Annotated in this window: 423 protein-coding genes, 7 tRNA genes, 1 other RNA gene, 4 pseudogenes and 2 riboswitches (2 of these 437 cut by a window edge); of the genes and pseudogenes, 250 read left to right on the forward strand and 185 right to left on the reverse strand. The window is 62.7% G+C overall.

What is annotated here, in order from left to right:
• The 7 genes from ABD884_RS03705 to ABD884_RS26150 all read left to right on the forward strand — a co-directional run.
• Positions 1 to 808 carry the 3' end of a glycerol-3-phosphate dehydrogenase/oxidase gene (locus ABD884_RS03705; protein WP_345036751.1) on the forward strand. The gene continues 947 nt to the left of window position 1, outside the view, so the window shows 808 of its 1,755 coding nt (coding positions 948-1,755); its start codon lies beyond the left edge, outside the window; it ends in the stop codon at positions 806 to 808.
• Positions 809 to 847: 39 nt separating this feature from the next.
• Positions 848 to 1,336, forward strand: a complete 489-nt coding sequence (locus tag ABD884_RS03710; protein ID WP_345036761.1) for a PTS sugar transporter subunit IIA — start codon at positions 848 to 850, stop codon at positions 1,334 to 1,336.
• 84 nt (positions 1,337 to 1,420) lie between these two features.
• Positions 1,421 to 2,257 (forward strand): SURF1 family protein, encoded by an 837-nt coding sequence (locus ABD884_RS03715; protein ID WP_345036766.1) that lies wholly within the window; start codon positions 1,421 to 1,423, stop codon positions 2,255 to 2,257.
• Entirely contained in the window at positions 2,254 to 2,775 is a 522-nt protein-coding gene (locus tag ABD884_RS03720; RefSeq protein WP_345036771.1) for a DUF3817 domain-containing protein, read from the forward strand. Before ABD884_RS03715 ends, ABD884_RS03720 begins: the two co-directional genes overlap by 4 nt.
• A 139-nt stretch (positions 2,776 to 2,914) precedes the next feature.
• A complete protein-coding gene (gene guaA, locus ABD884_RS03725; RefSeq protein ID WP_345036782.1) occupies positions 2,915 to 4,519 on the forward strand; it encodes a glutamine-hydrolyzing GMP synthase in 1,605 nt (534 codons plus the stop codon).
• Positions 4,520 to 4,647: 128 nt separating this feature from the next.
• Positions 4,648 to 8,544 (forward strand): AAA family ATPase, encoded by a 3,897-nt coding sequence (locus ABD884_RS03730; protein WP_376954809.1) that lies wholly within the window; start codon positions 4,648 to 4,650, stop codon positions 8,542 to 8,544.
• Between the two features lie 9 nt (positions 8,545 to 8,553).
• On the forward strand, positions 8,554 to 8,799 hold the full coding sequence (locus tag ABD884_RS26150; RefSeq protein WP_376954816.1) for a hypothetical protein: 246 nt from the start codon (positions 8,554 to 8,556) through the stop codon (positions 8,797 to 8,799).
• 39 nt (positions 8,800 to 8,838) lie between these two features.
• Here ABD884_RS26150 and cpaB read toward each other — a convergent pair whose 3' ends face one another.
• The 3 genes from cpaB to ABD884_RS03745 all read right to left on the reverse strand — a co-directional run bounded on the left by cpaB (position 8,839) and on the right by ABD884_RS03745 (position 10,763).
• Entirely contained in the window at positions 8,839 to 9,657 is an 819-nt protein-coding gene (gene cpaB / locus ABD884_RS03735) for a Flp pilus assembly protein CpaB (RefSeq protein WP_345036790.1), read from the reverse strand.
• Between the two features lie 74 nt (positions 9,658 to 9,731).
• On the reverse strand, positions 9,732 to 9,995 hold the full coding sequence (locus ABD884_RS03740) for an FmdB family zinc ribbon protein (RefSeq protein ID WP_345036794.1): 264 nt from the start codon (positions 9,993 to 9,995) through the stop codon (positions 9,732 to 9,734).
• A gap of 162 nt (positions 9,996 to 10,157) precedes the next feature.
• Positions 10,158 to 10,763 carry a 5-formyltetrahydrofolate cyclo-ligase gene (locus ABD884_RS03745; RefSeq protein WP_345036803.1) on the reverse strand — a complete coding sequence of 202 codons (606 nt, stop codon included), beginning with the start codon at positions 10,761 to 10,763 and terminating at the stop codon, positions 10,158 to 10,160.
• A gap of 121 nt (positions 10,764 to 10,884) precedes the next feature.
• Here ABD884_RS03745 and galU point away from each other — a divergent pair, with 121 nt between their 5' ends.
• From galU to ABD884_RS03770, 5 genes are all read left to right on the forward strand, one after another.
• The gene (gene galU, locus ABD884_RS03750) at positions 10,885 to 11,790 is read left to right on the forward strand and encodes a UTP--glucose-1-phosphate uridylyltransferase GalU (protein ID WP_345036811.1); all 906 of its coding nucleotides are present in this window, start codon (positions 10,885 to 10,887) and stop codon (positions 11,788 to 11,790) included.
• A gap of 6 nt (positions 11,791 to 11,796) precedes the next feature.
• Positions 11,797 to 12,417 carry a GNAT family N-acetyltransferase gene (locus ABD884_RS03755; protein ID WP_345036819.1) on the forward strand — a complete coding sequence of 207 codons (621 nt, stop codon included), beginning with the start codon at positions 11,797 to 11,799 and terminating at the stop codon, positions 12,415 to 12,417.
• Positions 12,418 to 12,524: 107 nt separating this feature from the next.
• Entirely contained in the window at positions 12,525 to 13,463 is a 939-nt protein-coding gene (locus ABD884_RS03760) for a hypothetical protein (protein WP_345036823.1), read from the forward strand.
• Between the two features lie 6 nt (positions 13,464 to 13,469).
• Positions 13,470 to 14,264, forward strand: coding sequence for an SDR family oxidoreductase (locus ABD884_RS03765; RefSeq protein WP_345036831.1), 795 nt, complete (start codon positions 13,470 to 13,472; stop codon positions 14,262 to 14,264).
• Positions 14,265 to 14,302: 38 nt separating this feature from the next.
• A tRNA-Ala gene (locus tag ABD884_RS03770) sits at positions 14,303 to 14,375 on the forward strand.
• Positions 14,376 to 14,432: 57 nt separating this feature from the next.
• On the opposite strand, the gene ABD884_RS03775 is transcribed toward ABD884_RS03770, so the two are convergent.
• The 12 genes from ABD884_RS03775 to ABD884_RS03830 all read right to left on the reverse strand — a co-directional run bounded on the left by ABD884_RS03775 (position 14,433) and on the right by ABD884_RS03830 (position 26,231).
• Positions 14,433 to 15,512 (reverse strand): IS110 family RNA-guided transposase, encoded by a 1,080-nt coding sequence (locus tag ABD884_RS03775; RefSeq protein ID WP_345036717.1) that lies wholly within the window; start codon positions 15,510 to 15,512, stop codon positions 14,433 to 14,435.
• Between the two features lie 308 nt (positions 15,513 to 15,820).
• Positions 15,821 to 17,023: an IS30 family transposase gene (locus tag ABD884_RS03780; protein ID WP_345054506.1), complete on the reverse strand. Its 1,203-nt coding sequence runs from the start codon at positions 17,021 to 17,023 to the stop codon at positions 15,821 to 15,823.
• 634 nt (positions 17,024 to 17,657) lie between these two features.
• Complete coding sequence (locus ABD884_RS03785; RefSeq protein WP_345036844.1) at positions 17,658 to 17,831, reverse strand: hypothetical protein; 174 nt, start codon at positions 17,829 to 17,831, stop codon at positions 17,658 to 17,660.
• Positions 17,832 to 17,845: 14 nt separating this feature from the next.
• Positions 17,846 to 18,418: a hypothetical protein gene (locus tag ABD884_RS03790; RefSeq protein ID WP_345036847.1), complete on the reverse strand. Its 573-nt coding sequence runs from the start codon at positions 18,416 to 18,418 to the stop codon at positions 17,846 to 17,848.
• 39 nt (positions 18,419 to 18,457) lie between these two features.
• Entirely contained in the window at positions 18,458 to 18,766 is a 309-nt protein-coding gene (locus tag ABD884_RS03795) for a hypothetical protein (protein WP_345036855.1), read from the reverse strand.
• A 104-nt stretch (positions 18,767 to 18,870) separates the two neighbouring features.
• Positions 18,871 to 19,104 (reverse strand): hypothetical protein, encoded by a 234-nt coding sequence (locus ABD884_RS03800; RefSeq protein WP_345036860.1) that lies wholly within the window; start codon positions 19,102 to 19,104, stop codon positions 18,871 to 18,873.
• Between the two features lie 570 nt (positions 19,105 to 19,674).
• Entirely contained in the window at positions 19,675 to 20,211 is a 537-nt protein-coding gene (locus ABD884_RS03805; protein ID WP_345036868.1) for a flavin reductase family protein, read from the reverse strand.
• A 352-nt stretch (positions 20,212 to 20,563) separates the two neighbouring features.
• Positions 20,564 to 21,202: a response regulator gene (locus ABD884_RS03810; RefSeq protein WP_345036875.1), complete on the reverse strand. Its 639-nt coding sequence runs from the start codon at positions 21,200 to 21,202 to the stop codon at positions 20,564 to 20,566.
• Positions 21,199 to 23,112 carry a hybrid sensor histidine kinase/response regulator gene (locus tag ABD884_RS03815; RefSeq protein ID WP_345036883.1) on the reverse strand — a complete coding sequence of 638 codons (1,914 nt, stop codon included), beginning with the start codon at positions 23,110 to 23,112 and terminating at the stop codon, positions 21,199 to 21,201. Before ABD884_RS03815 ends, ABD884_RS03810 begins: the two co-directional genes overlap by 4 nt.
• Before the next feature lie 526 nt (positions 23,113 to 23,638).
• Entirely contained in the window at positions 23,639 to 24,502 is an 864-nt protein-coding gene (locus ABD884_RS03820) for a LysR family transcriptional regulator (RefSeq protein WP_345036891.1), read from the reverse strand.
• Between the two features lie 342 nt (positions 24,503 to 24,844).
• Positions 24,845 to 25,387: an NADPH-dependent FMN reductase gene (locus ABD884_RS03825; RefSeq protein WP_345036898.1), complete on the reverse strand. Its 543-nt coding sequence runs from the start codon at positions 25,385 to 25,387 to the stop codon at positions 24,845 to 24,847.
• A 10-nt stretch (positions 25,388 to 25,397) separates the two neighbouring features.
• The gene (locus tag ABD884_RS03830; RefSeq protein ID WP_345036907.1) at positions 25,398 to 26,231 is read right to left on the reverse strand and encodes a carbon-nitrogen hydrolase family protein; all 834 of its coding nucleotides are present in this window, start codon (positions 26,229 to 26,231) and stop codon (positions 25,398 to 25,400) included.
• A 41-nt stretch (positions 26,232 to 26,272) separates the two neighbouring features.
• Here ABD884_RS03830 and ABD884_RS03835 point away from each other — a divergent pair, with 41 nt between their 5' ends.
• Positions 26,273 to 26,422, forward strand: a complete 150-nt coding sequence (locus ABD884_RS03835; protein ID WP_345036914.1) for a hypothetical protein — start codon at positions 26,273 to 26,275, stop codon at positions 26,420 to 26,422.
• Between the two features lie 140 nt (positions 26,423 to 26,562).
• Here ABD884_RS03835 and ABD884_RS03840 read toward each other — a convergent pair whose 3' ends face one another.
• The 4 genes from ABD884_RS03840 to ABD884_RS03855 form a co-directional block, all read right to left on the reverse strand.
• The gene (locus ABD884_RS03840) at positions 26,563 to 27,645 is read right to left on the reverse strand and encodes an LLM class flavin-dependent oxidoreductase (protein WP_028265022.1); all 1,083 of its coding nucleotides are present in this window, start codon (positions 27,643 to 27,645) and stop codon (positions 26,563 to 26,565) included.
• A 158-nt stretch (positions 27,646 to 27,803) separates the two neighbouring features.
• Entirely contained in the window at positions 27,804 to 29,183 is a 1,380-nt protein-coding gene (locus ABD884_RS03845) for a purine-cytosine permease family protein (RefSeq protein ID WP_345036933.1), read from the reverse strand.
• Between the two features lie 128 nt (positions 29,184 to 29,311).
• Positions 29,312 to 30,250 (reverse strand): cyclase family protein, encoded by a 939-nt coding sequence (locus ABD884_RS03850; RefSeq protein ID WP_345036944.1) that lies wholly within the window; start codon positions 30,248 to 30,250, stop codon positions 29,312 to 29,314.
• Positions 30,251 to 30,252: 2 nt separating this feature from the next.
• A complete protein-coding gene (locus ABD884_RS03855; protein ID WP_345036949.1) occupies positions 30,253 to 30,552 on the reverse strand; it encodes a Dabb family protein in 300 nt (99 codons plus the stop codon).
• Positions 30,553 to 30,709: 157 nt separating this feature from the next.
• On the opposite strand from ABD884_RS03855, the gene ABD884_RS03860 reads away from it, so the two are divergent.
• Together ABD884_RS03860 and ABD884_RS03865 are read left to right on the forward strand one after the other, a co-directional pair.
• On the forward strand, positions 30,710 to 30,907 hold the full coding sequence (locus tag ABD884_RS03860; protein ID WP_345036954.1) for a hypothetical protein: 198 nt from the start codon (positions 30,710 to 30,712) through the stop codon (positions 30,905 to 30,907).
• Between the two features lie 44 nt (positions 30,908 to 30,951).
• On the forward strand, positions 30,952 to 31,140 hold the full coding sequence (locus tag ABD884_RS03865; RefSeq protein WP_028265019.1) for a hypothetical protein: 189 nt from the start codon (positions 30,952 to 30,954) through the stop codon (positions 31,138 to 31,140).
• A gap of 144 nt (positions 31,141 to 31,284) precedes the next feature.
• Here the strand turns inward: ABD884_RS03865 and ABD884_RS03870 are convergent, their stop codons facing one another.
• The 9 genes from ABD884_RS03870 to ABD884_RS03910 form a co-directional block, all read right to left on the reverse strand.
• Entirely contained in the window at positions 31,285 to 31,863 is a 579-nt protein-coding gene (locus tag ABD884_RS03870) for an aldo/keto reductase (protein WP_345036966.1), read from the reverse strand.
• Between the two features lie 271 nt (positions 31,864 to 32,134).
• Positions 32,135 to 33,151, reverse strand: coding sequence for a Gfo/Idh/MocA family protein (locus ABD884_RS03875; protein ID WP_345036975.1), 1,017 nt, complete (start codon positions 33,149 to 33,151; stop codon positions 32,135 to 32,137).
• A gap of 78 nt (positions 33,152 to 33,229) precedes the next feature.
• The gene (locus tag ABD884_RS03880; RefSeq protein ID WP_345036980.1) at positions 33,230 to 34,225 is read right to left on the reverse strand and encodes a sugar phosphate isomerase/epimerase family protein; all 996 of its coding nucleotides are present in this window, start codon (positions 34,223 to 34,225) and stop codon (positions 33,230 to 33,232) included.
• 200 nt (positions 34,226 to 34,425) lie between these two features.
• Positions 34,426 to 35,286, reverse strand: coding sequence for a sugar phosphate isomerase/epimerase family protein (locus ABD884_RS03885; protein WP_028265016.1), 861 nt, complete (start codon positions 35,284 to 35,286; stop codon positions 34,426 to 34,428).
• Positions 35,287 to 35,319: 33 nt separating this feature from the next.
• Complete coding sequence (locus tag ABD884_RS03890; protein WP_345036989.1) at positions 35,320 to 36,348, reverse strand: zinc-binding dehydrogenase; 1,029 nt, start codon at positions 36,346 to 36,348, stop codon at positions 35,320 to 35,322.
• 21 nt (positions 36,349 to 36,369) lie between these two features.
• On the reverse strand, positions 36,370 to 37,230 hold the full coding sequence (locus ABD884_RS03895; protein WP_345036996.1) for a carbohydrate ABC transporter permease: 861 nt from the start codon (positions 37,228 to 37,230) through the stop codon (positions 36,370 to 36,372).
• Positions 37,230 to 38,210, reverse strand: a complete 981-nt coding sequence (locus tag ABD884_RS03900; RefSeq protein ID WP_345037004.1) for a carbohydrate ABC transporter permease — start codon at positions 38,208 to 38,210, stop codon at positions 37,230 to 37,232. The genes ABD884_RS03895 and ABD884_RS03900 overlap by 1 nt, the downstream gene beginning before the upstream one ends.
• Before the next feature lie 39 nt (positions 38,211 to 38,249).
• On the reverse strand, positions 38,250 to 39,740 hold the full coding sequence (locus ABD884_RS03905; RefSeq protein WP_345037018.1) for an ABC transporter substrate-binding protein: 1,491 nt from the start codon (positions 39,738 to 39,740) through the stop codon (positions 38,250 to 38,252).
• Positions 39,737 to 40,873: a Gfo/Idh/MocA family protein gene (locus tag ABD884_RS03910; RefSeq protein WP_345037032.1), complete on the reverse strand. Its 1,137-nt coding sequence runs from the start codon at positions 40,871 to 40,873 to the stop codon at positions 39,737 to 39,739. The genes ABD884_RS03905 and ABD884_RS03910 overlap by 4 nt, the downstream gene beginning before the upstream one ends.
• Before the next feature lie 253 nt (positions 40,874 to 41,126).
• Here ABD884_RS03910 and ABD884_RS03915 point away from each other — a divergent pair, with 253 nt between their 5' ends.
• The 3 genes from ABD884_RS03915 to ABD884_RS03925 all read left to right on the forward strand — a co-directional run bounded on the left by ABD884_RS03915 (position 41,127) and on the right by ABD884_RS03925 (position 45,368).
• On the forward strand, positions 41,127 to 42,380 hold the full coding sequence (locus ABD884_RS03915; protein WP_345037037.1) for an ROK family transcriptional regulator: 1,254 nt from the start codon (positions 41,127 to 41,129) through the stop codon (positions 42,378 to 42,380).
• A 232-nt stretch (positions 42,381 to 42,612) separates the two neighbouring features.
• On the forward strand, positions 42,613 to 43,641 hold the full coding sequence (locus ABD884_RS03920; RefSeq protein ID WP_345037045.1) for a helix-turn-helix domain-containing protein: 1,029 nt from the start codon (positions 42,613 to 42,615) through the stop codon (positions 43,639 to 43,641).
• A 227-nt stretch (positions 43,642 to 43,868) separates the two neighbouring features.
• On the forward strand, positions 43,869 to 45,368 hold the full coding sequence (locus tag ABD884_RS03925; protein ID WP_345037055.1) for a SulP family inorganic anion transporter: 1,500 nt from the start codon (positions 43,869 to 43,871) through the stop codon (positions 45,366 to 45,368).
• A 161-nt stretch (positions 45,369 to 45,529) separates the two neighbouring features.
• Here ABD884_RS03925 and ABD884_RS03930 read toward each other — a convergent pair whose 3' ends face one another.
• Genes ABD884_RS03930 through ABD884_RS03940 form a run of 3 tightly spaced genes read right to left on the reverse strand, consistent with a single transcriptional unit; the run spans position 45,530 to position 49,138 of the window.
• On the reverse strand, positions 45,530 to 47,095 hold the full coding sequence (locus tag ABD884_RS03930; RefSeq protein ID WP_345037070.1) for an amino acid ABC transporter permease/ATP-binding protein: 1,566 nt from the start codon (positions 47,093 to 47,095) through the stop codon (positions 45,530 to 45,532).
• 2 nt (positions 47,096 to 47,097) lie between these two features.
• Complete coding sequence (locus ABD884_RS03935) at positions 47,098 to 47,961, reverse strand: ABC transporter substrate-binding protein (RefSeq protein WP_345037077.1); 864 nt, start codon at positions 47,959 to 47,961, stop codon at positions 47,098 to 47,100.
• Positions 47,962 to 47,992: 31 nt separating this feature from the next.
• Positions 47,993 to 49,138 (reverse strand): M20 family metallopeptidase, encoded by a 1,146-nt coding sequence (locus tag ABD884_RS03940; RefSeq protein ID WP_345037085.1) that lies wholly within the window; start codon positions 49,136 to 49,138, stop codon positions 47,993 to 47,995.
• 107 nt (positions 49,139 to 49,245) lie between these two features.
• Here ABD884_RS03940 and ABD884_RS03945 point away from each other — a divergent pair, with 107 nt between their 5' ends.
• From ABD884_RS03945 to ABD884_RS03970, 6 genes are all read left to right on the forward strand, one after another.
• Positions 49,246 to 50,163 (forward strand): LysR family transcriptional regulator, encoded by a 918-nt coding sequence (locus ABD884_RS03945; protein WP_345037093.1) that lies wholly within the window; start codon positions 49,246 to 49,248, stop codon positions 50,161 to 50,163.
• A 162-nt stretch (positions 50,164 to 50,325) separates the two neighbouring features.
• Positions 50,326 to 50,931, forward strand: a complete 606-nt coding sequence (locus ABD884_RS03950) for a flavin reductase family protein (RefSeq protein WP_345037099.1) — start codon at positions 50,326 to 50,328, stop codon at positions 50,929 to 50,931.
• Complete coding sequence (locus tag ABD884_RS03955) at positions 50,928 to 52,388, forward strand: 4-hydroxyphenylacetate 3-hydroxylase family protein (protein WP_345037103.1); 1,461 nt, start codon at positions 50,928 to 50,930, stop codon at positions 52,386 to 52,388. The genes ABD884_RS03950 and ABD884_RS03955 overlap by 4 nt, the downstream gene beginning before the upstream one ends.
• Positions 52,389 to 52,446: 58 nt before the next feature.
• Positions 52,447 to 53,121 carry a DUF1028 domain-containing protein gene (locus tag ABD884_RS03960; protein ID WP_345037108.1) on the forward strand — a complete coding sequence of 225 codons (675 nt, stop codon included), beginning with the start codon at positions 52,447 to 52,449 and terminating at the stop codon, positions 53,119 to 53,121.
• On the forward strand, positions 53,118 to 54,341 hold the full coding sequence (locus tag ABD884_RS03965; protein ID WP_345037115.1) for an amidohydrolase: 1,224 nt from the start codon (positions 53,118 to 53,120) through the stop codon (positions 54,339 to 54,341). Before ABD884_RS03960 ends, ABD884_RS03965 begins: the two co-directional genes overlap by 4 nt.
• The gene (locus ABD884_RS03970; protein ID WP_345037121.1) at positions 54,331 to 55,749 is read left to right on the forward strand and encodes an aspartate ammonia-lyase; all 1,419 of its coding nucleotides are present in this window, start codon (positions 54,331 to 54,333) and stop codon (positions 55,747 to 55,749) included. Before ABD884_RS03965 ends, ABD884_RS03970 begins: the two co-directional genes overlap by 11 nt.
• Positions 55,750 to 55,952: 203 nt before the next feature.
• Here ABD884_RS03970 and ABD884_RS03975 read toward each other — a convergent pair whose 3' ends face one another.
• Together ABD884_RS03975 and ABD884_RS03980 are read right to left on the reverse strand one after the other, a co-directional pair.
• Entirely contained in the window at positions 55,953 to 57,464 is a 1,512-nt protein-coding gene (locus tag ABD884_RS03975; protein WP_376955352.1) for a GntT/GntP/DsdX family permease, read from the reverse strand.
• On the reverse strand, positions 57,461 to 58,033 hold the full coding sequence (locus ABD884_RS03980; protein ID WP_345037128.1) for a gluconokinase: 573 nt from the start codon (positions 58,031 to 58,033) through the stop codon (positions 57,461 to 57,463). Before ABD884_RS03980 ends, ABD884_RS03975 begins: the two co-directional genes overlap by 4 nt.
• A 106-nt stretch (positions 58,034 to 58,139) precedes the next feature.
• On the opposite strand from ABD884_RS03980, the gene ABD884_RS03985 reads away from it, so the two are divergent.
• Positions 58,140 to 59,603 (forward strand): MFS transporter, encoded by a 1,464-nt coding sequence (locus ABD884_RS03985; RefSeq protein WP_345037138.1) that lies wholly within the window; start codon positions 58,140 to 58,142, stop codon positions 59,601 to 59,603.
• 7 nt (positions 59,604 to 59,610) lie between these two features.
• Here the strand turns inward: ABD884_RS03985 and ABD884_RS03990 are convergent, their stop codons facing one another.
• Positions 59,611 to 60,885, reverse strand: a complete 1,275-nt coding sequence (locus tag ABD884_RS03990; protein ID WP_345037150.1) for an MFS transporter — start codon at positions 60,883 to 60,885, stop codon at positions 59,611 to 59,613.
• Positions 60,886 to 61,103: 218 nt separating this feature from the next.
• Here ABD884_RS03990 and ABD884_RS03995 point away from each other — a divergent pair, with 218 nt between their 5' ends.
• The 10 genes from ABD884_RS03995 (at position 61,104) to ABD884_RS04040 (ending at position 74,836) form a co-directional block, all read left to right on the forward strand.
• Complete coding sequence (locus ABD884_RS03995) at positions 61,104 to 61,949, forward strand: sugar phosphate isomerase/epimerase family protein (RefSeq protein ID WP_345037161.1); 846 nt, start codon at positions 61,104 to 61,106, stop codon at positions 61,947 to 61,949.
• Between the two features lie 44 nt (positions 61,950 to 61,993).
• Positions 61,994 to 63,001, forward strand: coding sequence for a Gfo/Idh/MocA family protein (locus ABD884_RS04000; RefSeq protein WP_345037175.1), 1,008 nt, complete (start codon positions 61,994 to 61,996; stop codon positions 62,999 to 63,001).
• A gap of 124 nt (positions 63,002 to 63,125) precedes the next feature.
• Entirely contained in the window at positions 63,126 to 63,986 is an 861-nt protein-coding gene (locus ABD884_RS04005; RefSeq protein WP_345037180.1) for a sugar phosphate isomerase/epimerase family protein, read from the forward strand.
• A gap of 31 nt (positions 63,987 to 64,017) precedes the next feature.
• Complete coding sequence (locus ABD884_RS04010) at positions 64,018 to 65,184, forward strand: Gfo/Idh/MocA family protein (protein WP_345037188.1); 1,167 nt, start codon at positions 64,018 to 64,020, stop codon at positions 65,182 to 65,184.
• A gap of 87 nt (positions 65,185 to 65,271) precedes the next feature.
• Positions 65,272 to 66,318 (forward strand): LacI family DNA-binding transcriptional regulator, encoded by a 1,047-nt coding sequence (locus tag ABD884_RS04015; RefSeq protein WP_345037201.1) that lies wholly within the window; start codon positions 65,272 to 65,274, stop codon positions 66,316 to 66,318.
• 89 nt (positions 66,319 to 66,407) lie between these two features.
• Positions 66,408 to 67,808, forward strand: a complete 1,401-nt coding sequence (gene uxaC / locus ABD884_RS04020) for a glucuronate isomerase (protein WP_345037210.1) — start codon at positions 66,408 to 66,410, stop codon at positions 67,806 to 67,808.
• Between the two features lie 86 nt (positions 67,809 to 67,894).
• On the forward strand, positions 67,895 to 69,223 hold the full coding sequence (locus ABD884_RS04025) for a mannitol dehydrogenase family protein (RefSeq protein ID WP_345054517.1): 1,329 nt from the start codon (positions 67,895 to 67,897) through the stop codon (positions 69,221 to 69,223).
• Between the two features lie 476 nt (positions 69,224 to 69,699).
• The gene (uidB, locus tag ABD884_RS04030) at positions 69,700 to 71,133 is read left to right on the forward strand and encodes a glucuronide transporter (protein ID WP_345037216.1); all 1,434 of its coding nucleotides are present in this window, start codon (positions 69,700 to 69,702) and stop codon (positions 71,131 to 71,133) included.
• A gap of 138 nt (positions 71,134 to 71,271) precedes the next feature.
• Positions 71,272 to 72,501, forward strand: coding sequence for a D-mannonate dehydratase ManD (gene manD, locus ABD884_RS04035; RefSeq protein ID WP_345037229.1), 1,230 nt, complete (start codon positions 71,272 to 71,274; stop codon positions 72,499 to 72,501).
• On the forward strand, positions 72,491 to 74,836 hold the full coding sequence (locus ABD884_RS04040) for a gluconokinase, GntK/IdnK-type (RefSeq protein WP_345037237.1): 2,346 nt from the start codon (positions 72,491 to 72,493) through the stop codon (positions 74,834 to 74,836). Before manD ends, ABD884_RS04040 begins: the two co-directional genes overlap by 11 nt.
• 27 nt (positions 74,837 to 74,863) lie before the next feature.
• Here the strand turns inward: ABD884_RS04040 and ABD884_RS04045 are convergent, their stop codons facing one another.
• The gene (locus ABD884_RS04045) at positions 74,864 to 75,322 is read right to left on the reverse strand and encodes a tyrosine-type recombinase/integrase (protein ID WP_345037248.1); all 459 of its coding nucleotides are present in this window, start codon (positions 75,320 to 75,322) and stop codon (positions 74,864 to 74,866) included.
• A gap of 11 nt (positions 75,323 to 75,333) precedes the next feature.
• Between ABD884_RS04045 and ABD884_RS04050 the strand changes: the two genes are divergently transcribed.
• Positions 75,334 to 75,612 carry a hypothetical protein gene (locus ABD884_RS04050; protein WP_345037253.1) on the forward strand — a complete coding sequence of 93 codons (279 nt, stop codon included), beginning with the start codon at positions 75,334 to 75,336 and terminating at the stop codon, positions 75,610 to 75,612.
• On the opposite strand, the gene ABD884_RS04055 is transcribed toward ABD884_RS04050, so the two are convergent.
• Positions 75,603 to 75,884 carry an SGNH/GDSL hydrolase family protein gene (locus ABD884_RS04055; protein ID WP_345037258.1) on the reverse strand — a complete coding sequence of 94 codons (282 nt, stop codon included), beginning with the start codon at positions 75,882 to 75,884 and terminating at the stop codon, positions 75,603 to 75,605. The two genes, ABD884_RS04050 and ABD884_RS04055, sit on opposite strands and share 10 nt — an antisense overlap.
• Before the next feature lies 1 nt (position 75,885).
• On the opposite strand from ABD884_RS04055, the gene ABD884_RS04060 reads away from it, so the two are divergent.
• Positions 75,886 to 76,242, forward strand: coding sequence for a hypothetical protein (locus tag ABD884_RS04060; protein WP_345037264.1), 357 nt, complete (start codon positions 75,886 to 75,888; stop codon positions 76,240 to 76,242).
• Positions 76,243 to 76,427: 185 nt separating this feature from the next.
• Here the strand turns inward: ABD884_RS04060 and ABD884_RS04065 are convergent, their stop codons facing one another.
• Positions 76,428 to 76,724 (reverse strand): hypothetical protein, encoded by a 297-nt coding sequence (locus ABD884_RS04065; protein WP_345037267.1) that lies wholly within the window; start codon positions 76,722 to 76,724, stop codon positions 76,428 to 76,430.
• Positions 76,725 to 76,802: 78 nt separating this feature from the next.
• On the opposite strand from ABD884_RS04065, the gene ABD884_RS04070 reads away from it, so the two are divergent.
• The gene (locus ABD884_RS04070) at positions 76,803 to 76,979 is read left to right on the forward strand and encodes a hypothetical protein (protein ID WP_345037273.1); all 177 of its coding nucleotides are present in this window, start codon (positions 76,803 to 76,805) and stop codon (positions 76,977 to 76,979) included.
• Between the two features lie 15 nt (positions 76,980 to 76,994).
• Here the strand turns inward: ABD884_RS04070 and ABD884_RS04075 are convergent, their stop codons facing one another.
• The 4 genes from ABD884_RS04075 to ABD884_RS04090 form a co-directional block, all read right to left on the reverse strand.
• Positions 76,995 to 77,249 (reverse strand): hypothetical protein, encoded by a 255-nt coding sequence (locus ABD884_RS04075; protein ID WP_345037277.1) that lies wholly within the window; start codon positions 77,247 to 77,249, stop codon positions 76,995 to 76,997.
• A 494-nt stretch (positions 77,250 to 77,743) separates the two neighbouring features.
• The gene (locus tag ABD884_RS04080) at positions 77,744 to 78,640 is read right to left on the reverse strand and encodes an NINE protein (protein ID WP_345037288.1); all 897 of its coding nucleotides are present in this window, start codon (positions 78,638 to 78,640) and stop codon (positions 77,744 to 77,746) included.
• A gap of 146 nt (positions 78,641 to 78,786) precedes the next feature.
• Positions 78,787 to 79,224 (reverse strand): DUF2510 domain-containing protein, encoded by a 438-nt coding sequence (locus tag ABD884_RS04085; RefSeq protein ID WP_345037294.1) that lies wholly within the window; start codon positions 79,222 to 79,224, stop codon positions 78,787 to 78,789.
• Positions 79,225 to 79,238: 14 nt separating this feature from the next.
• Positions 79,239 to 79,484, reverse strand: coding sequence for a hypothetical protein (locus tag ABD884_RS04090; RefSeq protein WP_345037298.1), 246 nt, complete (start codon positions 79,482 to 79,484; stop codon positions 79,239 to 79,241).
• A gap of 337 nt (positions 79,485 to 79,821) precedes the next feature.
• Between ABD884_RS04090 and ABD884_RS04095 the strand changes: the two genes are divergently transcribed.
• A complete protein-coding gene (locus ABD884_RS04095; protein WP_345037301.1) occupies positions 79,822 to 80,100 on the forward strand; it encodes a hypothetical protein in 279 nt (92 codons plus the stop codon).
• Positions 80,101 to 80,421: 321 nt separating this feature from the next.
• On the forward strand, positions 80,422 to 80,691 hold the full coding sequence (locus ABD884_RS04100) for a hypothetical protein (RefSeq protein WP_155854261.1): 270 nt from the start codon (positions 80,422 to 80,424) through the stop codon (positions 80,689 to 80,691).
• Between the two features lie 17 nt (positions 80,692 to 80,708).
• On the opposite strand, the gene ABD884_RS04105 is transcribed toward ABD884_RS04100, so the two are convergent.
• A complete protein-coding gene (locus ABD884_RS04105; RefSeq protein ID WP_345037322.1) occupies positions 80,709 to 81,443 on the reverse strand; it encodes an SOS response-associated peptidase in 735 nt (244 codons plus the stop codon).
• A 119-nt stretch (positions 81,444 to 81,562) separates the two neighbouring features.
• On the opposite strand from ABD884_RS04105, the gene ABD884_RS04110 reads away from it, so the two are divergent.
• The 3 genes from ABD884_RS04110 to crcB are packed head-to-tail and all read left to right on the forward strand — an operon-like array spanning position 81,563 to position 82,964.
• On the forward strand, positions 81,563 to 82,099 hold the full coding sequence (locus ABD884_RS04110; RefSeq protein ID WP_345037341.1) for a universal stress protein: 537 nt from the start codon (positions 81,563 to 81,565) through the stop codon (positions 82,097 to 82,099).
• Positions 82,096 to 82,599 (forward strand): fluoride efflux transporter FluC, encoded by a 504-nt coding sequence (locus tag ABD884_RS04115; RefSeq protein ID WP_345037344.1) that lies wholly within the window; start codon positions 82,096 to 82,098, stop codon positions 82,597 to 82,599. The genes ABD884_RS04110 and ABD884_RS04115 overlap by 4 nt, the downstream gene beginning before the upstream one ends.
• Positions 82,596 to 82,964 carry a fluoride efflux transporter CrcB gene (crcB, locus tag ABD884_RS04120; protein ID WP_028264984.1) on the forward strand — a complete coding sequence of 123 codons (369 nt, stop codon included), beginning with the start codon at positions 82,596 to 82,598 and terminating at the stop codon, positions 82,962 to 82,964. The genes ABD884_RS04115 and crcB overlap by 4 nt, the downstream gene beginning before the upstream one ends.
• A gap of 27 nt (positions 82,965 to 82,991) precedes the next feature.
• Here crcB and zapE read toward each other — a convergent pair whose 3' ends face one another.
• From zapE to ABD884_RS04140, 4 genes are read right to left on the reverse strand one after another with little or no spacing between them, the layout of a single operon-like run.
• Positions 82,992 to 83,510, reverse strand: a complete 519-nt coding sequence (zapE, locus tag ABD884_RS04125) for an AFG1/ZapE family ATPase (protein WP_345037365.1) — start codon at positions 83,508 to 83,510, stop codon at positions 82,992 to 82,994.
• Entirely contained in the window at positions 83,510 to 84,505 is a 996-nt protein-coding gene (gene corA / locus ABD884_RS04130; RefSeq protein ID WP_345037371.1) for a magnesium/cobalt transporter CorA, read from the reverse strand. Before corA ends, zapE begins: the two co-directional genes overlap by 1 nt.
• A gap of 18 nt (positions 84,506 to 84,523) precedes the next feature.
• On the reverse strand, positions 84,524 to 84,784 hold the full coding sequence (locus ABD884_RS04135; protein ID WP_345037379.1) for a DUF1761 domain-containing protein: 261 nt from the start codon (positions 84,782 to 84,784) through the stop codon (positions 84,524 to 84,526).
• Positions 84,785 to 84,798: 14 nt separating this feature from the next.
• Positions 84,799 to 85,356 (reverse strand): Lrp/AsnC family transcriptional regulator, encoded by a 558-nt coding sequence (locus tag ABD884_RS04140; protein ID WP_376955334.1) that lies wholly within the window; start codon positions 85,354 to 85,356, stop codon positions 84,799 to 84,801.
• A gap of 167 nt (positions 85,357 to 85,523) precedes the next feature.
• Between ABD884_RS04140 and ABD884_RS04145 the strand changes: the two genes are divergently transcribed.
• The 3 genes from ABD884_RS04145 (at position 85,524) to ABD884_RS04155 (ending at position 87,768) form a co-directional block, all read left to right on the forward strand.
• Positions 85,524 to 86,762, forward strand: coding sequence for an MFS transporter (locus tag ABD884_RS04145; protein WP_345037398.1), 1,239 nt, complete (start codon positions 85,524 to 85,526; stop codon positions 86,760 to 86,762).
• A gap of 92 nt (positions 86,763 to 86,854) precedes the next feature.
• Entirely contained in the window at positions 86,855 to 87,544 is a 690-nt protein-coding gene (locus ABD884_RS04150; RefSeq protein WP_345037405.1) for an ArsR family transcriptional regulator, read from the forward strand.
• Positions 87,541 to 87,768, forward strand: coding sequence for a 2-nitropropane dioxygenase (locus ABD884_RS04155; protein WP_345037410.1), 228 nt, complete (start codon positions 87,541 to 87,543; stop codon positions 87,766 to 87,768). Before ABD884_RS04150 ends, ABD884_RS04155 begins: the two co-directional genes overlap by 4 nt.
• Positions 87,769 to 87,778: 10 nt before the next feature.
• On the opposite strand, the gene ABD884_RS04160 is transcribed toward ABD884_RS04155, so the two are convergent.
• Positions 87,779 to 88,282, reverse strand: coding sequence for an Lrp/AsnC family transcriptional regulator (locus ABD884_RS04160; protein ID WP_345037418.1), 504 nt, complete (start codon positions 88,280 to 88,282; stop codon positions 87,779 to 87,781).
• A 574-nt stretch (positions 88,283 to 88,856) separates the two neighbouring features.
• Between ABD884_RS04160 and ABD884_RS04165 the strand changes: the two genes are divergently transcribed.
• A complete protein-coding gene (locus ABD884_RS04165; RefSeq protein WP_345037427.1) occupies positions 88,857 to 89,816 on the forward strand; it encodes an MIP/aquaporin family protein in 960 nt (319 codons plus the stop codon).
• Positions 89,817 to 89,819: 3 nt separating this feature from the next.
• Here ABD884_RS04165 and ABD884_RS04170 read toward each other — a convergent pair whose 3' ends face one another.
• Entirely contained in the window at positions 89,820 to 91,082 is a 1,263-nt protein-coding gene (locus ABD884_RS04170) for an MFS transporter (protein WP_345037438.1), read from the reverse strand.
• Between the two features lie 93 nt (positions 91,083 to 91,175).
• Here ABD884_RS04170 and ABD884_RS04175 point away from each other — a divergent pair, with 93 nt between their 5' ends.
• Entirely contained in the window at positions 91,176 to 92,150 is a 975-nt protein-coding gene (locus tag ABD884_RS04175) for a LysR family transcriptional regulator (protein WP_345037445.1), read from the forward strand.
• 50 nt (positions 92,151 to 92,200) lie between these two features.
• Complete coding sequence (locus tag ABD884_RS04180; RefSeq protein WP_345037456.1) at positions 92,201 to 93,127, forward strand: N-acetylglucosamine kinase; 927 nt, start codon at positions 92,201 to 92,203, stop codon at positions 93,125 to 93,127.
• A 132-nt stretch (positions 93,128 to 93,259) separates the two neighbouring features.
• On the opposite strand, the gene ABD884_RS04185 is transcribed toward ABD884_RS04180, so the two are convergent.
• Complete coding sequence (locus tag ABD884_RS04185; protein WP_345037469.1) at positions 93,260 to 94,303, reverse strand: pirin family protein; 1,044 nt, start codon at positions 94,301 to 94,303, stop codon at positions 93,260 to 93,262.
• A 101-nt stretch (positions 94,304 to 94,404) separates the two neighbouring features.
• Between ABD884_RS04185 and ABD884_RS04190 the strand changes: the two are divergent.
• The 7 genes and pseudogenes from ABD884_RS04190 (at position 94,405) to ABD884_RS04220 (ending at position 100,862) form a co-directional block, all read left to right on the forward strand.
• Positions 94,405 to 94,863, forward strand: a pseudogene (locus ABD884_RS04190) (NUDIX hydrolase).
• Positions 94,864 to 95,022: 159 nt separating this feature from the next.
• The gene (locus ABD884_RS04195; protein ID WP_345037486.1) at positions 95,023 to 96,105 is read left to right on the forward strand and encodes an ABC transporter ATP-binding protein; all 1,083 of its coding nucleotides are present in this window, start codon (positions 95,023 to 95,025) and stop codon (positions 96,103 to 96,105) included.
• Entirely contained in the window at positions 96,105 to 96,815 is a 711-nt protein-coding gene (locus ABD884_RS04200) for an ABC transporter permease (protein WP_345037501.1), read from the forward strand. Before ABD884_RS04195 ends, ABD884_RS04200 begins: the two co-directional genes overlap by 1 nt.
• The gene (locus ABD884_RS04205; RefSeq protein WP_345037512.1) at positions 96,812 to 97,558 is read left to right on the forward strand and encodes an ABC transporter permease; all 747 of its coding nucleotides are present in this window, start codon (positions 96,812 to 96,814) and stop codon (positions 97,556 to 97,558) included. Before ABD884_RS04200 ends, ABD884_RS04205 begins: the two co-directional genes overlap by 4 nt.
• The gene (locus ABD884_RS04210) at positions 97,555 to 98,499 is read left to right on the forward strand and encodes an ABC transporter substrate-binding protein (protein WP_345037517.1); all 945 of its coding nucleotides are present in this window, start codon (positions 97,555 to 97,557) and stop codon (positions 98,497 to 98,499) included. The genes ABD884_RS04205 and ABD884_RS04210 overlap by 4 nt, the downstream gene beginning before the upstream one ends.
• A 237-nt stretch (positions 98,500 to 98,736) precedes the next feature.
• A complete protein-coding gene (locus ABD884_RS04215; protein WP_028264965.1) occupies positions 98,737 to 99,957 on the forward strand; it encodes a pyridoxal phosphate-dependent aminotransferase in 1,221 nt (406 codons plus the stop codon).
• Between the two features lie 50 nt (positions 99,958 to 100,007).
• Complete coding sequence (locus ABD884_RS04220) at positions 100,008 to 100,862, forward strand: polyphosphate kinase 2 family protein (protein ID WP_028264964.1); 855 nt, start codon at positions 100,008 to 100,010, stop codon at positions 100,860 to 100,862.
• Positions 100,863 to 100,895: 33 nt separating this feature from the next.
• On the opposite strand, the gene ABD884_RS04225 is transcribed toward ABD884_RS04220, so the two are convergent.
• Together ABD884_RS04225 and xseA are read right to left on the reverse strand one after the other, a co-directional pair.
• The gene (locus tag ABD884_RS04225) at positions 100,896 to 101,153 is read right to left on the reverse strand and encodes an exodeoxyribonuclease VII small subunit (RefSeq protein ID WP_345037536.1); all 258 of its coding nucleotides are present in this window, start codon (positions 101,151 to 101,153) and stop codon (positions 100,896 to 100,898) included.
• Positions 101,154 to 101,156: 3 nt separating this feature from the next.
• Positions 101,157 to 102,458 carry an exodeoxyribonuclease VII large subunit gene (gene xseA, locus ABD884_RS04230; RefSeq protein ID WP_345054522.1) on the reverse strand — a complete coding sequence of 434 codons (1,302 nt, stop codon included), beginning with the start codon at positions 102,456 to 102,458 and terminating at the stop codon, positions 101,157 to 101,159.
• 271 nt (positions 102,459 to 102,729) lie between these two features.
• Between xseA and ABD884_RS04235 the strand changes: the two genes are divergently transcribed.
• Both ABD884_RS04235 and ABD884_RS04240 read left to right on the forward strand, forming a co-directional pair.
• Entirely contained in the window at positions 102,730 to 103,620 is an 891-nt protein-coding gene (locus tag ABD884_RS04235) for a hypothetical protein (RefSeq protein ID WP_345037541.1), read from the forward strand.
• The gene (locus ABD884_RS04240) at positions 103,617 to 104,702 is read left to right on the forward strand and encodes a 4-hydroxy-3-methylbut-2-enyl diphosphate reductase (protein ID WP_345037547.1); all 1,086 of its coding nucleotides are present in this window, start codon (positions 103,617 to 103,619) and stop codon (positions 104,700 to 104,702) included. Before ABD884_RS04235 ends, ABD884_RS04240 begins: the two co-directional genes overlap by 4 nt.
• Before the next feature lie 36 nt (positions 104,703 to 104,738).
• Here the strand turns inward: ABD884_RS04240 and ABD884_RS04245 are convergent, their stop codons facing one another.
• On the reverse strand, positions 104,739 to 105,950 hold the full coding sequence (locus ABD884_RS04245) for a DNA recombination protein RmuC (protein WP_345037553.1): 1,212 nt from the start codon (positions 105,948 to 105,950) through the stop codon (positions 104,739 to 104,741).
• A 115-nt stretch (positions 105,951 to 106,065) separates the two neighbouring features.
• On the opposite strand from ABD884_RS04245, the gene ychF reads away from it, so the two are divergent.
• From ychF to ABD884_RS04265, 4 genes are all read left to right on the forward strand, one after another.
• Complete coding sequence (ychF, locus tag ABD884_RS04250; protein ID WP_028264958.1) at positions 106,066 to 107,151, forward strand: redox-regulated ATPase YchF; 1,086 nt, start codon at positions 106,066 to 106,068, stop codon at positions 107,149 to 107,151.
• 283 nt (positions 107,152 to 107,434) lie between these two features.
• Entirely contained in the window at positions 107,435 to 109,210 is a 1,776-nt protein-coding gene (locus ABD884_RS04255; protein ID WP_345037558.1) for an ABC transporter family substrate-binding protein, read from the forward strand.
• 176 nt (positions 109,211 to 109,386) lie between these two features.
• Entirely contained in the window at positions 109,387 to 110,928 is a 1,542-nt protein-coding gene (locus ABD884_RS04260) for an ABC transporter permease (RefSeq protein WP_345037564.1), read from the forward strand.
• Positions 110,925 to 112,019, forward strand: a complete 1,095-nt coding sequence (locus ABD884_RS04265; protein WP_345037572.1) for an ABC transporter permease — start codon at positions 110,925 to 110,927, stop codon at positions 112,017 to 112,019. The genes ABD884_RS04260 and ABD884_RS04265 overlap by 4 nt, the downstream gene beginning before the upstream one ends.
• Positions 112,020 to 112,040: 21 nt before the next feature.
• Here the strand turns inward: ABD884_RS04265 and ABD884_RS04270 are convergent, their stop codons facing one another.
• Positions 112,041 to 112,670 (reverse strand): PH domain-containing protein, encoded by a 630-nt coding sequence (locus tag ABD884_RS04270; protein WP_345037577.1) that lies wholly within the window; start codon positions 112,668 to 112,670, stop codon positions 112,041 to 112,043.
• A gap of 79 nt (positions 112,671 to 112,749) precedes the next feature.
• Here ABD884_RS04270 and ABD884_RS04275 point away from each other — a divergent pair, with 79 nt between their 5' ends.
• From ABD884_RS04275 to ABD884_RS04305, 7 genes are all read left to right on the forward strand, one after another.
• Positions 112,750 to 114,597 (forward strand): ABC transporter ATP-binding protein, encoded by a 1,848-nt coding sequence (locus tag ABD884_RS04275; protein WP_345037588.1) that lies wholly within the window; start codon positions 112,750 to 112,752, stop codon positions 114,595 to 114,597.
• A gap of 422 nt (positions 114,598 to 115,019) precedes the next feature.
• Positions 115,020 to 116,702, forward strand: a complete 1,683-nt coding sequence (locus tag ABD884_RS04280) for a peptide ABC transporter substrate-binding protein (RefSeq protein ID WP_345037604.1) — start codon at positions 115,020 to 115,022, stop codon at positions 116,700 to 116,702.
• Positions 116,703 to 116,835: 133 nt separating this feature from the next.
• A complete protein-coding gene (locus ABD884_RS04285; RefSeq protein WP_345037612.1) occupies positions 116,836 to 117,765 on the forward strand; it encodes an ABC transporter permease in 930 nt (309 codons plus the stop codon).
• Positions 117,755 to 118,705, forward strand: coding sequence for an ABC transporter permease (locus ABD884_RS04290; protein WP_345037622.1), 951 nt, complete (start codon positions 117,755 to 117,757; stop codon positions 118,703 to 118,705). The genes ABD884_RS04285 and ABD884_RS04290 overlap by 11 nt, the downstream gene beginning before the upstream one ends.
• An 11-nt stretch (positions 118,706 to 118,716) precedes the next feature.
• Positions 118,717 to 120,429: a dipeptide ABC transporter ATP-binding protein gene (locus tag ABD884_RS04295; RefSeq protein WP_345037631.1), complete on the forward strand. Its 1,713-nt coding sequence runs from the start codon at positions 118,717 to 118,719 to the stop codon at positions 120,427 to 120,429.
• 284 nt (positions 120,430 to 120,713) lie between these two features.
• Positions 120,714 to 122,642, forward strand: coding sequence for a translational GTPase TypA (gene typA, locus ABD884_RS04300; protein WP_345037644.1), 1,929 nt, complete (start codon positions 120,714 to 120,716; stop codon positions 122,640 to 122,642).
• Positions 122,643 to 122,684: 42 nt separating this feature from the next.
• Positions 122,685 to 123,062, forward strand: coding sequence for a hypothetical protein (locus tag ABD884_RS04305; RefSeq protein ID WP_035741237.1), 378 nt, complete (start codon positions 122,685 to 122,687; stop codon positions 123,060 to 123,062).
• A 3-nt stretch (positions 123,063 to 123,065) separates the two neighbouring features.
• Here the strand turns inward: ABD884_RS04305 and ABD884_RS04310 are convergent, their stop codons facing one another.
• Positions 123,066 to 123,572, reverse strand: coding sequence for an ArsR family transcriptional regulator (locus ABD884_RS04310; protein ID WP_345037659.1), 507 nt, complete (start codon positions 123,570 to 123,572; stop codon positions 123,066 to 123,068).
• A gap of 63 nt (positions 123,573 to 123,635) precedes the next feature.
• On the opposite strand from ABD884_RS04310, the gene ABD884_RS04315 reads away from it, so the two are divergent.
• Positions 123,636 to 124,970: an MFS transporter gene (locus ABD884_RS04315; RefSeq protein WP_345037667.1), complete on the forward strand. Its 1,335-nt coding sequence runs from the start codon at positions 123,636 to 123,638 to the stop codon at positions 124,968 to 124,970.
• 201 nt (positions 124,971 to 125,171) lie between these two features.
• Positions 125,172 to 125,981, forward strand: coding sequence for a type IV toxin-antitoxin system AbiEi family antitoxin domain-containing protein (locus ABD884_RS04320; protein WP_345037674.1), 810 nt, complete (start codon positions 125,172 to 125,174; stop codon positions 125,979 to 125,981).
• A 231-nt stretch (positions 125,982 to 126,212) separates the two neighbouring features.
• On the opposite strand, the gene ABD884_RS04325 is transcribed toward ABD884_RS04320, so the two are convergent.
• Positions 126,213 to 126,455 carry a putative acetyltransferase gene (locus tag ABD884_RS04325; protein WP_345037680.1) on the reverse strand — a complete coding sequence of 81 codons (243 nt, stop codon included), beginning with the start codon at positions 126,453 to 126,455 and terminating at the stop codon, positions 126,213 to 126,215.
• 137 nt (positions 126,456 to 126,592) lie between these two features.
• Here ABD884_RS04325 and fdxA point away from each other — a divergent pair, with 137 nt between their 5' ends.
• The 3 genes from fdxA to ABD884_RS04340 all read left to right on the forward strand — a co-directional run bounded on the left by fdxA (position 126,593) and on the right by ABD884_RS04340 (position 129,597).
• Positions 126,593 to 126,919, forward strand: a complete 327-nt coding sequence (gene fdxA, locus ABD884_RS04330) for a ferredoxin (RefSeq protein ID WP_018776555.1) — start codon at positions 126,593 to 126,595, stop codon at positions 126,917 to 126,919.
• Between the two features lie 15 nt (positions 126,920 to 126,934).
• A complete protein-coding gene (dapC, locus tag ABD884_RS04335) occupies positions 126,935 to 128,083 on the forward strand; it encodes a succinyldiaminopimelate transaminase (RefSeq protein WP_345054531.1) in 1,149 nt (382 codons plus the stop codon).
• Between the two features lie 230 nt (positions 128,084 to 128,313).
• Complete coding sequence (locus tag ABD884_RS04340; protein ID WP_028264945.1) at positions 128,314 to 129,597, forward strand: citrate synthase; 1,284 nt, start codon at positions 128,314 to 128,316, stop codon at positions 129,595 to 129,597.
• Between the two features lie 69 nt (positions 129,598 to 129,666).
• Here ABD884_RS04340 and galE read toward each other — a convergent pair whose 3' ends face one another.
• Positions 129,667 to 130,680: a UDP-glucose 4-epimerase GalE gene (gene galE, locus ABD884_RS04345; protein WP_345037713.1), complete on the reverse strand. Its 1,014-nt coding sequence runs from the start codon at positions 130,678 to 130,680 to the stop codon at positions 129,667 to 129,669.
• A gap of 114 nt (positions 130,681 to 130,794) precedes the next feature.
• Between galE and ABD884_RS04350 the strand changes: the two genes are divergently transcribed.
• Together ABD884_RS04350 and ABD884_RS04355 are read left to right on the forward strand one after the other, a co-directional pair.
• Positions 130,795 to 131,421: a TetR/AcrR family transcriptional regulator gene (locus ABD884_RS04350; RefSeq protein WP_345037721.1), complete on the forward strand. Its 627-nt coding sequence runs from the start codon at positions 130,795 to 130,797 to the stop codon at positions 131,419 to 131,421.
• A gap of 64 nt (positions 131,422 to 131,485) precedes the next feature.
• Positions 131,486 to 132,097 carry a hypothetical protein gene (locus ABD884_RS04355; RefSeq protein WP_345037725.1) on the forward strand — a complete coding sequence of 204 codons (612 nt, stop codon included), beginning with the start codon at positions 131,486 to 131,488 and terminating at the stop codon, positions 132,095 to 132,097.
• A 34-nt stretch (positions 132,098 to 132,131) separates the two neighbouring features.
• Here the strand turns inward: ABD884_RS04355 and ABD884_RS04360 are convergent, their stop codons facing one another.
• Complete coding sequence (locus ABD884_RS04360; RefSeq protein ID WP_345037731.1) at positions 132,132 to 132,974, reverse strand: transglycosylase SLT domain-containing protein; 843 nt, start codon at positions 132,972 to 132,974, stop codon at positions 132,132 to 132,134.
• Positions 132,975 to 132,985: 11 nt separating this feature from the next.
• Positions 132,986 to 134,011 (reverse strand): 2,3,4,5-tetrahydropyridine-2,6-dicarboxylate N-succinyltransferase, encoded by a 1,026-nt coding sequence (gene dapD / locus ABD884_RS04365; RefSeq protein WP_345037736.1) that lies wholly within the window; start codon positions 134,009 to 134,011, stop codon positions 132,986 to 132,988.
• An 85-nt stretch (positions 134,012 to 134,096) separates the two neighbouring features.
• Between dapD and dapE the strand changes: the two genes are divergently transcribed.
• Entirely contained in the window at positions 134,097 to 135,221 is a 1,125-nt protein-coding gene (gene dapE, locus ABD884_RS04370) for a succinyl-diaminopimelate desuccinylase (protein ID WP_345037744.1), read from the forward strand.
• 51 nt (positions 135,222 to 135,272) lie between these two features.
• Here the strand turns inward: dapE and ABD884_RS04375 are convergent, their stop codons facing one another.
• The 4 genes from ABD884_RS04375 to ABD884_RS04390 form a co-directional block, all read right to left on the reverse strand.
• Positions 135,273 to 136,127, reverse strand: coding sequence for an amino acid ABC transporter permease (locus ABD884_RS04375; RefSeq protein ID WP_345037755.1), 855 nt, complete (start codon positions 136,125 to 136,127; stop codon positions 135,273 to 135,275).
• Entirely contained in the window at positions 136,124 to 136,771 is a 648-nt protein-coding gene (locus ABD884_RS04380; RefSeq protein WP_345037766.1) for an amino acid ABC transporter permease, read from the reverse strand. The genes ABD884_RS04375 and ABD884_RS04380 overlap by 4 nt, the downstream gene beginning before the upstream one ends.
• A gap of 74 nt (positions 136,772 to 136,845) precedes the next feature.
• Entirely contained in the window at positions 136,846 to 137,745 is a 900-nt protein-coding gene (locus ABD884_RS04385) for a glutamate ABC transporter substrate-binding protein (protein ID WP_345037770.1), read from the reverse strand.
• 49 nt (positions 137,746 to 137,794) lie between these two features.
• Positions 137,795 to 138,550, reverse strand: coding sequence for an amino acid ABC transporter ATP-binding protein (locus ABD884_RS04390; protein ID WP_345037781.1), 756 nt, complete (start codon positions 138,548 to 138,550; stop codon positions 137,795 to 137,797).
• A gap of 183 nt (positions 138,551 to 138,733) precedes the next feature.
• Between ABD884_RS04390 and ABD884_RS04395 the strand changes: the two genes are divergently transcribed.
• From ABD884_RS04395 to ABD884_RS04410, 4 genes are all read left to right on the forward strand, one after another.
• On the forward strand, positions 138,734 to 139,585 hold the full coding sequence (locus tag ABD884_RS04395) for an LOG family protein (protein ID WP_345037787.1): 852 nt from the start codon (positions 138,734 to 138,736) through the stop codon (positions 139,583 to 139,585).
• A 40-nt stretch (positions 139,586 to 139,625) separates the two neighbouring features.
• On the forward strand, positions 139,626 to 139,952 hold the full coding sequence (locus ABD884_RS04400) for a DivIVA domain-containing protein (RefSeq protein WP_345037792.1): 327 nt from the start codon (positions 139,626 to 139,628) through the stop codon (positions 139,950 to 139,952).
• Positions 139,949 to 141,205 (forward strand): hypothetical protein, encoded by a 1,257-nt coding sequence (locus tag ABD884_RS04405; RefSeq protein WP_345037797.1) that lies wholly within the window; start codon positions 139,949 to 139,951, stop codon positions 141,203 to 141,205. The genes ABD884_RS04400 and ABD884_RS04405 overlap by 4 nt, the downstream gene beginning before the upstream one ends.
• 231 nt (positions 141,206 to 141,436) lie before the next feature.
• Positions 141,437 to 141,604 carry a DUF3117 domain-containing protein gene (locus tag ABD884_RS04410; protein ID WP_009357720.1) on the forward strand — a complete coding sequence of 56 codons (168 nt, stop codon included), beginning with the start codon at positions 141,437 to 141,439 and terminating at the stop codon, positions 141,602 to 141,604.
• A gap of 75 nt (positions 141,605 to 141,679) precedes the next feature.
• On the opposite strand, the gene ABD884_RS04415 is transcribed toward ABD884_RS04410, so the two are convergent.
• Positions 141,680 to 142,312: an O-methyltransferase gene (locus tag ABD884_RS04415; protein WP_028264931.1), complete on the reverse strand. Its 633-nt coding sequence runs from the start codon at positions 142,310 to 142,312 to the stop codon at positions 141,680 to 141,682.
• A 269-nt stretch (positions 142,313 to 142,581) separates the two neighbouring features.
• Between ABD884_RS04415 and sigE the strand changes: the two genes are divergently transcribed.
• From sigE to ABD884_RS04430, 3 genes are read left to right on the forward strand one after another with little or no spacing between them, the layout of a single operon-like run.
• Positions 142,582 to 143,226 (forward strand): RNA polymerase sigma factor SigE, encoded by a 645-nt coding sequence (gene sigE, locus ABD884_RS04420; protein ID WP_345037818.1) that lies wholly within the window; start codon positions 142,582 to 142,584, stop codon positions 143,224 to 143,226.
• Positions 143,227 to 143,262: 36 nt separating this feature from the next.
• Positions 143,263 to 144,141, forward strand: coding sequence for a hypothetical protein (locus tag ABD884_RS04425; RefSeq protein WP_345037824.1), 879 nt, complete (start codon positions 143,263 to 143,265; stop codon positions 144,139 to 144,141).
• A gap of 31 nt (positions 144,142 to 144,172) precedes the next feature.
• On the forward strand, positions 144,173 to 144,556 hold the full coding sequence (locus tag ABD884_RS04430; RefSeq protein WP_028264928.1) for a twin-arginine translocase TatA/TatE family subunit: 384 nt from the start codon (positions 144,173 to 144,175) through the stop codon (positions 144,554 to 144,556).
• Between the two features lie 3 nt (positions 144,557 to 144,559).
• Here ABD884_RS04430 and ABD884_RS04435 read toward each other — a convergent pair whose 3' ends face one another.
• From ABD884_RS04435 to ABD884_RS04445, 3 genes are read right to left on the reverse strand one after another with little or no spacing between them, the layout of a single operon-like run.
• Positions 144,560 to 145,687, reverse strand: coding sequence for an Mrp/NBP35 family ATP-binding protein (locus tag ABD884_RS04435; RefSeq protein WP_345037863.1), 1,128 nt, complete (start codon positions 145,685 to 145,687; stop codon positions 144,560 to 144,562).
• Positions 145,688 to 145,698: 11 nt separating this feature from the next.
• Complete coding sequence (locus ABD884_RS04440) at positions 145,699 to 146,400, reverse strand: DUF1003 domain-containing protein (protein WP_376955309.1); 702 nt, start codon at positions 146,398 to 146,400, stop codon at positions 145,699 to 145,701.
• Positions 146,393 to 147,676, reverse strand: coding sequence for a magnesium transporter MgtE N-terminal domain-containing protein (locus tag ABD884_RS04445; RefSeq protein WP_028264926.1), 1,284 nt, complete (start codon positions 147,674 to 147,676; stop codon positions 146,393 to 146,395). The genes ABD884_RS04440 and ABD884_RS04445 overlap by 8 nt, the downstream gene beginning before the upstream one ends.
• A 77-nt stretch (positions 147,677 to 147,753) precedes the next feature.
• On the opposite strand from ABD884_RS04445, the gene ABD884_RS04450 reads away from it, so the two are divergent.
• A complete protein-coding gene (locus tag ABD884_RS04450; RefSeq protein ID WP_345037889.1) occupies positions 147,754 to 148,575 on the forward strand; it encodes a YflT domain-containing protein in 822 nt (273 codons plus the stop codon).
• A gap of 142 nt (positions 148,576 to 148,717) precedes the next feature.
• Here ABD884_RS04450 and ABD884_RS04455 read toward each other — a convergent pair whose 3' ends face one another.
• The gene (locus tag ABD884_RS04455) at positions 148,718 to 150,301 is read right to left on the reverse strand and encodes an aminopeptidase P family protein (RefSeq protein ID WP_345037897.1); all 1,584 of its coding nucleotides are present in this window, start codon (positions 150,299 to 150,301) and stop codon (positions 148,718 to 148,720) included.
• An 80-nt stretch (positions 150,302 to 150,381) separates the two neighbouring features.
• Between ABD884_RS04455 and ABD884_RS04460 the strand changes: the two genes are divergently transcribed.
• Entirely contained in the window at positions 150,382 to 151,227 is an 846-nt protein-coding gene (locus ABD884_RS04460) for a PHP domain-containing protein (RefSeq protein ID WP_028264924.1), read from the forward strand.
• Between the two features lie 140 nt (positions 151,228 to 151,367).
• Here ABD884_RS04460 and ABD884_RS04465 read toward each other — a convergent pair whose 3' ends face one another.
• From ABD884_RS04465 to thiE, 4 genes are all read right to left on the reverse strand, one after another.
• Positions 151,368 to 152,231, reverse strand: coding sequence for a DNA-methyltransferase (locus tag ABD884_RS04465; protein ID WP_345037906.1), 864 nt, complete (start codon positions 152,229 to 152,231; stop codon positions 151,368 to 151,370).
• An 8-nt stretch (positions 152,232 to 152,239) separates the two neighbouring features.
• The gene (locus ABD884_RS04470; protein WP_345037912.1) at positions 152,240 to 153,934 is read right to left on the reverse strand and encodes a DEAD/DEAH box helicase; all 1,695 of its coding nucleotides are present in this window, start codon (positions 153,932 to 153,934) and stop codon (positions 152,240 to 152,242) included.
• Between the two features lie 286 nt (positions 153,935 to 154,220).
• Positions 154,221 to 155,705 carry an RNB domain-containing ribonuclease gene (locus ABD884_RS04475; protein ID WP_345037919.1) on the reverse strand — a complete coding sequence of 495 codons (1,485 nt, stop codon included), beginning with the start codon at positions 155,703 to 155,705 and terminating at the stop codon, positions 154,221 to 154,223.
• Between the two features lie 37 nt (positions 155,706 to 155,742).
• Positions 155,743 to 156,432: a thiamine phosphate synthase gene (gene thiE / locus ABD884_RS04480; protein ID WP_345037928.1), complete on the reverse strand. Its 690-nt coding sequence runs from the start codon at positions 156,430 to 156,432 to the stop codon at positions 155,743 to 155,745.
• A 26-nt stretch (positions 156,433 to 156,458) separates the two neighbouring features.
• Positions 156,459 to 156,578: riboswitch (TPP riboswitch) on the forward strand.
• Between thiE and thiO the strand changes: the two genes are divergently transcribed.
• From thiO to ABD884_RS04500, 4 genes are all read left to right on the forward strand, one after another.
• Entirely contained in the window at positions 156,570 to 157,901 is a 1,332-nt protein-coding gene (gene thiO / locus ABD884_RS04485) for a glycine oxidase ThiO (protein ID WP_345037934.1), read from the forward strand. (Overlaps the previous riboswitch by 9 nt.)
• Entirely contained in the window at positions 157,898 to 158,134 is a 237-nt protein-coding gene (gene thiS, locus ABD884_RS04490) for a sulfur carrier protein ThiS (RefSeq protein WP_028264918.1), read from the forward strand. The genes thiO and thiS overlap by 4 nt, the downstream gene beginning before the upstream one ends.
• Before the next feature lie 3 nt (positions 158,135 to 158,137).
• On the forward strand, positions 158,138 to 158,944 hold the full coding sequence (locus ABD884_RS04495; protein WP_028264917.1) for a thiazole synthase: 807 nt from the start codon (positions 158,138 to 158,140) through the stop codon (positions 158,942 to 158,944).
• Between the two features lie 59 nt (positions 158,945 to 159,003).
• Positions 159,004 to 159,669 carry a 4a-hydroxytetrahydrobiopterin dehydratase gene (locus ABD884_RS04500; RefSeq protein WP_345037948.1) on the forward strand — a complete coding sequence of 222 codons (666 nt, stop codon included), beginning with the start codon at positions 159,004 to 159,006 and terminating at the stop codon, positions 159,667 to 159,669.
• Positions 159,670 to 159,821: 152 nt separating this feature from the next.
• Here ABD884_RS04500 and ABD884_RS04505 read toward each other — a convergent pair whose 3' ends face one another.
• The 7 genes from ABD884_RS04505 to ABD884_RS04535 all read right to left on the reverse strand — a co-directional run bounded on the left by ABD884_RS04505 (position 159,822) and on the right by ABD884_RS04535 (position 165,643).
• Positions 159,822 to 160,598, reverse strand: a complete 777-nt coding sequence (locus ABD884_RS04505; protein ID WP_345035613.1) for an amino acid ABC transporter ATP-binding protein — start codon at positions 160,596 to 160,598, stop codon at positions 159,822 to 159,824.
• A complete protein-coding gene (locus ABD884_RS04510; protein WP_425548254.1) occupies positions 160,595 to 161,584 on the reverse strand; it encodes an amino acid ABC transporter permease in 990 nt (329 codons plus the stop codon). Before ABD884_RS04510 ends, ABD884_RS04505 begins: the two co-directional genes overlap by 4 nt.
• A 17-nt stretch (positions 161,585 to 161,601) precedes the next feature.
• Positions 161,602 to 162,492: an ABC transporter substrate-binding protein gene (locus tag ABD884_RS04515; protein ID WP_345037963.1), complete on the reverse strand. Its 891-nt coding sequence runs from the start codon at positions 162,490 to 162,492 to the stop codon at positions 161,602 to 161,604.
• 159 nt (positions 162,493 to 162,651) lie between these two features.
• On the reverse strand, positions 162,652 to 164,235 hold the full coding sequence (locus tag ABD884_RS04520; RefSeq protein WP_345037977.1) for a phytoene desaturase family protein: 1,584 nt from the start codon (positions 164,233 to 164,235) through the stop codon (positions 162,652 to 162,654).
• A 136-nt stretch (positions 164,236 to 164,371) separates the two neighbouring features.
• Positions 164,372 to 164,674, reverse strand: coding sequence for a hypothetical protein (locus tag ABD884_RS04525; protein WP_028264915.1), 303 nt, complete (start codon positions 164,672 to 164,674; stop codon positions 164,372 to 164,374).
• A gap of 37 nt (positions 164,675 to 164,711) precedes the next feature.
• Entirely contained in the window at positions 164,712 to 164,936 is a 225-nt protein-coding gene (locus ABD884_RS04530) for a DUF3107 domain-containing protein (RefSeq protein ID WP_028264914.1), read from the reverse strand.
• 50 nt (positions 164,937 to 164,986) lie between these two features.
• Positions 164,987 to 165,643: a TetR/AcrR family transcriptional regulator gene (locus tag ABD884_RS04535; protein WP_051422883.1), complete on the reverse strand. Its 657-nt coding sequence runs from the start codon at positions 165,641 to 165,643 to the stop codon at positions 164,987 to 164,989.
• An 86-nt stretch (positions 165,644 to 165,729) separates the two neighbouring features.
• Here ABD884_RS04535 and moeB point away from each other — a divergent pair, with 86 nt between their 5' ends.
• Both moeB and ABD884_RS04545 read left to right on the forward strand, forming a co-directional pair.
• On the forward strand, positions 165,730 to 166,941 hold the full coding sequence (gene moeB, locus ABD884_RS04540; RefSeq protein WP_345037994.1) for a molybdopterin-synthase adenylyltransferase MoeB: 1,212 nt from the start codon (positions 165,730 to 165,732) through the stop codon (positions 166,939 to 166,941).
• Between the two features lie 63 nt (positions 166,942 to 167,004).
• A complete protein-coding gene (locus ABD884_RS04545; RefSeq protein ID WP_345038001.1) occupies positions 167,005 to 167,997 on the forward strand; it encodes an SDR family NAD(P)-dependent oxidoreductase in 993 nt (330 codons plus the stop codon).
• Positions 167,998 to 168,202: 205 nt separating this feature from the next.
• Here the strand turns inward: ABD884_RS04545 and ABD884_RS04550 are convergent, their stop codons facing one another.
• Positions 168,203 to 169,528 (reverse strand): glutamyl-tRNA reductase, encoded by a 1,326-nt coding sequence (locus ABD884_RS04550; protein ID WP_345038012.1) that lies wholly within the window; start codon positions 169,526 to 169,528, stop codon positions 168,203 to 168,205.
• 148 nt (positions 169,529 to 169,676) lie between these two features.
• Between ABD884_RS04550 and hemE the strand changes: the two genes are divergently transcribed.
• From hemE to ABD884_RS04600, 10 genes are all read left to right on the forward strand, one after another.
• Complete coding sequence (hemE, locus tag ABD884_RS04555; protein WP_345038023.1) at positions 169,677 to 170,819, forward strand: uroporphyrinogen decarboxylase; 1,143 nt, start codon at positions 169,677 to 169,679, stop codon at positions 170,817 to 170,819.
• Positions 170,820 to 170,824: 5 nt separating this feature from the next.
• Positions 170,825 to 172,312 (forward strand): protoporphyrinogen oxidase, encoded by a 1,488-nt coding sequence (gene hemG / locus ABD884_RS04560; protein ID WP_345038042.1) that lies wholly within the window; start codon positions 170,825 to 170,827, stop codon positions 172,310 to 172,312.
• A gap of 72 nt (positions 172,313 to 172,384) precedes the next feature.
• Entirely contained in the window at positions 172,385 to 173,086 is a 702-nt protein-coding gene (gene hemQ, locus ABD884_RS04565; RefSeq protein ID WP_028264907.1) for a hydrogen peroxide-dependent heme synthase, read from the forward strand.
• Positions 173,083 to 174,327, forward strand: coding sequence for a ferrochelatase (locus ABD884_RS04570; protein WP_345038058.1), 1,245 nt, complete (start codon positions 173,083 to 173,085; stop codon positions 174,325 to 174,327). Before hemQ ends, ABD884_RS04570 begins: the two co-directional genes overlap by 4 nt.
• Complete coding sequence (gene hemC, locus ABD884_RS04575; protein WP_345038072.1) at positions 174,324 to 175,325, forward strand: hydroxymethylbilane synthase; 1,002 nt, start codon at positions 174,324 to 174,326, stop codon at positions 175,323 to 175,325. Before ABD884_RS04570 ends, hemC begins: the two co-directional genes overlap by 4 nt.
• A 19-nt stretch (positions 175,326 to 175,344) precedes the next feature.
• Positions 175,345 to 176,238, forward strand: a complete 894-nt coding sequence (locus ABD884_RS04580) for a uroporphyrinogen-III synthase (RefSeq protein ID WP_345038084.1) — start codon at positions 175,345 to 175,347, stop codon at positions 176,236 to 176,238.
• Positions 176,235 to 177,215 carry a porphobilinogen synthase gene (hemB, locus tag ABD884_RS04585; RefSeq protein ID WP_345038094.1) on the forward strand — a complete coding sequence of 327 codons (981 nt, stop codon included), beginning with the start codon at positions 176,235 to 176,237 and terminating at the stop codon, positions 177,213 to 177,215. The genes ABD884_RS04580 and hemB overlap by 4 nt, the downstream gene beginning before the upstream one ends.
• A complete protein-coding gene (locus ABD884_RS04590) occupies positions 177,215 to 178,291 on the forward strand; it encodes an LLM class flavin-dependent oxidoreductase (RefSeq protein WP_345038105.1) in 1,077 nt (358 codons plus the stop codon). The genes hemB and ABD884_RS04590 overlap by 1 nt, the downstream gene beginning before the upstream one ends.
• Before the next feature lie 40 nt (positions 178,292 to 178,331).
• Entirely contained in the window at positions 178,332 to 179,654 is a 1,323-nt protein-coding gene (gene hemL, locus ABD884_RS04595) for a glutamate-1-semialdehyde 2,1-aminomutase (RefSeq protein ID WP_345038112.1), read from the forward strand.
• Positions 179,655 to 179,716: 62 nt separating this feature from the next.
• Complete coding sequence (locus ABD884_RS04600; RefSeq protein ID WP_345038121.1) at positions 179,717 to 181,021, forward strand: glycoside hydrolase family 3 N-terminal domain-containing protein; 1,305 nt, start codon at positions 179,717 to 179,719, stop codon at positions 181,019 to 181,021.
• A gap of 33 nt (positions 181,022 to 181,054) precedes the next feature.
• Here ABD884_RS04600 and ABD884_RS04605 read toward each other — a convergent pair whose 3' ends face one another.
• The 4 genes from ABD884_RS04605 to ABD884_RS04620 form a co-directional block, all read right to left on the reverse strand.
• Positions 181,055 to 181,792: an amino acid ABC transporter ATP-binding protein gene (locus ABD884_RS04605; RefSeq protein ID WP_345038134.1), complete on the reverse strand. Its 738-nt coding sequence runs from the start codon at positions 181,790 to 181,792 to the stop codon at positions 181,055 to 181,057.
• Positions 181,789 to 182,553, reverse strand: a complete 765-nt coding sequence (locus ABD884_RS04610) for an amino acid ABC transporter permease (RefSeq protein ID WP_028264898.1) — start codon at positions 182,551 to 182,553, stop codon at positions 181,789 to 181,791. The genes ABD884_RS04605 and ABD884_RS04610 overlap by 4 nt, the downstream gene beginning before the upstream one ends.
• Positions 182,554 to 182,565: 12 nt before the next feature.
• The gene (locus ABD884_RS04615; RefSeq protein WP_028264897.1) at positions 182,566 to 183,519 is read right to left on the reverse strand and encodes an ABC transporter substrate-binding protein; all 954 of its coding nucleotides are present in this window, start codon (positions 183,517 to 183,519) and stop codon (positions 182,566 to 182,568) included.
• Positions 183,520 to 183,873: 354 nt separating this feature from the next.
• A complete protein-coding gene (locus ABD884_RS04620) occupies positions 183,874 to 184,584 on the reverse strand; it encodes a 3'-5' exonuclease (RefSeq protein ID WP_345038158.1) in 711 nt (236 codons plus the stop codon).
• Between the two features lie 88 nt (positions 184,585 to 184,672).
• Between ABD884_RS04620 and ABD884_RS04625 the strand changes: the two genes are divergently transcribed.
• From ABD884_RS04625 to ABD884_RS04635, 3 genes are all read left to right on the forward strand, one after another.
• Positions 184,673 to 185,089, forward strand: coding sequence for an MGMT family protein (locus tag ABD884_RS04625; RefSeq protein WP_345038165.1), 417 nt, complete (start codon positions 184,673 to 184,675; stop codon positions 185,087 to 185,089).
• A gap of 122 nt (positions 185,090 to 185,211) precedes the next feature.
• Positions 185,212 to 188,463, forward strand: coding sequence for an ATP-dependent helicase (locus ABD884_RS04630; RefSeq protein WP_345038181.1), 3,252 nt, complete (start codon positions 185,212 to 185,214; stop codon positions 188,461 to 188,463).
• The gene (locus ABD884_RS04635; RefSeq protein WP_345038199.1) at positions 188,460 to 191,996 is read left to right on the forward strand and encodes an ATP-dependent helicase; all 3,537 of its coding nucleotides are present in this window, start codon (positions 188,460 to 188,462) and stop codon (positions 191,994 to 191,996) included. Before ABD884_RS04630 ends, ABD884_RS04635 begins: the two co-directional genes overlap by 4 nt.
• 47 nt (positions 191,997 to 192,043) lie before the next feature.
• On the opposite strand, the gene ABD884_RS04640 is transcribed toward ABD884_RS04635, so the two are convergent.
• Positions 192,044 to 193,282 carry a macrolide 2'-phosphotransferase gene (locus ABD884_RS04640; protein WP_345038209.1) on the reverse strand — a complete coding sequence of 413 codons (1,239 nt, stop codon included), beginning with the start codon at positions 193,280 to 193,282 and terminating at the stop codon, positions 192,044 to 192,046.
• 144 nt (positions 193,283 to 193,426) lie between these two features.
• Between ABD884_RS04640 and nudC the strand changes: the two genes are divergently transcribed.
• The 3 genes from nudC to ABD884_RS04655 are packed head-to-tail and all read left to right on the forward strand — an operon-like array spanning position 193,427 to position 197,144.
• The gene (gene nudC, locus ABD884_RS04645; protein ID WP_345038224.1) at positions 193,427 to 194,413 is read left to right on the forward strand and encodes an NAD(+) diphosphatase; all 987 of its coding nucleotides are present in this window, start codon (positions 193,427 to 193,429) and stop codon (positions 194,411 to 194,413) included.
• A complete protein-coding gene (locus ABD884_RS04650) occupies positions 194,410 to 196,542 on the forward strand; it encodes an ATP-dependent DNA helicase UvrD2 (RefSeq protein WP_345038231.1) in 2,133 nt (710 codons plus the stop codon). The genes nudC and ABD884_RS04650 overlap by 4 nt, the downstream gene beginning before the upstream one ends.
• Positions 196,542 to 197,144, forward strand: coding sequence for a M48 metallopeptidase family protein (locus tag ABD884_RS04655; protein WP_345038238.1), 603 nt, complete (start codon positions 196,542 to 196,544; stop codon positions 197,142 to 197,144). Before ABD884_RS04650 ends, ABD884_RS04655 begins: the two co-directional genes overlap by 1 nt.
• A 41-nt stretch (positions 197,145 to 197,185) precedes the next feature.
• On the opposite strand, the gene ABD884_RS04660 is transcribed toward ABD884_RS04655, so the two are convergent.
• Complete coding sequence (locus ABD884_RS04660) at positions 197,186 to 198,631, reverse strand: zinc-dependent metalloprotease (protein WP_345038248.1); 1,446 nt, start codon at positions 198,629 to 198,631, stop codon at positions 197,186 to 197,188.
• Positions 198,632 to 199,004: 373 nt separating this feature from the next.
• On the opposite strand from ABD884_RS04660, the gene ABD884_RS04665 reads away from it, so the two are divergent.
• The 3 genes from ABD884_RS04665 to ABD884_RS04675 all read left to right on the forward strand — a co-directional run bounded on the left by ABD884_RS04665 (position 199,005) and on the right by ABD884_RS04675 (position 203,439).
• On the forward strand, positions 199,005 to 200,033 hold the full coding sequence (locus ABD884_RS04665; RefSeq protein ID WP_345054544.1) for a YlbL family protein: 1,029 nt from the start codon (positions 199,005 to 199,007) through the stop codon (positions 200,031 to 200,033).
• Positions 200,034 to 200,165: 132 nt separating this feature from the next.
• Complete coding sequence (locus ABD884_RS04670) at positions 200,166 to 203,162, forward strand: UPF0182 family membrane protein (RefSeq protein WP_345038254.1); 2,997 nt, start codon at positions 200,166 to 200,168, stop codon at positions 203,160 to 203,162.
• Between the two features lie 203 nt (positions 203,163 to 203,365).
• Positions 203,366 to 203,439, forward strand: a tRNA-Met gene (locus tag ABD884_RS04675).
• Between the two features lie 134 nt (positions 203,440 to 203,573).
• Here ABD884_RS04675 and ABD884_RS04680 read toward each other — a convergent pair.
• On the reverse strand, positions 203,574 to 203,780 hold the full coding sequence (locus ABD884_RS04680; protein ID WP_345038262.1) for a hypothetical protein: 207 nt from the start codon (positions 203,778 to 203,780) through the stop codon (positions 203,574 to 203,576).
• A gap of 210 nt (positions 203,781 to 203,990) precedes the next feature.
• Here ABD884_RS04680 and ABD884_RS04685 point away from each other — a divergent pair.
• From ABD884_RS04685 to ABD884_RS04705, 5 genes are all read left to right on the forward strand, one after another.
• Positions 203,991 to 204,064: transfer RNA gene (locus ABD884_RS04685), tRNA-Met, on the forward strand.
• Positions 204,065 to 204,230: 166 nt separating this feature from the next.
• Entirely contained in the window at positions 204,231 to 204,998 is a 768-nt protein-coding gene (locus ABD884_RS04690; RefSeq protein ID WP_345038270.1) for an electron transfer flavoprotein subunit beta/FixA family protein, read from the forward strand.
• A gap of 12 nt (positions 204,999 to 205,010) precedes the next feature.
• Positions 205,011 to 205,982, forward strand: coding sequence for an electron transfer flavoprotein subunit alpha/FixB family protein (locus tag ABD884_RS04695; protein ID WP_345038279.1), 972 nt, complete (start codon positions 205,011 to 205,013; stop codon positions 205,980 to 205,982).
• Positions 205,983 to 206,072: 90 nt separating this feature from the next.
• Entirely contained in the window at positions 206,073 to 207,005 is a 933-nt protein-coding gene (locus ABD884_RS04700; RefSeq protein ID WP_345054547.1) for a cytochrome b/b6 domain-containing protein, read from the forward strand.
• Between the two features lie 47 nt (positions 207,006 to 207,052).
• Entirely contained in the window at positions 207,053 to 208,189 is a 1,137-nt protein-coding gene (locus ABD884_RS04705) for an acyl-CoA dehydrogenase family protein (RefSeq protein WP_345038289.1), read from the forward strand.
• A gap of 113 nt (positions 208,190 to 208,302) precedes the next feature.
• On the opposite strand, the gene ABD884_RS04710 is transcribed toward ABD884_RS04705, so the two are convergent.
• From ABD884_RS04710 to ABD884_RS04720, 3 genes are all read right to left on the reverse strand, one after another.
• On the reverse strand, positions 208,303 to 209,091 hold the full coding sequence (locus ABD884_RS04710; RefSeq protein ID WP_345038293.1) for a PspA/IM30 family protein: 789 nt from the start codon (positions 209,089 to 209,091) through the stop codon (positions 208,303 to 208,305).
• 100 nt (positions 209,092 to 209,191) lie between these two features.
• Positions 209,192 to 211,234: a TPM domain-containing protein gene (locus ABD884_RS04715; RefSeq protein ID WP_345038303.1), complete on the reverse strand. Its 2,043-nt coding sequence runs from the start codon at positions 211,232 to 211,234 to the stop codon at positions 209,192 to 209,194.
• 59 nt (positions 211,235 to 211,293) lie between these two features.
• A complete protein-coding gene (locus tag ABD884_RS04720) occupies positions 211,294 to 211,566 on the reverse strand; it encodes a hypothetical protein (RefSeq protein WP_345038308.1) in 273 nt (90 codons plus the stop codon).
• Between ABD884_RS04720 and ABD884_RS04725 the strand changes: the two genes are divergently transcribed.
• From ABD884_RS04725 to ABD884_RS04755, 7 genes are all read left to right on the forward strand, one after another.
• Entirely contained in the window at positions 211,565 to 213,232 is a 1,668-nt protein-coding gene (locus tag ABD884_RS04725; protein WP_345038315.1) for a trypsin-like peptidase domain-containing protein, read from the forward strand. The genes ABD884_RS04720 and ABD884_RS04725 overlap by 2 nt on opposite strands.
• Before the next feature lie 33 nt (positions 213,233 to 213,265).
• Positions 213,266 to 213,412, forward strand: coding sequence for a hypothetical protein (locus tag ABD884_RS04730; protein ID WP_345038320.1), 147 nt, complete (start codon positions 213,266 to 213,268; stop codon positions 213,410 to 213,412).
• A gap of 97 nt (positions 213,413 to 213,509) precedes the next feature.
• Complete coding sequence (locus tag ABD884_RS04735; protein ID WP_345038326.1) at positions 213,510 to 214,310, forward strand: electron transfer flavoprotein subunit beta/FixA family protein; 801 nt, start codon at positions 213,510 to 213,512, stop codon at positions 214,308 to 214,310.
• Positions 214,311 to 214,324: 14 nt separating this feature from the next.
• Positions 214,325 to 215,278, forward strand: coding sequence for an electron transfer flavoprotein subunit alpha/FixB family protein (locus ABD884_RS04740; protein WP_345038338.1), 954 nt, complete (start codon positions 214,325 to 214,327; stop codon positions 215,276 to 215,278).
• Positions 215,279 to 215,283: 5 nt separating this feature from the next.
• The gene (locus ABD884_RS04745) at positions 215,284 to 216,063 is read left to right on the forward strand and encodes a PIG-L deacetylase family protein (protein WP_345038344.1); all 780 of its coding nucleotides are present in this window, start codon (positions 215,284 to 215,286) and stop codon (positions 216,061 to 216,063) included.
• A gap of 74 nt (positions 216,064 to 216,137) precedes the next feature.
• Complete coding sequence (locus ABD884_RS04750) at positions 216,138 to 216,692, forward strand: gluconokinase (protein ID WP_345038350.1); 555 nt, start codon at positions 216,138 to 216,140, stop codon at positions 216,690 to 216,692.
• Complete coding sequence (locus ABD884_RS04755; protein ID WP_345038357.1) at positions 216,689 to 218,062, forward strand: GntT/GntP/DsdX family permease; 1,374 nt, start codon at positions 216,689 to 216,691, stop codon at positions 218,060 to 218,062. The genes ABD884_RS04750 and ABD884_RS04755 overlap by 4 nt, the downstream gene beginning before the upstream one ends.
• Positions 218,063 to 218,167: 105 nt before the next feature.
• Here ABD884_RS04755 and ABD884_RS04760 read toward each other — a convergent pair whose 3' ends face one another.
• The 6 genes from ABD884_RS04760 to ABD884_RS04785 all read right to left on the reverse strand — a co-directional run bounded on the left by ABD884_RS04760 (position 218,168) and on the right by ABD884_RS04785 (position 222,695).
• Positions 218,168 to 218,929, reverse strand: a complete 762-nt coding sequence (locus ABD884_RS04760) for a MerR family transcriptional regulator (protein WP_345038364.1) — start codon at positions 218,927 to 218,929, stop codon at positions 218,168 to 218,170.
• Positions 218,930 to 218,984: 55 nt separating this feature from the next.
• Positions 218,985 to 219,860, reverse strand: coding sequence for an anti-sigma factor (locus tag ABD884_RS04765; protein ID WP_345038371.1), 876 nt, complete (start codon positions 219,858 to 219,860; stop codon positions 218,985 to 218,987).
• 1 nt (position 219,861) lies between these two features.
• Positions 219,862 to 220,476, reverse strand: a complete 615-nt coding sequence (gene sigK, locus ABD884_RS04770; RefSeq protein ID WP_345038379.1) for an ECF RNA polymerase sigma factor SigK — start codon at positions 220,474 to 220,476, stop codon at positions 219,862 to 219,864.
• A gap of 238 nt (positions 220,477 to 220,714) precedes the next feature.
• A complete protein-coding gene (locus ABD884_RS04775; RefSeq protein WP_345038386.1) occupies positions 220,715 to 221,182 on the reverse strand; it encodes a tRNA (cytidine(34)-2'-O)-methyltransferase in 468 nt (155 codons plus the stop codon).
• Positions 221,183 to 221,202: 20 nt separating this feature from the next.
• On the reverse strand, positions 221,203 to 222,156 hold the full coding sequence (locus ABD884_RS04780) for a J domain-containing protein (protein ID WP_345038402.1): 954 nt from the start codon (positions 222,154 to 222,156) through the stop codon (positions 221,203 to 221,205).
• A 107-nt stretch (positions 222,157 to 222,263) separates the two neighbouring features.
• The gene (locus ABD884_RS04785; RefSeq protein WP_345038410.1) at positions 222,264 to 222,695 is read right to left on the reverse strand and encodes a hypothetical protein; all 432 of its coding nucleotides are present in this window, start codon (positions 222,693 to 222,695) and stop codon (positions 222,264 to 222,266) included.
• 90 nt (positions 222,696 to 222,785) lie between these two features.
• Here ABD884_RS04785 and ABD884_RS04790 point away from each other — a divergent pair, with 90 nt between their 5' ends.
• Together ABD884_RS04790 and ABD884_RS04795 are read left to right on the forward strand one after the other, a co-directional pair.
• On the forward strand, positions 222,786 to 223,451 hold the full coding sequence (locus tag ABD884_RS04790; RefSeq protein ID WP_345038418.1) for a helix-turn-helix transcriptional regulator: 666 nt from the start codon (positions 222,786 to 222,788) through the stop codon (positions 223,449 to 223,451).
• A gap of 25 nt (positions 223,452 to 223,476) precedes the next feature.
• Positions 223,477 to 224,745, forward strand: coding sequence for a cysteine desulfurase family protein (locus ABD884_RS04795; protein ID WP_345038425.1), 1,269 nt, complete (start codon positions 223,477 to 223,479; stop codon positions 224,743 to 224,745).
• Here the strand turns inward: ABD884_RS04795 and ABD884_RS04800 are convergent.
• Positions 224,724 to 225,962: an NAD(P)/FAD-dependent oxidoreductase gene (locus tag ABD884_RS04800; RefSeq protein WP_345038436.1), complete on the reverse strand. Its 1,239-nt coding sequence runs from the start codon at positions 225,960 to 225,962 to the stop codon at positions 224,724 to 224,726. The two genes, ABD884_RS04795 and ABD884_RS04800, sit on opposite strands and share 22 nt — an antisense overlap.
• A 220-nt stretch (positions 225,963 to 226,182) precedes the next feature.
• On the opposite strand from ABD884_RS04800, the gene mnmA reads away from it, so the two are divergent.
• The 5 genes from mnmA (at position 226,183) to ABD884_RS04825 (ending at position 233,181) form a co-directional block, all read left to right on the forward strand.
• Positions 226,183 to 227,304, forward strand: coding sequence for a tRNA 2-thiouridine(34) synthase MnmA (gene mnmA, locus ABD884_RS04805; RefSeq protein WP_345054551.1), 1,122 nt, complete (start codon positions 226,183 to 226,185; stop codon positions 227,302 to 227,304).
• 302 nt (positions 227,305 to 227,606) lie between these two features.
• Positions 227,607 to 229,235, forward strand: coding sequence for an ABC transporter substrate-binding protein (locus ABD884_RS04810; RefSeq protein WP_345038447.1), 1,629 nt, complete (start codon positions 227,607 to 227,609; stop codon positions 229,233 to 229,235).
• 115 nt (positions 229,236 to 229,350) lie between these two features.
• Positions 229,351 to 230,439, forward strand: a complete 1,089-nt coding sequence (locus ABD884_RS04815; RefSeq protein ID WP_345038458.1) for an ABC transporter permease — start codon at positions 229,351 to 229,353, stop codon at positions 230,437 to 230,439.
• Position 230,440: 1 nt separating this feature from the next.
• Entirely contained in the window at positions 230,441 to 231,475 is a 1,035-nt protein-coding gene (locus tag ABD884_RS04820) for an ABC transporter permease (protein WP_345038470.1), read from the forward strand.
• Positions 231,472 to 233,181 carry a dipeptide ABC transporter ATP-binding protein gene (locus ABD884_RS04825; RefSeq protein WP_345038478.1) on the forward strand — a complete coding sequence of 570 codons (1,710 nt, stop codon included), beginning with the start codon at positions 231,472 to 231,474 and terminating at the stop codon, positions 233,179 to 233,181. The genes ABD884_RS04820 and ABD884_RS04825 overlap by 4 nt, the downstream gene beginning before the upstream one ends.
• A gap of 74 nt (positions 233,182 to 233,255) precedes the next feature.
• On the opposite strand, the gene ABD884_RS04830 is transcribed toward ABD884_RS04825, so the two are convergent.
• Positions 233,256 to 233,915, reverse strand: a complete 660-nt coding sequence (locus ABD884_RS04830; protein ID WP_345038484.1) for an NADPH-dependent F420 reductase — start codon at positions 233,913 to 233,915, stop codon at positions 233,256 to 233,258.
• A gap of 78 nt (positions 233,916 to 233,993) precedes the next feature.
• On the opposite strand from ABD884_RS04830, the gene ABD884_RS04835 reads away from it, so the two are divergent.
• Positions 233,994 to 234,380: a chorismate mutase gene (locus ABD884_RS04835; protein WP_028264858.1), complete on the forward strand. Its 387-nt coding sequence runs from the start codon at positions 233,994 to 233,996 to the stop codon at positions 234,378 to 234,380.
• A 4-nt stretch (positions 234,381 to 234,384) separates the two neighbouring features.
• Positions 234,385 to 235,422: a uroporphyrinogen decarboxylase/cobalamine-independent methonine synthase family protein gene (locus ABD884_RS04840; protein WP_345038496.1), complete on the forward strand. Its 1,038-nt coding sequence runs from the start codon at positions 234,385 to 234,387 to the stop codon at positions 235,420 to 235,422.
• Positions 235,423 to 235,426: 4 nt separating this feature from the next.
• Here the strand turns inward: ABD884_RS04840 and ABD884_RS04845 are convergent, their stop codons facing one another.
• The 6 genes from ABD884_RS04845 to ABD884_RS04870 all read right to left on the reverse strand — a co-directional run bounded on the left by ABD884_RS04845 (position 235,427) and on the right by ABD884_RS04870 (position 241,495).
• Positions 235,427 to 236,158, reverse strand: coding sequence for a DUF4166 domain-containing protein (locus ABD884_RS04845; protein WP_345038502.1), 732 nt, complete (start codon positions 236,156 to 236,158; stop codon positions 235,427 to 235,429).
• Positions 236,159 to 236,210: 52 nt separating this feature from the next.
• On the reverse strand, positions 236,211 to 237,503 hold the full coding sequence (locus tag ABD884_RS04850; protein ID WP_345038511.1) for a DUF58 domain-containing protein: 1,293 nt from the start codon (positions 237,501 to 237,503) through the stop codon (positions 236,211 to 236,213).
• Between the two features lie 65 nt (positions 237,504 to 237,568).
• On the reverse strand, positions 237,569 to 238,621 hold the full coding sequence (locus ABD884_RS04855; protein ID WP_345054554.1) for an AAA family ATPase: 1,053 nt from the start codon (positions 238,619 to 238,621) through the stop codon (positions 237,569 to 237,571).
• A gap of 11 nt (positions 238,622 to 238,632) precedes the next feature.
• Complete coding sequence (locus ABD884_RS04860) at positions 238,633 to 239,823, reverse strand: DUF4350 domain-containing protein (protein WP_345038521.1); 1,191 nt, start codon at positions 239,821 to 239,823, stop codon at positions 238,633 to 238,635.
• The gene (locus tag ABD884_RS04865; protein WP_345038531.1) at positions 239,820 to 240,542 is read right to left on the reverse strand and encodes a DUF4129 domain-containing protein; all 723 of its coding nucleotides are present in this window, start codon (positions 240,540 to 240,542) and stop codon (positions 239,820 to 239,822) included. The genes ABD884_RS04860 and ABD884_RS04865 overlap by 4 nt, the downstream gene beginning before the upstream one ends.
• Positions 240,503 to 241,495, reverse strand: coding sequence for a DUF7847 domain-containing protein (locus tag ABD884_RS04870; protein ID WP_345038537.1), 993 nt, complete (start codon positions 241,493 to 241,495; stop codon positions 240,503 to 240,505). Before ABD884_RS04870 ends, ABD884_RS04865 begins: the two co-directional genes overlap by 40 nt.
• Before the next feature lie 399 nt (positions 241,496 to 241,894).
• Between ABD884_RS04870 and mtrA the strand changes: the two genes are divergently transcribed.
• From mtrA to secA, 7 genes are all read left to right on the forward strand, one after another.
• On the forward strand, positions 241,895 to 242,569 hold the full coding sequence (gene mtrA, locus ABD884_RS04875; RefSeq protein ID WP_028264852.1) for an MtrAB system response regulator MtrA: 675 nt from the start codon (positions 241,895 to 241,897) through the stop codon (positions 242,567 to 242,569).
• The gene (mtrB, locus tag ABD884_RS04880; protein WP_345038584.1) at positions 242,541 to 244,526 is read left to right on the forward strand and encodes an MtrAB system histidine kinase MtrB; all 1,986 of its coding nucleotides are present in this window, start codon (positions 242,541 to 242,543) and stop codon (positions 244,524 to 244,526) included. The genes mtrA and mtrB overlap by 29 nt, the downstream gene beginning before the upstream one ends.
• Positions 244,523 to 246,271, forward strand: a complete 1,749-nt coding sequence (locus tag ABD884_RS04885) for an LpqB family beta-propeller domain-containing protein (protein ID WP_345038592.1) — start codon at positions 244,523 to 244,525, stop codon at positions 246,269 to 246,271. The genes mtrB and ABD884_RS04885 overlap by 4 nt, the downstream gene beginning before the upstream one ends.
• Before the next feature lie 107 nt (positions 246,272 to 246,378).
• Positions 246,379 to 247,410: a ComF family protein gene (locus ABD884_RS04890; RefSeq protein WP_345038601.1), complete on the forward strand. Its 1,032-nt coding sequence runs from the start codon at positions 246,379 to 246,381 to the stop codon at positions 247,408 to 247,410.
• 158 nt (positions 247,411 to 247,568) lie between these two features.
• A complete protein-coding gene (hpf, locus tag ABD884_RS04895; RefSeq protein ID WP_345038612.1) occupies positions 247,569 to 248,294 on the forward strand; it encodes a ribosome hibernation-promoting factor, HPF/YfiA family in 726 nt (241 codons plus the stop codon).
• A gap of 32 nt (positions 248,295 to 248,326) precedes the next feature.
• Positions 248,327 to 249,568: a winged helix-turn-helix domain-containing protein gene (locus ABD884_RS04900; RefSeq protein WP_345038624.1), complete on the forward strand. Its 1,242-nt coding sequence runs from the start codon at positions 248,327 to 248,329 to the stop codon at positions 249,566 to 249,568.
• Positions 249,569 to 249,700: 132 nt separating this feature from the next.
• Positions 249,701 to 252,445: a preprotein translocase subunit SecA gene (gene secA, locus ABD884_RS04905; RefSeq protein WP_345038637.1), complete on the forward strand. Its 2,745-nt coding sequence runs from the start codon at positions 249,701 to 249,703 to the stop codon at positions 252,443 to 252,445.
• Between the two features lie 133 nt (positions 252,446 to 252,578).
• On the opposite strand, the gene ABD884_RS04910 is transcribed toward secA, so the two are convergent.
• Entirely contained in the window at positions 252,579 to 252,998 is a 420-nt protein-coding gene (locus ABD884_RS04910; RefSeq protein WP_345038643.1) for an Rv3235 family protein, read from the reverse strand.
• Positions 252,999 to 253,063: 65 nt separating this feature from the next.
• Positions 253,064 to 253,852 (reverse strand): LysM peptidoglycan-binding domain-containing protein, encoded by a 789-nt coding sequence (locus ABD884_RS04915; RefSeq protein ID WP_345038649.1) that lies wholly within the window; start codon positions 253,850 to 253,852, stop codon positions 253,064 to 253,066.
• Between the two features lie 123 nt (positions 253,853 to 253,975).
• On the opposite strand from ABD884_RS04915, the gene ABD884_RS04920 reads away from it, so the two are divergent.
• Positions 253,976 to 254,557 carry a hypothetical protein gene (locus tag ABD884_RS04920; protein ID WP_345038654.1) on the forward strand — a complete coding sequence of 194 codons (582 nt, stop codon included), beginning with the start codon at positions 253,976 to 253,978 and terminating at the stop codon, positions 254,555 to 254,557.
• 32 nt (positions 254,558 to 254,589) lie between these two features.
• On the opposite strand, the gene ABD884_RS04925 is transcribed toward ABD884_RS04920, so the two are convergent.
• Positions 254,590 to 254,805, reverse strand: a complete 216-nt coding sequence (locus tag ABD884_RS04925; protein WP_345038663.1) for a helix-turn-helix domain-containing protein — start codon at positions 254,803 to 254,805, stop codon at positions 254,590 to 254,592.
• Positions 254,806 to 254,953: 148 nt separating this feature from the next.
• Here ABD884_RS04925 and ABD884_RS04930 point away from each other — a divergent pair, with 148 nt between their 5' ends.
• Genes ABD884_RS04930 through ABD884_RS04945 form a run of 4 tightly spaced genes read left to right on the forward strand, consistent with a single transcriptional unit; the run spans position 254,954 to position 263,318 of the window.
• On the forward strand, positions 254,954 to 255,598 hold the full coding sequence (locus ABD884_RS04930; protein WP_345038676.1) for an SAF domain-containing protein: 645 nt from the start codon (positions 254,954 to 254,956) through the stop codon (positions 255,596 to 255,598).
• Complete coding sequence (locus ABD884_RS04935) at positions 255,595 to 256,908, forward strand: CpaE/TadZ family protein (RefSeq protein ID WP_345038683.1); 1,314 nt, start codon at positions 255,595 to 255,597, stop codon at positions 256,906 to 256,908. The genes ABD884_RS04930 and ABD884_RS04935 overlap by 4 nt, the downstream gene beginning before the upstream one ends.
• Positions 256,909 to 256,965: 57 nt before the next feature.
• Positions 256,966 to 261,819, forward strand: coding sequence for an NAD-glutamate dehydrogenase (locus ABD884_RS04940; RefSeq protein ID WP_345038692.1), 4,854 nt, complete (start codon positions 256,966 to 256,968; stop codon positions 261,817 to 261,819).
• A 29-nt stretch (positions 261,820 to 261,848) separates the two neighbouring features.
• Positions 261,849 to 263,318 (forward strand): sensor histidine kinase, encoded by a 1,470-nt coding sequence (locus tag ABD884_RS04945; RefSeq protein WP_028264840.1) that lies wholly within the window; start codon positions 261,849 to 261,851, stop codon positions 263,316 to 263,318.
• A 160-nt stretch (positions 263,319 to 263,478) separates the two neighbouring features.
• Here the strand turns inward: ABD884_RS04945 and ABD884_RS04950 are convergent, their stop codons facing one another.
• Complete coding sequence (locus tag ABD884_RS04950; RefSeq protein ID WP_003804966.1) at positions 263,479 to 263,727, reverse strand: WhiB family transcriptional regulator; 249 nt, start codon at positions 263,725 to 263,727, stop codon at positions 263,479 to 263,481.
• A gap of 228 nt (positions 263,728 to 263,955) precedes the next feature.
• Between ABD884_RS04950 and ABD884_RS04955 the strand changes: the two genes are divergently transcribed.
• Positions 263,956 to 264,453, forward strand: a complete 498-nt coding sequence (locus tag ABD884_RS04955) for a hypothetical protein (protein WP_345038712.1) — start codon at positions 263,956 to 263,958, stop codon at positions 264,451 to 264,453.
• Between the two features lie 5 nt (positions 264,454 to 264,458).
• Here the strand turns inward: ABD884_RS04955 and ABD884_RS04960 are convergent, their stop codons facing one another.
• The gene (locus ABD884_RS04960) at positions 264,459 to 268,505 is read right to left on the reverse strand and encodes a type VII secretion EssC family protein (protein WP_345038721.1); all 4,047 of its coding nucleotides are present in this window, start codon (positions 268,503 to 268,505) and stop codon (positions 264,459 to 264,461) included.
• 211 nt (positions 268,506 to 268,716) lie between these two features.
• Here ABD884_RS04960 and glf point away from each other — a divergent pair, with 211 nt between their 5' ends.
• The 4 genes from glf to ABD884_RS04980 are packed head-to-tail and all read left to right on the forward strand — an operon-like array spanning position 268,717 to position 273,522.
• The gene (gene glf, locus ABD884_RS04965) at positions 268,717 to 269,904 is read left to right on the forward strand and encodes a UDP-galactopyranose mutase (RefSeq protein ID WP_345038730.1); all 1,188 of its coding nucleotides are present in this window, start codon (positions 268,717 to 268,719) and stop codon (positions 269,902 to 269,904) included.
• A gap of 14 nt (positions 269,905 to 269,918) precedes the next feature.
• Positions 269,919 to 271,883, forward strand: coding sequence for a glycosyltransferase (locus ABD884_RS04970; RefSeq protein ID WP_345054559.1), 1,965 nt, complete (start codon positions 269,919 to 269,921; stop codon positions 271,881 to 271,883).
• Positions 271,884 to 272,753, forward strand: a complete 870-nt coding sequence (locus ABD884_RS04975) for an ABC transporter permease (protein WP_028264835.1) — start codon at positions 271,884 to 271,886, stop codon at positions 272,751 to 272,753.
• A gap of 1 nt (position 272,754) precedes the next feature.
• Positions 272,755 to 273,522: an ABC transporter ATP-binding protein gene (locus ABD884_RS04980; RefSeq protein ID WP_345038753.1), complete on the forward strand. Its 768-nt coding sequence runs from the start codon at positions 272,755 to 272,757 to the stop codon at positions 273,520 to 273,522.
• A 38-nt stretch (positions 273,523 to 273,560) separates the two neighbouring features.
• Here the strand turns inward: ABD884_RS04980 and ABD884_RS04985 are convergent, their stop codons facing one another.
• The 8 genes from ABD884_RS04985 to ABD884_RS05020 form a co-directional block, all read right to left on the reverse strand.
• Positions 273,561 to 275,525 carry a DUF6541 family protein gene (locus ABD884_RS04985; protein WP_345038759.1) on the reverse strand — a complete coding sequence of 655 codons (1,965 nt, stop codon included), beginning with the start codon at positions 275,523 to 275,525 and terminating at the stop codon, positions 273,561 to 273,563.
• Positions 275,526 to 275,534: 9 nt separating this feature from the next.
• Positions 275,535 to 276,398 (reverse strand): glucose-1-phosphate thymidylyltransferase RfbA, encoded by an 864-nt coding sequence (gene rfbA, locus ABD884_RS04990; RefSeq protein WP_345038765.1) that lies wholly within the window; start codon positions 276,396 to 276,398, stop codon positions 275,535 to 275,537.
• A gap of 65 nt (positions 276,399 to 276,463) precedes the next feature.
• Positions 276,464 to 277,378: a glycosyltransferase gene (locus ABD884_RS04995; RefSeq protein ID WP_345038771.1), complete on the reverse strand. Its 915-nt coding sequence runs from the start codon at positions 277,376 to 277,378 to the stop codon at positions 276,464 to 276,466.
• Between the two features lie 10 nt (positions 277,379 to 277,388).
• On the reverse strand, positions 277,389 to 278,276 hold the full coding sequence (locus ABD884_RS05000) for a glycosyltransferase family 2 protein (protein ID WP_345038779.1): 888 nt from the start codon (positions 278,274 to 278,276) through the stop codon (positions 277,389 to 277,391).
• An 8-nt stretch (positions 278,277 to 278,284) separates the two neighbouring features.
• The gene (locus tag ABD884_RS05005) at positions 278,285 to 278,668 is read right to left on the reverse strand and encodes a DUF2304 domain-containing protein (protein WP_028264829.1); all 384 of its coding nucleotides are present in this window, start codon (positions 278,666 to 278,668) and stop codon (positions 278,285 to 278,287) included.
• Positions 278,668 to 279,420 carry a glycosyltransferase family 2 protein gene (locus ABD884_RS05010; RefSeq protein ID WP_345038789.1) on the reverse strand — a complete coding sequence of 251 codons (753 nt, stop codon included), beginning with the start codon at positions 279,418 to 279,420 and terminating at the stop codon, positions 278,668 to 278,670. Before ABD884_RS05010 ends, ABD884_RS05005 begins: the two co-directional genes overlap by 1 nt.
• Positions 279,421 to 279,434: 14 nt before the next feature.
• The gene (locus tag ABD884_RS05015; protein WP_028264827.1) at positions 279,435 to 280,367 is read right to left on the reverse strand and encodes a glycosyltransferase; all 933 of its coding nucleotides are present in this window, start codon (positions 280,365 to 280,367) and stop codon (positions 279,435 to 279,437) included.
• Positions 280,368 to 280,377: 10 nt separating this feature from the next.
• Positions 280,378 to 281,616 (reverse strand): polysaccharide biosynthesis protein, encoded by a 1,239-nt coding sequence (locus ABD884_RS05020; protein ID WP_345038802.1) that lies wholly within the window; start codon positions 281,614 to 281,616, stop codon positions 280,378 to 280,380.
• Positions 281,617 to 281,733: 117 nt separating this feature from the next.
• Here ABD884_RS05020 and ABD884_RS05025 point away from each other — a divergent pair, with 117 nt between their 5' ends.
• The 3 genes from ABD884_RS05025 to ABD884_RS05035 are packed head-to-tail and all read left to right on the forward strand — an operon-like array spanning position 281,734 to position 284,950.
• Entirely contained in the window at positions 281,734 to 282,504 is a 771-nt protein-coding gene (locus tag ABD884_RS05025) for a glycosyltransferase (protein WP_345038811.1), read from the forward strand.
• 34 nt (positions 282,505 to 282,538) lie between these two features.
• Positions 282,539 to 283,537 (forward strand): dTDP-glucose 4,6-dehydratase, encoded by a 999-nt coding sequence (gene rfbB, locus ABD884_RS05030; RefSeq protein WP_345038815.1) that lies wholly within the window; start codon positions 282,539 to 282,541, stop codon positions 283,535 to 283,537.
• A 3-nt stretch (positions 283,538 to 283,540) separates the two neighbouring features.
• Entirely contained in the window at positions 283,541 to 284,950 is a 1,410-nt protein-coding gene (locus ABD884_RS05035) for a sugar nucleotide-binding protein (RefSeq protein ID WP_345038820.1), read from the forward strand.
• A gap of 98 nt (positions 284,951 to 285,048) precedes the next feature.
• Here the strand turns inward: ABD884_RS05035 and ABD884_RS05040 are convergent, their stop codons facing one another.
• The 5 genes from ABD884_RS05040 to ABD884_RS05060 all read right to left on the reverse strand — a co-directional run bounded on the left by ABD884_RS05040 (position 285,049) and on the right by ABD884_RS05060 (position 292,978).
• Positions 285,049 to 286,725 (reverse strand): DUF2142 domain-containing protein, encoded by a 1,677-nt coding sequence (locus ABD884_RS05040; RefSeq protein WP_345038826.1) that lies wholly within the window; start codon positions 286,723 to 286,725, stop codon positions 285,049 to 285,051.
• Positions 286,722 to 287,786: a substrate-binding domain-containing protein gene (locus ABD884_RS05045; RefSeq protein ID WP_345038836.1), complete on the reverse strand. Its 1,065-nt coding sequence runs from the start codon at positions 287,784 to 287,786 to the stop codon at positions 286,722 to 286,724. The genes ABD884_RS05040 and ABD884_RS05045 overlap by 4 nt, the downstream gene beginning before the upstream one ends.
• A gap of 88 nt (positions 287,787 to 287,874) precedes the next feature.
• On the reverse strand, positions 287,875 to 289,941 hold the full coding sequence (locus tag ABD884_RS05050) for a lysozyme (RefSeq protein ID WP_345038842.1): 2,067 nt from the start codon (positions 289,939 to 289,941) through the stop codon (positions 287,875 to 287,877).
• 52 nt (positions 289,942 to 289,993) lie between these two features.
• Positions 289,994 to 290,317 carry a hypothetical protein gene (locus ABD884_RS05055; protein WP_345038846.1) on the reverse strand — a complete coding sequence of 108 codons (324 nt, stop codon included), beginning with the start codon at positions 290,315 to 290,317 and terminating at the stop codon, positions 289,994 to 289,996.
• 249 nt (positions 290,318 to 290,566) lie between these two features.
• Positions 290,567 to 292,978, reverse strand: a complete 2,412-nt coding sequence (locus ABD884_RS05060; RefSeq protein WP_345038853.1) for a polysaccharide deacetylase family protein — start codon at positions 292,976 to 292,978, stop codon at positions 290,567 to 290,569.
• A gap of 489 nt (positions 292,979 to 293,467) precedes the next feature.
• Here ABD884_RS05060 and ABD884_RS05065 point away from each other — a divergent pair, with 489 nt between their 5' ends.
• The 15 genes from ABD884_RS05065 to ssrA all read left to right on the forward strand — a co-directional run bounded on the left by ABD884_RS05065 (position 293,468) and on the right by ssrA (position 305,945).
• Positions 293,468 to 293,977: a GtrA family protein gene (locus ABD884_RS05065; protein WP_345038862.1), complete on the forward strand. Its 510-nt coding sequence runs from the start codon at positions 293,468 to 293,470 to the stop codon at positions 293,975 to 293,977.
• The gene (locus ABD884_RS05070) at positions 293,970 to 295,529 is read left to right on the forward strand and encodes a DUF2142 domain-containing protein (protein ID WP_345038865.1); all 1,560 of its coding nucleotides are present in this window, start codon (positions 293,970 to 293,972) and stop codon (positions 295,527 to 295,529) included. The genes ABD884_RS05065 and ABD884_RS05070 overlap by 8 nt, the downstream gene beginning before the upstream one ends.
• Positions 295,530 to 295,658: 129 nt before the next feature.
• Positions 295,659 to 296,882 (forward strand): TadA family conjugal transfer-associated ATPase, encoded by a 1,224-nt coding sequence (locus ABD884_RS05075; protein ID WP_345038873.1) that lies wholly within the window; start codon positions 295,659 to 295,661, stop codon positions 296,880 to 296,882.
• The gene (locus ABD884_RS05080; RefSeq protein ID WP_345038887.1) at positions 296,882 to 297,736 is read left to right on the forward strand and encodes a type II secretion system F family protein; all 855 of its coding nucleotides are present in this window, start codon (positions 296,882 to 296,884) and stop codon (positions 297,734 to 297,736) included. The genes ABD884_RS05075 and ABD884_RS05080 overlap by 1 nt, the downstream gene beginning before the upstream one ends.
• A complete protein-coding gene (locus ABD884_RS05085; RefSeq protein WP_345038897.1) occupies positions 297,733 to 298,671 on the forward strand; it encodes a type II secretion system F family protein in 939 nt (312 codons plus the stop codon). The genes ABD884_RS05080 and ABD884_RS05085 overlap by 4 nt, the downstream gene beginning before the upstream one ends.
• 116 nt (positions 298,672 to 298,787) lie before the next feature.
• The gene (locus ABD884_RS05090; RefSeq protein WP_345038904.1) at positions 298,788 to 299,051 is read left to right on the forward strand and encodes a hypothetical protein; all 264 of its coding nucleotides are present in this window, start codon (positions 298,788 to 298,790) and stop codon (positions 299,049 to 299,051) included.
• Between the two features lie 3 nt (positions 299,052 to 299,054).
• The gene (locus ABD884_RS05095; protein WP_345038910.1) at positions 299,055 to 299,477 is read left to right on the forward strand and encodes a TadE family protein; all 423 of its coding nucleotides are present in this window, start codon (positions 299,055 to 299,057) and stop codon (positions 299,475 to 299,477) included.
• Positions 299,458 to 299,976, forward strand: coding sequence for a hypothetical protein (locus ABD884_RS05100; RefSeq protein WP_345038917.1), 519 nt, complete (start codon positions 299,458 to 299,460; stop codon positions 299,974 to 299,976). Before ABD884_RS05095 ends, ABD884_RS05100 begins: the two co-directional genes overlap by 20 nt.
• Before the next feature lie 65 nt (positions 299,977 to 300,041).
• Entirely contained in the window at positions 300,042 to 300,452 is a 411-nt protein-coding gene (locus tag ABD884_RS05105) for a hypothetical protein (protein ID WP_345038921.1), read from the forward strand.
• A 63-nt stretch (positions 300,453 to 300,515) separates the two neighbouring features.
• Positions 300,516 to 301,631, forward strand: a complete 1,116-nt coding sequence (prfB, locus tag ABD884_RS05110; RefSeq protein WP_345038927.1) for a peptide chain release factor 2 — start codon at positions 300,516 to 300,518, stop codon at positions 301,629 to 301,631.
• 163 nt (positions 301,632 to 301,794) lie between these two features.
• Positions 301,795 to 302,559: a cell division ATP-binding protein FtsE gene (ftsE, locus tag ABD884_RS05115; protein ID WP_345038944.1), complete on the forward strand. Its 765-nt coding sequence runs from the start codon at positions 301,795 to 301,797 to the stop codon at positions 302,557 to 302,559.
• Positions 302,556 to 303,470, forward strand: a complete 915-nt coding sequence (ftsX, locus tag ABD884_RS05120; protein ID WP_345038953.1) for a permease-like cell division protein FtsX — start codon at positions 302,556 to 302,558, stop codon at positions 303,468 to 303,470. Before ftsE ends, ftsX begins: the two co-directional genes overlap by 4 nt.
• A 2-nt stretch (positions 303,471 to 303,472) precedes the next feature.
• Positions 303,473 to 304,897, forward strand: coding sequence for a peptidoglycan DD-metalloendopeptidase family protein (locus ABD884_RS05125; RefSeq protein WP_376954470.1), 1,425 nt, complete (start codon positions 303,473 to 303,475; stop codon positions 304,895 to 304,897).
• Between the two features lie 64 nt (positions 304,898 to 304,961).
• Entirely contained in the window at positions 304,962 to 305,432 is a 471-nt protein-coding gene (gene smpB, locus ABD884_RS05130) for an SsrA-binding protein SmpB (protein ID WP_028264808.1), read from the forward strand.
• A gap of 144 nt (positions 305,433 to 305,576) precedes the next feature.
• Positions 305,577 to 305,945, forward strand: a transfer-messenger RNA (tmRNA) gene (gene ssrA / locus ABD884_RS05135).
• 136 nt (positions 305,946 to 306,081) lie between these two features.
• On the opposite strand, the gene ABD884_RS05140 is transcribed toward ssrA, so the two are convergent.
• The 8 genes from ABD884_RS05140 to ABD884_RS05175 all read right to left on the reverse strand — a co-directional run bounded on the left by ABD884_RS05140 (position 306,082) and on the right by ABD884_RS05175 (position 313,616).
• The gene (locus ABD884_RS05140; RefSeq protein WP_345038970.1) at positions 306,082 to 306,285 is read right to left on the reverse strand and encodes a hypothetical protein; all 204 of its coding nucleotides are present in this window, start codon (positions 306,283 to 306,285) and stop codon (positions 306,082 to 306,084) included.
• A 343-nt stretch (positions 306,286 to 306,628) separates the two neighbouring features.
• The gene (locus ABD884_RS05145; RefSeq protein WP_345038973.1) at positions 306,629 to 306,994 is read right to left on the reverse strand and encodes a hypothetical protein; all 366 of its coding nucleotides are present in this window, start codon (positions 306,992 to 306,994) and stop codon (positions 306,629 to 306,631) included.
• Positions 306,995 to 307,033: 39 nt separating this feature from the next.
• Positions 307,034 to 308,602, reverse strand: coding sequence for an o-succinylbenzoate--CoA ligase (menE, locus tag ABD884_RS05150; protein WP_345038980.1), 1,569 nt, complete (start codon positions 308,600 to 308,602; stop codon positions 307,034 to 307,036).
• A gap of 40 nt (positions 308,603 to 308,642) precedes the next feature.
• A complete protein-coding gene (locus ABD884_RS05155; RefSeq protein WP_345038987.1) occupies positions 308,643 to 309,992 on the reverse strand; it encodes an MFS transporter in 1,350 nt (449 codons plus the stop codon).
• Between the two features lie 43 nt (positions 309,993 to 310,035).
• The gene (locus ABD884_RS05160) at positions 310,036 to 310,491 is read right to left on the reverse strand and encodes a MaoC family dehydratase (protein WP_345038992.1); all 456 of its coding nucleotides are present in this window, start codon (positions 310,489 to 310,491) and stop codon (positions 310,036 to 310,038) included.
• Positions 310,492 to 310,532: 41 nt separating this feature from the next.
• Positions 310,533 to 311,771: an acyl-CoA dehydrogenase family protein gene (locus ABD884_RS05165; RefSeq protein ID WP_345039000.1), complete on the reverse strand. Its 1,239-nt coding sequence runs from the start codon at positions 311,769 to 311,771 to the stop codon at positions 310,533 to 310,535.
• Between the two features lies 1 nt (position 311,772).
• Positions 311,773 to 312,663 (reverse strand): amidohydrolase family protein, encoded by an 891-nt coding sequence (locus tag ABD884_RS05170; protein ID WP_345054567.1) that lies wholly within the window; start codon positions 312,661 to 312,663, stop codon positions 311,773 to 311,775.
• Entirely contained in the window at positions 312,663 to 313,616 is a 954-nt protein-coding gene (locus tag ABD884_RS05175; RefSeq protein WP_345054570.1) for an SDR family NAD(P)-dependent oxidoreductase, read from the reverse strand. Before ABD884_RS05175 ends, ABD884_RS05170 begins: the two co-directional genes overlap by 1 nt.
• A 124-nt stretch (positions 313,617 to 313,740) precedes the next feature.
• Here ABD884_RS05175 and ABD884_RS05180 point away from each other — a divergent pair, with 124 nt between their 5' ends.
• Together ABD884_RS05180 and ABD884_RS05185 are read left to right on the forward strand one after the other, a co-directional pair.
• A complete protein-coding gene (locus ABD884_RS05180) occupies positions 313,741 to 314,211 on the forward strand; it encodes a MarR family winged helix-turn-helix transcriptional regulator (protein WP_345039009.1) in 471 nt (156 codons plus the stop codon).
• 98 nt (positions 314,212 to 314,309) lie between these two features.
• Complete coding sequence (locus ABD884_RS05185) at positions 314,310 to 315,308, forward strand: S1C family serine protease (RefSeq protein WP_376954465.1); 999 nt, start codon at positions 314,310 to 314,312, stop codon at positions 315,306 to 315,308.
• A 31-nt stretch (positions 315,309 to 315,339) separates the two neighbouring features.
• On the opposite strand, the gene ABD884_RS05190 is transcribed toward ABD884_RS05185, so the two are convergent.
• A complete protein-coding gene (locus ABD884_RS05190) occupies positions 315,340 to 315,474 on the reverse strand; it encodes a hypothetical protein (protein WP_269317238.1) in 135 nt (44 codons plus the stop codon).
• Between the two features lie 135 nt (positions 315,475 to 315,609).
• A complete protein-coding gene (locus ABD884_RS05195; protein ID WP_345039025.1) occupies positions 315,610 to 315,984 on the reverse strand; it encodes a hypothetical protein in 375 nt (124 codons plus the stop codon).
• An 81-nt stretch (positions 315,985 to 316,065) separates the two neighbouring features.
• Here ABD884_RS05195 and ABD884_RS05200 point away from each other — a divergent pair, with 81 nt between their 5' ends.
• A complete protein-coding gene (locus tag ABD884_RS05200) occupies positions 316,066 to 317,511 on the forward strand; it encodes an MFS transporter (protein WP_345039031.1) in 1,446 nt (481 codons plus the stop codon).
• Between the two features lie 27 nt (positions 317,512 to 317,538).
• On the opposite strand, the gene ABD884_RS05205 is transcribed toward ABD884_RS05200, so the two are convergent.
• The 7 genes from ABD884_RS05205 to ABD884_RS05235 form a co-directional block, all read right to left on the reverse strand.
• Entirely contained in the window at positions 317,539 to 318,252 is a 714-nt protein-coding gene (locus ABD884_RS05205; protein WP_345039037.1) for a metal-dependent transcriptional regulator, read from the reverse strand.
• Between the two features lie 29 nt (positions 318,253 to 318,281).
• Positions 318,282 to 319,037, reverse strand: coding sequence for a class I SAM-dependent methyltransferase (locus ABD884_RS05210; protein WP_345054576.1), 756 nt, complete (start codon positions 319,035 to 319,037; stop codon positions 318,282 to 318,284).
• 71 nt (positions 319,038 to 319,108) lie between these two features.
• Positions 319,109 to 320,515 carry an aminotransferase class V-fold PLP-dependent enzyme gene (locus ABD884_RS05215; protein ID WP_345039043.1) on the reverse strand — a complete coding sequence of 469 codons (1,407 nt, stop codon included), beginning with the start codon at positions 320,513 to 320,515 and terminating at the stop codon, positions 319,109 to 319,111.
• 35 nt (positions 320,516 to 320,550) lie between these two features.
• Positions 320,551 to 320,663, reverse strand: a riboswitch (SAM riboswitch).
• A gap of 160 nt (positions 320,664 to 320,823) precedes the next feature.
• Positions 320,824 to 321,636 (reverse strand): histidinol-phosphatase, encoded by an 813-nt coding sequence (gene hisN / locus ABD884_RS05220; RefSeq protein WP_345039060.1) that lies wholly within the window; start codon positions 321,634 to 321,636, stop codon positions 320,824 to 320,826.
• Between the two features lie 110 nt (positions 321,637 to 321,746).
• Entirely contained in the window at positions 321,747 to 322,862 is a 1,116-nt protein-coding gene (rsgA, locus tag ABD884_RS05225) for a ribosome small subunit-dependent GTPase A (protein ID WP_345039066.1), read from the reverse strand.
• Between the two features lie 2 nt (positions 322,863 to 322,864).
• Complete coding sequence (gene aroA, locus ABD884_RS05230; RefSeq protein ID WP_345039077.1) at positions 322,865 to 324,259, reverse strand: 3-phosphoshikimate 1-carboxyvinyltransferase; 1,395 nt, start codon at positions 324,257 to 324,259, stop codon at positions 322,865 to 322,867.
• 6 nt (positions 324,260 to 324,265) lie between these two features.
• Positions 324,266 to 324,781 carry a DoxX family protein gene (locus ABD884_RS05235; RefSeq protein ID WP_345039082.1) on the reverse strand — a complete coding sequence of 172 codons (516 nt, stop codon included), beginning with the start codon at positions 324,779 to 324,781 and terminating at the stop codon, positions 324,266 to 324,268.
• Between the two features lie 212 nt (positions 324,782 to 324,993).
• Here ABD884_RS05235 and ABD884_RS05240 point away from each other — a divergent pair, with 212 nt between their 5' ends.
• Entirely contained in the window at positions 324,994 to 325,833 is an 840-nt protein-coding gene (locus ABD884_RS05240) for a sigma-70 family RNA polymerase sigma factor (protein WP_376954459.1), read from the forward strand.
• Positions 325,830 to 326,087, forward strand: coding sequence for a mycothiol system anti-sigma-R factor (rsrA, locus tag ABD884_RS05245; RefSeq protein ID WP_028264789.1), 258 nt, complete (start codon positions 325,830 to 325,832; stop codon positions 326,085 to 326,087). The genes ABD884_RS05240 and rsrA overlap by 4 nt, the downstream gene beginning before the upstream one ends.
• Before the next feature lie 80 nt (positions 326,088 to 326,167).
• On the opposite strand, the gene ABD884_RS26155 is transcribed toward rsrA, so the two are convergent.
• The 5 genes from ABD884_RS26155 to ABD884_RS05265 form a co-directional block, all read right to left on the reverse strand.
• Positions 326,168 to 326,242 (reverse strand): 50S ribosomal protein bL37, encoded by a 75-nt coding sequence (locus ABD884_RS26155; protein WP_369299106.1) that lies wholly within the window; start codon positions 326,240 to 326,242, stop codon positions 326,168 to 326,170.
• Between the two features lie 109 nt (positions 326,243 to 326,351).
• Positions 326,352 to 326,966, reverse strand: a complete 615-nt coding sequence (locus tag ABD884_RS05250) for a PadR family transcriptional regulator (RefSeq protein WP_345039091.1) — start codon at positions 326,964 to 326,966, stop codon at positions 326,352 to 326,354.
• A complete protein-coding gene (locus ABD884_RS05255) occupies positions 326,966 to 327,814 on the reverse strand; it encodes a DUF4097 family beta strand repeat-containing protein (RefSeq protein WP_345039095.1) in 849 nt (282 codons plus the stop codon). The genes ABD884_RS05250 and ABD884_RS05255 overlap by 1 nt, the downstream gene beginning before the upstream one ends.
• A 113-nt stretch (positions 327,815 to 327,927) precedes the next feature.
• Complete coding sequence (locus ABD884_RS05260; RefSeq protein WP_345039100.1) at positions 327,928 to 328,527, reverse strand: GDSL-type esterase/lipase family protein; 600 nt, start codon at positions 328,525 to 328,527, stop codon at positions 327,928 to 327,930.
• 143 nt (positions 328,528 to 328,670) lie between these two features.
• Entirely contained in the window at positions 328,671 to 332,483 is a 3,813-nt protein-coding gene (locus tag ABD884_RS05265; protein WP_345039108.1) for a multifunctional oxoglutarate decarboxylase/oxoglutarate dehydrogenase thiamine pyrophosphate-binding subunit/dihydrolipoyllysine-residue succinyltransferase subunit, read from the reverse strand.
• 532 nt (positions 332,484 to 333,015) lie between these two features.
• On the opposite strand from ABD884_RS05265, the gene ABD884_RS05270 reads away from it, so the two are divergent.
• The 5 genes from ABD884_RS05270 (at position 333,016) to ABD884_RS05290 (ending at position 338,478) form a co-directional block, all read left to right on the forward strand.
• Complete coding sequence (locus ABD884_RS05270) at positions 333,016 to 334,494, forward strand: hemolysin family protein (protein WP_345039115.1); 1,479 nt, start codon at positions 333,016 to 333,018, stop codon at positions 334,492 to 334,494.
• On the forward strand, positions 334,491 to 335,558 hold the full coding sequence (locus ABD884_RS05275; RefSeq protein WP_345039120.1) for a hemolysin family protein: 1,068 nt from the start codon (positions 334,491 to 334,493) through the stop codon (positions 335,556 to 335,558). The genes ABD884_RS05270 and ABD884_RS05275 overlap by 4 nt, the downstream gene beginning before the upstream one ends.
• Before the next feature lie 112 nt (positions 335,559 to 335,670).
• Positions 335,671 to 336,588: a metal ABC transporter solute-binding protein, Zn/Mn family gene (locus ABD884_RS05280; protein ID WP_345039130.1), complete on the forward strand. Its 918-nt coding sequence runs from the start codon at positions 335,671 to 335,673 to the stop codon at positions 336,586 to 336,588.
• Between the two features lie 156 nt (positions 336,589 to 336,744).
• Complete coding sequence (locus tag ABD884_RS05285) at positions 336,745 to 337,560, forward strand: metal ABC transporter ATP-binding protein (RefSeq protein WP_345039135.1); 816 nt, start codon at positions 336,745 to 336,747, stop codon at positions 337,558 to 337,560.
• Positions 337,561 to 338,478, forward strand: coding sequence for a metal ABC transporter permease (locus ABD884_RS05290; RefSeq protein WP_051422871.1), 918 nt, complete (start codon positions 337,561 to 337,563; stop codon positions 338,476 to 338,478).
• Here ABD884_RS05290 and ABD884_RS05295 read toward each other — a convergent pair.
• Positions 338,475 to 338,972 (reverse strand): Fur family transcriptional regulator, encoded by a 498-nt coding sequence (locus ABD884_RS05295; RefSeq protein WP_345039151.1) that lies wholly within the window; start codon positions 338,970 to 338,972, stop codon positions 338,475 to 338,477. The genes ABD884_RS05290 and ABD884_RS05295 overlap by 4 nt on opposite strands.
• Positions 338,973 to 339,080: 108 nt before the next feature.
• Here ABD884_RS05295 and ABD884_RS05300 point away from each other — a divergent pair, with 108 nt between their 5' ends.
• Positions 339,081 to 339,737: an MBL fold metallo-hydrolase gene (locus ABD884_RS05300; protein WP_345039154.1), complete on the forward strand. Its 657-nt coding sequence runs from the start codon at positions 339,081 to 339,083 to the stop codon at positions 339,735 to 339,737.
• 18 nt (positions 339,738 to 339,755) lie between these two features.
• On the opposite strand, the gene cds1 is transcribed toward ABD884_RS05300, so the two are convergent.
• Positions 339,756 to 340,844, reverse strand: coding sequence for an L-cysteine desulfhydrase Cds1 (cds1, locus tag ABD884_RS05305; protein WP_345039158.1), 1,089 nt, complete (start codon positions 340,842 to 340,844; stop codon positions 339,756 to 339,758).
• Positions 340,845 to 340,959: 115 nt separating this feature from the next.
• On the opposite strand from cds1, the gene ABD884_RS05310 reads away from it, so the two are divergent.
• From ABD884_RS05310 to ABD884_RS05320, 3 genes are all read left to right on the forward strand, one after another.
• Complete coding sequence (locus tag ABD884_RS05310) at positions 340,960 to 341,814, forward strand: sulfurtransferase (protein ID WP_345039163.1); 855 nt, start codon at positions 340,960 to 340,962, stop codon at positions 341,812 to 341,814.
• 91 nt (positions 341,815 to 341,905) lie between these two features.
• A complete protein-coding gene (locus tag ABD884_RS05315) occupies positions 341,906 to 343,084 on the forward strand; it encodes an NAD(P)-dependent alcohol dehydrogenase (protein WP_345039168.1) in 1,179 nt (392 codons plus the stop codon).
• Positions 343,081 to 343,509, forward strand: coding sequence for an HIT family protein (locus ABD884_RS05320; protein ID WP_345039173.1), 429 nt, complete (start codon positions 343,081 to 343,083; stop codon positions 343,507 to 343,509). Before ABD884_RS05315 ends, ABD884_RS05320 begins: the two co-directional genes overlap by 4 nt.
• Before the next feature lie 355 nt (positions 343,510 to 343,864).
• On the opposite strand, the gene hrpA is transcribed toward ABD884_RS05320, so the two are convergent.
• The 3 genes and pseudogenes from hrpA to ABD884_RS05330 all read right to left on the reverse strand — a co-directional run bounded on the left by hrpA (position 343,865) and on the right by ABD884_RS05330 (position 348,571).
• Positions 343,865 to 347,851, reverse strand: a complete 3,987-nt coding sequence (gene hrpA, locus ABD884_RS05325; RefSeq protein ID WP_376954529.1) for an ATP-dependent RNA helicase HrpA — start codon at positions 347,849 to 347,851, stop codon at positions 343,865 to 343,867.
• A 60-nt stretch (positions 347,852 to 347,911) separates the two neighbouring features.
• A pseudogene (locus ABD884_RS26160) lies at positions 347,912 to 348,335 on the reverse strand (hypothetical protein); the annotation flags it as partial.
• A 68-nt stretch (positions 348,336 to 348,403) separates the two neighbouring features.
• Positions 348,404 to 348,571: a hypothetical protein gene (locus ABD884_RS05330; protein ID WP_345039186.1), complete on the reverse strand. Its 168-nt coding sequence runs from the start codon at positions 348,569 to 348,571 to the stop codon at positions 348,404 to 348,406.
• A gap of 81 nt (positions 348,572 to 348,652) precedes the next feature.
• Here ABD884_RS05330 and ABD884_RS05335 point away from each other — a divergent pair, with 81 nt between their 5' ends.
• Positions 348,653 to 349,621 carry a GlxA family transcriptional regulator gene (locus ABD884_RS05335; RefSeq protein ID WP_345039191.1) on the forward strand — a complete coding sequence of 323 codons (969 nt, stop codon included), beginning with the start codon at positions 348,653 to 348,655 and terminating at the stop codon, positions 349,619 to 349,621.
• Between the two features lie 28 nt (positions 349,622 to 349,649).
• On the opposite strand, the gene ABD884_RS05340 is transcribed toward ABD884_RS05335, so the two are convergent.
• From ABD884_RS05340 to ABD884_RS05365, 6 genes are all read right to left on the reverse strand, one after another.
• On the reverse strand, positions 349,650 to 349,961 hold the full coding sequence (locus ABD884_RS05340) for a protealysin inhibitor emfourin (protein WP_345054584.1): 312 nt from the start codon (positions 349,959 to 349,961) through the stop codon (positions 349,650 to 349,652).
• 32 nt (positions 349,962 to 349,993) lie between these two features.
• The gene (locus ABD884_RS05345) at positions 349,994 to 351,037 is read right to left on the reverse strand and encodes a M4 family metallopeptidase (protein ID WP_345039199.1); all 1,044 of its coding nucleotides are present in this window, start codon (positions 351,035 to 351,037) and stop codon (positions 349,994 to 349,996) included.
• 397 nt (positions 351,038 to 351,434) lie between these two features.
• Positions 351,435 to 351,507: transfer RNA gene (locus tag ABD884_RS05350), tRNA-Arg, on the reverse strand.
• 86 nt (positions 351,508 to 351,593) lie between these two features.
• The gene (locus tag ABD884_RS05355) at positions 351,594 to 353,114 is read right to left on the reverse strand and encodes an FAD-dependent oxidoreductase (RefSeq protein WP_345039204.1); all 1,521 of its coding nucleotides are present in this window, start codon (positions 353,112 to 353,114) and stop codon (positions 351,594 to 351,596) included.
• The gene (locus ABD884_RS05360) at positions 353,111 to 353,983 is read right to left on the reverse strand and encodes an FAD:protein FMN transferase (RefSeq protein ID WP_345039209.1); all 873 of its coding nucleotides are present in this window, start codon (positions 353,981 to 353,983) and stop codon (positions 353,111 to 353,113) included. Before ABD884_RS05360 ends, ABD884_RS05355 begins: the two co-directional genes overlap by 4 nt.
• Before the next feature lie 5 nt (positions 353,984 to 353,988).
• The gene (locus tag ABD884_RS05365; RefSeq protein ID WP_028264766.1) at positions 353,989 to 354,408 is read right to left on the reverse strand and encodes an FMN-binding protein; all 420 of its coding nucleotides are present in this window, start codon (positions 354,406 to 354,408) and stop codon (positions 353,989 to 353,991) included.
• Positions 354,409 to 354,644: 236 nt separating this feature from the next.
• Here ABD884_RS05365 and argS point away from each other — a divergent pair, with 236 nt between their 5' ends.
• From argS to ABD884_RS05415, 10 genes are all read left to right on the forward strand, one after another.
• On the forward strand, positions 354,645 to 356,294 hold the full coding sequence (argS, locus tag ABD884_RS05370; protein WP_345039219.1) for an arginine--tRNA ligase: 1,650 nt from the start codon (positions 354,645 to 354,647) through the stop codon (positions 356,292 to 356,294).
• A gap of 6 nt (positions 356,295 to 356,300) precedes the next feature.
• On the forward strand, positions 356,301 to 357,794 hold the full coding sequence (gene lysA / locus ABD884_RS05375) for a diaminopimelate decarboxylase (RefSeq protein WP_345039228.1): 1,494 nt from the start codon (positions 356,301 to 356,303) through the stop codon (positions 357,792 to 357,794).
• Positions 357,787 to 359,109 carry a homoserine dehydrogenase gene (locus ABD884_RS05380; protein WP_345039240.1) on the forward strand — a complete coding sequence of 441 codons (1,323 nt, stop codon included), beginning with the start codon at positions 357,787 to 357,789 and terminating at the stop codon, positions 359,107 to 359,109. The genes lysA and ABD884_RS05380 overlap by 8 nt, the downstream gene beginning before the upstream one ends.
• On the forward strand, positions 359,110 to 360,216 hold the full coding sequence (gene thrC, locus ABD884_RS05385) for a threonine synthase (RefSeq protein WP_345039248.1): 1,107 nt from the start codon (positions 359,110 to 359,112) through the stop codon (positions 360,214 to 360,216).
• A gap of 2 nt (positions 360,217 to 360,218) precedes the next feature.
• On the forward strand, positions 360,219 to 361,193 hold the full coding sequence (gene thrB / locus ABD884_RS05390; protein WP_345039253.1) for a homoserine kinase: 975 nt from the start codon (positions 360,219 to 360,221) through the stop codon (positions 361,191 to 361,193).
• Positions 361,194 to 361,494: 301 nt separating this feature from the next.
• A complete protein-coding gene (gene rho / locus ABD884_RS05395; RefSeq protein WP_345039259.1) occupies positions 361,495 to 363,621 on the forward strand; it encodes a transcription termination factor Rho in 2,127 nt (708 codons plus the stop codon).
• A 179-nt stretch (positions 363,622 to 363,800) separates the two neighbouring features.
• Positions 363,801 to 364,874 carry a peptide chain release factor 1 gene (gene prfA, locus ABD884_RS05400; protein WP_028264759.1) on the forward strand — a complete coding sequence of 358 codons (1,074 nt, stop codon included), beginning with the start codon at positions 363,801 to 363,803 and terminating at the stop codon, positions 364,872 to 364,874.
• Between the two features lie 18 nt (positions 364,875 to 364,892).
• Entirely contained in the window at positions 364,893 to 365,765 is an 873-nt protein-coding gene (gene prmC / locus ABD884_RS05405) for a peptide chain release factor N(5)-glutamine methyltransferase (protein ID WP_345039274.1), read from the forward strand.
• A gap of 12 nt (positions 365,766 to 365,777) precedes the next feature.
• Positions 365,778 to 366,578: an L-threonylcarbamoyladenylate synthase gene (locus tag ABD884_RS05410; RefSeq protein WP_345039283.1), complete on the forward strand. Its 801-nt coding sequence runs from the start codon at positions 365,778 to 365,780 to the stop codon at positions 366,576 to 366,578.
• Positions 366,575 to 367,384, forward strand: a complete 810-nt coding sequence (locus tag ABD884_RS05415) for a WecB/TagA/CpsF family glycosyltransferase (protein WP_345039290.1) — start codon at positions 366,575 to 366,577, stop codon at positions 367,382 to 367,384. Before ABD884_RS05410 ends, ABD884_RS05415 begins: the two co-directional genes overlap by 4 nt.
• Here ABD884_RS05415 and ABD884_RS05420 read toward each other — a convergent pair.
• A complete protein-coding gene (locus tag ABD884_RS05420; RefSeq protein ID WP_345039295.1) occupies positions 367,381 to 368,277 on the reverse strand; it encodes a glycosyltransferase in 897 nt (298 codons plus the stop codon). The two genes, ABD884_RS05415 and ABD884_RS05420, sit on opposite strands and share 4 nt — an antisense overlap.
• 213 nt (positions 368,278 to 368,490) lie before the next feature.
• Here ABD884_RS05420 and ABD884_RS05425 point away from each other — a divergent pair, with 213 nt between their 5' ends.
• The 14 genes from ABD884_RS05425 (at position 368,491) to ABD884_RS05490 (ending at position 381,975) form a co-directional block, all read left to right on the forward strand.
• Complete coding sequence (locus ABD884_RS05425; RefSeq protein ID WP_345039309.1) at positions 368,491 to 369,600, forward strand: MraY family glycosyltransferase; 1,110 nt, start codon at positions 368,491 to 368,493, stop codon at positions 369,598 to 369,600.
• A gap of 128 nt (positions 369,601 to 369,728) precedes the next feature.
• Entirely contained in the window at positions 369,729 to 370,217 is a 489-nt protein-coding gene (locus ABD884_RS05430) for a Cg1360 family ATP-synthase-associated protein (protein WP_345039313.1), read from the forward strand.
• Positions 370,204 to 370,542: a hypothetical protein gene (locus ABD884_RS05435; RefSeq protein WP_345039318.1), complete on the forward strand. Its 339-nt coding sequence runs from the start codon at positions 370,204 to 370,206 to the stop codon at positions 370,540 to 370,542. The genes ABD884_RS05430 and ABD884_RS05435 overlap by 14 nt, the downstream gene beginning before the upstream one ends.
• An 81-nt stretch (positions 370,543 to 370,623) precedes the next feature.
• Positions 370,624 to 371,424 (forward strand): F0F1 ATP synthase subunit A, encoded by an 801-nt coding sequence (atpB, locus tag ABD884_RS05440; RefSeq protein WP_028264752.1) that lies wholly within the window; start codon positions 370,624 to 370,626, stop codon positions 371,422 to 371,424.
• Between the two features lie 82 nt (positions 371,425 to 371,506).
• Positions 371,507 to 371,725: an ATP synthase F0 subunit C gene (gene atpE, locus ABD884_RS05445; protein ID WP_028264751.1), complete on the forward strand. Its 219-nt coding sequence runs from the start codon at positions 371,507 to 371,509 to the stop codon at positions 371,723 to 371,725.
• Between the two features lie 54 nt (positions 371,726 to 371,779).
• Positions 371,780 to 372,340, forward strand: coding sequence for a F0F1 ATP synthase subunit B (locus ABD884_RS05450; RefSeq protein ID WP_028264750.1), 561 nt, complete (start codon positions 371,780 to 371,782; stop codon positions 372,338 to 372,340).
• Positions 372,340 to 373,167 (forward strand): F0F1 ATP synthase subunit delta, encoded by an 828-nt coding sequence (locus ABD884_RS05455; protein WP_345039334.1) that lies wholly within the window; start codon positions 372,340 to 372,342, stop codon positions 373,165 to 373,167. The genes ABD884_RS05450 and ABD884_RS05455 overlap by 1 nt, the downstream gene beginning before the upstream one ends.
• 82 nt (positions 373,168 to 373,249) lie before the next feature.
• On the forward strand, positions 373,250 to 374,887 hold the full coding sequence (atpA, locus tag ABD884_RS05460; protein WP_028264748.1) for a F0F1 ATP synthase subunit alpha: 1,638 nt from the start codon (positions 373,250 to 373,252) through the stop codon (positions 374,885 to 374,887).
• Positions 374,888 to 374,980: 93 nt separating this feature from the next.
• Entirely contained in the window at positions 374,981 to 375,868 is an 888-nt protein-coding gene (locus tag ABD884_RS05465; protein ID WP_345039342.1) for a F0F1 ATP synthase subunit gamma, read from the forward strand.
• Positions 375,869 to 375,954: 86 nt separating this feature from the next.
• On the forward strand, positions 375,955 to 377,409 hold the full coding sequence (gene atpD / locus ABD884_RS05470) for a F0F1 ATP synthase subunit beta (RefSeq protein WP_028264746.1): 1,455 nt from the start codon (positions 375,955 to 375,957) through the stop codon (positions 377,407 to 377,409).
• Position 377,410: 1 nt separating this feature from the next.
• The gene (locus tag ABD884_RS05475; protein WP_028264745.1) at positions 377,411 to 377,695 is read left to right on the forward strand and encodes a F0F1 ATP synthase subunit epsilon; all 285 of its coding nucleotides are present in this window, start codon (positions 377,411 to 377,413) and stop codon (positions 377,693 to 377,695) included.
• Between the two features lie 10 nt (positions 377,696 to 377,705).
• A complete protein-coding gene (locus ABD884_RS05480; RefSeq protein ID WP_028264744.1) occupies positions 377,706 to 378,137 on the forward strand; it encodes a DUF2550 domain-containing protein in 432 nt (143 codons plus the stop codon).
• A 5-nt stretch (positions 378,138 to 378,142) separates the two neighbouring features.
• A complete protein-coding gene (locus ABD884_RS05485) occupies positions 378,143 to 379,414 on the forward strand; it encodes an alpha/beta hydrolase-fold protein (protein ID WP_345039370.1) in 1,272 nt (423 codons plus the stop codon).
• Positions 379,415 to 379,482: 68 nt separating this feature from the next.
• The gene (locus ABD884_RS05490; protein WP_376954527.1) at positions 379,483 to 381,975 is read left to right on the forward strand and encodes a bifunctional lysylphosphatidylglycerol flippase/synthetase MprF; all 2,493 of its coding nucleotides are present in this window, start codon (positions 379,483 to 379,485) and stop codon (positions 381,973 to 381,975) included.
• Between the two features lie 143 nt (positions 381,976 to 382,118).
• Here the strand turns inward: ABD884_RS05490 and ABD884_RS05495 are convergent, their stop codons facing one another.
• The 3 genes from ABD884_RS05495 to nucS form a co-directional block, all read right to left on the reverse strand.
• Positions 382,119 to 382,322, reverse strand: a complete 204-nt coding sequence (locus ABD884_RS05495; protein WP_028264741.1) for a cold-shock protein — start codon at positions 382,320 to 382,322, stop codon at positions 382,119 to 382,121.
• Positions 382,323 to 382,612: 290 nt separating this feature from the next.
• Positions 382,613 to 383,860, reverse strand: a complete 1,248-nt coding sequence (gene nagA, locus ABD884_RS05500) for an N-acetylglucosamine-6-phosphate deacetylase (protein ID WP_345039390.1) — start codon at positions 383,858 to 383,860, stop codon at positions 382,613 to 382,615.
• Positions 383,861 to 383,933: 73 nt separating this feature from the next.
• The gene (gene nucS / locus ABD884_RS05505) at positions 383,934 to 384,629 is read right to left on the reverse strand and encodes an endonuclease NucS (RefSeq protein ID WP_345039396.1); all 696 of its coding nucleotides are present in this window, start codon (positions 384,627 to 384,629) and stop codon (positions 383,934 to 383,936) included.
• 57 nt (positions 384,630 to 384,686) lie between these two features.
• On the opposite strand from nucS, the gene ABD884_RS05510 reads away from it, so the two are divergent.
• Together ABD884_RS05510 and ABD884_RS05515 are read left to right on the forward strand one after the other, a co-directional pair.
• Complete coding sequence (locus ABD884_RS05510) at positions 384,687 to 385,019, forward strand: hypothetical protein (protein WP_028264738.1); 333 nt, start codon at positions 384,687 to 384,689, stop codon at positions 385,017 to 385,019.
• Between the two features lie 150 nt (positions 385,020 to 385,169).
• Complete coding sequence (locus tag ABD884_RS05515) at positions 385,170 to 385,964, forward strand: alpha/beta hydrolase (RefSeq protein WP_345039404.1); 795 nt, start codon at positions 385,170 to 385,172, stop codon at positions 385,962 to 385,964.
• A gap of 10 nt (positions 385,965 to 385,974) precedes the next feature.
• On the opposite strand, the gene ABD884_RS05520 is transcribed toward ABD884_RS05515, so the two are convergent.
• Positions 385,975 to 387,162, reverse strand: coding sequence for an AI-2E family transporter (locus ABD884_RS05520; protein ID WP_376954525.1), 1,188 nt, complete (start codon positions 387,160 to 387,162; stop codon positions 385,975 to 385,977).
• Between the two features lie 299 nt (positions 387,163 to 387,461).
• Between ABD884_RS05520 and ABD884_RS05525 the strand changes: the two genes are divergently transcribed.
• The 9 genes from ABD884_RS05525 (at position 387,462) to ABD884_RS05565 (ending at position 397,133) form a co-directional block, all read left to right on the forward strand.
• Positions 387,462 to 389,255 (forward strand): DUF8094 domain-containing protein, encoded by a 1,794-nt coding sequence (locus tag ABD884_RS05525; protein WP_345039415.1) that lies wholly within the window; start codon positions 387,462 to 387,464, stop codon positions 389,253 to 389,255.
• A gap of 36 nt (positions 389,256 to 389,291) precedes the next feature.
• Complete coding sequence (locus ABD884_RS05530) at positions 389,292 to 390,257, forward strand: tetratricopeptide repeat protein (protein WP_345039421.1); 966 nt, start codon at positions 389,292 to 389,294, stop codon at positions 390,255 to 390,257.
• Positions 390,257 to 391,360 carry an NADH:flavin oxidoreductase/NADH oxidase gene (locus ABD884_RS05535; protein WP_345039425.1) on the forward strand — a complete coding sequence of 368 codons (1,104 nt, stop codon included), beginning with the start codon at positions 390,257 to 390,259 and terminating at the stop codon, positions 391,358 to 391,360. Before ABD884_RS05530 ends, ABD884_RS05535 begins: the two co-directional genes overlap by 1 nt.
• Before the next feature lie 113 nt (positions 391,361 to 391,473).
• The gene (locus tag ABD884_RS05540) at positions 391,474 to 392,265 is read left to right on the forward strand and encodes an ABC transporter ATP-binding protein (protein ID WP_345039429.1); all 792 of its coding nucleotides are present in this window, start codon (positions 391,474 to 391,476) and stop codon (positions 392,263 to 392,265) included.
• Entirely contained in the window at positions 392,247 to 393,818 is a 1,572-nt protein-coding gene (locus ABD884_RS05545; protein WP_345039433.1) for a transporter, read from the forward strand. Before ABD884_RS05540 ends, ABD884_RS05545 begins: the two co-directional genes overlap by 19 nt.
• Positions 393,819 to 393,909: 91 nt before the next feature.
• Positions 393,910 to 394,692 carry a glucosamine-6-phosphate deaminase gene (gene nagB, locus ABD884_RS05550; RefSeq protein ID WP_345039440.1) on the forward strand — a complete coding sequence of 261 codons (783 nt, stop codon included), beginning with the start codon at positions 393,910 to 393,912 and terminating at the stop codon, positions 394,690 to 394,692.
• 64 nt (positions 394,693 to 394,756) lie between these two features.
• A complete protein-coding gene (locus ABD884_RS05555; RefSeq protein ID WP_345039444.1) occupies positions 394,757 to 395,098 on the forward strand; it encodes a DUF3039 domain-containing protein in 342 nt (113 codons plus the stop codon).
• A gap of 110 nt (positions 395,099 to 395,208) precedes the next feature.
• Entirely contained in the window at positions 395,209 to 395,358 is a 150-nt protein-coding gene (locus tag ABD884_RS05560; RefSeq protein ID WP_345039448.1) for a hypothetical protein, read from the forward strand.
• Entirely contained in the window at positions 395,355 to 397,133 is a 1,779-nt protein-coding gene (locus tag ABD884_RS05565; RefSeq protein WP_345039455.1) for a DEAD/DEAH box helicase, read from the forward strand. Before ABD884_RS05560 ends, ABD884_RS05565 begins: the two co-directional genes overlap by 4 nt.
• A gap of 42 nt (positions 397,134 to 397,175) precedes the next feature.
• Here the strand turns inward: ABD884_RS05565 and ABD884_RS05570 are convergent, their stop codons facing one another.
• Together ABD884_RS05570 and ABD884_RS05575 are read right to left on the reverse strand one after the other, a co-directional pair.
• Positions 397,176 to 397,802, reverse strand: a complete 627-nt coding sequence (locus tag ABD884_RS05570) for an isochorismatase family protein (RefSeq protein WP_345039462.1) — start codon at positions 397,800 to 397,802, stop codon at positions 397,176 to 397,178.
• Positions 397,803 to 399,131: a nicotinate phosphoribosyltransferase gene (locus tag ABD884_RS05575; protein WP_345039468.1), complete on the reverse strand. Its 1,329-nt coding sequence runs from the start codon at positions 399,129 to 399,131 to the stop codon at positions 397,803 to 397,805.
• A gap of 61 nt (positions 399,132 to 399,192) precedes the next feature.
• On the opposite strand from ABD884_RS05575, the gene clpS reads away from it, so the two are divergent.
• The 6 genes from clpS (at position 399,193) to rdgB (ending at position 403,584) form a co-directional block, all read left to right on the forward strand.
• Complete coding sequence (gene clpS / locus ABD884_RS05580) at positions 399,193 to 399,579, forward strand: ATP-dependent Clp protease adapter ClpS (RefSeq protein WP_345039474.1); 387 nt, start codon at positions 399,193 to 399,195, stop codon at positions 399,577 to 399,579.
• Positions 399,572 to 400,138, forward strand: a complete 567-nt coding sequence (locus ABD884_RS05585; RefSeq protein ID WP_345039480.1) for a DUF2017 domain-containing protein — start codon at positions 399,572 to 399,574, stop codon at positions 400,136 to 400,138. The genes clpS and ABD884_RS05585 overlap by 8 nt, the downstream gene beginning before the upstream one ends.
• 103 nt (positions 400,139 to 400,241) lie before the next feature.
• A complete protein-coding gene (gene murI, locus ABD884_RS05590; protein ID WP_345039485.1) occupies positions 400,242 to 401,315 on the forward strand; it encodes a glutamate racemase in 1,074 nt (357 codons plus the stop codon).
• Positions 401,312 to 402,109 carry an MBL fold metallo-hydrolase gene (locus ABD884_RS05595; RefSeq protein WP_345039494.1) on the forward strand — a complete coding sequence of 266 codons (798 nt, stop codon included), beginning with the start codon at positions 401,312 to 401,314 and terminating at the stop codon, positions 402,107 to 402,109. Before murI ends, ABD884_RS05595 begins: the two co-directional genes overlap by 4 nt.
• 69 nt (positions 402,110 to 402,178) lie before the next feature.
• Positions 402,179 to 402,937 (forward strand): ribonuclease PH, encoded by a 759-nt coding sequence (gene rph, locus ABD884_RS05600; protein WP_028264720.1) that lies wholly within the window; start codon positions 402,179 to 402,181, stop codon positions 402,935 to 402,937.
• The gene (gene rdgB, locus ABD884_RS05605; protein ID WP_345039507.1) at positions 402,934 to 403,584 is read left to right on the forward strand and encodes an RdgB/HAM1 family non-canonical purine NTP pyrophosphatase; all 651 of its coding nucleotides are present in this window, start codon (positions 402,934 to 402,936) and stop codon (positions 403,582 to 403,584) included. The genes rph and rdgB overlap by 4 nt, the downstream gene beginning before the upstream one ends.
• A gap of 96 nt (positions 403,585 to 403,680) precedes the next feature.
• Here the strand turns inward: rdgB and ABD884_RS05610 are convergent, their stop codons facing one another.
• Complete coding sequence (locus ABD884_RS05610; RefSeq protein WP_345054590.1) at positions 403,681 to 404,445, reverse strand: DedA family protein; 765 nt, start codon at positions 404,443 to 404,445, stop codon at positions 403,681 to 403,683.
• A 75-nt stretch (positions 404,446 to 404,520) separates the two neighbouring features.
• Here ABD884_RS05610 and ABD884_RS05615 point away from each other — a divergent pair, with 75 nt between their 5' ends.
• From ABD884_RS05615 to ABD884_RS05625, 3 genes are all read left to right on the forward strand, one after another.
• Complete coding sequence (locus ABD884_RS05615; RefSeq protein WP_345039513.1) at positions 404,521 to 404,649, forward strand: hypothetical protein; 129 nt, start codon at positions 404,521 to 404,523, stop codon at positions 404,647 to 404,649.
• Between the two features lie 9 nt (positions 404,650 to 404,658).
• Positions 404,659 to 405,684 carry a 3'-5' exonuclease gene (locus ABD884_RS05620; RefSeq protein ID WP_345039521.1) on the forward strand — a complete coding sequence of 342 codons (1,026 nt, stop codon included), beginning with the start codon at positions 404,659 to 404,661 and terminating at the stop codon, positions 405,682 to 405,684.
• 66 nt (positions 405,685 to 405,750) lie between these two features.
• Complete coding sequence (locus ABD884_RS05625) at positions 405,751 to 406,299, forward strand: DUF4395 domain-containing protein (protein WP_345039526.1); 549 nt, start codon at positions 405,751 to 405,753, stop codon at positions 406,297 to 406,299.
• A gap of 12 nt (positions 406,300 to 406,311) precedes the next feature.
• Here ABD884_RS05625 and ABD884_RS05630 read toward each other — a convergent pair whose 3' ends face one another.
• Positions 406,312 to 407,394, reverse strand: a complete 1,083-nt coding sequence (locus ABD884_RS05630; protein WP_345039532.1) for an ADP-ribosylglycohydrolase family protein — start codon at positions 407,392 to 407,394, stop codon at positions 406,312 to 406,314.
• 168 nt (positions 407,395 to 407,562) lie between these two features.
• On the opposite strand from ABD884_RS05630, the gene ABD884_RS05635 reads away from it, so the two are divergent.
• The 4 genes and pseudogenes from ABD884_RS05635 to ABD884_RS05650 all read left to right on the forward strand — a co-directional run bounded on the left by ABD884_RS05635 (position 407,563) and on the right by ABD884_RS05650 (position 414,317).
• On the forward strand, positions 407,563 to 408,510 hold the full coding sequence (locus ABD884_RS05635; protein WP_345039539.1) for an MIP/aquaporin family protein: 948 nt from the start codon (positions 407,563 to 407,565) through the stop codon (positions 408,508 to 408,510).
• A gap of 90 nt (positions 408,511 to 408,600) precedes the next feature.
• A complete protein-coding gene (locus tag ABD884_RS05640) occupies positions 408,601 to 409,791 on the forward strand; it encodes an exonuclease SbcCD subunit D (protein ID WP_345039546.1) in 1,191 nt (396 codons plus the stop codon).
• Positions 409,788 to 412,805, forward strand: a complete 3,018-nt coding sequence (locus ABD884_RS05645) for an AAA family ATPase (RefSeq protein ID WP_345039550.1) — start codon at positions 409,788 to 409,790, stop codon at positions 412,803 to 412,805. Before ABD884_RS05640 ends, ABD884_RS05645 begins: the two co-directional genes overlap by 4 nt.
• Positions 412,806 to 412,923: 118 nt before the next feature.
• Positions 412,924 to 414,317 (forward strand): annotated as a pseudogene (locus ABD884_RS05650) (MFS transporter).
• Between the two features lie 158 nt (positions 414,318 to 414,475).
• Here ABD884_RS05650 and ABD884_RS05655 read toward each other — a convergent pair.
• Positions 414,476 to 415,213 carry an IclR family transcriptional regulator gene (locus ABD884_RS05655; protein ID WP_345039560.1) on the reverse strand — a complete coding sequence of 246 codons (738 nt, stop codon included), beginning with the start codon at positions 415,211 to 415,213 and terminating at the stop codon, positions 414,476 to 414,478.
• Positions 415,214 to 415,358: 145 nt separating this feature from the next.
• Here ABD884_RS05655 and ABD884_RS05660 point away from each other — a divergent pair, with 145 nt between their 5' ends.
• Positions 415,359 to 415,895: a flavin reductase family protein gene (locus ABD884_RS05660; protein WP_345039566.1), complete on the forward strand. Its 537-nt coding sequence runs from the start codon at positions 415,359 to 415,361 to the stop codon at positions 415,893 to 415,895.
• Positions 415,896 to 415,965: 70 nt separating this feature from the next.
• A complete protein-coding gene (gene hpaB, locus ABD884_RS05665; protein WP_345039571.1) occupies positions 415,966 to 417,420 on the forward strand; it encodes a 4-hydroxyphenylacetate 3-monooxygenase, oxygenase component in 1,455 nt (484 codons plus the stop codon).
• Positions 417,421 to 417,620: 200 nt separating this feature from the next.
• On the opposite strand, the gene ABD884_RS05670 is transcribed toward hpaB, so the two are convergent.
• Positions 417,621 to 418,274, reverse strand: coding sequence for a phosphoribosyltransferase (locus ABD884_RS05670; protein ID WP_345054593.1), 654 nt, complete (start codon positions 418,272 to 418,274; stop codon positions 417,621 to 417,623).
• An 82-nt stretch (positions 418,275 to 418,356) separates the two neighbouring features.
• Here ABD884_RS05670 and ABD884_RS05675 point away from each other — a divergent pair, with 82 nt between their 5' ends.
• Positions 418,357 to 418,740: a MarR family transcriptional regulator gene (locus tag ABD884_RS05675; RefSeq protein WP_345039575.1), complete on the forward strand. Its 384-nt coding sequence runs from the start codon at positions 418,357 to 418,359 to the stop codon at positions 418,738 to 418,740.
• Between the two features lie 42 nt (positions 418,741 to 418,782).
• On the opposite strand, the gene ABD884_RS05680 is transcribed toward ABD884_RS05675, so the two are convergent.
• The 5 genes from ABD884_RS05680 to ABD884_RS05700 all read right to left on the reverse strand — a co-directional run bounded on the left by ABD884_RS05680 (position 418,783) and on the right by ABD884_RS05700 (position 423,591).
• Complete coding sequence (locus ABD884_RS05680) at positions 418,783 to 419,613, reverse strand: alpha/beta fold hydrolase (RefSeq protein ID WP_345039583.1); 831 nt, start codon at positions 419,611 to 419,613, stop codon at positions 418,783 to 418,785.
• A 4-nt stretch (positions 419,614 to 419,617) separates the two neighbouring features.
• Positions 419,618 to 419,947, reverse strand: coding sequence for a biotin/lipoyl-containing protein (locus ABD884_RS05685; RefSeq protein ID WP_028264704.1), 330 nt, complete (start codon positions 419,945 to 419,947; stop codon positions 419,618 to 419,620).
• Entirely contained in the window at positions 419,940 to 420,971 is a 1,032-nt protein-coding gene (locus ABD884_RS05690; RefSeq protein ID WP_345039593.1) for an alpha-ketoacid dehydrogenase subunit beta, read from the reverse strand. The genes ABD884_RS05685 and ABD884_RS05690 overlap by 8 nt, the downstream gene beginning before the upstream one ends.
• Positions 420,964 to 422,001, reverse strand: a complete 1,038-nt coding sequence (locus tag ABD884_RS05695; RefSeq protein WP_345039599.1) for a thiamine pyrophosphate-dependent enzyme — start codon at positions 421,999 to 422,001, stop codon at positions 420,964 to 420,966. Before ABD884_RS05695 ends, ABD884_RS05690 begins: the two co-directional genes overlap by 8 nt.
• Positions 422,002 to 422,208: 207 nt before the next feature.
• A complete protein-coding gene (locus ABD884_RS05700) occupies positions 422,209 to 423,591 on the reverse strand; it encodes an amino acid permease (protein WP_345039604.1) in 1,383 nt (460 codons plus the stop codon).
• A 176-nt stretch (positions 423,592 to 423,767) separates the two neighbouring features.
• Here ABD884_RS05700 and ABD884_RS05705 point away from each other — a divergent pair, with 176 nt between their 5' ends.
• The 6 genes from ABD884_RS05705 (at position 423,768) to ABD884_RS05730 (ending at position 430,149) form a co-directional block, all read left to right on the forward strand.
• Positions 423,768 to 424,247: an Lrp/AsnC family transcriptional regulator gene (locus ABD884_RS05705; protein WP_345039611.1), complete on the forward strand. Its 480-nt coding sequence runs from the start codon at positions 423,768 to 423,770 to the stop codon at positions 424,245 to 424,247.
• A 111-nt stretch (positions 424,248 to 424,358) separates the two neighbouring features.
• Positions 424,359 to 425,078: an NUDIX hydrolase gene (locus ABD884_RS05710; RefSeq protein ID WP_028264699.1), complete on the forward strand. Its 720-nt coding sequence runs from the start codon at positions 424,359 to 424,361 to the stop codon at positions 425,076 to 425,078.
• Entirely contained in the window at positions 425,075 to 426,382 is a 1,308-nt protein-coding gene (gene nadA / locus ABD884_RS05715) for a quinolinate synthase NadA (protein ID WP_345039620.1), read from the forward strand. Before ABD884_RS05710 ends, nadA begins: the two co-directional genes overlap by 4 nt.
• A gap of 36 nt (positions 426,383 to 426,418) precedes the next feature.
• The gene (nadB, locus tag ABD884_RS05720; protein WP_345039626.1) at positions 426,419 to 428,104 is read left to right on the forward strand and encodes an L-aspartate oxidase; all 1,686 of its coding nucleotides are present in this window, start codon (positions 426,419 to 426,421) and stop codon (positions 428,102 to 428,104) included.
• Complete coding sequence (gene nadC / locus ABD884_RS05725; RefSeq protein WP_345039633.1) at positions 428,097 to 428,987, forward strand: carboxylating nicotinate-nucleotide diphosphorylase; 891 nt, start codon at positions 428,097 to 428,099, stop codon at positions 428,985 to 428,987. The genes nadB and nadC overlap by 8 nt, the downstream gene beginning before the upstream one ends.
• Positions 428,988 to 428,991: 4 nt before the next feature.
• Positions 428,992 to 430,149, forward strand: coding sequence for a cysteine desulfurase family protein (locus ABD884_RS05730; RefSeq protein WP_345039644.1), 1,158 nt, complete (start codon positions 428,992 to 428,994; stop codon positions 430,147 to 430,149).
• Positions 430,150 to 430,245: 96 nt separating this feature from the next.
• On the opposite strand, the gene ABD884_RS05735 is transcribed toward ABD884_RS05730, so the two are convergent.
• The 3 genes from ABD884_RS05735 to ABD884_RS05745 are packed head-to-tail and all read right to left on the reverse strand — an operon-like array spanning position 430,246 to position 432,294.
• Positions 430,246 to 430,737 (reverse strand): GtrA family protein, encoded by a 492-nt coding sequence (locus tag ABD884_RS05735; protein ID WP_345039651.1) that lies wholly within the window; start codon positions 430,735 to 430,737, stop codon positions 430,246 to 430,248.
• Positions 430,738 to 430,767: 30 nt separating this feature from the next.
• The gene (locus tag ABD884_RS05740; protein WP_345039659.1) at positions 430,768 to 431,604 is read right to left on the reverse strand and encodes a fumarylacetoacetate hydrolase family protein; all 837 of its coding nucleotides are present in this window, start codon (positions 431,602 to 431,604) and stop codon (positions 430,768 to 430,770) included.
• Positions 431,605 to 431,625: 21 nt separating this feature from the next.
• Positions 431,626 to 432,294, reverse strand: coding sequence for a DUF1684 domain-containing protein (locus ABD884_RS05745; RefSeq protein WP_345039667.1), 669 nt, complete (start codon positions 432,292 to 432,294; stop codon positions 431,626 to 431,628).
• A gap of 133 nt (positions 432,295 to 432,427) precedes the next feature.
• Here ABD884_RS05745 and ABD884_RS05750 point away from each other — a divergent pair, with 133 nt between their 5' ends.
• Positions 432,428 to 433,237: a hypothetical protein gene (locus ABD884_RS05750; RefSeq protein WP_345039671.1), complete on the forward strand. Its 810-nt coding sequence runs from the start codon at positions 432,428 to 432,430 to the stop codon at positions 433,235 to 433,237.
• Between the two features lie 80 nt (positions 433,238 to 433,317).
• A complete protein-coding gene (locus tag ABD884_RS05755; protein WP_345039674.1) occupies positions 433,318 to 434,124 on the forward strand; it encodes a transglutaminase-like domain-containing protein in 807 nt (268 codons plus the stop codon).
• Between the two features lie 47 nt (positions 434,125 to 434,171).
• On the opposite strand, the gene ABD884_RS05760 is transcribed toward ABD884_RS05755, so the two are convergent.
• The 7 genes from ABD884_RS05760 to bcp form a co-directional block, all read right to left on the reverse strand.
• Positions 434,172 to 434,636: a MarR family winged helix-turn-helix transcriptional regulator gene (locus ABD884_RS05760; RefSeq protein WP_345039680.1), complete on the reverse strand. Its 465-nt coding sequence runs from the start codon at positions 434,634 to 434,636 to the stop codon at positions 434,172 to 434,174.
• Complete coding sequence (locus tag ABD884_RS05765) at positions 434,633 to 435,766, reverse strand: LLM class flavin-dependent oxidoreductase (RefSeq protein WP_345039690.1); 1,134 nt, start codon at positions 435,764 to 435,766, stop codon at positions 434,633 to 434,635. Before ABD884_RS05765 ends, ABD884_RS05760 begins: the two co-directional genes overlap by 4 nt.
• Before the next feature lie 126 nt (positions 435,767 to 435,892).
• On the reverse strand, positions 435,893 to 439,132 hold the full coding sequence (locus ABD884_RS05770) for an efflux RND transporter permease subunit (protein ID WP_345039697.1): 3,240 nt from the start codon (positions 439,130 to 439,132) through the stop codon (positions 435,893 to 435,895).
• A 64-nt stretch (positions 439,133 to 439,196) separates the two neighbouring features.
• The gene (locus tag ABD884_RS05775) at positions 439,197 to 440,702 is read right to left on the reverse strand and encodes a malate:quinone oxidoreductase (protein WP_345039703.1); all 1,506 of its coding nucleotides are present in this window, start codon (positions 440,700 to 440,702) and stop codon (positions 439,197 to 439,199) included.
• Positions 440,703 to 440,781: 79 nt separating this feature from the next.
• Positions 440,782 to 442,449 (reverse strand): ABC transporter substrate-binding protein, encoded by a 1,668-nt coding sequence (locus ABD884_RS05780; protein ID WP_345039712.1) that lies wholly within the window; start codon positions 442,447 to 442,449, stop codon positions 440,782 to 440,784.
• Positions 442,450 to 442,581: 132 nt separating this feature from the next.
• Positions 442,582 to 442,663: transfer RNA gene (locus ABD884_RS05785), tRNA-Leu, on the reverse strand.
• 118 nt (positions 442,664 to 442,781) lie between these two features.
• Positions 442,782 to 443,258, reverse strand: a complete 477-nt coding sequence (gene bcp / locus ABD884_RS05790; RefSeq protein WP_345039717.1) for a thioredoxin-dependent thiol peroxidase — start codon at positions 443,256 to 443,258, stop codon at positions 442,782 to 442,784.
• Positions 443,259 to 443,372: 114 nt separating this feature from the next.
• Here bcp and ABD884_RS05795 point away from each other — a divergent pair, with 114 nt between their 5' ends.
• Entirely contained in the window at positions 443,373 to 443,849 is a 477-nt protein-coding gene (locus ABD884_RS05795) for a MarR family winged helix-turn-helix transcriptional regulator (protein WP_345039724.1), read from the forward strand.
• A gap of 87 nt (positions 443,850 to 443,936) precedes the next feature.
• On the opposite strand, the gene ABD884_RS05800 is transcribed toward ABD884_RS05795, so the two are convergent.
• From ABD884_RS05800 to ABD884_RS05815, 4 genes and pseudogenes are all read right to left on the reverse strand, one after another.
• A tRNA-Lys gene (locus ABD884_RS05800) sits at positions 443,937 to 444,012 on the reverse strand.
• 70 nt (positions 444,013 to 444,082) lie between these two features.
• Positions 444,083 to 444,158 (reverse strand) — tRNA-Lys (locus ABD884_RS05805).
• 236 nt (positions 444,159 to 444,394) lie between these two features.
• Positions 444,395 to 444,679: pseudogene (locus ABD884_RS05810) on the reverse strand (PQQ-dependent sugar dehydrogenase); the annotation flags it as partial.
• A 5-nt stretch (positions 444,680 to 444,684) separates the two neighbouring features.
• Positions 444,685 to 445,647 (reverse strand): sunset domain-containing protein, encoded by a 963-nt coding sequence (locus ABD884_RS05815; RefSeq protein ID WP_345039732.1) that lies wholly within the window; start codon positions 445,645 to 445,647, stop codon positions 444,685 to 444,687.
• 226 nt (positions 445,648 to 445,873) lie between these two features.
• Here ABD884_RS05815 and ilvD point away from each other — a divergent pair, with 226 nt between their 5' ends.
• The 8 genes from ilvD (at position 445,874) to metG (ending at position 458,702) form a co-directional block, all read left to right on the forward strand.
• On the forward strand, positions 445,874 to 447,595 hold the full coding sequence (ilvD, locus tag ABD884_RS05820; RefSeq protein WP_345039737.1) for a dihydroxy-acid dehydratase: 1,722 nt from the start codon (positions 445,874 to 445,876) through the stop codon (positions 447,593 to 447,595).
• A gap of 398 nt (positions 447,596 to 447,993) precedes the next feature.
• On the forward strand, positions 447,994 to 449,895 hold the full coding sequence (locus ABD884_RS05825; protein ID WP_345039745.1) for an acetolactate synthase large subunit: 1,902 nt from the start codon (positions 447,994 to 447,996) through the stop codon (positions 449,893 to 449,895).
• Between the two features lie 2 nt (positions 449,896 to 449,897).
• The gene (ilvN, locus tag ABD884_RS05830) at positions 449,898 to 450,410 is read left to right on the forward strand and encodes an acetolactate synthase small subunit (RefSeq protein WP_028264679.1); all 513 of its coding nucleotides are present in this window, start codon (positions 449,898 to 449,900) and stop codon (positions 450,408 to 450,410) included.
• Positions 450,411 to 450,459: 49 nt separating this feature from the next.
• Positions 450,460 to 451,518 carry a ketol-acid reductoisomerase gene (gene ilvC, locus ABD884_RS05835; RefSeq protein WP_345054596.1) on the forward strand — a complete coding sequence of 353 codons (1,059 nt, stop codon included), beginning with the start codon at positions 450,460 to 450,462 and terminating at the stop codon, positions 451,516 to 451,518.
• Between the two features lie 184 nt (positions 451,519 to 451,702).
• On the forward strand, positions 451,703 to 453,298 hold the full coding sequence (gene serA / locus ABD884_RS05840; protein WP_028264677.1) for a phosphoglycerate dehydrogenase: 1,596 nt from the start codon (positions 451,703 to 451,705) through the stop codon (positions 453,296 to 453,298).
• A 210-nt stretch (positions 453,299 to 453,508) separates the two neighbouring features.
• A complete protein-coding gene (locus ABD884_RS05845; RefSeq protein ID WP_345039784.1) occupies positions 453,509 to 456,313 on the forward strand; it encodes an ABC transporter permease in 2,805 nt (934 codons plus the stop codon).
• The gene (locus ABD884_RS05850; protein WP_345039789.1) at positions 456,310 to 457,065 is read left to right on the forward strand and encodes an ABC transporter ATP-binding protein; all 756 of its coding nucleotides are present in this window, start codon (positions 456,310 to 456,312) and stop codon (positions 457,063 to 457,065) included. The genes ABD884_RS05845 and ABD884_RS05850 overlap by 4 nt, the downstream gene beginning before the upstream one ends.
• Before the next feature lie 77 nt (positions 457,066 to 457,142).
• A complete protein-coding gene (gene metG / locus ABD884_RS05855) occupies positions 457,143 to 458,702 on the forward strand; it encodes a methionine--tRNA ligase (protein WP_345039796.1) in 1,560 nt (519 codons plus the stop codon).
• Between the two features lie 194 nt (positions 458,703 to 458,896).
• On the opposite strand, the gene ABD884_RS05860 is transcribed toward metG, so the two are convergent.
• Positions 458,897 to 461,373, reverse strand: the 3' portion of a protein-coding gene (locus tag ABD884_RS05860; protein WP_345039803.1) for an ABC transporter permease. Its footprint extends 82 nt past the window's final position; only the last 2,477 of its 2,559 coding nucleotides appear in the window; its start codon lies beyond the right edge, outside the window; the stop codon is at positions 458,897 to 458,899.

Consider the following 461,373-nt stretch of genomic DNA (forward strand, 5'->3'; position numbering starts at 1 on the left):
CGACTGGAAGCTCGACAAGGCCCACCCCGCAGCATCCACCAAGGACATCGACTATGTTCTCGAACACGTCAACCGTGTCCTGAAACGGCCTTTGACCCGTGAGGATGTTGAAGGTGTGTATGCAGGCCTCCGGCCGCTGCTGGCAGGGGAGAGCGACTCCACTGCCAAGCTTTCGCGCGAACATGTTGTGGCGCACCCCGTTCCAGGGTTGGTGGTGGTTGCCGGGGGCAAGTTCACTACGTACCGGGTCATGGCGAAGGACGCCGTTGACGAAGCGACCCGCGCCATGGATGAGCGCGTTCCCGCGAGTTGCACTGAAACCATCCCGCTTTTGGGTGCTGAAGGATTCAAAGCTGCATGGAATCGCCGCGGAAGGACCGCAGACGAGGCCGGGGTCCACGTGGCCAGGGTGGAGCATTTGCTCAACCGATACGGCTCCATGACGCCGGAAGTCCTGGCGATCATCAAAGACAATCCGGCGATGGCCGAGCCACTGCCGGGCGCCGACGACTATCTTTCGGCCGAGGTTGTTTATGCCGCAACCCATGAGGGTGCCCGCCACGTCCACGATGTCCTGACCCGCCGCACCCGGATATCGATCGAGTCGTGGGACAGAGGTGTTTCCGCTGTCCCTGTTGTCGCTAAGCTGATGGGAGAAATTCTTGGCTGGAGCGACGCCCAGCGGGAAAGCGAAATCAAGCACTACCTGGCCCGGGTGGAAGCTGAACGGCTCAGCCAACAGCAGCCCGACGACGAATCGGCCGATGCCGCGCGCATGGGAGTCGATGACATCGTTCCCTTGCGCTGAGCGGCCTGGGCTGGCTGGGCACACTGGAGGCAAAACGACGTGGCGGAACCGCTGGACCCGTATGATGCCGAACTGACGACGCCGGAGACCGTCATCTTGGAGATGGAAGCGACGGACAAGATCGATGCCGCGGGCCAGCTCGCGGAACGGCTCTACGCCGCCGGACGCATTACGGACCTGGGGGGTTTCCTCGAAGTCGTCAATTCCCGCGAGCACCAGCTGGCGACCGGACTGCCGGGCGGCATTGGATTGCCCCACGCCCGCAGCGAGTTTGTCTCGCGTGTCTCCATCGCTGTTGGCATCACGAAATTCGGGCACTCCCTGGACTTCGGCGCGAGCGACGGACCGGCCACGGTGGTACTGCTCATCGCGACACCGGCCAGTTCCTTCTCGGACCACCTCGAAGTGCTTGCCACCTTGGCGCGGTCGCTCTCCAAGGAGTCATTCCGGGAATCCCTCCGGCGGGCCCATGATCCGGAAGTCATTGCCGAACTGATCAACTCCAGCCTGGTGTTCTTCGACCACTGAGACTCGGACCTCCGGGGCTGCCCACGCTAGGGCAGCCCCACTCTCGTTTAGCTGTTCTACAGCTTGACGAAGTACGGTTAAGGGGTGTTGAAAACTGCTCTGAAGCCTCGCTGGATCGCAGGACTTGTCTTTGCTCTCCTGCTCTCCGGGGTGTTTGTGCTGCTCAGCCAGTGGCAGTTCGGCAGATCCACGCAAAGCGACGTCCCTGCTGACGACCCCGCGGTGGAGCAAGTCAAGCCGCTCACCGGAACTCTGCAGCCGGGAACGTTCTTCCCGAGTACCGCATCGGATCAAATGGTCAGCGCCAAAGGCAGTTACGATCCCGCCAAGCAGGTCCTTGTGGAGGGCAGGCTGCTCGCCGGACAAAAAGGGTACTGGGTGGTCAACGCGTTTGCCGTCGACGGCGCCCCCGTCCTCCAAGGCGCAGGCGCCTCCCCGAAGACCTGGATCCCCGTGGCACGCGGCTGGGTCGCCGATCCCGCCCAAGCCGGACCGCCGCCGTCGGGCAGCATTGAATTGACCGGACGGCTCCTGCCGTCCGAAGCGCCAGTGCCAAACGTCGACGCCGGAGCGGGCCGCGCCTCCGCGGTTTCGGTCGCCGAACTCATCAACACCTGGGATGTCTCAAGCTATCCCGGCTTCGTCGCCGCGACTTCGGAAACGTCGGCGGGCAAGGTGCTTGCACTTCCGGCGCAACTGAAGCCCCTGAATATCCCCGCCCAGCCGCCCAACCAACAGATCAACTGGCTCAACCTTTTCTACTCGGTGGAATGGGTGGTCTTTGCAGGATTTGCCCTGTACATCTGGTGGCGCATGGTGGCCGACGACTACCGGCGTACTCTCGAAGAGGACGAGCCGGACGACGAATTCCCATCCGACGATTTGCCAGAAATGACCAAGCCAGAACAGGTACAGCCATGATTGAGCCCAAGCCGGCCATCCAACCCGAACAGTCCGGAGAATCTGCCTCGAAGCCAGCCCTGGCCAAGAAGAAGCGCCGCTTCGGCGGAACCACGGCCCAGATCCGATCTGCCTTGAAGTTCTACAAAGTCATGGCATACCTCACCGGCACCATGCTGCTTCTCCTGTGCGCTGAGCTTGTGGCACGCTACGTGTTCGGTGTGTATCTCTTTGCCGGTGGCACGAACGCAATCACAGGCCAGCCGTTCGGCTTTGGATTTACCGACGCCGAGTCCAAGTCGGTCCTCGGGGGCGTGAACGTCTCGATCGCGGTGCTGATCGTCCACGGCTGGATGTACGTGATCTACCTCATCTCGAACTTCCGTTTGTGGTCGCTCATGCGCTGGCCGTTCCTGAAGCTCGTCCTGCTTGCCCTGGGTGGCGTTGTCCCGCTGATGTCGTTCATTGTGGAGAAGAAGTTCCACTCGGAAGTCGAGATGGAACTCGCCGCTCATCCCCAGGCGTCCAAGCGCTACTAGTTCCTGAGTGGCCGGTTGACGGTCCGGTCCCGGCGGGTATTGTGAGATCGCTAACGTCGGGTTGTCTTCCGGGTGTTTCCGGGGCTTCACGAGCAGCTCCAAGGTGCACCGGGGCATCCCGGCAAAGTAGGCTGTTACGGTGACTACTCCCACCGCACCCTTCAGTTCTGAAGCTCAGACTTCCCAGAGGCCGGTGCTGGTTGTTGACTACGGTGCCCAGTACGCGCAGCTGATTGCCCGCCGCGTCCGTGAAGCGAATGTGTACTCGGAGATTGTTCCGCACACTTTCACCACCGAGCAGCTTCTGGCCAAGAATCCGGCAGCGATCATCCTTTCGGGCGGACCTTCCAGCGTTTACGCCGAGGGTGCGCCGAGCGTTGGTCCGGACCTTTTCGAGGCGGGCGTGCCTGTCTTCGGTATTTGCTACGGCTTCCAGGCCATGGCCAACGCGCTCGGCGGCAAGGTCGCTCAGACCGGTTTGCGGGAGTACGGCGCTACCGAGGCCACCACTGTTGGTGCGGCCCGATCGATCCTTGCGGGTATCCCGGACTCCCAGAACACCTGGATGAGTCACGGAGACTCCGTTCATGAGGCCCCGGCAGGCTTTGAAGTCCTGGCGACTACGGCGGGTGCACCCGTCGCGGCTTTCGCGAACGAAGAGAAGCACCTTTATGGCGTCCAGTGGCACCCGGAGGTTAAACACTCGGCTCACGGACAGCAGGTCCTGGAGAACTTCCTGTTCAACGGAGCGGGCCTGAAGCCGAATTGGACCACGGGCAACATCCTCGAAGAACAGGTGGACCGGATTCGCCAGCAGATCGGCGATGCCAAGGTCATCTGCGGACTCTCCGGCGGCGTCGACTCGGCTGTGGCCGCAGCCCTCGTGCAGCGCGCCGTAGGCGATCAGCTCACCTGCGTATTCGTGGACCATGGCTTGCTGCGCGAAGGTGAAGCCGAACAGGTCGAGCGCGACTTCGTAGCCGCAACCGGTGTGAACCTCTACGTGGCAAACGAGCAGGAGCGCTTCTTGTCCGCTCTCGCCGGGGTCAGTGATCCCGAGACCAAACGCAAGATCATCGGCCGCGAGTTCATTCGTGCGTTCGAGCAGGCAGAGAGGGCAATTATTGCCCAGGCTGCGTCCGAAGGCGAGAGCATCAAGTTCCTCGTCCAGGGCACCCTGTACCCGGACGTCGTCGAATCCGGCGGCGGCGAAGGTGCTGCTAACATCAAGAGCCACCACAACGTGGGCGGGCTGCCCGAGGACCTGCAGTTCGAACTTGTTGAACCCCTGCGTGCGCTGTTCAAGGACGAAGTTCGTGCCGTGGGCGCACAGCTCGGCTTGCCGCAGGAAATCGTTGGACGCCAGCCGTTCCCTGGTCCCGGACTGGGTATCCGCATTGTTGGCGAGGTGAACAAGGAAAGACTCGATCTGCTGCGTAAGGCAGACGCCATCGCGCGTGCCGAACTCACTGCGGCCGGGCTCGACAATGACGTCTGGCAGATGCCGGTAGTGCTGTTGGCTGATGTCCGGAGCGTTGGCGTACAGGGCGACGGGCGTACCTACGGACACCCGATCGTGCTGCGTCCCGTTTCTTCAGAGGATGCCATGACTGCCGACTGGTCCAGGCTCCCTTATGATCTCCTCGCCAGGATCTCCAACAGGATCACCAACGAGGTGGACGGGGTCAACCGCGTGGTACTGGATGTCACCAGTAAGCCGCCGGGAACCATCGAGTGGGAATAGCTTTCTGAGTGACCGGCCTCTGTTTCAGAGGCCGGTCACTCTGCATTTCCCCTGAAGTCAGGGGTAATTTGCCTTTCCACCAGTGTTGCGGTGCGGACTGCAGGTCTCTTCCCGCTACCCTCGAAAGTATGCCGATTTGGTCCAAGTCGTCTCGAGCCAGAACAGAAAAGAAGGCAGCAGTGTCAGTAAGTCAAAGCCACGAAGAGAGCTCCGCGGAGCTTCGGAAATGGCTGTCCGGGCTCAAGCCCGTGACTGGCGCGGACACGATGCTTCGCTTCGTCAAGACGCCGGAAGGATCGATTGACCTTAGTAACGGCCATCCGTCAGGCCTCGCACAGCTCCTCGTCGGCCGTCGAACCCGTCTTTCCACTCTGATCCGGGATCGCCAGCAGTACCTTGTTGCCGCGCGTGCCGCAAGGAACCTTCGCTCGAAGATCTTCGAACTGGGCAATGACCGGGGGATCGACGCAGGTTACCTGTCGTGTGGCACGGTCGTGTGGACGTCGGCGGTCGGAGGAAAGCCCCAGCGTGTTTCTGCTCCCGTCATGTTGGCGGCCATTTCGCTCACGGCACGGCCGGGCGAAGATGACTACGAGCTGCAGCTTACCGAGCAAGCCAGCATCAACCCCGCGTTGGTCCGGCACTTGAAGACCGTCCACGGAATTGTGTTCGACGTCAACGCAGTGGGCCGCATGGCGTACAACACCGCTCGCCTTGACCCCCTGCCAGTCCTTGACCGCCTGGCCACGCTGGTGCAGCCGATCCCCGGTGCGGAGGTAACTCCCAATCTCCTCGTAACGACGTTGGCGGATCTGTCCGGTAACTTGGATGACCCCTGGATCAACGAGAACAACAGCATCGTTTCCTCCCTGTTTGAAGCCGCCAACGGCGGGGAGGTCGAACCCGAACCCATCCAGTCCGGGCGGTTCCCAAGCCTTGACGAGCGCGATCCCGTCGAGGAGTCGCTGCTCCTGGACGCGGACACGGACCAGCAATTCGTCGTGGATGCCGTCCGGGCAGGCGATTCGCTGGTGGTCAGCACGCCGCCAGGCAGCGGCCAGACCCAAACCGCCATCAATGCCATCGGTGCGCTCGTCAACGAGGGCAAATCGGTGCTTGTCGTTGGCGACCGGCGAGCGAGCCTCAATGGCCTCGCCGCGCATTTCGAATCCCTTGGGCTCGAATCGATATTGTTCAGGCCAGGGAACGGCGCTAAGGCACAGCAGCTCAAGGGACAGTTGGTCAGTGCGATCATCCGCAACGAGAAATCGTTGGAGCCGCAGCTTGCGAATCTCCACAAGACCCTGACCGAGCACCGCCATGCGCTGATGGACCATGTCGCGTCTTTGCACAACGTGCGCGAGCGTTGGGGGTGCTCGCCCTATCAGGCCATGCAGTCGCTCGCGGAACTAACCTCCATCCACCCTGCCCCCGCCACGACGGTGCGCTTGAAGCGAAGTGTGCTGGACAATATCAAAGACCGCGCTGAGTTGGCCGAGAGGCTTCGACGCGCTGCCGAGCTTGGCAGCTTCAGCCGCGCTTCGACGTCGAGCCCCTGGTACGGGGCGCGTTTGGTCACGCGCAAGGAGACCGAGGAAGCCCAGCAACTGGCCCGTGCGGCCGCGGAACACCTTCCCCGGATGCGGGAACGGATGAACCAGGTTGCGGAGCACTCCGAAATCCGGCTCGGGGCCAACTTCGCCGAATGGGGCTCGCAACTAGGGCTGTTGATGGCGGTGCGGGAAAGTCTGGACAAATTTACTCCCGATATTTTTGACCGGCCAGTCCACGATCTGATCTCGGCTACGGCGACCTCCGCCTGGCGTCGTGAGCAGGGCCTCGAGATGCCTTCGATGCAGCGCTCTCGTCTGCGTCGCGTGGCCAAGGAATACGTCCGCCCTGGTGTCCACATTGCCGATCTTCACAGTTCCTTGGTCCTCGTCCAGTCACAGCGGGCACTCTGGGCGGAATACGCGACCACTCAGCGCCATCCGGCAGTCCCCTCCGGACTCGCGGACTTGGGTGCGAGCTACCGCGAACTGGACCGGGATCTCCGCCGTCTGGGCGACTGCCTCAAACATACGGCGGGCGGCGGCGACCTCCACGCGACCCGTTACGAAGACCTCATGGAGCGGCTTGAACGCCTGGTCGCGGATACGGGAACCTTGGAGACCCTCCCGGAACGCACGCTTTTGGTCGAGAACATGCGCGAGCATGGACTCGGCGAGCTTCTTGCGGATTTGGCGGAGCGCGAAGTGCCTGCCGAATCCGTTGCTGCCGAACTGGATCTCGCTTGGTGGCAATCCGCCCTCGAAGCGATGATCAGCGGCGATGACTACCTTGCCATGTCCGACGGCGATTCCCTCCGCCGCCTCGAAGCCGAGTACCGTCTCGCGGACCATGCGCACATCGCCAGCGGTGCCGCCCGTTTGCGGTGGAAGCTCTCCGAAATGTGGAGGGCTGGAATCGCGGAACATCCCCGGCAGGCAGAATTGTTGCGGAACCTGATCAAGGATGGTCGCGTTACCCTGTCGGCGCTCAGCGCCCAAGCGCCAGACCTTGTCACGCGGCTGGTTCCCGTGTGGTCAATCAGCCCGTACCTGCTGACGAGCCTTTTGCCGGCCGAGCAGAAATTCGACGCGGTGGTGATTCTTGATGCCGAGGGCACGTCCCTGCACGCTGTGCTGCCTGCCATAGCCCGAGCCCAGCAAGTGGTTGCCTTCGGCGACGCGAACGTCGCCAATGCCCGGACGTTCAGTGTGGCGGTGGAGCCTCCCACGGCGGGTGGCATGAGCCAGGACATAGTCGACAGCGCTTTCAGTGCCCTGGCCCGGGTCCTGCCCACGCGGCAGTTGAACTGGGTGTATCGCGCAGTGGATGAAGATCTCGTGCTGCAACTGAGCAAGAACTACTACGATGGTGGCTTGCGTCGGCTTCCGGATGGCCAATCGGTCACAGGGCTGGACCGCTCGGTGGTAGTTGAGTACATTCCGGACGGCACCGGCTTGCCAGGTTCGGACCACGAAGGCGTTGAATCCGTTGCTGCCGAGGTGAACCGCGTGGTTGATCTGGTTTTTGAACACGCCAGGCTCCGGCCCCGGACCTCGCTGGCAGTGGTCACGGCGAGCCTGAGGCATGCCGCAAGGATCGGCGAGGCCATTAGGCTGCAGTTGCCCAACTATCCGCTGTTGTCGGGTTTCTTCAACGCCGGTTCGGAATCCTTCCGGGTGGTTGATTTGGAGCGTGCCCAAGGGCTGGTCCGCGACCACGTCATCTTCTCCCTGGGCTTTGGCCGGACTCCGCATGGCCGGGCGCTGCACAGTTTCGGCCCCCTGTCCGTTGAAGGCGGCCGCAACAAGTTTGCCTTGGCAATGACCCGCTCGCGGAGATCGCTGCACGTTCTGAGCTGCTTCCGTCCGGAGGATCTGGACCTGGACAGATTGGCTCATGGAGCCGTCGAATTCCATGAACTCCTTGACCGTGAATTGTCGGGGAACTCGGATCTGGGGACACCTGCCACCAGGGCTGCTGCCAGCGAGCAAGCCCTCGGTGAGGATCCGTTGGTGGCAGATCTGGGCGAGCGGCTCCGTGCCCGTGGGGCTCGTGTGTGGCACCACTATGACGGGGTCCTGGACATCGCTGCCGCGGCCGATCCCGTGCACGCTATTGGGCGTGACGACAGCGAAATGCCCACCCCGGTGGCCATCGAATCGGACGGCACGGAGCGATACCGCCGCATGAGTGTCAGGGAACGCAGCAGGCTCCGGCCCCAGCTCCTGGAACGCCTCGGTTGGCGGTATATGTCTCTGTGGACCATCGAGGTCTTCACGGACCCCTCGTCCTGCGCGGACCGCATCGGGGCATACCTTGGGCTGGAGAAGCCGGTGGCGCCCCCGTACCCTGATGTCCAGGATGGCTTCCTGGACATGGATGTTGAACAATTGGAACTGGATCATCAGGCGGAGCCGGCCCGGGCCAGGCTTGGCGAAACGCACGGCCCCGATTCGGGACTGGCTGCCCCTTAGGAAATCGCAATGCCGGAAAGCAAAGACACTCCAGCTAGGCAAACGCCGGAGACCGGTGCGGATGTGGCGGAATCCGACACGGAGTTGGACAAGCGGGAGAAAACAGAATTGGAAGCCACAACGGAGCGGAAACCGGCGGCAGAAGGCATTTTGCCGAAGAAGGCCGCCGAGGATGATCCACGCCGCTGGGGTGATGATCCTGGATATGATCATGACGCCTGGCTGAAGGAGCAAAGGCCTCCACACTGGGGCTGACGGTCCCGCGATGATCTTGGCAATCCTACGGTGGTCGCCCTAGTGGTGGCCATCACGATTGACCAACACGAAGAAGAGTTTCCCGCGGGTGGAGGCTCCGGCGAGGATTTCCGCCTGCTGCGGGTTCGCTGCGACAACCACGAGGCCGTCCGACTCCTTGGTGCCTAGCCACTGACTGGCCTTGCCTCCCTGTGCGGAGGTCCACAAGACCGGGACTGCCGCGGCCAGGAGTTCGGATTTCTTGCCGGGGCCTCCGAGTCCGTCCGCGGCGGTGAGTACAACGTTGACCAATTGTCCGGGCGAGACCAGCTGAATTGAAGCGGGATCGGCCATGCGCAGTGGAACGGCCGCGGCCGCCGGATCGGTGCCGGTCAGCAGGCCCGGACCTAGGATTTGGGCGTCAGTGGGGATCTGCCCTTTCTGGAGGGGTGAGGCCAGCTGTTTTCCCGTATATCCAGTACTGGAAGTGAGCGCACCGGACGGAGCTCCACCGGGAAGAACTTCGAGGGGGACGAGGTCGGAATCGACCAAACCGGATCCGGCCGGAAGATCCCGGGCGGCGGCTAGGACCGTGACCCGCTCTTCCGTGGCAGGAGTGAGTTGATGGACTGCCATTCCGGCGGCGATGCACAGCAGGAGGGCCACCATGAGACGTCGGTTGCGGTTCAGCCAGCTGCCAAGCCGGCGGGAGATGGAATATCCCGGGGGAGCGCCGCGATGCCAGACCGGCCCGAAGGGAACAGCCGGAACACCACGACGAGGGCGGCGTTTCGCAGTGCGGGCGAAAGGTCTATTGCTTGGAACCGAAGTAGATCCCGTAGAACGGGGGTCTTGGGTGACGAACGGCTTTGCTGGCATGCCGCCACGCTAACCGCAGCCATGCTCCCGTGGCAGAGCCTAGTTGAGCTATGTGGAAAACCGGCGGCCCGGGGTCAGCTCGCGGCGGCAGCAGAAGCCGATGCCGGAGCCGGGGATGCCGCGGGTGCGGCCGGCGCAGCAGAAACGGTGCTTCCCTTGGAGTCCCGGGAGTCCGTGCGGTAGAAGCCCGATCCCTTGAAGACGACGCCCACGCTGTTGAATTTCTTGCGCAGCGGTCCTTGGCATTCGGGGCAGTCAGACAGGGAACTGTCCGTGAAAGCCTGAACGATGTCAAAGGCATGGCCGCAGTCTTTGCAGGCATAAGCATATGTGGGCACTGGTGATCCTCCTCCGGGACGAACTACAGGTCCTGCGCCGCCAAGGTGGATTGCTCCGTCCATTAGCAGTCCCAGGGCCTGAGTGCTAATTCTATCATCCGTCGGAGGGGTCTCTACCAGAACCAGAGACTGTGGGGGAGCAGCCAAATCGCCGAAGCACGGTCAGCCGGCTGGAGATAGCTGGACGATTCCCCGGGGGGTGAGCGCCGCTGTCACGGGCTTATCGAACGGTTCTGCCGGGATGGCGCCCGCGGGTAGGACTTCGTGGTCATAGACGACGGCGACAGCCGGCGGACGCTGCCTGTCGGCGTCGAGCTTGTCCAGGAGCCGGTCGTAGTATCCGCCGCCTTGGCCGATGCGGTTGCCACCCTCGTCAATCGCAGTAGCCGGGAGGAAGATTCCTTTCACATCCTTGACGACGTCACTATCGAACCGTTCGCCCACCGGCTCATCAATGGGGGCATACCTTGAACGAACAAAAACCGTCTCCGGTGTCCAATACACCCAGCTCAGGCGCCGTTCCGGTTCACAGACAGGAAGAAGGACCCGGTGGCCAGCGGCATGGAGTGCCGCAAGCAAAGGCATTGTCGGGGGTTCTGCGGCGACCCCGACATAGGCCGCAAAAGTCGCGCGTTCGCCTTGGGCGACGGCATCCGCCCAAGAGAGGCCATAGCGGGCGATCCCGGCTCCTGCGTCAGCTCGTTGTTGGCCCGTCAGGGTTAGCCGCCGGTTGCGGTTTTCCCGGCGGATGTCGTCTTTCAAAGTCACCTTTTTGCTCCAGTTCTTCCTGCTGTCCGGCTCCTAGGATGCTGAAGGTACGTCCGGTGCTCTTTCGTCCAACAGTGCATCCTTCTGCCCAATGTCCAGTTCCTTCCGTTAGATTAGTCCGGTGACTTCCAAAAACTGCGCCGTCCGCAAGGCTGTTATTCCCGTTGCCGGGCTCGGCACCAGGTTTCTGCCTGCCACAAAAGCCATGCCCAAGGAGATGCTCCCGGTAGTCGACAAGCCGGCCATCCAATATGTTGTCGAAGAAGCCGTGAGCGTAGGCCTCAATGACATCCTCATGATCACGGGCCGCAACAAGCGTGCGTTGGAGGATCACTTCGACCGTGTGCCGGCGTTGGAGGCGACCTTGGAGGCCAAGGGCGACACCACCAAGCTGGACTCGGTGCAGGCTACCAGCAACCTCGGGGACATTCACTATCTCCGCCAGGGCGATCCCAAGGGGCTGGGGCACGCGGTGTTGCGTGCAAAGCAGCACGTTGGATACGAACCATTTGCGGTTCTTCTCGGTGACGACCTCATCGACGCCCGGGACACGCTCCTCAGCGACATGATCGAAGTCCAGCACAAGACCGGGGGATCAGTCGTCGCCCTCATTGAAGTCGAGCCCTCCCAGATCAGCGCCTATGGCTGCGCGGACGTCGAGGATATCGGCGAGGATGGCTACGTCCGCATCAAGCAACTTGTCGAAAAGCCGGCCGCAGATGAAGCTCCGTCGAACCTGGCCGTGATTGGTCGCTACGTGCTCCATCCCTCGGTATTCGACGTTCTCGAGAAGACCGAGCCGGGCCGTGGGGGAGAGATTCAACTGACCGATGCCCTCCAGGTCCTGGCCGCCGGAGACGGCGAAGGTAGCGGCGTCTATGGAGTCGTCTTCCGTGGCCGCCGGTACGATACCGGAGACAAACTCAGCTACCTCAAAGCCTGCGTCCAGCTTGCGTGCGACAGCGAAGACCTCGGACCCGGCCTGCGTGAGTGGCTGCCGGGCTTTGCCGCCGGCCTCAGCAAGTAGCTCACTGTGTGGGGGGCGGCCATCTGGCCGGTGACGCTTGAATGTGGCGACCTCATCCTGCGTCCCATTCATTACCGGGACAAGAAGGAATGGACCGAGGTCCGCTCGCGCAACAGTGACTGGCTTGCCCCTTGGGAAGCGTCAAACCCGGCCCCCGGCGGCAATCTGCCGAATTATCGGCAGATGGTGGCGTCCCTTAACGCCCAAGCGCGGCAGGCGAGTGCCCTTCCGTTCGTGATCGCGGAGCGTACCCCAGGATTCCGTGAGCCCAGGATCGTAGGGCAGTTGACGGTCTCCTCGATCATGTGGGGATCGGCCATGACGGCCACCCTTGGGTATTGGGTAGACCAAGCCCGCGCCGGCCATGGGATCGCTCCCACCGCAGTTGCCATGGCGACTGACCATTGCTTCGAAGCTCTTGGCTTGCATCGGATGGAGATCAACATCAGGCCGGAAAACGGGCCGAGCCTCCGCGTTGTCGAAAAGCTTGGATTCCGTGACGAGGGCCGTCGTGAGCGTTTCCTCCACATCAATGGGGCATGGGCGGACCATCGAAGTTTTGCGCTGACCTCCGAGGAAATCCCCGGTGGCTTGCTCGCTGTGTGGCTTGGACGAGCAAGCAACTAGTCCATCTGACTGAATGGGGGTCATAAGTCTATTGATTTGCCGACTCTCCGACGACACACCGCGCGCAATGCGGTGGCGCCCGCGTATTTGCTTCTACGGTTTTGAATGTGGACTTCCCTCTCAGCAGCTCGGTGATACTGGTGGTTGCTGTTGCGCTGTGGATCGTTTGGGTTGCGCCATACATACTGCGAAATCGCCGCCAGCACATCCAACTAGCGGCCGACGTTCCAGTAGATGACAGTGAAAAAGTCGCTCACGAACCGCAAGCCGGGGTGGTTCTGTCAATCGCCCCTCGGCAGGAGAAAGCAATGGAAACCATGCAGAGCACCGCAACCGCATTGCCCAGGAAGTCGGCCGGCTCCGGTGAACGGCGTGATGCTGCAACGGACGCCGTGGTTTTCAAAATAAGATACGGGCGCTGCGCCCTTGCCCTCGCAGGTCTTCTCTTGCTGCTCACGGCGGCCGTTTCGGGCGTCCTGCGCCTTCTGGGCCTGGTTTCGGGTTGGCTGCCGTTGGTCTCCCTCGTCGGCACCGTTGGCGCCGTCTTCCTGCTTCGCCGTCTGGCCATCAGGGACCGCAGGGCGAAGATGAACACAGCCTTCCGCAACGCAATGGGTCCAGTGGTTGAGGCTCCCCGCGTCAGCACAAAGGCGGCGGACCTCCCGCAGACCAAGATTTTCGACGCGGAAGCCGAAGCGCGCGACGCGAAGCGATTGACCGCCGTCGAGCTTCGTCAGGCAGCGCTCAACGTTGCTGTTGCCGCTGGCGACCATACGGTCCGGTTTACCGAAGAGTCCAAGGAATCCGAATGGCAGCCGGTCGATGTTCCCAAGCCAACTTACGTTGACGCCGCTAAGGCGACGCGGCCAGCACCGGAACCGCTCGATTTGCCTGAGGCTCCCAAGCCGTTGGGCAAGCCGACGTTGAAGCAGTCCGGCGCGCCGTCCGCGAACCCCTCGATCCAGGGGCCGGTCCAGGCGCAGCACAGCAAGCCCCAGAGCGCCCTCAGCAATCTTGACGACGTCCTGCAACGCCGCCGGGCATAGCTTCCTGTGACCACCGTCTGCGTAGCCGGTGGCACGGGACAAGTGGGCCGTGAAGTCGTCCGGTTGGCGCTCGACGCCGGACTTGACGTGACGGTGCTGAGTCGCCGCCCGCCGTCGGGCACGTCGCCAGCCCATCACGACGGCGCCCGCTACTTTCAGGCGGACGTCACCACAAGCACCGGGTTGGCGGAAGCTCTCCAGGGGGCCGACGTCGTGATTGATTGCCTCGAGGGGCAGACCGGCAAGGCGCGCAAGAATTTCGCCGACGGCGGCGCGCAGCTGCTCGCCGCGGCCACGCGCGCCGGGGTCCGCAAGGCGGTCCTCCTCTCGATCATCAACTGCGACAAGAGCAACGCAGCCTTCTATGTCTCCAAAGCCGACAAGGAGCGGGTATACGAACGGTCGGCGCTCGAGACCGTGGTTGTGCGGGCCACCCAGTTCCACAGCCTCGTGACGGCCGTCTTCCAGGCGGGAGCGAAAATTCGCCTGATTCCTGTCTTCAGGGGCGCGCGCTTCCAAACAATTTCGCCGAGTGATGTGGCCGCCGAGTTGCTGGCGGAGGCACTGGGGGAGACCTCCGCAGAGCGGCACCGGACGCGAACCATCGGCGGACCGGACATCCGGAGCATGCGCGAACTCGCCGAAACCTGGCGGAAGCTGACGGGGCATCCCGGATGGATCGTGGAGCTTCCGTTGCCCGGGTCAATGGGCAAATATCTTCGGAACGGGCTCAATTTGGCCTCGAGCCAACGGACAGGGACCGACACGTTCGAGTCTTGGTTTGGCAAAGCACGAAGATAGTTTGTAGCCTAGGGGCACTGGTAACAAACGATTGACCAGGGGCTATAGCTCAGTTGGTAGAGCGCTTCGTTCGCATCGAAGAGGTCAGGAGTTCGAATCTCCTTAGCTCCACCGTGAAGGCCCTCCCACCTGCGGCTTGGATTCTAGGGGTCGACTCTTCTATGTCTGTCAAGCCGCGTTCATCGCTATTGCCGCGGCGCTGAGCGCGCGGTAGATGCGGCGCGCCAGGTAGCGTTTGATGCAACGACGAATTTCCTTGTCCGTACGACCCTCGGCGCGTCGCTTCTCCACGTACTCGCGGGTTTCGCCGTCATGGGTCATCCTGACGATCGCGACCATGTGCAAGGCACTGTTCAGGGACCGGTCACCGCCCCGGTTCAACCTGTGCCGGACAGTGTTCCCGGAGGACGCGGGGATCGGGTTTACCCCGGCCAAGGAGGCAAATGCTGCCTCGTTGCGGACCCGGCCCTTGTGTGACCACGCGGCGAGGCACTTCGCGGCGCTGATCGCCCTGAACCCCGTCTCTTCCAGCAACGGTGCGGCCTCGCTGACCTTCACGAGGTCGTCCAGCTGGTTCTCGTTGGCCGTGAGTTGCTCATCCAGCGCCAGGACATGTCTGGCCAACCGCACGGCCTCGGCACGGGCGATGGACAGGGAGAGCTCTTCCTCGCGGGAACGCCACTTTGAGACCTCCGTGATCTGGGCGCCTGTGAGCTTTTGGCGGGCATCGATGCCCAGGTCGTTGCCGCGCATCAGGGCGTTGAGGGCGTTGACCGACCGGGTCCGGTCCTTGCTCATGGATCCCCTGGCCGTGACCAGGATCCGCACGCCCTGGCGGACCCCGTCGTGAAGGCGTGGTCGGCGCAGCTTGTCCGCCGGCAGAGGCAGAACGGCCATGGCCATCTGGTGGGCGTCCAGAGCATCGGACTTGCCCACACCACGGCGCTTCTTGGCATCCATGCGCGGCGCCTCGGCGACTGGGAATCCATGGGTTGCCACGGTGCCCGCGAGGATCGCCCCGTAGGACGCAGCGCCTTCGATCACCCACAGGGTATCGGCGTCGGCGTTGGTGCGGCGTGCCACCCATTTGATAGCCCGGTTGATGCCAGCTGCGGTAGTCGGGAATGACTGCGTATCCAGCAGCGCGCCGTTGGTGGCGTCGAGGATGGCGTAGACGTGGTTGCGGGCGTGAGTGTCGACACCCACGACAAATGGGTGAGAATGCGCGACGATAGACAAGGCGGTCACCGTACTTTTCCTTTGTGATGGACTCGGGTGGTGGCCGTTATAGGCCGGCACCAGTCCGGGTAGGAATCACGTCGGAACAGCACTGTGATGGGTCACGCCCCGAGGGGTGGACAATCTTCTGATTAAGCTACCGAGGTGGGCCGGACGGGTACCGGCCACCCACCTGTGGACGGACAAGTCGACCCAATGACACCCTGAGGGTCAGTCGCAACATGAGTCACCTCCACGGGGCGGAACGGCCGGTACCTATCCTGCCAGCCAGTCCCAGACCAGCTACAAACAACTCTCACAGTTGCAACACCTGTTGGTTAGGTGGTTAGTAGTAAATCACGCAAACGCTCGGCTGGAGTATTCCAGCCGAGCGTTTTGCGTGGGCGTCCGTTGAGTTCCTGCGCGACGTGTTCGAGGTCTTCGGGGCCGTAGACGGACAGGTCGGTGCCTTTGGGGAAGTATTGGCGCAGCAGACCGTTGGTGTTTTCGTTCGTGCCCCGTTGCCAGGGGCTGGCGGGGTCGCAGAAGTAGACATTCATGTCCGTGGCGAGGCTGAAGGATTTGTGTCCGGCCATTTCGGCGCCTTGGTCCCAGGTCAGGGAGCCCCGCAGGTGCGCCGGCAGGGTGTTCATGGTGGCGATGAGGCCGTCGCGGACGGTTTCGGCGGTGTGGTCGCCCGGGAGGTGGACGAGCATGACGTAGCGGGTGGTGCGTTCGACCAGGGTCGCGATCGCTGACTGGTTGTAGGCGCCGGTGATGAGGTCCCCTTCCCAGTGGCCTGGCACGGCGCGGTCCTCGATCTCGGGCGGGCGCTCGGAGATCATGATCATCGGGTCCACGAACCGGGGGGTGCGCTGCTCGCCGGTGCGGTGCGGCTTGCGGCGGGTCCGGCCGGTGCGCAGCGCTACCTGTATCTCGCGTTTGAGTCCGCCTCTGGCCTGGACATAGAGGGCTTGGTAGATCGTCTCTGGGCTCACGCGCATCTCCGGGTTGTCGGGGAACTCTTCGACCAGCGTGTGGCTGATCTGCTCCGGAGACCAGCGTAGGAGCAGTTTGTCCTTCACATAGCGCCGCAGCGGACCCTCTACAGCGAGCTTGGCCGTCTTGGGCCGCGCCCGCCGGGCAGCGGCCTTCCGGTGCGCCCCGTGGGGCAGGTATCCCAGCCGGGGATCGGTATTTCGGCCCAGCTCGCGGCTGATCGTTGAAGGCGAGCGGCCAAGCGCATGGGCGATGGCCCTGATCGAAGTGCCCGCGGCGTGCAGGTCCCGGATCATCTCCCGCTCCTGCACGGTCAGGTATCGCGGATCGATGGCCTTCTCCAGTGCCGATACCGGTAGGAGGACCTGGGTCGTTCCGGTCGTGCCGGCGGGAGGGGTCAGGGTGGTCACACCACGTTTGTAGTCGACGATTCGGCCATCCGGGTAAATGCGTCGGCCGCCGGACTTGCGGATTCCGTGGTCCCACTCTTGGGCGGTCCGGAGATGGATCCCGACTGCTGCGGCAGCTTTCCGCCGGCTCATGCCGGTCTTGCGCAGCCGGAAGTACTCATCCCGGCCCGGGTGAGGACCCGTCCCCGTTTTGCCGTGGCTTTTCAGCCCGGCGTTGCGCACCCAGCCGGCGCACGTGTCGGGGCTCAGTCCGAGTTCCCGTGCTGCCTGCGTCGTGCTCTTGAGGCGGTCGAACACAAGGAAGAACTCTTCCTTCTGCGCGGGCGTGTATTTCCTCTGCCCGGGCACCCGATTCCGGGGGACCTGCCCAGGGAGCCGGGATTTGTGGACCCACTGGTAGCACGTCATCAGGTTGAATCCGAGCTCCTTGGCGGTCGCGCTCACACTCCCAAGGCGGTCCAGCACCGAAAAGAACTGATCCTTCTGCCCCGGCGTGTACTTCCTGCGCCCGCCTGTTTTCTCCGTTAAAGACGACACGGTCGTTGCAACTCCCAAAAATTCTGGGTGTTGCAACGACCGCTAGAACCCGCCCGGAAACGCTGGGGCGGAGGGCTTTTCTTGTGGCCAGTTCCGAACCCACCCCACGTTTTGGGATGGAAATGCATTCCAGATCAAGGCCATCGTCTATTTGTTGTCCGGGCCGTTGCGGGTCCAGCGCATCATGTCCATCGCCGCCGCGGGGCAGCCGCGCGGGCGACGGCCGTCGTCAGCCGCTCTTGAGCCGGTTCCGCAGCGGGAGACTATGGTTGATGGCCAGGATCCGCAGCGGATCCATCGCGGTGGTCCGGTCCGCCGGGTCTAGCATTTGCCAGGACCGGTGGCCCGGGTCGGCGAGTTTCTTATGCAGGCTCAGGATGCGGGACTTGTCGCTGCCATTCATGTGGCCTGCTGTGATCAGGGGATTCCTGATGGTTGCACACAAGACGACGGCGTCGTCCAGATGCCGCTCCTTGTCTCGGGAATCTTCCCGGTAGGCGGCCCCTTGAGCACGAGCGCGCCTAGGGTGTTGGGGATGCTGATGAACACCGGCCCGGCGTCGTCGACGATCATGCGGCAATTGACTGTCCGCTGCAGGGCCTGGGTGCCGCCGGTGACCTGGAAGGGTTGACGTCCCCCGAGTCTGGGGATCTGTTTCGGTGCAAGGTGGTCTGCCACCATTACGTCGATCTGCTGCTTCCCGTGAACGAAACGGTGCGCCGGGGCATCATCGTCAATGGACTTGTGGACGGTGTAGCCAAGCCGGTCAAGGACGGCACTGACTGACGACGTCGTCGCACCTGTTTCGATGTGGAGAACAATGTCGACGTCCGCCGTCGGGCGCGTGACGGCGAGCACCGCGGCGGCGCGTGCAGCTGCACCATCAACCCGCAGACGAGCATCCACTGGGTGGACGGCAATAACCTTGCGAGCTCGACGCACTGCGGCCAGGGAGTACCCCATCCACCCGGCGGGACGGGGACATCCCATACTTCGCGATGGTCGGTGGGGCAGGCCGTCTCTGCGGACTCAGGCATGGAGAAGTCCATCGATGATGCGCCGGCCGGCGCTGCGTTCGCGGGTGGTGAGGGAGTCCATGAGGTCCACGGCGATCGCGGCGACTGGTGCCTTTACTTCTTCGAAGGGCTCGCTGAAATCCACCTCGTGGATAATGGCGCTGCCGTCAGGGTCCTCTACCATGCCGAGTGCGTCCGCGAGCTGGCGCGTTTGTCCTCCACCGGTTTCGTGATCCAGGATAACGACTCGGTGCCCCGACGCAAGCAACAGGAAGGCATCGACTTCATATCGTGTCAGGGAGTCCTCCGCCCTTTTCGGCACGCAGCGAGGTTCTCAGCCGCGTTCCGCAACGAGCAGGGAGTTTGGCCGGCTGTGGGGCATGTGGCGGCATCAAGTTGTCCGTCATCTCGCCGGAGGTACCGCAGTTACCTTGGTTCATCGGAGGACGTGCCCCAGCTTTCCCTCGTCATGCCCGGCGGCAGCTCAGCGTTGAGCCGGGCCTCGTAGCGGCCCGGGGAGAGCCGTGTGACCAGGATGCCGACTCCTTCGAGCACGGCCACGGGCTTCAAAATTTCCAGCGCCCTGTCCAAGGCACCGTCCAGTTCCGTTCGCGTTTGAACAGCTATGGCGAGGTGATCAGATGCTGTCTGGATAGTCATAAGTCCTTACTCTTGGCGGACTTCTCCGCCATTGTTGACGACCGCTTCGCGGATGAATATTTAGCGGAGTAACAGCGATTCCGTCAGGCTGTACTCCGAAGCCACCGCGGTTCCGCCGTCTCCTAATAGAGCTACGATCCGAAGCGCAGCGGGGCGGGTTGCGTCTCCCCGTCAGCGCAATTGGCGGCCCGCAAGGAATGGAATGCACTTGACATGACAGCTTCCTCTCTCACGCGATCAACTAATAGATGGCGTATGGAGACATGCTCACGAAGCGGTCGACGATAATTTCAGTGATTCCTTCGTGGGGAAGGCCCATCTCAGGTACCCCACGGGCAGGCCGGTGGTTTCCTCAATTGCCTCGTAGGTCAGTTCTGCGCTCTTACGGGTAATCTCTGCCGCAGCGCGGGCGACTGCGACCCTGTCGGACCCTCCAGCGTTCAGCCGGATCCTTCTGTAGGGAGGAGCGGTCGGGTAACTTCCGCATTGTGGGGCCCCACCGTCCTCGGCGTGGCGCTGCCTTCGCTCGGGGAGAATCTGCCGCAGATACAGGACTCTTAGTGTTCTTTTTCACTCGGATGGTTCGTCGAGTTCACGCAGGTGGCGGTACTCGCCCTTGAAGTAGAGGAGGGGCGCTGCCGTGTGCCAGGAGGCGGGACTCATTTCGTTGACACGCCCGATGACGATGTAGTGGTCGCCTGCCCCGTGCTCAGCCCAAATATCGCAATCAAGCCACATCAGGGTGTCGGCGATGACGGGGTTGCCCGCGACAGTCTGCGACCATTCGATGCCGGCCCATTTGTCGGTCCCTTTGCGGGCGAACTGGTTCGATATTGTGTGCTGGTCCTGGGCGAGCACGTTCACCACGAACTTTCCAGTCTCACGCAGCCGCGGGTAGGTGGTCGAGTTCGTCATCACGCTGAACGAGACCAGCGGCGGCTCGGTAGAGACCGAATAGAAAGACTGGCAGGTGAACCCGATCGGGCCCTCCTCATCGATCCCACTGATGATGGTGATACCCGAGGCATAGTGCCCCAGAGTGTCACGAAAAACCCGGGGATCGAACACCCGCTCATGGACGAGCGGCTTGTGAAGTGCAATGGTCATGGTCTTCAGCTCCTACTAAGGTGTGGCTACCGGTGGAGAGAGAAGCACGATCGTCGCCATCGGCATCGCTTGCTTCTCACCTCGTTTCGGTGACATTCCTATTCTTGGTCGAAGCGAAGTGGCACACATCACCCGGTCGGTGTGCCAAAGGAATGTACTTTTCTTAGCCAAAAGAATGATGTCTGCCCAGCGTCATGCATACTAAAATCCCATCTCTTCACGCGGGATAACGAGCCTCCTGCCCGCATTCACGGTTGCAATAGGCCGAAGCACGGTGTTCTAGGGGCGGTAGCTTCGGCACCAGGCGTTGACGCTGGTCTTGAGAAACGGAGGACTTGTTCGTGCTGGTATCTCAACGAAGGAAGCCACGGCGAATCGCCTGAGCTACCGCGGAAGCGCGGTCGGAGACATCTAATTTGTCGTAGATGTGCTGTAGATGCGTTTTGACGGTCGCGAGGGAGACATGGAGTTCGCTTGCGATCTTTTGGCCGGAGTACCCATCGGCTGCCAATCGAAGAATTTCGAGTTCACGGGGGGTCAGGGTTGGTTTTTCCGTTGTCTCCCGGCGAGTACGGAGTTCCCGGGCAAGAACGTCCTGGGCAAAGGGGGCGATGATGGTGGCACCGGCGCCAATCTGAAGGACGGCGTCCGTAATTTCACTAAACGATGCTGCCTTCTCAAGAAATCCCCTGGCGCCGTGAGCGAAGGCCCGGTAGACGCTTGTGCTGTCCATGTAGGCAGTGAGTACGAGAACGCGGGTGGGGGATTCCTCCGCGAAAAGCGATTCCAAGACCTGCATTCCATCGAGCTCGGGCAGGTTTATGTCCATCACGGCCACGTCCGGTTTCAGCTGCCTAATAGCCGCGAGTGCATTCTTGCCGTCCCCTGCTGATCCTATGACGTTGATCTGCGGCACACCCTCCCAATTTCTGGCGAGGCCTTCCCTGTAGACGGGATGGTCGTCGGCGATGAATACGGTGATGGTCTTCACGGCTGCGCCAAAGCACGGCGGATCGTGCGCGTGAATTGGTCGATTTCGAAAGGCTTGGTGACGTAATCCAGAATCCCGGTCTCGCGCAGCTCTGCGATGCGGGTAGGAGTGGCATCTGCGGAGAGAATAATGACCGGAACGTGTATTGTGCGCTCATCTTGCTGCAACTGTTTTATTACCTCGGCCCCCGACATGTCGGAGAGGTTCAAGTCAAGCAGGATGAGTCGGGGTGGCGTCGTTTTTGCCAGCGCGATTCCTGATTTACCAGTGGTTGCGGAGATCAGATTCAGCCTGTCCATCCCGGCGATGATGTTCTCTACCAAGCGGATATTTGCGTGCGTGTCTTCAATATAGAGTATTGTCGCGTCGGCTTCATCTGGAGTTGTTAGCGCTTCCTGGTCTGGAACGGTTGCTTTGGCATCTTCGTCTGGCGTCGCCGCGAGCGGCATGTCGACAAAGAACGTTGAGCCCTCGCCTGGGGCGGTGTGTTCTATGCCCAGAACACCGCCCATCTCTTGGACAAGCTTCCTGGATAGGGCCAGCCCCAGGCCAGACCCTTCGACGTCAGCAGCGTGGGATAGCCGCACGAAAGGCGTAAACAATCGTTGGATGTCGGCTTCAGCCATTCCGGGGCCCGTGTCCATGATGAGGAAACGCAGGGAACCATCTCCGGGTTCGCACCAAACGCGTATCGCGCCCTGTGGGGTGTTGAACTTAACGGCGTTTCCGAGCAGGTTAAGGAAGACCTGTCGAAGGCGTTGCGTGTCGGCCAGGATGTGGCGGTGGAGGGCGCCATGGAGGTCACTGGCGATCTCGATGTCACTCGCAGCCGCGAGCGGGCGAATGAGCTGGAGAGCCTGGTGTAAAGGTTCGATAGCTGGGACAGGTACGGTGGCGATGCCAGGAGCTCCAGCTTCTATCCAGGTGATGTCAAGGACATCGTTTACGAGAGATAACAGATGCTTGCCGGCGTCAAGAATATGACCGACACTTTCTGCGCCCCCAGGATTGAGCGGAAGGTCTCGAAGCAGCTGCGCGAAGCCAAGAATGGCGTTCAGTGGCGTCCGCAGCTCATGGCTCATCCTGGACAGAAATTCGTCCTTTGACCGGTTGGCACGTTCTGCCTCATGCATCGCGTCGCGGGCTGCTCTCTCAGCGCGCTTGCGGTCGGTGATGTCGGTGGAGATCGCGCCAAGAGCGTAAGGATTGCCAGTATCGTCCTTGAGTGGGAATTTGATGGAGAGCCAGCGACTGTCCTCGTCCGGGTCAGCCTTGTCACCGATGGCTAGGGGTTCTTCTACCTCGATGGACTGGGCAGTCCTGATTACCATGTCGTCGTTCTTGGTGTAGGCATCAGCAATCGGTTTCGCGAACAGGTCGTAGTCGGTGTGACCGATGATTGATTCCGCGCTGAGCCCGAGGAGGCTGGCGTAGTAGCTATTGGCGATGAGGTAGCGCCCTTCAAGGTCCTTGACGTACATCAGCGCCGTTGAGTTATCCAAGAGGTCCTTGAGATGCCGGATGGTGGAGTACAGGTCGTGTTCCGCAGAATCCTGCTCGGTGAGCGCGGTCAGTTGGACCAGCAAGTAATCATTCGGGTCCTCAGGCACGTTGAACGGCTTGATTCGCGGACGGAAAGCTTCCAGACGTTCGCCAAGGTGGACTGCTACGGTGGGGGCGTCGGACGTAGCGGAAAGGGATGCGGTCACAAGCCGGGTCAGGGCCGCGGGGAGATCGTTTTCAGTGCCTCGCCCCGGAACAGCGTTGCCATTGACGAGCGCAACAAATTCGCTGTTTCCGGCAAGGAACACCAGACGTTCGGGGGTCTCCCTGCGAAAGATGGCCGTTGCCAGCGGCGCCGCGTCGAAAGCGCCTTGTTTCAGTCGCATGACGGCTTCTGCCCAACTCACGGCAACAGTCTTCCACAACGGCACCGCAGATCTACAGGCGCAGCCAACTCATACCGTTCGCAAAGAATCCCGGATCCCTTCCAATTTATACCCGACAAAGTGGCACCTGTGCTTTCTGTTATACGGGACTCACCGACGCGCGTAGTCCGGATGTTTAGTGACATCAACCTCCGGCTTATGATCCCCTAGCCGGTCGACGGGGCCGTGCTGGCCGATCGAATCACGAGCAGCAGGGACAATCGAGGAAATCGGGAGCGGAACGGCAGACCGGGCAGCCCTCGTGAATCACGTCCCTTTCCTTTCGAACTGCCCGCGGACTCTCGGTGGGCGGCTGACGGTTCCACCTGCTGTTTTCTAAAGCTATCCGCTTCATGACAAGCCTCCGAGGGCTTTGAAACCTGGTGACCCGCCAGTCGCGTCCTCCTATTCCCGATCTTCCGGCTAGCCCAATCGCCGACAAGTGCAATTTGGAGTTCAACAGCCTGATCTTCCTGAAGAACCGGCGCTCCGAAGGCGCCGGCTCTGCTTACTCGACGATGTCGAGGAAAGCGCGGATGGCCGGGCTGGGGTTGAAATCATCCCAAGCGAGGTATTCAATTCGGGAGGGCCCGTCAGTGATCGGAAGGCTGACCAGATCGGGGTAGCGGAGCGCGTACCGAGACGGCAGGAGCGTAACGGCGAGGTTCTGTCGAATCAGGTTGATCGTGAAGTCGGTGGCCATCGTCTCGCATATCACCTCTCGGTGGATTCCCGCAGCGGCGAAGGCGAGGTCGCTTTCGGCACGCGCCTGTGTCCCGGTGGGGAAGTCGGCGAAGGTCTCCTGGGCCAGGTCGCTTAGCTGTATCTCATGTTGACCGGCAAGCGAATGTTCGTAGCTGACGACGGCGACCAGTCGATCAGTGCTCAAGTGCCGCCAGGCTACGCCCTGCGGTGCCCGGTTCCGGGGAAGTCCGAGCAGGCCGACGTCGATGTCGCCTCGGGTGATCGCTGATTCCAGCTCATCGCTGCCTGCGACCTGGAGGGTGATATGAACCTTTGGGTGCTTGTGGAGAAAGACCTTCAATGCTGCCGCCACATCGATGGCGGTCACAGTGGGAATGAGTCCTATTCTTAGACGTCCCCGGATCTGGCCTGTTACCGCTGCGGCATCGACGGCGGCTTGTTCGGCAGATTTCAGGCTGGCACGTGCTGCCTTCAGGAACGCCTCGCCTGCAGCGGTGATCTCGACGCGTCTGCTGGTGCGGCGAAAAAGCTCCACTTCCAGTTCGTTCTCCAGGTTCTTAATCTGGTGGCTCAGGGCCGACTGCACCACGAAACACTTGGCTGCGGCACGGGTAAAAGTCCCCTCCTCCGCCAAGGCGACCACATAGCGAAATTGTTGGAGCTCCATTCATCTATGATGCTTGTTGATAGGTGCAATAACAAGTATGTGTTGGACAGATGGCTCGCTCGCTCACATCATGTATATGGAAGCGCAAAACGATGACAAGCGCATCTCGCTTAATGCCGGTTTCCAACCGACGCCGTGTTGGTCTGACGGACAGGAGCCCAGTTTTGATCAGGCACGAATTCATTGGGCAGGCAGCAGAAACGGCTGGCAAGTCGGCGTTCCTCGACTTTCTAACCCAGCCTTGCCCCAGAGTGTCACGGAAAAACCTGGGGATCTAATGCGGGCCCATGAAGAATTTTGTGGGCAACAATTGCCATTTCCCTGGCTCCTCTGATGGTGCCGTTACGCAACCGGTTCGGGAAAATGGACCGTTGTTGACGCGACTTTAGCGAGGCAGGCGAGGTTGGCTGCATACTCCGCGGCAGCTTGTCCGGCGATTTCTTCCAGACGGTCCATTTGCTTGGACACGAAGTAGAAGCCCCGGCCCGGAACGACCGCCCCCAATTCGACCAAAAGAGGTGCGAGGTTGACCGTAGGACTCATGGCGTGGGTGAGATCCCCTCCCATATGAACCGGAATTGCTGTTACCCCAGAAAGACCATTTGTCGGATACCTGTCAAGGAAGGCCTTGAGAAGTCCTGTGTAACTGGCCTTATATGTGGGGGAAGCAAACACCACTAGGTCACTCTCTGCGACCCGGGCATTCAGCGCCGCCATTTCGTCAGAGGGCCATGCGAAAATCTCATCTGTGTGGTCGGCCAAATCAATGATCTCCAGCACGTAATGACCGGGATCGAGGAGCTTCTCAACCAAGGTCTTCGCGACCGTAAGCGTGCGTGACATCGGTTTGGGATTTCCCACAACGATCGTTGCTTTCAGTCTCATCGTTCGTTTCTCACTTCGTATCAGTTGATAGGGAAGGCTCGGCGGACACCTGGAACTGGCGGGCGTTGGCCAGCACCGGAATTTTGGTGCGCACATCGTTCACCAGCGAAGGATCGATATCTACTACGACCAGCTCAGGTTCTCCCTCAAGCTTCGCCAAAGTGGAGCCCAGTGGAGAGATCACTGCGCTGCGGCCGATCCCGGTCGGAGCAGCGCCCGCGGGTTCCGCCCCCATGGTTTCGGGATCCCCTTGACCGCAGGCCACCACAAAGGTGGTGCTGTCTAGGGCCCGGGCACGGACTAGCAGGTCCCACTGCTCTGCCTTTCCCTCGCCGGCACCCCAAGATGCGCAAACAATGTTGACTTGGGCGCCCGCTCTGGCGTTGGCCGAGAAGAGGGCGGGGAAACGGACGTCGTAGCAGGTTGCTAATCCGAAGACGGTGCCATGGAGCTCAAAAGTTACGGGTCTTTCGCCCGCGTCAACGGTTTCCGATTCGGTGAAGCCGAAGGCGTCGAAGAGGTGGACCTTGTCATAGGAGGCGTCAATGCCCGGTCCTGTGACCAGCAGAGTGTTCCGTACCCGGCTGCCCTGTCCGGGAGTGAACATTCCTAAGACGATCGCAATGTTTAGTTCCTTGGCTATGCGGCGTACTTCCTCAGCCCACGGGCCATCGAGGGGCTCGGCGACGTCGGCAAGCGAGTGCCCGAAGGCGCGCATAACTGCCTCAGGGAAGACGACAAGTGCGGCGCCCGCCGTTTTGGCCTGAGCGGCGTATTCCCTCACCAAGTCGAGGTTGGCCGTTGGGTCAGCACCGCTGATGATTTGAGCGACTGCAAGACGCATGGAAGAACTCCCATTTGTTGTGTATGTTCGGGGGGCTTTTCGTGGACAGAAGTTCCGACAGTCAGGTCCGGAGCGGGAGTCACAGCAAGGTGTTCATCAATAGCCTTCTGCGTCTGAATAGCATCGCCTGCAACCAAAGCATCCATGATTTCCTGGTGTTCGGCCCACGCGCAGCGTGGCGGCGTCGATGAGCTGCTGGTGGAAAAGAAATGCCCATCCTGATGAAGATGCGGGCGGAGGTCTGTCTCATTGAGGAACTGGCGGCCGGTTCGACCCTTTCCAGGCGGCTGGAGCATGAGCTCCAGACCGCCTGGCGGGGAATGCGACCGACTTATGCCAGCTGGAGAGCGGCGTACTTCTCGCGAACGAGGGGCAGGACCTTTTCTCCGAAGATCTTGAGGTCGGGGACGTAGTCGACGAACGTCATGAGCAGACCGCTGACGTTGGTGTCACGCTCCAGTGTGGCAATCTGCTCGGCCACGCTTTCGTACGATCCGTGCAGCACGGGGAAGCTCATGAAAGTGAGGTTGCCTTCTTCGATGGGGGCGGTGAGGCCGTTAACGAAGTGCTCGCTCGTGCCGCCCTTTTGCGGGTCCTTAGACGCGCTGCCGACGACGTTTGCAAGCGCTTCCTTGTCCTGGCCATCGACGATGGCCTGGGCCTTGGCTCGTGCCTTTTCGTCTGTCTCGTCAGCGATGATCGTAAAGAGAGCCAGCGTGCCCACATCGCGTCCGACCTTGGCCGCCTCGTCGAGAACGGGCTGTGCAATCTTGGGCAGTAGTTCGCGGTCGCCGAACACAAAGTTGTAGTCGGAATGATGCGCGGTGTACATCTGACCACGCGGCGACTGTCCCGCGGTGACGATCGGAAGCTCACGCTCTGGAGCGGGATAGCATGTCGCGTCGTCGAGCTTGAAGAATTCGCCGTCGAATGTAGCCCGCCCATCACGCCACAGCGTCCTCATGATCTCGACGTATTCAGCGGCGTAATCATAGCGGCGGTCGTAGTAGTCATCGCCGGGCCACAACCCCATGGGCTCGTACTCCGGCCGGTTCCAGCCGGTGACGAGGTTCACGCCCGCCCGGCCCTTGGCGATGTCATTGAAAGTTGCCAGCTGACGAGCCGCGATAGCAGGGTGAATTCCCAAAATCGGGACGGTGGCATAAACGTCGATCTTGCTCGTCTGTGCCGCCAACCCGCACGCCAAGGCGATGGAGTCGAGGCAGCTATCCCAATAGCCGGTCGTACCCCCGAATCCGCGGTACTTGATCATCGAAAGAATGAAGTCGAGCCCGATACGTTCTGCCTCCTGGGTGATCTCCAGGCAGTGGTCGTAGCTGGGGATGTACTGGGGACTCGAGTCCGAGATGATATATCCGTTTTGACCGTTCGGAAGGAACACTCCAAGTTTCATTGCTACTTCTCCAATTTCTTTCTTTATGGATTGCATGTGCGTGTTTGGTTTTCATTTGACGAACCGACATGGGTTTGGTCTTGCATGGGGGTCGCACGGGGCGGGCCGGGACTAGCAATCGTTTGTCTTTGATCAGTTATCACCGCTTGCGTCTGTGGCTAGGCCGGCTTGGGTCCGGTTTCGGTGGGGGCATGCAACGCGCTGTGCTGCCTGAATGCACCCCGAAGCCCGGCGTACAAGCCGCTGGCGACAATCACTGTTGCGATCGGGCCCCAAGTCGCGCCCCAAGGGAAGGCGCTGGTGAGGAAAATACCCACGACGGTAGCCACCGTCCATGCGATCAGACCCGGGTAGTGGACCTGCCGGTAGTGCTCGTCCCCGAGCAGACCGTGTTCATCTTTCCGTGTCCGGTTGAGAAGAATGTGCGTGAGAGCGATTGCGACCCATCCGCTGACCAGGACTCCCTGCCATGCCAAGGCGAGGAGCAGGTACTGGATGATCGGCAGCAGCATCAGCAGGTAGATGATCGCCGAGGAGACAATCACCCAGAATGCTGCTGGAAGCTTTACTCGGAACAGCCGTTCCCCGAATTCCTGCAGGTTGGCTGCGCCGATGAAATAGTTGGCGGTATTGATTCGGGTTTGGAAGACGAGGACGAGGACAAGGCCGATCGGTCCCATCAAAGCCACCAGCCCGCCGGAGAGGCCTGATTCCGAAACTTGCAGGCCGGGAATCGTGAACGTCAGGAAGATGCCCACCAAGGCGTTCACGCCGTAGGTGAGTGTCCAGAACGGCCAAGTGAAGGTGTATTTGGTGTGGAACCCCGTGTCCTGGCGCTTGCCCAGCGCCGCGTAATCCATGGTGTACATCATCAGCACCCAAACGCCCAGGTAGGCTGCGAAGGTGGCAAGCCATCCAGGGCCTCCGGCCGCGAGGGGAAGCTCAGCTCCCGGAGTGTGGGTCAGCCAGGCATCGGTGAACCCGAACCTCACCCCGGCCCATACCACCATTACGACCAACCCCAGCAGGTACAGCGGCAGCAGCCAGCCGTTGAGCTTGTCCAGGAAACGTCGGACTCCGCCGAGAATGAGGGGGGTGGAGTAGACTACGACCACGAGGCTCCAGATCCAATGTTCGCCACCGAAGGCCGCTTGGAAGGCATACACCACGATTGAGCCCTCGAACACGGCGTAGTAGATGGCCGTCAACGCCAGGATCACACTGGCGATAATCGTGCCGGCCTTCCCCAAGATGGTCCGGGAGAACCGCGCGACAGTGGTGCGGTTGTTGATCGAATGCTTCGCCAACACACGATTGATCAGGCTGTAAGTGATAATGGTTAGCACGAGTCCGATGATCGCGTTCACCGTCCCGTACGCGACCGCCATCGCCGCACCGATATAGAGCATGAACATGGCACTGGCGATGCCGTAGAACGCCATGAACAGCGACCATTTGCCCATCTGGTCCCCGTCGGAACCAGCCCGGTACAAAGCGTCAGTGACCTCGACCGTGTTGTTTGTGCCCTTGAGATCCATCAGTTCCTCCTTTGAAACTTGGAACAATAGCCCGTGGCTCTCGCCCGTGGACTCTCCCGTGGTTATTTGGATTGTCGTTCAGGTCATCAGGGACCCGGACGAGTGAACTTCTTCCAGCTTGGACAGAATCAGTTGAGTTTCAGAGCCACCGGGCGAATGGGGGCGCCCGTCGCGCCTTTGAGTCGAATCGGTGCTGCGATCACGCAGAACTCGTTGACGTCGTCAGCTGAAAGCTCTTCAAGGTTCAAGAGCTCGATCATGGGTACACCCGCCTCTGCGAGGAAGTGGCAATGCCCTGGAAGCCAGTTGTCAATGTGCTGGCTGGGGCCAACTTCCACGCACTCCTGATCGGCGCCAATAACACTGATTCCTTGAGCGGTCAGCCAGCGAGCAGCATCCAAGCTGAGGCCGGGAGGGTTCCCGAGGGCCTTGCTACCGTCGGGCCAGTAGGCCATCCGCCCCGTTCGGACGAAGACAACGTCGCCCTCTCCAATGGTGAGGCCCGTTCGCTCAAGCTCCTCTTCAACATCCGCGACCGTGATGGCGTAGGAGTCGTCGAGGCATTGCACGCCCTTTAACTTGGCGATGTCCAGCAGCACTGTTCGGGCAATGATCGGAGGGATGGTGTCCACGCCACCCTTGGTCCAGTTGCGACTTCCCAAGTGTTCCTTCGCGGTGAAGCCGTTGTAGATGGCGCCGTCGACACCGAAATGGTTCAGAGCATCGATATGCGTGCCCGTGTGGGTGTAGAGGAAAACCACGTCACCCGAGTAACATACGTGGCGGTTAATCTGGTCGCCGGCGCCGTTCAGATTGTCCACAATAGTGCCTTCAGGCGTGTGGCTCATGAAAATCTGATATGAGGGGTCTCCGGCCGCCTGGAAGCTGGGCATACCGACGAAGTAGTCAACGCTGAGGTCATAGACCTTCGACGTATCCACTCGGCCGAGGGCCTTTGCCTGTGCAGTGAGCGCAAGAGCGTTCAGGGCTCCAAGCTCGTCGTCCGCACCGTAAGGGCTCGTCGCGACCTTGATGGCGGACTTCACGTCTGCGATGTTGGTCGTCACAGTTACTCAGCCTCTCGAACGAAGTCGACAACCGCGCGACTGCGGACCATGGGAAGCAATTGCTGCACGATCTCTTCGTGGAACGGGTCCGACGAATATGCTTCAAGGTCGGCCCAGGAGTCGAAGTCCGTGATGAGGACGCCATCCCACGGGTCGCCGTTCTCGTTGGGCTCTCCCACGTGGCTTCCCAATTCCCAGCTGCGGATCATCGTCAACTTGTCCGAAAGCTGGGTTAGAAGGTCGAGGATGGTCGACTTGTCAGTCGTTTCTGCTGCCTGCCAAATGAATACATGCCTGATCAAAACTGGGCTCCTGTCGATACGTCAAGACCGCCGCACCGTAGTTTTCAGATTGCTGAACGCTCCTGTACTTGCGGTCTTTTTGGTGTACTGCCATACTCCGCTCTCACTCACCTATGAGTCCAACACATGCTTGTCATTGCACCTATCTATATAGATCATGAATCGAGTCGAGATCACCGCTGCAGATGCTGGCCGGAGTTACCAGATACGGCACGAAAGAGTCAGTGACTGCGAGTTTGTCGCGGTAGAAGAATGCGAGTTGATCGGATGGATTTCCGGAAACCATAAGGCCAGCGCATGGGCATGCCTTGCCGAGCACGAATGGATGGGAACCGGAGGGAGCGGCCGCCGGTGATGGTTTCCAGAAAGGCGATGTTGTCGCATAGGTCACCCCCTAATGTGCCGCACCCGACTGCCGACAAGTCCTTTGACTTACGCCATGCATGGACTTTGGGCGGCGTCGAAACCGACCATGCATTCACCGACCTCGTCCGGGACCGCAAGGGAACAGTTCGGATCACAGTGGATCCGGTGTCGGAATCGGCTGGGATGGGTCTCGTGACCGGGCCCGGGTTCAGACGCCGATAACGCCGTCGCTGAACGCCACCCGCCCGGATTCGCCGTCGCTGAACGCCACCCGCCCGGATTCGCCGTCGAATCCGATGAGCTGCACCAGACGTATTCAAGGCCGGGCACGACGTTGTCCTCCTCGCACCCGACACTGCCCACATCTCAAAGGTCCGTGACAAAATCGGCTTTCGACGAGGTGCTGGCGCCAACGATCGTTGAGGCAACTCGTGGATCAAGCTTCGAGAACTGCAGGGCAGCTGCCGCTAGGGGGACACAGATCAACCGCATCTTATCGCTGCGTTCCAGACGTGCCGGACCCCTCTCCCAGTTCATGCCCTGGGTAGACCTTCCCTCCCCATCCAAAAGTAATCTGCCGGTGAATGGCGCGCCATTGACGAATGCCACCTCCCGGGAGACGGCATTCTCGATCAGCGGCTCGGCCGCCCGATCCAGCAGGTTAGACGGAACGTGGCTAATCAGGGCGTCGAACGCATCAGTTTGCAGGCACTTCAGTTGGAGATCTATCGGACCGCTTGCAATGCCGAGATGATTGATCATGCCGTGATCCCGCAACCCAACGAGCGTTGCAAGAGGACCGCTATGCGCCGTTGCTGGTTCAAAGCTGAACTCTTCGGGTTTACGCAGCAAGACGAGCGGGAGAAGGTCGAGGCCAAGGCGCTGAAGGCTCCCTTCCACGGCGCGCACAATGCCGTCCCCCGAGCAGCTGGCTAGTGCACACATCCATCGTGCTAATGTCGATGCCCACTGATGACGCCGACAGGCCCGCACGGCCAAGCATTCGTCTTCTCATCTTTACCCTCGTGCAACCCTTCATACGTTTTTGTGACCTTCTTTAGCCCGGCTGGGCGGTCGCGGTCGATTCCCCGACGCAGGGCAAGGCAAACCGTCAGTTGTTGCAGCGGGATGAGGATCTTGCGTCCGGATGCTCGGCCTGGCCGTCAGTTGTTTTCACCTCGACGAGGACGCTAGTCTCGGTCATTCCGAGACAGTCTCAGTCGAAGTGAGACATTCCGCGGGGTTCCAGTCCGATGGTTTTGTAGCATTGGTCGATTAGTTCCGCGGTTTGGACGGCGTCGTCGCTGTCTGTGGGCATGGGGATTCCGTGCCGGATCAGGGCGGTGAAAGCGTCCAGCTGGTAGGTGTAGGAGGATCTGGTGTCCGTGCGCTCGATCCGTCGGCCGTCATTCGTTTTCACCTCGAGGCTGTCATCGGTATGAGGGAGGATGAAATTTGCCACGGTGGCTTCTCCTTTACTTCCGATGGCGCGGTAGGTCATTTCAGCTTTGGTCCCGTTCATGTTGCATCGGGCCGTTGCGGTAACGCCGGAGGGATAGACCAAGTCCGCGTCAACCCATTCGTCCACCCCAGGCAATCCGTGCCGTTCGGCGCCCCGGGCATCGATGAGGGTGGGATTCCCTCCTGCCAGATGGGCCATGGCCCGGATGGCATGGAGGCTGTAGCAGCCAAGGTCCATGAGGGCTCCGCCCGCCAGAGGCAGCGACCACCGGGGGTCTTCGGGTGGTGGGGGCGGAATCATCACCATGGTTTCCACGCGCTGGAGCTCGCCGAGTTCCCCGGAGGCGACCAGTTCGTGGAGTCTCTTCGTGACGGGGTGGTAGAGATAGTGGAAGCCGTCGACGACCTTGACGCCCGCGCGTTTGCCTGCGTCGCGCACATCCCTGGCTTCTGCCGCGTTTGCGGCGAACGGTTTCTCTGACAGGACGTGTTTTCCCGCGGCGATGGCCTCCAGGTTCCATCGTGCGTGCAGCGAGTTGGCGAGCGGGTTATAGACCGCTTCGACCTCTGGATCATTGACTAGCTCTTCGTAGGAACCGAGTGCCCGTTCCACGCCGTACCGGTCGGCAAAGTCCTTTGCACGGTCCCGGTCGCGGGCTGCGACGGCCACGAGCCGAGCACCTGTCAGCCCGGCAGGTTCAACGATGGATGTCGGGCTGACGCGGGACGCTCCCAGGATGCCGATGCGCCGCGGTGCTTCTTCTGGATCCATTTGTGGAGTCCTTTCTGGTTTCTGATGTCGCCTTCGCCCCCGCCGAATTGGTCACAGCGCGTCATGCCCCGCGGCTGGCTACTGGCTGAAGGCGGCGTCGAAGGAGGTGTTCGAGGCGGGGAAGTCGTATTTTTTGAGGGCGGCGAGGGCTTCGGGGGCGCCGTGGAGGCGGTCCATGCCGGCGTCTTCCCATTCCACGGAGATCGGCCCGGTGTAGCCGATCGCGGTGAGGGCCCGGAAGGAGGATTCCCAGGGCACGTCGCCGCGTCCGGCGGAGACGAAGTCCCAGCCGCGGCGCGGGTCGCCCCATGGCAGGTGGGAGCCGAGGACCGTGTTGCGGCCGGTGGGGCGGAGCTTGGTGTCTTTGCAGTCCACGTGGTAGATCCGGTCCTTGAAGTCCCAGATGAAGGAGACGGGGTCGATGCCTTGCCACATGAAGTGCGAGGGGTCCCAGTTCAGCCCGAACGCTTCCCGGTGCCCGATCGCTTCCAGGGTCCGGACGGTGGTCCAGTAGTCGTAGGCGATCTCGGAGGGGTGGACTTCGTGGGCGAAACGGACGCCGCATTCGTCGAAGACGTCAAGGATGGGGTTCCAGCGGTCCGCGAAGTCCTGGTAGCCGGCGTCGATGACTTTCTCGGGGACGGGCGGGAACATGGCGAGGTATTGCCAGATGGAGGACCCGGTGAACCCGACGACGGTACCCACACCTAAAGCGCGGGCGAGGCGGGCGGTGTGTTTCATTTCCTCGGCGGCGCGCTGCCGCACGCCTTCGGGTTCGCCATCACCCCAGACCTTGGAACCGACGATGGCCTCGTGCCGGAAGTCGATGGGGTCATCGCACACGGCCTGGCCCTTGAGGTGGTTGGAGATGGCCCAGACCTTGAGGTTGTACTTCTCCAACACCGCGAGTTTGGACTCGACGTAGCCGGGTTCGTCCCAGCGCCAGGCGTCCAGGTGGTCTCCGGAGACGGCGATTTCCAGGCCGTCGTAGCCCCATCCGGAGGCGAGGCGGGCGACTTCCTCGAAGGGCAGATCGGCCCACTGGCCGGTGAACAGGGTGTAGGGGCGGGACATTGGTTCTCCTTGGCTCTACTGGATTGTCCGGCTTGCGGAGGGTCGGCGCGTCGGGATCAAAAGGTTGTCTCGTCGGCTGTGGCAGCGTTTGCTGCCATGTCGGATTCCGTTCTTGATGTCCGGGGACTGCAGATCGGGTACGGCCAGGAAAATACCGGCGCCGCTGCAGACCCCGGACCGTGGGCTGGGTCCGGGGGTGCTCAGAGGGCTTGGGATTTTTTCATGCAGTCCCTGACATAGGCGTCGGACGCGCGAAGGTGTTCACCGATTTTTTCGAAGCTCCATCCCTGCGTTCCGTGGCATTTGAGGCTGGCCACGCCTTCGTACCCGACGCGGCGCAGTGTTCCCAGCATCACGGAGTGGTCAAGTGTCCCGTCGGGGCGGGGAAGTTGCTGGTCGGCGTGACCGAAGTTCAGCCCGTCGGTGCCGTGGCGGTAGGCGCGGTCGATGTCCCAGATGTAGTAGTAGAAGAGCCTCTTGCGCTCGGCGAGGAACGTGATCGCTTCGCTGATGGTGTCCTGCATCACCCACAGGTGCGGGGGAGCGATGCAGACGCCGAGGTAGGGGTCGTCAATGTCGCGGATGAGCCGTTTCATCTGCGCGAGCGTGTCAACGCCTTCGTCCCATCGCTGGTCTTCGTTGGCGCCGGATTCGAAGTCGGCGGCGAAAGGGACGGTGAGATGGTTTTCGACCGCGATCCGGACTCCGCGGCGCGCTCCTGCTTCGACGATGGGTGGCAGGAAGGTGGAGACGAAGTCGGGGTAGTTGGCTTCGCAGTCGAAGACGAGGGTGTCGATTCCGAGGTCCGCGGCGAAATCGACCCGTTCAAGGATCTCGTCCTGGGTCTTTCCATACACGGTGAGGCCGCAGGGTTTGACCCCGTATTTGTCCAGCACCCCGAGGATTTTTCCGGGGTCATCTCCCGGATTGACGTGGTGTGCCAGCGGAGCGGCGGAGGACCAGAGGTTGACTTCCTTGAAGCCAATGTCGGCAAGGTCGCGGATCGAGTCTTCGAATCCGTGGTCGTGGTAGGGGACGAGCTCGGCGGCATATCTGAACATGGGTTCTCTCCTTGGGGGGGGTCTGACCGGGGGTTACCAGACGAAGACGGCTTTTTCGGTTTCGCGTTGATCGAAGGCGCGGAAGGCTTCCTCGGCCTGGTCGATGGAAAAGTCGTGGCTGATGAGTTTTTCGACCGGGATTTTCTGGTCGATGACCAGGCGGACGATTTCTTCCCATTCGCTGATGGGGAAGTACCAGCCACCGACGACGGTGAGCAGCTTTCTGAGCATCTGGTCGCTGGGGTTGATCTGCGTGGCCCGCGACTCACCGACGAAAGCGACGGCGCCGAGCTTGGCGGCGGCGTCAAGGGCCGAGTTCTGCCCGGCGGGGTTGCCGGAACAATCGATGCAGACGTCGGCTCCGCGGCTCTGGGTTAGGGCCCGGATCTGCCGGACGGCGTCGGCTGTCGTGCTGTTGATGACGGCGTCCGCGCCAAGGGAGCTGGCCTGTTCGAGACGGTGGTCGATGACGTCGACGGCGATGACACGGGCGCCAAAGGCCTTGCCGATGAGTACCGCGGCGGATCCCATCGGTCCCATGCCGAAGACAGCTACGGTTTTGCCGCCGGCCACGCCGAGCTGCTTCTGCACGTGGTACTGGCTGCCGACCATGTCGGTCATCACCGCCCCGGCGCGGAAGCTGAGTTCGTCGGGGAGCTGGAGACAGTTGCGTTCGGGAAGGACGAAGTAGTCGGCGTCACCGCCGTGGACGTCGAAACCAAAGCATTTCCACTGGTTGCACAGCATCATGTAACCGCTGAGGCAGTACTCGCAGAATCCGCAACCCAGAGCGAGGTAGCCGGCAACGCGGTCGCCTTCCTTGACATGGGTCACGGCGTTTCCGACCTTGACGACTTCGCCTGCTGCCTCGTGCCCGGGGATCACCGAACCCTGGCCTGCGCCTTCTCCGCCGACAATCGGGGTGCCGTAGTAGATGCTCATGTCGCTGCGGCAGATCGCGGAGGCACGGGTCCGCACCAGCACCTCATGCGGTCCCGGCTTCGGGAGCTCGCGTTCCACGACTGTGACTCTTTTGTCACCGGGGAGAATGACTGCTTTCATTTTTTCTTCTCCAATACTCATTTACTTGACCGCACCGAAGGTCAGGCCTGCGACCATCTGGCGGCGCAACACGACCATGAGCACCAGGATGGGCGCGACGATCAGGGTCGCGGCGGCGGTGATGTTACCCCAGTCCGTGCCGTACATGCCGGTGAACTGCTGCAGACCCACTGGAGCAGTCTTGGCTCCGCTGCGGGTCAGAGACAGCGCGAACAGGAATTCGTTCCAGGACAGGACGATGGTCAGTACGGCGGCCGTGGCGACGGAGGGCACGAGCAGGGGCCAGATGATCCGGCGGAGGACCTCCCAGGTCGAGGCCCCGTCAACCATGGCTGCTTCCTGGATCTCGTAGGGCAACTGCAGGATCGAGCTGCGCAGGATCCAGACCACGATGGGCAGGTTGAAGGCAGCGTACGGGATTATCAGGGCCGGGTAGGTGTCCATGAGCCCGAGCTTGCCGGCGAAGACAAAGATAGGGATGACGGCGACGATGGGAGGGAACATGTAGGTCGACAGGATCCAGGATGAGAGTCCCTTGCGGGCCCGGAAATCCCTCATGGTCAGGGCGTAGGCGGCAGGCACCCCCACGAGAATGGCCAGGGCGGTGGCGCCGAGACTGACGATCGCACTGTTGGTGAGCAGCTGACCGAAGCTTTCGGATTTCCCGCCGCCGGCTGACAGCACGGAGGCGTAGTTGTCCAGAGTGGGCTGGAAGATCCAGGCCGGGGGGATTTGGTTGGCGATCCCGGCCGGCTTGATGGAGGTGATGAGCATGAACAGCAGCGGCACGAGGCCGATCAGGAGCCATGCCCATAGGAAGGTACGTCCGATGATGACGCGTGCCATGGCACCGCCGCGGCTGGTTGATGATGTCGTTGTCATTACATTTCCTCAGGGTCTGCTCGGCGGCCGATGATGCGCAGCATGAAGGGGATAAGGAGCGAGAGGATGATCAGGAAGACCACGCCCAGGGCGCAGGCGAGACCGACGTTGAAGCTTTGAAGGCCGACGCGGAATATGCCGAGGTTGATGATCTCGGTGGACTCACCGGGACCGCCGCCGGTAAGGATCTTGAACGAATCGAAGGTTTTGAAGGCCTGGATGGTCCGCAGTACGGCTGCGATCGCGATGAACGGCACCATGGCCGGAAAGGTGATGTGCCGGAACATCTGCCATGGGGTCGCTCCGTCTACCATGGCTGCTTCCCGGGGCTCGCCCGGCAGGGACTGAAGGCCGGCCATCAGGATCAGGGCGATGAACGGGGTCCATTGCCACATGTCGAGAATGACCAGGACGATCCATGCTGATGTCGGATCACCGAGCAGGTCGATGCCTTTGGGGAATCCGAAGACGCCGAGGTAGTAGCCTACCCAACCGTAGTTGGGGTTCAGCAGCTGCTTGAAGACCATTGCCGCGACCGCCGGGGTGACGGCGAACGGAAGCAGCATGAGGGCGGCCCCGACTTTATTGGCGCGGGTCTGGGCGGCCAGCGGGAGTGCCAGGGCGAAGCCCAGGATCATCTCCAGGATCACCGCGACCGCGACGAAGCCGAACGTGATCAGGAATGCGTGCTGGACCGAGGCATTGGTGACCGCCTCGATGAAGTTATCCAGTCCAACGAATTTGCCCACACCCCCGAGGATCTTGTCGTTGCGGAAGGCTGAGTAGAAGATAAAAATAGTGGGTGCCACCGTCATCAGCAGCAGGACAACCATGGCCGGGGCCATGTACACCCACGGGGTCGAACGCTTTTTCCAGGTCAGCGGCTTCCTGCCGCGCGCACCGACCGTGGTACGGCCGGCCGCGCGGCGGGAAGCGTCAACCGTCAAGGTCGCATCCAATGGTGCGGCGGTTGCTTTCATAATCGATACTCCTTGGGCGACCTTGAACGGTCTGATGGGTTAGTAGCCGGCCGATTTAAGGAGGGCCGAAACCTTGTCTGACGCGGACTTGAGGGCGTCCGATGGCGAGGAAGCGCCGGTTGCTGCGTTGTTCACTGCGACGGCCACCTCGTGGCTGACTTCGGTGTAGTTGGTCAACCGTGCGCGGCCGACGCCTTCTGCGAGGGATTTTCCGAGGGTGTCGTAGAAGGGTGCTAGGGGGTTATCGCTCTTGATACCGGCAAAGACGGAGGCCCGGCTGGGGTGCAGGGACTTGGCGGTCATCGTCGTTTGCTGCTCGGCGGCAGTTAGCCAGCTGATCGCCTGGTAGGCCCATTCCTTGTTCTTGGAATTCTTGTTCAAGCTCAGCATCCAGGTACCGAAGTGGGGGCCGGCAGCCTTGCCGGTGGGGACGGGGGCGTAGCCGATGGTGCCGCCCTTGACGTTGTCAGCGAGCTTAAGGTCGTGGTAGTTGATCGTCATGGCGGTCAGCCCGCTGCCGAATGATTCGGCTGTCGTGCCCCAATCCGCTGACGTGCTGCCCGGGGGGACATGTCCGCTTTGCGCCAGCTTGGCGTAGTAATCCAGCGCCTCGACTCCTTCGGGGGTGTTGAACGCAGGCTTGCCGCTCTCGTCCGCGAGTGTTCCGTCTCCGCCGTATGATGCCAGCAGGGTCTTGAAGTCGTCCGTGGCCCAGTCGCCGACGCCGGCCATGACCGTCGTGCCGTAAAGCTTCTTGTCCGGCTGGGTAAAGAACCCTGCCACCTGGGCATAGTCATCCCAGGTCTTCGGGACCGTGAGGTCCTTACCGTACTTGGCTTTGAAGTTCGCCTTTTGGGTCGGGTCGTTGAACAGGTCGCTCCGGTAGGCCATGACGGCCACGTTCGACTGGATCGGCATCCCGTAGACGTCGAATCCTGCGTTCTTTATCGCGGACACGTCCGGCTTCGCAGTGGGATCCGGGTAGCGTTTGATCGGTGAATCAGCGTTGTAGACGGCTGTGTCGTAGAACACCTTGGGGATGAAATCGCCCACGTTGGATTGGAGGGTGCCAGGGTTCAGGGCGTCGTTCTGGATGTACTGGCTCAGGGGTTCGAGGTTCTGCACCAGGGCCGGCGCCCACGGAGTGTCGACGACGACAATGTCGTAGTAGCTGCTGCTGGAAGCGAACTCCGAGAAGACCTTCTGCTGCAACGCGTCGTACGGCTGGTTGTCGATCTTCAGATCGATGCCGAACTTTTCCTTGAACTGCGGCACCAGCGACGCGACGGCGGCGCTGTTGGCTTCATCAGTGGTGTAGAGCATCCGCAGCTCTGTCGGTTTGGCCGCTGCGGTGTTAGGTGCTGATGACCCGCCCGTGCATGCGGTCGCCAACAGGGTCACGGTGAGCGCGGCCCCCAGGCCTGCTACGACGCGGGACCGCTTGATGCGTTCGAGAGATCGAATCATCTCACTGCCTTTCCTTATGCCTCGGGCACCCCATGCGCCGAGGCCTACCTGGATGATTTTCATTGATGGACTCCTTGCAGTTGTTTCACGGCTGGGACGTCGACCCACTGGCCGCTGTTGCTGGATTCGATGATGCTTTCGGTAAGGACGGCTGCCCTGAGTCCGTCGCGGAATGTGGGCAGGCCCTCAGGGGCTTGCCCACCGATGGCGGTGTAGGTGTCGGCCACGAAGGCGTTGAATGCGTCCTGATAGCCCTGCGGGTGCCCCGCGGGGAGAACTGATAGCCTCGCCGCGTCAGCCGACAGCGCGTCGCGGTCGCGGACAAGCAGCTCGGAACCGGCCCGTTTGCCCAGCCACAGAGTCTCCGGTGCTTCCTGGTCGAACTGGACCGTGTTTTCAGAGCCGGAGATTTCGATCATCAGCCGGTTCTTGCGACCGGGCGCGACTTGGCTCACCAGGAGGTTTCCGACGGCGCCGGTATCAGTTGCGAATACAGCGGCAACGAGGTCCTCGGTCTGGACGTCGCTATGGTTTGCCCGGCCGGAAAACAGCGTGCGGCTCACTGCGCCGACCCTGGTGATCCGGTCATTGGTCACGAATTCGATCAGGTCGCACAGATGGGACCCGATGTCGGCAAAAGCACGCGACGGACCCCCCAACCCGGCATCCACCCGCCAGTTGTCGTCATCCCGGGACAGCAGCCAGTCCTGAAGATAGGAGCCCTGGATCGTCGAGATCCGTCCCGTCTGGCCGGACGCAATACGGTCCCGGGCTTCCCGGACCATTGGGTGGAACCGGTAGACGAACGGAACGGTCGCGACCGTCCCGGCCGCAGCGGCCAGCTCCACAAGATGGGTGGCATCCTGTGCGGTGGTCGCTAGAGGCTTCTCGCAGACAACGTGCTTGCCTGCTTTCAGCGCTGCCTCGGCCAGTGCGACGTGGGTGGCGTTCGGGGTGCAGACGTGGACGACGTCGATCCTGTCGTCCTGGACGAGGTCCTGGACGGAGGCGTAAGCCTGCTCGACGCCCAGGCGGTCTTTGGCGCGGGCAGCGCTGGCACGGTTCGAGGACGCGATGCCTGCGATTTCCGCCCCTGCGGCACGGGCGGCTCTGCTATGCACCTCAGCCATGAACCCGGCGCCGACGAACCCGGCCCGTAACCGGGAGGGGGCTGTCGTGGTTCTGTCGTTTTCCATGCCGAAACAGTGACACGCACCAAGCGGCTTTGGTCGTTAGTCAGCAAAAGTCTGCACCTTTTGACGCTGTTGGCGGTGGAATGCGCACAGAAGTTGCACTCTTTGATGTTCTTGGCGTTGACGAGTGGACGGGAAGGTACAGGCACCCGACACTGGGTGGAGCTGAGGACCCCGCTCAGGGGAAATGTCACACGATGTGTCCAGACGTCAGCTCACCCCTCACCTCTTGTGTGAGCCCACGAAACGGAGAGAGATGGATAACGGCGGTGCCGGCGAACTTTTGCGTATCCTGCGGGACGGACGCCCGCGAACCAGGGCTGACCTGGCTGGGATAACGGGCTTGGGGCGAGCTGCCATCAGCTCTCGCCTTGAGTCGCTCTTGGAACTCGGGCTGGTTGTACCGGTGTCGGATGCGGCCTCCACGGGGGGCCGGCCTTCGGCCCGACTGGCCTTCAACCCCGGTGCAAGGCTGGTCGCTGCCGCCGACGTCGGCGCCACACACGCGACCGTGGCGCTCACGGACCTGTCGGGAAGGATTCTCCTGGAAACCACTGAACGACTTGAGATTTCCTGCGGACCTGAGGCTGTTCTGGATTGGCTCGCGATGACGCTGCAGGGTCATTTGAAAGCGGTGAAGCGTCCGGCAACGGATATCATCGCTGTTGGCATCGGACTTCCCGGTCCCGTTGAACACTCCACCGGAAAACCGACCAGCCCTCCGATCATGCCGGGATGGGACGGATTCGATGTCCCCGCTTACGTTCAGCAGACCTTCGCCGTTCCCGTGCTGGTCGACAACGATGTCAACATCATGGCCCTCGGCGAGCGGGCGGCACGCTGGCCCAACGAGGACAACATGATCTTTCTTAAAGTCGCTACCGGTATCGGCTCCGGGGTTATTAGTGGAGGGACACTGCAGCGAGGCGCGGCGGGTGTCGCAGGAGACGTCGGCCATATTGCCGTTTCCAACGCGGCAGGCATCCAATGCCGCTGCGGCAAGATTGCCTGTCTGGAAGCCATCGCAGGCGCTCCGGCCGTCGCCGCCCATCTCCGCGAAAACGGACTCGAAGCAACCACCGCAAACGACGTCGTCTCGCTCGTCCGTTCCGGTGATTTGGCTGCCATTCAAGCCGTTCGGCAGGCTGGCCGGGACATCGGAGAAATGCTCAACATGTGTGTGAGCCTCGTCAACCCTTCCCTGATTGTCGTCGGTGGATCGCTTGCACAATCCGGAGAACATCTGATCGCCGGCATCCGCGAAATGGTCTATTCACGCTCCACGCCCTTGGCGACCCAGCACTTGAACATCACGCAATCCGAAACCGGCCCGGAAGCTGGAGTCGTTGGGGCCAGCATCTTGGCCATCGAATATGCCCTCGCGCCTCAGCGAGTCAGCGGTCTCGCAGCCACGCTGCATCCCGGCGGACGCCAAAATACCGATCGGCAGAAGGTGGAACGCGTCGTCCCAGCCTCCCAGCCTTCACTCCGTGACTCCGTGGCCAGTTAATTGCACCGCGCATTTCCTTGGCCAAGCCAGGGCGGCGGCAAAACCGGTCATGTGGGGGTGCCGGAACTGAGACCATCAACGTGCTAAATAGAGATGCACGCAGCTAAAATAGGCCTAACAGCTAAGGTCTTTTCTGGCCGAGCTTGTGTGCCACCGCGACCGCTGCCCCAAGACGTCGCGGCCATTCCAAGGGACGGCCCGGAAGGTCACGCTGGCCAAAAAGGAGGATGGCATGCCTCAATCTGCTACTGAGAACAGCGGTCAGCTGCGACGATATGCAGTGCCGGAGGGGCTCAGTCCAGCACAAAGGTTCGAACATTGGCGAACGTGGTACAGCAGTGCTGTCGAAACTCCGATGCGGTTGGAGAAGTCCAAAGATGCTGCGCCCCTGCCTTTCAATCCTTCAGCGATCAGTCTTGCAGGGCCAGGCTTCAGCCTCATAGAAATGTACAACGCCCCCGCAGTGGGCTCGTGGGCGCCTAATCCCGATACCAGGGATCTGCGTCTGGCCTACTTCAGGAAAGCGCCGACCCTGACCCTCGCTGTCAATGGCTTGCCTGAGCCGGTATTACCGGGCTCCGTCAGGTTCATCGATACCTCGCTGGGCGGAAGTTTCGATGCGCCGGAGGGCTTTCACGCCTTGCAGATCAACGTCGACCGCAGCAGCATGGATTTGAACGAGGCCGCACTACGCTCCCTGCTCGTCCTTCCTGACCTTGCAAAGCATCCAATTGTCGGCACTTTCGTGATTCCTGCGCTGTTGAGTTGGAAGAGACCGGGCATCAACCGGGAGGTGTCGGGAACCGGCGACATCTTCCGATCCGTGATGGCGACCCTGGTGGGCTCCCTGCTTGAAACGGCGGTCGACATAGAGGCCCAGAAACCGGCCCTCAGCCGAGCGGTGAAGCAATACCTTGATGCCAGCTATGACAACCCCGATCTGGACGTCGCAATGATCGCTGAAAGGTTCAATCTCTCCCGTCGCTCTCTGTTCTACTTCTTCGAGAATGAAGAGCTCCACTTAGGTGAGCGTATACGCGCCTTGAGAACTCGCAGAGCGCTGGAACTCCTTCTTCATGCCGACGCCCAAAGGAACACGTATTCAGAAATTGCGGCATCATGCGGATTCACCAACGTGCAAAGCATGCGCCGTGCCGTGAAAGAGTTCACCGGGATGAACGTGAGGGAGATCCACCGATCCGAGACCGTAGTTCGTGTTGCGCTGCAACAGCTGCGGGAGGCGCTGTCCCCTAGCACCTGACGGAACTGGGGGAGACTGCGAGGACGTTCTGCGGCCTGAATTCACAGACGGGACCAAGGCGGAATCCGCCTGTTACGGTAGTGTTGCACGCACGGCCGAAAGTCTCCGGCCCATACTCTCTCCACCCCGATTGTCTTCAATGACAGGGCTGGACTTGTGCGCATTGTGGCGCGCAGAAGAGTCGCTCACCAGCTCTCGCGCGAGAGCCAAGCCCCTGGAGTCGCTCCTTGGCCACCGCCGTACGCCCTCGCCTGATCCGGCAACCGATCACCGTCCTGAGCGCCCTGTGCTCTCGGCGGCAGCTTTCCCGCGAGATCCTCGCCGGCATGGTCACTACCCTTGCCTTGGTCCCGGAAGTCATTTCCTTCTCGATCGTCGCGGGGGTCGATCCAATGGTCAGCCTCGTCGCATCCATCGTCCTGGCCTTGACGATGTCGATTCTCGGCGGACGGCCAGGGATGATAACTGCCGCGGCCGGGTCCGTTGCCCTCGTTATTGCCCCGCTCGTCCATGACCACGGTGTCCAGTATGTCCTGCCGACCGTGATCCTTGCCGGTGTCATCCAAATCGTCTTTGGTCTTACCGGTCTTGCACGGCTCATGCGATTCATCCCCCGCTCTGTGATGATCGGGTTCGTCAACGCCCTGGGTGTGCTCATTTTCACGGCGCAGGTGCCTCATGTCCTGAACGTTCCCTGGCCGGCGTACGTCCTGTTCGCTCTGACGTTCGCCATCATCTTCATCCTTCCGCGTTTCACCAAGGCCGTCCCGGCACCGCTGCTTGCGATAGTCGTCGTCACAGCGATCGTCATCGTCGCCCGGCTCGTCGTTCCGAACGTCGCCGGCGAGGGCTCCCTCACCGGGAAGATGCCAGGGATCACCCCGTTCCTCGTTCCGCTGGATTTAGTGACCTTGCAGCTGATTTTGCCGACTGCGCTGAGCGTGGCGTTCGTCGGTCTCATGGAAACCCTCCTCACCGCGAAACTCGTCGACGACATCACCGAAACCCCCTCACACAAGGGCCGTGAATCGTGGGCTCTAGGCGTCTCGAACATCCTTGCCGGGTTCTACGGCGGCATCGCCGGCTGCGCAATGATCGGCCAAACCGTCCTTAACGTGAAGACCGGCCGTGCCCGCACCCGCATTTCAACCTTCGTCGCCGGGTTGTTCCTTCTGGCCCTGGTGACCGGGCTCAGCTCGATTATGGGACAGATCCCGATGGTCGCGCTCGCCGCGGTCATGATGATCGTCGCTGTCACCACCGTCGACTGGCACAGCGTAAAACCGTCCACCCTGAAAAGGATGCCGGTTCCGGAGACGATCGTCATGGCAGCCACCGTCGCCGTCGTCGTCATCACCGGGAACCTCGCCTACGGCGTCCTCGTCGGTGTCATCCTCGCGATGGTGCTCTTCGCACGCCGAGTGGCCCACGTCATCACCGTCGACCGGACCCTGGCATGCGATGGTGAGAGTGTCCGCTATGAGGTGGTGGGGCCGCTGTTCTTCGGGAGCAGCAATGATCTCGTCGAGCAGTTCTCTTACGCCAACGACCCGGCCTCCGTGACCATCGATCTCAAGCAGGCTCAAATCTGGGATGCCTCGACAGTTGCAGCCCTCGACTCCATCGAAACGAAATATGGCGCCCACGGCGCCACGGTGACGATTGAAGGTCTCGATGAGCGCAGCACCGGCTTCCACCGTCGCCTTACCGGTCACTTGGGCGTCTGACCGGGCTCAGCCGCGGAACCCGCCGTCGGCACTACCGTGAAGGCCAGGGCCTGCATCCCTTTGAGAAGAGGTCAGGGATTCGAATCCACCGGGCTGTCTGGCGGGCGTTCGCCGGCGTCTCCCGCACCGGCGCCCGCCGCGGGGCGCCGGTGGTTGGCGAACTATGGTTGAAGCGCGGCCACCGCAGGCGTTTCAGCGGTCAGCGGGGAATCGGAGACGGTCTGCACGAAGCGCTTAATACGCGGGTCGGCGTTGGCTCCAAACACAGATTCCGGTGGCCCCTGCTGGCCCACGACACCGTCTTCCATGAATACAACCCAGTCCGCAACGTCGCGGGCCAGCTTCATTTCGTGGGTGACGATTACCATGGTGATGCCCTCATGCGCCAGATCGGCGATGACGGAGAGCACCTCTTGGACCAGCTCCGGGTCCAATGCCGAGGTGGGCTCGTCGAAGAGCATCACGGACGGCTTCATGGCCAAAGCGCGGGCGATGGCCACGCGCTGTTGCTGGCCGCCGGAAAGCTGGTGCGGGTACTTCTTGGCATGGGCGGACATGCCCACCTTTCCCAGCAGTTCCATGCCGAAGGCCTCGGCCTCGGCGCCGGACATCTGCCGCAACTGGACGGGGGCGAGGGTCACGTTTTCCAAGACCGTCTTGTGGGGGAAGAGATTGAACCGCTGGAACACCATACCCACGTTGCGCCGCTGGAGCGAGATGTCCTTATCGGACAGGGCCACAGTCCGCCCCTGCGGGCCGGGTTTGCTGCCTAGCAGCTGGCCGTTGACCTCGATCAGTCCGCCGTCGGCCGGTTCCAAGTGGTTCAGCGTGCGCACCAGTGTGGTCTTGCCGGAACCGGACGGGCCAATGACCACCACTACCTCGCCGGCGTGGACATCGACGTCGACGCCTTTGAGCACTTGGTTGCCGTGGAAGGACTTTGTCACGCCTTGGGCGTGGACCAGCCTCTCCCCGTTGTGCAGCCGGCGCTCGCGGCCCCGAGCCACCCGCCGGTCCTCGATGCAGTCTGGCTCTGTCTGGAGCGCCGGCCGGCGCCGGTTGACGTCCAGCTTGCGCTCCAAAAGGGCCCGGAGCTGATCGAAGACCGTCACCAGAAGGATGTAGAAGACGGCGACGGCGAGCAGGGTTTCCAACACCAGGAAGTTCTGCGTGTACAGGCGCTGGCCCACCAGCAGGATCTCCTGCAGGGAGATCACGCTGGCCAGCGAGGTCAGCTTCAGGATGGAGACAAACTCGTTGCCGAGCGCGGGGAGGGCAATCCGGAAGGCCTGCGGGATCACCACGTGGCGCTGGACATGTCCGTACGGCAGGCCCAGCGCGCGGGCCGCTTCGCGCTGGTCGATGGAGACGGCAAGCAGCCCACCGCGGTGGATCTCTGCCATGTAGGCCGCCTCACTCAGGACGAGCGCAATGAGGGCCGCGTTGAAGGAGGAGCCCAGCACCACCTGGGTGGCCGGGAAGACCTGCGGGACGTTGTAGGCGAAAACCAGGAGGACCAGCAGGGGGAGCGAGCGGAACAGCCAGACGTAGACACCAGCGACCCTGGAGAGCAGTTTCGACCGCGATTCCTTCATCAACGCCAGGAGGATGCCCGCGACGTTCGCAATGAACCAGGCGAGAACGCTCAGTACGACGACGACGCCGGCAGCCGTCCAAAGTTCTGGATCGCCAAAAAGGGAGAAGGTGTAAGCCCAGTCGAAGGTCATGGCTAACCCTGCTTCAGGGATTCGGCCAGTACCGCCGGGTCAACAGGCTCCAAGTTGTATTCTTTCAAGATCTTGGCAAAGGAGCCGGAAGTCTTCAGGTTCTCCACGCTCTTGGTCAGGGCTTCCTGCAGCGCAGTGTTGCCCTTGCGCACGGCCAGGCCGACGGCGACCGGATAGATGAGGGCACCGGAGCTGATCTTCAGGCGGGAGTTGGACTTTTCGATGACGGTCTTGGCAACTGCAGCGTCCGTCATCTGGGCGTCCACCTGCCCGGACAGCAGGGCCTGGGTGGCTTCCGGATCGGTGGGGAATTCCTGGACAGTGATGGCTTCCTTGCCAGCAGCCTTGCATTTGTCGCTTTCCGTTGTCGGCATGATTTTCGCGATCACGGTGGCGGTGACGACGGATACTTTCTTGCCGCAGAGCGACTGGGCGTCGGTCAGGGCGGCGGCGTCCTTCGGGACCACTATCGAGTTGCCGGTCTGGAAGTACGGCACGAAGTCCACTTCTTTGCTTCGGGCCGAGGAGACGTACAGGGTGGAGGCAATAACGTCATAGCGATCGGCCTTGATGCCGGCGACGATCTGGGCAAACCGCGTGTCGGAGTACTGGGGTTTGAGCCCCAAGTCGGCCGAGATGGCGTTCATCACCTCCACATCGAAACCGGCAGGTTTGCCATCGGTGAGCATGTCGTAGGGCGGGTAGGTGAGGTCGATGCCGACATTCAAGATGCCGGAGGTCTTGGTGGCCACCGAGGGGGCCTTGGTTCCGTCGGCTGCCGGGGCGGCGCCGCCGCAACCGGAGAGAGCGAGGGTGGCGGCAACGGCCGCGCCGGTGAGGGTTGCGAATCGATTGGGGGTTTTCATGGGAGCAAAGTTCCTTTCGCTGTTGGAGCGCTTACTTGCACCAGAGGTTGACGGCGTTGGCATAAATGTCGATGACTTGCCGGTACTTGGCCAGTTCGACCCATTCGTCGGCCCAGCTGTACGGCGGGGTACCGGGGCCGATGTTGACGGCGGGGATGCCGAACTGCTTGAGGGGCACCATGTCCGTCCAGAACTGAATGCCTTGGTACACGGGTTCTGCCACCGTGGCGGCGACTGCGTCCGCCACGGTGGTAGAGATATCTGAGGAACGGTCGATTTCATAAGGCAGGCGCGGGCCGCTGAGCCAGTGATCGCTGAAATCGACAGTGGCCTCGATGCGCGGATCGGCAGCCTTCAGGCCGCTGATCATTTGCTCGACCTGCAGTTTGACGTCGTAGGGGTCCTGTGACGGAAGCAGCCGGATGTCGCAGGTCATTTCGCAGCGGTCGGGCACCTGGTTGTGCTTGGTGCCACCACGGATAGTGCCGATGTTCAGGTTGGGGCCTCCCGGGAGATCCGGGTGCGGGGTGTAGGGCATGAGACCCTCCAACTCCCGCATCGCCGCCAGGATGGGTTCCATGGTTTCGATGGCGTTCAGGCCCATCGCCTTGGCGGAAGTGTGCGCCTGCTTACCAAAGGTGGTGATTTTCAGGTAGGCGGCGCCGCGGTGCACCGTGCCAATGGTGTTGTCGGTGGGTTCGCCGCAGATGGCAGCATCGGCAGTGAAACCGGCCTCCAGCAGCGATCGGGTGCCCACGCCGCCCTCAAAATGACACGAGACACCCTGGAATATGACGTCGCCACGCGGGCGCTCGCCGGACGTCGCGATTCGCCGAATGACGGCCAGGGCCGCCGTCGTCGCCGCCTTCATGTCCGCAATTCCGGCTCCATACACCCGACCGTTTTCGACCTCGGGGCCGAACGGATCTCTTGTCCAGTCAGGCGAAGTTTCGTAGATGTCCAGGTGCCCGTTGAGGATCAGCGACTTCCCGCCGCCTGAACCGCGAATCCGCCCGCCAACACTGGGCCTGCCGGGCATGGACTCGACGAGTTCGACGTCGTCCACCCCCCAGGAGCGCATCTGCCCGGCCATGAACTCGGCTAGCTCCCGTTCCCGTCCCCACGTGGAATCGATAGCGAGGGTGTCGAACAAAAGCTGAAGATCGGGATCGATCATGGACTCCTCCTTGGGTTATGCGACTGCGATGGCGCTGAGAACGACTATGCAGTGGATCACACACCGTGTAAAACAGATGTATTCGAAGAAGGGTTTCGGTTAAATCGATGTCAAATGTCAGCTTGCGTCAACTGGAGTACCTCATCGCCGCCGCGGACACGGGGAGCGTCACGGCTGCCGCGGCACGGGTCTATCTTTCCCAGTCGGCGGTTTCGACGGCGCTGACGGATCTGGAAGAGGCCCTCGGCGTGCAGATCTTCATCCGCCATCCGCGCGGACTGTCCCTGACCAACGTGGGCCAACAGGTCCTGACGGATGCCCGCAGGCTGGTATCCGGGATGGAGGACCTGCGCAACTCCGCGCGGGAATCCAGCGAATCGCTCTCCGGAAAGTTGGTGGTGGGCTGCTACAGCACGCTGGCGCCCATCCTGCTGCCGCGCATCATCGCCGACTTCACCAAGAACCATCCGGGCGTGGACCTGAGCTTCATCGAGGGATCACACACCCAGATGGAGGAGCTGCTCCGCAATGGTTCGCTGGATCTGGCGATCCTGTACGACTACGACTTCGGCAAGGGCGGCCTTTCCAAGGACCTGGCGATCAATGTGGTGGTCTCGACGCCGCCCTACGTCATCCTGCCCGAACGCCATGAACTGGCCAGCCGCGAAGCGCTTTCGCTCAAGGAATTGGCGCCGCTGCCGTTGATTCTGTTCGATCTGCCGCCCGGCGGCGACTACTTCCTGTCCTTCTTCACGGACGAGAACCTCACCCCCAACATCCGCTACCGCACCACTAGCTTCGAAATGGTCAGGGCCCTGGTGGCCCGCGGCCTGGGCTACTCCATCCTGAGCCAGCGAACCAACATCAACATGAGCTACGAGGGACTCGGCTTCGTTACGAGGCCACTGACCGGCGCACTTCCCGGACTCAATGTGGGTGCGATGCACCTCCATGGCGTCCGACTCACCCGGCGGGCCGTTGCCTTCATCGACCAATGCAGGACCTCTGTGGGCATCCGGACGTAACCGGCCTGCGCTGGGAACGTCACCCGCTCCGCAGCTTCCTTCCTCGTCGCCAGGTATCTAAAAAATCGAAGCCTGCGGTCTGAAAGTTATGTTGGACACATATCTAACCTCCTCCGAATACTGATTGCAGACAACATCCGTAATCGGACAAAGGAGCCAACGATGACTGTTTCAGCCGAACGCACCTCCCCGGCCGCACCGGCGGAAGGCCGCCCACGGGACCCCTTCATAGCCGCGATGGCAGTCGTGGCCACCGGGGTCACGGTGGTGGCCACCGACGGAGAAACGGGCCGTTTTGCCCAAACGGTGAGCGCCATGTGTTCTGTCTCGGCGGACCCCCGCCTGGTGCTGGTCTGCATCAACAGCCGGAGCCCCATCAACGACGCCATCAACACCAACGGGAGCTTCACCGTCAACGTGCTGGGGAGCCAGCACGATCACGTGGCCGACACGTTCGCAGGCCGCCCGTGGCCCGGGAAGGAGCCGTGGGACTTCAGCTGCGGCGAGTGGGAGCAGGCGCCCTCCGGCTCCCCGCGAATCCGCGACGCCGTCGCCAGTTTTGATTGCCGTATCCACGAGGTAGTGGAGGCCGGCACCCACCGGATCTATATCGGCCTCGTCACCAGCGTCGAATCACACGGCGGGGATCCTCTGATCTACAGCGCACAGACCTATGCCAAACCCATTCCCGTCCCGCCGTCGGTCTTCGACGAGTACCCCGGATCGGGCCCGACGTACCGCAAGAACCCCAAGGAGAACGCCAAATGATCCGCACCGGAAATGAATACCGCGAGTCCATCCGCGACGGCCGCCAGGTCTGGATCAACGGGGAAAAGGTCGACGACGTCACCACACACCCCATGTTCAAACCGATCGTCGATGTCCGCGCCCGGATCTACGACCTGGCCCACGAAGAAGCCACGCAAAAGGTGATGACGTACGCCGATGAGACCACCGGCGAACTGAACGCAATCGCCAACCGGCTGCCGAAGACCCAACAGGATTGGGCCGACAAACGGGGCGCCGTGGATCTGGTCCAGCGCGAGGCCGGCGGCGTCGTCACCCGTGTCGGCGACGAGACAATCGGCGAAATGTGGTCACTCTTCGACGGCCAGGACGTCCTCAATGAGGTCGACCCGCGGTTCTCCGAGAACATACGCCGGCACATTGCGAAATCCATCACGGCCGACCCCTTCCACGTTTCCGCCAACACGGACCCAAAGGGCGACCGCTCCAAGGCCCCGCAGGACCAGGACCCGGACATGCTGCTGCACGTGGTCCGCGAGACCGACAACGGCATAGTGGTCCGCGGTGCCAAGTATGAGACGGCTGCCGCATACTCCAACCAGGCCTTCACCAAGCCGACGATCGCCAACTGGGGAAATAGCGAACTCTCCGACTACGCCGTCGGATTTGTCATGGACATGGGCACGCCCGGGCTGAAGTTCATTTCCCGGAACGGCTTTGCCGGCAAGGGACCGTCGGACGACTACCCCCTCTCGAACCGAGTGGACGAGGTGGAATCGCTGGTGGTGTTCGACGACGTCGAGATCCCCTGGGAGGATGTGCTCTTCTACCAGCACACCAAGGCCGCTGCATTCATCCGCTCCACGCTCCACCGTTACAGCGCGTTCCCTTTTGTCCAGCGCACCCTGCACCTCGCCGACCTCATGATCGGCGCGGCGCTGTGGAACGTGAAGCAGACGGGGCTGGAAAAGCAGCAGGCCGTCCAGGAGAAGCTGGCCCAACTAGCGTGCTACCGCGAAGGCATCAACGCCCACCTCACAGCCGCCATTGCCAATGCCGAAACCAGCCCTGGCGGCCTGCTGATGCCCAACCAGTCGCTGCTCTACGCAGGACGGGTGACCGCACTGTCCCAGCTTCCGGCCATGATGCACATTGCCCGCGAACTGTGCGGCGGCCAGATCTGCATCACCCCTGACGCGGCCACGTTCAGCGACCCCGACGTGTCCCCGTGGCTGGAGAAGTTCTACTCCGTCAACGACAACTGGGTCTCGGAGGACCGCCGCAAGCTGCTGGCGTTTGCCCGCGACCTACTCAATAGCGACTATGCCGGGCACCGCCTGACCTTCCAGCTGTTTGCGCAGTCCCCGCCCTTCGCCCAATTGGGCGCCGTGTATCGAAACTTCGATTTCGACGGGCCGCTTGGCCTGGTCAAGGCCTCCGCGGGACTCTCCGACAAGATCCTGACCGGAACATTGTGAAGGACGCCACCCCCGCCCCCGGCAATTCTGCCGCTCCCGCCAAATAGAAGGACTTCCCATGACGTTTTCCCTTGTAGCCCGCGATCCGCAGACTGGTGCCTTCGGCATGGTGGTCACCTCATCCTCGCCCGCTGTGGCAGCGCGCTGCGTGCATCTGCGTCACGGTGTGGGCGGCGCCGCCTCGCAGAACATCACCGATCCGAGGCTCGGTGCCCGGCTGCTTGATCTGCTCGAAACCGGTACGACGGCGGACGAGGCGATGGCCAAGCTGGTGGCCGAAACGCCGGATATCAACTACCGCCAGCTCAGTGTGGTCGATGCCCAGGGCGGCACTGCCGCCTTCAGCGGATCCGGCACCTTGGGCACACACCGCACAGTGCAAGGCGAAGGGGCCGTTGCGGCCGGAAACCTGCTGTCCTCCCCGGAGGTGGTTGACGCCATCATGGCCGGTTACTCCGCAGCCAAGGGCCTCTTTGAAGACCGGCTCCTTGCCGGTCTGGCCGCCGGACGCGACGCGGGCGGAGAAGAGGGGCCGCAGCATTCGGCGGGCCTTGTCGTGGTTGACCAGGTGGCCTGGGCCGCCACGGATCTGCGGGTGGATTGGGACGAGGAAGATCCGATTGCCCGTCTTGCCGAGATCTGGCACCTGTGGGAACCGCAAAAGGTGGACTACGTGACCCGGGCGGTCCGTCCAGGCAGCGCACCTCGCTACGGTGTCCCGGGGGACCTGTGAACAAGTTGAAGGACGTAGTCGGCGCCCGGATCGATGCTTTGGAGGGCCGGTTACTGGCCCTCTCGCACCGCATCCACGCCAATCCGGAAGTCGCTTGGGCCGAGTTCAACGCCTCCGCCTGGGTGGCCGCAGAACTCGCCGGGGTGGGTTTCAGCGTCCGGAAGAACCTGTGCGGATTCCCGACGGCGTTTGCCGCCACCATGGGCAGCGGCACGCTGCACTTGGGGATTTGCGCTGAATACGATGCGCTGCCTGGGCTGGGACATGCCTGCGGGCACAACATCATTGCCGCGGCGGCCGTCGGCGCAGCCGCGGCGCTGGCGCCCGTGGTGGACGCACTGGGCATCACGCTCACCGTCTTCGGCACACCGGCGGAAGAGGGCGGCGGCGGGAAGATCGAACTTCTGGACGGCGGCGCGTTCGACGGCGTGCATGCGGCCATGATGGTTCACCCGGGTCCGCTCGACGTGGCCCGGGCTGAGCCGTATGCAGTTTCGCACAGCAAAATCCTTTATCGGGGCCGGGCGAGCCATGCCGCCGCCTATCCCGAACGCGGGGTCAACGCGGCAGATGCCTTCACCGTCGCCCAAGTGGCCATCGGACTTCTGCGGCAGCAGCTCGACTCCGGGTTCCGCGTCCACGGCGTCGTCACTCGCGGAGGTGAGGCGCCCAATGCCATCCCGGAAGTGACCGAGGGCCGCTGGTACGTCCGGGCCGGCTCGCTGGCCGAACTAGCCGTCCTGGAGAACAAGGTGCGTCGCTGCTTCGAGGCGGGGGCCTTGTCCACCGGCTGCGAGCTGGAGATTGAGGCGGAAAGCAAACCCTACGCCGAGTTCGCCACGGACGAGGCCATGCTGGACCTTTACGTTGCCAACGCCATAGCCCTGGGCCGCGAATTCACCAGCTCGGGTCCGGACATGCGGATGAACCGCGCGTCCACGGACATGGGCAACGTATCGCAGGTGCTGCCGGCCATCCACCCCTACATCGGCATTGGATCCCTGCCTGCCGTCAACCACCAGAAGGAATTTGCCGCCGCCGCCATCACGCCCGCCGCCGACCGCGCCATCATCGATGCCGCCAAGGCTATGGCCCACACGTGCATTGATCTCGCACAAAACGCCGGACTGCGCGAACGGCTGATCAGTCGCGGGGCCGATCAGTTCCCTGCTGATTGTCCGGCATCCCCGGCTGAAATGGAGAGCGCAAATGTCAGCTGAGGTTCGGCGAGAACAAGATTTGATCGGTTGGCTGGATGTGCCGGCTGATGCTTACTATGGCGTCCACACCGTTCGGGCTAGCCTCAACTTTCCCATTTCCGGTGTCTCCATTGGCCTGTACACGCACTTTGTGGTGGCCCTGGCTGCGGTTAAGGAAGCAGCTGCGATCACCAACCATGAGCTAGGGCTGCTGGACGGTCCGCGCTCCCGCGCTATTGTGGCCGCGTGCCGCGAGATCCGTGCCGGAGGGCTGCACGAGCATTTCATTGTCGACGTCGTTCAAGGCGGCGCCGGCACTTCCACCAACATGAACGCCAACGAGGTGATCGCCAACCGGGCCCTGGAACTGATGGGCGCGGAGCGCGGCCAGTACAGCGTGCTGCATCCGCTAGACCATGTGAACCTGGGCCAAAGTACCAACGACGTCTACCCGACCGCGCTGCGCGTGGGACTGCACCATGCGGCCGAGGACCTGCTGACTGCAATGGCCGGTCTGCGCCGATCCTTCGCGGCGAAAGCCGAGGAATTCGAAGACCACTTGAAAATGGGGCGCACCCAGCTCCAGGACGCTGTGCCGATGACCCTAGGTCAGGAATTTCGAACATTCGCGGTCATGATGGCCGAGGACGAACAGCGCCTGCGCGAGGCGATGGACCTGACCCGCGAAGTCAACCTCGGCGGCACGGCCATCGGTACGGGACTGAACTCCCACATCGACTACTCCCGGTTGGCCTGCCGGCGGCTGGCGGAGATTAGCGGTGTTCGGGTTGTCCCTGCCGGCGACCTGATTGAGGCGACGCAGGACGTGGGCGGACTAGTCCAGCTGCACAGCGTGCTCAAACGCATCGCCGTGAAGCTGTCCAAGGTGGCCAATGATCTGCGGCTGCTCTCTTCCGGCCCGCGCGCCGGGCTGGGCGAGATCCAGCTGCCGGCCGTGCAGGCCGGATCTTCGATCATGCCGGGCAAGGTCAACCCGGTGATCCCCGAGGTGGTGAATCAGGTGGCCTACTCCGTGGTCGGCAATGATGTCACCATCACGATGGCGGCCGAGTCCGGTCAGCTGCAGCTCAACGCCTTCGAACCCATCATGGCCCGTGCACTCTTCTCCTCCCTGGGCGAGCTACGGTCCGCCTGCACTGTGCTGGGTGAGCGCTGCGTGGACGGCATCACGGCAGACCCCGTTGCACTGCTGGCCACGGTGGAGCGGTCTATTGGCCTGGTCACCGCGTTGGTGCCGTATCTGGGTTATAAGACCTCAACTGAAGTGGCACAACAAGCCATGGCCACGGGCGCAAGTGTGGTGGACGTTGTCCGCGAATCGGGTCTCATGAGCGACACTGAGCTGGCCGATGTGTTTGGCTCACCGCATCTTCTCACCGCACCCGGCATTCGGCTCGCGGTGCTCTGAGATGGTTTCCAGCAAGTGATGGACGCTCCAGACCTGGTTCCGGAGAAAAAGTTTCCAAATCGGCGTCATCATTTGAGTCATGGGGACTATCAGTGGATGGGGACTCTTTATTCAGAAACGCAATCTGGCACTCAGTAAGGAGCTCGTCACCGCAAAGCGCACAGTCTTCCGTGGGTGCAACAGGATCGTTGCGGAAACTTCGATCAGACGAAAATGGACAGCAGCAGGGTGAATCCGAATCCCACCACCGAGATGATCGTCTCCATGACGGACCAGGTCTTGATCGTTTGGCCTACCGTCAGCCCGAAGTACTCCTTGACCAGCCAAAAGCCTGCGTCGTTGACGTGGGAGAAGAAGAGCGATCCGGCGCCGATGGCAAGCACGACGAGGGCCAGCTGAGCGGGTGCCAGACCGGTTGCCAGGGGTGCGATGATGCCCGCCGCAGTCACCGTTGCGACGGTCGCCGAGCCGGTAGCGAGACGAATAAGCACCGCGATAATCCACCCCAGCACCAGGGCCGACAGGCTGGCAGCCACCGCGATCTTGGCGATCGCGGTTCCGGTACCACCGTCGACCAATACCTGCTTGAAGCCGCCGCCTGCGCCGACGATGAGCATGACGCCGACAATCGGAAGCAGGCTCTCGCCAATCTTCTTCGTCAGGGTCGACGCGGAGAAGCCCACTCGCGTGCCGAAAGTGACCATCGCCAGCAGCACCGCCACGAGCAGCGCAAAGACCGGATCGCCGATGAAGTCCAGCAAGGGACGCAGCACAGCGGTCTTATCCATCCAAATGTCTGCCCCGGCTTTGATCAGCATGAGCACCAAGGGGGACAGCAGGGTCACCAGGGTCCAGGCGAAGGACGGGCTGCGTGTGGCTTGCGGGTCCTGTGCTTTGCCTACTGGCGCGTCGCCGCGCGAACTGGCGGCTTTTGCACCGGGGCCTCCCGGCCCGGACGTCTGGGCGCTCCCGGCGGATCCGACGGTGACGGCCAGGCCGGCCCCAGCAGCGCCGATGGGTACCATCCGGGCGGCGAGACGGCCAAACAACGGACCGGCGATGATGACGGTTGGAACGGCAATCAGCAGGCCAAAGGCAAGGGTCACTCCGACATTAGCGTGCAGGATGCCGATCGCCGCCAGCGGGCCCGGGTGCGGCGGGATGAATCCGTGGAGTACGGACAGGCCGGCCAAGGCCGGGATGCCAAGACGCATCGCCGGGCCCTTGGAACGGTGCACGGCGAGCATCACGACAGGGATGAGCAGCACGAGCCCGATCTCGAAAAACATGGGGATGCCGATAATCCCGGCGATCAGCGCCATCTTCCAGGGCAGCGTTGCGGGCCGGCCATGGAGAAGGGTGTCCACGATCTTGTCCGCGCCGCCGGAATCGGCCAGCAGCTTGCCCAACATGGCTCCCAGCGCGATGAGCACGCCGACGTAGCCCAGCACGCCACCGACGCCATTTTCGTAGGACGTGGTCACCTTGTCCAAGGCGATACCGGAGGCAATGCCGACGAAGAGGGCGCCGATACTGAGGGACAGGAAAGCGTGCATCTTCGCCCAGACGATCAGGAGGACGACAATCGCGATACCAATGGCCGCCACGATCAGTACTTGGGTGTCATGGCCGTTCCATGGTTGATTCATGGCATCTGTGGTGGCGTCGGTGGCCACCCCGGCGAAGGGCCTGTTGAGGATGGAGATTCCGTTCATGGTTGTCGTCCTGTTCCGCTCGGCCGCAGGCCGAACTTGTCCATGATTTCCTGGGCAATCACCCCTGGAGCCGGACCAACGTCGATCCGGATTCCAGGCTCGCCGGGGGACAGCTCCTCAAGGTCTGCGAACTGGCTCCCCAGCATGCTCGCGGGCATGAAATGGCCGTGGCGTTCGGCCAGCCGTGCGCTGATGGTCTCGGGCGTCCCGGACAGAAAAACGAAGAAGACACCCGAATCCCGACGATTAATGATGTTTCGGTAAGACTGTTTGAGCGCCGAACACGTAACGACGCCGTTCTCCCCATGATCAAACCTCTGATCGACCCAGTCGGCGACCTTCTCCAGCCAGGGATATCTGTCCTCATCCGTGAGGGGGTGTCCCGCGGCCATCTTGTCGATGTTTGTTTGGGGATGCAAAGCATCGCCTTCTTCGAAAGCCCAGCCAAGCCGCCCCGCAAGGAGAGCGGCGACGGTGGACTTGCCGGAGCCGGAAACGCCCATAACAACCAGCACAAGAGGTTCGGTTAGGGCGGGCGTCACCATGTCCACAGGGTCCATGGTGCCCATCTTGGCAGCACCTGGGCCTCAGTGCCAGAGCGAACCGCGGGGGATTACTTCCTTCAACCGTAGATAGGAAGCATACTGATGATCTACGGCTCAATGAGGAGGGGTCATGTCAGCAGTGAAGGATGCACCAGGCGACATCATCGAAACAAATATCCCCGGCCGTATGGATCGCCTTCCTTGGTCCAGATGGCATTGGATGATCGTTATCGGCCTGGGTACGGTGTGGATCTTGGATGGCTTGGAGGTCACGATCGTTGGATCGATCGGCGACAGCCTCACCCAGCCGAATGGCGGCCTCGGCATGTCCGCCTCGGACATTGGCCTGGCGGCTGCAATCTATGTATCAGGCGCCTGTGTCGGCTCGCTCGCCTTTGGCCATCTCACCGACAGGTTCGGGCGTAAGAAGCTCTTCCTGCTCACCCTTGGGCTGTATCTGGTGGCCACCGTGGCCACGGCGTTCTCCCTGAACCCGATGTGGTTCTTCATGTGCCGATTCTTCACTGGTGCGGGCATTGGCGGGGAGTACGCGGCGATCAATTCCGCAATCGACGAGCTCATTCCGGCCGCACGCCGCGGCGTGGTGGACCTGGCCATCAACGGATCCTTCTGGCTCGGGACGGCCTTCGGTGCCTCGCTCTCGGTGGTACTGCTCAACCCGAGCTTCTTCGCGCCCGGAATCGGCTGGCGTCTCGCGTTCGGCCTGGGCGCGTTTCTTGGCCTGTTGATCTTGCTCGTACGGCGAAACGTGCCGGAGTCTCCACGCTGGATGTTCATCCATGGCCGGGACAAAGAGGCCGATGAGCTGGTCCGCAAGATCGAGGACGAGGTGGAGGAGGCCTCGGGGGAGAAGCTGTCCGCGGTCCACGAGACGCTCAAGGTCCGCCAGCGCAAGTCGATCGGCTTCGGCGTCATCATCAAGACGGCGGTTCAGCGCTACCCGAAGCGGGTCGTGCTGGGGCTCTCGCTCTTCATTGGCCAGGCGTTCCTCTATAACGCGGTGTTCTTCACTTACGCGCTTGTGCTGACAAAACTGTTGAACGTCCCCAGCGACGTCGCTCCGTGGACGCTGGTTCCGATCGCCGTCGGGAATTTCCTTGGCCCGCTCATCCTGGGCCGGTTCTTCGATAGCGTCGGGCGCCGCACCATGATCTCCGGTACCTACATCGCGTCAGGCGTCCTGCTTGCCGGCACGGCCTTCATTTTCGCCGGCGGGGCGCTGGACGCTTTTTGGCTCACCGCGTGCTGGATGGTGATCTTCTTCTTCGCTTCTGCCGGCGCCAGTTCCGCCTACCTGACAGTGAGCGAAATTTTCCCGATGGAAACCAGGGCCATGGCCATCGCGTTCTTCTACGCGGTGGGCACGGGTCTCGGTGGCATTACCGGCCCTATCCTGTTCGGCCGGTTCGTGGAACAAGGGATCCAAGCTGTGGCCTTCGGCTATGTTATCGGCGCGGTGCTGATGGTCGCCGCCGGGATCGTCGAGATCGTGTTCGGAGTTGAGGCCGCAGGACGGTCGTTAGAAGATATCGCTGCCCCGATCACTGCTCAGACGGAGGAAGTTCCGGCCTGAAAACGGATCATTCGGCGCGGTGTTCGATCTTGGACAGCAGCGGCAATTCGCGAACAGCAGTCGAGGCGACAATCCAGCACCCGGAAACCACGACGCCGAGGGTTGCGATCGCGAGTACCCCGCCGGTCGGAAGGAACAGGGCCAGAACTCCGGCCAGGGCCGCGCCTACGGGGTCGATGCCCCATGTCAGGACCCTACTGGCGGAAGAGAATCGCCCGATGGCGTGGTGGGGGACAAGAAGCTGTTTGAGTGTTTCCGTTCCGGTGATGTTGACCATCACGCAAGACGCCCAGAAACCCAGCGAAAGTCCGAGAAGGAGGACGTTCGCGATGATTTGTCCGGGGGTGAGTAGGAGCATGCCGAGGCCTGCGAGAGCGGGGAGCATGAAGGTTGCCATGAGTGTCCCGACGGGCCGAAACCTGTCCCACACCCAGGGTGCGATCATCATGGAGAGCAGGCCGATGATTCCGCCGACGGCTCCGGCGATTCCAATCTCGGCGGGCGTCATGTATCCAGTCCGCAGGGCATGCGTGACATAGACCGATTGGATCGCCGTGGTGAAAAGGTTGAAATGGGCAATCGACAGGGTGACAGGCCACATGACGCGATCGCTCAGGAGGAGTTTGAATCCTGAACCCAGCGATGTGAAGTAGTCCCTGAAAGTGAATGTCTCAGGCGGTGCCGGCCGCTCTTCCCGGATCCGGCCGATCGCCAGGGCTGACACGAGGTATGTGACAGCATCTGAAATGAAGAGGGCCACGGGTGAGAGCAGCTGCAGGAGTATTCCGGCAGTCGCTCCGGCTCCAATGTCGCCGGCAGATCGGATTCCGGCGACCCAGGTGTTGGCCGTCGTCAGCTTGGAGCGATGGGCGATGCTGGGGAGGAGGGCTGCGAACGCGCTGTCGTAGAGCCCCGTCAGCCCCGACACGAGGAAGGCAGCAATCACGAGCGCCAACAGTGACAAGTTTCCCGTCAGGAACAGGACTGCCACTGCACCGAGAACCAGTGCTCGAAGCGCCGACATCAGAGACATGAACCGCGTCCTGCGCACTTTGTCAGTCCAGGGCCCCAGAAGCCCGAGAAAGACCACGGTTCCCAATCCTGCTGCCGTATTGATCCGTGCGACGTCAGAGGCGGAAGAATCGAGGATCTGGAGTGCCACGATGGGAATCGCGAACAGGGTGAGCTGGCTTCCGAAGAACGATAACGCTTCGCTCCACCACAGCGTGCTGAAGTCGCGATTCCAGAGCTTCGTGGAGCTATGCGTTATTTGATCAGTCATTGGGGTCTCCGGTGCTGGCGGAGAGAACCCTCTCTCCGTTTTCGAGAGGTTACCGACCTCACCTCCCAAAAACAAACCGTCCGTCCTGCTTTGTCCTGCGTTGCCAATTGATGGCAAACGGTTGCTGAAGTAGCTAGACTCGTAGGAATACCTGACCGCGACCCCAAGCAAACGCCGATTGCTGTCATGCGGGCGAACGGATCCAAAGGAGATTTTCCGTGACTAAAACCAATGCCGTGTGGAGCCTGTCCGGTTTCGGCGACGAAGTGGATCCCGAGCCCTTGATCCAGGCCGCCGTCCTGTTGGCCCTTGGCGCCAGCCATATCGAGGTGCGTAGCGCGTGGGGCATCAACGTCTCCGAACTTGAGCCGGAAGAGGTCGGGCGCCTCAAAGCCATCTTGGATGAGAAGGGCCTCAAGGTTTCCGCAGTAGCCAGTCCGATCGGCAAGGTCGATGCCAGCCTGCCGGTGGAACATGAGCTCGCCCGGCTGCGGCAAATCATCTCGGTAGCCAAGGCCCTGGAGAGCAAGTACGTCCGCATCTTCTCCTTCTACCCGGCTGAAGGGCAGGGACAGGAAGACATCCGCGATGCGGTCATGGAACGCATGACCGCACTCGCCAACGAAGCGGCCGCGTCCGGCGTCGTCCTTCTGCACGAAAACGAAAAGGGCATCTACGGCGACACCCCCGAGCGCGTCCTCGACATCATGCAGACCGTCGATTCACCGGCCCTTCGCATCGCTTGGGACAACGCCAACTTCGTCCAAGTGGGGGTCAAGCCGTACATGGAAGGCTATGCCATGCTGCGCCCCTACCTCGAGTACTTCCAGGTCAAGGACGCAATGGCCGGCACGGGCGAAGTGGTGCCTTCGGGCGAAGGCGACGGCGAACTGGACGCCACCATCGCCGCGCTCAAGGCCGACGGTTTTGCCGGCTTCGCCTCGCTGGAACCGCACTTGGCAAGCGCCCACGAGCTGGGCGGGTTTTCCGGACCCGTCGCCTTCGGGACTGCGGCCCGCGCTTTTGCCGCGCTCGCTGCCAAGCACGGTGTCGCACTGGCCTGAGGGCCTGTACGTTCAGATGAACACCAACTTTCGAGGGAGCAGGAATGCCTACAGCAGCGGTCATCGGTTGCGGTGATGTATCGAGTGTGCACTTCGGGGCGATCGCCAAGCTGGACGATGTTGAACTCGTGGCAGTCTGTGACACCGATCCCGCGCGCCTGCAGGCGGCACAAGCCGCCTACGGCGTTGCCGGGTACGCGGACCACCTGGAGATGCTCGAGGCAGTGAGGCCCGACGTCGTGCATATCTGCACCCCGCACCATCTGCATGCCTCGCTGGCTGCGGACTGCCTTGAGCGCGGCGTCAGCGTCATTGTCGAGAAGCCGCTCGCCCACACCCTGGAAGAAGGACGCCGGCTGGTCGAAGCGGCCGAACGGAGCACGGCGAAGATCGCCGTCTGCTTCCAGAACCGCTACAACGCCACGTCACAGGCCATGCGAAAGCTGCTCGACGACGGCGGCTTGGGTCAGGTTCTGGGCGCCTCGGCAACCGTGATGTGGCATCGGACGGCCGGATATTACCGGGACCGGCCGTGGCGCGGCACATGGTCCGAAGGCGGTGGCGGCCTCATGATGAACCAAGCCATCCACACCGTGGACCTGCTCCAATGGTTGGTGGGTGACGTGACCAAAGTGGAGGGCCATGCCTCCACACGCTCGCTGACGGGCGTGATCGAGGTGGAGGACACGGCGGAATTCATCGCCGGCCATGCCAACGGCGCCACGAGCGTCTTCTATGCCACTCTGGCCAACGCCGTCAACGCACCGGTGACATTGGATATCGTGACCGAAAAGGCCACCCTCAGCCTCCGGGGCGACCTCACCGTCAACTACGCCGACGGCACCGTGGAGACCGTCCCGGAACGTGCCTTGGAATCGGGTGGGCGCGAGTATTGGGGCGTATCCCATGAACTCCTGATCAAGGATTTCTACGCCTCGCTCGGGGATTCCATGCCGTTCTGGATCAGCCCTGCCGAGGCCGAGAAATCACTCCGGATCGTGAAGGAAATCTACGCCCAGAGTTACCCGGAGATGTCCGCGAGGGTCGTCTAGGGCAATTCTTGACAATCGGTTGCCAATCAGGCGCAAAGACAGTACTGTGAATCTCATACCCGGGAAACAAGTGGCGCGCGACACATCTGCGCCCATGAGGGCCCGGCACACCACGGAGGACAATGTGGCCACAATTGGCGTACAGGCAATGATGCTGAAGGGCTGTTTCGCCGAAGCCGGCGCGTTTGAAACGCTCCGCAAGGTCAGCGCGATCGGGTACAACGCCGTCGAGATTTCGCAGATCCCCATGACACCGGAAAACGTCGCCGAACTGGATCGCTCCCGCAGCGAGCTGGGTATGGACATCGCGGCGCTCTCGGTCGCAATGGAGACGCCCAAAGGCATGCCGGGCGACTCCCTGAAGGACCACTTCGACAAGATCGTTGACGACGCAAAGCGCCTGGACGCGAATCTCCTGCGGATCGGCATGATGCCGTTCCCCGCCATGAAATCGATCGACGCGGTGGTGGACTTCGCGAAACAGGCCAACGAATACGCCGAACGACTGCGCGAACAGGGCATCGGCCTGTATTACCACAACCACCACATCGAGTTCGCGAAATTCGACGGCAAGTACATGCTGGACATCATTGCCGAGAACTCTCCGGCCATGGGCATGGAGATCGACGTGCACTGGGTCCAGCGCGGTGGCCTGGATCCCGTCCGGACCCTCGCCAAATACGCAGGCCGCACGGCCATGGTGCACCTCAAGGACTACCGGATCGGGGAACTTCCAGAATCCGCCTTCGGCCTCCTGGAAACCGGAGACTTCGCAGGGTTCATGGCCGAGTTCAAGAACGTGGTCCAGTTTGCCGAAGTGGGCGAAGGCAACCTGGACTTCCCGTCCATCATTCCGGCCGCCCAGGCCGCCGGTGCCGAGTATTTGCTGGTGGAACAGGACGAGCTCTACGGCCGCACGGTCTGGGAAGCACTGCAGACTTCCCACGACAACCTGGTGGCCATGGGCCACGCAGACCTCTTCTAATTCGCCCCCCTGAACAATGGAGAATTCACCAATGAGCACGAAAGTACGCCTGGGCATTATCGGCCTGGGCCAGCAGGGCGGCGCCTACGCAAAGTTCATCACGGACGGCATGGTCCCGAACATGGTGATTGGGGCGATCTGCGACACCGATCCCGCCAAGAAGGAACTGGCGGCCTCCCAGTACCCCGACGCGCCCTTCTGCGACGACTACATCGCCATGCTTGAAAGCGGCGACGTCGATGCAATCGTCACGTGCGTACCGCACTACCTGCACCCGGAAATGGGCATCGAATCGCTCAAGCGGAACATCCACGCCCTCGTAGAGAAGCCTGCCGGTGTCTATACCAAGCAGGTCAAGGAGTTGAACGAGTTCGCCGCTTCCAAGCCTGAGCTGTCCTTCGGAATCATGTTCAACCAGCGCAACAACCCGCTGTACAAGAGGCTTAAAGAAATCGTCGACGGCGGCGAGATCGGCGGCATCCGCCGCACCAACTGGATCATCACCAATTGGTGGCGGCCCCAGGGCTACTACAACTCCAGCGAATGGCGCGCCACGTGGGGCGGCGAAGGCGGCGGCGTCCTGGTCAACCAGGCACCCCACCAGCTGGACCTGTGGCAGTGGATCTGCGGCGTGCCGAAGTCCGTCTACTCCAAGGTGGCCTACGGATTCCGCCGCGACATCGCAGTGGAAGACGAAGTGACCGCCGTCGTGGATTACGGCAACGGAGCCACCGGCGTCTTCGTGACTGCGACGCACGACCTCGTGGGAACCGACCGCTTCGAGATCCTGGGCGACCAGGGCAAGATTGTGGTGGAAAACAGCAAGACCGCCACGGTCACCCGGCTGGTCAAGCCCGAGCGCGAACTCAGCGACGGCATGGACATGGATGATGTCCGCAAGCTCTTCATGGGCGAGCTGAAATCCGAGGACTACTACACCACCGAAATCATCGAGTTCGAGTCGGTCTGGGGCGGACAGCATGCGGGCGTCCTGGAGAACTTCGCGGCCAACATCCTGGACGGCACTCCGTTGTTGGCTCCCGGATCGGACGGTATCAAGGGCGTCCGCCTGGCCAATGCCATTCACCTGTCCAGCTGGACCGGCAAGGAAGTCTCCCTCGACTTCGACGAGGACGAGTACATGCGCGAACTCAACAAACGCATCAGCGAAGAAGGCAAGTTCGCCGGACGCCGCTAGCAGGCAGTGCACTCAAGCAGGGCGGTTGCCAGCGATCAGTCCGGCAACCGTCCTGCTTTTGTTGCCAGGCCGGATTACGATGGAGCCGTGACTGACGCGATGAACGCCGGAGCAGTAGCCTTCCCCACCAAGCGTGGACGCGGGGAGAAATCCTCACCCACCATCTACGACATCGCAAAGCTGGCAGGAGTCAACCCCTCCACCGTCTCGCGCGCACTGAGCAAACCGGGCAGAGTCAGTGCCAAGACCCAAAAGATCATTGAGGACGCCGCCGAGCAGCTGAACTATCAAGTGAACCCCTTCGCCAGGGCGCTTCCCACCGGCCGGACCCAGACGATCGGACTGATCGTCGCGGACATCACCAACCCCACGTTCTTCGACATCATCCGCGGTGCCGAGACCACGGGCTCGGCCAGGGACTACACCTTGGTGCTGGCAGAGTCCGCAGAGTCTCCGGAAACCGAACTCATAGCGGCCCGCCGGATGCTGGGTACCGTGGACGGTCTCATTTTGGCGAGCCCGCGCATGGACGACGAAAAGATCCGGGCCTTGGCTTCGGACAAACCGGTTGCCGTGATCAATCGCGAAATCGAGGGAGTGCCGTGCGTAGTCCCCGACGTCAACAAAGGCATTAGCCAGGCGGTGCGGAGCCTCGCGGCCAACGGGCACCAGCAGCTTGCTTACGTTGCGGGCCCGCCACAGTCCTGGATGTCCAGCCGCCGCTGGGAAGGGGTCCAAACAGCCTGTGATTGGTACAAGGTGGGGGCGGTCCGTTTGGAATCGTCCAAGCCAACCGTCGACGGCGGCCGCCAAGTAGCGCGTGACGTCCTGGCGAGCGGCGCGACGGCGGTGATCACCTACAACGATCTCCTCGCCATCGGCCTCATGCAGGAACTTCAGGCCGCCGGCATGCAGGTCCCGGACCAGATCAGCATTGTGGGCTTCGACGACATCTTCGGTGCAGACTTCACGACACCGGCGCTCACCACTATCCGCTCGCCCCTGGGGGAGTGCGGGTCCCGAGCCGCTGCCCTGCTGTTGGACATGCTGCTCGGGCATGACGGGCCGGCGGGGCCGGTTCGCGTCGACACGGAGCTCGTGGTGCGTGGCTCCAGTGGACGGCTCATCGCCTAGCGTGAACCGAAGTAACTGAAGAGTTGCAACCGTGTGGCAATTGATGGCAACCGGTTGACAGATTGCCTCTTCGGGCCGAAAATTGAGCTATGTCACAGTCGATCGCAGCCAATCCTGACCGGCTCCTGCCCGCTGATCCCGGGACGCGCAGCATTGCGCGTTCCTTGCTGGAACGCGTTCAGGACCTGCCTATCATCTCCCCACACGGCCACGTTGACGCCGCCGTGATCGAGCACAACACCCCGTTCCCTGATCCGGCCGCGCTGCTGGTCAGCCCGGACCATTACGTGACCCGGTTGATCCATGCCAGCGGCGTTTCCATGGACAGGCTGCGAGCAGGCGGCGCCGCGGACTCCCGGGAGATTTGGCGGACGTTCGTTCAGGCCTGGCCCCTTTTTGAAGGCACGGCGTCCGGCTATTGGCTGCGGACCCAGTTCGAGAGCGTGTTCACCCTCGGCGCCGACCTTGGCGAAATGTCCGCCGATGCCAGTTACGACGCCATCGCCGCGAAGCTGCGTGAACCGGACTTCCGTCCCCGCCAGCTCTTCAAGGATTTCAACATCGAGGTCCTGGCCACCACGGACGATCCGCTCGACAACCTCGCCAGCCACCGGGCCCTCGCCGATGACCCCTCCTTCAATGGCCGGGTGCTGCCGACCTTCCGGCCCGATGCCTACCTGAACATCGCGCACCCCAGCTGGAGTGCCAACGTTGAGCGGCTGATCGAGGCCGCCGGCGACGGAGCCACCGGTTACTCCGGCTACCTCAAGGCCCTGGAAAACCGCCGTCGCTATTTTGTGGACCACGGGGCGGTCTCCGCGGACCACGGCGTGCTGACCCCGGCCACGCTCAAACTCGACGCCGCGGAAGCCGGACGGATCTTCGAACTCGCCCGCGCCGGAAAGGCCACCGCGCAGGACCGCAACACCTTCGAAGCGCACATGATGTACCAGATGGCCCGGATGTCCGTTGAAGATGGCTTGGTCATGACCATCCATCCCGGTTCCTTCCGCAACCACCACCAGCCCACCTTCGACGCGTACGGCGCGGACACCGGGCACGACATCCCGTTCGCGACCAACTACACCGAGGCGATCCGGCCGCTACTGCAGGACTTCGGCACGGCCAAGGACTTCCACCTGGTCCTGTTCACCCTGGACGAGACCGTATTCTCCCGCGAACTGGCCCCGCTGGCAGGGTTCTATCCCTCCGTGTACCTCGGCGCCCCGTGGTGGTTCCTGGACGCCCCGGATGCGATGCTGCGCTTCCGCTCCGCCGTCACCGAAACCACTGGATTCTCCCGCTCGTCCGGCTTCATCGACGACACGCGCGCTTTCTGCTCCATCCCCGCCCGGCACGACGCCTCCCGCCGGATCGAAGCTTCGTTCCTGGCCCGCCTCGTCGCCGAGCACCGCGTCAGCGAAGACCGCGCCCATGAACTCATCGTCGACGTCGTCGACTCCTCACCCCGAAGGGTTTTCAAGCTGTGACCACCGAGCCGAAGCAGCCCGCCGGCCTTCCCCGCTTGAATCGTGCCGTCAGGCCCCTTGAAAAGGCCCCCGTGCGCATTGTGCACATGGGACTCGGTGCCTTCCACCGTTCGCACCAGGCCTGGTACACGCAGCACGCCGGCGACGCCGGGGAGTGGGGCATTGCCGCCTTCACCGGCCGCCGGCCGGACGCCGCGAAGGTCCTGGCCGCACAGGATGGTCTGTACACCGTGGTGGAGCGCGCGGACGCCGGTGATTCCTTCGAGGTCATTGGCAGCATTGTGGAGGCCGTCGATGGTGCCGACGTCGACCGTTTTGTCCAGCTTCTAGCCGCGCCGCTGACTACGCTCATCACCCTGACCATCACCGAGGCGGCTTACCGGCTCGACGTCGACGGCAAGCTGGACAGCCGGGCGCCGGACGTCGCCGCAGACCTCGCTTTGCTCTCTGGCGGTGTCGGCCGTGCCTCCAGCAAGCCGACGACGCCGTTGGGGCGCCTGGTGCTGGGCCTCGCCGCCCGCCGCGACTCCGACGCCGGCCCCCTTGCCGTGGTCTGCTGCGACAACCTCTCCAACAACGGGACAGTTGCAAGAAGCGCCGTGATGGGGATGGCCAAGGCAGTCGATGGCGGGCTCGCCGCCTGGGTCGACGCCAATGTCAGTTTCGTCAGCACCTCCGTTGATCGCATCACGCCACGAACCACAGACGCCGATATCGACGCCGTCGCTGCCGCCTGCGGATACCGGGACGAATCTCCCGTGGTCACCGAGCCCTTCCATAACTGGGTCCTCAGTGGGGACTTCCCCGCGGGACGCCCCCGCTGGGAAGACGCTGGCGCCGTTTTCGTCGATGAGATCGAGCCTTACGAGAACCGCAAGCTGTGGCTACTCAACGGCGCCCACTCGCTCCTGGCCTATGCCGGCCAGCTGCTCGGATACAAGACCGTGGCCGAAGCCCTCGCCGACGACTCATGCCGCCGGGCAGTGGAGGACTTCTGGGACGAGGCCGCCGCCAACCTTGACGGTGCGGACTTGCGCATCCCCGAGTACCGGGCCGCCCTCCTGGAGCGCTTCGGCAACTCCCGGATTGCGCACCACCTGGCCCAGATTGCCATGGACGGCAGTGCCAAGCTGCGCATGCGGGCGTTGCCCGTGCTTCGCGCCGAGCGCGCTGCCGGCCGCAGCGGACAAGCGGCTGCGCGGATGATCGCGGCCTGGTCCGCCTATACCGCAACGGCTACCGGCTTGCAGGACCCGCAAGCGGCTGACATTGCCGCCGCCAATCTGCTCTCCGGCCGTGCCCGGCTCGAAGCCCTGCTAGACCTCCTGGATCCGGAGCTGGGCGCCGACTCCGGAATCGTGGAGCTCGTAGAGGGTTTGTCCGAGACCTTCGCGGACGCCGGCCACCTCAGCTAATCCACCAAGCAGTTTCGACGGCGCCCGTTGCCTTCCACGCGAAGGTAGCGGGCGCCGTTGTGTAGGCCGGAATACGTGAGCGTGCGTCTGGCAGGCAGGCGCTATACGTGAGCGAGCGTGTGGCAGGCAGGCGCTATACGTGAGCGAGCGTGTGGCAGGACACACGCTCGCGCACTTTTGGCCGCCTTTTTGCAAACGCTCGCGCACTTTCGAAGGGTTTTGGCTCGACGCTCCTTCACGTCTTGTGATTGAGCGTCTCAGAGCATGTGACGCCGAACGGCCCCTCGTGTGCCCTCGACCTCTTGTGCGCTACAAGGGGGGTGTGAAAATATATGGAAACTTTTGGCAACCGATTGCCGAATAGTTGCCGAAGTGATTAGAATTACATCAATCTTCAACAATCGCAGCCGAAGGCCTGGCCTTCCGTCATTCGCAACGCCGGGACCTTGGTGCCGGCCAGGGTAAAGGAGCCCGCAATGAACAAGCTCAGCAAACTCAGCATCTTCGGCTATGGAGCTGGCGACGCCGCCAACAACCTTGCCTTCACCACGGCCACCATGTTCCTGCTCGTTTACTACACCGACGTCGCTGGGATCTCTGCGGCGGCAGCCGGCACCCTGTTGCTCACTGTGCGGATCTTCGACGCCTTTGCGGACGTCTTTGCGGGACGGCTGGTTGACCGCGCCTTCAGCAAGCGTTTCGGAAAGTTCCGCCCGTTCATCATGTTTGGGTCATTTCCCTTGCTGCTCCTGAGCGTTGCGGCCTTTTCCGTGCCGCAGATCAGCCACACGGGAATGCTGCTCTACGCCTACGTGACATACGCGGCCTTGGGCCTGGCCTACTCGCTGGTGAACATCCCCTACGGTTCCTTGGCGGGCGCTATGACCCAGGACCCCGGCGAGCGTGCCAAGCTGGGGTCCGCCCGCATGGTTGGCGCCCTCCTGGTCAGTTCGGCCCTCGGCATCTTTGTTGCGCCCCTGATCAAGCCTGGTGCCAATCTGCAGTCCCTGTTCACCACGATCACCCTGGTCTTCGTCGTGATCGGCGCCGCCCTGTACTTCTTCACCTTCCTGACGGCGAAGGAACGCGTCCACCGCTCAGTACCCAAGGTTTCCTTCAAGCAGAGCATGGAGACGCTCAAGACCAACCGTCCATTGCTCATGCTGTGCCTGAGCTCCTTCCTCTTCCTGACCGGCTACATGGCACTGTCGTCTGTGCAGCTCTACTACTTGCGCGACGTCCTGGGCCGGCTGGACCTCTACGCGGTGCTTTCCATCGTCCAGTTGCTGGTGACTTTTATCCTTGCGCCTCTCTTGCCGAGGCTCGTTCGGAACTTCGGCAAGAAGACCATCTACGTGGTGGCCGGGGCCCTCTCCGTGATGGGCGGCGGGATCGTGTTCTTCGCCCCGGCGGCCATGGTCTGGGTCGGTTTCTCGGGCCTCCTCTTGAGTATGGTCGGCGTCATGGCCGTCAATATCGTGGTGTGGGCACTCGAATCGGACACTGTGGAATACGGCGAGTGGAAGACCGGTGTCCGGACCGAAGGCATCACCTACGCGCTGTTCTCCTTCACCCGCAAGACCGGCCAGGCTGTCGGCGGCGCCCTCGCCGCTTACGCCCTCGCAGTCGGCGGGTATAAGTCCGGCAGCACCCACAGTGCCGAATCACTGCAGGCCATCCAGTTCGCGGCGGGCGCCCTGCCCGCCATCCTGACGGTCCTCGCCATCGTCGTCATGGCCAAGTACAAGCTGACCGATGCGTTCCATGCCCAGATTCTCGGTGAAATCACGGCCCGCCGTTTCCTGGAAGTGTCCCACGGGGTAGCGTCCGGTGTGGAGGGCGCCGGTGCGGCCCCTACCGGCGTAGCTGCGGGGGAAGTGGACCCGTCAGAAAGAGTTTCTGCCAAATAACTGCAGTTCTGGAAAATAACCATTGCAACCGGTTGCCAATAATTGTCATCCGCCCTAAGATCATCTTTACCCGCCCCGTGGTGCACCTCGCATCCGGGTCAGGCCAGCCCTCGATCAGCAACCTTGAAAGGACCAGCTGTGAAAATCGTTGCCGCGGAAGTCTTCGTGACCAGCCCCACCCGCAACTTTGTCACTCTCCGCATCACTACGGATGAGGGAGTCACCGGCATCGGCGACGCGACGCTCAACGGCCGTGAGCTTGCGGTCGCGGCGTACTTGAAGGAACACGTCGCGCAGCTGCTGATCGGCAAGGACCCGCACCGGATCGAGGACACCTGGCAGTTCCTGTACCGCTCCTCGTACTGGCGCCGCGGCCCGGTCACGATGGCCGCGATCGCCGCCGTCGACATGGCGTTATGGGACATCAAGGGCAAAATCGCCGGCCTGCCGGTCTACCAGCTCCTGGGCGGCGCGTCCCGCAACGGCCTGCGCGCTTATGGGCACGCCTCGGGCGCGGACATCCCTTCCCTGTTCGACTCGGTCCGGGAGCACCTGGAGCTCGGTTACAAGTCCATCCGTATTCAAACCGCCATCCCGGGCATCAAGGCCGTGTACGGCGTGGCCGCCCAGGCGCAGGCCTCGGGCGAGCGCTACGACTACGAACCCGCCGGCCGCGGTGCCTTCCCGCAGGAAGAGGACTGGGACACGCGCGCCTACCTCCGGCACCTGCCTACCGTCTTCGAAGCCGTGCGCAACGAGTTCGGCCCGGAAATCCCGCTGTTGCACGATGGCCACCACCGTATGACTCCCATCCAGGCAGCCAAGCTCGGCAAGGCCCTGGAGCCCTACGATCTCTTCTGGCTCGAGGACTGCACCCCGGCCGAGAACCAGGAAGGGCTGCGCCTGGTCCGCCAGCACACCACCACGCCGCTCGCCATCGGCGAGATCTTCAACACCGTGTACGACTTCCAGACGCTCATCAAGGAGCAGCTGATCGACTACGTCCGTGCCGCATCCACGCACTTCGGCGGAATCTCGCCGTTGAAGAAGGTCATGGACTTCGCCGCGCAGTACCAGATCAAGTCCGGCTTCCACGGCCCCACCGACATTTCCCCGGTCGGCTTCGCCGCGCAGCTGCACGTTGGCCTGGCCATTCACAACTACGGCATCCAGGAATACATGCAGCACTCGGACAAGACCAATACGGTCTTCGAACAGTCCATGACGTTCAAGGACGGCTACCTGCACCCGGGCGACAAGCCCGGTATCGGCGTCGAATTCAACGAAGAAGCCGCCAATTCCTTCCCGTACCAGCAGGCCTACCTGCCGTACAACCGCCTCGTGGACGGCACCGTTCATGACTGGTAGGAATGAAGCCATGATGGGGGACCGGGACATTGCCGCGGGAACGCCGCGCCGCATTGTGGTCATGGGCGTGTCCGGCTGCGGCAAGACCACCATCGGGGACCTTGTTGCCCGGGAACTCGGGGTGCCGTTCCTCGACGGCGATTCGCTCCACCCCGTGGAGAACGTCGCCAAAATGGCTGCCGGTATCCCGCTGACCGACGAGGACCGCTGGCCGTGGCTGGCCACCGTGGGGACCGAACTCGCGAATGCGGGGGATGGCGGGTTGGTACTTGCCTGCTCGGCCCTGCGTCGTAGCTACCGGGACGCCATCAGGGCACAGGCGCCGGACACCGTCTTCCTGCACCTGCATGGAAGTAAAGAGGTGCTTAAGGAACGGACAGAAGGCCGTTCCGGCCACTTCATGCCGCCTGCCCTCCTTGAATCACAGCTCGCCACGCTGGAACCGCTCGACGTCGACGAGACCGGTATCGTCGTGGACATCGCCGCCCCGGTCAACCAGGTGGTGGCCGAGGCGCTAGCCGGCATTGCCGCCGTCGCCGGTTCCATGGCCCGGGCGGGCAACCGAGCAGGCGCTCCAGGCACCCAAGCGCGCCAGTTCGACGTCGACCTCCGGGCGGCGCCGTTCAACCTCGACGACGAGGCCGTCGCATGGGTGCACTCGACGATCGAGGGCATGGGCCTTGAGGAGAAGATCGGACAGCTCTTCATCAACCACAACAACGACTACTCCCCCGAGTATCTCGACGGCGTGCTGGAGAACTTTCACGTGGGCGGCATGCGGTACAGGCCGGGCCCGTCCGCTGCGGTGCAGCAGCACATCCGCTATGCCCAGTCCAAAACGCGCATCCCGCTCCTGGTCGCCTCCAACCCGGAAATGGGGGGAGCCGGAAGCTGCGACGACGGAACGTTCGTGTCGACCCACCTGCAGGCCGGCTCGCACCCGGACAAGTCCATCGCCCGGAAGATGGGCCAAGTGGCCGGAGTGGAGACTGCGGCTTTGGGCTGTAACTGGGCCTTCGCGCCCATTGTCGACATCCACTACAACTGGCGCAACACCGTCATCTCCACCCGCGCCTTCGGCAATAAGCCGGAAATCGTGGTGGAGCGTGCCAAGGAGTACTTCGACGGCATCAGCGAATCGCCCACCGTATGCGCCATCAAACACTTCCCGGGCGACGGAATCGACGAACGCGACCAGCACGTGGTCACTTCCTACAACACGCTTGGGTACGCGGACTGGAATTCCAGCTATGGGCACGTGTACCGGGAAATGATCGGCCATGGGGTCCAGTCGATCATGGTCGGGCACATCGGGGCGCCGGAATTGTCCCGGCATTTCCGGCCAGGCATGGCGGACGCGGACATTCGGCCTGCCACCTTGGCTCCAGAGCTCCTCCAGGACCTGCTCCGTGGCGAGCTAGGCTTCAATGGACTGATCCTGACGGATGCTTCGCAGATGGTGGGCCTCACCCAAGCCATGAAGCGCAAGGACCTGGTTCCGGCCACCATCGCGGCCGGCTGCGACATGTTCCTGTTCTTCCGCAACTCCGCGGAGGACTTCCAGTACATGATGGACGGCTACAAATCCGGCGTGATCACCGAGCAGCGTTTGCATGACGCCCTGCGCCGCATCCTCGCACTGAAGGCGAGCCTGGGGCTGCATAAGAAGCTGCCGGAAGAATTGACTCCGTCGCCCGAGGCCCTGCAGCTGATTGGCAGCGAAGCCCACCTCGCCGTCGCCGCTGAAATTGCGGACAAGACCGTCACGCTCATTAAGGACACGGCCCGGAACCTGCCCATCACCTCGGAAACGCACAAGCGTATTCGCCTGTACGGCATTTCCGGCGGTTCCGATTTCACGCGGGCGGATCCGCTGGCCTATCTGGACACCGTGAAGGAGGAACTGGAAAGCGCCGGTTTCGAAGTCCATGTCTTCAAGACGGCGGAGCAGCGTGAAGCCGCGGGGGAGACCGGCGTGAACTTCATGAGCGTCATCTCCGACGAGGCCACCGGCGACTATGCGGACAAGTACGACGCAGCATTCGTCTTTGCCAACGTCAAGGGCTTCGCCCAAGAGGCCGCCATCCGCATCAAATGGTCGAGCCCCATGGCCGCGGAAATCCCTTGGTACGTCACGGAAGTGCCCACGGTGTTCGTCTCCCTGAACCAGCCGAACCACCTGATCGATGTGCCGATGGTCAAGACTGCCATCAACGCCCACGCAGGCACTCGCGAGGCCATCCGGGCCACCATCCAGAAGATCCAGGGCAAGTCCGAGTTCCAGGGAACGTTCAACGAGAACGTGTTCTGCGATTCGTTCGATACCCGGCTCTAGGCTGCTTTCCTCGAATTCCAGGGGTTTTTAGGGCGGGCTCCCTGCCGACTGAACAGCGTCAGTCCGCAGGGAGTCCGCAGGAATCCGAAGAGCTTCTTCGAGCAGGTCCCCGGCAGCGGCCCTGGTGCGGTCCTCCGCAGTCGGCCACAAATGTGAATAGGTATCCAGTGTCGTGGTTGCCTTTGCATGGCCCAGGGCCCGCTGGACGGTGACGACGTCGCAGCCGGCGGCGATCAAACCGGACGCATAGAAGTGTCTCAAGTCGTGCAACTTCACACCCTCTACGCCGGCAGACTTGGCCGTCTTGCGCCACCAGCCGCCTACCGTGTTTTGTGCCGGGGGAAGCCCGTTCACCGGACCAACGAATAGCCACTTTTCAGTGCCGCGGACTCCGACGTTCGGAACGTGGGAAGCGAGAATTTGGGTCAGTCCCTCCGGTATGAACACCTGCCGCTCAGACCCGTACTTCGGCGGAGTGATGGCCACAGTTCCGGGGAGTGACCGCTGGATCTGGCGGGGATAGCGATCGTGCGTCGGAGGAAGTCCACGTCATCCAGCTGGACGCCGGCAGCTTAGCCCAGCCGCAGCCCGGCAAATGCGCACAGCGCAATGAACGGCCGGAACCACTCTGGGGCAGCGTCCAATATCTGCGCGACATCAGCCGGCGCCGGAATTGTCATGGCCGCCTCGGCTTTCCTGACGCGGGGCAGAGTGATGCCGGCATGGCAGGACGCAGCCTTCCCTTGCCCGGCCACCGCGACCCCGTTCAACGGTAGCGGTTCTGGCGGCGGCGGGCGCTGGTTTGGCCTAGTTGGAGTCCCCTAATAGCCCGTGCAATGCGGACGGCAATGACGGTGTGCCCCAGCCAGATCGGGTGCCCGCCGTCAGGTCCAATCAGGCGCGGGGATAGCCAGCCGAGCGAGTCAATAAACACGATGCCAAGATCCGCGCAAACGCGTGCTGTCAGATCCCGCAGCGCTGGAAGGTGCTCCGCCCCGTCCTTCGCCCACATCCGACCCAGCACAATCACGCGGGGGGAACCGGCCATCGTGACCTTCGCCTGCCCGGCTTGTGACGGCAGCACCGCCCTGAAGACCAACGGAGGCGACAGCCTGCTTGTCAACACCATCGGCGCTTACACCGGAAGCCGCATGGTGGACACTCCGAACGGCTCGGTGACCTCTGAATTCAACGTCCAGGCCACGGGAAGCTGGACGTTGACAATCGCCGACGTAACCACGATCAAGCCAACTAGCGGCGCGGCCAGCGGCCAACGGGACCAAGTGGTCTTCCGGTCAGGCACGTCGACTAAGGCCGCGATCACCAACCAAGGCGAAAGCAACTTCGCCGTCAACGGGTATGGCGGATCATTCCCCGAACTCGAGGCCAACACCATCGGATCCTAAAGGGGGACTGTTCACTTGACCGCCCCTGGATTTGTTCAGGTCACGTCAAGCGGCGACTGGACAATCACTCCCCAATAGGTGGCCCAAGATGCCCCCGACGCTCCGCGATGGAGAGTGGGGGCATTTTGGCGGCCGGCCCTTGCGCAACCTGGTGGCCAGGAGTCGTCGAAGGGTGCCATGGCCGATCAGGCGTCGGCACCTTGAGTGAAGTAGCTGTGGACGTCGTAATACGTGACCTTCGGAGCGTCAGGAAACCCCGCCTCCACGGTGAATGGACCGATCTGGTCCTTCGCGAAGGCTTCGTAGAGCTCGCGGGACTTCCAGATATCCGTGACGAGCATTCCGTTTTCCGTGGCGCTCACCCAGTGGGAGATGGAGCCGGCTGGCCCAGGGCCGCCCGGGGTAAGGCCCATCTTTTTGATGACCTCGTCGTATTGCGCCAGAGTGGCACCGTTGAACTCCATGCTGACTGCGACTGCCATGTCCTGCTCCTCACAACATGCAGGCCGTCGGGCAACGGCCCGCGAATGAACTGACAGGCTCGTTCTACGCCCGGCAGGATGGTTAGTCAACACAAGTCAGCTAGGCCCCAGAAACGGTGCAGGTCAGTCAGCTTCACGGGGAGTTTTGGCATCGATCTTCACGGAACAACAGGCGGCGGCAAGGTGTGGTCCACCGGAACCATACAGACACTGCTCAAGTCAGAAACGGCCCGCGGCGTATACATCAACGCCTGAGCCTGAATCCCCATGTCACCGCATGTATGGAGCCCATGCGTCCAGCATGGAGACGACGTCCCGGATTTGTCCGTTGGCCAGGGTCTCTTTTTCGTCGCAGGCCTCGCTGCTCGCGTCTTTGCAGGCTACAGCTGCGTCAATGGTTGAAAGTGGGGTTAGGTCTGTGATCGCACGATCTACGAGCTTCTTTACTTCGGGGCTTGGTTTTGGAAGGGCCACGATGTCTCGGATGGCATTTTTCGCCGTGAGAGTTACGGTGACAACCGTCATGCCGCACGTCATAACCTTGATCTGATCGGCGGTGCTCTTACCAAGGACTCGCGCTATGCCACACTCCACTATGTTGGTGTTGTAATCCCGCCAGACTTTCTGGTTTTCAGAGAGGATGCTCGCGAATTGGGCGGGCGTGGCAGTCTGTACCGGCGATGGAGTTGGAGAACTTGGGGTCGCAGCGGGCGGCTGTGCTGATGCGCTTCCGCAAGCGGAGAGCGCTAACCCTGCCCCGATCGCGAGCGCAACTAGTTTCTTCATGTGTCCTCTGCTCATGAGATTCCCCGTTTTTCTGTGTGCGAGCCCTTCGGTGGCTCGGGTTGATCGTAAGTTCTCAAACGACTCGACAGGGCTCCTGAGCCAGCCGGCATAAGGCACGCCGTCCGGTGGAGCCACTACCACTTCCTAGATAGCTCGCCATGCTGCTGGCTCCCAATCACTCGAGACCGCGGCTCTCCCTTTAGCGACGACGCGGTCGGGGGAGGTTCCGGATATTACTGCTTTTCTTCAACGGAGATGGTCCAGCTGTCGAAGTTCGCCGCAGTAACGTCGAGGTAGTACTTACCCGCGCTCTTGTGGACAGCGGTTTCGCCAGACTCGTCCTTGGTGAGCATCTTGACTGGGATGCCGCCGTCCTTCGTCTTGTCCTTACCATCGTCCATCAGGTAGATCGCCCCGATGGCCGCGGGCTGCCCGTTGAGGACCTTCCCGCCGGTGAACGTGTACACAAGACGGGTTTCTGTGCCCGAAAGCTGGAACGACTGACTCGCCGCATCAGTTGAACCGGCGAGTTCGGCAACCTTCGTCCATGTGGCCGGGGCTGCGGGAGCTGGCGGGGCCGCGGGAGCTGCAGAGGTAGCTGCCGGGGCCGCTGCAGGAGCAACCGAGGAGGCGGGCGCCGAGGAGCCGCCAGTAGTCGACTTGATGATGATGCTTAAGACCACAACGGCGAGGGTTACGATGAGGGCGACTTTTTTGTGCTGGTCATAACCCGCAAGCTTGTTTCCCCGCTTGTCGGTCTGCTTGTTCGTCAGCACAAGAATCAGGTCAATCAGAGCCCAGATGCCGACGCCACCAAAGGTGAGCAGCTTCAGAATGCCGGTGCCGACCTTGCCCAGGCAGAAACGGTCAATACCGAGACCGCCCAGGAGGAGCGAGAGCAACCACGTCGTGAGGAACGACTTGTTGCCGACGACGGGGCCGAGGGGTGCGCCAGGGTACATCCCCGGAGCGCCCTGGTAAGGAGCGCCCTGATAAGGTCCGGGAGCGCCAAGGTATGCACCCTGTTGCGGGGCGTATGGGCCCTGTTGTGGCTGGTAGGGGGCTGCCGGAGGGTTGGCGCCTTCTGGGTACGCCGATGGAGGGCCTGCAGGAGGGATGTTTTGACTCATTGGATTCCTTTCAAGGGGTGTCCGGCTTCGGGCACATGGGATGCGTAGTGATGGGTTCCCCGCTGGCCTAGTGGTTCAGACGGAAGTGTGCGGGGGTGGCCGTGTGAGCTTTCGTCAGTCTGCACGGCTGCCGGGGACTTCGTGTGTTAGCGCTTTTCGACCGCGGCATGGAGCCATATGCAGAATCCAACAGCGGCCAAGGCCAGCCCCAGGCCAATGACAAGGAACGTGCCAATAGTTGGGCCACCCTGTGTTGCGTGACCGTAACCGTCGGTGAAAGTCGTACTTGCGGCCAGGAAGCCGAGGAAGATGCCGAGGACGGCAATCAGGCATCCAGCGATGATCCAGCCGTTGCCCCGCCGTTGCCGTGGTGCCTCTGGCCCCGCCTGCAGGGCTTCTGGCGGGGCGAAAGGCCTAACATCGCTGCTCGATGCATTGCCGTCCCAGTAGCGTGTCTGGGGCGCATTGGACGGGTCCGGATACCAGCCGGCCGGATTGATCATTCGTGTCTTCCCCCAATTCTGCGAATCGGTCCAGGCCGGACCTTCGGCAATATTAATCCCGCCGCTGGGAAATAGGCGCATTTGTGGCGCAGGATTTACAAAAGTGGCCGCCGTGTCCTGCGGCGCATGGACTGCGGTAGCCGGGGTGGGGCTTCGGATGCGGCAAGGATCGCGGCTAGGTGCTGCTCAGTGAATCGCATCGTGCGCGGCCCGAACTGCAGGTAGGGCCATTTGCCGGTGCGGGCGTTGGTGCGGATGGTGTCGGGTCGAAGTTGGAGGATTTCAGCCAGCTGGGTAACGGCATAGACCCGTGGCGCGGTCTCTTCGGCAGGGGTAGTCATTAGGGGCACTTTCGATGGTCCTGTTGATTTCTAAGGATGAAGATATGCTCCCTAGGAGGTCAAAAGACCAGTGCGGAAATTGGCGACCGCAAAAACCGTGGTTCTTTTCCACGCGTACGGCAAATCGTCTCCCTACCTCCGGTGGTCACGGCGAGGCCGAGGCTGCGATCCACGCCGTAGCTTCGCTAGCGTAACCATTCCCGATTGATGCTCTTCCCGAATCGAACCGTGACCGCCGGAGTTCCTCGGAACGGCGGAACGAAAGGGAAGGGGAACCAGGCCCCTTCGATTAGGCCCCTTTTGATGACCTGTCAGTGAGGCATGACATTCTTGCTTCATGATCGTTGGTTGCTTGGTTCTCACCATCGTTGGGTTTGTTATTCCGGTCGCCGCGGCCGTAGTGGCTTATACGAGGTTCTATCCTCAAATGCCGGATCCCGCCCCGAACGTTACGACGACTTATGACGACGTGGAACGGTGGATGAAGCACGATATTCCGGAGTTATTCCGGTCCCGGAAGGCTGCGCTCAAGTGGCCGGCACTTTGGGCAGGTTTCGGACTTCTCTGCAGCACTGCGGCGAGCGTGTTGTCGCTGTTAGTTCCGCCCGGGTCGTGAGGTCCGGAACGGCGGATAGATGGACGCCTAGTCCGCAGAAAGTCCGTAAGAGGTCCGCAAAGCGTCGAAATCGGCCAACCGCCACCAACTCTAAAAACCCCTAGAACCCGCGGAACTCAGCATCCGCCAACCATGCGTTGACATATCCCGTACGTTCAACGAGAACGTGTTCTGCGATTCGTTCGATACCCGGCTCTAGCTTGTGACGGCCATTCCCGGCGACAAGGGAATGGCCGTTGCATGTTGGCGCGGGGCGAGCGTGGCAGCCAGCGATATCGATTGACTCGGTACATTGTCGTTGCCCGGCAGTAGTATTCCGGCATGCCTGAGCAGCCCGAATATCCCGCGCCGTTGAATTCAGTGGGCGCCCCGCCTCCGCGTCAGACGGAGCCGCTATCCACTGTTTCAAGGGTGCCTGTCATCGCCAAGCTCGTATGGCCGAAATACCTTCAATACGTTCCGGCCATGGTCACCCGGACGGCGGAGGGCAAGGTCCTGGTGCAGTGGTGGCCGAACCCGTTCGGATCGGGGACGCGGCTCACCTGGCTGAAAGACACGGACGTCCGGGCGGAGCTGCGCTACGAACGGTGAGTGCTACGAGCGGGGACTCAGGCGGCCGGGTTCGCGACGTCCACCAAGCGGGTGTTGTCGTCGAGGAGTTCCACTGGCCTCAGTGTCCATGACGACGCCAAAGCATACGCATCCCCCAGCAAGGCATCCAAGAGGGCCTGGCCCCGGGTTTCCTTGGGGTCGATCCAATCGTCGATCATGTCCGGAGAAATCGGCACCGGGATCCTGTCATGCAAATGGTGCAGTCTCTCGTGGACGCCCTCCGGAGGGGAATCCATGGTCAGGATTGAGCAGGACAAACGCCATGCGCCGGGCGCGGACCTGTCCTCGATGCTCTCGTCGCGCCACGGAGCAAACAATCCCGCGAAGGTAATCAGTTCATCGCGTGGTTCAACAATGTAGCGCTGCTTGGGATCCTTGCGTCCAGGTCCCGATTTCTTCCATTCGTAGTAGGCGGAGGCCGGAACGACTGCCCGCCACTTGGGCAGGGAAGCCCTGAACGCCGGGATCTGGCCTGCGGTTTCAGAACGTGCGTTCCAGGTGGGTACCTTCGAATCGAAGAACTTGGAGAAGGACGGAACCAAGCCCCACCGGCCCGCGGCGAGCTCCCGGCCCACCGCGCCGTCTTCGGCCCGCCCCCGCAAAAAGACCACGGGATCAGTCGGATTGATCTGGAGGGTCGGCGAGGGGTAGTCGATATCGCCGCGCAGTACAGCGCCGAGCTTCCTCGAGAGGTAATCTGCTTCGAAACCGACACTGAACCGACCGCACATATCGACATTCTTACCTAGCGCTTGGGACGACGCCAGTCCTCGACGACGGGCTTCGTGCAGCTTTCTGGAGCAAGATAGAAGAACCCGTATCCTGACAACCCGGAAATTTGGAGGGCCCCATGAGCAATCCGCGTGGCGACGACACGCCGTTGGCCAAAGGGCGGCCGTCGAGGTTGGCCGGGCCGGTACTGGCAGGGGTGCTCCCGAACCAGCCTGCAACCGTGGTGGAGAAAGCTGCGGAAGTGGCGCTCAGTGCCGGGTTGGAACTGGTCCTTGCCTTTGCTGATGTCACGAACTTTCCTGCGGCGGGGGACCGGGACGGGCATCTCGCGGCCCAGCCGATCGACCCCGACGGAATCGACGACGACGCCGCGGCCATTTCGGAGTCACTCCAGTCCCGTATCGCGGACCAATTGCGCGGTACGGCGGTGCAGTGGTCCTTTGTCAGGCTCGCCGGCGAGCCTGCGAGATCATTGGGCCGGTATGCCGCGAGCATCAACGCTTCCATGATCGTGGTGGGAACCAAGGAACACGGCCTCGGCCCGCGGTTTGAGGGACTGGTCACTGGATCGGTAGCCTTGCACTTGGCCCATCGCCAAAACTGCCCCGTGCTCATGGTTCCCTTGGGCCGTCATGACGCAAGCAGTGATCAATGAAGGACAGCAGCACCGCACCGACCGGCGCCAAAACTCCGGAGGCGCCCCCGACTGACAGGCCTTCGCACCGCCCGCTCCATCTGCACGGACGGTTCGTTCTGGTCGTCGCGGCCGGAGGAATCCTGGGGGCTTCGAGCCGCTACGGATTTGGCATGGCCCTTCCGGCGCCAGATGCGTGGCCGCTGCCCACCTTGCTCATCAATCTGACGGGCGCGCTGGCGCTTGGCTGGCTCCTCGAAGAACTCGCCCGGAGCGGTCCCGACGCCGGTCTCCGGCGGGTTGCCCGGTTGGGCATCGGAAGTGGCTTCCTCGGTGCCTACACCACCTACAGCACCCTGGCCCTGGACTCCGTGCATCTCTTCGGCGCAGGACGCGGAATGGGCGCTGTCTGGTACCTCGCGGCTAGCCTCTTTGGTGGTGCAGCGGCCACTACCCTCGGTATTTGGCTTGGAGCCTTGCGGCACAAATCCGCCGAAAAGAAACGGAATAGCCCGCCATGACCATCCTTCTGATCGCACTCGCGGGCGGAGCGGGTGCGGCCGCCCGGTTCGTGATGGATGGACTTGTCCGTTCTTGGGCCAGGACTGCGCTGCCTCTGGGCACCATCTTCATCAACGTTTCCGGCTCGCTGCTCATGGGGATCTTGGCGGGGCTGGTGATGACAAGGCAGGCACCTGAGTCCCTGCAGTTGATTCTCGGCACTGGATTCCTTGGCGGATACACGACTTTCAGCACGGCAAGCCTTGAAACCGTCAGGCTCATCCAGAGCGGCCGGACGGGCCTGGCCCTCCTCAACGGAGTGGGCACCATGGCCGCTTGCGTGGGAGCCGCAGCGGCCGGCGTCGGGCTGGTTTCTTTGCTCTGAAACCGCCTGTCCCGCAAGGGAAATCGTTCAGCTGCCCCAAGTCTCTGCGTCTTCGAAAGGCGCTGAAGCCTCCACCCTGCCCAGGGGTGAGAGGCGGCTCGCGATCCTGGCCAAGTCAACTGGCTGGATATCGCTTCGGTGGACCGGATCCTGGGCTGGCTCCCAATCCAGCGGGCCATGTCCGATCAGGAACAGGGTGATGTCTTGCTCGCATAGAACATCGACCACGTTGGTGAATCGCTGCCAGGCCGCCGCGGATCCGATAGATGACTCCCGATTTGGTGAGGGAACGCCGTCGACCACCCAGGCCTTGAAGTCCCCGGCTAAGGACTCATAGTCCGCCGTCGACGTCGGGCCGCCGCACAATTCGGCAAAGCCGATCCAGAGGAGGTCGTCGGCCGCTTTGACCGTGATCCCGTGGGTTGTGGGAGTGAGCACCCTCTCTTGTGACGCCGACGGGCGAAACAAGCCGAAGGCCCCCAGCTGCGCCGGCGTCCCGGGTGTGATGATCCAGCCTTTGCTGAAGCCCTCCTGGCCGGGAGTCATCAGAGCCAGCTCTTCCGCTTGAAAATGGTGTACATGAGCAACGATGCGACGACCATCAGGCCGATCGCCATGGGATAACCGTAGGTCCAATGGAGCTCGGGCATGATGTCAAAGTTCATGCCGTAGAGCCCGGTAACGAAGGCCGGTGCGAAGAAAATCGCTGCCCACGATGAGATCTTCTTGGTTTGTTCGTTTTGTGCTGCGCTCGCCTCGTTCTGCCGGTTCGCGGTCAGGGTGCCATCGAGGGTCAAGGCGTTCTGCAGCAGGTCGCGGAACCCGTTGGCTCGGGAAATGACTTGTTCGACGTGGTCCTCCACATCGCGGAGTTTGCGCTGCAGCTCTATGTCGACACCGTATTTCACAAACCCGCGTTTGAGGGCGGCCATCATCTCCGGGAGCGGGGTGATGGCGCGCTGGAACTGGATGACCTCGCGGGCGAGCTCATAGATGCGCCGGGAAACGGTGGGGTCACCGCCGAAGAGTTGGTCCTCGATCTCGTCAATGTCGTTTTCCAGCCCGGAAATCACCGGACCGTAATCGTCCACCACTTGGTCAAGCAGTGCATAAAGGACGGCTTCGGGCCCATGGCGCAACAGCTCCGGTTGTTGTTCCAGATTGCGCCGGACCTGGGCCACTCCGGGGGTTTCCGCGTGGCGGACCGTCACCACGAAGTTGCTTCCAGTGAAGATGTGAAGCTCGCCGAATTCCACGGTCTCCGTTTGATCCAGGTATCGCGCGGGCCGGAGGACCGTGAAGAGGTTGTTGTCGTAGCGTTCAAGCTTGGGCCGTTGGTGGGCATTGACGGCGTCCTCGACGGCGAGCAAGTGCAGGCCGAACTCGGCCGCCACTGCCGCCATTTCGGTTTCGTCCGGCCGGTACAGGCCTATCCACACCATTCCGCCGTGGGCAGCCAGCGTTTCGACGCTTTGCTCGAGACTGTCCGGAGTAGCGGTCCGGATGCCGTTCACGTAGACGGCGTTATCAATGATGGTCACGAGGCCATTCTCCTCCCGCTACTGCCACGCCCCGATGATTGCACCGGCGATAGTCATGGCCACGATGTCGTGGCCGGAATCGATCACGGTGACCGCGGACGGCCTACCCGCGAATTCATTGTTGATGACGTGGCCGCCGGCGCGGAAGACGACGGACATCACCAGCGCAAAGAAGGCGCCGGCCATGCCTCCGTGCACACCCACCTTGACGATAAGGACAGCCAGCAGGATGCTCGTCACCGACGCCGCCACGATCATGGGGACCCAAATAAGAGCCAATCCATTCTGGAATCCTAGTCGGCTTCGCTGACCGGCGAAGGGGAGGAATCCTGCGGTTTGACCCGTTTCGCGGTTCCTGCGGTCTCGGCGTCCGTGAGCCTGCCGATGAGCGGCTCGGTCCGGTACGGGATGTGGGTGTGAAGGGCGAGGACGGTTTCCGTACGGATGACGCCCTTGATTCTGAGGATGGAGCGGAGCGCGGTTTGCAGGTTGTGCGTGTCGGTGGCTACCACCCGGCACAGGAGATCGCCCCTCCCGGAAATTTCATGCACCTCCAGGACCTGGGGGATGCGGCGCAGGGCGCCGATGACGCCGTCGAGCTCCCGGTGGGTCACCTCCAACGTCACGAAGCCGACGACGTCGTACCCCACCTTTTCGAGGTCGACCTCGCGGCCGCCGTCGTTCAGTACGCCCGAACGGACCAGCCGGCGCATCCGCGACTGGGCGGTATTGCGCGCAATCCCGAGGGACTCGCTGAGTTCGCCGATCTGGACCCGGGGATCGCGGATCAATTCCAGCAGGATCTTCAGATCTGTCGGGTCGAGGGTGTTCACATCATCACTCCGGATCATTTGTGGCTATCAACGAGAGTCAATATTGACAGTTTTGATCAATTCTTTCATGAATATCTGATCTATCTGGCAGTCCTGCGACATCCTATTGCCAACAATAATTGGGTCATTGCGTCCCGGCCCACAAAGCCCGGCAGCGTGATGGCCGCTGAGGCGAAGGCATGGGAATGACTGTCTTTAGCGAACTCCGCATGCGTCCGGCCACCGCCGAACGCTGGGGCTGGGATGCTTCCACGAGGGCACGGATGGTCCTGGCCGGCGTCGTGATGTTCACGCTGCTGGTAGGCGCCAACCTAGCGAGCCCGCTGTATCCGTTGCTTCAGTCGGAGCTGGGGATAACCTCCCTGGGCGTGACGATCGCCTTCGCAAGCTACGTCCTGGCGCTCGTGGGCGTGCTGATGCTCGCCGGTCATTGGTCGGACCACATCGGCAGGCGTGCCGCGCTGGTCCTCGCCGTCCTCGTGGGCCTGGCGGGTGGCCTTGTTTTTGCCAACGCTGACAACCTGTTGATGCTCTCTGCTGGCCGGATGCTCCAGGGCGTTGCGGTTGGACTTGCCACCGGGGCGAGTTCCGCGGCGCTCCGGGAGCTGCTTCCGTACCGGCCGGAATGGGCTTCGCGATTCACGTTGCTTTCTTCGTCCGGCGGGGTGGCTGCCGGTCCTGCGATCGGCGGACTGCTTTCGCTGCTCCCGGGCGCCACGTCCACGCCCTTTGTCATTCATGCGGCCGTCCTGCTGCTTTTGCTGGTGCCGCTGTGGCTCCTCAAGGCCCGGCCCGCGATTCGGCCGGCCGAAGGCCCGCGCCCCTACACAGTGCTTGCCCCCCGGCGGCCCTCTGTATCGCGGGACGCGAGGGGCGCGTTCTGGTTGGCCTCCAGCGTTGGATTCTTGAGCTTTGCCGTGTTTGGATTCTGCCTCTCCCTGGCGCCCGGCTACTTCGCCGTCGTCGTGCATGCCGATTCCCGCCCCATGACCGGGCTGCTCGCCGGGCTGACGTTGGGCGCGTCCGCGCTGAGCCAGCTCCTGACCGTCCGCGGCAGGTTCGCAGTGCCGGCGGGACTGGCAGTGTTGGGGGGTTCCATCGTTCTGGTGGGCGCCGCAGCGTCGCTGTCCAGCCCGGTGTTGCTGGTGGCGGCCAGCCTCGCCGCTGGTGTTGGGCAGGGGATCGCATTCCGTTTGGTGTTCAACGACGTTGCCGGAAAAGTGGAGGCGTCGCGGCACGCCCAGATCATCAGTACCCTCTACGTCATCACCTACCTCGGAAGCGCGGTGCCCGTCATCGGACTGGGGCTGGCCGCTTCGGCGATCGGACTGAGCGCCGCTGCCAGCTACTTCACGGTGGCGTGCGGACTGGCAGCGATGGTGCTTACGGCCGTGTCGGTCCGTGGAGTCCTCCGGAAGGGCTGACGGCCGGCCCCTAGCAAGGCAAGGCAACTTGCAAAGACTGATTTGCAAAGAAATGCTTGCAAAGGTTTCTTTGCAAGCGTAGCGTTTCCGACATGGACAAGGTTCAGGAACCGGAATTGCCCGTCCGTAAGGTCGATACGGCATCCCTCAAAGCGCTCGCACATCCCCTGCGGGTCCAAATTCTTGAGATGCTATCCCGTTACGGAGCGCAGACGGCGTGCAGCCTGGCCGAACTCCTGAACGAATCCAGCGGCGCCACAAGCTACCACCTGCGCCAGCTCGCCAAGTTCGACTTCGTCCGCGAGGTCCAAGGCAAGGGGACGGCCAGGGAACGGTGGTGGGAGCGGCCTAAGGGGGCCATCCAGATCACGTCGCCCGAGCTGGCACACTCACCGGCGACCCAGGAGGCGTCGCGGCTGGTCACCCGCGAATTCGAACGCAGCAGGCAAGCTGTCCTCGCCGACTTCATGGCCCACGGCATGGAATCTTTGGATGAAGAGTGGCTCGAGGCTGCCATTGTCAATACGGCCAATGCCCGGATGTCGGCCGAGCAACTTGGCCGCTACGCCCGTGCCATGGAAGCCGTGGGCCGCAAGCTTCTGGAGGAAATCCGGAGCGAACCCGAAGCGGACGATGCCCGTCCAGTCCAGATCCACATCAACGCATTCCCCATCCTGGGCGTCCCCGCATGGGCCGGAGGCAAGAAATCCCGCGACGCGAAGTCGCACGCAGCAAGCACTGCAGCAAGCACTGCAGCAACCACTGAAGGGAAAGAGTCATGAGCACTGCCACCGCATCATGCGGATCGTACCGGCGACCCTCCATGCTGGAGTCGGCCGCTGCAGGAATCGGAGCCAATCTGATTTCGTGGGCCGAGCGCAGGCGCTATATTCCGCCGGTCGACGTGGCCCTACGGCGCGCGGCCTTCAGGCGCCGCCGGGAACTCGGTGATTTACGCCAGGACGCTATCGGAGCCGCGCACTCCGGGCTCGAACCGCGCCACTGAACCAAGGCCGCTATTCCGGCAGGGGCCCGTGGTTGCCTTGAATGTGGGCAAAGACCAAGGTGGTCTCGGTATGGCCCACCACGGGGTCCGTCGCGAGATTGTCCAGGACCCAGTCACGGAGGTCGTCGGTGTTGGCTACGGCGATATGCAGGAGATAGTCCACCGAGCCCGAAGTGTGGAACGTCGAGATCACCGCAGGAAGCGCGGGCACGCGGGCAGTGAAGCGGTCAATCTGGTCCCGGTCGTGGGCGCGCAGGCGCACGGCGATCAGGGCCTGGACCGATCGGCCGATCGCGGGCAGGCTGAGGACTGCCTCGAATCCCTCGATGATGCCGCGTTCGGAAAGTGACCGCGTGCGCATGAGTGCGGTTGACGGTGCAATGCCGACGAGTTCGGCCAACTGCTTGTTGGAGATCCGGGCATCCCCCACCAAAGCTGCGAGGATGCGCTCGTCGATCGCATCCAGGGGCTCACTGGTGCTGACGGGCCGAACGTTCTTCGGGGCGGTGCTCACGGATCCTCCTGAAAGTGCTGTCTATTCATCATAGGTGCCATTTTCCGCACAATCCATTCATTGACACCGTAAGTCTCCGAATTATTGCCAGATACTTGGCGAAATCAACGATGAATAATTCAAGCAGAGCAGTGATAGCCTTCGGCACGCTCGTGGTCCCAGTCGGCCGGACTGGACTCACGGAACAGGGCGTTTACGCCCTTCCTATCGATCTATCGACCTCAGCGCCTTTGCCCTCTGTTCACGACGGCTGACTCGCGTACGAGCAGATGGCCACGGGTGGGATTCCCTACGGAGGTCAAAGCACCGTGTAGCAGCGTCTATGGAATCTTACGGTAGTCAGGTTCGAAGACGGCGTTACGGCGCTCGAACGAGGAGCAATCGGTGGGTCTTGTTTCAGGAATGGCCGCCTTTAGCGCCGTGCTGTTGGCGGCCTAGCCGGAAGGCCCTGGAGACCAAGCCGCACGCTCGGCTGACGTTGGCCATGGTCACACAAGGCCAATCGGCATACCATGAATGTGCTGGGGTTGTCAATTTACATTGGTGAATCAGATGACTCAAGGAGGCACTCGGGATGAGTAATGTCAGTCCCCTAAGGAATGCGGTGCGCAACGGAAGCGGCCTCAAGCAGTTGGGCGGCACGTGGGGTGAGCTCCTCGCCGAGTTCCTCGGTACGTTCGTCCTGATCTCCTTCGGCGACGGTGTTGTGGCCATGGCCGTGGCTGCGCTGCCCGGCTCGGGACGCGCCGCAACGTCCACCACGATCTTCATGGCCGCCGGCGACTGGCTGTTGATCACGTGGGGATGGGCCATCGCGGTGACCATGGCAATCTACGTCGCCGGCGGGGTCAGCGGGGCGCACATCAACCCAGCCGTGACCGTGGCTTTCGCAGTTCGGCGGAAATTCCCATGGAAGAAAGTGGGTCCGTACATCCTTGCCCAGATTGTCGGCGCCTTCGCTGGCGCAGCGATGGTGTACCTGCTCTATCACGACGCAATAGACGCCTATAACAAGGCAGTCGGCGCTGGGCGTGCGGATTCGAAGGGGCTTGCCACCTACTCCATTTTCGCGACCTTCCCAGCACCGTACTTCAATGGAAATCCCGTTGGTCCGCTGATCGACCAGGTTGTTGGCACGGCTTTCCTGGTCCTGTTCGTTGTGGCCATCATCGACATGCGCAACACGGCTGTCCAGGCGAATCTGGGCCCGTTCATGATCGGCCTGGCCGTGGCGGCGATCGGCATGTCCGTGGGTGCGAACGCTGGATACGCCATCAACCCGGCCCGTGACTTCGGACCGCGGCTGTTTGCCTGGCTGGCCGGATGGGGGCAGACGGCGCTGCCGGGCACCGTGGATGGAGCGTTCAGCTGGTACTTCTGGGTGCCGATCGTGGGGCCGTTGATCGGCGGGGTCATCGGTGTGCTGATCTACGACTGGTTCATCGGCGATGTGTTGCACGCACGGGCGCGGTTGGCGGAACCCACGCCTTCGGGCAGGACGGGAATGGAGACCGCCCCAACGTCCGAGACATAGCAGTCACAGGGAGGAGCCGACGACGGCGACCCGGCGCTCCGGGGGGCGGTGCACGACGGCGGTGATCACCGCCGTCGTGCAACACAGCGCGATGACGGTCCAGGCAAGTGCGTTCCAGCCGAAAGCCTGGAAGGCGAGTCCTCCGGCCCAGCCGATGATGCTGGAACCCAAGTAGTAGGAGAGGTTGTACAACGAGGCCGCCTGCGCACGTCCGCTCGTCGCAATGGTCCCGGTCCAGCCCGCTCCGATGCTGTGGGCTGCGAAGAAGCCTCCGGTGAAGATCACCAAGCCCACCAGTATCGCGGCGAGGTTGTCCCACAGGGTCAGCCCAAGTCCAGCCGTCATGGTCGCGATCCCCACGAGGAGGACCGTGCGGCGGCCGAAGCGCATGGACAGTCCTGCTCCCCAGCGGGAGCTCAAAGTTCCGGACAAATAGGCCAGGAAGATGAGGCTCACCACGGTGGCGGGCAGTCCAAAAGGCTCGGCGTGCAGTCGGAACCCGAGGTAGTTGTAGACGGCAACGAAACCACCCATCAACAAGAACGCCTGAACGTAGAGGGCGACGAGTCGTGGATTGGAGGAATGGCCCACCAAGGTCCTCATCGCCCCTCGCAATCCTCCTGCCGAGCTTGGAGTGAAGCGCCGCGGCTGCGGAACCAGCAGTAAGAACAGGGCGGCCGACAGGGTGGCAAGGAGGGAAACCGCAAGAGTGGCCGCGCGCCAACCCCATAACTCGCCGACCGGGCCTGCCAGCAAACGACCCGCAAGTCCACCGAGGGTGGTGCCGGCCACGTAGCTGCCGGCAGCCAGCGCGGCGTGCCCTTTGTTGACTTCCTCATTCAGGTACGCGATCGCGATGGCTGGAATACCGCCCAGGGCCATGCCCTCGAGTGCCCGCAGCGCGAGGACAAGGGGGAAAGCGGGGGCCATGGGGACGAGCAGGCCCAGGACAGTGGCGGCCGCGATTCCGATAGTCATGGCACGCACGCGGCCAATCCTGTCGGCAACGAAGGACCAGGGCAACACCGTCGCCGCAAGTCCTACCGTGGCAAAGGAAATGGTGAGCGCCGCCTCGGCTGCCGTGATGTGCAGCTCGTTCGCCATGAGTGGCAAGACAGCTTGGGTGGAGTAAAGCTGCGCGAACGTGGCCACACCGGCAAGGGCGAGTCCGGCAAGGATCCTCCGATACGCCGCAGAGCCTTTCAAGTGGCCTTCCCAGCCGAACTCGCCTGTGCTCCGGCTCGTGGATGCTGCGCTTGTACTCACGTTTCAACAGTACGGCCGCCCGAAGTGATGATTCCAATGCATGATTTGCCTATGATTGATAGCAGATATTGATGATTGAAAAGGCGGACCGGAATGGACAGCGAACACAAGCAACTGGTCCAGCTGCTGCCGCTGCTGCCTCTGCTGGCTGAGCTTGGCCGGACAGAACACGTCACCGAGACTGCAGAGCTGCTGGGAGTACCCCAATCGACCGTCAGCCGGGCGCTGGCCCGGGCTAGCGCCGTCGTCGGGACCGAACTCCTGATCCGTGAAGGCCGCGGCGTCCGCCTGACCCCCGCCGCGAAGGCGTTGCTACCCTATATCGAGTCAGCTCTGGCGGAATTCCAGGCGGGGCTGGACGCGGTCCGCCACGAATCCGACGTGGTCCGCGGCAGAATCAGAGTGACTTTCCAGCACACTTTCGGCGAAGCAACGTTGCCGCTGCTCATGAGTGCCTTCCGGAACCGGCACCCCTCCACTGCGTTCGAGCTCAGTCAAGGAGCCCGCGCCGCGTGCCTTGATTCGCTCATCGCGGGAGATGCCGACTTCGCCTTGACAGCACCCGTTGCGGGCCCTGGCAGGAACCTCGGTTCTGCGGCCTTGTATCGGGAACCGTTGCGATTGGTGGTCCATCACCGCCATCCGGTGGCCCGAAGGTCCAGCGTGCGGCTCGCAGAGCTCAAGCATGAGCCGTTCGTTTCCATGGGACCGGGTTTCGGCCTGCGCTCGCTGGCCGACGCGATCTTCCGGGATGCGGGCTTTCGCCCCAGAGTCGCTTTCGAAAGCCAGGATTCGCACACCATCCGCGGGCTGGTGTCCGCCGGATTGGGCTACAGCATCCTGCCGCCGGGCGGACTGGGGACGGGACCCCAAGGCGTCCTGGATTCCACGGACCTCGGCTGGGCGGAGGTATCGCTCGAGTCAGAACTCGCGTACCGGGAGATAGGGATTGCATGGCGAGAGCGGCGCAAGGAGCCCGACCCGGTACGGCTTTTCCGCGAATTGGTACTTTCCGAAGGGCCGGGACTGCTCGCGGGACTGGTGAAGGCGAGATCCGGAAGCCAATAGGACCTCCACCCCTTAGGATCACAGCGCGGGCCCGCGCTACGCTTTTGGACGTGGAGACAGCAGAAAACCCGCCCCCCCGGCCCGACGGATCGGTACCGGCAACGGTCATCGGACTGGACATCGGTGGTAGCAAAACCCGAGGCGTGCGGTTCGAGGACGGCTTACCGGTCCGCGACGAAAGCACCGGCAGCTCCAACGTCCAAAACGTCAGCAGAGAGACGGCGGCCAAGAATCTCGCGCAGCTCTTCGCCTTGATCGGTGGAGGCACCGTGGACCGCGTCCTTGCCGGCGCCGGCGGAATCGATACCGACGCCGATGCCCGCGCCCTCGCCGAACTGATCGAACCCCATGTCCCCGGCGCCCAGGTCACGGTGGTGCACGATTCCCGCCTCCTGCTGGCGGCCGGCGGCGCAAGCACGGGAGTGGCCGTCATCGCGGGAACCGGATCCGCGGCGTGGGGAAAGAACGCGGCGGGAGAGGAAGCCCGCGCAGGGGGTTGGGGGTTCCTCCTGGGCGACGAGGGCAGTGGTTATTGGCTCGGCAGGGAGGCGGTCCGCCATAGCCTTCGCCGGATGAACAAAGGGCTGGAACCGGATGGTCTCACCACGGCTCTCCTGGAATCCTGCGGGGTGGACGATCCCAACAAACTCATTGCGCTCTTCCATTCGGAGGACACCGACCGGCGGTACTGGGCTCAGCGGGCAAGCGCAGTGGTGGAAACCGCGCGCGAAGGACTCGAGACCAGCCGCCAGTTGCTGGACCAAGCGGGCCGGGACCTCGCGGAGCTGGCTGCGCAGCCCGTTCGGCAACTTGGCCTCCGCGGGCCGGTGATATTGGGTGGCGGGCTCGGCATGAACGTGGAGACCTTACAGACCGCTTTCCGGGCGGGACTCGCCACCCACGGGATCACCGATGTACGGGTTTTGGAGCAGGAACCGGTTTTCGGGGTCATGCGGATTGTCGGGGAACTGCCCTAAAGCGCAGAGGCGGTACCTGCTGAGCGACGCGCAAATGGATGGCTGACACAGGAGAAGACTGGCGACACGCGGATACCGGTGTCCTAAGTCCTGCTCCGTGGCGCCAAGCCATTTGGGTGTCGCTCCCAACTCCTACTCGGTAGCCCTGTTCCGGGTCCTTGGTTTGAGCTGAACGCCCGGCATGGGCGGTGCGGGGATCCGCCCGGCTTCCGCACCGGCGTCGGGCCCATGCCCGTTGATCCACCCGAATCTCGCGGAGCGGGCTTCGTCATCCCTCAGGAGTGCCTGGGCTTCCCATTCTTCGCGCGCCTGCTCCACTTCCTTGTGCGTCCGGCCCACAAAGTTCCACCACATCAGGATGTCTTCTTCGAAGGGTTCGCCGCCGAGGAGCATGAACCGCGTGCCAGGAGCGACCTCGACGCGGAGCGATTCACGGCCAGTGCCAAGGAAAGCGAGGGGCCCGGGCTCGATAGTTTGGCCATCGATGACCGCGGAGCCGTCCAGGACCAGGACCGCGTGTTCAAAATCGGGGTTCAGGGGCAGTCCGACGTCGCCCGAGGCTGTGACTTCGGCGCCCACAATGGGACTGTACATCGTGGCGGGGGAACTGTGTCCGGCGAATTCGCCAACGAGCACAGTGGCCCTGAAATTGTCCGCGATGACCACTGGCAGATCGACGATTTGCTGGAACGACGGCGCCCGGTGCCTGACGGCGTCCGGCAAAGCGACCCATAACTGCAGCCCCCGGGAAATCGGCAGGGGAGCGGCGCCGTCGAGCGTGTCCGGGTGAAGTCCTGCCGGAAGGACAGCGAACTCGGAATGTGAAATGCCGCGGCCGGCGGTCATGATATTCAACTGCCCTGGGCGGACCACGACGTCGCTGCCTAGGCTGTCGCGGTGCCGGACCTCGCCTTGCAGCGGCCACGTGACTGTTTGCAGGCCCGTGTGGGGGTGGGGGAGGACGCTCATCGCCACACGATCCGGGCCGAAGCTATCGAGGAAGCACCAGGCGCCCACGGTGGGGAGGCCACGCTGGGGAAGCGTGCGGGAGACCGTCATATTGCGGACCCCGCCCAAAGGAACGTTGCGGGCCGGCCAAAGCTGCACGCAAGGACCCTGGCCGGGGTGACCTGCAGGGCAGATCTCCTGGGACGGGGCCGTTTCCAAGTTGGTCACGATACAACTCCATGTGCCGAAATTTGCAAAATCAAAAATATTGAACCCGGAACTTCCACCAGCCTAGTCCCGTGGAGTTGCTCCCCGCATAGGCTGGCTCCATGAGCATCGATTTCGACACCCGACCTGCCGCTTACGGAGTTGTCATCCGCAACCATGCAATCCTTCTCGCCTATTGGAAGCAAGACGGCAAAGAAGGGTGGACCCTTCCCGGCGGAGGCTTGGACCTGGGGGAGCATCCCGTGGACGGCTGCCGCCGCGAAATCATGGAGGAAACCGGGTACGACGCCGTCATCGGCCCGATGCTCGGCATCGACGTCGGGCACTGGCCGGACCAAGATCGGCTGGACGGGGCGGACCGTGATTTCCAGGCAATCCGCCTGGTCTACGAGGCCAGCATCACCGGCGGCGAACTGACCCACGAAATAGACGGAAGCACTACGCACGCGGCCTGAGTGCCGTTGGAGAAGGTACCAGGACTGAACAGGGTGTCCCTCGTGGACATCGGCCTCCGTCTGCACAGTGAAAGGCCCCTCAACGGAAAACTCCCGACGCCCTGAGCATTGCCGATTCATTACGGTCTTCGCGCTTGCGCTGACATCGTCGGTGGTGCTGACTAGGCTGTAGAAACAAAGTTCACTGTTGAATCGTTTCCACCGTTGATAGTGCAGTTGATATTGCAGTTGATAGTGCAGCCCAACAGTTAGGTAAGCCCGGGAATGGCTGAAGCCATGATTGAGTTCCAGAGCGTCACCAAGCAGTATCAGGGCGGGCAACCCGCGGTTGATGGATTGAGCATGTCCATCGACAAAGGTGCCATCACCGTATTCGTGGGACCCTCGGGCTGCGGAAAGACCACTTCCCTGCGGATGATCAACCGCATGGTGGAGCCCACCTCGGGCACCATCACTGTGGGCGGACGGGATGTTTCGAATGAACCGGCTGCCCGGTTACGCCGCTCCATGGGCTATGTCATGCAGTCTTCGGGGCTCATGCCTCACCGTTCGGTGCTGGACAACATTGCCACGGTTCCGAGGCTCAACGGTGTTTCCAAAGCGGCAGCCCGCAAGCGCGCGCAAGAATTGCTCGACGTCGTCGGGTTGGCCTCCGTGCTTGGCAAACGGTACCCGTCCCAGTTGTCCGGCGGCCAGCAGCAGCGTGTCGGGGTAGCCCGTGCGCTCGCAGCAGACCCGCCCGTCTTGCTGATGGATGAACCCTTCAGCGCGGTTGACCCCGTGGTTCGCGACGAACTCCAGCAGGAACTTCTCCGGCTCCAGCGCGAACTGGCCAAGACCATCGTCTTCGTCACCCACGACATCGATGAAGCCACCGTGTTGGGCGATAAGGTGGCCGTCTTCGCCGTCGGTGGCAAACTGGCGCAATACGCGGCACCGGAGGAAATCCTCCGCGCGCCCGCCAATGACTTCGTGGCCTCGTTCGTCGGGCGGGACAGAGGATTCCGGCACCTGGCCTTCAACGACGCCGATGCCGTTCCGGTGCATCCGGTCAAGACCGTAGCAGCGCCGCAACTCGGCGCGGACAGCGAATGGGCCGTGGTGCTCGACGGCGACTCCCGGCCGTTGGGATGGGCCTCGCCGCGTGACGGAGCCGGACTGATTCCCGGCGGTTCCCTTTTCCGTCGCGGGGATACGCTGCGACGAGCGCTGGATGCGGCCTTGTCATCTCCATCGGGACTGGGCGTAGTGGTCGACGACGACGGTCGGTTCGCCGGGGTCCTCAAATCCGAGGAAGTACTGGCCCTGATCGAAGAAACCCGGCACAACCGGGAGGACGCCCCCTGATGGAATGGTTCCTGGCGAACAGCGACATGGTCTTCCAGCGGGCAGGCGAGCACCTTGTCCTCGCTTTGATTCCCATGGTCCTGGGCCTGCTCATCGCGGTGCCCCTGGGGCAACTGGCTCGCAGGAACCGGACCCTCCGGGCTGTGATCACCACGGTAAGCTCCCTGCTGTACACCATTCCTTCCCTGGCGCTCTTCATCATTTTGCCGCCGATCCTGGGAACCCGGATCCTGGATCCGCTCAACGTGGTGGTTGCACTCACGATCTACGCCGTCGCCTTGTTGGTGCGGGCTGCCATGGACGCGTTCGATTCAGTGGACGACGACCTCCGGATGGCCGCCGTGTCCATGGGATTCAAACCGACCGCGAGGTTCTTGCAGATCGACCTGCCACTTTCCTTGCCTGTGCTTTTCGCGGGCCTGCGCGTCGTGTCCGTCAGCAATATTTCCCTCGTCAGCGTCGCCGCGCTCTTGGGAGTCGGGAACCTTGGAATGCTGTTCACCGACGGGCTTCAGAGGACGTTTGTCACTGAGGTGGTGGTCGGTATCATCGCCATTCTTCTGCTGGCCCTGGTCATGGACACGTTCTTGGTCCTGCTGGAGAAGCTGCTGACACCCTGGACGCGGGCGGGTGCCACCACTGCCAAGCAAGATGCCAAAGCGGAGCAGTTCATCGCCGACGCCCGGATCCACGCGGAGGTGGGCCGGTGAGCAACATCTTCGTTGACACCCTGGCGTGGCTCACGGATCCCGTGCACTGGACCGGAAGCGGAGGAATCGCAACCCGGATCCTGGAACACCTGCAGTATTCCGGGCTGGTCCTGGTCATTGCCGCGGCCATCGCCGTGCCGGTGGGACTTTTCATTGGCCACACCGGACGGGGGCGCGTCGTCGCCGTCGCAATCGCCGGCGCCTTGAGGGCGCTCCCCACCCTCGGCTTGTTGGTCCTGTTCGCCTTGTTGGCCGGTAGCGGACTCATGCCTCCTGTCTGGGCTTTGGTCATCTTGACGGTGCCGCCTCTGCTTGCGGGGACCTATGCAGGGATTTCCAGCGTGGACCCGACCGTTGTCGACGGAGCCCGTGCCATGGGTATGACAGAACTCCAGATCTTGTTCAAGGTGGAACTTCCCAACGGCCTTCAGGTCATGTTCGGCGGCATCCGCACTGCAGTCCTCCAAGTCATCGCGACGGTTTCCGTGGTGGCATACCTTCCCTTGGGAGGCTTGGGGCGTTATCTTTTTGACGGATTGGTCCTCCAGGACTTCCCCCGAATGTTGGGCGGGTCATTGCTCATCGCGGCATTGGCAATTGCCGTCGACCTCATTCTGGCCTTGGCGCAGAGGATCCTCCTCCCGCCCGGACTTTCCATCGATTCCAGCGGCGGCCACAAGGCCGCCGAAGATCTCGCAGCCGCTGCACCAGCAGGGGCTGCCGTTCAAGGAGGTACCGCATGAAGCACCCCGTCACCCTGACCCGCCGAGGGTTCGGCGGCCTAGCGGCCGGGGTGGGCGTTGCGCTCGCCCTGAGCGCATGTGGAGGCAGCCCGCTGTCGAGCCCATCCACCAACGCTGCCTCCGGGGCTGGCGGCTCGCTCACCGTGGGCTCGGCGGATTTTCCGGAGAGCCAGGTCATCGCCGAAATCTACGCGGGAGCGCTCAACGCCGCCGGGGTCGCGGCGACCACCAAGCCCAACATCGGTTCGCGCGAGATCTACTTCAAGGCTGTCCAGGACGGTTCGATCGACCTCGCGCCGGACTATTCGGGCAACCTGCTCTCCTATCTTGATGCGAACGCCACCCAGGTCTCGGCCGATGACGTCTACAAGGCGCTTCCCGGCAAACTTCCACAGGGCCTGGGAGTGCTCGACCCCGCCAAGGCCGAAGACAAGGACGCCATGGTCGTCACGAAGGCCACGGCGGAGAAATACCAGCTCAAGTCCATCGACGACCTCGCCAAGGTCTGCCAGGACCTCACCATGGGGGCACCGGCAACCTTTGAGACCCGTGCCTACGGTTTCCCCGGCCTCAAGGCCAACTACAACTGCGTCATGAAGGGCTTGAAGCCATTCAGCGACGGCGGCGGCAACTTGACGTTGCAGGCCCTGCTGTCCAACGACGTCCAGGTCGCTGACATCTACACCACTACGCCGTCCATTCAGGACAATGCCCTGGTGGTCCTCGACGACCCCAAGAACAACTTCAAGGCCCAGCAGGTCCTTCCCCTGTACAACACCGCCAAAATGACGGACAAGGCGAAGGAAGCCCTCAACGGCGTGTCGAAGATTCTGACCACGGACGATCTCATTAACCTCAACCGCGCGGTCAGCGGCAACCAGAAGCAGAATCCCAAGGATGCTGCTGCCGCCTGGCTCAAGGACAAGGGCATCGTGAAGTAAGTCCCCACCGCCTCCCTCGCCTCCCTCGCCTCGCTCCGCTCGTCCAGGGAACCCTCCCCGCTACCTCCCCAATCTCGCAAGCTCTATTGGGGCCCCTCGGTAGCGGGGGCCCAGGCGGCGGAGGCCCCTGCCAAGGACGACGGCGGTGAGGAACCCTTTGCGGGGCCTCGCCGCCGTCGTCGCTTGTGTGAGTGATGTCTCAACGGAAGTACATCCCCGGTGTGGCATATTTGATGAATGGCAGAATTCAAGCAGTCCACCAAGCTTCATAATGTCCTTTACGACATCCGTGGACCGATTCTTCAGGCCGCCCAGCAGATGGAGGCAGAGGGTCACCGCATCCTCAAACTGAATATCGGAAACCCGGCACCGTTCGGATTTGAAGCGCCGGACGCGATTTTGGTGGACATGATCCGCCACCTGCCCCATGCCCAGGGATACAGTGACTCGCGCGGTATCTTCTCGGCACGCACTGCCGTCTCGCAGTACTACCAGACCCGCGGCATCCAGAACATTCACGTTGACGACATCTACCTCGGCAACGGTGTCAGCGAGCTCATCACCATGTCGCTCATGGCCTTGCTGGAAGTGGGGGACGAAATCCTCATCCCCACTCCCGACTACCCTCTCTGGACAGCTTCGGTGGCGCTGGCCGGCGGCCGTCCGGTCCACTACTTGTGCGACGAGGAATCAGGCTGGCAGCCGGACCTTGAGGACTTGGAATCCAAGATTACCTCCCGCACCAAGGGCATCGTGGTCATCAACCCGAACAACCCCACGGGCGCGGTGTACCCGGAGGAGACCCTGAAGAAGATCGTGGCCCTGGCCGAAAAGCATGGCCTCGTGGTGTTTGCCGACGAGATCTACGAGAAGATCCTCTACGAAGACGCCGTCCACGTGAATCTTGCCGGACTCACCGGCGATGACGTCCTATGCCTGACGTTCAGCGGACTGTCCAAGGCCTACCGGGTGTGTGGCTACCGCGCCGGCTGGATGGCCATCTCCGGTCCCAAGAAGGACGCCGCCGACTACCTTGAAGGCATCAACCTGCTGGCCAACATGCGATTGTGCGCCAACGTGCCGGCACAGCATGCTATCCAGACCGCACTGGGCGGCCACCAAAGCATCAAGGATCTGATTCTGCCCGGCGGCAGGCTCCTCGAACAGCGGAACAAGGCCTACGATCTGCTGAACGCCATTCCAGGCGTTAGCACCCAGCAGGCCAAGGGTGCGCTGTACTTGTTCCCGAAGTTGGACCCTGAGGTCTATCACATCCGTGACGATGAGAAATTCGTCCTCGACCTGCTCAAGGAGCAAAAGATCCTGGTTTCGCACGGGCGCGCCTTCAACTGGGTGCGTCCGGACCACTTCCGCATGGTGACGCTGCCGAACGTCAAAGATATTGAAGAAGCGATCGGCCGCATGGCGGACTTCCTTGAGCGGTACCAAGGCAACTAGCCTAAGTGGATCGCCGCCATCAGCGCGGCCACACTAGAGGAGAAGCCGAAATGGCTGGGGCAACGGAGTTTACCAAGCAAGTATCAACGGTCTTGAAGGTCGGGGCCGGATTCTCGCTCGACGCGGTTGACCCCGAATCGACGCCCGGCTACAAAGGGAAGAAGCCTAACGGGGTTGCTTTGCTGGCAGCACAGGACGATCGTTTGGACGTCTTGCAGGAGATGCTCTTTGCCCAGGGAAAGTTTGGCAGCCAGAAGCGAGTGCTCCTGATCCTCCAAGCCATGGACACCGCCGGCAAGGGAGGGATTGTCGAACACGTCGTGGGATCGATGGATCCACAGGGAGTGAGGGTTGCTCCGTTCAAGACGCCGACTGAGGAAGAGAAAGCCCACGACTTTCTTTGGCGGGTCGAGAAAGCCTTGCCCGACGCCGGTTTTGTTGGAGTTTTTGATCGCTCGCACTACGAGGACGTGCTGATCCATCGCGTGCACGGTTGGGCCGACGAGGCCGAACTGGAACGGCGCTATGGAGCCATCAACGAGTTCGAGGCGCGTCTGGCCGAACAGGGCACCGCGATCGTCAAGGTCATGCTGAACATCAGCCGCGATGAACAGAAAACGCGACTTCTGGCACGTTTGGACGACCCGTCCAAACATTGGAAGTACAACACGAGCGATCTCAGGGAACGGGCGCTCTGGGACTCCTATATGAAGGCCTATCAACTCGTTTTCGAGAAGACCTCAACCGAGGTGGCGCCGTGGTACGTGGTTCCGGCGAACAAGAAGTGGTTTGCGAGGATCGCAGTCCAGGAGCTTCTTCTGGAGGCGCTTGGAAAGCTGGATCTCAGCTGGCCGAAAGCCAATTTCAACGTGTCGGCCGAACGGGCGATGGCCGTCCAATCCTAGGAGGCCGGGGCACGTTCTTGGCGCGCATGACGTTCAACGCGTGGCCGCGTCGTCTTCGCCACTGTGCAGGGCCGCGGCGAGCCTCCTGCGGGCACCTTCCAGCCATTCTTCGCAGCGCTTTGCGAGGGCTTCTCCGCGTTCCCATAGCGCGAGTGATTCCTCGAGGCTTGCTCCGCCGGCTTCGAGGCGGCCGACCACGCCCATGAGCTGTTCGCGGGCTTCCTCGTAGCTGAGGGCGTCCAGGTTCTCTGTTGTTGCTTTGGCCTCGGGGGAGGCGTTCTCTGCCGTCATTTCTCAATCCTCATTCTGCTGGTGGTTGCTTGGGTGTCCGGCGGCTCCGGAAGATACAGCGGCGAGGCGGCCTTCCGCCAAACGCAGGGTCAGTTCAGTACCGCCTGGCGCTTGCTCGGGGCTCCGGACCACGTCGTGGCCGAGGCCGTCCGCTCCCGCAAGCTGCACCACGGCGTAGCCTCGGTCCAGCGTTTTTTGCGGGGACAACGCCCGCACCTGGGCGCGCAGGTGGTGCACCTGGTCGAGTGCGCGCACGACGGCGGAGCTCACCGCAGTGTGGGCATGCCTCCGGAGCCGCTCGACGTCCTCTTCCCGGGCTGTGACCATTCCTTCCGGAGATGCCAACACGGGGCGTGACCTCAACGCGTGAAGTCGGTCCGTCTCTCGGTCCACCAGACGGCCCACGCTGCGGTGAAGTTGCTCACGGGCTTGCCGGACCCTCGCCAGCTCCTCGGCGACGTCCGGCACGATCCGTTTCGCGGCGTCGGTGGGCGTTGACGCCCGCAGATCGGCGACATCGTCCAGGATCGGGTGGTCGGCCTCATGCCCAATTGCGCTGACCACGGGCGTAGTCGTTGCAGATACTGCCCGGACCAGCTCTTCGTTGCTGAACGGAAGCAGGTCCTCCAGGGCTCCGCCGCCACGGGCGATCACGATCACGTCCACGTGGGGATCGGCGTCGAACTCCTTGAGCGCCGCCAGGATCTGGCTGACTGCGGTGACACCCTGGACTGCGACCTCGCGGACGGCGAATTCGACGGCGGGCCAGCGGAGGGCAGCATTGCGGAGGACGTCTTTCTTGGCGTCCGAGTCGCGGCCGGTGATGAGTCCGATCCGGTGGGGGAGCAGGGGCAGCCGTTTCTTCCGCGACTCGGAGAACAATCCTTCGGCGGCAAGGGCCTGGCGCAGGCGTTCGATTCTGGCGAGGAGATCGCCAAGACCTACCGGACGGATGTCCTTGATCGACATGTTGAGCCGTCCGGTCTTAAGCCAGAATTCGGGTTTTACCAAGGCGACAACGCGTGAGCCACGCTCCAGCGGCACCTTCTGGCGGTCCAGGACGTTGGACCACAGTGATGCCGGCAAGGAGATTTCAGCGTCGGTGTCCCGCAGCGTGACGAAAGCACTGCTGCCACGACGGTTGAGCTCGATGACTTGACCTTCGATCCACGCGGCGGGAGCCCGCTCAATATGGGTCTTCAGCTTGCGGGACAACAATTGCAGCGGCCAGGGGTTCTCCGGGCTGGTCTCCGATGCCGTGGCAGGCAGGGTGGACTCTTCCTCGGGGGAGCTTCCCCTGGGCAACGCCGATGACGTGCCGCCGGGTACGGCATCATAGGACACGCGGGTAGCCTCCTGATGGTGGCTGATGCATGGTTCCGTCCTCGCTGGTACTTTGCTAAGGGCTGGTGGAAGCACCACAGCTAGCGGTGCTGTTGAATGCCTTGCTATTGAAAGCTTGCTACCGAAACGCCGGCGGCAGGCTTCCAACTCTATCCAAACCTTTAGCATGCATGGCCGACAATTAATCATCGTCCACTCATCGTCGCCCGCTTGGAACCGTTGCACGCCAAACTTGAGGAACCCCTTGCGCTCGTTCGTCTCTGCAATCGCAGTGATCTTTGCCCTTCTGCTCACAGGAATCGCCGTCCCCATGGCATGGACGGACGCCAACATCGTCCGGGAAGACGGGTTCGTGGCGCTCACGTCCTCGCTTGGAAAGAACGAGGCATTCCAGGCCCGACTCGCCGCTACCGCCGTCGGAAGTCTTGAATCCAAAGTCGAGCTGCCTGCTCCTGTGGAACAACTTGGCGCCTCGTTCCTCAAGGATGCGGCCACCGCAATGTCAAAATGGCCCGAATACCCCCAGGCATGGAATGAAACCGTGCGCCGGAGCCATCAGCTGAATTTCGCCGGAAGTGCCGGTTCTGAAAACTCAAACGCGGGAACCTCCCTGGTGCTCGACGTCGGACCTTTGACGAAGCTTCTCGCGGACCGGCTGGCCGTGACAACAAAACTCTCCATTGAGCCGCCCCAATCCACCCTGATCAACATCGGAGGCCCTGCCCAGCGGCAGCAGGTAGACAGTGTCGCGGCGTATGCGCCGATGTGGTGGATCCCGGCCCTCGGCGCCATCCTTTTGCTTGGACTTGCGCTGATGTCCGCGAGGCGCAGGGGCGCGGTTTTCTTGTTCACAGGACTGGGAGTGGCCGCACTTGCCGGTCTGTGGCAAGCAGCCGCTACGGTGCTGAAGGGCGCAGGAGACGCAGGCCTGGGCGGAACTGCTACCGGCGCGCTGTTCGCCCGGGAGTTGGTCGCAGCATCCGCGGACAATTTCACTGGCTGGATCACTATCGCCGCGGTCGCCGGGGGAGTCCTAGCGCTGGTCGGCCTGATCATTCTGATCCTGGCACCCAAAGCCAGGCCGGGTATGCGGGGGAGCGCTGCCGGTAGCATGGAGGGATGAGCAGCTCAGCAGTCTCCATTCCGATGCCCTCTGTCCCGCGTAGGCGCCGGACGCCGGAAGAGGTGCTGGCTGCCGCGCCAGTAACCGGTGCCAAACGGGTCCTGCTCGCGGCACCGCGCGGATATTGCGCAGGAGTCGACCGCGCTGTCATTGCGGTGGAGAAGGCGTTGGAACACTATGGGCCGCCCGTGTACGTGCGCAAGCAGATCGTGCATAACGTGCATGTGGTCACCTCCCTGGAGGAAAAGGGAGCCATCTTCGTCGACGAGACGGATGAAGTGCCCGAAGGCGCGTTGGTGATCTTCTCTGCTCACGGCGTGTCCCCGGCCGTCGTGCAGTCGGCCGAAGACCGCGGCCTGCGCACCATCGATGCGACGTGCCCCCTCGTCACGAAAGTCCATCGCGAAGCCGTCCGCTTCGCGAAAGACGATTACGATATTCTCCTGATCGGCCATGACGGGCACGAGGAAGTGGAAGGCACGGCCGGCGAAGCCCCGGACCACATCCAGATCATCAACGGTCCGCACGAGGTGGACAAAGTCACCGTGCGGGATCCGGAGAAGACCATCTGGCTTTCGCAAACCACCCTGAGCGTGGACGAGACCATGGAAACGGTCCGAATGCTCAAGGAGCGATTCCCCACGTTGCAGGATCCGCCCAGCGACGACATCTGCTATGCCACCACCAACCGCCAAGTCGCCATCAAGAAGATCGCCCCGCAGGCCGACCTGGTGATCGTGGTCGGGTCGGCGAATTCCTCCAACTCCGTGCGGCTCGTCGAGGTGGCGCTCGAGTATGGTGCGAAGGCCTCCCACCGGGTCGACTTCGCGAACGAGGTCGACGAAAGCTGGTTCGAGGGCGTCGCTACCGTTGGCGTGACCTCCGGCGCATCCGTTCCCGAGGTCCTGGTCCAGGACGTCCTCCGCTTGCTGGCCGACTACGGCTACGGTGCGGTTGAGGAAATCGTGACAGCGGAGGAAGACCTCTTGTTCTCCTTGCCTAAGGAACTGCGCGCCACCCTCAAAGAAGCCGGCGACGTCACCCGTGCTCTGGGCGGACGCGGAAACCGTCCGACGTCCTAGGGGGCTCGTGGCCGACTCCTTGCCGGCCGGCCACTTCTAGGCCGCCGATTCTCCTTCGATGAGTTCGGGTGCGGCCAAGGTCCGCGGCACTGCTTCCACTGCGGGCGGTGACTGCAGGCCTTCTGTGTCCATGGCGTTGAGTTTGCGCGCCGTGGGCAAGACACGGGCCTCCAGCGTTCCGACAAGGGCGTTATAGCGATCCACCGAGGTCTTCAACGACGAACCCAGCTTTCCCACGTTCTCACCAAGGGTGCCCATGCGTTCGTACAGCTGCCGGGCGAGCTCGAAGAGTTCCCGGGCGTTGTCAGTCAAAACGTCCTGGCGCCAGGTGAAGGCAACGGACTTAAGAACGGCCAACAGAGTGCCGGGCGAAGCCAGTACGACGTTCCGGGAGAGGGCGTGGTCCAAGAGTGCCGGGTCCGCTTCGAGCGCCGCCGCCAAGATTGATTCCGCAGGCAGGAAGCAGATGACCAGCTCGGGCGAGTTTCCGGGGATGTCCCAGTATTTCTTGGATCCCAAGGCATCCACATGGGACTTGAGGGCTTTTGCATGAGCCAGCAGCAAAGCATCGGTGCCGGAGCTTCCCGTCACGTTTCCTGCCCAGTGCAGCGCGTTGCCCTGTTCCTGGGCAGCGAGGTAGGACGCCAACGGAACCTTCGCATCCACCACCAACTGCTTCCCACCCGGCAACTGGACCACCAGATCCGGACGGACAGCATTGTCCACAGACGCGGAATGCACTTGCTCATGAAAATCGACGTGCCGCAGCATGCCGGCCGCTTCCACCACCCGGCGCAGCTGGACTTCTCCCCACTGGCCCCGTGCGCTGTTGGATCGCAGGGCAGATGCGAGGGCATGGGTGGAGCGCAGCAGTTGTTCGTCCGACAGCCGGGCTTCCTGGAGCTGTTGGGCAAGCTGCCCGTACTGTTCCAATCGGTCCCGTTCCAGAAGCGATACCTGTTGCTGGACAGCCGTCAGTTTCTCGGCAACCGGGCCAAGGGCACGCAGCACGCTTCCATCCTGGTTTCTGGACTCGTTCAGTTCACGGTTCTGTGACAACAAAAGCCGCCGTTCGGCGTCGGCGGCGGCAAACTGGGCGTTTACCGCGGAAAGGCGGGCCGAGACGCCGTCGAAATCTTCTTCCAGCGCGAGGCTGCGACGCCTGAAGAAGAGGAACCCGGCCACCAGGCCGCCGGCCGCTCCGAGAAGAAGCATGAACAACGCGAGAATCACTGCAAAACCATCCATGTCCCCAACCTTGGCACAGGGGCCGGACAATATACGGAAGGTGAACCGGCGGCACCACCGTCCTGGGTTCTTCCGCAAAGCGGACAAGGGCACTCAACGGGTAGAATCAATGCTCGTGGCTCTTACTATTGGCATCGTCGGACTGCCCAACGTCGGCAAATCAACTCTTTTCAACGCACTGACCCGCAACCAGGTGCTGGCAGCGAACTATCCGTTCGCCACCATCGAGCCCAACGTTGGTGTCGTCAACCTGCCGGACCCGCGCCTGCAGAAGTTGGCGGAGGTCTTCGGGTCCCAGCGCCTCCTGCCGGCCGTTGTCTCGTTCGTGGACATCGCCGGGATCGTGAAGGGCGCCTCCGAAGGTGAAGGCCTGGGCAACAAGTTCCTCGCGAACATCCGCGAGGCAGAAGCCATCGCCCAAGTCATTCGTGTCTTCGATGACCCGGACGTGGTCCACGTCGACGGCAAGGTCGATCCGCGCTCCGATATTGAGACGATCAACACCGAGTTGATCCTGGCAGACCTCCAGACGATCGAAAAGGCCATTCCGCGGATCGAAAAAGAAGTCAAGATCAAGAAGCGGGAAGCCGCGGAACTGGCGGCAATCCTGGCCGCCCAGGCCGTGTTGGAACGTGGCGACACCATCTTCTCCTCGGTCAAGAGCGACAAGCTGGAGATGGAGCACCTCAAGGAGCTCAGCCTCCTCACGGCCAAACCTTTCATCTACGTCTTCAACTCGGATGAGGGAATCTTGGGCAGCCCGGAAAAGCAGGAGGAATTGCGTGCCTTGGTGGCGCCGGCAGACTGCATTTTCCTTGATGCCAAGCTGGAATCCGATCTCGTCGAACTCGACGAAGAAGAAGCCCGCGAGATGCTCGAGATGAACGGCCAGGACGAATCCGGCCTTGACCAGCTGGCACGGGTCGGTTTCCACACGCTAGGGCTGCAGACTTACCTGACGGCCGGTCCCAAGGAAGCCCGCGCCTGGACCATCCACCGGGGCGATACCGCGCCCCAGGCCGCAGGAGTCATCCACACGGATTTCCAGCGGGGATTCATCAAAGCTGAAGTTGTCTCCTTCGACGACCTTATCGATGCCGGTTCCATGGCCGAGGCCAAGTCCCGCGGCAAGGTCCGTATTGAAGGCAAGGAATATGTCATGGCCGACGGCGATGTGGTGGAGTTCCGCTTCAACGTGTAGGGGCCGCCATCTTCAGTGATGGGGAATTAACTGACACAAGCCCCGGTTCGCCTTGATCCGGGGCTTGTGCGATGTCAGCTGGATCATTGAACCACTTGGACGTCCTTCAATGATTGCATATCGATAACAAACTTTACCGACGGGAAACTTTGGCCACAAACATCCGTTCCGGGCGCTAGGCTACTGCTCATGTGAGACTAGCCACAAGCCTGCTGAGGGGGTTGTGGCAGTCTGCCGGAGTCAACAGCACCGGCTTTTTCCACTCAAATACATAGGAGGCGGAATGCGTTTCGGACGTACTTCCAAAGCAGTGGGTATTGCGGCAATCGCCGTGATGGCACTGAGCGCCTGCGCCGGCAACTCCGGTGGCAATACCCCATCCACTGGAGCAGCCAAGTCGGGCGGCACGGCCACCGTGGTCGAGGTCAACGCTTTCAACACCTTCAACCCCAACACAGCCGACGGCAACACGGACATCAACTCCAAGATCAGCTACGCAACGCACTCGGGCTTCTACTACATCGACAACAAGTTGAACGTTGTTCACAACGACAAGTTCGGCTCGATGGAAAAGGTCTCGGACAACCCACTGACCGTGAAGTACACCATCAATGATGGCGTGAAGTGGTCCGACGGTACCCCGGTTTCCGCAGCCGATCTCCTCCTGCAGTGGGCAGCGTTCTCCGGTTACTACGATGACGCCGACCCCAAAGCCAAGACCGGTACCTCGTATTTCTCCTACGCCGGTGACAACACAGGCCTGAGTCTCACGGACTTCCCGGAGATCAGCAACAACAACAAGACCCTCACGCTTAAGTACTCCAAGCCGTTCGCTGACTGGGAGATCGCGCTCGGCGGTCCCGGCATTGACGTTCCTGCCCACGTCCTTGCCCAGAAGGCCGGCCTGAAGGACACCCAGGCCTTGATTGACTTCTTCAAGAGCAAGCCCCGCGGAGACTCCAAGGCACCGCTGCCTGCGGACCCGAAGCTGAAGGCAATGTCGGACATGTGGAACACCGGCTTCGACACGAAGACGCTTCCCGCGGACCCCACCCTGTTCCTCTCAAACGGTCCTTACATCGTCAAGAGCATGAACCAGGACCAGTCCCTCACGATGGTCCGGAACAAGGACTACAACTGGGGACCGACTCCTAACCTGGACGAAATCACCGTCCGATACATCGGTTCGGCACCGGCACAGGTTCAAGCCCTCAAGAACGGCGAGGCGGACATCATTGCCCCGCAGGCTTCCGCTGACACGCTTGACCAGCTCAAGGCGCTCACGAGCCAAGGCGTCACCGTTGACCAGGGCAACCAGCTGGCCTTCGATCACTTGGACCTGAATTTCTCGGGCCCGCTGGCCGACCAAAACGTGCGCACGGCTTTCATGAAGACAGTGCCCCGCAAGGACATCGTCAGCAAGATTGTCGGCAAGCTTGACCCGAACGCGAAGCCGCTGGATTCGCAGATCTTCGTTCCCCAGCAGGCTGCATACGCTGATTCCGCCAAGAACAATGGCTCCTCGGCCTACCAGGACGTGGACATTGATGGTGCCAAGAAGCTCCTGAACGGTGCTACGCCGGAAATCCGCATCATGTACAACAAGGACAACCCGAACCGTGTTGACGCTTTCTCTCTGATCCGCGAATCCGCCACCAAGGCGGGCTTCAAGATCGTCGACGGCGGCCTCGGTGCCTCCGACTGGGGCAAGGCGCTCGGCAAGGGCGGCTACGATGCCACGATCTTCGGTTGGATCAACCCGGGCGTCGGAGTCTCCGGCGTTCCGCAGATCTTCAAGACCGCCGGCGGCAACAACTTCAACCAGTTCAGCAACACCGATGCCGACCAGTTGATGGAGCAGCTCGTGGTCACCACGGACCGCAGCAAGCAGGATGACCTTGAGAAGCAGATCGACAAGAAGATCTGGGACAGCGCATACGGTGTTCCGCTCTTCCAATCGGTGAACGTGGACGCCTACAGCGACCGCATCACGGGCGTAAAGCTCATGCCGAACCAGACCGGTGTCTGGTGGAACTTCTGGGAGTGGGCTCAGAAGTAGGGTCTCAACCCAGCGAGCAACACCGCTAGCCGGGGCGCCGGGACCGAAGAATCATGGTCCCGGCGCCTTCGGGTTGGTACTGAACAGTCTGCTTCCCACCGACCTCAAGCAGGGAAGGGACACGATCCTGCGATAGGCACTGGCGATCCCGGGCCTGGATTTCGAGGTTTCACACCATGTTGACCTATATCGTCCGTCGGCTCGTCACCGCCGCACTCATTCTTCTTGGAGCATCATTCCTGGTGTATCTCCTGACAGCGTTGTCTGGAGACCCCCTGGCAGAGTTCCGGGCCAGCAGCGCACCAAACAGGCAAGCGCTAATGGACTCGCGAACCAATTTGCTCGATCTCGACACTCCCGCACCCTTGCGCTACTTCAAGTGGCTGGGTGGCGCCGCCCAATGCCTGGTGCCTTTTGGAAACGCCTGCAACCTGGGCAAGAACATCGCGGGGCAGCCAATTACGGAGGCGCTCGGCTTCGCGTTGGTTCAGACCCTGACACTCGTCACGGGCGCAACCATTCTGGCCATCCTCATCGGCATCTCGCTCGGTGTTGTCACTGCGCTCCGTCAGTACAGCGCTTTGGACTATGGCGTGACGTTCATGGCCTTCCTGTTCTTCTCCTTGCCGATCTTCTGGGTGGCTGTACTCCTCAAGGAATTCGGCGCCATCGGCTTCAACGACTTCCTGCGAAATCCGGAAATACCACCGGCTGTGGCCCTCGGGATTGGTGCCGTTCTCGGCGTCATCGGCGCAGTGGTCGTCGGCGGGGCAGCCAAGCGCCGGTTGATCGTCGGTGGTTCGGTTTTCGTAGCTGTCTCGCTTGTCCTCTTCTACTTCTCCTTGACGCAGTGGTTCCGCAATCCCGGTTTGGGGCCGGTCATCATCGCCATCCTCGGTGCGGGAATCGCCGTCGGAATCACCATCCTGGTTTCCGGTCTTAAGAACCGGAAGGCGCTGCAATCGAGCCTGATCGTGGTCGGTATCGGCGTCGTCGCCTACTTTGCGGTGCAACCGTTGCTCAATGAAGCAACCGGACTCATGATTTTCCTCCTCGCGATTGCCACCATTCTGGTGGGCGTAGCGGTGGGCTATTTCATGGGTGGCTATGATCGCGGCCAATCGATGCGGGCCGCCGCGATCACCGCCTTCCTGGTCGGGGCCCTCGTCATCGTGGACCGTTTCATGCAAGCCTGGCCCGCCTATTTCAGCAACAGCAGGGTGCGTGGTCGTCCCATTGCCACCATCGGGGCCGGAACCCCGAACATCCAAGGCGATTTCTGGATTTTGTCAACCGACACGCTTACGCACCTTGTCCTGCCGACGGTTGCCTTGATCCTGGTGTCCTTGGCGAGCTACACGCGGTTTACGCGCTCCTCGATGCTGGAAATCATGAACATGGACTTCATCAGGACCGCACGGGCAAAGGGACTGAGCGAACGTTCAGTGATCATGGGTCACGCCTTCCGCAATGCCCTGATTCCGATCGCGACGATTGTGGCCTTCGACATTGGAGCCCTGATCGGCGGCGCCGTCATTACGGAGACGGTTTTCTCTGTTCGAGGCATGGGCTTCCTGTTCATCGACGGACTTCTGCACACCGACCCCAACCCGGTGATGGGTGTATTCCTGTGTGTGGCCGTTACGGCCATGGTCTTCAACCTGATAGCGGACCTCGCTTACTCCGCACTCGACCCACGTGTAAGGATCAAAGCATGAGCCAGCCAACACAAGAGGAAGAACTCCTCGCGCACCAGGCGCTCGCCGAAGCTGCAGCCACCCAAACAGGCAGCGAACTTACCAGCGGCCTCAGCCAGGGCCAGATTGTCCGCAAGAGATTTTTCGGCCACACGGGCGCCCTCATAGGTTTGGCAGTCTTCGTGGCGATTTTCCTGCTCGCGTTCACGTCCGTGGGTGCTTTCGGCCTGCCTGGATGGTGGAAGTACAACTACCTGGACGTCTCGCCGCTCGTCAATGACGGCGCCCCGACGTCGTCCTTGTGGCCCCCCGCCTGGGGCGAGCATCCGTTCGGCCAAGACCGGATCGGGCGCGACCTGTTTGCCATGGCGATGCGTGGCGCACAGCAGTCCATCACGGTAATGCTCCTGATCGGTGGCATTGCGGGTGCGATCGGCGCGATCATCGGGGGACTGGCAGGCTACTTCCGAGGCTGGGTCGAGGCCATCCTCATGCGCCTCACCGACGTCATCATCATCATTCCCGTGCTGCTTCTGGCCGCAGTGGTCGGCCAGATCGCCAGCCGAAGGGACGAAGGAAGTTGGATTGCCGGCTTTGCTTCCAGCAACGGCGTGGTCATCCTGGGTATTTTCCTGGGACTTGTGAGCTGGGTTGGCCTGGCCCGTCTTGTCCGTGGCGAGTTCTTGACCCTTCGTGAGCGGGAGTTCGTGGATGCCGCCCGGATTTCAGGTGCGTCCAATGCCAGGATCATCTTCAAGCACATCCTCCCGAATGCGGTCGGCGTGCTGATCGTCAATGTCACCCTGACGATGTCGGCTGCGATCCTGCTTGAGACGGCCCTCAGTTACCTTGGCCTCGGCGTGCACTCACCCGATACCTCCCTGGGCTTGTTGATCTCCCAGAACCAGGAGGCCTTCGCTACCCGTCCGTGGCTGTTCTGGTACCCGGGTCTGTTCATCATTCTTATCTGCCTCAGCATCAACTTCATCGGCGACGGCCTGCGGGATGCCTTCGATCCGCGGCAGAAGAAGTTCAAAGCCAAGAGCGCCGTCGAAACCAGCCGTCATTCAAGCACGACGGCGCCGCTCACCGATACTCCGAAGGGCGCCTGAGTGGGACCCGCCGAGGGAACCCTATTGCAGGAAGACCGCCCAGTAGCTGGCCGCGGCAAGAATCACCGTGGCCGCTACCCGGAACCATCCAACAGCCACGGCCACCACGGCGTCTTCCGCGCGGCCGGGCTCAATGCGGCCCGACTCCACGAGGTTCTGCCAACGGGTGCGGACCAGGACCGCTGCGATTCCGGAGTCCGTGTTCTTGAGGTCTCCGGGACGAACGGAGCTGCCAGGACCATACGTGGAGCCCGGGAGCCCTTTCAGGTGCTCAGGGCGGGCATGGCGCCCGCCCCAGATGCCGGGGGCCGGCGCAGCCCACGCCGGATATTTCTTCCGCGGAGTTATCAGGGTGAGGGCGTAGCGGGTGTCCACGTGGACCAGGGCGTCCCACGGAACGTCGATGGTCCGGTAGGGATTCTCCAGTGTGACGTGGGTGTCCCGGACCACCACGGCCGGACGCCAGAAAAGCAACCAGCCAAGGAAAGCGACGAAGAGCAGCGGGATAGTGCCCGGAAGCGCACTTGGCCCGGCCACCACGAGCGTCACCAGCACGCCGAAGGTCGCAACTCCCCAGCAAATCCAGGCAAACAGCTTGCTGGTGCGGGCCTTGAAGATTTCGGCATTTCCAGCATGTGGCTCTTGGCTCATGCCCCTAATAATTCAGGATTCCGGGCTACTTCACTAATCACCCCTTGGAGGGTGGCCCGGGTGGAAGGGAACACCCAACATGACTGACAACGCCAGCCCCGAACCAGAGGCAACCCAACTCGAGACTGCCTCCGATAAGACTGTGCCGGGGAGCGTGGTGCTGGAAGTCCGCAATCTCAGTGTGGACTTCGGCGTGGAGAAAAAATGGGTCCCGGCCGCCATTGGACTGAATTATGAAGTCAGGGCAGGCGAGGTCCTTGCGATCGTCGGGGAATCCGGCTCTGGAAAGAGCGCCAGTTCCATGGCTTTGCTCGATTTGCTGCCAAGCAACAGCAGAGTCAGCGGGAGCGTGAAGCTCTCGGGCAAGGAGTTGCTTGGCGCCAAGTCGAGCGCCATTCGGGAAGTCCGCGGCAAGGACGTGGCGGTGATCTTCCAGGAGCCCATGACTGCCCTCAACCCCGTCTATACGGTGGGAGCACAGATCGTGGAGACCATCCGGCTGCACAACGTCGTCTCCCCGGCCGAAGCCAAGGAACGGGCATTGCGCATGTTGGAGCTGGTGGAACTCCCGGACCCGGAAAAGGCCTTCAAGTCGTATCCCCACCAGCTTTCCGGCGGCCAGCGTCAGCGCGCCATGATCGCCCAATCGTTGTCCTGCGATCCGAAACTCCTCATCGCGGATGAACCCACCACTGCACTGGACGTGACAGTCCAAGCCGAGATCCTGGACCTGATGCGCCATCTGCGCAACAAACTGGACAGTGCCATCGTCCTCATCACGCACGATATGGGCGTCGTGGCAGACCTCGCTGACCGCATAGCAGTCATGCGCAAGGGCGTCATTGTGGAGACGGGTACCGCGCAACAGATTTTCAGCAACCCGCAGCATGAGTACACCCAGGCGCTTCTGGCGGCCGTTCCGCACTTGGGACAGGGGGCAGAAAATGCCGACGTCGACGTGACCGCAGCTTTGGCTGCGGCAACCAACACGGAACTGGAATCGGTTGAACACGACGAGCTGCTTCGTAGGGAACGGCAGAACCAGGCGGCTCTGAAGGCGGCGGCGGAAGAGGCTGCCAGGCCCAAGGGCGAGCCCGTGCTCGAGTTGATCGATGTAGCGATCGAGTACCCCAAACAAGGCCGGGTTCCCGCATTCCGCGCCGTTGAGGGGGCCAACTTGGTGATCTACCCCGGCCAAGTGGTGGGCCTTGTGGGCGAGTCAGGATCCGGCAAAACGACCATTGGACGCGCCGCCGTCGGGCTCTTGCCTGTGGCCGCGGGCAGCATGCGGGTGGTAGGGCAGGACATTTCGGCCGCCAAGCGGAACGGGAAGCAACTGCACGAGGTCCGGCGCGATATCGGCATGGTCTTCCAGGATCCATCGTCGTCGCTGAACCCGCGCCTGCCTATCGGCGAAAGCATCGGCGAACCCATGTTCCTTGCCGGGGTCGCCAAGGGCCTTGATTTGCAGAAGCGGATTGAAACCCTCCTGGACCAGGTGGAGCTGCCGCGAGGCTACCGGAACCGGTATCCGCATGAATTGTCAGGCGGACAGAAGCAGCGTGTGGGAATCGCCCGTGCACTATCCCTCCAGCCCAAACTCATGGTGGCCGATGAGCCCACGTCGGCTCTGGACGTCTCGGTGCAGGCAAAGGTTTTGGAACTCTTCCAGAACCTGCAGAAGGAACTGGGGTTCGCGTGCCTTTTCGTCACGCACGACCTCGCCGTCGTTGACGTGCTCGCAGACCGGATCTGCGTGATGCAGCGGGGCCGGATCGTGGAGCAGGGTACGCGGGAGCAGATCCTTCGCAATCCACAGGAACCCTACACGCAGAGGCTGTTGGCCGCAGTGCCCCTCCCGGACCCCGAGAAGCAGCGCGAGCGCCGGGAACTGCGCGCCCAACTCATGGCGGCCGGCATCGAGTAGCTATCCTCAGTATTGCCCGCGGCACAGACTGACCGTCGCGAACCGCAAAGGAGTCCCCGTGGCCATTGGCCGGCGGGGGCTCTTTTCGTGGTGGTCTGAGGCACTGGGGGTGTCTTTGTATGGCTTGGGTGCCCGAAAAAGCCCGGTATTCCGGGGTAGGGGCAGGATTAGGCATGGCGAGTTTAGCAAGGATTTACCAATTACGTGAAATGACTGCTTCATTTACCTGAAATGACTGCTTCATTACTAAAACTGTCAAGTGCACACTTCGTTGATCATGCCAATGGGATTCCATATTTCGGACAAGGTGTGGTTAGGATTACACATCCATGTAGGCCGCGTCACAGGATAGTTCTGTGCCTGGCCCCGGGGGCAGCCATGAGTTGCCCCGAACCCATCCCCCTGAATCCATAGGAGGCGGAATGCGTTTTTCGCGCACTTCCAAAGCTCTTGGCTTGCTGGCTGTAGCCGCACTTGCCCTTACCGGATGCGGCAGCGCCGGCTCCGGAAGCAGCGGCCAGGCCACTGCCGGCGATCCGAACAAAATCATCACCGCATACAGCAATGAACCCCAGCACCCCCTCATGCCTTCCAACACCAACGAGGTGTACGGTGGCCGCGTCGTCGACCTCCTCTTCGAAGGCCTGACCACCTACGACGCAAATGGCAAGTCCGTGAATGCCCTCGCGCAATCCATTGACACGAGCGATGGCCAGAACTACACCATCAAGGTAAAGAGCGGCGCCAAATTCACCAATGGCGAGGCCGTGACGGCCAAGAGCTTCGTTGATGCCTGGAACTTCGCTGCCCTGAGCACCAACGCCCAGGCCAGCAGCAGCTTCTTCGAGTCGATCGATGGCTACGACGCCGTCAGCGCGACCAAGAAGGTGACCGGCGCGGACGGTAAGTCCACTTCAACCCCCGCACCGACCGCCCAGACGATGTCAGGGCTGGTACTGAAGGACGATTCGACCATCACGGTCAAGCTGGCCCAGCCGGAAGCCGACTGGCCGCAGCGCCTCGGTTACTCAGCATTCATGCCGCTTCCGTCCGACGCCCTGAAGGACCCGAAGGCATTCGGTGAAAACCCCATTGGCAACGGCCCGTACAAGATGGCCGCCAAGGGTGCTTGGCAGCACGACAGCCAGATCGCCCTCGTCAAGAACCCTGACTACCAGGGCAACCGTACGGCCAAGAACGGCGGCGTGACTTTCAAGTTCTACACCGACCCGGCTCCGGCTTACACGGACGTCCAGGCCAACAACCTTGACGTGACCGACGTCCTGCCGACGAACGCCCTGAAGACCTACACCACGGACTTCCCGGACCACAACCTGAACAAGGCTTACGCAGGCAACGCAACCCTCAACATCCCGAACTACCTGCCTGAGTTCCAGGGAGCAGCCGGCCAGCTGCGTCGCCAGGCCATCTCCATGGCGATCAACCGCGATGAGATCACCAAGGTCGTCTTCAACGGCACCCGTATCCCGGCGAAGGACTTCACGTCTCCCTCCATTGACGGCTACAACGCGAACGTGACCGGCTCCGACGTTCTGAAGTTCGACGCCGCAAAGGCCAAGGACCTGTGGGCCCAGGCAAACGCCATGAGCCCGTGGCCCGCCGGCAAGGTTCTTCAGCTCGCGTACAACACCGATGGTGGCAACAAGGAATGGATTGACGCCGTTGCCAACAACCTGAAGAACAACCTCGGCATCCAGGCAGAAGGCCAGCCGTTTGCCAAATTTGCCGAGATCCTGAACCTCCGCACGGCCAAGACCCTCCCGGGCTTCACCCGCGCCGGTTGGCAGGCAGACTACCCGTCGCTGTACAACTTCCTCGGCCCGCTGCTGAAGACCGGTGCCAGCGCCAACTACGAGGGTTACAGCAACCCTGAGTTCGACAAGCTGCTGACCGAGGGCCTGGCCTCCAAGTCCACGGACGACGCCAACAAGAAGTTCACCCAGGCACAGGAGATCCTCTTCAAGGATCTGCCGAACCTGCCCCTGTGGTACCAGGCGCGCCAGGCTGTATGGAGCCAGAACGTCAGCAACGTTGACTCCGGCTGGAACGGCGTCCTGCTGTACTACAACATCACCGCAAAGTAGTCCTACTGGACTTGTTCCAAGCTCGTTAGCGCATGGGGGTCCGGCCACAAACCGGGCCCCCATGCCTTGATTCAGCACGAAAGCTGTCCCTTATGAATCCCCATATTTTCAAGAGCGTCAAGGAACCGTTGCTGTGACCCAGTACATTCTCCGGCGTTTGCTGCAGGTCATTCCCGTGTTCCTGGGAACCACCCTGCTCGTGTACTTCATGGTCTTTGCCCTCCCGGGCGACCCCATCCGCGCCCTGTTCGGCGACCGACCGCCCAGCGAGTCCGTCATTGCCGCGCTGCGCCAGCAATACAACCTCGACCAGCCGTTCTGGGTCCAGTACGGACTGTTCCTCAAGAACCTCTTCACGTTCAACCTCGGCGTGGACTTCACCGGCCAGCCCATCGCCGCCACCCTTGGCCGCGTTTTCCCGGTTACCGCCATGCTCGCCGTCGAGGCCCTTGCCATCCAGGCCGTTTTCGGCGTGGCCTTCGGCCTGATCGCCGGCCTTCGCAAGGGAAAGATCTTCGACTCCACCGTCCTGATTGCCTCCCTCGTGGTCATTGCCGTCCCGACGTTCGTCCTCGGCTTCGTGCTTCAGCTCGTCGTCGGTGTGCAGCTCGGCTGGGCCAAGCCGACCGTTGGAGCCAACGCGGACTGGGGCACCCTGATCCTTCCGGCCACAGTCCTTGGCCTCGTCTCCTTTGCCTACGTGCTGCGTTTGACCCGCGCCTCGGTCATTGAAAACATGAACGCCGACTACGTCCGCACCGCAACCGCAAAAGGCCTCTCCCGTCCCCGCGTGGTCCTGGCCCACATCCTGCGCAACTCCATGATTCCCGTAGTCACCTACCTGGGCGCGAACCTGGGTGGCTTGATGGGCGGCGCGATCGTCACCGAAGGCATTTTCAACGTGCCCGGCGTCGGCCAAAAGCTCTACCAAGCAGTAATCCGCAGCGAAGGCCCCACGGTCGTCGCCATTGTGAGCGTGCTGGTGCTGGTCTTCGTTGCCGCCAACCTGTTGGTCGACCTCCTGTACGCCTGGCTTGACCCGAGGATCCGTTATGAAAAGTAACCGTCAGATCGAGCACTATGTTGCCCCTGTCGACGAGACACCGCTGCTGGCGACCGATTCCCTCAAGGTCGACGCAGCACCCCTGAGCCTGTGGGCGGACGCCTGGCGGAAGCTCCGCCGTCGGCCGCTCTTCATCATCTCGGCGCTCATGATCCTGCTGCTCCTCGTCGTCGCGTTCTTCCCGGGCTTGTTCACCCAGACAGCTCCGAACGATAACTGCCAGCTGAGCGACTCCCTGGCAGGACCCTCGGCCGGCCATCCCCTGGGATTCACCTTCCAGGGCTGCGACATCTACTCCCGTGTCATCCACGGCACACAGGCATCCTTGACCGTCGGCGTCGTCTCCGTCATCTTCGTCCTGATCATCGGGGTAACCCTGGGCGCGTTGGCAGGATTCTTCGGCGGCTGGGTCGACACCGTCATTGCCCGCATTGGTGACATCTTCTTCGCCTTGCCCTTGGTCCTCGGTGCGCTGGTGGTTACCCAGTTGCCCTTCTTCCGCGAGAACAAGAGCGTCTTCACGGTGGTCATGGTCATTGTGATGCTCGGCTGGCCGCAAATGGCCCGTATCACCCGCGGCGCCGTGATCGAGGTCCGCAACGCCGATTTCGTGACCGCCGCCCGCTCGCTGGGTGTCTCCAAGATCGGCACCCTGGTCCGGCACGTGGTTCCCAACGCGCTCGCGCCGATCATCGTCCTTGCCACCATGGAGCTTGGCGTCTTCATTGTGACCGAGGCAACGCTGTCCTTCCTTGGCATCGGCCTGCCCGGAAGCATCATGTCCTGGGGTAACGACATTTCCGCGGCAAAGGACACACTGCGCACCAACCCCGAAGTGCTGATGTTCCCCGCAACCGCACTGTCCATCACGGTCCTGAGCTTCATCATGCTTGGTGACGCGCTGCGTGACGCCCTTGACCCCAAGAGCCGCAAGCGATGAAGGAGGCAATCATGACAACGTCCAACGTCACTATCAGCGAGGCTGAGACGGAAGAGCGCCCACTCCTGGAAATCAGGGATCTCGCCATTTCCTTCCAGACGGCGAGCGGCGAATTCCAAGCCGTCAAGAACGCCCACCTGACCATCATGCCCGGCGAGACAGTCGCCATTGTGGGGGAGTCCGGTTCGGGAAAGTCCACGACGGCGCTCGCCGCCATCGGGCTCCTGCCGGAGAACGGCAGGGTTTCCGGCGGCCAGATCCTCCTCGACGGCGAGGATATCTCCCACGCGACGGAACGGCGCATGATCGAGCTGCGCGGCAACACGATCGGCATGGTCCCGCAGGACCCGATGTCCAACCTCAACCCGGTCTGGAAGATCGGCTACCAGGTCCGCGAGACCCTGCGCGCCAACGGCAAGCCGAGTGGTCCCGCCGACGTCGCCCGCGTCCTGGGGGAAGCCGGCTTGCCGGACTCTGCGCGGCGCGCCAAGCAGTACCCGCACGAATTCTCCGGCGGCATGCGCCAGCGCGCCCTGATCGCGATCGGCCTGTCCTGCCAGCCGCGCCTCCTGATTGCCGATGAGCCGACGTCGGCCCTCGACGTGACGGTGCAGCGGCAGATCCTGGACCACCTCGAAACCATGACGGCGGAGCTCGGCACCGCGGTCCTCCTCATCACGCACGATCTCGGCCTGGCTGCCGAGCGCGCGGACAAAGTGGTGGTCATGTACCGGGGCAACGTAGTGGAGGCCGGTCCTTCGCTCGAATTGCTCCGCAACCCGCAACACCCATACACCCAGCGGCTGGTGGCATCGGCGCCGTCCCTCGCTTCCCGGAGGATCCAGGCCGCCAAGGCCGAAGGCATCCAGACGGAAGAACTCCTGGCGCCCACCGGGGCTGTAGTCGAAAAGGCGTTGCCGGAAGACGTCCTGAAGGTCGAGAACCTCAGCAAGGTCTTCAAGCTGCGCTCCGGCATGGGCAAGGCAACGGACTTCACCGCGGTGGACAACGTCTCGTTCAACGTCACGCGGGGAACGACGACGGCGATCGTGGGGGAGTCGGGCTCCGGCAAGTCCACAGTGGCCCAGATGGTCCTCAACCTGCTCGCACCGACGTCGGGGCGGATCGTGTTCGACGGCGTGGACACCTCCACCTTGAACAGCCGGGAGATCTTCAAGTTCCGGCGCCGTGTCCAGCCGATCTTCCAGGACCCGTACGGCTCCCTCGACCCGATGTACAACATCTTCAGGACCATCGAGGAACCGCTCCGGACCCACAAGATCGGTGACAAGGCCAGCCGCGAGAAGAAGGTCCGGGAACTTCTGGACCAGGTAGCTTTGCCGCAGTCCACCATGCAGCGATACCCGAACGAGCTCTCGGGCGGACAGCGGCAACGCGTCGCGATTGCCCGGGCCTTGGCACTGGACCCTGAAGTGATCATCTGCGACGAGGCGGTCTCCGCCCTGGACGTTTTGGTGCAGGCCCAGGTGTTGAACTTGCTGGCCGAGCTGCAGTCCAATCTTGGACTGACGTACCTGTTCATCACGCACGACCTCGCCGTTGTGCGGCAGATCGCCGACCATGTCTGCGTGATGCAGAAGGGCAAGCTCGTGGAAACGGGCAGCACTGACGAGGTCTTCGATTCGCCGAAGCGGGACTACACCAAGGCCCTGCTTCACGCTATTCCAGGAGCGAGCCTGATGCTGCCGCCGGTGGTGGTCTGAGCTGTTGGAGCAACCCTTCTCCAGCACTGATTGGGCAAGCTGAAGAGCCGGTGCAACTTCTCTCTGGGAAGTGGCACCGGCTCTTTGCTGTTCTTCGAAGACACCTCGTGGTTGTGATGAAGGGCACAATTCGGCTGCTTGGGGGTCATTTTTAGGCCAATAAATACCACAGCGTTTAGACTCTAGGAAGGTGCCCTGTGTCAAAGGGGCTAATCCGTCGTGCGTTCCGGTTGGAAATGTCGCGATACAACAGCTGACTTCACCACTGAATCGAGCCATTACGCATGTCTGAAACCACCACCAACACCGCCGCGGCCACTGCATCGCGCAGTGATCTGCGCAACGTCGCGATTGTGGCCCACGTTGACCACGGCAAGACCACACTGGTCGACGCCATGCTCAAGCAGACCAACTCCTTCGCCGAGCACAACCACCTTGAAGACCGTGTCATGGACTCCGGTGACCTGGAGCGCGAAAAGGGCATCACGATCCTCGCCAAGAACACTACGGTTGCCTACAACGGCCCGTCGTCCAACGGCGAGACCATCACCATCAACGTGATCGACACCCCCGGCCACGCCGACTTCGGTGGCGAGGTAGAGCGCGGCCTGTCCATGGTCGACGGCGTTGTCCTCCTGGTTGACGCTTCCGAAGGCCCGCTGCCGCAGACCCGCTTTGTGCTCCGCAAGGCTCTCGCCGCCCACCTGCCCGTCATCCTGCTGGTCAACAAGACCGACCGCCCTGACGCACGCATCGATGAAGTTGTCCACGAATCGATGGACCTGCTCCTCGGTCTGGCCTCGGACCTCGCGGACGAAGTTCCGGACCTGGACCTGGACAAGATCCTGGAAGTTCCCGTGGTCTACGCCGCAGCCAAAGTCGGCCGCGCATCCTTGGAGCAACCGGCCGATGGCTCGGCACCGGAGAACGAAGACCTCGAACCTCTCTTCAAGACGATCATCGAGCACATTCCTGCCCCGACATATAACCCCGAGGGCGTCCTCCAGGCGCACGTCACCAACCTGGACGCCTCCCCGTTCCTTGGCCGCCTGGCCCTGCTGCGCATCTACAACGGAACCCTCCGCAAGGGGCAGACCGTTGCTTGGGCACGCGCAAACGGCGAACTCAAGAACGTCAAGATCACCGAGCTCCTGGCCACCAAGGCCCTGGACCGCGTTCCGACCGAGTCTGCCGGGCCCGGCGAGATCGTGGCTGTCGCCGGTATCGAGGAAATCACCATCGGTGAAACCCTGACCGACGCCGAGAACCCGCAGCCGCTGCCGCTCATCACGGTGGATGACCCCGCAATCTCCATGACCATCGGTATCAACACCTCTCCGCTGGCCGGCAAAGTCAAGGGTGCCAAGGTCACGGCCCGCCAAGTGAAGGACCGCCTCGACAAGGAACTGATCGGTAACGTCTCCATCAAGGTTCTGCCCACCGAGCGTCCGGACGCTTGGGAAGTCCAGGGCCGTGGTGAACTTGCGCTGGCCATCCTCGTGGAGCAGATGCGTCGCGAAGGCTTCGAACTGACTGTCGGCAAGCCGCAGGTTGTCACTCGGACCATCGACGGCAAGATCCACGAGCCGATGGAGCACATGACCATCGACGTCCCCGAAGAGTACCTCGGCGCCGTCACGCAGCTCATGGCCGCCCGCAAGGGCCGCATGACCAACATGGCCAACCACGGTACCGGCTGGTGCCGGATGGAATTCATCGTTCCCGCCCGTGGCCTCATCGGCTTCCGCACCAAGTTCCTCACGGACACCCGTGGCGCCGGCATCGCTTCCTCGATCTCCGAGGGTTACGAGCCGTGGGCCGGCCCGATCGAATACCGCACCAACGGTTCGATGGTCGCCGACCGCGCCGGTGTGGTTACGCCCTTCGCAATGATCAACCTGCAGGAACGCGGCTCCTTCTTCGTGAAGCCCACGTCCGAGGTCTACGAAGGCATGATCGTCGGCGAGAACTCCCGCGCGGACGACATGGACGTCAACATCACCAAGGAAAAGAAGCTCACCAACATGCGTGCCGCTTCCTCCGACACCTTCGAGAACTTGACGCCCCCGCGCGACCTGACCCTCGAAGAGTCCCTCGAATTCGCCCGCGAGGACGAGTGCGTTGAGGTGACCCCGGAGTCCATCCGGATCCGCAAGCTGATCCTGGACTCCAACGAGCGCGCCAAGGCTACCCGTGCCCGCGCCAAAGTCTGACCCTGCGCTAATTGCAGACTGACGCAATGAACGGACTACACGTTGAATAGAAGAGCCACCGGAACAGCACGCGGCATTGCCGTTGCTGTTCCGGTGGCTCTTTTCGCTGCCTTGGCGGGCACTGCGCTGCACCGGCAGGCGCTACTCCTTGCCGGCGTCGACGTTTATTGGGGTGCCGCAGCGGCACTGCTGTTGCTCGCCTCGCTGGAACTCCTGCTCGCCGCGTGGTCCCGGTCTTTGCTCCCGACGGCAGTGGCTGGCATTGCCTGCTATGCGGCCGTTGGCGCACTCTCGGTGACCGGAACCGGCAAGCAATTGATCGTCGCCGATGTTGCGGGAAATGTGTGGGTATATGGGATCGCGGCCGTGACCCTCGTGATGCTTTTGTGGTGCCGACGGTACAGCCGCCGGCGGCGCTGATAGCTAATCGGCGCTTGGATCCCGGTGGTGGGCGATCAAGAGCGAGGTGGCCTCGCCGTCGTCGTCCGCGGGGAGGCGCATGTACTCCTCGACGACCGCCCGCAGCTTGCCCATCATTTCCTGCTGGCGTGCAGCGTTGAATTTCACGCCAAGTCGCCAGACATCGATCTCCTCGGGTGCGAGTCCGCTGGTTTCCTGGATGAACGTTTCGATCAGGACGGGCGAAATATCGTCCACAGGAGTGCTCCACGACGTGCGCGTGGCGATATAGGGGACTTCCTTGGCACCCCGCTTTCCCTTCCGGCCCTCCTGTGGCATGAGAAATCCCGTGCGGACCAAGGTCCGCACATGGTGCAGGCTCGACGCCGGATTGATGCCCAGTAGTCCGGCGATCTCCTTGTTGGTGCGCCCGTGGTGGAGGCACAGCCGCAGGATCCTCAGGCGAAGCGGAGAGCTCAATGCGCGGCCCTTGGCCATCAGGTCATTGTCCTCGCGCTCATGTTCGGTCATGGTGGTCAGTGTAGCCATCCATGAGTGATTGACATACACCAATCACTGCAGGAAACTAGGCGGGTGAATGCCGGGACCAGTGACAATGGTGAGCAAATTGACACTGCCCAGCAAACTGACACCGTCCGGCGTTCCGGTACTTCTCGGCAAGGGGCCTCGCTCTGGCGGGACCGGAATTTCACCACCTTCTGGTCGGGCCAAGCCATCAGTCAGCTGGGTGCGCAACTAGGGCAACTGGCCTTTCCCGTCCTTGCGGTGTCCCTGCTCGGCGCCAGCGAGTTCGAGGTTGGCGCGCTCAACGCCGCCGGCCTGGCGGCTTTCCTCCTGATCGGCCTACCTGCGGGAGCCTGGGTGGACCGTTGGCTGAAGCGTCGCACCATGATCGTGGCAGACCTGGTCCGGACGGCGGCGATGGCGGCGGTACCACTCCTTTGGTGGACGGGCATGCTGCAGATCTGGCACTTGTACGCGGTAGCCGCCGTCGTCGGAACCGCAACGGTCTTCTTCGACGTCGCCTACCAAAGCTATGTGCCTGTACTCGTGCATGCCGCGAAAGTGCCGCAGGCCAACTCCAAGCTGGAAGCCACCTCCCAGATCGCGCGGATCGGGGGGCCCGCCGCGGGTGGTGCGTTGCTCGCTGTCGTGTCCGCCCCGGTGCTCTTCGTTGGTGAGGCGATGGGGTATCTGGTGTCGGCCATCTTCCTGCTCAGAACGCGCGATGCGGAACGGCCCGTGCCTGCCAAGGATCGACAGCCGCTAGCAAGCGAAATCAAGGAAGGTCTGGTCTTCGTGGTCGGGCATCCGTTGATCAGCAGGATCGTGGCCTGCACGGGCGGGGTCAACTTCTTCACCACGATCGCCTTTACTTTGATGCCTGTACTGGTGCTTCGTGAATTGGAACTCGGTCCCGAGGGCATGGGCCTCATCATGGCGCTGGGGGCAGTTGGCGGACTGATCGGGGCAGTTGCCGCACCCAGGTTCGCGGCCTTGATTGGCGAGGGGACCGTTATTCCCGTGGCGTCGATGATCAGCTCGCTATTCCTCTTGCTTGTTCCCTTGAGCGCGGTGGCTCCCGAACGATGGATGTCCCTCCTGATGCTCATTGTCTCCGAGTTTGGGTTCGGCTTCGGCGTCCTCGTATACAACATCATGCAGCTCAGCATGCGGCAGCGCGTGTGTCCTCCGAGGCTGCAAGGACGCATGAATGCCTCCATTCGTTTTGTGGTGTGGGGAGTCATGCCGATCGCGGCACTTGCCTCCGGAATCCTCGCCGAAAACCTCGGCCTCGTCCCGACAATTTGGATCGGCTTGGGTGGAAGCGTTGTCTTCGTTGCGCCGGTGTTGTTCTCGCCGCTCTGGGGAATGCGCCGGCTACCGGACGGGGTGCTTGGCGCCTGACCCTTTGGGACATGCCCAGCCTTGGCTCGCAGCAGTGAGCATAATGCTGTTATGCGCATTCCTTGGTGCATTCCTTGGCGCATGCTCGATGGATATGTAGGCGCATGTCCAATAGGTGACCCTAAGGTTGGACTAGGAGTTTGTCCACATAGCCAATTTTGACTCTTCCGCTCCTCGGATCTGGGCCGGAACGATGGGTCCATGGTGAAGATCAGTGGAGTCATTTCAGAGTACGACGGCGTGGCGCGGGCCAAGCACCTCGCAGCGGCCGGGGTCTCGCACTTCCAGCTGAAATCAGCGTTGGCAAGCGGCCGGATTCTGCGCGTAGCCCGTGGGGTCTACGCCGTGCCGGACGCCAATCCCGTTTTGCGCGCCATTCGCTCCCTTCCCGCCGAACCGGCTTGTGTCTCCGCCGCTGAACTAGCCGGGCTGTGGGTTCTGAATAGCCCCCGATGTCCCCACGTCGCGGTCCCGCATAGCCGAAAGTATGAGGGTTTCCTGTGTCATCGGTCCGCGGCGCCGCCCACCCTGATGGATTCGGTGGTCCAGGCCTTGCGCTGCTTGCCGGACCTGGATGGGCTCGTCATTGCCGAATCTGCGGTGGTCCTCGGCCGGCTGCCACTCTCGGGCCTGAGGAGGAGGCTTGACGGGCGTAATGATGCGCACCAGCGGAGACTCGTGTCGAGGATCGTGCCACAATCGCAGTCGATTATCGAGTGTATCGCGCGCTATCACCTGCGGAATGCAGGCTTTCACGTTGAGTCGCAGGTGAACATTCCGGGCATGGGGCATCTGGATTTGATGGTGGACGGAAGACTGGGGATTGAGACCGACGGGGCAGGTTTCCACATGGACAAGCCGAGCTTCGAGGAGGATCGTCGTCGCTGGAATGTCACCACCAGGCTCGGCGTTCCGACCTTGGTGGTGAGCTATTCCATGTTGAAGCATCGGCCTCGAGAATTTGTTGCCATGGTCCGGGAAACTTTGAGGACTCTCGACTGCGCGGCGTGATAGTCAGCCCCCGGGAGCGTGCTCATGCTCACTACCGCCCGAAGGGACATGCGCCGAGCTCGCGGTCAAGCATGGACATGTTCCTCGCCCAGATTCCATCGACCAAGGGACATACTCGTTGCTCGGAGCTATGAATGGGCATATTGGCATTATGCCCATTGGTTGGAACAAACAGGGGGCATGTCCGGCGGGTGGGCGCAGAAAGGGGCATGCTCGTGGGTGGGGGTGGGGCTACCGTGGGGTGGTGCGGGGGCCTCGGCGTGCCGGGGGAGGGGGGACCTCCTTTGCCGCCACCACAAGCGCCAGCGGGATCTCGACGTCGGACCGGCGGGTGCGGATGGTACACGCACCATCGGTGACGGAGAGCAGGTAGCCGAGGGCGTCGGTAAAGCCAGTATTCACCCGGTAACGGACAACTATCCGTGTTCCGGATACGGTATTGAGCAGGAAATCCTGGGGGCGGGGCAAACTCACCAGTTCATAGTAGGACGCCCGGCTAGGTTGGGGTGTTCCGGCTGGTGGATAATAGGCTCAGAATTCGATGTACCGGCTACAGGGCCGGTGGTACTACCCGGAAAATTGACCGGGATAACTGTGGAGAGGCAAGGGACGTGACCTACGTAATCGCGCAGCCGTGTGTGGACGTCAAGGACAAGGCGTGTATTGAAGAATGCCCTGTCGACTGCATCTACGAAGGCGAACGTTCCCTCTATATCCACCCGGATGAGTGCGTGGACTGCGGCGCCTGCGAACCCGTGTGCCCGGTGGAAGCGATCTACTACGAGGACGACACCCCGGAGGAATGGGCGGACTACTACAAGGCCAACGTCGAGTTCTTCGATGACCTCGGGTCCCCGGGTGGAGCTGCCAAGATCGGCAACACCGGTAAGGACCACCCGTTCATCGCTGCGTTGCCCCCGCAGAACCAAGACCATTAAGAACGGTTGCTTCCTTTGATTTCTGCGGCGCCTGCCTTTGGACTCAATCTGCCTGACTACCCTTGGGAGGCCATGGCTCCGTATGCGGCCAAGGCTGCACAACATCCGGGCGGGGTGGTCAACCTCTCCATTGGAACTCCCGTGGATCCTACGCCGGAACTCATTCGGGAGGCACTTGCCGGCGCAGCGGACGCGCACGGTTACCCCACCGTCCACGGCACGGAAGCTCTTCGCGAGGCCGTGTCGGGCTGGTTCGCCAGCCGTCGCGGAGTCTCCGGGATAGACCCCAAGGACATTATGCCCACGGTCGGCTCCAAGGAACTGGTGGCATGGCTGCCGTTCCTGCTGGGCCTGAGGGCAGGCGATGTCGTGGTCCGTCCCACTGTGGCCTACCCGACGTATGACATCGGCGCTATGCTTGCCGGCGCCACTGCGGTCGCTGCTGACAGCCTGGACGAACTGGACTCCGCCACCCGTGCCAGGGTCCGCCTTATCTGGATCAATTCCCCGGGCAATCCGACCGGAAGTGTGCGCGACGTCGAATCACTTCGGCAGATCGTGGCCCAGGCCCGTGAGATCGGCGCCGTTGTTGCGTCGGACGAATGCTATGCCGAACTCGGCTGGGGTCAATGGGATGCCCAGCGCGGCGGCGAAGCGGTACCCAGCATCCTCGACCCGCGTGTCACCGGCGGGTCCACGGACGGTCTGTTGTGTGTCTACTCGCTCAGCAAGCAGTCGAACCTGGCGGGCTACCGGGCCGCCTTCGTTGCCGGCGACTCGACGATCGTGGCGAATCTGGTCAACAGCCGCAAGCACGCAGGCATGATCGTGCCCTACCCGGTCCAGGAAGCCATGCGCGTGGCGCTCGGCGATGCCGGACACGTACTGGCGCAAAAGGACCTCTACCGCGGGCGCCGCGAACGCCTCCTGCCGGCACTGCAGAACTTTGGCCTGAAGATCCACGAGTCAAAAGCCGGACTGTACTTGTGGGCTACCGCAGGGGAGGCGACGTGGGACGCTGTCCAGCGCTTCGCTGACTTGGGCATCGTCGTTGGGCCCGGAGTATTCTATGGCGACGCCGGGAACGGCTTCATCCGCGTGGCGCTCACGGGGACCGACGAACGCATCGACGCCGCAATCGAACGCTTGAACGCCGCACCATAACAATCCTGTGACTTGCGGCACAGGGCGCGTCATTCCGCCAGTAACCGTCGCTTGTGGATTAGTTTGTCCCGCTGACTGGCGGTAGCTTTTAAGTGACTATCAATGGTGGCTTTCTCTACGAAGGCAGTCCGGCCGATGGCGTCTGCACTTGCAGGGCCGGGGCGGGTGTCACCAGATGTTGGTTGGATCAAGCTTTCGACCGAGGCCCAGAGCCTCATGAAGGGGACTCCATGACTGAGACCACCAGTGCTACCCTGCGCCATGCCGGCGGAGAGCTCGAGCTCCCGCGGATCAAGGTTGTCGAAGGGAACGAAGGATACGACGTTTCCAAGCTGCTGAAGCAGACGGGCGCCGTCGCCTATGACCCCGGCTTCATGAACACCGCCGCCACCACGTCGGCAATCACCTACATCGATGGCGATGCCGGCATCCTGCGCTACCGGGGATACCCGATCGAGCAGCTTGCACAGCACTCCAGCTTCCTGGAGGTTTCCTACCTGCTGATCTACGGCAACCTGCCCACGCCTACCGAGCTGGACGCGTTCGACCAGCGCATCCGCCACCACACACTGCTCCACGAAGAACTCAAGGGTTTCTTCGGCGGCTTCCCGCGTGATGCGCATCCGATGCCGGTCCTGTCTTCGGCTGTCTCCGCGTTGTCGACGTTTTACCAGGACTCCTTGGACCCGTTCAACCCGGAGCATGTGGAAGTGTCCACCATCCGCCTGATGGCGAAGCTCCCGGTCATCGCGGCCTACGCCCATAAGAAGTCCATTGGCCAGCCCATGCTGTACCCGGATAACTCCATGAACCTCGTGGAGAACTTCCTGCGGTTGAGCTTCGGCCTGCCGGCGGAACAGTACGAATTGGATCCGGTCGTCGTCAAGGCGCTGGACCTCCTGCTCATCCTGCACGCGGACCACGAGCAGAACTGCTCCACGTCGACCGTGCGCCTGGTGGGCTCGTCGAACGCGAACTTGTTCGCTTCCGTTTCCGCAGGCATCAACGCCCTCTTCGGCCCCGCGCACGGCGGCGCCAACGAGGCCGTGCTGAAGATGCTGCGCCAGATCCAAGCCGACGGCGTTAAGCCCGAGGACTACATGGAGAAGGTCAAGAACAAGGAGGACGGTGTTCGCCTCATGGGCTTCGGACACCGGGTCTACAAGAACTACGACCCGCGCGCGAAGATCATCAAGGCGACGGCACACGAAATCCTGGGCAAGCTCGGCGGCAACGACGAACTCCTGGATATCGCTATGCGTCTTGAAGAGAAGGCCTTGGCTGACGACTACTTCATCCAGCGCAAGCTCTACCCGAATGTCGACTTCTACACGGGCCTGATCTACAAGGCCATGGGTTTCCCGGAGAAGATGTTCACCGTCCTGTTCGCGATCGGGCGCCTTCCCGGCTGGATCGCCCAGTGGCGCGAAATGATCAACGATCCTCAGACGAAGATCGGCCGCCCGCGGCAGCTCTACACCGGGGAACCGGAACGCGACTACCCGGCGATCTAGACTCTAACGCGGGGTCACTTACGGCCTGTCCCGGAGGACATCATGGGCCGTAAGTGACCCCGCGTTGCATTATGAGCTGTAGCCGAGCGGGTTGTTCTTCTGCCAGCGCCAATGGTCCTCGCACATTTGATCCACGGTCTTCGTGGTGGACCAGCTGAGGTCCGCCAGGGCGGATGAGGCGTCGGCCCAGAACGCGGGCAGGTCTCCGGCTCGGCGTCCCGTGATCTCGTACGGCAGCGCGTGGCCCACGGCCTGTTCGAAGGCGTGGAGCATCTCCAACACGGAGGTACCCTTTCCGGAGCCAAGGTTCCAGCGGTGTACTCCTGGGCGGACCGCGACGTAGTCCAACGCGGCGACATGGCCTTCAGCGAGGTCGACCACGTGGATGTAATCCCGTAGGCAGGTGCCGTCCGGGGTGTCATAGTCTCCACCGAACACCATGAGCTTTTCACGGCGGCCGACGGCAACTTGGGCGATGTACGGAACCAGGTTGTTCGGGATGCCCTGCGGGTCCTCGCCGATCCTGCCGGAGGGGTGCGCGCCCACCGGGTTGAAGTAGCGCAGCAGGGCGATGTGCCAACGTTCGTCCGCTGCGCCGAGGTCCGTCAGGACGTCCTCGATCTGCTCCTTGGTACGGCCATAAGGGTTGTTCGCCCCGATCTCCATCTTCTCAACATAGGGGATGGGGTTGTGCTCGCCGTACACGGTTGCCGAGGAACTGAAGACGATGGAGCGGACGCCGTATTTGTCCATGGCTCGGAGCAGGTTCAGCGTTCCCCCAACGTTGTTGTAGTAGTAGTTCAGCGGCTCCTCCACGGATTCGCCAACTGCCTTCAGCCCGGCGAAATGAATCACGGCGTCGATACTGTGCTGATCGAACACAGACTCAAGCGCGCCCGCATCCACGAGATCTACGTGGTGGAACGCTGCCGCCTTTCCTGCGAGTTCAACAACGCGGCGCAGGGACTCTTCGCTTGAATTCACGAGGTTGTCTACCACGAGGACTTCGTGTCCGGCTTCCAGAAGGGACAGGACGGTGTGCGATCCGATGTAGCCGGTGCCGCCCGTGACAAGAATTCTCATGCAACCAACGCTAACCGAACTTGGGCCGTGTCCGCTGACTGTTGCGTGCGCCACAGTCTTGCCACGCCCGGGTGGCGAACCCGCGGTACAAGCACATTTGTGCTAAAAAGATCTGTGCCCAAGATTGTTGATGCCGAAGCCCGGCGCCAGGAAGTAGTCGAAGCCGTCTTCAGGATCATCGCCTCGGATGGCCTGGAGCGTGCCTCATTGCGGGAGGTGGCTGACGAGGCCGGACTTGCCGTTGGCTCGGTCCGCCACTACTTTGCCAGCAGCGATGAATTGCTGGTCCATTCCTTTGCCGTGGTCATCGACAGGATCGCCGCGCGGCTCGAGGAAGCGTTCGCCGTCGTCGAATCCTCGGAGCCGGGCTCGGCTGAACACGATGCCGCCGTGTTAACCCTGCTGGGTCAATTCCTGCCGCTCGACGAGGAACTGGCCGTCGACGCCTGCGTCTGGATTGCATTCCGGCATGCGGCGCGGATCAAGCCCGTACTCGAACAAGAAGCCGCACGCAGCCACCGTGCCGTGGCCGCCGTCGTCGGCCGCTTGGTAATGCGACTGATGCCCGACGGCGGGGCCGGCCAGGAGCGCCTGGTAACCGAGGCCGAGCGCCTCTTGGCGACCCTCGACGGATTGTGCATGCATGCCCTGCTGCAGCCGGAGTGGATGACGGCCGGGGTCTGCCGCGACGTTCTGACCGCGCATCTGGACACTCTTGTTGGGCTCCCATCCAACCGTTAACGTCAAGGCTCATCGGGAATAGACTGGAACCCTGAGCGGGCACCTGCCAAGGGAGGCAATTCGGATGCATGACACAGGCGGTCAGGGGTGGCGGATCACCATGGACACCTCAGGACCGATGCTCATTGCCTTGTATCTGAGAGACGTTGCCGGACTGGACGGAGCCGGAAGGCCGGCGCTCTCCCATGCCACACCCAAAGTGAGGCACGCGGACCACACACACCTTACCGCCGAAGTAGGCGGGATGCCGGCCCTCAAGACCGAGTGGGAAGCATGGTGGGAGCAACTTCTGAAAGCGTATCCCGACGCCGCGCCAGAGCTTTCACCCCCAGGTTTCAATGCTTTCGGCAACTCGCCTGCCCTCCGCAGGGTCCTGCAGGCACACTTCGGTGCTGCCCTCACGTGGGCCCGTGAACGCGTCGAAGAGTACGAAAAGCTTGAAGCCGAGCGCGAGGCCAGCGGTGCCACGATGCTTCTTGGTGACATGGTGGAGGACCGCTTGCTGGAGGTCGGACGGAGTTCCCGGGACTTCAACCTGAAGATCATCGAATTGCCCCTCAACGAGCCGAGGGCCTGGTACCTCGAGCCTGACAAGATGATCATGAGCGAGGGTCTGTTGTCCCAGCCGGAGATATTCCGCAGCTACGTCCAGCCAGTGGTTGAACTACTGGTCTGAGGCGCGGGGTGGGGACTGGACTACCGGGCAGGGACTACGTCTTCGGAGCCGAAACCGTGATAGTCACCGCTCCCGATCCTGCCGTGGAATCCTGCCAGCCTTTGCGATCCTGCCGGTTCCACGTCGCGCCTGCCACGTCCACCTGAGTCACCGAGAGCGCTTTGGCATTCGCCACCGCCCACTGGGCCACAGCCCACGACTGGGGAGCAGTGACGTTCAGCTGGACCGTTCGGCCTTGGGCCACGGCCGGCAGAGACCCGAACGCCGTCGTCATCGCATCCACAACGGCGTTCGGATCACCGGCAGTGTCTGCGGCACGGAGCGTGCAGTCCAGAGCCCTTTCGGAGTGTCCGGTCAGGGCAGACGCGTAGGCGCGGCCCATGGCTTCATGCTGCGCGTAGGCCTGAGGGAATGCGGAGTGCTGGACCGCTTGCGCAGCATCGGTGATCGCCATGGTCTCGTAGCCGGGTATCTTCACCAGGTGGTCATAGAAAGCGTTTGTCGCGTAAACGGGATCCATGACCTGCGCCTCGGTCCCCCATCCCTGGGACGGACGCTGCTGGAACAGCCCACGCGAATCGGGGCCAACCTCGTCGCCGTGGCCGATGTTGCGCAGCCTGGATTCCTGCATGGCGGTGGCGACGGCAATAGTGGCAGCGCGAGGTGGCAGCCCCCGTTTCACTGAGATAGCCGCGATCAGGGCGGCATTTGCCGCCTGGTCCGTCGCCAACTCGTAGGAATCCGAGCCGACGACGGCGGTGCAGCGCTCCGTAACCAGGGTTTCGGAGCGCTGCAGTACAGTCACTACGGCGTAGAAGGCGCCAGCCACCAAGACAAGCGCCAGCAACAAGATGATGGTGCGTCGGAGACGGCGCATCCAGATATCAGCTAGTTGGTGTGAAGGGCTTCGTTGAGCTCCACCGTCTGTCCCTTGCGGGGGAGGACCTCGACTTCACCCGTGGTGGAGTTGCGGCGGAACAGCAGGTTCGGCATGCCCGAGAGTTCCACGGCCTTGATGATGCTGCTGGTGTCCTCGCCGTTGGCGTCCTTTGGGCCGAGGATCCGTACGCGGGTTCCTGCCGTGACGTAGAGGCCGGCTTCAACCACGGAATCATCGCCGATGCTGATGCCCACGCCGGAATTCGCTCCCAGCAGTACACGCTCACCCAGGGCGATCTTTTCCTTGCCGCCACCGGACAGGGTGCCCATGATGGAGGCGCCGCCGCCGACGTCGGTGCCGTCACCGGTCACCACACCTGCGGAGATGCGGCCTTCCACCATGGAGGTGCCAAGCGTGCCGGCATTGAAGTTCACGAAGCCCTCGTGCATGACGGTGGTGCCTTCGGAGAGGTAGGCGCCCAAACGGACACGGTCTGCGTCGGCTATCCTGACGCCGCTGGGGACGACGTAGTCCACCATACGGGGGAACTTGTCCACTCCATACACGGTGACGGCGCCGCGCTTGCGGAGGCGGGCGCGGGTCACCTCAAAACCGTCCACCGCGGCGGGACCGAAGTTGGTCCACACAACGTTGGGGAGTTTGCCGAAGATACCGTCCAGGTTGATGCTGTTGGGCTGGACCAGGCGGTGCGAGAGCAGGTGAAGGCGCAAGTAGGCGTCCACGGTGTCCGCGGGGGCTTCATCCAGGTTGATCTGGGCGAAGACAACCTTCTGCTCCGTCCCGCGATCGGCGTCGCGGCTATCAGAAGCAAGGCTGGTCAACGATTCATCCGCATGCTCCACCGTTCGCAGGGACTCGGCCGCTACGCCCAGGGCCGGCGCCGGAAACCATGCGTCCAGTACTGTCGCTTCTCCGGCGTCGGAGGTGGCGATGGTGGCCAGGCCAAAGCCATAGGCGGAACGGTGGTTTGCAGATGCGCTATCGGGTGCGGCTGAGGCAGCGGTTTCAGTCATGCTGCAAGTCTATCGAGAGCCGCTGGCTGCCTCGAAACCGAGTGTGGTCCCAGGGGTCGCAATTCGCGCGGGATACAGTGGACAAGTGACCGTCGAAACTACTCCGATTCTTCTTGACCTCCGGCAAGACGTCGCGTTGCTGACCGCCGCGCTCATGGACATCAACAGCGTGTCCGGCAACGAATCCGCGTTGGCGAACGCCGTCGAGTCTGCCCTTCGCACGATCCCGGGGCTGCGGTTGGTGCGGGATGGCGACGCCATCATTGCCCGAACCGAGCTTGGACGTCCCGAGCGGGTCATCCTTGCCGGCCACCTCGATACCGTACCGTTGCCCACCGTGGAAGGTTCACTAGGCACAGTGCCGTCAACGTGGGAGTCCGGCATCGCGGGCACGGGGAATCTGTACGGACGCGGGGCAACCGACATGAAGGGCGGAGTTGCGGTACAGCTTGCCCTCGCAGCCACCATGTTCGACGGCGGCGCCGAGCCGGGCAAAGATGTCACGTTTGTCTTCTACGACCATGAGGAAGTCGAAGCCGTCAAGAGCGGCCTTGGTCGCTTGGTAAGGAACCACGGCCATCTCCTGGAAGGTGACTTCGCGATCCTCCTCGAACCCACTGACGGCACCGTGGAAGGTGGCTGCAATGGCACTAGCCGCTTCGAAGCCACCACGGTGGGGGAGGCGGCCCACTCGGCCCGGGCGTGGATGGGCAGCAATGCCATCCACGCTGCCGCCCCCATCCTCAGCCGCTTGGCTGCCTACGAACCGCGCACTGTCAACGTGGACGGGCTCGACTACCGGGAAAGCCTCAATGCCGTGAAGATCAACGGCGGTACCGCAGGCAACGTGATTCCGGACCGCTGCGTGGTGGAAATCAACTACCGATTCGCGCCGGACAAGACCCCGGACCAAGCCGAAGCCCATGTCCGTGAACTGTTGGAGGGCTTCGACGTGGTCCGCACCGATGCCGCCGCTGGCGCCAGGCCCGGCCTTAACCACCCGGCTGCCGCGTCCTTCGTTGCCGCCGTCGGCGCCGATCCCAAACCCAAATACGGGTGGACCGACGTCGCGCGCTTCAGTGAACTAGGCGTTCCCGCAGTCAATTTCGGCCCCGGCGATCCGCTGCTGGCCCATAAGGACAATGAACACGTCGACGCCGATGCCATCCGCGAGTGCCTCCGCGCCCTTCGGCTGTGGCTGGCCGACTAGCGTTTAACTGCGAACGTGGGTGTGGCCCCACGGGCCGCACCCACGTTTTGGCTAGCCCTCGGCCGCCACAATTTCCGATCTGGCTACCTTCACCACTTTGACGTTGCGGCGCATCCGGCTTTCAAGCCACTTGGCGATGCCCGCGAGGATCAGGCACATGCCCACGTACAGCACGCCGGCGATGATGGCGGAGGGGATGATGGGCGAGCCGTACTGGGCTTGGCTTCCGAAGTATTTCGCTTGGAAGAGGATTTCGTTGTAGGTCACGATGAAGCCCAACGCCGTGTCCTTGAGAATGACCACGAGCTGGGAAATGATCACCGGGAGCATTGAGCGGACCGCCTGCGGAAGCAGGATGTTCGTCATCACCGCGCTCTTGGGCAAGCCGATGGCATAGCCGGCCTCGCTCTGTCCGCGGGGGAGCGATTCAATGCCGGCGCGGAAGACTTCCGCCAGCACTGATCCGTTGTACAGCACCAGGCCGGCAACGACTGCCGTGAAAGGCGTGATGCCCTGGACGCCCAGCTGAGGTAGTCCGTAGTAGAAGATCATCATGAGGATCAGCAAGGGAACGGCACGGAAGAGTTCCGTGAATCCGTAGCAAGGCATGCTGATCCACTTGCGGTCGGAGAGCCGGCCGAACGCCAGGACCACACCGAGGACGAGGCTGAACACGGCTGCCGTGGCAAAAGCGGAAAGCGTTGCACCTACCGACTGGACGATGGTCTGCTGCACCAGCGGGAAGGTGAACAACTGCCATTTCTTCGCATCGAACTGCCCGCTTTGAGCGAAGCGGAGGACGATGAACCCGACGATGGCGATGATGACCAGGGCGGTCACGACGCCGAGAATCCTGTAGCGTGCGCGCGCTTTTGGCCCCGGGGCGTCAAAGAGAACCGAGCTCATCGGGCCACCTTCCATTTCTTTTCAAGCTTTCGCTGTGCGAAGGAAAGGATGAAAACGATCAGAACGAATATTAGTGCGACCCAGAGCAGTCCGGCCATGGCGGGTTCCCCGCGCTCGGAAAGGTTTGACCGAATGGCCCCCGCTTCGGCCACTGAAAATCCTGCAGCCACCGTGGTGTTCTTGAGCAATGCAATGAACACGCTGAACATGGGCGGGATGACCGCGCGGAAAGCCTGGGGGAGGATCACCACCGTGAGCGTTTGCGTGAACGTCAGTCCGATGGCGCGGGCAGCTTCGGCTTGGCCCACGGGAACGGTGTTGATGCCGGAGCGTACGGCCTCGGCCACGTAAGTGGCCGTGTATAGGCTGAGGCCAACGGTAGCGGCAGTCATGAAATCAATTTCGACGAGGCCAAGCTTCGGATAGCCCAAGGCAAAAAAGAACAGGACCAGCGTCAACGGGGTGTTGCGCACCACGTTGATATACAGCGTGGCTGCGGCGCGCATCGCAGGGATCGGCGAAACACGCAGCGTTGCCACGATGGTGCCCAGGATCAAGGCAAAGACCCCTGCAAAGAAGAAGAGTATGAGGGTGTTCCGGAACCCCGTGATAAAGAGATCCGAGTTGTTCAGCAGCGTATTCACAGAATGGTCGCTTTCAGCCGATATTTGAGGGGACATCCGAGGGGGCGGCTTTGAGCCGCCCCCTCAACGTTGGCTTAGTAGTTGTCCACTGCGGGCTGGGTGACCTTGGTGCCGGACTGCCCCAGGGTGGAGTCGTAGATTTTCTGCCACGTGGATCCGCCATCGGTGAACATCTTGTTGATGAACTGGCGCAGCGCAGTGTCGCCCTTCTTCAGGCCGACACCGTACTTCTCAACGGTGAATGGCTGTCCGACGACCTTCAGGCTGTCCGGCTCCTGGGCAGCGTAGCCGAGCAGGATGGCCTGGTCGGTGGTGACGGCGTCGACCTGGCCGCTCTTGAGGGCTTCGACGCACTGCGAGTACGTGTCGAACTCTGTGGTCTTGGTGCTGGGGAAGTTCGCCTTGATGTTCTGGATCGGCGTGGAACCGGTGGCCGAGCAGACGTTCTTGCCGGAGAGGTCCTTCTCACTGTTGATGGACGTGTTGTCCTTCTTGACCAGCAGGCCCTGGCCGGTCACGAAGTAGGGACCCGCGAAATCGATCAGCTGCTTGCGCTTGTCAGTGATGGAGTACGTCCCGACGTAATAGTCGATGTCGCCGTTGGTAATGGCTGACTCGCGGTTGGCGGAAGGGATTGGCTTGTATTCGATCTTGTCCTGGGAGAAGCCAAGGGATGCCGCAATCCACTGGGCAATCTGGATGTCAAAGCCGCTGTACTCACCGGTCGCAGCATCTTTGAATCCCAGGCCGGGCTGATCCTGCTTCACGCCGATCCGGACTTTCCCATTCGATTTGATGGTGTCGAATGTCGGGCTGCCCGTGATGGAAACATTCTGAGCCACGGTGAAAGGTGCGGACCCACTGCTCGGCGCCGTGGAGCCTCCGCCGCTTCCCCCACATGCGCTCAGCGACAGGGCGAGCACTGCACTTGCGGCGACCAGAAGAGATTTCCTCCGGGTGATAAAAGCCTTCATGATGTTCCTTTCATTGTGCGGCCGCACTGCGGCCCGGGTGCGGTGGGTGCTAGTGGGTCAGGAGTTTCGAGAGGAAATCCTTGGCACGGTTGCTCTGGGGATTGGTGAAGAATTCCTCGGGTTTGGCGTCTTCCACGATCTGGCCGTCCGCCATGAAGACCACACGGTCCGCAGCCTTCCTGGCAAAGCCCATCTCGTGGGTGACCACGATCATGGTCATGCCTTCCTTGGCCAGCTGGACCATGACGTCCAGGACCTCGTTGATCATTTCCGGGTCAAGGGCGGAGGTCGGCTCATCAAACAGCATGACCTTCGGTTTCATGGCGAGGGCCCGCGCGATTGCCACACGCTGCTGCTGGCCGCCGGACAATTGTGCCGGCAACTTGGGTGCCTGTTGCCCGACGCCGACCCGCTCCAACAACGCCATGGCGTCCTTGTCCGCGGTTGCCTTGCTCAGCTTCTTGACCTTGATCGGACCCAAGGTGACGTTCTCGAGGATCGTCTTGTGCGCGAAAAGGTTGAAGGACTGGAAGACCATCCCGACGTCGGCACGGAGGAGGGCGAGTTCCTTGCCTTCCTCGGGAAGTTTCTTGCCGTCGATCGAGATCTCGCCCGTGTCGATGGTCTCTAGCCGGTTGATGGCCCGGCACAGCGTCGACTTACCCGAGCCCGACGGCCCGATGACAACCACAACCTCGCCCTTCTTGACCTGGAGGTTGATGTCCTTGAGGACATGCAGTTGACCATAGTGCTTGTTGACGCCATTCAGGGAGACGAGGGTTTCGCTGGAGGCTTGAGTAGTCATACGACGAATCTAGCGAAGAAACGCCCTATGATGAGCCAGCTCACAACAACTTCCGCAGATCGTGATTCAACAGATACCTCTCTTGCAGCTTGTTGATAGGAAAGAGTGCAGCCGCGTGCGGCAACACGAACAAGAGAGCAGCGCTGGAACAGTAGTACCCGCCATCCGCGCTAGCCTATGTCAATGAGTACCAGCCAGCCCCAGGTTCCAAGTCCAGACGCTAACGGCAAAGCCACGGGCAACCGAACGGCAGCGTCAGCTCCTGCCGTTGCCGCGGAACCGCCAGCGAAGCACAAAGGACCCTTGGAGCTTCGGCGCAAACAGGCCGCCATGCCGATGTCGGACCAACGGCTCCTGGACACGCGGGGAGCGGACCACTTCATTCACACCGACCCGTGGCGGGTACTTCGAATCCAGAGCGAATTCGTCGAAGGGTTCGGTGCGCTGGCAGAGCTTGGCCCAGCGGTCAGCGTCTTCGGTTCCGCCCGCACCAAACCAGGAACCGGCTTTTACGACATGGGGGTGCAAGTCGGCCGCCATCTCGCCGAAGCCGGAGTCGCCGTCATCACAGGAGGCGGCCCCGGATCCATGGAGGCCGCCAACAGGGGTGCTGTGGAAGGCAATGGAGTGTCCGTGGGCCTGGGCATCGAACTGCCGTTTGAACAGGGCCTGAACCGGTGGGTGGACCTGGGTATCAACTTCAGGTACTTTTTCGCCCGAAAGACTATGTTCGTGAAGTACGCGCAAGGTTTCATTGTCCTGCCGGGCGGCCTGGGGACCTTGGACGAACTGTTCGAGGCGATGGTCCTGGTGCAGACCCGCAAAGTGACGTCGTTCCCCATCGTGCTGTTGGGTGTTGACTTCTGGAGCCCGATGATCGAATGGATCAAGGGGACTTTGGTAGCCGAAGGCATGGTCTCCGCGAAGGACCTGGACCTCATCCAGCTCGTTGACGATCCTGCGGATGCCGTGCACCGCGTCCTGCACGGTGTCCCGCGTCCGCCCTCGACCAATGGCGACCAGCGCCCGGAGTAGCGTTGCCTGAGCTCTCAGCTGAGTCTGGCACGATGGTGTTGTGAGCTTCTTCTTGGTCTTTCTCGCGATCGCCGTTGCCGGCGCCGTGTTGTTCCTCGGTGCCGGAATGGCCCGGTCCAGCCGCAACTCCGGCGCCGGGTTGGATGAACCAGTCCCGAACCTGCCGCCGGTTCTGCTACCGGCCGGAGCCAAGGCGTCCGACGTCGACCGCGTACGGTTTGCCTTGGGCCTGCGCGGCTACCGGATGGACCAGGTTGATCAGGTGCTCGATGAGTTGAGGGATCAACTCACCGCGCAGGAGAGGGAAATTGACCGGCTTAAGCGCTCCCTTGAAACAGCCAGGAACCAGGAAGAACCGACAGCATGACCCCGGACCTCGGAACGCGCTCCCCGAGGAGTACGCTGCGCCGCGTAGGAGCTCATGCCGCGGCCTGGCCGTGGTGGGTCCAGATCGCCCTCATCTACATCGCCGCGAGGCTTGTCAGCGCGTGCATCTTCATGGCTGCGGCATTGCAGCAAGGCGTCAATCCGTGGTTTCCGCCAACACCCGACTACTGGAACTTCATCACGATCTGGGATGGACGCTGGTACGCCGAAGCAGCGAGCAACGGTTATCCGTCCGTCCTGCCGCTGAATGCGAGCGGCAATGTCGCGGAAAATTCCTGGGCCTTCTACGCCCTGTTTCCCTACCTCGCCAGGGCACTCGGAGCACTCACCGGATTGGCCACCCTGCCGGCTCTAACGACGATTGCCATGGTCGCCGGGCTCGGGGCGGCCATGGTGGTTTACAAGCTGTTCCGGGAATATACAGGGCGCCGCACTGCTCTCTGGGCAGTCGTTTTTTTCTCGACATTCCCCGTCTCGCCCATCCTGCAGGTCCCCTACGCGGAATCCCTCAATATCCTGCTGCTGGCGGGCTCCCTTCTGCTCGTGGTGCGCCGCAAGTACCTTGCAGCGATGCCCGTGGTCTTGCTCATGTGCCTGTCGCGGCCCACTGGTGTGCCTTTCGCGGCAATGGTCGGGGTCCTTTTGCTGAATCGCCTTTGGAGGAGGTTCGGACGCCGTCCGGAGCTGACCACTGTGCCCAGGGAACTGGCTGCTCCCGCGCTCCGGGACCTTGCATCGCTGACCGGGCTGGTAGCGGTCAGCGTGGCGGGCGCACTCGCTTGGCCGGCCATTGCCTGGGCAGTCACCGGCGATCCGCTGGCCTACACGAAGACCGAAACCGTGTGGCGTGGGGATGATCTTGTTCCCTTCAAGCCGTGGTTCGAGACCGGCCAAATGCTCTTCGGGCCCGTGCTCGGGACGCTGGCGCCGTTTCTGTTCGTGGCGGTCTTTGCCCTGATGATGCTGAGCAAGCCGGTCCGGGCCTTGGGCACTGAACTGCGGCTGTGGTGCACGTGCTACATGGCGTACCTCCTGGCTTTCCTGCACCCCCAGACGAGTACGTTCCGGATGCTCCTGCCTTTGTTCCCCCTGGCGCTCAGTGCGGCATGGTTGTCTCGCTCGAAGGCCTACCGTGGCACGGTGGTGGTCATGTTCGTCCTCCTTCAGATCGTCTGGATTGTCTGGCTGTGGGCGTGGGCTCCGCTGCCGGGCGGCGGAGATTATCCTCCGTGACGCTGGGCGGCGTTTGGCCTGTTCAAGAGCGATCGCGGCCCGCCCGGAAAAGTCCATCAATTAGCTACGGGCGGGTAATTACGAGATAATGGACACAAGCAAGGACAAAAAGCACCCTCGGGTGCTCGGCGGCGACGACTGAACAGCCAAGACTGTCGACGCCGTAAATTCCACGCGGAGCCAGCCCGGCCGGGTTGGCGGGATTTGGGACAACTGGAGGGGATTTTCCTAATGGCGGCTATGAAACCACGTACTGGCGACGGCCCTATGGAAGTAACCAAAGAGGGCCGCAGCCTGATCATGCGTGTGCCGCTCGAAGGCGGAGGACGGCTGGTGGTCGAGCTCAACGCAGCAGAAGCGGCGAACCTCAAGGAATGCCTCGTAGGCGTTACTGAATAGATTCACTGGGCAGGGCCCGGCAGAAGAGCCGGCGCCCTGCTTTGATGTTTAAGCCTGGGGTATGGCGGGTGCAGACTACTTCTTGACTGCTACCAGCAAACCGTCACCGGTGGGAAGCATTGCCGAGGAGAGGCGCTCGTCATCGCGGATGGCCTTGCCGATCTGGCGCAACACCACTGTGGTGCTGTCCCTGGCGGCCGGGTTGGAAACCTTGTCCTTGTCCAAAGCGTCATTGATGACCAGCGTTCCGCCGGACTTGAGCAACCTGATGGCCTGCTCGACGTATCCGGGAAAGTTGGGCTTGTCAGCGTCGATGAACACGAGGTCGTAAGCGGAATCGGTGAGGCGCGGCAAGACATCGGCTGCGCGGCCGGAGATGGTCCGGGTCCGGTTCGCGGGGCTGCCCGACTCCAGGAAGGCCTCGCGCGCGGCCTTGAGGTGCTCGACGTCGACGTCGATCGTTGTCAGGACAGCTTGTGGGCTGAGGCCACGCAGAAGGCACACGCCGGACACTCCTGCCCCTGAACCGACCTCCACGACGGTCTGGGCCTTTGATGCCGCAGCGAGTACCGTCAGGACAGCACCGACGCCGGGGCTGACTGGAGTAACGCCCAGCTCGAACGACCGTTCACGGGCGCGAAGCAACACGTCGTCCTCGGCAGGCAGATCTTCTGCATAGGACCAGCTGGTTGACTTGTCGGCACTCATGGGGGTTCGCTTTCCAGGCAGAGGGGTGTTGTTTCCAGACTACTGGCTCCCGGCCGCTCAGCCCGGACACCTCTGGCCGCTAATTCTGTGTCTTCCCGGCGGAGTGCGGGTGTCCTTCGGACGATGTTCGCTCTGCGGGAAAAACGGACCCGTGATCAGCAAAATCCCAGACAAAACTGGGATGATATAGGTTCGACCATCCAAGTGACGGTCGGCAACGAACTCCTGAGTGACCGGCAGGATGACAAACAGTTTGAGGGGAGTGGACGATGCGGGCATCAAGTGCTGCGCCAGTCCAGACGACGGAAGCAGTCCTGGGTTCAACCGACCAGGCCCCGCCCGCGGAAGAATGGGTCAGACCTACGTGGGAAGAAGTGGTGGAGAACCACTCGGCCAAAGTCTTCCGTCTTGCCTATCGGCTGACGGGAAACAAGTTCGACGCCGAGGATCTCACCCAGGAAGTCTTTGTCCGCGTCTTCCGTTCGCTCGAAAACTTCAAGCCGGGGACGCTCGACGGCTGGTTGCACCGGATCACCACCAACCTCTTCCTCGACCAGGCACGGCGGAAGAGCCGCATCCGTTTCGATGCCTTGGCCGAAGACGCCGAATCCCGGTTGCCCGGCCGTGAGCCCGGGCCCGAGCAGAGCTTCGAGTTGAACAACCTGGACCTTGACGTCCAGCGCGCCCTGGAAGAACTTCCGCCGGACTTTCGCGCCGCCGTCGTACTTTGCGATCTTGAAGGCCTCTCCTATGACGAAGTTGCCGAAGCCTTGGGCGTGAAACTTGGGACCGTCAGGTCCCGCATCCACCGCGGCCGGACCATGCTCCGCGAAAAGCTGGCGCACCGGGATCCACGTCCGGTCCAAGCCCGCAAGCCACGGCTGAAGATGCCCCGCATCGCCGGTCTCCTTTAGCCAGCGATGGGTCTGCTGAACGGACGACGCGGTGGCTTGAACCGGGGAACTATCCGGCACAGCCGCACCCCCGGCCACCTGCAGGAATGCTCGGAATGCCAGGCTGCCGTCCTTCGTGAACGCCAGTACTTGGAGCGCCTTAGGCGTGCCGAGGTCCCCGAAGCCAGCCAGGATTTGACCAACCGGCTGCTCGAACACACCCAACGCTTGGCGCAAACCGGGTCGCCCGAGCGCAGGCCGGTCCAGCGAAGCGTCTGGCGTGGAGTACGGCTTGTCAGTGCCACTGCAGGCGGGCTCGCTGTCAGTGCCGGAATCCTGGCGGTGGCCGCCTATGCGATCGGCGGCGACGCCACGCCCCAGGCTTCCAACCGCGGAGATCAGGAAGTCCGGACCTTGGTCGGTTCAACCCTGGCCAGCAACACCGAGCAGCAGCTCGCAGTGACCGGTTCGCAGCTCGGCCTGCCTGTCACCGTGGCGGGAACTGTCAGCCTGACCGGGCAGCAGCTGGCGGAACTTCGGAAGGACGGCTGGGCCTGTCCGGACATGGCAAACATGGGATACCACGTGGTTTCCGCCCTGGCCATGATGCAGGACGGGCACCCCGCCATCGAGCTGCACTTGAGCAGCGGAGACCACCACGCGACCCTGGTGGAAGAGCACCTGGAAGGCAGCGGCACCCCCGGGACCAGGCTGTCCATCACGCAGGGAGCCATGTGGCAGGCCGTCTACGGCTCTCCGGCGGCTGTCCTGCGCTATTCCTCCGAGCTGCCGGCCGAGCAAACTGCGGGGGCGGTTCCCGAGCTTGTGAAGGCAGGAAATTCGCTCCTGGCCCGGCCCTCCGCCAGCAACCCAGGCACGTGGAATGAACGGGTGCAACGGGGCCTACGGGCGCTGGCTGGCCTGGCAGGGTTCTGAGCGGACTAGCGGACAAGGTAATCTTCGATACGTGTTTGGAATCAATGGCCCGGAGTTTTTGATCCTGCTGATCATCGGCGTAATCGTGATCGGTCCCAGCCGCTTGCCTGAATACACCCGGAAGCTGGCGAATCTGGTCAAGGAACTGCGGCGCATGGCGTCCGGAGCCCGTGAACAGATCAAGGAAGAAGTCGGCATCGACATCGATGAAGTCGACTGGAAGAAATATGACCCCCGTCAATACGATCCCCGCCGCATCATCAAGGAAGCGCTGCTCGACGATGACACAAAGCCTGTCAGCGAAGGTGCGCCCGTTGCTGCAGTAGCCGTGGATATCGCGCCGAAAGCTCCCGAGCGGGTTGTTGAACGGCTTTCCGCCGGTGAAAAGGCGCCCTTCGATTCCGAGGCCACCTAGGGATTACTTCGGCTGGATCCCGAGCGACATTCGGGCCAGCCCGCGGGGCTTGGCGTTGAGCTTGCCCGCGATGCTCTGAAGGGCCTGCGCTGCGGCCGTCTCAGGAGCCGTCAACACCACCGGGCGCCCCGCGTCGCCGCCTTCGCGCAAACGGATGTCCAAGGGGATTTGCCCCAACAGCGGCACCTCGGCTCCGACGGCGGCGCTCAGCCGCTCAGCCAGCACCAGCCCGCCGCCACTGCCGAACAATTCCATCCTGCCGCCGTCGGGCATGTCCAGGAAGGACATGTTTTCCACGACTCCGGCAAGTTTCTGGCCCGTCTGCGTTGCGATGGTGCCGGCCCTCTCGGCGACATCCGCTGCTGCTGCCTGCGGGGTGGTCACCACCAGGATTTCGGCGTTGGGAAGCAACTGCGCCACCGAGATGGCGATGTCGCCGGTGCCGGGCGGAAGATCCAAAAACAGGACATCGAGGTCACCGAAATAGACATCGGTCAGGAACTGTTCCAGTGCCCGGTGCAACATGGGGCCACGCCAAGCCACCGCCTTGTTCCCCGAAACAAACATTCCGACAGAGATCACTTTCACGCCGTAGGCCACCGGCGGGAGGATCATGTCGTCAACGCGGGTGGGCTGCTGCGTGATTCCCATGAGAGCCGGGACGGAGAAGCCATGGACATCGGCGTCGACGATTCCTATGCGCAGCCCCTGGGCCGCAAGGGCACACGCCAAGTTGACGGTCACCGAGGACTTTCCCACACCACCCTTGCCGCTGGCCACCGCGAACACCTTCGTCAGGGAGCCCGGTTCGTTGAAAGGGATTCCGCGCTGGCCGCCGGAACCGCGCAACCGTTCCTTGAGGGCATCGCGTTGAACCTGCGTCATGACTTTGAGCTCGACCTCGACGCCCGTCACGCCCGGCACCCGCTCCAAGGCAGCCGTGGCGTCGGCCGTGATTGTCTCCCGCAAGGGGCAGCCGGCGATGGTCAGCAGCACCGCCACCCGGACAGTTCCGTCCGAGTTGGCTTCCACCGCCTCCAGCATCCCCAACTCAGTGATGGGACGGCGAAGCTCGGGGTCGATGACGGTTGCCAAGGCAGCGTTGAGGGCCTCGACGGATGGTGTGCTCATGGGGAGGATCTTCAGCTTTCAGGCTGGGTGGGGGAACCTGGGTTCGGCGAGGTGCCGACCGCGGAGAGTCCGGATTCGGGCTGGGTGGCACTTGAATGGGCGGGGTGGACTTTCGGGATTTGCTGTGTCCGGGGATTGCGCTGTTTGTCGCGCTTGTCCTTGGCTTTGTCTTTGGCTTTGTCTTTGTCGCCATCGTTCGAGCCATTGGCCTTGTTCGTGCCCATTTCCTCCTGCGCTTCGAGCAAATCCGTCAGCAGCGAGCGGAGTTCGGCCCGCACGTAGTCCCTGGTGGCCACCTCGCGCAGGACGATGCGAAGTGCCGCCACCTCGCGGGTCAGGTACTCCGTGTCCGCAAGGTTACGCTCGTCGCGGGCGCGGTCTTGCTCGATGGTCACCCGGTCCCGGTCGTCCTGGCGGTTCTGGGCCAACAGGATGAGGGGAGCTGCGTAGGAGGCCTGCGTGGAGAAGAAGAGATTGAGGAGGATGAACGGGTAGGGATCCCACTGGAGACCGAACAGGCCGACCACATTGAACGCGATCCAGACAATGACGAAGATCGTCATGTAGAACAGGAAGTTGGCCGTGCCCATGTAGCGGGCAAAGCGCTCGGCGAAGCGGCCGAACGCATCGGGATCGCTGCTGAAATTCGGCAGCATGCGGGAACGCAGCTCGAGCGGGGTGTCCAGCCCGCCGGTGGCGTGCTTCTCAGCCAATTCGACCTCCTAGTTTCCTGATCGGGGCTCCATCTTCGTGGGTTCTCCAGTCGTCCGGGAGCAAACGGTCCAAGAGGTCATCAACAGTCACCGCCCCCACCAAGCGGCCGGCGCTGTTGACTACCGGGAGGGAATTGAGGTTGTAGGAGGCCATGGTGTGGCTGACCTCGCTGACGCTTGCGTGATCCGAAACCGGTTCGAGGTTCTTGTCCACGATGCTGCCCAGCTGCTCCGGCGGTGCGCTCCGGAGCAATTGCTGGATATGCACGACGCCGAGGAATCGCCCTGTGGGGGTCTCCAAGGGTGGGCGGCAAATAAAGATGGCCGAAGCCAGGGCAGGGGAGAGTTCTTCGCTACGAACATGAGCCAGCGCTTCAGCGACCGTAGCTTCCGGGGGAAGGATGACCGGGACAGGGGTCATCAGACCGCCGGCTGTGTCTTCGTCATATTGCAGGAGCCTACGGACGTCATCGGCCTCGTCGGGCTCCATCAAGAGCAGCAGTTCCTCCGCTTTTGCGGAGGGCAAATCAGCCAGCAGGTCCGCGGCGTCGTCCGGGTCCATTTCTTCCAGCACGTCTGCGGCACGTTCATTGTCCAGCGCGGACAGCAGCGTTACCTGGTCCTCTTCCGGCAATTCCTGGAGCACGTCGGCCAGTCGTTCATCCTGGAGCTCACTGGCCACCTCGATCCTGCGCTTGTCCGACATTTCCTGGAGCGCATCGGCGAAGTCTGCAGGCTTGAGGTCCTCGTGCGTGGCCACGAAATGGCTGGCACCCTGTGGATCGTTATCGGAGCCTTGCAGCGTGTCCGCCCAGTCCACCAGCAGCGTGTGGCCCCGACGCAGCCCCCTTAGCCTTGAGGTGGATGTGCCACGGCGAACGAAGAGCTTGGAGACCAGCCAGTCGCCGTTGCGCTGCTGGTCCATGGCGATGTCTTCGATGATGGCGTCGCCGCTGCCGTCCTTGAGTGTCACCTTGCGGTCAAAGAGTTCGCCCACCACGAGTTGCTCGGCGCCGCGTTGTTGGAATCGGCGCAGATTGACCAGCCCGGTGCAGATGATCTGGCTCTGGTCCATGGACGTCAGCCGGGTCATGGGGACGAAGACCCGCTTCTTGCCCGGAACTTCGACGACGATACCCACAGCGTGCGGGGCTCCGCGCAATCCGCGTGAGAGCACCACGACATCACGCAGCCGGCCCAGGCGATCGCCCAAGGGGTCGAAGACGTCGAGGCCGAGCAAGCGCGCAACAAAGATGCGTGAAGGATTTCTGCTCACCCTTACAGGCTACCGAGTCTGCTCTCCTTTAGCTGAATTTCAGCCGGTTCACATGTGTATAGGACAGAATGGGGGGTATGGCGAACATTTTCGGTGCCCCCAAGGCCACGGAGGAATCCCGCAGCGTCCCCAAGGGTGACACTGTTGGCTCCTACACCTCCTATCTTGATGCCCAGAAGGCGGTGGATTATCTGGCCGACCAGCAGTTCCCGGTCCAACATGTCTCCATTGTGGGAAACGACCTCAAAATGGTGGAGCGGGTCACAGGACGGCTCAGCTACCCGCGTGTCGCGTTCTCGGGTGCCCTGAGCGGCATGTGGTTCGGCCTCTTCGTCGGGGTCATGCTTTCGTTCTTCACCCCGGCTGGGGGACCGTTCTCGATTGTGACCTCGGTGCTCATGGGTGCGGCCTTCTTCATGCTTTTTGGGATCGTCACCTACGCCGCACAGCGCGGGAAGCGGGACTTCACCTCCACCAGTCAGGTTGTGGCGACCAACTATGACGTCATTGTCGCGTTGGAAGCATCACAGGAAGCCCGCCGTCTCCTTCACCAACTGCCGATGAATCCCTCCGAGGCAGCGTTTGGACGGCATCCGCAGGCATACCCTCCGCAGGACCACCAGAACCCGCCGGTCCAGCCTGGTCCTTCGAAGCGCCCGGGTCCGGAACGGCCGGCGTCCTGGCAGGACCCCTATGGCCAACGCAGCCCCGAGACCGGGCAGGGAACGGCCGGCGAGGCCGCCCGTCCGGTTCCGGATGCCCCAGTCGAGGCAGCTCGGCCGACAGCCGCTGTCCGCTACCCGGACCTTCCGGACGGCAGGCCACAGTACGGTGTGCGGGTGAACGATGGCGGAAACAGCGAGCAAGGCGCCAACGGCGAGGACACCGCCAAGGACTAGCCGCAAGCAGCGCCCAGCATCGCGGCGGTTCGGCAGTCCGGCGAGATCGCTGCCCGTCACCACTACTAGGACAGCGCAAGCAAAAGAGGCGGGCTGCCGGATCAGTATCCGGTAGCCCGCCTCCCGCGTTCTGCTTCAGTGGCTAGGATTCGGCATCCTGGTAGATGCCCGCCATCCATGACTCGACGTCGTCGGCCTTGCGGGGGAGGGCCGCGCTGAGGTTGACGGGACCGTCAACAGTCATCAGGATGTCGTCCTCGATCCGGACACCGGTTCCGCGGTACTCCTCGGGAATGGCGAGGTCCTCGTTCTTGAAGTAGAGCCCCGGTTCGATAGTGAAGACCATGCCCGCGGTGAGTACTCCGTCCAGGTAGAGGTCACGCTTGGCCTGGGCACAGTCGTGGACCTCCAAGCCAAGGTGGTGGCTGGTTCCGTGGGGCATCCAGCGGCGGTGCTGCTGGCCCTCGCTGCTGATGGCCTCCTCCACGGAGACGGGCAGCAAGCCCCACTCGGCGAGGCGCTCGGCAAGGACTGTGGTGGCTGCGGTATGGATGTCGCGGAACTTCACTCCCGGCCGGGCTACGGCAAATCCGGCGTCGGCCGCGTCAAGGACCGCTTCATAGACCTTGCGCTGGACGTCTGAGAATTTCCCGTTGGCTGGAATGGTCCGGGTGACGTCTGCTGTGTAGAGCGAATCCGCCTCCACTCCGGCGTCCAGCAGTAGGAGATCGCCGGCGTTGACCTTGCCCGTGTTCCGGGTCCAGTGCAGCACGGTGGCGTTGTTTCCCGCGGCCGCGATCGTGTCGTAGCCGAGCTCGTTCCCTTCCTCACGGGCGCGCGCGAAGAAAGCGCCTTCGATGACGCGTTCACCGCGGTGGTGGGTCATGGCCCGGGGCAAGGCGCGGACCACGTCGGCGAAGCCCTCCACCGTCGCGGCAACGGCGACCTTCATTTGCTCGATTTCCCAGGCGTCCTTGAGCAAACGCAATTCGGAGAGGGCCTCGCTCAGCAGTTCGTCCAGGGCATCGAGTTCTCCGAGATCCAGGTTGTCCGGATCCTTGGCTGTGTTGTAGCGGGCCGTGTCCACGAGGGCATCAATGTTTTCGTCAACTTTGCGGACCAGACGGATGGAGATGCCGCCGATTTCCGGTGCACCGACATTCTTGGTGATGGCCATCTCGAGTTCGTCGATATGCGCCGTCTTGAGGCCAAGGCGCGCTTCGAATTCAGCGAGCGTCGGACGCGCGCCGATCCAGAACTCACCGGAACGCGAGTCGGCGTAGAACTGTTCGGTGTCGCGGCCGGCCAACGGACGGAAGTAGAGCGTCGCACGGTGGTTGCCGCCGTCGTCGCCGGTTCCCTCCTCGACGGGTTCCAGGACCAGCACGGCATCGGGCTCGTGGTCCAGGCCCAAGCCCGTGAGGTGGGCAAAGCCGGAGTGGGGGCGGAATCGATAGTCGCAATCGTTCGAGCGGACCTTGAGCGGACCCGCAGGCACGACGAGGCGCAAACCGGAAAATTTGTCGGAGATGGCCCGACGACGCGTGGCGGCATGGTCTGCAACGGTGTCGCGCGCAGGGGTTACCTGCGGCGCGGGCGCCCAATTGCTGGCCATGAACGCCTTGAAGGCATCGGATGTGGGCCGCTGGGAACGGTTGTTGACGCGTTCCTCCAGCGGCTGGGAGGCTGTGTTTTCACCGTTTTGGGTGTTTTCTGCATCTTTCACCGTCCCATCGTCCCATCAAGCCCTGCGCTAGGCCAACGTCGCAACGGTCCAAGCGGTCCTTGATCAAATAGGCTGGGAAAGTGAAGATCGACCTGCATGCGCACTCCAATGTTTCTGACGGGACCGAGGCTCCCGCGGGAGTGATCGCTTCGGCTTCTGCCGCGGGTCTGGATGTGGTGGCCCTGACCGACCACGACTCCACTGACGGTTGGGGCGGGGCGTCCACCGCCGCCCTCGAGTACGGCATTGCTTTCGTGCCGGGCATGGAGATTTCCTGCCGGACGCGGGAGGGGATCAGCGTCCATTTGTTGAGCTACCTTCATGATCCCGGGCATCCCGGCTTGCTCGAAGAAATTACCAAGGCGAAGGATGCGAGGCTTACACGGGCCAAACGCATGGTCACGCTCCTGGCCGAGGATTACCCCTTGAGCTGGGACGACGTGATCCACCATGTGGCTCCCGGTGCGACCGTGGGCCGCCCGCACATCGCCGATGCCCTTGTGGCCGCTGGCGCGGTGGCAGACCGGTCCGAGGCTTTCACCGCGATTCTGACCTCCCACTCACGCTACTTCGTGCAGCACTATGCACCTGACCCGGCGGTCGCCGTCGAACTCGTCCGGGCGGCGGGCGGCGTCCCGGTCTTCGCCCACCCTGTGGCCTCGGCCCGCGGCCGGGTGGTCGGGGAACGGACATACAGGGAGATGATCGACGCCGGCCTCCAAGGGCTGGAAGTCGAACACCGCGATAATCCTGAAGAAGGCCGCGTGTTCCTGCGTCGCATGGCCGCCGAGCACGGGTTGTTCATGACGGGTTCGTCCGACTACCACGGAACGGGCAAACCGAATTTGCTCGGGGAGAACCTGACGTCCCCGGAGGTCCTGGCCCGCATCGAGGAACTGGGCACGGGAAGCACGGTAGTCCGCTAACCTTCCGGCCCAACTGACTGGCATTTGTTGTCGTTCTCAGTCTTCAGAGCGACAACAAGTGCGAGCTAGTTGGGGTAGGAGATGGCCTTGCCGTTCAGGGTTCCCTGGCCGAGCCTGCGAGGCGAGGGTGGCGGTGGGGACTAGTTGGGGTAGAAGATGGCCCTGCCGTCCAGACGCTTACGCATCACATCGATAGCCGGCGCGTTTTGGTCCACGCACACGAACCTGCGCCCCAATTTCGCCGCGACCGAACCAAGCGTGCCGGAACCGGCAAAGAAGTCCAGGCACCAGTCGCCTGGCCGGCTCGATGCCGTCACGATCCGGCGGACAAGTCCTTCCGGCTTTTGCGTGGGATAGCCCGTCTTTTCCCGGCCCGTAGGCGAAACGATGGTGTGCCACCACACGTCCGTGGGCAGCTTTCCCAGTTCCCGTTTGGCCGGCGTCACCAGGCCCGGCGCCATGTACGGCTCGCGGTCCACCTCGGCGTTGTCGAAGTGGTATCTGGCGGGGTTTTTGACGTACACGAGGATGTTGTCGTGCTTGGTGGGCCAGCGGTTCTTGGCACGGGCGCCGTAGTCGTAAGCCCAGATGATCTCGTTCAGGAAGCATTCGCGGCCGAAGATCGAGTCCAGCATCACCTTGGCGTAGTGCACCTCACGGTAGTCCAGGTGCAGGTACAAGGTGCCGTCGTCGGCGAGCAAGCGCCAAGCTTCCAGGAGCCGTGGTTCCAGGAAGGACCAGTAGTCGCTGAAGGCGTCGTCGTAGCTGTGCAGGGCGCCTTTGATGGTGTCATAGGACCGCCCCTTGAAGCCGACGCGGTCGCCGTCGCCGTCGGCGTTGCGGACCATGCGGGTTTCCTGGCGCCGCTGGACCCGGCCTGTATTGAAGGGCGGGTCCACGTAGATCAGTGTGAAGGCGCCGTCCGGCAGAGTCGGGAGGAAATCCGCGTTGTCCGCGTGCACCACCAAATTGCTGCCGTCCGGCGCCCAAACAGTCTCTGTCATTGAAGCCGTTAAGCCTCGGTGCTCTCGGCGGACGCGCCGGAAGCGGTGACTACTTCGCCGTTGCGGCGACGGGTGCGGGAACGGCGTGCGCGGGCAGGCTTGTCCTCGCCGGACTGTGGCTGGGTCGCGTGTGACTCGGCAGTACCTTCAGCGGGGGCTGCCTCGCCTTCGGACGTACGACGGCGGCGCGTGCGGTTGCGTCCGCCGTCGCCGTTGCCCTCACGCGAGGGAGCATCGCCGGATTTGGCGCCGCGGCCTCCACTTTCGCGTCCGCCGTCGCGGCCGGAGCGTCCACGCCCGGAATCGCTGCCGGAACGGGAGTTCTTCTTGCCGGTCTCGCCGAGGTCTTCGAGGACCTCGGCGTCGACGCCCGCAAGGGTGCGCTGGTTGCGGGGCAGGCGTCCCTTGGTGCCGGCCGGGATGTCGAGCTCCTCGAAGAGGTGCGGCGAGGAGGAGTAGGTTTCCACCGGCTCCGGGACGCTCAGGCCGAGTGCCTTGTTGATCAGGCCCCAGCGGGGCATGTCGTCCCAGTCGACGAAAGTCACGGCGGTGCCCTTGTTGCCGGCTCGGCCGGTGCGGCCGACGCGGTGCAAGTAGATCTTTTCGTCTTCGACGCACTGGTAGTTGATGACGTGCGTGACGTCGTCGACGTCGATGCCCCGGGCAGCGACGTCAGTGGCGACCAGGACGTCAACCTTGTTGTTGCGGAAAGCGCGCAGGGCCTGCTCGCGGGCGCCCTGGCCGAGGTCGCCGTGGATGGCGGCGGCGGCGAAGCCGCGGTCCACGAGCTCTTCGGCAACCTTGGCAGCGGTGCGCTTGGTCTTGGTGAAGATGATGGTGCGGCCGCGGCCGCGGGCCTGCAGGATGCGGGCCACGACCTCGATCTTGTCCATGCTGTGGGCGCGGTAGATCAGCTGGCGGATGTCCCGCTTCGTCAGGCCTTCGTCATTCGGGTCTGCGGCACGGATGTGCGTGGGCTGCGTCATGTAGCGACGGGCCATGGCAATGACGGGGCCGGGCATGGTGGCTGAGAAGAGAAGAGTCTGGCGGACGGCGGGAGTGCCGGCAATCAGGGTCTCGACGTCTGGAAGGAATCCGAGGTCAAGCATCTCGTCCGCTTCATCGAGAATCACCATGCGGACGTTTTTCAGGGTCAGGTGCTTCTGCTTGTAGAGGTCGATCAAACGGCCGGGTGTGCCGACCACAACCTCGACGCCCTTCTGCAGGGCTTCGATCTGCGGCTCGTAAGCGCGGCCGCCGTAGATGGTGGCGATGCGCGCGTTGCGCTTCCGGGACGCCGTCTGGAGGTCGTTGGCCACCTGAACAGCAAGTTCGCGGGTAGGTACGATCACAAGGGCCTGGGGAGCACCCGGGACAGCGAGCTTGTCGTAGCCGGCGTCATCCGGGCCCACGACGCGCTGCAGGGCCGGGATGCCGAAGCCGAGCGTCTTTCCAGTGCCGGTTTTGGCCTGGCCGATGATGTCGTGTCCGCCCAAGGCGACCGGGAGGGTCATGGCCTGGATGGGGAAAGGGTGGGTGATTCCGGCGTCGGCGAGCGATTCAACGATGTCGGCGCGGACGTTGTAGTCGGCGAAGGACTTTTCTGCGATTTCGTGGGGTATTTCGTCCGAGGAAATGGTCTCCTCGGGTTCGATCGTTTCGGTTCCGTCTGTCAGAACTTCATGGGTGTGCAATTCACTCACAGTGGAGTTTCCTTATTCATTTGGGCTGCGCCGCGTGCTCAACGGTGGTGGCAGGGCCGTTCCGGAGCACGAATGGGCGCAAGCAAATCCAGTGGAAGCCGATCGCGGGCTATCTAAATACTGGCACTGGGGACCAGCTGGTGTATCTCAAGATCGCGTAGGGGCGGGCTTGTTGACGTCAAAAAATTATCTGAATCAACGACCGGGCATCCATTACTACTTACACAGTCTACCGTCTGGGGGCAATAAACCCCGGATCGCGGTCTTGGTTCGCGAACGAACGGCGCTACCGAAGCAGTTCGAAGGTGATTTGGCGGCTCGCGATGTCCGCGTCAAGCAGTTTCACGCGGACTTTCGTGCCGGACTCCATTTCGCCGTCGCAGCGGGCTGTTATCGCGGGCTCGGCAATTTGTACGACGCCGTACGGGCCGTGCGCGGATCCGTTGCCATTGCCGTTGCCATTTCCGTTGTTTTTGGCAGGCTTCGATCCGGAGATCACCAGGGCGTCGAACTCCTGGCCGATGTGGTTCATCACGAGTGCTGCCTCCACGGTGTCCAAGGCCAGGCGCTCGAGCTTGCCGGCAAGCTGATCAGACGACGCCATGATTGCTGGCAAGCTCGGCAGGGCGTCCCTCGCCCAACCGGGAATCTCGGTTCCGTTACTCAGTGCTTCGCAGATGACCAAGACGAAGCGATCGATCAGGCGGCGCAACGGCGCGGTCGCGTGGGCATACGGTGCGCCGATCGCCGACTGCAGGACACTGTCCGGTACCTCGCCATCGAAAGGCGTGTAGCCCGCGCCGCGGAAAAGCATCCCCGCGGAATGGAGGATGGCCAGCTGCCGGGGGTCCCTGGCATCGAGGGTCCGTAGATACTCGCCGTAGCTGATCCCGTCGCTCCAAGGTTTGCCGAGGGCACCGGTCTGCCGTTTGAAGTGGCGCAGGGAGCGCTCATCCGGAGCGGGCATGGTGCGCAGGATTCCCACTTTTCCGTCGAGCATCAGCCCGGCGGCGGCCATCCCGGTCATGAGGGAAATCTGGGCATTCCAGTCCTCCACCGGCAGCGAGGGGGCAGCGACGATCCTGTAGCCGCCGCCGTCGGGCAGTTGAACGATTTCCTGTTCCGGCATGTTAAGGCTTGCCCCGCCGCGGCGGCGTTCGAGTTCCACCCGCTTGAGGCCGACTTCCTTGAGGAGCCGGAGGACGGGATCAGCTGTCCCGGCGTCGATTTGTGCCTGGACGCCCTTGTAGTCGAGCTTGGCACGGCTGCGCACGCTTGCCCGGCGCACGGAGACCTTGTGGAATTCCGCCTCGGCGTCGAGCTCGAAGTCCCACACGAACGCGCCGCAGGTCTGGCCGGCGAGCAGGCTTCCGGCGTTCTCGCTGATGATCTCCGGGTGCAGCGGTATGCGGCCGTCCGGGGCATAGAACGTTTGTCCGCGGTGGCGGGTCTCGGCGTCGAGCGCCCCTCCCGGGGGCACAAAGGAGGGCACATCGGAGATGGCGTAGAGCACCCGGTATCCATCCCTGGACCCTTCGATGAAGAGGGCTTGGTCAAGGTCCGTGGATGAGGCCGGGTCGATCGTGATGAACGGAACGTCCGTGAGGTCCTGCGTCGGCAGGGCGTGGCGGGAAACCGCCGCTTCGGCGTCGCGCATCGCGTCAGCGGGATAGCCTGCGGGCAGCTCGAGTTCCGTCCGAAGCGCGGCGAGCGCTTCCGCCAGCGTGTTCGACGTTTCACTGACATTCGGGGCTATCCGCTGATGTGACACGAAAGTCAGGGTAGCGCCAAAATCTCCCGGAGTCTCGCTAGGCCGTCGCTGCATCGAGGGCAGCCAGGAGCGCCTGTGCAGCCGCCGTCGGATCGTCCGCCTCCGTGATGGCCCGCACGACCACGATGCGGCTGGCGCCCGCCCGCACAACCTCTTCCACGTTGCCGAGATCGATGCCCCCGATCGCAAACCAAGGGAGCACAACACCGCCCACTGTCTCTTCGTCTGCCCTTTTCACGGCGTCCGCGGCGTACCGCACCAGATCGAGCCCGACGGCGGAGCGTCCCGGCTTGGTCGGCGTTGCCCAGACCGGACCGACGCAGAAGTAGTCCAGGCCGCTGCGCCCCGGCGACGCGGCGATCGCGGCGTCAATCTGCTCGGGCGTGTGGGTGGAGAGGCCGATGACGGTGGGGTCGTGGAGCAGCTTCCGGGCCGAGCGCAGCGGAATGTCCTTCTGGCCGATATGGAACACGGGAGCGCCGGAGAGCGATGCCACATCCGCGCGGTCGTTCACTGCCCAGAGCCGCCCGTGGCGGTGTGCGACCGAGTGCAGGACCTCCAGGAGCTCCAGTTCCTCAGCCGCTTCAATGGTCTTGTCGCGCAGCTGGATGATATCCACGCCGCCTTCGAATGCGGCATCGACAAATTGCTCAAAGTCGCCTTGCTGCTTGCGGGCGTCGGTGCAGAGGTAGAGGCGGGCAGTGGTGTGGAGAGCGTGCTGGGTCATGGAAACAGAGTAGTTCCTCTAAACTGGGTTAGTACCGCGGGAGCCGCGGCGGCAGTCACAATCGCCGCGCGGCTGAGAGGGCTTCAGCGCCGACCGCTTGACCTGATCCGGCTAGTACCGGCGTAGGGAAGGACCCCATGGACGAAGTAACCATTCAGCACGAACCCCTGCACGAGCATCTGCACGCGGACGTGGCGGTGATCGGGGGCGGGGTTATTGGCCTCGGCATCGCATGGGAAGCCCGCAGATCCGGCCGCTCCGTGGTTCTGATCGACCCGGCACCGGCCAGCGGTGCTACCTTCGCGGCGGCGGGTATGTTGGCGCCCGTCAGCGAACTGCACTACCAGGAGGAAGACCTCCTGGAACTCATGCTCGAATCGGCGGCGTTGTGGCCGAACTTCGAACGCGGGTTGTCCGGATCACCCGACGGAACCGCCTGGAATCGAACGGGATACCGTACGACGCCGACCCTCGCCGTCGGCGCGGACGCAGCAGACCGGCGGGCGCTCGCCGACCTCCGCGACGTCCAGTTGGCCAACGGCCTCGTGGTGGAATCTGTGCCGTTGCGTGAGGCCCGGGAGCGTGAGCCCCTCCTGAGTCCGCAGATTTCCTGTGCCTTCGACATTCCCGGTGACCACCAAGTGGATCCCCGAAAATTTGCCGCGGCGATTCTTGTCGCGTTGGCAGACCACCAGCCCGGCGACTCCAGCTGGATTTCGGGAGCCGAGGATGGCTTTGCGCTCCGCGACAAAGCGGCGAGCCTCCTGTGGGAGAACGGCCGAGTTGCCGGGGCCGAGCTCGATTCAGGCACCAGCGTGATCGCCAACGAGACTGTGGTTGCCAACGGACTGGGTGCTGCCCGGCTGAACGGCTTGCCGCCTGGCTTGTCCCTCCCGCTACGGCCCGTGTATGGCGACATCTTGAGGCTCCGGGTCCCGGAACACCTCCGGCCCCTCGTCACCGCCACGGTCCGCGGAATGGTGCGCGGAGTGCCCGTGTACATCGTCCCGCGTGATGACGGGACGATTGTGATCGGCGCGACGCAACGCGAGGACGGTCTGTCGGCGTCGGGAGCGTCGGCCGATCCGGTGTCGGCGGGCGGGGTGTACCAGTTGCTCCGCGACGCCCAGGTGCTGGTGCCGGCCGTAGCTGAACTGGAACTCCTGGAAGCAACTGCGCGTGCCCGTCCGGGCACGCCGGACAACGCGCCGCTGCTGGGCCGTGTAAAAGGTACCGAAAATGAAGGAGCCGTGCCCGGCCTCATCGTAGCCAGCGGTTTTTTCCGCCACGGTGTGCTCCTCACTCCGGCAGCGGCAAAAATCTGCATCGGGCTCATGGACGGTTCCGCCGATCCGCGCTGGAATAAGTTCCGGCCGGACCGCTTCTCCCGCCCACTCCCAGCAGCCGGCGCCGCAAGAAGCGGCCCGCAAGCCGTCACCCCACACCTCCATCCGAAGGACCACGCATGAACATCACCTTGAATGGCGCAGCCCACACGCTGAGCGACGACGCCTCCGTGACCACTCTCGTTCGCCACATCACCGGAAGGGTGGTGGATGCCAATGGCCAGGCGGCTGACGGACGCAAGATCGGCGTCGCCGTGGCACGCAATTCCGAAGTGGTGCCGCGCAGCCAATGGGCTGCCACCGCGCTCGCAGAGGGCGACGAACTCGAAATAGTTACTGCAGTACAGGGAGGCTGAACAATGACTACAGCAAGCACGCAAACAGCAAGCACCCAAACCGATGCCTTGGTGATCGATGGCATTGAGTTCGGCTCGCGCCTCATCATGGGGACGGGGGGAGCCCCGAGCCTCGACGGACTGGGGGCGGCCCTGCTGGCTTCCGGCACCGAGCTCACCACGGTTGCCATGCGGAGGTACTCACCGACGGAAACAGGTTCCCTCTTCCAGCTGCTGGTAGACCACGGCGTCCGCGTCCTGCCCAACACCGCTGGTTGTTTCACCGCCAAGGACGCTGTCATGACAGCGGAGCTTGCCCGGGAGGCCTTGGAAACGGATTGGGTGAAGCTCGAAGTCATCGCCGACGAACACACGCTGCTGCCGGATGCCGTGGAGTTGGTGGATGCAACGGAGAAACTCGTCGACCGCGGTTTCAAGGTTTTCGCCTACACCAACGACGACCCCGTGCTGGCGCTTCGCCTGGAAAACCTCGGAGCCACGGCCGTAATGCCCTTGGGCGCGCCGATCGGCACCGGCCTCGGAATCCTGAATCCGCACAACATCGAACTGATTGTGTCCCGCGCTTCAGTGCCGGTAGTGCTCGACGCCGGCATCGGCACTGCCTCCGATGCCGCCCTGGCCATGGAGTTGGGCTGCGACGCCGTGCTTCTGGCCACTGCCGTGACCCGCGCGCAGAACCCGGTGCAGATGGGCGAGGCCTTCAAACACGCTGTCATCGCCGGTAGGCTGGCGAAGCAGGCGGGCCGTATCCCGCGCCGTGAACACGCTCTGGCGTCCTCGGCGATGGAAGGCCGGGCCGAGTTCCTCTAGCGGTTACACCGGCCGCTCGGGCGATCCTCCAAAGATTCCACGGCTACGAAGGAGTTCCCATGGCGGGCAAGGATGACATTCTCACCAGGCCCGCCATCGATGGCGCTCTGGCGGAGCTGCCGGACTGGCGGTACCGCCTGGGCGGTCTGGTCACCGTCTACAAATGCCCGACGTCGGCTGCCGCGCTGGAGCTGATCGCCGCCGTCGGGCGCATCGCCGAACAGCAGAACCATCACCCGGACCTGGACTGGCGTTACAACAGGGTGTTCGTCCGCTACACCTCACACGATGCCGGGAGCGAGGTGACCCAGCGAGACGTCCGCGCGGCAAGCGAAGCCGCCCAAGCAGCAGCCGAAGCCGGGGCAGTAGCCGAACCCGGACTCTACCGGACGGTTGAAGTCGGAATCGACACCACGGATCCAGAAGAGATTTCGGACGTCTGGAGGGTGGCGCTTGGCTACCGCAAAGGCCGCTCCGGAGACCTCGAAGATCCGTACGGTCGGGGGCCCAACGTGTGGTTCCAAGCAACGGAAACACCCAATCCGAACCGTATCCACCTGGATGTGCACCGCAGCCAGGCTGAATCGGAACCCACTATTGAGAAGACGGCGGCAACCGGCGCGTTAATGGACCGTGACCACGCACCCAAATGGGTGGTGGTCACGGATTCCCAAGGAAACAGGTTATGCCTCTGCACCGAAGCAGGTCACGAGCCGAATCTGTAGTTAAAAGCCGAAGCGCCGGCGGTGTCCAGGACACTCAAATGTGTCGGTGACAAGCAAGCGGGCTGGTGACGCCCGGATGTGAGTGTCACCGGCCTGTTTGCGCTGCGGTGGTTTGTTTGCGTGTCGAGAGCTGGTTTGCGTGGCGCCGGGGGTCAGAGTACGCGGCTGAGGAATTCTTTGGTGCGTGCGTGTTGGGGGTTTGTGATGATTTCGCGGGGGTCGCCGGTTTCCACGACGATGCCTCCGTCCATGAAGGTCAGGGTGTCGCCGACTTCGCGGGCGAAGCCGATTTCGTGGGTGACCACGATCATGGTCATGCCGGATTTGGCGAGGTCTTTCATGACGTTGAGTACGTCGCCGACGAGTTCGGGGTCCAGGGCTGAGGTGGGTTCGTCGAAGAGCATGAGTTCGGGTTCCATGGCCAGGGCGCGGGCGATCGCGACGCGTTGTTGTTGGCCGCCGGAGAGTTGTCCGGGGTAGTGGTTGGCGCGGTCTGCCAGGCCTACCCGGTCCAGGAGTTCGAGGGCGTCTTTCTTGGCGGCACCCTTGGCTTTGCCCTTGACTTGTATTGGTGCTTCCATGACGTTGTAGAGGGCGGTTTTGTGGGGGAATAGGTTGAAGCGTTGGAAGACCATGCCGATTTCCCGGCGTTGGGCGGAGATTTCCTTGGTTTTCAGGTCGTGGAGGCGGCCGTTGACTTCGCGGTAGCCGATGAGTTGCTCGCCGACGGAGATGCGTCCTGCGCTGATGGTTTCCAGGAGGTTCACGCAGCGGAGCATGGTGGATTTGCCTGATCCCGAGGGGCCGATGACAACGGAGACTTCGCCTTGGTTGACGGTCAGGTCGATGCCGCGGAGGACGTGGTGGGGGCCGAAGTATTTGTGGAGGCCTTCGATGCGTACCAGTGGTTTCTGGGTGGTGCTCGTCATTTTGTCTCGTCCTCGGGGAAGTCCATCCGCAAGGACGGTTCTGCTTCGGCGCTGGGTGCCACTGCCGCGGAGGCCTTCGCGGCTGCGGGGTTGATGAGGGCCGGGGCGAGGTTGGTGTCCACGCCCTTGCCGTAGTAGGCCTCGATGTAGTGTTGGCCGACCATCAGCAGGCTGGTGATGACCAGGTACCAGATGGCTGCCACGATCAGCAGCGGCACCGGGAGATAGATCCGGTTGGCCAGGGCGTTGGTGGCGAAGGTCAGGTCCAGGGTGAAGGGGACGGCCAGGACCAGGGAGGTGGTTTTGAGCATGCCGATGGTTTCGTTGCCGGTGGGCGGGACGATGATGCGCATTGCCTGGGGCAGGATGATCCGCCACATGATTTTGCCTTTGCCCATGCCCAGGGCTTCGGCTGCTTCGGTTTGTCCCTTGTCCACGGATTTCAGGCCGGCCCGGAAGATTTCGGCGAGGTATGCGGATTCGTTGAGGCCAAGTCCCAGAATGGCCGCTACCAGTGCGGTGATGACGGTGCTGGTGTCCATGCTGAACAGCTCGGGGCCGAACGGGATTCCTGCGCTGATTTTGGGGTAGAGGACGGCGATCAGGCCCCAGAAGACCAGCTGTGTGTATACCGGGGTGCCGCGGAAGAACCAGACCCAGGCCCAGCTCGTGTAGCGCAGTACCGGGTTGTCGGATTGGCGCATGACGGCCAGGAGGATGGCCAGGACGATCGCCAGGACCATCGAGGCTACCGTGAGAAGCAGGGTCCAGCCGACGCCCTGGACGACTTTCACGTCCAGGATGTAGGTCCCCACCACGTCCCAACGGAAGTTGTGGTTGGTGATCACGCTTTGCACCATCAGCACGAGGATGCCAACGATGATGACCGCGCTGATCCACCGGCCGGGATGCCTGACCGGCACCGCATCATTCAATACCGGTGCTACGCGGCCTTGCCCACTCGGCAAGCGCTCGAGGGTGCTCACGTTCGTGTCGATACGACTCAACTTGATACCGCCGGGTTGAGCTCGGACTTGGTGATGGCTCCGTCTGTGTTGTTCCACGACTTGAGGATCTTGGCATAGGTTCCGTCGGCGATGAGATTGTTCACCACTTTGGTCATGAGCTCGGCTAGTGCAGTGTCGTTCTTCGCCACCGTGATGCCTTGGGGAGCGGCGTCGTAAACGTCACCGAGCCTCTCGAGCTGGCCGTTGGTCTGAGAGAGGGCATAACCGATGATGGGGGAGTCGGCGCTCATCGCGTCAATGCCGCCGTTGACCAGACGCGTGGTGACGTCGGCCTGGTTCTTCAAAGTGACAATGTTGATGGCCGGCTTCCCGGCATCGGTGCACGCCTTTGAGCGGCCGGAGGCATCCGGATCTTCCTCAACCGTCCCGGTCTGCACGCCCACAGTCTTGCCGCAGAGGTCATTCAAATCGATGTTCTTCGGGTTTCCCTTCTGCACGGCCCATAGGACACCGGCGTTGAAGTAGCTGACCATGTTCACGGCTTTCAGGCGTTCGTGATTGACAGTGAACGAGGACATGCCCAGGTCAAATTTTGGGCCTAAAGACGGCAAGATGCTCGCGAACTCTGCCGTCCGCACTTGGACCTGCAGGCCCAGTTTCGCGGCGATCGCCTTGGCAATGTCGACGTCGTAACCAAGGGCAGTCTGGCCGTCGGTTCCCAGGAACTCCGCCGGCGCGTAGCTCGTGTCCGAGCCGACCATAAGCGTGCCCTTGGACTTGATGGCCGCGGGAACCAATGCTGCCAGCGTGTCGTCTTTGGTGATGGTGGTGGGGTCGAAACTCGCATTCGCGCTGCCGGAGAGTGTGGAACCTGACGTGCTCGCCTCCGACGCGTTGGTGCAGGAAGTGAGGGCTAATGCGGCCACGAGGCCCAGGGTGGGAAAAATGAGCGGTGGTCGGGGAGCGAGCGGCATCGTTGAAGTTCCTTAGATTCGAATGACTGAATGGAGGATCTGGCTGTTGTGCGCCCTGAGCGGTTCGGACGAATTCGGGGGACCTGTTGCGTCGTGTTTTTCAGATGGTGCCTATTTATCGGCGAGGTCTTCCAGGACTGCCATTGCAGCGTTGTGGCCGCCGAGTCCACTGACTCCGCCGCCCCGTCTGGCACCGGCACCACAGAGAAGAATCCGGGGGTTGCCGGTATTGACCCCCCACCGTTCGGCTGCGGTATTGCGCGGGGCGTCATCCTCAAGGAACGGCCACTGCAGAGGTCCGTGGAAGATGTTGCCGCCTGGCATGTTGAGAGCGTGTTCAAGGTCCAATGTGGTCTTGGATTCAATGCATGGCTTTCCCGTGGCGTCTTTGAGGATAAGGTCCTCGATCGGCTCGGCAAGGACCGAATTTAGGGATGCAAGCACGGCAGCCTGGAGCTGGCCTCGGCGGGCATCGTTGTTTTCTTCGTTGAGCCAACGGTCAGGGGCGTGCAGCCCGAACACGGTGAGTGTCTGGGCTCCGACAGCGACGAGTTCAGGCGAGAGGATGCTTTGGTCCGTCAGGGAATGACAGTAGATCTCGCAAGGCAGCGGGCCTGGGATGGCCCCTTGGACGGCTTCGTGGAAGGCGCTCTCAAGCCTGCCGTAACCCTCGTTGATGTGGAATGTTCCTCCGAATGCTGCCTCGGGAGGTACTGATTCGTCTTGGAGTTTTGGGAGCCGGCTGAGCAGCAGGTTGACTTTGATTTGGGCGCCTTCGGGCCGGGCGATTTCCTCAGTGTTGTCCCCGTTTAACAGCTCGCGGAGCACCCAAGGGGCCACGTTGGCCAAGATGCGCCGACCTTTGACCGCATGTTCCTCATGTTGCAGGCGATAGTGAACATTGCCGTCGGCAGAAATTGAGGTGACCTCGGCTCCCGTGACGAGGTGCGCCCCGGCTTCCCTGGCGGCCCGCTCCAGTTCGCGGGAAACGACTCCCATTCCGCCGATCGGAATGTCCCAGTCACCTGTTTCATTTCCGATGACGTGGTAGAGGAAACAGCGGTTGGCCTCCAAAGACGGATCGTCCAATGACGTGAACGTCCCGATCAGTGCATCGGTCGCTACGACGCCGCGCACGAGGTCGTTCTCAAATCGTCGGACAATGGCTTGGCCGAGCGGCTTTTCGATGAGTTCTTCCCACAGGGCGTCGTCGTCGAGCAATTTCCGGGCTTCTGAGCGGGTCGGCAGCGGCCCGCAGACCGTCGGGAAAAGTGCTCGAGCCAGACGTTCGGTGTCTGCGTTGAAGTCCCGCATGGCCTCGAAATCTGTGTCGGATCCGCCACCAACACGGACAAAAGATCTGCGGGTGGCAGCTTCATCGCCATTGTCGATGAGTAGCCCCCCGGTGGTATCACCGGGGATGGGGGTGTAGGAGGAGTAGCGTCGGCGGGCAAGCTCGATATCCAGCCCCAGCTCGTCGATGATCTGTTTCGGGAGAAGGCTGACGAGATACGAGTACCGCGACAGGCGGGCATCGACTCCCTGGAAGGCCGCGGCCGAAACTGCGGCGCCCCCAAGATGGTCTTCGCGCTCGAGCAGCAGCACGCTTTTGCCCGCGCGCGCCAGATAAGCCCCTGCAGTGAGACCGTTGTGGCCTCCGCCAACAATTACCACGTCGTAAAAAGATTTGATCATGGCGAAACGGTAGGTCGCCAGCTCGAATTTCCCATGCGTAAGGGGTGACTCGTAAGAGATTTACGTCCTTAGGCTCAGAAAAGATGTGGCTAGCATCATATAAGAACGAGTATTACTGCTTTGTTACCTAGGTCCGCTAGAGCCGCAGGGCCGCTGTCAACTGGGCGGTGTTGTGCCGGGCCCGATGGCGGCCCAGGAAAAACGAGACAACAGCGGCAGCCACCGTACCCAAAATGATGGGCAGGACCCACGGGATCCACGTCACTCCGGGCTGGTAGCCGAAGCCAAGTTGGATGAAGACCATCCAACTCAGCATGGCCACCGCGACGGATACACCGGCGGGCAAAGTGATTCCGTAGGTGCCACGGTGTTTGTCAGTTCCCCAGACAATGAAGCCTGACGCGATGGTGGCTAGCGCCACGATGACAAGTGAGAGCATGCGGACTCCTGGCTCGCTGGTGTTCTGACGTAAAAGATTAGAGCGCGCCGAAGCCGACCCGGCGTACTTCTTCAGCCCCGATCTCGACATACCCCACGACGTTGCCGGGAACGATGACCTGGCGGCCCTTTTCATCGGTCAGGCGCAGGTCTGTGCCATTGCTGATGGCGTCGCCCACGATCTTGGCGACAGCCTCGGCATCCAGAGCGGATTCCAGCACGATCTCACGGCCAACGTTCTGAATGCCGATCTTTACTTCCACAGCAGGGCCTCCCAGCCAATCAAGAATTTACTCAGTCCTCTATTTGTAGTCTAGGACTCTTTCGGGAAGCGACTGATTCCGCGCCAAGCTAAACGGTAGATCAGATCGCTGGCGACATCGAGGTCCAGATCGCCATCGGTTTCCAGCCAGTACCGGGCACTGACCTGCGCCATTCCGGCGAGCCCACGGCCCAATAGTTGGGCCTCCAGCGGGGGGAGCTTGGTGTCCTCGGCGATGACCTTGGCGACGGCGTCGGCGAACGTGCGGTTGAACGTCTCCAATCGGGAACTGACGTCCGGATCGTTGATGAGGTCGGACTCAAAGACGAGGCGGTGCGCCTGGTCGTCGCTCGCAATGAAGCGGTAGTACGCGCGCATGACCGCTTGGACGCGTTCCTTGTTGTCGGTGGTCGAATTCAGCGCCGTGAGCATCTGTTCGGTCAGCATGGCCAAATGGCTGTCCAGGAGGGCCATGTAGAGCTCCCGCTTGGACGGGAAGTGTTGATACAACACCGGCTTGCTGACATGGGCGGTCTCGGCGATTTCGTCCATTGCCGCACCGTGGAAGCCGTTGGCGACAAACACTTCCAAGGCGGCGTTGAGGAGCTGGGCCCGGCGCTCGTCGCGTGGCAGCCTAGCCGAGCGTGGCGAACCGGTCCGATCTTGCCTGACCTGTGCCTCCTGTTTGGTACGTGCACTCTCAGCCACTTGTCTGCCGCCTTTCCTTATGCAGTTATGACCACAATACTGCGCAGTAATATGACCGGGCGGCACCGGCAGGGATACTTTGAAGTATGGCCAATACTCTTGCTGCCCAAACGTTGCCGCCCTCGACTTCTTCCGCACTGCCGCCACTCGTGGAACCGGCCGCGGAACTGACCACCGATGAGGTGGAACGCTACTCGCGCCACCTCATTATTCCCGAAATCGGCGTGGTGGGTCAGCGGCGCCTCAAGAATGCGAAAGTCCTGGTGATCGGTGCCGGCGGGCTGGGCTCTCCCGCCCTGCTGTACTTGGCCGCCGCGGGGGTGGGAACGCTCGGAATCGTGGACGACGACGACGTGGATCTCAGCAACCTGCAACGTCAGATCATCCACGGGGTGGGAGATGTGGGCCGCCCGAAGATTGAATCGGCCCGGGATGCCATCAAGGAACTCAATCCCCTCGTCAACGTCCAGTTGCACAACGCTCGCCTGGACTCTTCCAACGCTTTGGAGCTTTTCGCCGGGTACGATCTCATCCTCGACGGCGCGGATAACTTCGCCACCCGCTACCTGGTGAACGACGCTGCCGCGATTCTCGGCAAACCCTATGTCTGGGGGTCCATCTTCCGCTTCGACGGCCAGGTCAGCGTGTTCTGGGAGAAGCACGGCCCCAGCTACCGCGATCTGTACCCCGAAGCTCCTCCGGCCGGTTCGGTCCCGTCCTGCGGCGAGGGTGGCGTGTTCGGCATGCTGTGCGCCGCCGTCGGCTCGCTTATGGTGACGGAGGCAGTGAAGCTGATCACCGGCGTCGGGCGCTCCATGCTGGGGCGCGTGGCGCTCTTTGATGCGCTTGGCGGCAGTTGGCGCGAAATCAAGGTTTCGAAGGATCCGGCGGCCGAACCGATCACCGAATTGACCGACTATGAGGCTTTTTGTGGCATCACCCCGGAGCCCGCGGACGACTCGATTCGCACCGTTACGGCCACTGAACTTTCCGGGATGCTCGAGGCCCGCGCGGCGGGGGAACGCGACTTTGAACTGGTGGATGTCCGCGAGATCGGTGAACACGAGATTGTGAGCATCGATGGTTCGGTGCTCATCCCGCAGGGGCGCATCCTGGCGGGGGAGGCCTGGACGGAACTGCCGCAAGACAAAGAGATTGTGTTTCATTGCAAAGGCGGGACCCGCTCGGCTGCCGTGCTGGCGGCGGCACAGCGGGCGGGCTATACCCATGTCAGCCACCTCGACGGCGGGATACTTGCCTGGGTGCGCGACGTCGAGCCGGGCAAACCGGTTTACTGAACCCCACCCCCAGCATCTCCAGCACCCTTGGAAACCTGGCGCCGGCACATGAAAGGTCCTGATATGAACGAGGAATCCTTAATCACACCCCAGCACCCCATCGGATCGGGTTTCGGCCACGACTCCACGGCGTCGGACGTTGTCGCGGGAGTGGATCTCCGGGGCAAGACGGCCATTGTCACCGGCGGCTATTCCGGCTTGGGCTTGGAAACGGTGCGGGCATTGGCCTCTGCTGGAGCCCACGTCACGGTTCCCGCCCGGCGCCCGGAGCACGCGAAGGACGTCCTTGCCTCGGCCGGACTCGCTCCGGAGCATGTGACAGTGGAGGCCTTGGATCTCGCCGAGCAGCGCGCAGTGAAGGATTTCGCGGAACGCTTCCTCGCATCGAACGAAACGCTGGACATCCTGATCAACAACGCAGCCATCATGGCCAACCCGGAGCAACGCGTGGGTCCGGGCTGGGAATCCCAGTTCGCGACCAACCACTTGGGCCACTTCACGCTTCTTAACATTTTGTGGCCCGCTCTGGCAGCTGCCGGTTCGGCTCGCGTCGTCTCCTTGTCCTCCACAGGGCACAAACTCTCGCCGATCCGCTTCGAGGACATCAATTTCGAGAACGGTTACGACAAATGGAAGGCCTACGGCCAGGCAAAGACGGCCAACGCGCTGTTCGCCGTGGAGCTGGACCGACTGGGCAAGTCAGCTGGAGTGCGGGCCTTCGCGGTCCATCCCGGCGGCATCATGACCGAGCTTCAGCGCCACTTGCCACGGGAAGAGATGGTCGCGGCGGGATGGATAGACGCCGCAGGCAAGGTCAGGGAGGGGTTCAAGACTCCGGAACAGGGCGCCGCCACGTCCACTTGGGCAGCTACGTCGCCGGCCCTGGCAGGCATGGGCGGGGTGTACTGCGAAGACTGTGATATCGCCAAGCCAACGGACCCGGCTTCGCCCTTGGCAAGGTACCAAGGAGTGGATGCACACGCCGTAGATCCGGAAGCCGCGGACAGGCTGTGGGCTGTGTCTGCCGAGATGACAGGCGTTAACGCGTTCACATAAAACCCCGGTGTTCGCCAACCGCCACCCCGACCACCGCCCGCACGCACGACCGCCCGCACGCACGACCGCCCGCACGCCGCAAGGGACATGCTCATTGGTGGTCATTGCCGGTGGACATAATCCTGTTATGTCCAGTCCTGGAGATCAGGGGAGCGCATGCTCTCAGTGAAGCGAACAGCCACCGGGGGCGGCGGGGACGCGTGGGCTAGGCGCTTTCAGCCTGCGTTGGCGCCTGCTGGTGGTCAACCGGGCACTCGGCAGCCGGTGACGGGACTGGCTGCTCCACTTGGATGCCGTATAAGGCCTCCAAGGCTGCCACGTAATCGTCCTGCTGGCCGTTGGCCGCTAGTTCGCGCGCGCGGACCGTAGGAATATGGAGCAGTTGCTTGACCATGCGCCGGAGGGCGAACTCCACTTCCTCGGCCGCAGCGGTGCAGCCGTGCCGGGCCCGGACTTTTTCCATCTCGGCGTCGAGCACGTTCATGGTGTGGCGGCGCAGCGCCACAATGGCCGAGTCGACAGAGCGGGCTTCGCGCTCTTGTTCGAAGGCCGTTGCCGCTCCGGAAACAATGGTGCTCGCCTGTGCCAGGGACTCCGCCTGTTCCTGAGGTGCTGCCAGCCGCACGGATTCGAGCGTCAGCAGTTCGACGCCGTCGAGCTCGCCGACTGCGGGATCGAAGTCGTGGGTCAGTGCGAGGTCGATCGCGATGAGCGTCTGGGTGGACGCCGCGCGGACCTTGGCAAGCTCTGCGGCCTCAACGCGGGTGTCCGATCCGCTGCAGCCGATCATGACATCGGCGGCGGCGACGGCGGCGGGGAGGGTTTCGGCGTCGAGCGCGGTACCGCCGCGGGTCGCCACGAAAGTTCCGGCCCGGCCGGACGACGAGTACACCGAGACGTCCGTGCAGCCGCGCTCACGGAGCAGCGACATCGTGGCGCCGGCGTAGGCGCCCGTTCCGAAGACGACGACCTTCTTGGTGCTCCAGTCGGCGTTCTCCGAAAGATCTGTAGCGAGGTCCAAGGCGACGGACACGATGGACAGGCCACGCGAGCCAAGAGCAGTCTGTGCCCCGACGTCCTTGGCGGTCTTGGAAGCCGCCTGGAACAGCCGGACCAGTCCGGGGCTTGCGGTTCCTTCATGCTGGGCGGTGATGAGGGCGCGGCGTACTTGGCCGGCGATTTCGCGTTCGCCGACGACGGCGGAATCCAGTCCGGCGCTGACGGTGAAGAGGTGCCTGCTGACCTCAGGACCGGTGCGGGTGCTGAAGGCACGCGAAACGACTTGTTCGTTGAGCCCACTCAGTCCGCTGATCTGGGCGACGAGCGCCGAGCGGGCGGCTTCAAGGTTCTCAGCGTGGGGCGTTTCGCCATAGATTTCGTAGCGGTTGCAGGTGGCCAGGACCACGGTTCCGGAGACAAGTTGGGAATCGGCCAAGGCGAACGAGGCAACCTCGGATGAACCGTTGCTCAACTGAGCGACGGTCTCAAGATCGATGTCGGCGTGTGTAGCCACCAATGAAAAAAGAACCACAGCAGAGCAATCATAGCTTTTTCGTCGCCATGTAGAACAACGCGCGCCAGTGGTTCTCCGCACTGCCAGGAGTGACGTCCGTCACGTCGTTGCACGCGGGACAGGCTGTCGTTATCTTTTGACCCCGAACTTCGGCACAATCGAAGGCATGACTTCCAGTTCTGCATTGCCTCACTCCGTGTCGGTCAACGGCGGACCGGCCAGCGGTGTTTCAGGCACCGCCGCCCCAAGCCTGGACGCAAACCATCCGCTCATGGATGGCCGAACCGCGGACTCCCCGCTGATCCAGGCATATCGTGGCGGCAAACCGTCCCGCCGTCCGGTGTGGTTCATGCGGCAGGCCGGCCGATCGTTGCCCGAGTACCTCAAGGTCCGTGAGGGTGTGGCGATGCTGGACTCCTGTTTACGTCCCGAGCTTGCATCCGAGATCACCCTGCAGCCGGTCCGCCGCCACGATGTTGACGCTGCCATCTTTTTCTCCGACATCGTCATCCCGCTCAAGCTGGCGGGCGTCGGCGTGGATATCGTCCCCGGCGTCGGGCCCGTCCTGGACAAGCCGATCCGCAGCGCCGCCGACGTCGCGGCGCTGCCGCAACTGACGTGGGAGGCTCTCGAACCGATCCGCGAGGCCGTACGCCTGACGGTCGCTGAGCTGGGGACCACGCCCCTGATCGGCTTCGCCGGTGCGCCGTTCACCCTCGCTGCGTACATGGTGGAAGGCAAGCCTTCCCGTGACCACCTGGGCCCGCGTACCATGATGCACGCCGACCCGGAAACCTGGACTGCCCTGGCCAATTGGGCTGCGGACGCTTCAGGCATGTTCCTGCGGGCCCAGTTGGAAGCCGGAGCTTCGGCCGGTCAGTTGTTCGACTCCTGGGCCGGTTCCCTCGGCCTGGCCGACTACGCAAAGTACGTTGCCCCGGCCTCGGCGCGCGCCCTCGACCATGTCCGCCACCTCGGAGCGCCCTTGGTCCACTTCGGTACCGGCACGTCAGAGTTGCTCGTCGCAATGCGCGACGTTGGAGTGGATGTCGTAGGCGTGGACTACCGCCTCCCGTTGGACGAGGCAAACCGGCGCCTGGGCGGCACCGTGCCTTTGCAGGGCAACATCGACCCCGCGCTGCTTTCGGCGCCGTGGGAGGTCCTGGAAGCCCACGTTCGCGAAGTGATCGCGGCCGGCTCCACGGCCCCGGGCCACGTCCTGAACCTTGGTCACGGGGTACCTCCGGAGACTGACCCTGCCGTCCTGACCCGCGTCGTGGAACTCATCCACTCGATCCCGGCGGTCTAGTACCCATGCGCGGCGGACGTCCACAGCCCGGACACGCACTCAATGGGGAGGCGCCGGCCGGACTGGCAGCCCTCGTCGTGGGCGGCGGCATCGCCGGTCTGCTCGCCGCGTACCGCCTGGCCAAAGCCGGGACAACGGTCACCGTGCTCGAAGCGAGCGACGCGTGGGGCGGTTGCGTAGGAAGCCACACCGTTGGTGGCCTTGAGCTGGACAGCGGGGCGGAATCCTTCGCCACGCGTTCTACCGCGGTGGCCGATCTTGCCCGCGAGCTCGGACTCGGGGAGAACATTGTTGCGCCACATCCAGGGGGCGCCTGGGTGCAGTTGCCCGGCGGTGCCCAAGAACTCCCCAAGACCGGCGTGCTTGGAATTCCCGCGAACCCGTGGGATCCCGAGGTCCGGCGTTCCCTGGGCTTCGCGGGATCGTTGCGAGCCTCCGTGGACCGCTACTTGCCTAGCTCGGTGGGCACCTCCGCCGAAGTCACGAGCGTTTCCGCGCTGGTCCGGGCCCGGATGGGCAAGCGGGTGCTCGAACGGCTTGTGGCGCCGGTGGTCGGGGGAGTGCACTCTGCCGATCCAGGTCTCCTCGACGTCGACATGGTGGCCCCCGGCCTCCGTGCAGCTTTGCGTCAGCACGGCTCGCTGGCCGGGGCGGTGGCCAGCCAGCGCAAGGCCGGGCAAGCGTCCTCAAGTCCAACAAGACCAAGCGGTGCCGTAGCAGCGAAGGCCGGATCCGCCGTCGGCGGCTTGAAAGGTGGAATGAACACCCTTGTCTCCGTCCTCGTTGCGGAGTTGAGCTCGCAAGGCGTGACTCTCGTTACGGGAGCGCGGGTGGATACCATCAACCATGTTGACGGCGGTTGGCAGGCCATAGCGGCAGGAAAAACGTACGACGCCGGGCGGCTGGTAGTGGCGCTCGACGGTCCGGCCGCCGTCGGGCTGCTGGAGAACGCGCTTCCGGAGCTGTCCGGGCTGCGTCCCGCCGCCGGCCCCTTGGTGAGCCTGGTGACGCTCGTGGTGGACGTGCCCGAACTGGACCGCCACCCCCGTGGCACCGGGGTCCTCGTCGCCCCGCAAACCGCCGGCATCGAGGCGAAGGCACTGACGCATGCCACGGCGAAATGGGACTGGCTGGCAGGGGAAACCGGCCCCGGTACGCATGTGCTGCGTCTTTCCTACGGGCGGGGGGAAGGGCGGGATGCGCCTGGGTCGGCGGCCGCGCTGGATGACGATGCCTTGTTCGAGGCTGCGCTCCGTGATGCCTCGACGTTGCTGACTGTGCCGATTGTCCGCGAAGACGTCCTCGACTGGGACGTGGTCCGTTGGGCTGGCGCCTTGCCGTTTGCCGCCGTCGGTCATAAACAGCGCGTTGCCGAGGTGCGCCGCATCTGCGCCGAAGCCGACGGTTTGTCTGTTGTGGGCGGCTGGCTTGCCGGAAACGGCCTGGCAGCCGTGGTTGCGGATACTTCCGCGTGCATCGACGCAGTACTGTGAAATGTATCACTTCTACGCTTTGTAGAAGTGATACATTTCGACTTAGCGGCATCGACGGGGCAGACTTGGATCATGAGCCACACTTCTGCCGAATCTGTCACTAAAACTGCCGAATCCGAAGAGCAGTACTTTACGCTGTGGACCGTGTTCAAGCGGTCGGGAGATGTCTTGCGCAGCGCCGATGCTGCCCGGGATTTCGATCAGCTGACTGCCAAGCTCGCCGAGGACGGCGTCGTCCTTCGCGGAAGCTACGACGTCTCCGCCATGCGTTCCGACGCCGACATCATGGTGTGGCTCCACGGGGCCAAGCCCGAGGCCCTGCAACAGGCCGTCCGTGACATCCGTCGCAGCACGCTGTTCGCCGGCACCGAGATCGTCTGGTCCGCCATGGGTGTCCACCGCGAAGCCGAATTCGCCAAGAACCACGCTCCGGCCTACGCCCGCGGCGTGGAACCCAGCACCTGGCTGTGCGTCTACCCGTTCGTCCGCTCCTACGAGTGGTATATCCTTCCGGCCGACGAGCGCGGCAAGATGCTGCGCGATCACGGCATGCTTGGCCGCGACTTCCCGCAGGTCCTCTCCAACACCGTGTCCTCGTTCGCCCTGGGCGACTGGGAATGGATCCTCGGCCTGGAAGCGCCCGAACTGGTTGACCTGGTTGACCTCATGCGCCACTTGCGGGCCACCGATGCCCGCAACCACGTGCGGGAGGAAATCCCGTTCTATACCGGTCGCCGAATCACAACTGCGGAGATCGCCGAGGTTCTTGCATGAGCGGCCGCCACTCCACCGGGCCCACCAGCCTCACCGAAGTCAATGAGGTCACCGAGGCCGGGCGCATGGCTCCCAAAGAGTACGACGCCGTCCTCCTCGCCTCCTTCGGCGGACCCGAAGGCCAGGACGATGTCATTCCCTTCCTGCGCAATGTGACCCGCGGGCGCGGCATCCCGGATGAGCGCCTCGAAGAGGTATCCCACCACTACCGCGCATTCGGCGGCATCAGCCCCATCAACCAACAAAACAGGAACCTCAAGGCGGCGCTCGAGGCAGAGCTCGCTGGCCGCGGCATCAGCCTGCCGGTGTTGTGGGGCAACCGCAACTGGGACCCCTACATTCCGCAGACGCTCCAGGAAGCCTACGACGCCGGCCATCGAAAGCTGCTGATGGTCACCACCAGCGTCTACTCCTGCTACTCCAGCTGCCGCCAATACCGGGAGGACATCGGCATCGCGCTGACGGAGAGCGGCCTTGACGGCAAACTCGAAGTAGACAAAATCCGCCAGTATTTCGACCACCCCGGCTTCGTCGAGCCCTTTGTGGAGGGAACTGCGGCAGGACTGGCGGAAGTCCAGCAAAAACTGGCCGAAGACGGCCTCCAGGACGCTCCGATCCACATCCTGTTTGCCACCCACTCCATTCCCACGCGTGATGCCGAAGCCGCGGGGCGTTCAGACGCCGAGCCGCGCGCTTTCGAGGAGGACTCGGCCTACGTGGCCCAGCACTTGGCCAACGGCGCCGAGGTCGTCCGGCGGGTCGAAGCGGAATCCGGACTCACCGCTCCGTGGTCCTTGGTGTACCAGTCCCGCTCCGGTGCGCCGCATGTTCCCTGGCTTGAGCCGGACATCAACGATGCCATCGAAGAGTTGGCCGGGCAGGGGATCAAGGGAGTCGTGATCGTTCCCCTCGGCTTCGTTTCCGACCACATGGAGGTGGTCTGGGACCTGGACACCGAGGCCCTGGAAACGTGCAAGAACCTCGGCCTCGCCGCCACCCGGGTACCCACCCCGGGAACGCACCGCACGTTCGTTTCCGGCCTCGCGGACCTCATTTGCGAGCGAACAGTGGCGAACTATATCGCCGAGCGTCCTGCCATGACGGGCCTGGGGCCGTGGTATGACGTCTGCCGGCCCGGCTGCTGCGCAAACTTCCGCGGAGAGAAGCCCACGATTGCGGGTGCGGACACCACCGTCGGCACCGGCCATGATGCGTACCCCGCAGGAGAAGGCGCGAAATGACGGTCCGGATCGGCACCCGCGCGAGCAAGCTTGCGCTCACCCAGAGCCAGCAGGCAGCGGATCAGCTCGCCGCCGTCGGGGGCTTTCCCGTGGAATTGGTGCGCGTCAGGACCGAAGGCGATGTACGCACGGGCTCGCTCTCCAAGATGGGCGGCGCAGGCGTGTTCGTGGCCGCCCTTCGCGACGCGCTCCTGGACAACGCGTGCGACGTCGCGGTGCACTCCCTGAAGGACCTCCCCACGGGTGCGGCGCCGGGACTCACCATCGCCGCAACGCCCAAACGGGTCGATGTCCGGGACGCCCTCTGCGCCCGGGATGGCCTCAAGCTGGCGGATCTTCCGGCAGGCGCCAAAGTCGGTACCGGATCGCCGCGCCGCGCCGCACAATTGCGGGCCGCCCGTCCAGACCTCGACGTCATCGATATTCGCGGCAACGTGGATACCCGCTTGGGCCGCGTTCCAGGGCTGCCGGGGAACATCGACGACGCGTTGGTTCCCGGGAAGAGCGGCGACCTCGACGCCGTCGTGCTTGCTGCGGCGGGGCTGGAACGGATCGGCAGGCTCGACGTCGTGACTGAGTTCTTCGAAACGGACGTCATGCTCCCGGCCCCTGGACAAGGCTCGCTCGCGATCGAGTGCCGCACGGCCGATGCTCCGGGCACGGCCGGCTCCGCCGACGGTGCCCCCAACGCCCTAGCCCAGGCCCTGGCCGCGCTGAACGATGAGGACACCCGACTGGCCGTCACCGCGGAACGCTCCGTCCTGGCGCGCCTCGAGGCCGGTTGTGCTGCCCCTGTGGGCGCCTACGCCTACCGCAAGGGCAGCATGCTCTACCTGGAAGCTGTGGTCTGCGCCGTAGACGGCAGCAAGACCGTTCGCGAGAAGAAGGCGACGGACGGGCTCACGGAAGTGGGCGCCACGTTGCTGGGCATCGAAGTCGCCGAGCTCCTGCTTGCCGGGGGCGCCGCGGACATCGCAGATCTTGCCGCGTCACGATAGCAGGAGCTGACAGGAGACCATGGGGCGGCATAGCGCGGTGAAGTCCGGGGAGACCCGGGCCCTTGTCGGCGCCCGGGTCCTCGTGACGCGCAGCCCGGACCGTGCCGCCCCGCTCATCACTGCGCTGCGCGAGGCAGGGGCCGAACCGCTCCTGTTGCCGTTGATCGACTTCGAACGTGCCAGGGATCAGCACTCCCTCGAGGTTGCCTTGGACGCGCTCCGTGCAGGAGCGTACGGCTGGCTCGTGGTCAGCAGTATCACCACCGTGCGGGCCCTGAAGGAAAAAGCCGCCGAACGTCGTCTTGACCTGAGGGACATGATTCCGGAATCGCTCAGGATCGCGACGATTGGCCCGTCGAGCCGGCGGGTCCTCGAAGCGGAGGGCGTTGCCGTGGACCTCGCGCCCGACGATGTCCAGTCGGCTGCGGGGCTGATTGCCGTCTGGCCGTCTGGCCCCGGCAATGTGCTCTTGCCGCAAGCGGACATCGCCGGCGCAGCGTTGGCGGCGGGGATTGAGGCCAAGGGCGCCGTGGTCCAAGCCGTCACGGCTTACCACACCGTGGAGTACCCGGCCGCCCCCGAACGCCGACTCACAGCTTCCCTCGCCGCGGCAAACGGCTGGCAGGCCGGGAGCGGATCCGGAGCGCCGGAACTCACTCCGGCAGCGGCCAAAGCCGAACTCGCCAGGGGCCGGCTCCACGCCGTCATCGCCGCCTCGCCCAGCGCCGCCCGGCGCATCCACGCCGCACTGGCACCGCTGCAGGACTGCCGCTTCATTGCGATCGGGCGCTCGACGGCGGCCGAGGCTGCTGCCCTCGGCATGCCGGTAGCGGCAACCGCCAAGGAACCCACCCCGGCAGGCATCGTGACTGCCCTACGCACCGTATTCGCCACCGAAGGGAACGAAAGTTGAGCTTTCCACACCACCGGCCCCGCCGGCTCCGCACCACCCCTGCCATGCGCAGGATGACGGCCGAACACCGCTTGGCGCCCGCCGACCTCATCCTGCCGGCCTTCATTCGCGAAGGACTCAGCGAGCCGGCTCCAATCACGTCCATGCCCGGCGTTGTGCAGCACACCACCGATTCGCTCAAGCGCGCTGCTGTCGAAGCCGTGGATCTTGGCGTCAGCGGCATCATGCTGTTCGGGGTGCCCGCCGTCCGCGATGCCCGCGGCACAGCCTCCCTGGATCCCGATGGCGTGCTGAACAAGGCCATCCGCGACGTCCGTGCCGAGGTGGGCGATGACCTGGTGGTCATGGGCGACGTGTGCCTGGACGAATTCACGGACCACGGCCACTGCGGGGTCCTGGATGCCAACGGCTATGTGGACAACGACGCCACGCTGGAAATCTACGCCCAGATGGCCGTAGCGCAGGCCGACGCCGGTGCCCACGTCCTGGGGCCGTCCGGGATGATGGATGGCCAGATCGCAGTGATTCGGCAAGCCCTCGAAGAGGCCGGACACCAGAACACCGCACTCCTGGCCTACGCGGCGAAATATGCCTCGGCCTTCTACGGTCCGTTCCGGGAGGCCGTGGATTCGCAGCTCAAAGGCGATCGCCGCACATACCAGATGGATGCGGCCAACCGTCGTGAGGCCATCATCGAAGTGGAACTCGACCTCGAAGAGGGCGCCGACATGGTGATGGTCAAGCCCGCGATGAGCTACCTCGACATCCTTGCGGACGTTGCGGCCATGAGCCCGGTTCCCGTGGCGGCCTACCAAATCTCCGGTGAATACGCCATGATCGAAGCGGCCGCCGCGAACGGATGGATCGACCGACGGGGTGCCATCACAGAATCCGTGCTCGGCATCAAACGAGCCGGCGCCGACATGGTGCTGACGTACTGGGCCTCAGAGCTTGCCGGCTGGCTCAAGGAGTCCTGATGACCGATTCCCCTTCCACTCCGACAGCCCCGGTCGGTCCCGCGGAAATCCTGCTCGGGCTGAATACCTTTGGTGACGCCGGCGTGGACGCCGAAGGAAATCCGAAACCGCATGCCCGGGTCCTACGGGAGCTGCTGGCCGAAGCCGAGCTGGCGGACGCCGTCGGACTTCATGCCTTTGGCGTGGGAGAGCATCACCGCCGCGACTTCGCCGTCTCGGCTCCCGAAGTGTTCCTTGCAGCCGCAGCCGCCCGGACATCGCGGATCAAACTCGGCTCGGCCGTCACCGTGCTCAGCTCTGACGACCCCATCCGGGTCTTCCAGCGCTTCGCCACCGTTGACGCGCTCTCCAACGGCCGGGCAGAAGTGATGCTGGGCCGTGGCTCGTTTGTGGAATCCTTCCCGTTGTTTGGCCTGGACCTCGCCGACTATGAAGTCCTGTTCGAGGAAAAGCTGGAACTCTTCGACAAGGTCCGGATGCAAAAGCCCGTGCATTGGGAGGGCCGCACCCGGCCGAACGTGCACGGGATGAGCGTCTTTCCGCCGCTGGAACACCACTTGCTGCCCACGTGGATCGGTGTGGGTGGCACTCCTGAATCGGTGCTGCGCTGCGCCCAATACGGCTACCCGATCATTTTTGCCATCATCGGCGGAGAACCGCGCCGTTTTGAACCGCTCGTGAAGCTCTACCGCGAGGCAATGGGCAAGTATGGGCACCCCATGCAGCAAATCGCCACGCACTCGCCGGGGTATGTCGCTCCGAGCGATGAACAGGCCCGCGAGGAACTGTTCCCGCACTGGCTGGCCCAACGCAACCGGATTGGTGCCGAACGTGGCTGGGGGCCGGCCAGCAGGGGTGAGTTCGACGCCATGTGCGGCCCGGAAGGCGCCCTCTACGTTGGTTCCCCGGAAACCGTCGCTCGAAAGATCGTGCTGCTGAAGCAGAACCTCAGCGTGGACCGTTTCGACCTCAAATACAGCAATGGAACCCTGCCCCACGAATCCATGATGCGCTGCATAGAACTCTTCGGCACGGTGGTGGCCCCGTTGGTGGCCGAACTGCTTGCCGACGCCTGAAGGCGCCTGACCTGACCGAATCCCTGAAAGAATGGACACCATGACTTCACACACCCCTGTCTCCGACGAGCTGTTCGACCGTGCCCGTTCCCTGATGCCCGGCGGCGTCAACTCGCCGGTACGCGCCTTCGGCTCCGTGGGCGGCACCCCGAAGTTCATGGTCTCCGCGCAGGGTCCCTACCTGACGGACGCGGACGGCCGCGAGTACGTGGACCTCGTTTGCTCCTGGGGGCCCGCGCTGCTGGGGCACGCCCATCCGGCCGTGCTGAAAGCCGTCCACGCAGCGGTGGACCGGGGGTTGTCGTTTGGCGCGTCGACGCCTGATGAAGCAAACCTCGCCGCGATCGTCAAGGAACGCGTCCCGGTCGTCGAACGCATCCGCATGGTGTCCACGGGAACTGAGGCCACCATGACTGCCGTCCGCTTGGCCCGGGGGTTCACCGATCGCAACCTGATCGTGAAGTTCGCGGGCTGCTACCACGGCCATCTCGATGGACTCCTGGCCGCCGCGGGCTCGGGCCTGGCGACCATGGCGCTGCCCGGTTCGGCTGGGGTCACCGCGGCGGCCGCTGCTGAGACCCTTGTGCTGCCGTACAACGACCTCGCTGCCGTGGAAGCGGCCTTCGCGGTTCACGGCAACAACATTGCGGCCGTCATCACCGAGGCTGCTCCCGCGAACATGGGGGTCGTCACCCCGAACGAAGGCTTCAACGAAGGACTGTCCCGCATTACCCGCGAACACGGCGCACTGTTGATCCTCGACGAGGTGCTCACGGGCTTCCGCACCGGCTATGCAGGCTACTGGGGCCTGACCGGCCGCCAGGAAGGCTGGGCGCCGGACCTGCTGACCTTCGGCAAAGTCATCGGCGGCGGGATGCCGACGGCGGCACTCGGTGGGCGTGCTGACGTCATGGACTATCTCGCGCCGCTTGGCCCGGTCTACCAGGCCGGTACCCTGTCCGGGAACCCCGTGGCGATGGCCGCCGGCGTCGCTACCCTGACGCTCGCGACGCCGGAGGTCTACAGCTACGTGGATGCCCGATCGTTGGAACTCTCTGCGGCGCTCTCATCTGCGCTTGACACCGCCGGCGTGGACCACTCGATCCAGCGCGCGGGGAACCTTTTCTCCGTGGCGTTCGGCACCTCGGCCAACGGAGTCCACAACTACGCCGACGCCCAGGCCCAGGATGTCTTCCGCTACGCGCCCTTCTTCCACTCCATGCTGGACTCCGGCGTCTACCTGCCGCCGTCGGTCTTCGAAGCGTGGTTCCTGTCCGCAGCCCACGACGACGCCGCAATGAACAGGATCTTCGACGCGCTGCCGGCGGCAGCCAAGGCGGCCGCGGAGGCCAGCGCCGTGTAGAGGCGCTTTCCCGATGTAATGCAGCCTGCTCCCCGCGCGTGCCTACGGGCCGGGAGCAGGCTGTGGGCAACGATCGAATCGACAAGGCGATGATTCATCTGCTCAAGCCGTCCAAAATTCCACTGCTTATCCTCACAGCGCTGGTGGCAGCGCTGTTTGCGGGCGTTGCGCGTTCCGATACCGCCGGACAAACGCCGGATCCGGTGGCCGCACCGACTCCCGATCCCACATATTCGGCGTCGGCGATGGCCGCGCCATCGGGTTCCTCGGCTCCGAGCGATCGGACGCCGATTGCTCCTGCTAAGCCTCATGAGCTGCCGCCTCCTCCGCGCCCGACGCCGGAACAGCGGCTCGCGGCCCTGACCTTGGAGCAAAGGGTAGGGCAGTTGTTCATGGTCGCAGCCAAGGCTGACGGAAGCGATGCGGGGCCGGTGTCCGGTCTCCTGAACGATCACGTGGGCAACATCTACCTGGCCGGACGCAGCCAAGCAGGCGTCGCAGCAACGGCATCGCTCGTGGCGGAACTGAAGGCCGACATATCGCCGGCCGCAACGCGGGGGCTGCCGCTGTTTGTCGCGACGGACCAGGAAGGCGGCTCGGTCCAAGTCCTCAGGGGACCCGGGTTCCTGCCTATTCCTGCGGCCTTGGACCAAGCAAAGTCAAGCCCGGAACAACTTCGCGCCGACGCTCGGAGCTGGGGTAGCCAGTTGCTGCAGGCCGGGGTGAATGTTGACCTGGCGCCGGTGCTGGATACGGTTCCCAGCGCCGAATTCGCCCCATCGAACAAGCCGATCGGTGCCTTCCAACGCGAGTACGGTTACACCCCCGCCGCGGTCTCCGAGCAGGGGAACGCGATGGCGGCCGGGCTGCGGGACGCCGGGGTAGCGCCGGTGGTCAAGCACTTCCCCGGCATGGGACGCGTGAATCTGAACACGGACGTCAGCGCCAATGTCCACGACACCGAAACAACCCGGAGCGATCCGTACCTGGCGCCATTCCACGCGGCAATTGCGGGCGGGGTCCGCTGGGTCATGGTCTCGAACGCGTACTACGACAAGATTGATCCAGACCACGTCGCTCCGTTCTCGCCCATCATCATGCGCACCATGTTGCGGACCGACGCGGGATTCACCGGAATCATCGTGTCCGATGATCTCTGCGATGCCGTGCAGCTGTCGGCATGGAGCATGGGGGACCGGGCGACGAATTTCATCGGCGCAGGCGGGACCATGGTGCTGTGTGCAAACACAGCAGCCGTTCCGGTGATGTATGCCCAGGTCCTGCAGCGGGCGAAGACGGATCCTGACTTCCGCAAGGCAGTGGATGCAGCAGCCCTGACCGTTCTCGAGGTCAAAACAGGGAAGTAGCCGGGATGCCGGGATTCCCGTGGTGTTGAAGGACTAGAGTACGTCCGAAAGGAAGCCCTTCAGACGATCGGTCCGGGGCGCGGAGAAGAGCTGTTCCGGTGAGCCTGTCTCCACAACGACCCCTGCGTCCATGAACGTCACGGTGTCCGACACGTTCCTTGAGAAGCCCATCTCATGGGTCACCACCACCATGGTCATGCCGCCCTTGGCCAGCTCGGCCATGAGCGCCAGAACGCCCTTGACGAGCTCAGGATCGAGGGCGGATGTTGCCTCGTCGAAGAACATGACCTCAGGCTTCATGGCCAGCGCCCGGGCAATGGCAACACGCTGCTGCTGCCCGCCGGAGAGATTCGCAGGCCGGGCATCGGCCTTGTGCTTGAGTCCCACGAGGTCCAGTTGCGCCAGGGCCTCTTCCCGTGCCTGGTCCTTGGGCATACCGCGCAGTTTGCGCAGGGCCAAGGAAACATTCTCCGCCACGGTCTTGTGCGGGAACAGGTTGAACTGCTGGAAAACCATGCCGATCCGCCGACGCAATTCATCCGGATTGTCCTTGAGCACTGAACGCCCGTCCAGCAGAATGTCCCCCTGCTCGGGTTCGATCAGCCGGTTCATGACCCGCAGGAGCGTGGACTTGCCTGAACCGGAGGGGCCTATCACGGAAGCCGTGGTGCCCTTCTCGACGTGCAGATCGATGCCGCGCAGGACACGGTTGGACCCGAAGGACAAGTGGATGTTCTTTGCGGTCAGCGTTCCGGAAACGAACTCGCTCATGCTTGGGCTCCCTTTCCGACGACGGCGGCAGCCTCGTCCGGTTCCTTCTTCTCGGGCCGGCCCGAGCGAAGACGGCGGTCAATCCAGTTCACGAAGTGCGTGAGCGGGATCGTCAATGCGAGGTAGAAGATGGCTGCGGCGACATACGGCGACAGGTTTCCACTGTTGGACGCCGCGTCCTTGCCGATCTGGAAAATCTCGCGCTCTGCCGCCACGAGCCCCAAGGTGAAGAGGAGGGACGATTCCTTGATCAGGGCGATGAACTGGTTGACCAATGCGGGAAGGACCCGCCGGACTCCCTGGGGGACGACCACCAGGCGCATGGAAGCGCCATAGCCGAACCCCAGGGCCCGCGTTGCCTCGAGCTGTCCCTTGTCGACGCTCTGGATCCCGGAGCGGAAGATCTCGCCGATGTACGCCGCCGACATCAGGGACAGCGCCGCGATGGCCAGCGGGTAGGGGCTCGTGGAACCTGTCAGCTGCTTGATGATCGGGCCGAAGCCGAGGCCAATCACCAGGATGGTAAGGACCGGCGGGAGCCCCCGGAGGATATCGGTATAGACGCGGGCGATCCACCGCGCCACTGCGTTCCGGGAGATCCCCATGAGGGCGAGCAGCATGCCGAGCACCGTTCCGATGACGCCGGATGTGACGGCCAAAACGAGGGTGTTCGGCAGCCCGACGGCGAACATCTTGGGAAGGACTTCGCCGATCGCCTTCCAGTCGAGGAAGGTCTCAGAGAGCAGTTTGAGGATATCCATGGAACGTCGGGCCTACTTGGCGGGAATCTGGACGGCCTTGCTGCCCGGCTTCCAGCCCTGCGGGGTCTGATCCGCCGTCGTCGGGCGGTCCTTGTACCACTCGGCGGTGAGCTTGGTCCACGTGCCGTCGGCGATCACTGCGTCAAGGCCCGAGTTGAGGGCATCGATCAGGGCCGTGTTGTCCTTGTTCACTGCGTAGGCGGTGAAGTTCTGGGTGTTGACGACCTTTTCGGCGATCTTGGTGTTGTCGCCATCCTTGACCTGGCCCGTGGCCTGCTGGGACGGAGCGACCCAGGCGTCCACTTGGCCGCTCTTCACGTTGGCGTAGACCGTGTTGTAGTCCGGAAAGCGGACGGGCTCCAGCTTCAGCGTGTTGGTGACGTAGTCGTCCTGGACGGTGCCCTGCACCACGCCGATGCGCACATCGGACTTCAGGTCCGCGAAGCCTTTGACCTTGGAGTCGGTCTTGGTCACGACGGCCATGTAGCCAAAGTCGTAGCCGTTGGTGAAGCCGACGGTCTCGCGTCGCTTGTCCGTAGTGGAGATCGAGGAGGATCCGACGTCGAACTGCTTGTTCTTCACCTGGGAGAGCAACGCGGAGAAGTCGGTGGAGGCGAACTCGACCTTGAGGCCCAGCTTGTCGCCAATGGCGCGCAGGAGCTCGTTGTCGTAACCCGTGAACTTGCCCGAGGGGTCGATGAAGATGTTGGGCGGGGCATCGGACAGGGTGCCGACGCGGAGGGTGCCGTCGGTGATGAGGCCTAGCTTGGACTTATCGATCTTGTCCAGCGGAGTGACATCCTTGGTGGTGTACTTGTCCAGCGTCTTCTGATCGCTGCCTTGGAGGGCATCGGTCGGCGAGGCGCTGCCAGTGCTGCCGGCTCCGCCACCGCAGGCGGCAAGGGAGACGGCGAGAACTGCAGCCACGGGGACAGCAGAGAACCACTTCAGGGCTTTGATTTTCATCAAGCAAATCACTTTCATCGGGGAACACACGTTCGTATCGAGATGGGCGGGGAACGCAGCCAAAGCAGGTTTGGGCCGCAATATCAGAAGTCGACCCGCCAAACTTAATTATGTCATCAGCATATTCAAGGATGAATTGGCGACAGTAGGACGCGTGATTTGCTCAAATCCCGAATTAAATTCACTATTCTTTGCGGATATGTTCTGAAACGCCGCGTCGTTTTGGGTAAGGAAGGAATCCGTGACTGGCGTCCAGCTGGCATTCAGGTAGCTCGGTAGATGTGACGTGCGTCCCATCATGCGGACGCAAGGAGACATGTCCAGTCCGTGGACCGTGTCGTTTGTCTATCCGCTCTAGAAGTCCCCGCGGCTGGCGTCTTCCGGGGGGAGCACCGGCCAGTTGCCTTCAATGACGGCTGTTGGTTTTGTCTTGCGCAGGTAGGTCTGGAAATCGGCGGCCTGCGCGGCCGCCCAATCGACCTGAAGGTGGTGCAGCTTGGAAGCGGGCATCTGCAGTTTCGGGAATTTGCCGGCCATGGCATCGAGGACACGCAGGGTGGCAAGGGCGTCTGCGGCCGAAGTGTGGGCGTTGTCCAAGTCCACTCCGTATTCCTCGCATAGCGCCGTCAAGGTCCGCTTGCCCTTGCGGTACCGGTCAACCTGCTTGTTCATGACGTACGGGTCAAGCACGGGGAACCGGGTCAGCTGGGGCACCCCATAGCGGGCGGATTCGGCGGCAAGGACAGTGAAGTCATAGCTGGCGTTGAACGCAATGACGGGCACGCCGTCGTCGAACAGTTCCTGTAGCGCGGCCGCAACTTCGCGTGTCACTTCTGCGGCCGGGCGGCCCTCGGCCCTCGCCTTTTCCGTAGTGATGCCGTGGATCTCACTGGCTTCCAGGGGGATCTCCACACCGGGATCCGCCAACCACTCGAGCTCCTTGACGACGCCGCCATTGTCTTCCACCACGGTGACGGAAGCGGTGACGATCCTGGCGGAACGGGAGTTCCGCCCCGTGGTCTCGAGATCGAATGCGGCGCGGGGGAGGGTGTTCCAGGAGCTCATGGTTCAACGCTACCGGCGCCCTCTGACAAGAACCGGAGCGACACTCCTTCTGCGCCGATCGGGCCACCTCTGCCTATACGCTGGAGGCATGCGGATGGAGTTTGTGACGGCGGTGTTGGCCGTCGTGGATCTCATGCCGCCCGGGGTTGCCGTATCCTACGGCGATGTTGCGGAACTTCTGGGCTCTGGTGGTCCACGGCAGATCGGGTCCGTCATGAGCCACCACGGGAGCGCTGTTGCGTGGTGGCGTGTGCTGCGTGCCAGCGGCGAAGCGCCGCCGGGCCTCGAAGCGGAGGCGTTGCGCCACTATGTGGACGAAGGAACGCCGCTGCGCGGCGCCTACGCGGAGTATCTGCGGACCGGCGATGGCCGCTGGCGGGTTGATTTGGGCTTGGCCCGGTGGGCTCCGACGGACCGCGATTTCGACAGTATCGATGTGATCTCTGCCCCACTCGAGCGTCAGCTCCATAAATTGTCGCTGCCCGATGATGAGATGACTCTGTGAGTCCAACACCGGCACCGCAATCAAAAACACCGCAAGCAAAAACATCGCAAGCAAAAACACCGCACGCGACAACGCAGCCTAAGTCAACCCAGCAAAAGCCAACACGGCAAACGCCGGCAAGGTTGCGCTTGCTTCCGCCGCGTGAGGTCCACTATGCAGCTCCCGTGTTCTCTGCCGACCAAGCTGCCGTCGTCGGGCTTCCGCACGGATCCGGGCCGGTATTGGTCCCGGGAGCGCCGGGCACCGGGAAGTCGACTGTGCTGGTGGAAACTGCTGTCCAGCGGGTTCAGCGCGATGGCGTGGATCCGGAACGGATCCTGATCCTGGCGCCGGGGCGGCATGCGGCGTCGGCGTTGCGGGACACTTTTACGGGGCGGCTGGACCGCAGCTTGAGTACGACGCCGGCACGCACCTGGGCGTCATACGCCTTCGATCTGATCCGGCGCGCCAAAGCCGAGGGAGTGCTGCCGCTGCAGCGGCCACCCAAGTTGCTCTCGGGACCGGAACAGGACCTCATCATCAAGGAGCTGCTGGAGGGGCACGCCAGGCCGGGCTTTGAGCTTCCTTGGCCCCAGGACTTGGCAGCGGCGTTGCCCACGCGGGGCTTCCGGCAGGAGATCCGGCAGCTCTTTGACCGCATCATCGAATCCGGCCGCACGGCGGAAGACCTCACGGCGCTTGCGTACGAATGCGGCCGACCGGACTGGATCGCCGCGGCGGAGCTGTACACGGAATACCGCGATGTCTTGGATCTGCGCATGCCGGAGGCTTTCGATCCGGCAGGAATCATCACGGCGGCGCGCCAGATCTTCCAGGATTCCCCCGGGTTCCTCGCGGCGGAGCGCGAGCGGCTGCAATTGATCCTGGTGGATGACATCCAGGAGGCGAATCCTGCGGTTTTTGAACTTCTCGCGGACATTGCCGAGGGCAAGGACGTTCTCGTGGCGTCTTCTCCGGACACCGTGGTCCAGGGGTTCCGCGGTGCCCGCCCGGACCTTGTTGCCGAACTGCCACGGCTCCTGGGCGGGCTTGAGAACAGTGTGCGGGAGCTTCCGCTCTGGCACACCCACCGGCATCTCCCGGAGCTCGCGAAGGCCTGGACCGGCCTGGCGGCGCGTATTTCGCAACGGGCGGGTGGCCAATTGGCGCGGCGTCTGGATCCCCTGCCTGCGTTGGTGGAGGCGCGTGCCGGAAGTACGCAGGCTACTGGCCGGGTGGAAGCGCACGTCCTTCCCTCCGCAGTACACGAACTGCGTTACGTAGCACAGCGCATTCTTGAAGCACAGCTGCGTGAGAACCACGAGTTCGGTGACATCGCAGTGATTGTGCGCAACGGGGGGCAACTGGCGCAATTGCAGCGCTACCTGGGAGGCCAAGGAATTCCCGTCCGCGTCCCGGTTGCGGATTCCGCCGTCCGCGACGAAGTGGCAGTCCGTCCCCTGCTCGAGGTGTACAGCGTGGTGCTGGACGCAACGAAACTGACGCCCGAATCCGCGGTCTCGCTTCTCACGTCGAGGATTGGGGGAGCTACCGCCATCGAGTTGCGCCGCCTGCGGCAATCCCTGCGCAGGGAGGAATTGCTGGGCGGCGGTGGACGGTCCAGCGATTCGCTGCTCGTCGAGGCTTTGCTGGAGCCTGGCGCCCTCGGTTCTTTGGGTATCGAGGGTAGCTCGGCACGGCGCTTGGCCCGCATGATCGCGGCAGGACGCCTGGCTGCCACCGACCCTGGGGCCAACGCGGAGACGGTGTTGTGGGCGTTGTGGCAGGCCACCGGGCTCGCCTCGCGGTGGACGGAATTGGCGCTCGACGGCGGCGCTGCGGACGCCCGCGCGGATCGCGACCTTGACGCCATGATGGCTTTGTTCCACACCGCCGAGCGCTATGTGGACCAACTTCCGGGTTCCGGCCCCGAACAGTTCCTGGAGTATTTGCTCAGCCAGGAACTACCGATGGACACCCTTGCGGCGAGGGCCCAAGTGGAGGAAGCCGTCGAGCTGATGACGCCGGCAAGCGCGGCCGGGCGGGAGTGGCCCGTGGTGATCGTCGCGGGCTTGCAGGAAGGCGTCTGGCCCAACACGAGGCTCCGCGGCGAACTCCTCGGAAGTACATTGTTCGCCGATGCCGTGGAGCATGGTGTTGAACACGCCTTGCAGCGGGGACCCCTCAGCCGGCTGCGGGATATCCGCTACGACGAATTGCGCAGCTTCTCCACAGCCGTTTCGCGGGCTCGGGAAGTCCTTATCTGCACGGCAGTTTCTTCCGAGGATGAGCAGCAATCGGCCTTCCTCGATTACGTCGCGCCCCTCGATCCGGGACAATACCGCCGTGAGTTCACGCCGGTAGACCGGCCCATGACCCTGCGGGCCCTGGTGGCCGAGCTGAGGCAGCGTGTCCAGCCCGACGACGCGGGACTGGCCCGGCCAGGCGTTGCAGGAGAGGCGGTCGAAGCTGCCCGGGTTCTGGCCTATCTGGCCACTGCGGAACCTCCAGTGCCGGGAGCACATCCGGATTCCTGGTGGGGATTGGCACCACTGAGCAGCGAGGAGCCGGTAGTCCCGAAGGGCGGTACTGTGTTCGTTTCCCCCTCGAAAGTTGAGACCGTCCACAAATCGCCGTTGGATTGGTTTGTCCAGGCGGCGGGTGGCGAAGCCGCTACCGACTTTGCCCGTAGCCTTGGAACTTTGGTCCACGCGATTGCCCAGGAGCTGCCGGATGCATCCGGTGGCGAGTATGTCGCCGAGCTCGTGCGACGCTGGCCGACTCTTGGCATGAAGGACAACTGGGAGGGCAGGCTGGACTTCCAACGTGCGGAGCAGATGGTCCGGAAGCTTGCCCAATACGTCCTTGTCATGCGGAGCGAAGGCCGAAGCCTTACCGGGGTGGAACAGGACTTCGAGGTCCCCCTTCCCGCGGTACACCTTGGCGACGTTGTTGGCGATCCTGACGCTACCCGGGATGCCGTGCTTCGGGGACAAGTGGACCGCTTGGAAATAGACCAGGAGGGTCGGCTGGTGATTGTCGACCTTAAGACGGGCAAGCGCCAGCCCAGCAAAGCTGAATTGGCGAAGCACCCGCAGTTAGGTGCCTACCAGGCGGCGGTGCTGCACGGGGCATTCCAGGGCCTGCCGGTTCCGGGGGGCGCGGTCCTGGCACAGCTTGGTACGAAGACCAAGACGCCGGCCATCCAAGCGCAAGAGCCCCTGGACCCCGGCGACAACTGGGCGCAGGACCTTGTCAGCGAGGCCGCCGTGCTCATGGCCGGAGCCAGCTTCGAGGCGCGCCACGATCCTTCAAAAGGCAGCCACGGAGGCCACGGCTGCCGACTACCCGATATCTGCCCGTTGTGCGCCCGGGGAAAGCAGGTTACCGAATGACCGTCCAAACACTCGCCGGAATCGGGACTGGAGATACCGCCGGGGATGCCGCGGTATTACCCGAACCTCGATTCTCGCCTGGCGAATTGGCGGAGGTCCTGGGCGAACGGAACCGCCCCACGGAAGAGCAGTCCGCCATCATTGCGTCGCCTTTGACCCCGCGGCTGGTCATCGCGGGCGCGGGATCCGGGAAAACCGCAACCATGGCGGACCGCGTGGTGTGGCTTGTGGCCAACGGGTGGGTCCGCCCCGAAGAAGTCCTCGGCGTCACCTTCACCCGCAAGGCCGCGGGGGAGTTGGCAAGCCGGATCCGCGCCAAATTGGCCACGCTTCAGCGCATCGCCGCCGAGGACAAAGGACAGCACGGTTTCCCCGAGGGAGTTGCAGGCTCCGACGAACTTGAGCCCAAAGTGTCCACGTACCACTCCTATGCCAGCGGGATCGTGGCCGACTACGGCCTGCGTTTGGGGATCGAACGCGATGTGGTTCTGCTGGGTGGTGCCCAGGCCTGGCAGCTTGCGAGTGAAATAGTTGAGGCATACGACGGCGACTACGAGCACTTCATCGCTGCCAAGTCCACGCTGGTCAGCGCCGTGATGCAGTTGGCCGGCGAGTGCGCCGAGCATTTGCGTGAGCCAGCCGAAGTTCAGCGCTGGTTGATGGACCGGGTGTCTGAATTCGCCCAATTGCCGTATGTGTCCGGCGCCAAAAAGAATCCAAGCCAAGCTTCCGGCGATCTCGGCTCCATGTTGCGCACGCGGGCCAGCGTTGCGGACATGGTGGGGCGTTACCAAGAGGCCAAGAGGAACCGCGGGGTCCTGGACTTCGGCGACCTCGTAGCGCTCGCTGCGAAAATTGCCCAGGACATACCATTGGCCGCTTCCACCGAGCGGGCCCGCTACAAGGTGGTGTTGCTGGATGAATTCCAGGACACCTCGCACGCCCAACTGGTTCTTTTCTCCCGCCTATTCGGGGGAGGGCACGCCGTGACGGCGGTGGGGGACCCCAATCAATCCATCTATGGGTTCAGGGGGGCTTCGGCTGGCCAACTCTTCCATTTCGTCCAGGAATTCCCGGTCCGGGTACATGACAGCTTGGGAACGGCATCCCTTGCCACCGCACCCACTTCATACTTGACCACCGCATGGCGGAACGGACGCAACATCCTGGCTGCGGCCAACGTCATTTCGGCGCCGCTCAACAGCGCGGTCTCTGAGCGAGCGGCTTCGAATGGGGGAGCCCCGGGTACAAGAACCTTGGACGGCTCCGTGGCAGTACCGCCTCTCCAGCCGAGCCCAGCAGCTGTGAACGGCAACGTAGTTCTCGGACGCTTTGCCACGGACGAAGACGAGGCGGCAGCGATCGCCCGGGGCGTCCGCCGTTACCGCCGCACAGTCTTTGAAAGCGAGGCCGATGGCGCGCCCGTTTCGCCCACTATGGCCGTCCTCTGCCGCCGCCGCGCACAGATGGAGTGCTTGCGGCGTGAATTCGAGGTCCAGGGGATCCCGTACGAGATAGTGGGTCTCGGCGGGCTGCTCGACACTCCAGAAATAGTGGATCTGGTGGCCGCGCTGCGGATCCTGGCCGATCCCGGCCGCTCCGACGCATTGATGCGTCTTCTGGCAGGAGCCCGGTGGAGGATAGGGACGGCAGATCTCATGGCATTCCGGGACTGGTCCCAATTCCTGGCCAGACGGCGCTCACAAAGCGTCTCGGGAGACGGCGGAACCGATGCTTCGGCAAATGCGGACGAAAGCCCCGCGCAGAAGGCCATGGAGAGCGACATTACGGACGCAGCCAGCCTTGTGGAGGCATTGGATGTCCTTCCGCGCCCGGGATGGACCTCAGGCCACGGACGCTCCCTCAGTCCACTGGCTTTGGAACGTCTCGGCCGGCTGTCAGCTGAACTTCGGAACCTCCGCGGATTCATGGGAGATGATCTCTCCACCCTGCTTGGCGAAGTGGAACGGGCGATGTTGCTGGACATCGAGGTCGCAGCGAAACCCGGCACGAGTATCCACCAGGCTCGTCGGAACCTGGACGCATTCCACGACGCCGCTGCGAGCTTCCTACGAACCTCGCAGCGCGTGGACCTCCTGGCTTTCCTTGCGTGGCTTGAGGCCGCCGCCGCCGAAGAGGGTGGCTTGGATATGGCAGACGCAGAGGTGAATCACGAGGCCGTGCAATTGCTGACGGTCCACGCTTCCAAGGGCTTGGAATGGGATGTTGTGTTTGTGCCCGGGCTCAATGCCGGAGCTTTCCCGAGCAACCGGGACTCCCGATGGAGCAGCGGTACCGCCGCCCTGCCATGGCCCCTCCGCGGCGACCGGGCAGACCTTCCTCAATGGGACCTGGACCAATCGGACCAGAAAGGTTGGCTGGACGCTGAGAAGGACTTCAAATCGGAGGTCCAGCATCATGGCGAGGCTGAGGAGCGGCGGCTCGCGTATGTTGCGTACACGCGCGCGAAGTACGTCCTGTGGGCATCGAGTGCCGCCTGGAACGGTTCCCGGGCAGGCATTGCGGAGACATCGCCGTTCCTTGCCGAGCTGGCATGCCTCGCCGATGAAGCAGCTGACGACGCCGGTGGAGCGTCGATCGCCTCCATTCACCCCCAGTCGCTCAGTGAAGACGCCCTGCCCACGGAGAGCCCCTTGACGGTCGGCACGGAAGTGGCGCTCTTCCCCTATGATCCGCTCGAAGGCCCCAGCGATCCTCGCACCGGGGAACGGCTCCGGCTGGTACCGGGGCGCCGGGCCGCCATGGAGGCCGCGGCAACCCGGGTCAGGGACGCCATCGAGGCGCTTCGGGAGGATGTGCCACTGGTCATCGATGACCCGCAAATATCCCTCCGTGGCGCGGCAGGCGGCTGGGCTGCCGAGGCAGAGTTGTTGTTGGAACGGCAATCGCGGCGTAAACCGGTCCAGGACGTCCATTTGCCAGGGCACATCTCTGCGTCCATGTTCGTCGATCTGGGAGATGATCCTGGGGCGGTCCTCGCGCAGCTCCGGCGCCCGGTGCCGCGGCAACCCGGCATCTCCGCACGCAAAGGCACCGCTTTCCATTCGTGGGTGGAAGAATACTTCGGAACCAGCGGCACGCTGGACCTCGACGAAGCACCCGGTTCCGATTCCCACATCGACGAAGCCTACGGACTCGAAGACATGGTGGCGACGTTCACCAACTCGGAATGGGCACACCGGGCCCCGGCATTCGTTGAAGTTCCCGTGGAGACACGCATCGGGGACGTCGTGGTGCGTGGCAGGATCGATGCCGTCTTCCTCGGGACTGACGGCACTTGGGAACTGGTGGATTGGAAGACGGGTAGCCGCCCGGCTGGAAAGCAGCTCGCCACCCGCGCCGTGCAACTTGCCATCTACCGCTTGGCATGGGCGCGCCTCAAGGGAGTGCCCTTGGAAAAGGTCAGCGCAGCGTTCTACTACGTTGCCGAAGACGCTGTGGTGAGGCCCCACGATCTGGGCAAGGCCGAAGAACTGGAGAACATCATCGCCTCCGCGCTGGGCGGCGGCTAACGTAACGCCTGGGGGCGCTGAAAAAAACTTGGGGGCGCCGAAAGAAGCTAGACGTCCTTGGTGTCCTGCAGGGGAGCGGGTTCCACTACCTGGAGGGCCGTCGTCGACGTGTCTTCTGTCTCGGATGGCGCCTCCGGCGTCGATTCGGCACCGCTCGCGGGTTCTGCTGGAAGCACAGGGGCCGTTTCCGGCAACGGTTGTACGGTAACTGCCGGTGCAGTGATGTCTGGTACGGGTACCACCGTAACCGATGGGGTTGCGGCTTCCGTCGTCGGACCGGCTGGCTGAATGGCCTCCGGGATGGCTGCCGCACTTACCGCGGGCTTCACGGGGTCCTCGCCTGGAGCCGCGGCTTCCTCGGCTGCCAAGGCGTTCTGTTCCTCGATATCGTCGGCGAGGGACGTGAGCATGGCCTCAGCCTCGGCCGTCATTTCACTGTGGCCTGCCGCCAAGGCCTTGACGAGATACTGTGCCAGGGCGAATTCGGCGAGAAGGGCTGAACGACGCAACAGGTGGCCATCAGGGGTGTCCCGCCGGGCTTTCGTATAGTGCCGCAGCACGGACTCCACAAATGCTTGTTCGTTCGAGGCCACGAGCCAGGCGAAGTCATCGGCAGGATCGCCGATGCGGAGCTCGGTCCATCCCGTCACGGCCGTGACACTGTCGCCGTCGATCAACAAATTGTCCTCATGGAGATCGCCGTGAACCACGCACGGGTTGAAGCGCCACAGCGCCACGTCCTCAAGTGCGTGCTCCCAACGGCGCAGCAGGGCAGGCGGAATCTTGCCCGTGGTGGCGGCCTGGTCCAGCTCGTTCAGCTTGCGCTGGCGGAATTCGTTCGCCGTGTAGCTGGGAAGATCGGCGTTGTTGACGATGGGCTGGGGGAGGTCATGGATGGCCGCCAGTGCGGTCGCGATCTCCTTGGCCAAGGTGTCATTGCACGTGGACAGCTCTTCGATGCTGCGGGTGGACCCGCCCAAGTGGGCGTAGACAAAGGTGCTCAGTGCACCTTGGCGCACTGTCCCGGCCACAGTCGGCATTAGGAAGGGCAGCTCGGCCCGGATGGCCGGGGCGAAGGCACGCAGGATCATGAATTCGGTCTCCAGCCGGGCGCTGGCTTCCGGATGGCGTGGTGAACGAACGCGCCAACGTTTGCCTTCCGAGTCCAGCAGAAGCGCCGAATCGAAATCGGCAGCATCATCCGGGGCGGAGGCGGCAGCCGTCGGCGTCAGGCCGGGCACCGCCGCAGTTGCTATGGCGGCCAGTTCGAACGGTGTTCTTCTCACGTGTTCCACGGTAGATTGACTGACGCCTGTGGGAGCGATGCAGTGCGGCGAGTCTTGAGATCCGCAAGAAATCAGCAGGCAAGCAGTGTGCGGCGTCGATAGATCCAAATGTTATTTGTCGGTGGGAGTCAGTACGGTAGGTACATGAGTTTCACCGAGTTCCGGGCACCGGCAAATCACCTGATAGACACCGTGCTTCCGGTGCGCGCCGCCATGATTGACCGGGGATCGGCCGAGCGCATGAAGTCAGGCATGCTTGACCACGTGATCTCCTCAGGCAAGGCCAAGGCCATGGTGTTGTCGCAGCGCCAAGCCTTGGTTGTCGATGACACCCTGTGGCTTGGTGACGCCGAGCCGCTTTTTGAAACCCTTCAGGCGGCCGGTGGACCGCTCACCGCCGTCTATCTCGGCCGGACGCTGGCTCCCTCATCGGTTCCCGCGCAAACACCCATCGTCCTCTTTGTGCCCAGGGAGCCGATCGCTCCTGGAACGGCGGGGCTTCCGGCCGATGGTACCTGGACAGGATTCCGGGACATCGCTGCGCGCCTTGGTTCCATCGACACTGCCTTGTTTGTCGAGGCCAGCGCCATTTCCAATTGGCATGCCACCCACACCCACTGTCCGCAGTGCGGGACTCCGACCGGAATTGAGGCCGGCGGTTGGGTGCGCCGGTGCCCGCGGGACAATTCCGAACACTATCCGCGGACAGACCCGGCCATCATTGTCACGGTGGTTGGCTCGGACGGCAGGTTGTTGCTCGGCGGAGGCGGGCCCGTTGACGCCAAGAACTATTCCACGTTGGCCGGCTTCGTTGAGCCAGGCGAATCGCTCGAACAGGCCGTTGTGCGGGAAATCGGTGAAGAGGTTGGTGTGCGGGTCACCGCTTGCCAGTATCTGGGCTCCCAGTCGTGGCCGTTTCCGGCCTCCCTCATGCTCGGGTTCACTGCCACCACGGACGACGCCGAAGCCCGGCCCGACGGCGTCGAGGTCACCCGGGCGCGCTGGTTCAGTCGCGCGGAACTCCAAGCAGCCGTGCTCGCCGGCGAGATCACGATCTCCACGAGGCTTTCGATTGCGCGTTCCCTGATCGAGCACTGGTACGGCGGCGTCATCGAGGATCTCCAGCCGTGACAGACGGTATTTTCAGCGACACCGTTTCACTCGAGGACCGGATACTCGGCGGTCTTGACGCCGAGCAGAGGGAAGTCGCCAGCAACCTCAAAGGGCCCATGTGTGTCCTCGCTGGAGCGGGTACGGGAAAAACGCGGGCAATTACCCACCGCATCGCCTACGGCGTCCACTCCGGCGTATACAGCCCCCAGCGTCTTTTGGCTGTTACCTTCACCTCCCGTGCCGCAGCCGAAATGCGCAGCCGGCTCCGGGATCTCGGCGTCGGAAACGTCCAAGCCCGTACTTTTCACGCTGCTGCGCTCAGGCAATTGCAGTTCTTCTGGCCGCAGGCCATCGGTGGGGTCCTGCCGAACTTGCTGGACCACAAGGCGAACATGATCGCCGAAGCTGCCCGTCGTCTCCGGCTGAGTACGGATCGGGCTTCCATCCGTGACCTTGCGGCCGAAATCGAGTGGGCCAAGGTTTCCATGTTGACCCCCGCCAATTATTTGGAGAACGCCCACGGCCGGGGCACCCCGGGTGGTTTCGACCTCACCGCCGTCGCAAGGGTCTTCCAGTCCTACGAGGACGTGAAAACCGACCGCAACGTGATCGACTTCGAGGACGTGCTGTTGATCACCGTCGGCATTCTCCAGGAAGATCCCAAGGTGGCGGCAACAGTCCGCGAGCAGTACCGGCACTTCGTCGTGGACGAGTACCAGGACGTTTCCCCGCTGCAGCAGCGGCTTCTGGAACTGTGGCTTGGTGGTCGCGACGAACTCTGCGTCGTGGGCGACTCCAGTCAGACCATTTACTCCTTTACCGGCGCCTCGCCCCAGCATCTTCTTGGCTTCAAGGGCCGGTACCCCGCGGCGACGGTCGTGAAACTGGTTCGTGACTACCGTTCCACGCCCCAAGTGGTGAAGTTGGCGAACGAGCTTCTGGGGTCCCGCCGCAGCGGTGGAACGGTGGCCGACGCCGCGTGGGCAAAGCCATTGCAACTGGTGGCCCAGCGTCCCGCCGGTCCGGAGCCGCGGTTCATGGAATGTCCCGACGACGAAGCCGAGGCAGCGGTTGTCGCCGGCCGGATCCGGGAATTGATCGACGCCGGCACCAAGGCGAGCGAGATTGCCGTGCTTTTCCGCACGAACGGACAATCGGAAGCCTACGAACAAGCACTCGCCTCGGCGGGAATCGGTTACCAGCTGCGAGGCGGTGAGCGATTCTTCGCCCGTAAGGAGGTCCGGGATGCCATTCTGCAGCTGCGCGCCGCGACGCGTGCCGTGGCCGAGGACTCTGCCAAGGAGCCGCTCGGCCAACTGGTGCGGGACATTGTGGCTTCGCTCGGGTACACCGATGCTGCCCCGCACAGCGGCGGCGCCCTGCGCGAACGCTGGGAATCGCTGGCAGCCTTGGTTGCGCTCGCAGACGAGCTAGCCATTAGCCGTGGGCCGGAATTCACCTTGATGGAGTTCGTCAACGAACTCCAGGAACGTTCGGTGGCCCAACACGCGCCGACGGTTCAAGGCGTCACCCTCGCATCATTGCACGCCGCGAAGGGCCTGGAATGGGACGCTGTGTTCCTCGTGGGATTGAGTGAGGGCCTCATGCCTATTTCCTTCGCCGACACTCCGGAGAGCGTGGACGAGGAGCGCCGTTTGTTCTACGTCGGAATCACACGGGCCCGCGAGCACCTCACTTTGTCCTGGTCCACGGCCCGCACACCGGGTGGCCGCGCCAACCGCAAGCCTTCGCGCTTCCTCGACGGGCTGCGCCCCGATTCGGTGCTTGGAGCCACCGCGCGCAGCCGCGCCACGCCACGGCGCAAGGCGGTGGCACCGGCGTCGTGCAGGGTCTGCGGCACCATGCTCGCAACCGGCGCCGAACGCAAAGTGGGACGCTGCAGCCAGTGCCCGCCTACATACGAGGAACAGACCTTCGAGGCTTTGCGCCAATGGCGCAAAGAAGAGGCACTAAGCAACGAGGTTCCCGCCTACGTGGTGTTCACGGACGCGACCTTGACCGCCATCGCCGAAGCCAGGCCCGCTTCGCTCGAGGAACTGGCGAAGCTTGCGGGCGTAGGGCCTTCGAAGCTGGAAAAGTACGGTGAAGCCGTGTTGGCGGTCCTGGTCGAGAACGGGTCGGCCTGATGGCGCGCGGCGCTGACCAGTCCGCATTGCCGCTGACTACCGACGACGGCGCGCCGGTTGTCGTTCGCCGCTCAGCCCGCCGCCGTCGCACGGTGGCCGCTTTCTGGGAGGACGGGAAAGCGGTGGTTGCGATCCCTGCCCACTTTACGAAGGCGCAAGAGAGCGAATGGGTCCGGCGGATGCTGGACAAACTCAAACGCCAGGGGGAGAAACAGAGCCGAGGCGCTGGACGGAGGCGTCCTGCCAGCGATGCCGTCCTGGCCGGGCATGCCGCTGAACTGTCGGCACGGTATCTGGGCGGACGTGCCAGGCCGGCGTCGGTCCGCTGGGTCAGCAACCAGAAGTCCCGTTGGGGTTCGGCAACGCCGGCGGACGGGACCATCCGGATTTCCGACAAGCTCCGGGCCATGCCCCAGTGGGTGATCGACTACGTGTTGCTACACGAACTCGCACATCTTCTGGTTGCCGGGCACAACCACGCGTTTTGGAGGTTGCTGGAGGCGTATCCCGAAACGCAGCGGGCCAAGGCGTTCCTGGAGGGCGTTGCCTTTGCGACGTCGCGCGGTCTTGGATCGGATGAACAAGACGCCGACGCCTATTAAGCCGTCCCTGATGAGGGACAGCGCTTCGAAGCCTCGGACGGTTAGGCCTTGGGCTCGCCTGGCTCCGTGTTGTCAGGGGAGTTTCCGTCTTCGGGCTTTGGAGCCTCCGGAGTGCCCTCTGTGTTCCCCTCATCCTTCGGAGTGTCGTAGCCCCCCTCAAGGAGCTTCTGCAGGGCATCGTCTACCTCGGTATCGCTAGCTTCAGCGAGGCGACGCCGTTCGGTGAAGCCCTTCGGGTCGTCGAGGTCATGGGCCGTGGGGAGCAAATCCGGGTGCTGCCAGATGGCATCGCGGCCAGCGATTCCACGTTCGTCCTTCAGCACAGCCCACAGTGTGGCGGCTTCGCGGAGTCGCCGTGGGCGCAGTTCCAGTCCCACCAGCGAAGCGAACGCATGCTCGGCGGGTCCTCCGGTGGCGCGACGCCGACGCACCGTTTCGCGGAGTGCGACGGCGGATGGCAGCACGTTCTCGGTCGCAGCGGCCGTGAGTTCGTCCACCCAGCCCTCAACAAGCGCCAAGGCAGTTTCGAGTTTCTCCAGTGCCGCTGCCTGTTCAGGAGTGCGTTCGGGCGTGAACACTCCTTGTGAGAGGGCTTCTTGAATGCCCTCGGGGTTGCCGGGGTCCAATTCGCGGGCGAGCTCCTCGACGCGCGACATGTCAATATGGATTCCCCGGGCGTAAGCTTCGATCGCCCCGAGGAGGTGGCCGCGGAGCCAGGGAACCTGCACGAACAGCCGGGCATGCGCGGCTTCCCGCACGGCGAGGAACAAGCGGACGTCGGTCTCGGGGACACTCAGGCCTTCGCCGAATTTAGCCACGTTGGCTGGCAGGAGGGCCATCTCGAGATCAGCAAGTGGAACGCCGATGTCGGTGGAGCTGACCACTTCGGCCGACAGCGCGCCGATGGCCTGGCCCAGTTGCATGCCGAAGATGGCTCCCCCCATGTTCTGCAGCATGGATGAGGTGCCACCCATCATGGTCTTCATTTCTTCCGGCATCTGCTGGGTCAGCGCGTCGGAGAGCGCATTGGCGATGCTGTTGGCCACGGGCTCTGTGAGCCTTTTCCAGGTAGCGAGGGTGGCTTCCACCCACTCAGCGCGGGACCACGCACGGCCGATCAAGCCCGTTGCCTGAAGATCGGTGACAGGGTCCAACCAGAGTTCCGCGAGCCGGAGTGCCTCGTCGACTTCGCGGGTCTGCAGCGCATTTACCGACGGATCCGTGCCGGCGGCGGCAACACGGCGGGCATTTTCGTGCGCGAGTTGCCAATTGACGGGGCCCTCGGAAGTGGAGCTCATCATCGCCTGCACTTGGGCGAACATTTGCTGCAGCATATTGGGATCGCTAGGCAGCCCCGCGGCCTTCGCCAACTCTGCGGGGTCGATGTCGCCCATGCCTTGCCCGCCCATGAGTTTCTTCAGCATTTCAGCTAAGGGATCCTGGGGTGATTCGTCTCCATTGGAGGGCGTGTTGGGGTTGGAGGTCATGGTGCCGCCGATCGTCGGTGTGACTGGTGATCACTTTCAAGGTACCGCGAGGACCGGGGGCTGTCTGCCTCAGGGACGCGTCGTTCGCTCTAGGCAAAGCATGACTGGCAGGTGCAGCAAGTAGGGTGGATCGTTGGTATGTTTACTGGCCTCCACTCGAGGGGGCGAAACGGTAGCGTTGGGCACGGTGTTCCCGGCGCGGAGAGGTCCTTCATTGACTAGTTTGCCGAGCTCCGGAGCTGCCGGGGATCCCGGACAGCCTCTCGATTCCTCCAACTCGCCGTCCGCTCCAATCCCGCAGGACCCTTCCTTGGCGGAAGAGCAGCCCCACGCGCCGAATCCGGCGAAGCGCCGGGACGGTCGGTACTACGCGATGTTGGTCTCCGGTGCCCTGACCGTTGTGTTGGGTATCGCCGCTGCCGTTCTCCCCGCTCCTTACGTCGTGGAGTCGCCGGGACCGACGTTCAACACCCTGGGTGTGGACCACAACAAGCCGGTCATCAGCATCACGGGGCATGCGACGTATCCCGCGAAAGGAAGCCTGGACCTGACCACGGTCTACATCAACGGTGGACCCAACGGACCCGTGAGCATTTTCGAGGCGTTTCAAGCCTGGCTGGATGGCTCCAAGGCCGTGTACCCCGAAGAACTGCTTTATCCCAAGGGCGTCACCAAGCAGCAATCCGAACAGGAAAGCGCGCTTGCCATGACCACCTCGCAGGAGAACGCCGTTGCCTCCGCCCTCCAGGAAGAGAACATTCCGTTCGGGCAGAAGCTTGAAGTCGCAGGGTTGTCCGACGGCTCGGCCTCGGCAGGCAAACTCCAAACAGGAGATGTGTTCACCTCGATCAACGGCAAAGCGATCACGTCGCTCAGCGTGGTCCAGACGGCTCTCTCCGACGGCGCAGGCGCGCCCGCAGCCGTCGTCGTCGATCGGAACGGCAAACCGGTGACGGTGGACATCACCCCGGGCAAGAGCTCAAGTGGAAAGTACATCCTGGGGGTTCTGTTGCAGTACAAGTTCACGTTCCCGTTCGACGTCAAGATTTCCTTGGACCAGGTGGGTGGGCCGAGCGCCGGCATGATGTTCGCGCTCGGCATCATTGACAGCATCACGCCCGGCGACCTCACGGGTGGCAAGCATGTGGCGGGTACTGGCACGATTTCCCCCGACGGAACCGTGGGACCCATTGGCGGAATCGCCCAGAAAATGCGAGGAGCCCGCAACGGCGGAGCCACGCTTTTCCTCGCCCCGGCCGCTAATTGCGACGAGGTTGTGGGACACATTCCGGACGGGCTGCAGGTGGTCAAAGTGGAGACCCTGGCGGATGCAAAGTCAGCTGTTGAACGACTCGCCTCGGGCCAGGATATGTCCCGCCTCCCGACCTGCTCCAACAACTAGACTGATGATGGAACTTAGCTCCACCGCCACTCGTGGCACTAATGCCGGTTTCCGCCATTAGTGCCCGGCACGGAGCCGACGAACACACGCACTGATGACCGTTAACTGACGACCAGCGATGAGGTACCAAGTTTGTCCCGTCCAGCCAGCACCAGCCCGCCCGGAAGACCGACGCGGAGACGGGGTGCCCTCACTCCGACCTTGATCATCGTGGCCGTCGCGGTGGTGGGGTTCATCTTCTTCGCCAACGTGTGGACAGATGTCCTCTGGTACCAGCAGCTGGGCTTCTTCGAGGTCTATTTCAAAGAGAACCTCTCCCGGATCCTGATCTTCCTGGCGGGCTTCGTCCTGATGTCCGTGCCGGTTTTCTACGCGATCCGCGTCGCCTACCATGCCCGGCCGGTCTATGCTCCGGATGCCGAGGTCAGGGACAACCTGAACCGTTACCAGGCCCAACTTGAACCCGTACGCCGCGTGGTCATGATCGGCATCCCCGGGCTGTTCGGGCTGTTCGCCGGGAGCGCTGCCGCGAGCCAGTGGCAAACGGTGCTTCTGTTCTTCAACCAAGTGCCGTTCGGCCAGACCGATCCTCAATTTGGCCTGGACATCAGCTTCTATCTCATGACCTTGCCGTTCCTTGGCTTTGTCACGGGCTTCCTCATGAGTGTTGTGGTGATTGCCGGGATCGCCGGAATCCTGACCCACTACCTCTACGGCAGTATCCGGCTCATGGAGCGGGGCATCTTCACGAGCCGCGCGGCCCAGATCCACTTGGCCGTGACCGGTGCGATTTTCCTGTTGCTGCTTGGAGCCAACTTCTGGCTCGACGTCTACGGAACCGTCCAAAACAACGGCGGGCATTGGGCGGGTGCCCTCTACACTGACGTCAATGCGGTGATTCCCACGAAGACCATCCTCGCGGTTGCCGCGGGCTTGGTGGCGATCCTCTTCATTGTGGCGGCCGTGATTGGCCGTTGGCGATTGCCCGTCATCGGCACGGCCATGCTGATCATCACCTCCATACTCGCCGGCGGGGTCTACCCGTGGGTCATCCAGCAGTTCCAGGTCCGTCCTTCGGAGCAGACACTGGAAAACAAGTACATTGACCGCAATATAACCATGACCCGGGCCGCTTATGGTTTGGACAAGATCCAGGTATCCCCTTACAACGCCACTACGGATGCCAAGACCGGCGCTCTTGCCAAGGATGCGCAGACGACCGCCAATATCCGGCTGCTGGACCCGAACCTGGTCTCTTCGGCGTTCTCCCAGCTGGAGCAGTACCGGCCGTACTACCAGTTCCCGAAGTCCTTGAACGTTGACCGCTACACCGTGGACGGCAAGACCCAGGACACCGTCATTGCGGTCCGCGAGTTGAATCAGGACGGGTTGAACGCCAGCCAGCAGACCTGGGTCAACCGGCATATCGTCTACACGCACGGTTACGGCGTGGTGGCCGCCAAGGGCAACACGGTCACCGTTGACGGCAAGCCGGACTTCCTGTTGTCCGGCATCCCGTCCATGGGCACTCTCGGTAATGATGCGAGCTATCAACCCCGCATCTACTTCGGTGAAGATTCTCCGGACTACTCGATTGTCGGTGCCCCGGACGGCGCTCCGCACCGCGAGCAGGACCGTCCGGCCGCGACGGACAGCACCACTGAAACCCAGTACACATTCACCGGCAACGGTGGCCCCAACGTGGGTAACTGGTTCAACCGCCTCCTGTACTCCATCAAGTTCCAGTCCTCGGATCTGCTGCTCTCGGACGGCGTCAATGAGAAGTCGCAGATTCTCTATGACCGGACCCCGCGCGAGCGAGTCGAAAAGGTCGCGCCGTACTTGACGGTAGATGGCAGCGCTTATCCTGCCGTGGTCGACGGGCGGGTGAAGTGGATTGTGGATGGTTATACCACCAGCCAATACTTCCCGTACTCCCAGCAGCAGCAACTGCAAACCGCTACGGCCGACTCGCAGACGACCTCCGGACGCACTGCGCTCTTACCGAACAACACCGTCAACTACATCAAGAACTCGGTCAAAGCTACTGTTGATGCCTATGACGGCTCAGTGACGCTGTACGCCTGGGATGACCAGGACCCCATCCTGAAGTCGTGGCAGAAGGTTTTCCCTAGCACTATCAAACCGATTTCGGAGATGTCCGGACAGCTGATGAGCCACGTGCGGTATCCGGAGGATCTCTTCAAGGTCCAGCAAGAGTTGCTTGGGCGGTACCACGTGACCAATGCGGACAGCTTCTACCAAAACAACGACGCGTGGAGTGTCCCGAACGACCCCACCGTCTCGGATCCCGTCCGGCAGCCTCCCTACTACCTGTCCCTGCAGATGCCTGGCCAGACCAAGCCGGCCTTCCAGCTGACGTCGTCCTTCATCCCGCAGGTGGTTAACGGCAACGCTCGGAACATCCTGTACGGGTTCCTTGCCGCTGATTCCGACGCCGGCAGCCAGAAGGGGGTGAAGGCGGACTCGTATGGCCAGTTGCGATTACTTCAGTTGCCAACGGATACCCAGGTTCCGGGGCCAGGCCAGGCCCAGAACAAGTTCAACTCTGATCCTGATGTGTCGCAGCAACTTAACCTGCTCAGACAGGGCGCCTCGGATGTGCTCAATGGCAATCTCCTGACGCTTCCTGTGGGTGGCGGCCTGTTGTATGTGCAGCCGGTGTACGTGAAGTCAACGGGTGAAACGTCCTATCCAACGCTTCAGCGGGTCCTCGTAGCCTTCGGCGACAAGGTAGGTTTCGCCTCCACTTTGGATGCCGCTCTGAAGGTTTTGTTCGGCGGCGATTCCGGGGCCTCGGCAGGGGACTCGGCCAATAACGGTCAGACCCCCACCCCGCCAGGGACCACGACGCCACCCGCTGCGGCCGATGCCCAGGCACAGTTGAAGGCTGCGCTGGATCAGGCCAACAAGGCTATCCAGGACGGCCAGGCTGCGCTGGCCAAGGGCGACTTCGCCGGATACGGCGCCCAGCAGAGCCTCCTTTCCGCGGCACTGCAGAAAGCGCTCGACGCCGAGTCCCGGCTTGGTGCGCCTCCTGCACCGTCAGCCACTGCCAGTCCTTCGGCGAGCCCGTTGCCGACGCCCACGCCGACGCCGAGCAAGTAGGCGATTTTCCGGCTGAGTGATTTTGGCTTATCCGTGGGATGACAAGACCGGGCCAACCCAGACACCAGGGCTGGCCCGGTCTTTCCTGTGAACCGGTTGTCCTGCCGTCGGCTTGCCGCAGGCCGCTCCAGGGGCCGAGAGACGGAGGTCACGTCGCCAGGATTTGGCCTGACATTCACCTGCAGGTAAAGTAGATCTTGCGACGCGGGGTGGAGCAGTTCGGTAGCTCGCTGGGCTCATAACCCAGAGGTCACAGGTTCAAATCCTGTCCCCGCAACTGGAGAAAAGGGTCCGGCACAGTGGAAACACTGTGCCGGACCTTTTTGTTTTCCACCTGTTTGAGGGCGGATGCATCGGGGAACGTCGGATTCTGCTGGATCGTCCGCTTTGGTAAGTCCCGGCGCCCCGGAATCACGCGGCGGGCACCACTGGCGGGTGGAATGATCCAGCAGAATCGATCGAACTCTTCGGCAGTAGAACCACGGTTCCGGGGAGATACTCGCCGCCCCCGCCTTCATCGGGTGTTCTCCAAGGCTCGATGCGGAACCTCTGCTTGCCGTCAGCTAAGGTCCGAAAGCTTAGCCATCCCCGAATGACCCCGCCAACGCTGGGAAGCAAACCCCTCCCTTACACACGTTTTGTCCTATAGCCCCGCGGCCGCCCTGACCTTGTTTGCGCCGGATCGGAGCCTAAATGACCGATTCGCCGTGTCCCGGGCGCTTTCCCGAAGCAAAGAAGGTCACGACTGCGCCACGTATCGGCGAGTGCCGCAGCCCACGGGCGAATGGTCGGAGGCGCCCTGAATGTGCGGTAGAGTTGATTTTGCGACGCGGGGTGGAGCAGTTCGGTAGCTCGCTGGGCTCATAACCCAGAGGTCACAGGTTCAAATCCTGTCCCCGCAACTGGTATAAGGTCCGGCACAGTGCAAACACTGTGCCGGACCTTTTGTTTTCCGCAGAGGAATCATAGGATTTCCAAGCATTCGTCCCGTCGCTCCATGGTAAATACTAGGAGTTCCTAGTATTCTCGATTCCAAGCGTCAGCCATGTGCATCGAGGGAGCTGTTGAATGAAGATCGTCGTGCTCGTCAAACACGTGCCGGATACGGCCGAAGAACGGAAGCTCGATCTGGCTACGGGTCAACTCGATCGTGAGGCAACCGGCGGCGTGGTCGATGAAATCAACGAGCGCGCCCTCGAAGCCGCATTGCGCATCAAGGATTCCAACAAGGGTACGGAAGTGGTGGCGATGACCATGGGCCCTGAGGGAGCGGCCCAGGCCTTGCGGAAGGCTCTTTCCATGGGAGCCGATTCCGGGGTTCACATCGTGGATGACTCCCTGAGCGGCGCCGACACGGGACGAACGGCGGCAACGCTGGCGGCTGCCTTGCGGTCCACAGGTTTTGACGTGGTTCTGGCTGGCAACGAGTCGACGGATGGCCGCGCCGGGGTCATTCCGGCCATGCTTGCCGAACATCTTCAGCTGCCCCTGTTGGGCTCGCTGATCTCCGCCGAAATCGCCGACGGCGCGGTAAGCGGCGTTCGCCAGGGAGAAGGTGGAACCCTTGACATCCATACGGGACTGCCTGCCGTCCTCACTGTGACCGAACGGTTCCCGGAGGCCCGGTTTCCCAACTTCAAGGGCATCCTGACGGCCAAGCGCAAGCCCGTCACCACCCTCTCCGCGTCCAGGCTCGGAGTTCAGGCCCCCGTCAGCCGCACCGTGGTGATTTCCACCGTTGAACGGCCGCCGCGCCCAGCGGGCCGGAAACTCATCGACGACGGGACCGCAGCAAACGAGCTGGCTGAGTTCCTCGTGGCGAATCGCTTGGTCTGAGGAGGAGAAGAAATGTCGAATGTCTTGGTACTCATCGAATTTTCCCCGCGCGGCGAGATTGCCGCTTCCGCCCGCGGGCTGCTGGCTGCCGCGGCCACGCTGGGTTCGCCCGTCGCCGTCGTGGTCTCCGCAACACCGCTGGCGGACGACGACGTTGCGCGCCTGGGTGAGCTCGGAGCGGCAGGGATCTACTCGGCTGTAACAGCCGCCGCCGGCACTGTTTTGCTGGCGCCAGCCGTGGACGCCCTGAGCGGGGCCGTCGACGCCTACGAGCCGGCTGCCGTGCTTGCCGCGAACTCGGTGGACGGCCGCGAAGCAGCCGCCCGTCTTGCTGTGCGGGTCGGCGGCAGCGTGCTCGCCGACGTCGTGCACGTGCACAACGGCAACGGAACCGTGGTTGCCCAACATTCGGTCTTTGGCGGTGCCTACACCGTCGAGTCGGTGGTGGAAGGCGGACTGCCGATCCTGACCATCCGCCAAGGCGCGATCGAAGGTCAGGCTCCCACGGTTCAAGCCGAGCTCAAGACTGTGTCCCTGGGAAGCAACGCAGAAGGCGTCGTTCTCATTGACGGGTTCCATGACGATCCCGCCGGCTCCGCGCGACCCGAGCTCCGCAGCGCGGCAACGGTGGTTTCCGGGGGACGTGGACTTGGCTCATCCGCGAACTTCGTGCTGGTGGAACAGCTCGCCGATACCCTGGGTGCGGCTGTCGGTGCGTCGCGCGCCGCCGTCGACGCCGGGTACGTCGCCCAGACCGCACAGGTAGGCCAGACCGGTGTCAGCGTGTCCCCACAGCTGTACATCGCCTTGGGAATATCCGGAGCCATCCAGCACCGCGCTGGCATGCAGACCTCCAAGACCATCGTCGCCATCAACAAAGACGAGGACGCGCCTATTTTTGACGTGGCCGACTTCGGAATCGTGGGGGATATTTTCACGGTGGTTCCGCAACTCATCGAGGCCGTCAAAGCCCGATCCAACTGACGGCGTAACAGGCTTTGGCCGCTCCAGCCCAAAGCCTGTTAGCTTGATGCGTCCCTGATTGCAAAGTTCTTCCGAGAGGTGTCTGAGAAGATGTCCACCCCCGCGAAAAAGTCGACGGCAGCCAAGAGCAGATGGTCCCAACCCCTCTGGGTGGTTCCGGGCGTGCTGATCGTACTTTTGCTCATTGTCCTGTTGGCCAAATGGTTGACGGGCCTGTCGGGTGTGCAGTCGTTCCTGCACGACTACCCGGGCGCATCAAGCCTCCCGGAGAACGCTCCCGTGGGGTTCCCGGCCTGGCTGGGGTGGCAGCATTTCCTGAACGTCTTCTTTATGGTGCTCATCGTTCGCTCCGGCTGGCAGGTCCGCACCGCCAAGAGGCCTCCGGCCCAATGGACCCGTAACAACACAGGGTTGATCCGGACCAAGAATGCGCCCACCAAGATCAGCCTCGACCTCTGGTTCCACCTGACACTTGATGCATTCTGGGTGTTGAACGGAATTGTCTTCCTCATCGTGATCTTTGCCACCGGGCAATGGATGCGGATCGTTCCCACCAGCTGGGATGTGTTCCCGAACGCCCTTTCCGCGGCCCTCCAGTACGCATCCTTGAACTGGCCCACCGAAGACGGCTGGGTCAACTACAACGCCCTGCAATTGCTGACCTACTTCGTCACGGTCTTCATCGCCGCTCCGCTTGCCATCATCACCGGCCTGCGCACGTCCTCGGCGTGGCCGAAGAAGGCGGGCACCGTGAACAAGATCTATCCCATCGAACTTGCCCGGGCAGTGCATTTCCCGGTGATGGTGTACTTCGTGCTCTTCACCATCGTGCACGTCACCTTGGTGCTCGCCACCGGGGCGCTACGCAACCTGAACCACATGTACGGCAGCAGCGACGACATCAACTGGGTTGGCTTCGGCATCTTTGCCGTGTCCCTCCTGGTCATTGTGGGCGCGTGGTTCCTCGCCAGGCCGTTGTTCCTTCGCCCCATCGCATCCCTGATGGGGAAAGTCAGCAAATAACCCCAACGGACAGCTAGAAATAGACCGGACCCGGAAAAGGAGTGACAATGTTTGAGCTCACAGAGGACCAGCAAGCCGTGGTGGAGATGGTGCGCGACTTCGCCACGACGGCCATTGCCCCACACGCCGCAGAATGGGATGAGACCAAACACTTCCCCGTGGATGTCCTGAAGGAAGCGGGCACCCTTGGCATGGGAGGCATCTACGTCCGGGAAGAGTTCGGCGGCTCAGGCCTCAGCCGCACGGATGCCGCGCTGATTTTTGAAGAGCTCTCCAAGGCAGACCCCACTATCGCGGCGTATATTTCCATCCACAACATGGTGGTGTGGATGATCGACGCGTTTGGCAACGATGAGCAGCGGGCCCAATGGGTGCCGCAGCTTGCGTCCATGGAGGCTCTGGGCAGCTATTGCCTCACGGAGCCCGGTGCGGGCTCCGACGCTGCCGCGCTGAGCACCAAGGCAGTCCTCGACGGCGACAGTTATGTCCTCAATGGAACCAAACAGTTCATTTCCGGTGCTGGCGTTTCGAGCATCTATGTGGTCATGGCGCGGACCGCCGACACAGGCAGCCAGGGCATCACCGCCATCGTGGTACCTGCGGATGCTGCGGACCTGTCCTTCGGCCCGAACGAAAAGAAAATGGGGTGGAACGCCCAGCCCACCCGGCAGGTCATCTTCGAAGACGTACGCGTCCCCGTGGCAAACCGGCTGGGCGAGGAAGGCAGCGGATTCGGCATCGCCATGAAGGGCCTCAACGGAGGAAGGGTCAATATGGGCGCCTGTTCCCTGGGAGGGGGCCAGACGGCGTTGGACAAGTCCATCGCCTACCTCAAGTCACGTTCGGCCTTCGGTGGGCCGCTCATCAACCAGCAGTCGCTGCTCTTTGATATCGCCGACATGGATACGGAACTCGAAACCGCCAGGACGTTGATCTTTCGGGCGGCTGACGCTTTGGACCGCGGCGCCCCGGACACCGTGCGGCTGTGCGCCATGGCCAAACGCGTCGCCACGGACGCAGGGTTCAACGTGGCAAACAAGGCCATCCAACTTCATGGCGGCTACGGATACTTGTCCGAATACGGACTCGAGAAGATCGCGCGGGACCTGCGTGTTCACCAGATCCTGGAAGGCAGCAACGAGATCATGCGGCTGATCGTCGGCCGGCTTGCGGTGGGAGCGTAGAAACACTTCTCAAACGACCGGCCGGGCCTTTTTGGAGGCCCGGCCGGTCATAATGCTGATTCAAGGATTCTGCTTAGCCAATCGCCGCGCGGAGGCAAACCGGCGGCAAGCTCCTAGAGCTTGTCGAAGTCGGCTTCATCAACCGTGTCGTCAGCCGGAGCGGTGGCGCCCGCGCCGATCGCAGCGTTCGAACCACCGGACTTCAGGGCCGCCAGACGAGCCTCGATTTCCGTCTGTTCGCCGAGGTCTTCAAGCTGGTTGAACTGCGCGTCGAGGCTGGAGGCTGCAAGCTCTTGCTGCCCGAGGACCTTGGCCTCTTCGCGCCGGATCTTCTCTTCGAAGCGGCCAACCTCACTGGTGGGGTCCATGATGTCGATGCTCTTGAGGGCATCGTGCACCTGGGTCTGGGCAGCCACGGTCTTCGAGCGGGCAATCAGCTCATTGCGCTTGCTGGTGAGCTCGTTGAGCTTGCCCTTCATCTGGTCGAGACCGCTCTTGAGCTTTTCCACGACTTCCGACTGCGAAGCGATGTTAGGCTCTGCGGCCTTGGCCTGGTTCTCGGCCGACATCTGGCGCTGGATGGCCACCTTGGCAAGGTTGTCGAACTTTACGGCGTCGGTCGCGTTACCGGTAGAGCGGTACTCATCCGCCTTGCGGGAGGCAGCCAGGGCCTTGTTGCCCCAGTCCTGGGCGTTCTTGACGTCCTCGCTGTAGTCGGCCTGGAGCATTCGGAGGTTGCCGATGGTCTGCGCTACGGCCGACTCGGCCTCGGCGATGTTGTTTGAGTAGTCGCGGACCATCTGGTCCAGCATCTTCTGCGGGTCCTCAGCCTGGTCGAGCAAGGCATTGATGTTCGCCTTGGCGAGTTGCGCGATCCGCCCGAAAATGGACTGCTTAACCATGGTGTTGCCTTTCGTCCTGCTCAGTGGTGCCCACTGAATCCAGTGATCAGTTCTTGTACCGTTCCAGGTAGGGGGCTAGCCCCCACTTGGTTTTCGTGAGCTAGAAGCTCCCGTCTCCACCGGAGTCGCCGCCCCAGCCGCCGCCACCGCCGTCGCCACCGAAGAAGCCCCCACCTCCACCTCCGCCGCCGCCGAAGAAGCCTCCGCCACCGCCGTCGTTGTTTCCACCGCCCCAGCCGCCTCCGCCGCCGTGGAGGATGGAGTTGATGAGGATGCCGCCGAGAATCGCCCCGCCGAGGCCGCCACCGCTGCCCCCACCACCGAACATGCCGCCACGGCCGTAGCCTTGGTTGGCGAAGCCGCCGAATTGATCGACGTCGGACTGCGCCAGTTGGGCGGCTTGAGCCGCGAGCGACTGTGCCTGCTGGGCGTACGTCAAGGCGGTGACCGGGTCATTACGGGAAATGGACAGGGCGTAGTCGAGATTCCGTTGGGCCTCAGCCAAGCGGGTACGGGCTTCTGTTCCTACGCCGCCGCGTCGCGCCGCAATGTAGTCCGAGGTGGCGCTGATCTGGGACTGGGCAGCCATGATGGTCTGTTGCAGCGAGGCCTGCGCACGCCGGACCTGTTCCTGCTGGTCACGGATTCCGGAGAGGGCCTGGTCCAAGGTCTGGTGTGCCTTCTCCACCCGGTCCAAAGTGGCGATGGGATCGATCTTTCCGCCTTGGATTTCGTTGTTGACCTGGGCCAGCGCAGCTTCGACTGCGGCCACCGGACCCGTCAGTTCCGGGTGTTCGCCGGACTGGATCATGGCCTTGGCCTGCGCCAGGTCCTGGCTGGTGTCTGTTACGGCGCCGTCTAGCGAATTCCGGGCTTTGTCAAGGCTGCCTGCCACCTTGGAGATGGCATCGAGCAGGACGTTGGTCTGGTGGAGGCTCTCTTCCGCGGCGCGGACGGCCACCGCAGCAAGGCTGCTCTCACCCGCCACCAGCTTTTCCTGGGCTGTGCTTGTCGCATTCTGAACGAAGGCAAGCCGGTCCTTGGCCTGCGTGATGTTGTCGCTCACGTGGCCGAGTGCGCTGTCTGCGTACTTTTCGCGCAGCCCTTTGAGGGATTGCTCGGCACTGCTGATCTTTGCTTCGGCTTCCTGCGCGCCCGCAGCCACGGCAGCCAAAGCCTGGGGCGCGTTCTTTTCGAGCTCACGCAAGGAATCGAAATCGGCCTTCTGCTCGCGCAGCGACTCGAGGGCAGCTTCCGAGCGTCGGATGATTTCTCCGAGCCAACTGCGCTGCTGCTCTTCCGTATCCGGGATGTGGTCATCGAGCTGTTGCTGCAGCTTGAATGATTCGGTCATGTGGTTCTTTGCTTCCAGCAAGGCCTTGGTGAAGTTCCCGACGGCGGCATCGCCGTATTGTGCTTGGGCGAAGCCGAGCTCTTGCTCGCTGGACTTGATGGTGTCATCCGCTTCGATGAGCAGGGAGCCGGACTTGCGGCGCAGTTCCGCGATGCTCATGGAAGCAAGCGGATCGAGCTGTTCTCCCTGGGGACCGTAACTAGGGCCTGGTGCGAGGCCCTTCTTGCGACGGTTTCGGAAATACAGGTAGGTTCCCACGCCACCTGCGGCGACAACGGCGGCACCCACGAGTGCAGCAGCGCCCCCGCCTGAATTCTGGGTGTCGCCGATCGCTTTGGCGGCATCGATCGCGGCTTGGTCGTAGTTCTTCTTGTTCTGGACGAGATTTGCAAGCACCGCGTTTTTGATGTCGTCACGCTGGGAATCGGTGATCTTGCTGCCTGGGCCCCGGGTGATGTTGATTTGCCCTGCGTCCGTGGCGATGGCCAACAGGACGTCCGTGGATCCGAAGGACTTTTTCTTGGCCACCGCGTTGCCCCAGTCGGTAGGCGTAGTGGGGTTGGTGAAGGTCTTTTCGGTGACGACGTATAGATTGAACTTGTGGTCGTCGTAGAGGGACTTGATTGCGTTTTGAACCGCAGTCTTGTTCTGCAGGACGCCGGCGTCGTCAGTGATGTTTTGGCCGGACGGGATAGTCACCGGATCAGCTGCCCAGGCTGCGGCTGCTGGAATAGCCAGCATTCCAGCCAAGCCGATGACGGCAAATACACGTTTCAACATTGACCGCATGTGCAACCCTTCAGCACGTCTGCGACTGGTCCAGGCCGGAACAATCGAAACAGAATGCGTCAGCGCCCCCACGCATGGTTGTTAAGCCGCAGGTCGCTGTGGCAATTCCACTTGATTCTATGGTGCACCTTTCGGAGCGTCCACAGCGGTAAATATGCCGCCAGCGAAACGGGGAGAGATCGGTCCTCCTCCAGCGTTGAGGGGCTAGCCGAGGATGTTCGAAGCGGGGATTCGTTCCATTGGTGGCATTCAGCAAGCTCCCAGCGAACGTCGACTCTTGATTCAGCAAGAGCGAGCATAGTTAAGGGGACGAGGAAGAAAGGAAGTCCCATGACGGAGAACCCAGCACAGGGCGCCGCGCCTGAGAACAATGGCCCCGAGAACCATGGTCCTGAGGGCACCGGCCAGGCGGAGGCGGACAAGCAAGCCAATTCCCAGCCTACGGCCCCGCTGCCGGCATACCAGCCGGGTCAGGATTTCACAGCCAAGCCCGAGTACGCTGCGCAGCCAGACAACTCAGCGCAGCCCCCGGCAGCTCCCGCGCCGTGGGCCCACGGCCCCGAAAACGCCACCGAGCAGATCCAGGCGCAGCACGGCGCGCCGCAAAACGGGGGGCCCCAGCACAGCTCGGCCCCGCGGCATCCGGAGCCCCAGCGTCCGGACTACCCTGCCGGGCAAGGGAACCACTATCCGCAGCACCAGCCTTTCTACGGTGGGCCGAACCCCGCGCAACACTTTCCCACACAGCAGTTCCCGGCGGCGCCCCACCAAGGCGGTCCCGGGGCTGGCCCCAAGCGCAAGCCGGTCTTTGGCGTCGGCACCCTGGTAGCCAGCATCCTGGCGGCCGGACTGGTGGGTGGCGGCGTCGTGGCAGCCAGCGATCAATTGTTCGCCGGCCGGACCCCTGCCGCGGCCAGCAGCAGCCAGACCGGGACGGTCATCGTTAACAACACGGATGACGTCAACGCCATCACCGCCGCAGCGGCCAAGGCCTCGCCCAGTGTCGTGACAATCATGGCTTCCAGCGGAAGCCAAGGGGGCACCGGTTCGGGGATCGTCCTCGACGATCAGGGACACATCCTGACCAACACCCACGTGGTGACCCTCGACGGCGCCAGCGCCAACGCCGCACTTGAAGTGAAGTTCAGCGATGGGCGGGTCATGAAGGCGACCGTTGTTGGTACAGACCCGCTGTCGGACCTTGCCGTCATCAAGGTTGACAACGCCACGGGCTTGGTCCCGGCCACACTGGGTGATTCAAGCAAGATCAACGTTGGGGACAACGCCATTGCCATCGGTGCCCCGCTTAACCTGCCGGGCACCGTCACCGACGGCATCGTGTCCACGCTCAACCGCACCATCAGCGTGGCGTCCTCGGCCGTTCCCAACGGGGGCTCGGACAACTCGCAAGGCGGCGGCCAAGGCGGATTCCAGTTCGCTCCTCCAGGCGGCGGCCAGAGCCAGCAAAGCTCGAGCCAGGGCACCGTGTCGCTCAACGTGATCCAGACCGATGCAGCCATCAACCCGGGCAACTCCGGCGGGGCCTTGGTCAACACGAAGGGCGAGATTATCGGCGTCAACGTGGCGATCGCCTCTGCGGGTAGCAGCAGTTCCTCCTCGTCGTCCAGCGGAAACATTGGAGTGGGATTCAGCATCCCGATCAACAACGCGAAGCGTATTGCGCAGGAAATCATCAAGAACGGCAAAGCCACCCACGGGCAGTTCGGCGTCAGCGTCCAGCCCAAGTCGGCTACCGGCAGCAGTTCCGGGTTCTCGGTGGGCGCGCAAGTGGCAAGCGTGACTTCCGGTTCCGCGGCTGAGAAGGCAGGCATCAAGGTGGGCGACGTCGTGACCAAGTTCGCCGGCAAGGACATCACCGATCCCGAGCAGCTCACAGCGGCTGTCCGAGAACAGCCGGCAGGCGCAACGGTCAAGGTGACCGTCCAGCGCGGCGGGCAGTCCCAGGACCTCGACGTGACCCTGGACGCAGCCCCGTAACAGCAATACCCTAACTGCAGATTCCAGCCGGGAATGAGCTGGCTAGTTTACGACGACGGGCGGCACCACAGCGGTGCCGCCCGGCGTCGTCTGTTTTGCGGCGGCAAGCGCGAGCAATCCTCGAAACAGGAGTTAACGCGGGACCGCGCTGTTGCCCGGGTTGCCCCGCAATATGCTTAGCTAGGACGAGCCCATATGCTGGGCACTCTTGGCCATGCGCCTAGTTGCTGGCCATCCCCGAGTATGGAAGGCTGCCTCGAACACAGTGGGAGATACATTGAAGATTGTTGTTCTGGTCAAGCACGTCCCGGACGCGCAGTTCGACCGCCACCTCACAGGACCGGGCAACACCACGGACCGCGACGAGAGCATCCTGTCCGAATTGGACGAGTACGCGCTCGAAGCCGCACTTCAGCTCAGCGAAGCCCGCGGCGGCGCGAAAGGCGGCAACGAGGTCATCGCCTTGAGCATGGGTCCCGCCGGTGCCGTGAATGCCGTGAAGAAGTCCTTGCAGATCGGTGCCTCCTCAGGCGCACACCTCAGCGATGACGCCTTGGCCGGCTCGGACGCCGCCGCTACCTCACTGGCGCTCGCCGCGGCGATCCGGTATCTCGGTGCCGATTCGCCCGTGGACCTTGTCTTGACGGGCATGGCCTCGACCGACGGCGAAACGTCCTTGGTTCCCGCCCAGCTCGCCGAACGGCTCGGGCTACCGCAAGTCACTTTTGCTTCCTCCCTGGATGTCGATGGGGATCGCATCACCGCCCGCCGTGACGGCGACGCTCACGCGGACACCGTCGAGGCAACGCTGCCGGCCCTGGTCTCCGTGACGGATCAGATCAACGAGCCGCGATACCCCAACTTCAAGGGCATCATTGCCGCCAAGAAGAAGAAAATTACAGCCCTCACCCTGGCCGATATCGGCGTCGATGCAGCCCAGGTGGGTGCTGCGGGTTCGCTCACCGCCGTCGAGACCGCGGAGGCGCGTCCGCCGCGCACAGCCGGCACCATCATCACTGACGAAGGCGACGCCGGCATCAAGCTGGTTGATTTCCTGGCCGCCCAGAAGCTGCTCTAAGAGGATTCCGACACATGGCAAAAGCACTTGTATTCATTGACAACCCGGGAGCAGCGCTCAAGAAGAGCAGCCTCGAACTCCTGACGATCGCCCGGTCCCTCGGGGAAGTGGCCGTTGCCTTCAACGGCGAGCTGCACGACGACGTCGCCGCCGCCTTGGGGGCGCACGGCGCCTCGGTTCTCTACCGCCCGTCCGCTGCGGACCTCGACGACTACCTGGTTGCGCCGAAAGCCGCCTATCTTGCTGCGGCAGTTGCGGCTTCAGGAGCCGGGACCGTCCTCTTGGAGAACACGGCCGACGGCAAGGAGATCGCGGCGCGTCTCGGCGTGAAGCTCAACGCCGGCGTCATCACGGATGTCGTAGGTGTCGACGCTGACGGCACAGCCCACAAATCGGTCCTGGCCGGCTCGTATACCACCACGGCCAAGGCGCGCACCGCCGTCGCCGTCCTCACGGTCAAGCCGAACAGCGTTGACGTCGAGTCCCCGGCCGCGGCAAGCACGCCAGAAGCCGTCACCGTCGAGGTGCCCAGCGATGCCACGGCGAACGCCGCACGGATCACCGGACGCGCAGAAAAGGCCGCCAGCGGACGTCCCGAGCTCACCGAAGCCCGGATCGTGGTTGCCGGCGGACGCGGCGTCGACGGCAACTTCGGCCCGCTGGGGGAGCTTGCCGACGCGCTGGGCGGTGCCCTCGGGGCGTCCCGTGCCGCCACCGACGCAGGCTGGATCGGCCATGACTACCAGGTGGGCCAGACGGGCAAGACCGTGTCTCCGCAGCTCTACATCTCGGCAGGCATTTCCGGAGCGATCCAGCAGAAGGCCGGGATGCAGACCTCCAAGGTTATTGTCGCGATCAACAAGGACGCGGAATCGCCGATTTTCGAGATCGCGGACTTTGGCATCATCGGCGACCTTTTCAAGGTTGTTCCGCAGGCCACCGAAGAGATCAAAAAGCGGAAAGGCTGATCCTCTTGTCTTCTGACGTTTCGTCAGCAAAGAGCCCGTTCAACGCCTCCACGGAGCGCGTTGAACGGGTGCTTTGTTTCACCGCCCACCCGGACGACGTCGACTTCGGTGCGGCCGGCACCATCGCGGCCTGGACCGCTGCCGGCGTCGAGGTCAGTTATTGCGTCATGACCGACGGCGACGCCGGAGGCTTCGATCCCGCCCACCGCGCAGAGATCATCGCCATGCGCGCAGAGGAGCAGAGGCAAGCTGCGGCCCTCGTCGGCGTGACGGACGTGCACTATTTCCATGAGCGCGACGGCTACCTGGAACCGACGCATGATGTCATGAGGCAAGTGGTGAAGCTGATCCGCGAAATCCGCCCCGATGTGGTCCTGGCCATGCATCCGGAACGCAATTGGGACAGGATCCAGAAGAGCCACCCGGACCACCTTGCCGTCGGTGAGATCGTGACCCGCGCGGTATACCCTGCGCTGGAAAATCCCTTCGCGTATCCGGAACTGGCGGAATCCGGACTTGCGGCCTTCAGGCTGCCCTGGTTGTGGCTCTTCGCCGGTCCCGAAGCGCGGGAGAACCATTTCGTGGACGTCACGGGGCATGTGGACGCGAAGCTTGCCGCGATCCGGATCCACGCGAGTCAGCATCCCGATCTGGAGGGGATGGAACGGGCCGTCCGGGGCATGCTCGAGCACAATGCCTCGCGTGCCGGAATGCCCCGCGGCCGGAGCGCCGAAGCGTTCCACGTGGTTGAAGTCAACGGCTCCCAAACCATCGCAGGCTTCTGAAATTGCTGATATGTAACCTGTGTCATATGCTTACACTCGTTTAAATCATATTTAATTGAGGAAGGCAGACTTTGATGGCGAAGACTGCACAACAACCGGTATTGGTGATCATGGGCGTCTCCGGTTCCGGCAAATCGACAGTGGCCGGTCTGTTGGCCGGACGGCTGGGTTGGGACCTCGCCGAAGGCGATGACCTGCACCCCGAAGCGAACGTGGCAAAGATGCAGGCGGGCCATGCCCTCAGCGATGAGGACCGTTGGCCGTGGCTGGGCCTCATTGCCGATTGGATCAAGGAACGCACCGCGGCGGGAAAGCCCGGCATCATCACATGCTCGGCGTTGAAGAAGCGCTACCGGGATGTCCTTCGCGGCGAGGGGGTTGTATTCGTCTTCCTCCAGGGAAGTAAAGACCGGATTTCCGACCGGCTGGCTTCGCGCCACGGGCACTTCATGCCTGCCGCGTTGCTGGAATCCCAGTTCGATGCCCTCGAGGTGCCCACGGAGGATGAGAACCACATCTCGCTGTGTGTATCCGCTTCCCCCGCGGAAGAGGCTGACGAAATCGTCGACCGGCTCGGCTTCGAGGCCCAGACGGTCCCGACGCCCCACATGCTTGGTGGCGCAGCGTGAACTGGACCGGGCACGACACCCAACTCCTTGTGGTCGCGGCGATCGGCATTGCGCTGATCGTCGTGCTGATCGCCAAATTCAAGGTCCACCCCTTCCTTTCCTTGGTACTCGGCTCGGCCTTTGTTGGCCTGGCATCCGGAGTCGGGCTCGACAAGGTGGTCAGCAACTTCGAAGACGGCGTGGGAGGCGTCCTGAAGGAAGTCGGCCTCCTGATTGCCCTGGGCGCCATGCTGGGGAAGCTCCTGGCAGACTCCGGCGGTGCCAACCGGGTGGTGGACACCTTGCTGGAGAAGGCCAGCGGCAACAAGGTGGTCTGGATGATCACCTTGGTCGCGGTCATCATCGGCCTCCCGATGTTCTTTGAGATCGGCCTCGTCTTGCTGCTTCCGGTGATTGTCCTGGTCACCCAACGGTCGCACATGTTGCTCATGCGCATTGCCATTCCGGCTCTCGCGGGTCTGTCCGTGTTGCACGGCTTGATCCCGCCGCACCCCGGCCCACTCATCGCCATCAGCGCGGTGAAGGCTGAACTGGGCACCACCTTGGCGTTGGGACTCCTGGTGGCCGTCCCCACGGTGATCATTTGCGGACCGCTGTTTTCCCGTTTGGCCGCGCGCTGGGTTCCCGTGGATGCCCCCGCGGTGGCCGGTGGCGTGGACACCAAGCACGCCGTCGACCTCAGCGAAGTGAAGCGCCAGCCGACCTTTCTCGTCACTTTGCTGACCATCATTTTCCCGGTAGTACTCATGCTCCTGAAGGCCATCGCGGACATTGTCTGGCCCGACGCCACCCACGCCCCGATGATCCGTACGTTCCTTGACTTCATTGGCCAGCCCCTCGTGGCGATGACCCTGGCTGTGCTCGCCGCCATGGTGACCTTCGGCTACGCCGTGGGCTTCACCGGTAGCAAGATCGCCGCGAAGCTCGGCAGCAGCCTCGGACCGATTGCCGCGATCCTGCTGATCGTGGGTGCCGGCGGTGGTTTCAAGCAGACCCTGATCGGCGCCGGCGTCGGTGACGCGGTCAAGAAATGGGCTGAGGGTGCCAACATGTCCGTGCTGGTCCTGGGCTTCATCGTGGCTGTGGCGCTTCGCCTGGCCACGGGCTCGGCAACAGTTGCCACGGTGACGGCTGCGGGCATCGTGGCTCCGTTGGCGAGCAGCCTGAGTCCGACGCATGCCGCACTCCTTGCTTTGGCCATCGGCGCCGGCTCGCTTTTCCTGTCCCATGTCAACGACGCCGGGTTCTGGCTCGTAAAGGAACTCTTCGGCTTGACTGTCGGGCAGACGTTCAAGACGTGGTCGGTGATGGAGACGCTCATCTCGGTGGTCGCCTTCGCCTTTATCATGGTGCTCTCGCTGATCATCTAGCGGGACTACTCAGTGGCTAGTACGACTCAGCAGCTAGTACGACGACGGCCCGTCCCAGGGGTTCCAGTGGGGACGGGCCGCCGTCGCGCTTTCAGCCGGAAGAAGCTAACTGAGCTTTTCCGCCGCGTAAAGCTTGATGCCTTCCAGGAGGTAGGGCGCCAATCCGGGCCGGACCTTGTCGTAGTTGGCGCTGAATCGGGGGTCGTCCACGTACATTTGGCCCAAGCCCACATAAGATCTGGCGTTCGGCGTCCAACTGGCGCAGATCCACTTGTAGTGGCGGTCGACGGCGGCCTGGACCTCCGGGTGGTCCGCCGGAAGGGCGGCGTCGAAACAATGGGCCAGATCCTGGTTCAGGGCGGCATACTCGGCCATGAAGGCCTGCTTTTGGGCCGGTGTCAGGGCCGAATGCCGGGCGTTGCTCTCGTCGACGGCCCGATCGCCCCAGCGCTCGCGGGCCTCGGTTTCGTAGGGGTTCTGGTCGAAATCCTTGAAGATGTTTTCCGCGGTCATGGTTTCTCCTCGACGTAGTGCTGCGATAGTTGCGTCGACCGTCCTGGACATCCGGTCCATGCGGTCTCGCTCGGCCAGCAGCCAGTTCCTGTGCACGGCAAGCGCCTCGACAGGATCGGCCTGGCCGTCCAGAACCTCGCCGATGGTCTCGAGCCCCAGGCCAAGTTCACGAAGCAGGAGGATCCGCTGCAGGCGCAGCAGTTCGGGCTGGCCGTAGTACCGGTAGCCGTTATGCCCCGTGTGGGATGGCTCCAGTAGCCCGAGTTGGTCATAGTGCCGCAAGGTTCGCGAGGAAACGTTGCTGGCCTTGGCCACTTCGGAAATGGTCCAGGTACCGCCTTTGTCCTGCTTCATGTATCCAGCGTAGAAGTTGACGCTACGTCAAGGTCAAGCTAGGGACAAGGTCAAGCTAGGTGAGGGCGGCTGCTGCAACCGTGGGAAGCGTTGGTGTCTTGGAGCCGCCCAAAGGTTCCACGGTGATGCCGAGGGACGCCGCGCTGGAAATGCCCGAGACAACAGCAGGATGGCTCAAGGCTTCGGCGTCCATGAGCCCCTGGGATACAGGGGCGGAGCCGTCCTTGGGAATAAGCCACATCTGGTAGACCTTGCCCGCGGGGGGAGCGGGAACGCCGTTCATGCGGACCACTACGGCATTCTTCGAGGTGGAAATGGACACCGTGGCAGTGCCGCCGCCGTTGACGTTGACGGTGGCTTGGCGGACATCGCCGGCGTGCAGGACCTGGTTCACGGGGTCGTTCTGCCCGGCGACGTACACGCCAACGCCTATCCCGCCAATGGCAATCACCGCAGCGGCCGCAGCGGCCGCCACCCAACCACGGACACCGCCGAAGCGTCGCCGTCGGGTCCTGGCCTCTTCGAGATCCACGACGCCGGATGCACGTGCCGTTGCGGCAACGGCAGAGGCTTCGGGACCCGAAGCCGGAGCGGAGGCTGTTCGCGGGTCGGCGGAACCGGCTTGCCGGGGGAGTTGCCGGAGGATGTCCTCCAGCAGGCCAGCGGGAGGCTCCGCCTCGTCCGTGAACGTCGTTGCGAGCGTTTCGCGTGTTTGCCGAACCCGTTCCAGGAATGCCAGGCGAACAGGTGCGGTGGCAATGTAGTTGTCGATTTCAGCGCGTTCAGCGTCGCTTAGCGCATCAAGGGCATAGATCTCGGCGAGCTCCAGGACGCGGCCTTCAGCAAGGTCCGTGGCGATATTGCCAGCAAACATTCTGCGGAGGTAGCCGTCCTTCCCGAAGTTCCGGGTGTTGTCGTCGTGTTCGGTCATGTCAGCTCACCCCCAGGCAAGTCTTGAGTCGGAGAAGTCCATCGCGGATGCGGGACTTGATGGTCGGAATCGCGGCCCCTAGTTGTTCGGCTACCTCCCGGTAGGTGAGGCCGCCGTAGTATGCGAGCCGCACGGATTCCAATTGTGTTTCCGTGAGGGTTCCAAGGCAGCGGGTAACGGCCTCGGCCTCGAGGCGGCCGCTGGCCTCTTCTTCCACGGAATCATGGTCGAGGTTCTGGCTTGCGGCCCCGTACTTCGCTTCGCGGTCCGTGGCCGACTGGGCCGAACGGACGCGATCGATCGCACGCCTGTGGGTGATGGTCATGAGCCATGCGAGCGGACTGCCGGCGTTCGGATCGAATGTGGCCGCGTTCTGCCAGACCTGGATGAACACTTCCTGCGCGGTATCTTCGCTCAGGCCAGCGTCTATCAGTACGCGCTTGGCCATGCCGAATACCCGCCGCGCAGTGAGCCGGTAGAACTCGCTGAAGGCAGCCCGATCGCCGTCGGCCATCAGTCTCAGCAATTCAGCAAGCTGTGCATTGCTGCCGGCAATCAAGCCAGGGGCCTCAGGCAGGCCAAGGGCCTCGGGACCTCGCACATTTGGTGTATCCATTACCGTCCAGCATAGGTCGCTAGCGACCCTTGCAGTACCAGAAGGACTGCGGGACTTGAGAGTAGTCACCTGCGCCCCTTCCATGGTCCGTCGCTCCCCGGCCCGCTGTTCACGGGCCGAGTGCCTGCCCAGGCTTTGGTGCCTGTACAGGGTATTCGGTGCAACAGGCCGTATGGATGGGCGGTCGAACTGGGACTTTAGGCCCGAGCGGCGGCCGGGGGCCTGTTAACGCTGGCTGCTAGAGCTTCGCGCCGGCGAAGCCGTGTTGGCGCCAGGCCTCGTACACCGCGATCGAGGCCGCGTTGGCCAGGTTCAGGGAACGGAGGGATGGCAGCATGGGGAGTCGAACACGGGCCGTGACGTGCGGGTCCTGCTTCAGCCAGGACGGGAGGCCAACGGATTCGGGACCGAAAAGCAGGACATCGCCCTCTTGGTAGGCAATGTCCGTATAGGAGGACTCGCCGTCGGACGTGAACGCGAAGACGCGCTCGGGGCGCAAAGCCGCCCATGCGGCCTCGATGTCCTTGTGGACCGTGACCACCGCGAGGTCGTGGTAATCGAGTCCCGCCCGGCGCAGCTTCGCGTCGGAGAAGTCGAAGCCCAGCGGCTCTACGAGATGGAGCTCCGCACCGGTGATGGCGGCGAGCCGGATGGCGTTTCCCGTGTTGCCCGGGATTTCAGGGGTATGGAAGAGGATGCGGAACACGTATCAATCCTAGCCAGCGGCTAGTGCATGCCGCGAAGTAGCCGGGCCAGGACCGGGACCACCACCGTATTTGGCACGGGACCGGAACTCAGGAACCGCTTGAGCCCGCGGGCCAGCCCGGCGGCGTTGACCACCTGCACCGAACCGAAATCCCCGTCCGTCCGCCGGTAGTGGTCGATGACCGGTTCATGCGGGTTCCCGTCCGGGCTGTGGACTACCACCCAGCCGGTCACGTTCAGTTCCGGGAAGATCTCCTGCATGTGGCGCACCGTCAGCTCGAGCCGGGGCGGTGGAACGGAACGGCCGCCGTGTTTGAGCGCCACGCCGTCCCACGCGTACGCACCCTTGGGCAGCAGCATGGATCCGATCAACGCGAGCCGGTATCCGGAAAGCAGCGCATGATCGATATGGCTGTCGTCCGAGGGGGAGCGGAGCCCGTTGATGAGCCGGGCTGCGGGAATGGCAGGCAGGATCTGGCGGCTGATGAGCTGGACCGTCCGCATTTCCCGCTGGATGCGCGCTTCGGCGCCGAAGATTCCGCGTTTCCGGGGAATCCCGTGGACCTGGAGAGCGGCCTCGCCTTTGGAGAGGAGGGGTACCTCGTGGGGATCATCGAAGGACGGGACGTAGACGGGGGCATCGCCAGCAGTGTTGCGCGGGGCATTCTGCCGGTGGACCCCGGCGGCGGTGCGGGTTTCCGGCGCGCCGGCACCGCCGTAGTCCGGTCTTTGCGTTGGGAAGGGGTTCGCTCTTCCGGAAGGACCGCTGGCGTAGCGGCGGTCGTACTCCGCGCGTCGCTTGGGATCAATCAGCGTCTCGTACGCAAGCGTGACCTGTCGAAAGATTTCAGGATCCCCGCCATGGTCCGGGTGGGCGTTCCTCGCGGCTTTCCGGTAAGCCACCTTGATCTCCTTGTCAGTCGCCGTGACGGGAACTCGAAGGATCTGGTAGTGGGAACTGCTGCCCTCAGCCAACCATGGACCTTTCTCTGGGATTCTGACGATTCCCGCCGGCCCCGGTGTGGAGTGGCGATCCTGGCAAGTCTAGCCAGCCATCCTTGAGAACGACGGCGCCCCCCGCTTTAGTTCCGGGAGGCTCGACCCGCGGCGACAGCCAAACGATTGAGCGCGAGTGCGGCCACCAGGAGCCCGAAGTCGCGCAGTGCCACGTCGAAGAAGTTGCCGAGTACCAGCAGGTTCGCGATGATTCCCAGAAGCCACATGGCCACCAGGAGCGAGCCGAAGCGCGGGCGGACCGCTACGGCAATCCCGGCCACGATCTCGACGACGCCCACGATGTACATGAATGTCTGGGCCGGGATCGGCACCACCGACGTGGCCGCGGGGGCCAGGTAGATCGTCCAATGGGTGAGCAGGTTGGCGAACTTGTCCAGGCCGAAAATGATCGGTGCCACCGTGAACACGGTCCGGAGGAGGAGGAATGCCTGTCGTTGGGGATCCATGGCCAACAGTGATCCGGACTTCGCGGGGGCTGGGGATGATGCGGTGTTCATGATGCCTTCTCTCTAAAAGTAGATAGTTTGATTTTAGAAAGTTCCCCGGAATTAAGCAATGAGTGTTGATTTTAGAGTTAAGCTGGATGCATGACCGGACTTTCCTGGCTGCGTCGGCTTTCCGCTCTGGCATCCCTTGACGACGGCAATCGCCGCCGCCTGTACGAGCACGTCTGCGCTGCAACCCGCCCGGTGAGCCGGGACGACGCCGCGATGGCCCTCGGACTTCCCCGCAGCACTGCTTCCTTCCACCTGGACCGGCTGGTCCGTGACGGGCTCCTGGATGTCGAATTCCGCAAGCTCGGTGGCAAGGTTGGGCCGGGTTCAGGGCGCCCCGCAAAGCTCTACGCACCCGTTGTCGACGAGATCGGCGCCTCGGTTCCCGAGCGCCACTATGACCTCGCCGGGGAGGTGATGGCCTCCGCCATCCAGAACTTGATGGCGGAGGGTGGTTCCCCCCGCGAAGCCCTTCTCGAAACCGCCTACGCCCGCGGCCGTGAGGTCGGTGCCGCGGAGCCGCGTTTCGAGGATGTCCTGGCGAGCTTCGGCTACCGTCCGGAAGCTGACGACGACGGCGGGTACTCCTTGGTCAATTGCCCGTTCCACCGGCTGGCCGAAAGTCACACGAACGTCGTCTGCGCCATGAACGGCGCCTTCCTGAGCGGAGCGGCAGCCGCGTGCGGAATCGCGGAGGACCGGATCGCCGATGACAACCGCGAAGGCCATTGCTGCGCCAGGATCCGCCCGGCAGGCTGAGCAGCTGCTTCGATAGACTTGGGTCGTGCCTGTTTACCTGGACCATGCCGCCACTACGCCCCTTGCCGCCGTTGCGCTCACCGCAATGACCCGTGAGCTGGCGCGGACGGGAAATCCCTCATCGCTGCACGCCTCGGGACGTCGTGCCCGGCGATCCGTGGAAGACGCCCGCGAGGCTATCGCGGCAGCGGCCGGGGCACATCCGTCCGAACTCATCTTTACCTCCGGAGGGACCGAGGCGGACAACCTTGCCGTCAAGGGGATCTACTGGGCCCGTCACGACGAAGACGGCCGCCGCAAGCGGATCCTGTGCTCCGCCGTCGAGCATCATGCAGTGCAGGACACGGTCGAATGGCTTGAACGCCACGAAGGAGCCGAAGCGGTCTGGCTCCCCGTTGATTCCGACGGCGTGGTTCGGCTCGACGCCCTCCGGATCGAGATCGAACGTGATCCGGGATCGGTGGCCTTGGTCACGGTCCTGTGGGCCAATAACGAGGTGGGCAGCATCCAGCCCATCAAGGACATCGTGGACATCGCCTCTGTCCATGGCATTCCCGTGCATTCGGACGCGGTCCAGGCGTTCGGCTCGATTCCGCTCAGCTTTCGCGATTCCGGCCTCGCGGCGATGTCCGTATCGAGCCATAAAATCGGCGGCCCCGTGGGTGTTGGCGCCCTCTTCCTCGGACGGTCCACCAAGGTGACGCCGGTCCAGCACGGGGGCGGGCAGGAACGCGACGTCCGCTCGGGAACCCTCGATACGGCGTCGATCGCGGCCTTCGCCGCCGCGGCGGACTCGGCGGCTGACAACCTGGTGGCGGAGCGCGAGCGAATCAGTGCCCTGCGGGACCGGATCATTGACGGAGTCCGAGCTGCCATTCCGGAGGCAGTTTTGCGCGGAGCCCCTGGCGACGCCCGGCTCCCCGGCAACGCGCATTTCACCTTCCCGGGCTGTGAAGGCGATTCCTTGCTGTTCCTCTTGGACCTGGCGGGCATCGAATCATCCACCGGATCCGCCTGCACTGCGGGAGTTCCCAGGCCCTCGCACGTCTTGCTGGCCATGGGTTTGGATGAGGACACCGCCCGCGGGGCACAACGATTCAGCCTGGGACACTCTTCGAACGACGCCGACGTCGACGCGCTGCTCAAGGCCCTGCCGGATGCGTATGCCCGGGCGAAGGTGGCCGGAATGGCCGGACATGAGTCCAGCATCCAGACGGCAGCCACGGCAGCGCGGGGTTACAGCAGCGACCCTGCTGGCGGCATGGCTAGCGATCAGGTGCCGGGCAACAACTGATCCAGCGGCACGGCTGGGTCGGCCAGGCGGCCCACGTCCACCGGAATGCGCCCGGAAATGAGTGCCTTGATGGGTTTTTGTACCCGTTGCTGGTTGACGCTCATAGCCGCCACCACGGCCCCGTCCCGCAGCCAGAAGGCCAGGAAACTGCCTTCCTCCAAGGTGCCGCGGATCACGGGTATGGAGCCGGCAGAGAGCGTGGGATATCCCCAGTACTCCATGGAGACTTCGAACTGGTCCGTGTAGAAATAGGGGACCCCGTCCAACACCGCGTCCTGGCCCAGCATCGCTTTTGCCGCGACCTTGCCGCCGTTGAGGGCGTTGGACCAGTGCTCGCTGCGGTGGTGCTCGCCGGTGAAGGGGTGGAGTGCATTGGCGACGTCTCCCGCGGCGAACACGTCCGGGCTGCTGGTCCGGAGCGAAGAATCGACCACGATTCCGTTCCGGAGATCGAGCCCGGCGGCCTCGGCCAAGGCCGTATCCGGGACCACGCCGACGGCCACCACCACGAGATCGGCGGGAAGAACCTCGCCCGAGTTGGTGACGACGGCGCTCGCATTGCCCCCGACTCCGGCGATTTCCGCTGCGCTCGCGGGCAGCCGGAACTGCACGCCGTGTTTTTCGTGCAGGCTGCGGAAGAAGCCTCCCAGTTCGGGGCCGATGGCCGTGCTGAGCGGAACCTCTTCCAGTCCCAGCAGCGTCACCGTGTTGCCGTAGCCGCTGGCCGCCGCGGCGAGCTCCATGCCGATCCAGCCCGAGCCGACCATCACGACGTTCCTTCCGCCATGTGCCAGCTCTTCCTTGAGCCTGCGCGAATCATTGAAGGTCCGGAACGTCATCACGCCGGCAAGGTCGGACCCCGGGAGCGGGATCCGGCGCGGCTGCGCACCCGTCGCGATGAGGAGCTTGCTGTACTGAAGCTCGGCCCCTGAACTCAGGTGCACCGTGTGGGCGGCAGGATCGGCAGCCGTGACCGCCTCGCCAAGGAGGAGTTCGACGTCGTTCTCCCGGTACCAGCCCGCCGCCAGCACCGGGACGGTGTCCTCAGCGGCCTTGCCGAGGAGGAACTCCTTGGAGAGGGGAGGGCGCAAGTAGGGCTGTTCGTCTTCGGCGCAGACCACCGTGATCCGGCCTTGGAACCCTTCGGAGCGCAGGGTCTTGGCTGCCGTGGCGCCTGCCAGGCCGCCGCCCGCAATAAGGATGTGTTCAATGTCCATGGTGACTCGATTCGCTTGGCCTTGGAACGCGTGGACCAGGAAACGGCCACGCGGCCGAACATCTAAAACTCGTAGCTTTGACTTTAGAATCGCCCGTGAAGCCGGTCAAGGCATTTTTGGGGCGGATTCCGGCGGGCGCTAGAATAGTTGGGCGCTTACTCTCTTTAGTCGCAAATACTTCCCCCATCAACAGAAAGCCAGCATGCGAGTTCTTGCAGCCATGAGCGGCGGAGTCGACTCCGCCGTTGCCGCCGCCCGCGCCGTCGAAGCAGGGCACGACGTCGTCGGCGTCCACTTGGCGCTGTCCCGCATGCCCGGAACGCTGCGCACCGGCAGCCGCGGCTGCTGCACCATCGAAGACTCCCGTGACGCTTGGCGCGCCTGCGACGTGCTGGGGATTCCGTACTACGTCTGGGACTTCTCGGAGCGCTTCAAGGAAGATGTGGTCCAGGACTTCATCGACGAATACGCCGCGGGCCGGACTCCCAACCCCTGCATGCGCTGCAACGAGCGGATCAAGTTCGCCGCCCTGTTGGAGAAGGCTATCGCGCTGGGCTTCGACGCGGTCTGCACGGGCCACTACGCCAAGGTGATCCAGGATGCGGACGGCAACCCCGAACTCCACCGTGCGGCGGACTGGGCCAAGGACCAGAGCTACGTGCTTGGTGTCCTGACCCATGAACAACTCAAGCACTCGATGTTCCCGTTGGCGGAGACCCCTTCCAAGGCCGAGGTTCGTGCGGAGGCCGAGCGGCGCGGCCTGTCCGTGGCGAACAAGCCGGACAGCCATGACATCTGCTTCATCCCGGACGGCGATACCGCCGGCTGGCTCGCGGAAAAGATCGACATGACCACGGGCGACATCGTGGACGAAGCCGGAACCAAGGTGGGGGAGCACCCGGGAGCCAACGCCTTCACCGTCGGCCAGCGCCGAGGCCTCAAGCTGGGCACTCCTGCCGCTGACGGCAAGCCGCGCTTCGTGCTGGAAATCCGGCCGAAGGAAAACAAAGTGGTCGTCGGACCCGAATCCCTGCTCGCCATCGACGAGATCCGCGGAATCAAAGTGTCCTGGGCCGGCCTGCCCATCGCCGAGGTCGCCACCGGCGCCGAATTCGATTGCCATGCCCAAGTGCGCGCCCACGGCGACCCCGTACCTGCCAAAGCATCGGTCGAACGGCACGTCGACGATGCCGGCATCGAACGTGTTGGCCTCGTGGTGAGGCTCGTCGATCCGCTCCGTGGCGTGGCGCCCGGACAGACCGTCGTGCTGTACCAGGGAACCCGTGTTCTTGGCCAGGCAACCATCGACGCCGCCCGCTCGCTGCAGCGAGCTGCCCTCTAGGCTTTGGGCGTAGCCGCCCCACCCCTCCGCTGATCGAGCAGAGGTGCATCGCCCTCGGGAGACGAGGCGCAGCCACTGAATTCTCAGCGCTCACAAACAGCCGCGTTTTTGGTCCCGGACGAGCAGAGCGCCATCGCCGCAGCCCACGACGGGCTAAAAGAAAAAGTAAATTTTGTGTCTCAACTCACAAAATCAAACGTTTCACCAAGAAACCTTCTGATTGAATCGTGGAATCAGGAGTGTGTGCTCCGAAGAAATTACCCACGGCGGTTCGCCGTATCCATCGAACAGAAAGTTCACTGATGGCATTGAACAAAAAAGCCTTGCGCAGCGTTATCGCGTTCGCGGGCATCTCCGTATTCGCTCTGACAGCCTGCACGGGCCCGTCGGGCGGCGGCGGTTCGGCTTCTTCAGCTGCCAGCAGCCCGATCGCTTATGGCACCACCGACAAGGTGACTGCACTCGATCCCGCGGGCTCGTATGACAACGGTTCCTTCATGGTGATGAACCAGGTCTATTCCTTCCTCCTCAACTCGAAGCCAGGAAGTGCCGAGCCCGTTCCGGACCTGGCAGCGTCGGCATCATTCACGTCGCCGACCGAGTACACCGTCAAGATGAAGCCCGGGCTCAAGTGGGCCAATGGCCACACGCTGGACTCCACCGACGTCAAGTTTTCCTTCGACCGGCAGCTCAAGATCAACGATCCCGCTGGTCCTGCAAGCCTGCTTGAAAACCTGGACAGCGTCAGCACCCCCGACGCCAGCACGGTCGTTTTCAAGCTGAAGCTCGCCAACGACCAGACGTTCCCGCAGATCCTCAGCAGCCCGGCCGCGCCGATTGTGGACCATCAGGTCTTCCCGGCCGACAAACTGCTTTCCGATGACGACATCATCAAGGCCAAGGCGTTCTACGGCCAATACACGATCGACAGCTACAAGAAGAACGAGCTCATCAGCCTCAAGGCCTACCCGGATTACCAGGGTGTCCTGGGCAAGCCGGCCAATGACGCCGCCACCATCAAGTACTACGCCGAGCCGACCAACATGAAGCTGGACATCCAGCAGGGCAACATCGACGTTGCTAACCGAAGCCTCAGCGCCACCGACGTCGACGACCTCAAGAAGGACTCCAAGGTCAAGGTCAACGTTGGTCCCGGCGGCGAGATCCGCTACATCACCTTCAACTTCGACACCATGCCGTTCGGCGCCAAGGCAGCCGGTGCCGACCCGGCCAAGGCACTTGCCGTGCGACAGGCGATCGCCAACCTCGTTGACCGCCAGGCAATCGCGGACCAGGTCTACAAGGGCACCTACCTGCCGCTGTACTCCAACGTCCCCAGTGGCTTCCTGGGCGCCAACGAGTCGTTCAAGGATGCCTACGGCGACAACGGAAAGCCGAGCTTGGACAAAGCCAAGAAGGTCCTTTCCGACGCCGGTGTCAAGGACGTCGTCACGTTGAACCTCCAGTACAACCCGGACCACTACGGCAAGTCCTCGGGTGACGAGTACGCCATGATCAAAGACCAGCTCGAGAAGTCGGGCCTCTTCAAGGTGAACCTGCAGTCCACCGAATGGGTGACCTACAGCAAGGCCAGCCGCGCGGACGAGTACCCCCTGTTCCAGTTCGGTTGGTTCCCTGACTTCAGCGACCCCGACAACTACCTGACCCCGTTCTTCCCGAACGGTGGCTTCTTGAAGAACCACTTCAACGACCCCGCCGTGACGGACCTGATCAACAAGCAGCTGACCACCACGGACAAGTCGGCTCGTGAATCCACCATCAAGGACGCCCAGAACGCTCTGGCAAAGGACATTTCCACTTTGCCGCTGCTCCAGGGCGCCCAGGTTGCCATCTCGGCACAGGGCGTGAACGGCGTCGACAAGACGCTTGACGCATCCTTCAAGTTCCGATTGGGAACCATTTCAAAGTAAGCAGCCGGTCGGGGGAGGCGGGTGCCAACAGGCGCTTTGCCTCCCCCTCTTGCTGATTGCCTCACATATGAGCAAAACCCCGCGCGATCCGCGGGCAATGAACTTTTAGGTAGCAATGACAACACTTATAGAGATGCCCGACGTCGAACCGGACGCGGTCGCTCCCAAGAGCAAATCAGCGGGCGGAGGTCTGGGCAGGTACATCGTGGTCAGGTTCTTCCTGATCATTCCCACGATCTTCATCCTCGTAACCTTGGTCTTCTTCCTGATGCGGGTCATCGGCGACCCCATCACTGCCGCGCAAGGCGGCCGGCTTCCGCCGGACGTCCTGGCACAGCGAATCCACGACGCCGGTTACGACCGGCCGATCATCATCCAGTACTTCGAATACCTGGGACAACTGGTCACCGGCAACTTCGGCACCACCATCACGGACCGGCGCCCCGTCGTCGAAATGCTTTCGACCTTCGGTGCAGCCACCCTCGAGCTGACGATCAACGCGCTGATTGTGGCCCTCGCGGTCGGCATCCCGCTGGGCCTGATCGCCGCGCAACGGCGCGACAAGGCCACAGACGCCTTCCTGCGCTGCTTTGCCATCCTCTGCTACGCCACTCCGGTCTTCTTCTCCGGACTCCTCCTCAAGCTGACGTTCTCCGTTTGGCTCGGTTGGCTCCCAGTGGCCGGGCGCGTGTCCACCCGCACTGAGCTGGCCATGGGCCAACTGGCCGCTCCCACCGGAATTTATTGGCTCGACGCCTTGCGAAGCGGGAATTTCACCGCACTCGGCGACGTCATGTCCCATGCGGTGCTTCCCGCTATCGCCCTGGGCCTCCTGACCGCCGGTGTCTTCCTGCGCCTCGTTCGGACCAACGTCATCGGAACCCTGGGCAAGGACTACGTCGAGGCCGGCCGTTCCCGCGGCGTCAGCGAATTCCGACTCGTGACAAAGCACGCTTACAAGCCGGCGCTCATCCCCATCATCACCGTCATGGGCTTGCAGATCGCACTGATGCTCGGCGGCGCCGTGCTCACGGAGACCACCTTCGAATGGAAGGGACTTGGCTACCAGCTGGTCCAGTACCTGAACGCCAGGGACTTCGTGGCAGTCCAGGGCATCGTGGTTCTGTTGGCCGTCATCGTCGCCTTTACCAACTTCGTCGTGGACGTCGTCGCCGCGCTGATCGACCCTCGAGTGAGGTACTGACATGAGCACTGCAACCCTTTCAGGACGGAAGAAGTCCTTCCTGTCCGGACTTCCCGTCATTTCCCACCTCAACAAGAGCGTTGGCCTCCAACGAGGCATGCTCATCACCGGGCTCGTGCTGACCGGTTTCTTCCTCCTCTCCACAGTGCTCGCTCCGTTCATCGCACCCTACGGCTACGCCCAACTGAGTGACGCTTCCGGTTCGTTCCCCACCCAGGATGCCCCCAGCAGCAAGCACCTGTTCGGAACCACCGTCGGCGGCTATGACGTCCTCTCCCGCGTCCTGTGGGGTTCGCAGACCGCCGTGACCGTGATCGTCGTTGCCGTGGCGATGTCCATCTTCCTCGGCGTGGCACTCGGTCTCCTCAGTGGTTACTTCGGTGGCTGGCTGGACCGGGTGCTGGTGGTCATCGCCGATGCCATTTATGCCTTTCCTTCCCTGCTCCTGGCGATCGTCATGTCCATCGTCATCAGCCGCGGCCAGTCGAGCTTCTGGGGCGGCATCCTCGCCTGCGCCTTCTCGATCACTGTGGTGTTCGTTCCGCAGTATTTCCGGGTGATCCGGGCGGAGACCATCAGGCTCAAGGCAGAGCCGTTCGTGGAATCGGCAATGGTCCTGGGCGCATCCAGCCTGCGGATCATCACCCGGCACATCTTCAAGAACGCCACCAGGACCCTTCCGCTGATGTTCACGCTGAACGCCTCCGAAGCGATCCTGACCCTTGCCGGTCTTGGCTTCCTGGGCTTTGGCATCGAACCGTCGTCAGCCGCAGAATGGGGCTTCGACCTCAACAAAGCCATGGCAGACGCATCCTCCGGCATCTGGTGGACGGGTGTCTTCCCCGGTATTGCGATCGTCCTGACCGTGCTGGGCCTGACGCTGGTCGGCGAGAGCATCAACGACCTCAACGATCCCCGCCTCCGCGGACGCAAGCGTGCCGGGGGCAAGGCCTCCCGTTCCAAGGCTGCGGCAGGAACCGACGGCAAGAACACAGGGGCTACTACTGCTCCTGAACCAGAAGCAGGTAAGGCATGACCACCAACATCGGCAACATTTCGGACCAGCCGCTCCCATCCGGGCAGCCCGTCCTGGACATCGAACGGCTCAAAGTCACCTTCGCCACGGACAGCGGGGACGTCTACGCCGTCAAGGACGTCAGCCTCGAGGTCAAAGCCGGGGAAGTCCTGGCGATCGTGGGAGAGTCGGGTTCCGGCAAGACTGTCACGGCCAAGACCATCCTCGGCTTGCTCCCGGAGACAGCCATCAGCTCGGGCGCCGTGCTGATCAACGGCAACAACGTCATCAGCGTCAGTGCGTCCAAGCTGCGCAAGATCCGCGGCCGTGACGTGGCCATGGTCTTCCAGGAACCGTCAACGGCCCTGAATCCAGTGTTCACGGTCGGCTGGCAGATAGCCGAAGGCATCCGGGCCCATGCCTCGGACGGACACCGGGTCTCGGCCAAGGAAGCCAAGAAACGGGCCACCGAGGCCCTGCGGAAGGTGGGCATCCCCGATCCCGAAATCCGCGTCAACTACTATCCCCACCAGCTTTCCGGAGGTCAGAAGCAACGCGTAGTCATCGCCGCTGCGCTCGCCTTGAACCCTGGCTTGATTGTGGCGGATGAGCCGACGACTGCCCTGGACGTCACTGTCCAGGCCGAGATCCTTCAATTGCTCCGGGACCTGCGGGACAAGTACGGCACCTCGATTGTGCTCATTACGCACAATATGGGTGTCGTGGCCGACCTGGCCGACCGCGTCGTGGTCATGTACCAGGGCGACGTGGTCGAAGAGGCCACCGCCAAGGTCCTGTTCGCCGAGCCCAAGCAGGACTACACGAAGAAGCTGCTGGCCGCCGTGCCGCACCTTGGCCGTAACTCGGCGTCCGAAGGGGCCACCGAACGGTTGCATCAGGGGGGAAAGGTCCTGGTCGAGGCCAAGAACCTCACCATCGAGTATCCGGGGCGCCTCGGCAAGCCAGGGTTCAAGGCTGTGGACAACGTCAGCTTCACGGTCTCCGAGAATGAGGTCTTTGGCCTGGTTGGCGAGTCCGGTTCCGGCAAGTCCACGATCGGCCGGGCCATCGCAGGCCTCAACAGGGTAACCGGCGGCAGCCTCAAGGTCCTCGGCTACGAAATGCTGGACTTCAAGGAACACACGTTCAAGCCGCTGCGCAAGGATATCGGCTTTGTCTTCCAAGACCCGGCGGCCTCGTTCAATCCGCACCTGACCATTGGCGAGTGCGTTGCGGAACCGCTGCTCATCCATACCCGTCCCAGCCCGGCCCAAGCACGCCTGCGGGTGGCGCAGTTGCTCGAATCGGTGCAGCTTCCGGCATCGTACGCCGAACGCTTCCCCCACGAGCTTTCCGGTGGACAGCGCCAGCGCGCTTCGCTGGCCCGCTCGCTCGCGCTCAACCCGCGGCTTCTGATCGCCGATGAGCCCACCTCGGCCCTTGACGTTTCCGTGCAGGCAAAGGTCCTGGAACTGTTCAAGGACATCCAGGAGGAGTTCGGATTTGCCGCGCTCTTCATTAGCCACGACCTCGCGGTAGTGGACATCCTCTCCCATTGGGTGGGGGTGTTGTTCAAGGGCAAGCTTGTGGAGCAGGGGATCGGCAGCCAGATCATGGGCAATCCCCAGCACGAATACACGCGCAAGCTCATCGCCTCGCTGCCAGTTCCGGATCCTGATGAACAGGCCCGACGCCGGGAAGAACACCGCGCGCTGTTGGGCATCTGACCCGCCATTGTTGCGCCAGAGGAACATGCCCGCCCTTTTCCTCGAAGGGCGGGCATGTTCCTTTTTTGCCGCGGCTATTCGGACACGATGCTGATGTTGAAGAGCTTGTCCTTCGGTTGGCGCATGAAAATCCGGAGCCACAGCGGCATCCACATTTCAAGGCCGCGGGCGACGTCGAGCCCACCCAGATCGTGGATGCGTTCCGGTAGCCAGCCGAACTCCCGCAGGAGCGCGACGACGGTGGCTTTCGCGTCGTCGTCGTTCCCTGCTACGAACACGTCATGGGCGCCTTCAGCGAGTCGGAGCGGATCAACCATCAGGGGAGCAGTCAAGGTGTTGAGAGTCTTGACCACACGTGCCTCCGGAAAGGAGCGCTGGATGGTTTCGGCAATGCTGTCGGTATTGCAGACGGAGAGCGACGGCGGAAATCCGGCGGAAAAATCCAAGGGGTTGGACACATCCACCAAGATCTTGCCCGCCAGGTTTGCTGCCCCGGCTTCGCTCAACGCGGCGAGCGAGACCATTCCCGGGGTTGCATTGACCACGATCTCAGCCATGGCTGCGGCCTGGGCGAAGGAGCCGGAGCTTGCTTCCGGACCTGCCTGCGCCGCCCACTCCGTCCCTTTCGGATTGCCGGCTTCCCGGGAACCCATCATGACCTGGTGGCCAACCGCCATCAGTTTGCTGGCCAGTGCATGCCCCACCATTCCGGTGCCAAGAACTGCGATTTTCATGCTTGCTCTCCTTCTCGTCGGCGCGGACATGCTCATTGTGCCCCTCAAGGCTCGGCCAGCACACCCTAGACTGTAGGAATGACCGAGCAGAACCACGCCCTCCCCGACGCCGATTCCTTCGATCCTTCCGCCAGCTCCCTCGCCGGCCGTGTGGACCAGGCTGTCATGGACGAGCTGCTCTCCATCCGCTCCAGCATTGACAACATCGACGCCACCCTCGTCTTCCTCCTCGCCGAGCGTTTCAAGGCCACCCAGAAAGTGGGCGTCCTCAAGGCGACGCATCAGCTCCCTGCCGGGGACCCGGGCCGCGAGTCCGCCCAGATTGCGCGGTTGCGCCGGCTCGCCGAGGAAGCGCATCTCGATCCGGCTTTCGCCGAGAAATTCTTGAATTTCATCATCAGTGAGGTCATCCGGCACCACGAGGCAATCGCCGAAGGCCACCAGGCTTCCATCGCGCAGGGCTGAACACATGCCCGCCGAAACCGTGCAGAAGCAGGTCACCGCCACGGCATTGGGTCCGTGGCCCGGTACCGATCCCGCCGAGGCTGCACGGGTCATCCGTGGCGAGCTGGGCAGCCCGCATTTGCCGTTTCTGGCTGAGCTCCCGGACCGTGGCGTCGGCTCGGATACCCTTGGCCGATCGGCGTCGCTGCTTGTTGACATGGCCATCGATGTGCAGCCGCACGGCTGGCGCTTGGTTGACCGCCCCGGGAAGGACCTGCGGCGGGCCAAATCCGCCCTTGCCACGGACATCAATGTCCTGGCCGACATTGCCGGTTCGGAGGAATCCTCCGCGGAGGCGTTGAAGATCCAGCTGCGCGGCCCCATGAGCCTGGCAGCCGGACTGTACCTGCACAATGGCGAGCGCGCCCTGCTTGACTACGGTGCCCGCCGGGACATCGCGGAATCCCTGGCCGCCGGCGTCGCCGAGCACGTGGCCAGGATCCGCGCCGCAGTGCCGGGCGCCGAGGTAGTGATCCAACTCGACGAACCGGACATCGCTTCCGTCCTGGCCGGTACCATTCCCACTTCGAGCGGCTACCGCACCCTACGGTCCATCCCGGGCGAAGAAGTCACAGGCGCCTGGCGGCTGGTGATCGACGCGTTGCGCGCTGCCGGAGTGGTGGAGACCGTGGTCGCGGTTCCGGAGATCGAAGCACCGATCCAGCAGATCCTCGCCGCCGGGGCCGACGGCATCGCCGTTCCGCTCAAGGCACTCACTACACGCCAATGGGAACACATCGCCACCGCAGTGGAGGCGGGCAAGCGCCTCTGGGCCGGCGCGTTGCCCACGGACAATCCACGGGCAACACTGCCGCGCACGGCCGAGGTGGTGGACACCGTCTGGCGGCCTTGGCACCAACTCGGCTTGCCGGCGTCGAATCTGGGCGCCGTCCGGGTCACGCCGTCCGGCGGCTTGGCCGGGTATTCGCCGTCGGGAGCCCAGGAAATCCTGAGCCGGTTGACCCAGCTTGCCGACGGGTTGAACCAACTGGCCCTCGGTTAGCTTTCTAGACCCGCCGTTCCCAGCGGTCCGGTTCGGCATATCGGGGGAGCCCGACGGCGGCAGTGGCGGTTGGTGCGGCCGCGGCGTCCGGGGCGGGTAGCGAGGGCGCCAAACGGTAGTCAAAGGAACCCGCGTAAACGAGCACCAGTCCAAGGTGTTTCTGGAGAACCTTCACTTGGATCCGGTGCTTGCCTTCCAGCGGATCCCACCACTGCTCTGCAAAGGCCTTCGCATCGAGGGACGCCGGTAGGCTGAGCCGCAGGGGACCCAGGAACAAGCGTGACGCGCTCGAGACCCCGCGAAGCCGCCCCTCCGGTGTGGCATCGAGATCCAGTGCCGTCGCGAGTCGGCGATACCTGCCGAGGTAGTCGACCAGCCGGGTGCCGCCGTCGTCGCCGGTTTCGGCCACAGTAGTGTCATGGAACAGCCGGGTACGGCCGGGAAAGAAAATTTCGCGCCGGGCCGTGAGGCTGGACCGCCCGAACGGGTCCAGGTGCGCGTGGTTCTCGATACGGAACGGGATGCGCTCGCCGTATTCCGGGAAGAAAGCCTGTTCCCCGGCGACCGCGGCAAGGAGGGGTCGGAGCCACTTCTGCCGGCAACCGACCACATCGAACACGCCCTCGCCAATTCCGTATGATCCGGAGCCGGGCGCGAGGGAGAAGTACTCCTGTAGTTCAGGCTGCAATTGCCTGAACTTGCTGCCCAGCGCCAACTCGTAGATTGGTGTGCTCATGTGGTGTCCTCGGTTCTGGGAACGGGTACTGGGATTGATTCTTGCCTAAAGGCTACAAGCGGCCCGCAGCCTTCAGGCGAATGTATGCATCCGCTACGAGCGGCGGTAGATCCAGAGGCTCGGCGTCGACCACCTCCGCACCAAGCTGGCGCAATTGGGCACTGACGGCTTCCCGGTCGAGCAAGGCACGTTCTGCGGCCGAGGCACGGAAGACCTCGCTCGCAGTAGTACGTTGTTCCTTCATCCGCCCCAGCAAGGGGTCCCTCACCGATCCAAGGAGCACCACATGCTGCCGGACCAGCTGCGCCACCAGGGGAATGAGGCCTTCTTCCGGGGCTCCGCCGTCAAGTGATGTTAATAGGACCACGAGGGAACGGTGCGCCGAAATTGCCCGTACCTGGGTGGGGATCTGGGCCCAGTCCATCTCGATCAGTTCTGCCTCGAGCGGCGCCATGGCCTGGACCAGGGAGCCAAGGAGATTGCCTCTGGCCGCTGAACCGACGCGGCCGCGGACGCGTCGGTCGAAGGCGAAAAAGTCCACCCGGTCTCCGCCTCGCTCGGCGAGCACTGCTAGCAAAAGAGCCGCTTCCATCCCGGTGTCCAGACGCGGCTCGTCGTCGATCCGGGCCGCAGCCGTACGGGAGGTATCCAGCATGATCACGACGCGGCGGTCCCGTTCGGGACGCCAAGTGCGAACCACGACGGCGGTGCGTCGGGCGGTTGCCCGCCAGTCGATGGAACGCACGTCGTCGCCCCGGACGTAGTCGCGGAGGGAATCGAACTCCGTGCCCGCACCGCGTATCTGGACGGCGGCCTTGCCGTCGAGCTCCCGCAGTTTTCGTAGCTTGGAAGGAAGGTGCCGTCTTGAGTGGAAGGGAGGCAGGACACGCATACGGCCCCGGAGGGGAACAGTGCGTTGCCGGGCGGCCAGGCCAAGCGGTCCAAAGGAACGCATCGTGACGTGCGGTGCCGCGAGGTCGCCGCGACGCGTGGGCTTTAGCCGAACTGCAATGCGCCGACGCTCCCCAGCCGGGATCTCGACGCGCTGGACGGGGGCGACAGTTCCGGCGGAGGGCTGCCAGGCGTCACGTACCATTCCTCGAAAGATCCTGTGGTTGCCGTTCTCCAGGGTCAGGACGGATTCCGTTTCCGAGTGGAGGGTAACGTTCCCCGGCCCCTTCCGCTGCAGTTCAACCCTGGCAGGCGACGCCGCTAACATGATGTCGGTCACCAGCAAAGCCAGGAGCAAGGCCACGGCGAGCAGGACCGTACTCCATGCCGGGAACAGCACCAAGGGCGCCAAGGCGGCGAATACCAGCAGCACAAAGCGGCCCGTGATCGCCATTCAGTACCCCTGGACAGTCATAGGGTGGGTGGTCATCGGGTGGACAGTCATGCGGCTCGGCACCATCAGCGCGGGACGGGAACAGAAGCCAGGATGCTGCCCAAGACATCATCGACGTGGACGCCGTCCATCTGGGCTTCGGGGCGAAGCCCCACCCGGTGCCGCAAGCATGGCAGGGACAGGGCCTTGACGTCGTCGGGGGTGACGAAGTCGCGTCCGGACAACCATGCCCAGGCACGGGAGGTATTCAGCAAGGCAGTGGCGCCGCGAGGGGAGACTCCCAACTGGAACGACGGCGCTGCCCGGGTGGCGCGGACGACGTCCACAATGTAGCCGAGGATCTCGGGGGCCACAGTCACAGCGGCGACGGCGTCACGTGCGTCTTGGAGTTCTGCGGAGCCCGCCACCGGCCTGACTCCCGCCGCGTGCAGGTTCCGCGGATCGAAGCCTTCCGAATGCCGGCGGATCACTTCGATTTCTTCGGCACGGCCGGGAAGCGGCATGGCGAGCTTGAGGAGGAAGCGGTCCAATTGGGCCTCGGGCAGGGGATAGGTGCCCTCGTATTCCACCGGGTTCTGCGTGGCGGCGACTATGAACGGTGACGGCAACGGACGGGAGAGTCCGTCCACGGAGACCTGGCGCTCCTCCATGGCCTCCAGCAGGGAGGCCTGGGTCTTGGGAGGCGTTCGGTTGATTTCGTCCGCCAACATGATATTGGTGAAGACCGGCCCTTCGCGAAAGGTGAATTCCGAGGTGTGCGAATCGTAGACGAGAGAGCCTGTGACGTCACCCGGCATGAGGTCCGGAGTGAACTGAACGCGTTTGGTATCCAGGCTCAGTGCGGTGGACAAGGCACGCACCAATAGGGTCTTGGCAACGCCCGGAACACCCTCAAGCAGCACGTGGCCCCCGCAGAGCAGCGCGATCAGCATGCCAGTCACCGTCGCATCCTGTCCGACGACGGCCTTTCCCACCTCGTGACGGACGTCCAGCAAGGCTTTTCGGGCAGGATCCGGCCGGGATGTTTCTTGGGCCGGTGGCCCCTGCGATGCTGCCCCTCCCTGAGGGCCGTCGTAGCCGTAGTTGCCGTCAGTGAAGCTGTTTGCTGGATTGCTCATTGCTTGATTACTCATGGGGCTGTAGCCTCCTGCTCGAGTTTTTCGATGCTTTGTGCCCACCGGACCAGTTCGGACTCGGTGTGGGGCCGGTGGTCCAGCAACAGCATCCGCAGCTCCGGTGCCGGCCGGTTGATTTTTCGGCCCACCGCGTCCAGGACGGCCTCCGCGCCAGCCTCGGGGCCGAGCCGGAAGTGCCTTGCAAGCCTGGTCAAAGTACCGGCCCGCAGATTGTCGGCTGCCCGGCCGACGGCGCGCGAGTCCTGGTACAGGCGGGCGCGGCCTTCGGCCGTCTCGGCAGCCTTGACCGCTACCGGCAGTGGCTCGAACACGAGCGGACCGAGCCGCCGGCCACGCCACAGTATGGCGAGCACGGCGACCACCGCCAGCCACATTCCCAGGAAGCCGAGCCAGGGCGGCGCCAGTTCATCGAGGGTGGCCGGTTTGTCGTTCCGCGGCACGTCTCCCAAGCCGGGGAGGTACCAGAGCAGATCCGCCGTTGGACCAAGGGTCCGGAGGGCCAACGCGGCATTGCCCTGCTCTTGCAGGAGATCGTTGCTGAGCAGCGCTGTGCTGCCGAGAACCACCAGCCGGCCGTCCACGCTCGTCGCATACATGCCGCCGTCGCTGCCATCAGGCCGGTAGCAAACAGCGCCGGCTCCCGTGTACAGGAACCCGTCCCTGCCGGAGACCGGCCCCGCGGCGAGTGGATCCGCTTGCCCGCATCCCGCGTCCAACGTTGACGTGCCGTTGGGAACCACTCCGGCATGACGGATCTCGCCGCCCAGCCCGGTCAGCGTCTGGAAGCCGGGAGCCACGACCACCACGCGGGCTGCCGAATCCAGCAGCTTGTGCAACTGGGCGGAGTCGAGATAGCCGTTGCGGTCATACAGCAGCACCGTGGCCTGTGGCTTCCGGGCAAGGAGCGAGGTGGTCGTGACGAAAGAATCGGATTCCGTGACTATGACTCCGTGTCGTCGGAGAATTTCGGCGGCTGCCATCGCGCCGTCCGGGCCCGGATTGCGGGCGGACAAGGGTGCCTTGTCCGTGTTTGCGGGGGACTGGGCCACCGTCACTATGCCGAGCACCGCGATGATGGCTCCGATGATGATCCAGGCCAGGTGGCTTCGCGACCAGTCCCGCACAGTTGTATTGCGTGCTTTTGCTGCAGCGGGCTCCATCGCCGTGCCGCGGGCCGGCGTCATCGCGGTACCGCCAAACGATTGCCCGGCTGCCTCGCGAAATCAGGTTTCATGGACAGCAAATCGGTGTCCAGTGCGAGGACAGCGGCATGATCGGAAGGGGTGGCTGTTGCCTTGCCGTATTTCACGCCATCGAAGAGCCTCGCGGCGTTCTCAAGCCGGGAACCGGCAGCCCCGAAGGCGCACCCCAATTGCTCAGCCGCCTCATCCGCTGTCCGGCCAGGCTGGATATCAACGACTGTCCGGTCCTCCGCGGAGCGAACCACAGCGCGGAACTGCTCGACGACGGCGGTGTGCCAGTCTCCGCGGTTTGCCGCGGCAGCTGCCCGACGGCGGAAAGCATCGGCATCAACTGTTGCCCCGCCGTCGAAAACCTCCGCAGACTCCTTCTTCCTGGCGTTGAGCCTCGGCCTGACAACTATCACGGCTCCCACGATGAGGACCACAGCCAACGCCCCGATTAACGGCACGCCTATATTCGACCCGATGGTCAAATCGCCGTTCAGGGAGCGGAGCCATTCGAGAAACTGGTTCCACAACCCATCGATCCAACCGGGTTTGGCCGATGCATACTGCGACTTGGAGAGTTCCTCAACCGCCCAACGTCGGGCCCCCTCGCGGTCCGGATCAACGGGAGGCTCGAAGGCAGCGAAAAGGAGGCTAAACGACGCCGGTGCAGGGATCATCCGGTAGGTGAACCCTGACCGGTCACGGGCGGCCATAAGCGGGCATCCGCGTGACGTGGGCTGCGGCGCCCCGGAACGCCGTCGGGCTCTTCTCCGGTCTCCAAAAGCCGCAGCAGCTCCACGTCCAGTCCGTCGCGCCTCATCCGCAGATCCATGTAGATCAGGGCTGCCACGGAGGTTTGAAAAGCGAGGCCGACCGCACCTATGAGGGCACCTACAAGCAGTGAAACCACCAGCAGGACCGTTGTTGTCGTCGCCGCTTGTTGGGCGCTCGCATGCGGGGAAAAGACGGCAGTCATCCCGCCGGATGCCAAGGTCAGGGGAATCTGGATGACCTGCGCGATGACTCCCACCATGAATCCCACCAGCAGGGTGATGCCGAAGATCCGCCACCAGTTCCTCGCCGTAAGGCTCCAAGATCGCCGAAGGCCCGCGACGACGCCGAGTTCTTCAATGGTGATGGCGGCCGGAGTCACAAGGAGCTTGGTATAGACCCAGACCCAGACGACGACGGCGCCGAGTCCCAAGGGAAGAACCAGAAGCAGCCCGAGCGGTCCCAAGCCAGTCAAGATGAGGGCGGCCAACAAGGTCAGGACCACCAAGAACAGCAAAGATCCGCCAAGCATGAGGAAAGCAAACCCCAGGAGGGACCAGATGCGTGAGCGGGCCAAAGACCACATTTGCTTGAACCCGGTGGGGCGGTTCAATGCCGACCTCGCGACAGGGATGGCCATCACGCCTTGCAGGATCGAGCTCAGGACCATGGCGAGCAATGAAACACCCAGGACTGCGATAACGGCGCCAAAGACAGGGCCGAAAAACCGCATGGCTTCGTCTTGGCTCGTGAATCCTCTTGCGGGAGGCTGGGACATCCCGAGCATTCCCATCGAGGCCACTCCGCTCAAAGCTCCGATGATGGCCTGGACAACAAGCGCGGATCCGAACATGGTTCTGGCGTTCCGGCGGATGGTCTGGAAGGAGCCGTCCATGATCTCACCAAAAAAGAGCGGCCGGAGAGGCACGATTCCTGGTTTTGGGGGAGCGACATAGCCAGCTTGGTCAGAGGGCGGCGGACCGCCACCCTGCCAGCGCGGATCGGCCGGGGCGCCCCAGGATTGTCCCGGATACTGTGGCGGCCCCCATTGTGGTTGGGCGCCCCACGGCGATGCCGGTCCCTGTTCAGGCCGGCTGCCTGGATCTGGCTGTGACACGTTTTCCTCCCCCAAAAGATGCGCCCGCAGCAATGCACGGACCGGAAAGGGACCGTCCGCTCCAGCCTATAGTTCCGCCGTCGCGCCTCATAGCCCTCTCGGCTTTCCTGTTGCAGCGCGCCATGCCGTGATCGGGCTCAACGGGACAAAGGCTGGGCGATAAGGGAATATATAACTATGAAGGCACGCATCCTGGTGGTAGACGACGACGAAGCGCTGGCTGAAATGATCGGCATCGTGCTGCGGAACGACGGCTTCGACCCGGTTTTTTGCGCGGACGGCGGGCAAGCGCTGGAGGTCTTCCGTTCCTCGAAGCCTGACCTGGTTCTGCTTGACCTGATGCTTCCCGGCTCGGACGGCATCGAAGTGTGTCGCCAGATCCGTGGGGAGTCCGATGTCCCCATAGTCATGCTTACCGCCAAAGCGGATACCTCCGATGTTGTCCGAGGCCTCGAATCCGGTGCTGATGATTACGTGCCAAAGCCTTTCAAACCGGCTGAGCTCGTGGCCCGGGTGCGGGCCCGGCTGCGCCCGGGAGACCAGAAGGCGCCAGAGACCCTGCGGATTGCCGATGTCACTATCGACGTCGCGGGCCACTTGGTGACGCGGGGCGGAGAACGGATTTCGCTGACGCCTCTGGAATTCGATCTCTTGGTCGCCCTGGCTCGCAAGCCCTGGCAGGTCTTCACCCGTGAACTGCTCCTTGAGCAGGTGTGGGGCTACCGCCACGCTGCCGACACCCGGCTGGTCAACGTCCATGTCCAGCGGCTGCGGTCCAAGATCGAACGTGATCCGGAAGCCCCTGAAGTTGTATTGACGGTTCGTGGTGTCGGATACAAAGCAGGCGCCTGAGTCTTCCACCGGCGAGCCCGGCGCTGGCCCTGAGACGGATAAGGTCAAACATCCTGTTTCAGGACATACTGTCCCGGAACACACCGACGCCCGCGCATTGAACCTTGCGTGGATCCTGGAGCGGACCCGCATTTGGACGCGGCGCGCCCTGATCTTGGCACTGCGTGTTTCACGTCTCGTCTTGACGGGACTTCGCCACATTCGTCCGGGATTTCGTTATCTGTGGCGGGCCCTGCTGCGGCGATGGCGCCGCTCGCTTGAATTCAGGACGGTCGCCGTGACGATCGTCCTGTCGATGGCGTCATTTGCGGTGGTCGGCGCGTACCTCTCAAACCAAATAGCGAACAACCTGTTCCAGGAACGCCTGAAGCAGGCCGAATCGGAAAGCCGCTACTACGTCAAGCAAGTCCAGGACACGTTCGACGGTTCACAGGCCAACGATCAATCCAGCGTCATCACCCTCGTCTACGACACCCTCAAGGCAGTGGAGGGCAACGGCTCGGTTATCCAGCGGCGGTACGTCTTCGAGGCCATGCCCGAACAGACCAAGCCGCGCAACCGCTGGGTGGAATCGCGGGCCTCGGATCAATTGACGGTCCGGGTCATTCCACCGGCGCTTCGCAAGTCCGTCCAGGAATCGGGCAAGGACCAGTTCTGGGCCTCCACGGAGTTTCCCGTCGGCAATCAGGACCACCCCGGCATCGCAGTCGGCAACAAAGTCACGTTCAACGGCACGGTCTACGAGCTTTATCTCCTCTATGACCTTGATACCGCCCAACAGACGCTGGACGAAATCCAGAACGTGCTGTGGGCAGGCGGCGCCGCACTCATCCTCATGATCGGCGGGATTGCCTGGTATGTGACCAGGAACGTCGTGAGTCCGGTGAGCCACGCCGCCGTCGTCTCCGAGAAGCTGGCCGCCGGTCAGTTGCAGGAACGAATGGTGGTCAAGGGCGAAGACGAGGTGGCCAGGCTGGGCGCGTCGTTCAACCATATGGCCGCGAGCTTGCAGGAACAGATCACGCAGCTGGCCACTTTGTCCCAGATGCAGCAGCGGTTCGTGTCCGATGTGTCGCATGAGCTGCGGACTCCACTGACGACCGTCCGGATGGCAGCAGAAGTGTTGTTTGATGCCCGGGATGACTTCGACCCCATCAACAAGCGCTCCGCGGAGCTCCTCTACAACCAAGTGGAGCGTTTCCAGTCTTTGCTCTCAGACTTGCTGGAGATTTCACGCTTCGACGCGGGGGCTGCCGTTCTGGACTCCGAGCCGACGGACATTTTCCAAGTGGTGTCCCACGTTATCGACGGGGCCTCACCGGTCGCCGCGGACTACGGCTCCGAAGTGCGTCTCACCTCGCGCCACAAGCGCATCATCGTGGAAATGGATGCCCGAAGGATTGATCGCATCCTGCGGAACCTGCTGCTCAACGCCGTCGAACACGGCGAGGGGAGGCCCGTCCACGTCTCCGTTGCAGCCAATCACGACGCTGTGGCCATTTCGGTGCGTGACTTCGGCATAGGAATGAGTCCGGCGGAAGCCGCGCGGGTCTTCGATCGTTTCTGGCGGGCCGATCCAGCCCGCGCCCGGACAACCGGGGGCAGCGGCCTGGGACTTTCCATCGCCGCGGAGGACACCAAGCTCCACAACGGTTGGCTGCAGGCTTGGGGCCGCAAGGGGGCTGGTTCCAACTTCCGTCTGACTCTGCCGCTCAAGAAGGGAGGAACCATCGTGAAATCACCGTTGCAGCTCGAACCGGCAGATATCCACCTGCCTGGCGCCGCCCCGGAACGACAGATCCTCGTGGTGGATGCAGGTGACGCCTCCCCGGAACAAGGTTCCGTTGCAGACCCGACGCCGGAGGACGCTCCGGCGTTGCCGCCTGTACTGCCTCCTGTACTGCCGCCGGCGGGGGAGAACGACGCCGACAAGACCGGGGAGGGAACGGGACTATGAGTTCACGACGGAGTTCGCGACACTCCTACCTGGCTCGACGCCCGTTCCTGCTGAAGGCCACGATCTCCCTTCTTGCGGTCCTCATGGTGATCCTGAGTTCCTGCGCGCAGATTCCACGGTCCGGTCCGGTCGGAAAGAGCAAGGACGAGAGCGCGGGCAACCCGAACGCTCCAGTCTTCTTTCCCCCGCCGCCACATCCCGGAGCCAGCCCGGCGTCGATCATCGAAGACTTCTACGGCGCCGGCAGCGGGTACGAAGGCGATTATGCGGTGGCCCGGCAGTATCTGACGCAGTCGCTGTCCGTCAGTTGGAAGTCCGACAAGCGCACGCTCGTCTTCCGCAGTGCGACCGTCGTCAAGACCGGCGTGGAAAACGAGTTCAAGTACCAGCTCGACCTCGCCTATGCCGTCGACGCGGACGGCGTTGCCACGCAGTTCCCGGAAGGAACCACCGAAACCATTCCGGTGACCCTGGAACAAGTCGACGGCGAATGGCGGATCTCAGCGGTCCCGGATGGCACCGCTATCCCGGAAGAAACGTTCAAAGTCATCTACGCGGCCCAGCCCATCTACTTCTACGATCCCACTTTTGCGTACGCGGTTCCGGACATCCGCTGGTTCATTAAGAAGAACACCGTCAAGGCGATGACCAGCGCCTTGCTTGCCGGTCCTGCGCCTTACCTCCGGGGCGCCGTCGTCAGCGCCTTTCCTTCCGGCATGAAACTGGCCCGGGAGTCGGTGCCGGTTGTGTCGGGAGCCGCCCAAGTGGACCTTTCCGCGAAGGAACTCGTGGATGCCTCTGCCGAGGACAGGCAACGCATGCAAAACCAACTCACCCTCACCTTCCGTAGCCAACCGGACGTGGTGAACGTCCAGCTCCGGGCTGACCAGGATCTCGTCCGGGTGGAAGACAATGGCTCCGTCCTGCCGCCTGTGCTCGAGAAAAATGTTCCGGCGCGCCAGATCGCCGTCGACAACGAAGAACTCGTGCGCTACGAGAACAACAGAGTCTCGGCCCTTCCGGACATGCAAGCCGTGGCTGGACTGAATCCGATGGCTCCAGCTGAATCCCCCACGTCCCAGGCTGTGGCCTTCCTCAACGACGCGGGAACTGTCCTGTATTCGATGATTCCGGGGCAGCCTGCCCGTCAACTGACAACCAGGAGTACGCTGAGCCATCCTTCCTTCAGCCCCCAGGATTGGGTCTGGACGGCAGGTCCGGGAGCTAATGGCGCCACCGAAGTCGTCGCATTCAAACCGTCCGATGTTCCACAAGGCCAGGCCGTGCCCACGGTGACCATCACCCCGTCATGGTTGTCAGGGCGCGTAGTGAGGGACTTCCGGATATCCCGTGAGGGTACGCGCGCACTGGTCGTTTCCGAGATGAACGGCAAATCATCCGTTCAGGTAACCGGTATTGTCCGCAATCCTGATGGCACCCCCAAGGATCTGACCGCCCCGCTGACCTTGTTCACTTCTTCCCCCGTTGACCAGGGGGTTTGGGTCAATTCCACAACAGTTGCCGTGATGAAAGCCGATTCGACTCAAAACGTGGTTCCCGAGTTGTTGTCCCTCACGTCAGGGCAGCCGCAGTTGTTGCCGGCTTGGCCGAACCTGACAACCATTAGCGCAGGCAACGGATTGGACCAGATTTTCGGGCAGTCCGCAGCCGGAGTCTTCCAACGGGTGGGGAACGGATGGGAACTGCAACTCAAGGGACCGGTAGACCCGGCCTTCCCTGGCTAACCAGGGGTTCCCTGCACCTTCTCGGCATCGCTTCATGGTGCATACAGCCTCATGGTGCATACAGCCTCATAATCCACATAGCCTCATAATCCACATAGCCCAGTTCGGTGCTGTTCGCCACGGCCAAAGCACTGGATGCTTGGGGCATGGGGAACACCAACAAGGGCCGCCGGGTGCATGACCCCGATCTCGTGGCCCCCTGGAACGATGGCGCACGCCATCGGGGAAGGCATCCCGATCGATTGATGCGGCTCACACAGGGCCTGATTGTTGCCTTCTCCGAGCTGCTGGCAGTCCTGGCTCCCGTGGAGTGCGTGTGTTGTGGCGCCGAAGACTCCACGCTCTGTGGGCCCTGCGCTCGTCAGGTGCGTCTTCTGTGCACCAGCCCCTTCCGGGCTGAAGGACAGGCGCCGACCTTGCTCACCGTGGATGGGTCCGTCATTCTCCCTGTTGTCGCGGCGGCCCACTATAGGGACGAACTGGCCCAGGCTCTGCTCTCGTTCAAGCATCTCGGCCAAGGACGGTTGGCCTCCGTGCTCGCGCCTGCGCTGGGCAAGGCTGTCCGGGCAGCCGTCGGAAACAGGACGGACATCTTCCTTGTACCTATTCCCAGCAGTAACGCGGCCTTCCGGAACCGCGGATTCAGCCCGGTCCATCTCTTGCTCGGCCATCTACGGCGCCGGAACGCATTGCCGGGTCTACAGATGAAGGACGCTTTGAAGAAGGTCAAGTCCAGGCTCGCGTGGCGCGACCTGGTCCAGGCTGCGCTTGCCCGGGACGGCACTTCCCTCCGGGCCGGTTTCGAAGACCTCGGCGCGGGGATCCTCGGTGTCGGGACCCGAAGACGGGGAAGTGGACAGAAGGGCTTGGGCCGTGGGGAGCGCGTGCGCCGCGTCCGGGGCTCCATGACCGTTCGGCTGTTCCAGGAAAGGGCCTTGGAAGGCAAGGCGTGCATCATCGTGGACGATGTCCTTACCACAGGTGCCACCCTCTCCGAAGCAGCCCGGGCATTGTCAAAGGCCGGAGGCGTGGTGTGTGGTGCGGTGGTTCTCGCTGCCACTCGTCCGCCGGCCGGAAGCGAGCTCTCTGCCGAGAGACCGAAGATGCAGTCCGAACCGACTCAAACAAAAAATAAGTGACGAAAGGATGAATTACCCGTGGCGATGAACTAACGTCGGGTATGGGTACCAAGAACAGATGTACCTGTCGATAGCGGCTCGGAAAGGGGCTCGACTGTCCGTCAGATCAGCCCCTAGAAGCGCCCTTATCGTGTCACCTGAGTTGTTTGGAGGGCACCATGGAGTTCATGATCAGCGGCCGTAATCTGACCGTTTCCGATCGCTTCCGCGAGTATGCAAGCGAGAAGATTTCAAAGATTGAATCGCTTGGGGACAAAGTCCAGAGGGTTGACGCGAAGGTTTCCAAGGAGACCAATCCACGCCAGACACCGGGCCAACTCACGGTGGAAGTAACGGTCCTGGGCCGCGGCCCCGTGATCCGGGCCGAAGCGAGCGCCGCTGACAAGTTTGCCGCCTTTGATCTCGCATACAGCAAGCTGCTGGAAAGACTCCGCAGGGCCAAGGACCGCAAGAAGGTCCACCACGGCCGCCACACGCCCAAAGCAGTCCGTGAGGCAACTGCAACGCTTGAGCCTGCCAGCGCGAGCGAACCCATTTACGTAGAGGCCAGCAATCACCAGGAGCAAACCACGGCACCGGTGGAGACCTCGCCCTACGACGTCGACAACGATATTCCGGCCGGTGATTCCCCGGTCCTGATTCGTCGCAAGGTTTTTCCCGCCGCTTCGCTCACCCTTGATGACGCGGTGGACAACATGGAATTGGTGGGCCACAATTTCTACCTGTTCGTAGACAAGGAAACCAACACACCGTCGGTCGTCTACCGTCGCCGCGGCTGGACCTATGGAGTAATCACTCTGGACTCCACCTGCGAACCAGGAGACCAAGCTGTGGAGGAAAAGATCCACGCTTACCGCTCGAGTGACCAGGCCGCCACAGCCTAGGCCGCATTCGCATTTCCCATGAAAGGACTGGCATGGCCTCTTCGCTGAGCCTCTTGCAGGCACGGCGGATTGCATTGGCAGCCCAAGGACTGGACAAAGAACGGCCCACCGGCCCCGTGACCTCACGGGCGGTGGGCCGTACCTTTGCCCGCCTCCACGTGGTGCAGATCGACTCCGTCAATGTCCTCTCCCGCAGCCACTACCTCCCCTTCTTTTCAAGACTCGGCAACTACGATCGAAGCATCCTTCATGCCATGACAGGGCGAAGTCCGCGGCGCATGATGGAGTATTGGGCTCACGAGGCCAGCTTCATCCGCCCGGAACACTTTCAGGATCTGCTGCTGTGGCAAAGTCGCGCGTGGGTAGGCGCGGCCCAACTGGAGCACGGAGTCCGGGAAGACATGGCCAAACGGATCCTCGAGGCGCTCGCGACGGGGCGCCCTATGACGGCGGCCCAGCTGACTGCGCACTTGGGGCACGCGGAAGAGCGCCAGCATGACAACTGGGGCTGGAACTGGAATCTGGTCAAAAGGGTGCTGGAGCACTTGTTTGAAGAAGGACTCGTGACTGCTGCTTCGAGGACGGAGCAGTTCGAGCGGCGCTACACCCTGACCTCGCGGATCCTGCCACCGGGATTGACTGCGGACTTCCTCCGGGCCGGAGCGCTCCCGGACGGAGGCGCCGAGCTATCGACAGCGGCCATGGACCGGCTAATTGACGCCGCAGCCCAGGCCCATGGCATCGGTACAATCCGTTGCTTCGCCGACTACTTCCGGACCCCGGTGAAGGCCGCCGAAGCATCGCTCGGCAGGCTCGTTGCCGCAGGACGATTGGAGCCAGTCACAGTGCGTGGCTGGGACCGGGCGTTGTATCGACACACAGAGGCCAGGCTTCCCCGCACCGCCACGGCACGGGCATTGCTTAGCCCGTTTGATTCCCTGGTGTTTGAACGTAGGAGGCTCGAGGAGCTGTTCGGCTTTCATTACCGGATTGAAATCTACACCCCGGCGGAGAAGCGCAAGTTTGGCTATTACGTGCTGCCGTTCCTCCTCCGGGACGCAGTGGTCGCCCGGGTGGATCTGAAGGCCGACCGCGCGGCCAAGCAGCTTCTGGTGCGTGCCTCCCATGCCGAGCCGGACGCCCCTGCGGACACCGCCGTCGAACTTTCCGCCGAGCTGCGGCTGATGGCCGATTGGCTAGGCCTCGACGACGTCGTCGTGTCACCGAAGGGCGATCTCGCGTCGGCGCTCGCTTCAGCTGCGGCCCGCGGCTGAGCTCCTGAGATAGCCTCCGATGGCGCAGCCCCCGGCGCTCTGCTCTCAGGGAAACGAGGCCGCGTGGCGTTGGTCTCTCCCGTAGACTGAAATCGCCAGAATTCGGCAGCTTGAGACTGGGAGCAACTTTACGTGGCATCACTTATCGAAAAACTTCTCCGCACGGGTGACAAAAAAATCCTGAGGCAACTGCGGACCTATGCCGATTCCATCAACGCCCTCGAAGACTCCTTCAAGACCTTCTCTGACGCCGAATTGCGCGAAGAGACGGACCGGCTGCGCGCCCGGCACGAGGACGGAGAGCAGCTCGACGACCTCTTGCCGGAGGCGTTCGCAGCCGTGCGTGAAGCTTCCTCCCGCACGCTGGGGATGCGCCACTTCGATGTCCAGCTCATGGGCGGGGCCGCCCTTCACCTCGGCAATATCGCCGAAATGAAGACCGGTGAAGGAAAGACCCTCGTGGCCACCGCGCCGGCATACCTCAATGCCCTGACGGGAAACGGCGTGCACGTCGTCACAGTCAACGACTACCTCGCCGAATACCAGTCCGAGCTCATGGGCCGCGTCTACCGCTTCCTTGGCCTCAGCAGCGGTTGCATCCTGTCGAACCAGGATCCCGCAGTGCGCCGTCAGATGTACGCGGCAGACATCACCTATGGCACCAACAATGAATTCGGCTTCGACTACTTGCGCGACAACATGGCGTGGGACAAATCCGAGCTTGTGCAACGCGGCCACCACTTCGCGATTGTCGACGAAGTGGACTCCATCCTCATCGACGAAGCCCGTACCCCGCTGATTATTTCCGGTCCGGCCCAGGGCGACACCAACCGCTGGTACAGCGAGTTCTCCAAGGTAGTGCAGCGCCTCGAGCCTGAAATCGACTACGAGGTCGACGAAAAGAAGCGCACGGTCGGTGTTCTCGAAGCCGGCATCGAGAAGATCGAGGACTACCTCGGCATCCAGAACCTCTATGAATCCGCCAACACCCCGCTCATCGGCTTCCTGAACAACGCCATCAAAGCCAAAGAGCTCTTCAAGCGGGACAAGGACTACGTCATCCTGGACGGCGAAGTCCTCATTGTCGACGAACACACCGGCCGTATCCTTGCCGGACGGCGTTACAACGAGGGCATGCACCAGGCGATCGAGGCCAAGGAAAACGTCGAGATCAAGGCCGAGAACCAGACTCTCGCCACCGTGACGTTGCAGAACTACTTCCGCATGTATTCCAAGCTCTCGGGCATGACCGGTACAGCGGAGACCGAAGCTGCCGAGTTCATGAGCACGTACAAGCTCGGCGTGGTGCCGATTCCCACCAACCGGGACATGCAGCGCATCGACCAGTCGGACCTTGTGTACAAGAACGAAATCGTGAAATTCGAAGCCGTCGTCAAGGACATCGCGGAACGCCACGAAAAGGGCCAGCCCGTGCTCGTCGGCACCACCAGCGTGGAAAAGAGCGAATACCTTGCCAGGCTGTTGGCCAAGGAAGGCATCCGCCACGAGGTACTGAACGCAAAGAACCACGCTCGCGAAGCCGCCATCGTTGCGCAAGCGGGCCGCAAGGGCGCCGTCACTGTCGCGACCAACATGGCAGGCCGTGGTACTGACATCATGCTGGGCGGTAACGCCGAGTTCACGGCCATTGCCGAACTGGCACGCCAGGGGCTGGACCCGGAAGAAAACTCCGACGAGTACGAGGCCGCGTGGTCCGGGGCGCTCGAAGCAGCCAAGCAAGCAGTCAAGGACGAGCATGAGGAAGTGCTCGAACTTGGCGGGCTGTATGTGCTGGGCACGGAACGCCACGAGTCCCGTCGAATCGACAACCAGCTCCGCGGACGCTCGGGCCGCCAGGGCGACCCGGGGGAGTCCCGCTTCTACCTCTCGCTGACCGATGACCTGATGAGGCTCTTCAACTCTGGTGCCGCTGAGCGCCTCATGAACAGCTCCGTGCCGGACGACGTCGCCCTCGAATCCAAGCTCGTGTCCCGTGCAATTGCTTCGGCACAGGGCCAGGTTGAGAGCCGCAACGCCGAACAGCGCAAGAACGTTCTCAAGTACGACGACGTCCTGAACCGCCAGCGCGAAGCCATCTATGGCGACCGTCGGAGGATCCTGGAGGGCGACGACCTGCACGAAAAGGTCCAGTTCTTCCTGGAAGACACGATCAATGCATTGATCGACGCCGCAACTGCGGAGGGAACCGGCGACGACTGGGACTTCCATCAATTGTGGACGAACCTTAAGACGCTGTACCCGGTAACGGTCACGTCGCAGGAGATCATTGACGAAGCCGGTGGAAAGTCCCGAGTTTCCGTTGAATTCCTCAAGAACGAGGTCCTTTCGGATGCGCAGCTTGTCTACAAGGAGCGCGAAGAGGCCATTGGCTCCGAGAACATGCGTGAGCTTGAGCGCAGGGTTGTCCTCTCGGTCCTAGGGCGCAAGTGGCAGGAACACCTCTATGAGATGGACTACCTCAAGGAGGGAATCGGCCTGCGCGCCATGGCCCAAAGGGATCCCCTGGTCGAGTACCAGCGTGAAGGATTCACGATGTTCCAGAGCATGATGGAGGCCATCCGCGAGGAGAGCGTTGGCTTCCTCTACAACCTGGACGTGGAAGTAACGCCTGCCGAAGACGTTGTCGTTGTGGACGGCAGCGCTGAAGGCGGCCATGTGGAACATCACGATCCACAGATCCACGCCGCCGGCCTCGAAGCCCCGGAGAAACCTGTTCAGCTGCAGTACACAGCGCCTGGCGAAGACGGTGCGAGCCAGACTCGGGTTGAGAGACGTGGCTCGGGGCGTTCAGGCAACCCCGCCAAAGCGGCCGACGATGACAAGCAGCGCGGATCCAACAAGAAGAAGCGTCGCTAACACTCTGATTGCCTTGCGTACGTAGCCGTTTGACCAGGCACCGCACAGGCTGAGGACCAAGAACGGAGGAGGGCCAGAACATTTATTCTGGTCCTCCTCCGTTCTTGGTCCCCGTTCTTCGTGGACATCCGCATCAGCCAATTTCGAGGGCCGTGACCTTCCACGCGCTATTGCTTCCTTCAAGCCTCATAGCTACGGCGCGGGAGCGGTGCTCTTCCCAGACAACAATGCTGGCTTCGTAAACTCCCTCCCGCACGGCGCAGAGGTGCACGGAGCGGACCATCGGACTGCGATGAATCCGTGACCGTCCGGCATGGGCACGCGTCAGCGCGGCCCGGTGCTGCAATGCGCTGAGGCATCGCGGGTCCAAGGACCGGGAGAGTTGCTGCACGGGCCGGGTGCCCGCAAGGACTTCGACGGCGGCTTGGGCAATACTGCGGGCCAGCGTGCGTATTTTCTGGTCAAGGTCGGCAACGTGGACTGCTTGGGATACAGGAGACGGCACGGTTGGGACTGCATTGGGCCGGGCAGGAACAGCTGATGTCGGGCTCATGGACTTCCTCGTGACGAATCGGTGGTTCCGTGGCTGATGGTGTTGGTTCTGTTGGTTCTGTTGGTTCAGCCAAGGGGTGGCGGTTGCAGGATCTGGCCCGGAATGAGGACTCCCGGGTTGTCGCCGATGACCTGTCGGTTTGCGGCGTACCACTTTGGCCATTGGAGGGCAATGTCGACATCGCTGGCCGCGGGGCCGAGCTGCTGCGCTGCAATTGACCACAGAGAATCTCCCCGGCTCACCACCACGGTGCCCTGGCTTGGCGAGGCAGGCGGTTCCATGGCCCGCTGGGGCCTGGATCCCAGGAACCCAAGATCGGTAGCAGGTGCGCGGGGTCGCCAATTCGGTTCGATGTCCGATGGGCCGGGCTCAAGGGATGGCAGCCCGGGCGGGTAAGCAGAAGGACCCGTACTGGGTGCCCATTGGGCAGCGGCGCTGCTGGCCGGTGTTGATCCGTCCGCCGGGCTCCAGACGGGTTCAACAGCAGCCTGGGCGGCATTCGCCAACGGAATTCCGACGAGGTTCAGGCCAAGGATTGCCACGGCCAGCCGGCGCATGAAGGGTGGGCTGAGTCTTGCGGTGGCGGTGGCGCTGCGGTCGTTGCCCGATTGCCGGAGGACCGCTGTGGCTATGGCGAGCAAAAAGGCGGCGATCCACCAGCCAACGATCGCCAGTCCGGCGGCTGTGGCAACGAATCCGAGGAGATCCTCGAACATGGGTTCTTGGCGCCGTTCCGCTGCGGAGTGCCATTGGTCAATCAAGATCAGCCCGGTGCCAGCGAGCAAAAGACCCAGAATCAGGATGGTCGCTGCCATGGCCGCGTCGTTTCGAACGGGCGTGCCGATCTGTTCCATGGGTTCCCCTTACCCGTTTGATGTCATTTGATGCAGTTTGATAAGTCTTGATTCATTTTGATCATAAAAAGTGTCGCTTGTCTAGAATGAGGGTGTTGGTCGAGAAGAATTGACCATCGAGTGGTGCCAGCTTACGCTGACGCAATGCGCTGGGATGCTCTGTTTGAAGACATGGAGGCGCAATTGGCCTCCGAACGATTGCTGGGGCTTGAATCCGAAATTTCAGAACGGGCCCGGGTGGAGATCGCCGGGATCGCAACCTCGGACAGGCTGCGTGGAGCACTCGGCCAGAAGATTGATGTGAAGCTTCGCTCCGGGTCGGTGGTGTCCGGGGCGCTGAGCCATGTCGGGAGCGAATGGGTGGTCCTGGACGAAGGTCGACACCAGTGGCTGGTGCCCACAGCGGCAGCATTGACTTATCAGGGGCTGAGTCGGCAGGCGCGCGCAGACCAGTCAAAGAGGCCGCAACGGCCAGGCTTGGCCAGTGCACTCCGGACGTTGGCGCGCGATAGGGCCGAACTTGCGGTCCATTTGCTGGGGTTGGTGCCAGAGGGCACAATGATGGGCGGCGTTATTGACCGCGTGGGCAGGGACCACTTTGATCTCGCAGTCATGCTGCCTGGCGAAGTCCGCCGGTCCGGCAACGTCGTTTCCGTGGCGACGGTTCCGTTCCAGTCCCTCGCTGCATTGCGGTCATTGCGGTGACAAAACCTGTGTCTTTGCTGCATGGATGGTGATCAGGTGGACTTGGATTTGGCCCCTTGGATCATCCTGTTGGCCTCGGCATAGCGTTCTTCGATGTACTGCTCCAGCATTTTTTCTTCCACGCGCCACTGGCCCCGGCCGCCCACTTGGATGGCCTTGAGTTCCCCGCTTCGCACCAAGGCGTACGCCTGCGGCGAGTTGATCTGAAGCTGTTCGGCGACATCAGCCAAGGTGAGGAATCGGGGCATTCCTCCATTTTGCCACTGTTCAGCGCTCTTGTTGAGGTTATCCACAGTTTGGCGTGATTTGTCTAACTTCACTTTCGGAAGCTCCATCGATTCAGTGAGAATGAGGGCGGCTGAATCACCGCCGTCGGACTATGCAATGGGGAGCAAAATGAGTGTGGCTACCGCGGCCGCTGCAGCGCGGCTCAAGAAACCATCATGGAAGGACCCGCGTCTCTTGGTGGGGATTCTCCTGGTCTTGGCGTCGTTGGCCGGGGTCATCGCCCTCGTAGGATCCGCCGACCACACCGTCCAGGTCTATGCGGCACGCGAATCGATTGCCGTAGGCCAGCAAGTCAACAAAGACGATCTCGCCATCGTCAAGGTGCGGCTTGACGACGTCGAGCCCAGCTATGTAACCGTGGAGGACGGTCTGCCTGAAGGAAGGGTTGCAGTCCAAAGAATTGCCAAGAACCAGCTGGTTCCGCAGGAAAGCCTCGGAGCCGCCGATGCCTTGAACCGCAAACCGGTAGCGATCTCGATACAGGAATCGCTGCCTTCCCAAGTCGTGGCAGGATCCCGGGTTGACGTTTGGGTGGCAAATCCCGACGCGCGCAACGGTTTCGACGCTCCACACCTGCTGCTGCCCGGTGCGGAAATCGCCCAGGTCACCGAGGGTGCTTCCACACTCGGAGCTTCGAAGGAGAAGGTAGTGCTGGTCCTAGTGACCGATGATCAGATGCCGAAACTTCTTGGTGCCCAGGCAAACAAAGCGAAGATCGCGGTGGTCTGGAACCCGGGCGGTGCCGGCAAGTGAGTATTCCCGTAGTCACGGTCGGGCAATCCGAGGAAGACTTGGTCGGGGGACTCGAACGGCTCCACGGGCCGGTGACCATTGTGCGCCGGTGCGGCGAACTCGCCGAACTCCTGGCCGCCTGCCAGGGCGGCCTCGCTCGGGCGGCGGTCATAGCCGAAGGGGCTGAGGAGCTGACTGCATCGCTTGTCCATCGGCTGGCGGCAGTCGGAGTCTCCATTATTGCCTTGAGCGACGATTCTGCGGAATCAGCCCGGTTGGACAGTATCGGTGTCGTGACAGCATCTCTGGATGTTGATTCGGCAACGCTGGCCTCGCAGATCTCGGATGCCGTGCTCCAGCTGCCCGGGCAGGGAAGGCGGCGCGCCGAGCAACGGGACTCGGCGTTTGGGGACACCGCCGCAGACCTCCGTCCCCCCGATGTCGTGGAAGAAGCGGAGCGGGTTCCGGCGGGGACCGGCCGGATCGTTGCGGTCTGGGGGCCCATAGGAGCGCCGGGCCGCACACTTGTGGCTGTCAATATCGCCGCAGAGCTGGCGGCCGAAGGCAAGTCCGTAATCCTCGTCGATGCGGACAGCTATGGGGCCAGCGTCGGCGCTTCGCTGGGTCTGCTGGACGAATCCTCCGGACTAGCGCAGTCTTGCCGATTGGCAGACCAAGGGATGCTGGAAACTGAGTCCCTCAAGCGGATCGCCGCGCCTGTCTTCACCAAGGCCGGCAGTTTCCGCGTTCTTAGCGGAATAACGCGTGCGGACCGGTGGACTGAGCTCCGGGCCACCGCTCTCTCCTTGGTACTCGAATACGCCAAGGAAATCGCTGAGGTCGTTGTGGTCGATGCAGGGTTCTGCCTTGAAGCCGACGAGGAACTCAGCTTCGACAGCATGGCTCCCCGACGCAACGCCGCCACCCTCCGCAGCATCGAATTGGCGGACACGGTTTACGCAGTGGGCGCAGCAGATGCCATCGGGGTTCCGCGGCTCGTTCGTGGCCTCGCAGAGCTTGAACGGTCCGTTCCGCAGGCGGCTCCCCAAGTGGTCCTGAACAAGGTCCGGGCAGCATCCGCAGGGCGGTCACCCGAACGGGAGCTTCGCGAAGCATGGGAGCGGTACGGGCCCGGGCACGGTATCGAGGTGTTCCTTCCTGCAGACACAGAAGCCTGTGACGCTGCCTTGCTGGCCGGCGGTGTGCTCTTCGAAGTGGCGCCCGAATCCGCCCTGAGGCACGCGATAGCGAAAATGGTCTGTGCACCCGTCCATCAAAATCGCAAATCCTCTGTCATCTATTCCAGAGCACGGCGACGTCTAAAGCGTTAGGCTCGCCATGTGGGCTGCAAGGACGCAGCAATCAAGATGTGATGGAGGCGTTTGTCGATGTCGTCAGGATCCAGCGTGGAGGATCGTTCCAAACCTGCAGTAGTCCGTGAAGGGTTCTTCGGAGACTACTACGAGCATCTCGCAGAGGAGGACGCCCGCAGATACGCTGGCGAGCAGCTGACCTTAAGAGCCGAGACGCACCGGGAGGTAGGAAAGAGCCGCAAACCGGGTACCGCGAACGTCGAGATGACCAACGAAGCGGATCGCAGCATTCTGTTCATCGTGACGGATGACATGCCGTTCCTCGTGGACTCGGTGAACGCCGAACTCGTACGCCAGCATTGCGCCATCCGGCTCGTGATGCACCCGCTCTTCGTGGTTTCGCGTGATCGCCTGACGGGCGATCTCTCCGCCATCGCCCGGGTGCCTTCCAACATCGGCATCTCAAGCGGCGACACCGCGGCAATGCCTAATGTCGCCCATCTGATCGCGCAGGGTGACAACGTTTCGCACATGGAGTCGTGGATCGCCGTCGAGGTTGACAGGGTGGCTGACGACTTCCAGAAGGAACTGGTGGAGGGAATCCACCGCGTCCTGAAGGACGTCCGTGCTGCCGTGGAAGACTGGCCCAGGATGCGCACCAAGGCCCTTGAGCTGGCATCCTCCTTGGACAAAGTGGCCCATCCCGACGACATCGCTGAGCTCAGGCAAGCACAGGACCTCCTGCACTGGTTGGACAACGGCAACTTCACGTTCCTGGGTTACCGGGAATACGACCTCATCACCGAGAGCGGTGAAGACGTCCTTGAGCTGCGCGAAGAGAGCGGCTTGGGACTCTTGAGGGCCGGTGACCATCCGCACCAAATCCAACACCTCACCGACGCTGGACGCAGGAAGGCGCGCGAGAAGCGTGCCTTGGTTATCACCAAGGCCAACTCGCGGTCCACCGTGCACCGCCCCGCGTACTTGGATTACATAGGCGTCAAGAGCTTTGATGTTGCGGGCAACGTCAACGGCGAGCGCCGCTTCATTGGCCTCTTCGCCACTAGCGCGTACACCGGTTCAGTAAGGAACATTCCTATCGTCCGGGAAAAGGTCGACGCCGTGCTTCGCTCGGCCGGTTTCCCGCAGGACTCCCATTCCGGCAAAGACCTCGTTGGTATTCTCGAGACGTACCCCCGCGATGAACTCTTCCAGATCGAAACCGACGATCTGGCAGCAACAGCTTTGGGTATCCAACGGCTTCAGGAGAGACGGCGTACGAAGCTCTTCCTGCGTCCGGACATATACGGACGGTTCATGTCCGCCCTCGTCTACCTGCCCCGTGACCGCTACACCACCAATGTGCGGCAGCGTATTGAGCAGGAACTGCGGGAGACCTTCGAAGCCGAGAGCATCGACTACGAAGCACGGATCACGGAGTCGGCGCTCGCAAGGGTCTTCTTCCGAATCCGGCTGCCACGCGAGGCAGAACTGCGCGACGTCGACGCCGGTGAGCTGGAAAAGCGGCTCGTCCGGGCTTCGCGTTCTTGGGCGGAAGGAATTGCGGAGGTGCTTCGCGAGAACACCAGCGGCTTGGACGCCGAGCAACTGTCCCCCCTCTGGGCGGATGCATTCCCCGCTGGCTACCGCGTGGACTACGAAGTCGAGGACGCGCTTCAGGACATCGAGCGCTTCGAGAAGTACGGTGCCTCCGCCGATCGCGATGCCGTCGCGGTCCAGGCAACTCCCGGAGTGCACGTCTACTTGCCCAGCGGCGCCGGTGAACTCCTTGAAGAGGATGCGCGTGTCAAGCTCTACCTTTTGGAGCCCAAGAGCCTGAGCCAGATCCTGCCCTACTTCCACAATCTCGGCCTTGAGGTTCTGGACGAACGACCTTTCGAAATCGAGACGGCCGACCACCGGGACTTCTTCCTCTACGACCTTGGCCTGAAATACCCCGCCGGCGTCGACCCCGTGGCCACCGGCCAGCTTTTGGCAGACTCCTTCAGCGCTGCAGTGACAGGTTCGGTGGAATCCGACAGTTTCGATCGGCTGGTGCTCCGCGAGGGAATCCATTGGCGGCAAGTCGTCATGCTTCGTGCCTATGCGAAGTACATGCGCCAGATGGGGAACACCAACTCCTTCGAGTTCATTGCGGATACCCTTCTTGCCAACCCTGAGGTTGCCCGCGGGCTGATTGATCTCTTCGGGGCCCGCTTTGACCCTGCTTCCGCTGCTGGCACGCGGCCGGCCCGCCAGGAGAGCGCCCGAGCCACACTGGCCGAAGCGATTGACCAGGTGGCCACGCTCGATGCCGACCGGGTCCTGCGGACGTTCGTCAACCTCATCGAGTCCACGCTGCGCACGAACTACTTCCAAGACAAGTCGTATGTCAGCTTCAAGTTGGATCCGACCAAGATCGACGGCTTGCCGTTCCCGAGACCAAAGTTCGAAATCTGGGTCTACTCGCCCCGCGTTGAAGGCGTGCATTTGCGCTTCGGCAAGGTGGCCCGCGGCGGCCTGAGGTGGTCGGACCGTCGTGAAGACTTCCGGACCGAGATCCTTGGCCTGGTCAAGGCACAAACGGTCAAGAACGCGGTGATTGTGCCCACCGGCGCCAAGGGCGGGTTCTTCGCGAAGCAACTCCCGGATCCGGCAGTTGATCGCGCAGCCTGGATGGCGGAAGGCATTGAGAGCTACAAGACCTTCATCCGCGGCCTGCTCGACCTCACCGACAACCTCGTGACCTCAGCAGACGGCGAGAAGATCGTGCCGCCGTCGGACGTTGTCCGCCAGGACGACGACGATTCCTACTTGGTGGTGGCTGCAGACAAGGGCACGGCGACGTTCTCGGACACTGCCAACGGCCTCGCTGCCGAGTACGGATTCTGGTTGGGGGACGCGTTCGCGTCGGGTGGTTCCGTTGGCTACGACCACAAGGCCATGGGCATCACGGCCCGCGGCGCCTGGGAATCGGTCAGGCGCCACTTCAGCGAGCTGGACCTGGACACCCAGACCGAGGAATTTACCGTGGTTGGCGTCGGCGACATGTCCGGCGACGTGTTCGGTAACGGCATGCTGCTGTCCAAGCACATCCGTCTGCTGGCCGCCTTCGACCACCGCCACATCTTCCTGGATCCCACCCCGGATGCGGCTTCTTCCTTCGATGAGAGGCAGCGTCTCTTCGACCTGCCCCGCTCCTCCTGGGATGATTACGACCGGTCGCTCATCAGTGCAGGGGGCGGGGTCTTCCCGCGCCAGGTAAAGGTCATCCCGATCTCGCCACAGGTCCGCAGCGCCCTCGGCCTGCCGGATGGAACGGTTCAGCTGAGCCCGCCCGAACTTCTGCGGGCTGTCCTCCTCGCTCCGGCCGATCTCCTGTACAACGGCGGGATCGGAACGTACATCAAGGCCAGCACCGAGTCCCACACCGAGGTGGGGGACAAGGCAAACGACGGTATCCGTGTGAACGGTCGCGAGCTGCGCGTTAAGGTTGTCGGCGAAGGCGGCAACCTGGGAATGACCCAGCGCGGACGTATCGAGGCCGCACTGCAAGGAGTCATCCTCAACACTGACGCAATCGACAATTCTGCCGGCGTAGACTGCTCCGACCATGAGGTCAACATCAAGATCTTCGTCGACCGTATGGTCGCCGCCGGGAAACTTGATGCTTCCGAGCGCACATCATTCCTCGCCGACATGACCGACGAGGTCGGGCGCCTCGTGCTCGAAGACAACATCGATCAGAACATCCTGCTGCTCAACGACCGCGCACGTGTCGCCGAATGGAGCCCGAGCTACGAACGCCTGATGGACTGGCTCGAGAAGTCGGCCGACCTCAAGCGGGACCTTGAAGCCTTGCCGACCACGGACACGCTTCGTGAGCGGCTGGAACAGGGCCAAGGCCTGACGTCTCCGGAGCTGTCGGTCCTTGCCGCCTACGCCAAGATCGAGTTGGGCTCGGCTTTGCGCGACAGCGACCTGGCTGACGATCCCTGGTTCCGCAAGACAATTCGCTCCTACTTCCCGAAGCAGCTCCGCGAACGGTTCGACGCCGAGCTGGACACCCATCCCCTCCGTCGCGAGATCATCGCAACCGTGGTTGCCAACGACATGATCAACCTGGGTGGCATTACCTTCGCGTTCCGCACCATGGAGGAAACCTCGGCCACCGAGGTTGCCGTAGCGAAGGCGTTCGTCGCCCTGCGGGAGATTTACGAACTCGACTCGATGGTGCAGGAGCTCAATGCCCTGCCGGCCTCGTTCCCGACGGAACACTGGAGCACCGTGCACCTCGACATCCGGAGACTGCTGGATCGTGCCGTTCGCTGGTTGCTGAGTCAGGGTAACGCCTCGAAGCCCATCTCGGAGATCGTCGCGGAATTCAAGCCGATGATGGATCCGATGCGGGCCCGGGTGCTCGACTACCTGCGCGGCGGCGACAAGGAACGGGTGACTGCTTGGCTCGAGAAAGCGCGCGCTTGGGGCCTTCCCGAAACGCTCGCCCACCGCTGGGCCGAGCTTTTCGAGAGCTTCGTGCTCCTGGACATTGCCAAGATCGCGCAAAGCCGCGAGACCCGTGTGGAAGAGGTCAGCCACGTCTACTACACCGTGTTTGACCGCTTCCATGTTGATTCATTGCTTGAACGGATCACGGCACTCCCGCGGGATGACCGGTGGCGAGCACTTGCACGTGCGGCCCTGCGCGACGACCTCTACTCGACAGTGGCCGACATGACGACGTCGGTGCTCGAAACCACCGACGCCGGGCTCGACGCCGAAGCCCGTTTGCGGGCTTGGGAAGGCCTCAATGCTGAGCAACTGGGGCGTGCGAAGAGCATGTTTGACGAGGTCAACGCTTTGGAGGCCGACGACATGGCTTCTCTGTCGGTAGCATTGAGACTCTTGAGGTCAATCGTTCGACGCTAGGTTCAAGCCCGGCGTTATATGGAGGTGCAGTGGCAATCTTTACAGACCCCATCAGGGAGCACGCTGATTTCGGGCCTGGAGATGCCGAATGGCTGCACCTCCTGGTCGGCGACTGGCAGATGGTCGCCGACCTAGCGTTCGCGGACCTGGCCTTGTGGTTCCCGCATCCGGAATTCGGTTACATCGCGCTTGCACACGTCAGGCCATCGACGAGCCACACCGTGTTTCATGCGGACTTCGTCGGAGAGGGCATCCGATCGGATTTGCAACCCATAGTCGACAAGGCGTGGTCCAGCCGTTCCATAGAACGCTCCAGTGAAACCAACTGGAGCAGCGACATGGCGCTGCGGGTTGAAGCAGTGCCCATGGTCCGGAACGGGCGGACACTGGCCGTCGTCACGTCGCACATGGATCTTTCCAGCTCACGGATGCCTTCCCGCCTGGAACTCACATACCGGCAATGCGCCTATGATCTGCTCCGGATGGGCACGTTGGGGTTGTGGCCGGACTTCGCCTCCCCGACGGGCTCCCGGCGCGGAGCTCCCCGGGTGGGTGACGGCCTGATCAGGCTCGACGCCGACGGCATCGTCCAGTACGCGAGTCCGAACGGCGTTTCCGCATTCCGCCGCCTCGGCGAGGTGGAGACCTTGGAAGGTCGATCCCTTGCGGAGGTAACCGCAGGACTCCTCAAAGACCGGCGCATGGTGGACGAGACTCTGCCCCTGGTAGTCACCGGCCGGATGCCGTGGCGGAGTGAGATTGAATCCCGTGGCGTGAGCTTGTCCTTGCGTGCAATTCCGTTGCGCGATGAAAAGAATCGCTTCGGCGCTTTGGTTTTGTGTCGCGACGTCTCCGAACTTCGTCGACGCGAGCTCGAGCTGGTGACCAAGGACGCTACGATTCGTGAAATTCACCACCGGGTCAAAAACAACCTGCAGACCGTGGCTGCTCTGCTGCGCATGCAGTCGCGACGCATGGTCAGCGATGAGGCGAAACAAGGCTTGGAACAGGCGATGCGGCGCGTCGCGACGATTGCGCTCGTGCACGAGACCCTCTCACAAGGCCTGACGCAAAGTGTCGATTTTGATGAACTGATCGGACGTCAGTTCCGGCTCTCGGCCGAAGTGGCGTCCCCTTCACAGCACGTGAGGACCGAGCGCGCAGGTCTGTTCGGTGAGTTGCCTAGCGATTTTGCCACACCCCTTGCCCTTGTCATCAACGAGCTCGTAACGAATGCCGTCGAGCACGGCCTTGAAGGACGGGCGGGAACAGTATGGCTGATGGCCGATCGTTCGACGGGGGAGGGGGGCGACGAACTCCTGACGGTGACGATTGCCGATGATGGCGTCGGTCTGCCCGAGGGCTCGTACACAGAAGGTCTCGGCCTTCAGATTGTGCGGACGCTTGTCACGAGCGAGTTGGGTGGCACTATCAAGTGGAGGGCGCGCGATGGCGGAGGCACTGCCGTGGAGATCGTTCTGAACTTGGTGCGAACCTGACGCCAAGTGCCTGCTCCCTGCTGTGTTACTACCCGTGATGAGACATACAGGGTTGGGATAGACACGGTTGGCACATACAAGGATGGCCCGGACCTTTCGGTCCGGGCCATCCTTGTATGTGCCATTGCTGCGAGCGCTGGGTCCGATCGGCCGAGGGCGCTTAGGAAGCGCGGCGTGCGCGGGCCGCACGGCGCTTAAGCGCGCGACGCTCGTCTTCGCTCATGCCACCCCAGACACCTGCATCTTGGCCCGATTCAAGGGCCCACTGAAGGCAAGTGTCCACGACTGGACAGCGACGGCATACGCTCTTCGCTTCCTCGATCTGGAGAAGCGCAGGGCCGGTGTTGCCTACTGGGAAGAAAAGCTCCGGGTCCTTGTCAAGGCAGGCTGCGCGGTTACGCCAATCCATGCTGATCAGTCACTCCATTCGTGAGTACTAGTTAAGCCTTTTGTGAAAATATTCACTAGAGGCTTCATAGGAAAGGGGACCCATTGGGCCCCCTTGGTCGTCTGAGTCAAGCGTGTCATGTTAACGCCATGTAAACAAGGGGTCCAAGCCTTTGAAATCGTGAGCGATGCATCACACCGAATACCGGTCCACTCGCAGGTATTCGACTATGTCGGGTAGGGTGCCAGTGTGTCAAGACCCCCCCTAAACCCTGCCCAAGACCCAGCGGACCCCGGTGACGATGGTCCAGCGACCGGCCGCGGGAGCTCTGCTGGAGTATCTGGCGGAGAAACGCGTCCCTTAGGAATTGTTGTTATTTCGATTGTGGTTGTCTTGGAAGCCCTCGCGCTCTTGACCGCTGCGGTCCTGTATCTGTACCAGCTGGCTATTGGGGCGCCAGTAGCCTCGTTCTGGGGGGCCGTTTTTACCATGGGTCTACTCTTGGCTTTTTCGGCGTGGTTATTTGCTGTGGGACACTTCCTGTTCCGTGGCTACCGCTGGACCCGTGCGGCCGCGTTGGTCGCTCAATTGTTCGTCCTGACGATTGGGGTTCCTACCATGACTGGAGGGCTGGCCCTCGCCGGTCTTGCCATGGTGGTACCGGCTTTGGCCGTGATCGTCTTTCTCTTCGACAAACGGGTCGTTGCGTTTGCGTCCCGAACGGGCGGATCCGGCGCCGCGCTCTGACGGTTCTATTGTGGCCGTTTACCTTGCGGCGCAACTTCCTCATCCGGAACGGCGATCTGGACGGAACGTGTTTGTCCATTCTCGATCAGAACGGCACGGCCTGGTGGCGGCGCCGGTTCGACGTCGACGCGGACGCCGAAGAAATCTCCCGAGTGAGGGGACCTTTTGCCGAGCAGGATTCCGCTCCCATGGTTTCGGGCCAAGGAGGCGAGCGGCAACCGCTGCAGAAGGGCTGGGCTTTGACCGGCAGTTGCCACCACGGAGAAACCCATGCTGGGAAGTTCCGCAAGAAGAATACCGGTTTCGCTGCTCAAATATTCGGCGTCGTCTACCAGCAGGACCGTGCCGGCACTCTCGAGCTTTCGGCTTGCATCCCTATGGAATTCTGCCCAAAAGGCATCAGGATCGGCGCCTTGAGGGGGTATCCGCCACTGACAGCCTGGATTGAGAAGCGGTAGTGCTTTGAGCAATAATGACTTGCCGGAACCAGGGCTACCCAGGGCGAGAAGGACGGCTGAGCTCGGCAGAGATATCCGAACCGCTTCGTGGTCATCCCCGCCAAGCCCAAGCAGCAATGTTCTTGGCGCGCGAGCCGCGGAATGGACGATCGGGTCTTTCGCCACAACCTGCGACGCCCGGACGAATTGCGGCAAAGGCTCCACCCGGAAAGGGCGCCGGGCAGGATTAGGGGGCGCGCAGTACGGCCAAGGCTCGCTTGGCGGCGGAGCCATGAGTTGCGCGACTGCCGTATCGACATCAAGGAAGTTGCCGCCCACGACGGCCCGGCCCCGCAGCGGCTTCATCGCCGCAAAACGGGGCCACGCCAGCCGCCCTTCCTCTGTCGTCCCAGCGGGAAAGTAAGCGCGATTGGGTATTGACGCGAACATCCGTGACGCGACCAGTTCGCGGTCGCCCGTGACAACGACAGTTAGTCCCGCCCTCGGACCATCACGGACAACGGTGTGGACGAGGTCTTCCGCCCAAGCGAGCGGCCCAGCCCTCAACTCGGATTGCCAAGAACCCCAGCCGGAAATGACGAGCAGTAGGGGGACCTCCCCGGCGACGTGACCTTGCGATTGCCGCACCGACATTTCGTTCGCGAGCCGTTCCAGGATACGGACGCCCCTTCTGAGGTGGTTGAGTGACGCGACGGCCCCCACGCGCCCCTGGACCGCGACATCGGCGAACGAACCGTCACCGTCAAGGGCATAAAGATGGAGCTCTTCGGCACCGCCCACAAGCTGTGCCGTCGCGGAACGGCAGGTATCTTCAACGCCACTTGCAGGAGGCCCTATGAGCGCGAGGTTCCCATGTGCCCCGGGGTTCCAACACAGCTCCGCAATACGCTGTTGCGTCGGCAAATCCACCAGACCAAGGCGGGCATTTGGTCCCGCCGACGTGCCGGATGCCGCGCGCTTTCCCTCCGGCCCCGCCGCCCCCAGACGCTGGCGCAACGAGACGGATTCAGGAAGGGCGTCCGCAACCGGTCTCCGGAGCGGTTTACCTCCGCGGGCGTCCCATACCCGACTGATTGATTTGATAATGGGACGTGCCGTTTCCGCAGGGGTCGGCTCTGCCCTTTGAAAGTCTGCCCCGGTGGTCACAGACCAACCGCTGAAGCGAAGCGACCCTGATGCCGGTCCGGCAACGGTTCCCGTGAGTGATTGGTCTTCCTCCCCGTGGGAAAGAATCGCTGATTGGAAGGGCTCGGCGTCCTGCATCCCGCGCACCATGTAGGCCCGGCCTGGAAGGGAGACCGGAATCGACGCCGCAGCCGGTGAATTGATGACGTCCCGCGACTCCATTTCTGATTGGACGCGAAGAGCGATGCTGGTGGTGACGTTGGCGCGGATGTCCGCACTCAAGGCACCCTGCGGACGTTGTGTTGCCATGATCAGGTGGATGCCCAGAGACCGGCCCAGGGTCGCGATCCGCATCAGTTCGGCCAGGGTGGCCGGGGCCCCTTCAATGAGCATCCTGAATTCGTCGATCACCAGCACCAAGCGGGGGAGCGTAGGTAACATGCCTCGTCCAAGCTGGGCTCCGTGATCGATCCCGTCGATCCTGGCCCAGTAAGCAGGCAGATCAGGGACATCGGCCTTCGCTAAGAGTGCCTCCCGCCTTCGAACTTCGGCCCGGAGGGAGGAGAGCATACGTTCGAGTTCGTGCTCGTTGAGGTCCGTGAACATTCCGACGCAATGGGGCACATCAACCAGGGGCCCGAGTCCGGAACCTCCTTTGAAATCAACGAACAGGAAGTTGACCTTGTCCGGGCTGTGGTTCAGCGAGATCGCCGCCACAATAGTGCGCAGGAGTTCGGACTTTCCGGATCCCGTCGTCCCGGCCACAAGAAGGTGCGGACCATCGGCAACCAGGTCCAGGGAGCGGGGCGCATCGGCTCCTTGCCCAATGACCGCGGATAGGCCTCTCTGCATTGAAGAAACCTTCCATCGGGCCGCGATGCTTGAGGGGTCGATCGGAAGCAGTCTAGCCAAGAGGCATGTGGTGGGGACGGTCGATGACCTTGCTTCCGCCAGTGCCGGCACTGATGCCAACGAACGACAGTAGCGGTCAAAGACTGAACTCGGGACCAAGTCAGGCTCAAACTCCGTTGTTGAAAGGCACGAGCGGAGGATCGCGCGTCTGTTCCGCAACTCAACAATGAAGTCGCTCTTATCTCCGCATGCCGTGCGTTGGAACACTCTCCAACCAGATTCGAGCGCTTTCTGCCGGAGCGAGTCGGTACCGGGATCGGGATCCGACCCCATGAGAAGCAGGACTCCCGGGTGCCCAGCAGACGCGGAAAGGGAGGCTGTGGCTGAGGGTACGTCGGTTGTCAGCGTGACGCGCGGAAGGAATCGGGCGCTCGCTGGCAAAAGGGCCATTGGACCGTGGATGAGGACGGGGACGGCGGCTGCGCTGCGAAAAGCCGTCAGTTGCATGAGCAGAAACCTGAACAATCCATCGACCATGGCTTCGGTTCCCGACACGGAAACCGATGGGATGGCTGGATCCAGAACGAATGGAACCGGGCCCAATTCCGGCGGGTCAAAACCTGGATCCGCGGGATCGAGCACAACCCTGGCCTTCTGCGGACCGGTGCCGAGCCGAAGCCAGATTTCGTTGCAATCCACCTCTTCCTGCGCAGTGGCAGACGCAGATGAGCCGGTAGCAAAGGCGAGCTCTGCGGCGGATGGTGAGCAGCGCCGTCGTCGGGTTCTGTCTTGTTGTACGGCCTGTTCAATCGCGGCGGCCAAGAGGCGGCGCTGGCGCCTTCCCGACATTGCGGGTGCAAGAACCACGATCGCAGAAATCGCCGTGAATCCAAGGAACATCCACATGCCGGTGACCAAGGCCATGCCGACTCCCAGCAGGAGTGGCAAGCCGGCCGTGAGGAGCAGCTGCGTGCGGTTGCCGGCATCATGCCGCCGGGGGACCATGATCGGCTCGCCGATGCCCACGCCGGCCGCCCCCAGTGACTCATGTCCATAGTCTTCGTTTCCGAAGACTATGGACATGACCGAGCCGCCACAGCGGATCCTGGAGGCGGTTGAGAGAAAGGCTGTGCGGACTTTCCTTCCGTCCACGAGCGTTGCGTTCGCGCTCGCGTTGTCGGTTATGGTGACCGCTGTCTCGGAGATCGTCAGGACGGCGTGAACACGGGAGACGTCAGGATCCGGGAGGCAAATATCCGCTCCGCTCCGGCCGATCCTGTAAGTGCCCCGTTCCAGCGGAATGACCAGGCCTGCAGAAGGTCCGGCATGCACCATCAGGGACAACGGCGCCTGTTCATGTCTGCCGGGGGAGGTTCCACCCGGCTCCGAACCCGCGCCGTCAACCAGGACGGCTCCGTTCATCAGCGGCGGAGTTCCCACCGTGAGGCCGATGAGTGGCAGGCCGCCGACCGTCAGGTCCCCGGTCCCGAACTCGGTGCCGACAGCAGCTTGGAGGAGGGCACCGGGGGCACCTTCGCCCATGTCCAGCGCCAGCTCAACGGGCTCACCTTGCTGCAAGGCCCGCGGTCCCCTGACCAGGGTGCAATGGAGTGTCACTTTGCCCGCTCCTTCAGCGCGAGTAACTGCTTTTCTTTCACGATATTTGCAATCGGCACCGGACGTACCGAGTCACTTGGCGTATGTGGAAAACGCTGCGCTCCTCGGGCAGCGAACGAGCTCCACCGCAATTGGATGCGGCATCTCAGGTAGGCTTGACCTGCAGCCAGTGCGGACCATTGGGCTGCCCGCATTCGAACCAGGAGTATTTGTGACCGCTGACCTCGTCATCGTCGGGGCGGGCTTTTTTGGCCTGACAATCGCAGAACAGGCAGCCACCGAGTTGGGCTTGAAGGTTGTTGTCATCGACCGCCGGCACCACATCGGTGGCAACGCTTATAGCGAAACGGAAGGGCAGACCGGGATCGAGGTGCACCGCTATGGTGCACACCTCTTTCATACCTCGAATGAGCGGGTGTGGGACTATGTCAACCGGTTCACGACTTTTACCAACTATGTTCACAAGGTGTATGGCGTCCATAAGGGCGAGGTCTACTCGCTGCCTATCAACCTCGCAACGATCAATCAGTTCTTCAGAGCCAATCTGACCCCCGGAGACGCACGGGCACTCATTCTGGAGCAGGCCGGCGAGCTTGCGGGAACCGATCCCCAGAACCTCAACGACAAGGGCATCCAGCTAATCGGCCGTCCGCTGTACGAGGCATTTATCAAGCACTACACGGGCAAGCAGTGGCAGACGGACCCCAAGGACCTGCCTGCCGGGATCATTTCGCGGCTTCCCGTCCGGTACAACTACGACAACCGTTACTTCAACGACAAGTACGAGGGGCTGCCCACCAACGGGTACACGGCGTGGATCGAGAAGATGGCCGAGCACCCGAACATCGAAGTGCGCCTGAACACGGACTTCTTTGACGAGTCGCATGCGTGTTCGAAAAACAAGGTTGTCGGCAAGATCCCCGTTGTCTACACCGGCCCGGTCGACCGCTACTTCGACTTCGTCGCCGGAGACCTGTCCTGGCGTACTATCGATTTCGAGGAAGAAGTCCTCGAGGTGGCTGACTTTCAGGGAACTGCGGTTGTCAACTACAACGACGACGACGTCGCGTTCACGCGCATCATCGAACCGCGCCATTTCCACCCCGAGCGTGAATACCAAACAGAGAAGACCGTCATCATGCGGGAATTCTCCCGATTCGCGGAAAAGGGCGACGAACCGTACTATCCGGTCAACACGCCGGATGACAGGGAGAAGTTGCTCAAGTACAGGGATCTCGCCGCTCTGGAAGAGAATGTACTTTTCGGGGGTCGATTGGGCACCTATAGATACCTTGACATGCACATGGCCATCGGGTCTGCCTTGTCCATGTTCGACAACAAGATCCGTCCGCACTTTGAAAGTGGTATGGCAATGGAAAGCGGAGGAGTGGACGCGTGAGCAGCGGAACCAGGATGCAGGTGTTGCAGCGGGTTATTCTGCCAGCTGATGACCAGCTAGACACGACGGCGTTGTACGTCGACGCCGGCCCGGCAAACGGTATCCGCCTGCGCGAGAACGACGAATTCGCAAGGAATCCGAAGTCGACCGAGGAGAAACTTCACTTCGTTAGTTCGGGCAGCGAAGAGGTCCATTTCGAAGACGTCCTCTCCCGGAGTTCCGTCAGGCTCCGCGCGGGAGAGCAGCTTTCCTTCGGAACGTACTTCAATGCCTTTCCTGCAAGCTATTGGCGGCGCTGGACGGATCTGCAATCGATCCGCCTCGTCGTCCGGACCACGGGCCACGGCACCGTCACTGTCTATAAGTCGAACGCGCGGGGTACCCTCCAACGCGTTGATGGCGCACGCGTCCAAGGCACTGCTGTCACCGAATTCGAGCTGTCCCTCAAACCCTTCGGGGACGGCGGGTGGTACTGGTTCGATCTCGCCTCTAGCCGTGAAGAACTGACGCTCGATGCAGCGGAATGGCAGGGAACAGCGCCCGAGCGCGCCTCCGGCAGGGTGACCCTGGAGATCACCACCATGAACAAGCCGGGCTTCTGCCTGAATAACGCCAGGATCCTCGCCGAAAATCCCGAGGTCCTGGAGCACGTCCAGGAAATCCTCATCGTTGACCAAGGAACCCAAAAGGTTGCCGAGCAGCCAGGCTTTGCGGACATAAAGTCAGTGCTCGGTGACAAACTGCGGATCATCGACCAGGCCAATCTCGGCGGCTCGGGCGGCTTCTCGCGCGGCATGTACGAAGCCGTGGAGAACGGCAGTGACTACGCACTCCTGTTGGATGATGACGTCGTCATCGAACCAGAGAGCATTGCGCGCCTGCTGGTTTTCTCGGATCACTGCCGCAAGCCGACCATCGTGGGTGGCCACATGTTCGATCTCTACAGCCGAAGCGTGCTTCACACCTTCGGTGAAGTGGTGGATCCATATCGATTCGTGCCCGCAATGCCCCACGCGGACATGGAGATGAGGCACGACTTCAGCGTCGCGAACCTTCGGCAGACGCCGTGGCTGCACCGACGGGTCGACGTCGACTACAACGGTTGGTGGCTGTGCATGATCCCGACTGAGATCATCCGTGAGATCGGGCTGTCCCTTCCGCTCTTTATCAAGTGGGACGACGCCGAGTACGGACTCCGAGCTCGTGAAGCCGGCTTTGCCACGGTTTCCCTCCCCGGCGCCGCCGTCTGGCATGTCTCCTGGATCGACAAGGACGACCTGGTTGGCTGGCAAGCCTATTTCCATGGCAGGAACCGCTTGATTACGACGCTCATCTACAGCCCCTATAAGAAGGGGGGACGGGTTATCCGGGAGTCGTTCCAATCGGACGTCAAGCACTTGGTTTCCATGCAGTACTTCACCGAACATTCGCGGCTCGATGCTTTGGAGGACCTCTTTCTCGGTCCCGAGCACCTGCATCGCAATATCGCCACAAAGCTCGGCGAGATCAATGCGCTCAAGTCCGACTACCCCGATGCAGAGATGCGCGAGAACGTGGATGACTTCCCGGCCCCGGCATTGGGACGTGGACCCTCCGGGCTCAAGCCCATTGGACTTCCGAACAAGAAGGACCTCGTCAAATGGGGGGTCACCACGGTTGCCCGACAATTGGTGAAGAAGCCGGCGGCGGAATCCGCGGAACGACCCCAGGGCTTCCTGGCCCATCGCGACAACAGATGGTTCCGCTTGGCGCACTATGACAGTGTCGTCGTCTCGAATGCCGACGGCACTGCGGCATCCTGGTACAAACGCGACCCTGAGAAGCTCAGGTCCATGCTCGCGGAAGCAGGAAGACAACACGCCAAACTTTACCGCCACTGGGAGGAACTCTCGGAGCAGTACCGTAGGGCACTGCCGGAGATCACTTCGATGGAGGCTTGGAAGAAGACATTTGGCTTGGCCGACGAGAAGGGTCACTAGATGACACAGCCCGTGACCGAGTTGGTCCAACCGGGTCGTGGTCGCGGCATCATTGACGTCTATAAGCACAAGTTTTTGTTACAACTGCTGGTGCGCAAGGAAATCAAGATCCGCTACCGTGGCTCTGTTCTGGGACTCCTGTGGTCCTACGTTAAGCCGTTGATGCAGTTCTTGATCTACTTCGTGGCGCTCGGGGTGTTCCTCGACATGCAGCGGGGAACCCCCAACTACGCGATCTACCTGTTTGCAGGAATTGTGCTGGTCAATTTCTTCACGGAATCGCTAGGCAACGCCACGCGCTCCATCGTCGACAACAGGGACCTCATCCGGAAGATCTACCTACCCAGGGAGCTGTTCCCGGTCTCCACGATCTGGGTTTCTGCAGCCCACCTGCTTCCACAAGTAGTGGTCTTGGTCGGCGCTTGTTTATTGAGCGGTTGGAGTCCCGCAATTTGGCAACTTCTTGCTGTTGTTGGAGCCTTCGTCCTGACAGCGATTCTTGCCACCGGCCTCGGCTTGTTGTTTGGCGCTGCGAATGTGTACTTCCGGGATTCCGAGAACATCGTCGACATGATCCTCATGATCGTCACGTGGGCCTCGCCCGTCCTCTACGTGTGGCCGATGGTTCAGCGTGTCATGGGTCCCTGGTTCTTTTTGTACCAGCTGAATCCCGTGACTGTCGCCGTCGAAATCTTCCACTGGGCCTTTTGGTCACCGACGCTGAGCGCCGCGCAGTCGGGATCGATTTCCATGCCGCCGGACTTGCTCGCCGTCTGGTTCCCAGCTGCCTTTGGCGTGGCTGCACTCGTCCTCGTGATTGGACAGCTCGTCTTCATGAAGCTATCAGTACATTTTGCCCAGGAGCTTTGACATGTCCGTACCCACGGGAGTCCCCGACAGCGTCGCCATTACCTGTCGGAACTTGCGGAAGAAGTTTGTGCTCCGCCATACCCGCAGCATGAAGGAAGCGATTGTATGGTTGCTGACCGGGCGCAAAGGGGATCTTTCCAAAAAGTTCGATGCGCTGAAAGACGTTTCGCTTGATGTCGAGCAGGGCGAAACCGTGGCATTGCTTGGACTAAACGGTTCAGGAAAATCAACCCTTTTGAAGCTCATTTCAGGCGTGCTTCAGCCAGATGAGGGTACCGTTCATACGCGGGGGAGGGTGGCCGGTCTCATTGAGGTCGGAGCGGGATTCCATCACGACCTCAGCGGCAGGGACAACGTGTACCTCAACGGCGCAATCCTGGGCATGAGCCAGAACCAGATCGATAAGATGTTCGATTCGATCGTCGAGTTCTCTGAAATCGGCGAGTTCATCGATACAGAGGTCAAGTTCTATTCCTCCGGTATGTACTTGAAGCTGGCCTTCTCGATTGCAGTCCACACCGACCCTGAGGTGTTCCTCATTGACGAAATCCTGGCAGTCGGGGACGAACCGTTCCAGCGCAAGTGCATCCTCAAAATCAATGAACTGGCGGACGCAGGAAAAACGCTCTTCGTGGTGAGCCACGACCTGGACCTGGTCGCTTCCGTGTGCAAAAGGGGAGTGCTCTTGGAACACGGTCAGATCATCATGGACGGCGAAGTGCACGCTGTGGTGAAGGAGCTTCGACGGCGATCGGCCGCCACAGAGTGATTGGGCTGGCGCTCCGCGCGGTGCCAGCCGTGCGGGGCCTAGTTGTCTCCGCAAGCCGTGATTTTGTACAGCTTGGCAGGGCCCTGGCTGTCTACTAGCTTGACTCCGGGGTTTTGATCCAGGTGCAGGAGGCCGGCTGGCGTATGGTTTCCGCCATGGACTTCGGTGAGGCCGAAGTCCATGACGTAGTAGGAGTGCTCTCCACGGACCGCCCTGCAAACATCCGGGTCGCCGGTGACGTTTCCCAAACGATCGTAGATTTCCTGGAGATCGGGCGAGACGTAGCTGAGAATGTGGAGCTGGGCGGAGCGACGGTCGCCGAGGGCGTAGGAAAGGGAAGCCCCGGTATACGGGTTCCCGAGCAAGATCGCATTCTGGGGAATGTCGGCCGGCAATCTCTGGATCAGATGCAGTTCATCGCTCGAAACCAAGGGTGAGTTCGGCGTCAAAGCGTATTTCGATGATGCTAGCGCAACTTCCTTGTTGACTCCGCCCACTTGCCCAAGGAGCACGGCAAGTGCGACGAGGACCAAGGCCGCGCCGTGTTGAAGGGCGGTCCGGAGACCGGAAGGGAGGGTCCGTGAGTCGCTTCGAAGAAGTACCCGCTTGAACCATTGCCGTATGTATGGGTTGTGGCAGATCCACTCGACCCCCACGGCAGCAAGCAAGACGGCGACCAGAGGCAACAGGGCCGCGATGCGGTAGCTGTCGTTGTACCAAACGCCGGTCAGAATGCTCCGTATTCTGGAAATCGGGAACCCTGAAACCACGACGAAGAGGCCAGTGAAGATCAGGAAAACCGCGGCGAGCCACCTGTACCGAAGCTGCCGCGCGGCTGCCCACAGGCCCAGTAGTGCAAGCGGTGCCACCAACCAGGCGGCTGGCAAGTCCAAGGGCGAGAAGACAATCGCCTCGCCCAGGGCTTGCGGGGCCGTATGGTAGGGGCCCCAGAATGATGCGTCCGGCGGCGGCCGGAGGAAGGCCCAAAGAATAACGAAAGCCACGCAATAGCTGATCAGGGGGACCGTGAACCTGGGATGCCAAATCCGCAGCAAATTCCGTTTCCGGAGCTTGATGGTCTTCCATGAAAGGAACCCCACCATCGGGGCAGTCCACGTCAGCCACGCCATGAAGGTGGTGGGATGCGCAACAACCAGCCCCGCAAGGCTCAACAAGAGTGCGAGGACCGCCGGAAGGTCCCGCGGAACCCAGTCCGGGGACACCCGCAAAATTGCAGCGGCAAGGGCAATCGAACTCGGCAGGAGGCTAATCGACAGCAGATTGGGGTACAAGACGCCGAAGTCCATCATCAGGAGCGGGAATGCGCCAAGCGAAGCGCATGCTACGCCCACCGCAAGAGCAACCTCGGCAGACCGGCCTATGGTCCACCTAGCTGCCAAGAGGCAGCCCAGCGGCCAAAACACTGCACCCAGGATGATGCTCGTAAGGTTTACAGCGGTGGGTACGTCCAGCCCAAAGGTGGACGCGACCAACGTTGCAACCGCGTTCCAGCCCGCAGGATAAAAACCCCCACCGGTCATGTCGCCGATCGTCAGGGACGAGGCGTTCCCGGTATCAAGGGCGTATTTGACGGAGTTAAGGTGAAAGACGGCGTCGTAGGTTTGGGAAAAATGTTCCGGGGCGCCGATGGCCTGCATGACCCTGGCGCCAATCACTACGAATGCAAGAAGCCCGGCAACAAATGGTGCCGCGCTCCGCCAAAGTCCGGACCCCGGCACCGTTCCGGCGCGCGGACGGGACCGGGAAACGAACCACGCGATCCCGCCGAGCACTACGGCCACGACAGCGACCGGAAGGAGGTTGAACCTCACATGCAAGAAGGGGCTCACCGTCGAAGCGATGACGATCACGCCTATCGACAGCGCAGGGGAGAGCGCCAGCGCGTCGAAGCCCCGATAGCGCAAACCCCACGCTACAAGGAAGCCGGGAGCAAGCAATAAAAGGACAGCACCGATCAATTGCGGGAGGACAGACCACCACACAGGCCGAGGCTAACCTTCGAGCAAGCCGTGGAGATACGCTCCGTAGCCGCTCTTGATCAGCGGCTCGGCGCGCTCGCGCAGTTCGTCGTCCGAAAGGAAACCTTGGCGCCAAGCGATTTCCTCGGGAGCGCCGATCTTGAGGCCCTGGCGGTTTTCCACCGTACGGATGAAGTTGGAGGCGTCATTGAGGTCGTCAAAGGTCCCGGTATCGAGCCAGGCTGTGCCTCGTGGAAGGATCTCAACGTGGAGCTTCCCCGCCTCGAGGTACTTCCGGTTGACGTCGGTGATTTCCAGCTCGCCGCGAGCTGACGGCGTAAGGTTCTTCGCGATATCAACGACGTCGTTGTCGTAGAAATAGAGCCCAGGAACCGCATAGTGTGATTTGGGGTGGCTGGGTTTTTCTTCCAAGGAAATAGCCTTGCCGGCTTCATTGAATTCGACCACACCATACGCTTTGGGATCTTTTACCCAATAGCCGAAGACTGCGCCGCCCTCGATGTCTGCATGTTTCCGAAGTTGCGTGCCCATCCCTTGGCCGTAGAAGATGTTGTCACCGAGGACAAGCGCCACAGTCTCGTTTCCAATGTGCTGCTCGCCCAGGATGAATGCTTGCGCAAGGCCGTCGGGCGAAGGCTGCTGGACATAGGAAATGTTGATACCGAATTGGGAACCATCGCCGAGAAGCCGTTGGAATTGTTCGGCATCATGCGGGGTGGTGATCACCAAGACATCGCGGATGCCCGCCAGGATGAGAGTGGAAAGCGGGTAGTAGATCATCGGCTTGTCATATACCGGGACCAGTTGCTTGCTGATGCCGTGAGTAATCGGGTGCAGACGAGAGCCGGTGCCACCGGCAAGAATGATTCCACGCATGATCTACATCATCCCTTACCGGGGAGTCCCCGGCAAAACCAGCGGCCGTTGGCGCGGGACGGAGCTTAGCTGCTGTGGCCCTTTCCGCTGCGGCCGCGGACGCCGTCGACAAGCCCTCTCAACGCTGAGCTGAGCCGTGCACTGCGCCCCGGTGCCAGGACGGTGACGAACAGGAGATGCCTCAGGTCCAGCAACAAGCCGCCGATAATCCATACCGGGTGAACTTTCGCGTATCGGCGGCCGACGAGAATCCTGTTTCGGAATATGTAGTAATAGCGCCAGGAAGCTGCAATGCGTACTTTCAATGCCCGATTCTGGTATCTAATGTCCCTGCCCCATATATTTGCATCGACAAAGGATCCGAGCGAATGCTCGAATTCTGCATCTGCAAGGACCGTCGGCAGCCCAGCATCAAGCGCGCGGAAGTAGTATTCGGTATCCACCAGGTCAATGAACAGCCCGTCCCAGAAGTTGCCGATTATATCCAGGGTGGAAACTGGAATCAGCAATCCGGATTGAATGGGCTCCCGTCCTAGCGGGACTCCCGATTTTGACCCGGCCGTCTTGACGGGATTGCCATGGATTCGTGCGGGCGATACGAGGCCGGGAGTAACACCCGCGGCGGCTGCAGAGTCAGCGGCGTCTACCAGGCGGCGGACATATTCCGCGCTCAGGAGCGAATCTTGGTCAACCGTGATGATGTATTCCACCGCTTTTGTGCGCGCCAAGTCGATGCCGGCGTTCAAAGCTGAAGCGATTCCGGAATTCTTTTCGAGCCGCAGCACCATGGCGCCGGCGTCTGCGGCGGCGTCGAAGATCTGGTCGAAACCCGGACCTCCGCCATCATCTACTACCACCACGGTGGCCAGTTGCCGACGCAGGGACGAGACGCTTTCGATCAATTGCGAGGTAGGACGAAAGGCTGTGACAACAGCTGCAACCTTTGTCAGCAGCACCGGCGGTTCAATATCGGGTTGCAAGTCGATTTCCCTATTTTCCAAGAGTATGCCGAAGGAGGGAGCGCACGGCTGCGGGGCTGCCGTGCTGCGCCGCAGCGGGCAGGAGGAGGAAGGCATGGGCCCGGGAGGTGAGGCGCAAGTTCGCGGCCCTGGATGCCTTTCGCCAACCCTTGATCATGCAGAGCTCAGCGGCAAGTTCGAAGTATCCGCGCTCCCCAGCGAACCGGGACCCATCAAGCAATTTGCTGGCGGAGGCACTACCGGTGTGTCTTCTGTACGCGAAGCATACCTCTGGTTCGATGAGGAGCTCTGCTCCAGCCAAGACCATATCGATGATCAAGCCGAGATCCTGAATCACGTGAAGACCATCGCGAAAATCGAAGTCGTGAATCTTGTCTCGACGGAAAACCAAGGACGGCCAGTAGAGCCAGTCGCCATGAAGGAGGCTTACCGCAAGCTTCTCGCCACTGAGCATCCTGGATTTGGATCCGTGGGGTTTGACCACGTGTTGCTTCACGAGATCAACGATCGGCCGGGTGGACTCCCCGGTTTCATTGATCACTTCCACGCCAGGCTGGATGATCCAGGCGTTCGGAAAATCCCGGTACGCGCGAAGGGCGACGTCTACGAAGTTCGGCAGAAGGACGTCGTCGCAACCCATGACGACAAGCGCGTCTTGCGTTGCCAGCGACACACAAGTGCGGAAGTTCTCGGTGATGCCTTGGTTGGTTTCTTTGCGGATATAGCGAATCCGGGGGTCGTTGATTTCTTCCAGATATCTGCGGACCTCATCACCTGGATAGGCGTCGTCCACAACAGTCAGAAGCCAATCGTCCGAATCCTGGCCGAGTACGCTGTCGACTGCCTGCCGCATGAAGTCAGGATCCCCCCAATACGGGATGAAGATGTCCAGGGCCATTCGGTTCCTTACTTCGGGCCGGAGGGTGTGGAAGTGTCGTCCTCCGCGGTTTCGGCGGTCTGCAGTTGCTCGAGGAGGGCGCGCATGATCGCAACTTCTTCCGCCAACGTCCGGGTTTCATCTTCGACCACGGAGATTTCCCAAGAGAGGTGCAAACAGACTCCCAGCAGCAGCAGGATGCTGATGATGAACAGCAGATTCGATGGCAGCTGCACGCCAACGAGTTCGGCAACGATGGTCAGCAAGCGCGGGAACGCCGCAAGGACCAAGGTTCCAATGCCGACGACGAGCCAAAGCGCGGCGTACTTCTCACGGAGCTTCTTGCGCCGGAGCATTTCGAAAACGATCCCCACGATCGCCAAGGCGAGGAGGAAAGCAGCCAGATTTCCCATCAGGAAGCCTCCTGGGCCGACGATGATACAGATGGAATGGTGGACCGCTTACGGGTCAGTGCGAAGAGCAGCGCGAAGGTGGAACGGCCGAGATAAACTGCGGCTTTCGCAGGGTTGTGGCTGGGGGTTCCGCCCTGCCGAGGGCGCATCGCCACGGGAATCTGCGTCACTTTGCATCCCGAACGGATGGCTACGACGAGGGAGTCGATAGTGTCGCCGAGGTACTCTGCGGGATAGTGGTCCAGATACTGGCTGATGGCGCGATCGTTGGCAGCCCGGAATCCGGACGTCACATCCGTAAGGCGTGTTTTTGCCAGGCCGGAGATCACCTTTGCAAGAAATTGCATTGCCCATTTTCGAGGGCCGCTTACTATGTACTCGCCCTTTTCTGCGAATCGGGCACCAATTGAAATGTCGGCATGCTCCAGCCCCGCGAGGACTTCGCCGATATTCCGGGGGTCATGTTGGCCATCGGCGTCTACTTGGATCACCTGTCGATAGCCCAGCCGCTTGGCGTACTTGAAACCAGCGCGCATGGCGCCTCCGACGCCCAAGTTGAAGGGGAGGTTCAGCACCGTTGCTCCGGCTTCGGCGGCCAGCGCCGCGGTGTCGTCCGTGGATCCATCGTTGACGACCAGCACATCGTAGGGACCTCCGACGCCCAGCACTTCCCGCACCGTGTCGCCGACGGACTCAGCTTCATTCCACGCTGGCATGATGACGAGGACCCGAGTTGAGTCATGAATTTCCATTGTTCTCCTGTATGTCATCTTGGCTGGATGCGGTTGAGGAGATCCTGATTGATACGGCCCTGCCTTCCGCGGCACGAATCGACGACCCCCTCCCAAGCGGCGATCGCTAGAGAACGCCTATCCGGGCTGAATGCGAAGCGGAGAAGCTGTGCTTTCGCGTCCTCCACCATGCGGCGGAGGACCCACGCTGGGTTGCTGCGCCAGTACCTGCGGGCAAGAGTGGTCCCGTTACGCATGATGTAGTACATCCGGAACGGTGAGTAATAGTTGAAGGACAGATCTTTACCACGGAGTCGGAGTGGCCATCCAAACACCTTTGCGGGTAGGCGCGCTCCGAGACGGTGCCTGACTTCGCAGCCAGATCCAATGACGATGCTATAGCCAGCGGCCCTCACCCGCGCGGTGAACTCGGAATCCACGCAGTCGATGAAAAAGCCGGCCTCGAAGTTTCCGACATGGGCCAAAGTGGAAAGCGGTATGAAGAAACCGGACTGCATGGGGTCGAAAGCCTCTGACACTCCGTTGGAGGCTCCGAGAACCGGAACTCGATGCCCGCTGAATGTCTCAGCGCTCACGAAACCCACTTTTTTCCCCACGGACGCCGCGCGGTCGTATGTGGCGAGCGCGTTCGCGACGTATTCCCGGACCGGCAGGGAGTCTTGATCGAATGTCAGTACAAAATCCGGGCGCGTGGACGATTCCAGTTCTTTGATACCGCGGTTCAGCGCGGCCGCAATGCCGGAGTTGCTTCCCAGCCGCAGTACCTTTACTCCGGTCGCGGCAAGGTCATCAAAGATCGATTCGGCTGCCGACGACGTGCTGCAATCATCGACGACAATGAGTTCGTCGACTTGCGCTGCGATCGATTCAGCGTTGGTGAGCAGCTCGTTGTCGGGGTTGAACGCGGCGATCACAGCTGCCGTTCGTCGTTGTGGACTTTCAATCACGGAGATGATCCTACCTGTCCAGACTTATAGCTTGCGCTTTGGCAGGCAGCAGCCTGGACGCCGGAACTAGAAGACCGAAGAAGAGCAGCGCTTCGCTGAGTGCCATACCAAGGGCAACACCAGGGACATTCGACCCCAAGCCTGCTACGACCATGAACGCGACGCCGATCGACGCCGACAGTCCGGTCCACAAGAGGACGGTCTTCTGGTGACCGGCGGGAATGAGAAGGTTCCTGATCAGGGGAGTGGAAGCCGAGAGGAAAAAGAAGGAAAGCCCGTAGAACGCAGACGTCAAGGAGTCTGCCTTGACTGGATCGCCGAACAGGATCCCGGAAGCCCAGGGCCCCAGGAAACCGAGTCCGAGGGCCCCGGCCGCCCCGAGGACGAGGTGGGTCACGAGCGCAACTTCGTGCCGCCGTCGTGCGCCTTCCGGCTTGCCCTCAAGCGTCCAACTTTGGAAGGTGTTTCCGACGGCCACAACGCTGAATAGCCCGAAGCGGTAGATGCTGTCGGCGGAGGCAAAACCGGCGGTGGCGGTCGCCAAGGGGACGGTCGCAGTCGCAATCGGGACGGGGGAGGAGGCATAAGCACTACCGGCAAAGTTGATTGCGGCCGTTCCCGCTTCGGGAAGGATTTCGCGGACGACGTTTGCCGGACGTCGAGGGAACCAGGTCCCGGGTTCCCCGAATCGCAACTGGAATGCCACGGAGGCTGTAATGGTCGCGAGAACAGCCAAGACGCCGTAAATCCAAATCTGGCCCGTGGCGATAATCAAGGGCACGCTGAGTAACGCTCCGCAAAAACGGGGGATTGTGTCGTAAAGCGCAAGGATTCGCGGCTGACCGGTCCCGATGCCGTACCAAGCCGGCGAGAATCCCGTCAGGGCGGTGGACCACGCCATAGTGACCGCGTCGAGGCGGTAACCATCGTGTGCCACGAAGGCGGCGATGATGCTCATAATGGGGAGGACCAGAACGCCAATGACGATTCGCGTCCGCATGCTTTTTGAATAGATCGACGCGCGGTCGTGTGGCTCCCGGCTCCGGGCGACGGACACAGGCCCCGAGATGTTCCAGCTCCACAGGATAATCGTAGCGGCGAACACTCCGATTGCCTGGCCGGAGGTAATGCTCGACCAACCTGGCGCGCCTGCGACCCGGGAAATAACGGGCAGCAAAAGGAATGGCAGAACCAACGTGAGCAGGGGGAGCAGCGTGAAGCCAGCGAGTCGAAGCAACACGGGTTTCATTACTTGTGGGTCCTATTGCTCGATTGCGTGACCTTTCGATGATACGCGATTACGCCCCGCCCCCCGGGTGGCCGCGGCCGCCCGACCTACCCAGCCAACTCGCCTAGAGTGGACTGCATGAACGATTCGACGACACCGGAGGGTCAAGCAATCCGTGTGAGTGTCTGCCTTGCGGCCTACAAGGGATCCCGCTATATCGAAGAGCAGATTGACTCCATCCTCCGGGACCTTGGACCCAACGATGAATTGGTAGTTGTGGACGACGCCTCGCCGGATGACACGGCTGCCGTGGTCAAGAGGATCACGGATCCGCGGATCCGCTTCGTCGCATCGTCAGTCAATAAAGGGTATGTACGGACCTTTGAGCAGGCGGTGGGCTTGAGCCGGGGCGAGTTCATCATGCTTTCCGACCAAGACGACGTATGGATCCCGGGTCGGGTGGAACTCATGTTGACGGCGCTGGAGGACCACAAGGTTGTTGCCGGGAACTTCGATGTCCTCGGTGGAGGACCGCGCCCGTGGATCCCACGCCTTCGGGCGTCGGACTCGACGAGGCACCTCGCCAACTTGTTCGCAATCCTGATTGGTTACCGCGCCTACTATGGATGCGCGATGGGGATCCGCCGGGACGCGCTGAGCTACTTTGTGCCGATTCCCGGCTACGTCCATGAGTCCCATGATCTTTGGCTTGCCATCTGCGGCAATGTTGCGCAATCGATCCGTCATTTGGATGATTCGATCATCCTTCGGCGCCTGCATGACGAGAACCAAACACCGGCCGGGTGGAGATCGCTGTCACGAATCGTGAAAGCACGGTTCATGATCCTCCGCTTGGTGTTCGAAGCAGTCCGCAGGGTACGCGGGGCTGACCGAGCGCTTGCCGCGTAAGCGAGCGAAGCGCGCCGTTCGGTAGGCTGGTGCCATGCAGAAACTTCTGGTCACCGGCGGCGCCGGTTTCATCGGTTCGAACTTTGTCCACTACGTCCTCGAGAAAACCGACAACCAAGTCACGGTCCTCGACAAGCTCACGTACGCGGGCAATCGGGAATCGCTGAACGGCCTACCGGAAGACCGGTTCCACTTCGTCCAGGGTGATATTGCCGATGCCGAGCTCGTCGAACGCCTCGTCGCAGACTGCGATGTGGTAGTTCACTACGCCGCAGAATCCCACAACGACAATTCCCTGCATGACCCCCGGCCGTTCCTCGACACCAACATCATTGGGACCTACACGCTGATCGAAGCGGCCCGCAAGCATGACAAGCGCTTCCACCACATCTCTACCGACGAGGTTTACGGGGACCTGGAACTTGGGGACCCGCAGCGCTTCACCGAGAACACGCCCTACAACCCGTCCAGCCCGTATTCCTCCACAAAGGCTGGATCCGACCTGCTTGTTCGGGCCTGGGTCCGTTCCTTCGGACTGCGGGCCACCATCAGCAATTGCTCCAATAACTACGGTCCCTACCAGCACGTCGAGAAGTTCATTCCGCGGCAGATCACCAACGTCATCGACGGCACCCGGCCAAAGCTGTACGGCAAGGGCGAAAATGTCCGGGACTGGATCCACGCGAACGACCACTCCTCGGCCGTGCTGGCCATCATCGACAGAGGCCGGATCGGCGAGACATACCTGATCGGGGCCGACGGCGAGAAGAACAACAAGGAAGTTGTCGAGCTCATCCTCGAGCATGCCGGCCAGCCCCGAGATGCCTACGACCATGTGGTGGATCGCCCTGGACACGACCTGCGCTATGCGATCGACTCCAGCAAACTGCGTGACGAACTCGGTTGGGAGCCGCAGTTCTCGAATTTTGACGCCGGTATCGAGGACACGATCAAGTGGTACCGCGACAACGAGTCGTGGTGGCGTCCTCAAAAGGCCGCAACCGAAGCGCGCTACAAGGAACAGGGCCAGTAAGCGATGACGCTCGAATTCTCGAAACCACTTGCCGCGCACCAAACTCCGATTCCCGGCGTCGTGCTCTACGACCTGCCTGTCCACGGCGACAACCGCGGCTGGTTCAAGGAAAACTGGCAGCGTGAAAAGATGGTGGCACTCGGCTTGCCGGATTTCCGTCCGGTGCAGAACAACATCTCGTTTAATGAGAAGGCCGGAACAACGCGGGGCATCCACGCCGAGCCTTGGGACAAGTTTATCTCGGTAGCCACAGGCCGGATATTCGGCGCTTGGGTCGACCTCAGGGAGGGGCCGTCGTTCGGTGCGGTCTTTACCGCGGAACTCGATCCCAGTCAGGCAATCTTCATTCCCCGCGGCGTGGGCAACGCGTTCCAAACGCTCGAGGACAACACGGCTTACACTTACCTCGTCAACGACCATTGGTCGGCCGACGCCCAGAGCCAATACACCTTCTTGAACCTCGCCGACGAAACCGCGGCCATTGCCTGGCCGGTGCCGTTGGACCAAGCGGAGCTCTCGGACAAGGACAAGGCGCATCCGCGCCTGGCTGATGTGGCACCGATGCCGGCCAAGAAGATCCTCGTGGTTGGGGCCAACGGCCAGCTTGGCAAGGCCTTGCGGGAACTGTACGAAGGCGACGCTACCGCGGAGTTTGTCGGGCGTGCCGACTTTGACCTGTCCAAGGAAGAATCATTCGGGGGACGCAACTGGAGGAACTACTCGACGATCATCAACGCGGCCGCCTACACAGCCGTCGATGCAGCTGAAAGCGCCGACGGCAGGAAAGCTGCCTGGGAAGCGAACGTCGCTGCAGTCACCCGGCTGGCAAGGACAGCTGTCGAGTTTGATGTGACCTTGGTCCACATTTCTTCGGACTACGTCTTTGACGGCACCAGCGAGACGCACAGTGAGGACGAACCGTTCACTCCGTTGGGAGTTTACGGCCAGACCAAGGCCGCCGGTGACGCGGTCGCCAGCGTGGTTCCTCGGCATTACATCGTACGTACTAGTTGGGTGATCGGCGAAGGGAATAACTTCGTCCGGACCATGGCCTCCCTCGCGAACCGCGGAGTCAAGCCGAGCGTCGTCAACGACCAGATCGGGCGGCTTACCTTCACGGAAGATATTGCGGCAGGAATCAAGCACCTCCTGGATTCGAACGCTCCCTATGGCATATACAACATCAGCAACGATGGCGAACCGCAGTCATGGGCGGAGATCGCTGGAGAGGTCTACGCACTGTGCGGCGCATCGGCGGCCGACGTCACAGGAGTAAGCACCGAACAGTACTTCTCCGGCAAAGCCGCGGCGCCGCGTCCGCTGAGGAGCACTCTCGATTTGGGCAAGATCAAGGATGCCGGATTCGTTCCGGCCAGCAGCGCGGACAGACTAGCTGCGTACCTTCGGGGTTAGTTGATACGACCAAACAATAAAGGTCTGGCCAGGCGTTGCCTGGCCAGACCTTTATTGTTTGGCTTTTCCGTGCCGGTTGGCGTTTCCCGATGGCCTGCTTACTTGGCTGCGTCGCTTGACTGGCGGCGTGCCGCCCAGTGCAGCGCGCGGCTGACGGGGGCCGGGAGGAAAGGCAGCCCAGGGTACAGGAAGTGATAAAGCTTGGAAGCCGCAAACACCAGCGCAATTGCGAAAAGCAACGTGAGAACCTCCCAAGAGAGAGGCGGCTGCCAATCCGGCTTTGTGAACATCACCAGCCAGTTCGCGAAATCCGGTATGCCCACGACGTAGCGTCGCAAGATGTACACGAAACCGTAAACGTGGGCGACACACGCAGCCCAAAGCAGGATCTTCGTCAGCGTCCGACTGGTGAGATTGGCTTGGAATTTACGGAAGCGCAACGCCAGCCCGGCCGAAATGACCGCGATGGCGAACAACGGCAGGCTGTACCGACCCTGCCAAATAAACCCGCTGCTCGTGACTAGGGCGGCCTGAACCAAAGCCGGAACCACGGCTAGCATCCCAATGGCCGCCCAGAAACCTAATTGCAATCGTGCGGGGCGCATCAGGAAGACCATCAACAGGAGGGCAATGAGCAGCATATTCCAGAACATCAGGACGGCTTGGGGCACAGGAGCGTCAAGCCATCCCGCAACGCCGATGTACTGATTCACGAAATCGAAGGACCGGTCAAGCATCGTCACAAAGGCGTTGGAGGGACGGAGACCCTCGACAGCGTTGGATATACCGGCAGGTGCTTCGCCGGCAGACGGGGGCGCCGCCAACATGACGAAGTTCCAAATAACCCCCAGAGCCACTCCGATTGCGGACAGCCCCGCAACGATGAGCAAGAGGCGGTTGCGGAAAATCGCGACGATGTCGGCTCCCCGGAAGAAGAGGCAAGCCACAATCGCTCCGCAAAGTAGCCACAACAAGGAGACATTCCTTGTATTGGCCAACGTCGCGGCTGAAACTCCGACTGCCAGGATGCCGGGACGAGCAAGGTGGAGCTTCCTTGAGTTCTCAAGGACAGAGACCAAGCCGCAGAACGCCGCCATCGATGCTGCGACTTCGAGCGAGTTTGGATTGACTCCGGTAGCCAGAAAGAAGACCATGGGCGTCGTGGCCACTGCGGCTGCGACCATGGGCCACTTGGGATGGCGGAGCCTGGACAATGCGGTGAAACCGGCGGCGTAGAAAGCTGCGGACATGAGTCCACTGACGATCCGCATGGCAAAGATTGCTGGAGCTCCGGACATGAACAGGCTGGGGAGTCCGACGAACCAATAGTAGAGGGGGTTATACAAGCCCGCTGATGTCACGCCGATGGTGGTGTAAGTGTCATCGACCGGGATATCAGGTGCGCAACCCGCGGGTTGCGCCTTGAGAAATGCAAAGCAGCGCTGGGAATCAATGTTGGCAATATAGGACGGAACCTGGACGTGGATGCCGTTGCCATAAGATTCGCCGGGCGCCGGGAAGAACTGGCCCCGCGCCACGGCTGCCGCCTTGATCGTGTGAGCCGGCTCATCGGGATAGGCCATCAGGGGTGTGGCGAGGATCCATAAGGAAATCAGCGCGGCCAACAGTGCAAAGATCCGGATGAAGAATCCGAAGCCAGCCTTGGTAGCAGGCGATACATTTCGACCGCGGGACCGGAACCGTCCCGAAGGCCGGAGCTCTTGTTCCGAAGCCCCGAGACGAGTGGGGCCCTTGGTCGCTGGTTGATTGATCATTTGTAGCTCCCGATCTTGTCAATCAGGAGTGAAGCATCCTGTAAAGATTGTTCGCTGGGAGAGGCCACTCCGGCGAAATACGTTGAGGAAACCTGACCGTCCGCGCCCACCACAAAGTGCGCCCACGACTTCACAAGGGACGCAATCTGCCCGTTCTTGTAGCTGCTACAAAATGCCTGGTAGTTCACGTTCCCCAATGCATAGCCGTGGTCGGTGTTGTCTGGAAGACGGAATTCGACTCCCGTCTCTCCCGTTGAAGTCATACCGTCTTGGACGGCTGCTGCCACGGAGTCTTTCGACATCCTGACGAAACTGCCGCCGAAGGACAACAATGCTGTATCGAACCGGGACCCAATCGAAGCTGAATCCATGAAGGCGATTCCGCCGGCGGTATCGTCAACCATCTTCCCGAGGTCGCTGAAGTTCTTGACCTCTTGGCCGGCCGGGACCTTGGTCCACTTGCTGGTCACTCCTGTGGACCAGTTGGCGGAACGGGAGAGATAACGCGTGCTGGCGGAGGTCAAAGCTGAAGGAGCGCTTGCCGTCACGGGCACAATGGGTGCGTCCGGAAGCGTGGTTCCCGGGTTGATCGCCGCGATTGCCCCATCATTCCAGCGATTGATATTGCCGGAAAAAATCTTCGCGAGTACGTCCGGGTTGAGCTTGAGGCTTCGGATGCTTGGCATGTTGAAGACGACGCCGATTGAGGTCACCGAGGTGGGGATGCTGAATGCGCCGCCGGGGCCGCATTCGGCTTTCGTTGAGCCCTGCTGCTGTGCCGTCAACGGGGCGTCCAGTGCAGCGTAGTAGGCCTGGCCGTTTGCCAACGCGTTAAGTCCGACGTCGGAGCCGTCCGGTGAGTAGCTCAACGACGTCGCTGGGTTGGTCTTCCGCCAGGCACTTGCCCAAGCACCGATCGGATCGCTTTGAATGGGACTTCCAATGGCGGTAAGCGCGCCGCGGATGTCTTGCTGCTTAGCGGGGGGACTGGCACAAGCGGCCAAACTGATGCCGAGGAACAGGAGGCATCCTGTCGCTCGGCGAATCGACCGATGATGCACCGGGGGTCCTTTCGATTACGGGTATAGCTGAGACTTGCGTCTTGATAACCCTAACGTCTCAACCTCCTCGCAATGAACCAAACCCCGCCTAGTACGTGAGCCCCTGGCAACCGAGTAAGGCGTTCCCGGAACTGAACTGCGCTATTCCGATGCCGTACGTGCACACCGTGTATCTGCCGCGCTGGGTGATGGGAACCTGTGTGGAGTAGCCATGGTTTCCGGTGATCTTGAAGGCGCTGTTGACATCTGGCCGGGCAAGATTGGCACTGAAGGCGTAGCCCAGGCGGGTTCCGTCAGGATAAGTGATGTAGACGTGCACCGGAGTGGATGAGCCCGGCACTGCCGGATCGTAGGTCCATCCGGTGGCCTTGATATTTGCTTGTGTTGACACCGTGGCAACGCCCACGGAATCAAGGTAGCCGTTAGGAATCGGCGTGTTTGTGACTTGGATGCTCATGCAGCCCAACGACGTGTTGCCGGACGCGAGCGGGGCCACGGGAATGGCGTAGGCGCAGGCGGTATACGTGCCGGTGGTGGTGACCGGGAGCGATGCGCTGAAGCCATGGTCACCCGCAATCCCGAAAACATTGTTCAGGTCCGGCCTGGCTTGGTTTGCCGTGAACGCCGTTCCCACGTTGCTGCCGTCCGGAGCTCGGACATAGACGTGCACAGGAATGCTGGCCGCGGGGTTGCTTGGGTCGAATGCCCAGCCAGTTGCAACTACGTTTGCGGACCCCGGGGTCTGGTCGACTCGGATCGAGTCGTAGTAGCCCATGGGCGGCGGGTTGGAACCGACGGTGATGTCTTTGCAGCCGAGCCCGGTGTTGTAGTACTGCCCGATCGCGTACATGCATACGTGGTAATTGCCGGCTTTGCTCAGACTGATCGACTTGTCGAAGCCATGGTTGGAGCCGTATCCGGTGGCGGTTCCCACATCCGGTCTCGGGATGTTGGCCGTAATGCGGTACCCCGTGGTCTGACCGCCGGGATCAGTCACGTACGCATCAGCGAAGGAAGCGGTCGTGGAGTTGGCGCGATCGATTGCCCAGCCGGACAAACGAAGGGAAACCTCGGTTGGGGTCCGGATTTGCGTCAGCGAATCAAAGGAACCGATCGGCGGTTCGACGCCCGCTGCCTGGTAGCTCTTGCAACCCAGATCGACATTGCCGTTGACGCTGACCGCCGTGGCGCACACCTTGTATGTCCCGGATTTGGTGATCTGGATACTGTTGTCGAAGCCGTGGGCTGGTCCGTAGCCAAAGGCGTTGTCAACATCAGGCCTATAGGTGTTGGCCGTGAAGGAATATGCAGCGGTCGCGTTGCTCGGATCTGTCACGGAGATATTGACTGGAGTCGAAACCCAGGGCTGCGAGAGGTCGACCGACCAGCCGGTGACCTTGAGATAGGCGGATGTAGTGTCTCGGACCAGCGAGAGCGAATCAAAGGAACCCCTTGCCGGGTTGCCCGCAAACCGTTGGAGGGAGGCATAGTCACCGTTCCAGACGTTCGAGTCACCATTGAGCGGCCCGGTGCTGCTGTATTGCCAGACGCTGTAGCTTGGCCAGTTCGATGGCGTTCCGATTGCCGTGTTGGTGGTGTACGCGGCAATCCAGAGGGGGTAGTCGCTGAACCCGGTTGCGTCGCCGGTGCACGTCTGCCACCAGTCGGTCGTGGAATAGATCATGGGGTATCGGCCGGTGAGGGAGCGGACAGTATCGCCGAAGTTGTGGATCCAAGTGATGAGTGCAGAAGGCGACATTCCGTAGCAGCTGTTGGTGCCTACGTAGGAAGGTGCGTATTCGATGTCGAGGACTGGTGGCATGGTGGCGCCGTCCGAGGTCCAGCCGCCGCCGTTTTGCACGAAGTAGTTTGCTTGGTCCGCGCCGGAGGACCAGCTTGGGATCGCGAAATGGTATGCGCCACGGATCATCCCGACGCTGCGCGAGCCGTTGTACTGCGAGGCGTAGCTCGGGCTTGTGTAGTAGTTCCCCTCGGTCGCTTTGACGTAGGCGAAGCGCGCGCCCATGTTCCATTGCTGCTGCCAGTCGACTGATGGTTGGTAGGAACTGACGTCAAGGCCCTGGATGCCGAAGGGCGGCGTCCAGCTACTCTGCGCCGTGAGCAGGCCTTGCACGCGCGCGGAGCGTTGTCCCATTTGCGCGCCACCGGGACCCGCGGCTTTCCGCATTGCGGCCCGCCGCTCTTCATCACTTTGGCTCGTCGCGGAAGGCGGGGTTGCGGGCGTCACGCTTTGGGAGGAGGACGACGTCGGAGGGGCGGTTCCCGGCCTGGTAGCGGTGGGGGTGGTGGTCGCCCCGGGCGAAGGGGCCGGCGTCGGCGCGGAAGTCGCCGTGGGGGATGATGCGGAAGGAGAGGGTGCCGGAGTTGCCGTAGCCGCGAGCGCCGTCGTCGCAGAAAGCAGCAGGGTGGCCGCGGTACACAGCACCGCCAAAGCAACATCCTGGGCTCGGCGTCCCCGGAACGTGGAGTTGGCTGCTCTTTGTTGAGTGGTCTTCATTGCTTCGCTCCACACGAGATTACCGGCCCCCGATAGGGCGGTACCGGATCATTTCCGCCGTGCGACATCCGGCGGCTGGCAGTTGTAAGGCTGAATTTGAAGCCCACCATAACACCGATGTGCAAGATGATGCTAATGTGGCCAATGGGATTTCTGTGGCTTGCTGGCTTTGCGCTGCAGTCGAACGTGAAAACATTTCCGCCCTGGTCCGCGAGTGCGGACCAGGGCGGAAATGTTTCTGCCTCGGGAAAGCTTCAGGCGATCACGGGACGAAGTATCCCGACACGTCTGCGATGAGTTGCGCCGTCCCGTTCGAGGTGTTGTGGAGACTGACCTGGCCGCCTGTCCCCACCGGTATCGTTGCTAGGTTCGGGACGATCTGCCCGGGTGCGTAATTCAGGTTCGAGGCATTTGGCACCACGGTGCCGGCGGGGAAGGCCGTGACGAACCCGTTCGACGTCGGGTTGGCGACCGTGAGGTTGAACGTCAATCCACCAACCGTTGCGGGAACCCCGCTGACGCCGCCGACCTGAAAGGACATCGTACCGTTGGCCGCGACCGGGGTGCCGTTGCGGGTATCGAGGAACCTGGTAGGCGTTATGGGCTGGAAGGCCCCCGAAACCGTTGCCGCCCCGCCGCCCAAATAGTAGCCGGACACATCCGCGATAAATTGCGCAGCCCCTGTCGGTGAGCCGTTGTAGAGCGTGACCTTACCGTCTGCGCCTACAGGCACGGTGACGCTATTGGGCACGATCTGGCCCTGGGCGAAGTTCAGATTGGAGGCGTTTGGCCGTGTTGTGCCGGAGGCGTATGCCGTGGCGAAGCCGAACGAGCTCGCCCCGGCGACGGTGAAGTTGAAGCTCACCGCTGAGACCGTTGCCGGGATGCCGCTGATGCCGCCCACTTGGAAGGAGACGGATCCACCCGGTGGCACCGCTGCACTGTTCCGGGTATCCAGGAACCTGCTCGGCGTCATCGCTTGGAATTCGCCGGGCGAGCTTGTTGCGGCCGGGACGTAGTACCCGGAAACGTCGGCTATGAGTTGAGCCGTCCCGTTCGAGGTGTTGTGGAGGCTGACCTGTCCGCTTGTCCCGACCGGCACTGTCACGAGGTTTGGAACGATCTGTCCGGGAGCGTAGTTCAGGTTTGAGGCATTAGGCGCGGTGCTTCCGGACGGGTAGGCCGTGACGAACCCGTTGGACGTAGGACCGGCCACCGTGAGGTTGAAGGTCACTGCCGTGACGTTCGCCGGAATGCCGTTGACGCCTCCGACCTGGAAGGAGACGGTCCCGTTAGCTCCGACAGGCGTGGGATTGTTGCGGGTGTCGAGCATCCTGGTCGGTGTCATCGATTTGAAGACACTGGGAACTGCGCTGGAGTCGTATAAGCCATAGTCGTCGGTCACCAGGGTTCCGTTGCTCAGCAGGTTGAGGCCCAAGCTGATGGCACTGGCTCCTGCCGGGACGGCTGGCGACGTCCAGGTTGCCTGGGTCCACGCTGTGGCTGCCACGAAGTTCGGACTGGCCGTCCAGTACGTCCACGTGCCCAGCCCGGTTCGGTAGTACAACTCGAATTGCGTGGGGGCCGTGGACTTGTACCAAGCGGACATCTGATACGTGTGGCCGGGGGTGGCGCTGGGAGCGCATTGGCCGAGGTCGAGGGTGGGTAGTAGCTTGGCGTCGCCGTCTACGTAGCCGGTGGTCACCATTTGTTCGGCAACGTTTCCGGTGTGACCCGGAGAGACGCTTGTGAAGGTGGAGGTTTGCGTGCCGTAGGAGCCGATCGCCCAGCAGTATGGAAGCCCGGATGCCACAGGCCCGGCTGTCTCCAGGCTTGGATTCTGGAGCAGGTTTCCGACTGTGATCGGTGGCGGCGCAGCCGGTCCATTGACGAGCGGCTTGTTCACGTCCAGTGCGGAATTGCTTGGGTCAGGGAACTGCGCCGCCATGACTTGGCGCACAGTCTTGACGACGATCCTGCCGGCCGTTTGTTCAGTCGCCAGCCAATCGACGTAAGAATGGAAATTCGCCGTAGTGACACTCAGAGGATCAGTGGTCGAGTCGAAGTGGTGGAACGTCAATTGCACCCATCCGCCACCGGCCTCTGCCTGGGTCACAACAGCCTGCATGTCAGCGACGGCCCAAGTGTTGTCCACCTCATCAGGTGCCTTGGTGAAATAGAGGTCCGCGGCAGGAACGGGCAGCGGTTCAGCCACCTCGGTCAGAGTTGGAGCAGCCTTGCTTTTCAGATCACCGAGGCCACGTGCGCTGTTGTAGCCGCAGTTGGCGACTGTTTGCTCGACGGCTGGAGTGGCAGACGCAAACGGGTAGGCAAAGTTCGTGACCCGGAAGCCCATGTTGGTCAGGTTGACGCGGTCATTGCATACCTGGCGTGCCACCTCATTCGCGTCCATCTGGGCCAGATCAGGGTGCGTCACTGTATGCCCGGCAATCTCATTGCCTGCCGATTGGAGGGCGAGTGCCTGGGCAGTCGTCATATATGGCGGCGGCCCACCATTGGGATCGGTAGCATTGAGGTAGCCGGAGGGAAGGAAGAACGTCCCCATCATTCCTTTTGAATTCAGATAGTTGGCCGCGGCTACCTGATCAGCGTTGGCGTCATCAAATGTCAATGTGACTACAAGCGCACCCGCAGCTTGTGCTGGCTGGGCCAAAACAGCCGTATTAAATAGCGTTGCCAAAAGAAGCATGGCGGCCCCTATGGCAGCCGCTTTCCGATGGGTCTGTTGGTCTTCATATGGGAGCCCCCGCCCATTGCAGGAGGCCACCATCCACCTGTTTTGCATCTCAAGTCCGTTCGTCGCGCTTGCGACCTGACTGGTGGGACCTTCATTGCCATATCTGATTCAGCGTGCACAGTTCGGAGGCGCCAGTGCTCATCGTAAGCATTCATTCGTTTGAAACGGCAGCGCATCAATCGCGATAAACAAAGTCATCTGGCCCGTTTCCCGCCAGTGACGCACAGCTGATGTAACGACGCTACGAGCGGCCACATGGGACGTCAACACTCGTTTTCGGGCCCCGGAATCCAAGTAGGAACACTCGCCTCGGGCGTCTGGGAGGTTCCTGAAAGAGCCATGACATCGACTGGTCTATACTTTGTAGGTCTTGGGCAACAACGCCCCTGATCATTGAGCTGCAGGGTGGTAATTCGCATCGTGGGGGAAGCCTTCGCCAAGTGGGCTCGCGGCCTTTTCGGTTTTGCCCGGAACGGGTACCTGATCAAATTCCTTGCCGTCGGGGCCGCTTCGTTCGCGATTGACCTGGGCACCCTGACCCTCCTGCACGAGCTTGGCCGCGTGGATCTCTGGATTGCAACTCCAATTGCGTTCCTTGCGAGCTTGGTTTTCAATTTTTTTGCCCAAAGAAAGTTCACGTTCCAGTCCGGCACCCGGGCCCATGTGAGCTTCCTCAAGTATGGAGTACTGGTTGTCGTCAACCTCCTGGCGACCGATTTCATTGTTAATGGGATCGCCGCTGTTGGAGTATCTTACGCCATTGGGAAAGTAATCGCCACCGTGGCAACTACGGTCTGGAACTTCCTGCTTTATAAGCACTGGATTTTCAAGGCAGGCACGGTTGAAGCTTACAGCGGGCTCGGCTCGGCCCCGTCCGATGTGCTTGTTTCCTCGGAAGAGTCTGCAAATGACTAGTGCTCGCGGTTCAACATTGAGGTATTCACTAATTGCGATCCCACTCCTCGCCGCGCTGTCCCTTCTCTGGGCATTTGCATCGCCGCTCATGTCGGTTCCGGATGAACCGGCCCACACCATCAAGGCCGCAGCCGTTGCACGGGGTGAACTTACGGGAATATCAGGTGGCAAACAGGGTGACCTGACCAGTGTCACGGTTCCGCGCTACATCGCGATGATTGGTGTGCAAGCTTGCTTCGGCACCAATCCCGGGTCAACGCCCGCCTGCGCTCCGCCAATTGACGCGAGCGCACGAGACCTTGTCCAAGCGCAAACCAGTGCTGGCAATTACAACCCGATGTACTACGCAATGATCGGATTGCCATCCCGTCTCATGGGAGGGGCCCCGGCGATTTATCTGATGCGTGCGCTCAGCGCCCTGATATGTAGCGCGTTCCTTGCAGTAGCCATCGGTGCCGCAGCATCCCTGCGTCGACGGTTTTGGCCAGTGGCAACCTGCCTTGTAGCAGTGACGCCTATGGTGCTTTTCCTGAACGGTGCGATTAATCCGAATGCCCTTGAAATCGCTACCACCGCCGCAGTGTTTACGAATCTCTGCGTTGTCTTGGAGAACGGGCGCAGGCTCAAGAACGTCCGACTTAATATCGTTCTTGTCGGTGTCTCCGGCGCGGTATTGGCCAACACTCGCGCTCTTTCCTTACTGTGGCTCGCGCTTGCCTTCGCCGCAGCCGTTTTGATTTATGGGATCAAGCCCTTCGGTGCCGTTTTAAGGAACCGTCTTGGATTGGCGATGGCCGGGCTGGTCGGTGTCGGTTGTGCTGCGAGCCTCGCTTGGCTAAAGGTGGCCAACAGTTTCGACAGTCTAGGGGGCACGCCGAGCAACGTTACTCCAGACGCTGCATTTGTCACGATGTTGGACCGCACCTTCGACTATTCCTCCGGGTACATCGGCGTAATGGGATGGCTGGACACCCCGGCCCCCGCGGCGGTGTTCAGTTTCTGGCATTTCGGTTTCGCCGCAGTCATCCTAGGCGGCCTGACTGCGCGGCCGTTTCGAAGGCGACCGGCTGTCTGGGTCTTGCTTGTCGCGGTGCTTATCTTGCCGCCGATACTTCAAGCCCAAGTGATCCAGCAGCTCGGCTACATTTGGCAAGGACGCTATCTCTTGGCAGCGTTTGTATTGCTGCTATTGGCATGCGGAGCAGTTATGGTCTGGCGTCCAATTCCCAGGTCCCCATGGGCGCACTCCTTGGCGCGATGGGTCTTGGCCGGTGCGGTGGGAGTTCACCTTTACACCTTCGTCTCGACACTTCGACGCTTCACCGTCGGACAAGAACGGACGAACTGGACCGAGATGTTCGACCCGCTCTGGCAACCTCCGATGACGTGGCAGGTACTGACAATTTCATACTTGCTGGTTCTGGTTCTCGGCGCGGTCGTGAGCTACCGGTGCCTCTTCCCGCGGTCGTTTGTATTGACGTCCGGAAGCGTTGTGGGCGCGAAGGAAGACACCATCCTGACGCTGTCGATTGGACAATCGGAGCAGGGCTAAGGAAAGGCCCTTTTTCGTAGTTTTCCACAGGCCGACCAGGCTTATTGGATCCATGTAGGTATCTCGCCTAGCCTTGACTTCATTGACGCTTCCGCTGCGACGCGGAATTCATTCTTCATTGGGGGGAAGATGGATGCCTTAAGCATCGTCGAGGATGAGGTCCGCGAACTGATTCGCCGGAGGGGGCTGGACCCTTTCAACCAGACGGTCGAAGTACGTCGACTCGTCGAGGCCGCCGTGAGTGACTATGACGAGCGCGCCCTTCTCGGTCCGTTGCCTCCGTTGGGACAGCTGGACAGCGCGCGCAAGTACGTCTTCGATGCCGTTGCCGGCTTCGGACAACTCCAGCCACTTCTGGATGACCCCACTGTTGAAGAAATCTGGCTCAACGCGCCCAATGAGGTCTTCATTGCCCGAAATGGCGAGTCCGAGCTGACCGCGCTAAGCCTCAACGAACAGCAGGTTCGCGACCTCGTGGAGCGGATGCTCAAGAGTTCCGGGCGGCGGCTGGACCTCTCTTCGCCGTTTGTGGATGCTGCCTTGCCCGATGGTTCGAGGCTCCACGTGGTCATTCCGGATGTCACTCGCCGGCATTGGGCGGTCAACATCCGCAAGTTCGTGGTGAAGGCGACTAGGCTCGAACACTTGGCGGAGCTGGGCACGTTGACGCCTCAGTCGGCGCGATTTCTGGGAGCGGCGGTGGCAAGCGGGCTGAATATTCTCGTTTCCGGCGCCACCCAGGCAGGAAAGACAACCATGCTCAATTGCCTGGCGGCCAACATCGGCTCGAGGGAACGGGTCGTCACAGTCGAAGAGATCTTTGAACTCCAATTCCCGCTCCGTGACGTTGTCGGTCTGCAGTGCCGACAGCCGAACCTGGAGGGACAAGGTGAAATACCCCTCCGTCGACTCGTCAAAGAGGCTCTTCGAATGCGGCCAGATCGCCTCGTCGTTGGCGAAGTCCGTGAAGCCGAAAGCCTGGACATGCTTATTGCCTTGAATTCGGGCCTTCCCGGGATGTGCACGGTCCATGCCAACTCTGCCCATGACGCCGTGACCAAGATTTGCACGCTGCCCCTGCTTGCGGGCGAGAACATTTCGAGTGCGTTCGTCGTTCCAACCGTCGCATCCTGCATCGACCTCGTCATCCATTGCAGCCGCCTCCCGGACGGGCGCCGGCAAGTCACGGAAATACTTTCGTTGGGTCGGCGCGTGGAGAACGGCATTGTCGAGTCGTCCATGGTGTTCGCGATGCAGGACGGAAGACTCCAATCCACGTCAAATTCCATGCCCGCGGCGGAGAAGTTCTCCCGGGCAGGCTTTAACGTTGCTGCTCTTCTGGAGCATTACTGATGGCGCCGCTGCTTGGTGTTCTCTGCGGGCTGGGCGTATTTCTTGTTTGGTGGTCTGCTTGGGAGAAACCACCGCTTGCCGTCAAGGAGTCCAAACCCAAACGCCTTGAGGGTTTGCTGCTCGCGTCCGGGATCGAAAAGGTGAGCGCTGGAGCATTCGTCGCCTCCTGCCTGGGGTTCGGCCTTTTCACCACGCTGGTGATCTCAATCATGACAACCTCGGTTTCGATCGCGGCGTGCTTCGGCCTATTCGGTGCGTGGCTTCCTCTAGGGGTTGTCAGCTGGCGGGCGCGTAGGCGGACAGCCATGCTCCGGGAACTGTGGCCGGACGTCGTAGATCATCTGCGCTCAGCGATCCGAGCGGGGCTTTCGCTGCCTGAAGCACTTGTCCAACTCGGTGACAAAGGTCCCGAAGAGCTGAGGGGCCTCTTCCGTGAGTTTGGGGTGGATTACCGTTCGGGCGGCCATTTCGATTCGGCGTTGAGCAAGCTAAAGGCGCGCCTGGCCGACCCCGTTGCCGACCGGATCATTGAGGCGCTCCGATTGACCCGTGAGGTGGGTGGATCCGATCTCGGGCGCCTTCTGGGAACTCTCGCCGAGTTCCTCCGTGAGAGCGCCAGGACCCGCAGTGAGCTGGAAGCGCGACAATCTTGGACTATCAATGGAGCGCGCCTGGCGGTTGCCGCCCCATGGATTGTCCTGATGCTGCTGGCCAGCAGGCCGGAAGCTGTTGCAGCTTATAACTCCGCGGCCGGAGTCAGTGTGCTGGGGGCCGGTCTGTTGGTCTCGGGAGTCTGCTACTGGGCCATGCTGCGCATTGGCGCCCTTCCCCAGGACGAAAGGGTACTTCGGTGACGGTGCTCACTGCCATGACTGTGTTCTGCGGGCTTCTCCTGGGAGCCGGGTTGTGGCTTGTTTTTGTCCGACTCCCGTTGATGCGGGCCACATCCTTCGCTGAGCGGATCGAGCCCCAACTCAAATCCCAGAACGTTGAATCCCGGTTGCTGGCCACTCCCACCGACATCGCCCCCTTCGGCCCCTTGGAGCGCATTCTCCGGACCGTGTTCCGGGACGCACTGCGTTCCTTGGCTCGATTCAACTTCGGCACCAGATCGCTCAACGAGAGGCTGGCAAAAGCCGGCTCGGGAAAGTCTGCCGTGGACTTCCGTGCGGAGCAGTTGCTATGGGCAGCGATGGGGATTGTCGGAGCAATCGCGGCAGCGGTGATGAACGCGACCCTCGGCCGTTTCAACCCGATGCTTGCAGTCGGTTCGGTCTTGCTTTGCGCATTTGGCGGTTTTCTCCTCCGCGACTACATGCTGGGGATGCAGATCAAACGGAGGGAGAGGCGCATGCTTGCGGAATTCCCCAGCCTCGCCGAACTGATGGCCCTCGCTGTGGGCGCAGGGGAGAGCGCTACCGCTGCCTTTGACCGTGTATGTCGGACCGCCCGCGGTGAATTGACCAAGGAGTTTGCCCTGGTGCTGGCTGCTACGCGGGCCGGCATGCCCCTCGTCGAAGCGCTGCATGGTTTTTCGGGACGAACCGATCTGGGCCCGCTGCTCCGGTTTGTAGACGGGGTAGTAGTTGCTGTCGAACGCGGAACCCCTTTGGCCGATGTATTGCGAGCGCAAGCCTCGGACGTCCGCGACTCGGCCAAGCGGGAGCTGATGGAAGCGGCGGGTCGCAAAGAGATTGCCATGATGGTGCCGCTGGTTTTCGGCGTCTTACCCCTCACCGTGATTTTCGCAGTCTATCCCGGCCTGGCCGCATTACATTTTGGCTTCTGATGCGCTATTACGAACAAACCTCTTTGAATCCATCACATGGGTATTCGGCTGAATGCCCACAATAATGAAACTGCATGGAACTCCACGCGGGTTTCTGCAAACGGAAATGGGGAAAAATGAAGAATTACGGACGTCGTGGACTTCCCGCTTCAGCACTTTTGTTGTGGCATCTGTGGACTTTCCTGCCGTCTGGATCACGACTCGGGAAAAGACCGGGAAGAAGCTTGGCGCCGGGCGATGATCATGCCGAGCGGGGCGACGTGCCCGGCTGGGTGATGATCACACTCATGTCCGCGGCCCTCGTGGCGGGCCTGTTGGCGCTTGCCGGGCCCGCCCTTGAAGGTCTCTTCAACCAGGCCATGAGCAAGGTCGGAAAGTAGCCAATGCCGCCACCCATCAGCGGAGTGGAAGAATTCTGTGGGTCTGTCCCCTGCCGCTGTGAGGAGCGGGGATCCGCCGTCGTGGATTTTGCCTTGGTCGGCGGTCTCTTGACGGTGTTCTTTCTCGCCATCATTCAATTGACCCTCGTGCTGCACGTGCGCAACACCCTCATTGATGCCGCCTCCTCCGGAGCCCGTTACGGCACTCTCGCAGACCGGACACCGGTGGATGCGCGTGAACGCGCCGCTAAGTTGATCGGCACTGCGCTGAATGAAGAGTTCTCACGGGACATCTCAACGTCGGAGGCTAGTTTCCAAGGAGTCCGCACCTTGGAAGTGACAGTCCGGGCGCCCTTGCCTGTCATCGGGTTGATCGGACCAGCTGCTGCGCTGGAGGTGAAGGGGCATGCAGCCGTTCCTGGCTGATCTCGGCCATGCCGTCCTCACACGACTCCGAGATGCCCTCTGTTTGCCACTCCCGGAGGGCCTGGAAACCAACGGCGCACGGTGTGCCTCTGAGCGGGGAAATGCGCTCGTGGAGTTCATCCTCTTCTCCCTCCTGCTTTTGGTTCCTGTGGTCTATTTCATCGTCACCATTGGACAAATCCAGGGAGGTTCTTTCGCTGTGGTGGGGGCGGCGGACCAAGCTGCCAAGGTCTACGTCATGCAGAAGGACCCATCCCACGGGCGCGGCATGGCTGAGCGGGCTGCCCTTCTGGCCCTTGCCGACCATGGGCATTCCGCGCACCAGGCATCGGTGGAAGTCGCGTGCGACCGCAGGGACTGCCTGTCCGCCGGGACTGCCGTGACGGTAACCGTGAAGCTCACAATACCGTTGCCGATGCTGCCCTTTGGGGACCGGCTGCGCCTGGATGCCGCGCATTTGAATGCGTCAGCAACGCAAATCGTCGGACGATTCCGGTGACAGATGTTTTCACGGAGAGGGAGCCGCAGGGGTGCCGCGGCTCAAATAGCGAAGATGGCCAATTGATGGTGATGGTCATCGGTTACGTTGTGATCGCGCTCTTGCTGGCAACCGTCGTTGCCGCGGCTTCCGCTGTCTTCATCGAACACAAGAAGCTCCTCTCTGTGGCTGACGGAGCTTCAGTGGCGGCCGCGGACGGCTACTCGCTAGGCCAAGTAGACAGCGATGCCAAAAAGCCGTCGGCCGTCCTCAAGAGTGAGCGGGTACGCAACGTTACCGAGTCGTTCCTTAGTCAAAACCACGCCTATTCACGGTTCGATCAACTTGCCATCGGAGGGGATACGGGAAGTCCGGACAATACCACCGCTGAAGTGGTGCTCATCGCCGTTGCCCATCCTCCCGTCGTCAGCTTTCTTCTGCCTGACGGCGTTCCGATCGAAGCGCGGTCGACGGCGCGTTCGCGACTGACGCGTTAATGCCAGCCGTCACATCCGGACACGCGCCATACCGGCCAACGGATGGCGTACTCTGGAACAACCATGGCTGAGATTGATTTTCCCGCAGAAATCCGCGCGCTTCGCTCCACTTACCGCTCCATCGAACAGGTTTCCGATGTCGAGAAGCTCAAGGAAGAGATCGAAGAACTGAGCGAGCAAGCTGGTGAGCCGAACCTTTGGGATGACCCGGCTTCTGCGCAGGTGATTACGTCAAAGTTATCCCACCGGCAGTCGGAACTTGAGCGTTTGAACAAGCTGACGGGCCGCATCGACGACCTCGAAGTCCTGGTCGAGCTCGGCCAGGACGAGGGGGATGACGCCTCCATGGTCGAGGCCGCCGCGGAACTCGACTCAATCCGCAATGCCCTCAAGGAACTTGAAGTGGTCACGCTGCTCTCAGGCGAATACGACGAACGCGAAGCCGTTGTCACGATTCGTGCTGGCGCCGGCGGGGTTGATGCTGCGGACTTTGCCGAGATGCTCATGCGCATGTACTTGCGCTGGGCGGAGCGCCACGGCTACCCGACCACCGTCATGGACACCTCGTACGCCGAAGAGGCGGGCCTCAAATCAGCTACTTTCGAGGTCAAGGCGCCCTACGCGTTCGGGACACTCAGCGTTGAAGCCGGTACCCACCGACTCGTCCGTATCAGTCCCTTTGACAACCAGGGCCGGCGGCAGACCTCCTTTGCTGCGGTTGAAGTTATTCCGCTCATTGAACAGACGGACTCGATCGACATCCCGGACAACGAGATCCGCGTCGATGTCTTCCGCTCTTCCGGTCCTGGCGGGCAGTCCGTCAACACGACGGACTCAGCTGTGCGGTTGACCCACATTCCGAGCGGGATTGTGGTGTCCATGCAGAACGAAAAGTCCCAGCTGCAGAATCGCGCAGCCGCGATGCGTGTGCTGCAGTCAAGGCTCCTCCTCCTGAAAAAAGAGCAAGAAGATGCCGAGAAGAAGGCTTTCGCCGGCGATGTGAAGGCATCATGGGGGGACCAGATGCGTTCCTACGTGCTCAATCCTTACCAAATGGTCAAGGACTTGCGCACTGAACACGAAGTGGGCAACACGTCGGCAGTGCTCGACGGCGACATCGACGACTTTATCGACGCCGGCATTCGCTGGCGCACCGGCAACCGCAACGCCGAAGACTAGCGGTGCCCGCCTGATTGGGCGACACACCGCGCCAAGCCCGCGATTCCATCATGGAGCGTGCGTATAGTCGAAGAGCTGGCGCTCAACTTCCCCCATCGAAAGCCCGTGCGCTGGCGGTTGGACTGGCCGAAATGTGGCATGTCCGGCGGGGTTCTGAAGAGTCATGATCCGATTTGAGAATGTCACCAAGGTCTACGACCCCAATGCCCGTCCGGCGCTGGATGCTGTCACCCTTGAGATTGACCGTGGAGAATTCACTTTCCTTGTCGGGGCCTCCGGCTCTGGCAAGTCGACGTTTCTACGACTCATTCTTAAGGAAGACCGGGCAACCGCCGGTTCCGTTTACGTCGCCGGCCAGAACGTAGCCAACATTTCAAGCTGGCGCGTCCCCAAGCTTCGCCGCGGCATCGGGGTCGTCTTCCAGGACTTCCGGTTGCTGCCCCAGAAGAACGTCTTCGCCAATGTGGCATTCGCCATGCAAGTGATCGGCAAGAGCCGAAGCATTATCCGGGAGACCGTTCCGGAAGTGTTGAAGACTGTTGGCCTTGAAGGCAAGGAACGCCGCATGCCCCACGAGCTCTCCGGCGGTGAACAACAGCGAGTCGCCATAGCGCGCGCCGTCGTCAACCGACCCGGCATCCTGCTGGCGGACGAGCCTACCGGAAACCTGGACCCCATCACCTCCATGGGCATCATGGGCGTACTCGACAAGATCAACCAGAACGGTACCACCGTGGTCATGGCCACCCATGACGACGACATTGTGAACGAGATGCGTAAACGGGTGGTGGAACTGCGGAACGGTGTGGTGGTCCGCGACGAAGCGAAGGCGCTGTACACATCGATGATTCCGGTGGTGGGGGAGTCCCGGCGTCTCAAGGATGCCAGCGGCGCCGAACTCGACCGTGCCCAGGGGGTTCAGCAGTGAGGCTCGCGTTTATTCTGGGGGAGATCGGCAGCGGTCTGCGCCGAAATCTGTCCATGGTGATTTCTGTCGTCCTGGTGACCTTCGTGTCCCTCACCTTTGTTGGCGCGGCCGGCATGCTGCAGATGCAGATCAACCAGATGAAGGGCTACTGGTATGACAAAGTCCAGGTTGCCATCTTCCTCTGCAATGACTCCTCGACGGCGACTGGATGTGCTTCGGGTGCGGTGACCAAGGAGCAGCAGGACAACTTGGCCAAGTTGCTCGAATCCCCCGCGGTGAAGCAATACATCAGTGACTACCAGTTCGAATCGCAGGCCGATGCGTTCAAACACTTCAAGGAACAGTTCTCCAATTCCCCGATTGTTGACTCGGTAACCCAGGATCAGCTTCCTTCGTCGTTTCGGATCAACATGAAGGACCCCCAGAAGTACCAGATCATCAGCGAGACGTTCTCTTCCCAAGCCGGCGTGGAGACAGTGAGTGATCAGCGTCAGGTTTTGGAGCGGATCTTTGAGTGGATGAATGGCGCATCGGTGGCGGCAATGGTGGTTGCCGGGGTCATGATTTTCTGTGCTGTCCTGCTCATCACTACAACTATCAGACTTTCTGCTTTCAGCAGGCGACGGGAAACCGGCATCATGCGGCTGGTGGGAGCATCCAAGACCGTGATCCAACTGCCGTTCATTCTTGAAGGGGTTATCGCCGCCGTCGTGGGGGCCGTCCTGGCTTCCGGCACACTGTGGCTCGTGGCCCAGTTCTGGCTCAATGGAGATTTGTCGAAACAGTTCCTGAACACTCCGTTTATTTCCTCGACCCAGGTACTGGTGATAGCGCCTGTCCTGATAGCGTTGGGCGGCGGCTTGGCCGGGATTTCTTCCCTCCTGACCCTTCGCCGATATCTCAAGGTGTAGCCATGAAAAGCAATGATCGCGAGCGAACAGGACAGCTGATGAATCGGAAAGAGAAGGCTGTCCTGCAGCTGCGCATGGCCAGCAGCCGCGCAAAGATTGCCGGGTCTGTGCTGATCATCGCGCTGGCCGCGAGTCTTGGCACCGCTCCCGTGGCACGCGCGGACAACCTCGATGACCAGCAGGCAGCCCTCAACGCTGAGTCGGCTCGAGTACAACAGTCGCTGGAATTCGTCGATGCCAACATCGCTAAGGCGGCTGGCGACCTCGTGGTCTACCAAGGCAGGCTCCCAGGGGCGCAACAGGCACTTCTCGAAGCCCAGGGCAGGGTTGCTTCCGCGGTCAAGGAAGCTGATGCCCTCGCGGCCCGAGTGGATCTTGCCCAGCAGAGCAAGGCCCAGATCACGGCCCAGCTGGAAAACGACAAGCAAAAGATCACTGACACCAAGAAGCTCATCGGGCAGATCGCGGCCCAAGCCTATAAATCCGGAGGCGTTCCCACAAACGTCGCTTTGCTTTTTGGATCGAACGACGGCGGCAATCTCACGGAAACCATGGACCTCGCCAATCAGGCGATGCGCAGCCAGAACGCCACGATGACCAAGTTGACCCAGCAGAGTGCCACCAACGTGAACTCCCAGGCCCGGCTTGACGCCGTCGAACAGGAAATCCGCGATCTCAAGGCAAAAGCGGATGCGGCACTCGAGCGTGAAAAGGCCGCCCGCGATGATGCTGCCGCCAAGAAGGACGAGGTGGACAAGCTGATCGCCGACACCACCCGTCTCAACAGCCAACTTCAGGCAGCCAAACCCGGGATCCAAGCCCAGATCCAACAAGTCAAGGCGATGCAGGATGCCGTCGCCGCGGAAATCTCGGACCGCGACCGTAAGCTGCGTGAAGCATGGTTGGCCGAACAGCAGCGAGTGGCCGCGGCCGCGGCGGCCGCCGCCCAGGCCCAGGGCCAGGCTCCGCAGCCCTTTGTCCCGCCCGCGAGCAATCCGCGCGGGAACTTCGGGTTGATCCACCCGGTACCGGCGAGCATCCCCATCACTTCGGGTTTCGGTTGGCGCGCGACGCCGCCTGGAACCATCGATTTTTACGGCCAGGGCGGCTATATGCACACTGGTATCGACTTCGGTGCCCCCTGCGGCACTCCTGTGTACGCGGCCGCAGCCGGCACCGTCTTTTCAGCGGGTTGGGGTAACGACGGCGGTGGCAACCGGGTCAAGATATCGCATGGCGTCATCAACGGAGATTCCTTGACCACGGTCTATTACCACAACACCAGCGTGGTGGTTTCTTCCGGACAGCAGGTGAGCCAAGGTCAGCTCATTGCCTACTCAGGCACTACCGGCAACTCCACCGGTTGCCACGTCCATTTTGAAACCTGGGTGAATGGTCAGGCTGTTGACCCGATGAACCTGCTGTAGCACACGCGACCGGGTTCTGCTGGCGTAGACTAGTGTGATTCTTCGACAACCAAGGAGTTCTACCGTGCCCAAGGAAAGTGGCCGTAAGGTAGTGGCCACCAATCGCAAGGCTCGGCATGACTACCACATATTGGATACCTATGAGGCAGGCATCGCCCTCATGGGGACCGAAGTGAAGTCCCTGCGTGAGGGCCATGCCTCCATGGTCGATGGCTTCTGCACCTTCTACAACGACGAGTTGTGGATGGAGGGTATCCACATCCCCGAGTACAACCAGGGGAGCTGGACCAACCACGCCGCCCGCCGCCGTCGGAAGCTGTTGCTTCACCGCGAAGAACTCAACAAGATCTCCGGCAAGATCCGCGAGACCGGGCTGACGGTAGTGCCGCTCCAGCTTTACTTCCTGGATGGACGCGCCAAAGTGGAGATTGCCCTTGCCCGAGGCAAGAAGGACTACGACAAGCGGCAGACACTGCGCGAGCAGCAGGACAAGCGCGAATCATTGCGCGAACTGCGCGAGCGCAACCGTCGCTAGTTCGCTAAGGATCGGTGGGAGACGGCTGAGGCGTGTCCCGGAATGTTCCGGCGCTGCAGTGCGTTATGATGATTAACCCGGCAGGAATCAACACGTGGCCGCTCATGAGCGATCGCAGTCCTGCAGGGATTGATAACAAAATACGGGGATGATCGGTTTCGACGATGTTAGTCGCGACAGGTGAAGCGGGCCGAGGATGCAGAATTATCTCGTAAACGCTGTCTGCAAACCAATAAGTGCCAATTCAAAACGCACTGACTTCGCTCTTGCTGCCTAAGCAGTAAGACAGTCCGTCAGCCCGAGGTTGCTATTGCCCCGGATCCTGGCGTCATTTAGATAGCCACTGCTGCTTGCCTCCGTCATCGGGGCAAACGGGACTCTTAGATGACTGGGCCCGGATCAGCTACTTGTTCGCAGGATAGCTGGGGCCGAGAAAATCCGACGCGAACTGCGCCCGGAGAAGCCCTGACAACACGACATCGGACGGGGGTTCAATTCCCCCCATCTCCACTTTTGTGATGAGTCGAGACATCCTTCACGGATGGGTCGGGTCATCGGTTACACCCCCGGTCTTCGGACCGGGGGTGTTTTTCTTTGTAGGGGTCGCTCGTCCCGGACGAAGGTTCTCTGTTCGATTTTTCGGGCGCTCTCAGTAGTTCGGACTCCGAGCTGCGGGTTCGTCTTCCGCACGGTCGTCGCCGTTCGGGGGGTTCTTGAGGTCGCGTTCAGGACGTTTGATAGCGCGTTTGCGATCATCCTGTGTGCGTCGCTGGTGTCCGAAGACCATCACGCCTGCTAACAGTGCCGCTCCCACAAGCACCATCACGACCCATATCCATTGTTGCCCATCCACGTTGGGCCCCCAATCTCAGCTTGTCGGCGGGTCCCGCATTGTGCTGCCAAAGGCGGTGCTCCCTCGGTCTGGGCCGGGAGGACATGCCTAGTACGGAGTCAGTCCTTCTCCTGATGGGTTGCGTAGGCGATGTGCCGATCCCGGCTTGTGAAATGTGGGTAGTCCATTCGCTAAGCCTCCTTGCATGGTTCGTGACTGTGGCCCCTCGCCAGTCTGAGCCCAGTCTCGGCAATTCGCCCATCTGTCTTGGGATGGGTGCTGTCCCACACAGTAGAGCCGCGGGCACTCACTGTCGCGAGTGGTACCTACTTGTGGACGCGGCCGGTGCCGTTGGGTGTGCCTGTTAACCAGTCACTCGGGCACCCCCGTCCTCCGACAACAGAGCTGTTCGAACGTGGATGGCAATCCCGTTTGCGCCAGACTCAGGGGAGCGCAGGCCGTCACATCCGAAGTACCAGGACCGCTCTCCCGCCGGGCTCGGGAGTTCTTGGCAGCCGCGCCACTGGTTCTCGCCCATGACGTAAAGCAGCACCGAAGGGACTCGGCGCAGGTGCTCCGGCCGGTTCTTGAGGACGGCGTCGAACCAGTCGATGTGGAGCCGCGACAAGTCTCCCAAGCCGTTCATCACCCCCGACGCCGCGGCGATCCCGAAGTTGATGTTCGGGGAATCGCCGGTGAAGTTCGTGTGGGTCCACGGGCCGACAAACAAGCGGGGTGCGGGGCCGCCCTGCGACCGGCAACCGATGCCTTACGAAACGGCGCTCGCCCGGAGCTCGCTCTTGCGGATCTTTCCGCTGGCAGTTCGCGGTATGTGGTCCACGAACACCACGGTTTTCGGGATTTTGTAGCGAGCCAATCTACCGGCCAGGTGCTCCTTGAGTTCGTCCTCTGTCAAGAAGGCACCCTCGCGGAGCATCACCACAGCGCGCGGCACCTCTCCCCACTTGGCATCCGGCACGCCGATGACTGCCACGCTGCCCACGGAATCCAGTTCACTGATGGCCTGTTCCACCTCGGCAGGGTAGATGTTCTCGCCTCCCGAAATGATCATGTCCTTGAGCCTGTCCGAGACAAAGACGAATCCATCAGCGTCCTTGTAGCCTAGGTCTCCGGACTTGAACCAGCCGCCGTCTTCGTATGATTCAGCCGTTGCCGAGGGCCGCTTCCAGTATTCGTGAATGACGTTGGGGCCCTTGATCTGGATTTCCCCGACCGCGCCCTGCGCAGCGCGTCCTCCCGCGACGTCGGCGATCCGGACATCGGTGAAGAAGTGCGGGAGCCCGGAAGAACCTGCTTTGTCCCGGGACCTGGCGGCGGGCAGCGTGGTTGCGCCCGGCGCGGTCTCGGTCATTCCGTAGCCGTTCGAGAAGCGGAGGCCGCGCGCCTCGTACGCTTCCAGGACGCGCATCGGAACGGCCGATCCGCCGCAGGTCAGCTTATTGAGGGAGCTAAGGTCCGACGTTGCCCAAGCCGGATGCTCGCAGAGCATCTGGTAGGTGGTGGGAACCCCGCTGATGGTGGTGGCCCGGTGCCTTTCGACGAGCTCCAAGATGCGTTGGGGATCGAACCTCGACTCGAGGACCACGGTCCCGCCCTTGAGGAGCGTTGGCAGCACTCCCATGTCGAGCGAGGCGACGTGGAACATCGGGGAGATCATGAGGGCCACGTCGGCGGAGGAGAAATCGAAATCGACGATCACGTTGATGCAGTTCCAGGTGATGTTGCCGTGGGTCAGTAGCGCGCCCTTGGGGCGTCCCGTGGTTCCGGACGTGTAGAGGATCATGGCCCCATCATCGAGCCTCACCTCTTCGTCCAGATGGAGGGGAGCCCCCGAGGCGACAACGGCCTCATAGTCTTCGGCCGCCGTCGGGCCTTCACGTACCTCATCACCCAAAGGAGCGCCGCCGTCGCCTGGGAAGGAATCGCCGACGACGACGCGCCGGGTCACTTGGGTGCCCTCTGCGCCGCTGGCCGCAAGGCCGCTGAGGCTTGCGGAGTGGATCAGCGCGACGGCACCGCTGTCCTCAAGTTGGAAGGCGATCTCCCGCGGCGCCAACCGAGTATTGAGCGGTACGAAGATAGCCCCAAGCTGCCCGCAAGCAAAAAGCGTTTCCAGGAAGGCGGGATCGTTTTCGCCGAGATAGGCCACCCTGTCGCCCTTGGCAACGCCCCCGGCACGGAGGGCGTTCGCGAGCCTGTCCGTTCGTTCGGAAAATTCCTCGTAACTGATGTGGCGGTCTCCGGAGACCAACGCGATCTTGCTTCCGGACTTCGGGCGGCGACGCTGCAACCACGAACCGATGCCAAAATTCTCCATGACGGTCCTTTCTTCTTTCCAAGCTAAACCTTTTCCGGGCTCAAGGCCGGACGGCCTGCAAATCGTTGTTCTTGGGTTCCCGGGTCAACAGGATGAAGATGATGGAGACGATGGACATCACGGCTAAGTAGAAAACCACCGAGCCCGTGTCCTGCCCTGAGTCCTTGAAGATCTGGGCAACGATCCCGGGGGTGAAACCCGCACCGAGGAGCGTCGCGAGCTGGTAACCGAGCGAGGCTCCCGTATAGCGGGACGTGGTGCCGAACTGCTCGGACACGAAGGCGGCCAATGGCCCGAAGAGGGTGGAATGGATCATCAGGCCCACGGTGAAGGCAACGAAGATCAGGAAGATGTTGTTCGAGGACAACAGCTGGAACATCGGGATCAGATATGCGATGAAGAGCACGAGCCCGCCGATCATCACAGGCCTCCGGCCCAGCTTGTCGGAGAGCCTGCCGCCAAGGATCACGAAGGCGATCGAGATGAAGGAAGCCGCGGCGAAGGCGTACAGCACGCCCTGGCGATCGGCGCCCTTGGAGACGGCGAAGGTGACCGCGAACGTTGCCAGGACCACTTGGAGGGCGAAGCCCGCGGCCCCTGCGAGCATGGTGAAGATGAGGGTTTTAGGCCGGCGAAGGACCTGAAGGAGCGGAATAACGGCCTTCTCGGCGCCCTGGGCATCCACGCTCCGGGCCACCCTTTCCTGCTCGATCGCGGCTTTGAAGATGGGGCTCTCGGAAACCTTCAACCGGACGAACATGCCCACTGCAAGCAAGACAAACGAGAGCAGGAAGGGAACGCGCCAGCCCCAAGCAAGGAACTGGGAGTTTGGCAGGGCTGAGAAGGCGCCCATGATGAGTGTGCCCAGCACGGCGCCCGACGGCGCACCCGCATTGACGAACGAGGCAGCGAAGCCGCGCTTCCCCGATTCGGAATGCTCCAATGCCATCAAGGCGGCTCCGCCCCACTCGCCACCCACCGCGATGCCCTGGAAAACCCGGAGCACAACAAGCATCACGGCGCCCCAGGGACCGGCCACGGAAGCACCCGGGACCAGGCCGATCAGCGCGGATGCCAAGCCCATGACCAACATGGACACAATGAGCATCCCCTTGCGTCCGAGCTTGTCGCCGAAGTGCCCGAAGATGACTCCACCCAGCGGGCGCGCTACGTATCCTGCGGCGAAAGTTCCGTAGGCGGCCACGACGCCCACCCAGTCGTCCAATCCCGTGAAGAAGACCTTGGGGAAGACCACGGCCGCGGCTGTGGCATAGAGCAGGAAGTCGTAGTACTCGATGGTGCTGCCCAGGTAGCTGGAAGCAATGACGGTGCGTGCTTCCTTGCGCCTGGTGGCTATGTCCATGGATTGAAGCTGCGATATTTGGGACATCGTTGTTCCTTAAAGCAGGAGGAGGGGCTGTGTGAAGAACGGCTTATTTGTAGAAGCGGGCGAGGAATTCGGCGACGACGGCGGGGCGTTCCTGGTCTTCGATGTTGATGGTGGCGTTGACTTTGATTTGGGCGCCGCCTTTGACTTCGGTGACTTCGGCGATGGTGGCGTGCATGCGGACTTTGGAGCCGGCTTTGACGGGGGAGGTGAAGCGGACTTTGTCCAGTCCGTAGTTGACTTTGGTGGTGACGCCGTTGACGTCGAAGAGCTCGCCCCAGAAGGGGATGATGAGGGAGAGCGTGAGGAAGCCGTGGGCGATGGGGGCGCCGAAGGGGCCGTCCTTGGCGCGTTCGGGGTCGGTGTGGATCCATTGTTGGTCGTCGGTGGCGTCGGCGAACAGGTTGATTTGTTCCTGGGTGATTTGGCGGTAGTCGGTGGTGCCGAGGTCCTTGCCGGTCAGGGTGGGCAGGGTGTCGAAGTCGACGACGAGACGGGGCATGGCGGCCTCCTGGTAGTTAGTGATGGGTGAAAGGGGACGGTTTAGCGGGTGAAGGCGCTTTCGCCGGTGAGGGCGCGGCCGATGATGAGGGCGTTGATGTCGTGGGTTCCTTCGTAGGAGTAGACGGCTTCGGCGTCGGCGTGGAAGCGGGCGACGTCCGTTTCCAGGGTGATGCCGTTGCCGCCGGCCAGTTCCCGGGCGAGGGCGACGGTTTCGCGCATCAGCAGGGACGTCTGCATTTTGGCCAGGGCGGAGTCCTGGTCGCGGTAGAAGCCTTTGGCTTGTTGTTCGGTGAGCCGGACCACGAGGGAGAGGGAGGCGGTGAGGTTGCCGAGCATGCGGGCGAGTTTTTCCTGGACGAGTTGGAAGGAGCCCAGGGGCCGGCCGAACTGTTGGCGGTTCTTGACGTAGGCCAGGGCGGCTTCGAACGCGCCGGCCTGGATGCCGGTGGCGATCCAGGCGACGTCCGAGCGCATGGCCTTGAGCATCGCGGCGACGTCTTTGAAGGAGTTCACGTTGTGCAGGCGCATGGATTCGGGGACCCGGACCCCGTCGAGGGTGATGTGCGCGTTCTGCATCATCCGTAGCGATGTTTTGCCGTGGATCTTCTCCAGGCTCACCCCGGCTGCCTGGCGGTCCACGAGGAACGCTTTGACCTGGCCGTCGGCGACGTCGCGGGCGAACACGGCCAGGACGTCGGCCGTGGATGCGCCGCCGATCCAGCGTTTGGCGCCGTCCAAAACCCAGGTGCCGCCGTCGGGGTTTGCTTCGAAGCGGGCGGTGGTGGAGAGGCCGCCGGCGATGTCCGAACCGTGCTCGGGTTCGGTCAGGGAGAAGACGCCTTTGAGGGAGAAATCGATGACGCGCGGCATCCACGCGCGCTGCTGCTCCTCGGAAGCCCCGACCCGGATCGCGGTCCGGAAGAGGCCTGCCTGGGCGGTGTACCAGGTGGCCAGGGAGGCGTCTGTGCGGGCGAGTTCGAAGACCCGGAAGCCCTGGTAGATCCCGCGGGCCGGCCTCCGCTCTGCACCCGGGGCGCCGGTCAGTTCGGCCGGTTCCATCAGGTCCAGATCGATGAGCGGCTGCGCCAGCTGTTCGGGGAACTCGCCCCGTTCCCAGTACCCGGCCAGCAACGGCTTGGCCTCGGCGTCCAGGAAGCCCCGGAGCCGGGCCAGGACCCGGCGCTCGTCCTCGCTGAGGAGGGACTCGGCGTCGTACCAGTCCGCTACGGAGTACAGGCGCTCCTGGACTGTGGTTTCCCTGGCGGTCTCGGTGCCCATTTCAACCGTCCAGTCCGAGCAGGCGGACGGCGTTGTGCTTGAGGATCTTGGGCCGGACCTCGTCCTTCAGGGGCAGCTCGGCGAAGGCCCCGAGCCATTTCTGCGGGGTGATGAGCGGGAAGTCCGTGCCGAACAGGACCTTGTCCTGCAGTACCGAGTTGGACATGCGGACCAGGGATTCGGGGAAGTACTTCGGGGACCAGCCGGACAGGTCGATGAACACGTTCGCTTTGTGGGTCGCGATGGAGTTGGCCTCGTCCTGCCAGGGCACCGAGGGGTGGGCCATGATGATCTGCAGTTCCGGGAAGTCCGCGGCCACCGCGTCCAGCAGCAGCGGGTTGGAGTAGGCGAGCTTGATCCCGTAACCGCCGGGCAGGCCCGCGCCCATGCCGTTCTGCCCGGTGTGGAAGATCGCCGGGAGTCCGAGTTCCTGCAGGGTTTCCCAGAGCGGGTAGAACTGCTCGTTGGAGGGATCGAAGCCCTGCAGGGAGGGGTGGAACTTGAAACCGCGGGCACCCAGTTCGACCGCCTGGTGCTTGGCTCCCTGGAGGGCCTCGGACCCGGTGCGGGGGTCTACGCTGCCGAAGGGGATCAGCACGTCGTTGTTCTTCGCGGCGCCGGCGATCAGTTCCGGGATGTTGTTGGGTTCGTGCTTGAGCTGGGTCCGGGCGTCCACGGTGAACACGACCGCGGCCATGTTCAGCTCGCGGTACAGCTCGGCTATCCGGTCCAGGGACGGGGTGCGGTCCCCGGCCTTGAAGTACTTCGCCGAGGCTTCCGTCAGGGCCTCCGGGAGGGATCCGTGGCCGTGGCCGTCCACTTCGAGATGGACGTGCATGTCGATCGCATCGAGTTTCGCTGCGTCGATGCCTAATTCGTAGCGTGCCATGATCAGCGGGCCGCCGTTGCCGAGGCGCCGGCAGGTTCGGGTTGCAGCTCGGCCGGCAGCGGCAGGAATTCCTCGCCGTAGCTTTGCAGGTTTTCCTTGCTGAAAAGTTCCGCGGCCTGCCCGCGCAGGGCCTCGTAGTCCCAGCCGCCCTTGCGGTATTCGGTGGTGGCCGCTTGCGGGTGCGTCCAGAGCTGCAGCCGGTCCCCGCCGGCACCGATGGCCTGGCCGGTAATGTTTGCGGCTTCGTCGGAGGCGAGGAAAGCAACCAGGCCCGCGACGTCCTCTGCCGTGCCGAAGCCCAGCTCGTGGCGGAAGAAGGACGGCATCGCCTCACCGCGCTCGTCCGCTTCCACGGCCTTCTGGAAGTACGGGACGGTCTTGGTCATCGCCGTCGCGGCCACGGGGATCACGGCATTGACGGTGACCCCGGCCTTCTTCATCTCCAAAGCCCAGGTCCGGACCATGCCCACGATGCCGGCCTTGGCCGCGGCGTAGTTGCTCTGGCCGAAGTTCCCGCGCTGACCCGTCGGGGAACCGATCGTGATGATCCGGCCCGGGATGTTGTTCTCCTTGAAGTACCCGAACGCCTCGCGGACGCAGGTGAAGGTGCCCTTCAGGTGCACGTTGATGACCAGGTCGAAATCCTCGTCGCTCATCTTCAACAGGGACTTATCGCGCAGGATCCCGGCGTTGGTCACCAGGATATCCAAACGGCCAAACGCCTCGAGGGCACCGGACACGAGCGCCTTCGCGGCCTCCGTGGTGCCCACCGGAACCACGACGGCGGTGGCCTTGCCGCCGTCGGCCTCGATCTGCGCGAGGGCCTGCGCCGCCGTTTCGGCGTTCACGTCATTGATGACGACGGCGGCACCCCGGCGGGCGAGTTCCCTCGCGTAAGCCAGACCCAGACCCTGCCCGCTGCCGGTGACGATCGCAACCTTGCCGTTCAAACTCATGACCTGCTCCTTTGCCCGTTCCCTGTGCATCCGGCCGTTCGGCATGGGATGCTGTTCTTCTTCCATGAGAATACGTATAATTGAAAATGTCAACGATTGATTTTGAAGATTATTGGAGTTTGTTATGACGATCGAAGCGAAGGCCGGGCAACAGTCTGCCGCAAAGGACCGGCTGGCAGACGCTCCGATCAGCCAGGACGCGGGCTTCCTGCTGGCCAAACTCCATGCGGGCGGCTCGGTCGTGAACAACCGGGCGCTTGCGGAGTTCGACCTCAAGGAACGCTCGTACTCGGTGCTGATTCTTGCCGACAGCGGCCTGGAGCCCACCCAGCGGGAGCTGGCGGACTTCCTCAGCCTCGATCCCAGCCAGATCGTTGCCCTGGTGGACGAGCTTGAAAAGCGGAAGCTCGTGACCAGGGCGCCGGGCAAACAGGACCGCCGCGCCAAGACCGTGACGGCCACGGCAAAAGGAAACCAGCTCCTGGCACAAGCCGCCATTGCTGCCCGCCGCGCCGAGTCCGAAGTCCTCTCCGCGCTGGACGCCGAGGAAGCCGCGCAACTCAAAACCCTCCTGCGAAAAGCATTGTGGGGCTAGGTGGGTAGCCCTCAGTTCACCCTCGGCGTAGGGCGGAACGGACTAAGGCCGGCAGTGTTTTCGTTGATATAGACACCACCGGTTACAGGAGGTGCACGATGAGTACGTCGCCGGAACAGAATTTTCCCGAGGACATGCCTGATGCCCCGTCGGACGAGGAAGCCTTGGATGCCTACTCGCGGACGGTCATGCGCGTCGCAGAGTCGGTCACGCCGCATGTTGCGGCTTTGGAAATGAGTAGTCCGCGAAGGAACGGCCAAGTCAGGATCGGAAGCGGATCGGCCGTGGTGTTCACGGGGGACGGCTACATGCTCACCAACGCCCACGTGGTCTCGGGACTCCGTTCAGGGCGGGCGATATTCGCAGACGGCACACACACCGACGTTGAACTCGTCGGTGCCGATCCTTTGTCCGACCTCGCTATTGTCCGGGGGCATCGTGCCCCGCCGCCTGCCATCCTGGGCAACGCGGAATCTTTGCGCGTGGGCCAATTGGTGATTGCCGTGGGCACTCCGCTGGGCCTGGCAGGATCAGTGACTGCCGGCGTCGTCAGCGGCCTCGGACGGTCCATACCGGTGAGGTCTGGCCGTCACAGCAGGGTCATCGAGGACGTCATCCAAACGGACGCCGCATTGAACCCAGGAAATTCCGGGGGTGCCCTGGCTGATACAAAGGGGCGGATCATCGGAATCAATACCGCCGTGGCCGGCCTGGGGCTCGGGCTCGCGGTTCCCATCAACACCACGACTCAACGGATCATTGCCGCCCTGCTCAAGGACGGCCGTGTCCGCCGCGCCTACCTTGGCTTGGTGAGCACCCCTATTCCGTTGGATGCGAGCGCGGTCATCCGGACAGGCCAGAAAGAAGCGCTCCGGGTGGTGGAAGTCATAGCAGGATCCCCGGCGGAGCGGGCCGGGCTGCTTGCGGGCGATCTGGTCCTGAGTGCCCAATCGCGCGCAGTATCCAGTGCTGAGAGCCTTCAGAAACTCCTGTTCTCCCAAGCAATAGGGGAGCCGTTCCCCCTGACGGTCCTGCGAGAGGGCGTCACTCATGGATTGGTGGCGGTGCCAAGCGAAATGACCGACACTGACTCATGAGAACAGCCGGGGCCATCATGCCCCGGCCGCTTTACTTCTTCCTCAAGTGGGCCACAGGGTCCACGCCGGTGTCGGAATCGTGCTTTGCACGCTTCGCTGCGCGTTTCTCCTTGATGGACTTGATACTCTTCTTCGTCTCGTGCTGGTGAGGCGCTTTGTCAGGCATGTCATGCTCCCTAACTACGGGTCCTCTATGGAGACCCTGCAAAGAGGGTCCTGAAAGGCCCTCTCTTTGTAAGTTACGCCTGTTTCAGGCGAAAGCAACCAGGCGCCGGAGGCGCCAGAAACAACGCCCAAGTAACTACCCCTCGGACGCCGGGACGTCCACGAGGCCCACGAAGCGCGAGCCGATTCCTTCGTACTCGCTGCGGACCTCGCCAGGCAGGATTCCGGGAACCTCGCTGTTGCGGTGATGCCCGCAGAAGACGTAGGTGAACTCAGGCCACCACTTCTTGGGACGTACGGCCTCGGTATAACCGCACACGACACAGCTCAGGTGCACCCAGACGGGTCGTTTGCCGGTGCGGTTGGCTCGCGATTGGACGAGCCATTGCGGTGGGTTGTCCTGCAACTCGTCCAGCTCGGCCTGGGTGAGTCTGGGCGGGATGCCGTGGCGCTGGGCCATTTCCATCGGAATATCAAGGGCCAGTGCGGCGTCACGTCTGCTAATCACCATTCAACGATACGGGACTGTGGCCGTGGCGGGATCGCGCAGGAATCCGGGCGGTGGGCGGGCCAGCAGGGGTAGGCTGTGCTCATGACTGATGCAGCCGCGCTGCTGCCAAGTTCACCGCTGCAAAAGCGGGTCCTTGTTGTGGCCATTGTGGCGTCCTTCATTGCTATATTGGACGGCTTCGTGGTGAACCTGGCCCTCCCTGCGATTGGCCGCGAGCTCGGCGGCGGACTCGTCATCCAGCAATGGGTGGTGGATGCCTATCTTTTGACCTTGGGTGCGCTGATTCTCGTGGCCGGGTCCTTGTCCGACCATTTCGGCCGTGCGCGCATCCTGGAATGGGGACTGGCAGGTTTTACCCTGACCTCCGTCGCATGCGGTCTCGCCTGGAACGGCGAGGTGCTGGTGGTATCTCGGGCCCTGCAGGGGATCGCCGGGGCGCTGTTGGTTCCGAGTTCCCTCGCCATGATTGTCACGTTCTTTTCGGGACCGGCGCAGTCCAAGGCAATCGGCCAGTGGTCCGGTTGGACCAGCGCGGCAGCCATCGTGGCTCCGCTCATCGGAGGCGTCTCTGTCGACCTGTTGTCCTGGCGGGTCATCTTCTTCATCAATGTCGTCCCGGCCGTCGCTGTCTGGCCGATCCTCGCCGGACTGCGGAAGTCCGATGCCGCCACGGATACGAGCAAGAAGATTGACTACCTTGGCGCGTTTTTGGCCATGGTAGGACTTGGTGGCCCGGTCTACGCATTCATCGAGCAAGGGCGCATGGGCTGGGGAAACATGGTGGTCTGGATGCCCCTCGCCGTGGGTGCCGTTGCCTTGACCCTGTTCCTGATCCACGAATCCAGGACCCAGGAACCTATGCTGCCCCTGCGGCTCTTCGGTATCCGCAACTTCGGCTGGGGGAACATCGCCACCTTGGCCATTTATGGCGCCCTCTCGCTGGGTTTCTTCGCCGTGGGCATCTATTTACAGCAAGTGGGGGGAATGAAGGCGACGACTGCGGGTATTGCGTTGCTTCCCGCGACTGTCCTCCTGATGCTGACGGCCTCGTTCTTCGGCGGACTGGCTGGCAAGTACGGTCCGCGATGGTTCATGACCGCCGGGCCGTTCATCTGCGGAATCGGTTTCCTCATGACCCTGGCCGTCCAGGAGCCGTTGAACTACTGGACCCAGGTGCTACCCGGGCAGATCGTCTTCGGCATCGGGCTCAGCACTCTGGTGGCCCCCCTCACCGCGGCCATCCTGGGGGCCGTGCCCACCGAGGAGGCAGGAATCGGTTCCGCCGTGAACAATGCGGTGGCCCGCATTGCGGGCTTGATATGCATCGCCTTTGCCGGGCTCATCATCGGTCCGGTCTTCACCCGGCAAGGTCTGATGAACGCCGTGGTAGTCACGGCGGTCCTGTTCTTCATCGGGGCGGCGGCATCCGCCGTCGGGATCCGGAACCCCGTCTCGGGAGCTGCGTCGACAGGATCTCCGGAAGGCCCAGCCCCCGACGACGGCGGGACGGCGGCCCAGCGGGCCTAGGACCGGGCAGTCCAAGACACCGATTGGTCAGCGGTCCGCGAGGATGCAACCTTCGTGGGAGGTGTCTGTAGCTACCCACAGGGCGGAGGCGACCTCGTCGGCGAGGTCGTAATCCCGGCTTCCGGTGCCCTTTCCGATCCGGACCACCAGCGCACCGCCGAACGGTTTGCGGCCAATGACCTGGATAGTGGCATCAAGGTCGATTTCTTCGGCGGACAGGTACCGCAGCAGTTCGGGGTTTTCGTCGCTGATCCTGGTGATTTTTCCGGAATGGCCGTCGTCGAGCTCGATCATCCGGTGCGCGTGCGGCAACGCTATGGAACCTTCGGCTGTGGGGATGGGGTCACCGTGCGGATCGCGGGCGGGATTGCCCAGCTTGGCAGCCATGCGATCGATGAAGGTGTCCGAGACGGCGTGCTCGAGCAACTCGGCCTCGTCATGGACTTCATCCCAGCTGTAACCAAGTTCCCGCACGAGGTACGTCTCGATGAGGCGGTGCCTGCGGACCATGCCCAAGGCAAGCTGAATTCCCCTGGGCGTCAAAGTAATGGCGCTGTAAGGCTGGTGGTCCACCAGGCCTTGGTCCTTGAGCTTGCGGACCATTTCCGAAACGGAGGAATTGGCGACGCCAAGCCGCTGCGCCAACTGGGTGGACGTGATGGGTTTGTCCTGCCACTCCGTAAAGGAGTAGATGACCTTGACGTAGTCCTCGATCGAGGAGGAGAGCGCACTGGTCTTCACGGTTCCAAGCCTATCGCGAACCGGCGGGCTCAGGCCTTCCGGGCGCGCCAGCTCTGCGTGAGATAGGGCAGGGGGATGAGCTCGCGCTCGGCGTGGCCCAGGTGTTCGAAGAGATACCAGTGGAGATTCCCCATGACCTTGGCCCGGGTGGCATCATTTGCCCTCAGGTAGTAGCTGCGCGATTTCGCCAGTTCCAGGATATCGGCCGGGGTCACGGGATCCTCCCACTGCGTCATGTGACTTTCGAGGCCGGCGAACTCCGGCCCCACCACAGGCCGGAAGCCCGGTTTGTGGACATCGCCGGCATGCATGATGCGGGACAAACGGTGGACCCAGGGCGCCGAAGTGTCCAACTGGTTCCAGATCAAGCCGATCACCCCGGCGGGGCGCAGGATCCGGGCGATCTCGGTGCTGGCCGCGAGGGGATCGCACCAGTGCCAGGCCTGGGCAACGCAGACGACGTCGAATGCTGAATCCGCCAGTCCAGTTGCTTCGGCCGTTCCCTCCAGAGCGAGCACTTGTGGAAACGTTTTGCGTAGTTGCGTGAGCATGTCAGTGGACGGGTCCACTGCGGAGACGGCCAGCCCGCGCTCGAGGAGCAGCGCCGTGAACTTTCCGGTGCCGGCGCCCAGATCGGCTGCGTCCCGTGCGCCTTCCGGCAGGGGCCAGTCGGCCGAATCCGCAGGGTAGCCGGGCCGGACCCGGTCATAGTGTTCTCCGCCGTCCTGGAAACTCTGACCGAGTTCAAGGCGCCGTTCGTCATGGAGCTTGGGGCCGGCTGACATGCCTTTGGGTCGCGGGGCCACGCAGGGACTCCTTCTGAGGGCGTGAAAAATACCCTACGAATCTACCGCAATCAGTCGGTGCTGCAGGGTGCTGCCCCTGCGGTCCCAGGAGTGTTGGGGGCCCACTCCGGGTAGCTGCGGTGGTCGTTTGCGGGGACCCAACGGCCGGAGTCCACGACGTAGTCCCAGCCGAGGCCGTTGGATTTGAGGGACTGGATGCCTGCGATAAGCCGGGTTGCGTCTTCCAGCCGCGAACCCACGCCGAAACTCGCCCGCAGCGAACCGGAGGGAAGTCCGAGACGCTTGAGCAGCGGATGCGCGCAAAAACGACCGTCCCGCAGGCCGATCCCGTGCTCGGCAGCAAGATAGGCGGCCACCAGGCCGGCGTCGTAGCCCTGGAGCGAGAAGTTCACCACGCCGATGGTGTCCTGGGGAGGAGTGTCGCTAAAGATTTGATGCACGGTCACGCCGTCGATTTCCCTGAGGCCCTCAACAAGGTGCGAGCGGATGGCCGCTTCATGGGCGTGCCATTCGTCATGGTCGAGGCCGGCAATGACCTGCGTGGCCCGGGCAAGCGTGGCCGCGCCGAGCACGTTCGGCGAACCGCCCTCGTGCCTGGCCGGCCCCGTGGCCCAGCTGACGGAATCAAGGCGTGCTTCGCGGACGGCCCCGCCTCCAGCCAGGTGCGGCGTTCCGGCGTCGAGCCAATCAGGACGGCCAACCAACACCCCTGCACCGAACGGCGCGTAGAGTTTGTGCCCCGAGAAAGCCAGGTAGTCAACATCCGCGGCAGCGATGTCGATTCGGCGGTGGGGGGCGAGCTGCGCCGCGTCCACCACGATCCTGGCCCCGAATTCGTGGGCGAGGGCAGCGAGAGTCTTGATGGGGAGGATCTCGCCGGTCACGTTCGAGGCGCCGGTGACCGCCAAGAGGCTGACACCACCCTGGGAAAGGGCCGTTCGGACATTGGCTACGGTTTCGGTCAAAGTTCCCGCCGCAATGATGCTGCGGTGGGGGACCCTTTGCCATGGCAGCAGATTGGCGTGGTGTTCGATGTCCAAGTAGAGGACTTCGCCGGCGTGCCGGCCGTCCTCGAGGGGCAGGCAACCGGCCAGGAGATTGAGGGAATCGGTGGTGTTGCGGGTGAAGATCACGGAATCGTCCGAGCGCCCGCCAACGAAGTCACGGACGATGTTGCGGGCGTTCTCGTAGACAGAAGTGCTGATCTGGGAGGCGTAGCCTGCGCCGCGGTGGACACTCGCGTAGTACGGGAGGATTTCGTTTAGGTAGGCGGAAACAACGGTCAGGGCAGGTGTCGAGGCGCCGTAGTCGAGGTTGGCGTAGCGGATGTGTCCGCCTTGGATCAGGGGGGCCTGCAGTTCCGCGCCGGTAACGGCGGCCAACGGGCGCGACGCCGGATGCGGGGATACGCCATACTGCTGGGGGATGGCGGGAGATGTAAATGTGGCTGTGCTCATGGGACCTCACTCAAGAGGGACCCCTGCGTACAGGGGGTCCGCGCTTGCCGTATCCGTTCCGGACCGGCCGGGTCGTCACCCGGGGCACCCCGCCGCGATGGAGGGTTGCCGGCCAGCAAACCGGGGTTTCGCGCTGGCACTCGTGACCTGTAAAGAGCGTAGGACACCTGCAGAGCTGGTTCCAATGTGACCGGCGATTGTTAAGCCGATTGTTACAAAACCGGAAAGAGTGCCTTTTGTCGAAGAAAAAGCGGCGGACGCCCCGAAAAGGTGGCGTCCGCCGTCGTTTGTTCAGTGAGAAGACTACTTCAGAAGAGGTCGTCGAGTTCCGGGTTGAGCCTCTTGAGGACCTCTGAGTGCAGGATCGAGTTGGTGGCAACGGCGTTTCCGCCGAACGGGCCGTCCGCGCCGTCCAGGGACGTGAAGCGCCCCCCGGCTTCGGTCACGATCGGGACCAGTGCCGCCATATCGTAGATCTGAAGTTCCGGCTCGGCGGCGATATCCACGGCACCCTCGGCCACCAGGCAGTAGGACCAGAAGTCGCCGTACGCGCGGCTGCGCCAGACGTCGTTCTCAAGGCCAAGGAAGTTGTCCAGCGAACCGCGCTCCTTCCATTCGGAGAGCTCCGAATAGGAAAGCGAAGCGTCTTCAAGCCGCGACACGTTGGAAACCTTCAGTCGGGTGGCCGCGGCAAGCGAACGGCCCATGTAGGCGCCGGAGCCCTTGGCTGCCCACCAACGCTTGCCGAGTGCGGGAGCGCTGACGAGCCCCACCACGACCTCTCCCTCATCCACGAGGGCGATCAGCGTTGCCCAGACGGGAACGCCACGCACAAAGTTCTTGGTCCCATCGATAGGATCGATGATCCAACGCCGCGAGCCGTGGCCGGTGCTGCCGAATTCTTCCCCGAGAACGGCGTCGCGGGGGCGGGAACGGGAGAGCTGCCCGCGGATTGCTTCCTCGGCGGCTTTGTCGGCATCGGTGACCGGGCTCAGGTCGGGTTTGGTCTCCACCTTGAGGTCCAGTGCCTTGAACCGTTCCATGGTCAGGGAATCGACGGAGTCGGCCAGTACATGGGCCAGCCGCAGGTCGTCGTTGTAGCTCGAATCGGGTTGGGTCATGGTTCCAAACTACCGTCTATTCGCAGGTGAAACGGGGAGGTAGGACGCCAAGGGGCGCACAGTCAGTCGACCCCGCTGTTAGTTGACCGTGCTGTTAATTGAAAGTGCTGCTAATTAACAGTGCCCAGCTCCTTCGCCTCTTGGGCTTCCATGCGCGGGTCTGCACCGAGGAGCCGGCGCAACGACGCGAGGCGCGCGGCGCCCGACTCGCCGGCATGGCCATCAGCCACCCAGGAATCCAGTCCGCAACGAACGGCGGCGGCATCGTGTTTACAGCCTCGCTCGCACATTTCCGTTCCGGGTTCCAGATCCGGGAAGGCATGCAGGATGCGGTCCGGGTTCACGTGGGCCAGGCCGAAGGAACGGATGCCGGGAGTATCGATGATCCAACTGCCGCCAGGGGCGTCGCTGAGCTTCAGTGCAAGCGCAGAGGACGAGGTGTGCCGTCCGCGACCCGTCACGGCGTTGACCCCGCCGGTGGCGCGCTCGGCCCCGGTGAGGGCATTCACCATGGTGGACTTCCCGACGCCGGAATGGCCGAGCAGTACGGTGACCTTCCCGTCGAGGTAGTGCCGCAACTGGCCGACGGCGTCGCCATCGAGGCGGGCGGACAAACCGTCGTCGGATCGTGCATCGATGCCGGAGGCGCCTGCGTCCGCCGTCCGGCTGATGATGATGGGGAAACCCAGGCTCACGTAGTTGGAGAGCAGTTCTGTCGGATCCTTTACGTCCGCTTTGGTGACGAGCAGCAGCGGTTCGATTCCGGCGTCGTACGCCGCTACTAGGGCGCGGTCGATAAATCCGGTCCGCGGTTCCGGGTTGGCGGACGCAACCACCACTACGAGCTGGTCTGCATTCGCGACCACTGCCCGTTCGATCGGGTCCGTGTCATCGGCGCTTCGCCGCAGGAGGGTTTTTCGCTCTTCGACGCGCACGAGGCGGGCGAGGGTGTCCGGTGCCCCGGACACGTCGCCGACGAGTGCCACGAAGTCTCCGGGAACCACCGGGGAGCGCCGGAGTTCCCGGGCACGGGCCGCAATGATGATGCGCTCATTGTCCGAGCTTTCGCCTACTATCGCGGTGTAACGGCCGCGGTCGACCGTAACGATGCGTCCGATCACGGCGTCGTCGTGGCTGGGGCGATCCTTCGTGCGGGGGCGTGAGCCCTTCTTGTTGGGGCGGATCCGTACATCGGATTCATCCCAGGAGCTTGCGTCGCGAGCCATCGTCAGTTGCTTGTCTCCGTTGAACCAGTGTCCGCGGCCGCTTGGCCACCACTGAGCATCGATGCCCAGATTTGCGGAAATTCGGGCATGGTCTTGGACGTGGTCGCGATGTCTTCAACCTGGACACCGTCGACGGCGAGCCCCAGGATGGCGCCGGCCGTCGCCATCCGGTGGTCGGCGTAGCTGTGCACGACGCCGGCATGCAGTGTTGCGGGACGGATCACCAAGCCGTCACTGGTTTCCTCGGCGTCACCGCCCAGCCGGTTGATTTCGGCAACGAGTGCGGCGAGCCTGTCCGTTTCGTGTCCGCGCAGATGCGCGATGCCGGTGAGCCGGGAGGGCCCCGACGCGAGAGCGCACAATGCCGCAACCGTGGGGGCAAGCTCACTGGTTTCGTCGAAGTCCCCGCCCAGGATGTCGGAACCACCCTTGACTGTCAGCGTGCCGTTATCCAACGTGACAACGGCGCCCATAGCGGCAAGAATGTTCCGCCAGAGATCGCCGACCTGAGTGGTATTCGTTGGCCAGTTGGGGATGCGGATGGTCCCCTTGGTGGCCAACGCCGCAGCCAGAAACGGGCCGGCATTGGAGAGATCCTGTTCGATCCTTTGATCGAAGGCTTGAATGGTGCCCGGGGACACGCGCCAATGGTTCGGCACGGAGTCGTCAACCTGCACACCCACGCCGCGCAGGACGGACACTGTCATGCTGATGTGGTCGAGGCTGGGTACGGGCTTGCCGACATGCTCAAGGTGAAGGCCCTCGTCGAAGCGGGCACCCACCAGCAGTAGTGCGGAGACGAACTGCGAAGAGGCGCTCGCATCGATCACCAAGTGGCCACCACGAACAGAGCCAGTACCGGAAACCTTGAACGGCAGGGAGTTCGCCGTTTGCCCGTCCACACCGCTGACTCCCACTCCGAGTGTTCGGAGGGCTTCGATGATGGTGCCCATGGGACGGTTCCGGGCGTGCGGATCGCCGTCGAATACCGTAGCGCCGTTGCGGAGCGCAGCAAGGGGCGGCACGAAGCGCATGACCGTGCCGGCAAGGCCGCAGTCGATGGCCGTCTCTGACGCGGCGATCGCCGGATCGATGGGAGTTACTTCAAGATCCGGGCCGTACTGGCCATCGCCGGGAACCTCCGTAACCGTGGCGCCGAGCTGGCGCAGGGCCGCGACCATGAGCGCCGAGTCCCTGGAGTGCAGGGGTGCCCGCAGCCTGGACGGCCCGTTGGCCAAGGCCGCCAAGACGAGATAGCGGTTAGTCAGCGACTTCGAACCAGGAACCGTGACCGTGGCATCTACCGGGCGGTTCGCGAAAGGCGCCCTCCACAGAGGGGGCGTGGAGGCGGGGCTGCTGCCCGAATCGGCTGTCTGCGTGGCGGGGGTTCCTGGCATGCTTCCTTATGCTCCAACTGCGTTGTCTACGGCCTTGCGGACGGCCCGGTCTGTTTTCTTGATCTGCTTTCCCGTGGCCTTCTTGGCGTCCATGGCGAGGTGCTCGGCGCGCCATGCGAGGCTGGGTTTGCCCGCAGTGTCGACGGCGGCAAGAAGAACGCCGCCTGTCAAGGAAATGTTCTTGAGCAACTGGGCGCGGCGGCCGAGGCGGCCTTCCTTGGTGCTGATGTCCGCGGAACGCCATTCAACAAAGGCGTTGAGGACCGAGATCCCGGCAAGCAGCGTGGCCGAGAACCGGGAGCACTTGCCGAGGGCCAGCAGCGCACCGGCGCCTACCTGCGTGCCGCCGATGACTCGTGCAAGCAACTTTTCGTCAGCAGGGAAAGGCAGCGACTGAGCGGCGCGGCGCAGCAGCGGAGAAAGCTGCTGGGCAGTGTCATCCGCATTCTTGAGCTTGTCCAGCCCGGCGACGACAAAGCTGGACGCCAACATTGGCCTGGCGAGAAAACGGACGAGGGACATATTTGCCTCCTGGATGGCTTGCCACAATGGTCAGGTGGTGCTGCGTTCAAGTGGTGCGGGGTTCACGGGGTGCAGTCGGTTCTAGTGTTGCATCTTTGCGGAATATTTGCCCGGAGCCTGCGGTTGTGAAAAGAGGGTGCGGTAAGGGCTGGACCTTTGGTTGAGGTGTGTGTCGGGCGCGCCTGTGACACAAGTGGAGCGGAGTTGGTTTTTTGACCCTGGTTAAGGACCGCGAGGAACAGCTTGCGCCCGGGCGGGGGCTGCCGGTGAACTCCCGGCGGGTGACAGTAGACTTGGATGCAATGAGCACCATGGATCCGGCCGCAGCGGCCATGTATAAAGCAGCGACGGAAGTCGCGGACACAACGTCCGTTGACGACGCAGCCGTTGAGGCCGACGTCGAGATTGCCGTTGACTTTGCAAACGAGACCCCCGAGCAGCGGAGGGCGCGCTTCGAGCGCGACGCCATGCAGTATGTCGACCAGCTGTATTCGGCCGCCATGCGCATGGCCAGGAATCCGTCCGACGCGGAGGACCTGGTCCAGGAAGCCTATACCAAGGCTTTTTCGGCATTCCACCAGTACAAGCCGGGTACCAATCTCAAGGCGTGGCTGTACCGCATCCTGACGAACACCTACATCAACCTCTACCGGAAGCGGCAACGCGAACCGCTGCAATCGAACTCGGACACGATCGAAGACTGGCAGTTGGCGCGGGCCGAATCCCATACGTCCGCGGGGCTCCGCTCTGCCGAGGCGGAGGCGCTCGATCATCTGCCGGACTCGGACGTGAAGAGCGCCCTGCAGTCCATACCGGAAGAATTCCGGCTAGCGGTGTACTTCGCCGACGTTGAGGGCTTCGCATACAAAGAGATATCAGACATTATGAACACCCCGATCGGGACGGTCATGTCCCGGCTCCACCGCGGCAGGAAAATGTTGCGCGATCTGCTGGCGGACTACGCTGCAGAACGGGGAATCAGCGCCGGCGCCGATGAAAAGGCTTTGGCCGTGGGCGCGGCCGCAAGCAAAAAACAGGAGAAAAGGAAATGAGCTGCCAAGGATTGGGCGACTGCGACGATGCTCGGATGCAGCGTATCTATGAGTACCTCGATGGTGCGTTGACGCGCGAGGACATCGCAGAAATCAAAGTGCATCTGGAAGACTGCCCGGAGTGCACCGAGCAATACGACCTTGAGTGCGTCATCCGCACTGTGGTCAAGCGCTCCTGCACGGAGGCTGCTCCTGAGAATCTCAAGAACTCGATCCTTGACAGGATCCACGCGATGAAGTCCGTGGACGTCTAAAGAGTCTGGAACGGCAAGGGCCCCGGAAACCTGATGGTTTCCGGGGCCCTCCGCATTAAGTCTTACGCTAAGCCGCTGGCTTAGGTGTTGGGACGCTTGCCGTGGTTTGCGCCGCCGCGCTTACGGTCACGACGCTTACGTGCACGCTTGCTCATAGCTGGCCTCCTTAGATTCTTGATACTCAATAAAGCTGCCCTCCAGTCTCCCACATCCGGGGGCCACCTCGCGAACCGCGCGGGACTCGGCCCGCGCGGAAATTCGTGCTCAGTCCCTGAGGGAATTCAGGATGGAGATCCTGGCTTGGTCCAGGACGGTGCGCACGGTTTCAAGGGCGACCGGAGTCAAGGCTTTGGAGCCCGCGTGCTGCCGCAACTCGATGCGGAGGTCGTTACGGAAGGATTGGACCATCAGCTCGGCCTCCTTGAGGATGCGTTGCCCCTCTGGCGAGTAGCTTCGCGCCCACGACTGGAATTCCGAGGTCTTCGCATTGGCGCGCGCAGCCTCCGCGGTTGCGGCCAGGTCCGCGCGTAGGCCACGCATGTTGCTGCGGATGTCCTCGCGGAGATTGTCGGCTAACCGCCGGACGGAGGCAGAAATGTTGTCTTCGACCTCGGCCAGTTCCTGCCGCCGACTGTTGAGCTCGGCCAGCCCTGCCGCAGTGATGGAGTAGTTGGTGCGTCGTCCATCGCTGCTGGTGGCAACCAGCCCTTCGTCCTCAAGTTTGCCGAGGCGCGGATAGATGGTTCCGGCACTGGGGGAGTACGTCCCGCCGAAGCGTTCGCCAAGGGCCTTGATGAGCTCGTAGCCGTGCTTGGGGCCCGATTCCAGGAGTGCCAGCAGATAGAGCCGGAGGGCGCCGTGGGCAAAGACGGGCGGCATTAGAAGGCCTTCTCCCCGGGGACTGAGCGCGCTGCCCCGGGCGCCGGTGCGCTGCCGTGGATGATGCAGATCTTGCCCGAGACGGAATTTGCGCGCACCACCATCAGCTGCTCGTCCGGACCCGCGATGGTCTGGACCTTGCCGCCTGGCTGTGCGAAGAGCTGATCATCGATCATCACGGTGCCGCTGGCCGATTTGGCCACGATATCCACGCCGAGGTCGTGGGGCAGGCGGATGGTGAGGTCGCCCGAAACCGAATTGGCTCCGAAGTCCTGCGTGTAGCCGTGGAGGTCGAAGCTCAGGTCGCCGCTCACGGTGTTGGCCCGGATGTTCCTGAAGCGGCCCGAAGCCGTGACCTCGCCCGAGACGCTCTTGGCGGTCATGACGCCGTCGTGGTTCCGGGCGATCACCTCGCCGCTGACGGTATTGACGTGAAGCTCGCCGTGCGTGCCGTCCGCAAGCACGGACCCGGATACGGTGTTGAGGCGGATGCGTCCATTGACGCCCGACACCATGCCGTCGCCACTCACGGTTCCCGCTTCGACGTCGACGCCGGCCGGCAGGGCAATGCTGATGACGATCGTGTTGGCGCTGGTGTTGTTGACGGTCCCCATCAGGCTGCGGAACCAGCCCTGTGCGCCGTGCAGTTGGTGGCGCACCTCGAGACGGCCGTCAACGAGGGTGACGCTCAGCGGATCACCGTCGAGTTCCGAGACTTCGATCCTGGTGATCGGCTCGTCATGGGTGACGACGTCGAAGCGGCCCTTGACGATGCCCAGCTTGAGCGAGCGGACGCCGTCGACGTCGATCGTCTGCGGGCCGGTGATGGTCCAGTTTTCTTCTGACATGACCCCTCCAACAATGCACAAATGTTGCGATATATCGCGTTTATGAACTGACGATATATCGTGACTTGCGGTTTGGCAAGCGTTCCTGCGTTGGGAGAGCTGTTTGTCCGGGCCTATTCCGGCTGGGCGATCCTCAGCCACAGGAACCAACCGCGGTGCAACACAAGCCACGCCATGAGTCCGTAGCCCGCCTGCCCAGGGGTGCCACCGTTCGCTGCAAGGTCGGTGCGCCACTGCTCGTGGTTGAGCAAGGGCGAGAACGTATCCACGTACTGGTGGTTGCGGCGGGTGGTCACGTCGGCGAATGCGGCATTAAGCTCGGCGATCCGGCGGTTCTGGGCCGGGTCCAACCTAGGTGGCGGACCGACGACGAACACTTCGATGTTGCTTTGGGAAGCCCCGTCCAGGATATTGGCCAGATTGAGGCGGCTCCGCGCGGTGGATACGCCGAACTCGACGTCCCGGCCGGACAATCCGATGACGAGGCGGTTCTCGTGGAGATTGCTGAAACGACGTCCGGCTTCGTCGAGCCAACGCCCCGCCAGGCCCTCGGTGCCCTCCATCGGGCAGGGAAGAGAGTAGCACTCCACCAGAACGGCGTCTTGGGGAGTACGGGCGAGAACCCTTCCGAGCCAACCCAGTGCCCTGGGGTCACCGAGCCCGGCGAGCAGTTCATCACCAACAGCTGCGATGCGCAGCTTCCTGTCTTCCACAGTTACCTCTTCACCAAACGTTGCGGTTCTTGCACTGTGCCCGGCCGGCGGCAGGATTGCCGGACACCTGTTCCATTAAACAGAACTGCCCGGCTGGAAACGGGTATTGAACCTCCAGCCGGACAGCCTTCTTATGTGAGGGTTTACTTGCGTTCGAATGCCTGCTTGAGCAAGGCAGCCTGTTCGGCGCTGTGACGCTTCATGGAACCGGCCGCCGTGGAGGCCGAAGCTGGACGCGAAACGAGACGGACCTTGCGCTCCAGTGCCTGCGGCAGGTTCAGGCCGATGAACGGCCACGGACCCTGGTTGGCGGGTTCGTCCTGCGCCCAGACGATGTCGGCATTCGGATACTTGGCCAGTTCCGCCTCGATCTGGGCCTGGGGCAAGGGGTACAGCTGCTCCAGCCGGATGATCGCCGTCGAAGCGTCGCCGGTTTTCTGGCGGTTCGACAGCAGGTCGTAGTAGAGGCGCCCGGAAACCAGGATCACGCGATCCACGTTCTGGCCCTGAAGGGGCTCGTGCTCGCCGATGACCGGCTTGAACCCACCCGTGGTGAAGTCCTCCACCGCCGAAGCTGCAGCCTTGAGGCGCAGAAGCTGCTTCGGGGTGAAGACGATGAGCGGCTTGCGGGGACGGCTGTAGGCCTGGCGGCGCAGCAAGTGGAAGTGCGAGGCAGCCGTGGTCGGGTTGGCCACGATCATGTTGTCTTCGGCACAAAGCTGCAGGAAACGCTCGATGCGGGCGGACGAGTGGTCCGGTCCCTGGCCTTCGTAGCCGTGCGGAAGCATGAGCACGAGCGAGGAACGCTGGCCCCACTTCTGCTCGGCCGAGGAAATGAATTCGTCAATGATGGTCTGTGCTCCGTTGACGAAGTCACCGAACTGGGCTTCCCACAAGACCAAGGCATCCGGGCGTTCCACGGAATAGCCGTATTCGAAGCCCATGGCTGCGTATTCGGACAGCAGTGAGTCGTAGATCCACAGCTTGGCCTGCTTGTCGCTCAGGTTGCCCAGCGGCATCCATTCGCTGCCGTTCGCGCGGTCGTGGAAGACGGCGTGGCGCTGCACGAATGTGCCACGGCGGGAATCCTGGCCGGCGAGGCGGACAGGGACGCCTTCCATGACGAGCGAACCGAAGGCCGCGATCTCGCCGAAGCCCCAATCAATACCGCCTTCGCGGGACATCTGCTCGCGCTTTTCAAGGAGCTGCTTGAGCTTGGAGTGGACCGTGAAACCTTCCGGAATATCGAGGTGTGCCTGGCCGATCTTCTGGAGCTTTTCTGCCGAAATGGCCGTAGTGGCCGGGGCGTTGGTGCCGACGTCCGCCTGCTGGGCAATGGGACGCTCGATGTCCGAGACCGCAGCAGAGTCTGCCGTGATGATCGGGATGGGCGACGTCTGCGCGGCGTGGGTCTCCGCGAATACCCGCTCCAGGCGTTCCTGGTAGTCGCGCAACAACTGCTCGGCTTCGTCCTCGGTGATGTCGCCACGGCCGATGAGGGATTCCGTGTAGAGCTTGCGGACGGAGCGTTTTGCTTCGATCAGGTTGTACATGAGGGGCTGCGTCATCGAGGGGTCGTCGCCCTCGTTGTGTCCACGGCGGCGGTAGCACACCATGTCGACAATGACGTCCTTGTGGAAGCGCTGACGGAACTCGTAGGCCAACTGCGCGATGCGCACTACGGCCTCGGGGTCGTCACCGTTCACATGGAAGATGGGGGCCTGGATCATCTTGGCTACGTCGGTGGAGTATGTCGAAGAGCGCGAGGACGACGGCGCGGTGGTGAAGCCGACCTGGTTGTTCACGATGATGTGGATGGTTCCACCGGTGCGGTAACCGCGCAGCTGGGACAAGTTGAGCGTTTCGGCCACCACGCCCTGGCCGGCAAAGGCAGCGTCACCGTGAACCATGATGGGCAGCACGGGGAACGCTTCGCCCTGGTCCAGCCGATCCTGCTTGGCACGGACGATGCCTTCAAGGACGGAGTCCACCGCTTCAAGGTGGGACGGGTTTGCGGCGAGGTAGACCTTGGTCTCGTTGCCGTTGTCCGAGGTGAACGTGCCCTCGGTGCCGAGGTGGTACTTGACGTCGCCCGAGCCCTGCACGGAGCGGGGGTCCTGGGTGCCTTCGAACTCCCGGAACACCTGGGCGTATGTCTTGCCAGCAATGTTCGTGAGCACGTTGAGGCGGCCACGGTGGGCCATGCCGATCGCGACTTCGTCGAGTCCGTCGTCGGCCGCGTCGGAAATGATGGTGTCCAGCAGCGGAATCAGGGATTCGCCGCCTTCGAGGGAGAAGCGTTTCTGACCTACGAACTTCGTCTGCAGGAAGGTTTCGAAGGCCTCCGCAGCGTTGAGCTTGGAAACGATGCGAAGCTGCTCTTCGCGGCTCGGCTTCGAGTAGGGGTGCTCCACCTGGTCCTGAAACCACTTGCGTTCTTCAGGCTCTTGGATGTGCATGTACTCAATGCCCGTGGTGCGGCAGTAGGCATCGCGAAGAACGCCCAGGATGTCGCGGAACTTGAGCATCGGCTTTCCGCCGAAACCGCCGGTGGGCCACTCGCGGTCCAAGTCCCACAGGGTGAGGCCATACGTCAGGACGTCGAGGTCCGGGTGCTTGCGCTGCACGTACTCAAGGGGGTTCGTATCTGCCATGAGGTGGCCGCGGACCCGGTACGAGTGGATCAACTGCTGGATGCGGGCAACCTTGTTGATCTCGTCAGCGGGGTCGACCTGGAGGTCGGGGCTCCAACGGACGGGCTCGTAGGGAATGCGGAGCGCTTCGAAGATCTCATCGTAGAAGTTCTGGGCGCCGAGGAGGAGCTGGTGGACGAGTTTGAGGAACTCGCCGCTTCCGGCGCCCTGGATGACGCGGTGGTCGTAAGTGGACGTCAGCGTGAGGATCTTGCTGATGGCGTTCTGGGCGATGATCTTCTCGCTCGCGCCTTGCCATTCGGCCGGGTAGTCGAGCGCGCCGACGCCGATGATGGCAGCCTGGCCCTTGGAAAGGCGTGGCACGGAATGCACGGTGCCGATGCCGCCCGGGTTCGTCAGCGAGACGGTGGTGCCGGCGTGGTCGTCCGCCGTGAGCTTGCCGTTGCGTGCGCGCTTGATGAGGTCTTCGTAGGTGTGCCAGAACTCGGCGAAGTTCATGGTTTCGGCCTTCTTGATGTTGGGGACCATCAGGAGGCGGGTGCCATCGGGCTTGGGCATGTCAATGGCGATGCCGAAGTTGACGTGAGCGGGCTGAACGGCAACGGGCTTGCCATCCACTTCGTCGTAGTACACGTTCATCGACGGGAACTGGGAGAGAGCGCGGACCACAGCATAGCCAATGAGGTGGGTGAAGGAGACCTTGCCGCCACGGGCGCGGGCAAGGTTGGAGTTGATGACGACGCGGTTGTCGATCAGGAGCTTGGCGGGAACGGCCCTGACGCTGGTGGCGGTGGGAACTTCGAGGCTCATGACCATGTTGGAAGCGATGGCCTTGGCGGGACCGCGGAGGACCGAGACAACGTCCTCTTCCGGAGGAGTGGGTGCCTTGGTGCTCTTGGGGAGCTGTGCCGGGATCGGCTGTGACTGGCTGCCGTCGGACGGCTTCTGTGCGCCGTCCTTGGCGACAGTGGCCGGAGCCTTCTTGACCGGTGCTGCGGGAGCAGCCGGAACAGTCGTGGCCGGGGCAGGAGCGGCTGCCGGTGCAACCACGGGCGCAACCGGCGTCATTGCCGTTGCTGCGGCCTGTGCCACGACAGGAAGTTCACGAGTGGGAGGGTTCGCAGGGGTTGCGGATGTTCCGTTGGAAGAAGTGCCGTCAGCGGTGTCGAAGGACTCGAAAAGCGGCCACCACTTGGCGTCGACCGAATTCTTGTCCTGCTGGTACCGCTCGTACAGTTCGTCAACGAGCCACTCGTTTCCGCCAAATTCCTCGGGTAGACGGTGGCTTGGCTTCTCTGGCACTTGAAATACGCCTCTTCCGTGAGTGTTGATTTCCAGCTGGCCCGGGAAAATGCAAAGTGCAAGGCGAGCCAGAGTCTGGGTCCCGCGAACTCAGACCCTAGCCAGTCTAGTGACGGGCGGCAGCTATCTGCCAATAGTGGTGACCTAAATCATGCCAATCACGACGCCGGTCGGCTTCAGGACCCTGGCGGGATCCTTCTTCCTGGTTTCTTACCCCGGTCCAAGGGGGTGCAGGCCTTGTTGCGGGCGGGTGAAGCAGGGTGGCAGCCGGACTGTAGACTGGGATTCTTATGGACAGTAATTCTAGGTGCCGGCCTGGGAGCTGCAGGGGGAGCCATCTGGCGATCCCTTCGCAGCGCACCCGTCGAGCCGGCAACGCCCGTACACATGCCCATCAAACCCCGGAGCTCCAGGCCGACAGTTCAGCGGAACGTTCAGCCGCTGCGTCCGACCAGCCCCCGCCGGGTCAATCAGCCCTTGGCCTCCCGGGACCGCTTCCCAAGCTCTCCGCGCCATCCGCCGGTGGTCTCTAGTGGAGTGGCTTCTCCTTCTCTCCGGCGTGCTCCTGATTCTGGGCACGGGCTTCTTTGTCGCCGTCGAGTTTTCCCTCGTGGCACTCGACCAAGCAACAGTCCAAAGAGCCGTCGACGGCGGCGATCCCGCCGCTGCGGCGCTGCTCAAATGTTTGAAGTCCCTTTCCACGCAGCTATCAAGCTGCCAATTGGGGATCACTCTCACTACGTTATTGACCGGCTTCGTGATGGAGCCCTCCGTTGGCCGTTTGCTGCACGGGCCGCTGCTCTGGGCCGGACTGCCCGAGGCTGCCGCGCAGTCCTTGTCGCTCATCCTCGCCATGACCTTCGCAACCGTGTTGTCGATGCTGATCGGCGAGCTGGTCCCCAAAAACATGGCCATAGCCTTGGCGTTTCCGTTGGGCAGGGCGTTGGCACGCCCGCAGTTGGTGTTCACGGCCGTCTTCAAACCGGCGATCATGGTGCTCAACGGCTTCTCCAACAGGATGCTCAACCTCGTGGGACTTGAAGCAAAAGAAGAGATCTCGGGCGCCCGCTCGCCATCCGAGCTTGCCTCCTTGGTGCGCCGTTCCGCGGAGCTCGGAACCCTTGATGCCGGGACGGCCAACTTTGTGGCACGGACCCTGAAATTTTCGGCCCGTACGGCGGCCGATGTCATGACACCGCGTATCCGCGTGGAAACCATCGACGCCGAGCAGTCCGTCTCGGACATTATCGAGGCTGCCCGGCGTACCGGGTATTCACGCTTCCCGATCATCGGCGATTCCGCGGACGACATCCGCGGCGTGGTCCATATCAAGAAGGCGGTATCCGTCCCGTCGGAACGTCGGAGCAGGCTCCAGGCCGGTGCCATCATGTCCGAGGTCCTGAGGGTTCCCGAAACCATCCACCTTGACTCCCTGCTCCTTGAACTTCGCGAGGGCAACCTGCAACTCGCCGTCGTGCTTGATGAATACGGCGGAACCGCCGGGATCGCAACCCTTGAGGACTTGGTGGAGGAAATCGTCGGCGAAGTGGCGGATGAGCACGACAAAGTCCGGCCGGGATTGCTGCAAAGCGCTTCGGGTGACTGGTACTTCCCAGGACTCTTGCGCCCGGACGAGGTGAGCGAGCAGATCCCCGGCCTGACCGTCCCTGATGACCCCGCCTACGAGACCGTGGGTGGTTTTGTCATGAGCCAATTGGGTCGGATCGCGGTCGTGGGCGACATCGTCGAGGCCGGCGGTGGCAGCCTTGCCGTCACCCGGATGGACGGCCGCCGGATCGACCGCATTTGCTTCCACCCCACGGCGCCGGAGCCCGACGGCGATGCGGATCACGAAAGTGCTGACCCTGGGGGAACTACGGAGCGCGCATCGACCGGCTGGCAAAGCCGCAAGCAAGCCAGCAAACGGTTAGGCAAGGGCGCCGGCAACTCGGCAGGCGACGCCGTCGGCAACCCGGTAGCCAAAACCGCCCGCAGAGGACGTGCAGCATGAGCGACTGGGCAGGAATCTTGTGGCTCGTGGTGCTGTTGATCGGCAATGCCTTCTTTGTCGGTGCCGAGTTTGCCGTGATGTCCGCGCGCCGCAGCCAGATTGAGCCCTTGGCCCAAGACGGTTCAAAGCGCGCCCAGACCACGTTGCATGCTATGGAAAATGTCTCTTTGATGCTGGCGTGCGCCCAGCTTGGCATTACCGTTTGTTCGCTGCTGATCCTCCTTGTCGCCGAGCCTGCGATCCACCATTTGCTGGGTGCGCCGTTGGAAACCCTCGGTGTCCCCGGTAAATTGGCGGACGTCATTGCTTTTGCGGTTGCATTGTTGGCGGTCACGTTCCTCCACGTGACGTTTGGCGAAATGGTCCCCAAGAACATCTCGGTTTCCGTGGCAGACAAGGCGGCATTGCTGCTGGCGCCTCCGCTGGTCCATATCGCGAGGTTCGTGAAGCCGGTTATCTGGACGCTGAACTGGTTGGCCAACCACATTCTGCGCCTGATGAAGATCGAGCCGAAGGATGAGGTGACCTCCTCCTTCACGCTTGAGGAGGTGCAGTCGATCGTCCAGGAATCGAGGCGTCACGGATTGGTGGACGACGATGCCGGCCTGCTGAGCGGCGCCTTGGAGTTTTCCGAGCACACCGCGGCGCACATCATGGTGCCGCTGGACAAGCTCGTGATGATGAAGCCCGGATCCACGCCGCGCGAACTGGAGAAGGCAGTGAGCCGCACGGGCTACTCCCGTTTCCCGGTGTTGGACGAGGACGGCGAGTTGACGGGTTATTTGCACATCAAGGACGTGCTTTCCATCCCGGAGGAAGGACGTCGCTATCCGATTGCGGAAAGCCGGATCCGTTCCCTCGTGAACCTTGCGCCGGAGGACGAGATTGAAGATGCCATGTCCGTCATGCAGCGGACCGGCTCGCATCTTGGCCGGGTTGTGGGCCCGGGTGGCGCGACACTCGGGGTGTTGTTCCTGGAGGACGTCATCGAGCAGCTCGTTGGCGAGATCCGGGATGCCACCCAAGCCAGGGGGATCCGACGCTTTGGCGGATCGGAATCCTAAATAGGAATCATTCCCATTTAGGGGTACACTCGTTGAGTTCCCTGTTGTGTTTGATTCGGTAGATCCGAGGTTTCCCGTGCGTCACGCTGCCGCCCGTTTTTCCCTTGCCACAGTGCCTTCCGCATGCGCGGCAGTTGCCGTCCTGCTATCCGGCTGCGCCGCACCTGCCGGGACAGCGCCGTCGTCGCCCTCCGGGGTGATTGACGTGGTCGCCTCCACCAGCGTTTATGGCGATATCGCCAAGAGCGTCGGAGGAGACAAGGTGTCAGTGACCTCCATCATCAGCAAGACGAGCCAGGATCCGCACTCCTATGAGGCAAGCACCCAGGACAAGCTGGCCATATCCAAGGCCGGACTGGTGATTGACAACGGCGCAGGTTACGACGATTTCTTCAGCAAGCTGAGCGATGACAGCAAGCTCCCCGCCGACAAAGTCATCACTGCCGTCAACGTGTCCGGACTCCTTCCGACGGCTGGCTCGGGCGCTTCCGCCAAGGTGCCCGAAGGGTTCAACGAGCATGTCTGGTATGACTTCGACGCCATGGGCAAGGTGGCCGATACTGTGGCTGCGAAGCTCGGGAGCCTGGACTCCGCCGAGGCGAAGACCTTCACTGCCAACGCGGACAAGTTCAAGTCTTCCCTGACCGCGCTCAAGACCAAGTTGGCTGAGATCAAGTCTTCCAAGGGTTCCGCTCCAGTAGCCGTCACCGAACCGGTACCGGGCTATCTGCTCGACGCTGCCGGGCTGGAAAACAAAACTCCTGAAGCCTTTAGCCATGCCATCGAGGTCGGCTCGGACGTTCCACCGGCGGCAGTCAAGGAAACGAGTGACTTGCTGACTTCGAAGTCCGTTCGGTTCTTGGCCTACAACGAGCAGACGTCCAGTCCGGAGACGGAAAAGCTTAAGGCTGCCGCAGCCACGGCCGGAGTTCCCGTGGTCGCTTTCACCGAGACGCTTCCGGAAGGCAAGGACTACCTCGCCTGGATGACGGACAACGTCAACAACGTTGCCGCAGCACTCAACAAGTAAACGGCATTTGGCAAGATTGTCAGCTGATAGGCCCCGCAATCGTCCTAAGATGTACAGGGCGGCTGCGGGGCCTTATGCGTTCCAAGTGCAGGGTGCTATTCATGCGCAAGCCAACAGCAACACAGCTTTGCAAAACCCACGGATCGAGGATTCTTTTTGACACCGGTAGTGAGCCTTCGCGGTGCGGGCCTTCAGTTTGGCCAGCGGGCCCTCTGGAAGGACCTCGATGTGGACATCCAGGCGGGTGAGTTCTTCGCCGTGCTCGGTCCCAACGGCAGTGGCAAGACCAGTTTCCTCAAGGTCCTCCTCGGTTTGCAGCGGCTCCACTCGGGGACAGTGACTGTGGGTGGGCAACCCGTGGAACGAGGCAGCCGAAAGATCGGTTACATTCCGCAGCAGAAGTCGTTTTCTTCGGACATACCCCTGCGGGCCAGGGATCTGGTAGCCCTCGGCGTCGACGGCCACCGCTGGGGCCTGCGGATCAATGCCAAAGCCGTCAATGACCGCGTCGATGCTCTCCTGGAGCTGGTGGGGGCGAGCGACTACGCCCGCGTGCCGCTTGGCCAGTTGTCCGGCGGAGAGCAGCAGCGGCTCCGTGTTGCCCAGGCGTTGGCCGCCGAACCCGAACTCTTGCTATGTGATGAACCGCTGCTGTCTTTGGACCTGCGCCACCAGCAGGCGGTCAGCTCCCTCATCAATCAGCAATGCCACGAGCGGAACAGCGCCGTGGTGTTCGTGACCCATGAAATCAACCCCGTCATCGACTACGTGGACCGTGTCCTCTATCTCGCAGGCGGTAGGTTCCGGGTGGGAACACCGCAGGAGGTCATGACGACCGAAGTCCTCTCGGAGCTGTACAACAGCAATGTGGAAGTCATCCGCGCGAACGGCAGGATCGTCGTCGTCGGGCTTCCCGACGCCACCACCCACTATCACGATGACGCGTACGCCGGCGTGGAGGAGGGCCACTAAATGGATCTCGGCAGCATCCTGCACACCATCTTCAACTTTGAAAACTACGGCGAATTGCTGGCTCTTGTGCAGAATTCCCTGTGGGCTGGAGCCGTCCTTGGCCTCCTCGGCGGGCTCGTCGGCACCTTTGTCATGAAAAGGGATCTCGCTTTCGCGGTGCACGGCATCTCGGAGCTGTCCTTCGCCGGTGCCTCTTTCGCCTTGCTGATCGGCGCGGACATCATTTTCGGTTCGCTCGCAGGATCCGTTGCGGCCGCATTGCTGCTCGGACTCATGGGTGCCAAGGCGCGGGAAAAGAACTCAATCATTGGCGTCATCATGCCGTTCGGGCTGGGCCTTGGCATCTTGTTCCTGGCCCTCTACCAAGGCCGGGCGGCCAACAAGTTCGGGCTCCTGACCGGTCAGATCGTGTCCGTTGACACGGTGCAGCTCCAAGCCCTCGTGGGCACAGCCGTGGTGGTCATGATCGCCTTGGCTGCCATGTGGCGTCCGCTCAGCTTTGCCAGCGTCGACCCGGAGATGGCGGAGGCCAGGGGCGTTCCTGTCCGTGGCTTGGCGATTGCCTTCATGGTGTTGCTTGGCGTGAGCGTCGCCTTGTCCATCCAGATCGTTGGCGCACTCCTGGTGCTGGCGCTCCTGATCACCCCGGCCGCGGCCGCCCTGCGGGTGACCACGTCGCCGCGGCTCGTGGTCTTGTTGAGCGTGCTTTTTGCCATCACGGCGACGGTGGGTGGCATCCTCCTGGCGCTCGGCAGCAGGATTCCCATCAGCCCGTACGTCACCACGTTGTCGTTCCTGATTTATGTGGTGTGCCGGATCATCGGCAACATACGCGCCAAACAGGGAATCAACGGCAGGGTGGTCCGTCCCCACGCCGCCACCGGCCAAGCAATGGAAGACCGGACGGTAGCCGGCTAGAGCTCGCCCGCAGCCTTCTTTGCAGTGCACTCGCGACAGAGCCCGAAAATCTCCACGGTGTGCGCCACCTCGGTGTAGCCGTTTTCGGCCGCTACCCGAGCGGCCCACGTCTCGACCGCCGGGGCCTCCACCTCGACGGCCTTGCCGCAATTGCGGCACAGCAAGTGATGGTGGTGGCCGGTCACGGCACAGCGGCGGTAGACGGCTTCACCGTCGGAATTGCGAAGGACGTCGATGAGCCCGTCGTCGGCAAGCGACTGCAGAATGCGGTAGGCAGTCGCCAGGGACACCGAAACGCCCTTGTTCTGGAGCAGCCTGTACAGCTCCTGGGTACTCACGAAATCGTCCAGTTCGTCCAAGGCCGCGCTGACGGCCAGGCGCTGCTTGGTGACCCGCTGCTCCTTGATCGCAGGATCCTTGACTGCAGGATCCTTCGCGGCCGGAAGCGGCTGGGGTGCGGGCCCGGACGTGGCGGCAGTGGCGCCGTGTGACATTCGTGGCCTCATTTCGATGTGGATGTTCGCAAACACCAAGATTACCAGCCGGGACGCTTAACGACCGGTTCGTGGACACCGCAGGAGGCTCGGTCCTAGGCTGGCTGCATGAAGCTCACCAAGTTCACCCATGCGTGCGTCCGCCTGCAAAAGGACAACCAGGTCCTCGTGATCGACCCCGGCACTTTTTCCGAGTCCGGAGAAGCCCTGGCAGGCGCCCACGCGGTGCTGATCACCCACGAGCACGCAGACCACGTGGACGTAGACGCCGTCGTCGAAGCGCTGAGGGGAAACCCAGGACTGCAGGTGCACGCACCCGCGGGCGTCGCGGCCCAGCTGGCCGCGAAGGCGGGCGACGACGGCAGCCGGGTGCACGCCGTCGAACCCGGCATTTCCTTTGAAACGGGCGGCTTCGCGATACGTTCCTTCGGAGGGCAGCATGCCCTCATCCACGCCCAGATTCCAGTGGTGGCCAACATCGGTTACCTCGTGGACGAAAACGTCTTCCACCCCGGGGATTCCTTTGTTGTCCCGGATGGCATTGACGTCAAGACCCTCCTCGTTCCGATTCACGCGCCGTGGTCGAAGGTGGGTGAGGTGGTTGACTTCGTGATCTCGGTCCGGGCACCCAAGGCCTATCCGGTGCACGATGGCTTGCTCAACGAATTCGGACGCGGTTTGGTGGAAGGACACGTGACCCGGATTGGTGCGAAGTACGGGACGAGCTATGCGCGGTTGTCGCCACGGGAATCGGTGGAGGTCTAGCTCAGTCCGCCCGGTCTTCTACCTGTTGCTTGGCCACGTGCCTGTCTCGAAGAAATCGGCCAGGATAGCCTCGTAAGGGGCAGGGTCCAAGCCGCGCTCGGCAATCCAGTCCGGGTTGTAGTAGCTTCCCGCGTAGCGATCGCCGGCGTCGCACATGAGCGACACAATGCTGCCGCGCTTTCCTTGGGCCCTCATGTCTGAAAGCAACTGGCAGACGCCCCACAGGTTGGTTCCCGTCGAGGGCCCTGCATGCAGGCCGGCCAGCCGGCGCAAGTGACGCATGGCGGCCACCGATGCGGCGTCGGGAACCTGGATCATGGTGTCGATGACAGCCGGGACAAAGCTGGGCTCCATGCGCGGGCGTCCGATGCCTTCGATCCTGGACGGCATGCCCGTCGAGTAGTCCGATACGCCGTCGCGCCAACCGGGATAGAAAGCGGAATTTTCGGGATCGACCACGGCCAGCCGTGTGTTGTGGCAGCGGTAGCGCAGATACCGGCCGATGGTTGCACTGGTCCCGCCGGTGCCGGCGCCCACGACGATCCATTCTGGTATCGGATGCTCTTCGAGGGCGAGTTGCTCAAAGATCGATTCCGCGATGTTGTTGTTGCCCCGCCAATCGGTAGCGCGCTCGGCGAAGGTGAATTGGTCCATATAGTAACCGCCGGACGTGCGGGCAACCTCCTCCGCCACGGCGTAGACCTCGGAGGCGTGGTCCACCAGCAGGCAGGCGCCCCCGAACTCTTCGATGAGGGCGATTTTTTCCGGGCTGGTGGTTCGGGTCATCACGGCGATGAAGGGAAGCCCGATGAGCCTGGCAAAGTATGCTTCAGAGACTGCGGTGCTGCCGCTCGAAGCCTCCACAATGGTGGTACCGTCCGCGATCCAGCCGTTGACCAGGCCATAAAGGAAGAGTGAGCGGGCCAATCGATGTTTGAGGCTGCCGGAGCGGTGTGTGGACTCGTCCTTGAGGTAGAGCTGGACGCCCCAATGCTCGGGGAGCGGCACGGCATAGAGGTGCGTGTCCGCCGAACGGTTGTTCTCGGCTTCGATCCGTCGGATTGCCTCGCTGGCCCATGCTCGGTCCTGCTTGCGTAGAGTGCTCACCGAACCAGCCTACCGGCGTCGCCTTCCGCCAAGGATAGGCTGGTAGCCGCTTGGCGGGTGCACGGCAGCTGCCTCGAAGTCGTTTGGTAGCCATAAGCAAAACGAAGGAGATTCGATGGCCACCCTCATTGACGTAGCTGCGCTCAAGGACCGCATGGATGCGGGCAAGCGAACCGTGTTGCTCGATGTTCGGTGGGTGTTGGGCGATCCGCACGGCCATTCGCACTTCCGTCAGGCGCATATCCCCGGGGCGGTCTATGTGGACTTGCATGACGAGCTTGCCGATCCCTCAGCCGAGGGCCAGGGCAGGCACCCTTTGCCGCCCACCGCCGCCCTGCAGCGAAGCGCGCGTGCTTGGGGGATCAACGACGGCGATACCGTGGTTGCGTACGACGACACCGGGAGCACTGCGGCGGCGCGGTTGTGGTGGCTGCTCCGGGACGCCGGTTTCCCTTCCGTCTTCCTGCTCGACGGCGGATTGGGCGCCTGGCGCGCGGCCGGCCTCCCCTTGGCGCAGGACGAGCAACCACCGGTTCCGGGCGACGTCGTGCTTGGACACGGCCACATGGATGTCATCACCATGGACGAGGCGGCGGACTGGCACAACGACGGAATTCTTCTCGATGCCCGGGCCGGGGAGCGATACCGCGGCGAAATCGAACCTATTGATCCGCGCGCGGGACACATTCCGGGCGCGTTGAGCGCTCCTACTGCGGGCAACCTCGGACCGGACGGAACGTTCCTCCGTGCAGCCCAGCTCCGCAACCGATTTGCAGCCCTGGGTATCGGCGAGGGCAGCAAGGTAGCGGTCTACTGCGGCTCCGGCGTTACGGCTGCCCACGAAATCGCCGCCCTCGAAATTGCCGGGTTCAGGGCGGCACTGTTCCCGGGTTCCTTTTCGCAATGGTCTTCGCTGGACTCCAATCCCGTGGTCACCGGAGCTGCGCCCCTGGGCACTCCGGGTCAGTGAGTCTTGGTTGGAGTGAGTCTCATCTGGAGTGAAGGCGGCGCCTGGCGGCGCGGAGTGGCAAATAATCAGCCCGCAGGGGTAGCGTCGAAGCATGACTCCCGGACGCCCCATTCCGCCGCCCCTTGGCAAGCCGCTCCTCCCGATTGACGAAGCAGCCGATACCGTCCCCTCGCCAGCACCTGCGGGCGGCGTCCCGACCCTCGTGGCCGCATACGGCGCCACGTCCGCGGTCAGCGGCCTTGTCCCGCTGACCGTTGCCCGCCGCGTTCCCAAGGAAGACGACGTCGAGATCGAGATCGATTTTTGTGGACTGTGCCACTCCGATGTCCACGCGACACGCGGCGAATGGGGGGCCCAGAGCTATCCGTTGGTCCCCGGCCACGAAATCGTGGGCCACGTGCGCAGCGTGGGTTCCGCCGTCGACGACTTCGCCGCTGGTGACCTGGTGGGCGTCGGCTGCATGGTGGATTCGTGCCGTGAGTGCGAAAGCTGCCTCGATGGCCTGGAGCAGTATTGCGAACGCGGAAACGTGGGTACCTACGGTGTCAAGGATCCCCGGAACGGTGACTCCATTACGCAGGGCGGGTACTCCACCTCGGTGGTGGTTGACCGCCGCTTCGTGCTGCGCGTGCCCGAAGGCCTTGACCCGGCCGCAGTGGCGCCATTGCTCTGCGCGGGTATCACCACCTACTCGCCGCTGCGCTACTTCGATGTCGAGGAAGGGGACGTGGTGGGCGTCGTCGGACTCGGGGGACTGGGCCACATGGCCGTCAAGATTGCGAAGGCGATGGGCGCGCACGTGGTGGTCTTCACGACGACGAATGCCAAGATCGAGGCAGCGAGGGAACTCGGCGCGGATGAGGTGATCCTCTCGAAGGACCCCGAAGCCATGGAGAACGCCAACCGCACCATCGACGTCATCATCGATACCGTTGCGGCGCCCCACGACTTGAATCCGTATTTTCGCACCTTGCGCCTTGACGGCGCACTCTTCCAGTTGGGGCTGCCTTCCGCGGCGATGCCCCCCGTCAGCCCCGGCGCGCTGATCCGGCGCCGGCTCGCCTACGCGGGATCATTGATCGGCGGCATTGCCGAGACCCAGGAGATGCTGGATTTTTGTGCCGAGCATGGCGTGGTCAGCGACATCGAAATGGTCACCGCCCGGCAACTCGACGAGGCCTACGACCGCATGGTTGCGGGCGACGTGAAATACCGGTTCGTCCTCGATACCAAGACCCTTCAGACCCCTTCGGAAAAGGCGGACGTATGAGCACCCTGTTTACCAAGATCATCAACGGCGAGATCCCTGGACGTTTTGTCTGGAAGGATGACGACGTGGTGGCGTTCCTGACCATCGCTCCGCTCACCCAAGGACACGCCTTGGTGGTACCCCGCCAGGAGGTGGACCGTTGGACCGACGTCGCCCCCGAGCTTCTCAACAAAGTCATGGCCGTTGCGCAGACAATCGGCCGAGCCCAAGTGAAGGCGTTCGGTGCACCGAGGGCAGGCCTTTCCGTGGTGGGCTTCGAAGTGGAGCACTTCCACGTGCACGTGTTCCCGGCTACGTCCCTGGCCGATTTCGACTTCGGAACCGTTGACCACCACCCGGACCCCGCAATCATGGATGCCAGCGGTGTGGAGCTCCGTGCCGCGCTCCGCGGCGCTGGGCACGGGGAGTTCGTTCCAGCGGACTGAGCCACGACGCTCGCTCACCTTTTTCGCCCTTTCCCCAAACGCTCGCTCAGCTGTGGTGGAAAACCCCGAAACCCTCTTGCACATCTTGTGCAGGAGGGTTTCGCTCGCGACCCTCATAAGTGCAGGAAGGTTGAAGGAATGACCGAGATAGGTGAGCGAGCGTCGGTGCCCGCAGGCACATCCCGGGGGTGGCGGAGTGAGGTGGGCGGTCGACGTCGACACCTCACCAACGGTCCAAACGCTCGCTCACCTTTTTCGCCCTTTCCCCAAACGCTCGCTCAGCTGTGGTGGAAAACCCCGAAACCCTCTTGCACATATCTTGTGCAGGAGGGTGCGTCGTGAACGCTGGTACCGGCTAGGCCGGCGCCAGCGCCTGGTTGAGCACCGTCCGGATGCGCTTTTCCGAGACCGAGTACGCTGTGCCGAGCTCGACCGCGAAGAGGCTCACCCGGAGTTCCTCGATCATCCAGCGCACCCGTGTTAACTCGGCGCCTGCCCGGCGGCCAGGCAGCAGCGCGGAGACCGCGTCGTCGTAGTCGTCTTCCAAAGCCTGCACAACGGACATGTTCAACCCATCCCGCTGGACGTTGTTCGGGAGCTTTTCGAGGCGCTTCTCGATTCCGGTCAGATACCGAGGCAATTGACTCAGTTGTGCGTAGCCCGTTTGTGCCACAAAACCCGGGAACACGAGTTGCCTCAACTGGCTCTTCATGTCATTGAGGGCACTGACCAAGGCGAGGCTCGTGCTTCCCTTGAGTTGCTTCTCGATCCGCCGGGCGCTCCCCAAAACGCGTTCGACGACGGCCGTCACCGTGAAGACGGTGTCGATCAGTTCCGCACGGACCACCTCGTACAGCGCATCGAACGCTTCCTTGTCCCAAGGAAGGTCGGCCGGGGTCAGCTTGTCGACTGCCGCCAGGACGCAGTCCGTAATCAAGGCGCTCACAGAGCCATGAGGGTTCTGGCTGAAGGTTAACTTCTCCGTATTGTTCAAGTGCTCCAGGACGTAGCGGTCCGGGGCGGGAACCCGGAGCGCCAGCAGCCGGATGACGCCGCCGCGCATGGCTGACTCTTGCTCCGCACGGGTCTGGAAAACCTGCAAGGCAACCGATTTTCCCTCGTCGACGAGAGCGGGGAAACCCGTGACATCGTGCTCCTTCACGGTGCGGGTCACTTGGCGTTCAAGAGCGCCGAAGGTCCACGCCGTGAGGCCGGACTGCTCGGACAGGAAACCGGCGGACTGCGGGGTCGTCCCGCCGCGGCCGTTTCCGCCGGGGGATCCGGCACCTGGGGCGCCCTTCGGACCCTTGGCGCGTGCCGTCGTCGCGGGTGTGGCGCCGAGGGATTCGGCAATCGCCCGGCGGGTAGCCGGCGCGAGTTGTTCCTGGAGTGCGGCGAGGTCCTTGCCTTCGTCCAGTACCTTGCCGCGGCTGTCCACTACCTTGAAGCTGACGCGCAGGTGCGCCGGAACGGCGTCCCAATTCCACGATCCTGGGGGAATGATGTGTCCGCGGATGCGGCGCAGCACCAGCTCGAGCGAGGTCTCAAGATCGTCCGAGGCAGGATCGAAGTCGGCTTCCAGGGCAGCGGCCGCTTGCCGGGCCACATCCGGGGCCGGTACGAAGTTCTTGCGGATGTGTTTGGGCAGCGACTTGATCAGCGCCGTGACGAGTTCCACCCGCTGGCCGGGGATCTGCCATCGGAAGGGAGCATCGTCGAGCTGGTTGAGGAACAGCACGGGAACCTCGGCTGTGACACCGTCCGAGGGATTGGGTGGCGAGCCGGGGGCCACGGGATGGAATTCGTAGCTCAGGGGCAGCTCAAAGCCCTTGTGCAGCCAGGTTTTAGGATAGGCAGAATCATCCAAGGCCTCGGCGTCCTCGCTGATGAGCAGCGATTGGTCGAAGTCCAACAAGGTGGGGTTCTGCTGGCGGGTTTCCTTCCACCATTTGTCGAAGTGGCGTTCGGAGACCACATCCTCGCCGATTTTGGCGTCGTAGAACTCGAAGAGGGTGTGGTCATCCACCAGGATGTCGCGGCGGCGCATGCGAGTCTCGAGTTCCTCGATCTCATGCAGCAGGGCGCGGTTGCGGTGGAAGAATTTGTGGTGGGTCTTCCAGTCGCCCTCAACGAGCGCATGCCTGATGAAGAGTTCGCGGGAGAGCTCGGGGTCGATTCTGCCGTAGTTGATGCGGCGGTTCGGGATGATGGGCACCCCGTAGAGCATGACCTTTTCGTGCGCCATGACCGAGCCCGTCCGGGCGGACCAATGAGGTTCGCTATAGGAGCGCTTCACTAAGTCCGGTGCTACTTGTTCGGCCCACAAGGGATCGAACTTCGCCGCGACCCGGGCCCACAGCCGGCTTGTTTCCACCAATTCCGCGGCCATGACAAAGGCCGGCGACTTCTTGAACAATGCCGAGCCCGGGAAGATGGCGAAACGGCTGCCGCGTGCTCCGGCGTATTCGCGCTTGCGTTCATCCAGCATGCCGATGTGGCTCAGCAGTCCCGAGAGCAGGCTGATGTGGATTCCCTCGTTGTTGCCGACAGGGTCGGCTTCGCGCTTGTTGTCGATAGTGATGCCCAGCGGCTTGGCGAGCTGGCGCAATTGCTGGAAGAGGTCCTGCCATTCGCGGACGCGCAGGTAGTTGATGAACTCGTTCCTGCACAGCCGGCGGAATTGCGTGGAGGAGAGTTCTTGCTGCTTTTCCTGGATGTAGTTCCACAGGTTCAGGAATCCGGTGAAGTCCGAGTTCTCGTCCCGGAAACGTGCGTGCTTCTCCGCCGCAAGCTGCTGCTTGCCGGAGCCGTCCCCCTGGGGGCGCTCTCTCGGATCCTGGATAGTCAAAGCCGCCGCGAGGATCATGACTTCCTTGACGCAGCCGCGCTTTCCGGCCTCCACGATCATCCTGCCAAGCCGCGGGTCCACCGGGAGCTGGGCCAACTTCTGCCCGACGGCGGTCAGGCCGCCGCTGGTATGCCCGTTGCCGCCGGCTGGGGGAGCGCCGCCGTTGCCCGTGCGCGCAGCGCTTAAGGCGCCGAGTTCGCGCAGCAGCGTGACGCCGTCGTTGATGGCACGGGAGTCCGGTGGCTCAACGAACGGAAAGTTCTCGATGTCCTTGGGGCTGCGGGCCACGCCCATGGCCGTCATCTGCAGGATGACGGCGGCAAGGTTTGTTCTCAGGATCTCCGGATCAGTGAACTGGGGGCGGGACTCGAAGTCCTCCTCGGAATAGAGCCTGATGGCGATGCCTTCGGAGACGCGGCCGCAACGGCCCGAGCGTTGGCTCGCCGAAGCCTGGGAAACACGCTCGATCGGCAGGCGTTGCACCTTCGTCCGGTGCGAGTAGCGCGAGATGCGGGCTGTACCTGTGTCTATGACGTACTTGATGCCGGGCACAGTCAGGGAGGTCTCCGCGACGTTCGTGGCCAGGATGATCCGCCGCTTTCCACCCGGGTTGAAGACCCTGTGCTGCTCCTGCAGGCTCAACCGGGCAAACAGCGGCAGCACTTCGGTGCCCGCAAGCCTGCGGTTGGCTTGGATCCGGCCGTTCAGGGCTTCCGCAGCGTCGCGGATCTCGCGCTCGCCGGAGAAAAATACGAGAATATCTCCTGGCGCCTCAAGCGCGAGTTCATCGACGGCGTCGCACACGGCGTCGAGGGGGTCGCGGTCTTCCTCGAGTTCGTCGTCGGACGCGTCCGCATCGTCACCGTCGACCGGGCCCCCGGCCGGCTGGGACAGGGGACGGTAACGGATTTCCACCGGGTAGGTGCGCCCTGAAACCTCGATGATCGGCGCTGGCTCCTCCTCGCTGCCGAAGTGCTTCGCGAAACGCTGGGGGTCGATCGTGGCGGAGGTGATGATGACCTTCAGGTCCGGTCTTTGCGGCAGAATCCGTTTGAGATAGCCCAGGATGAAGTCGATGTTAAGGCTGCGTTCGTGTGCCTCGTCGATGATGATGGTGCTGTACTTGCGCAGCAGCTTGTCCCGCTGGATTTCGGCGAGCAGGATGCCATCGGTCATGAGCTTGATCTTGGTGGCCCTGCTGACCTCGCCGGTGAAGCGGACCTGGAAGCCCACTTCCTGCCCGAGCTCCACGCCCATCTCGAAGGCGATCCGTTCGGCGACGGTTCGGGCGGCGAGGCGACGCGGCTGGGTGTGGCCGATCAAGCCCTTGTCCCCGAGGCCGAGTTCCAGGCACATTTTGGGGATCTGGGTGGTCTTCCCGGAACCGGTTTCGCCGGCGATGATGGTCACCTGGTGTGCGGCGATGGCCGCCATCAGGTCCTCGCGGCGCTCGGAGACCGGCAGCTCTGCGGGGTAGGAAATATGAAGTGTCATGGCTGCTGACAGTCTACTGTGGCGGCGCGTCGCCTCGCAGTTTATGGCTCCCGGCGGCTTTTCCCAGCCGGCACGGAGCAGGGTGGCATTCCCGCCGTTGTTGCTCAAGCTGGCGAACTGAGGGCCGACGACGGCGGCCACCTCGCCAAGGGGGGCATGGAGGCGCACGACGACGTCGGACCCTGTCCACCAGCCGGCACGGCTCGACTATGCGGCAGCCGGCGTCCCCGCCGGTCTTGACGTAGTCAAAACTGGGTTGCCGCTTGTCCGCGATCGCGGCAGAGACCGCCGAGAGCTGCTGGGGGGCCTGCCGTCACGGAGTCCGGTCCTAGCGCGACGGCGAGGGAGTTGGGCTCCGGCGCCCAGTTGGTATCCACCGGCTATGCCGGGCAAGGCACGGGATATCCGCAGGTTGCGGAGTTTATCGATGCCGGACCTGCAGTAAGGACAGCAACTGCAGCAGCCTGGCGGACGTTTGGATCATGGGATCGAATCTAGCCCACGACACGGACAAAAGTTGTCCCTGTCGAGGGGCTAGTCGGGTCCGGGTGCCTAGAAAGCCCGCAGCGTCCAGCAGGAGTTGTTTGGCAGTTCCCGTGCGGTCCAAGGCTCGGAACGGTCTTGGTAAGAGTGGCCGCGCCCGTTCCGAACGACTGCTGAGACGGAAGCGGCGATGGTGGCGATGAGGATGATGAAGGCTAAGACTCCGATGAATTCCATGACTCCATCGTGTTCCCGAGACGGATCACAAAACAGTGGCAGTAATGAACCATTTAGACAATTTTCTGCCACACTGGAACTATGTTGAAAACGGTAGCAATCATTGTTGTTCCTAACTTTTCGATCTTCGAGTTCGGTACCGCTTGCGAGGTCTTCGGCATTGATCGCTCGGACCGGGGGAGTGGCGTTCCTGGCTTTGATTTCAGGGTGTGCACGCCGGTCCCCGGCGACGTGAAGATGAAATCCGGCTTGTCGATGCATGTCGGAGTTGGGCTGGAGGCCGCGGACGATGCCGACCTTGTCATCATGGCTCCGTACGGCAGGGACGAGGATGTACCGGATTCAGCGCTGGAGGCGCTGAGGGCGGCGCATGCGCGCGGGGCGTGGGTCATGTCCATTTGTTCCGGGGCTTTCGCACTTGCCCGGGCGGGTCTGTTGGATGGGCGCCGATGCACGACGCACTGGCACTATTCACAGGATCTGGCGGGCAGGTACCCGGAGGTCCACGTGGATGAAAACGTGCTCTATGTCCAAGACGGCACGATCATCACGAGCGCGGGCACCGCAGCCGGCATCGACGCTTGCCTGCATCTGGTCCGTGTGGAGCTGGGAGCGAACGTGGCAGCAGCGATTGCCCGCGACATGGTGGTTCCGCCGCACCGGGACGGCGGTCAGGCCCAGTTCATCGACCGGCCGATGCCCGCGTGCGGCTCCGCGCCGATAGAGGGGCTGTTGCGCTGGATGGTGGAGAACCTTGAACGGGACCACAGCGTCAACGAACTTGCGGCCAGGCTACACATGTCGGCCCGGACTTTCGCGCGCCGCTTCCGGGCTGAAACGGGCGCAACACCCGCTGCCTGGCTCAACTCGCAGCGGGTGCTCAGGGCGCAGGAACTCCTGGAAACCACAGAGCTGAACATTGACGAGGTTGCACGCGAAGCAGGTTTCGGGCATTCAGTGCTGCTGCGGCACCACTTCGCCAAGGTCTTGGACACGAGCCCACAGTCGTACAGGAGGGCTTTCCGCGGTCAGCTGGCCGAAGCCAGCTAGGCGCGCCACGAGCTCGGTGAAAACGCCGTTAGCGGCGAAGGGTCTCCCGGCCCTCGACCTTGGCATGCTCTACGAGGGTGTGCCACGGCCCGGTGACGGCGGCCTCCGGCAGCATGGCCCGGTGCTGGCCTGCACGAATCGAATACACGAAGCGATCGGCTTCCCCGCCCGTCTGCGTGGCTGACTGACGGCTTGCCTGCCTGCGGGACGATACCTGGTCCCACGGGCACGCCTCGACGATCGGCATCCAGCGCTGCCTGTCTTCGGAGCTGGCGGCATCCACGGTCCAGACGCGTGTGATCGCGGCGACGCCGCCGCTGCGCTGGACGGTGATCTTCATGTTCGCGGCTTCCACTGCTCCGGAGGGTGTAGCTAGAGCTTTACCTTCACAGTTTCCCACGCCTTCCGGACGGCGTCATGCTCGGGTGAATCCGCGCCGAACAGCTCCGTCGCCGACGCCAATGTGGCCTTTGCGAAGCGCCCGAAGGTACAGGTGGCGGGTAGGGAGCCGTTTGTCAGCGTGTTGTACCAGATGTGTCCCGGCGCCTCCCATGCATTGCCTCCCAGCGCCAAAGCAACGAGGGCGAAAGCCCGGTTGGGGATGCCCGAGTTGATGTGGACGCCGCCGTTGTCCGCCGTGGTGCGGACGTACTTGTCCATGGAGTCCGGTTGCGGATCCTTGCCGAGCACGTCATCGTCATACGCGCTCCCCGGGGCTTTCATTGACCTGAGGGCGGCGCCCTGAACGGCGTCGGTGAACAAGCCCTCGCCGATCAGCCAGCTGGCCTCGGCGGCAGATTGCTTCTTTGCATGTTGCTCGACAAGTACGCCGAAGACGTCGGACATGGACTCGTTGAGTGCGCCCGCCTGGTTCCGGTAGGCGAGGGCTGCGGTGTACTGGGTGACACCGTGTGCCAGTTCGTGCCCGACGACGCTGAGTGATTTCGTGAACCTGTGGAAGATCTGGCCGTCGCCGTCTCCAAAGACCATTTGGCTGCCATTCCAGAACGCGTTGTCGTAGAGCTCGCCGTAGTGCACGGTGGCATCGAGCTTCAAGCCGGCGCCGTTGATCGAGTTGCGGCTGAATGCTTCTGCGTAGAGCGCGTGGGTCTCTCCCAGGGCGTCGTACGCTTCATCCACGGCTGCGTCGCCCGTGGCCGGGCGGTTCTCCCTCCGGACGGGTTTGCCGGGCAGGACCTCGGTGGAACCGGTGTCGTAAATGGTCCGCTTGGGCGGTCCCGGCTTGGCCTGGCGCGCTGTTGGCGCGGGAACGGGAACCGGCAGCGCACGGACCGCCTGGAGGGACTTGATGTGCAGCAGGGATTCCTTGGCCGCACGTGCGATGACCCGCAGGCGGGGCTCTTTGTGGGCCGCCAGCCTGCGCAGCATGTAGGGCGGAACGATGGAACAGATCATGGCGAACCCCTTCGTACCGGGTGGACTTTGACCGGGTACGAACAGCTTAGGAGCGGCCACCGACTTTTTAGCCGGCAGGACGGGGCATGTCCGCGATCACGACGACGGGGAGGTCCATGACAAGATCCAGGTCGACGATCTATGGACGCCGTCGGATTTTGCTGGATCATTCTCTTCGCCGAAGTTGCCGGTCCCGTGAGTCCGCGGGTCCGGAATTTGTCCATTCGAATGATGGAGCAGAATCCGACATCCGAGCGAAGACGATCCCAGGGCGCAGATGACACGCCGATCCTGTACACACATTTTGGCCGCTAAGCCCGTTTTGTCCTATACCCCGGCAACGCGGCCAGGCAAGTAAAAACCCCGCCAGTTCAAGGAACTGACGGGGTCTCTATTGTGCCCTCGATAGGATTCGAACCTACGGCCTTCTGCTCCGGAGGCAGACGCTCTATCCCCTGAGCTACGAGGGCATCCGGGCTCCCGTCCGTTGCCGGAGGGACGTCCACGAGCTTAGCAGGTCACCGCGCCGCAATGGAAAACGGGCGGGGGCGAGCCGTCAATAGCCCGCGAAAGCGTCTACACGGATTCGCCGGGCTCCTGCATGGCGGGCGGCAGAGCGCAGGGCGTCCACGTTCGCCGGTGACCCCGAGACGTACACATCCCGCGTGCCGATATCGGGGATGAGCTCCCGCAGGGAGTCGCCATCGATGCGGCTCCGCCCGGCGTCGTGCATGAACGACGGCGGCGGGGAACCGTCCGAAAGTCGCGCGATGACCCGTGCGCCGGAGGCCGCCAGAACATCGCTTCCGGCAAGCTCGGCGGCGCTCGGCGCGAGATAGAGCACCACGATGTCCCGTCGTTCCGAGTCGAGCGATGCCAACTGGGACAAGAAGGGCGTGATCCCGATTCCCGCCGCGATGAGCAGCAGGGGTTTGCCGGCGTCGGGCGGTAAGACAAAGTCGCCGCCCACAGCGGTGCCACGAACGCACTCGCCGGGCTCAAGCGCGAGCAACGCACGCTTCGCCGCCGAGTGCGGCTCCGCCGTGCCGACGCCGAACGTCAGCTCGGGCGCGCCCGGTGCGCTGGTCATGCTGAAGACCCGCCGCCGTCCTTTACCGTCGGGGCGGGAGTGCGGGAGGTTCAGTTCCATGAACTGCCCCGGGAGGAAACGAACGGGCCGTTGCGGCTCGAAGCGGAATTCGGTAGTGAAGGGCGTCAGGGGACGCGAACCATTGAACGTCAGCATGATCCCGCCCCGTTGTCCCACGAGGAACGCGAGGAGGTTCCCGATGAGCAGCGCGAGCTCAGGCGAATTGGCGACGACGCCCAGGCTGAACGGCACCGCGAAGAACACGCCGACGACGACGGCCAGCGCCACCTGCTGCCACCGTCGGGGAGGCAAAGTGAGGGGTTCCGTGAGCATGAATCCGACGAAGAACAAGAGCGGCTGCTGCGAGATCGGCTGCCACAGGGCCGGTCCGGCGGCCATGCCGCTCCGCAGGAGTATCGTGCCCACAATGGACACCGTCACCAGGAGGAAAGCACCGGCCATGAGCATCTTCAGCGTCCTGTAGAGCACCAGAAGGACCCCGGGAGCCAGGAGCCACAGCATGGCCGGAGTGGCTGCCCACCACGTGGCGATGTTCAAGCCCGTGAGGCCGGCGACGAAGGCGCCGGCAGCGGCGGGATTGAAGATGTGCCGGCCACGGAAGGCGAGCACGAATTTGGAGAATGATGCCACGACACACGCTAAGGCGACCCCGGCGAGATGGGGGAGCTGGACCGAGGGAGTGAGCTGCGTCGGCCAGAACAGGAAGTACAACAGGAGGCCGGTGATCAGTGACGACTCCGAATGGGGCCGGACCCTGAACAGCATGGCTGCGAGCCGGCCGGACGCGTATGTCAATCCCAGGCACAAAACGAGGTGGACCAGCATTTCGGGCAGCCCGAAGGTCAGCCAGCCGAGGACATCCAGCACCATGCTGTAGACGACAAGCACCGCCAGGACCCAGAGGATCAGCCGGTACATCGTAAAATGGCCGAGCCAGGCATCCACTCGCGATTTCAAGGCGATCATGTGAACAACGTCCCTTCGAAGCCGGCCGAAAAGGCGGCGTGTCCGTCCGAATAAACCTTGAGCCAGGAGAATTCGAATTCTTCCTCGAGTACCGTCGGATCCACCATGAAGAGCGCCGTGGCCAAGGCATCGGCTTCCATCGCAGTGGCAGCCGTGGTCCACGTGGCCACTACCGTCTCGATCGGACGCCCGGTAGCGCCGTCGAGGACATGGTGCAGGCCGTCGCCCCATGCACGCCGGTTGGCCGCGGAAGCGCACAGCGCACCGTCGTGGAGCTCGACGACGCCGATCGCCTGGGTGGGGTCGTACGGGTGTTCGAGGGCCACACCCAGTGGTTCGGTTCCGGAATGGAGCATGTCGCCGCTCGCATCGACGAGGAACTCCGTGGTTCCGGTCGAACGCAGGACTGCGGCCGTGAGGTCAACCAGTTGGCCTTTGCCCGCGGCCCCGATGTCCAATACCAAGGGAACGGAAGTGGTGACCTGTGTCCCGTTCCATACCAGGACGTCTTCCCAACGCGGCGCGGGCACCGGATCGCCGAGAGCTTGCAAAGCATAGCCAGGGCCGTAGCCCAACTGCTCAAGGCTTCCGCCGATGAGTGGCGTCACGGCGCCGCTGCTGAGGCGGTACAACTTCCGGAACAGCGCTTCAAGCCCGGACGCCCCTGATGGGAGGGTCACCGTTCCGGCTTCCCGGGCAAGGCCGGCGACCACGGAGTCGGCGCGGAAACGCGAATAGTTTCGGTCGTAGTCCTCCACGACCTCCCGCAGCCTGCGTCGGACCGCGTTACCGAGCGGCTCCGGCGTCGAAATCTCCCATCTGGTCCCGATACCGTCGAAGCTGAAACCGCTCCAGTCCTGGTGCGGCATGGCGGCTATTTGGCCTCGGCCTTAATGGTTTCCACGGCCTTGTTGAATCCTTCGCTGGTCAGGGAGGAGCCAGCTACTTTTGAGACGTTGATCTCGTCCAGTTTCTTGCCGACCACCTGCGCGGCGATGCCGTTCTTGAACTCGCCCTGGAACTCCTTGGTGTTCGGGTTGTTGGCATGGACCGTGATGTCAACCGCGGAAACAGCGCTACCGGCCAAGGTCAGCTGGACGCCCACGGTTTCACCGCCGTTGGGCGAAATATAGTCACCGTCCGCACTGTATGTGCCGTCCTTGTACGGGCCGGATATCGTCGAAGTCTTTTGCGGAGTGCTGCCTTGGGCCGACGGGGCACAAGCGGCCACCGAACTGGCCAAGGAAAGGCCGGCGGCGCCCACCAGAAGGCTCTTGCGGAGTGGCGTAGTCATGGTTCTGCTCGTTTCAACTGGACTCGTCTCAACTGGACAAGAAAAAGTGGTCAATGCACATTGGTCTGGGCCGTGGGCCGATCACACCTTTGACGTTGATTTCAGCCTATCGGTTCAGTCTGGGAGCTCTAGCGGCTCAAGCTGAGCGCCCGCTGGGTGCGCGCTGGTGCCCGCGTGTACGCATTACTAAGCACCGGAATTCCACCACTGGCAAGCCCCACCGGTAGGCTAGACGGGTGACTCCCGAAGAACTCTCTGCCGCCATATCCGCTTGCTTGAAAGACGCTGTCGCCGCCGGCGAGCTTGCGCTTTCTGAATCTGCCCTCCCAGAGGACGTGCGCGTGGAGCGACCCAAGAACCGGGAGCACGGCGACTGGGCCACCAACATTGCCTTGCAGTTGGCCAAGCATGCCGGGACCAATCCCCGTCAATTCGCAGCGATCCTCAGCAAGCGCCTCGAGGAGATCGACGGCGTCACAGCCGTGGACATCGCGGGCCCGGGCTTCCTCAACATCACCGTGGACGCTGCCGCCTCCGGCGCACTAGCCAAAGTCATCGTTGAGGCCGGACGTTCCTATGGAACCAACCAGGCGCTCGCAGGTCACGTGGTCAACATGGAGTTCGTGTCTGCCAATCCCACGGGACCGCTGCACATCGGCCACACGCGCTGGGCGGCCCTGGGAGATTCCATCGCCCGCGTGCTGCGCGCCTCCGGTGCGGACGTCACCGCGGAGTATTACATCAACGACGCCGGCTCGCAGATGAATGTTTTTGCGAACTCGGTGCTGTCCCGACTGCACGGGCGCGGTGTTCCGGAGGGAGGCTACCCCGGCGAGTACATCCGGGATCTCGGCGACGAGGTCCTCAACGCCCACCCGGCAATCCGCGAGCTGACCGACGCGGCAGCGCTGCCGGTGATCCGCGCGGCCGCCTATCAGGCCCAGATGAAGGACATCAAGGACACCCTGGCCGGGTTCGGCGTGGCTTTCGATGTCTTCTTCTCCGAGCAGGAGCTGCACGACGCCGGCGCGATCGAATCCGCGGTGGCCCGCCTGCGGGAACAAGGCCACGTGTTCGACGACGGCGGAGCGGTCTGGCTGCGTACCACGGACTTTGGCGATGACAAGGATCGCGTGATGATCCGGGCCAACGGCGAACCCACGTATTTCGCAGCCGACGCCGCCTACTACCTGTCCAAGAAGGACCGCGGCTTCACGGAGAAGATTTACCTGCTCGGGGCTGACCACCACGGCTACATCAACAGGCTCAAGGCCATTGCCGCGTGTGCGGGCGATGACCCCGAAGTCAACATCGAGGTCCTCATCGGCCAGTTGGTGTCCGTCAACGGCGCCAAGCTGTCCAAGCGTGCCGGCAACATCATCGAGCTCAAGGACCTTATCGAGTGGTTGGGGAAGGACGCGGTGCGCTACTCGCTGGCGCGATTCCCCGCCGATTCGCCGTTGACCCTGGATCCGGAGCTGCTGAAAAAGAACAGCAACGAAAACCCGGTGTTCTACGTGCAGTACGCGCACGCCCGGTCCCGTGGAACCGCGCGCAACGCAATCGAGGCAGGCGTGGACCACAGCGCTTTTGACGCGTCCCTGCTGGACCATGCCACCGAGAACGAGCTGCTGTCCTACCTGGGCAGCTACCCGTCCATCGTGGCAAAGGCGGCGGAACTTCGCGAACCGCACCGTGTGGCCCGGCACCTTGAGGTCATCGCCGGTGCTTACCACCGCTGGTACGACGCTTGCCGTGTGTCGCCGCTGGGGGAGGAACCCGTGCAGGACGTCAACCGCACGCGATTGTGGCTCAATGACGCCACGAGCCAGGTGCTGGCCAACGGACTCGAGCTCCTCGGCGTCTCAGCCCCGGAACGGATGTGACCTGGCGTGCAGAGTAACACCAATAACAGCACCTCAGCCTCACCGCTTGCCCCCGGGTGGCTTGCCGTGCCGGAGGACCTGAACGCGCTTCACGCGCCGATGTGGGCCGCGGGCGTCCAGCGGAACGACGACGGCGAACTCGCCATTGACGGTGTTCCCGTCCGGGAGCTCAAGGAGCAGTTCGGCACCCCGCTGTTCGTCATGAGCGAGGGCGATTTCCGTGCCCGTGCGCGCTCTTTCAAGGACGCCTTCGACGCGGCCTTTGCCGACATTTGCGGGGGAGTGGACGTCTACTACGCCGGAAAGTCCTTCCTGTGCACTGCCGTGGCCGCCTGGGTGGCCGGGGAAGGCCTCCGGCTGGACACCTGTTCCGGCGGGGAACTCGCCGTCGCGGCCCGGGTCGGCATCGACGGCGCGAATTTGGGCCTGCACGGCAATAACAAATCCGACGCCGAGATCAACCGGGCACTGGACATGAAGCTCGGCCGCATTGTGGTGGACAGCCTCGACGAACTTGAGCGTGTGGCCAAGATCGCCTCCGGCCGCGGCGACACGGCTAAGGTCATGTTGCGGTTGACTCCCGGGGTCCACGCACACACCCACGAATTCATTGCCACGGCCCACGAAGACCAGAAGTTCGGACTTTCCATGGCCGAGGACTCCGGCGAGGCAGCAGGACTCTCGGCCGCCGAAGAAGCCGTCGCCGCGGCAACTTCCTACTCCAACGTGGAACTTCTTGGCCTGCATTGCCACATCGGCTCCCAGATCTTCGAGCCGGACGGCTTCGCCCTGGCGGCCGAGAAGCTGCTGGACTTCCTGGCCGAGATGCGAGCGAAGTACTCCATCGTTTTGCCGGAACTGGATCTGGGCGGCGGCTACGGCATTGCCTACACCCCGGTCGACACCCCGCGCCCGCCAGCGGAGATCGCGCAGGCGATGGCCGCCGTCGTACGCTCCAAGTGCGCCGAGCTGGACATCACCCCGCCGCGTATCTCGATCGAACCGGGCCGCGCAATCGTGGGCACCACCACCTTCACCTTGTACGAAGTCGGGACCTTGAAGACAGTGCGCGTGGATGTGCCCGCAGACGCGCTTGGTGAGGCTGGTCGCGACCATAACGTTACGTTCCCCCGCCGCTATGTGTCGGTGGACGGCGGCATGAGCGACAATCCCCGTCCGGTGCTGTACGACGCGGATTATTCGGCCATTGTCGCCTCGCGGACTTCTGACGCGGCTCCGCAACTGTCCCGAGTAGTGGGCAAACATTGCGAGAGCGGCGACATAGTTGTTAGAGATGTATATCTGCCCGAAGACGTGGCAGCCGGTGATCTGCTCGCTGTACCGGGGACCGGCGCTTACTGCTGGGCCCTCTCAAGCAACTACAACTATCTGGCCAGGCCTGGCGTTGTCGCTGTGCGCAACGGAGCCGCCCGGCTGATTGTCCGCGGGGAAACCGAAGAAGATCTCTTGAACCGCGACATGGGAGTGGCGAATGTCTGAAGTGCGAACCCTGAAGGTGGCCCTGCTGGGCTGTGGCAACGTGGGAGCCCAGGTAGCGCGGATTCTCCTTGACGACGCTGACGCCCTTGCGGCCCGCAGCGGTGCGCGCCTGGAGTTGTCCGGAATCGCCGTGCGCAACCTTGATTCGGAGCGCGACGTCGAGCTGCCCCGGGAACTGTTCACCACGGACGCCGACACCCTCGTCAAGGACGCCGATCTCGTGATCGAGCTCATGGGCGGCATCGAGCCGGCCAGGTCACTTATCCTGACCGCCATGCAGAATGGCGCCTGCGTCGTGACCGGCAACAAGGCACTCCTGGCGCAGGACGGCCCCACCCTGTACGAAGAGGCCGACAAGGCCGGCGTCCAGCTCTCCTACGAAGCCGCCGTCGCCGGAGCCATTCCGATCCTGCGTCCCATACGCGACAGCCTCTCCGGCGACCGCATCACCCGGGTCCTGGGCATCGTGAACGGCACCACCAACTTCATCCTGGACCAAATGGACAGCACGGGGGCGCAGTTCGCCGATGCCCTCGCTGAAGCGCAGCGGCTCGGTTACGCGGAAGCCGATCCCACCGCCGACGTCGAAGGCTACGATGCCGCAGCCAAGGCCGCCATCCTCGCATCGTTGTCTTTCCACACCCGCTTCGCTCTCGAAGACGTCTACTGTGAAGGCATCACGAAGGTCAGCGCAGCGGATATCGCGGCGGCGAAGGAAGCCGGATTTGTCATCAAGCTGCTCGCTATCGCCGAGAAGATCAACAATGCAAAGGACGGCGGGGGAGAGGGCGTATCCGTCCGCGTCCATCCCACCCTCCTGCCGCGGGAACACCCGCTTGCTGCCGTTCGCGGCGCTTTCAACGCAGTCTTCATCGAGGCCGAAAACGCGGGTGAACTGATGTTCTACGGCCAGGGCGCGGGGGGCACTCCGACGGCGTCTGCCGTGCTGGGCGACCTGGTCTCGGCTGCCCGCCGCGTGGTGCTGGGTGGCCCGGGCCGTACCGAGACCACCACGGGGTACGTTCCCGCACTGTCGATCAATGCCTCCACCACGAGCTACTACATAGGCCTCGACGTTGCAGACCAGGCCGGGGTGCTGGCCCGGATCACCCATATCTTCGCGGAGCACGGCGTATCGATCGAAATCATGCGCCAGACGATCCACCGCGACGCCGCCTCGAGGGTTGAGTCGGCCGAGCTGAAGATCGTCACCCACCGCGCATCCGAAGCCGCACTCGCGGCTACCGTCGAGGCCATCAAGGGCCTGGACGTTATCAATTCCGTAACATCCGTCCTGCGGGTAGAAGGGGTCTAAGTGGCTCACCAATGGCGCGGAGTCATCCGCGAATACGCTGATCGTTTGCCTGTAACGGAAGCCACGAAGGTCATTACCCTCGGTGAGGGCGGTACTCCGCTCGTCTACGCGCAGAAGCTTTCCGAGCTCACGGGATCCACCGTGTACTTGAAGGTGGAAGGTATGAATCCCACCGGTTCCTTCAAGGACCGCGGGATGACCATGGCCATGACGGCAGCTGTGGAAGCAGGCGCGAAGGCCGTTGTCTGCGCCTCGACGGGCAACACCTCGGCCTCCGCCGCCGCCTACGCCACGGCCGCTGGCCTGAAATGTGCGGTACTGGTTCCCGAAGGCAAGATCTCCATGGGTAAGCTCAGCCAAGCGATCGCGCACGGCGCCACGCTCCTGCAGGTGGACGGGAATTTCGACGACTGCCTGGACATCGCCCGCAAGCTTGGTGACGCCTACCCCGTGTTCCTGGTGAACTCGGTCAACCCGGCCCGTATCCAGGGCCAGAAGACCGGTGCCTTCGAAATCGTCGACGTACTCGGCGACGCCCCGGACATCCACATCCTGCCGGTCGGCAACGCGGGTAACATCAGCGCTTACTGGAAGGGCTACAAGGAGTATTCGGCGCCGTTCGAGTCCGCGACCGCTGGAACACTTCCCGCCGTCTCCACCAAGACGCCGGCCATGTGGGGATTCCAAGCAGCAGGTGCGGCGCCGTTCGTGGCAGGCCACCCCATCACCGAGCCGGATACGATCGCCACGGCCATCCGCATCGGCAACCCGGCGTCCTGGGACACGGCCATCGCGGCACGCGATGAATCCGGTGGCTTCATCGACGCCGTGACTGACGAGCAGATCCTTGAGGCCCACCGCTGGCTTTCCGCCAAGGAAGGCGTCTTCGTGGAACCCGGCTCCGCGGCGGGCGTTGCCGGCCTCATCAAGAAGCATGCCGCAGGCGAGGTTCCCGCCGGCAAAACGATCGTCATCACGGTCACCGGACATGGCCTCAAGGACCCGCAATGGGCCCTCCGCACCGAAGACGGCAGCGAGGTCCAGCCGGTCAAGGTACCCAACGACGTCGTGACCGTGGCATCCGAGCTGGGACTGGAAGAAAACTAAGAGTGGAAACCACCCATCCCACCGCGACCGGCCTTAAGCTGGTCGCGGCAGGCCAGCAGCTCACCGTCCGGGTCCCGGGTACCAGCGCCAACCTGGGCCCCGGTTATGACAGCCTCGGTCTCGCATTGTCGATCTACGACACCCTGACCGTCGAGACACTCACCACCGGAGAGCTCGAGTTCGAGCTTTCCGGTGAGGGGGCCGACACCCTCCCTCGCGATGCCAGCCATCTGGTGGTCCGTGCCATCAACACGGCGTTGGAGCGCCTTGGCTTCCGGCACAACGGATTGAAGATCACGGCGGACAACGTTAATCCGCACGGACGTGGACTCGGTTCCTCTGCATCCGCAGTGGTTGCTGCCGTGATTGCGGCGAACGCTTTGGTGCCCGAATCCGCCCAGCGCGACCGCGAGTGGATTCTGCAGCTCACGAGTGAGATGGAAGGCCATCCGGACAACGTCGCACCGGCGATTTTCGGCGGACTGGCCTTGTCATGGCAGGACAGCGAGCAGTACAGCAGCACCCGCGCAGAGGTAGTCCCGTCCGTCATCCCCATCGTCGCTGTACCTGATTACGAACTGTCCACTGAGACGGCCCGAGGTCTGCTCCCGGCATCAATCGGCCATCACGCGGCAGCCATGAATTCAGGACGTGCGGCGCTCCTGATCCATGCGTTGACGGCGGATCCCCGTTTCCTGCTTTCCGGAACCGAGGACTACCTGCACCAGAGCTACCGCGCCGAGGCTATGCGGCCTAGCGCGGCCCTGATTGCGGCACTGCGGGCCGCAGGCCATGCGGCCGTTGTTTCCGGAGCGGGACCCACGGTCCTGGTATTGGCCAACGGCGCCGACGAAGCCGGGGTGATTGCCGAATTGATTGCCACTTTCACCGCGGACAACACTCCGGAGGCTGCTTGGCGTGTGATGACACTGGCAGTGGACGTCGAAGGTGCTAGAGTGGACTTGCACCGGCGGTAGCATCGCGGGCAGTTCCCTGACATTGGATCCCGGCTTAATGCCGTTCCCGTCTTCTACTGTGCCGAAGTCTGCCGGTGTCGTCTCCTTATCGGCCTGTCGCAGGTGCCACAGAAACCTATGTGTCAACCGGACCGTCAGCCCGCGCCCCGCCCGCCGGAGCATCGAAGACGTATCAGTATCCGGCCCTGCTGAAACTAAAACGGCAAGACCGAAATCACGGCTGCAGATCTGAACTGCAGTCCAGAACAAATCATCGCGTCCAGCTCTAGGTCTGGACGCCGTCGAGGGGGAAGGATCCTTCGTGACAGAAACCACTGAGCTGGCTTCAGCTGTGGACACAATATCTTCTGCAGCTGAGTCAACGGCCGCAACCGCCAAGAGCAGCGGCCTTGCAGGCCTCAAGCTCGCGCAGCTCCAGGCTTTGGCCAGTCAGCTGGGCATTTCGGGCGGATCGCGGATGCGCAAGGGGGACTTGGTTTCGGCTATTTCCGCCCACCGTGCCGGTGCAACCACCAGCAAGGCTCCTACAGCGGCCAAAGCCGTAGCGGCAAAGTCCGCACGGTCGGCGGCCCCGGCAGTTGAGGCCTCGGCCGCACCGGCCGTAGAGACCACCGAAGCTCCGGCAGAGGAAGGCACCCGGGCACGTGGGCGTGGCCGAAGCCGTCGCGCCACGAGCGACGGGGTCGTTGCTGCTCCCGCTGCGACGGAAACCGGCGAGGCTCCCGCCGCCCCCGAGACTCCCGCAGTGCCCGTCGCCGAAGCCGGCGAGACTGTCGGCGAACGCCGCCAGCCCCGCACGCGGAACCGTCGTCGTAGCGAGACCGCGGCCGCTCCCGCGGAGGCCGTGGAAGCCACTGAGCAGCCCCAGGCTGAACAGCCCCGCACTGAGGAGCAGGCCGAGCAGCCTCGCACTGAACAGGCTCGCACTGAACAACCCCGTGGTGATCAGCGTCAGGCCGAACAGCGTCAAGCACAGCCCCGCCAGGGCGAGCAGGCGTCGGTCGAGGCAGGCGAACCCGCCCAGCGCGAACGCCGCGACAATACCCGTACACGGCGCGAAGACAACGACGGCGATGACACCGGCAACCGCCGCAACCGTCGCAACCGCCGCGACCGCAACGACCGTCCGGGTCCGCAGGACAACCGTGACAACCGCGACAACCGCGAGGGAAATACCCGCAGCGACCGCTTCCGCGACCGCAACGAACGCCGCCGCGGCCGGGGCCAGGGTCCCGACGTCGACGACGTGGAGGTGACAGAGGACGACGTCCTGCTTCCTGTTGCCGGGATCCTGGATGTATTGGAGAACTACGCGTTCATCCGCACTTCCGGTTACCTTCCCGGTGCCAACGATGTGTATGTGTCCCTCGCCCAGGTCAAGAAGTACAACCTGCGCAAGGGCGACGCCGTCGTCGGCGCAATCCGCGCCCCGCGTGACGGCGAGGATCGTAACCAGCAGTCCGCGCGTCAGAAGTTCAACGCGCTGGTCCGCGTGACCTCGGTCAACGGCAAGACGCCGGAAGAGCTTAAGGACCGTGTCGAATTCGCCAAGCTCGTCCCGCTCTACCCGTCCGAGCGCTTGCGCCTCGAAACGGATCCCAAGAAGATCGGCCCGCGCGTCATCGACCTTGTGGCCCCGATCGGCAAGGGCCAGCGTGGCCTGATTGTCTCCCCGCCCAAGGCGGGAAAGACGCTCATCCTGCAGTCCATCGCCAACGCGATCACCACCAACAACCCTGAGGTCCACCTCATGATGGTGTTGGTTGACGAACGTCCCGAAGAAGTCACCGACATGCAGCGCACGGTCAAGGGTGAGGTCATTGCCTCCACCTTCGACCGTCCGGCCGATGACCACACAACGGTGGCCGAGCTGTCTATCGAACGGGCCAAGCGCCTTGTGGAAATGGGCATGGACGTGGTGGTCCTCCTGGATTCCATGACCCGTCTGGGCCGCGCCTACAACCTGGCAGCACCGGCCTCGGGCCGCATCCTGTCCGGTGGTGTCGACTCCGCCGCGCTCTATCCGCCGAAGCGCTTCTTCGGAGCTGCGCGCAACATCGAAAACGGCGGCTCGCTCACCATCCTGGCAACGGCCCTCGTGGAGACCGGTTCCAAGATGGACGAGGTCATCTTCGAAGAGTTCAAGGGCACGGGCAACATGGAGCTCCGCTTGTCCCGCCAGTTGGCGGACAAGCGCATCTTCCCCGCAGTGGACGTGAACGCTTCGGGTACCCGTCGCGAAGAGAACCTGCTTTCGCCTGAAGAAGTCAAGATCATGTGGAAGCTGCGCCGCGTCCTGTCCGGACTCGAGACCCAGCAGAGCCTTGAACTCCTGACCAACAAGATCCGGGAGACCGGGAGCAACGTCGAATTCCTGATGCAGGTACAGAAGACGACTCTTGGAGCTAAGTCGGATAACGACAAGTAACTGTTTTAGGGGCGGGCGGTGGCTCGTTCGTGCGGTTGGTGCCGCGCGGATGTTCTGCCCCCGCCCCTTCGCGTTGCAACGCGAGGTCAGATACGGCCCATCCAGGCCATCGGCATGGGCCGTAAGTGACCCCGCGTTGCAGTTATTAGACTTGGTTGCAAGTCGAAAGAGGTTGAGAAATGTTTGAGTCCGTACAGGGATTGCTTGATGAGCATGCTGCTATTCAGGCGCAGTTGAGTGATCCTGCCGTTTATGCCGACCAGGCGTTGGCCCGCAAGCTGGGACGGCGTTCTGCGCAGTTGCAGGGCATCGTGGAGGCGTACAACCGTTGGCGCGGACTCATGGACGATCTTGAAGCGGCAAAGGAAATGGCTTCCGAGGACGCCGAATTTGCTGCTGAGGTGGACGAAATCGAGGCGAAGCTTCCGGCAGCGCAGGAGAAATTGCGCCGCTTGCTGATCCCGCGCGATCCTGACGACGCACGTAACGTCATTCTTGAGGTCAAGGGCGGCGAAGGCGGCGACGAAGCTGCGCTCTTTGCCGGGGACCTGCTCCGGATGTACATGCGCTATGCGGAGTCGCGGGGCTGGAAGACCGAGCTCATCTCAGCCACGGAATCTGATCTGGGCGGTTACAAGGACGTCCAGATGGCCGTCAAGGGCAACTCGAACGATCCCGCTGAAGGCGTGTACGCCCGGCTGAAGTTCGAGGGCGGCGTGCACCGTGTTCAGCGTGTTCCTGTCACGGAGTCGCAGGGCCGCATCCACACCTCGGCTGCCGGCGTACTGGTGCTTCCGGAAGTGGATGAGCCCGAAGAGCTCGAGATCAACCAGAACGACCTCAAAATCGACGTCTACCGGTCCTCCGGTCCTGGCGGCCAGTCCGTCAACACCACCGACTCGGCAGTCCGCATTACCCACCTACCGACTGGCATCGTCGTCGCCATGCAGAACGAAAAGTCCCAGCTGCAGAACCGTGAAGCCGGCATGCGGGTCCTCCGTGCCCGCATCCTCGCCCATCAGCAGGAACAGATCGACGCCGAAAACTCTGCCCAGCGCAAGTCGCAGATCCGCACCATGGACCGTTCGGAGCGTATTCGCACCTACAACTTCCCGGAAAACCGGATTGCCGACCACCGTACCGGCTACAAGGCCTATAACCTGGACGCTGTCATGAACGGTGACCTCGAGCCGGTCATCCAATCGGCCATCGAAATGGACGAACAGTCGCGCCTGGACGCCCTGGGCGAGTAACAGCCTGCAAGGATCCCCATGACGCTCTTCCCTGGCCAAAGCCTCGCCGACGCCGTCCGTGAGGCAACCACTATCCTGTCCGACGCCGGAGTCCCTACTCCGCGCGTGGACGCGGAGCTCCTCGCCGAACATCTCCTGGGTGTCGGCTTGGGGCGGCTGCGTGCCATGCTGCTCGGCGATTCCGCAGCCCCCGAAGGCTACGCTGACTTGGTGGCCGAGCGCGCACAGCGCGTTCCACTGCAGCACATTACCGGCGTCGCGCACTTCCGCTACCTCACGCTCGCCGTGGGGCCGGGCGTGTTCATTCCGAGGCCCGAAACCGAGTCGGTGGTCCAGCTGGTCATTGACCACCTCCAGGGAATCCCACACCCGAAAGTTGTCGATCTTGGCACCGGTTCCGGTGCGATTGCCGGCTCGATTGCCCAAGAGGTGCCCGGAGCCGAGGTCCACGCCGTGGAGTTCAGCACGTTTGCCCACGCCTGGGCCACGAAGAATTTGAAGCCCCTTGGCGTGAAGCTCGTGCAAGGCGACCTCCGAAATGCCTTGCCCGAGCACGACGGAACCTTTGACGTCGTCGTTTCCAACCCGCCCTACATTCCCGCCGCGGCGATTCCGAACGAACCTGAAGTGGCACTGCACGATCCGCCCGAGGCTCTCTACGGCGGGGGAGCGGACGGAATGGAGCTCCCGACGGCGGCTGTCGCCTCGGCTGCGCGGCTCCTCAAAGGCGGCGGCTTCTTCGTGATGGAGCACGCCGAGGTGCAGGCAAGGTGGATTTCCGAACATCTCAAGGCCGCCGGCTGCTGGACGAAAGTCACCACCCATATCGATCTCAACGGCAAGGAACGTGCCACGAGCGCAGTGTTGGCAATTGCTGCCTCCGGGAAATGAAAGAATAGCGCTGTGACCACAAGCTACAACTGCACGTCAGAGGAACAACGCGCCGAAGGCCTGGAACACGCGCAGCGCGCCATCAACGAGAAAAAGTGCATCGTGATGCCGACGGACACCGTCTACGGCATTGCGGCCGATGCGTTCTCACCCCAGGCCGTGACCATGCTGCTTGTTTCCAAGGGCCGCGGCCGCCACATGCCGCCCCCGGTATTGATCCCACGCCCCAATGCATTGGACGGGCTGGCAAGCGATGTGCCGGAGGATGCCCGTAAACTGGCTGAGGCCTTCTGGCCAGGCGGGCTGACGCTGATCTTCCACGCCCAGCCATCCTTGGACTGGGACCTGGGGGAGACGCGCGGAACCGTGGCCTTGCGCATGCCCGACGACGAAATTGCGCTTGAACTACTCAACCGCACCGGCCCGCTGGCAGTGTCCTCGGCGAATCGCACCGGCCAACCGGCGGCGCAGACGGCATCCGAGGCGAGGACCCAGCTTGCTGAATCGGTCGAGGTGTACCTTGAGGGCGGGTTCCGGCCGGTCGTGGGAACGGAGTCCGTAGCATCCACGATTGTTGACGCCACCGCCGTGCCATTCCGGGTGGTCCGCGACGGCGCAATTTCCCTCGAGCGCCTCCGTGAGGTGGTTCCGGGCGTGTTGGGCTTGGGCGAAGAGGGGCCGGAAGCGGCGGGTGAAGCGGAAGCCGCGCCGGAAACGTCCACCGAACCAGTGCCCGAAGCGGTAGCGGAAAACCACGCTGAGGGCCCGGTTTCCGGTGAAGCAGCTGTTTCGGGGGAGACCAGGTCCGAATGAGCCTGGTCCGGGATCGTGTTCCCCTTTTGGACGTAGACGTCACTGCCTTGTGCGCCGACGAGCTGATCCAGGCCATGAGCGGGTTCGTTTCAGACGGCACCACCAGAGTGGTTCTTGGACACAATCTGCATAGCGTCACGCTGTTTCATTCGAGTCCGGATTTCCGGCTTCTTTATGAACGCAGTGACGTGGTGCTCCTGGACGGTGCGCCCGTCGCCATGCTCTGGGGGCTTTGCCGTCGGGGAAACTCACGCAGCGACGACCAGGGGTTGATGGAATACCGCTTGGGATCCACGGACTGGGTGCCCGCGCTCGGCGGTGTCGAAGGACTACGCAGGATTGCGGTCGTCGGGGCGGGTCCCGAGGCCAACGCCAAGACGGTCGAGCGTCTCCGCGGAATCGTCCCCGATGCCGAGGTCGCCGGCCGGCCCGGCGATAATTGGGACAATGACAGCGAAGAGTCCGTCGTTGCGTGGCTGGCGGAATTCCAGCCCCAGCTGGTTCTTCTTGGCTTGGGAATGCCGCTGCAGGAATCCGTCCTACACCGCCGCCTCGAGGAACTTCCGCCTGCCGTCTACTGCACGGTGGGCGGGGCGATTGAACAGTTGGCGGGCCTACAGAAACTCGCTCCCCGCTGGCTTGGTCGCCTCGGCCTCGAATGGGCTTGGCGACTCATCTTGCACCCGGGACGTGTCGCTTACCGGGTCTTCGGTGAACCGTGGATTCTGCTCGGCCTGCTGGTCCGCCGTCGGCTCTCGGGCAACAACACCACGGTGGATCGCAGTCCGGCCGAACACGAGCGCTAGAACTTCTGGTCCTCCAGCGGCCCGAAGCCTTTGTTCCGCAGACCCGCCGAGAATGCCCGGAACCACTCTGCGAGCCCCCGGAAGTCACCACGGGGGAGGAAATAGCCCAAGTAGCCCCCGACGTCGGCCACCATGGACTTTCCGCGGCGGTAGCGGCGGATCAAATAGCCGCGGTTGCGGTAGTAGAAGTAGCGCTTGAACGCTGAATCCGGAACGATCACGTGCCAGCGCGCGCCGAAGACATGCTTCGTCTCTGAAAAGGCATGGGGATGGGTGATCCAAGCGGTCGCGACCGTGCCGAAGCGTATCCCGGCTTTCCGGAGGCGGATCATGAAGTCCACTTCATCGCCCCGGATGAACAGCCGGATATCCGGCACCCCCACTTTGAAGAAAACGCTGGAGCGGATGAGCGCCCCGTTGAAGAAGTGCCCGACGTCGGGCAGGAACCCCGCCTTCTCGACCTCGGCGCGGTCGTGGGTCACCTTGCCGTCTATCCGAAAGAAGAAAGATAGTTTGTCCGGGTAGCCGGGGGCCACCACGAGGGGGACCACGGCATCGAGTCCTCGGGCTTCCGCTTCGCGAACCAGGGTCTCGAGACAGTCGGGGTCGCCGGGTTCGGCATCATCGTCCATGATCCAGACCCATTCAGCGCCGCTGGCTACCGCCTTGAGGATCGCAAGGGCGAAGCCGCCCGCCCCGCCCAGATTCGCCTCGGAGCGGACATAGTCCACTTTCGGATGAGCCGCTGCAACCTCCCGCGCAGGGGTGGTACCGCTGTCCACCAGACAGATGGTATCCACCGGTATGGACTGCTTGTCGACGGCGTCGAGCAGGACTTTAAGCTCTCCGGGGCGGTCAAAGGTCACGGCCGCAACGGCAACGGAGAGAGTCATGTAGGTTTCCTTCCGGGCAGCAGCGGGAGGGTCCTCCCGGCTCGCCCTAGGGGCGCGTGAAACGGAGCAAAGCCGCTGTTGCCGCTAGTATCTTGACAGAGTCCAACTGTAGTACAGCAATATTCGGCGGTGCGCAGCGGTGTTGCGGGTGTTGTGCCGGCAGCTAGTCGCCGGGGACAAAATCCACCACCACCGCCAACAGGAGCCGCCCACGTGATCATGTATTCGCTCATGATGCTCACGGCTGCCGTCGTGTCCTATCTCGCTACGTGGGTAGCTCGCCGGATGGGGAATAAGCTTCGGCTTTTTGCACCCATCCGCAGCCGCGATATGCACTCAGTGCCCATCTCACGGCTCGGCGGATTGGGCCTCTTCGCAGGCTTTGCCGTAGCCCTCGTGGTGGCGAGCAATTCGTTTTTCGTGAAGGACATCTTCCATGGGAACGGCGCGCCGTGGGGAATACTGGCCGGAGCGCTGGTGATCGTCGCGGTTGGCGTTGCCGACGATGTGATGGATATCCGGTGGTGGGTCAAGCTGATTGGCCAATGCACGGCCGGCACGATCGTCGCAGTTTGGGGCGTGCAGATGTCCGTGATTCCGTTTGTTCCGGAGCCCATTCGGATTGAAGGTGAGCCGCTGCGGATTATCCTGACCGCACTCCTTATCGTGACCACCATGAATGCCGTCAATTTCATCGATGGCCTCGACGGCCTGGCGGCGGGCGTTGCAGCTATTGGCGGGGTTGCGTTCTTCCTTACCGCATATTGGGTCCACCGCAATGCAACACTTACGGACAGATCGGATCTGGCGGCGCTCCTGATGGCGATCATCGTGGGGTGCTGCATTGGATTCCTGCCCCACAATTGGTTCCCGGCCAAGATTTTCATGGGTGACTCCGGGGCGATGCTCTTGGGACTCGTGATGGCCTCGGCCGGTGTGGTCTCTACCGGCCAGATCAGTTCCGGACTCTATGACCGTGCCAACGGCATTCCGACGATCGTCCCCATCCTGTTGCCGTTCGCGATTCTCTCGCTGCCGTTGCTGGACCTAGGCCTGGCGGTTTTGCGACGGACAGCCCGCGGACAATCGCCCTGGTCTGCCGACCGGGGACATTTACACCACAAGCTCATTGAGCTTGGCCACACACACCGCACGGCGGTGCTCATGATGTACGTGTGGACCTGCATTTTGGCCTTCGGAGGGCTGGCCTTTGCCATCTTCCCATGGCAGATGGTCCTCACAGTGGACATCGTGGCCGCGCTGATCATGGCTGGAGTGACAGCATGGCCATACTTTGCCCGAAAAGGGCGCGCTGCACGGTAGACGCTGTGTGACAAGGGCGTTATCATCACAGTTCTATCTCATGTAGAATTCTAGGGCGGACAGTCACTCGCCCGCGCACCCACCCTTTTTGAGACTTTGGCATTTTTGCCACGACGATTGGTATCCCCATGACTTCCAACGCCGGCGGACAACAGTCCGACTCGAGCGGCGTTGTTGCCTCCCGCTCCGCCTCTTCGCTGTGGCTACGGCTGCTCTTCCTCAGTTCAATAGCGGCCGTGCTGGCCCTCGTGGTGACTTCCGTCGTCGCGGCGGCAATGAATGGCGGCCAAGGGGTTCTTTCCGTCGCTTTCGGCGGCGTGCTGGTGATGGTGTTCTTTGCCATCAGCCTGCTGATCGGCCATTTCGTCGGTCGGGACAACCCTTCAGGAGCGGTCGGCCTCTTTGTGGCCAGCTACTTTGTCAAGGTTGTCGGGTTCGCCGTCGTGCTGTTTGTCCTCGGAGCACCCTCGTGGCTGCACGGTCGCTGGTTCGTGATTGGCGCCGTCGTCGCCGTCGTCTTTTGGCAAGCGGCCGAAATCTACGGCTTCAGCAAGGCCCGGCTGCAGATCTACAACGACCCTGAAGTACGCAAAGGGGGTAACGATGTTCACCCGTAAGAACAAAGGACGCGTCGCTACGCCCCACGCCGAAAAGCCCGGCGATTCCACTGAGTCCACGAGCGACGGAAGTGACGGCGGATACAACGCCGGCATAGCCGTCTTCAGCTACATTATTGGCGGGATCATAGTCTGGAGTTTGATAGGCTGGGGTCTGGATAATCTGTGGGGGACTCGCTGGATTGTGCTCCTTGGCGCTCTGCTCGGAGCCGCAGGAGGGTTCTATCTTTCCCATATGCATGGACTCACCAGTCAGCGGTTTTCTTCAGGTGAGAGCAAAGCAGACAACGGTCCGCCCCAGGACGGGGACAGAAATGCCAAATAATTCCACACGGGAAAAGGCTGCAAGAAACGCGGCCGGACCCTCACCAACGCCCAATGATGGACACTGCAGAGAGGAAACGCGTTGATCGCGCTTGCGCTCCCGGCCCAGGATTCAGGGACCTTCACCCCTCCCGGAATCGACCAAATGCACCTGCCGGCTATTCTGCCGTGGGGTGCGAGCGATGGCTTCTCCAAGCAAATGCTGCTGGTGATCCTGTCGGTCGTCCTTATCGCTACATTCTTCATCCTTGCTGCACGCAAGCAGCAGCTGGTTCCCGGCAAGCTGCAGTTCGCAGGCGAGATGGCCTACGGCTTCGTCCGCAACAGCATCGCCAAGGATATCATCGGCGGCCGTGACTTCATGAAGTTCGTGCCGCTCCTGTTCTCCCTGTTCTTCTTCATCTTGGTGAACAACATTTACGGCGCCATTCCCGTGATCCAGCTCCCGAGCTTCTCGCACGTCGGCGGGGCCTACGTACTGGCCGCTGTCGTGTATGTCACCTGGATTGGCATCGGTATCAAGAAGAACGGCCTGAAGTACTTCAAGCTGGCTACTGTTCCTTCCGGTGTCCCGTGGTACATCCTGCCGATCGTCGTGCCGATCGAAATCATCTCCAACTTCATGGTCCGGCCGGTCACCCACAGCCTTCGTCTCTTCGCCACCATGATGGCAGGTCACCTTATTGTAATGATCGCCGGCTCGGGCATTGAGTTCCTCGTCATGCAGGAGAACGTCCTTCTCAAGGGTGCATCCGTTCTGGTGCTCGCTGGTTCCATCGCCATGTACATGCTGGAAGCCCTGATCATGGTGCTCCAGGCATACGTCTTCACCCTTCTGACTGCGATTTACATCGAAGGCGCACTCCACGCCGACAGCCACTAGGCACAACCCCTCAATCTTCCCCCTCGGGGGTTGAAGCAAACCAAACAACCTGCCGCGACTGCGGCATCTTGAAAGGAAAACAATGAACGGCGATATCAACGGCTCCCTTAACCTCATTGGCTACGGTCTCTCCGCTATCGGCGGTGGTATCGGTGTGGGTCTCGTATTTGCTGCTTACATCAACGGTGTTGCACGTCAGCCGGAGGCCCAGCGCGTGCTCCAGCCGATCGCGTTCCTTGGTCTGGCTCTGACGGAAGCCCTCGCCATCCTCGGCCTGGTCTTCGCTTTCGTTCTCAAGTAAACCGCTAAGAACCAAGCGAACATTCAGAACCGAGTAGATAAGGACGGGTGAAATATGAATCAGCAGATCATCTCAGCCGCCGCTCAAGGCGCCGCGGAATCGGCTAATCCGCTCGTTCCCAACCCCTGGGAAATGGGCGTCGTCCTCGCTGGCTTTGCGGTCCTCTTTTACATCGTGGTCAAGTTTGTTGTCCCGATGTTCGAGAAGACTTTCGCCGAGCGTGCGGAGGCGATTGAGGGCGGAATTGCCAAGGCTGAAAAGGCTCAGGCTGAAGCTTCTGCAGCTCTTGAAGAGTACAAGCAGCAGCTCCAGGACGCCCGCGCCGAGGCTAACCGCATCCGCGAAGAAGCTCGTGCCGAAGGTGCCCAGATCCTCGCGGAGCTGAAGACCAAGGCAGCAGCGGAGTCGGCACGCATCACCGAGCAGGCGCACGCCCAGATCGAATCGGAGCGTCAGGCGGCTGTTGTCTCCCTGCGTTCCGAGGTGGGTACTTTGGCCACGACTTTGGCTGAGCGCATCGTTGGCGAATCGCTCAGCGATGACGATCGTGCCGCCCGCGTGGTGGACCGTTTCCTGGCAGATCTGGAGACCCAGAGCGCAGGTGCAGCTAAGTAATGGCAGGTGTATCGAGCGAATCGCTGACCAAAGCGCTGGAACAGTTGGAAGCCACGCTTCCCACGGCCTCGCTGCAGTTGGCTAAGGATCTCTTCGGAATCCTGGGAACGGTGGACAGCTCGGCTGGCTTGCGCCGCGCCCTGACTGACCCCTCTCGCAGCGGAGAAGAAAAGTCGGCGCTGGTCAAGCAGCTGGTTGGCGGGAAAGTCTCCGCTGATGCTGCGGAAATCGTGAGTGGATTGGCCAGCTCACGCTGGGCATCCGCACGCGATATCGGCGATGCACTCGAGACTCTTGCCGCCACGGTGGTTATCGCCGTGGCTGAAAACAAGTCGGCCGTTTCTGCCTCCGGAATCACGGGGCTGGAAGAGCTGGAAAACGATCTGTTTGCTTTCAACCAGGCCGTTGCTTCCAGCCACGAGGTACAACGTGCTCTGGGAGAGTCGCAGGCAAGCGCCGCGGCCAAGACCATCCTGGCGGGGAGGCTGGTTCCTGGCGCAAGCCCGGAATCCCAACTTCTCATTGGCCAGGCTGTGTCGCAGCCGCGCGGCATCAAGCCGAGCAAGCTCATCGACAACTTCGCCAAGCTTGCGGCCAAGCGCCAGCAGCGCTGGATCGCAACTGTCCGTGTCACCCGTCCGTTGACGGATGCGCAGACCAGCCGTCTGCAGGCCGGGCTTGACGCCCTCTACGGCCGCGAGCTGAAGGTCAACATTAGCGTTGATCCGACGTTGATCGGTGGAATCCGGGTCCAGGTGGGGGACGAAGTGCTTGACGCTTCGGTTATCGCCCGGCTGTCCGAACTCCGCCGGCAACTCGCTGGCTAGCCAGACAAGCACAACTTAACTGATACAAAAACCGGTCATCGTGAGCAACGATGATCACGAAACAGGAGAGCAGGGACTGCAGATGGCCGAATTGACCATCAACGCCGACGACGTCCGTAATGCGTTGAACGAGTTCGCGGCGTCCTACGAACCCGGAAACGCAGAGCGCGTAGAGGTCGGCCGTGTGACCGCCGCAAGTGACGGCATCGCCCGTGTTGAGGGTCTTCCCTCGGTCATGGCGAACGAGCTGCTTCGCTTCGAGGACGGCACCCTGGGCTTGGCCCAGAACCTCGACGTCCGCGAAATCGGCGTCATCATCCTCGGTGACTTCACGGGTATCGAAGAAGGTCAGGAAGTCCACCGCACCGGTGAAATCCTGTCCGTCCCGGTAGGCGACGCCTTCCTGGGCCGCGTGGTTGACCCGCTGGGCCAGCCGATCGACGACCTCGGCGAGATCAAGGCCGAGACCACCCGTGCACTGGAACTTCAGGCTCCGGGCGTGACTCAGCGCAAGTCGGTTCACGAACCCATGCAGACCGGTCTCAAGGCTATCGACGCCATGATTCCGATCGGCCGTGGCCAGCGTCAGCTGATCATTGGTGACCGCCAGACCGGCAAGACCGCCATCGCCGTCGACACCATCATCAACCAGAAGGCCAACTGGGCTTCTGGTGATGTGACCAAACAGGTCCGATGCGTGTACGTCGGTGTCGGCCAGAAGGCTTCCACCATCGCCGCTGTCCGGCAGACCCTGGAAGACCATGGCGCGCTGGAATACACCACGATTGTGGCTTCCCCGGCATCCGACCCGGCCGGCTTCAAGTACTTGGCTCCTTACGCGGGCTCGGCCATCGGCCAGCACTGGATGTACGGCGGCAAGCACGTACTGGTTATCTTCGATGACCTGTCGAAGCAAGCTGAAGCCTACCGCGCAGTATCCTTGCTGCTTCGCCGCCCGCCGGGACGCGAAGCGTACCCGGGTGACGTCTTCTACTTGCACTCCCGCCTGCTGGAGCGTTGCGCCAAGCTCTCCGACGAGCTGGGCGCAGGCTCGATGACCGGTCTTCCGATCGTTGAAACCAAGGCCAACGACGTCTCGGCCTACATCCCGACCAACGTGATCTCCATCACCGATGGCCAGATCTTCCTGCAGTCGGACCTCTTCAACGCCAACCAGCGCCCCGCTGTTGACGTTGGTGTGTCCGTGTCCCGCGTTGGTGGCGCGGCTCAGGTCAAGTCCATGAAGAAGGTGTCCGGTACCTTGAAGCTGGACTTGGCGCAGTACCGCGACATGCAGGCGTTCGCGATGTTCGCATCCGACCTTGATGCCGCTTCGCGCCAACAGTTGACCCGTGGCGCCCGCCTGATGGAACTGCTCAAGCAGGGGCAGTACTCGCCGTTCCCGGTCGAGGACCAGGTTGTGTCCATCTGGGCCGGCACCAAGGGCTACTTGGACGATGTCCCGGTTGAGGACGTCAGCCGTTTCGAGTCCGAGTTCCTGGAGCACCTCAAGCACAAGTCTTCTATCCTGACCACGCTGGCGCAGACCAACGTCCTGGACGACGACACCGCTGAAGCGCTGAAGTCCTCGATCATCGACTTCAAGAAGGGCTTTTTCGGAGAAGGCGATAACCGTTTGGTTGGTGCCGGCCACGAAGAGCACCAAGCGATTTCCGGCGGCGAAGTCGACCAGGAAAAGATCGTCAAGCAGAAGCGCTAGAGCATTGGTTCCCGGGCCTGCGGAATACGCAGGTCCGGGACCTTCGCCAAAGCCTTAGCCGCTGATCCATCGGGATCTTAGGAAAGGAAATGTATGGGAGCCCAGATCCGGGTCTACCGCCAGAAGATCAGCTCGACGACGTCGATGCGCAAGATCTTCAAGGCGATGGAACTGATCGCTACCTCGCGCATCGGTAAGGCCCGCGCCCGCGTTGCAGCTTCGACGCCCTACGCAAACGCGATTACCCGTGCTGTTTCTGCTGTCGCAAGCCAGAGCGAAATCGATCACCCGCTAGTCACCGAGCCAGAGCAGATCCGCCGTGCCGCCGTCCTGGTTATCACCTCGGACCGCGGTCTGGCTGGTTCTTACTCGGCGAGCGTGCTCAAGAAGGCCGAAGGACTCAATGAGCTTCTCCGCGCTGAGGGCAAGGAAGTCAAGACCTACCTGGTAGGCCGCAAGGCCCAGGCATACTTCGACTTCCGCAGCCGTTCCTACTCACGCGTGTGGACCGGCGGGACCGATTCTCCGGAATTCAAGACTGCCAGGGAAATCGGCGCTGCTCTTCTCGAAGAGTTCGCCAACGACTTCGCTGAGGGTGGCGTGGACGAGATCCACGTCGTTTACACCCGCTTCAAGTCGATGGTGACGCAGGAGCCCACGGTTATTCGTCTGCTTCCGCTCGAAGTTGAAGAGCAGGCCGTCAGTGAGTCCGAACTTCTGCCGCTTTACGAGTTCGAACCGGAATCGGAGCAGGTGCTCGACGCACTGTTGCCGCGTTACATCGAGTCCCGCATCTTCGCAGCTATGTTGCAAGCAGCAGCTTCCGAGCTCGCCGCCCGCCAGCGTGCCATGAAGTCAGCAGGCGACAACGCGACCGACCTGATCAAGAAGTACACGCGTCTGCGCAACACGGCCCGACAGGCTGAGATTACGCAGGAGCTTTCCGAAATCGTGGCCGGCGCCGACGCCCTGAACGCGTAGTTGCCGGTGCATGGTTCGGCGCAAGCTACCCCTGCACCAAACAGATAAACTTAACCCCACGCCATCTACTGAGTGAAGTGAGAGAGATGACTGCCACCGCTACCGAGCACGTAGCCGCAACGGCCGGCGCCACCGGCCGTATTGCCCGCGTCATCGGCCCGGTTGTCGACGTCGAATTCCCGGCTGACGCAATCCCGTCGATCTATAATGCACTCACCACCGAGGTAACCCTCAACGGTGAGACCAAGACCATCACGTTCGAGACCTCCCAGCACTTGGGTGACAACCTCGTCCGCGCCATCTCCCTGCAGGCCACCGACGGACTCGTCCGCGGAACTTCCGTGCGGGACTCCGGCGCCCCGATCTCCGTGCCTGTCGGCGACGGCGTCAAGGGCCACATCTTCAACGTTCTCGGCAAGCCGCTGGATGTTGACGAATCCGAGATCAAAGCTGACGCCTACTGGCCGATCCACCGGAAGGCTCCGGCTTTCGCCTCCCTCGAGGGCTCCACGGAGATGCTTGAGACCGGTATCAAGGTCATCGACCTTCTCACCCCGTATATCAAGGGTGGAAAGATCGGTCTGTTCGGTGGCGCCGGCGTCGGCAAGACTGTTCTGATCCAGGAAATGATCACCCGTGTTGCCCGCAACTTCGGTGGTACCTCGGTGTTCGCCGGTGTTGGCGAGCGTACCCGTGAAGGCAACGACCTCTGGGTTGAAATGGAAGAGGCAGGCGTTCTCAAGGACACCGCCCTCGTATTCGGCCAGATGGATGAACCGCCGGGAACGCGTCTGCGCGTGGCATTGTCTGCTCTCACCATGGCGGAGTACTTCCGCGATGTTCAGAACCAGGACGTGCTGCTTTTCATCGACAACATCTTCCGCTTCACCCAGGCTGGTTCTGAGGTCTCGACGCTGCTCGGCCGCATGCCGTCCGCTGTCGGTTACCAGCCGAACCTCGCCGACGAGATGGGCCTCCTGCAGGAACGCATCACCTCGACCAAGGGCCACTCGATCACGTCGATGCAGGCCATCTACGTGCCCGCTGATGACTACACCGACCCGGCTCCGGCAACGACCTTCGCGCACCTCGACGCGACCACGGAACTTTCCCGTGAAATCGCCTCCCGTGGTTTGTACCCGGCCGTTGACCCGCTGACGTCGACTTCCCGCATCCTGGACCCGCAGTACATCGGTAAGGACCACTACAACACGGCTGTCCGTGTAAAGCAGATCCTGCAGAAAAACAAGGAACTCCAGGACATCATCGCCATCCTCGGCGTTGACGAACTGTCCGAAGAAGACAAGATTGTCGTCTCGCGTGCACGACGCATCCAGCAGTTCCTGTCCCAGAACACCTACACCGCCAAGCAGTTCACCGGCGTCGAGGGCTCCACCGTGTCCATCAAGGACACCGTGGAAGGCTTCACGGCGATCTGCGATGGCGAGCTGGACCACATCGCAGAGCAGGCGTTCTTCAACGTCGGTGGCCTGGATGACGTCGAGCGCCAGTGGGCCAAGATCCAGGAACAGACCAAGTAGCATGGCTGAGCTCGAGGTTGAGATTGTCGCAGCGGACCACTTTGTGTGGTCCGGTGCGGCCAAGATGGTCAAGGCCCGCACCAGTGATGGTGAGATCGGGATCCTGCCAGGCCACTCGCCGCTCCTCGCCATTCTGGCTGAGGGCGAGCTGGCCATCGAGCCGGTATCCGGAGACCGCCTTTCGGTAGCTGTGGACGGTGGGTTCTTCTCCGTCGACAACAACCGCGTGGTGATCGTCGCTGACAACGCCCAGTTGGGCGATTCAGCTACTGCGGGGATCCGATAGCAAGACCTTGATGGACGAATCTGCCCTTCCGTTCATCGCCTTGGCAACTGCGTTTACGTTGCTGATCTTTACACTGTGCCTCGTCGGGGTGCGCCGCTTCAATTTGCGGCGTGCCCTGGGCACGGTTGACGCCTCCATTTGTACGGCTGGAAACAGTTGGCGAATGGGGGTTTGTCGTTATCAGGACTCGGAGCTCGAGTGGTTCCGCCTGCTCTCCCTCAGCTTCCGTCCGAAGCACAGCTTCCGCCGCAGTTCCTTGGAGCTTTTGGGGCGCCGGAAGCCCACGGAAGAAGAGCGAACGAAGCTTCAGCCCGACGTCGTCGTCGTGGAACTCCGGCATGAAGGCCAGTCGTTCATGCTGGCGATGAGATTTGACGCTTATGCGGGGTTGTCTTCCTGGCTGGAAGCAGGCCCTGTCGTGGGCGTCGGGACCTGGCGCTGAGGAGAGTGGACTTCCTTGATGCCATAAGCCTTGTCGATGGTCCATTCTTTTGGACCATCCTTGGTGCCGGAATCTTGGGCGCTGCATTCCTCCTCTTTCGGCGAAGCTGGCGCTGGATACTTTCCATTGTTGTTTCGCTTGTCGTGGCAACAGGAGTTATCGCAGTCATTCATTGGCTGCTCGTCAACGTTCTTACCGTGTTCCCGGAGGATCTACCCATTGATGTCCTCGCGTGGTCGGTGGTTGCCTGCTCAGCGCTGATGCTCTTTCTATTCCGGTTCGGTGCTTCTTCGTGGCGTGGAAGGAGTGTCGCCGCAGTCTCGTTCGTCGCGGTCTTGTCCCTCGCAGCGCTTCAGATCAACGGCTATTTTGGTCTCAACCACACAGCCTCGGATCTTCTGGGCCACAAAGTAGCGCGGATCCCGGAGCTTCGTGTCGGCTCCAATGAGGGTGTTCCCGAGACCCCGCCCGTGTCTGCACATGGTCGCGGAGAAGTCTGGAAGGCATCAATTCCAGGCACCGAATCCGGTTTTAAGGCACGGGAGGCTTTCATCTATTTACCGGCAGCCTACCGAACATCCGTCCGCAGCCAACTACCCGTCCTGGTCTTGTTTGCCGGCCAGCCTGGACGTCCCGCCGATTGGCTGGTCGGAGGGCGGCTTGAGGCCAGCATGAATACCTTCGCCGCCCGGAACGGAGGCGTGGCGCCGGTTGTGGTGGTGGTCGATCCCAATGGTTCCGACACCGCGAACACCATGTGCATGGATAGCCGGATAGCACGTGCAGACACTTATCTCTCGATGGATGTTCCGCGTTGGATCAACTCGACGCTCAAAGCGTCTGCCGACCCCGGCAAGTGGGCAGTCGGCGGGTTCTCCTTCGGGGGAACCTGCGCCTTGCAGATGGCTACTCTGCATCCTGAAATCTATCCATCCTTTATCGCTCTCTCGGGTGAGCGCGAGCCTTCGCTTGGTCCGGACCGCCAGCGGACCGTCCAGATCGCATTTGGCAGCGACTCCGCGGCCTTCGACGCACTGACTCCGCTGACGCTGATGGGGAAGCGGAGCTACCGCGGCCAGGCTGGCTTCATTGCCGTGGGGTCTGCTGACGACGCGTTCACCCGCTTTGCCACCGAGCTTGCCGTGGCAGCCCGCGGTTCGGGCTTTGATGTCAGGCAGGCTTCGGTCGCGGGCGTCGGTCATTCCTGGGCTGTGGCCGTGCAGGAGCTTCCCGCTGCAATGGAGTTTCTCGCTCCGAGGTGGGGACTCGCGAAATGAGCACCCAAGAAGCCCCGGTGGCCCACAGCCCGGCGGCGGGTCCAGAGGACATCGGGCCAGGGCGGAAGATGGTGGCAGCGCTTGCCCGGACCTTGGTTCGAAAAGTAACCACCCATATTGGTGCGATCCCCTTCACGGTGATAGTACTCGCGCTGTACCTTCTCGCTCCCGCGATTTTCGACGGCGATACCGGATTCACACCCGAGGTGTTGAGGCACCTCACGAGCGTCAGCGGTGGCGGATTGAGATCGGGGGATTGGTGGTCTATCTGGACTTCGATGTTCTTTGCCAACAACCCTTTCGACTACGTGACGAGCTCGTTGATGCTTGTTGTGCTACTGGGCTCCTTAGAGCGCAAGCTCGGATGGTTCCGCACGGCAGCAGGCTTCCTTGGCGGCCAATTCGCCGCGGTCACCGTTTTTCTGTTGGTGGTTCAGCTCGCTGCCTACGCTGACGACGGTTGGTTGGGACGGATGATGGACGCCAGGACTTCGGGACTCATTCCGGCAACCCTCTTCGTCTCGATGGCGGCCAGCGGCCTCCTGCCGACTCTTTGGCGTCGGCGCTTGAGGGCGACGGTTGTATCTTTGGTGCTCCTCCTGGTTCTCTACGTCGGAGATCCTTCTGCTGTCATGGCCCTGACAGGTGCGCTGCTGGGCTTGGGGGCCGGGCTGTGCTTCCAACTCGACCAGCGGATTCAACCAAGCCACCGTGCCACGAGACGTGAGACGCGAAACTTGTTGTCACTCATGGTGGCGATTTTCGGCGTCGGGCCCTTGGTCGCTGGCGCTTTCCGGAGCCCGGCGGGGCCGTTGGCCTTGCTCCGAGAGATGGTCTTGAATCCAGTTCCGACACTTAACCAGCTGCAGGCGAACTGTGGCGGGACCGTGGATATCAGTTGCTTGCAACTTGGACGGCAGGGCTATCCCGGGCCAGCCGGCGTAGCCCTCGCCGTCGTACCCGCGTTGCTTCTCGTGATTTGTGCGATGGGCATGCGCCAAGGACGCCGCTTGGCCCTGAAGATCGCCATCGGCGTGCAACTCGGCGTCGTGGCATTGTCGTTCGCCTATCTGGTTTTGTTTGCCAGCATTCCGCACTTTCCAGGACGCGGCCGCACCGTTGTCCTTGGCTCCGCGGTGTTCCATATCCTGACCCTCGCGCTGATCCCCTTGGTCCTGGCCATTCTGCTTTTCCTGTTCAGGGGCAACTTTGTGGTGGAGTCGAGGGAACCGCTTCGTAGGAAGATGTCGTGGTTGGTTGGCGGAACATGGCTGGTATTGGCGAGCGCGTACACCGGGGCGTGGCTCGGCACGGGCGGTATGGCGCACGACGGCGGCATCCTGGGACTCATTGCCGAACTCGCCCGGCAATATCTTCCCTTGCCGATCCCCACGGCTTTCGGGCGGGTGTTCGCGGACCGCAGCGCAGCTGAATCAATATTGTTCGCATGGTCGGGGATCCTCTTCTGGCTGGTGGCCCTTGCCGCGGTGTGGACGCTGCTTCTCAAACGGCAACACCGTCCTGGGGGAGACGATCCGGCCCGGTTGGCGGCCAGGGAATTGCTCAGGCGAGGCGGCGAGTCCCTGTCCTGGATGGCGTTATGGGAGCCGAACAAGTTCTGGTTCACCCCCGGAATGGACGCCGGCATTGCCTATCAACAGCACGGCAACGTCGCGCTGACCCTCGCGGGTCCGTTTGGCGATCCGGAACAAGTCCAGACCGCGACCGAGGGGTTTCTTGACTACTGCGCGCACCACGCGTTGGTGCCGTGCCTCTACTCCTGCACCGAGGAATTGTGGCCGATGCTGCAGTCCACGGGATTTCGGCGCATCGCCGTGGCCCAGGAAACCCGGCTCTCCATCCGCGACCTCGAATTCACGGGCAAGGCGTGGCAAAACGTCCGCACCGCAAAGAACCGGGCGCTCAAGGCCGGCGTTGAAGCCCGGTGGGGGCGCTACTCGGAATTCTCGCAACACATACGTTCCCAACTCGGGGAGGTGTCCGAAGAATGGGCTGCCAGGAAGAAAGTGCCTGAAATGGGCTTTACCCTGGGTTCCTTGGACGAGCTGATGGACGACGAAGTGCTGTGTTGCGTAGCCGTTGACGCCAAAGGGTTTGTCTACGGGGTTACCAGTTGGCTGCCCGTTTTCCGGGCGGGCCGGGTGACCAGCTGGACATTGGACTTCATGCGCCGGCGCGGCGATGCCTTTCCGGGCCTCATGGAATTCATGATTGCATCGGCGGTGCAGGAGTTGCGCCAGGGCGTGGAAGTCATTTCCTTGTCGGGCTCACCTTTGGCGGGGGACACGGCGGAATTCTCCGGCGGGGAAGCCGATATGGAGGGCATTCTCGATCTCGTGGGCAGGACTTTGGAACCTGTTTACGGATTCCGCTCGCTGGCGCGCTTCAAATCGAGGTTCCAGCCGGAGTACAGGACCTTGTATATGTACTACCAAGACAGCTTGGCGATTCCGGCGATCGGCGCGGCACTCAGCAGGGCATATTTGCCAGGACTGTCCGTTCGGCAAACTGCCAGGCTTCTCCGCACGCTCGTCGCCTGAGCCACCCAACTAGCTCGCATTTGTTGTCGTTTTGACGCCCCATAACGACCTCAAATGCGAGTTAGTTGGGAATGGAAAAGGGGTCCCGCATCGAGTGCGGAACCCCTTCATTGAATCCCGGAAGCAGAATTCAAGCAGTCAAACTAGACAGCAGTGACGCCGGTGGCCTGCGGGCCCTTGGCGCCCTGACCGATCTCGAACTGAACGCGCTGGTTCTCGTCGAGGGTGCGGAATCCGCCGGTCTGGATCTCGGAGTAGTGGACAAAGACGTCGCCTTCTGCGTCGTCCGGGGTGATGAAGCCGAAGCCCTTTTCAGCGTTGAACCACTTAACGGTGCCCAGTGCCATTTTTGTTTCTCCTCATTGTGGAACTTTAAGTCCGGCACACCGCGTGCCGGCCTTGGTTACTCCGCGAGAAGACCTGGTTTTCCGTCCAAGCCAAGCTTGGGTGGTGTCGCAGGAGCTTCACGCTCGCAACTCGTCTTGCGAGCATGAATCACACCTACACAAAGACTGCTACAACACTTTCATGGCGGATACTGGAGGTCAACGGTCTGTTCACGAATTCGGACAAATTTTAAGTAAAAAGAAGGTAACGGAAGAAAGCGCTCTCGCCATTGGGTGTGGGTGAATTCGGCTTAGGCCAGCCAATCTCCATTGCGCAATACCCCGGCGAGTTGTAGTTCCTTGTCCACGACCACGAGATCTGCCCGCAGGCCCCTGCGCAGTCCGCCCAGTTCGTCCGAGAGTCCCAAAACCGCGGCCGGAACCGTCGTCGCTGAGGAAACGGCATCGGCGAGCCCGACGCCGGCGGCAACGGTGCGCCGGACGACGTCGAGCATCGTGGCGGTACCGCCAGCGATGGAACCTGTGGCATCCAAGGTGGCCACCCCGTCCGTCACAGTCACCGGGGAAGGGCCTAACATGTAGTTTCCATCGGAAAGCCCGGCCGCTGCCATCGAATCGGTCACGAGGACGACGTTCGCGGCGCCCACCAGCTGAAACACGGTTGCCACGGTGCTTGGGTCGAGGTGGGTGCCGTCCGCAATCAGTTCCACCACGGCTTTGCCTTCCTGGGCCGAGCGCAGGCAGGCTGCTACAGGGCCGGGGGCGCGATGGTGCATCGGAGGCATGCCGTTGAACAAATGTGTCACAGTCGGCAATGAGCTGACGCCGTCGAAACCAGCGAATTCCAAGCCCTCCCGCGCTGCGGTGAGCGAGGCGGCTGCCGTTGCGTCGTCGCAATCCGTATGGCCGAGAGACGGCGTGACGCCGTGGAACGTCATCAGATCCACCAGCGCCGCCGCGCCCGGAAGCTCCGGAGCGTAGGTCATCGTGGCGAGCTTGCCGGCAGCGGCTTCGACCAGCTCGTTCATGAGATCCAGGTCCGGCTCAAGCAGGTAGGCGGGATTCTGCGCTCCACAACGGGCATGCGAAAGGAAAGGCCCCTCCAGATGAATTCCCGTGATGAGTCCTTCGTCGGCCAGGCGTACGTAAAGCTCGATGCCGCGGAGGAGGTCATCCCGGGATGCGGTGACCATGCTGGCGAGCAAGGTGGTGGTTCCGGAGCGGTGCAGGAAATCGATGGCTTTGCGTGCGGAGGATTCATCGGCACTCGGGAAGTCGCCGCCGTTGCCGCCATGGCAGTGCAGGTCCACGAATCCGGGAAGGATGTACCGTTCCGCTGGGAATTCGGTCCGGGGAGTTTCCTCGAAACCCTCGAAGGCTGCTTCGTGGAATTCGGCAGCCGGCCCGGCGAAGGCAATACGGTCGTCCTCCACCGCCACCAGGCCATCTTCGATCACCGAACCGTCGCTGACGATGGTTCCGGTAATCAGGTGGCGCACAGGCGCAGAAGAAGATAGAGGCCGGTCTGGTACAGTCATGCTTAGATTCTAGTTGCCGCTGCTTGCCTCTGACCCGGTTTACAGAGGATGAAGGCAAGGACCTGCGGATTATCTAGAACAAGCGCGACTCGCTGTCGTCTACCCCGCGCATGGCGTCATAGTCCAAGGTGATGCAGTCGATTCCGCGGTCGTTGGCAAGGACCTTCGCCTGCGGCTTGATCTGCTGGGCGGCGAAGATACCCCGCACGGGTGCCAGGAGCGGATCGCGGTTGAGGAGCTCAAGGTAGCGTGTGAGCTGCTCGACGCCGTCTATGTCGCCGCGCCGCTTCAGTTCGACGGCGACCGTTCCGCCGTCGCCGTCCCTGGCGAGAATGTCCACCGGACCGATGGCAGTGAAGTATTCGCGGCGGATGAGCGAATAACCGGCACCGAGGGTTTCGATCTGTTCTGCAAGCAGCCGCTGAAGATCGGCCTCGACGCCGTCTTTGATGAGCCCGGGGTCTGTGCCAAGGTCGTGGGCAGTGTCGTGGAGTTGCTCGTAGATGTTGATGATGAGCCTGTCATCGGTCTTGGCGGACTGAACCGTCCACTGCTCCACGACGCCCTCTTCCACTTCAGCCTCTTCCGGCGTCGTGACGCGCAGGGTGGCGGGCGGACTCATCCAGTTCAGCGGCTTGTAGGAGCCGCCGTCGGAATGGACCAGCACCGAACCGTCGGCTTTGACGAGCAAGAGCCGGGTGGCAAGCGGCAGGTGGGCCTTGAGTCGGCCAACGTAATCAACGGAACAGCGGGCTATGACGAGTCGCACCCGCCCTACTTTACTTCCTCTGCCGTTTGGGATCGGCAACTGCGGCAGAATGGAGTCATGCCCCGCTCCAACCGCCCCCGACGCACCGAATCAGCCAAAGCAAGCTGGAAACGCACAGGCGAGTCGCCCGAGCTGGACCTGGAACGTGCCCGTTCGGGGATCGCCCGCAGAGAAAGCGCCCCCGACGGCGACTGGATGGTCCGGACCATGACCGCGCGGAATGCCGAGAAAACCTATATTTGCCCAGGTTGTTCGATGGCCATCCTGCCCGGGATAGCCCACTTGGTGGTGTGGTCCGAGACACATCTTTTCGGCGAGGCCGCAGGTTTGGCGGAACGACGCCACTGGCACAACAACTGCTGGACAGGCCGGACCTACAGGTACCGTTAAGCACTTGAGACGGCCCGCTGAATCTTCCCACCTTTGGCCGGGGCGGCCCTTCGGAACACCCGGAATGACGGGGAGCCCGGACTGCGCTAACGGCCAAAAGCGGGAAAACCACGACGACGACGCTGCCGCCGAGCACTTAAGCTTGGAAGCATGAGTTTCGATCCTGCCTCCCTCGTTTTCAGTCAGCCGGAGTCTCCCACGGACATTCGCGCATCCACGGTTTTGCCGGCGCGCCGAGAGAACGTGGAGTTCCTCACTGAGGACGGCAAGCTGTTGGTGGGAGAGCTTGCATCGCCGGAATCCGGCGAAATCTCAGCAACCCTCATTACCTTGCATCCCTTGCCCACGCACGGTGGGTTCATGGATTCGCACGTCTATCGGAAGGCGTCCTATCGCCTTCCGGCACTGGCCGGCGTCGCGGTTTTGCGGTTCAACACGCGCGGGACGCACTCGCCGCGAGGTACTAGCCAGGGGCACTTCGAAGAAGGCATCGGTGAACGGTACGACGTCGAGGCCGCCGTTCGCTTCGCAGCCGAACGCGGGCTCCCGAACCGCTGGTTGGTGGGCTGGTCCTTTGGCACGGAGCTCGCCTTGATGTACGGGGCGGTTGAACCGATAGCGTCCCGAGTGGAGGGCGCTGTCCTGCTGTCTCCGCCCTTGCACCGGGCTACGGACGTGCATTTGAAGGAATGGGCTGCCTCAGGAAAGCCGTTGACGGTCCTGGTTCCGGAACACGACGATTATCTCCAGCCCGCTGAGGCCACCGAGCGTTTCGGCCTGGTGCCGCAGGCGCGCGTCCTGGGGATCGACGGCGCCAAGCACCTGTGGGTCGGGGAGAAGTATGCCGCCCGCGTCTTGGACGAGATCGTTGACGACGTCACGGAAACCGGTGCGGGACCCGATGGCCTGCCGCGCCGCTGGGCAGGCCCAGTGGCCACGGTCTGATGGGCACGGGCTAGTGGCGGTCCTGGCGGATGATAAAGACTTCCTTGATCAGGAGCATGATTGCCGCCGCCGTCGGGATGGCGATCAAAGCCCCCAGAATGCCCAGTAGGCTGCCGCCTGCGATCACGGAAATTACGGCCACTGCACCCGGGACGGCAACGGCCTTCTGCATAATGCGCGGAGAGATGAAGTAGGCCTCGAACTGCAGGTAAGCGACGTAGCAGACGGCATAGATCACTGCGGTCTGCCAGCTTGCGGTCAGGGCGACCAGAATGACCACCACAGCGGCAATCATTCCCCCCACCAGCGGAATGAAGGCAAGCAACGCAACCACGAAGGCCAGAAGGATGCTGAACGGAATGCCCAAGATGCTCATGACGATGAAGGCAAAGAGTGCGTTCAGCAAAGCTACGCACACCTGGCCGATCACGTAGTTGCCAACGGAGCGGGTGATTTCCTCTGACAGGGCTTCCACGCGGGGCCTGCGGGAGCGGGGCGCCAAGCGATAGCCCCACCTTTTCATGGCAGGCAGCGCACCGAGGAAGTACAGGCTGAGGACGAGGACGATGAGCGTCCCGAACACCCCGTTGGCCACAGTGGAACCGAAGCCGACGACGCCGCCGAAGATACCGCCCATTGCGTCAGGGTTCTTGACGAATTTGTCCAGCTCCTGACTGATCTTGTCGCGGACGCCAAACTGGCTGTCGATGGAGCGGAAGAAATCTGAGTTCATGAAGCCCCGGATCCAGTCCGGAGCCTGCTGCACGATCTGCGAGACCTGTTCCACGATGGTCGGGATGAGCGTGCTGAAAAACGCTGCCACTCCGGCAACAAGGGCTCCGACTGCGATGGCGACTCCGGCGGGCCGGGGAACCTTGCTCATTTCGAGCCAGCGGACCACGGGATCCAAGCCCAGTGCAATGAACAATGCGGTCACGATCCACAACAAGAGCTGGGCGGTATTGGTGCCGATGTAGTACAGCAAAAGGGCTATGCCGACGCCGGCCGTACCCATGAAGCCGACATACAGCGGATGCTGCGCGGACATCCTTGGACCGGGGGAACCGAACTTCGGACCAGCGGATTCATCCTCGGCCTCGGCTGCCAGATCCTGCTCAAGCTCGGGAGGCATCTCGAAACGGACCCGCGGTTGGGCGCCAGGAATGGGCTGGCGGAGGCGGCGGACGAAGGAAGCCATGAGGCCCTCACCGTGATCTTTGCCATCGTGGGCAGACCCATGAGCCACAGCATCCGGGCTGGTCCCCGGTTGTTGCTCGGCGGGTGTCGGGTCCTTGCGCTCTTTCACGTGTTCAGCTGCCTTTTCGTTCGGCTGTCAGGCTCCGGAGAACGCCCGATCTCATGTTGTTCGCCACACTATCAGCAGGCCGGAATTGGCGAATTCTAGGGGGGAAACGGTGTGTCGGGAAGCCTTTCGGGAGGACCCCGAACTGACTCATTGGTAACAAAACCGTTACCCTTGAAGTTCAACGACCGCTGATGATTGGTATTCCTGTGCGATTGAAGACTGCAGTTTCGCTGGTGCTGCTTGGCCTGCTGACACTGTTGGCCGGCATTGGCCAGCTGACCTTTTGGGCTCCGGCCGAGACCGTGACCGCGTCCGCCCCGGGCGACTCCAAGCCCGCTCCGCTGACGGTAATCACCCACGACGTGCTGGCCCATAAGGGCGGCCCCACGCAAATCAGCATTAAGGGAGACGGCAACTTCGTGTTGGCCGTTGGACGCCCGGATGACGTCGATGCGTGGGTAGGCAAGACCGCGCACAACAGCATCACCGGAGTGTCCGAGGACGGTAAGTCCCTCCAGCTTTCCAGCACCGACGGCGAGGCCAAAGCCCCGTCCCCGGCTGGATCGGATATGTGGGTTGAAACGCAGAACGCGAGCGGCCAGTTGGACTACACTTGGACCCCGCCCGCGAGTGGCAACTGGTCTCTCCTGTTGGCCAGCGATGGAACCAAGCCGGCGCCATCGTCGGTCTCCGTAACATACGCCAACGATGCCAGCATGCCGTGGGCCGTCCCGCTCATCGTCATTGGCGCGATCCTCATCGTCGCTGGTGCGGCGCTGCCGTTCGTCAGCAAGTTCACTGGCCGCCGAGGCAAAGGCGGCCGGCGCAAGGGCTTTGGTCCAGGCGAACCGGCGGCCAGGGAGAAGACGGAAGCCGCTAAGGACACGGCCGCCGGGGATGCTACTACCGACGTCGATGCTACCGACGTCGATACCGCTGCCCAGGAAACCAAGAAGGGTCCCGGCGGTCCCGCGCTCCGTATTTCGGCCGTGGCTGCCGCCGTCGTGGCGGCCCTCGTGGGTGGCACTGCGGTGGGCGCCGCCCAGGCGGCCGAGACCCCGTCCCCGACGGCGAGTCCCTCATCGACGGCCGGTGCGCAGACTACCCCGGTGGTGGTCGACGCACAGCTGAAGCGGATCTTGGACCAGGTTGCCAGCGCAGTGACCGCCGGGGATGCCGCACGTGATGCTGCCAAGCTCGCCCCACGGGTTGACGGCACGGAGCTGCAGGTTCGCACGCAGAACTACAAGATCCGGTCCCAAGTTGCCACGCACGAGGCCCGGATGCCGGTGCGGTCCAGCAAATTGCTGGGTAGTGTCATTTCCACGCAGCGAACCTGGCCGCGCACGGTCATCGCCTTGACGCAGGGCGAGGGAAACGTGGTTCCCCAGGTCCTGACCCTCGTCCAGGCCTCGCCGCGTGAGAACTATAAACTGAAGAACACCTCTCCGCTTCAGCCTGGAACTTCGTTCCCTGCGATCCCGTTGGGTGGAACCGAGCAAGTGGCGGCCAATGACAAGACCGGCCTGCAATACAGCGGCACGGAGGCACTCGCTGCCCTGAGCGACCGCTTGACGAAGGCGGATTCGGTGTACAAGGACAAGCTGGTGGAGGGAACAAACTCGCCATACATTGCGGATGTCCTCGACTACCAGGCGAGCACGGTGAAGTCGGGGACCAATGGAGACTTCACCTTCACGCACACTCCTTCCCCGGAGGATACGGCGGTGTTCCGGACCTCGGACGGCGGAGCGGTAGTCGTGGGAAAGCTGAATTTCGATTTCACGAGCAAGCCCAAGGCTGATGGCGACACGCTGACGGTAGACAAAGCCGCGGCTGTGCTCGCGGGCGGCGATTCCACCACGGTGGGCCTTGTCCAGACCTTCGCGGAATCGGTGGCCTTGTACATTCCGCCGGCGGGCTCGACTTCTCCCATGAAGCTCGTCGCGGCTGTCCGCGGTCTGGTCGGGGCCAGCTTCAAGTAGGAAAATGCTGTTCTTGCAGCGGCTAGAGTGGACGGTATGAGTTCGCCAGGATCCCGTCCCGTCTCTCCAGCCGCTGCAAGCCAGCTCAACCTTCGCGGCGCCGTCGACCTCTCTGCTTTGCGGCGCCCGGCGCCCGCGGCACCGAGCGGCGCCCCGGCCGGCTCCGGGAGCAATCCCGGAAGCCAACAACCACTGCGCGTGGATGCCACCGAGGCAAATTTCCAGGACCTCGTCCAGCTGTCCGCGCAGATTCCCATCCTCTTCCTTTTGTGGTCCAACCGCTCCCTGGAGGCTTCGACCCTGCTGCATAGCTTCGAAGGCGTCGTTGAAGGCTACGCCGGCAAAGTAGTGCTGGCCGCCGCTGACGTTGACGCGTTCCCGCAGCTCGCCCAGGCATTCCAAGTCCAGGCCATCCCCACCGCCATCGCGGTCTTGAAGGGACAGCCGGTGCCGCTCTTCGAGGGCCCCGCTTCGGATCAGGAAATCCGCAGCCTCATCGATGAACTCCTGAAAGTGGCCGAAGCCAACGGCGTGACGGGAAGCATCGGCGCAGGGGTGCCGGCAGGGGAGGCTCCCCCTCTGCCGCCGCTGCACCAGGCGGCTTTCGATGCCATCGAAGCCGGGGACTACGCCGCTGCCGCGAGGGCTTACCGCCAGGCGCTTGCCGAGAAGCCGGCAGATGCCGAGGCGAAGGCCGGGCTGGCCCAAGTGGAATTGATGGGGCGCATTGAGTCCCTGAGCGCAGCCGAAGCAGAGGCCGTGCGACAGCAGGCGGCGGAAGAACCGGACAACCTCGAGGTGCAGCTCAGCGTCGCGGACCTGGACATTTCGGGTGGACACGTCGAGGATGCGTTCAACCGCATCATTGCTTTTATCGGCCGCAACTTCGGGCCGGAGCGCGAAACGGCGCGCGTACGCCTCCTGGAACTGTTCGACGTCGTCGGCATTTCGGACGAACGTGTTGCCAAAGCGCGGCAAGGTCTCGCGCGGGTTCTCTTCTGATGGCGCAGCCTGCTCTGTTCAGCCCGCTTCGGTTGCGCTCGCTGACCGTAGCGCATCGCGGCTGGGTTTCGCCGATGTGCCAGTACAGTTGTTCGCCCGACGGCGGGGGAGGCGTGCCCAACGATTGGCACTTGGTGCATCTTGGGGCGTTTGCCACAGGTGGTGCGGCACTCATCCTCACCGAGGCGGCGGCCGTCAGTCCCGAGGGCAGGATCAGCCCCCGGGATGCCGGCCTGTATTCGGATGAGCAGGCTGCTGGGTGGGAGCGGACGGTCGACTTCGTCCACCGCAATAGCGCTGTCGGCGGCAAGATCGGCGCCCAACTGGCGCACGCAGGCCGCAAGGCTTCCACCTACTGGCCCTTCGCTGAAGAGAGCGGATCCGTCGCGGAGTCCGACGGCGGTTGGGTGACTCGGGGTCCGGGTGCCGAGCCTTTTGCCGGGCTCGCCGCTCCTGTTGCCATGACGGAGGCCGATATTCAGGCCGTTATCTCCGACTTCGCGGCGGCAGCATCGCGGGCCGTGGACGCGGGCTTCGACACGGTCGAGATTCACGGCGCGCATGGCTACTTGCTGCACGAGTTCCAGAGCCCGCTCATCAACAAGCGCAAGGATGCCTGGGGAGGCAGCGAGACGGGCCGGAACCGCTTGACGCTAGCGGTCATCGACGCCGTTCGTGCCGTCATCCCGGATTCGATGCCGTTACTGCTCCGGATCTCCGCGAGCGACTGGGCCGAGGGCGGCGTGGACATTGACGCCTCAGTGCGCCTCGCGCGATCGGCGTCTGAGCACGGTGTTGACTTGGTGGACGTCTCCAGCGGGGGAGCTGTGGCCCACCAGCAGATCAAGGCCGGTCCCGGCTATCAGACAGGATTCTCCGCGCAGATCCGGCGCGAGGCCAACGTCCCTACCGGGGCTGTTGGATTCCTGACCGCCTCGGGACAAGCTGAACACACAGTGGCTACCGGCCAAGCCGACGGCGTGTTCATGGCACGTGCGGCCCTCCGTGATCCGCACTGGTGGCTTCGTGCCGCCTTTGAGCTCGGCTACCCCCTGGAGTGGGCGCCACAGTATCAGCGTGCAGTGCCACGGCATAGCTTCTGAGGCGCAGCCATCCTGAGAACTCATCCTTTGGGATGAGACAGGTCCGGGAGGACGTTTCGAAGTTACCCCTCCGGCGCGACTTCCCGACGCGTCGCCCGGGCTAGGCTGACTGGATGAATGTCCAGTTTCCCGATACCTCTCCCGCTTTCCCGGTGCCGGCCTTGGCTCTGCGCGGTCTGGCGAAACGCTTCGGGGGCAAGATCGCCGTTGACGGGATCAGCCTGGACGTGCCTGCCGGTTCCTTCTACGGGGTGGTCGGCCCGAACGGGGCGGGGAAGACCACCACGTTGTCCATGGCCACAGGACTCCTCCGGCCCGATTTCGGAACGGCCCTCATCCATGGGGTGGACGTGTGGGCGAAACCGTTGGAAGCCAAGCGGCTGATGGGGATACTGCCCGACGGCGTTCGCCTCTTTGACCGGTTGACTGGTGAACAGCTGGTCACTTATGCCGGGCTGCTCCGCGGGATGGACCGGGAAGTCGTGGCCCACCGGGTGGGAGAACTCATGGCGGCCCTGGACCTGGGCGCCGATGCAGGTACCCTCGTGGTGGACTACTCGGCCGGCATGACAAAGAAGATCGCGCTGGCCTCGGCGCTCATCCACGCACCAAGGCTGCTGGTGCTGGACGAACCCTTTGAGTCCGTGGATCCCGTATCCGCGGCCAACATCCGGGGGATCCTGGACAATTATGTGGCCTCGGGAGGGACGGTGATCGTCTCGAGCCATGTCATGGACCTTGTGCAGCGCATGTGCTCGCACGTGGCCGTTGTTGCTGCCGGCAGGGTGCTGGCCGCCGGAACCGTGGACGAGGTCCGCAACGGGGCTACGCTCGAGGAACGGTTTGTGCAGTTGGTCGGCGGCGGGAACAGGACGGAAGGGCTGGAATGGTTGCGCACCTTCTGAGCCTGAAGTGGCGGCTCTTGCTGAACGGTTTCCGCCGCAGCCCGGGTCAGATCGTGGGCATGGCGATCGGTGGACTCTACGCGCTGGGGGTCGTGGCGAGCTTGGCCGGGGCGCTCGTCGCCCTCCGGTGGGCCGATACCGAGACCGCACAAACCGCCGTCGTCCTCGGTGGTGCCGCGGCGCTCCTGGGCTGGGCTGTCGTTCCGCTCATGGCTTCAGCGGCGGACATGACGCTTGATCCTTCGCGGTTCACGACGACGGCGATCCCCATGCGCCAGATGCTTGTCGGCCTGGCCCTTGCCGGTTTCATTGGAGTCCCGGGCTTGTCCACGATGGTGGTGGCGTTGTTCACCGTGGCAACATGGTGGCGCAGCGCGCCCGCAGTGCTCGGCGCCTTGCTGGGTGCAGCCCTGGGGGTCCTGAGTTGCGTGGTGTTGTCGAAAGTCATCACGACGGCGACTGCCGGCCTCGCAGCGTCCCGCCGCTTCAAGGACGTGAGCAGCATTGTGGTCCTCGTGCCCCTGGTGCTGATGGGACCGCTGGTTGCCGGCGTCATCAAGGGGGTGTCCGGTTCCACCGGCTATCTCCCCGAACTGGCCCGGACTGTCGCCTGGACTCCGCTCGGAGCTCCTTGGTCCCTCGGCGGGGATCTGGCGTCCGGAGATGTTGCGGGGGCGGGCATCAAGGTTCTGATCTCCTTGGCCACCCTCCTCGTGTTGTTCGCCGCGTGGAATGCCCTGCTCAAGCGGGCGCTGGTCACGCCGCGATATTCGGGGGGTTCAGGGAAGCGCGGTGGAAAACTCGGCTTGTTCGGACTTCTTCCGGCAACGCCCACGGGTGCCGTGGCCGCTCGCGCGCTCAGCTACTGGATCCGCGATCCGCGCTACGCCGCCGCGCTGATTGTGGTTCCGTTGTTGCCCGTGATTTTCTTGTTCCAGTCGGGACAGTCCGGAAGCTACTCCCTGCTGATGATTCTTGGACCCTTGGCTGCTTTTGTCCTCGCATGGTCCATTGCCGCGGATGTTTCGTACGACAGCACCGCATTTGCGCTGCATCTGGCTACCGGGGTCCGCGGCATCCACGACCGGCTCGGCCGGGCCTTGGCTTGCTTGTCCTTCGCCCTCCCTGTGGTGTTGATCTTCGCCATCGGGCCCTTCTTCCTGACGGGAGACTGGGATTGGCTGCCCGGTATTCTGGGCCTTTCCTTGGGGGTTCTGTTCACGGGCCTCGGCCTGTCCTCCATCGTGTCGGCGCGGTACACCTCAAGCGTGCCGTTGCCCGGGGACAGCCCGTTCAAGAAGCCCCCGGGAAACGTCGCCCAGACGCTGGCCGTCCAATTCGGAGGAATGGCGGTGCTGTTTTTCCTGGTCCTTCCGGAACTTGCACTTGTGGTGCTGCAGTCCATCACGGAAGATCCAAAGTGGGGATGGATCAATCTAGCCATCGGTGCGGTCCTCGGGGTTGTTCTTTTCGTGGCGGGTGTATGGCTCGGAGGCCGCTGGCTCGACCGGCGCGGACCTGAACTCTTCGCGCAATTGAGCGTCAACCGTTGATTCCATGGAGCAACAATGACAAGTTGTGGGACATGGGATAACCTCAAGATCTAATAGTCGATCCGGGAACACAGCGAGAAAGGTCGTGGACATGGAAGTTGTCATTCTTTCGGGAAACAAGCAGATCGGGGCGCTTGCCGCGGATGCCATCGAGGCGTTGCTCGTTCGAAAGCCGAACGCGGTCCTGGGCCTGGCCACGGGGTCTTCTCCGCTTCCTGTCTACGACGAGCTTGCGCGCCGTCACCAGGAAAGCGGCCTCGACTTCAGCCAGGCACACGCCTTCGCCCTCGATGAATATGTCGGGCTCGAGCCCGGGCATCCGGAGTCGTACCGTGAAGTCATCCGCCGCGAATTTACCGATAGGGTCAATATCGACCCCGCCAATGTCCATAGCCCCGACGGTGCAGCTGAGGACCTTCCCGCAGCCTGCCAAGCGTACGAGGACACGATGCGTGAGCTCGGGGGAGTCGATCTGCAGATTCTCGGTGTAGGCACGGACGGCCACATCGGATTCAATGAGCCAGGCTCTTCGCTCGCTTCGCGGACCCGGATCAAGACGCTGATCGAGCAAACCCGCAAAGACAATGCCCGCTTTTTCAAGAGCATCGACGATGTCCCGCACCACGTGGTGACGCAAGGGCTTGGGACCATCATGGATGCCCGGCATGTTGTCCTGATTGCCACCGGAGCCCAGAAAGCCCAGGCTGTCCGGGACTTCGTCGAGGGCCCGGTCGCAGCGATCTGCGCGGCATCAGTGCTGCAAATGCACCCGCACGCCACCATCCTGATCGATGAAGCCGCGGCATCCTCCCTCAAGCTCGCCGACTACTATCGGCACACCTACGACAACAAACCGAAGTGGCAGACCATCTGATCCACTGCACCCGACCAACGGCATCCGACGCGATGCATCTGACGCCGAGGCTCCAGCGGCTAAGATGGATGGCATGACGACGCTGCCTCCGGACCCATTCGAAAACGATCCCATGCGCGAGCTTTCCGGAGCCGGAACATCCACTGCGACCATTGAGCGCGAGGAAACGCGCCAAGAAGTGGAACCCGGTGACCGGGAGCGCTTTTCGCACTATGTCCGCAAGGAAAAGATCATGGAGTCCGCCGTGACCGGCGCGCCCGTGATTGCGCTGTGCGGTAAAGTGTGGACGCCAGGCCGCGATCCGCAGAAGTTCCCGATCTGCCCCGAGTGCAAAGAAATCTATGAAGGTCTTCGCCCCGGCAAGGACGGCGGAGACAAGGACGGCGGCTCGGGCGACTCGAAGTAGTGATCAAGCCCTAGAAGTCGGGAATTCCTGGTAGTAGGCGGAGGAGAGCTTTCTCCTGCCTGGGTGCTGCCCTGCGTGATCCGGCGCATTCGGAACAGATTGGTGTTTTTGTGGTTACTTGGGTTTCGCTGGCTGCAGCGGCCTTGCTGGGAATTGCCGCTGCCTCGCGCAGCGGCCTGCATGGAGCCGCGCCTGGTGGCGTGGACCGCGGCTTGATTGCCGCGAGTCAAGCAGACACCAGGCGGGTGGAATCCGCGTGACTGAAACACTCTTCGGCGGCCCTGCGCTGCCCCCGGCATATCCGGAGCGCGCAGCCTGGGGAACCGCCCCGAAGTTGCGCGCCTGGCAGCAGGAAGCACTGGACCTGTATCTCAACAGGAGCCCGCGCGATTTCCTCGCCGTCGCAACGCCGGGCGCCGGTAAGACCACCTTCGCTCTACGGGTTGCGTCCATACTCCTTGATAGCGGAACCGTGAACCGCGTGACGATTGTGGCTCCCACGGACCACCTGAAACGGCAGTGGGCCGACGCCGCAGCCAGGGTAGGTATTGCCATCGACCCGAACTTCAAGAATTCCGACGGTCAGCACGGCAGGGGGTTCGTCGGAGTCGCCGTGACGTATGCGCAGGTGGCCAGCAAGCCAATGCTGCACCGGGCCAAGACCGAAGCTGCCCGCACCTTGGTCATTTTGGACGAAATCCACCACGGTGGGGAGGCATTGTCCTGGGGCGACGGATTGCGTGAGGCCTTCGATCCTGCTGCGCGGCGCCTGGCCCTCACGGGAACACCGTTCCGTTCCGATACCTCGCCCATCCCTTTCGTCGAATATGCGGAGGACCGCGACGGTATCCGCCGTTCGAAAGCGGACTACACATACGGCTACGGCAACGCCTTGAGGGACCACGTTGTCCGTCCCGTGCTGTTCATGGCGTATTCGGGCCAGATGCGCTGGCGCACCAGCGCGGGGGAGGAAATGGCGGCTTCCCTCGGCGAGGCTGCCGTGACCAAGGACGTCACCTCCCACGCGTGGCGGACCGCCCTGAACCCCAGCGGCGAATGGATTCCCGCGGTTCTTGCTGCCGCCGACAAGCGCCTGGGCGAGGTCCGCCGTACCGTGCCCGACGCCGGGGGCCTGGTCATTGCCACGGATCACGACGACGCCCGAGCCTATGCCGGTCAGCTCAAGAAAATCACGGGCCAGTCACCCACGGTGATTTTGTCCGATGATTCCAAGGCATCGCACAAGATCGAAGAGTTCACCGCCAGCGACAAGCGCTGGATGGTGGCGGTCCGCATGGTGTCCGAAGGCGTGGACGTTCCCCGGCTCTCGGTGGGCGTTTATGCGACGTCCACATCTACGCCGCTGTTCTTCGCCCAAGCCGTGGGCCGCTTCGTCCGGGCCCGCAAGCGTGGCGAGACGGCGTCGGTATTCCTGCCTTCCGTTCCGCCCCTCATGGTTTTGGCGAACTCCATGGAAGCCGAGCGGGACCATGCCCTGGACCGGCCCGAGAAGGAAGACCCGGACGGCCTCTTCAATCCCGAAGAGAACCTCATGGCCGAGGCCAACCGCGAGGAAAGGGCGTCAGATTCCCTCGAAAAGGGTAAGTTCGAAGCCCTCGATTCCCAAGCGTCCTTTGACCGGGTGCTGTTCGACGGCGGCGAATTCGGCACGGGTGCGGACATCGGCTCCGAGGACGAGCTCGATTTCCTCGGGATCCCGGGACTGCTCGACGCCGAACAGGTGGGAACGCTGTTGCGGCAACGCCAGCATGATCAGCAGTCGCGGAAGAAAAAGCAATCACCGTTGGCTGCGGCCGCGTCGCCAGCTGTCCCGGACCACCGCATGCTGATGGACTTGCGTCATGAGCTTGCGAAGAACGTCGCGGCGTGGTCCGCGCGGACCGGCACCCCGCACGGCGTCGTGCACACCAAGTTGCGCGAGGTGTGTGGCGGACCGGCGGTCGCGCAGGCGAACGAAGAGCAATTGCAGTCTCGCTTGCGCAAGCTTCAGGATTGGTTCATCGGGCGGAAATAGCCTTGCTTGGCTGCTCCCGGCCACGCTCCCGTCAGCGCAGGCTTAGCCCATGCTGAGCTCGACGCCGTTTTCTTCCAGCTCCGCGTAGGTCTCGTCGAGATCCTCCGCGATTCCGGCGGTGAGTTCGCCGATCACCGTCACGGAGTAGCCTGCTTGGACAGCATCCAGGGCAGTGGCTTTGACGCAATAGTCTGTCGCGATTCCCACCACCACCACTTCTTCCACTCCGTGGCTTTGCAGCCAGTCGTCGAGCCCGAGCGCGTCTTCGTCCGGTTCGACGGAGGGGACGGCGCCGGAAGCGAGCTCGCCCATGGGCACCTCGTCTTCGGGTGCAAGGACTCCTTCGAACCCTGAGTACGCCGCGGTGAATTGTCCCTTGCGGAAGCAGGCCTGGATGTACTCGGCATCCAGGTCCGGGTGGAGCTCAGCGCCTTTGCTTCCGGCGCGGCAATGCGGAGGCCAACTGTCCACGAAGTCCGGGGTTTCCGAAAAGTGGCTGCCGGGATCGACGTGCCAGTCCTGCGTGGCCACGATGTGGTCGAAGTGCTGGCGGTTGGAGTCAAGATATTCGCTGATGGCCGCGGCCGTGGCGGCACCACCTTCGACTGCGAGGGACCCGCCCTCGCAGAAGTCGTTCTGGACGTCGACGATGATCAGGGCGCGGGACATTCAGTCCTCCTCGTAGACGGTGGGGATTGCCGGTTCGCCGCGCTGCAGCCTCCGGACCACTGGGGGTAGTTCGGCCATGGTGGCAGCATGGCGTTCCTGGGCCCGGACCACGCCTTCGTGTCCTGTCCACCCTGGAAGCAACTCGCCGTTCTTCACGAACTGCTGGAGCAGGGGGCGGTCGTTGCCGTCGTCGTCCGGCCGATGCCCGATGCCCACGATCTCCTGGGTTGCGATGCCGAGTTCATTGAGCTTGCGGAGGGCGTATTTGCGGCCGCCGACACTAGCCTTGTTCTTGGCGGTCTTGGCCACGGAAACGAATTCCCCGGCATCGTCGGCCCGGCTGACCAGTTTGTAGACCATGCTGGCCGTCGGGGCTCCCGAGCCCGTGACCAAGGAAGTTCCGACGCCGTACACGTCCACCGGGGCTGACTGCAGGGCAGCAATCGCGAACTCGTCGAGATCCGAGGTGACGACGATCCGGGTGTCGAGGTTACCGAGACCATCCAGAAGTTCCCGCACCCATTGCGCCTGCGCCACCAGGTCTCCGGAGTCCAAGCGGACTGCTCCGAGCTTGCTCCCTGCGAGTTCCACCGCGGTGCGTACCCCGGTCTCGACGTCGTAGGTGTCCACCAAGAGCGTCGTTCCCGGTCCGAACGCCGAGATCTGCGCTTCGAAGGCTTCACGCTCGGTGTCGTGCAGGAGCGTGAACGAATGGGCGGCTGTGCCCACTGTCCTGATGCCGTAGCGGCGGCCGGCCTCAAGATTGGAGGTACTGCCAAAACCTGCGATCACTGCGGCCCGGGCTGCCGCCGTCGCGGATTCCTCCTGGGTGCGGCGGGAACCCATCTCGATACACGGCCGGCTTCCGGCCGCGCTGGTCATGCGGGAGGCGGCCGAGGCAATGGCCGTGTCGTGGTTGAGCACGGACAGGATGTACGTTTCCAGGATGCACGCCTCAGCGAAGGTTGATTCGACGATCAGGATCGGGGAGCCGGGGAAATAGGCCTCGCCCTCGGGATAGCCCCAGATGTCTCCGGAAAACCTGTAGTCGGCGAGGAAGTCCAGCGTCTGCTTGTCCACTACTTGGTTCCCGTCCAGGAAGGCAAGCTCGGCGTCGCCGAATTGGAAGTCCTTGATTCCCTCAAGCAAGCGGCCGGTGCCGGCCACTATTCCGTAGCGGCGGCCATCGGGCAGGCGGCGGGCGAAGGCTTCGAAGACCGAGCGCCGATGGGCCGCGCCGGAATGGAGGGCAGCTTCCAGCATTGTTAGCTCGTAGTGATCGGTGTACAGCGACGTGCGGGGGTGGTCCCAGGCGACGGATCTACTCACGAATTCACTCTAGTCCCCACTCTCGCCGGTGTGCGCCCATCCATCGCCTTAGAATGGACAGATGACCACTACCGTTGCCCCCGGCACTGCAGCCGTCACAGACGCAGGCCTCAAGGGGGAGGAACGGACGGACACCGCGGAGCAGTCGTCCACCGACCTCCTCAGCGCTGCTGACATCCCTTGGAACCTGGTGATCTGGAACGATCCCGTCAATCTCATGAGCTACGTGAGTTACGTCTTCCAGAGCTACTTCGGGTATTCCGAGGCCAAATCCAACAAACTCATGCTTGAAGTCCACAAGAAGGGCCGTTCCATCGTGGCGTACGGTGGCAAGGAACAAGTGGAGCAGCACGCGGTTGCCATGCACGGCTACGGCTTGTGGGCGACGGTTGAAAAGGCAAGCAATAGCGGCGAGGGCCGGGGACGCAAGGGCGGCGCACGTGGCTAAGGCTTTCAAGTACGGACTCAAAGGCATCACCGGCTACCTTGAGCCCGCCGAGCGCGAACTCCTGCGCGGTCTCCTGGACGATGTCATTTCCATGCTGGAACCACAGCTGTCCCAGGGCGAAGATCCCCTGACGGCCTTGATCGGGCTGGACATGAATGTCAAGGAACCGTCGGACCGCGCCCTGTTGAGGCTTCTGCCGAACGTCATGAAGAACGACGACGACGCGTCTCTTGAATTCCGCCAGCTCACCGAGCGCTCGCTGCGGGAAGGAAAGATCGGCGCGCTTCGGGCCGCTGCGATGGGCCTGGACCGCAACGAGCTCGTGCTGAGCAAGGAGGAGGCAAAACTCTGGTCCATGGCGCTCAACGATGTCCGTCTGGTGTTGGCCGAGCGCCTCGATATCCGCGACGAAGCCGATGCCGACCATGTCCACGCCATGCAGGACTGGTCCCAGGCCGAGGACGTTGAAAGTTATTTGGCGCTCGTCTATAACTTCACCACGTGGCTCCAGGAATCGTTGGTGCAGGCCATGATGGCATCGATGGAACGGAAATCCTGAGCTGACACGTGGCGCTCGCGGTCTTCCGTGTGACAAACCAGACACGAGGCCCCCGACACAAGTCGTGGCTGTGGCACATGCCTTGCTTTATTCTCTAAGAATCATGAACTCAGCATCGGACCCGGTATCGGATGGGGAGCGCGCCGCCGAGGCAGCGCCGGAAACCCAGCGCAGGCCGGAAACACTGACTAACAATGCAGACAACCCTTTGCTGGGAGCACGCCCCATCGGCGTCTTCGATTCCGGGGTCGGCGGACTCACGGTGGCACGGTCAATCATCGACCAATTGCCCAATGAGTCCATCATCTATGTAGGGGACACCGCCAACGGCCCGTACGGGCCGCTCCCTATCGCCGAAGTCCGGGCCAATGCGCTCGGGGTCATGGACGAGTTGGTGGACTCCGGCGTCAAGCTACTGACCATTGCCTGCAACTCAGCCTCGGCCGCGGTTCTGCGCGATGCCCGCGAACGCTACACAGCCCGCTATGGGATTCCCGTCATTGAGGTCATCCAGCCCGCCGTGCGCCGGGCCGTGTCCGCGACCCGGTCCGGCCGGATCGGCGTGATCGGGACATCGGCAACGGTGGGTTCCCGCGCTTACGAAGACACTTTCGCCGCTGCTCCGGACCTGAGCATCACCTCGGTGGCCTGTCCGGAATTCGTGAGTTTCGTGGAAGCCGGGATCACTACCGGTCCGGAGCTCCTGGCCGCAGCCCACGGGTATCTGGAACCGCTCAGGCATGCCGGCGTGGATACCGTGGTACTGGGCTGCACACACTATCCCTTGCTCACAGGCGTCATCTCATACGTCATGGGGGAGGACGTCACCCTGGTGTCCAGCGCCGAGGAGACTGCCAAGGACGTGTACCGCGCACTGGTCACCCACGGAATCCAGCGAAGCGATGCGGTCCAGCCCCACCATGATTTCATGGCCACAGGAGACGCCGCGCAATTTGAAAACCTGGCCCGCCGCTTCCTCGGCCCCGAGGTCCTCTCCGTGCGCCACGTGGACCATGTAGCCGCCCAGTACCCGACCGGAAGCCTCGCGCGCATCACCCCGGAAATGTTGGAGGCCGCCCGCGCCGGCGGCCATCATGCGAGGACGTCCAACTTCGTTGACCCCGCAGCCTTCACGGTAAAGGAGTTCGGCGCGGCCCGCGGGGGCCGCATCCAGTGAAACTGACCATTGTTGGCTGCACAGGTTCCTTCCCCGGGCCAAGCTCTCCGGCGTCGTGCTACCTGCTGACCGCGCACGACGGTGAACGCCAGTGGAAGATCGTCCTGGATATCGGCAGCGGTGCCCTCGGAGCCATCCAACGCTACACGGACCTCGAAGATATCGACGCCATCTTCCTGACCCACTTGCACCCGGACCATTGCATGGACCTGTGCGGCCTGCACGTGGCCGTCCGCTGGAAGCCGGGCGGCTGGGGGCGGGACAGAATCCGGGTCTGGGGTCCCGAAGCCACAGCGGATCGCATGGCCACCGCCTATGGGCTCGAACTGAACCCGGGAATGCACGAGGAATTCGACTTCAGCACCTGGGCCGAACGTCAGCCCGTGCAGCTTGGACCGTTCACCGTGACGCCCTATGCCGTGAACCACCCCGTGGAAGAGGCCTACGCCTTGCGCGTGGAAGTCACCGAGCCGGACAAAGAAGGCAATGCCGTGCGCCGGATCCTCACCTACTCGGGGGACACCGACTCGTGCGAAGGCCTTGAGGATGCCGCGCGCAACGCGGACCTGTTCTTGTGCGAGGCGGCCTTCGAAGAAGGGCGCGACGACGACATCAAGGACGTGCACCTGACCGGCAAGCGCGCCGCCCAAGCAGCGACAGCCGCCGGAGCCCGGCGCCTCCTGTTGACCCATATACCGGTGTGGACATCGCAGACCAAGGTCATGGCCGATGCGAAGCCCGAGTTTGCCGGTGATGTCGCCGTCGCCGTTGCCGGAGTTCACTACACGGTCTGACGCAGGAGTCCGTCTGCGCAGTCCAGCTGTGCAGTCCGGGGAGGGCCGGGGGATCGCTAAGCTTGCAGTATGACTTCCGAAGCCACCTCTGTCCCCGTCATCCGTGCCGACGGACGTACGCCCGATCAACTCCGTCCCATCAGCATCACCCGCGGCTGGTCCAAGCAGGCCGAAGGTTCGGCCCTGATCGAATTCGGCAATACCCGGGTGCTGTGCACGGCTTCCCTGACTGAAGGCGTGCCTCGCTGGCTCAAAGGTGAGGGCCGTGGCTGGGTCACCGCCGAATACGCCATGCTGCCGCGTGCCACGAACACCCGTTCAGACCGTGAATCGGTCAAAGGCAAGATCGGCGGCCGCACCCACGAAATTTCGCGCCTGATCGGACGTTCGCTCCGTTCCATCATCGACACCAAGGCTCTAGGGGAGAACACGATCGTGCTGGACTGCGATGTCCTGCAGGCCGACGGCGGCACCCGGACGGCCGCGATCACCGGCGCCTACGTGGCGCTCGCCGAGGCGATCCGTTTCGCCCGGGAGAACAAAATGATCGCCAAGAACGCCCAGCCCTTGATCGACACGATCGCTGCAGTCTCCGTGGGGATCATTGACGGTATCCCGATGCTGGACTTGCCCTACGTCGAAGATGTGCGTGCCGAAACCGACATGAACGTGGTGGTCACGGGATCGGGGAAGTTCGTGGAAGTCCAGGGAACCGCAGAGGGCGCCCCCTTCGACCGCGATGAACTGAACGCTTTGCTGGACCTTGCCCTCATTGGCACGGGAGAGCTGGCAGCCATCCAGCGCGAGACACTGGCTGAGGCCCCGTGAGCGAGGCAACGACCGCAGCTACGCCGCGACTCGTTCTCGCTACCCACAACAAGGGCAAACTTCGCGAACTCAGGGAACTCCTCAGGGGGCAGGTGCCAGGACTCGACGTCGATACCCAAGTCATTGACGCAGGTGCGGCCGGAGCCCCTGATGTTGCCGAGACGGGCGTGACCTTTGCCGAGAACTCCCTGCTCAAAGCACGCGCTGTCGCTGAAGCTACGGGACTGGTGGCGATTGCCGATGATTCAGGGCTCGCCGTCGATGTGCTGGGCGGAGCCCCGGGGATCTTCTCGGCGCGCTGGTCCGGCCGGCACGGTGACGATGCCGCCAATCTGGAGCTTTTGCTGGATCAACTCTCCGACGTCCCGGACGCCCACCGTGGAGCGGCGTTCGTCTGTGCAGCGGCGCTCGCTGTACCGGACGCCGTCGACGGCGGGGTGCGCGAGGTGGTCGAATACGGCCAGCTCGAAGGCATTCTCTTGCGTGAACCCCGCGGTGCCGGCGGATTCGGTTACGACCCCGTGCTGCAGCCCCAGGGCTTGGATCGCAGTTGCGCCGAGCTGAGTTCCGAGGAGAAGAACGCCATCAGCCACCGGGGCAAGGCATTCAGGGCGCTGCTCCCGGCCATCGTGAACGCCCTGCGCTAAGTCCTCCGCGCGCAAGGGTCAACGAGAGAGGCACCCCGCAACTGGACTGCGGGGTGCCTCTCTCGTTGAAGCAGTTAGGGTCGGTTATACCGTGGCCTAGCGCTCGCTGTGCTTGCCGGCTTCGTGTTCTTCGATGAACTCTTGGACGGGTTCTGTTCCACGCTCTGTGGCCTTGCGCTTGGCCAGGAAGCCGCGGATGACCTCGACGGCCACGGGGACCACCGAGAGCAGGACGATGACTACAAAGATGATGTCGAGGTTGTCCCGGACCCACGGCACCTTGTCGCCCAGAAGGTAGCCGAGCAATGTGACCCCGCCGCCCCAGAGCACCGCCCCGATGACGTTGAAGATGAAGAACTTGCGCTTGTCCATCTGCGCGACGCCCACAATCACCGGGACGAAGGTGCGGATGATCGGGACGAAGCGCGCCAGGACCAGGGCCTTGCCGCCGTGCTTTTCGAAGAAGGCGTGTGCGCTCTCGACGTTCTCCCGCTTGAACAGCTTGGAATCAGGCTTGTTGAAGATGGCCGGCCCGGCTTTGGAACCAATGAGGTAGCCGCTTTGGTTGCCGATGATCGCAGACACGACAATGAGGGCCGTGAGTGCCCAGATATTGAACTTGATGGTATCCGTGGCGACGAGCAGTCCTGCGGTGAAGAGCATGGAGTCGCCAGGCAGGAAGAAGCCCACCAGTAGTCCCGTCTCTGCGAACACAATGCCGCACACGAGCAGGACGACCCATGGTGCCAAGGCGGGGTCGGCCAGGAAGACCTGGGGGTTCAACCAGTCGGGGAGGAGCGCGGACATGTGCGGCTGCACCGGTCCCGCGCCAACCAAAGTGGATACGGCAAAGTCGTTCATCGCAGAAAGGGTCACCCTTCAAGGGTACGGGACAACCGCCGTCGGGCCTTTGAGACATCCGATGGGGCGGAGCAAGTGACGTGGCAGCCTTCGCGACGCGTTGGGCAGGTGCCGAAGGATGCCACCAATCTGGAGGACTCTCCACCGGGCGTGGTGTTGTTTGCCTTCGCCGGGTGCGCCGTGCGGATCCGTTTCCACCTGTAACCTTGTCCAGTGGCATTGGACTTTACGGCGATTGACTTTGAAACTGCGAACGGCTTCAGGGGCTCGCCGTGCTCGGTCGGCCTGAGCAAGGTCCGCAATGGAGTCGTGGTGGAGGAAGCCTCCTGGATCATGCGGCCACCGGAAAACCATGACCACTTCGAATACCACAACACCCGCATCCACGGCATCCGGGCCGAGGACGTCGCTGGCGCTCCCCGCTTTGGTGAGCTCTTTCCTGAAATAGGGGCATTTATCGGCGGGGATATCCTGGCCGCCCACAATGCAGCCTTCGACCTCGGTGTCATCCGCTCCGGGCTCGAAGTTTCCGGGCTGCCTGGCCCCGCCTACGAGTACGTCTGCACCGTGATGTTGGCCAGGCGCTGCTACTCCTTGGTGTCCAATTCCTTGCCCTACGCAGCCGAAGAGGCCGGCGTGCCCCTCGTGAACCATCACGACGCCGCCGAGGACGCCAGGGCCTGCGCCGGAATCCTGGTGGATATCGCGCAGCGGAACAACGCCAACAGCATTGCCGAACTCTATTTGTCCCTCGGCCTGGCCATACCCAAACAGCAGGCCTTCCAGCCCGGAGACAGCCTGTCCAAGCAGACTCTCGCTGCGCTCGCGGCCGGCGGAGGACGGGACGCGCAAGCCGCTGGCCGGGCCGGCGCCGGGAACGGCGCCGGCCAGCTTGGGCGGGCTTGGAGCAACTGGCCGGAAGAGGGCACTAATCCGGAGCCCAACCCCGCCGCGGAACCGGGCCACCCCTTGTTCGGCCAAACAGTGGTCTTCACGGGTGAGTTGGCGATTGCCCGGCCCGAAGCGAAACAGCGCGCCGCGGAACTGGGCGCGCGTCCGGAAAGCCGAGTGACAGGAAGGACCACCGTCCTGGTGGTGGGCGACGGCTTTGTGGCCGGCGATCTGCGGAATGGTCGGCTTACCGGAAAAGCAAAGCGGGTCCTGGAGTTGCACAGCCGCGGCCAACAAATCGAGGTGCTCTCCGAAGGGGAGTTCCTACAAATGGTCGGCGGACGCTAGCGAGGCCAAAATTCACACGGAGCAACAAAGCTTCCTGTTGCGTTCCCGCGCTCCTAGCCTTGAGCCATGACACAAGGCAACCAGCCGTACACCGCACGGTTCACCTCAGGGACACTGGCTCCGGCGGCCACCGGTTGGCGGGCCCTCTTCGCTTTCCCCAACCCGGTCAATGAATACGCCGCGAGGATCACCGCCGGGCTGGTGGTTTTGGCGGCAGTGGCCACCCTCGTGAGCGGCTTTGGCTGGGGACTCGTGCTGATCGCGGCCGGCTTCTGGCTGCGTGTGCTCTTCGGGCCGAGGATCTCGCCGTTTGCGCTGTTGTCCGTCAAGGCGCTGGCTCCCAGGGTGGGCCCCGCCAAACTTGTCCCTGGACCGCCCAAGCGTTTCGCACAGGGAATCGGCGCCGTGCTCAGCACCGCGGCCGCTGTACTGTTTTTCGCCGATTTCGCGCTCGGCGCCTGGATCCTGCTCGCCCTGCTCATTGTGGCTGCTTCCCTTGAGTCCATCCTGGGGTTCTGCCTTGGCTGCGCCATTTTTGGCTTCCTACAGAGGCACGGCCTCATTCCCGAGGAAGTCTGCGAAGCTTGCAACAACATCTCGCTTCGCCGATTTTGAGCCGATTGCCTTCTAGCCGATCGTGACAGCAATAAGCCGCTGCGCCATCCCGCGGATGACATCCGGCGCCTCAAGCGATTCAAGCCAGTCGGAGGGCAAAGCGCTTTCGCCGTGGAAAGCACCCAGGATATTGCCCGCGATGGAGGCAGTGGAGTCGCTGTCGCCGCTGTGGTTCAGTGCTATGGCTATGGCTTGGCGGAAATGGTCCGCCGGATCGGGCCGCGCTTCGGCTGCACCGGTTGCCAGCACAGCATAGAGCCCGACGGCGAGTGCCTCCTCCGCGACGCAGCCTTCGCCCAGTTGCGCCGTGAGTTCCTCCGGACTGAGCAAGGTGCCGGTGGACGACAGTTCCAGGGCCTGGCGAAGGCGTTCCAGTAGTTCGGGAGCCGGATTCGGCAATGCGGCCACCACGCTCAACGCATGTTCAGCCGCGGACCGTACATCCGAGCCGGTGGCCAGCCGGTGCACCAGTACGCTGAAGGCGCCCGCACTTTGCCGGGCCGAGGGGTGGCCGTGGGTCAAGGACGCGGCATCAGTGCTCAATTTGTAAACCGCAGCCTCGGAAATATGGGGAACCAAGCCAAACGGCGCGGACCGCATCACAGTGCCGCAGCCCTTCGATTCCAGGTTGACGGGGCGGAAGACGGTTCCCATGTCGCCGGTGGCAAGCCCGCTGAGGCACGCCTTGCCCGGGTTCCTGCGATGCCGGAGCACATCCTGGCCGTCAATCCAGCGAGGCTGGGGAACGGGCGCCGACGCCGGCAAAGCTACCCCCTGGGTGGCGAGCCACCGTAGGTAGGCGAGCCAAAGGCACGCAGTTTCATCGGCAGCCACGCCGTCGTTGGCCCATTCGAGGGCATCCACGAGGCCGTCGACGGTGTACAGCGTCATCTGGGTGTCATCCGAAAAGTGGCTGCTGCCGTCGAGCTGTCCAAAAGAGGTGAGGCCCCCCGGGCCGAAGCGAGAGCGGATGGTCGCTACGTCGTCGAACTCCACCGCATAACCGAGCGAATCGCCGAGGGCACCCCCCAACAGGCAGCCGTGTACCCGGGACTCGAAGGACGGCGCAGCGAAGGGGGACGGTTCAGCACTCATAGTGGTAATGTACCGCGGCTGCTTTGCCGGGCTTGACCTCGCGCGGGGCTCGCGGTCGCCGTAATCGCGTTGGGCGGCTAGGCTCGGATTCAGGAAGCGTCCAGTCTCGGCTGGCAGGATGCTGCAGCAAGAGCGCCACCCGAACCTCGAACTAAGGAATCATCACCCATGACCACCACTGTGTCCGTTCCCTCCTCCCGCGGCCCCCGGCTCCTTGCCCGGGCGTCCGCTGAAGCTCTGGGGACGTTGTTCCTTGTGGTTATTGGCTTGGGCGTGCTCATTTTCATCAATCCACAGGCGGTTCCAATGCCGGCGCCGCTGGCAAGCGGCCTTGCTGTTGCTGCTGCGATGCTGGCGTTCGGCTACCTGTCGGGCGGCCACTTCAACCCGGCCGTCACGGTTGGCCACGTGATCGCCGGCCGCTTGAAGCCCGTGGACGGAGCCGCGTACCTGGGGGCCCAGATCGTCGGTGGCCTGCTGGGCGCTTTGGCGATTTTCGCCGTCGTGCGGACCGTGCCGGGTATCACGGACAGCCGCACCGTCTTTGACACGGCAACGTCGGGATTCGGTACGCACTCCAGCTTCCAGGTTCCGCTCGCCGGCGTCCTGCTGGTTGAGGTCCTTGGTGCCGCGCTTTTGGTAGGGGTCTTCCTTGGTGTCACGGCGCGACGAAACCCCAACCGGGTCGCGGCACCGTTCGCTGTGGGCCTGACCGTCGCTGTGCTGCTGCAACTGGGCCAGTCCACCGGCAACCTCGCGTTCAACCCCGCCCGTGCCACGGCCTCCGCAGTCTTCAGCTCCAGTTGGGCGCTCGAGCAGCTCTGGCCTTTCTGGGTTGCACCGTTGGTGGGGGCAGCGATCGCGGGTCTCGTCTTCCGCGGGTTCGGTGAATCCACCCCCGCAGCTGCGGTTGCGGTCGAAGAACCCGCAGAACCCGCAGATGCCGATGAGTGGGACGAAGAGTCGGACGAAAAGTCCGACGACGGCGCTGACGCCGGGGCGCCTGTTCGCCCGGCCGAGGTTTCCACACCGGCCGCAGTGCCCGCAGCTGTGCCCGCCGAGGCGACGCCCGACGTCGACCCCGCCCGTGACTTCTTCGACGGCAAGCGGGACTGACACAAGAATCTAGCTGTCTGGAAGGCACTCTGACGGCCGGTGCCGCCGCGCCGCACCAATAATGTCCGTGCCTCCGGTTAGCGTGAAAACATGAGGCTTCTTCACACTTCGGACTGGCACCTGGGACGTTCGTTCCATGGCGTCGGGATGCTCGATGCCCAGCGCGACTTCGTCGAGCAATTGCTGGAGGTCGTCCGGGAGCGGTCGGTGGACGTCGTGCTGATCGCCGGGGACGTCTACGACCGCGCGCTGCCTGGCCTGGATGTCGTGAAGCTCCTCGACGACGCCCTGGTGCGGATCACCGACGCCGGCGCCAAGGTGGTGCTGACAAGCGGGAACCACGATTCGGCGATCCGGCTCGGTTTCGCCTCACGCTTACTCGAACGCGGGGGAGTTCATCTGCGGACCCGGGTAGAGGATCTTGATTCTCCTATCTTGTTTCCACTGGACGGCAGCGAAGACACAACAGCGAGGCCGGACGCCCCGATGCTGGCCGTCTACGGTATCCCGTATCTCGAACCGAGGCTCGTCGCCGAGCGGCTCGGCACGGAAACCGCGAATCACTTCGACGTCACCGAGGCCGCGGTACAGCTCATCCGCGAGGACATCTCGCGGCGACGTGAGACGGGACCTGTGCATTCCGTCGTGCTGGCACACACCTTCGCCAGCGGCGGCATTAGCTCGGACAGCGAGCGTGATCTAAGCATCGGTGGTTTGGGGGCAGTCCCCTTGGATCTCTTCGAGGGCTTCGGCTACACGGCCCTGGGCCATCTGCACGGGCGCCAGGAGCTTGCGGAACACGTCCGGTATTCGGGTTCGCCGCTGGCCTATTCCTTCTCTGAAGCCAGGCACCTGAAGGGAGCCTGGCTGGTTGACGTTGGCGTCGGCGGCGTTGAAAACGTCGAGGAAATTCTGTGGAAAGCACCGCGGGAGCTCGCGATACTCCGGGGAAAGCTCACCGAACTCTTGGAATCGGAAGAATATCGCTGGGCTGAATCCGCTTATTGCCAGGTCACTCTGACGGACGCTGTACGGCCCGCGCAGGCCATGGAACAACTGCGTACCCGGTTCCCGGACACCCTCGTGTTGGGCTTTGATCCTGAAGATGCCGCGGGAAGGGCCAAGGTCAGCTATAGCAGCAGGCTTGCCGACGCAGAGGACGATCTAGGCGTGTGCTGCGGCTTCCTTGACCATGTGCGGGCAAGGCCTGGCGACGAAACTGAACTCTCCGCCCTTCGTGAAGCTTTGGAAGCGGTCAGGCTGGAAGGAGCGGAGTTGTGAGAATCCACCGCCTTGAGATGACGGCCTTCGGGCCATTTGCCGGGCTCCAGTCGATTGACTTCGACCAGTTGGGCGCACAGGGTCTGTTCCTCCTGAACGGTGCCACCGGTGCAGGAAAGACGAGTGTTCTCGACGCAATCTGTTTTGCGCTCTACGGCTCGGTGCCAGGCGCGCGTCAGGACGGCAAACGCTTACGGAGCGACCATGCGGAACCGACCGCGGAGCCCAGCGTCGTCTGTGAATTTTCGGCGCGCGGACGGCGCTTCGAGGTCACCCGCTCGCCGGCATGGGACAGGCCCAGTGCCCGTGGCCGCAAAGGCTTCACCACCCAGCAGGCCAAAACGCTTCTGCGCGAACGGGTCAAGGGCTCGTGGGAAGAGAAGACTTCCCGCAACGACGAGGCGGGAGTGGAAATCGGGGACGTCCTCGGAATGGACCGGGAGCAGTTCACCAGGGTTGTCATGCTTCCGCAAGGAGATTTCGCGGCGTTCCTGCGCTCCAAGGCCTCTGACCGCCTGGACCTGCTGCAGAAGCTCTTCGGCACCCAGCGTTTTGAAGCGATCGAACAGCAGTTGGCACTGCAGGCAAACGCCGCGCGGGCCAAAGTGCAGGAGAGCGAGAACGAACTCCAATTGCTCCTGCAACGGGCGGAGGCAGAGTTTGCGCAACTCGGCATGGAAGAGTCTGAGGACCTTGCTCTGGGCACCGATGAGGGTGCGCCCACGAACGAAACAAGGCTCGAGTACCTCGAGGAGCAGGCGCGCCTCGAGTCGGCGGCCCGGCAGCAAGATGCCAGCTCTGCCGAGGCTGCAGCGCTTCAGCTAGCAGACAAGTTCAACTCCGCCCGGGAACGGGTTCAACGGCACGCGAAGCTCGACGCCGCCACGCGCCGACAGGTTGCGCTCGCCGCAGGAGCGGCAGAAGTCCACGAATTCCGTGACCGCCTGGGACGTCACCGGAAAGCTGCCGTGCTCGGCGGACAGCTCGAAGGCGTAGATCGTGCCACGAAGGCACTTCACCTGGCGGCCTCGAAGGCTGAGTCGGCTACGGCGAAGCTGACTGCAGCGACCCTGGATGCCAGCGATCCCGCAGCGGGCTTGGCCAGGGTTCAGAAAACCACGGCTGTCCTGGAAGCCCGGGTCCCGGACGAACAAAAACTCGAGGACATCACCGCGCGGCTTGGTGCCCTCAAAGTGGCGGCAGAGCAGCGCGAATCCTCCAAGGAAGTGCGGTCCCTCGCTTTGGCCGCGGTTCGCGCGGAGGCAACTGCCTTGGAAACCCGGATAGCTCCGCTGGAAGCGGTGGCTGGGGAACTGCCCCTGCGCGAAGTCGAGGCTGCTGCAGCGCAGAACACGGTCAAGACCGTAGCCCGCTACACAAGCTCCCTCGAATCCCTGTCCGTGGCCGGGAAGCGGCACGCATTGGCCCGTGCGCTTTCCCAGGACCTCCGCCAACTCTGGCTGGACCTCCGCGAAACCCGGCTCGCCAATGCCGCTGCCGAGCTCGCCGCCAAACTGCGGGAGGGCGAAGGATGCCCTGTCTGCGGAAGCGTCGAGCACCCTTCCCCGGCGGCGGCCGGGCTGACGGCCTTGGCTCTTGCCCAAGAAGAGCAATCGGCCCACGAACGCTATGACGCGAGTGAGCACGACCTCCTTCAGGCGGCGGCCGAGCTGGCGGCGGCCGAGCAGGAGGTCGCCGTGCTCGCGGCCCAAGGCGGAGACCTCGATCCGAACGAAGCCGCTTCGACGGAGACCGTGGCCAGAGAGGCCCTTGCCTCGGCGCGTTCCGCCGTCGAAGGACTCAAGCAAGGCACGACGGATCTCAAGCGCGCGCTCGAGCACATTGCCCGTTTGGAAGATGAACAACGCCAGGAGGAGACAGCCGCGGCGCAAGCTGAGTCCACCATGGCCTTGCTCCTCGAACAACGTGGGGCGCTGGACTCTGTGCTTTCCGGGCTTCGCGATGGCTTCGGCACATTGCGGGGCCGGATTGAGGCGTTGGACGGGAAACGTGAGCTCCTGCAGCATGCCGTCACCGCCAGCGTGCAGTTGGAACGTGCCCGGGAGGTTTTGGCCGATACTTCCACAGCCCTGGAACGAGCCCTTTCGGTCAACGGATTCGAAACCGCGGAGACCGCCCGGCTCGAAATCCTCGACGAGAAGCACGCCGCACGGCTTGACGAAGCCATCCGGGCGGCCGAGACCGAAAGTGCCCGTCTCGCGGAGCTCTTCGAGTCCGAGGACCTCGTGCTTGCCGCCAAGGAAGCGCGGATCGGAGAGGTGCCGCTGACCGCCGTCGAACTCGCCGCCGTCGAACACGAAGCCGGCCATGCGGCGGAAACCGGCCGCCGCATGGCTCTTGCTGCCGGACTTGCCGCACGGACGGTGGCTACCTTGGCAACGATCCGCTTGCAGTACGAAGAGGCTGCGGCCTCGGGGCGCGGCCCCCGCGAACGCGCCCGGGTACTCAGCGAGCTCGCCGAAACTGCCAGGGGGGCAGGCGACAACGGCTACAAGATGAGCCTCAACAGCTACGTCCTCGCGGCCCGGCTCGAACAGGTCGCGGCAGCAGCGTCGGAGCGGCTCATCGCCATGAGCGACGGCCGGTACACCCTGCAGCACACCGACGCGAAGGCAGCCAGGGGAGCGAAATCCGGTTTGGGCCTGGAAGTCGTGGATGAGTGGACGGGCCAGCGGCGCGACACCGCCACGCTGTCCGGAGGGGAATCTTTCATGGCTTCGCTCGCGTTGGCTCTGGGGCTCGCGGATGTTGTCCAGCAAGAAGCCGGGGGAGTGGACATCGAAACCTTGTTCGTGGATGAGGGCTTCGGAAGTCTCGACGAGCAGTCCCTCGAACAGGTCATGGATGCACTTGAGGGACTCCGCGACGGCGGAAGGGTAGTCGGGCTGGTTAGCCACGTTGCCGAGATGAAACAGAGAATCAGCAGCCAGCTGCAGGTGATCAAGGGCCGGAACGGCTCCACCGTGCGAATCGTCGACGCCGCAGCGGCTTAGGACCCGCACGCCCAGGCCACCGCACCCTCAGCTAGCCGTCCGGTAGACTTGGAAGGTTACACCGGGTCGCGCGCATCGGGAGGAGGGACGATGCGCACCATTCAGCGAACCCGGAATCATGAACTCTTCCCCACACATCTCTTCGGCCAACGCCACGCTGCAGGCTGCCCCGTCATTTCCTGCTTCCCCGGCGCCACGCCGTTCCCGTCTGCCGGGACGCTTTGCCCGCTTGCCCGAACTTGCAGGGCGAAACTTCCTGCCGTTGGGACTCTTCGCAAGGCTGCCGCTCGCCATGCTGACTGTTGGCACCCTCACGCTCGTGACCGCTGTCGGCCACTCTTATGCCATCGGAGGCCTGGCGGCCGGAGCCGTCGGAATCGGTTCGGCCCTGGGCGCGCCTGTGCTCGGCTCGCTTGCCGACCGGAGAGGCCAGCGCCCGGTCTTGCTCGTGGCCGCGGCCGTCAATGCAGCCGCAGTGATTGCGTTGCTGGTCGCCGCATACCTGACACCTGATTTCAACGCTCCTACGGACACGCTCGCGATTCTGGTGACGGCCTTCCTCGCGGGAGCGAGTTGTCCGCAGGTCGGTCCCATGGCCCGTGTCCGGTGGATGGCCCTGACCACACGGAACGTGAACCCTGAAGGCGGCACGGCTGCCGTCGGTTCCGGCAGCGCGGCGGCCAGCCGCGCAGACCTGGACACCGCCTTGTCTTACGAGGGAACCGCAGACGAAATCACGTTTGTCCTGGGACCCGCGCTGGTTGGAATTCTGGCCAGCCTGGTAGCCCCGTGGCTTCCGCTCGCACTTGCAGCCGTGCTCACTGCCACTCTTGTGCCTGCCTTCGCCGTCCATCCTTCACAACTGGCCGTGGTTCCGGCAAGACGCAAAGTGCCCGCCGGCGTCGGGAGCGCCCGCGCGGAACGGAAATCAACCGTCGGCTCCGTGGCCTGGCTGAGGGTGGCCGTTCCGGTCCTGGCCATGGTGTGCATGGGAACGTTCTTCGGTGCGACACAGAATGCCTTGAGCGCTTTCTCCGCCCAGTTCGCCACGGCGGAGATCGCCGGATTGTTGTATTCGGTCGTGGGGCTGAGCTCGGCAGTCGCCGCGCTTTCCGTTGCCTATTGCCCCAGCGCTTTGGGCTGGCCATCCGCTGGGTGGTCGCCGCGGTCGCGATGACGGCGTTCTCCCTTCTCTTGTTCCTTCCGGCCGGGATCTGGCCGATGGTCATCGTTCTGTTCGTGCTGGGAATTCCTGTCGGACCCGTCATGGTGACTGTTTTCAGCATTGGGGGAGTGGTTGCGCCGGCGGGTCGCATGGCAACGGTCATGACCGCCCTGGCGAGCGGGATCGTGGCCGGTACGGCCTTGGGTGCCTACCTCGCGGGCCAGTTGGCGCAGACTCAGGGTCCCGCCGCAGCTTTCGTGGTGTCCATGGCCGCATCGGGGGCGCTCCTGGTGCTCGGCATCGTTGCCGGACTCGTCCTCCGCCGCAAACCGAGCCCGCAAGGGTAGCTCCTCGACCCCCAAGCCGCCCGTCCGCCGTCGACGCTCGCTCACTTTTGGGTCCCTTTTTGGAAACCCTCGCTCACGTCTTTGTGAACTGCTGCAGGAGGATTTCCGATTTTGGCGCTAAAGGTGAGCGAGCGTCGGAATCAGCGGCAGACGGGTCCTTACGCCAGCTGGTTTTCGATACGGGCCGCGCTCGCGGCCAGGGCTTCGCCGACGGCGGCCTGGTCCTGTTCGCGGCGGATATAGACGACGGCGATCGCCGCGGGCCGGCCGCCGGGCACTTGGATGGGGGCGGCCAAGGACGACAGTCCTGCGATGACTTCGTCGTGGCTTGCCGCGTAGCCGAGTCGACGCGCTTCGGCTGCCTCGCGCCGATAGGGCAAGCCTGGAGCAAGGACGGTCCATTCTTTCTCGCTCATCGTCGACTGGATGGCGATTCCAGGGGCTCCGATGTTCACGGGGTGGCGCGTCCCGGGGTGCTGTGCCAGAGTCGCGGCCGAGTGGCGCGGCTCAACGGTGACCAAGGTGACGCAGTCCTGATGGTCCCAGATCGCCACGAAGGCCGTCATGTTCAGGGCGTTGGCAAGCTGGGTCAGCTCAGGCAGCGCGGCCGTCTGGAGATCACGGGAAACCCCGCGCGCCAACACTGCCAGGCCAGGGCCGGGCTGGACACGGCCCGCGTCGTCGCGTATCAGTAAGGAATGGTCCTCCAGCGTGCGCAGGATCCTATAGGCCACAGAGCGGTGAACGCCCAAGGCGCCGGCAAGTTCCGCAATGGTCAGGGAACGTTCGGCGGCGGCCAGGATTTCCAACGCTTGGATTCCGCGGGAGAGGGTCTGCGACGGCGAGACGATCGCCGTCGGTTCTTTCAGATCCTTCGCGGCACTGGGAGACTTCATGGGCTCCATCCTATGTTGGCATTTAACACGGCTGAGCCGTCGTCTTGTGCTCTGGGATGCAAACGACTATGGTTCTTTATGAGAATTTATTGTTCAAATATAGAACAAGTTCACATATAGAACAATCTCCAGGCAGGAATCAACGATGATTGCCAAGTCCAGCCGGAATGCGGAGCCCGGCCCCTTCAGCCGTACTGCGCGGACACGGGCACTTCATTTCCGCGGCAGTCTGGGCCGCTTTGCTACAGGTGTGGCCATTGTGACCTTCGACGGTGCCACGAGGCGGCATGGCATTACTGTCAATTCCTTCACGTCGGTGTCCATGGAGCCGCCACTGGTCCTCGTCAGTATCGCCCGCACAGCGAGGGCCCACGACGAGCTCGCCGGGCGGCCGTTCACCGTCAACATCCTGGGTGCGGAACAAAAGCAGCTCGCCCTGCACTTCGCGGGCCGCCCCGGGCCGGAACCACTGTGGGTCGAAGGCGGCACGGCGCCCCGGCTCTCCAACGTCCTGGCCTATTTCGAATGCAAGCCATGGGCCGCCTACGACGGGGGAGACCACACCCTCTATGTGGGCGAGGTGGTGGACTTCAACTACCGCAACGGCGATGCGCTCGCTTTCGCCAACAGCGCCTTCACCACCATCCCGGAAAGCCAATTAGGAATGGAGGATCTTCTCTAGTGGCCGCGGCCCGTCCACGGCGCATCCATCACGCAATGCCGCTTCAGCTCAACCCCTCTTGGAGACAACCATGGGAATCCGGACCGGACAGCAATACCTGGACAAACTCAACTCAATGACCCCGCACGTCCTGATCGACGGCGAAATGGTCACCGAGAAGATCGCAGATCATCCCTCCTTCAGGAACGTGGCCCGCACGTACGCGAAGCTCTTCGACATGCAGCATGACCCGAAGTATGCGGATGCCCTCACCTATGAATCCCCGACGACGGGTGACCGGGTGAGTGCCTCGTTCCTGGTGCCGCGCAGCAAGGCGGACCTCGAGCATCGGCACGCGGCCATCCGCACCTGGGCCGAGTACTCCCATGGATTCCTGGGTCGTACCGGCGACTACATGAACGGAGCCCTTACGGCGCTCGCCGCCGCGGAAAAGTGGTTTGCCCAGGCCGATCCGATGTTCGGCGAAAACATGCGCAAGTACTACGAGCATTGCCGCGAGAACGATCTCCTGGCCACACACACCCTGATCCCGCCGCAAGTCAACCGTTCGGTGTCCGGTTCCGAACAGCTTGGCGGGCAACTTTCGGCCAGGGTAGTCGAGGAACGGGAGGACGGAATCGTCGTCCATGGCGCTCGTATGCTCGCCACGATCGCTCCGATCGCCGACGAACTCCTTGTTTTCCCTTCGACCCTCCTTCGCTCGACGCCTGAGGATGCTCCCTATTCCTACGCCTTCGCACTCCCGAATGACGCTCCGGGCATGCGTTACCTTTGCCGCACCTCCCTCTATAACGGCGGCGGCACCCACGATGAGCCGCTCGCGAGCCGTTACGAGGAAATGGACGCCGTGGTTGTTTTCGATCATGTGTTCGTCCCCAACGAGCGAATCTTCATGCTCGGCCATCCCGAACTGTGCAACGCCTTCTACTCCGAGACCGGCGCAGGAGCCCTGATGACCCACCAAGTGGTCACGAGGACCATCGCGAAGAGCGAGTTCTTCCTGGGCCTTGCTTCGGAAATTGCCGCATCGATCGGGATCGACGGATTCCAACACATCCAGGAAGACCTCGCGGAGCTGATCGAGACCGTTGAAATCGGCAAGGCCCTCATGGTGGCGGCGGAGGCCCAGGCTGCCCCGAGTCCGGATGGCGTGTTCTTGCCGCATTGGCCCACATTGAATGCGGCCCGTAACTGGTATCCCAAGGTTGCCCAGCGTTTCCCGGCGATCATTCGCAAGTTTTCGGCGTCCGGCCTCATGGCGCTACCGGGTGAAGCGGACGTCGCCAGTGAGGCATTACCGGACATTGAGTTGTACATGCAGGCGAAGACACTAACGGGACCGGAGCGAGTCCGACTCTTCAAGCTTGCCTTCGATGCGAGCATTTCCTCGTTCGCCGGGCGCCAGGCCTTGTACGAGTACTTTTTCTTCGGCGATCCCGTTCGTATGGCGGGCGCCCTCGTCAACAGCTACGATCGTGAGCCGGCCCGCGCCCGCGTTCGCGAATTCCTCGAACGGACAGACTGAACGCGCCACGGCGCGGACGACGACTGCAGCCGTCCGTCGTCGTCCGCAACTCCGACGCTCGCTCGCCTATGGCGCGAAATTCTCCGACGCACGCTCACCTATGATCGGAACGATCGCAACCCTCATGCAGAAGATGTGCAGGAGGGTGCGCCCTTCCGGCCTTAAAGGTGAGCGAGCGTCGGAATTCCTGCAGATACCGGCTACGCAGCCCGCTCCAAAAGCCGCACAGCGTCGTCGTCGGTCAACTGTTCGAAGTGTTCGTAGAACGCCCCAACCGCATGGAACCTGCCCGGCGTGTGCAGGCACATCACGAAGTCGCACACCCGGCTGATGGACGCCTGGGCTTCGAGTGATGCGACGGGAACGGCGGCCACCACGGTCCCCGCTCCGCGTGCGCGGACAGCCTCGACGGCGGCGCGCATCGTCGCTCCCGTGGCGAGGCCGTCGTCGACAAGGACCACGGTCTTGCCCGAGAGGTCTACGTTGACGCCGGGATAGGCTTTCACGCGCCGCAGGAGTTCGCCCCGCTCGCTCGTTTCCACCGCGTCGAGAGATGACTGGCTGATTCCGTGCTGCAGCATGCGTTCGGCGAGGGGCCGGTTGACGATGCGGACGATTCTGCCGCCGGACCAGGCGAGGGCGCCGAACGCGGTTTCTTCGCGCCCCGGGATACCAAGTTTGCGCACCAGAATGGCGCCAAGTGGCTGGTCGAGCTCGACGGCGGCCGCGGCCGCCACAGGAATCCCACCACGGGCGAGGCCCAGAAGGATGGTGTCCGGCCGGTGCCGGAGCTGCGGAAGCCCGGCTGCCAAACGGCGACCGGCATCTGCGCGGTCCTTGAAGCGCATGCCCATTCGACCCACTTCCACGTAATCCGGCGCTGAATCAAGCCTACCGTCCTTGCCGCGACAGGCCCCCGCTGTCACGATGGGCCATGTGAACAAGCCGATCGGTTATTGGACCAAACGCCTGGACGCCGCCTTGGAAACGCATCTGGACAGGACACTGGCGAGGTTGAAACTCAGTCGGCGGCAGTGGCAGGCCCTTAATGTCCTGGCCGAGACGGCCCTCAGCCCCGGGGACCTCGACGGCGTCCTCAGCCCTTTTTGGGGCGACGACACGCGGCGCCGCGAAAGCGAACTCGCCGCGCTGGTGGGCCGCGGAATGATCATCATGGTGGACGATCGCATCAGTCTCAGCGAACTGGGCCACGCGAAACAGGCCGAAGCCCAAAGACTTGTCGAGGATTCCCGCCGGGAACTTTCCATGGGATCGGCATCGACGAGTACGCCATGGCCCTCAGCGTGCTGGAACGCATGACGCGCAATGCGGAGCGGTTGGCACGGTAGAGCCGGGAGCGCCTTAGACGCCGAGGAACGCCACCGTAGCGTCTTTGAACACCCTGCTGGTGACGGCGTTGCCATGGTTCCGTCCAGGAATGAGCAATTGTTCCACCATGCCCCCCGCATGGGACGCGATTGCGGCAAGCTCGGGCATGGTGCTGGCCCGCTCGTCCTTTTCACCGGCGACCAGCAGCATCGGCATGTGGGGCACGGCTTCGGCGGGATCGTAGGGTTCGCCCTTGATGGCCTCGATCAGCGACAAGAGCGCAAACAGATCGTTGCTCGGCAAGAGCTGCGCCATTTTAAGCAAGCCTGCCGTGGACGCGTCTTCAATCGGCGTCCCGTCCGCGAGGTAGCGCTGGGCAGCCACGAGGTCGAAGGATGCCAGCGGGTCTTCCTTGTTCGGGCCACCCAATACCAAGCGGTGCACGAGTTCGGGCTGGGTTGCCCCGAACTCCCAGGCGAGCCGGGATCCCAGGGAGTAGCCAACGACGTCAAGCCCGCTCGAAGGGTCGCCGTCGCGCACAGGGCGCGCCCCGGCGTCGGCCACTATCTGGAGCAGGTCCGCGCGGATCCGGCTGGGAGTGTAGGAGTCCAGGTCTTCGGGCGAAGCGCTCCGGCCATGTCCTGGGAGGTCTACGGTGATCACGCGGCGACCGGCGGACCGAAGAGTGGAAATCCACCCCGTGTCGCCCCAATTGAGCTTGCTCGACGAGGAGAAACCGTGCAGCAGCAGGACGGGACGCAACCCGGCGTCGGTGCCTTCGGCAGGCTCATGGACCTCCACGAAAATATGGGGATCCGTTCCTTCCACGGTGTGGATGTGCTCTCCTGTGTGCCTGCCGCTCATCGTGTCAGTCCTCATCGAGTACGGCGCTCAGGCGGACCCGGCGCTTCGGTGCTTCATCCTTCGGAACCGTGCCCACGATGCCCGCAGTATTGTCCGGCACCTCGAACACCACCAGCGGCTCGCCGACGTTGATGGTCTCGCCCGGCGCGCCGTGGATACGGATCACTTTACCCGCCTGCGGGCTTGGCAACTCGAGCGCTGACTTAGTCGTTTCCAGCTCTACGAGGGGCTGGTTCCGTTCCACCTGATCTCCGGGGGAGACGAGCCAGTCCAGCACGGTCGCCTCGATGAGGCCTTCGCCAAGATCGGGCAGGGGGAAGCTGATTTCAGCCACGTCGGTACTCCAATACTCGTTGGATCCCCAGGAGGATGCGGTCAATGTTCGGAATGTATTCGTCCTCCAGGTCACCGGAGGGGTAAGGCACGTCGAAGCCGGTGACCCGCTCGACCGGCGCTTTGAGGGTGTCGAAGCAGCTTTGCGTGATCAGTTGGGCGACTTCCGCGCCGAGTCCGGAGGTCAGCGGAGCTTCGTGCACGACGACGGCGCGCCGCGTCTTTCCGACGGACGTCGCCAGTGTTGCGGCGTCGATCGGCTTGAGCCAGCGCAGGTCGAGGACTTCGACGTCGATTCCGTCCTCCGCTGCGAGTTCGGCGACCTGCAGGCACCGGGCCACCATGGCACCCCAGGCTACGAGGGTCAGGTGGCGGCCCGGCCGGACAACGCGCGCACCGGTGAGGCTGCCGCCGTCGGCTGTGTCGACGTCGCCCTTCTGCCAATAGCGGGACTTGGGTTCCATGAAAATCACGGGGTCAGGTCGCGAGGCAGCGTACTTGAGCAGGTGATAGGCGTCGTGCGGATCCGACGGCGAGACAACCTTCAGGCCGGGAACGTGCGCGAAGAGCGCCTCAAGGCTTTCGCCGTGGTGTTCGGGAGCGCGGATGCCTCCGAAGCTGGGCACCCGCAAGGTGATCGGCATCGGCAGGGTGCCGCGGCTGCGGTAGTTCATGCGGGCGATCTGGCACACGATCTGGTTGATGGCCGGATAGGCGAAGCCGTCGAACTGTACTTCCGGAATCGGGTGGAAGCCTGCCATGGCCAGCCCTACGGACATGCCGAGGATTCCGGACTCCGCGAGCGGCGTGTCGAACACGCGGGTGTCTCCGTGCTTTGTCTGGAGGCCGTCGGTGATGCGGAAGACTCCGCCCAATTGGCCACAGTCCTCACCGAACACAAGCGTCTTTGGATCGGTGGAGAGAACCTCGTCCAGGGCGCGGTTGAGTGCCTGCTGCATGGAGAGTTGAGTTAGCCGGGCCTCCATGGGTGCCCGGGCTTCAAGGGTGGCGGTGCTCTCAGACATGTTCGGACTCCTCGCGCCAACGGGTGGCCTGATTTTCAAGGACGGGGGTGGTTTCCTGGAAGACGAAATCGAACATTTCGTTGCCGGGCCGGGGGCCGAGGGCTTCGATTCCGATGCGGATCGCTTCCTCTTCTGCCCGCGCGGCGTCGTGGGCGGCGGCGAAGAAGGCCTCGTCGGCTTCGCCTTCGGCCAGCAATCGCTTGCGGAAGCGTTCCAGTGGGTCCACACCGGCGTCGATGCGCTCGTTGTCGAGGCTCCGGTACCGGCCCGGATCGTCGGCGGTCGAATGCGGCCCGCGGCGGTAGGTCATCGCTTCGACCACCACGGGGCCGTTGCCTTGGCGGCAATGGGCGAAGGCATTGCGGGTGGCTTCATACACGGCGACCACATCGTTGCCGTCCACCTGAATGCCCGGGATGTCGTAGCCGGCGGCCCGGGCAGCGACCGAGCCGCCGGCCACTTGCCGCTCGGTGGGCACGGAAATCGCCCAGCCGTTGTTCTGGATGAAGAAGACGACCGGCGCTTTCATGACGGCGGCAAAATTCATGGCTTCATGGACGTCGCCTTGCGAGGAGGCGCCGTCGCCGAAGTAGCTGAGGGCCACGCCTTGCTCGCCGCTCAGGGTTTGGCCATGGGCCCAGCCGACGGCATGGAGCACCGAACCTGCAACCACGGCCTGGATGGGCGCGAGTCGGCTTGCCGGAGGGTTGTACATGCCGCCGTGCCACGTTGCCTTGTGGGTGGACATGTACGCCACCATGTCCACACCCATGGCCCTGGCGACGCCCATTTCACGGTACGTCGGAAAGGCGAAGTCGCGGGCCGTGTCCAGGGCGTAGGCGCTCCCGACCTGGGCTGCTTCCTGGCCGAGTTCCGGAGCGTAGCCGGGGATGATTCCTTGGCGCTGCCACGCGACGGCCGAGGTATCCAGGTATCGAACGGCAGCCATCAGGGAGTAAAGCTCCCTGAGCTGTCCGGGGCCGAGGGGCGCAGTATCGGCTGTGCCCACAGCGGGAAGAATTGAGTCCATGGACGTGACCGTAGTCACTGTTCGTTCTGTGGGCAATCCGCCTATTTGCGACTAGTCAAACTGCCAAGAACTGTCAGCCATCGTGGGGGAAGGCATGGCAGTTTGTGCACCCTTCCGCCCACCCAACTAGCTCGCACTTGTTGTCGTTATGAGGCCTCAGAACGACGTTAAATGCGAGTTAGTTGGGTGGGCAGAGAGCTGGGCGGATCAAGCGCTTCGTGCAGCTTTGGCTTTGGCCTTGATCCGGCAGGCTATGGCGATACCGGCGACGAGTAGGAACGTACCGATCAACTGACCGGCGCTCTCGGCATTTGAGAAGCCCACCACGAAGATGACCGCAAGCAACGCCAATCCGAAGAGGGTGAGGAAGGGGAAGCCCTTCATGCGAAGGGGCAACTGTGTTCCTTCGCGGTCGGCGCGGCGGCGGAGGATGAACTGGGATACGAGTGCGGTGCCCCAGACCACGAGGCAGGTGGAGCCCACAAGGTTCAAAAGCGCCGGAAGGACGCGGTCAGGGAAGAGCAGTTCCAGCACGGTGGCGATGAAGCCGAAAGCGACGGAGACCCCGACGGCGGCCATGGGCACCCGAGCGCCGCGCAGCCGCGACAGGAAAGCCGGTGCCTCGCCGCGTTCAGACAAGGAGAAGACCATGCGAGAGGCGCCGTAGAGGTTCGCGTTGAGCGCCGAGAGCAGGGCTACAACGGCAACAAGCGTGATGGCTGTGCCAGCTCCCGGGATGCCGGCAAGGTTCAGTACACCGGCGAACGGCGACTTCAATCCCTCGGAGTCGGAGGGCAGGACGGCTGCAATAACAAAGACCGAGCCGATGTAGAAGACCAGGATGCGCCACACCACTGTACGGATGGCTTTGCCGACGCTTCGTACCGGATCCTGCGTCTCCGCCGCCGCCACGCTCACGATTTCCGTCCCCCCGAAGGCGAAAATCACCACGAAGAGTGCCGTGGCAATTCCAGACCAACCAGACGGGGCGAAGTTGCTCGTGAGGTTTCCGAGGCCGGGGGAGGTCAGTCCCGGCAGCCAACCAAACAGCAATGCCGCACCGATAGCCAGGAAAGCGACTATGGCCGCGACCTTCAGGATGGCGAACCAGAACTCGAACTCGCCGAAGTTACGTACCCCGGCGAGGTTGATCGCGGTGAACGCCACCATGAAGACCAAGGCGAGCGCCCACACCGGAACGACTGGCCAGACAGAGAACAGCAGCCCGGCCGCGCCGAGTGCCTCCGCGGCAATGACGACTACCAGCTGCAGCCACCAAAGCCAGCCGACGGTTGACCCGGCCGTCTTGCCCATGGCCTTTTCCGCGTACACAGAGAAAGCGCCGCTATTGGGGTTGGCCGCCGCCATCTCGCCCAGGGCCCACATCACCAGGATGATCAGGGTGCCCGCCACTAGATAGGAGATGAGCACGGCCGGGCCGGCCGCATGGATCCCGGCGCCCGAGCCGAGGAAGAGACCTGCGCCGATGGCACTGCCCAGGCCCATCATAGTGAGCTGGCGCGGCTTCATCGCGTGGCCGAGGCCATGCGAAGAAATGGTGGGTCGAACAGCGGTGGACTTCGTTGTCATTCGTGTTTGCTTTCTTGTGGGTGTTTTCTCAGCTGGTTCTTATGAGACTTATCGAATTTACCGCTTCCGAGCGAAGGTGGTGAAAAACACCTATGAGAGAATGCTTACAACTTGGTGCAGCATGTGGGAATCAAGTGCCGATATGTTCAGCTCATGGGTGGAAGTAGGAAAAACTGGTGGCTGTTGACGAGCTAGATGCCAAGATTGTTCGTTTCTTCACGGACTCTCCGCGAGCGTCCGTCCTTGAGGCATCCCGCGTCTTGAAGGTCGCCCGCGCTACGGTCCAGTCCAGGCTTGACCGGATGGCCGAACGCGGAGTCGTGGCTCCCTGGGTTCCGCAGCCCGACCCTGCCGGTTTCGGGTATCCGGTGGTGGCCTTCTGCTCGCTGACCATCAATCAGGACCTGGGGCACGACGCTGTCGTCGAAGCCCTGGCCGCCATCCCCGAATTGATTGAGGTCCACACCGTTTCCGGCAGTTCGGATCTGATGGTGCGGGTGGTGGGCAAATCGAACTCGGACTTGCAGCGCGTGCTGGACAAGCTCATCGCCACCAAGACGGTGCTCCGCTCCTCGTCGGTGATCGTGCTGAATACCCACTTCCAAGGCCGCACCTTGCCTTTGCTGGAAGTCGCGGCCAAGGAGGATGTGAGCTGAAACATTTGGACACCGTCCGTTGACAGTCGTACCATTAGTTCTAGTCAACTTGACCATAACTAATTTTCGGTTCCAAGGGCAAAGAACTGGTTCCTACGGCAAAGAAGCGGGGTGAACACCGTGTACGCCAACTCCGCGAACGTCGCAGAGCGCAGGCTCGCACCGCCGTCGTTGGCTATTTCCACGGTGATCTTCGCGCTCCGCCCGAGTGAACGCTCAGGGCGCCCCACGCTGTGGCTGCCGCTGGTGCGGCGTATCCGCGAACCGTTCAAAGGAATGTGGGCGCTGCCCGGTGGGCCGCTGCAGCATGACGAGTCCCTTCAGGATGCCGCGTCCCGGAACCTGCGTGAGACAACAGGGTTAGCGCCTCAATACCTCGAACAGCTCTACGCCTTCGGTGGCCTGCACCGCTCGCCTGCCCAACGGGTCGTCTCGATTGTCTACTGGGCCTTGGTGCAGCCCACGGAAGCCGCCCTGGCGGACGAATCCGAGAACGTCCGCTGGTTCCGCGCCGACAGGCTTGCGGAGCTGGCCTTTGATCACAATGCGATCGTGGACTACGCCCTGTGGCGGCTGCGCAACAAGATGGCCTACGGGTCCATCGCCTATCACTTGCTGGGTGAGTTCTTCACCCTGGCACAGGTCCGCGAAGTCTACGAGGCTGTCCTGGACCGCCAATTGGATCCGGCGAATTTCCGCCGGCAAATCAAGGGAACGCCGGAAATCGAAGAGACCGGTGAATACCTCCAAGGCGGAAAACACCGCCCACCCCGCCTCTACCGCTTCACCGGCACGCCCGGACTCGGGCCAGACAACAGGAGTACACCATGAGCAGCGTCAACACAGCTATCCAGCTGATCACGCGGGAAGAAGCCGAGAGCGGCCGTTCCGCGGCCGGCTCAACGTGTAGCCCCGCTCTGGCCAAGGGTCCGTGGGAGTACGACCTCGCTGAGGCCCTCACCGGCGTCCCCGCGTACGGGCCCGGCGCCTCAAGCTCCGACGACGCTCCCAAGGCCACGCCCCGCCAAGGCCAATTGCCTGAAGAGTACAAGGTGGCCAGCGACGCCGAGCTCGACGCCCGCATCCGCGCCGCCAAAGAGACGCTGGGGGACCGGGCCGTCATCCTGGGACACTTCTACCAGCGCGACGAAGTGGTCCAGTACGCGGATTTCGTGGGGGACTCCTTCCAGCTGGCCAACGCGGCCCTGACCAAGCCAGACGCCGAGGCCATCATCTTCTGCGGTGTGCACTTCATGGCTGAAACCGCGGATATCCTGTCCAGCGAAGGCCAGGCCGTGATCCTGCCGAACCTGGCCGCAGGCTGCTCCATGGCGGACATGGCGGACGAGGACTCGGTGGAGGAATGCTGGGAGCAGCTCGAAGAGCTCTTCGGCAGCGCCCCTGATTCCGAAGGCCGGGCGCCGGTCATCCCGGTGACCTACATGAACTCATCGGCGGCATTGAAGGCCTTCTGTGGCCGCAACGGCGGCATTGTCTGCACGTCCTCCAACGCCAAGACGGTGCTGGAATGGGCCTTCGAACGTGGCCAGCGTGTGCTCTTCTTCCCGGATCAACACTTGGGCCGCAACACAGCCAAGGCCCTCGGCGTGCCGCTGGAACAAATGCCCATGTGGAATCCCCGCAAGGAGCTCGGCGGTAATGACGAGCAGACCCTGCAGGATTCCCGCGTCATCCTTTGGCACGGCTTCTGCTCGGTCCACAAGCGCTTCAACGTGGGCCAGATCGAGAAAGCCCGTGCTGATTTCCCGGGCGTGAACGTCATTGTGCACCCCGAATGCCCCATGGAAGTTGTTGATGCCGCAGACGGCGCAGGTTCCACAGACTTCATCAAGAAGGCCATCGCAGCTGCTACTGAGCCCACCACTTTTGCGATCGGCACCGAGATCAACATGGTGAACAGGCTTGCCGCTGAAAACCCGCAGCACACCATCTTCTGCCTGGACCCGGTGATCTGCCCTTGCTCCACGATGTACCGCATCCACCCCGGCTACCTTGCCTGGGTTCTTGAGGAACTGGTGGAAGGCCGTGTGGTCAACCGCATCACGGTGGACGACTCGGTCAAGGACAATGCCAAGATCGCCCTCGAACGCATGCTGGCCGCACGCCCGCTCTAGGCCACACCCCCATCAACCAGTCGAATTGAGGCTGACATGACTGCAGAACGCTTCCCGGGCGCTTCGGCGCGGCGGCGACTCGTCGTCGTCGGGAGCGGTATCGCCGGACTCTATTCCGCGCTGCTCGCCGCCGAGGCCGGTGCGGATGTTGTCCTGCTCAGCAAGGGCGCGCTGGCTGACAGCAACACGTTCTTCGCACAGGGTGGGATTTCGGCAGTACTGGAGGAACCCGCGCCCGGCGACACGGTCGCTTCGCACATTGCGGACACACTCAAAGCCGGGGCGGGCCATTGCGACGAGGAAGCCGTGCGGGTGCTGTGCACCGAAGCGCGCCTGGATATCTTGGGGTTGGAGCGTTTCGGTGTCCGTTTTGACGCGGACGACGACGGCGACCCCGCCCTGGGGCTCGAAGCCGCCCACTCCGCCCCCAGGATCCTGCACGCCGGTGGAGACGCCACTGGCGCGGAGGTTGCGAAGGCGCTTATCCTCGCGGTCCTCGACGCACAGGAAGCTGGGAGGATCCAGGTGCTGGGACATGCGCAGGCCGCTTCCCTGATCCAGTCCGAGGGACGCGTGACAGGTGTTGACTTCGTGCGGAACGGACGTACCGAAAGCGTCTACGGCGATGCCGTGCTTCTTGCCACGGGCGGGGCAGGGCAGCTGTTCGCCCAGACCACCAACCCTTCGGTAGCGACGGCTGACGGCCTCGCGCTTGCGTGGCGCGCTGGAGCGGAGCTCGCAGACCTCGAGTTCTTCCAGTTCCACCCGACGAGCATGGTGCTGTCTGCTGCCCGGGGCCGAGCCCACACCGGCGCAGATCCGCTCCTCATTTCCGAAGCGGTCCGCGGTGAAGGCGCCCTTCTGGTGGACGCCAACGGCCGGCGATTCATGCCCGACTACCACCCGGACGCAGAACTCGCGCCCCGCGACGTCGTCTCCCGCAGCATCGCGCTCCACCTGGCTTCACTGGGCGATCCCACCGGGCACGTCTTCCTTGACGCCCGCGTCGTCGAAGCGAACAAAGGGGAGGGATTCCTCGAGAAGCGCTTCCCCACGATCAGCGCCAGGACCCGTGACGCCGGCGTCGACTGGACCCGCGAGCCCGTTCCGGTGGCACCGGCCGCGCATTACTGGATGGGCGGCGTGGTCACCGATCTGCACGGCCGCACCTCCGTGCCCGGGCTGCTTGCCGCCGGCGAAGTCGCCTGCACCGGAGTCCAGGGCGCCAACCGCCTGGCCAGCAACTCCCTGCTTGAAGGACTTGTCTTCGGGCGCCGGGCAGTCGAGGGGTTCCTTGGCGAGGTGCCGTCGAATGGTAGGTTGACCGACTCGCCAGATCCCTCGGCGTCGGCCGAGGCGCTCGCATGGCAGCCTGAGCTTGTCCCCGAGCCCTTCAGCCGTACCGCACTCCGTCGGCTGATGACTGCCAAAGCCGGGGTTCTCCGGACCGGCGGGCTGCTCCGGGAGGCGGCTGAGGCACTCAACGCCTGGGCCGGCGTCGTACTTCCCCGGCACGTGCCGGATTCTGTGGATCCGCGCGAGCACGAGGACGCCAATTTGCTTCTGGCCGCGCAGCTGTTGGTGCAGGCGGCGGGAGCGCGGCGGGGGTCGCTGGGGGCGCATTACCGGAGCGACACTGCCGAACTGCGGCGCGAAACCGCCGCCGAAGAACCACATCACAGATACACGATCCGCCGGAAAGCGAGCCTCGTCAATGACTAGCCTGACCCTCCCCGCAGCACCTGTCCGGGACATTCTGGAGCGTGCCTTCGCGGAGGACGCGCCGAGCGGGGACATCACCTCACAACTGCTGATTCCCGCGGAAGCCCGGGCCACCGCCGTGCTCAATGCCCGGGTGCCGGGCGTCTTCAGCGGCGGAACGGTGTTTCGTGACGCCATGCTGATCATCGACCCGGACACCGAAGTGGAGTTGCTGCTGGCTGACGGTGAAGCGTTCGACGCCGGAGCGCACCTCGCGCGGGTCAGCGGCCGGGCGCGCTCGGTGTTGCTCGCCGAACGCGTCGGGCTCAACCTCGCCCAACGAATGAGCGCCATTGCCACCAAGACAGCGGAGTTCGTGAAGCTGGTCGATGGCACCAAGGCCCGCATCACCGACACCCGGAAGACTACCCCGGGGCTGCGAGTGCTTGAACGCTACGCCGTACGTTGCGGCGGGGGAGCCAACCACCGCTACAGCCTGTCTGATGCGGTTCTCGCCAAGGACAACCATTTGGCCGTGATGACCGGAGGGGACTCGGCCAAGCTGACGGCCCTGCTGAAGGCCGCCAAAGCCCAACTGGGCCACACCACGCATTTCGAGGTGGAAGTTGACCGGGCCGAGCAGATCGAACCGGTGCTCGCGGCCGGGGTAGACACCATCATGCTGGACAATTTCTCCCTCGAGGAACTCCGTGCCGGCGTGAAGCAAGTGGCTGGGCGCGCCGTCGTCGAAGCGAGTGGCAACGTCAATATCAAAACGGTGGCGGAGATCGCCGCTGCAGGAGTTGATGTCATTTCCATCGGCGGACTCACACACAGTGTTATCGCGCTGGATCTGGGCCTGGATGTGACGCTGGACGTCACACCCTCCTCGGGTCTCGGCTGATGCCGTGATCTTCCTCGACGCCGCGGCGACGACACCCGTCCGCAGGGAAGTCCTCGAAGCGATGTGGCCGTTTCTGACGGGGGAGTTCGGCAATCCCTCAAGCCACCACAGCCTCGGCGAAGCGGCTGCGAACGCGTTGTCCGGGGCCCGCGCTGCGGTAGCGAAGGCATTGGGCTGCCGGCCGGGGGAGATCACTTTCACCTCTGGCGGTACCGAGGCCGACAATCTGGCGGTGAAAGGAATCGCCCTCGCCAGACGTGCGGCGGATCCTGCTCTGAATCGCGTTGTTGTCAGCGCCATCGAGCATCCCGCCGTCGCGGAATCGGCGCTCTATCTGCAACGCGTCCATGGGTTCGAGGTGGACGTGGTCCCTGTGGACCGGCGTGGCGTGGTGACGCCCGAGGCGCTTCGGGCTGCACTGGGTCCGGCGACGGCACTGGTCAGCGTTTTGTATGCCAACAACGAGATCGGGACGGTCCAGCCGGTAAGGCAGCTTGCGGAGGTGGCCGCGGAACAGGGCGTGTCGTTCCACACGGACGCCGTCCAGGCTGCTGGCTGGCTGCCCATCGGTGTCAAGGAACTGGGAGTGGACGCCTTGAGCATTTCGGGTCATAAGCTCGGCGCGCCCAAGGGCAGCGGCGTGCTCTATGCCAAGGGAAGGCTGCGGCTCGAGCCGTTGGTCCACGGCGGCGGCCAGGAGCGGGGCAGGCGTTCGGGAACGGAAAACGTGGCGGGTGCAGTTGCGCTGGCGACGGCCTTGACGCTTGCGCATGCCGAACAGGCCCAACTCGCAGGGAGTGTCTCGGCGCTGCGGGATACCTTCATTCGTACTGTCCTTGAAAGTGTGCCCGGTGCCGTACTAACCGGCGATCCCTCGCAGCGCTTGCCTTCGATAGCGTCCTTTTGTTTCCCGGGTACAAGTGGCGAGTCCGTTTTGCTGGAGCTTGAGCGGCTTGGTGTGGTCTGTTCGAGCGGATCGGCGTGCGCCGCGGGATCCGATGCCCCGTCGCCGGTTCTGCTTGCTTTGGGAATCGAGCCCGAGGTGGCCCAGACTGCTGTGCGTTTCAGCTTCAATTCCACGGTGACCCCAGCGGAACTGGAGCGCGCCGCGGAAGCCGTGGCCGCCGCCGTCGGGAGCGTCCAGGGCCTCGGTCGCCGCTGACTCCCGGCCCGGCCCAACTAGCTCGCAGTTGTTGTCGTTATGAGCCCTCAAAACGACAACAACTGCGAGCTACTTGGGTGGGACGGACGGAGCGGGTCAGACATGGCGGGCTCGGCGGAAGATCCAGTGCCGCAGCAAGGTGAAGCGCACCCCCGTCGCGACGAATCCGGACAGCGTGGTGGTCCAGAGATCCTCGCTCAGGGTGGCTTCGGGCCGCAACGCGTGCAGGACGCCCAGGCTCCCGCCGGTGATGACCAGGGCGACGGCGATCACGATCAGCCCGTTCACATGGTCACGGGTTCTCTTCCAGTTGCCGGTGATCTTGAAGGTCAACCGTCGGTTCAGGGCCGTGTTCATGAGCGAAGTGATGATTAGTGCAGATGCGTTGGCCAACTGGGGTCCCATCCACGGCCGGAACAGCGCGTACAGCGCCAGTGACGTCGCGGTGCAGACGAGTCCGACGCCGGTGAAACGGATGAGCTGACGGACCACCGGATAGCGCAGAAGGCCTTTGCGACCCTTTCGGGCGGGCGGGCTGGTGAGGGATTCCTGCCGCGGCTCGGTTCTGGGTGCGGCAGAAGAATCCATGGCTCAACCATTTCACATCAAGCTGGAGATCTACTCCCAAGATGCTGTCTTTACGGGGTTGCTGAGCTCTCCGATGCCCTCAATGCGGCACGTCACAACGTCTCCGGGTTCGATCCGGGCGCACTCCGCGGGGAAGCCTGTGAGGATCAGGTCGCCGGGGTGCAAGGTCATGAATGAGGTGAGGTACACAAGGATTTCGTCCACTTTCCAGCCGAGATCGGCAGAACTGGCCGCCCGTAATTCCCTGCCGTTGTGCACGATGCTGATCGATAGCTCGCTGTCGTCGAGGTCCGTGACGATCCACGGTCCAGCAGGAGTAAACGTGTCTTGGCTTTTCGCGCTGATCCAGAGTTCGTCGGACCGCTGCAGATCGCGCGCGGAGACATCGTTGCCGATCGTGAAGCCAAGGATGGCGGTGCGCGCGTTGTCAAGCGTCAGCCCCCGGACTTTGCGCCCGACGACGACGGTCAGTTCCGCTTCGGGGTCCACGTAGCCGACGTCGGAAGCGAGCTCGATGGCGTCGCCCGGTCCGATGACACTGGTGGCTGCCTTGTGGAATGCCTGCGCAGGCAGGTCCCGGCCTGGTTGACCGGTGTTGTGCGCCATGCCGAAGACGTTGGCGGGAACGGACGGGGCCAGGAATGTGAAGGAATCCTCCGGGACTTCGGCGCCAGTGTGCCAACCGGGTCGCTCGGCGCTGCTGCCATTTGCCGGCGAGCCCGGGAAGGGACTGTCCACCACGGTCCAGTTTCTGCCAGCCTCGGAAGCGAAGTCGACGGCGTCGTTGGCTACGAAGAATTGTTCGTTCGGCGTAGCGGGGAAGAGTGGGCGGACGCGGGCGATCCGGCATGAACGTGAAGATGTCATGAAGACATCCTACGTCCTCGGTTAGGCGGGCAGGTAGAGCTCACCTACCGGGACGCCTGCGGCCAGTCGATTCGCCGGACCGGCCAAAGGGCAGGCCCAGGCCTCGTTATACGCGCACGACGGGTTGTAGGCGAAGTTGAAGTCGAGGATGAACTCCTGTTGCCTAGATCCGCGAAGGCCGTGGAAGGCACCCTTGATGGTGTCCAACAAGTACCGGCCGGCGCCGTAGCTTCCTCCCGGTTTGCCTGCCGTCGCGTCGCGGAAGGGTACGAAGATGCCGCCGCCGTAGCTGCGGAGGCGCCACACGGCCAGCGAGCCAAGCTCGTCGAGATCGAAGGTGCCGAGACGGACAAACGGCACCACGCCGTCGGTGCCGGTCTGGACGTTCATCTCCTGGCCAGCGCCTTCCGGAGACAGGGACGCATAGCGGCGAAACCGGGGATCATAGTCCGCGGTGCGGAGGCCCGAGAAAGCCTGCTTGCTGGCGGGAGTCAATGCCGACGCCGGGTGGGTTCCGAACATGCGGTCCCGTTCCTGGCGCCAATAGACATGGGCCTGGAAGGGATCGTCGCCAGCGATCTTCCGGACGTCGTCGTACAAGGCAAACGTCCGCAAACGCCAGTCCGCGATGTCCAGGGCGGAAATTCCCGCCACACTGTCTTCGTCCTCATCAAGCTGATCGGGAGCCATGCGTCAAGCCTAGTCCTACGGCGTGGGCGGACGCCGGGCCCAACGCCGTCGGCAGTTCTGCGCGTGCGAAACACCTTTCGAAGCACTGTTCCGGACGAACGGGCAGCGGCTCTGCGCCGCTAGGCTGGTGCGCATGAGAGCCAAACGGATCCCGTCGAAGGTTTCAACCGCCGTCCTGGGCGCACTCATCGTCGTTGCCGCGGTTGGCTGCAGTTCCGAGGGCAAGGGCGGACCTGCCTGGACGGCAGGGTCCGACAGCGCATCGCCGGGCGCCCCGGCCGCGTCGGGCGTCAGTACGGCTCCGCCGTCGGGTGCCCACACCGACAGCCCCTCCGCTGGCGCTACAGCTTCGCCGGGGGCAACCGCCGCGGTTTGGAAGACGTACTCGGATCCGGCCAAGAAGGTCAGCTTCGATCTGCCAAGTGACTGGATCGCGCAGTCGGTCACACCCGATGCCGGATCCCTGCCGGGCGCTTTGAAGATCGAGGTCAAGGACGCGAAGGGAGGGTATCTGGCGACCCTTCATACCGGACTGCCCTCAGTGAGCCCGGCTGATTGCAGCCCAGCCGCCAAGCGGCCCTACGTGGTGGTCAGCAGCGTGCCCATTGACCTGCCCCATGCCGGCGGTGATTCCACGATTCCCCCGCGCGTGGTGTTCCGGGTGATCCAAGGCTATAAATTCTTCGGCTCGTACGGCATCACCAATCTGGTGGCCGGGACCGATAGCCAGGCCTGCCAGCTGCGGAACCTTGTGGTGGGACCCGCAGGAAAGGGAGACTACTACTTTGGGGACATGCCCGCTGTGCACGCTTTTGCCACGGATGAAGTGGTTGCGCCGGCGAAGTCCTTCGACACTTTGGACCAGGCGGCCAAGTACGTTGACCAGAGCTCGGAATTTGCCAACGTCCAGCGGATGCTACTGTCTCTGAAGGTCAATCCGTAGAACCACGATTGACACATACACTCGCTGGTGCCAACCCCGCATCTTCAGCGGGTTGTCCAGCCGCAATACTCCGGAGATCCATGGAACGCAACGTTGCTGCCCAGCTCGTTTTCAAGACCGTCGCGAACACCAAGGTAGCGATGGCCATCGCCGTGGCCAGTAATCCAGGCTATGAATCTTTGACTGAAGAATTGAACGTCACGGTCGAGGGTGCGGCAGTCCCTCTCACTGAGCTGACAGACCATCATGGTGGGCGATTCCATTACATGGAGTTCGCCGAACCCAGCGAGGTCACAGTGGACTACCGCGCCTCGGTGGAGGGTCTTGGCCTTCCGGACGAGTCCTCACGCATGGAACTCATCCGTTATGTGCGTCCCAGCCGCTATGCCGAGTCTGATCGGCTCCTTCCGACGTCGTACGCTGAGTTCGGAGGGGTGCACGGCGAAGAGCTGTTGCAGGCGGTCCGGAACTGGGTCCACGGCGAGCTGCGCTACGTCAGTGGTTCCTCGCGCGGAACCGATGGGGCCGTGGAAACGCTCCTGCACCGCAAAGGAGTTTGCCGCGACTTTGCCCACTTGGCTGTTGCCCTGCTCCGTTCCAAGGACATCCCGGCGCGGCTTGCCGCAGTGTACGCCCCGGGCCTGAGTCCCATGGATTTCCACGCCGTGGCAGAAGCCCACCTCGACGGAACATGGTACGTGATCGACCCCACCGGACTGGCCCCCAGGGAGTCCATGCTCCGCATCACGGCCGGGCGCGATTCCTCCGACACCGCGTTCCTGTCCACGGTGGGCGGCAGCTTGTCATTGAAAAGCATGAAAGTCACTGCGGTAGTGGCCGACGAGCTGCCGGAGGAGGATCCGGAAAAACTCGTCATCCTTCGCTAGCCGCGCTGCGGCAGTCCCGGGCCAGCCGCAGCGCGGCCCTCCCTTGGCTATTTGCGAGCGACGAAGGCTTGCAGCTTTTCCGTCAGCCGGAGAAGCTCACGCTGTTCCTCGACCGTCAGGGCAGGGGCTACCAGCTCGGCAATATCGCGGATGTGCTCCCGGCCGATCTCCTTCTGCAGTTCCTGGCCGGCCGGAGTCAGCCCGAGGAGGATTCCGCGACCGTCGTCGGGGGCGATGCTGCGCTCCACCAGGCCGCGCTTTTCCAGCCTGTCAACCAGCCGGCTCAGACTGGATTGGCTGAGCAGGACATGGTCGTTGATCTCGTTCAGCCGCAGTTTGCCCGTGGGGCATCGGGAAAGGGTGAACAAGACGTCATATTCCTTGATGGGCAACGTCCTGAATGCTTTCCCGGCCTGAAGCCGGCGCATCACCGCCACCTGGGAGCGGAACAAGGACTCCCAGGTTTCGGCGGCGAGGCGCACTGACGAGGAGCTGGGCGCCTTGGTGCTCACGGCTTCCGCCCTGCGGCGTCACTGGCAGCCTCGGCAACCGCCTCACTGGCCGAGGCGATCACGGACGCGGCCACGCGTGAGGCGTGGGTAGGGGCGTCAGGTACGTGGGCCGGCTTGCGATCAGCGAATTCCTTGCGCAGGACCGGCAGGACTTCTTCGCCGAAGAGGTCCAGTTGCTCCAGGACGGTCTTGAGCGGCAGTCCGGCGTGATCCACCAGGAACAGCTGGCGCTGGTAATCGCCGAAGTACTCGCGGAAAGCCAAGGTCTTTTCGATGACTTCCTGCGGGCTGCCGACCGTGAGGGGCGTCTGGGAGGTGAAGTCCTCGAGCGAGGGTCCGTGGCCGTAGACCGGTGCATTGTCGAAGTAAGGACGGAATTCCTTGACGGCATCCTGGGAATTCTTGCGCATGAAGAATTGTCCGCCGAGTCCGACAATCGCTTGGTCTGCCTTGCCATGGCCATAGTGCTCGTAGCGTTCGCGGTACAGGCCGATCAGCTGCTGGTAATGCTCCTTGGGCCAGAAGATGTTGTTGGCGAAGAAGCCGTCGCCATAGTACGCGGCGAGTTCCGCGATCTGGGGGCTGCGGATGGATCCGTGCCAGACGAAGGGGGCCACGCCGTCGAGCGGGCGGGGCGTGGACGTGAAATTCTGCAGCGGGGTGCGGTACTTGCCGCTCCAGTTGACGGTGTCCTCATCCCAGAGCCGGCGCAGCAGGGAGTAGTTTTCGACGGCGAGCTCGATCCCGTCTTGGATGTTCTTGCCGAACCAGGGGTAGACCGGTGCGGTATTGCCGCGGCCCATGATGAGGTCCACGCGGCCATCCGCCAGGTGCTGCAGCATGGCGAAGTCTTCGGCAATCTTCACGGGATCGTTCGTGGTGATCAGTGTGGTGGACGTGGAGAGCGTGATGCGCTCAGTCTGCGCCGCGATGTAGGCCAGAGTGGTGGTGGGGGACGATGAGAAGAAGGGCCGGTTGTGGTGCTCGCCTATCGCATAGACATCCATGCCGATTTCTTCGACCTTCTTGGCGATGGCCACGGCGGCCTTGATGCGCTCGTTCTCCGTGGGGGTGTGGCCCGTGGTGGGGTCAGTGGTGATGTCGCTGACGCTGAATACGCCGATCTCCATGATGTGCCTTTCTGCCTGCCCGGTTGGTGTTCGGGCCCTGCCAACAGTCTATCCCAAAATAGATGCATTTGCATGTATCACTGCCTACAACGGGGTAAGGCACCATTTTGTTCCCGGTATGTTGGCCTACTCGGCGGGGCCGGAGGCGGCCCGCCGCCCGGTGACGCGGGGGATCATTCCCGTGGTCCAGTCCAAGTGGTCTGCATCGCCGTGGCCTGCTACACCGTGGTCTGCATCGCCGTGGCCAGCGACGTCGGGGCGTTGCGTGAGTGCCTTGAGCAGCGCCTTCTTCTCCCGCCGGCCTTCGACCAGCTTGTAGAGGACAGGTACCAGGACCAGCGTCAGCGCCGTCGAGGAGACAAGGCCGCCGATAACCACAATCGCCAGCGGCCGCGAAATGAAACCGCCGCCCCCCGTGAGGCCCAAAGCCATGGGCGTCAAAGCGAAGACGGTTGCGAGCGCAGTCATGAGGATGGGACGCAGCCGCTGCCGGGCGCCATGGGTGATAGCTTCGGCCACGCTCATTCCAGGGGTGCCACCGTGTGGTTTACGGTACTGGTTGATGAGGTCGATCAGGACAATCGCATTGGTCACCACGATCCCCACCAACATCAGCATGCCGATCAGGGCAGGAAGTCCGAGCGGCACACCGGTCACCAGGAGCAGGGCAATGGCGCCCGTGGCCGCAAAAGGCACGGACACCAACAAGATGAGTGGCTGGATGAGGGACTTGAACGCGGCCACCATGATGACGTAGACGATGGCGATGGCGGCCAGGAGCGCCAGGCCGAGCTGCTGGAACGAGTCCGCCTGCTGCGTCGTCGCACCCCCGATGGCGGCGGTGACGCCTGCCGGGAGCTGGACTGCTTTCAGCCGGTCAGTGACTGCCGTGCTGACGGCACCGAGGTTGGAGCCCGACGGCGTGACAGTCACCTTCGCGCTTCGCTGGCCGTCGCTGCTGGTGATGGACACTGGTGTGTCAACTTGATCCACGGAAGCGATGCTGGACAGCGGAACCGGCCCTCCCGGCGTCGGGAGCTTGATGGCCCTGACATCGGCGATGCTGCTGAAATGCGTGCCTTCGCCGATCTGTACGGGGAAGTCCGTCGTCTCGATGCGGACAGTGCCCGCGGGGACGGGACTGACCGTGGACGCCAAGACACCGGCGACCTGCTCTTCGTTCAGTCCGGCTGCCACGGCTTTGGCGCGGTCAACCTTTACTTGGACCACGGACTGGCTGGCATCCAGGTTCGTGGCTACCTCCGAACTCCCGGGGACGCCGTCCATGGCATTCACTACCGCATCGCTTGCGGTCTTCAGATCCGCGGAGCTCGCCGCGTTAATGGTGATGTCGACCGTGGATGAGGTGCCCAAACCACCCTGTTGGGCACCCACCGTGACCTTGCCTGCAGCCGAAGCACCGGCGAGGCGGGACCGCACCGTATCCTGCAGCTTTTGCTGGTCAGCTTTGTCGTCAGTCACCACTGTGAACGTCGAGTTGGATGCGCCGCTCGAGGTGAGTGCGGCGAAACCGGTCTGGGCGTTGCCTGAGGTTACCTGGATGTCCTTAATGCCATCGATCCCGTGCAGGACGGATTCCACTTGCGCAGCGGCAGCGCTGGTTTGTTCGAGGCTGGTGCCCGCCGGTAGCACCTGGCGCACGGTCATGCTGTTCTGCCCGGAGTCGCCCAACAAGTCAGTGGCCAACAATGGCGACATAGCTGCTGTTCCGCCTAACACAAGGACCGCAGCGACGATCGTCATGACCGGGTGTTTCTGGGTTTTGGCAAGGATAGGCAAATAGCCGCGCTGCAGCCGGCTGCGTTGCTCGGCTTCGTGCGCGGCGGCAACCGCATCGCCGGTGCGGGAATCGTCGGCTCCCGCAGCGCCGGCGGCCGGCGACTTGAGGAACCAGTAGGCCAGTACCGGGACGATGGTGAGGGACACGAGCAACGAGGACAGCAAAGCGATCGTCACCGTCAAGGCAAAGGGCCGGAACAATTCGCCCGCCAGGTTGCCCACAAAAGCGATCGGCAGGAAGACGGCAACCGTGGTCAGCGTGGATGCCGTGATGGCCCCGGCAACTTCCCGGATGGAATTGAGGATCGCCGCGAGCTTGTGCTCTCCGTAACTGAGGTGCCGCTTGATGTTCTCAATCACGACGATCGAGTCGTCCACCACCCGGCCTATCGCAATGGTCAAAGCGCCGAGGGTGAGGATGTTGAGCGAGTAGTGGGTCGCTGATATTCCGATGAACGTGATCAGCAGCGACAAGGGAATCGATACTGCTGTCACCAGCGTGGAGCGCACCGACATGAGGAACACCAAGATGACTGCCACGGCGAAGCCGAGTCCAAGAAGGCCCTCCGTGGTGAGGTCCTTGATGGACTTTTCGATGTATGGCGCCTGGTCGAATACCGGAGTGAAATGCGCATTGGCGCCGAGTTCTGCCTCCATCTGGGCGATGGAATCCTTGACGGCGTGCGAAATGGCAACGGTATCGCCGTCGGGCTTCTTCGTGACGGACAGGGCCAGCGTCGGCTTCCCGTTGGTCCGGGTAATCGAGGTTGCGGCGTCGTCCTGGATGCTCACGTCGGCAACGGAGCTGATTGTGGTTCCGGCCTTCGCGCCGGTGAGCGGCAAGCCCTTGACGACGTCGAGGGAGTCCACCGGGCTGCCGATTTGAAGGGAAAGCGTCTTGCCCTGGTCCTCAATGGTTCCAGCCGGGACCAGCGTCCCGTTGTTCTTCAGGGCATTCGTCAGCGACTGGACCGTGGCGCCGCTCGCGGCCATGGCCTGGACATTGGGTTGGATCAGGATGTGCTGAGTAGCGCCACCGGTCACGTCAGCGCTCCGCACGCCGTCGAGCTTTTGGAGTCGGGGAACACTAAGCCGCTGCAAGTCCGTGTTCAACTCACTCAGCGGCTTGTCCGACGAAACGGCCAAGTACACGATCGGGAAGTCGCTGATGCTTCCCGCGAAGGACTGCGGCTCGACGTCGGCCGGCAGGACACGTTTGGCGTTGGAGATGGCGCGATCGATTTGATTGCGTGCCCGGTCCAGGTTCGAACCGTAGGTGAACACCATAGTGATCTGCGAGACGCCGTTCCGCGATGTCGACGTGGTCGATTCGAGGCCCTCGACACTGTTCAACGCCGTTTCCAGGGGGCGGCTGAGTTGCTTGTCGACAACTTCCGGAGACGCGCCCGGCATTGCCGTGATCACCGAAATCTGCGGGAACTCGATCGAGGGGATAAGTTCCTGCTTGAGCGAGGACATCGTGATCACGCCGAACACCGCAGCGAAAACGGTGATCAGCGCGATCAACGCCCTGTTCGCCAGTGAAAGCTTTGCCAGACGGAACATCGCATTTTCTCCCGGGGTCTACGGTCTGTTTCGTATCGCGAACCGGCCGTAGCCTGGACGGTTCCTAATGCTGAACGGCGTCCGCAGCCTCAAGTTGCAGCGAACGGGCAGTACTGGCTTCCAGCTCGGCGGCGAGTTCCGGATTTTCGTTCAGCCTGACCCCGTACCCTGGCATCATTTCCTTGAGCTTGGACTGCCAGCCCTTGAAATTCTTCGGGAAGGACCGCTGAAGCATCTCGATCATGATGGGGACGGCGGTGGAGGCTCCGGGGGAGGCGCCGAGCAGTGCGCCGATGGAACCGTCGCGAGCCGTGATGACTTCCGTGCCGAACTGCAGCACGCCGCCCTTCTTGGAGTCCTTCTTGATGATCTGGACGCGCTGGCCCGCGGTGATCAGTTCCCAGTTGCCGCCGTCGGCCTGGGGGTAGTACTCGCGGAGGGACTCCACCTTGGCGTCGTGGCGCTTGGCCACTTCCTTGATCAAGTAAGCGGTCAAGTCCATGTTGTCCTTGGCCACGGCCAACATCGGGATGATGTTGCCCGGGCGGATGGATAGCGGCAGGTCCAAATAGCTGCTGGTCTTCAGGAAGTTGGTGGAGAAACCGGCGTACGGGCCAAAAAGCAGGGAACGCTTGCCGGCAACGTAGCGGGTGTCCAGGTGGGGCACGGACATGGGCGGGGCGCCCACGGAAGCCTGGCCATAGACCTTGGCGCTGTGCTGGCGGGCGATTGCCTCGTCGGTGCAGCGGAAGAATTGCCCGGATACGGGGAAACCACCGTAGCCCTTGCTCTCCGGGATGCCCGAGGCCTGCAGCAGATGCAGCGCTCCGCCGCCGGCGCCGACAAAGACGAACTTGGCGTGGATCTGGCCATGTTCGCCGGAGGCGGGGTGCTTGAGGGAAAGGTCCCAGCCGCCGTCGGACGCTTTGCGGACATTGGTGACGTTGTGGCCATGGTTGACTTCAACGCCGTTGCCGGCGAGGTAGCCGGTCAGTTCGCGGGTCAAGGCGCCGAAGTCGACGTCGGTGCCTTCCGCTGCGCGGGTGGCGGCAACGCGCTGCTTGGCGTCGCGTCCCTTGACGATCAGTGGAGCCCACTTGGCGATCTGGGCTTGGTCTTCCGTGTATTCCATGCTGCGGAAGAGTGCGTTGGGCTTGAGGGCCTCGTAGCGGTTCTTGAGGAAGTCCGCGTGCTTGTCGCCGATGACGAAGCTCATGTGTGGAACGGTGTTGATGAAACCCTTGGGGGAGCCGATCAACTTGTTGTCCACCAGATGGGACCAGAACTGCCGGGAAAGCTGGAATTGCTCGTTGATATGGAGGGCCTTGGACGGGTCAACAGAGCCGTCTTTTGCTGCAGGCGAGTAATTAAGCTCACACAGCGCGGCGTGTCCGGTTCCCGCGTTGTTCCACGGTCCGGAGCTTTCCAGGCCGGCTTCGTCGAGTCGCTCAAAGAGGGAGATGGTCCAGTTGGGTTCGAGCTGCTTGATGAACGCACCCAGGGTGGCGCTCATGATCCCGCCCCCAATAAGGACGACGTCAGCGTGGTGTGTCTTGGAAATGAAGGTCACGATCAATCTCCGATAGCGGCGGCACTGGCTGTCACAGAATATCCCCGCGTGGGCCCATAACTGAAATTGCGGCGGGCCGTCAAGACTTCAGACGAACGTTTGTAAAAACTTCGTTTAAGACAGGCGACGCGGGGTACTTTTCAACACGGTCGGACAGGGCCAAAGCCGAAATGGGGAAGGCAATCGGGACTGCCGGGACGGTGGCAGCGATCTGGGCGTTGATGGTCTGGTACTGCGAATTGCGGTCCGAGCCGTCGGGGAGCCCCCGTGCACGGTCGATTTTTGAAAAGACCTGCGGATCGCTGTAACCGAACTCGCCGTTGTTGTCACCGAAAAGGGTGCCAACGAAGTTGTCCGGGTCCGAGTAGGCGCCGTTCCAGCCGAGCAAATGAAGTGCATGGTCCCCCGGGGATTGGACCTTCTCGAGGTAGCCGTCATCCCAGTTCACAGGCACTGGCTTGATGTTCAGCCCGATGGCCGTGAGCTCCGCACTGATCTCCGCGTAGATCTTCTCCGGAGTGGGAAGGTAGGCGCGGGTGACGTTGAGCGGGTAGTAGAACTTGAGTTCCTCGCCTTTGTAGCCGGATTTGGCGAGCAGCTCCTTCGCCTTGCCGGGGTCATATCCCAAGGACGGGGCGTTGTTGTTGAAGCCGCTCAGCTTGGGTGGGACGAATTGAGACGCCGGAGAGGTGTTGTCGATGAAGAACTTGTGGATGATGGTGTCCTTGTCGATGGCCATCTCTATGGCCTGGCGCACGCCAAGGTTCTGAAGGGGCGCCACGGACTCGTTCATGCCGAGGTACATCACAGAGAACGGGTCCCGTTGGACGATTTGCATCCCCTTCCTGACCAGTTGATCGAAGGTACCGGCGGTGACGAGGTCGTATCCGTCGATGGTGCCGGCAAGCAGGGCTTGGAGGCGGGCCTGCGGATAATCGAAGGGAATGAAATTGACCGTGGCTATCTCTCCACGGTCTCCCCAGTATCCCTTGTAGCTAGTGAGTGTGATCCGGTCTGCGGTCCACGAAGAGAAGGCGTAGGGACCTGTACCCACCGGGTGGGAAGCATAGGACGACGCCGGCTGTCCTCCCAGCTTTTTGTCCAGGACGTTGGCATTGCCGTCAGACAAGGCTTTTGGGGAAGACATGGCGAAAGCAGGCAGGGTCAGGGCTTGAAGGAAGCCGGTGAAGGGCTTGCTCAGGTTGATTTGGACGTGGTCGCCAGAGACAACCTTGCAGTTCTTGAAGATTGACAGCGATGGTTCGTCCGAGAAGGACTTGAAGACGCTCTTGAAGGGGATCCCTGGTGCCTGCTGGCGAAGGGTTGCCGGGAAGTTGAACCAACGATTGAAGTTACTACACACGGCGGCTGCATCAAACGCGGTTCCGTCCTGGAAGGTGACCTTTGACCGCAGCGTGAAATCGTAGCTGAGTCCGTCATTCCCTTGCGACCACGCTGTGGCCAGCAGAGGAGTTGGCTGGCCGGTGGAGGCGTCGACTCCCACAAGGCCTTCCATCACTTGCCGGGTGACGCGATACGACTCCGAGTCGTTCGTCAGGGCAGGGTCGAGTCCCAGGGGCATCGACGGAGTGCCGAAGTTGAAGGTCTTGCTCGGCTCCGCCTGGGTGCCGCTTCCGGCCGATGTTGACGGAGCAGGTCCTGGATTGGCTGTGCACGAGGCCAAAGCCACGGCCAGAAGGCCTGCGCCGATTTGGAGCGTAACTCGGCGAAGCTTGCTGCTTACCACTCTTGTCCCCTCAAGGCAGTCGGACGGGCTGGGGCCCTCGGCAGCCGGGCCGCGGGCCAGTCTAGTTCAGGGCCCTGGGTCCTGGCTGAAAACGGGAAGTGCCCCGATCAAGGACCGGGACACTTCCCTGTGTGCGCAAGGGGGGACTTGAACCCCCACGCCCGAAGGCACAGGAACCTAAATCCTGCGTGTCTGCCAATTTCACCACTCGCGCAGGCGTCGGTGCGTTGGCCTGGAAGCAGATTTCGTGCTCCGGGCCATATACCGGCCTCCATTGTACCCGCGGTTAGCCCCAAGCTGTCCCAGCCAGGAACGACGCCGCGCAGAGGGAACTACTTGTTGTTGAGCTTGAGGTCCCTGAGGAGCTTTCCGACATGGCCGGTAGCCCGCACGTTGTACTGCGCCACCGCCACCTTGCCGTCGGGGTCGACAACGATGGTTGAGCGGATCAGCCCTTGGTAAGTGCGGCCGTAGTTCTTCTTTTCGCCCCACGCCGCATACGCGTCGGCCACGTGATGCCCTTCGTCCGACAGGAGGGGAAACGTCAGTGATTCCTCGGCCGCGAACTTTTCCAGATCCTTCACCGGGTCCGGAGAGACCCCAAGGACCTCGTAACCGGCATCCTGCAGGACTGCCAGGGAGTCGCGGAAATCACAAGCCTGTTGTGCACATGCCGGGGTGGATGCCGCCGGGTAGAAGTAGATGACTGTATTGCGGCCACGATAAGAGGCCAGGGCGACCTCGTGGCCATGATGGTCCTTCAGGGTGAAATCGGGGGCGGTATCACCCGGAATAAGTCGTTCGGCCAAGATGTGCTCCTTATTGCGTTTTCGTCCGCGCCCACTCAGCATAATGACGAGCTGTCCGCTTCCCGAATTGAATCCGGGCGCAAGCTGTTCATTGCGGTCGATATACTAACCCTTATGCCTGATATGGAACGGTGGCCCACCGGGCGCCTGCTGTCCACAGCGGCGCGGCTCGTGGAGCACGCTTGGAACGAGAAACTGCGCGGTATGGGGCTGACTCACGCCGGAGTCATTGTCATGGAAGTCCTTGCCGTAAAGGGACCCACCACCCAATCCATGCTCGCCCAGATTGTTCGCGTGCAGGCGCAGACGATGGGCAAGACGCTCACCAGGTTGGAGACCCACGGCCATATCAGCCGTACGCGCAGCATCTCGGACCGTCGAAGCCAGGTGGTCAGCCTGACCGAAGCGGGGGAGCGTACACTCGGGCTCGCCACGCAATTGGAAGGTGAAGTGCTTGCGCCTGTTCCGGTGGATACGGCCAAACTGCGGCGGGAACTCCAGGCTTTGGTGCGTGAGCTGGCAAACAGTGGTTCCTCGGCCGTTGTACATGACATTGTCGCAGTCGCGGCGCCCGGGGAAGTCTCCGACTGAGCTTTGGCTCGCTCGTTCATCCGGTGCGGAGCTGGCCGAACGACAAAGATCCCTGGAGGGCGTTTCGCCGTCCAGGGATCTTCCTTTTGGTGCACCCCCCGGGACTTGAACCCGGAACCCATTGATTAAGAGTCAATTGCTCTGCCAATTGAGCTAGAGGTGCAATTGTTTGTTGCTCACGACGCAAAGAAATAACCCTTGGGCGGCTAGCGCCGCCCAAGGGTCCTTCCCTTTGGTGCACCCCCCGGGACTTGAACCCGGAACCCATTGATTAAGAGTCAATTGCTCTGCCAATTGAGCTAGAGGTGCATCTGTTGATTTCAATCAGCTGAAGGCTTTTCTTCCCTCGTTGATCTCCGCAACGACATGTAACTCTACACGACACTTGCCGAAGTGTGAAATCGAACTGAGCCCCTCGGCCGCCCTTGGCGGGGAGGCTTCAGGAGTAGCGCGAAATCAGGGTTTTGGTTGTTGCTCGGGACCCGCAGGGTGCCGCCCGGCTCCATGCTGCTCGGTGAGAAATCCGCCGTCGACGGCCGGACCACTGGCACGGGTTTTCCACCGGGGGCAAGCCGCAGGAACTTTCCGCCAAGCGCAATGCGGTCCTGAGCCTGCCCCCGGGCGCTGTGAATCTCCTGTGCCGACGTATAGGAAGACGTAGAGGAAACCGTCGGGACCGAAGCGGAAGCGACCGCCGTCGTGGGTTGGGGCTTTGGGAAAGCCGGAGAAGGTGACGTCGGGCGTGCCGAGGCTCAACCGCCCGTCCGCGGCCCCGGCAGGCCACCTTCACCTGCGGGCACGACGCCGGGAAACTCGCCGACCGCCGTAGCTCCGATTATCGCCGATTCCTCCGCGGCGGCCGGAAACCGGCTGCTTCGGCGTGGGCACTCGAAACAAACCAGACCTCGGCCTTGACCTCGTCGTAGGACGGACTGTCTTCATCGTGGTAGGTCATGGTGTCGGCGTTTCCCTTGACGGCATAGCCATCAGGTCCGCTTCCATCCGCAGCGGCAGCAGCCGAGCCCTCACCATACGGCTGCTCGGCGGCAAGATGCCCGCCCAGCAGAACCGCGTCAGTGGATTCCGGAGCAGCGTCGACAGTTTCCGCCGCGGCGGATTCCGCACCTGGAAGCGTTGGTGCATGCGGGTCCGTGTACTCGTGGTGGTGGCTCGGAGCGCCGGCACCTCCCTGGGCGCCGCCTTCGCTCCATGTGACTTCCCATTCGGCGCTATCTGCCAGCTGCCCGGGGGTGGCTGGTTGAGGTGTTTCCGATCCGGTGCCCGGCGCCAGGTGACTCGCTGGGGCGGCGGGACCGGAAGGTCCGGCATCGGCCGGCGTGACGTCGTCGGCTGTCACGCCGCCTTCGGGTTCCGGTTCGGGAGCGCCTTGTTCGGGGGCTTCTTCCTCGGACAGCACGGGCTCTGCAAGCGTGGGCTCGTCGAAAATCGGCTCCCCGGGAACGCTTCCGGCAGCTGGTGACTCTGGCGGGGTGTCCATCCCGGATGCGTGGGGTGGGACAGGGCGCTCCCAGTCGTCGACGTCGCCCGGTTCAGAGTCGCCCGGTTCAGATGCGGGTTCGGTGGCGAGTTTCGATTCGGACGCCGGCACGGTTTCGGGCTCTGGTGCCGCCGTGCGTTCCTCGGCCAAGTCTTGTCCGGCGGTTGGTGACGAGGCGGCTTGCGACGGCGCGGACCCTGCCACGCCGCTCGAAGAAGACTTCGCGCTGTTGCGGCTCAAGAGCCACCAGACAACCGCGACGATCAACACAATGACGATAACCCAGATCAACCAATCCATGGGAGGAGCCCTTCTGTTCGAGTGGCACAGGTGTCGTGATTTGACGTTACGTCCGCGCCACGGGGCTGTCTAGCACGGCCTATCGATTCGAGGCGTCCCGGCAGATTTCATGCATTGGGATGCCTGTCCACTATTTGCATGAAATATTGCATGAATTAGCACTGAATTTGCCTCCACCCGCCCGCCGTGCTCGTGGCCACAACTCAAGAGTCATAGACTCGTGCCCATGAGTGAGCACACCCCCATTGCGTCAGACAGCCAGCCGGACATCAAGCCACGTAGCCGGGTGGTAACGGATGGCATTCATGCCGCTCCCGCGCGAGGCATGTTCCGGGCCGTAGGCATGGGCGATGCTGACTTCGCCAAGCCCCAGATCGGTGTCGCGAGTTCGTGGAACGAAATTACGCCGTGCAACCTCTCGCTGAACCGCCTCGCCCAGGGCGCCAAGGAAGGCGTTCACGCCGGCGGCGGGTTTCCGATGCAGTTCGGCACTATTTCCGTGTCGGACGGCATTTCCATGGGACACGAGGGCATGCACTTCTCCCTGGTTTCGCGCGAAGTCATTGCCGACTCCGTCGAGACCGTCATGCAGGCCGAACGCATCGACGGCTCCGTTTTGCTGGCCGGTTGCGACAAGTCCCTTCCGGGCATGCTCATGGCTGCCGCCCGCCTGGACCTGGCCAGTGTCTTCCTGTACGCCGGTTCCATCATGCCCGGATGGGTCAAGCTCGAGGACGGCTCAGAGAAGGAAGTCACCCTCATTGACGCCTTCGAAGCCGTGGGTGCGTGCGCCGCCGGCAAGATGAGCAGGGGCGACCTGGACCGCATCGAACGCGCCATTTGCCCGGGCGAGGGTGCCTGCGGCGGCATGTACACGGCCAACACCATGGCGTGCATCGGCGAAGCGCTCGGCATGTCCCTGCCGGGCTCTGCAGCCCCGCCCTCGGCAGACCGCCGTCGTGATGATTTTGCCCGCAGGTCCGGCGAGGCAGTGGTCAACCTGCTCCGCCTCGGCATCACCGCCAGGGACATCATGACCAAGAAGGCGTTCGAGAACGCCATCGCCGTCACGATGGCCTTCGGCGGGTCCACCAACGCGGTCCTGCACCTGCTCGCGATCGCCCGCGAAGCCGAGGTCGAACTGACCCTGGATGACTTCAACCGCATCGGCGACAAGATCCCGCACCTGGGCGACCTCAAGCCCTTCGGCCGCTATGTGATGACCGATGTCGACAGGATCGGCGGCGTGCCGGTCATCATGAAGGCACTGCTCGACGCCGGGCTGCTGCACGGGGACTGCCTGACCGTCACGGGCAAGACCCTTGCGGAGAACCTGGCTTCCATCAACCCGCCGGACCTGGACGGCAAGATTCTGCGCGCCCTGGACAACCCGATCCACAAGACCGGCGGCATCACCATCCTGCACGGCTCCATGGCCCCGGAAGGCGCCGTCGTCAAGAGCGCAGGCTTCGACGCCGACGTCTTCGAAGGCACCGCCCGCGTGTTCGAACGCGAACAAGGTGCCCTCGACGCCCTGGACAAGGGCCAGATCATGGCCGGGGACGTCGTCGTGATCCGCTACGAAGGACCCAAGGGCGGCCCGGGCATGCGTGAGATGCTCGCCATCACCGGCGCCATCAAGGGCGCGGGCCTGGGCAAGGACGTGCTCCTGCTCACCGATGGCCGCTTCTCCGGCGGCACCACCGGCCTGTGCATCGGCCACGTTGCGCCGGAAGCTGCCGACGGCGGACCCATCGCCTTCGTCAAGGACGGCGACAAAATCCGCGTGGACATCGCCGCCCGCTCCTTCGACCTCCTGGTCGACGACGCCGAACTCGAGTCCCGCAAGACCGGCTGGGAACCCCTCCCGGCCAAGTTCACCAAGGGAGTCCTCGCCAAATACGCCAAACTCGTCCACAGCGCCTCCACGGGCGCCTACTGCGGGTAACAATCCTGATAGCGCCCGTTGCCCAACTAACTCGCACTTGTTGTCGTTTTGAGCCCTCAGAACGACAACAGCTGCGAGTTAGTTGGGCGGAGGGTCCGGCAGGCGGACATTAATGTCCAAATAGTGAGATAGGGTGTTACTCAATTGACACGAATCTCACTCAGAGGGAACACTGAACGCATGATCACATTCGTTACTGTCGGCGTCGTCGTACTTACCAAGCGCGTGGCCTTGTAGCCCGACTGGTAACGAACCGTCACGCGCAACCCCTCGAAGAGCCGCAAGGCTGAGGGGTTTTTTTATTTCCCGCTGGGGAGAGCGCACTAAGCACCAACCCGCATGAACGCAGTACCAAGCAGTACCTTTCACTAATTGAAGATCCCCAAAGGAAGAGTCCGATGAGCAAAGGATCGCCGATCAGCCCCTCGCTGATGGCTGCAAAGTCCGCTGGAGCCCCCAAAGCTCCGGAAAAGGTCGACCGTCCGGCTGACGCCGTCGTCGACAATGCTGCAACTCCCTCTCCTGTACTCGGGCCGAACAACGTTGTACCCCCAACGGTGATGACCGGCTCGGAAGCTATTGTCCGCTCGCTCGAAGAACTCGGCGTGGACGATATTTTTGGTTTGCCCGGTGGCGCGATCCTCCCCACCTATGACCCCTTGATGGCCTCCAAGATGAATCACATCCTGGTCCGTCACGAACAGGGAGCCGGCCACGCAGCCCAAGGCTATGCCATGGTTACCGGACGGGTTGGCGTCTGTATCGCCACCTCGGGACCCGGTGCCACCAACCTCGTTACCGCCATCATGGATGCCCACATGGACTCCGTGCCCATCGTTGCCATTACGGGTCAGGTCTCGGCCTCCGTCATTGGTACGGATGCCTTCCAGGAAGCAGACATCGTCGGCATCACCATGCCGATCACCAAGCACTCCTTCCTGGTGACTGATCCCAACGATATTCCGCATGTCATGGCCGAGGCTTTCCACCTTGCAAGCACCGGACGTCCCGGTCCCGTATTGGTGGACATCGCCAAGAACGCCCAGCAGGGCACCATGACGTTCTCATGGCCCCCCAAGATCGATCTGCCGGGCTACCGTCCGGTGCTCCGTGGCCACAACAAGCAGGTGCGCGAGGCCGCCCGGCTGATCGCTGCGGCCAGCAAGCCTGTGCTCTACGTAGGCGGTGGTGTGGTCAAGGCGCATGCTTCGGCCGAGCTCCGCGAACTCGCAGAGCTCACGGGCGCCCCCGTGGTCACTACCCTCATGGCCCGCGGTGCGTTCCCGGATTCCCATCCCCAGCACGTCGGTATGCCGGGCATGCACGGCACGGTCTCTGCGGTCACCGCACTTCAGCAGTCCGATCTGCTGATCACCCTCGGTGCGCGCTTCGATGACCGGGTGACGGGTGTCCTCAGTACCTTCGCTCCGCACGCCAAGATCATCCACGCCGACATCGACCCTGCGGAGATCTCCAAGAACCGCCTGGCCGACGTTCCGATCGTGGGATCCGTCAAGGAGATCATTCCGGAACTCAGCGAGGCCGTCAGGACAGCTTTCGAACAGTCCGGCACCCCGGACCTCGACAGCTGGTGGGCGTTCCTCAACAACCTCCGCGATACCTACCCACTGGGTTGGACCGAACCGGAAGACGGGCTGAGTGCTCCGCAGCGGGTTATTGAGCGCATCGGGGCGCTCACGGGCCCCGAAGGCATCTACGTTGCCGGTGTTGGCCAGCACCAGATGTGGGCCGCCCAATTTATCAAGTACGAGCGTCCCCATGCCTGGCTCAACTCCGGCGGCGCCGGCACCATGGGCTATGCCGTGCCGGCAGCCATGGGCGCCAAGGTCGGGGAACCCGACCGCGTGGTCTGGGCGATCGACGGCGACGGCTGCTTCCAGATGACCAACCAGGAACTTGCCACCTGCGCCATCAACAAGATTCCCATCAAGGTGGCCATCATCAACAACTCTTCGTTGGGCATGGTGCGGCAGTGGCAGACCCTTTTCTATGAGGGCCGATACTCCAACACCGACCTGAACACCGGCCACGACACCGTCCGTATCCCGGACTTCGTCAAGCTGGCAGACGCGTACGGCTGCGCCGCGTTCCGCTGCGAACGGGACGAGGACATTGACGCCACCATCCAGAAGGCCCTGGAAATCAATGACCGCCCGGTGGTCATCGACTTCGTGGTCAGCCCGAACTCCATGGTGTGGCCGATGGTCCCGTCCGGAGTCTCCAACGACCAGATCCAGGTTGCCCGCAACATGACCCCGGAATGGGAAGAGGAGGACTAGCCATGAGCCGCCACACATTGTCCGTTCTGGTCGAAGACAAGCCCGGAGTGCTGACCCGCGTGGCCAGCCTTTTCGCCCGGCGCGCCTTCAACATCAACTCCTTGGCTGTCGGCCCCACCGAGGTCTCCGGGATTTCCCGGATGACGGTCGTCGTCGACGCCGATGGCGACCTTATCGAGCAGGTCACCAAACAGCTCAACAAATTGATCAACGTGATCAAGATTGTCGAGCTGACTTCAGAATCTTCCGTGCAACGTGACCACATCCTGGTCAAGGTACGTGCGGATGCCGCGACACGCCTGCAGGTCACCCAAGCCGCAGACTTGTTCCGTGCCTCAGTGGTAGACGTTTCCACAGACTCGGTGGTCATTGAGGCAACCGGTACCCCGGAAAAGCTCGCAGCGCTGCTTTCAGTGCTTGAGCCGTTCGGCATCCGCGAAATAGTGCAGTCCGGCACCTTGGCCGTTGGGCGGGGATCCCGCTCCATGAGTGACAGGGCCTTACGCAGCGCGTAGGCGTTGTCCTAGGTACTGCGTAGTAGCCCGATACCGAACCACAGACAATATCTACAAAAACCACTCAAGAGGAGTTACGCAAGTGACTGAAATGTTCTACGACGACGATGCTGACCTGTCGATCATCCAGGGTCGCAAGGTTGCCATTGTCGGCTATGGTTCCCAGGGCCACGCCCACGCACTGAACCTCCGCGACTCCGGCGTCGAGGTTGTCATCGCGCTTAAGGAAGGCTCGAAGTCGATCGCCAAGGCCGAGGACGCCGGCTTCACGGTCAAGAACGTCGCGGACGCCGCCGAATGGGCCGACGTCATTATGATCCTGGCACCGGACCAGCACCAGCGCGCGATCTACAACGACTCCATCAAGGACAAGCTGACCGCCGGCAAGGCCCTTGCCTTCGCTCACGGCTTCAACATCCGCTTCGGCTACATCAAGGCACCCGAGGGCGTTGACGTCATCCTGATCGCTCCGAAGGCTCCGGGCCACACCGTGCGCCGCGAGTTCGAAGCCGGCCGCGGCATCCCGGACATCATCGCCGTCGAGCAGGATGCTTCCGGTTCCGCTTGGGAGCTGGCCAAGTCCTACGCGAAGGCAATCGGCGGCACCCGCGCCGGCGTCATCAAGACCACGTTCACCGAAGAGACCGAAACCGACCTCTTCGGCGAGCAGGCCGTCCTTTGCGGCGGTGTCTCCCAGCTGATTCAGTACGGCTTCGAGACCCTGACCGAAGCCGGCTACCAGCCGGAGATCGCCTACTTCGAGGTGCTTCACGAGCTCAAGCTCATCGTTGACCTTATGTGGGAAGGCGGCATCGCCAAGCAGCGCTGGAGCGTTTCCGACACCGCAGAGTACGGCGACTACGTTTCCGGCCCGCGCGTTATCGACCCCCACGTCAAGGAAAACATGGCCGGCGTCCTCGCCGACATCCAGTCCGGCGCTTTCGCCAAGCGCTTCATCGACGACCAGGACAACGGTGCCGTCGAATTCAAGGCGCTGCGTGCCAAGGCTGAGCAGCACCCGATCGAGGGCGTTGGCCGCGAGCTGCGTTCGCTGTTCTCCTGGCAGCAGCAGGACGAGGACTACGTCGAAGGCTCTGCAGCCCGCTAATCAAGTCAACCGTTGAAGCCGCGGCAGGAGCCGTAGCAATTCAACACAGAACGCCGTTCGGGATAGGCTCGGAATGAAGCCGCCCGGCATGGAGGCCGGACCCGGTATACCGGGTCCGGCCTTCGTCGTCAAAGAATCGTTTCACCAAAACCCCACCTGAAAAAGAGAGCTAAAGAGGTCACCGGTGACAAGCACCAAGCCAGTAGTACTCCTCGCTGAGGAACTTTCCCCCGCCACGATCGAGGCCCTTGGTCCGGACTTCGAGATCCGCCAGACCGACGGCGCGGACCGCTCCCAGCTGCTCTCCGCAATCGTCGACGTCGACGCCATCCTCGTGCGCTCCGCCACCCAGGTGGACGCCGAGGCCATTGCCGCAGCCAAGAACCTTAAGATCATCGCGCGTGCCGGCGTCGGCCTGGACAACGTGGACATCAAGGCCGCCACCCAGGCTGGAGTCATGGTGGTCAACGCTCCAACGTCGAACATCGTGTCCGCGGCCGAACTCACGGTAGGGCACATCCTCAGCCTTGCACGCCACATCCCGCAGGCCAGTTCCGCCCTCAAGGGCGGCGAGTGGAAGCGGTCCAAGTACACGGGTATCGAACTCTTCGAAAAGAAGATCGGCATCATCGGCCTGGGACGCATCGGCGCCCTTGTGGCCGCACGCCTGCAGGGCTTCGAGACGGAGATCCTCGCGTACGACCCTTACATCACCTCCGCACGTGCGGCGCAGCTCGGCGTCAAGCTTGTCACCCTCGATGAGCTGCTGGAGAGGTCGGACTTCATTACGATCCACATGCCCAAGACCCCGGAAACCGTCGGGATGCTGGGCGCGGATGCCTTCAAGAAGATGAAGGAGACGGCCTACGTGGTCAATGTTGCCCGTGGTGGCCTGATCGACGAGGAAGCGCTTCACGAGGCCCTGGAAGACGGTCAGATCGCCGGAGCCGGCATCGATGTCTTCGTCAAGGAGCCGAGCACCGACCTCCCGTTCTTCGGCATGGACAACGTCATCGTGACGCCCCACCTGGGCGCGTCCACGGATGAGGCCCAGGAAAAGGCCGGCGTCTCCGTGGCGAAGTCCGTGCGACTCGCCCTCGCCGGTGAACTCGTGCCGGATGCAGTCAACGTTGCCGGTGGCGTGATCGCTTCCGACGTGCGTCCCGGAATCCCGCTGATCGAGAAGCTCGGGCGGATCTTCACGGCCCTGACCCATGCATCCCTGACGCAGATCGACGTCGAGGTCGCGGGCGAAATCGCCAGCCTCGATGTGAAGGTCCTTGAGCTTGCCGCGCTCAAGGGTGTGTTTGCCGACGTCGTGACCGAGCAGGTCTCCTATGTCAACGCACCCGTCATCGCCGAGCAGCGCGGCATCAACACCCGACTGATCACGACGTCGGAAGCCGAGGACTACCGCAACGTCCTGACCATCCGCGGGGCGCTCAGCGACGGCTCCCAGATTTCCGTCGCCGGCACCCTCACCGGCCCCAAGCAGGTCCAGAAGCTGGTCGGCGTCAATGGCTACGACGTCGAGATCCCGATCAGCGAGCACCTGGTGGTTGTTTCCTACGCGGACCGTCCTGGTGTCATCGGCACCATCGGCCACATCCTGGGCATGAACAACATCAATATCGGTGGCATGCAGGTGGCCCGCCAGAGCGAAGGCGGGCAGGTCCTTGCGCTGCTGACGATCGATAGCTCGGTGCCGCAGCAGGTCCTTGAAGCAATCAAGGCCGGTATCGGCGCGGACATGGTTCGCGAAGTGGACCTGGAGGACTAGGATCCGAACCGTTTGAGCTAGCTTTGTGTGCCGCAGTTCACATCGGCCACATATTATTGGCCGGTCTGCCTACAATGGCTTGGTCCGAAATTCGGATCCGGCGGCAGGCCGGCCAATAATTTTTGCACGTACCCGATGGATCCCTCTTGCCTCGGCATGGTTCCAGGGAGAGCAGCGTGCACGCCCGCAATCCAGGACTCAGGGAGCCCTATGAACGCCGTCCAGAGGTTCATCAGAAGCCGCGTGCTGCTGCTGACCGCGGCCATTTTGATCGTCGCCATGTGCTTGTCCGTTTTCATTCAGAGCCAGTCGCAGGCCGCGTTGAACCGGACGGTGGACGAGAACTCACGGGGCCTGTACGACATCCTGGTCCAGGCCAAATCCGCGAATTCCAAAGACGGCGGGGCACTCATCCAGCCGGACATCGCCAACGGCCAGGGCGGCATCAGCTTCCAGCAACTCGAGAATATCCGCGGGCTGAACGGCACGTCCGTTGCGGCGCCCATCAGCCTTGTGTCCAGGGTGACGCAAAACCTGGAGACGCCGCGGCTTGATGCTATGGATTACCTCGGCTACAACGCCGGCCTGGCTGGGGGTGCCACCGCAGGGGACCCCACTGGAACTGACGCCACGAAGTGGCCCGCTCCGGAATCCGTGCTTTCCGCGCAGCCCAAGAAGTACCGTTTGACGGCCACTGCCGTGAGCTCCGACGGAGTGTCCCAGCAAACCCTGTTCCAGACCAGCGCTGAAGGCACGCTGGGCAAGGCGCAGGTCGTAGAGCAGCAGACTGCCGGGGGCAAGAGCATCCGCATTGCCGGCCCGGCAGGTGAGACCGGCATTAAGTTCCCCGCACCCGCCGGCGGCTCGGAGCACAATCTCTTCAACCTTTCCGTGGCCCTGCCGATGGCCCCCCAGGTTACGGAATCCGTCGTCGCCGTCGACCCCACGGCTGAACGCGCGCTCCTGGGCTCAGCCGGAGACTTCCTGGCGCCGTTGCAAAAGGCGCCGCCTGCCGACACCCGCAACGCGGGGGCGATCGGCCGCTACTTCGAACAGCTTTTCGCCAAGAGCCCCACGCAGCAGGAGCTCGAGCAGGGCCCGGACTTCCTTGGCGTCAAGCTCAAATACTGGGCTCCCCTCATGACCCAGTACCAGCAGGCCAAGCGCTCCGGCCAGATCACGGACGCCTCGCAGGCCATCCCCTTGATCGTGCGGCAGGGTACCTCGCTGGACCTGAAATACTCGGTCAAGATCCAAGAAATCGATGATTCGGGCAAGGTCGTCAACGACGTCGGCACTGTCTCGCGTTCCTTGGACAAGGACTACCTGCCCTTCGTGTCAAAGTCGCCGTTCGCCCTGGAGTGGCCCGGATCCACGGACCACAGCCAGTTGCTTGGCAACACGGGCAACTTCGGCCAGGGCCTGTACCAGCCGGCCCAGTGGAGCACGGACTTCGCTGCCGCGCCCAAGTACCAAGCCGGCGAAACTTCTGCGAATGGTGCCGTCGGCAAGTCGGCCACGCCGGGGGATTGGGTGACCGTCAATAAGCTGCCCGAGAAGTCGGCCTTCGGGGCGATCGTTGACCAGACCCAGCGCAAGCCTGTCGACGAGCGTTCGTACCGTGAGAACCTTTCCACGGGATCCAAGCCTGCTACGCCGTTGCCGATGGTCTATGGGACGTTTGATCCGGCCGCGATCCAAAAAACGGCCGGGGATGTCAACAAGCTGCCGTTGGGCGGTTACGACCCCGCCCCGATGACGCTTGAGAAGGACGCCGCAGGCAACGCCACCGCAGCCAACACTCTCAAGCCCTCGCTGAGCGCCACGGGTTTGGTGAGCCAGTCTGCAGGTGCCATTACGGACTACTATGGTCTAGCCGCAGCGCGCGGTTATGATTCCAACGCCAATGTGATCGATGCCGTGCGGGTCCGGGCCAGTGCGCCCGGCAACTGGAAGCAGACCCAGCCGGAGGTCGACAAACTCGCCGCCCAGATCCGCGACATGGGACTCGAAGCCACTGTCGTGGCCGGGTCCGCGCGCGAAGACGCCAACATCTTCGTTCCCGGATACTCCAAGGACGACGCTGGCAAGGAGTCCCCGCTGGGGACCGTCGCGCAGTCGTGGGTCCGTCAGGATGCGGCCGATGCAGTCTCCGGCTCCCTGACGAGCACCAACATCACCCTCCTCTTCCTGACCCTGTGCGGGGCCACGCTCCTCACAGGAGCTTCCACGGTCAGCTATATTCGTCAGCGACGCAGTGAAGCCGGGATCCTGCGGGCCATGGGGTGGACCCAAAAGAGGGTTCGGCGCTGGGTGCTTGAAGAATTCGGCATCGGTGCCGGAATCCTTGCCGTGGCAGGCATTGCGCTGAGTCTTTTGAGCTGGAACCTTGCCACGGTGATTGTTTCGGCGTCCGTGTTGCTCATCTACTTCGCTGCCGCCTTCTTCGCCGCCCAGCAATTGCGGCACCGCGACGTCGTGGACCAGGAACCGCAACACGACGAACGACTCATTGCCGTGGATTCGCCGCTCACGTTCGCGTACCGCCAGCTGGTCACCAACCGCTTCAACTCGGTGGCGCTGGCCGTGGCAGTTGGCGTCTTCGGAGCGGCCGTTGGTGCCCTGATCGCGTTGCTCATCGACATTCCACGGGCGGCAGGAGCCAGTGCCCTCAGTGGCCTGGCCTCGGCCACCGTTGCACTGCCAAGCCTCATCTTGGGAGTCTGCGGGGTGCTGGTGGGCCTGGTGCTGACCTTGGTCACAGGACGGTTCGAACTCAGGGCCAAGCGCGAACAGCTCGGCACGCTCAAGGCCATGGGCTGGAACCCGGACATGCTAGGCCAGGTCCGCTTCTTCGAAAATGCGTTGGTCGGGAGTGCGGCCCTGGTCCTGGGCGTCCTGGGAGCGCTGGGCCTTGGCTTGCTGCTCGCACCCTATGCCGCACTCTGGGCTGCCTTGGCCGGATTGTTGGCTGTACTTTGCTGGATTCCCATTGCAACGAAAGTGGTCAAATGACTGACAATCTCCATCCCGATCTGACCGCGACCACGGAATCCACCGACGAGTCGTTCCAGACCCGCGCCAACACGATCGTCAAGGCTGCGGACCACGCCACGCCGTTGCAGCTGAGTAATATCACCATCCGCTATGGCGGGGACAAGGGCGGTGCCGAGCCGGTCAGCGTCGTCGAGGACTTCAACCTCACGCTGCACGCCGGTGAGATGCACTGCGTCGCCGGGCGCAGCGGATCCGGCAAGACCAGCATCCTGACAGTGGGCGCGGGACTCACGCTTCCGACGTCGGGCCGGGTCCTTTGGGAAGGCGACTCCCTGGAGAAGATGGGCGACGACGAAATCGCCGACCGCCGCCGTGCACTGATCGGGTATGTGGACCAGGGCGGCGCCTTGATCGACGGCATGAGCGCGTTGGAGAACGTGCTGTTGCCGGCCGTCCCCGACGGCGAAGTGGAACAACGTACCGAAATGGCCAAGGACTTGCTGGACTTGGTGGGGCTGGGCCGGCGCATGCGCCACCGTCCGGCGCAGCTTTCCGGCGGTGAACGCCAGCGGGTCGCCATCGCCCGGGCCCTGATCCTCGGCACCCGGGTCCTCGTGGTCGACGAGCCCACTGCCAGCTTGGACCGTACTTCGGCCAACCGCATTATCAGCATCCTGAAAGACACCACTAACGACGGAATTGCCGTGCTGGTGGCTTCCCACGACCACGAGCTTGTGAGGCTCAGCGATACGCTGACTGAATTGAACTAGTAGCCAATGCCTCCGGCCCGGCCGTCACATGCGGCCGGTCCGGTCTTTCCATCTCCAAGAGAAGGTAACTTCGTAGAGTGACGTCTCCAGATAAACCCCCGTTCTACATCACCACCGCCATCACGTACCCGAACGGCGTGCCGCACATCGGGCATGCGTACGAGTACATCGCCACCGACGCGATGGCCCGCTTCAAGCGACTCGACGGCTACGACGTGATGTTCCTGACCGGCACGGACGAACACGGCATGAAGATTGCCCAGGCGGCGGAGAAGGAAGGGATCACTCCCAAGGAGCTCGTGGATCGGAATGCCGAAATCTACAAGGCCGCCCACGCTGCCCTGGGCATTTCGTACGACCGATTCATCCGCACCACCGACGCAGATCACTATGCTGCCTCCCAAGCCATCTGGAAGAAGATGGAAGCCAGGGGCGACATCTACCTCTCCAAGTACGAGGGCTGGTACTCGGTCCGCGACGAGGCCTACTACACCGAGGACGAAACGGTCCTGAAGGACGACGGCGTCCGCTACTCCCTCGGTACGGACACCGAAGTGACGTGGACCGCGGAGGAGAGCTACTTTTTCCGCTTGTCCGCTTACCAGGACAAGTTGCTGGCTCTATACGAGGAGCAGCCGGAATTCGGCGCCCCGCAATACCGCTTCAACGAGGTCATCAGCTTCGTCAAACAAGGTCTGCAGGACTTGTCCATCAGCCGGACGACTTTCGACTGGGGTGTCCCGGTACCAGGGAACGACAAGCACGTCATGTACGTGTGGGTTGATGCCCTGACCAATTACCTGACCGGGGTCGGTTACCCGGATGCCGGATCGGAGGCGTTCCGTAAGTTCTGGCCGGCAGACGTCCACATCATTGGCAAGGACATCTCCCGATTCCACGCGATCTTCTGGCCTGCCTTCCTGATGAGCGCAGGCCTGGAATTGCCCAAGCGGGTCATGATCCACGGCTTCCTGACGAACAATGGCGTCAAGATGTCCAAGTCCCTCGGCAACGTGGTTGCCCCCAAGGATTTCGTGGAGCAGTACGGGCTGGACCAGGTTCGATTCTTCTTCCTCCGCGAAGTGCCCTTCGGTGCGGACGGAAGCTACAACCATGAGGCCATCGTGGGCCGCATGAACGCCGATCTGGCCAACAACTTCGGCAACCTCGCGCAGCGTTCGCTGTCGATGGTGGCCAAGAATTGCGAAGGCAAGGTTCCGGTACCCGGCGAATTTTCGGCCGAGGACTCCGCACTGCTGGCACAAGCCGGTGGATTGCTGGAGGTGGCCCGCGCCGCGTTCGAGAAGCAGGAATTCAGTCGCGCCCTCGAGGCCATCTGGGCCGTGCTGGGTGACACCAATGCGTACTTCGCCGAGCAGGCACCGTGGGTACTGCGCAAGACCGACGTCGAGCGCATGAACACGGTTCTGTACGTCACGCTGGAGGTTGTCCGTATTGTGGCGATTCTCGCCCAGCCGGTCATGCCGACGTCGGCGGCCAAGTTGCTCGAGGTGCTGGGACAGCCGGAAGGCGAGGCCCGCCAGTTCGCGGCTATCGCCACTCCGATCGTCGCCGGTACCGAACTCCCGGCCCCGGCTCCGATCTTCCCGCGTTACGAGGAGCCCGCCGAGTCCTAGACGCTCGCTCACTTACGCCGCGTTTTGGGCGGACGCTCGCTCACTTACGCCATGCGTAACGCAAACGCTCCTTCAGATGCGTCCGGTCAGTCCGGCCGATCTGAAGGAGCGTTTGTCGTTTCCCGCCCGTATGTGAGTGAGGATCGAAAGAAAGTGCCGCAAAAAAGAGCGAGCGTCGGTGGAGGGCTGCCGGCCTACGCCGTTGCCAAGCCTTGCACAGGCGACAGCCTTGCGGCGCGCCGGGCCGGCAGCACGGAGGCGAGGAGCCCTGCCACCACTGCCACGGCGAATACGCCCAGCAACTGCAGCCACGGCACTACCGGAACCACCTCCCCCATGGGGCCGAGGGCAGCTTTGGCGCCCAGCCATCCGTAAACCACCCCGAGCGATGTGCCCATCACAGCTGCGACGCCTGCCACCAGGACCGCCTCGATCGCCAGCATGCCGCGCAGTTGCCCCTTGGTCAGGCCGAGTGCCCGGAGGAGTGAGTTCTCACGGGTCCTTTCCAAAACGGAGAGGGACAGCGTGTTGGCGACACCGATCAGAGCGATGACGACCGCGACTCCCAGCAGTCCAGTGACCACCAGCAGCATGACGTCGATGATGCTGTTGAACGTCACGCGTTCCAGGGCAGCTCCGCTCACATGTGCGTCCGGCACGCCGAATGCCGCCGCAACGTGCTTTCGGATGCCCTGTAACTGGTCCGCGTCCAGATTGTCGCCCAGCTTGAGCCACACCGTGCTGTTCCCCGCCGGAATTTCACCAGCTGGCAGCTTTGCCCCATCTGCGCTGTCCACCAAGGGCTCGATGTGCATGCTCCGCAGCACGACCGAGTCAAGGGTGAGCGTGCCGCCCTGGGTGGAAATCGTCGTCTTTCCTGTCTTCGATCCAGCCGGGAGGTACACAGAACCCGGCGCGGGTCGCAGTTCCTTGTCACGCAGAATCCGTGCAGCGTCATCGGAGGAGATGGCGTAGACGGTCCGGGCATCCGTTGGGCTTCCGGTCCCGGGGATACTTCCCACAGGACGCAACAGCACGGCAGCCTCGACGCCGCTGATCGCTTTGACCTTTTCGACCGCGGCCCCAGGGTCGTTTGATTTGCCGGGCGCTGGCGCTGAACTGCCACCGCTCGACCCGCCACCGCCCAGGTTCACTGTCATGTCCACAGGGTAGTTCTCGGCGAGTAACGTGTTGAAGGCCTGGCGGGCCGTCGCTGCCCCCGTCATCATGAGGGTCACGAGCGTGACGCCGATCAGGAGGGCGGCAGCTGTGGCCGAGGTCCGCCCCGGGTTGCGGACTGCGTTGACGGCCGCGAGATTTCCCGGAACGCCGGCGGGCGCAGCGAGCCGTCCGGCCACTGCCACCAAGGGCGGGACGAACAGGCTGGCGCACAGCAGCACGCCGAGGAATGACAGTGTTCCAGCCAACATCGCGAGAGGGAGCATGTTGGCCATCGCGCCCAGGACCAGGCTTGGCGCCCCAACGGCCAGTGCGGCCAAACCGAACCACAACCGCAGCCGGCCCCGCCTGTTATTGACGGTTGCGTCCCCGGCGGGCCGCAACGCGACCAAGGGCGCGACGGCGGTCGCGGCTTTGGCAGGGACCATCGCCGCGACGACAGTCAGGACGGTTCCGGCCACCAGCCCGGCGATGATTGCCGACGGCGGGACAGCCAGGGTGGCGAAGGCCTTGTCCGGGGTGGTCCGTGCCCAAGCGATGAGGGCGGCCATGAGCCCGGTACCGGCGAGCACGCCCAGCACGGAGGATGCGAATCCGAGCAGGAGTGCCTCAAGCAGCACGGATGAACGGATCTGGGCCTTTCCGGCTCCAAGGCAGCGCAGTAACCCCAGTTCCCGGGTGCGCTGGGCAATGAGGACCGAGAAGGTATTGGCGACCACCAGGGTGGCGACGAGGATTGCCACACCTGCGAAAGCCAGTAGTGCCGTCGTGAGCAGGTCTTGGCCTCCGGTCATTTGCGCCACGCTGGCAGTCACCTTTTCCTGCACGGTCTGCACAGTAGCGCCCTCGACGCCGGCCGCATCCAGGCGTCGGCCGATGTAGTCCTTGGCCTCCGCTGTGTCCTGGCCCGGCTTGAGTGTGAGCTGGAGCCTGGAGTAGCCCGCGCCCGTGTCGCCCAGGGCAACCACCGTGCCGGGAGTCGCCACCAACTGCGGAGAGCCTGCTGAAAAGGGATCGTTGCTGGGCTGGATCAGGCCGGTGATCTTGACCGCGGTCCGTGGCTTAGCCCCGGACTGCGCCGCGCTGGACGGCGCGCCGCCGGCCTGACCGGTGTCAGGGCCCTGGAGCTCCAGGAGGCTGCCTGCATGGAGGCCAAATCGATTAGCAGTCTTAACGTCCACGGCGGCTTCGTTTGCCGAAGTGGGGTAGGCGCCGCTGGACAAGACAGACGGTTCCATAATAGCCGGAGCAAGGCTTCGGATCTTGCCGTATTGCCCCTCACCTGCAGCGGTGAACATGACGGTCGCGGAGCGCTCGGCATAGCTGTCCTTGACCGCCGGGGCCGACGCGGCGGCATCAACAGCCTCCTGCCGCAGGGAACCGGATGGCCCTGCATTCACGATGAGATCGGCTTTGCTATACGCCTCGCCAAGGCTCGCGGCGAGCGTCGCCTGCGTGCTGGCTCCGACCATGAGGGTGGAGGACAGGAAAG

The sequence above is a fragment of the Arthrobacter methylotrophus genome (assembly GCF_039539965.1).
Classification (GTDB): domain Bacteria; phylum Actinomycetota; class Actinomycetes; order Actinomycetales; family Micrococcaceae; genus Arthrobacter; species Arthrobacter methylotrophus.

Bases quoted from the DNA above. Each gene is read 5' to 3' on its own strand.
- ABD884_RS03720 (WP_345036771.1), top strand. From the start codon at position 2,254: ATGATTGAGCCCAAGCCGGCCATCCAACCCGAACAGTCCGGAGAATCT.
- ABD884_RS03730 (WP_376954809.1), top strand. From the start codon at position 4,648: ATGCCGATTTGGTCCAAGTCGTCTCGAGCCAGAACAGAAAAGAAGGCA.
- ABD884_RS26150 (WP_376954816.1), top strand. From the start codon at position 8,554: ATGCCGGAAAGCAAAGACACTCCAGCTAGGCAAACGCCGGAGACCGGT.
- cpaB (WP_345036790.1), bottom strand. From the start codon at position 9,657: ATGCCAGCAAAGCCGTTCGTCACCCAAGACCCCCGTTCTACGGGATCT.
- ABD884_RS03780 (WP_345054506.1), bottom strand. From the start codon at position 17,023: ATGAGCCGGCGGAAAGCTGCCGCAGCAGTCGGGATCCATCTCCGGACC.
- ABD884_RS03785 (WP_345036844.1), bottom strand. From the start codon at position 17,831: ATGAATGGCAGCGACAAGTCCCGCATCCTGAGCCTGCATAAGAAACTC.
- ABD884_RS03790 (WP_345036847.1), bottom strand. From the start codon at position 18,418: ATGGGATGTCCCCGTCCCGCCGGGTGGATGGGGTACTCCCTGGCCGCA.
- ABD884_RS03800 (WP_345036860.1), bottom strand. From the start codon at position 19,104: ATGACTATCCAGACAGCATCTGATCACCTCGCCATAGCTGTTCAAACG.
- ABD884_RS03805 (WP_345036868.1), bottom strand. From the start codon at position 20,211: ATGACCATTGCACTTCACAAGCCGCTCGTCCATGAGCGGGTGTTCGAT.
- ABD884_RS03820 (WP_345036891.1), bottom strand. From the start codon at position 24,502: ATGGAGCTCCAACAATTTCGCTATGTGGTCGCCTTGGCGGAGGAGGGG.
- ABD884_RS03825 (WP_345036898.1), bottom strand. From the start codon at position 25,387: ATGAGACTGAAAGCAACGATCGTTGTGGGAAATCCCAAACCGATGTCA.
- ABD884_RS03830 (WP_345036907.1), bottom strand. From the start codon at position 26,231: ATGCGTCTTGCAGTCGCTCAAATCATCAGCGGTGCTGACCCAACGGCC.
- ABD884_RS03840 (WP_028265022.1), bottom strand. From the start codon at position 27,645: ATGAAACTTGGAGTGTTCCTTCCGAACGGTCAAAACGGATATATCATC.
- ABD884_RS03845 (WP_345036933.1), bottom strand. From the start codon at position 29,183: ATGGATCTCAAGGGCACAAACAACACGGTCGAGGTCACTGACGCTTTG.
- ABD884_RS03860 (WP_345036954.1), top strand. From the start codon at position 30,710: ATGAATCGAGTCGAGATCACCGCTGCAGATGCTGGCCGGAGTTACCAG.
- ABD884_RS03870 (WP_345036966.1), bottom strand. From the start codon at position 31,863: ATGTGTGCACTAGCCAGCTGCTCGGGGGACGGCATTGTGCGCGCCGTG.
- ABD884_RS03875 (WP_345036975.1), bottom strand. From the start codon at position 33,151: ATGGATCCAGAAGAAGCACCGCGGCGCATCGGCATCCTGGGAGCGTCC.
- ABD884_RS03880 (WP_345036980.1), bottom strand. From the start codon at position 34,225: ATGTCCCGCCCCTACACCCTGTTCACCGGCCAGTGGGCCGATCTGCCC.
- ABD884_RS03885 (WP_028265016.1), bottom strand. From the start codon at position 35,286: ATGTTCAGATATGCCGCCGAGCTCGTCCCCTACCACGACCACGGATTC.
- ABD884_RS03890 (WP_345036989.1), bottom strand. From the start codon at position 36,348: ATGAAAGCAGTCATTCTCCCCGGTGACAAAAGAGTCACAGTCGTGGAA.
- ABD884_RS03895 (WP_345036996.1), bottom strand. From the start codon at position 37,230: ATGACAACGACATCATCAACCAGCCGCGGCGGTGCCATGGCACGCGTC.
- ABD884_RS03900 (WP_345037004.1), bottom strand. From the start codon at position 38,210: ATGAAAGCAACCGCCGCACCATTGGATGCGACCTTGACGGTTGACGCT.
- ABD884_RS03905 (WP_345037018.1), bottom strand. From the start codon at position 39,740: ATGAAAATCATCCAGGTAGGCCTCGGCGCATGGGGTGCCCGAGGCATA.
- ABD884_RS03910 (WP_345037032.1), bottom strand. From the start codon at position 40,873: ATGGAAAACGACAGAACCACGACAGCCCCCTCCCGGTTACGGGCCGGG.
- ABD884_RS03915 (WP_345037037.1), top strand. From the start codon at position 41,127: ATGGATAACGGCGGTGCCGGCGAACTTTTGCGTATCCTGCGGGACGGA.
- ABD884_RS03920 (WP_345037045.1), top strand. From the start codon at position 42,613: ATGCCTCAATCTGCTACTGAGAACAGCGGTCAGCTGCGACGATATGCA.
- ABD884_RS03930 (WP_345037070.1), bottom strand. From the start codon at position 47,095: ATGACCTTCGACTGGGCTTACACCTTCTCCCTTTTTGGCGATCCAGAA.
- ABD884_RS03935 (WP_345037077.1), bottom strand. From the start codon at position 47,961: ATGAAAACCCCCAATCGATTCGCAACCCTCACCGGCGCGGCCGTTGCC.
- ABD884_RS03940 (WP_345037085.1), bottom strand. From the start codon at position 49,138: ATGATCGATCCCGATCTTCAGCTTTTGTTCGACACCCTCGCTATCGAT.
- ABD884_RS03945 (WP_345037093.1), top strand. From the start codon at position 49,246: ATGTCAAATGTCAGCTTGCGTCAACTGGAGTACCTCATCGCCGCCGCG.
- ABD884_RS03950 (WP_345037099.1), top strand. From the start codon at position 50,326: ATGACTGTTTCAGCCGAACGCACCTCCCCGGCCGCACCGGCGGAAGGC.
- ABD884_RS03955 (WP_345037103.1), top strand. From the start codon at position 50,928: ATGATCCGCACCGGAAATGAATACCGCGAGTCCATCCGCGACGGCCGC.
- ABD884_RS03960 (WP_345037108.1), top strand. From the start codon at position 52,447: ATGACGTTTTCCCTTGTAGCCCGCGATCCGCAGACTGGTGCCTTCGGC.
- ABD884_RS03970 (WP_345037121.1), top strand. From the start codon at position 54,331: ATGTCAGCTGAGGTTCGGCGAGAACAAGATTTGATCGGTTGGCTGGAT.
- ABD884_RS03975 (WP_376955352.1), bottom strand. From the start codon at position 57,464: ATGAACGGAATCTCCATCCTCAACAGGCCCTTCGCCGGGGTGGCCACC.
- ABD884_RS03980 (WP_345037128.1), bottom strand. From the start codon at position 58,033: ATGGGCACCATGGACCCTGTGGACATGGTGACGCCCGCCCTAACCGAA.
- ABD884_RS03985 (WP_345037138.1), top strand. From the start codon at position 58,140: ATGTCAGCAGTGAAGGATGCACCAGGCGACATCATCGAAACAAATATC.
- ABD884_RS03990 (WP_345037150.1), bottom strand. From the start codon at position 60,885: ATGACTGATCAAATAACGCATAGCTCCACGAAGCTCTGGAATCGCGAC.
- ABD884_RS04000 (WP_345037175.1), top strand. From the start codon at position 61,994: ATGCCTACAGCAGCGGTCATCGGTTGCGGTGATGTATCGAGTGTGCAC.
- ABD884_RS04010 (WP_345037188.1), top strand. From the start codon at position 64,018: ATGAGCACGAAAGTACGCCTGGGCATTATCGGCCTGGGCCAGCAGGGC.
- uxaC (WP_345037210.1), top strand. From the start codon at position 66,408: ATGTCACAGTCGATCGCAGCCAATCCTGACCGGCTCCTGCCCGCTGAT.
- ABD884_RS04025 (WP_345054517.1), top strand. From the start codon at position 67,895: ATGGGACTCGGTGCCTTCCACCGTTCGCACCAGGCCTGGTACACGCAG.
- uidB (WP_345037216.1), top strand. From the start codon at position 69,700: ATGAACAAGCTCAGCAAACTCAGCATCTTCGGCTATGGAGCTGGCGAC.
- ABD884_RS04040 (WP_345037237.1), top strand. From the start codon at position 72,491: ATGACTGGTAGGAATGAAGCCATGATGGGGGACCGGGACATTGCCGCG.
- ABD884_RS04055 (WP_345037258.1), bottom strand. From the start codon at position 75,884: ATGGCCGGTTCCCCCCGCGTGATTGTGCTGGGTCGGATGTGGGCGAAG.
- ABD884_RS04065 (WP_345037267.1), bottom strand. From the start codon at position 76,724: ATGGCAGTCGCAGTCAGCATGGAGTTCAACGGTGCCACTCTGGCGCAA.
- ABD884_RS04070 (WP_345037273.1), top strand. From the start codon at position 76,803: ATGGTTAGTCAACACAAGTCAGCTAGGCCCCAGAAACGGTGCAGGTCA.
- ABD884_RS04075 (WP_345037277.1), bottom strand. From the start codon at position 77,249: ATGACGGTTGTCACCGTAACTCTCACGGCGAAAAATGCCATCCGAGAC.
- ABD884_RS04080 (WP_345037288.1), bottom strand. From the start codon at position 78,640: ATGAGTCAAAACATCCCTCCTGCAGGCCCTCCATCGGCGTACCCAGAA.
- ABD884_RS04085 (WP_345037294.1), bottom strand. From the start codon at position 79,224: ATGCGCCTATTTCCCAGCGGCGGGATTAATATTGCCGAAGGTCCGGCC.
- ABD884_RS04090 (WP_345037298.1), bottom strand. From the start codon at position 79,484: ATGACTACCCCTGCCGAAGAGACCGCGCCACGGGTCTATGCCGTTACC.
- ABD884_RS04095 (WP_345037301.1), top strand. From the start codon at position 79,822: ATGATCGTTGGTTGCTTGGTTCTCACCATCGTTGGGTTTGTTATTCCG.
- ABD884_RS04100 (WP_155854261.1), top strand. From the start codon at position 80,422: ATGCCTGAGCAGCCCGAATATCCCGCGCCGTTGAATTCAGTGGGCGCC.
- ABD884_RS04105 (WP_345037322.1), bottom strand. From the start codon at position 81,443: ATGTGCGGTCGGTTCAGTGTCGGTTTCGAAGCAGATTACCTCTCGAGG.
- ABD884_RS04110 (WP_345037341.1), top strand. From the start codon at position 81,563: ATGAGCAATCCGCGTGGCGACGACACGCCGTTGGCCAAAGGGCGGCCG.
- ABD884_RS04115 (WP_345037344.1), top strand. From the start codon at position 82,096: ATGAAGGACAGCAGCACCGCACCGACCGGCGCCAAAACTCCGGAGGCG.
- crcB (WP_028264984.1), top strand. From the start codon at position 82,596: ATGACCATCCTTCTGATCGCACTCGCGGGCGGAGCGGGTGCGGCCGCC.
- zapE (WP_345037365.1), bottom strand. From the start codon at position 83,510: ATGACTCCCGGCCAGGAGGGCTTCAGCAAAGGCTGGATCATCACACCC.
- ABD884_RS04140 (WP_376955334.1), bottom strand. From the start codon at position 85,356: ATGATCCGGAGTGATGATGTGAACACCCTCGACCCGACAGATCTGAAG.
- ABD884_RS04145 (WP_345037398.1), top strand. From the start codon at position 85,524: ATGACTGTCTTTAGCGAACTCCGCATGCGTCCGGCCACCGCCGAACGC.
- ABD884_RS04150 (WP_345037405.1), top strand. From the start codon at position 86,855: ATGGACAAGGTTCAGGAACCGGAATTGCCCGTCCGTAAGGTCGATACG.
- ABD884_RS04155 (WP_345037410.1), top strand. From the start codon at position 87,541: ATGAGCACTGCCACCGCATCATGCGGATCGTACCGGCGACCCTCCATG.
- ABD884_RS04165 (WP_345037427.1), top strand. From the start codon at position 88,857: ATGAGTAATGTCAGTCCCCTAAGGAATGCGGTGCGCAACGGAAGCGGC.
- ABD884_RS04175 (WP_345037445.1), top strand. From the start codon at position 91,176: ATGGACAGCGAACACAAGCAACTGGTCCAGCTGCTGCCGCTGCTGCCT.
- ABD884_RS04195 (WP_345037486.1), top strand. From the start codon at position 95,023: ATGGCTGAAGCCATGATTGAGTTCCAGAGCGTCACCAAGCAGTATCAG.
- ABD884_RS04200 (WP_345037501.1), top strand. From the start codon at position 96,105: ATGGAATGGTTCCTGGCGAACAGCGACATGGTCTTCCAGCGGGCAGGC.
- ABD884_RS04210 (WP_345037517.1), top strand. From the start codon at position 97,555: ATGAAGCACCCCGTCACCCTGACCCGCCGAGGGTTCGGCGGCCTAGCG.
- ABD884_RS04215 (WP_028264965.1), top strand. From the start codon at position 98,737: ATGGCAGAATTCAAGCAGTCCACCAAGCTTCATAATGTCCTTTACGAC.
- ABD884_RS04220 (WP_028264964.1), top strand. From the start codon at position 100,008: ATGGCTGGGGCAACGGAGTTTACCAAGCAAGTATCAACGGTCTTGAAG.
- ABD884_RS04225 (WP_345037536.1), bottom strand. From the start codon at position 101,153: ATGACGGCAGAGAACGCCTCCCCCGAGGCCAAAGCAACAACAGAGAAC.
- ABD884_RS04240 (WP_345037547.1), top strand. From the start codon at position 103,617: ATGAGCAGCTCAGCAGTCTCCATTCCGATGCCCTCTGTCCCGCGTAGG.
- ABD884_RS04245 (WP_345037553.1), bottom strand. From the start codon at position 105,950: ATGGATGGTTTTGCAGTGATTCTCGCGTTGTTCATGCTTCTTCTCGGA.
- ABD884_RS04255 (WP_345037558.1), top strand. From the start codon at position 107,435: ATGCGTTTCGGACGTACTTCCAAAGCAGTGGGTATTGCGGCAATCGCC.
- ABD884_RS04260 (WP_345037564.1), top strand. From the start codon at position 109,387: ATGTTGACCTATATCGTCCGTCGGCTCGTCACCGCCGCACTCATTCTT.
- ABD884_RS04265 (WP_345037572.1), top strand. From the start codon at position 110,925: ATGAGCCAGCCAACACAAGAGGAAGAACTCCTCGCGCACCAGGCGCTC.
- ABD884_RS04270 (WP_345037577.1), bottom strand. From the start codon at position 112,670: ATGAGCCAAGAGCCACATGCTGGAAATGCCGAAATCTTCAAGGCCCGC.
- ABD884_RS04275 (WP_345037588.1), top strand. From the start codon at position 112,750: ATGACTGACAACGCCAGCCCCGAACCAGAGGCAACCCAACTCGAGACT.
- ABD884_RS04280 (WP_345037604.1), top strand. From the start codon at position 115,020: ATGCGTTTTTCGCGCACTTCCAAAGCTCTTGGCTTGCTGGCTGTAGCC.
- ABD884_RS04290 (WP_345037622.1), top strand. From the start codon at position 117,755: ATGAAAAGTAACCGTCAGATCGAGCACTATGTTGCCCCTGTCGACGAG.
- ABD884_RS04295 (WP_345037631.1), top strand. From the start codon at position 118,717: ATGACAACGTCCAACGTCACTATCAGCGAGGCTGAGACGGAAGAGCGC.
- typA (WP_345037644.1), top strand. From the start codon at position 120,714: ATGTCTGAAACCACCACCAACACCGCCGCGGCCACTGCATCGCGCAGT.
- ABD884_RS04310 (WP_345037659.1), bottom strand. From the start codon at position 123,572: ATGACCGAACATGAGCGCGAGGACAATGACCTGATGGCCAAGGGCCGC.
- ABD884_RS04320 (WP_345037674.1), top strand. From the start codon at position 125,172: ATGGTGAAGATCAGTGGAGTCATTTCAGAGTACGACGGCGTGGCGCGG.
- ABD884_RS04340 (WP_028264945.1), top strand. From the start codon at position 128,314: ATGACTGAGACCACCAGTGCTACCCTGCGCCATGCCGGCGGAGAGCTC.
- galE (WP_345037713.1), bottom strand. From the start codon at position 130,680: ATGAGAATTCTTGTCACGGGCGGCACCGGCTACATCGGATCGCACACC.
- ABD884_RS04355 (WP_345037725.1), top strand. From the start codon at position 131,486: ATGCATGACACAGGCGGTCAGGGGTGGCGGATCACCATGGACACCTCA.
- ABD884_RS04360 (WP_345037731.1), bottom strand. From the start codon at position 132,974: ATGCGCCGTCTCCGACGCACCATCATCTTGTTGCTGGCGCTTGTCTTG.
- dapD (WP_345037736.1), bottom strand. From the start codon at position 134,011: ATGACTGAAACCGCTGCCTCAGCCGCACCCGATAGCGCATCTGCAAAC.
- ABD884_RS04375 (WP_345037755.1), bottom strand. From the start codon at position 136,127: ATGAGCTCGGTTCTCTTTGACGCCCCGGGGCCAAAAGCGCGCGCACGC.
- ABD884_RS04385 (WP_345037770.1), bottom strand. From the start codon at position 137,745: ATGAAGGCTTTTATCACCCGGAGGAAATCTCTTCTGGTCGCCGCAAGT.
- ABD884_RS04390 (WP_345037781.1), bottom strand. From the start codon at position 138,550: ATGACTACTCAAGCCTCCAGCGAAACCCTCGTCTCCCTGAATGGCGTC.
- ABD884_RS04395 (WP_345037787.1), top strand. From the start codon at position 138,734: ATGAGTACCAGCCAGCCCCAGGTTCCAAGTCCAGACGCTAACGGCAAA.
- ABD884_RS04405 (WP_345037797.1), top strand. From the start codon at position 139,949: ATGACCCCGGACCTCGGAACGCGCTCCCCGAGGAGTACGCTGCGCCGC.
- ABD884_RS04410 (WP_009357720.1), top strand. From the start codon at position 141,437: ATGGCGGCTATGAAACCACGTACTGGCGACGGCCCTATGGAAGTAACC.
- ABD884_RS04415 (WP_028264931.1), bottom strand. From the start codon at position 142,312: ATGAGTGCCGACAAGTCAACCAGCTGGTCCTATGCAGAAGATCTGCCT.
- sigE (WP_345037818.1), top strand. From the start codon at position 142,582: ATGCGGGCATCAAGTGCTGCGCCAGTCCAGACGACGGAAGCAGTCCTG.
- ABD884_RS04435 (WP_345037863.1), bottom strand. From the start codon at position 145,687: ATGAGCACACCATCCGTCGAGGCCCTCAACGCTGCCTTGGCAACCGTC.
- ABD884_RS04450 (WP_345037889.1), top strand. From the start codon at position 147,754: ATGGCGAACATTTTCGGTGCCCCCAAGGCCACGGAGGAATCCCGCAGC.
- ABD884_RS04465 (WP_345037906.1), bottom strand. From the start codon at position 152,231: ATGACAGAGACTGTTTGGGCGCCGGACGGCAGCAATTTGGTGGTGCAC.
- thiE (WP_345037928.1), bottom strand. From the start codon at position 156,432: ATGACCCAGCACGCTCTCCACACCACTGCCCGCCTCTACCTCTGCACC.
- thiO (WP_345037934.1), top strand. From the start codon at position 156,570: ATGGACGAAGTAACCATTCAGCACGAACCCCTGCACGAGCATCTGCAC.
- thiS (WP_028264918.1), top strand. From the start codon at position 157,898: ATGAACATCACCTTGAATGGCGCAGCCCACACGCTGAGCGACGACGCC.
- ABD884_RS04495 (WP_028264917.1), top strand. From the start codon at position 158,138: ATGACTACAGCAAGCACGCAAACAGCAAGCACCCAAACCGATGCCTTG.
- ABD884_RS04500 (WP_345037948.1), top strand. From the start codon at position 159,004: ATGGCGGGCAAGGATGACATTCTCACCAGGCCCGCCATCGATGGCGCT.
- ABD884_RS04505 (WP_345035613.1), bottom strand. From the start codon at position 160,598: ATGACGAGCACCACCCAGAAACCACTGGTACGCATCGAAGGCCTCCAC.
- ABD884_RS04520 (WP_345037977.1), bottom strand. From the start codon at position 164,235: ATGATCAAATCTTTTTACGACGTGGTAATTGTTGGCGGAGGCCACAAC.
- ABD884_RS04525 (WP_028264915.1), bottom strand. From the start codon at position 164,674: ATGCTCTCACTTGTCATCGTGGCGCTAGCCACCATCGCGTCAGGCTTC.
- moeB (WP_345037994.1), top strand. From the start codon at position 165,730: ATGGCCAATACTCTTGCTGCCCAAACGTTGCCGCCCTCGACTTCTTCC.
- ABD884_RS04545 (WP_345038001.1), top strand. From the start codon at position 167,005: ATGAACGAGGAATCCTTAATCACACCCCAGCACCCCATCGGATCGGGT.
- hemE (WP_345038023.1), top strand. From the start codon at position 169,677: ATGACTTCCAGTTCTGCATTGCCTCACTCCGTGTCGGTCAACGGCGGA.
- hemG (WP_345038042.1), top strand. From the start codon at position 170,825: ATGCGCGGCGGACGTCCACAGCCCGGACACGCACTCAATGGGGAGGCG.
- hemQ (WP_028264907.1), top strand. From the start codon at position 172,385: ATGAGCCACACTTCTGCCGAATCTGTCACTAAAACTGCCGAATCCGAA.
- ABD884_RS04570 (WP_345038058.1), top strand. From the start codon at position 173,083: ATGAGCGGCCGCCACTCCACCGGGCCCACCAGCCTCACCGAAGTCAAT.
- hemC (WP_345038072.1), top strand. From the start codon at position 174,324: ATGACGGTCCGGATCGGCACCCGCGCGAGCAAGCTTGCGCTCACCCAG.
- ABD884_RS04580 (WP_345038084.1), top strand. From the start codon at position 175,345: ATGGGGCGGCATAGCGCGGTGAAGTCCGGGGAGACCCGGGCCCTTGTC.
- ABD884_RS04590 (WP_345038105.1), top strand. From the start codon at position 177,215: ATGACCGATTCCCCTTCCACTCCGACAGCCCCGGTCGGTCCCGCGGAA.
- hemL (WP_345038112.1), top strand. From the start codon at position 178,332: ATGACTTCACACACCCCTGTCTCCGACGAGCTGTTCGACCGTGCCCGT.
- ABD884_RS04605 (WP_345038134.1), bottom strand. From the start codon at position 181,792: ATGAGCGAGTTCGTTTCCGGAACGCTGACCGCAAAGAACATCCACTTG.
- ABD884_RS04610 (WP_028264898.1), bottom strand. From the start codon at position 182,553: ATGGATATCCTCAAACTGCTCTCTGAGACCTTCCTCGACTGGAAGGCG.
- ABD884_RS04615 (WP_028264897.1), bottom strand. From the start codon at position 183,519: ATGAAAATCAAAGCCCTGAAGTGGTTCTCTGCTGTCCCCGTGGCTGCA.
- ABD884_RS04620 (WP_345038158.1), bottom strand. From the start codon at position 184,584: ATGAGCTCCTGGAACACCCTCCCCCGCGCCGCATTCGATCTCGAGACC.
- ABD884_RS04625 (WP_345038165.1), top strand. From the start codon at position 184,673: ATGCGGATGGAGTTTGTGACGGCGGTGTTGGCCGTCGTGGATCTCATG.
- ABD884_RS04635 (WP_345038199.1), top strand. From the start codon at position 188,460: ATGACCGTCCAAACACTCGCCGGAATCGGGACTGGAGATACCGCCGGG.
- nudC (WP_345038224.1), top strand. From the start codon at position 193,427: ATGAGTTTCACCGAGTTCCGGGCACCGGCAAATCACCTGATAGACACC.
- ABD884_RS04655 (WP_345038238.1), top strand. From the start codon at position 196,542: ATGGCGCGCGGCGCTGACCAGTCCGCATTGCCGCTGACTACCGACGAC.
- ABD884_RS04660 (WP_345038248.1), bottom strand. From the start codon at position 198,631: ATGACCTCCAACCCCAACACGCCCTCCAATGGAGACGAATCACCCCAG.
- ABD884_RS04665 (WP_345054544.1), top strand. From the start codon at position 199,005: ATGTTGGTCTCCGGTGCCCTGACCGTTGTGTTGGGTATCGCCGCTGCC.
- ABD884_RS04690 (WP_345038270.1), top strand. From the start codon at position 204,231: ATGAAGATCGTCGTGCTCGTCAAACACGTGCCGGATACGGCCGAAGAA.
- ABD884_RS04695 (WP_345038279.1), top strand. From the start codon at position 205,011: ATGTCGAATGTCTTGGTACTCATCGAATTTTCCCCGCGCGGCGAGATT.
- ABD884_RS04700 (WP_345054547.1), top strand. From the start codon at position 206,073: ATGTCCACCCCCGCGAAAAAGTCGACGGCAGCCAAGAGCAGATGGTCC.
- ABD884_RS04705 (WP_345038289.1), top strand. From the start codon at position 207,053: ATGTTTGAGCTCACAGAGGACCAGCAAGCCGTGGTGGAGATGGTGCGC.
- ABD884_RS04710 (WP_345038293.1), bottom strand. From the start codon at position 209,091: ATGGTTAAGCAGTCCATTTTCGGGCGGATCGCGCAACTCGCCAAGGCG.
- ABD884_RS04715 (WP_345038303.1), bottom strand. From the start codon at position 211,234: ATGCGGTCAATGTTGAAACGTGTATTTGCCGTCATCGGCTTGGCTGGA.
- ABD884_RS04725 (WP_345038315.1), top strand. From the start codon at position 211,565: ATGACGGAGAACCCAGCACAGGGCGCCGCGCCTGAGAACAATGGCCCC.
- ABD884_RS04720 (WP_345038308.1), bottom strand. From the start codon at position 211,566: ATGGGACTTCCTTTCTTCCTCGTCCCCTTAACTATGCTCGCTCTTGCT.
- ABD884_RS04730 (WP_345038320.1), top strand. From the start codon at position 213,266: ATGAGCTGGCTAGTTTACGACGACGGGCGGCACCACAGCGGTGCCGCC.
- ABD884_RS04740 (WP_345038338.1), top strand. From the start codon at position 214,325: ATGGCAAAAGCACTTGTATTCATTGACAACCCGGGAGCAGCGCTCAAG.
- ABD884_RS04750 (WP_345038350.1), top strand. From the start codon at position 216,138: ATGGCGAAGACTGCACAACAACCGGTATTGGTGATCATGGGCGTCTCC.
- ABD884_RS04760 (WP_345038364.1), bottom strand. From the start codon at position 218,929: ATGAAGCAGGACAAAGGCGGTACCTGGACCATTTCCGAAGTGGCCAAG.
- ABD884_RS04765 (WP_345038371.1), bottom strand. From the start codon at position 219,860: ATGACCGAACACGACGACAACACCCGGAACTTCGGGAAGGACGGCTAC.
- sigK (WP_345038379.1), bottom strand. From the start codon at position 220,476: ATGGATACACCAAATGTGCGAGGTCCCGAGGCCCTTGGCCTGCCTGAG.
- ABD884_RS04785 (WP_345038410.1), bottom strand. From the start codon at position 222,695: ATGAACACCGCATCATCCCCAGCCCCCGCGAAGTCCGGATCACTGTTG.
- ABD884_RS04790 (WP_345038418.1), top strand. From the start codon at position 222,786: ATGACCGGACTTTCCTGGCTGCGTCGGCTTTCCGCTCTGGCATCCCTT.
- ABD884_RS04800 (WP_345038436.1), bottom strand. From the start codon at position 225,962: ATGGACATTGAACACATCCTTATTGCGGGCGGCGGCCTGGCAGGCGCC.
- mnmA (WP_345054551.1), top strand. From the start codon at position 226,183: ATGAGCGGCGGAGTCGACTCCGCCGTTGCCGCCGCCCGCGCCGTCGAA.
- ABD884_RS04810 (WP_345038447.1), top strand. From the start codon at position 227,607: ATGGCATTGAACAAAAAAGCCTTGCGCAGCGTTATCGCGTTCGCGGGC.
- ABD884_RS04815 (WP_345038458.1), top strand. From the start codon at position 229,351: ATGACAACACTTATAGAGATGCCCGACGTCGAACCGGACGCGGTCGCT.
- ABD884_RS04820 (WP_345038470.1), top strand. From the start codon at position 230,441: ATGAGCACTGCAACCCTTTCAGGACGGAAGAAGTCCTTCCTGTCCGGA.
- ABD884_RS04825 (WP_345038478.1), top strand. From the start codon at position 231,472: ATGACCACCAACATCGGCAACATTTCGGACCAGCCGCTCCCATCCGGG.
- ABD884_RS04830 (WP_345038484.1), bottom strand. From the start codon at position 233,915: ATGAAAATCGCAGTTCTTGGCACCGGAATGGTGGGGCATGCACTGGCC.
- ABD884_RS04835 (WP_028264858.1), top strand. From the start codon at position 233,994: ATGACCGAGCAGAACCACGCCCTCCCCGACGCCGATTCCTTCGATCCT.
- ABD884_RS04840 (WP_345038496.1), top strand. From the start codon at position 234,385: ATGCCCGCCGAAACCGTGCAGAAGCAGGTCACCGCCACGGCATTGGGT.
- ABD884_RS04845 (WP_345038502.1), bottom strand. From the start codon at position 236,158: ATGAGCACACCAATCTACGAGTTGGCGCTGGGCAGCAAGTTCAGGCAA.
- ABD884_RS04850 (WP_345038511.1), bottom strand. From the start codon at position 237,503: ATGGCGATCACGGGCCGCTTTGTGCTGCTGGTATTCGCCGCCTTGGCG.
- ABD884_RS04855 (WP_345054554.1), bottom strand. From the start codon at position 238,621: ATGAGCAATCCAGCAAACAGCTTCACTGACGGCAACTACGGCTACGAC.
- ABD884_RS04860 (WP_345038521.1), bottom strand. From the start codon at position 239,823: ATGACGCCGGCCCGCGGCACGGCGATGGAGCCCGCTGCAGCAAAAGCA.
- ABD884_RS04865 (WP_345038531.1), bottom strand. From the start codon at position 240,542: ATGGCCGCCCGTGACCGGTCAGGGTTCACCTACCGGATGATCCCTGCA.
- ABD884_RS04870 (WP_345038537.1), bottom strand. From the start codon at position 241,495: ATGGACGGCTCCTTCCAGACCATCCGCCGGAACGCCAGAACCATGTTC.
- mtrA (WP_028264852.1), top strand. From the start codon at position 241,895: ATGAAGGCACGCATCCTGGTGGTAGACGACGACGAAGCGCTGGCTGAA.
- ABD884_RS04885 (WP_345038592.1), top strand. From the start codon at position 244,523: ATGAGTTCACGACGGAGTTCGCGACACTCCTACCTGGCTCGACGCCCG.
- hpf (WP_345038612.1), top strand. From the start codon at position 247,569: ATGGAGTTCATGATCAGCGGCCGTAATCTGACCGTTTCCGATCGCTTC.
- ABD884_RS04900 (WP_345038624.1), top strand. From the start codon at position 248,327: ATGGCCTCTTCGCTGAGCCTCTTGCAGGCACGGCGGATTGCATTGGCA.
- ABD884_RS04910 (WP_345038643.1), bottom strand. From the start codon at position 252,998: ATGAGCCCGACATCAGCTGTTCCTGCCCGGCCCAATGCAGTCCCAACC.
- ABD884_RS04915 (WP_345038649.1), bottom strand. From the start codon at position 253,852: ATGGAACAGATCGGCACGCCCGTTCGAAACGACGCGGCCATGGCAGCG.
- ABD884_RS04925 (WP_345038663.1), bottom strand. From the start codon at position 254,805: ATGCCCCGATTCCTCACCTTGGCTGATGTCGCCGAACAGCTTCAGATC.
- ABD884_RS04930 (WP_345038676.1), top strand. From the start codon at position 254,954: ATGAGTGTGGCTACCGCGGCCGCTGCAGCGCGGCTCAAGAAACCATCA.
- ABD884_RS04940 (WP_345038692.1), top strand. From the start codon at position 256,966: ATGTCGTCAGGATCCAGCGTGGAGGATCGTTCCAAACCTGCAGTAGTC.
- ABD884_RS04950 (WP_003804966.1), bottom strand. From the start codon at position 263,727: ATGGATTGGCGTAACCGCGCAGCCTGCCTTGACAAGGACCCGGAGCTT.
- ABD884_RS04970 (WP_345054559.1), top strand. From the start codon at position 269,919: ATGCAGGTGTTGCAGCGGGTTATTCTGCCAGCTGATGACCAGCTAGAC.
- ABD884_RS04975 (WP_028264835.1), top strand. From the start codon at position 271,884: ATGACACAGCCCGTGACCGAGTTGGTCCAACCGGGTCGTGGTCGCGGC.
- ABD884_RS04980 (WP_345038753.1), top strand. From the start codon at position 272,755: ATGTCCGTACCCACGGGAGTCCCCGACAGCGTCGCCATTACCTGTCGG.
- rfbA (WP_345038765.1), bottom strand. From the start codon at position 276,398: ATGCGTGGAATCATTCTTGCCGGTGGCACCGGCTCTCGTCTGCACCCG.
- ABD884_RS05000 (WP_345038779.1), bottom strand. From the start codon at position 278,276: ATGGCCCTGGACATCTTCATCCCGTATTGGGGGGATCCTGACTTCATG.
- ABD884_RS05005 (WP_028264829.1), bottom strand. From the start codon at position 278,668: ATGGGAAATCTGGCTGCTTTCCTCCTCGCCTTGGCGATCGTGGGGATC.
- ABD884_RS05010 (WP_345038789.1), bottom strand. From the start codon at position 279,420: ATGGAAATTCATGACTCAACTCGGGTCCTCGTCATCATGCCAGCGTGG.
- ABD884_RS05020 (WP_345038802.1), bottom strand. From the start codon at position 281,616: ATGAAACCCGTGTTGCTTCGACTCGCTGGCTTCACGCTGCTCCCCCTG.
- ABD884_RS05025 (WP_345038811.1), top strand. From the start codon at position 281,734: ATGAACGATTCGACGACACCGGAGGGTCAAGCAATCCGTGTGAGTGTC.
- rfbB (WP_345038815.1), top strand. From the start codon at position 282,539: ATGCAGAAACTTCTGGTCACCGGCGGCGCCGGTTTCATCGGTTCGAAC.
- ABD884_RS05035 (WP_345038820.1), top strand. From the start codon at position 283,541: ATGACGCTCGAATTCTCGAAACCACTTGCCGCGCACCAAACTCCGATT.
- ABD884_RS05040 (WP_345038826.1), bottom strand. From the start codon at position 286,725: ATGATCAATCAACCAGCGACCAAGGGCCCCACTCGTCTCGGGGCTTCG.
- ABD884_RS05050 (WP_345038842.1), bottom strand. From the start codon at position 289,941: ATGGGACAACGCTCCGCGCGCGTGCAAGGCCTGCTCACGGCGCAGAGT.
- ABD884_RS05070 (WP_345038865.1), top strand. From the start codon at position 293,970: ATGACTAGTGCTCGCGGTTCAACATTGAGGTATTCACTAATTGCGATC.
- ABD884_RS05075 (WP_345038873.1), top strand. From the start codon at position 295,659: ATGGATGCCTTAAGCATCGTCGAGGATGAGGTCCGCGAACTGATTCGC.
- ABD884_RS05080 (WP_345038887.1), top strand. From the start codon at position 296,882: ATGGCGCCGCTGCTTGGTGTTCTCTGCGGGCTGGGCGTATTTCTTGTT.
- ABD884_RS05090 (WP_345038904.1), top strand. From the start codon at position 298,788: ATGAAGAATTACGGACGTCGTGGACTTCCCGCTTCAGCACTTTTGTTG.
- ABD884_RS05095 (WP_345038910.1), top strand. From the start codon at position 299,055: ATGCCGCCACCCATCAGCGGAGTGGAAGAATTCTGTGGGTCTGTCCCC.
- ABD884_RS05100 (WP_345038917.1), top strand. From the start codon at position 299,458: ATGCAGCCGTTCCTGGCTGATCTCGGCCATGCCGTCCTCACACGACTC.
- ABD884_RS05105 (WP_345038921.1), top strand. From the start codon at position 300,042: ATGGTGATGGTCATCGGTTACGTTGTGATCGCGCTCTTGCTGGCAACC.
- prfB (WP_345038927.1), top strand. From the start codon at position 300,516: ATGGCTGAGATTGATTTTCCCGCAGAAATCCGCGCGCTTCGCTCCACT.
- ftsE (WP_345038944.1), top strand. From the start codon at position 301,795: ATGATCCGATTTGAGAATGTCACCAAGGTCTACGACCCCAATGCCCGT.
- ABD884_RS05125 (WP_376954470.1), top strand. From the start codon at position 303,473: ATGAAAAGCAATGATCGCGAGCGAACAGGACAGCTGATGAATCGGAAA.
- menE (WP_345038980.1), bottom strand. From the start codon at position 308,602: ATGGAGAATTTTGGCATCGGTTCGTGGTTGCAGCGTCGCCGCCCGAAG.
- ABD884_RS05155 (WP_345038987.1), bottom strand. From the start codon at position 309,992: ATGTCCCAAATATCGCAGCTTCAATCCATGGACATAGCCACCAGGCGC.
- ABD884_RS05160 (WP_345038992.1), bottom strand. From the start codon at position 310,491: ATGCCCCGTCTCGTCGTCGACTTCGACACCCTGCCCACCCTGACCGGC.
- ABD884_RS05165 (WP_345039000.1), bottom strand. From the start codon at position 311,771: ATGGGCACCGAGACCGCCAGGGAAACCACAGTCCAGGAGCGCCTGTAC.
- ABD884_RS05175 (WP_345054570.1), bottom strand. From the start codon at position 313,616: ATGAGTTTGAACGGCAAGGTTGCGATCGTCACCGGCAGCGGGCAGGGT.
- ABD884_RS05180 (WP_345039009.1), top strand. From the start codon at position 313,741: ATGACGATCGAAGCGAAGGCCGGGCAACAGTCTGCCGCAAAGGACCGG.
- ABD884_RS05185 (WP_376954465.1), top strand. From the start codon at position 314,310: ATGAGTACGTCGCCGGAACAGAATTTTCCCGAGGACATGCCTGATGCC.
- ABD884_RS05190 (WP_269317238.1), bottom strand. From the start codon at position 315,474: ATGCCTGACAAAGCGCCTCACCAGCACGAGACGAAGAAGAGTATCAAG.
- ABD884_RS05195 (WP_345039025.1), bottom strand. From the start codon at position 315,984: ATGGTGATTAGCAGACGTGACGCCGCACTGGCCCTTGATATTCCGATG.
- ABD884_RS05200 (WP_345039031.1), top strand. From the start codon at position 316,066: ATGACTGATGCAGCCGCGCTGCTGCCAAGTTCACCGCTGCAAAAGCGG.
- ABD884_RS05210 (WP_345054576.1), bottom strand. From the start codon at position 319,037: ATGTCAGCCGGCCCCAAGCTCCATGACGAACGGCGCCTTGAACTCGGT.
- ABD884_RS05215 (WP_345039043.1), bottom strand. From the start codon at position 320,515: ATGAGCACAGCCACATTTACATCTCCCGCCATCCCCCAGCAGTATGGC.
- hisN (WP_345039060.1), bottom strand. From the start codon at position 321,636: ATGACCCAACCCGATTCGAGCTACAACGACGACCTGCGGCTGGCCCAT.
- rsgA (WP_345039066.1), bottom strand. From the start codon at position 322,862: ATGGCTCGCGACGCAAGCTCCTGGGATGAATCCGATGTACGGATCCGC.
- aroA (WP_345039077.1), bottom strand. From the start codon at position 324,259: ATGCCAGGAACCCCCGCCACGCAGACAGCCGATTCGGGCAGCAGCCCC.
- ABD884_RS05235 (WP_345039082.1), bottom strand. From the start codon at position 324,781: ATGTCCCTCGTCCGTTTTCTCGCCAGGCCAATGTTGGCGTCCAGCTTT.
- rsrA (WP_028264789.1), top strand. From the start codon at position 325,830: ATGAGCTGCCAAGGATTGGGCGACTGCGACGATGCTCGGATGCAGCGT.
- ABD884_RS05250 (WP_345039091.1), bottom strand. From the start codon at position 326,966: ATGCCGCCCGTCTTTGCCCACGGCGCCCTCCGGCTCTATCTGCTGGCA.
- ABD884_RS05255 (WP_345039095.1), bottom strand. From the start codon at position 327,814: ATGTCAGAAGAAAACTGGACCATCACCGGCCCGCAGACGATCGACGTC.
- ABD884_RS05275 (WP_345039120.1), top strand. From the start codon at position 334,491: ATGAGCGACTGGGCAGGAATCTTGTGGCTCGTGGTGCTGTTGATCGGC.
- ABD884_RS05290 (WP_051422871.1), top strand. From the start codon at position 337,561: ATGGATCTCGGCAGCATCCTGCACACCATCTTCAACTTTGAAAACTAC.
- ABD884_RS05295 (WP_345039151.1), bottom strand. From the start codon at position 338,972: ATGTCACACGGCGCCACTGCCGCCACGTCCGGGCCCGCACCCCAGCCG.
- ABD884_RS05300 (WP_345039154.1), top strand. From the start codon at position 339,081: ATGAAGCTCACCAAGTTCACCCATGCGTGCGTCCGCCTGCAAAAGGAC.
- ABD884_RS05310 (WP_345039163.1), top strand. From the start codon at position 340,960: ATGGCCACCCTCATTGACGTAGCTGCGCTCAAGGACCGCATGGATGCG.
- ABD884_RS05315 (WP_345039168.1), top strand. From the start codon at position 341,906: ATGACTCCCGGACGCCCCATTCCGCCGCCCCTTGGCAAGCCGCTCCTC.
- ABD884_RS05320 (WP_345039173.1), top strand. From the start codon at position 343,081: ATGAGCACCCTGTTTACCAAGATCATCAACGGCGAGATCCCTGGACGT.
- hrpA (WP_376954529.1), bottom strand. From the start codon at position 347,851: ATGACACTTCATATTTCCTACCCCGCAGAGCTGCCGGTCTCCGAGCGC.
- ABD884_RS05330 (WP_345039186.1), bottom strand. From the start codon at position 348,571: ATGGAATTCATCGGAGTCTTAGCCTTCATCATCCTCATCGCCACCATC.
- ABD884_RS05335 (WP_345039191.1), top strand. From the start codon at position 348,653: ATGTTGAAAACGGTAGCAATCATTGTTGTTCCTAACTTTTCGATCTTC.
- ABD884_RS05340 (WP_345054584.1), bottom strand. From the start codon at position 349,961: ATGAAGATCACCGTCCAGCGCAGCGGCGGCGTCGCCGCGATCACACGC.
- ABD884_RS05345 (WP_345039199.1), bottom strand. From the start codon at position 351,037: ATGATCTGTTCCATCGTTCCGCCCTACATGCTGCGCAGGCTGGCGGCC.
- ABD884_RS05355 (WP_345039204.1), bottom strand. From the start codon at position 353,114: ATGATCGCCTTGAAATCGCGAGTGGATGCCTGGCTCGGCCATTTTACG.
- ABD884_RS05360 (WP_345039209.1), bottom strand. From the start codon at position 353,983: ATGCCGCACCAGGACTGGAGCGGTTTCAGCTTCGACGGTATCGGGACC.
- ABD884_RS05365 (WP_028264766.1), bottom strand. From the start codon at position 354,408: ATGACTACGCCACTCCGCAAGAGCCTTCTGGTGGGCGCCGCCGGCCTT.
- ABD884_RS05380 (WP_345039240.1), top strand. From the start codon at position 357,787: ATGTCTGAAGTGCGAACCCTGAAGGTGGCCCTGCTGGGCTGTGGCAAC.
- prfA (WP_028264759.1), top strand. From the start codon at position 363,801: ATGTTTGAGTCCGTACAGGGATTGCTTGATGAGCATGCTGCTATTCAG.
- prmC (WP_345039274.1), top strand. From the start codon at position 364,893: ATGACGCTCTTCCCTGGCCAAAGCCTCGCCGACGCCGTCCGTGAGGCA.
- ABD884_RS05415 (WP_345039290.1), top strand. From the start codon at position 366,575: ATGAGCCTGGTCCGGGATCGTGTTCCCCTTTTGGACGTAGACGTCACT.
- ABD884_RS05420 (WP_345039295.1), bottom strand. From the start codon at position 368,277: ATGACTCTCTCCGTTGCCGTTGCGGCCGTGACCTTTGACCGCCCCGGA.
- ABD884_RS05430 (WP_345039313.1), top strand. From the start codon at position 369,729: ATGACTTCCAACGCCGGCGGACAACAGTCCGACTCGAGCGGCGTTGTT.
- ABD884_RS05435 (WP_345039318.1), top strand. From the start codon at position 370,204: ATGTTCACCCGTAAGAACAAAGGACGCGTCGCTACGCCCCACGCCGAA.
- atpE (WP_028264751.1), top strand. From the start codon at position 371,507: ATGAACGGCGATATCAACGGCTCCCTTAACCTCATTGGCTACGGTCTC.
- ABD884_RS05450 (WP_028264750.1), top strand. From the start codon at position 371,780: ATGAATCAGCAGATCATCTCAGCCGCCGCTCAAGGCGCCGCGGAATCG.
- ABD884_RS05455 (WP_345039334.1), top strand. From the start codon at position 372,340: ATGGCAGGTGTATCGAGCGAATCGCTGACCAAAGCGCTGGAACAGTTG.
- atpA (WP_028264748.1), top strand. From the start codon at position 373,250: ATGGCCGAATTGACCATCAACGCCGACGACGTCCGTAATGCGTTGAAC.
- ABD884_RS05465 (WP_345039342.1), top strand. From the start codon at position 374,981: ATGGGAGCCCAGATCCGGGTCTACCGCCAGAAGATCAGCTCGACGACG.
- atpD (WP_028264746.1), top strand. From the start codon at position 375,955: ATGACTGCCACCGCTACCGAGCACGTAGCCGCAACGGCCGGCGCCACC.
- ABD884_RS05475 (WP_028264745.1), top strand. From the start codon at position 377,411: ATGGCTGAGCTCGAGGTTGAGATTGTCGCAGCGGACCACTTTGTGTGG.
- ABD884_RS05480 (WP_028264744.1), top strand. From the start codon at position 377,706: ATGGACGAATCTGCCCTTCCGTTCATCGCCTTGGCAACTGCGTTTACG.
- ABD884_RS05490 (WP_376954527.1), top strand. From the start codon at position 379,483: ATGGTGGCAGCGCTTGCCCGGACCTTGGTTCGAAAAGTAACCACCCAT.
- ABD884_RS05495 (WP_028264741.1), bottom strand. From the start codon at position 382,322: ATGGCACTGGGCACCGTTAAGTGGTTCAACGCTGAAAAGGGCTTCGGC.
- nagA (WP_345039390.1), bottom strand. From the start codon at position 383,860: ATGACTGTACCAGACCGGCCTCTATCTTCTTCTGCGCCTGTGCGCCAC.
- ABD884_RS05510 (WP_028264738.1), top strand. From the start codon at position 384,687: ATGCCCCGCTCCAACCGCCCCCGACGCACCGAATCAGCCAAAGCAAGC.
- ABD884_RS05515 (WP_345039404.1), top strand. From the start codon at position 385,170: ATGAGTTTCGATCCTGCCTCCCTCGTTTTCAGTCAGCCGGAGTCTCCC.
- ABD884_RS05520 (WP_376954525.1), bottom strand. From the start codon at position 387,162: ATGGCTTCCTTCGTCCGCCGCCTCCGCCAGCCCATTCCTGGCGCCCAA.
- ABD884_RS05525 (WP_345039415.1), top strand. From the start codon at position 387,462: ATGATTGGTATTCCTGTGCGATTGAAGACTGCAGTTTCGCTGGTGCTG.
- ABD884_RS05530 (WP_345039421.1), top strand. From the start codon at position 389,292: ATGAGTTCGCCAGGATCCCGTCCCGTCTCTCCAGCCGCTGCAAGCCAG.
- ABD884_RS05535 (WP_345039425.1), top strand. From the start codon at position 390,257: ATGGCGCAGCCTGCTCTGTTCAGCCCGCTTCGGTTGCGCTCGCTGACC.
- ABD884_RS05540 (WP_345039429.1), top strand. From the start codon at position 391,474: ATGAATGTCCAGTTTCCCGATACCTCTCCCGCTTTCCCGGTGCCGGCC.
- ABD884_RS05545 (WP_345039433.1), top strand. From the start codon at position 392,247: ATGGTTGCGCACCTTCTGAGCCTGAAGTGGCGGCTCTTGCTGAACGGT.
- nagB (WP_345039440.1), top strand. From the start codon at position 393,910: ATGGAAGTTGTCATTCTTTCGGGAAACAAGCAGATCGGGGCGCTTGCC.
- ABD884_RS05555 (WP_345039444.1), top strand. From the start codon at position 394,757: ATGGATGGCATGACGACGCTGCCTCCGGACCCATTCGAAAACGATCCC.
- ABD884_RS05570 (WP_345039462.1), bottom strand. From the start codon at position 397,802: ATGTCCCGCGCCCTGATCATCGTCGACGTCCAGAACGACTTCTGCGAG.
- clpS (WP_345039474.1), top strand. From the start codon at position 399,193: ATGACCACTACCGTTGCCCCCGGCACTGCAGCCGTCACAGACGCAGGC.
- murI (WP_345039485.1), top strand. From the start codon at position 400,242: ATGAACTCAGCATCGGACCCGGTATCGGATGGGGAGCGCGCCGCCGAG.
- rph (WP_028264720.1), top strand. From the start codon at position 402,179: ATGACTTCCGAAGCCACCTCTGTCCCCGTCATCCGTGCCGACGGACGT.
- ABD884_RS05610 (WP_345054590.1), bottom strand. From the start codon at position 404,445: ATGAACGACTTTGCCGTATCCACTTTGGTTGGCGCGGGACCGGTGCAG.
- ABD884_RS05625 (WP_345039526.1), top strand. From the start codon at position 405,751: ATGACACAAGGCAACCAGCCGTACACCGCACGGTTCACCTCAGGGACA.
- ABD884_RS05630 (WP_345039532.1), bottom strand. From the start codon at position 407,394: ATGAGTGCTGAACCGTCCCCCTTCGCTGCGCCGTCCTTCGAGTCCCGG.
- ABD884_RS05635 (WP_345039539.1), top strand. From the start codon at position 407,563: ATGACCACCACTGTGTCCGTTCCCTCCTCCCGCGGCCCCCGGCTCCTT.
- ABD884_RS05640 (WP_345039546.1), top strand. From the start codon at position 408,601: ATGAGGCTTCTTCACACTTCGGACTGGCACCTGGGACGTTCGTTCCAT.
- ABD884_RS05655 (WP_345039560.1), bottom strand. From the start codon at position 415,213: ATGAAGTCTCCCAGTGCCGCGAAGGATCTGAAAGAACCGACGGCGATC.
- ABD884_RS05660 (WP_345039566.1), top strand. From the start codon at position 415,359: ATGATTGCCAAGTCCAGCCGGAATGCGGAGCCCGGCCCCTTCAGCCGT.
- hpaB (WP_345039571.1), top strand. From the start codon at position 415,966: ATGGGAATCCGGACCGGACAGCAATACCTGGACAAACTCAACTCAATG.
- ABD884_RS05670 (WP_345054593.1), bottom strand. From the start codon at position 418,274: ATGGGCATGCGCTTCAAGGACCGCGCAGATGCCGGTCGCCGTTTGGCA.
- ABD884_RS05680 (WP_345039583.1), bottom strand. From the start codon at position 419,613: ATGAGCGGCAGGCACACAGGAGAGCACATCCACACCGTGGAAGGAACG.
- ABD884_RS05690 (WP_345039593.1), bottom strand. From the start codon at position 420,971: ATGTCTGAGAGCACCGCCACCCTTGAAGCCCGGGCACCCATGGAGGCC.
- ABD884_RS05695 (WP_345039599.1), bottom strand. From the start codon at position 422,001: ATGGACTCAATTCTTCCCGCTGTGGGCACAGCCGATACTGCGCCCCTC.
- ABD884_RS05700 (WP_345039604.1), bottom strand. From the start codon at position 423,591: ATGACAACGAAGTCCACCGCTGTTCGACCCACCATTTCTTCGCATGGC.
- nadA (WP_345039620.1), top strand. From the start codon at position 425,075: ATGAGCAGCGTCAACACAGCTATCCAGCTGATCACGCGGGAAGAAGCC.
- nadB (WP_345039626.1), top strand. From the start codon at position 426,419: ATGACTGCAGAACGCTTCCCGGGCGCTTCGGCGCGGCGGCGACTCGTC.
- nadC (WP_345039633.1), top strand. From the start codon at position 428,097: ATGACTAGCCTGACCCTCCCCGCAGCACCTGTCCGGGACATTCTGGAG.
- ABD884_RS05735 (WP_345039651.1), bottom strand. From the start codon at position 430,737: ATGGATTCTTCTGCCGCACCCAGAACCGAGCCGCGGCAGGAATCCCTC.
- ABD884_RS05740 (WP_345039659.1), bottom strand. From the start codon at position 431,604: ATGACATCTTCACGTTCATGCCGGATCGCCCGCGTCCGCCCACTCTTC.
- ABD884_RS05745 (WP_345039667.1), bottom strand. From the start codon at position 432,294: ATGGCTCCCGATCAGCTTGATGAGGACGAAGACAGTGTGGCGGGAATT.
- ABD884_RS05750 (WP_345039671.1), top strand. From the start codon at position 432,428: ATGAGAGCCAAACGGATCCCGTCGAAGGTTTCAACCGCCGTCCTGGGC.
- ABD884_RS05755 (WP_345039674.1), top strand. From the start codon at position 433,318: ATGGAACGCAACGTTGCTGCCCAGCTCGTTTTCAAGACCGTCGCGAAC.
- ABD884_RS05765 (WP_345039690.1), bottom strand. From the start codon at position 435,766: ATGGAGATCGGCGTATTCAGCGTCAGCGACATCACCACTGACCCCACC.
- ABD884_RS05770 (WP_345039697.1), bottom strand. From the start codon at position 439,132: ATGTTCCGTCTGGCAAAGCTTTCACTGGCGAACAGGGCGTTGATCGCG.
- ABD884_RS05795 (WP_345039724.1), top strand. From the start codon at position 443,373: ATGCCTGATATGGAACGGTGGCCCACCGGGCGCCTGCTGTCCACAGCG.
- ABD884_RS05815 (WP_345039732.1), bottom strand. From the start codon at position 445,647: ATGGATTGGTTGATCTGGGTTATCGTCATTGTGTTGATCGTCGCGGTT.
- ilvD (WP_345039737.1), top strand. From the start codon at position 445,874: ATGAGTGAGCACACCCCCATTGCGTCAGACAGCCAGCCGGACATCAAG.
- ABD884_RS05825 (WP_345039745.1), top strand. From the start codon at position 447,994: ATGAGCAAAGGATCGCCGATCAGCCCCTCGCTGATGGCTGCAAAGTCC.
- ilvN (WP_028264679.1), top strand. From the start codon at position 449,898: ATGAGCCGCCACACATTGTCCGTTCTGGTCGAAGACAAGCCCGGAGTG.
- ABD884_RS05845 (WP_345039784.1), top strand. From the start codon at position 453,509: ATGAACGCCGTCCAGAGGTTCATCAGAAGCCGCGTGCTGCTGCTGACC.
- ABD884_RS05850 (WP_345039789.1), top strand. From the start codon at position 456,310: ATGACTGACAATCTCCATCCCGATCTGACCGCGACCACGGAATCCACC.